The sequence below is a fragment of the Paraburkholderia haematera genome, assembly GCF_905220975.1.
Classification (GTDB): domain Bacteria; phylum Pseudomonadota; class Gammaproteobacteria; order Burkholderiales; family Burkholderiaceae; genus Paraburkholderia; species Paraburkholderia haematera.
This window is the reverse complement of sequence record NZ_CAJNBK010000002.1, coordinates 1-461,373: the sequence shown is the minus strand read 5'-3', so window position 1 is coordinate 461,373 and position 461,373 is coordinate 1. Positions and strand designations below refer to the sequence as shown.

Here is a 461,373-nt window from a genome sequence, read left to right as displayed (position 1 = left end):
GTAACCGGGCCGCCGCGAAGGCCCGCGCCTCTTAAGAAGAGTCGCCACCCAGCGGCTTGGTCTTCAGCAGAATATGCTTGGCGATGCCGCGCACGATATTCACTTCCTCCCGCTCCAGACCGGAACGCGCGAACAGGCGCCGCAAGCGCGACATCAGCTTTTTCGGATTGCCCGGATCGAGAAACTCGAGCGCAACCAACGCGCTTTCCAGATGCGCATACATGCTTTCGATTTCGTCGCTCGCCGCCCGCGCGCCGACCGGCTCGCCCTGCCCTGCGGACGCTTGAGGCGCGACAGGTACCGCGGGCGTCGCCTCGCCATCCGACAAATACGCCGTGCGCAATTCATACGCCAGCACCTGCACAGCCTGCGCAAGATTGAGCGAACTGTAGGCCGGATTGGCCGGAATATGCGCGAGCGCGCTGCAACGCTCGACATCCTCATTCGACAGACCCGTGCGCTCATTGCCGAACACCAGCGCAATCTCGCCATGTATCGCCTGCTCACGCGCAGCACCGGCCGCGGCACGCGGCGTCCATTGCGGCGGCCCGTATTCGCGCAGCCGCGCGGTCAGCGCGATCGACCAGTGCACGCCGCTCAACGCATCGGCAAGCGTCGGCACGACGTGAGCGGACGCCAGCACGTCGTCGGCGCCGCTCGCCATGGCGATGGCTTCCGGATCGCTTTGTACGTGCGGCACGCGCGGCGACACCAGCACGAGGCGCGAAAAACCCATGGTTTTCAGCGCGCGCGCCGCAGCGCCGACGTTGCCGGGATGGCTGGGCTCGACGAGCACGAAGCGCGTCGACGTAAAACCGCCGCGCAGGTCCGCTACGGCGGGATCGGAAGAATGGTGGGTGTGGTCCACGATGAAACTCGGCAAGCTAAAGAACGCGTATGTTAGCGCCAACCCCGCGTCGGCTCAGAATTGAGCGTGAATTACGCACGAATTGCGCGTAACAGCAGCGCAAAACGCGCGCCAATCGGCCGTCGCTCCGCTCGCCGGGCAGCAACCGCTGCCGCGGCGCCCGGACTCAGGTAAAATAGCGAAATTCGCGCCCTTCTTTGCATGGGCGCCTCGTTCTTATTCAATTCGTCTCCGTTGGCGGAATACGCACCAGTCCTTTGCCGGACGCGCGTTCCGTGCTGTTTCCGCGCCCCTTGATGGCGCTCAATTAGCGCGCTTTCCGCGCTCATTTACCGGTAAGCAGCCGTGCTGCCCCGGCACAAGGATCCAGTCTCATGCATCCCATGCTCAATATCGCTGTGAAGGCCGCGCGCCGCGCAGCCCAGCTCATCAACCGCGCGTCGCTCGACCTCGATCTCATCCAGGTCAGCAAGAAACAGCACAACGATTTCGTCACGGAAGTCGACAAAGCGTCTGAAGCGGCGATCATCGATACGCTCAAGACAGCCTACCCCGATCACGCCATCCTCGCCGAAGAATCCGGCAAGTCGGACAACGAGTCCGAATATCAATGGATCATCGATCCGCTCGACGGCACCACCAATTTCATCCACGGTTTCCCGTATTACTGCGTGTCGATCGCGCTCGCCCATAAGGGCATCGTAACGCAATCCGTGGTCTATGATCCGACCCGCAACGACCTGTTCACCGCTTCGCGCGGCCGCGGCGCGTTCCTGAACGATCGCCGCATCCGCGTCGCCAAGCGCGACCGCCTCGCTGACGGCCTGATCGGCACCGGCTTCCCGTTCCGCGAAAAGGACGGTCTTGAAGCGTACGGCCGCCAGTTCGCCGAAATGACCGAAGCCTGTGCCGGCCTGCGTCGTCCGGGCGCCGCCGCGCTCGATCTGGCCAACGTCGCCGCGGGCCGCATGGACGGCTTCTTCGAACAAGGCCTGAATCCGTGGGACGTCGCTGCAGGCAGCCTGCTGATCACGGAAGCCGGCGGTCTGGTCGGTAATTTCACGGGCGACTCGGATTTCCTGCACGTCGGCGAAATCGTCGCGGGCAATCCGAAGGTCTACGCGCAGATGATCCCGATCCTGTCGCGCTACAGCCGCACGCGCCAGCAATCGGCTTAAGGCCGCGGGTTTCCGGCCTGAGGGCTGGCCCCCAAGTCCGTTATCCGGCCGGCTCTGCGCCGGCATCGGCATCAGCAACAAAAAAGCGGCTTCGGCCGCTTTTTTGTTGGCACGCCTGCATCCGCCAGGCGTTCGTGCTACAAAGCGGAAGGCCGCGCCGGCACGCTCGATCGCCGGCTGCGTTTCGCGCGTTATTTTGCAGCGCCCTGCTTCGCGCCAGAGTTCCGCGCAGCTTCCCTTCCGCTTCATGAAAAAAGGCTTCTACACAATCATCGCGGCGCAGTTCATTTCGTCGCTCGCGGACAATGCACTGCTGATCGCCGCCATCGCCCTCCTGTCGGTGATCCGCTCGGCCGCCTGGGTCACACCGCTGCTGCAGATGTTCTTTACCATCTCCTACGTGTTGCTCGCCCCCTTCGTCGGCGCATTCGCCGACGCGATGCAAAAGCGGCACGTCATGTTCATCTCCAACGCGCTCAAGGCAAGCGGCTGCCTGATGATGATTGCCGGCGTTCATCCGATGATCGCGTACGGCGTAGTCGGCTTTGGTGCGGCGGCGTATTCACCGGCCAAATACGGCATTCTCACCGAGCTCCTGCCTGCGGAAAAACTCGTCAAGGCGAATGCATGGCTCGAATCGGCCACGGTCCTGTCGACCATTGTCGGCACGATGGTCGGCGGCGCGCTGATCAGCACCCTCGCCGATCGATTCGTCGCGCATGCGCATCTGCCGCTGATCCGCTCTTCCGCCGATCTGGCCATGTTCGCGGTGATGCTCACGTATGCCATCGCAGCGGGAATCAACATCTTCATTCCCGACACCGGCGCGCGCTATCCGAACGGTCTGACCGAACCGAAGAAACTGGTCGGCGACTTCTATCATTGCTTCAATGTGCTGTGGGCCGACAAGCTCGCGCAAATCGCGCTGTGGGTCACGACACTGATGTGGGGCGGCGCGGTCACGCTGCAATTGCTGGTGCTCAAATGGGCGAACGCGAACCTCGGCTTGTCGCTGTCCAAGGCGGCGGTGATGCAAGGCGTCACGGGTCTCGGTATTGCCGTCGGCGCGGCTGCCGCTGCCGCGCTGATTCCGTTGCGCAGTTCGTTGCGCGTGCTGCCGATCGGCATTCTCACCGGCGCGGTAGCGATCGCCGTGGCGTTCTACAACAAGGACCTGTTCCCGGCAGGCGCCGGCATTCGTATCGGTTCGTATGTCCTGCCGATCTATATCCTGCTCGCCTATCCCTTGATGATTCTGCTCGGCGCGCTGTCCGGCTTCTTTATCGTGCCGATGAACGCACTACTCCAGCATCGCGGCGCGACGCTGCTTTCCGCGGGCCATTCGATCGCGGTGCAAAATTTCAACCAGAATCTGGCCGTGCTGCTGATGCTCGGCGCTTACGCGGTGCTGCTCACTGCGAAGGTGCCGGCGCAATGGATCATCGTCGTGTTTGGCAGCTTCATCACTTTCATGATGTGGCTCGCAAAACGGCGTAGTGCCGTGAACGAGCGAACTGTGGATATGCGGGCGCTGGTGGAAGAATGACGGCATGGCGCACGCGGCCCGGCTGGCGCGAGAATTTGGATTGCGGCATGCGTGGTGCTGGCGGATTGGCCGTCCGGCCAGGGTCCGCTCGCCGCGCCGGCAGGTTAAACTCACGCCCTGAACAGCTAACGCAAGAAGACACCAAGGATGGGCATTCAAACCGCAGCGGCCAATGACGTCGCACAACACACGCCGATGATGCAAGGGCGCTCTGGCCTTACTGGGTAACGGTTCGAGGTCCGACTCATACGGCGGCCTATACCGAAAAATGCGAGTCTCCCAGCCGGATTCGAACCGGTGCCGCCTGAGTTACGCCAGCCGTCCACCAAAAAGCCCGAAGAACACTATATGTATATTGCGATTCTGCCCGATTGCGACCGCGCCACGCCACGCGCAAGGTGAGTCGATACGGGAGGCATGCTGTTGATCGGCAATCGCGGCAGCACGCGCATGCTCAGTACCAACCGGCGTACAGGCGCGTGGATCGTCTCGGCTGTTATCGACGCGTCCGGCGAAATTCCGCTCGCTGCACATCCTCTACGTGGAAGTATCCGGTAACCGCTTGTTTGACAAGGCTTTGGGGGATTTCTCAAATTTGAGGAATGTACCTGGCGTGGTGGTGAAGCGCGATTCTCGCGGCTATGTCTCTGAGTTCATGTTTGACCGCGAGCACGCAATGACACTCGCCACGTGCTACGACGTGAAGCTGCGCAACGGCGTGATCAAGCGCCTGGATGAGTTGGAGCGTAGCTTGGTAGATCCCCACCGGCGCAATCGAGGTCCAACATCGCCGCTGAAAACTCGCAAAGCACGCTGGACTTTGCTGAATACCGGCCGGCAACACTTCGCCGGCGCAGTTAAGAGGGAGTTCATTAAGCAAGCATTGACCACCAACCCATGCTTGCTTTCTTAACAAATGAAGAATACGATGCAAGCATATAAGCGACAGGAGTGCTTGCATGGGAAACGAAAAGAAGAAGCCGGTTGCAGCAAAGCAGGCGGCGGGTCGAGCTAAGGGCGGCGAGGCACGGGCGAAGTCTCTTTCAAGCGAAGAGCGTAGTTCGATCGCCAAGAAAGCCGCTGTAGCAAGGTGGGGCGTTAAGCCGCCGCAAGTTACGCACAAGGGCAATTTCAAGGAAGACTTTGGGATTGATGTCGAATGCTATGTGCTTAACGATGAGCATAAGACAGCCGTCATCAGCCAGCGGGGCATGGGGTTGGCCATCGGCTTAAAGAACGAAAGCGGCCAGGCATTTCCGCGCTTCGTCCAGGGTAAAGGTATCTCTGCCGCCCTGGGTTCGGAATTGCTGGATAAGATCAACAACCCATTGATTTTTAATGCAACGCCCCCGGGTGCGAATGCGCCTGAACAGAAGGGCCACGGCTACGATGTAACGATCCTTATCGACGTGTGCAAGGCTATCGTGAGGGCCGAGTCTGACAACAAACTGCTCAGCAGTCAGGCGAACATTGCCAAACAGGCTCACATCATTCTGAACGCATCGGCGAAGGCTGGTATCAAGGGCCTCGTATACGCCCTATCAGGATACGATGCGACGCGCGAAGAGATCATTACCGCCTTTAAGCTGTACGTACAGGAAGAGGCGAAGGAGTATGAAAAGGAGTTCCCACCGCAGCTATACAACGAGTGGTACAAGCTCTATCAACTGCCCAAGTTCGAGCGCGGCCGGCCATGGGAATTTAAGAAACTGACGTTGGCCCACGTGTACTCCCCCCTAGCGAGGAGCAACGGAAAGCTGTTGGAGTTGATACAGGCCAACAAAGCCAAAAGCGGCGACCGAACCAAAAAGCTACATCAATTCCTCTCCGATATCGGTACTCGCGCACTTCGTACCCACCTTGGACAGCTTTTGGGGATCGCTCGAATCTCTAAGTCGCGGGAGGAGTACGAAAAGCATGTCCGCACTCTTTTCGGCGACCAGCAAGAATTTGATTTTGGCAATGAATAACCTCGACGACGAGGCCCGCGCCGAACTGCTCTGCTACCTAGTGGTGGGGCAACTCGTCGCTCAGGCGCGCACCGGCGAGTGGTTGCGCACCGATCACCTCGTCGAATCGATGCGGATCTGGCTGGCCAGCAACGGCGCAGAAGCCAGTTGGACGGAACGCGTGCACTTGGGCGCTCTGTCAGAGAGGATCGCATTGGATTTTGCAGAGATGCCACGCTTCGCAGACTCGGCATCGCTCGCCAAGCTGTTCACAGACGGCTGGAGGCTGGACTATCGATCACCAATCGTCCGCGGGGTCTACGCGGCCTGCAAGAGCGAGTTGAACCCGTATCAGCCATAACCGCGCGCCACGACGCCTTACTGCTCGATGTACATGCGCCATTCCGGGAACTGGTCGAAGAAGCTTTCGCTCACATAGACCAGATACAAAACTGGCGAACTCGTGTTCGTCGTCACCCCCGGCTCGTTGACTATCGTCAACCCGGGATCAATTCCAGTGATGCTCGCCCAAGCTGTGAGGTCGTCCGGGAGGTCAGCGGCGTCTTCCCGAGGTACGCGAATTCTGATCGGCTTCATGGCATCTCCCAGCATAGGGTGAAGGCCTCCAACGGATATCTTACAAACGCCCACACGCCGGCGCCAGCAGGTTTGTCACCTACCGCCCATAAATGAAAAAGCCCAGCACGGGGCTGGGCTGGACTGGGCTACCGGAAATCACGGGGTTTGATCTGCCCCCTGCGCTGCAGAATTACCGCCGTTAAGTTGCTCGCTCAGGAGATCAGACAACAATGCATGCAACGGTGCCATATCGCCAGCGTCTGCCGCCTGCAAGCCTTGTTCATACCGCGCGCGCTCACGCCTGATCAGCTCGGGAAGAATGACACTTCCAGGAAGCCAAAGGCCGGCTTTGACACAGAGAACGAAATAGCATGCGGCACGGGCAGTTCGCCCGTTGCCGTTGATGAACGGGTGAATCCAGTTCAGCCGCCAAAGCACCCACGCCGCCAAAACCACTGCATCCATCGTTTCCCAGTTTCGATTTACCTGGTTCACGAAGTCATCCATCAGCGCTTGGACTCGGTATTCCGGCGGCGGCGCATGGTTGCCTACAGTTACTCCACATGGGCGAAACTCACCAGCGTATGCGTGCAAGCACGCTATCGCGTGGTAGTTAAGAGCCTTAAGAACCTGAGATGAAAGAAACGGTCGCCCGACTGCTATGGACGCCTCGACAATAGACTTCAAAAAATCATATTGCCGACTACCATTTTCGATGGTGAGTGTTTGATATACCGGATGATGCTCGTCGTCCCCGACGAGATCAAAAACGATCACCGCGCGGCCCCGCCGATCGCCCCATCCTTTCCAGCGATAACGTCTCGGACTTGCTCACGGGTCACGCCACTATCAGGCTTCATGAAACCGAAAACATACGATACCCGTTGCTCAATAATTTCTGCTTGCGACGGCTTACGGTCAGCAGCCCGTTCCAGCTTTTTCAACAGGTTTTGATCTGTCTTCAGCCCAAGGAAGTTGTCTTTCATGATGCTCTCCTAGCTTCGTTGGCGAATCTGTTCGTGCCCCGATAAACCGTCGCACTGAGGCTCCTATCGAGCTGTGTTCTGGTTTGACCGGCAAATGAACCTGACATTCTGACACAAATTGCCGCAGTGCCGCAGACCACACGTTATAGGCCTAGCTTGCCATATCGGCAAGTGCTAAATAAAACTTTAGGTCGTTTGGCGAAATTTGCGTCGTCCATCTCGGTAAAGAAATATTGCACGCACGTAGTGTGCCATCGGCGCATAACGACGGCCCCACGACCGCGCGCAATATCGAAGCGTCTAGCGAAACGCCCGAACGTTAAGTTTTGTTACATGGATGAAACGTCGAAGCTACCCGTGCTGAAGCGCAGTGTGGACGCTATTCAGCGGACCGTCCCTACTGGGAGACTAGTCGCGCTTTCAAGATAGTCACCCCACCACTGCATCATCGTCCGCGTTCCGGCAGGCACTGGGCATGAGCAGATGCTGCTGCACGCCCCATCTTTGCTGGCAACGATGTCCCCCAACGCCCCGCCCTACTGTAGATCCATACAGGCGCGACTTACACATCCGCTATTGCAACTGCCTTGCCGATAGCAGTTAGGACAAGTCCTGCTGTTCTGCAGCGGTAGCCAGCTCGATCGTGCGTCGCTTCAAACTGGGGGGCGCGAAGAATTGAGGACAGCGGCTAGGGCCCGGAGGCTTAGCCCGAGCCGCGAGTCGCGCATGAACAAAGTTGATGACAAGAGTTGCCTATGTCCGAAGAGCCCTTTTCTTGTATGGTGCATCCAACACGGCTAAGCCGGTCGAAACGAGGAATCAGACGATGCATTCTGCAATCGAAGCTTTCGAGCGCCGCATGGGCCGCCGGCTGTACGTCGTCGCCGTGGGTATCGTGGGCGCCGTCGCACTGCTTCGGCACTTTTGGACGTGAACACCGCATGACCAGCAGAGAGAACATCGAGACGGCTGTGCGCCCACGGCTTGACGAGCCTAGCGTGGTCGATCGCATCATCCGCGACTGGACGATCAACGCGCTTGATACGCTGACGAAGCCGGGCGCGCTGGCGCGGCTGGACTTCGAGTGTTTGCGCATGAACAACCTGTTTCTCGGCGTCACGCCGAGCGACGAGTTCGAGCGCGGCCCGTGGAATACGCCGGAGCAACTCGGTACATACATCCTGCAGGCGCTGCGCATCGACGGCGAGGACCGGCTGGCCGTGCGCGACGCGTTCATGTGGTACATCGACAAGGTCACGAACGTGTATAAGCCAGGCGACGAGTTCGACGCGGTGCCCATTGAGCCGTTGATCAATCAACTCCGCGATGCGCTGATCGGGGTATCTAAGGGACCGTATGGGTACGCAAATGCCTGAACTGCCCGCGGGGAAGCACAGCGAGGTGCTTGATTGTCGCGTCCTTTCCTACGCGGCGCTCCACGGCTGGCAGTCGCGGGGTTGGCTTACGGCCTGATTGCATCGATAAGCTGGGCGGCATCCAAAGCAGAGATTTCAACGGTTGCCCTTCCCTCTCCAGCATCTTCGATATCGACCGGGCCGATACGCAGAAATGTTTTACCGCCTTGCATGAATACCTCAACCTGACGTTTTGGGTTCGACTTACCAGGCGCCTCGGAAGTAACGGTTGAAAGCATTTTGCTGAATTTGAAGTTTGCGCCCATGGGGCTCCTCTCGATTCGGTTGTGGAATCGGAAAGGTAGCACGGGAGGAGCCCCTCCCTAAGGTGACAACGCACCGGAGCACCGTTCTCTTGATGGTCATGTCCGGTTCGTTGTTGCTGCAGGCCGGTCGATTGAGGTGCTCGATATCAGTGGTGTCCCGACACGCGTCGGACGAAAAAAAGACCGCTCGAAGGCGGCCTTAAGGACTATGCGAAGCTCAGCTTGGACGACCGAGCCAATTCAGATTGGCGTCACGACGCTGCGACCGTGTCGCGGAAACACAGGCGAATGCAAAAAATCAGTGGCTGTGTTACCGCGTATGGCGTAGTGTGCGGTGAAAAAAATCCCAACCGCATGAGAGCTAGGGGACCAATCATGAAAAAGTTAATCGGCTCAGTAGCTATCTTCGCCGCGTCAGTTTCCGCGCATGCTGCGGTGGTCGGCACGTTCCCGCAGTCCTATATGACGGCGCAAATCACAGACGCAAGCTGCGACTCAAACCCGGCAACGCGCGGAATGATGAAGGGCGGCCACGTCGCAATCGTTCGCGATGACGGCCAAGATCATTTCGGATGCTGGGTTCACAGGCACACGGAAGGCCCGCACGGTACGCTTTCAGTAATATGGTTTAGGGACGAGGCCCCTTATGAGCTACCTTGGGGCATGGTCCGCGACCCGAACAACCCGAACATCGCGAGCAAGTGGTAACGCTTGATTCACCAAAGAAAAGGCCACTTTCGCAGAGGTCTTTTTCATCCTACTGCGGTCCTGCAGAAACCCCGCTGCCCGGCTGCACGCCGCCGTGCTTGTGGCCGATCTGGCTGATACCGTCCGCTACCTGGTCGCCAGTCGAACTGATAGAGCCATCGATCTGCACCGTCGCGCCCGAGCCGCCCGTCCCAGTCATACCAGCCTCAAACGTCAGAGCGCCCTGCACCGTCAAAGCGCCCGTGCAAGTAGTAGATGGCGAGTCGATCTTCACCGTTGGCGCTTTGATGTCTGCTGCGCCAGTAGAGGTCACCGTGGTCGTCCCTTCGACCGTCACCGCGGCGTTGCCCTGCGTATTGACCGTCAGGTTGCCGTTATGCGTGATCGTAATGTTGCCGCTTGGGTCGATGTCGATGTTCGCCACAGCAGCGCCAGCGTTCGCCACCTGGACGTGCATATGCGGAGCCGAGCCGGTATTGTTCGCGATCTTCCATGAGGCATCCACGTCGGCGGCCGTGAGGTCTTCATGAGCCGGATTGCCGGCGAAGCGCACGAACGACCCCGACGGATGATAGAACTCGGTATCGCCGTTCTGATTGATCGTTGAGTACACGTCGGACGCATGGCGATGCACCCTGAAGTTGTCGCGCTCAAAGGTCATCTGCGTCAACTGGGGTAGCAAAAAACCCATGCAGATAGGCATGCCATCGACGTGCCAAATGATCGCGCGCACGTAGCGCTCGCCACTACCCTGCAGTTGGATATCCCAGCGAGAGTCGTCCACCGGCAGGCCAATCTCCGGCAGGTCCATGATGCCCGTGTTGCTGCTGCCCGTATGCGCCGCACACTGGACATTCGTCAGCCGGTCGCCCGTCTTCGGAATGAGCACGTCGATACTGTTTCCCTCGGGGTACACCGCTACAACGATGCCGAGGGCTTGCCCTTGTGGTCCGCGCATTTCGCCTGCTACTCCATTGGTTTCATGGTTCTAGCGTGGCGTCACGCCTCGGGTCGCGGACAATGAAAAAGAGCGCCCGTTAGGACGCTCTCGTGGACTTCGCGTTATTGTTGACTCCAGGAGACTTTATCCGCGTAGTACGCCGGGACACCACCCTGCGCCTGCGTGATACGGTCTACAAAGTTGGTTCCGCGATCGAACTCCACCTCTACAAAATATGATCCGTAGACCTCGTAAACGTGCGTCACGCTATGGGCGTAATACAGCGACTGGATAGAGCCCTGCGGGTTGTTCGGCGTGGCACCGTAGCGAACCTTGACGTACACGCCTGCGCGGATGCGCTCGTCGCCCTTCAGGTGCATTGAGCCATGTTCGAGCACGACGTTGTCACGGTTGAGCAGGATCAACGTATTGCGCCGGGCCGTGATCCAGTCAAGGAATGATTGCTGGTTTGCAAAGCGAGTCGCGCCAGCGGCCGTACCGTTGCCGCTGTTCGTTTCTGCAGAGCCACCCTGCTGCGTGGCGACTTCGAGTTTGCGGATGCCGTAAAGCTGCGGATTGATGTTGCCATGGTCGGTCACGTAGTACGGCGAGGAGCCCTGCAGCGCAGAGAAGTTCGCCATCATCTTAGAAACGTCGTCATAGTTCATGTTGAACCGCGGCGCTTCGACCCAGTAATAGTTTGCGACGTTTGCATCGCTGCGCTCCGCTTCGATCGACACAATCGAATCGCTCGTGATCGAGACGATGTTCGCCGTCGGAGCAAGCTGGCCCGACGGATCGACGGCAGTCGTCACAGAGTCCTGAATCGGCTGCAGTGGCGTTCGCGCGATAGCGTCAAGGAAAGGCATAGGCCGATAGACGGCGTACGGTCCAGCAGGCCCCCACGCGCCCGCATCACGGTCCTCAATGAAGAACTCGTTGAACGGCCCGATGTCGAGATACTCCTGGATAAGCTGCTGCACCGTCCCGTTGTTGAACGCGCCAAGCTGCACCGACACCAGCGCAGAAGGCGTCTGAATGTCAGTGGCGATCTCAAGCAGCGGCGCTGCCGAAGTTGACTGCGACGCCTGCATGGTCGAAATGTACTTGTTCACGATCTGGTTAAAGACCGCCAGCAAAAACGCCGTGGAGTCCTGCACGTTGAGCGCGTCGCCGTACTTCGAAAACAGCGGGAAGCTGGAAATGAGGTCCGCCGCGTCGGGTGTCGTGGGAAGGTTGAAGATCTGAATAAGCTGCAGGATCTTGCCGTAATCGTGGCCCACCACTTCCACCGTGCGGTGCGGCTTGCCATCAGAGCCCATGGACTGCCGCCGTTTAGGCGCTGATACAAACCCACGCATCATGATAGGAAGCTGCCCCGCGCTCGTGTACTGGTACGCATCTCCGGCGAAGCGGATCTCAATGAGGTCCATCGGCTCAATGAGCGTGTACAGCGAGTCCTTCAGGCCGCCGTCGAGTTTGTCCGCGAACGAGATCGAGAACGCGCCAGCCGGTTCGCGAGTGGACTTCTGGACGCGGATAGTCGAGCCCTCACCAAGCCACGGCGTGAGGTCGTAGATATTGGACGGCTGCGCGCTCGGAGCAGCCGGGCCAATGCTAGACGCCGCAGAGTTGGTCGGCGTGGTCGGCGCCGCCCCGGCTGCCGTCGTGCGGTTGACCACCTTGTGCAGCAGAACCTGACAGTTAGGCTTACGAATATTTACGTACATGACTTAGTTCCCTGCGAGGGTCGCTTTCGCGTTGCCAGAGCTTGATGGAACGGAGAGCGACGTATTGATCTTCTTCATCTTCGTTTGCCCGTTCGGACCTTGCGACTGGATGGTCTGGTCGAGTTGGATGACGATCGGCGACGCCATGCCGGTCGCCGTCGTTTGCCCTGCGGCTGCATCGCTCTTTTCCTGGTATTTGGCCGGGATCTTGGATGGAGGCAGGTCTACGATCCTGATGTCACTATCATTCAGCTTGTCCGCGCCAGAGCCGACCAGGTTCGCAGCCAGTTCCGCGCGCTGGCGAGCCTGCCCTAGCGCATCGGCGGGCCGCTCGTAGTCCTGGGACACGGCCCAGCCAGCTTGATCGGCGGTCTTCGAGCGGCGCAGGCTATCGCCAGCCGCCTTCTCGGAGTGCGTCAGTTCCCATTGCGTGAACTTGAGTTGCTCGTCCAGCGTTGAGCGATGAATGTCATGGCCGAAGACCTGCTTGAAATTCGCCTGCCGATCCATATGCCATTGGCCGATGCCGTAGGCGTTGCCGTTGTCACCGGACGCGGAGGCATCCATGCCGCTTTCGGTGTACTGGTTCGCTACCAAGCCTGCAGCCTGCTCCTGCGTATAGCCGAGGCTTTGGAAGTACGCCAGCGCCTTCTGGACGTTCTGGTCGCTATTCGCCGACAAGGAGGCGATATGCCCCTTCGTGCGACTCCACCAGCCACCGGCTCCTCCATTTGAACTATCCCCCGGCCTCGTGATCTTTCCGGCAATGCCAAGGTCCGCGACCACGTTGCCCGCCGCAGCCTGAGATGGGCCGACGAACATAGAGCCACCCTCCGTCGTCGGGTCCTGAATGCCTGCGCCGAACTTGTTCGCAATGGACAGGACGCCCTGCATGATCGACTGCGTGAACGGAATCAGCTTCTCGCCGATCTGCGTCTTCATGTCGGCGATGTTGGCGTCAATGGTGCGTTGAACCGAAGCGTCGTCGTCAGCCTGCCCCTTGCCAGCAAGCACGCGCACCAGTTCATTTTTGAACGTCTGAATGTCGCCGCTACCCTCTGCCTTGCTGAGCGCGCTACGGTCGGAGTCAGTCAGGTCACTACGCTTGCTGATATCGTTGTCGTAGAGAGACTTGAGGTCGCCAAACGATCCAGCCTGCGCAATAGAAGAGACTGAGGCAACGCTGCCCTCATGGAGATCCTTCAGGTCAACGCCAGCATTCTTGAGCGTATTCATCAGGCCGTTGTGGTCCGAATCGCTCATGCCCACAAACTTGGCCGTATCCGCGTACGACTGGAGATGCCAATAGTTCTTTTGGGCGTCAATTTCCATCAGCGGATTGCCCTTGTAGTCGCTATCAAGCTGAGAGTTGATAACGCTAAAGTTCGTCCCGGCAGGACCCTTGCTCATAGATTCCCAGCCGCGCATGCCGCGGGAGTACATGTACGACGCGATGTTGCGGTCGTCCAGCCCATTCCCGAACAGGCCTCCCTCAGAGCGGATGCGGGCGCGGATCGGGTCAAGGTTGCCGAACGCACGCATCGTGAGGTTCTGAGCGGCCTCTGAGCCACCCATGTGTTCCATAGCGCTATTCGCCGTCCCGAGAATGGACGATGCGTGGTCCGCCGTCATCCCGTCGGTCCCGAGCAGGGACGAATATGCATTGCCAAGACGGTTGAGATCGACTGAGCCGCCGTTAAACCGGGCCTGCGCTCCAGCGAAGCCCATCATCGCCTGCATGACCTCGCTAGGCAGCGCCTTGCCTTGCGTGTTGACGATGGCCTCGGCGAGTTGCGCAGCCAGGTCCTTGTTGTTTTGACGCGCGTTGAGTCGCTGCATCCCCGACACAAAGTTGACGCCCTGGCTAGGGTCCAAGCCATACGCGCGACCGATCGCGCCACCCGAGCGCGTTGCCTCGGCCAGTTCGCCCGGCGTGCGGTACGCGCCACCGCTCGCCTCGTTTGCCTGCGATTCGAGCTTCAGGAACTCCGTGCCCGCGACACCGATGCCGAGCCCGAACAACTTCGATTCATCGGTAAGCTGCTTGAACGAGATCCCGAGGTCACCCATTGAGCGCTTGAGGCGGTCTGCCGACTCGTTCTGCTGCTTCGCGAGGTCGATACCCTCAGACGCGAACTGCATGGCCGCACCGATGGCCTGCGTGACGCCAGCCAACGCAGCACCAATGGGACCGCCCGCGATGCCAGCAGTGAGGATGCTGCCCGCGCCGCCACCGATGCCGCCACCGATTGCGAGCGCCGCCGCAGTGCCCATGTTTTGAGGGCGACGACGCCACCATGAGCCACCGTTCGCACCGCCGCCACCTGGGCCGCCACCACCGCCGCCAGCGCCACCAGACCCGCCACCGCGCGGCGCGCGAGGAGCGCCACCACCACCACCGGGGCCAGCACCGCCGCTACCCGCGCCACCACCGGGAGGCGTAGGCGGCACGATGTTGCCGCGGTCATCGACCTCGTTCGCGAGCGTAGGGTCGAGCGCCGTGCCGCGCACCGAATGAAGGAACGCACGGTCGCGCATACGCTGCGCTGCTGCAGGGTTCGTAGAGAGCTTCGAGAAATCGACTTGCGAGATATGCGCGCCGCCCTGCCCGGTCGCCTTCAGGGCATTGCGAAGCTGCGAGGAGAGAGCGAGCGCCTGCTGAAACTGCTTGTTGATCAGAGCGAGGTCGCGCTCCATCAACTTAACGCCGACTGGTTCGAATTTCAGTTTTTGATTTTGGGCAACCGCCGAACCCATTTTATTCATGGCCGCCGTGATCTTGTTGATCGCGTTCGCTACACCGTCGGCGTTTGCGCCAACGCCAATTTTCACTTCGCTCAAAATGCACCCCTGAATTTATTACCCGATAGCTTGATTGGACCGTCACGTCCGAGGGCGCGGACCGATGAAAAAAGCCGCTCGAAAGCGGCCTTTAGGCTGGGGAGCGAGCACCTTAGGCGGCCAGCTTGGCGTCCACAATGACTGCGTGGGCGTCGTCAAGCGTCGTGCGCGTCACTGACAGCACTACGCCCTTCAGGGTCTCGTCGCCGTCCACAATCATGATCGTGTCGCCGAGGTTGAAACAGCCGTGAATACCATCGTCATTTTTAAACGTTACGCTGAAGCCGCCGTCGTTCGTTTGCACGGTCGCATTACCGCTTTGCACGTCGTAGAAAGGCGCGGTATGTTGCACAGAAATCTTCATAGTTAAATCCTTGAAATTCGGTTTGAGCGAGCCGCGCGAGGCGCCCCGCGATTCGCTGTTAGACGGTCAGAACGACGAACGCAGGGGCAGCAGGCAATTCGGCGCCGTTGTCCGTGTCGAGAACCGTCTCCCGGTACGCCACCAGTTCCTTAAACTGCGATTGGGACAACTTCGTGGTGATACCGGCAGCGGCTTGCGCCAGATAGCGCTCCACCAACGGGCGCGTATCTTCGAGGACTTGCGCGCGGGTCTGGAATGATGCTGCAGTCATATCAAAACTCCAAAGAGTGGGTATGGTTGGGCCGCACGAAGCCGCCCGAGACGGTGTTAGGCGGACTACTCTGCCCGCTGCTGTTCGGCTGCGCGAACGGCGGCGACTTCCTCGATGGAAATCTCGAAGTGGTGCGCAATATCTGCATCGCTCACACCACTAAGACGCACCGCTTCGGCAAGATGGTCTACTGCTTGATTGGGTTGGTTCATGGCAAAACTCTCAATGCTGGGTATGGATTGAGCCGCCGCTCAGGACGGCCCGCGATTCGGGTTAGAAACGAGGCTTCGTTCCCTGGCTAACCACATCTTGAAGCGCAAGAGAGGGCCTGTAGAAGTCGTGCACGCTACATGTCCTGCGCGAGCCCGGGCTACGAGGGGGGTCTGTTTCGACATGAATGTCGTAGCATTTTGCGATGGTTTCGAGAAACTCCTGTTCGAGCGACTTAACGCGCTTCAGTAGCTCCGCTGCCGCAGCATTAAGACTCATCCCACGGTAGAGCTGATGGCGCTCATTAACAGCATCAGTCCGCGCGGCTTCGAGGTTGTGGATGTAGTCGCTCAGTTCAGTAGCCACAATCTCACTCTCCTCGCGACGAGCGCCGGCCTCAGCTTCATGCTCCGCGGCCTTAGCGCGGCTGACCTCAGCATTGAGGTTCGCAAGCAGGAGCGCAGACTGTTCGATCAGACCCTGAAGGTCCTTCGCGTCTTCGTTGGCCTGCGCCACGCGCATCGCACCGACCTCCTCGCTGATCTTCTTGTCGCGCACGTCGCGGAAGGCTTCCGCACCGCGTGCTTCCGCTTCGGTCTTCCGGATGAGCCGCTTGTTGTGTTCAACGTGAGCGGCTTCGGCACGTTCTGCGACCGTCGCGAGGTTCGCTCGCGCGCTCGCGAGAATTTCCTGGGCGTGAGTAGGTTTGGACATCTTCAAAACTCCTATGTATCGTGTACGGGTTAAGCGTGAGATGAGGAGCGTACGCCGGGGGTCGGCCGGGCCGGAATCGCATAGCGGGTCGCGAGGACGGCAAGGCGGTTATCGCGGGCGTCGGCGAGCGTCTGCGCAGCATTGACGATCCGCTTGTGCTCCGCTTCCTTCACAGCCCGTTGGGCCGCTTCCTGTACTGCTTGCTTTGTTGCTTGCTCGCTGGCAGTGGCATCATCGAGCTTCTGCTGCTCTGCTTCGAGATCGCGCAGGAATGAGCGCAGCTTGTCCGTGCGGTCGCCCTTGATCAGCGCGTTATTGAGCGATGCGCGGGTTTCTTCGATCTTCGACTTCAGGTCTGCTGCCATGTCGATCGCCTCCTGGCGAATGGGTTTGGTGGTCTTGCTCATTTGGCACCTTGCTTTACGCGGTGGAGAACGTCAGCCGGGATAATGCGGTTCCCGTTGATACAGCGCTCGACGGTTTGGGCGTCGTGGGACGACAGCTTGCCCGCGGCGATGCCCCGCGAGGCCATCTGCATAGCGTCCTGAGCGCTCGGCATCACGCGTACGATCATGCGGACTTTGCGCTCGCTCATTTTTCGAGCCCCAGCTTGCCGATGATCGCCTCGTCCGGATCTTTGCCCATGTTGCAGGCGTATTCGAGATGCATGGCTTCGGCCGCCGTGATCTTGCCCGCGTTCAGAGCGTTGCTCGCAGCCTTCAGCAGTTCGCCGTTCGTCGGCTTGCGCTTCTGCAGCGACTGCGTGCGCAACGCGTCGCCACCGGTCAGCGTCGCGCTATCCGAGTTGTACGTCGCTTCGAGTGAAGTCGAGCCCACAGGAGCATCGGACTTCAGCAGCGGATTGGTCACGCCGAGCGTCTTGGCGGCCTTGTCGAACGCCGGAGCGAGCGCCTTCAGCATCGCGCCGTCGGTCGGCGTCTGCGCAGCGGTCGGACCTGCCTTCAGCGTCTTCATGATTGCGTGCTGGTCGAGCCCATCGTTGAACCGGACGACCTCACGCGGGCCGCTTGCCACCGGCAGCGCCTTAGCCATCGTTTCTTCAGCCTTGGCGTTATTCAGTTCTTTGAGCAGCCCAGCAAAGCCGTCCCGGCTTGCGGTCTTCTTCAATTTCGACCTCCGTTTCTTGACCGCTTCGGCAGCGTCGTCGGCTTCACTCGTTGAAATTGCACCGATCACCTTCGCCGGGTCCGACGGGGCCGTTACCGACGTCGTTGAGTCGTCAATCACCTTCTTGGGATTGGCCGGGCCGTGGGTCACTACGCCATCGACGCTGCGCATCAGCGCGAGCCTATGTTCTTCAGCCATGGTTACCGCTCCTGTTTCGATGCGAGCCACGCCAAAACGGCGATGCGGCTGTACTTCACAATCTTGCTTCCCAGCTTGAACGCCGCGGGGAAGTCCGGTTCTTGGGCGAGGCGAAACGCCGTCGTGCGCCCCACCGCCAACAGAGTCGCGACCTCTGCGATTCCAATGAGGTCCGCCCCCTGCCCTTCGGTTACTTGGTCCACATCAGGGCCTCCATTCATTCGGGTTGATTCGGACAGTTCAAAGTTGATCTAGTGATCGAATGTTGGCGTCACGAGTTTTTTTGCGCCGTGTAGTTCGTATCAGTTCGCCATGGTTCGCACTGTAGCGGCGGCCACAGCCGCCCACGCCGAGCGGAGTCGGAATGGAGTCGCAGGAATCACCAAGATTCGCAGGATGTGCAATGGATTCTTTGTGGCGGCGAGCGCGCACGAAACTAGCACGATGGATAACGCGCCAGCGGAACTATCAGACCGCGAATAGTTGCGCACGCACCTATCGAAACCCATTGGTGTACCGATGATTCTGGCCCCTTCGCAGGATGGAGTAGTGACGACGAAATAGAGCCCATCGACACACGAATCAGCGGGCGACAAAATGGCACTCCCACACAAGACGGCACGGCAGGACCCGGTCACGCGCGGCGGCGGCATCTCTATCGTGGCGATGACGCTTGGCGATGTTGTCTTGCGCCAGCATCCGGAGTTTCCACAGCTTGAGTCGCGCTTCACCTGTAAGACGCTCGCCGCCGAGATCACGCCGAGCGCCTGCAAAGCTAACTTCCAGAATCGCCACTGCATGAGTTGCCAAGGCTGCCGCGTTGGCGCATTCAATGCGGGAGTAAAAGCACGCACAAAGCTGGAGATCATCAACGACAAGACCGCAGACCGGCATACCCGCAGCGAGGCTTCAAGGGGTCTTCACTGCGTCCGTTGCGGCCGGTCATCCGCGTCAAGCGACTTCGTTGGGAACATGCGCCTCGTGCGGTCGAATACCTGCTGCGTGTCCTGTTACAACCGCGAGCGCGAGGTCAAGATCGGTGAGAACAGCAAGGGAGCGAAGCCTGTTCTACATTGTGGTCTGCGTCCGACTACGCTGGTCATCAAGAACGCCGACGGCAAGCGCAAGACGGTCGATATCGGCATGAGCACAGGCCCTAGCGAAGCGCGCCGCCACGCTGAACGCCGTCAGTTCGAACTGCTTGAGATCTGGATCGACGGCGCGCGTGGCGAGAATGCCCCTGATCTGCTGCCCGAGGACCTGCGCAAGCAAGCAGCCGAGCGCGCCGCCATCGTGCGCGCCGAGCGTAAGAAGAAGCCTCTCCGCATAGCGAACGACCGCGAGGCAGCCGAGACTGAAGACAAGCCACTCAAGCCGCGCAAATCGTGGCTCCCGCCGATGACGCCCGAACAAGCCGCCGATTACGAGGCATCGTTCGAGGACGACGAGCCGGTCATCACCGCGCCGGCCGACGCGGTTGAGCCGCCGTGCGCCGACGAGTCTATCCCGCTGCAGAGCGACGACGACATTCTCGTGCTCGACGCATGGGCCGCCTTAGAACTCAATCCCGAACTCGGACTGGCTCCCTTTATCAATTGGCTCACCGAGGACTGGCCGGAGTCTCACGCCGCAGGCATGAAGGCCACGCCCGCGACTGAGAGCGATAACCTCGCCGCCTACAGCGCGGCCGATGGCGACCTCACGTGGGCAGGCAAGACCATCGCGCACTGGTCCGAGTCCACTGGCATGTCCGTTGATGTGCTGGCGGCAAACATGGTCCGCACCGGTTCGCCGTTCGCAGAGCAGCGCACCGCGATTCGCCCGCCTCCTGTAGCGCCCGTAGCGCCGTCCGAGCCGGTTGCCGATGCCAACGCGCAGCCCGAGATCATCGAGCCGGTTGTGCAGGCCGCAGCGCAGCCACAGCGGTCTAAGAAGTGGCTGGCGAAGCAGGCCGCACGCGCGGAACGCGAAGCACGTAAGGCAGCCGCCGAGAAGAACCGCGTACGCCTGCCGCAGACCAAGGCAACGCAGGGCGCTATTACGGCGCGAGGGATGGCGCTGGTCGCGCAGTTTCTCAACCACAAGATCCAACTGACCTGAAACACGGCTTGCGGTCGTGAGGCGGAAATAGCCATACACACCCTGAGGACCCCTCACCATGAACACGTTGCCTTTCGCGGTCACCATGAACGTTACCCACTCCGAGCGCGGCACAAGCATCAGGCCGATCGTCCTCGCGTCGCACTTCGAGCCCGGCATGGTTGCGGCCATCAAGCGCCACACGGCGACGTTTTGCCGCCCCGTCATGGGCTGCGAGGATGTTGGCGGCGCTTCGACGTTTGCCCGCGCGCTCGCCATCCTGACGTACAGCCGTGAAGCCACCGGAGCCGCAGCATGAGTGCGCCCACTGGCATCCGGGTCGGCACCGCCCACCATCACCCCGACCACGCACTGCACGCGGTCGCCGTGGGCGTGTACGCGCCGGCGCTGTTCGACGCTCACACCATCGCATGGCTGCGCGCCGAGAGCCGTAGGTATCGTCTCGATCAGGACGACGCGGACAGCATTCGCTTCGCCCGCATCCTTTCTGGCTTCCGCTTCAGTCGCAACGCGTAACCCATCAGTCTAGCTTTACACACACCAAGGCCGCACGGGCATTGCCTCTGCGGCGTTTCTTCATTTGCATTGCTGTTCGTGACGGCATAGTTACCCTTATCCAATCTAACCGGACAAGGTAAAGATATGAGTTGCGTAGCACTCCTTTTCGACGGCGAGACTCTTGAGCAAATCGCCGAGCGCACCGGCATCAGCTATGCCGCCCTGTTCGCGCGGTATCAGCAGCACGGTCATCCGCTCCCGCCGCACCTTGGCGAGGATACGCGCGCAAACCGCTATGACCTCACCGGCAAAACGTTCGAGCGACTGAAGGCTATCAGCAGGGACGGTGTCAACACGCATGGCCGCGTGTACTACCAATGCCAATGCGAGTGCGGCAAGACAAAGCGGGTTCGCGCCCACTCATTAATGAGCGGCCAAGCCAAGTCATGCGGATGCCTGCGGGCAGAGTTGCGCGAAGCGGCAGCCGGGCAGGAACCCAAGAAGACGGGCCGCCCCGCCAGGACGTTCGATGGGCTCACCATCGTGCAATGGGCTGAGCGCACCGGCCTGAGCATTGGCGCACTGAAGGCTCGCGTACTGGATCACGGTCACCCTATGCCTGCGCACCTTACGCCCGAAGCCATCGCCGTGCGCAAGCGGGCCGCAGAAAAGGCGAAGCAGCCGAAGCCACAGAAGCAGCCCGCGGACCTCACCGGGCGCGTTTTCGGCAGGCTCACCGTCACCGCGCGAGAGGGCAAGCGCGAAGGCAACGGCCGGAACGTCTTCTGGATCTGCTCGTGCTCGTGCGGGAGCGGCAAGGTCGTGCGGGCCGACAGCCTGACTCAGGGACAGACAACGTCGTGCGGTTGCGTCCATAAAGAACTCTCGGCGGCGCGAATGGCGAAGGGTATCCGGCGCGGAACCGGCAAGCACGCCGAGGGGACTGCAGCATGATCACCAACACCCAGCAGACCACGCCACCGATCTACAAGGCCGCAGAGAACCTTGCCGCGATGCAGGCAGAGGCGATGCGCCGTCTTTGGGAGAACGGCCATTTTCGCCCCGTGGAGCAGGTCAAGTCATGAGGGCGATCGATCTATCCGGGTGCACGTTTGGACGCCTTACCGTACTGGCGCGGGATGGCAGCGACGCGAAGCGCCAAGCCAAATGGCTATGCCAATGCCAATGCGGCACCATCAAGACGATTGCGGGCGCAAGCCTGAAGAAAGGAACCACGAAGGCCTGCGGATGTCTGCATGTCGAACGGACTCGCGCAATGGGGCTGGCGAATGCCGACAAGCTATACGACGGGCTAACTCTTCACGAGCACTCCAAGCGCAGCGGCGTCCCATACAGCACACTCACAGCGCGCGTGCGGAAGCACAGCCATCCATTTCCCGCTCACATTGCACCAGAGGCCCATGCAGAGCAGGCAAAGCAGCGCGAGAGTATGCGCGGCCAGAATATTGATGGTTTCCGCGCATGGCTCGGCAAGGGCACGCAATGATGACGATCGAACTCACCGGCCGGGTCTTCGGCAGGTTCACGGTATTAGCTCGCGACGGTAGCGAGGGCGGCAAAGCGGCGTGGCGCGTCCAATGCTCATGCGGCACGGTCAGGCGCGTCGCTGGCGTCAGCCTGCGCAACGGCGTTTCAACCTCGTGCGGATGCTCGAAGAAAGAGGCCGGGTACATGCCAAAGGGTTCCGGGGAGCGCATCGAAGACCTGACGATTGCCGAGCACGCTGAGCGCAGCGGCTTGTCCCTGAGCGCGGTCTATCGGAACCTGCGCAAGTATGGACATCCAACACCGGATGACGCGACCAAGGCCGCAGTGCTGTGCGCCGAGGAGAATGAATTGCGCGTGTTCGAGCAGGACCGCGAGAACAACCGAAGGGCACCATCTAAGAGGCTCGGGCGAGCCGCGAACACGCACAGGCAAACCAACACACTGCCTGCCCGCGCGGTTGCTGAAGATGGCGCCAACGACGCGTACGTTGCCGAATGGATGGCTCGGGCCAGCGAGCAGCGAATCAAGCCGATTCAGGCTATCGAACCTAAGCCGGTACGCGCAGAAGTTGCGCCGGTACACGAGCAGCCCGTCGAGGAACCCGACGGCCATGACGTGCTGTGGCGCGGCATGACGCTCGCCGAATGGTCGCACCTGAGTGGCGAAACTGTACGGATGCTCTTTATACGCCTGCTCACCACCGGCAACCCCTTTTCCGAGCAGGACAAGTCATGAGCATCGCACACGAGCGCAGCCGAGGTTTGCGCGACTGGAGCGACCAGCGCTGGCGTAGCCTCGTTGCGCTGAGCTACGTCTGCCACGGCAAGGATGGAGCCCGCTGGCGTTTCCAATGCGACTGCGGCCACCGCGGCGCGTACTACCTCCGGCAGGTCCAGCGCGGCGAGCGGACCACGTGCGGATGCGACACGAAGCCAGCACCAGCTACGGCATGGCCTTTCCCGAGGGTCCTAGGTAGCGACGGCAGGCCAGTCTCATCCGTCCACCGCGCGGCACTTCTGGCCCAGGCAGCATGAGCACCACACCAACACGCCCCTGAGCAGTCGGCAGATATAGCGCACGGAAGGGCGGGTGATGGTTTCCTGCTTCTACCGTTTAGCGAAACCGCGCAGCACCCATGAACCTGCTAAGCCGAAAAGAAGTAGTATCACTGGAGGACCGAGCACGAGCAGTGCATCGCGTGGTACGGGTTCGTAAAATCGCTTGGAGGCTTCTTCAGCAAAGTGCCGATGAAGCTTGTCAGCTATCTGCTTCGCGCTGAGGTTCTTGGGGACGCCGATAATCTGCTCCCCATTCGCATCGTTGAGCGTTAATGTGCCATCGCTGGCCTCGTGGGCGTTAATGTCCAAGCGGGGATCTTGACCGACGATCTTGGCGTCGCACTTCCAATGCATCCAAGGCTTATCGGTGTTCTTGGAATCGTCATAGCCAAGGCAGTCAAGTTGGTCCTGCACGTTCTTTTGAATGTCAGCCGCGCTCGGCGGTCCCGGAAGGGCTTCGGTGAAGTAGTGGGGAATAACCACTGAGTAGATTGAAGCTGCGAGCCAAAGCACCGTGACCATGGCCCATAGTCGCATTAGGCCACGTCCCCACTGAATTTCTTTAAGCATGGTCCGTTCTTAGTTGTATTTGTAGAGTGTCAGAATTTTGGGATGTACTAGAAGTACCCAGGAAAAGAGCATTTGAGTATCAAATCACCAAACGAGCCAACAACAGAACCAAGGATGACTAGGATAAAACCATGAACTTGAGCCTGTGCATCACCAATACTGAATGCAATTTGATTGAAGAACTGCGGGTTTACTTGATTTGTTCCGGGAAAGGTTGGCGAGGAGTTTGAGAGATCTTTACGGCGGTTGATGCCTTCGCGTAACGTATAACGCATGCTCATCCATACGCCGGTGCCAATGATGAAGTTTCCCGCTCGTGTGAAGTTGTTGGCGTCCTTGCTTAAGAAGGCTGCGACGAGGCCGGCAATTAGTAAGAGCACGGCGATCGGGTAAAGATATCGTCTGTCCGTAACTACAAATGACCAATGCCTATTCATGCGTCAGTTCCCTGGAGAGAAGCGCCCTAGTTGCAGCGGCTGTAGCGTACCGCTGGCGCCGATCTAAGCACTATGCCACGGACTGCAGAGGGCAGCCTGACTTCAAATTGCCAGCAATAGAGCCTGCCGCGTCGAGAGTCTGTTCACGACCGATCCTTGCCTGTTGGCGACCGTCGGGCCGAGACCCAACGGGCCGATCATATCAGTGCTGGCCGCCCCGATGCTCGCGTCCGTAAAGGCTATCTGGTGAACAGGTCGAAGTCGCGCAGCGCGATCTTCCGTGGCAGCGCGAGCCCCTGCTGAAAGTTGCGGTTCGTCGGGAACATGCCGAAGGCGTAGTAATCGAGCATCTTCGTCCCCGTGATCGTGTACTGCACCCCGGCAGGCGGCTCGCCGCCATTCGACCACACCAGCGTCCCGTCCGCATTGACCGTCGGGATGCCGCCCTCCACTACTCCCGTTCCGTCGGGAGTCAACCAGAATACGCGCGTCACGCCGATGACCGACGTGGTCGTCCATAGCCGCTCAAGCGGGTCGCCGCTCGTCAGGACGAGGCTGAATACCTGCTGCGTGTTCAGAGCCGTCACACGGTCGAATTGGCCCATTGCGTAGATCGGCGAGGCGGACGGGATCGTAATGACGAGATCGCCCTGCTCGTACACACCGAACTGCGCCCATTCGCGCTGTGCGCGCTGCCCGGCGATACCGGCCACGCCATTGACCGGCGCAGCGTACTGACGCCCATTGCCGAGGCAAAGCGGGCATGATGGATTCGCCGCACCCGAGTGCGGATCGACGCACGGGCACGCGAACGACTGATACCAGGCGTATTGCTGGCCGATGTTGCCGTTCGGGCCAAGGAACTGATTGAAGGCCTGCGGACTGAATTGCATGCTTACCCCAGCGCCTGCGAGTTGATGCCGTGGATGGACGTGTAAAGGCCACCGTTCGAACCCTTCGGCCCAAAGAGATCCACGCTAATCTGGTCCTGCCACGCCTGGTAATTGAAACTGTTCGACTGCGACAGGCCATCCGCCGAGATCGACGCGGATGCGGGCAGATATGCCATCTTCATGATCTTGCCGATAGCCATCCGCTTGACGAGGTCAACAAGGTCATCCCAGTGCTCAGCGAAGCTCGTCGCGACCTGCCCATCGGCGTTGATCAGGCCGCACGTGTAGCGCACGCCAACAGCCTGCGGATACGTCACCGCGCCGCCCATCGCCACGAGTGCGAACGCGCCGACCGGCGAAACCTGAGCCGCCGTGGTGGGCACAAGCTGCATGTCGCCGTACTTACGGTCAATCCGAATCCACTCGAACGGGACGACGTAATTCATGAGGAACGGCGCCGGAAATGCGATGGTCACCGACTGGACCTGGAGTACCGGCTTGTACGGCAGCCGCATGAGGCCCCAGCGCTCACCTTCGAACATGGCCGGATCGTAGTCGAACGCGCCGATCGTGCGGTAGCGAGTCTCGGCGGCTTCGAGCGCGTCAATCTCCGACTGCAGCGCGGTATCCGGAATGATCTGCACGGCGCTGAAGAAGGTCTTGAGCAGGCGCTCAGCCTCAGTCTCGGCTGCAACCAGCTTGTCCCAAATCATCGCGTCCGTGAGGACCGCATAATTGATGTATTGCGCGGGCCCCATCAGCAACTGCGCTCGGAGATCGAGTACTGCAGCTACTTGGTTGGGGAACAGCGCGGTAGCGGTTTGCGATGCCATGATGAGAGTGCCTGTAAGTAGAGCTCTCAGCATCGCGTCACGATGACCTAGCGGCCGTTGCGCGGCAACCTCCGGCCAAGAAAAATCCCTAGCAATTCGCTTGAACAACAATGTCCGTGGATTAATCTTCTTAAGTGGCATCGGTTTGCTATTGTCTGACCAATAACACGGAGAAAAATATGACAGTCGATACGCGAGATGAAGAAGACTATTCGAGATATTGGAACTCCCGTACGTTCAACGAATTTAGTTCACCGCACATCGTTGCGTGGAAGCTCGCTCGGTCGGCTATTGAACACGAGAACTCGCTAGTGAATCATCGGATGACTTGGTTTCTACTAAGTCAAGCTTTTCTGTTCTCGGCGTTCGTTGGGGTGTTCATTGGACCGAAAGATCCTGCGTCAGAGTTTGAACCGCTACGTCCCTACCTGCTCATCGCGGTTGGCTTATTCGCAGCGTACGTCTGCCTAGTAACCAACGACGGCCTCCAACGCGCGTTCGTCGCGTTGGAGGGTATAACGACGAACTACAATTCTCTTATCGATCAATACGGCGACGACCCTATCGTCCCGCGAGCCCTTCACTATTGGATAAAGCCAACGTTGATCCACCAACAAAAGCTTCCAGTTGCAACCCTGCTGCTGTGGATCGCACTTCTTGCGACGTGCGGCGCATATTCCAGCAGCGCCTTGCGGGCGATCTTCAGCAATTTTGGTATCAAAGGGGCGCTGATACTCCTGGCAACGGTGGTCCTGATTACACTCGGCTTCCTCTTGGGTAGTCATTTCTCCCGACATCCGCACCGACCTTAGCCGTGACCGGATTAGGAACGCACTCTGCAGCGTTCCAATATTGATGACCCGCACAGCCGACAATGCGACGTATCCACGCGACTAAGAAACGACCGTTGTTTGACTGCAAGCGATGCTAAAACATCTACGCTGATGCGCGGGCGAGTGGCAGCAGATGTGCCGCCCTGAGACAGATGACGCCGCGATATCGCCGTGCGCTCGCATGCTCCGCGCGACCCGGCAGACGATCGTGCGGGCGCGAAATGCCGAGATCGTCGTCTGATCCAAGCTCGCGGCTTATAGGCTTTTCTGACGTTCCGCGCGCAGCTTCATTAGCTTGAGCAGCACGGCCGTGGCCTGTTCCTTCTGCTCGGCCGTAATGTGCGGCGGCAGCGAGTCGAGCTTCTCTTGCCATGCCAGCCACGCTTCCCGTACGAATTCTGACGGTGCGGAGTTCAGGGCGGCGATCTGATCGGAGTTCATGCCGAGACGATACCGTGAAACAGCCCGCTCAGGTGGACGCTATCACGCATAGCGTGAGGAGTCCGATGCAAATTAGCGAATCCTGCTTTTCGGCGAGCGACGCATCGCAGAAATCCGCTCAGGCGCACCCATTCCCGAGCACGGATTTCCGGAACGGCACCACGCGGAACCCCGGGAATTGATTGCGCCGCTTTGCAGACCTCTCGATGGTTTGCAGCCATGCACGCGTCGCGTCGTAGTCGCTGCGCATGGATGCGACGGCCTGCTCAACGATGGCCTCAGGCGCTCCACCCGCGCGCAGTTCAAGCTCCAAGGCAGCGATACCACGCTCGAACAGGTCGGCAGCGCTCATAGTCGATAGATCAGTCATTCGTCGGCACCGGTTCGAGAAAGCCATGGCGCAGCAACTCCATGTCGGGCTCCACGAGCCCGGCAGACCTAACGCCAGAATTGGCGTTTGCGCCTGCGCCGAGGATCGCGGCCAGTTCGGCGGCGAGCAGGCGATCGGTTGCGGCGACGTCAGGATCTGCACTCATGCGTGCGTCAGCGGCATCGTGGAGCGCCTGCAGCGGGTTCTGCACGATCACCATCAGCACCGGCACCAGCGGGCCGTGCGGAGCCACCACCGGCCGCGCGCGGTGCTTCTCGTCTTCACGGTCGGCAATCATCGCGTCGAACGCATCACGGGCGCGTCGTGCTTGAGCTTTAGACATTCGGAAGCTCCCTGCTTTCAACATCTACCACATTGCCCTCACACGTTCCCTGCAGCGACAGATTGGCGACCTCTGCGAGACTGTGCGCCTCCACCTCCCGAGAGCCAGCCGCAGGCGTACGGTTACTATCCGATCCGATCCGAAAGCCCGGGATCATATGCACGATGATCCTGGCTGGCATCGGCCGCACCGGAGCGCCGGCAAACTCCGACAGGTCCAGCCTGACCTTGGCAATCTCTTTCTCCATTTCCGCGTCGTGCATCGCCACCATTGAGCGCACGTTTCGCTCCACAGCCAGCGCCAGCGCCGGGCCCGCGTCCGTGGATGCGTTCTTGATGGCGTTGTACAGCTTCTGTTTCACCGCGGAAAGCTCTTTCGACTGTGTCGCGTTGATCTGCCGCTGGCGTACCACGATGGCCGCGCGCACGAAATCCTCTCGCTCAAACAAGTCCAGACCATCCGGAATCTTGATCTCGTCATACGTCGGCGCCGAACGATTCGCCATCGCGTCAGCAGCGGCGGCATCCACTTGCCGAGCCGCTTCCGACTCCGATGCCGCAGGACTTGCCGGCGACGCCACACTAGACGGCCGAGAATCGTCTAGGACCGGCGCTCGTTTGGGGCCCTGACGGGCATTTTCTGTAAGTTTCGAATTTGCCTCTGGACCCGGCTTATTCGAAGACTCGGCGACACCGATACGCTTCTGCCATCCAGCCCTTTTTGCTTCTTGCCCTACGAGTGCCTTACTAATCAATAGCTTACGCGCAATGTCGGCGTAAGACACCGTTGCGGAGCCTTCCCACTCTTTGCGGGCTCCAGCCCACTCCTCGGGGGTAACTTTTGCCTTAGCCATGGCTGGCCTCACTGTTCAGGTTCATGCCTTCAGGATGCAATCACGAACCTGAACTAGACGGCGAACTAGACGCGGCTAGACGGCATCCGGCGAGGCGAATTGTGGCAAATGCGCAGGCGACGAATGCGTGTCGAACAGGGATGGGGCGCGAGGAAACGGGTCACGCTTAGGCTGGCAGGTATCGGCGAATGCCGTGGCACCGGGAGCGGAGCGCGGGCCCCTTGTGGGGATTCTCCTCAGACTGAGGAAAAGAAAAGCCCCGCTATAGGTTCCGGCCTATGCGGGGCTGCGTACCAGATTGCGGCTGGCTCACGTCGCAAGCACTCTGCTCGGCTCCGGAACGCCTGAAGAGGTCGGGATAGGGCGATCATCAAACCCTTCGCGACTGCCAAGTCCTGCGATGCGCCCGATGTTCTATGCTGCCATGTCGGCGCGCTGCACGGCGATGCTACCCAAGTATCGCCATTACAGGATGCCGTCACGATCAGAGCGGGAGTTCGGCTTGCCGGTCGTCCGTATCCGCATCCTCGGCGGCGATCAGCGTCATGTCGTGGGCGTAGTTCAAGGCGTTGACGAAAAGCGGGCACGCCCGCGCAATGACACCCGCAGGCAGATTCCGCTGCGCGAACAGCTTGCTCTGCACGGGATCGAACACGGCGGCCTTCAGACCCGGATGCGCGGCAATCTCAGCGCACACCTGAATGTCGAATATCTCACCGTAGGCGGCGACGACCTGCTCGCTCACTGCAATCGTGGGGATTTCCCGTCGTTGACGGAAAAGCAGCGCGGCGATCTTATCCGAGTTCACGTCAGCGGCGCTGAGTGAGCTCATTGCTGAGCCTCGACGTTTCGAAGCGCGCGGCCTACCGCGTACTCATCGTCGCCGAATTCGCCCAGCACACGTACATCCTTCCCGGCCGCGCTCACTATGACCTCTGGATTCCACGACCCGCGACCGGACATGTAGCGATGCTTTTGCACCACAAGATCGCCCACGTATTTCCCGTGGCGCACCACCGCGAAGCCGTTGCCGTCGGTAACGAACCGTTGACCGCCGTGCAGGGGAACGGCGTGTATAGCGCCAGCGACCGCCCATGCAGGCGTTTCGAAGTAAAGCGTCGCGCCGTCAACCGAGAATGTCAGCGAGCGGATGCCTGACAGTTCCGCCGTCGGGTCATTTGAGTGCGCCGCCGAAACGATCTTCGTCACATGGTGATCGGCGAGCCGCATCACATACACGTCAGCCAGCGGCCCGCTCTGAGGGTCACCTGATTCAGCCTGCTCGCCTTGGCGCAGCCGCGTGAACGCAACCAGCCTGCCGTCAGGAGAAAGGACTGGGCTCGCATCGGCACCGGTATCAGTCAGGACCGTGCGCTCGCCAGTCGCGGACGCGTACACGATATTTCCCCACTGAACGCCAACGGATTGAGCGTGCGCCGATGCAGCGGCGAGCGCGACCAGTGCGGCGAGGATGGTCTTTTTCATGGTCTTCCCTCCTTTTGATGGCGCGATTGTGGCGTGGAATCTTAACGTTTACAACGGTTTCTTTGGGGCTACCCGCAGCGCGCGCCAGATGTCGTGCCCTTCGCCGACGCCAGCATAGAACGCATCGGCCTGCACTGTGCCAATCGCGTACGGCCGCGGCAACTTGACGCCGTTGATGCGGAGTTCCAGAAGCGCGCGCACGCCGGCCTTGTATTCGGCGCTGCGCGGGTCGCGGCCCGGCGAGAACGTCTTTTGCATGATGTCGTCAACGTTCTTCATACCCGATCCCATCCGCGCGGCCGGCGCACGGGATGTGCTCGGAAATTCGGGCGCGGCTTCGTCCGGTACATCGGGATTTCCTGCAACTCCTCCAGCACCGCGTGGACCTCATGGTAGGCATGCAAAAGGTGCGAATCTTCGACGCTCCCCTTAACATTGAAATAATCGATTGCCAGAAGGCGCTCGGCTATGACCGTCGCCACCGTCTGACGCGGCAGGAACGCCCTGTATCGATAGTCGCGGGCCTCAAGCTCCAACACCGGCACGTCGGCACCAAAGATCTGCTGCAGGTCACCAGTACGGCGCGCGCGCACGACCAGCAGGTTAGGATCGCGGTCGCTCGCGATGACGCTGATAAAGCTATCGTTAAAAAGTAGCCACATTTGAAAACCTCTTACTTGAACGATTTAAGATCGCGGGAGCGGCGAGCGATGAACTCGCAATGCTCCTGAGTCGGCTCCAGCGGCCGGATTGTCGGAAAGCGGATACGCAGGACCACGACCACCGTAAAAACGATCGACAGGACGCCGAGGTAGGCCAGCAGCAGGTATGAGTACGCATCCACCAGTAACCTCGTTGCGTCTTGTTGATCTTTGTCGGCGTTGCCGGGTTAGTGGGCGGCGCGAGCCAGGATCGGGCCAGCGAGCGCGACCATGACAACCAGGCCACTGCAGGCAGCAATGAGGCCACCGAGCCAGTAAGCGGCCAGCTCTACGGCGGCATCTTTCGTGACGTACCCAAACATGGCAAAACCCCTTAGTTCCTGTGGACTACTGATAGAGTTAGCCGCGGACGCCTGCTCGCGGCGATACGACTGGTTAGGCTAGAGCCTTTTCGTGCTCGGCTATCACCTCACCGGACCAATCACCGGAGAGCACGCGAATCGCGGCGAAAATCGAATTGGATGCTGCCAGCGCGCGGTCCACCAGCCCGAGTGCGTCATCCAGGCCGATGTCGCTGCCATCCTTAGCGTGGTCAAGACAGGCGGCATGCGCGTCGCGGATGGTGCTGAGCCCGACGGCGGCGAGCAGCGCAACGTCAGACTCTCGGCGCTCCTCGGCGAGCATTTCAAGCGACGTGAAGGTGCCAGCGGACAGCGCGAACTGAGCCATCGCTTGGTCAAGCTGTTCCGGGCGCGTCTGTGTCGGTACGGCGGCGAGGTGCAAAACGTTGGTTTCGGTTTGAGCTTTCATAATGTTGTGGATGCCTAAATGTATTAAGTGGACTGTTTTCAGCGACTGGACGACTGGTTAGATCTGAGCGGGTTTGAACACGACGGCCGCGCCGTTTGCGACTAGCTCGGCGGCCTTCTCCTCGCGCTGCGCTTCGGTTTCGAACGACAGCGAGCAAGCCACGCCACCGATCCTGTACTTGATCGAGAACGGGCGCTCGACGGGCTGGGCGACGGGTTTTACGTACTGCAGGACCCTTGCTATTTGCATCGATGTCTCCGGGTTGGTTCGTTGCTGCTGTGACCGAACTATAGTACGATGTATCTACGCAATCAAGTGATTTCGTAGATACATTTTCACTAGAGGAAACACCCATGGCTGAAAAGAGGCCACCAAATGACCGCGACCAAGGCAGGAAGCCCGTCAGCCCGACAGGCGAGGTAATGAAGGCGCGGCCGATCCGCATGACGGATGCCGAATGGGTCAAGTGCAAAGCGCTAGGCGGTGCAGCCTGGGTCCGCGAACGCATCCGGCTTGCAAAGCCACCCCTAGACGAGTGATGCAACACGGCACACAAACACGGGAGGTGCGCCGTCGGATGGATTGCATGATGGTCATTCCTTTGTAGCGTGGTTCAGAGGGGCTAACGAATCATCGTTACCCCCCATCCCGCCGTGGCGCTTAGAACGGGATTTCTGATTCGTCGCGCGCGATGTCGAGGAACGCCTCGCGGTCCTTCAGGATCGGATCGCCGTTGTCGTAGCGCATGGCGAGCGCGTCGCGCATTGAGACGGTCCCGGCAATGATCGCGTCCCACAGTTCGGACTGGCGCTTGCGGTCAGCGGGCGAGCGCGGGTCTACATATTTCTCGCGCTTCGGCGCACCGTGCAGGCAGTTGTGGCAGGCCGTCTTGAGGCGAGCCTGGGCCTTCTTCACTTCGTTTTTCGCGACCAGGTAGGCATCCCATTCCTTCGTCGTATAGGCGCGGAACGCCGGATCTTTGTGGTCCACGCGCTCCAGCCCGTTAAATTCCTTGAACTGCTCGGCCATGATGATCGCGCTGTTGTATGCGCAATTAGCGGTACGCTCCAGCGCGTACAGGTCCAGCGCGCGCTTCGCGACCTCGGCCTCATCCCATGCGCGGGTTGCCGTGCGGCGTGTGGCGGCCTTTTTCTTCAGCGGCACCACGTTGCTACCTGCGGCGCGTTGCGCGGCAATGTCTGTGTCCATTTCCGCAATGTCATTCGTCCAATCGTTGGATTGCTTGCGCATGATATATCCCTAAACTTCAGTAGTCCTTCGGTTCAATTCTGCGCCGACCTGCTCGGCGTGGGTCCTGCTTACTGCTGCTTGTTCTTCGCGAGAAACTCGATGATCGCCGCACGCACCAGTTCGGGCACGCCGCGGCCATCTCTCTCGCTAAGAGCCTTCAATGGCTCAAGGATCGGCTTCGGCAAAATCAGGTTCAGGCGTTGTGGTTGCTGCATGATCTACTCCGGTTGTTTGCGGCGCCCCACCGTTGGCGCCGCCGCGCATAAGTTACTCAGTCGCCTTGGAGGCTTCCTTCGCTGCGCGCCGCTCGACCGCTTCGCGCGCGGCGCTCTCTACCTCCTCATCCACGTCGCCATCCTTGGGCGCATGCTTTGCGCGGTATGTGTCGCGATCAAGGTTGTACTCCGCCCACTCACGCGCCAGCCACGTGACGCCCTTTGCCGTGATTTTGGCGGTCGTGTAGGCGCGGTTTGTGTCGTGATCGACGCCAGTCTTCACCTTGAAGCGCTTCAGGTGGCGATGCTGCGCCCGCGGAACAAGCGCACCTTCAAGGCGGTACATGCAACGCAGCGCGTTCACCATGAAGTCCGTGAAGTCGCGCTCGTTCTCAATATCGAGCGCCTGGCAAGTGCTGCGCACGCCGAGCAGGCCATCAGCATCGACGTACCTCTTCACGAACTCCACATCGTTAGCTTGTTCCGCTACTGCCAGCCGAAGCTGGTTGCGTTCCGTCTCTGCGACCGCACGACCACGAAACTGCTGCGCCCACGCTTCAGCCGCGGCGGCCGGGTCCTCAAAGTTTGGAAGCGGGGCGACCGGGCGCGGTGGCTGCGCAGCTTTCATGCGGCGCAACTCCTCACGCATAAGCGTGAACGCGTCCACGAGGCGAACCTGCCCGGCGCGCGACTTCACGCCGCCGATAAACGGCATCGCGATCAGAGCGCCGCGCTCAGTCAGTTCAATGCACGGCTGTTTGCGACTGCGTCCATCGACATACTCAATCTCCCTGAAATCGGGGAGATTAAGCGTCTTGTCTGCGATCAGCGAACGCAGACTATCCATGACCTTGTCGTGGCGGCGCCCGAACTCCTCGTGCATCGTCACCGAGTCTGTGACGATCCTGCCATCGGCGCGCACACGAACCAGACCAGCATCAGCTTCGAGCGGCGCCATCAAGCTATCCGGCGAACCGGCACGAACATTTGAAACTTGATTCACGTCAAAACTCCCAGTTGTCTGAGTCGTGAAAACACCATTGACTTGTCGTTTGGTGCGTTCACGATTCCGTGTACTTCAGTAATCGGGTGGGCCGCGACCACCGCCGCCTTCCCTCCTCACCTCCAGCTACTGGGTTTCCTCGGTACTACGTTGATTCGGCCGTTTCATGTTCGGCCAGGTTCAGCCCCATTGCTGCACCGTTAGATCATTGTGTCATCACGACCATCGCTGTGACACGCGAATGACGCTTGACACACCCCGCACGTCCCGCACTTCCCCCGGTACATCAAGTGATTTAGACCTGCTCAGCACACCGAATAAGTGAGGGTCGTCGATCTACATGCGGCCCAAACCCACATGTACGCTCCGGCTGTTCGCCGCCCTCCTCGCGATCACTGAGCGAGCCTTGGCCGACTGCGGGCTGTACTCTGTGAAGTCTGGAATCTTGACGCCGCCGCCAGCATCTTCAAGCCAGCCACACGACCACAGCGCCTCTGCGAATCCCGTGACGCCCACCTTGCGGTCAATCGCCTTGCGCGACATGCCCGGCAGGAAGCCGTCCACGCTATGAGCGTCCGCAGTCGCCCAAAGCCAGAACAGGCCGCCGATGATTGACGCCTCGCCGCAGTCGCACAGGTCAGCCATGGCGGACACCCGTGGGTCATCCCACAGGTTGGTCCTCATGCGAATCCAGTCCGTTGCTGCCATGGCTAGAATGCCTCGCCAGCGTGCTTCCGCTGCTGCACCTCAAGCGCTGCGCGGTATTGCTCACCCTTCTCGTGATCGCGCGCCACCGGCTTGATTTCCCCTTCGCGAACCATGGCGTCGATCGTCGGAGCCAAGTAATCGAGCAGTTCGTCAAAGCGGCCATCGAAGTACTGCACCACTGGCTCGGGCGAGCGCTGGTTTTCCACTTCGACGGCAATGCGCTCACCGGCCTCGCCGAGCTTCCAGTACGGCTTGACCTTGCTCGGGTCCTTCCCGCTCGCACGGAACGCCTTGACGAGCACACCGGCAGCATGCATAACGCGATTCATGTCCGCGGGCTTCGTTTCGATTCCACGCATCCGGAGCACGTGCGTGAGGGCGTATGTCGGTTCGGTCGTCATCTCAATTCCCATGATTAGCACGGCAGGCCCGCCAGCTTGGCGAATTCGTCCAGAACATCCTGCAGGAGCGCATGCGTTTCCAGCGGCATTTCGGCACCGCGAGCGATGCACTCAGCGTTCACGCGTTGGTACATGGCGAGTGCCCGGTACGAATCGCCGAGGATTGCGCACTCGTCGGCGGCCGCACCAACAGACCGCGCGAAGTCATCCTCGGATGTGCCGCATACGGAACTCATGATCTGTCCAATGCGATCGGTCACTGCGGATTTCTTCGCGTGGATGATCAGGAAAATATCTGCTTTCAAGGCAAAACTCCTTCGGTTTGAAAATCCGTGTCCGAAAATTTGCGGACAGAATCCGGACAAAAAGCGCCGAGTCAGGAACGATCCATGGACAAACCACGGATTAGCTATGGCCTAGCGATAGCTGAGCCATAGCTTTGCTTCGGCTTGCTTTGGTTATCCCAAAGGTTATCCAAAGGTTAACCATCCCCCTAACCACGCCTCAACCATGTCCTTATCCAAACCATGCTAGGCCCTTGTTCGGCCGCCATTCCGGCCTAGCAGACACTGCTCCATCACTCAGCACCGCCAACGCGATTCCCGCCCGTACGACTCCTAATCGACGCCCTGCGAGGCAAACCGATTAAAACGCCCCACGAGCCGCTGGCGATACCCGCCGCGTTGCCAAGGTACTCACCGAGTCACCCCATCGTCATCACGGGGCTGTGTGCAAACCAGCATCGATTCTGGAACTCACTCGCTGCCCTGCAAATCACATACACACAATCGAACGCCAGTTCGATGCCCACCCGGCGAGGGTCAGCAAGCGCTCTCCGCGCGCACGCGTATCCACCCTGTAGAAACGCTAGTGGACCACCAAGGCAGTAGGCGCTCGCCGCGCGGGCGTCGCGCGACTAGCGTCGCACGACCGTTCACATTCTTAGAACCACAGGTTTTTTTCTCTCTCCCTCTCACTGTCCCTATCCCTATCCCTCTCCCTATCCCTCTCTCTTGGATCGGGACATTGAGGCGACAGGGCCGGGACGTCCCAGGGGACAACACACCATGTCACCCGGGACAATTCCTCCTGTCGCCAGAGACATCGCAGGGACATCACGTGTCACCCGGGACAATTGCATATGTCACCCGGGAAAACCAAGGGACAGCGCAGGGACACCCACCGCGCAAATTTTGTGCTCCTAGCATGTCCCCTGGCTGTCCCCCGGGACATCCAGCTTCTGTCCCTGGGGACATCCTTGGGACATCCAATCTTCGAACGACGGGCGCGGGACGTTCGTCTTATGGCGCTCGTTGTGCTTTTTGATGCGGGCACATTCGGTATTCCAGCGCTGCTTAAACTTCCCTTGCCAGGCAGAAATAGCCTTCTCTGCTACGACAGGATGGTAGAGGCGGCCATCCGAGCACTTGACCCAGCCGCGCATCGCTCCATCCTTTACAGCCTTCCATCCTTCAGTGTCGCGACCGTAGCCAATGAGATTCGCAAGCACGCGATCATCGTCAGGCAGCGACGCAGCCGGGACTTGATGCCACGCAGCGCACCAAAGCAACACTGCAGCGCGGAACTCGTCACCAGTAGAGAGCGCAGCAAGGTCGCTATCACGCAGGCGCAAGGCATCAAGCGGAAAGAATTGAAAATCGCGAAGGTCGCAATCGAACGGCGTCAGCGGCTCGGGCGTGCAGTTGAGAGATTCCATTACTCACCGCCCCCGATATCGTTAATGGTCCACGCCTGCGCCTCTCGGTAGCCACAGACCACAATGCCACCCCCTACTTCGGCGATAAGCCCGACAGCCAGGAGGGCGCCGCCAAGGCCGGGAACGTCCACGATTGCATCCACGCTCTGTGCGTCCATGCCGCGCACGATGCCGTCGTCAACGGCCTGGTCTGCCGCCGCCATCCACAGCGTCAAAATGCAGTGGAATACCTTACCGACATGCACCCCGAGGCGCTCACTGACGCCGAGCACGCGACCGTCACGGGCGAGCCCGACGGGGAAATTGATACACGTGCGGGCCATTACATACCTCCCGCCGTACCGCTACCTAATTCTGAGAACATGGCAACTCCTTTGCCGTTAGTAGTGCTTACATCAGACCGTTGAGCGGGACCGTGGAACGCAAAAAGCCCCGGAACTTTCTTTGGTTGGCGAGCGATGCGGTTGAGAGCCGCGCCGACAGGCAAGGGACAGGGACCTTGGATGTCGAACTATCACTCGACCACCGAAAAAAGCTACGGGGCCGACACTACGTTACTGCTCCTGTCATCGGTTTCTCATGCCGATGGACCGCATTGAAAGGCAAATCAAACGGCAAGTAAACTTCCTCAAAAGCAGAATTCACGCTATGCGAGAGTTTATTTTTAGAGTTGTACGAAAAGGGGCCTATTTGTGCTGCTGCCCTTAAGTCGTAAAAAATAAATTGAACGGCCACCAGTAATGGATTGATCGGCGCGGGTTGTTCAAAAACGTATATGGTCGAGTTTCGTGCTTGTTGCGGCTAAAGCAGATTTGCCCGATGGTGGAATCTCGTCTCCGACCACCACCGCCCCACGTAACCCATGAGCCACTTCTTTGACCTGAGCCCGCTCCATGTGAGCTATCGCAGCCCCGCCCGCTCGACCCGCACCGCAGACCGTCATGCGGATCTATGCAAGCGCCTATGCGAAGCGCGCCAGCACGATTCTGTGCAGCCGGAAGCGGCAGGCGGATCACCCGCGCCAGCACGCACGCCACGCAGGGCAGCGGCACGCAAGCCGGCGAGCCGGGATGACGACTCAGACGGCGAGCCTGCGCCAGCACGGCGAGGCATCGCACCGATCTTTCTGGACCTTGATGCCGTAGCCGATGCGCTGGCGCTTTCAACGCGCGGTGTCCAGAGGCTCGTTCAGGAGGGCAACTTCCCGAAACCTCGCGCACTCAGCGCCCGTCGTGTCGCGTGGTTGACAGAGGATGTGATTGAGTGGGCCCGCCGCAGGCCCACTGCAGACATGCTCACGCCTCCTAATGCGGGCCAGCGGGCTTGATATGCGCCTCGGCAAGCCGTTCGAGTTCGTCGGATAGCTTGCCGAGCCAGACTCGTTTTTCCTGGTCATAGCTATGCCGGTTGTAAACGCCGACAATTCCGGGCGGGACGTGACCCAATATCGCCTCTGCGATTTCAGACGGGCAACCGAGCGCGGCGAGCAAGGTGCGCGACGATCGCCTTAAATCGTGTGGCGACCAATGGCTAACCGGCAGGCGCGGGCGCTCCCAGTTCGGGCGAGTCATCGAGTGAGGCATGTGGAACCACACGGCGGTTTGAATGACCTTCTGCTCAACGTGGCCGCCCGTCTCAGACGGGAACAGGAAGCCCTTGCCATGCACGCCCATCCTGCGCCGAATAATGGTCTCGGCGCGGCCCACCAGCGGCGTCCGCATGTCGGTTGCGTGGGCGCGCTTCGCGTTCTTCGTCTTCGCCTTCGGAATCGTGAGCCAGAGACCATCTGGCTCCTCTGTGAGCCATGCGCCTTCGGTTGCGCATATCTCAGCGCCTCTTAATCCGGTCCAGAGGTAAATCGTTAGAACATCGTCCACCAGGCGCGACAGATTCGGCAGCCACGGTATCAGCGTTCCGAGTTCGGTCGCGCTCAGGACTCGCTTCGTGGTCACCCGCTCACCGGCCACGATCCGGCCAGAGGATTGCAACTTTCCGCGCAGTATGTCGCGCCAGTGGTTGCTTGCGTCTTCGGGGAGCCTGCCCGAATCCATCGCATAGGACCAAGCTGCGGCCAATTCCCTTTTTAGGTTGGCGGCCTGCACCGGGATCGCCTCATGGCTCTTGATCAGGTCGAATGCGTCGCGGCGCTTCACAGTCGTCGCATCCATGGCGGCGAACTTCTCGGGAACCATCTTAGCGAACATGCGGCGCACTTCAGCCGCGCCCTTCTCTTTGCGATGCACATTGACGTGCCCATGCACGTAGTCGCGCAGCACGTCGGCGACCGTCGGCGAGCCATCGACCTTGGCCGCACCCTCCGAGACCGCTGTGCGCGCCGTACGTCGCTCGGCGGCTGGGTCCTCGCCACTATCCCGAGCCGCACGCAGCTTCTCCCAGTTGTGGACGGCGGTAGCGACACTCATTTCCGGCCATGTGCCGATCTTCACCTGGCCGAGCCGACCATCAGGCGTGCGGTAGCGATACGTCCAAGTCTTGCGGCTGGCGCTCGCGATAAGCCGCAGGCCAGGCGATCCATCAATTAGAATGTGCTGCCCGGCAGGCAACAATTTTGCCGTTCGTGGGTCGAAACCTTTCATGATTTCAGTATAGGTTTTCCCGGCGCAGCCCCATGCCGAGCCGGTATAGGTTTACGATATCACGGTCGAATTTCCCATACTAGCGAGTGGAATGTACTGGCGCATTGCGGCGCTTTCTGGCGCGAACAGAAGACGTATGCAGAACCGGCAGAACCAATAGGAGTAAGGCATTGCAGGCAGCAACCCCAAGCCCAGTAATGGATAACGAGAAGTCACACACGCCAATGATGCAGCAGTACCTCCGCATCAAGGCGGATCATCCGGGCACGCTGGTGTTCTACCGGATGGGCGATTTCTACGAGCTCTTTTTCGAAGATGCGGAAAAGGCCGCGCGTCTGCTCGATTTAACACTGACGCAGCGCGGCGCGTCGGCGGGCAATCCGATCAAGATGGCGGGCGTACCGCATCACGCGGTCGAACAGTATCTGGCCAAGCTGGTGAAGCTCGGCGAATCCGTCGCAATTTGCGAACAGATCGGCGATCCGGCTACGTCGAAAGGGCCGGTCGAGCGCAAAGTGATGCGCGTGGTCACGCCGGGCACATTGACGGACGCTGCACTCCTGTCCGACAAAAGCGACGTCTACCTGATGGCGCTGTGCGTCGCGCATAACCGCCGCGGCGTCGCAACGAGCGTCGGGCTCGCATGGCTGAATCTGGCGAGCGGCGCGTTGCGCCTCGCTGAAGTTGCACCCGACCAGGTGGCTGCCGCGCTCGAACGGATTCGCCCCGCGGAGATTCTGGTGGCCGACGCGCAGGCCGACTCCGCGAGCTGGACGCCGCCCGTCAACGCCGGCGCCCTCACCCGCGTGCCGGTCTGGCACTTCGATATCGCCTCGGGCACGCAGCGTCTATGCGATCAACTGGAAGTGGCCGGCCTTGACGGCTTCGGCGCGCATTCGCTGACAGCGGCCTGCGGCGCGGCGGGCGCGCTGTTGCTGTACGCGGCGGCCACGCAAGGCCAGCAATTGCGCCACGTGCGCAGCCTGAAGGTCGAGTACGAGTCCGAATATATCGGGCTCGACCCCGCCACGCGTCGCAATCTTGAACTCACGGAAACACTGCGCGGCACCGAATCGCCCACCCTGTGTTCGCTGCTCGACACCTGCTGCACGACCATGGGCAGCCGTCTGCTGCGTCACTGGCTGCATCATCCGCCGCGCGAAGCCGCTGTGGCGCAAGCACGTCAACAGGCCATCGGCGCATTGCTCGACGCGCCACCGGGCGCGGGTGTTGACTCGCTGCGCGGCGCGTTGCGGCAGATTTCCGACATCGAGCGAATTACTGGGCGTCTCGCACTGCTGTCGGCGCGGCCGCGCGATCTGTCGAGCCTGCGCGATACGTTTATCGCCTTGCCCGAGCTGCGCGCACAACTCGCGGCCGTTTCCTCCAATGCGGATTCGCTGGCGCGTATCGATGCATCGCTGGAACCGCCGCAAGCGTGCGTCGAATTGCTCAGGCGCGCGGTCGCGCAAGAGCCATCCGCCATGGTGCGCGACGGCGGCGTGATCGCCCGCGGTTACGATGCGGAACTCGACGAGTTGCGAGATATTTCGGAGAACTGCGGACAGTTCCTGATCGACCTCGAAACGCGCGAGCGGGCGCGCACCGGCATCGGCAATCTGCGCGTCGAGTACAACAAGGTGCACGGCTTCTATATCGAAGTCACACGCGGCCAGACCGACAAGGTGCCCGACGATTACCGCCGCCGTCAGACGCTGAAAAATGCCGAGCGCTACATCACGCCGGAACTGAAAACGTTCGAAGACAAGGCACTGTCCGCGCAGGAGCGCGCACTGGCCCGCGAACGCTCACTCTACGACGCGTTGCTGCAGGCGCTGCTGCCTTTTATCCCGGACTGCCAGCGGGTCGCCGCGGCACTCGCCGAACTCGATCTGCTGGCTGCCTTCGCGGAACGCGCCCGCGCACTCGATTGGGTCGCGCCGACGTTTTCGCCGGATACGGGCATCGAAATCGAACAGGGGCGGCATCCGGTTGTCGAGGCGCAGGTCGAGCAGTTCATCGCTAACGACTGCACGCTCACACCGGAGCGCAAACTGCTGCTGATCACCGGCCCGAACATGGGCGGTAAGTCGACTTTCATGCGGCAGACTGCGCTAATCGCGTTGCTGGCATATGTCGGCAGCTACGTGCCGGCACGGCGCGCGGCATTCGGTCCAATCGATCGCATCTTCACTCGAATTGGCGCTGCGGACGATCTGGCCGGCGGCCGTTCGACCTTCATGGTGGAAATGACGGAAGCGGCGGCGATCCTGAACGACGCGACGCCCCAAAGTCTCGTGCTGATGGACGAGATCGGGCGCGGAACGTCGACGTTCGACGGGCTGGCGCTGGCTTGGGCCATCGCACGGCACCTGCTCTCGCACAACGGCTGTCATACGCTGTTCGCCACGCATTACTTCGAATTGACGCAGCTGCCCGCCGAGTTTCCACACGCGGCCAATGTGCATCTGTCGGCAGTCGAACATGGGCACGGTATCGTGTTCCTGCATGCGGTCAGCGAAGGTCCGGCGAATCAGAGCTACGGTTTGCAGGTCGCGCAACTGGCCGGTGTGCCGAACGCAGTGATCCGCGCAGCCCGCAAGCATCTCGCGCATCTCGAACAGCAATCGGCGGCGCAACCCGCACCGCAACTCGATCTGTTCGCGGCACCCATGCCCATGCTGGTCGAAGACGCCGACGACGAACGCGACGTCAGGCCGGAATCGGCGGCGGCATCCCCGGCCATGCAGGCACTCGTCGAGCGTCTGCGCGGAATCGATCCGAACGATCTGCGGCCGCGCGAAGCGCTCGACCTGCTGTACGAACTGCACGAGCTGGCCGCCGCGCCGGATGCCGATCATTGACGCACACAGACCTCGGCGGCGCCCGCGCAAACTTTGCGCGGCGCTGACCGTCGCCCTTACGTTCGCGGGTGGGCTCGCGTCGCTTGTTGCATTTGTCCCGCTCGCGCATGCCGAAACGCCGCGCTATGCTTTCGCGGTCATCGCCAACACGATGCAAAGCCCCGCCGACGAAGCGTCCACGCAACGCCTGATCGAAGCGATCAGCCGCGAGCGCGACGTGTCGTTCATCGTCTACGACGGCAATCTGAAGGGCGCGAAAGAAGCCTGCCGCGATGCGTTATACGAACGGCGCCACGCGCTGCTCGAAATGTCACGGCCCGCCCTCTTCTTCATTCCAGGCCAGCACGACTGGGCCGACTGCGGCACGGCTGAGGCCGGTGGCTTTGACCCGGTCGAGCGGCTCGACCAATTGCGCCAGACGCTCTTCATCGATTCCACGTCGATGGGTCAGAACCCGGTCGCATTGACGCGCGAGAGCGAAGTGTCGCGCTTTCGCCCGTTCCGGGAGAATGTGCGCTGGCAAGTCGGCGATACCGTGTTTGTCGGTCTGAACGCACCGAGTCCGAACAATCACTACCTGACTGCGGGCGGCCGCAACGGCGAGTTCGAAGATCGCGTGATCGCCAATGCATTCTGGCTCGAGCACGCCGCCGAATACGCCAAACGCCGCGACGCGCGCGCGATTGTTGTATTCATTCAAGGCGACCCCGATCCGGAGCGCTACGAACGACCCGATCGATTTGCGTGGCTGCGCTTTGCTCGCAATCCACGCCGCGATGGATTTCTGGAATTCAAACGCAGCCTCGTCAAACTCGCGCAGATTTTCCGTGGCCCCGTGCTTGTGATTCATTGCGACGACGAACGCGCAAGCGCCGGCTTCGTGATCGATCAGCCATTACGCAATGACAAAGGGATGCTGGTGACGAATCTCACACGTGTCGCGCTTGCGCCGCATGATCGTCTTAACCAGTGGATTCAGATTGAAGCGGATCTCGGCAGAAAACCGCCGTTCCGCGTGAGTGTGCGCGATGTGCCGAGGCAAATGCCGATGCCCACGGCACAGCCCGTGCCGCAGCGCGAAGAGCCGTCAGCTTCGATGCCGGCTGTGCCTGCGTTAGGCCCCGCTTCCGAGTTGCCGCCGTTGTTGCAAACACCCGACCAGTCGCAACACAGGCCAGCGGACGAAGGCGGCAGCGAGTATGGCCCCGCCATGTCCGCTCCGCCCGCGTCGGCCGCCTCGGCCGTTCAGCCGCGCTCACCGGGTGCGTCTTCAAACGTTCCCGGCGCGCCCGCAAGCTCAGTGCAGCGTGGGCCCTGACTTGTCGCCTTCGTCTTCGTCGTCATCTTCATCGAGGACTTCAAGGCCGTCGGCGCCATGTGCGTGTTCGTGCTGGATTTCGTCTTCGGTAGCCGGACGCACGTCCTTGACGGTCAGCGCGAAACGCAGCGCCATACCGGCGAGCGGATGGTTGCCGTCGAGTACGACTTTGTCTTCCGCCACGTCGGTCACCACGTAGACGAGCGAATCGAGATCCTCATCGCCTTCTTCCGGCGTGCCTTCGAATTGCATGCCGACTTCGAGCGGTTCCGGGAAGCGATCACGCGGCTCGATCTTCACCAGATCGGGGTCATACTCGCCGAATGCGTCTTGCGGCTCAAGCTGGATCTGGGTCTCGAAACCGGCCTCGTGGCCGTCGAGCTCTTCCTCGATCTTGGGGAACGTGCCATCATAGCCGCCGTGCAGATAGACCATCGGCTCGTCGCTTTCTTCAATCAGATTGCCCTGCGCATCCGATAGCTTGTAGGCGACCGACACGACGGTGTTCTTTGCGATTTTCATTCGATTCTCCAGAATACAACTCACATTATACGATGCCCAAGCGGCCCACTGACCACCCTGCCGATGCAGCTTCGGCACGGAAATCTTCGCCTGCTTCCAAGCTGGCGCTCCCTGCCTTCCCGCCCTCGCCCGACACGCCCACGCCACTGCTCGGCAACCTGACGCCGTCGCAGTTCATGCGCCGGTACTGGCAGAAGAAGCCGCTCTTGATCCGCCAGGCGATCCCGAACGTGGAAGCGCCGCTGTCGCGCGAAGAGTTTTTCGAGCTGGCCGATCAGGACGAAGTCGAAGCGCGTCTGATCACGCACTTTCGCAACAAATGGCAAATGGAGCACGGCCCGTTTGCGCCTGATGAACTGCCGTCGGTCAAGCAGCGCGCCTGGACGTTGCTCGTGCAAGGCGTGGACCTCTACGACGATCGCGCGCGTGCCCTGCTCGACCGTTTCCGCTTCGTGCCGGACGCGCGTCTGGACGACCTGATGATTTCGTATGCGAGCGACGGTGGCGGCGTCGGCCCCCATTTCGATTCCTACGATGTGTTTCTTTTGCAAGTAAAAGGCAAGCGCCGGTGGCGGATCAGTGCGCAGAAAGATCTGACGCTGCAACCGGGTTTGCCGTTGAAAGTTTTACAGCATTTCGAGCCGGAACAGGAGTGGCTGCTCGAACCGGGCGACATGCTATATCTGCCGCCTCATATCGCGCACGACGGTATCGCCGAGGGCGAATGCATGACCTGCTCGATTGGTTTTCGCGCTCCGTCAGCAGGCGAATTGACCGCCCAGTTCCTCTACCATCTGGCCGAGCGCGGCGAGTCGGCTGCACGCCCCGATGCGCTCTATCGCGACCCGCAACAACCCGCCGTCGACCGTCCGGCAGAGCTGCCCGCCGCCTTGATCGAACGCGTTGGCGCGATCCTTGCGGGAGTCAAATGGAGCGAGCAGGATATTGCGTCATTCCTCGGCACGTACCTCAGCGAACCGAAGCCGAGCGTCGTCTTTGATCCGCCGCAACGACCGCTCAACGAAGCCCGTTTCATCGGTCAGGCATCGAAGTCGGGCATTCGGCTGGACCGCAAGACTAATTTGTTGTACAACCGCCGTTTTTTCTTCGTAAATGGAGAGGAAATGCCGTTTGATGGCGCAAAAAAGTGGTTGATTGACCTCGCTGACCACCGGTGTATGAGTGCGAAACGCTTTGTAACACTCTCACACGATTCGTCGGTGACAGCACTGCTTCACGAGTGGTATTGTGCGGGCTGGATACAAGTGGGCGAGCTTGCGTAACTCTGCCCGCCTGTTATACCGTACTGTGAAATTTTGTATGAGAAAGACAACGTATTGACCCCGGATTTATGGATTGTCAGTACGAAAGTGCATATAATTTCCGCCCAAGCCGTAGGGAAGATTCTAGCTCGTCAAAAGAGCGTCTCCACCAGCGGCCCAGGTCGGTGTTGGAGCACATTACCGGTATTATTTTGCGCTGTTGCTTACCTTTAACCATAAAAGGACGTGATCATGAAGAAATCCCTCCTCGTAGCATCCCTGTTGGCAGCCGTGGCACTGGCTGCATGCAACAAGAGCAACGATCAAGCCGCTGCACCGGCTGCTAGCGACGCTGCTGCCGCTTCGGCACCGGCTGCTGCTGCTTCGGACGCTGCTGCTGCTGCGTCGGGTGCGGCTGCTGCTGCGAGCGACGTTGCTGCTTCGGCTACGGCCGCTGCTTCGGATGTAGCTGCTGCTGCTTCGATGGCTGCTCCGGCTTCGGGCGCAAGCCAGTAAGCTGTCGCATAGGGTTCGCCTCTGGGCGAAAACTGCATCGGGAAATCACCTCGATTTCCTGGGCAGTAAAGCAAAACGCCACGGATTCACATCCGTGGCGTTTTGTCATTTAAGCGCGGTTTTCTACAATGGCATTCACATAGTCGTCTATTCAGACGGCGTGGCGCTCTCTTCGAAGAACTCGCGCACGACTTCGATCTCACGTGTGCGCTTGAACGGCGGCAAGCTCTGCCATATACGGCGTCCATACGGCTTGTCGACCAGACGCGTGTCGCAGATCATCAGCACGCCACGATCGGTCTCAGCGCGAATCAGACGCCCTGCGCCCTGCTTGAGCGTAATCACGGCCTGCGGCAACTGGTGGACCGCAAACGGACTCAATCCCTTCTTTGTCAGCGCATCCAGACGCGCTGACAACACCGGGTCATCGGGTGGTGCAAACGGCAGCTTGTCGATCACGACCAGCGAGAGCGCATCGCCACGCACATCCACGCCTTCCCAGAAGCTCTGACTGCCCACCAGAATCGCATTGCCGTACGCACGGAAGCGCTCGAGCAACTCGGTGCGGCTCGCGTCACCCTGCACGAGCAGCGGATAGTCCCAACCGCGCGCTTCGATGGTGTCACGCAACTTGGTCGAGATGCGGTCCACGGCGCGCAACGTCGTACACAACATGAATACGCCACCTCCCGATGCTTCGATCGCCGGCAATGCAGCGTCGAACACGGCGTCGGTAAACATCGGCGACGAAGGCTGCGGCAAATTGCGCGGCACGTACAGAAGCCCTTGCGTCGAATAGTCGAAGGGGCTCGGCAACGTCATCGAGCGCTTCGCGTTCAGGCCCATCTGCGCCGCATAGTGCGTGAAATCGCCCCGCACCGACAAGGTTGCCGACGTGAAGATCCACGCGCGCGGCACGCCCGCACGCTGCTTCGCGAAGATCGGCGCGACTGACAGCGGCGTTTCGTGCAACTGCACGGTATGCGCGAAAACTTCGATCCAGCGCACCTTTTCGTTCGGATCGCCGCGTTCGGCTTTGGCGTCCGCAGAGGCGGCGTCAGCGGCTGCGCGTTCGGTCTCGGTGGGCGGCGGCGTCCAGCCGGCAAGCACGCCCTGCAACTCGCGTGCGCGGCGCAAACAGGCGCCGATCGATTCGGCTCGTTCGGCCTGACCCGCCAACGCGGAAGTCAAGGCGTCGAGTTCGGCCTCAAGCGTTTCGAGCGCGGGGAATAACGGATGATCGTCAGGCAACTGACCGATCGACAAACGCACCGAGTCTTCCTTGAAAGCGAGCCGCACGTCGCGCGCCGCGCGTTCGAGCGTCGAGCCGAGCTTCACCCAGTCAACCGACTCGCGCGCATGGCCCAGACCCTCCGCCACGGAATCGCGCGCGAGTTCGAGAAACTGCGTGGTGGAAAGCGTTTCGCCGAAAAACAGCGTCGCGGTTTCCGGCAGTTGGTGCGCTTCGTCGAAGATGACGGTGTTTGCCGTAGGCAGCAATTCGGCCATGCCGGTATCGCGCAACATGATGTCGGCGAAAAACAGATGGTGATTGACCACCACGATGTCCGCCTGCTGCGCCTCGCGGCGCGCCTGCATCACGAAGCAGTCCTTGTAGTGCGGGCACTCCTGGCCAAGACAGTTTTCACGTGTGGACGTGACCATCGACCACACCGCCGCCGTTTCCGGCACGCTCGCGAGCTCGGCCTTGTCCCCAGTGCGCGTGATCTTGGCGAAGCGAACGATGTCCTGCAGATACGAGGTTTCCTGGCGCGAAGGCAGACGTCCGTTATCCGCCGTGCGCTGCAGATAGTAATGGCACAGGTAGTTCGCGCGGCCCTTGAGCATCGCCACCGAGACCGGCACGGCAAGGGCATCGCGCACGGTCGGAATGTCACGCTGAAAAAGCTGATCCTGCAAATGCTTGGTGCCGGTGGAGACGATCACCTTGCCGCCCCACAGCATGGCCGGCACGAGATACGCATAGGTCTTGCCGGTGCCGGTGCCCGCCTCCACGATCAGCGTATTTTCGCTGCCGTCGAGACCGTTCGGTTCGTCGGCTTCCGGAGCTTGCGCCGCAGCATCCGCGCCCGGCGATTGCAAACGCCGCGCTGGACGCTTTTGCGCTTCGAACATCGCGGGTTCGGGCATTGCACGGCCCGATGCTTCCATGGCCGCCGCAACGGCGCGCGACATCTCGATCTGTGACGCGCGCGAGCGATAGCCGTCAATCTGGCGGGCGAGCAGGCCGTTGGCGGCGAAGATTTCGTCCAGTTCGGCCACGCGGCGTGGATTCAATGATGCGGAAAGCGCAGACGCGGGAGCACGCGGCGCTTGTGCGCCGGCCGCGGGGGCGTCGTCGGCCGCCATGGCACGTGGTGAAGTTTCAAGCGGTGAATTCAAGGCAAGCGTTTCCTGCAAAGTCCGGCGCGCGCGGCGCGACCCGGCGCCTGCCAGGCCGCGAACTCAGGCGCGTGCGTCCGGTTCGAGCTGCAATTGCAGCAAGATGATGGTGTCCTTGACTTTGAGTTTGCGCTTTTTCAGGCGCTGCAACTCGAAGTCGTCGATGCCGGGCTCATCCGATATTCGATCGATTAAACGATCGAGCCCACTATGCTCCGATTCCAGTTGCAGAATACGGTCGCGAAGAGTGTCTGCGGTGATGACGTGATGCTGATCGCGCATGCTCGCCTCCTCTCGTAAGCGGCACAGGCTGCATGGCGCAGCCTGATGCCTGAGGTTGCTGTCCGGCTTAAAACGCGTACGACGACTGCCTGGCTGCTACCCTACCAGAACCCGCTACAGCGCACTTATTGCTGCTGCTGTTGCTGCTTCTGCTGTTCTTCAAGTTCCTGCTGCTGTTTCAACTGGTCCTGACGTTTCTGCTCGGCCTTCTCGGCAGCCTGCTTCTGACGGGCTTCGACGTCGGCTTTGTGTTGCGCTGCATCGGTCTGCTTCTTCTCGAAGCTCTGCTGCTTCTCCACGCGCTCCTGCGCCTTCTGCGCGCCCTGCTGACGCGCTTCGTCGAGCTTGCGCTGGAAGTCGGCCTGCTTCTGATCGTACGCCGCGCTGTTGGCTGCGGCTTGCGACGGACTGATGCCGCGCTGCGCCTGATCCAGCGCATGCTGCTGTTGCTTCTGCTGATAGGCTTGCGCGTTGGCGCTGCGTTGCGGCGCCTCGGCTGCGCGCTGTGTCTGGTCGAGCTGGTGTTGGCGCTGCTTGTCTTCGTAGGCCTGCGCGTTACGCGCGTCGTCGGCGGCGCGTTGCGGCGCGCTCGCTTCGTCTTGTGCACGTTTGAGCGCGGCCTGCTCGTCACGCTCACGGGCCCGCTGAACACGCTGTTCGCCGTCGAGCGCGAGCTGTTCCTTGCGAATGTCGGCCTGCACCGAGCGCATGCTGTCGCGCGCCTTGCCCAGACAGTGGTTGACGAAAAACTTACTGTAGCACTCGTGTTCGGCGACCGCGTAACGGTAGTTGTTTTCCTCCGTGCGCTGATCCAGCACTTTCTGCCGCGCGTCGAACGCGTTGTCAGGCGATACGGGGTTGTCAGCATTTTCAGCGTTGCCGGCATGCCCCACGCCTGCGCCGTTCGTGGTGTTCGCTGCGCCCGCCGCACTCGCTGCCGCCGCGCCCGAAGCGGCGGCCGGCGCGAGACTGCCGGCGAGCTCGAGCGGCGCTGCGGATTGCGCTGCAGCCGGCGCCGACACGGCTAGCGTTGCGGCCATGGCGCACGAAGCGCACGTAGCAAAAAACACCCCATTGGACCGGTGCGCTGACCTGAACACGGACCGCGACGCCGAAATGAGCGACTTAAGCGACTTAAGCGACGAGCGCGCCAAACGCGGCGACAAAAAAAGCGGCAAGTGTGACAAGCGAGAGACCAAGCGGGAGCCCAGGCGGTTGAGGGACAAAGAGGTTGGCAACGTCGTAAATGGTCAACGGAACATGCCCGAAATTCTATCACCCTGCGGTTGAGCCCTTTGGCATTTATGGCAAAATGCCCCGCTCCAGCAACCTGGTCGCAGCGCGCACGCCCAGCGTGCACCGGCGTGCCCGACGTGGGCCCGGCCTGTGCCCGAAGTGCGCCATTGCCGCGCGACCTTTGATTGAGTAGCAGGAACACCAAGACCTTATGACGGAAACCGTAGCACTCAAGATCGTACAGCGCATCGCCGCCGAACTGTCCGTCCAGCCGCGCCAGGTCGCGGCCGCGGTGCAACTTCTCGACGAAGGAGCGACTGTTCCGTTCATCGCCCGCTACCGGAAGGAAGTGACCGACAATCTCGACGACACGCAACTGCGCAATCTCGAGGAGCGTCTGCTGTATCTGCGCGAGCTGGAAGACCGGCGCGCCGCGATCATCGCCAGCATCGACGAACAGGGCAAGCTCACCGACGAGTTGCGCACCGCGATCGAAGCCGCAGACAGCAAGCAGGTGCTGGAAGACCTGTATCTCCCGTACAAACCCAAGCGCCGCACGCGCGCGCAGATCGCCCGCGAAGCCGGCCTGCAGCCGCTCGCCGACGCGCTGCTGGCCAATCCCCTGCTCGACCCGCAAACCGAAGCCGCCGCCTACGTAGACGCCGAAAAAGGTGTCGCGGACATCAAGGCCGCGCTCGACGGCGCACGCGATATCCTCTCCGAACAATTCGGCGAAACCGCGGATCTGCTCGGCAAGCTGCGTGACTACCTGTTCAACCAGGGCGTGGTGTCGTCGAAAGTGGTCGAAGGCAAGGAAAACGCGGAAGAAGAGAAATTCCGCGATTACTACGACTATGCGGAAACCATCAGGACCGTGCCGTCGCACCGCGCGCTCGCCCTGTTCCGCGGCCGCAATGCGGGCGTGCTGATGGTCAAGCTGGGTTTGGGCGAAGAACTCGACGCGCAGGTGCCGCATCCGGGCGAAGCGTTGATCGCCCGCCACTTCGGCATCGCCAATCAGAACCGCCCGGCCGACAAGTGGCTCTCCGACGTGTGCCGCTGGTGCTGGCGCGTGAAGGTGCAGCCGCACATCGAAAACGAATTGCTGACCAATCTGCGCGACGAAGCCGAGCACGAAGCGATTCGCGTGTTCGCGCGCAATCTGAAGGACCTGCTGCTCGCAGCGCCGGCGGGCCCGAAGGCCGTGATCGGCCTCGATCCGGGTATGCGCACCGGTGTGAAGGTGGCAGTGGTCGACCGCACCGGCAAGGTGCTGACGACCGACGTCATTTACCCGCACGAGCCGCGCCGCGACTGGGACGGCTCGCTAGCCAAGCTCGCGCGCATCTGCGCGCAGACGCAAGCGGAACTGATCAGCATCGGCAACGGCACGGCGTCGCGTGAGACGGATAAGCTCGCGAGCGAACTGATCGCGCGTCATCCGGAGTTCAAGATGCAGAAGATCGTCGTCTCGGAAGCCGGTGCGTCGGTGTATTCGGCTTCCGAACTCGCGGCGAAGGAATTCCCGGACATGGACGTGTCGCTGCGCGGCGCCGTATCGATTGCACGCCGTCTACAGGATCCGCTCGCGGAACTGGTGAAAATCGAACCGAAGGCGATCGGCGTCGGCCAATACCAGCACGACGTGAATCAGCGCGAACTGGCCCGCTCGCTCGACGCAGTGGTCGAGGATTGCGTGAACGCGGTCGGTGTGGATGCCAATACGGCGTCGGTCGCGTTGCTGGCGCGCGTGTCGGGTCTGAACGCGACGCTGGCGCGCAACATCGTCGACTATCGCGATGCAAACGGCCCGTTCCCTTCGCGCGAACATCTGCGCAAGGTGCCGCGACTCGGCGACAAGACCTTCGAACAGGCCGCCGGCTTCCTGCGCATCAACAACGGTGAGAATCCGCTCGACCGCTCGTCGGTTCACCCGGAAGCCTATCCGGTCGTGGAACGCATGCTCGCGAAGATCAGCAAGCACGTCGGCGAAGTGCTCGGCAATCGCGACGCGCTGCGCGGCCTGTCGCCGGCGGAATTCGTCGACGAACGCTTCGGCCTGCCGACCGTGCGCGACATTCTGCTGGAACTCGAAAAGCCGGGCCGCGACCCGCGCCCCGAGTTCAAGACCGCGACCTTCCGCGAAGGCGTCGAGAAGGTCAGCGACCTGACGCCGGGCATGGTGCTCGAAGGTGTCGTGACGAACGTGGCAGCCTTCGGCGCGTTCATCGACATCGGCGTGCATCAGGACGGCCTGGTACACGTGTCGGCCATGTCGACAAAGTTCATCAAGGACCCGCACGAAGTGGTCAAGGCCGGCCAGATCGTCAAGGTCAAGGTGCTGGAAGTCGATGTCAAGCGCCAGCGAATCGCGCTGACCATGCGTCTGGACGACGAGTTTGGCGCGGCAGCAGCGCCGCGCAGCGGTGGCGGCGCCCAGCAGGATCGCGGCCGCCCAGGCGGTGCTGGACGCGGCGCGCAGCAACAGCGCTCGCGTGAGCCGGAAGCAGGCGGCGCAATGGCCGCTGCATTCGCCAAGCTCAAGCAGAAGTAAGCTGGTTCGTCAGTGCGTAGCTGAATCATGTGCTGACATCTACCGTTCACGAGTCTGAGCGGCAAAAAAAAGCCCACGCCATTGCGTGGGCTTTTTTATCGCTTGTCGCCAGCCATTTGTCGCGCCTCGACATGCAAGGCGCGCTCGAATGAGCGTCCGTCCTCAGATCTCGATCTTCGTCCCCAATTCCACCACCCGATTGGCCGGGATGCTGAAGAAATCGGTCGGCTTGGCGGCGTTCTGATGCATCCACGCGAACACACGTTCGCGCCACACCGACATGCCCGGCAACTGAGTCGGCACCACGGTTTCGCGGGCGAGGAAGAACGACGTGTCCATCAACTCGAACGTCATGTCGTGCGTGCGGCCGACCTCGAGCAACACCGCCTTCACGTCAGGAGTTTCATTGAACCCGTACGCCGCCTTGACGAGGTACAGGCCGCCGTTGAGATCCTTTACCGTCACGCGCTCCGCGTCATTCACATACGGAATATCGAGCGTCACGAAGGTCAGAAAAATGGTGCGCTCGTGCAGCACCTTGTTGTGCTTCAGATTGTGCAGCAAGCTCACCGGTACGAGCGAATCGCTGCCCGTCAGATAGATCGCCGTACCCGACACGCGGTGCGGTGGGTGCGCGAGCAAGCCCTGCAGGAACGGCATGAGCGGAATACCGTCGGCGGCCGTGCGCTCCTTGACGATCATCCTGCCCTTGAACCACGTCATCAGCAGGAAGAACAGCAACGCCCCGATGCCGAGCGGCAACCAGCCGCCCTCTGCGACCTTCAGCAGATTGGCGCCGAAAAAGCCTAAGTCAACCACCATGAACACGCCGATGATCAGCGCCACGAGGAACTTGTTCCACTTCCACACCTTTAGCATCACGACGCAGGCGAGGACCGTGGTAATCACCATGGTGGCCGTCACCGCGATACCGTACGCGGCGGCGAGGTTATCCGAGCTCTTGAAAGCGATCACGATGCACAGAATGATGAAGAGCAGCATCCAGTTCACCACCGGCACATAGATCTGACCGATCGCCAGTTCCGACGTATGCAGGATCTTCATGCGCGGCACGTAGCCGAGCTGGATCGCCTGGCTCGTCAGCGAATAGGCACCGGAAATCACTGCCTGCGACGCAATCACGGTCGCCACCGTCGACAGCACCACGAGCGGCAGCAGTGCCCAATCCGGCGCGAGCAGGAAGAACGGGTTTTCGATCGCCTTCGGGTCGTGCATCAGCAACGCGCCCTGGCCGAAATAGTTCAGCACAAGCGAAGGCATCACGAGGCAGTACCAGGCCATCCGGATTGGCTTGGCGCCAAAATGACCCATGTCGGCATAGAGCGCCTCGGCGCCGGTCAGCACCAGCACGACCGAGCCGAGCACCACGTAAGCCTGCAACACATGCGCGGCCATAAAGGTGTAGGCGTAATACGGGTTCAGTGCGCGGATCACGTTCGGCGACTGAATGATGTGCCACAGACCGAGCGCTGCGAGCACCAGGAACCACACCACCATGATCGGACCAAACAGCCGGCCGACGAGGGCCGTGCCGTGCCGCTGAATCCAGAACAGCAGCACGAGAATCACCATGGTGAGCGGCAACACCAGATGAGACATATTGGGTGCCGCGATCTCCAGACCTTCGACCGCCGAGATCACCGAAATCGCCGGCGTAATCACCGCATCACCATAGAACATGCAGGCACCGAAGATGCCGAGCATCATCAACAATCCGGCCGCTTTCGACTTCTGGTCGAGAGAGCGCAGTGCCAGCGCCATCAGCGCGAGAACACCGCCTTCACCATTGTTGTCCGCACGCATTACAAACAATACGTACTTGATGCTGACGACCATCACGATCGCCCAGAACAGCAGCGAAATCACGCCGAGAATCGATTGATCGGTCAGCGGAATGCCATGTGACGGGCTGAAGGCCTCTTTCAGCGAGTACAACGGGCTCGTGCCGATATCGCCGAATACCACGCCGATCGCGGCAATCGCGAGGGAAGGCAGAGGCTGTTTGTGCACGTGATTGTTATCTGTCATAGACGCGAGGAAATCCGTTCCCTGAGCGGAAAAAACGACCGCTATTCTAAACTGCCCGCCTAGCGCCGCCCGGCTTGTTGTGGATACACCACGTGGATGGTCCGCGAAGTGTAGCACCGCGATTTGGACACGTCTGCTGCGCCAGGCCTTTCGACGGTGCGGGCGTACGCCTTTTGCAAGGCGCCGCTCGCGTAACGCCATATGGCGGATGTTGACGCACAAAAAAACGGAGCCCTATTGGGCTCCGTTTTGCAGGCACTGCACTGGATACGACGCGACAGGTACGGCGTCGTAGCGCGCATCACGTGTTCGACGAATCCTGCTCCTGCTGCATACCGCGCTTGATCCACGCGCCGAGGTTATGCGGCCGAACCGTATCCCATTCCTCGAACGGCTGGTGAATCCACGGATTGGTAGGCAGATACTGCACGTGGTAGTCGGGCTTCACTTTCGAGCAGCCCTTGTACCAGAGCACGGCCGAGCGCACCGCGGTGATCGCCGGATAGCGTTCCTTCAGATGCTGCTGCACGCGTGCCAGCGTCACACCGGAATCGACCAGGTCGTCGACCAGCAGCACGTTGCCGTGCAGCTCGCCGCGCGTCATGGTGATGTATTGCGCGATGTCGAGTTCACCCTGCTCCGTGCCGGCCGCTTCGCGGTACGAACTGGTGGCGAGAATCGCCAGCGGCAGGTCGTAAATACGCGAGAGCTGATCGCCGACGCGCAAGCCCCCGCGCGCGAGACACAGGATCTTGTCGAACTTCCAGCCGGACTCATGCACGCCCAACGCCAGCAGTTCGATCAGCCGGTGATACTCATCCCAGCCGACCCACAGGTTCTTGTCATCGTTGCGCGGATCTTTCATCGCAATCATGGGTACACCTTGCACCATGGCTTAAACCTTGAACGGATGACGAAGCAGAATCGTTTCGTCGCGATCCGGACCGGTCGACACCATGTCGATCGGAATACCCGCGACTTCCTGCACACGCGTCAGATACGCACGCGCGCTGGCCGGCAGCTTGTCCCATTCCGTGATGCCGACGGTGCTTTCCTTCCAGCCCGCGAAGGTTTCGTACACCGGCACGCAACGCGCGACTTCCGATGCGCCACGCGGCAGCAGGTCGACATGCTGGCCGTCGACCATATAGCCGATGCACAGCTTCACTTCGTCGAGACCGTCGAGCACGTCGAGCTTGGTCATGCACAGGCCCGACACGCCGTTGATCTGGATCGAACGGCGCAACGCGGCGGCGTCGAGCCAGCCAGTGCGGCGCGGACGGCCGGTAACCGAGCCGAATTCCTTGCCGACCTTGGCGAGTTCCAGGCCGATCGGCTCCCGACGCTCTGCGTTATCCGCGTCGTACAGTTCGCTCGGGAACGGGCCCGAACCGACGCGCGTGCAGTACGCCTTCGTGATACCGAGGATGTAGTTCAGTTTTTGCGGACCGACGCCCGCACCCGCGGCGGCGGCTCCGGCTACGCAGTTGCTCGACGTGACGTACGGATAGGTGCCGTGGTCGATGTCGAGCAGCGTGCCTTGCGCGCCTTCGAACAGCAGATTGTTACCGGCTGCGTTTTCGTCGTACAGACGGCGCGAGACATCGGTCACCATCGGCTTCAGACGGTCGGCGTAGCTCAGCATCGTGTCGAGCGTTTGCTGGAAGTCGACCGCGGCGACGCCCAGGTATTGCGTCAGCACGAAGTTGTGATAGTCGAGGTTTTCACGCAGTCGTTCGGCGAAGCTTTCCGGCTCGAACAGGTCTTGCACGCGCAAGCCCCGGCGTGCCACCTTGTCTTCGTAGGCCGGGCCGATACCGCGGCCGGTCGTGCCGATCTTGCTCGCGCCACGGCGCGCTTCGCGGCCCTGGTCAATGGCAATGTGGTACGGCAGAATCAGGGTGGTGGCTTCGGAAATGAAGAGGCGATTCTGAACATCGACCCCGGCGGCTTCGAGCTCGCCAATTTCCTTGAACAGTGCTTCCGGCGACAACACGACGCCATTGCCGATGTAGCACGCGACGCCGGGATGCATGATGCCCGACGGAATCAGACGCAAGATGGTTTTCTTGCCGCCGATGATAAGCGTGTGACCGGCATTGTGACCGCCCTGGAAGCGAACGACGCCTTGAGCGTGGTCCGTCAGCCAGTCGACGATCTTGCCCTTGCCTTCATCACCCCACTGGGTCCCCACGACGACGACGTTGCGCCCGGGGTTCACATTCACTGCGCTGGCAGACATGTTGTTTCGTAAGCTGGTTAAAAACGTATTCTACCTATGTTCGCGGAACCTTCCGAATTTTTCCGTTTCCGCTCAACGGTATGCACGTTATGGTGGGTATATCGAAAATAGCGCGGCCGGGGGCCGCGCCGGGTCCGGCGACGCTTTGGACGCCTTCTGAAATGCCCTTGGGATGTCCCTCAGGCGGTCTATCGGTTCGCGCTCACGAACGGGGTTCGACGACCCACGCGCCGTTGCGCTCGACCAACACGCGGTCGCAGGCGAATTCGTCCAGATCGTGCTCGTGACCAGGAAGCGCCTGGATCACGACTTCACCGGCGTTACGCAGCGCGGCGACGCTGGCGCGCAACGCTTCGTCGTGTTGCCACGGCGCGAGAATCGCGCTGCTGCGGGCCTCAACGGGTGAAATGCGTGCCACTTCCCGCAGATCGAGCGAGAAGCCGGTTGCCGCACGCGCGCGGCCATAGGCTTGCCCGACGTGGTCGTAACGGCCTCCGCGCGCAACCGCATTCGGCACGCCGTCGACATATGCCGAGAACATCACGCCGCTGTGGTACGCGTAGCCGCGCAAATCGGCAAGATCGATCATCACTTCGGCGCCGTCCACCTGGCTGGCGAGGAACGCGAGATCGTCGAGCGCACGAGCAATGGCCGGTGCGTTCGGCAAGCGTGCACGGGCTTCGTTAAGCACCGAGGCGTCGCCGTAGAGTGTGGGAAGCGCGCGCAATGCGTCGCGCGTGACCGGCGTGAGGTTGGCGGTCAACTCGACGAGGCGCGGCACATCCTTGCCGGCCAACGCGTCGTAGAGCGATTGCCCCAACTCGGCTGCAGCAGGCTCCGCTTCGATCAGCGCGGCGAGCACGCCTGCATGACACAAATCGAGCCGCACTTTCGAGAGGCCGGCCAGACGCAGCGCGTCGAGCATCAACTGCTGGATTTCCAGATCCGCTTCGAGACCGGCGTGACCGTAGATTTCCGCGCCAATCTGAATCTGCTCGCGCGTGGCATGCAAGCCGCGCGGACGCGTATGCGCGACATTGCCGGCATAGCAAAGCCGCGTCACGCCCTGACGGTTCAGCAGGTGCGCGTCGATACGCGCGACCTGCGGCGTAATGTCGGCGCGCAGACCGAGCGTGCGCCCGGACATCTGATCGACCAGCTTGAACGTGCGCAGATTCAGATCGTGCCCGCCGCCGGTGAGCAGCGACTCGATGTACTCGAGCATTGGCGGCATCACCATCTCGTAGCCGTACGAGCGGAAACGGTCCAGCAAATGGCGCCGCAACTCTTCGATCTTGCGGGCTTCCGACGGCAGCACGTCGGCGATATTCTCGGGAAGTAACCAGGTCGACATCGATACAGTCCTACGACGTTGAACACGGCGACTGGGGCGCCGGTAAATGAGTGTGAATGGCGGGCGACGGCTCTATTTTGGCGGCTTTGGCGGGCGTCGGAATACCCTTCGCCGTTCCTCAGCCGACCGTCCTGACACGCGCTGGAACGCTCGCCAGTGCGACACCCTCTGGTGCCACGCCGCCGATAGCACGCCAATCGGCAAACGCAACGGTGCGCGGCAACAGGCGCTGTGCAGCGCCCCGTCAGGTCACGATGAACAGCAGAATCAGCCCGAGCACCATCACGACCAGCCCGCCGACGCGAATCTGATGCGGCGGCCGTTCCGCTATTTTACGGAACGTGTCGCGCCAGGCGCTCGGGAAAACGAAGGGAAACATCCCTTCGATAATCAGCATCAATGCGATCGCGAGCAGTAACGAGCCGGCTATGTCCATGCGAATGAAAGGGCCGCGATGCGGATGCCGCGGCGTTCCGGTTATCAGTGTTTGCGCGGTGCCGCGGAAGCGTCCGGGGCGGCGCCGCCGGTCGGGCTACGCATGAAGCGGAAGAACTCGCTGCTCGGGTCGACCACGATCACGTCGCCTGGCTTGAAGGTATTCTTGTACGCCTGCATGCTTTGATAAAACTGGTAGAACTGCGGGTCGCTGCCGTATGCCTCGGCCGCGATTTGCGCTGCCTTGGCATCGCCCTCGCCCTTGATGGTCTGCGCCTGACGATAGCCGTCCGCGAGTATCGCCTGTTGCTGGCCGACGGCGTCCGCCTTGATCTGGTCAGCCTCCGCCGTACCCTTCGCACGTTCGTCGGCTGCGGCCTGCTCGCGCGCGGCGATCATCCGCTTGTAGACCGAGTCGGCCATTGCTGCCGGAAAATCGACGCGCGTCAGTTGCACGTCGAGCACCGAAACGCCCAGCGACGCCGCCGCTTTGTCCATCGTGCCACGTGCTTCGTCGGCAATGGCTTGTTGCTTCGCAAGCGCATCGGTCAGCGTGACCTTGCCGAACGCGTCGCCGAGCGCGCTGCGCGACAACAACGCCAGGCGGTCCGACAGGCTTTGCACGTCGCCCTTGGTTTCGGCGAGCAGCTTCAGCGGATCGGTCACACGGTACTTGATGACCGGATTGGCCAGCAGATCTGTTTTGTCCGACGTGACATAGCGGTCTTCATCCGGCGCGTCGAGCGACTGGATGCGGTTATCGACCAGCGTGACCGTTTGCAACGGCGGCGGCAGCTTCACGTGCAAGCCCGGGCCGAGCAAAGCGGGCGCGGTGTCGCCATGCGAAGACAGCACAGCCATATGCCGCTGGTCGACCACGAATACCATGGACGATGCGGCGAACAGCACGATGACGAGGCCAACGACGAGCGCAATGATTTTGTTCATGATGTGCGCTCCTTATTGAACGTCGTCTTCGCGCATACGACTGCGGAAGGAGTCGCGTGAACGCAGTGCGTCGCTGCTGGCTGCAGCCTGGCTGGCAGGCGTCGCAACCGCGGCGGGTGCCGAAGCAGCGGCAGACGGTGCGGCAGCGCTGCTCGCGGCTTGCGGCACCGCGGCACCCGAGGCAGCGGCAGCGCCGGAAGCGGCCACCGCAGCGTCGGCAACACGCTGGCGTGTCTGCTCGACCAGTTTGTCGAGCGGCAGATACAACACGTTGTTGCCGCTCTTGCTGTCCACAAACACCTTGGTCGTATTCGAATAGATCTGCTGCATGGTTTCCAGGTACATGCGCTCGCGGATCACAGCGGGCGCTTTCGAGTATTGCGCGTAGACCTGCTTGAAACGCTCGGCGTCGCCCTGGGCCTGGGCCACGGTCTTGTCGCTATACGTTTTCGCTTCGTCGATCTGGCGCGCGACGTCGGCTTGCGCGCGCGGCAGCAAATCGGCGGCATAAGCCTGCGCGTCGCGCCTCGCGCGCTCGTTGTCCTGACGCACTTTGGCGGCGTCGTCGAAGGCGGCTTGCACCTGGTCGGGCACCTGCACGCCCTGAATCGTTACACCGGTCACGGCAAGGCCGGACTGGTACTGATCCAGGGATTGCTGGATCGACGCCATCAGTTGCTGGCGAATTGTTTCGCGATCCTGATAGAGGATGTCATTGGTGCTGCGCGCGCCGACGATGCTGCGCACCGCCGCCTGCGCGGCCTGCATGACGCTCTGATCGGGATCGACGCTGCGGAACAGATAATCAGTCGGCTTGCTCACCTGGTACTGCACGGCAAAGCGCACGTCGACGATATCGGCGTCGTGCGTGAGCATCGACGCGTCCTTCACATTGGCGAGACGCACCACGTTGTTACGGCCGATCTCCACCTGACGGATCTGGCCGATATTGACGAGTTCATGCGCTTCAAACGGATACGGCAGGCGCCAATGCACACCCTGCCCCGCGGTGTAGCGATACTTGCCGAACTGCATCACGACGCCGGCCTGACCATCCTGCACGACGAACACGCCGCTGCCGAGATAGATCGCGATCAGCACGCCGATCACGATGCCTACGCCGATGCGCGCACCGCGGCCATTGTCCGGACGGCCACCACCCGCACCACCGCCCTTACGGCCGAACACGCTGCTCAAACGACGGTTGAAATCGCGCCACATCTCGTCGAGATCGGGCGGGCCTTCACCGTCCTTGGTCGGCGGACGCTTGGGTTCGTTGGGTCGTTGGCGCTCGCCATTGCCGTCGCCCCGGCCCCAGCGCGGATCGTTCAGTGAAAGCAAGGCGCGCATGCGCAGCCAGATACTCCGCTCGTTGTATTCGTTCACCTGTGTTCGTTCACCAGAGTAGACAGCGGGTCAGTGCAATTGGAGCGGGTCAGTGCCCGAGTTCTGAGACCTTACGGTCCTCGCGTGGCGCCGCCGACCGGTCTTCTTCCGACAGATCGACCAGCACATCGGAGAGAGGTTCGGCAGTAGCGATTTCAGCGATGGCAGCGCGCAATGTATCCAGCCCTTGCCCCGTGCGCGCGCTCAAAAAGACGCGCGAAATATTACCATACTCATCCCGCTCGACCGCGTCGCCACGGGCCGCCAACTCCGGCACGGCGTCGATCTTGTTGAACACCAGCACCTGACGGATCGTGTCCGCACCGATTGCGTGCAACACCTCGTTCACCTGATCGATCTGATCGAGGCGCACGGCGCTAGACGCGTCAACCACATGCAGCAGCAGGTCGGCGTGAATGGTTTCCTCGAGCGTGGCGCGGAAAGCCGCCACCAGTTGGTGAGGCAATTCACGGATGAAGCCGACCGTGTCGGACACTACCACCTGACCGGCTTCGTCGCCGAGATACACACGGCGGGACGTGGTATCCAGCGTGGCGAAGAGCTGGTCGGCGGCGTACGCCTGGGCCTTCGTCAGTGCATTGAACAGGGTGGATTTGCCCGCATTCGTATAGCCGACGAGCGACACGGACATGGTCTGGTTACGGCTGCGCGCGCGGCGCTGCGTGCCGTGCTGACGGCGCAGCTTTTCGAGCCGGGTCTTGAGCGCCTTGATCCGCTCGCCGATCAAACGGCGGTCGGTTTCGAGCTGCGTTTCGCCTGGACCGCGCAACCCGATACCGCCCTTCTGGCGTTCAAGGTGGGTCCATGCGCGGATTAGCCGCGTCGACAGGTACTGCAACTGCGCGAGCTCCACCTGCAGCTTGCCTTCGTGGCTGCGGGCGCGTTGCGCAAAAATATCGAGGATCAGGCTGGTGCGATCAATCACGCGGCGGTTAAGCGCCTGCTCCAGATTGCGCTGCTGCGCAGGAGCCAGAGCATGATTGAAAATGACGAGTTCGATGTCGTTTGCCTCACACGCAAGACGCAGTTCTTCGGCCTTGCCGCTGCCGACGAACATCTTGGCATCGGGACTGGACCGGCGCCCCGTGAGGGTGACTAAGGGATTCGCGCCCGCGCTTTGCGCGAGCAGGCTGAGTTCTTCTAGGCTGGCTTCGAAATCGATCTTACCGAAGTCGATGCCGACAAGCGCTGCATTGATCAAATTGGACGGTATCAAAATGAGGCGGCCGGGAGTAATCGCCAACGGGCGACGCTACGCCGGCCGCGACGGGGGTTAGGACTGTTCGGAATCCGGGTGGAAATTCACCGGACGGGCAGGCACGACCGTGGAAATTGCGTGCTTGTAGACCATCTGGGTGACCGTATTCCTGAGCAACACGACGTACTGGTCGAACGATTCGATGTTCCCTTGAAGCTTGATGCCGTTGACCAAGTAGATCGACACCGGCACGTGCTCTTTACGCAGTGCGTTCAAAAACGGGTCTTGTAACAATTGCCCTTTGTTGCTCATAGCAAACTCCGTATTTTTTTGCAGGTTGACTGAATTGACGACGAAGGAAAAAGAGATCCGCCGTCAACCGCTACACTATAGCCGATTTTCATTTTTGCGCGAGAGGCCTGGCCTGGCGACCAAACCCAGCACACACGCGGGTTTCAGCCTGAATTTCAGCCTTTGTCCGCGTAAGGGTTCGTCGACGATCTGAACTCTATGCGCAATGGAGTCCCAGTCAGCTTGAAAGTTTCCCTGAAGCGGTTTTCGAGGTAGCGTTTGTACGTTTCGGTGATCGCATCGAGCGCATTACCGTGAATCACGATGAGCGGCGGGTTCTGTCCACCCTGGTGCGCATAGCGCAGTTTCGGACGCACCGGACCGCGGCGACGAGGCTGCTGGAATTCCACCGCCTCGATCAGCGCGCGCGTGAGCTTCGGCGTCGGCAGCTTGGCCATCGCAGCCTTGTACGCGTCGTCCACCGAGCGCATCAGCGGGCCAATCCCCGTATTTTCCGTCGCGGAAATGAAGTGGAATTTCGCAAAGTCCAGAAATTTTAGTTTGCGCTCGAGGTCCGCCTTGGTGCGCTCGCGCACATGCGAATCGAGTCCGTCCCACTTGTTCACGCCTACCACCAGCGCGCGACCCTGCTCGACCACGAAGCCGGCAATGTGCGCGTCCTGCTCCGAGATGTCCTGGCGCGCGTCGAGCAGCAGGATCACGACGTTCGCGTCGGAGATCGACTGCAGTGTTTTCACCACCGAGAACTTCTCGATCGCTTCGAACACTTTGCCGCGACGGCGCAAGCCGGCCGTGTCGATCAGCGTGTACGGCTTGCCCTGACGTTCGAAGTCGACGTAGATCGAATCGCGCGTGGTGCCGGGCATGTCGAACGCGATCACGCGTTCTTCGCCGACCAGCGAATTGATCAGCGTCGACTTGCCGACGTTCGGGCGGCCGACGATCGCGATCTTCACGCCATGCGCTGCTTTCTCTTCGTCGCTCTCTTCCGGCTGACCGGCATAGGCGACCGCGAGCGCTTCATTGATCATTTCGGTCACGCCGTCGCCGTGCGCGGACGAAATCGCGCGTGGGTCGCCGAGGCCGAGCTCGTAGAAGTCGGCGGCGACGTTGCTGTACTTCATCCCCTCCGCCTTGTTGACGACGAGGAAAATCGGCCGACCGGTCTTACGCAGGTAGTCGGCGATCGTCTTGTCCTGCGGTGCGAGACCGTTGCGGCCGTCGCAGATGAACACGACGACGTCCGATTCCTCGACCGCCTGGCGGGTTTGACGCGCCATCTCGTGCAGGATGCCGTCTTTCGCGACCGGCTCGAAGCCGCCAGTATCGACGACCAGATACGGCCGGTCGCCGGCGCGCCCTTCGCCGTAATGGCGATCGCGGGTGAGACCGGGCAGGTCGGCAACCAGCGCATCACGCGTACGCGTGAGGCGGTTGAATAGCGTGGATTTCCCCACATTGGGGCGCCCAACCAGGGCAATAACGGGTTTCATCAGATGTTGTTCACGGTGAAACGCGGGATCGAAATCGACCGGGCCGCGTAGCGACGCCATGCGGCCGCTACACGGCAGCGTTTGACGAAAATTATCACGAATTCGGCCAGCCCCGGATGTGCTGTCAATATGCGCACCCGGGCGGACGGGGGTTTGGCTGTATGGGGCGGCGCCAATGGGCCGCCAGGTTCAGTCTTTCTTGCTCAACGGCTCGCACGCCAGTTCGATACGATTCTCTGCGGTATCGATGACGATCGCGTCGAAGGTGGCGCCGCAAGCAGCCACCGATGGCCACATGGGCCGTTTCTGATCCGACTCGCCGGACCAGCCAGTCCGGCGCAATTCTTCTAGTTAAGCTTCTACACAACAAAAACGCGTGCGGCCGGCGAAGCCGGCCTGCACGTCTGACTACCCAGCCTGCGCGATTAGCGCGGGCGGTAGCCGTACAGGTCGCCGTCGCGCGTCAGCACGACCAGCGTTTCGCCGGCCAGCACCGGCGCTGCGGTAATCGGGCTGCCGTCGGTCTTCACACGGGCCACGAGCGTACCGTCGTCGCGCGACAGGAAGTGCACGTAACCCTGATAGTCGCCCAGCACTGCGGCGTGACCCAGGATGAACGGGACGCTGAGGTCGCGGTTCTTGAGCTTGTCGTTCTTCCACAGCGGTGCGCCGTTGGAGGCGTCGAACGCCGACACCACCGACCAGTCGTCCGCCGCCACCACGGCGCGGTCATCCTGCGCCAGGCCGCTCGTGCTCGAGAACGCCTTTTCCCACAGCGCGCGGCCCGAGTTCGCATCGAAACAGCCAATCTGGCCCTGGAACGTCACCGCACAGGTTTCCGAACCGACCAGCGTGGGCGGCCCAGTCACGTCATTGATGCGCTCCACTTCCGTCACGCCCTTCGGATACGACACCGGCGTCTGCCAGTAGTTGTCGCCGGTCTGCAGGTTGATCGCAGCGAACGCGCCACCCGGGAAGCCCGCCAGCACCGCCGCGTCACCCGCGAACGTCATGCCCGACGAGACGCGCAAATTGAGCGGCACCGCGCGGTTGCGGTAGTTCCACTTCTGCTCGCCGGTTTGCGCATTGAACGCGACGATCTGACCGTCGACCGTGCGCACCACCACGAGGCCGTTGCCAACCAGCGGCGGCGAGATGATTTCGCCGGGTGCCTTGGCGGTCCACAATTGCTTGCCGTCCGCGCCGAGCACGTAGACGTCGCCCTTCAGTCCGCCAACCGCCGCGAGCGTGCCGTCGCTGCCGACACCAGCCGACAGATCGTCATGCAGCTTGACACGCCAGATGTCCTTGCCGGTTTGTGCGTCGATCTTCGCAACCGAGCCGTTGGCGCCAGCGGCATACACCGCGTTGCCGACCGCCACCGGCGAGAACAGGTAACGGCCCGCCTTGCCCACGCTTGTCTTCCACGCCTGCTGCACGTCGAGCACGGGTTTGAACTCGGTGAGCGGCGTCGGCACGCGGCGCTCGTCTTTCGCGGATGAGCAAGCCGCCAAGGTGAGGACGGTCATCGCACAGGCAACGGGCACAGCGTAACGTTTCAGCAGATTCATCGGTGGACGAAGCATTCAGGAAATTAATTAAAGGAGACCGGTTGGTCGCTACATGCGGCGCACTGCATGCGGCGCTTAGCCGCCCAGCGCGTCCAGCTTGAATTGAATCAACTGGCGAGCCGAGCTATCGTTTTTCGACAGCGAGTCGAGCGCGAGCTTGTAGGCCGCGCGCGCGTCGTCACGCTTGCCCTGAGCTGCGAGCAGGTCACCGCGGCCGTTCGCCACGATACCCTTGAACGCATCGGACTGCGGTTCGGCGAGCAATGCGAGACCCTGGTCGTAAGCCTTGTCGTCGAGCAGCAGCGAGGCCAGGCGCAGCTTGGCGATCTGCTTGAACTCGTCGTCTTTGGCGTGATCGATGGTCCATTGCAACTGCGCCTTCGCGGCGGCCTCGTCACCCGCGGCGTACAACGCCTTGGCCGCGCCCAGGGCGGTCATCTGCGCATACGCGGTGCTGCTGAACTTGTCTTCCATGTCGGCGGCAACGCGCGTGATCTTCGCCTTGTCGCCCGATGCCACGGCTTGCTGCACCTGGTCATACAGCACCGCGGCTTCCGCTGCCTGACGCCGCTGCCAGAAATTCCAGCCGTTCCAGCCGGCTGCGGCAACTAGCGCCACCAGCACAATCCACGTGGTTGCATTGCCCCACTGCGTCCACCATGCCTTCAGACTTTCAATCGATTCTTGCTCGTCGTGGTAACTCATCGCCCGGCGATTTCCTCTTTCTTGATACGTGTGCATGTCGAGCCAGGGGGCTCGACGACATCGCGATCAGTCGTCGCCGTCTTCGGCGGTTGCAACCATCGCATTGATTAGAAATTCGGTCAAGTCTTCGGCGGGCACGTTATGTTGCTCGTTTTTACCGCCGTTAGAACTTGTATCACGCAGCGGTTTGACGCCGACCGTGCCGTTCGTAATCTCATCTTCGCCGAGCACCACCGCGAAAGCCGCGCCGCTCGCGTCAGCACGCTTCATCTGCGACTTGAAGCTCGCCGTCTGCCCGTCCGCGCTGCAATGCAGGATCACGTCGAGGCCCGTATCGCGCAAACGCTCGGCGATGATAAAGGCCTGTTCGCGTGCCGCGTCGCCCTGATGGACCACGTAGACGTCACAACCCTCGTCTTCCGGCACGAGCTGCTCTTCTTTCAGCAATTCGAGGATACGCTCGACACCCATTGCCCAGCCACATGCGCCCGTCGGCTTGCCGCCAAGCTGTTCGATCAGGGGATCGTAACGCCCGCCGGCCGCAACAGTGCCTTGCGCGCCAAGCTTGTCGGTCACCCACTCGAACACGGTCAGATTGTAATAATCGAGACCGCGCACGAGACGCGGATTGATCGTGAACGGGATGTTGTTCGCCTTCAGAATGCGTTGCAGGCCTTCGAAGTGCGCGCGCGATTCTTCGCCGAGAAAATCGATCAGCTTGGGCGCGTTCTGCGCGACTTCCTGCATCGCCGGATTTTTCGTGTCGAGCACGCGCAGCGGGTTCGTGTAGAGACGGCGCTTCGCCTCTTCGTCGAGCACGTCCATGTGCTTTTCGAGGTACGCGATCAACTCGACGCGATGTGCCGCGCGCTCTTCGACGAGACCCAGCGAATTGAGTTCGAGCTTGATGCCCATCAAGCCGAGGTCGTCCCACAGACGCTGGCACATCATGATGATTTCAGCGTCGGCGTCCGGGCCGGCGAAGCCCAATGCTTCCACCCCGACCTGATGGAACTGCCGATAACGGCCACGCTGCGGACGCTCGTGTCGGAACATCGGACCGATGTACCACAGGCGCTTCGGACCGTCGTACAGCATGTTGTGCTCGATCACCGAGCGCACGACAGCCGCCGTGTTTTCCGGGCGCATCGTCAGGTTTTCACCGTTCAAGGCGTCGGTGAAGCTGTACATTTCTTTCTCGACGATATCGGTCACCTCACCGATACCGCGCTTGAACAACTGCGTGTGCTCGATGATCGGCGTACGAATATTCTGGTATCCGTACGAACGCAGCATCGACTTGACGGTTGCTTCGAAAAATTCCCACAGCCCGGCTTCCTGCGGAAGGATGTCGTTCATGCCCTTCACGCCGGACAACTTTTCGAGCTTTTTCTTCTGTTCAGTCATCTGTCTTCGATTGACGGTATTTAGTTGAGTGCTTCGGTGCGGCCGGCTTCGGCGCGGCCGTAGCTGCGCTCGACGTAGTCACTCACGATTTGCTGGAATTCCTGCGCGATGTTATCGCCGCGCAACGTCTTGACCTTCTCGCCGTCGATAAACACCGGCGCGGCCGGATTTTCGCCCGACCCCGGCAAGCTGATGCCGATATTCGCCTGTTTCGATTCGCCCGGACCGTTGACGATGCAGCCCATCACCGCAACGTGCATCTTCTCGACGCCAGGATATTGGTCGCGCCACATCGGCATCTGCGTACGCAGATAGGTCTGGATTTGCGACGCCAGCTCCTGAAACAGCGTGCTGGTGGTACGGCCGCAACCCGGACACGCGATCACCATCGGCGTGAACGAGCGCAGGCCCATGGTCTGCAGAATTTCCTGCCCGACGATCACTTCACCTGTTCGCGGGCCGCCCGGTTCCGGCGTCAGCGAGATACGGATCGTGTCGCCGATGCCTTGCTGCAGCAATACCGACAACGCTGCGGTCGACGCCACGATCCCCTTCGACCCCATGCCCGCTTCGGTCAGCCCCAGATGCAACGCGAATTCGCAACGGCGCGCGAGTTCGCGATACACCGCGATCAGATCCTGCACGCCGCTGACCTTGCACGACAGAATGATCTTGTTGCGCGGCAGGCCGATTTCGACCGCGCGCTCCGCCGAGCCGATCGCCGACTGGATCAGTGCTTCGTACATCACGCTCTGCGCTTCCCAAGGCGTGGAACGCGCGGCGTTCTCGTCCATCATCTTGGCGAGCAGATCCTGGTCGAGGCTGCCCCAGTTGACCCCGATCCGCACTGGCTTGTCGTACTTCACTGCCGCTTCGATCATTTGCGCGAACTGCGTGTCGCGCTTCGCACCGTGGCCGACATTGCCCGGATTGATCCGGTACTTCGACAGCGACTCCGCGCAGGCGGGGTAATCGCGCAGCAGCAAGTGGCCGTTGTAATGAAAATCGCCGACCAGCGGCACCGACACGCCCATGCGGTCGAGCTGCTCGCGAACAGCCGGTACGGCGGCAGCCGCTTCCGGCGTGTTGACCGTGATACGCACCAGCTCCGAACCGGCTTGTGCAAGTTCCTTGATCTGGATTGCCGTGCCGATCGCGTCTGCGGTGTCGGTGTTGGTCATCGACTGGATGCGCACGGGCGCGTCGCCACCGATGGTGACGAGCTGACCGCCCCAACGGACGTCGACTGCGTGCGACTTACGCCGCGCAGCATGGCCGCCAAACACCGGCTCGTTTGAAACGATCTTGCTACTGGATTGGGATTGAGCTTCGGATTGCATCGAAAAACCCATTTACGCCGCAGGCGCCACACAAAAGACGTAGCGCCTGGATTGAAAAAGCGCCGCAACCCGGTTGGCCGCGACGCATACCGTATCTAATCAAGGCAACGCGAAGCGCGCCACATTACCCTTGGCTGCCGAATATTTCGACGGATCGACTGGCTCGCCATCGAGCGTCAGCGATTCGAGACCCGCCTTGTTGCCGAGCGTGACCTTGAACGGCGCTGCACCCGTCACTTCCTTCGTGTCGCCCGCGTGCACGAGGCCGGAGAACACCTCCTTGCCGTCCTTGCCACGCACGCTGAACCAACTGTCTTGCGTCACGCGCAACGCGATGATCGCCTCACCCGCGGCCGGCGCCGCCGTTGCCGCTACGGCCGACGCGCCTATCGCAGCGACCACCGGCGCACTCGCGCCTTGCGCCGCAGCCTGGGCCTGCGAACTGGCCTTCGGCGCGACAGTTGTTGCCGCGACAGCCGGCATGGAAGACGGCGCCGGACCGGTCGCGAGCGGCGCGGGCATCGGCGTAGCCGACGCTGCGTTATCCATTGCGGCCTGCGTTTCCGGCGTGGAAGCAGCCTCTTCCGCTGTGGCCTCGGAGCTTGCCGCTTGACCCTGCGCCACCGCGCCCGATGCGCCGGTCGCACCACCCGCGGCACCGTTCGCGCTCGCCTTCAACCGGGCGAGCAACGCTGACGAGTCACCGCCATTGGTATGCCACATGCCGAGCGCGATCACCGCGACAATCACCGCCGCAATGCCCCATAGCCAAGAGCGGCTCTTTTGTCCGCTGCCGCCAAGCGACAGCGATACGCGGCCACGCGGCAAATCTTTGCCGGACGAGGCCGGCATCGACAGATCCGGAGCGGGCACGCCCTTCTCGCGACGCAAAGCCTGCGTGAACGGCGTGGGATCGGCGCCGAGCATCTTCGCGTAGCTGCGCACCACGCCGAGCGCGAAGGTCGTGTCCGGCAAATGGCTGATGTCACCCGATTCGAGCGCACGCAACTTGATGACGGATACCTTCAGGCGCGCCGACACGTCTTCAATCGTCCAGCCCTTCGATTCACGCAATTGGGTCAAGCGCGCGCCAACCGCTGCCAACGATTCCAGGCCTCCCAGGCCCGGCTGCGCAACAGGCTGCACCACCGCCCGCGCGACCGGCGCCGGATGGCCTTCGTTTGCGTCTGTATCCTGCGGCTGCGGGTGCTGCGGCTCACTCATCCCAAATCCTTTCGCGTCGATTCTTTTTCACTTGTGCAATCCGGACGGGCCAAAGCCTCACGTCTGAATCGCAGACCGTTTATAACAAAATGTGCGGCCTCGTGTGCCGCTTCCGATCGATTCTGCAAACTTTCTTTTCAATCGCGGACGCCCTGGAGGTTTTTCGCGTCCGGATAGGTGCCTCCGAACGCCGCGCCCGGCCGCCTCGCACGATTACACGGCACGAACCTCGATAATTTTTGCCGCCTTCCCGGTGCGCTCAGCGAGGCGTGTGCGGTCTTTCACCGCACCGGCCAACTGACCGCAGGCAGCGTCGATATCATCGCCGCGTGTTTTACGCACAGTGGTGACGACGCCCGCGTCCATCAACACTTGTGCAAACCGCTTGATCTGTTCCGGCTTCGAGCGGATGAGGCCCGACTCGGGAAACGGATTGAACGGGATCAGGTTGAATTTGCACGGGACGTCGCGCGTAACGGCCAGCAGTTCGCGCGCTTGCGCTTCACTGTCGTTCACGCCGTCGAGCATGCAATATTCGAACGTAATGAAATCGCGCGGCGCAACTTTCAGATAGCGCTGACAGGCGGCCATCAGTTCGCGCAGCGGGTACTTCTTGTTCAGCGGCACCAGCATGTCGCGCAGCGGGTCGCTAGGCGCATGCAACGATACCGCGAGCGCCACCGGCAGATCGGCGCCGAGCCGGTCCATCATCGGCACCACGCCCGAGGTGGACAGCGTGACGCGCCGGCGTGACAGGCCGTACGCGTTGTCGTCCAGCATCAGGCGCATGGCGGGTACCACCGCGTCGTAATTGAGCAGCGGCTCGCCCATGCCCATCATCACCACGTTCGTGACAACGCGCTCGCCTTTGCCGTCACCACCCGTGGCACGCCCGCCGTCCGTGCCGCGCGTCGCGCGCAGGGCGAACTCGGCCATGCGCAGCTGGCCGATGATTTCACCGGTGGTGAGATTGCGGGAGAAACCCTGTTTGCCGGTCGAACAGAAACGGCAGTTGACCGCGCACCCTGCCTGCGACGACACGCACAGCGTGCCACGCGTTTCTTCGGGGATGTAGACAGTTTCAACTGCGTTGCTGTTGCCGACGTCGATCAGCCACTTGCGTGTGCCGTCGGTCGAAATATTGTCGCTGACGATGCCAGGCATCGTGATCGTTGCGCGCCCTTTGAGCTTTTCGCGCAAGGACTTCGCCAGATCGGTCATGCCGTCGAAGTCGGCAGCGTTGTACTGGTGGATCCAACGCTGCAATTGCTTGGCGCGAAACGGCTTCTCGCCCAGGCTGTCGCAGTAGGCGACAAGCCCTTGGGCGTCGAGGTCGAGAAGGTTGACGGTGGGACTGCTCGTCATATCGAATCCTGCCATTTCAGTGCGAGACTACGTTCATGCAACAAGCTGCATGAACGCAATGCCGTTCGCGCCCATTCCTGCTGCTTTACCTTACTACTTTGCCGCGCTGTTCGTGCGGATTCGTGCGACAAATCCAACGGCTGCGCACGATTCACGTGGACAGCACCGGCAGTTCAAACCCGCTTAACGCGAGTAGACGTTCACTTCCGGGAAGAAGAACGCGATTTCAACTGCAGCCGTTTCAGCCGCGTCCGAACCGTGCACCGCGTTAGCGTCGATGCTGTCGGCGAAATCGGCGCGAATCGTGCCCTTTTCCGCCTTCTTCGGGTCCGTTGCACCCATCAGGTCGCGGTGCTTCAGGATCGCGTTTTCGCCTTCCAGCGCTTGCACGACCACCGGGCCCGAGATCATGAAATCGACCAGATCCTTGAAGAACGGACGTGCAGCGTGCACAGCGTAGAACTTCTCTGCATCGGCGCGCGACAGGTGGACCATGCGCGAAGCCACGATCTTCAGGCCAGCGTTTTCGAAACGGCTGTAGATCTGACCGATCACGTTCTTGGCCACTGCGTCCGGCTTGATAATCGACAGGGTGCGTTCGATCGCCATAAAAACTCCAAAAAATTAAGAGGTTACAGATTCAAATGAATCCGCTATTGTAGCATGTTCCCGTGTATGATTGCGATTGAACCCTTACAGCATTGAAAGACTCCAAGCAGGAGTTTGTGAATGCTGGTAGCGTAGGCCGTGTGGACATTTTCCGGGTATTGAAACTCCCAGCCACCGCGCCAATCTTAGGGATGAACACCCTGCGACTGGCGGCAAAAATTCCGGCCGGCGCTGCACTGCCTGACGCACAATCTGCTGCGCAACTCGCGGCGCAATCCGCGGCGCAATCATTACGCAACACGCTTCCGAGGTAAGGAGAGACCATGAACGATCATCCGTATAGCTTTGGCCGCAATGGCGCGGTCAGCACGGTCGAAACACGCAACCGCGTACTACGGAACACTTACTGGCTGCTCGCGCTGTCCATGATTCCGACAGTGCTCGGCGCCTGGGTAGGCGTGGCCACCGGCTTCTCGCTGTTCGCCGCCACCAGCCCCGGCATGAGCATGCTGGCGTTCTTCGCGATCGCCTTCGGCTTCATGTTCGCCATCCAGAAAACCAAAGACAGCGCCATCGGCGTATTCGTGCTGCTCGGGTTCACGTTCTTCATGGGCCTGATGCTGTCGCGCATCCTGAGCTTCGTGCTCGGTTTTTCGAACGGCCCGTCGCTGATCATGCTCGCGTTTGGTGGCACTGGTGTGATCTTCGCCTCCATGGCAACGATCGCCACAGTCAGCAAACGCGACTTCTCGGGCCTCGGCAAGTGGCTGTTCATGGGCGTGATCGTGCTATTGCTGGCGTCGGTCGCGAACGTGTTCCTGCACCTGCCGGCGTTGATGCTGACGGTGTCGGTGCTGGCAATCGTGATCTTCTCGGCTTACATGCTGTTCGACGTCCAGCGCGTCGTGAACGGTGGCGAGACGAATTACATCACCGCCACCCTCGCGATCTATCTGGACCTGTATAACGTGTTCGTCAACCTGCTCGCGCTGCTCGGTATCTTCGGCGGCAACCGCAACTAAGTCTGACGGTCTGACGTAAGGCGCGGCACCCGAAACGCCGCCCCGCAAGAAAAAGCCCATGGCGAGTAATCGTCATGGGCTTTTTTTAATTGCACTGCCGGCGTCAACGGCGAATCGCAGCACAACTCGCGGCGATGCCAGGTAGCCAGGTAATCAGAGACGGATCACAAGCTCAGCCAGGCGAAGCCTTCGTCCTGGGATGCGACTACCACTTCGGTCGGCGCGGCACCCAGCACACCGGCCATGGCAGCCTGCGCCAGTTCCGGCGAGTTATTCTGCTTGCTCAGATGTGCGGCCACCAGATGGCGCAAGCGCGAGCGGTCGAGCGAGGCCAGAATTTCAGCCGCCGCTTCGTTGTTCAGATGCCCATGATTGCCGCCGATGCGCGCCTTCAGCGATTGGGGATACCGGCTACCCGCCAGCATCCGCACGTCATGATTGCATTCGAGCACCAGCGCGTCGCAGCCGCTCAGTACCGCACTGATATGCGGCGTGGAGGTGCCCACGTCGGTCAGCACGCCAAGCCGGCTCGCACCATTGGAAAGCACGTATTGCAGCGGCTCGCGGGCGTCGTGAGGAACGGTGTAAGGAAGGATGCTGAGGTCGCCGATCGCCACCGCTTCGTCGCCCCACAGCACCTGCAGGTCGACATCGGCCTCGTCGGCACCCACCGCGCGGGCAGTGCCCCAGCTCATGTACAACGGAATCGACCACTTGCGCGCCAACGTCAGCGCGCTGCCAATGTGGTCGCTGTGTTCATGTGTAATCAGAATGGCGTCGAGACCTTCGACGCTTGCGCCGAGCCGCGTCAGACGCCGCTCGACTTCTTTGGCTGAAAAACCGCAATCAAGCAGAACCCGCGTGGTGGTCGCGCCGCTTTGCGCTTCCACCAGCAAGGCATTGCCTTCACTGCCGCTGCCGAGACTGGCGAAGCGCACAGCCCGCTTAGTTCAGTTGTGCGTGCAGCAACGTCACGATGCGCTGCGCGTCGGACGAATTATCCACCTGCCCGTTCGCGTCCACCACCGCGACCTGCGTCACGGTCTCGCCCTTCGAGCGCACATTGACGAGGAATTCCTGACCCGGTTTCTTCGACGAATTGCCGCTGTAGAACAGCTTGCCGAGGAGCCCTTCCTTCTTCAACTCCTGCATCGAATCAGCGTAGCGCACGTAGTAGATGCCTTTCGAGCGGTCGCGGTTGTCGACGGTAAAGTTGGTGCGGTCAAGCGCAAGACCCACGCGCAGCCATGCACGGTCGAACGATTCCTGCAGATCAAGCGTCGATGCGCCGGCGCTCTGGTCGATCGTGGCCGGCGCAGTAGCCGGGCGGGCATCGGTCAGAAGTTGCTTCGACTGCGCTTCGGTCAGACCGAACTTTTGCATCAACTTGGTCAGGAACAGCGCCTCCAGCGCCGGATCGCGCGGACGCTCTTCCCAGCGCGACGACGTCTTGTCCTGGCCCGTCAGCATTTCTTCCATCGCGCTATGCGTGATCGAGATGTCCGTGGTGTCAGCCGGACCGCGCGACACGAGCGTGCGGAAGCTGTCACGGGTACCCGACGAGTAAGCGAAGTCAATCACCTTGCCGACCGTGCGACGGAACCAGTCGTCCGGAATATTGGCGCGGTTTTCAGCCCAGTCGGTGTTCATGATGCCGGTGGCCGGCGCGTCGGTCTTCAGGACGAAGCCGTTCTCCTGCCAGAACTCCTGCAACTGCGGCCACAGTTGTTCCGGTGTGCGGCCGTCGACGACCAGCCAGCGACGATCGCCGTCACGCTCGATGTGCATGCCCAGCGGGTCTTGCGCATTCGGCTGGCCTTCGGTGGAATTGCCCGCTGCGGTGACCGCGCGCTGCGGCGAGCCGCCCAGCGCCAGATTGGCCGGCGGCGCCACGTAGCGCTGATCGGTCGGCGTGGTGGTCAGATCGCCCGGAACGGCGAGCGCCGGCGCGCTGCCCGCGCCCTTGTAGTTGACGCGGTCGGAGGCGAACCAGTCGTTCAGCGTGTCACAGCCGGCGAGCGTTACCAGGGCAAGCGCCAGCGCCGCCATGCGGGTTGCGTGGAGGGAAAGTGCGGAACGTTTCATGAGGTCCTTCGTGATGCTGGAACGCGGTGCCTGGTTCTGTGTGCCGGGAACGTGGGCTGGATCGACGTCGGTTAAGGGAGTGCCGGTGGCAGGCTTGCGATAACGCTGGGGGTGCCGGGTCGAGCCCGTTTAGCCCAGCAGGCCCGCTTCGCGCAGCGCGCCGCGAACCACTTCGTGGTATTGCGCGTCGAGCGGCGTGAGCGGCAGGCGGATTCCGCCCTGCACACGACCCAGTTGCTGCAACGCCCATTTCGCAGGAATCGGATTCGACTCGATGAACAGGTTCTTATGCAGCGACAGGAGTTTCAAATGAATCTCACGGGCGGTCTTCGCGTCCGCGGCAAGCGCGGCCTTGCACAGATCGCTCATGGCGCGCGGCGCGACGTTGGCGGTGACCGAAATATTGCCGTGGCCGCCAAGCAGCATCAGCGCGATCGCAGTGGGATCGTCACCGCTGTAAATGCCGAAATGGGCGGGGGCCGACTTGATCAGGTGCGCGGCGCGATCGATGTTGCCCGTCGCTTCCTTCACACCGATGATGCCCGGCACCTGCGCGCAACGCAGAATCGTTTCGTTGTTCATGTCCGCGACCGTACGGCCCGGCACGTTGTACAGGATCACCGGCAGATCGACGGTTTCGGCGATCTTCGCGAAGTGGCGATAGATGCCTTCCTGGGTCGGCTTGTTGTAATACGGCACGACCTGCAAGGTGGCGTCCGCGCCGACTTCTTTGGCCTGCTGCGTGAGTTCGATAGCTTCAGTCGTGGAGTTGCCGCCCGAGCCCGCGATCACCGGAATCCGGCCCGCCGTATGCTCGACTGCGGTTTTGACCATCAGAACGTGTTCTTCGACCGACAGCGTGGCCGACTCGCCGCTCGTGCCGACCACGACCAGTGCGTTCGTGCCCTCTGCGATATGCCAGTCGATCAGTTTGCGAAACGCCGGCAGATCGAGGCTGCCGTCTTCAAGCATCGGAGTAATGATGGCAGGGATGCTGCCGCGAATCTGAACGCCGCCAGTGGTGCTTTGATTGCCGTTAGTCATGAAACGCCATGAATTTGATCAGGTAAACCGCGATTGTAGCGGATTACCCAGCCAGCTCGTAACAAGGCGGAGATGCCGCCTTTGCGTGCTCGGCTGAGCGATCCGCCTCCATAATTGCGCATATCCGCTGGACGTAAGCCGGGCGCGGCTGCGCGAGAAATCCATCTTGAAATGCGACCACGCGGAGGTGGCCTCGCACCACGTCGAGCAGTTCGCCGGGTGCGAGTAAAAACGCCGGGTTAGACGGTTTGCCGACGCTTTCGTTGCCTTGCGCGAAGGTCTCGTAAACCAGTACGCCACCGGGCGCTAGCGAGCGTAACAGCTGAGGAAACAGCGGCCGGTGCAGGTAGTTCGTCACGACGACCGCGGAGAATTTCGCGTCGGCGGGCAAGGGCCATGCGGCGCCTTCAATATCGGCCGCGAGCGTGGTGACAAGCGGCTCGCCACGCATGGCGGCCAATGCGGCCGCATCGCGATCGAGCGCGGTCACCGGATGGCCCAGCGACGCAAAAAACCGCGCATGCCGCCCTGCCCCCGACGCCACGTCGAGCACCGCGCCGCCCGCCTCGACCAGATGCGCCCAGTGGCGCACCCAGGGCGACGGCTCGCCGTTTCCGTGCGAGGAACCGTCCGGCATGGTAGCGGGCGTGCTCATCACTTCTTCGCGGCAGATCAGTTGTACGAGAGGCCCATCGCCTCGCGAACGTCGCGCATCGTTTCCGTCGCGTATTTGCGGGCCTTGTCGCAACCGTCGGCGACGATCGCGCGCAACAGCGACGGATCGTCCATGTACTTCTGCGCGCGCTCGAGCATCGGCTGCTGTTCGCGCAGAATGCCTTCGATCACTGGCTGCTTGCACTCGAGGCAGCCGATACCCGCCGAACGGCAGCCCTTCTGCACCCATTCGTGCGTGGCTTCGTCCGTGTAGACCTGGTGCAGTTGCCACACCGGGCACTTGTCCGGATCGCCCGGATCGGTGCGGCGCACGCGGGCCGGATCGGTCGGCATGGTGCGGACCTTCTTCGTGATCGTTTCCGCGTCTTCGCGCAGGCCGATCGTGTTGCCGTACGACTTCGACATCTTCTGGCCGTCGAGACCCGGCATGCGCGACGCTTCGGTCAGCATGGCTTGCGGCTCGACCAGAATGATCTTGCGCGAACCTTCGAGGTAACCGAACAGACGCTCGCGATCGCTCATCGACAGGCTCTGCGATTCCTGCAGCATCGCTCGCGCCTGTTCGAGTGCTTCGTCGTCGCCTTCCTGCTGATAGGCGTTGCGCAGCTCGTGATAAAGCTTGGCGCGCTTGCCGCCCAGCTTCTTCGCGGCTTCGTTGGCCTTCTCTTCGAAGCCCGGTTCGCGGCCGTACAGGTAGTTGAAGCGGCGCGCGATTTCACGCGTCATTTCGACGTGCGGCACCTGGTCTTCGCCAACCGGCACGAGCGAGCCGCGATACAGCAGAATGTCCGCCGCCATCAGCACCGGATAGCCGAGGAAGCCGTAGGTGGACAGGTCCTTGTCCTTCAGCTTCTCCTGCTGCTCCTTATAGGTCGGCACGCGTTCGAGCCAGCCGAGCGGCGTGCTCATGCCGAGCAGCAACGCCAGCTCCGCATGCTCGGGCACCTTGCTCTGAATGAAGAGCGTAGCCTGCGCCGGGTCGATACCCGAAGCGAGCCAGTCGATCAGCACGTCCCACACGTTCTTTTCGATCACTTCGGGCGTTTCGTAGTGCGTCGTCAGCGCGTGCCAGTCGACCACACAAAAGAAACACGGGTATTCGGACTGCAGCCGCACCCAGTTTTTCAGCACGCCGTGATAGTGGCCGAGGTGCAGCGACCCGGTGGGCCGCATGCCGGAGAAGATACGGTCTGGGAACATGGTTATTTAGAAAAGCGAAACAAGTGGAGTCAGAATTGCGGTAATCGCAGCGTAGCCGAGCGTCACGAGCGGGCTGAGCCAATAACGCGTGAGCGTGCCCGTCATGACCAGCGCCATCACGATGAAAAAACCGTACGGCTCGAGGCGCGACAGTGCGATCGATTGCCGCGGCGGCAACAGCGCCATCAGCACGCGGCCTCCGTCGAGCGGAGGAAGCGGAAACAGGTTGAGCACGCCGAGCACGAGGTTCACGCCGACGCCGGCTGCCGCCATGCGCGTAAAGAAAGGCTCGTCGACGCTCAGCACCGCGAGCGCAACGCCGATCAGGCCCCACACCAGCGCCTGCACGAAATTGCAGGCCGGCCCGGCGGCCGCGACCCACAGGCTGCCCCAACGCGGATTGCGCAGATTGCCGAAGGCGACCGGCACGGGCTTCGCGTAACCGAACATGAACGCGCCGCTGGTGGCGAAGTACAGCAGTAAGGGAATCGCGATCGTGCCGAGCGGATCGATATGCCGCATCGGATTGATGGAGACGCGGCCGAGCACGTACGCAGTATTGTCGCCGAGCCAGCGCGCGACGTAGCCATGCGCGGCCTCATGCAGCGTGATCGCGAAAATCACCGGCAACGCGTAAACCGCAACGGTCTGTATCAGGGAAGAATCCATAACTCGCTATTGTAACAACGCGATGGCGTGCGTCTGTCCGCTTTCGCTCATGCCGTCTCTTCGAGACCGAATGGCGCGAGAGAACCGCGCCCCGCCCGCACCAGCACCGGCTCGGCGCCGGTCAAATCGATCACGGTGGACGGTTCGCACACGCATGGGCCGCTGTCGATCACCAGGTCCAACTGTTTCTCGAGCCGCTCGCGGATTTCTTCCGGGTCGTTCAGCGGCTGGGTTTCGCCCGGCATGATCAGTGTGGAGCCGAGCAGGGGCTGGCCCAGCTCTTCGAGAATCGCCAGCGTGATGGCGTGCTCCGGCACCCGCAGACCGATAGTCTTGCGCGACGGGTGCGACAGGCGCCGCGGCACCTCTTTCGTGGCCTGCAATACGAACACATAAGGGCCCGGGGTGACCGACTTGATCAGACGGTACTGCCGGTTATCGACCATCGCGAAGTTCGCCAGCTCCGACAGATCGCGTACCAGCAGCGACAGCAATTGCTTCTCGTCAAGCCCGCGAATCCGCCGCAGGCGCTCGACCGCGTCCTTGTCGTCGAGGTGACAGGCGAGCGCGTAGCTGGAATCCGTCGGCAACGCGACAACGCCGCCATCATTGATGATCTGCACGGCCTGCTTGACGAGGCGGGGTTGCGGGTTATCCGGATGAAGCCGAAAGTATTGGGACATTTTTGACTATCGGTAGCTACGGGTGACGGGGCACGAGAACCCGGATGGAAAACCGGGCGAAAGATCGGGCGAACGCACGCCCTCCGGACAAGGGCGGCCGCGCAAATCGTGCCGCAGCGGCACGGCGCGTGATCACAACCAGCGTTCCCAGACGGGCTTCAGATCGGAAGGTAGCGGCGGCAGCGTGCCGAGATCGACGCGACCCTCGCCGGGTGCGTGGAAGTCGGAACCGCGCGAGGCTTCGAAGCCGAAGCGGCGCGCGACGTCCGCGTATTCGCGGTACTGATCCGGCGTGTGGCTACCCGTCACCACCTCGATCGCCTTACCGCCGAGGTCGATGAATTCAGCAAAAAACGCGTCGAATTCAACCGGCGAGTACGCGTAGCGACCCGGGTGCGCGATGACCGCCTCGCCGCCGGCCGCCTGAATCCAGCCAACCGCGTCCGCCAGTTTCGCCCAGCGATGCGACACGTAGCCGGGTTTGCCGTCGCCGAGGAAACGTGTGAACACGTCTTGCGTCGAGCTGGCGTAGCCGTTTTCGACCATGAAGCGCGCGAAGTGCGTGCGCGAAATCATGTCCGGGTTCGAGACGTATTTGAGTGCGCCTTGATAGGCGTCGGGAATGCCGAGCGTGGCCAACTGTTCGCCCATTGCTTCCGCGCGGGCCGCGCGGCCGTTGCGGGTGCGCGCGAGGCCGTCGATCAGCGTCGTGCTCGTTGGATCGATGCCGAGTCCGACGATGTGCACCGTACGCGAAGCCCATGTCACCGAGATCTCCACGCCGCTCAGGTAGCCCATGCCGAGCGCCTCGGCGGCGCTGCGCGCTTCGTGCTGGCCAGCCACTTCGTCGTGATCGGTCAAGGCCCAAAGCGTCACGCCGCCCGCGTGCGCACGGTGCGCGACATCGGCCGGCGCGAACTGGCCGTCGGAAACGGTGGAGTGACAGTGAAGGTCGGCGTTCATCTTTATCTTGAGAAGGTTCAGCACACATTTTACTGCAACGCAGTAAATGGCCGCAGCGCTATCTCACGATAGCCGTCCTCGCACCGAAGCGTTTTTGCAAGGTTCAGGCGCAGAAGCCCTCGATCAGCGCCGCCACCTGCTCAGGCTGGTCGTGATGCACCATGTGCCCCGCTTCGTCGATAAGCTTCTCGCGCCAGTTCGGAAAAGCCTGGAAACGCGCCTTGAATTCGTCGAGCGGAATCTCGCCGGCAATCTGCGCGAGCGTGGGCGAGTTGGCAGCCTCGACGTGCAGCACTTTGGCGGTGACCTTGCGCCACACGGCCATCACTTCGTCGAGGCGGTACAGCGTCGGGCCGCGCAGTTTGTGCGCCGGGTCGGCGAGCAACATGAAGCACCCTTCTCCGTCAGGCCTGGACCAATGCTGCGCGAGAAACTGGGCGCGCTGCGGGGCGAGACGCGGATTGGTCTTGATCAGGCGCCCGGCGACGTCATCCAGCGACGCGTAGCGCTTCAGCTGCGGCGGATCGCGCAACTCGTCGAGCCAGTTGCGCAGGCGCTTGGGCGCTTGCGCCGAGTACGACGGCGCGAGACCGAAGCCTTCCAGATCGACCACACGCCGCACCCGCTCCGGCCGCACGCCCGCATACAGGCAGACGATGTTCGCGCCCATGCTGTGGCCGACCAGATTGACCTCGCCGACCGGTGCATAGTGATCGAGCAGCGCGTCGAGATCGGCGAGGTAGTCCGGGATCCAGTAGTTGCCGCCACCGCGCTCGGCGACCGGCCAGTCCGACAGGCCGAAACCGCGCATATCGGGCGCAATCACCTGCCAGTCCCCACCCAAAGCGTCGACGACGAACTGGAACGACGCCGCAACGTCCATCCAGCCGTGCAGCATGAACAGCATCGGCGCATCCGGATTGCCCCAGCGCCGCACATGCAGACGGATGCCGCGCACGGCGACAAATTCAGACTTGGAAGTATTCATGAACGGTGCGCCAAAAAAAGAATGGTCGTTCGATTATAACGAGATAGCCGGACGATGCGTGGAGTCCGGCTATGGAAGAAGGCTTCAGTCTGTCAGGGCCTGGGGCGCTGGCCGGGCCGGCTATTGAGCGTCGAGGCCAGCCAGGGCAACCAGCGCGGCCAGTTCGGCCTCGTCGAAACCGGCGTCGCGGCGCGCCTCGAAATTGAACGGACCGCGCAATTTCGGTGCGTGATACTGGTCGGCAAGGCGCGTGTAGGTGGCGTGCGGATCGAGGCCGTTCTCGTCGCATAGATGACGGAACCAGCGGTTGCCGATCAGCACATGGCCGATTTCGTCGCGCAGGATCACATCGAGAATCGCCGCGGACGCCTGATCCCCTGCCTGCTGCAGGCGGGCGCGGATCGGCGGCGAGGCGTCGAGGCCGCGCGCTTCGAGGGTGCGCGGCACCAGCGCCATGCGCGCCAGCACGTCGGCACGGGTGCGCTCGCACATGTCCCAGAGGCCGTCGTGCGCGGGAAAATCGCCGTAGACATGACCGAACTCCGCAAGCCGCGCGACCAGCAACGAGAAGTGATGCGCCTCTTCGGCGGCAACTTTGAGCCAGTCGGTGTAGAACCCGGCGGGCATGCCGGCAAAACGCCAGACGGCGTCGAGCGCGAGGTTGATGGCGTTGAATTCAATGTGCGCGAGCGCGTGCAGCAAGACGGCCCGCCCTTCGGGCGATTGCATGCTGCGGCGCTTCAGCTTGCGCGGGTCGACCAGATCGGGGCGTGCGGGGCGGCCCGGCAAGTCTGCCGGCTCGGCGATTTCGAGGTTTGCGGAGCATGTGAAACTGCCCTCGAGCACCGCGGCATATAAGGCACGGGCCGCTGCTGCCTTGGTTGCCGGGTCGACTTCGCGCAATGCGTCCAGCGCCGCGGTGCGCGCGCACATCGCGCGATCCGGACATTTCTCGGGATTCGATATCGGCGAAACGGGCGAAACGGGCGAAACGGGCGAACCGGACGAAACGGACGAAACGGACGAAACGGGCGAAATAGAAGGAGCGGCGGAATTCATGGCAACGAGGTTGGCAAAGGGTACGGCAAGAGGCAAAACCGGAAAGGCGCGGCGTTCGTCAACGCTGCGCACCGGACAGCTGACGGCACCGCCAAGCGGCCTAACCACACAACCGTTTACAATACTCGATTCGACCATCTCGCATGCCTATTGCGCAGGGCCGGCAAAACTTCCCGGTTCAGCGGGGCGTTTCGGGCGTCTTCGGGCGTTTTGCAGCCTCTTTTGCGGCCCTGCCTTGCAGCCCGTTCGTCCTACCGGCCAGCCCCCGCAGCGCATAGCGACCGATCAAGAGGAGACACCGTGACAATTTATAAGCTTGGCGAAGCAGCCCCGACCATCCATGAAAGCGTGTTCGTCGCGGATTCGGCGAACATTATCGGCAATGTGACGCTCGAGGAAAATTCGAGCGTCTGGTTCGGCGCGACGCTTCGCGGCGACAACGAGCCGATCACGCTCGGCGCCGGCAGTAACGTTCAGGAAAATGCGGTGCTGCACACCGACCCGGGCTTCCCGCTGACGATCGAGCCGAACGTGACGATCGGCCACCAGGTCATGCTGCACGGCTGCACGATCAAGGAAGGCTCGCTGATCGGAATTCAGGCCGTGGTCTTGAATGGCGCGGTAATCGGCCGCAACTGTCTGGTCGGAGCGGGCGCCATCGTCACTGAAGGCAAAGTGTTTCCCGACAATTCGCTGATTCTCGGCGCGCCGGCCAAAGTGGTGCGCGAACTGACCGAGACGGATATCGCCAATATGCAGCGCGGCACGGCAAGCTATGCCGAGCGCCGCGATTATTTCAAGGCGCAGCTCGTGCGCATCGGCTAATCAGCCGGAGCGCGCGGCGCGCACGGCGCAGCCCCAGGCTGCGCCATTCGACCGAGGAAAAGTTGTGAGCGACCAGTTGCAAAAATTCATGTTCAGCGCGGCGCCCGTGCGCGGCGAGATCGTTTCGCTGCGCAATACGTGGCAGGAAGTGCTGACGCGCCGGGACTATCCGGCCCCCGTACGAACAATTCTCGGCGAGATGATGGCCGCATGCGCACTGCTTTCGGCGAATCTCAAGTTCGACGGCACGCTCGTCATGCAGATTTTCGGCGACGGACCGGCCAAGATGCTGGTGGTGCAGTGCAGCTCCGACCTCTCAATGCGCGCCACCGCCAAGCTTTCGGGCGAAGCCGGCAGCACGATCGACGACACCGCCTCCATGATCGAACTGGTCAACGCGAGCGGCCATGGCCGTTGCGTGATCACGCTCGACCCGCGCGAGAAGCAGCCCGGCCAGCAACCGTATCAAAGTATCGTACCGTTGTCGGGTGTGGACGGTCCGCTCAAGTCGATGTCCGAAGTGCTTGAGCACTACATGCATCACTCGGAGCAGCTCGACACGCGCCTGTGGCTCGCGGCGAACACCGAGCGCGCAGTCGGCATGCTGCTGCAGAAGCTGCCGGGCGACGGCGGCATTGTTCCGCATCCGGGCGATCTGGATGTGGATACGTGGGAGCGCGTCTGCACACTTGGCGGCACGATGTCGCAAGACGAGCTGCTGAAGGAAGAACCAGCAACGATTTTCCGCCGTCTGTTCTGGCAGGAAAATGTGCAGCATTTCGAACCGGCCACGGCGCGCTTCGAATGCAGCTGTTCGCGCGAAAAAGTCGGCGCCATGCTGAAGATGCTAGGTCGCGAGGAAGTGGATGGCGTGATCGAAGAGCGCGGTCACGTCGAAATTCATTGCGAATTCTGCAATCAACGGTACGAGTTCGATCCGGTCGACGTGGCGCAACTTTTTGTCGCCGACGCGCTCTCACAAGGGGTATCGCCGGCAGCTGAGCAGCGGCACTGAAGCGGTCTGGCAGCGGCTCATCGGGGCGCTTGTCAAAGCAGTAAATGACGCGTCGCCCGCTGCCTTTTCAGGGCTCGGGCGGGCGTTATCGTCGATCGTTGCGTTGGATCATTGGCGCTGCGCGCTGCGCATGTTTTGCTTAGGTATCCGACTGGTGGAGACCACAATGAACATCCCTACTTCGCTGACGCATTGCATGCGCGCGTTCACCGTGCTGACAGTCATCGTTGGCGGCGCTGCGCTTACGGGCTGCGTGATGGACCCGCCGGGCCCGTCGCCGATTTATAGCCGCCTTCCGGCCGACCAGTCGGGCATGGCCAGCACCGCCCGGCCGCTCACGCCGGAAGAACGCGAACGCTATGATGCGATCGACCGTCAGGTGCTGTCCGATCAGAATCAGGCTATTGCCGCCGAGAACGCGGCTCAAGCGTATTCACGCTATTACTCGCCGCCTGTCAGTGTCTACGGCAGCTATTACGGCGGCGGTTGGGGGCACGGCTGGGGTACGGGTGTCGGCGTAGGTTATTCGCCGTACTGGGGCTGGTAAGTCGAAGCGGACTCAGCCCGCCTGACTATGACTACGCTCAGTGCGTGGCCTTCTTGTCTTTGACCGCCTTACCGCCATGCTTGCGATCCGGCTTCGCGCGCGACTCCGGATTCGGCACCACGTGTAGCGGCGCCGCCGACATCTCACCACGGGTAGACGTGGTAACCGACGGCGTATTCGCATTCGGCAACGGGGCATTCGGCGCCACGAACTGTACGAACACTTCGCTGTCCTTCACCATGCCCATTTCGTAACGCGCGCGCTCTTCCACCGCGGCCGTACCGCTCTGCAAATCCTGGACTTCGCCCTGAATACGCTCGTTGCGCAGCTTCGAATCAGTGTTCTTTTGAAGTTGCTGCGCCAGTTGCTGCTGCAACTCGTGCACGCGCAACCAGCCGCCGTGCCCCCACCAGAGCGGGTACTGGATCAGCGCCAGTAGAACGATCAGGACAGCAGTGACAAGCCGCATGAAGTAAGCACAATAAATACACGCCGCCCTGCGCTATACGCAGGGCGGCGGGGTCAATCAGAAACGAAGGATAACCGGCTCATCGGTCGGCGCTAGCAGACAAGCCATTAGCGCAGATTGTAGAACGCCGACTTGCCCGGATAGCTGGCGATATCACCGAGGTCTTCTTCGATGCGCAGCAACTGGTTGTACTTCGAGATGCGGTCCGAACGCGAGAGCGAACCCGTCTTGATCTGACCGGCGTTCAGGCCGACTGCGATGTCCGCAATCGTTGAATCTTCGGTTTCGCCCGAGCGGTGCGAGATCACAGCCGTGTAGCCGGCACGCTTCGCCATTTCGATCGCCGCGAAGGTTTCCGTCAGCGTACCGATCTGGTTGATTTTGATCAGGATCGAGTTGGCGATGCCCTTCTCGATGCCTTCCTTCAGGATGCGCGTGTTGGTCACGAACAGGTCGTCGCCCACCAGTTGCACCTTCTTGCCGAGCTTGTCGGTCAGCGTCTTCCAGCCTGCCCAGTCGCTTTCGTGCATGCCGTCTTCGATCGAGACGATCGGGAACTTGTCGGCCAGGTTCGCCAGGTAGTCGGCGAATTCCGTCGACGACAGTTGCAGGCCTTCGCCAGCCAACTGGTACTTGCCGTCGTGGTAGAACTCGCTCGCTGCGCAGTCGAGTGCCAGCAGCACGTCTTCACCGGCGCGGTAGCCTGCCTTTTCGATGGCTTGCAGGATGGTCGACAGGCATTCGTCGTTGCTGCCGAAGTTCGGCGCGAAACCACCTTCGTCGCCCACGGCCGTGCTCATGCCGCGGTCGCTCAGGATCTTCTTCAGCGCGTGGAACACTTCAGCGCCACAGCGCAGTGCTTCGCGGAAGGTCGGCTGGCTCACCGGCACGATCATGAATTCCTGGATGTCCAGGCTGTTGTTGGCGTGCGCGCCACCGTTGACGATGTTCATCATCGGCACCGGCAGTTGCATTGCGCCCGAACCGCCGAAGTAGCGGTACAGCGGCAGGCCGGCTTCTTCAGCAGCGGCCTTCGCGACGGCCATCGAAACGGCCAGCATCGCGTTGGCGCCGAGGCGCGACTTGTTGTCGGTGCCGTCGAGTTCCAGCAGGGTCTTGTCGAGGAAGGCCTGCTCGGAAGCGTCGAGGCCCATGATCGCTTCGGAGATTTCGGTGTTGATGTGCTCGACAGCCTTCAGCACGCCCTTGCCGCCGTAACGGCCGGCTTCGCCGTCGCGCAGTTCGATCGCTTCGCGCGAGCCCGTCGATGCACCCGACGGGACCGCGGCGCGGCCCATCGTGCCCGACTCGAGCAGCACGTCGCATTCGACGGTGGGGTTGCCTCGCGAATCGAGAATCTCTCGACCGATGATATCTACGATAGCACTCATGGTTTCCTCAAGAAATGACGTTGAATTCTCTACTGTGAAACTGCACCGGGACACTGTGTCGATCCGGAGTTAGCGCTTTAACGCTTACTCCGGTCCCATGCAAAGCATGGTCTCCCCAGCACACTGCGCACCCTGATGCTTTCGACGACCATTGCGTGCATTCGCCGCATGCCGACTGAGCCGATTATGCCGGCCAATCGTGACACGCCGCGAACACCTGAATCAGTTGAAATCGCTTTCGAGGAACGGCGCGCGCTTGACGGCCTGATCGAGCGTAACAAGCGTTTCGAGCAGATCGGCCATGCGATGCAACGGCACCGCGTTCGGGCCGTCCGACTTGGCTTCCGCAGGATTCGGATGGGTTTCCATGAAGAGACCCGACACGCCGACGGCAACCGCGGCACGCGCCAGCACCGGCACGAATTCGCGCTGACCGCCCGAGCTCGTGCCCTGCCCGCCCGGCAACTGCACCGAGTGGGTGGCGTCGAACACGATCGGCGCGTTGGTTTCGCGCATGATCGCAAGCGATCGCATGTCCGACACGAGGTTGTTATAGCCGAACGACACGCCGCGTTCGCACGCCATGAAGCGGTCTTCCGAGAGACCCGCCTCACGCGCCGCATCACGCGCCTTGTCGATCACATTCTTCATGTCGTGCGGCGCGAGAAACTGGCCTTTCTTGATGTTGACCGGTTTGCCCGAACGCGCGCATGCGTGAATGAAGTCCGTTTGACGGCACAGGAAAGCAGGCGTTTGCAGGACGTCGACCACCGACGCAACCTGCTCGATCTCGTGCTCGGCGTGGACGTCGGTCAGCACCGGCAAGCCGAGCTGACGCTTCACTTCCGACAGGATGCGCAAACCTTCGTCCATGCCCAGACCGCGGAACGACTTGCCGCTGCTGCGGTTGGCCTTGTCGTACGACGATTTGTAGATGAACGGAATGTTCAGCTTCGCGCAGATTTCCTTCAGCCGGCCCGCCGTGTCGATCGTCATCTGTTCCGATTCGACGACACAGGTGCCCGCGATCAGGAAAAACGGCTTGTCGAGCCCGATTTCGAAATCGCCCAGTTTCATGCTTTCTCCCCGACTTCCTTCGCCACGCGCGGCTGCTGATGCGCGAGCGCCGCTTCGACGAACGACTTGAACAGCGGATGCCCATCACGCGGCGTGGACGTGAATTCCGGGTGGAACTGCACGCCGACAAACCACGGGTGCATGCTGCGCGGCAATTCCATCATTTCCGGCAGATCTTCACTCGGGGTACGGGCGCTGATGATAAGGCCACCGGCTTCGAGTTGGGGCACGAAGCGGTTATTGACTTCATAACGGTGACGATGGCGTTCGTTCACATCCTTGCCATAGATCTCTTCGGCCATGGTGCCGGGCTTGATCGGGCAACGTTGCGAGCCGAGACGCATCGTGCCGCCCAGATCCGATTCTTCGGTGCGCTTCTCGACCTTGCCTTCACGGTCGTACCACTCGGTGATCAGTGCGACCACGCGATTTTCGGTTTCCTGATCGAACTCGGTGCTGTTCGCACCCTTCAGGCCGACCACGTCGCGGGCGAATTCGATCACGGCGAGTTGCATGCCGAGGCAGATGCCGAGATACGGCACCTTCGCTTCGCGTGCATAGCGGATCGCGGCGATCTTGCCTTCGGTGCCGCGACGGCCGAAGCCACCCGGCACGAGCACGGCATCCAGATGCTTGAGGCTCTCGACGCCCTGTGTCTCGATCTCTTCCGAATCGATGTACTCGATGTTGACACGGGTCGCCGTATGCATCGACGCATGGCGCAGCGCTTCGATCAGCGACTTGTACGACTCGGTCAGATCGACATACTTGCCGACCATGCCGATCGTGACTTCGTGCTTCGGATGCTCGAGTTTTTCGACGAGGCTCGACCACATCGACAGATCGGCCGGCTGCGGCGTGAGCTTGAGCTCTTCGCAGATGATCGCGTCCAGACCCTGGTCGTGCAGCATCTGCGGAATCTTGTAGATGCTGTCGGCGTCCCACACGGAAATCACCGCGTCTTCGGGCACGTTCGAGAACATCGAAATCTTCGCGCGCTCGTCGTCCGGAATGCGGCGGTCGGCGCGGCACAGCAGCACGTGCGGCGAGATACCGATTTCACGCAGCTTCTGCACGCTGTGCTGGGTAGGCTTGGTTTTCAGCTCGCCTGCAGTGGCGACCCACGGCACCAGCGTGAGGTGCACGAAGCACGCGCTGTTGCGGCCCATGCGCAGGCTCATCTGCCGCGCGGCCTCGAGGAACGGCAGCGATTCGATATCGCCCACGGTGCCGCCCACTTCGACAATGGCGACGTCCGGCTCACCGCACGTCGCGGAAGCCGCGCCGCGTTCGATGAACGCCTGGATTTCGTTGGTGATGTGCGGGATGACCTGCACCGTCTTGCCGAGATAATCGCCGCGGCGTTCCTTGCGGATCACCGATTCGTAAATCTGGCCCGTGGTGAAGTTATTGGCCTTGCGCATCTTCGTGCTGATGAAGCGCTCATAGTGGCCGAGGTCGAGGTCAGTCTCCGCTCCGTCTTCCGTTACGAACACTTCGCCGTGTTGAAACGGACTCATCGTGCCGGGGTCGACGTTGATGTAGGGATCGAGCTTGAGGAGGGTGACTTTAAGACCGCGCGATTCGAGGATCGCGGCGAGGGAAGCGGCGGCAATACCCTTGCCGAGGGAAGATACTACGCCGCCGGTGACGAAAACATATTTGGTCATCGCTGGATGCTCGCGGGAAAAACGGATTATACCGTAAAGCAGGGTCTCAACCCAGCGAATTCCTGGCGACATCGGTACAAAAGTGTGCCATGGCGATGGCAACCGCCGTTCGCCGATCACGCACCGTTTTTTGCGGCGCTGGCCAACCGCATGAGCGGGCCGCGCCGCCACCACGGCCGGCGCGGCACCTTACGCGGAACCCCTCGCGGCATCTCTTACAAGCAGGCTGCCGTGCCGTTGAACAGGCGCGCCGTGTCGCGCATGGCCCTAGGCCGGCCGCTCCAGTTCGCGCAACATCCGCTGCACCGCGCGCGCGGTTTCGAGCGGTTTTTCCATCGGATACAGATGGCTGCCTTCGATCCATTCCAGATGACCGCCTGTCGCGCGGCGGGTGGCGTCCAGCCCCGCCTGGCGCACCTCCTTTGAATGCGTGCCGGCAATGAACCCCACCGGCACCGGTGTGCCGCGCGCAAGGCGGGGCCCAAGTGTATGCGGCAAGGTCTTATAGATCTGATACTCGGTGCGCCGGTCGAAAGCGAGCGAGCGGCCGCCGTCGGGTGCGCTCTGCGGAATGCCGAAATCGATGTAATCGGACAGCATGCGTTCGTCCCAACGCGCGAATGCAGGCTTCGAATGAAAGTGCCGCCACGCCTCGTCGCGGCTGGCCCACTGCGTGCGGCGCGTGCGGGTGGCGGCCGCCGGCGAGAGCCGTTCGTCGAGCCCGGTCCATTGCGACACCCGCAGCATGCTGCTGCGCCAACCGGCGATCACGGGCGAATCGAGCATCACCACGCCCCTCACCCACTGCGGCTTTTTCAGCGCTGCCATCAGCGACAGATAGCCGCCGAGCGAATGGCCAACCAGCCACACCGGCTGTTCGTACGACCGGCCCACGTCGTCGAGCAATTGATCAACCAGATGCGGCCAGTCCTGCGTGACCGGATAACGCGCGTCGTGACCGATGCGCTCGATCGAACGCAGTTCGTAGTCGTCGGCGAGTTCGGCAAAGATCGTCCGGTAGGTCGACGCCGGGAACCCGTTCGCATGCGAGAAGTGGATGACGTTTTTCAACTGCGGCTCTCTCCGTTTTGTATTCGCGTGCGGGCTTCGGGCCTGACATTTCGCGCAAGCCCCGAGCCCGGCGGCGCATTTGTTCTATCTGTGCGGGCGGCGATCCATCAGCGATCCATCCAGTAGCGGTGCTGCGAGTCGCGATAGCGTTCGAGCGTCAGCGCGGCACCATTCAGCCCCGGGGCGCTTCCCGGGTCCACTCCCGCGCTGGTTCCGGTACTTCCGGCGGGCCCGGTGCCCGGGTTGAGAGCTGGGCCGACATCCGGATTGACATCGACCCGCACCGCGCCGTCCGTATCGCTGCGTGCAAGCTCGATGTGCCGCGCCTTGTAACGCTCGAACACACCCGCATTCGGATGATGAAATCGGTTGCGATAGCCTACCTGAAATAGTGCGATGAGCGGGTCGATAGAGTCGAGGAACGGCTCGGTCGACGAGGTCTTGCTGCCATGGTGCGGCACGACCAGCACCTGGGCGCGCAACGCGTCGCGATCGCGCGCGAGCAGGATGCGTTCGACCGACGCTTCTATGTCTGCCGCCAACAAGGCCGCCACGCGGATGGGCGCCGTGTGAACCTGTCCTGTCGACAGGCTTGTCGCAGAAGGCGGACTTTCCGCTGCAAGCGGGTCCTCTCCGCCAGGCTGGCTCGCCGCGGCGGGCAACTTCACCGCAGCAGGAATCGCACTCACGCGCAACACGCAGCAATGCGCATTCGGCTTGCCTTGCAGCGGCCCGGCGTCCGGCCAGAGCATCGTGAATTCGACGCCGTCCCACTGCCAGCGCTGCCCGGCCGCACAGGGCAGCGTCTGCGCGCCGCGTTGCCTGGCGTTCGACCACAGCGGATTCGCAGGCGCCAATGCCGCCACCATTTGACGCACCTCGATCGCGTCCAGCACCGCGGGCGCGCCGCCCGAATGGTCGGAATCGGCGTGGCTGATGATCAGCGTATCGAGCGCCGTGACACCGCGCGCCTGCAAAAACGGCACGACAACCCGCTCTCCCGCATGCGTCGATTCCGGCCCCGGTCCGGCGTCGAAAAGCAGCGTGTGATGCGCCGTTTCGACCAGCACCGAGGTGCCTTGCCCGATATCCAGCGCCGTTAGACGGAAACTGCCATGAGGCGGCCCGGGTGGCGCCGGCATCAGCAGCGGCAACCAGGTGAACGGTGCGGCCCAGCGCAGCGGCCAGCCACGCGGCGCCAGACACCAGAGAACGCCGACTGCCGCCGCGGCGAACGTCCACGCGTCCGGCTGCGGCAGCCGCCAGAGGGTCCATGCCGGACCGGACAGCCTCTGCAGGCCCGCGGCCAGCAAGTCGAGCAAGGTGTGCGCGGCGCGAAAGGCGTAGGCATCGAATGGCGCCGGCAACGCGACGCCCGCCAATACCGCCGGCGTCACCAGCAGACTCACCCACGGAATCGCGAAGGCGTTCGCAAGCGGGCCAATCAACGGAATCTGCGCGAACCAGTAGACGGTAAGCGGGGCCAGCGCGACGGTCACCGCGAACTGCACATGCGCGGCGCTGCGCAGGCGTTCACCAAAAGCGCGGACACGACGCTGCAGGCCGGACCACAGGCGCGAGAGCCTTGCCGGCGCCCCACCACCTGCGGCTTCTTCGTCGCGGCGCTGCTCATGGTCCTGCACACGAGGCCGTCCCGACGTTGCGAACAGAATCGCCGCGACCGCGCAGAACGACAGCCAGAATCCAGCGGACACCACTGCCCACGGATCGATCAGCAGCACTACCCCCAACGCCCACGCCAGCACCACCGATCGCGGGACGTTGCGCCCGGCGATAAACGCGAGCGCCACCACACCCGCCATCCATAGCGCGCGCTGGGCTGGCACGTTGAACCCGGCCAACGCCGCATGCAGCCCCGCGAACAGCGCGCCGCCCGTCACCGCGACGACCTGCGCGGGCAGCAGCAGCGGCCAGTTTCGACCGATGAACCCCGAGTGCCGCCAAACCGTACCGGCGAGCCATGCCGCAAGGCCCGCGACAAAACCAATATGCAAGCCCGAAATCGCAACCAGATGACTTGTGCCCGTGCCACGCATCAGCAGCCAGTCGGCCGCGCTGACTTCGTCCTGCGCGCCGATGGCGAGAGCCACCACAATCCCCCGGTGCGGTGCATCGGCGAGCACCGTGCCGATGCGCGCACGCAGCGCCGCACGCCAGCGATCGACCGTCACGCTTATGCCACGCGCGTTGCCAGGCAGACGCGACGCGTGCGCCTGGGCACTCACATAACCGGTAGCGCGCACATTGCGCGCCAGCAAACTGGCCTCGGCATCTCGCACGCCGAAGTTCGCATTGCCATGCGGGCGTTTGAGCCGCACGGTCAGACGCCAGCGCGCGCCCGGTTCGAGCAACGGCGGCGGCGCATCTTCGGCAATCCACGACAGTTGAATCACGCGCGGAAAAGCGGCGATCGGCGCATCCGCCGACTCGACTTCGAAGCGAAAGCGCGCGCCCTTGTCGTCGCGTGACGGCAGACCTTTGATGCTGCCGACGACGTCGATATCGCGCCCTTCCCAAGCGGTCGGCAGGCTCACCGCGAGCCGGGTTTCAGCGCGCCATGCGGCATAGCCAAAACCCGTACATAAGGCCGCGATCCACACCGCGCCCCAGCCGATGTATGAGCGCACGCGTACGCTAAACAAGGTCCGGCACATGCGCGAAATTACAGCTAACGCACGCGCGTCCGCGACTATCGAAGCACCGCCGCACACGGCATCCGAAGTGCCACTGCGCAGCTCATCCCGCGCACCGCTGCGCCATTCGCCCGAAGCACCGCCGCTTTCGCCCGGAGAACCGCCGTCCCTCTCGCATCGAGCACCGCGCCGCACTCCCCACGCCGCTACAAGAATCGCGGCGCACCCGAGCAGCACCAGCCCACACCACCCGCCCCAATCCGGCAACGCCGCCTGCCGCTGCAGCCAGATCACACCCAACGCAAACCCGCACCACCATGCCCGCATCCACCCTCCGCCCCTTCCTCCCGTTCCGCCCCGCCATCGCCGGACGGTGCAACGCACAGCGAACAGGCGTCAGCAAGCCCGCCGGGCATGTGTTCCGCCCGGCGCGAACCACTCAAACCATCGCGTTCAATTATGCAGAGGAAAGTGCGAGCCGCGGCAGCGCGGCGAGCGCGTTAGCCGTTGTGCCTAGGGCGGCTTCGTCGGCGGTCATGCCGCGCAGTTGTGCGAGACCCGCGCCAATGCCCGGAATCTGCTCCGGAGCGTTGCGCTGCTTGTACATCCAGGAAGGGGCGATGTCCGGCGCATCAGTCTCGACGACCAGCGCCTCGAACGGCAATTGCTCGGCAAGGCGGCGGATTTGCCGCGCCCGCTCAAAGGTCAGATTGCCGCCGAAACCGAGATGCATGCCCTGGTCGATATACGCCTGAGCCTGCTGGAAACTGCCGTTGAAAGCGTGGGCGATGCCGCGATGGATCTGATGCCGCCGCAGCCCTTTGATCACCTGATCCTGCGATTTGCGCACGTGGCAAATCACCGGCAGATCGAATTCGCGCGCCAGTTGCAGTTGACCGTTGTAGAAAAACTGCTGGCGCGCATCGTCGAGACCTTCGACGAAATAATCGAGGCCGATCTCGCCGATACCGACGAAGAGCGGATCGCCCAGACTTGCCTCGATTTCCATGCGCAGGAGGTCGAGATCGCGCTCCTGCGCCCCCGGCGTGAAGAGGGGATGGATGCCGAGCGCATACGCGCCACCGTCGATGCGGTGCGCGAGTTCACGCACCGCCGTGAAGTTCTCGCGGCCGATCGCGGGAATCACGATACGCCCTACCCCGGCTCGACGCGCCGCATCGGCGACTTCATCGCGATCGGCGTCGAATTCGGAAGCGTCGAGATGACAGTGCGTATCGATCCACATGGCGCGCCTCGTTATCGGCAGAGCAATCGCAGAGCAATGACAGAGCATCGCTCACGGTCCGCGCGGTGATTAAACCGGCACGGGCGGCTCTTCGTGCAAGACGCCGTCGCGCAGCCGCATGATCCGGTCGCAACGTCCGGCCAGTTCCGGATCGTGCGTGACGATCACGAAGCTGGTGTCGAGCGTTTGCGACAGTTCGAGCATCAGGTTGAACACCGTGTCGGCGGTGCCGCCGTCGAGATTGCCGGTGGGTTCGTCGGCGAGTACGCAGGCGGGCTTGGTCACCAGCGCCCGCGCGATGGCCACGCGCTGACGCTCGCCGCCCGACAGCTCACCCGGACGATGCTTCGCCCGATGCCCCATGCCGACGCGCTCCAGCACCGCGAGCGCCTCGCGCCGTGCGGCTTCGGTCGTCATGCGGCGAATCCGCAGCGGCATCGCGACATTGTCGAGCGCGGTGAATTCCGGAAGCAGATGATGGAACTGGTACACGAAACCGAGCGCGCGATTGCGCAGGTCGTTACGTTCGCGCTCAGAGAGCTTCGTAAAAGGCTTGCCCATGACTGAGACATGACCGGCACTCGGATCGTCGAGGCCGCCGAGCACGTGCAACAGCGTGCTCTTGCCGGAACCCGACGCGCCGACGATCGCCAGCTTTTCGCCGCGCCGCACGTTCAGTTGCGCGTTGTTGAGCACCTGCACATTGAGGCCGCCCTGCACGAATGACTTCGAAATGCCGGTTGCTTCCAGCACATAGGGATGCAGCGCGGTGTCTTCAGAAGCCATGGATACGCTAACGGAACGGTCATTCATAGCGCAGTGCCTCCGCAGGACGGACTTTCGCACCACGCCAGCTCGGATAAAGGGTCGCCAGCGCCGACATCGCAAACGCGATGACGCCGATCCGCGCCACGTCGGCGGGAATCAGTTCGGACGGCAATTCGCTGATGAAATACACGGACGGCGGCAGGAACTGCACGCCGAGCAGATGCTCGATCATCGGCACGAGCCACGGAATGCTCCACGCGATCAGGCAGCCAAGCGCGACGCCCGTCGCCGTGCCGATAAAGCCGATCGTCACGCCCTGCACGACGAAAATCTTCATGATCGAGCCGGGCTGCGCCCCGAGCGTGCGCAGAATCGCGATGTCAGCCTGCTTGTTGGTCACCGTCATGACGAGCGACGACACCAGATTGAACGCCGCCACCGCGATGATCAGCGTGAGGATGATGAACATCATGCGTTTTTCGATCTGCACCGCCGAGAACCAGGTCTTGTTCTGCTGGGTCCAGTCGCGGATGTACAAATCGCCGGAGAGGCTGCGCGCCAGCTGATGCGCGACCTCCGGCGCCCGCTGCATGTCGGTCAGGCGCAGCCGCACGCCGGTCGGCGCGGGCAGCCGGAACAGCGCCTGCGCGTCCTTGATGTTGATCAGTGCGAGCGTGCTGTCGTATTCGTAATGCCCCGACTCGAAGATGCCCACCACCGTGAACTGTTTCAGCCGCGGCAGCATGCCGGCGGGCGTGATGGTGCCTTCGGGCGCGACCAGGGTGATCTTGTCATTGACCATGACGCCGAGATTGGTCGCGAGGTCCGCACCCAGCACAATGCCGAAATCGCCCGGCACGAGGTCGGTCAGCTTGCCGCCCTTCATTTCCTTACCGATATCGGACACTTCAGGCTCGAGCGACGGTTCGACACCGCGCAGCGCCACGCCGCTGACCGCGCCCTGGCGCGTGAGCAGCGCCTGCGCGTCGACATACGGCGCGGCGCCGATCACTTCCTTGTTCTGGCGCGCTTCCTGGGCGGTCAATTGCCAGTTGGGCATCGAACCGGTCGGTGAAAATATTTCGACGTGCGCGAGCACCGACAACATCCGGTCGCGCACCTCTTTCTGGAAACCGTTCATCACGGACAACACGACGATCAGCGCCGCGACGCCAAGCGCGATGCCCGACATCGACACGAGCGCGATGAAGGAAATAAAGCCGTTACCGGTCGTGCGTTTGCCGGCGCGGGTGTAGCGCCAGCCAATCTGCCATTCGTAGGGAAATTTCAAGCGAATCCTTTTCTGCGTTCTTCGTCTGCTGCTGGCCTTTTGCCGCGCATGACGGCGGCAACTTGCAACTGTCGCGCCTGTCATGCGGCCTGAGCATCGTGATCATTGGTGTCGCGGCAACCCGGATGGTTCCGGTATGACATTCCGGGGCTGCCGGCAAACCCCCGCGCCACCGAAGCCGGCCCCCGTCATGGCCGCCACTGCCGTCAATCAAGCGCGAAGTTTGCCATACAATGCCGCGGACTCGCGAGAAAGGCATAGCGCACGGGCCCCCGCGCCCTACCGCAGGTTGTAGCGGCTTCTCAGACCATTGATGATCCCGGCCGCCTCGCTGGTCGCTACTTCGCGCACGTCCGCGTCCTTACGGTCGCGGTGCAGATGGCTGATATCCCAGTTGCAGCCGGCCTCGTCCTCGACGGTCTCGTGGAATCCGGTCGGAATCCAGCCGGCCGTGACCGGATTGGCGTCGAGCGCTTTCACGACCAGTGCCAGCAATTCCTGCTCGGTTTTCAGTTCACGCGACATGTCGGTCTTCCTCATCATGGGCGCGGTACCGCCGCGCTCGGCTGCTGCCATCGGCGGGGCTCGGCTGCTGTGCCTGGATCCGCCGATATGGTCTGAATACTCGCACTCTTTGCCCTACAATGCGCAGCATCATGCACGCCAACCGCCTTCATCTTCTCCTGCCCTTCGCGCTGCCTGCCGCAGCGGACGCTTCCACCGCCCTGCACGACATCCAGAGTCCAGCCCTCGACCGGCTGATCGCCCGCGCGACGCTGGTCGAACGGGTGGTGGGCGAAGATTTTCAGCGCACGCTGCCGCACGAGCGCTGGGTAGCGCGCCAGTTCGGCGCGCTGCCGGGCAGCGCAGCGGCCGCCGACGAGGCGCCGCTTGCCCCGTACATGCTGCGCGCCGACGGCGGCGAGCCCGGCAGCGCCACGTGGGCCTGCGTGCAACCGGTCCACGTGCGGATCGCGCACGACCATCTGGTGCTGATCGATCCGGCCTCGCTCGACCTGTCCGATGACGAAGCCAGCGTGCTGCTGGCGGTCGCGCGGCCCTTGATCGAGGAACTCGGCGTGCGAATCGAAGCGCCGAAGCCCACCCGCTGGTACCTGTCGGGAGACGGCTTCGGCACGCTGGCGGGGGCTTCGCCATTGCGCGCGAGCGGCCGCAACATCGAAATCTGGCTGCCGCACGAGGCGCATTCCGGCGACCGTTCGCGCGCCTGGATGAAGCTGCAGAACGAAGTGCAGATGGCGTGGTTCGAGCATCCCGTCAATGAAGCGCGCGAGGCCCGTGGCCTGCCCTCCGTCAACTCGATCTGGTTTCACGCGCAGGGCGCGGCGCAACCAGTCAGGAGCCCGTTCGCGCGGGTACTCTCAGACGCGGCAGCCACGCGCGGGCTCGCCATCACCGCCGGCGTCGAAACGGGCGCACCGCCGGCGTCCTTTGCGGCACTGCCGGCGGCTGGCGGTGCGGGCGGCGCTGCAGGCAACGCTTCGGGGCGCACGCCTGGCGGCGCATCCGCAAACGTTAATGCCAACGGCCCCACCCTGGTCGAACTCGACCCCTTCTCCGCCCCCTACATCGAGCAGGACTGGGCGCGCTGGAACGACGCCTTCGCCGCGTTGCAAACCGACTGGTTCGAACCGGCGCTGGCAGCGCTGCAATCCGGCCAGTTAAGCGAACTCGCCCTGACGCTGTGCGGCGACACCGGCTCGGTCTCGCTCACGGTCACGCGCGGCGACCTGCGCAAATTCTGGCGGCGGCGCGTGCTCGCCTCGCTGTTTATCGAATGACTTATCGAATGATCCACGGCCTTTCCGAATGACTCGAATCGTTACGCGCGCCGCTTCACCTGTCGACGCCGAAGTCCTTACCCGCCACGGCCTGCATCCGGTGCTCGCGCGTCTGTATGCCGCGCGCGGCGTGTGCATGCCCGATGAAATCGAAACCGGCCTCGCACGGCTCGTGCCGCCTGCCGCGCTCAAGGGCTGCGAAGACGCCGCCGCGCTGCTCGCCGACGCGATTCAGGGCAAGCGCCGCATGCTGGTGGTCGCCGATTACGACTGCGACGGCGCCACCGCCTGCGCGGTCGCCGTGCGCGGACTGCGCATGTTCGGTGGCCAGATCGAATACCTGGTGCCGAACCGCTTTGAGTACGGTTACGGCCTGACGCCGGAAATCGTCGCACTGGCCGCCCGCAGTGCGTCGGGCAAGCCGGAGCTGCTGATTACGGTGGATAACGGCATCGCCAGCGTCGACGGTGTGGAAGCGGCCAATGCGCTCGGCATCGACGTCCTAGTCACCGATCACCACCTCCCCGGTGACGAATTGCCGGCCGCACGCGCCATTGTCAATCCGAACCAGCCGGGCTGCACGTTCCCGAGCAAGTGCATCGCGGGCGTCGGCGTGATGTTTTATGTGCTGCTGGCATTGCGCGCGGAACTGCGCCGCCGCGGCGCCTTCGACGACGACTTCCCCGAGCCGCGTCTGGACGGCCTGCTCGATCTGGTCGCGCTCGGCACGGTCGCCGACGTGGTCAAGCTCGACGGCAATAACCGCGTGCTGGTCGCGCAAGGTCTGCAGCGGATTCGCAAAGGCAAGATGCAGCCGGGCATCGCCGCCCTCTTTCGCGCCGCTGCGCGCGACGCCCGCAGCGCCTCGGGTTTCGACCTCGGTTTCGCGCTCGGACCGCGCCTGAACGCGGCCGGCCGCCTGTCGGACATGTCGCTCGGAATCGAGTGCCTGACCACCGACGACATCGGCCGCGCCTGGGATCTCGCGCAGCAGCTCGACACGATGAATCGCGAACGCCGCGAAATCGAAGCCGGCATGCAGCAGCAGGCGCTCGACGACCTCTCGGCGATCGATCCCGAAGGCTCGAGCACGATCACGTTGTTCAATCCGAGCTGGCACCAGGGCGTGATCGGCATCGTCGCCGGACGGTTGAAGGAGAAATTCCACCGCCCGTCGTTCACCTTCGCGCTCGCCGACGACAGCGGCCAGCTCGTCAAAGGCTCGGGCCGTTCGATCTCGGGCTTCCATCTGCGTGACGCGCTCGATCTGATCTCGAAGCGCGAGCCGGGCCTGATCGTGAAATTCGGCGGCCACGCGATGGCCGCGGGCCTGACGATCGCCGCCGCCGACGTGCCGCGCTTTACCGCCGCGTTCGAGGCGGTGGGCCGCGAATGGCTCTCCGAAGAGGCGCTGTCGCGCACGGTCGAAACCGACGGTGAACTCGAAGACGCTTACTTCACGCCTCAATTCGTCGAAATGCTCGACGCCGCTGTTTGGGGTCAGGGCTTCCCGGCGCCGGTGTTTTCCGGCGAATTCGACATCGCCTCGCAGGCGCTGGTGAAGGATAAGCACCTCAAGCTGCAACTCGTGCGCGGCCGCCAGCGTTTCAACGCGATCTGGTTCAACCATACCGACACGCTGCCAGCCCGCACCACCGTTGCCTACCGGCTGGCCAGCGACACATGGAATGGCGTATCGCGCGTGCAATTGATCGTCGAGCACGCGGCAAGCTGAAGCAGTTGCCAGGCTGCTGCGCGCGCTGCTCCCATGTGCTGCGCGCGAGCGGCTCATCGGCAGCCCGGGTCCAGCCCGCTTCGCGCGCCAAGCGCCAAAAATCACCGCAAAATCAACCCTAAACCCGCGCCGGATCGCCGAAGAGCCTCCGGCGCGGGGCGCCGATCGGCTATAATTTCGTCTTTTTACGAAGCTATAAAAGATCGACATGGAAGCGGAACGTCTCAACGCGATCGAAGCCTCACTGGCGGACCTGCGCACACGCGCGGACTCGCTACGGGGGTATCTTTGACTACGACGACAAAGCACTGCGTCTAATCGAAGTCAACCGGGAACTCGAAGACCCGGACGTCTGGAACGACTCGAAGCATGCCCAGGCCCTCGGCCGGGAAAAGAAACTGCTCGACGACGTCGTCGGCAAACTCACGTCGCTCGATAACGACCTGCGCGACGCGCAGGACCTGTTCGACATGGCACGCGAAGAAGACGACGAGGAAACCCTCGTCGCCTGCGAATCCGACGCGCAAGGCATCGAACAACGTGTCGCCGACATGGAATTTCGCCGGATGTTCGCGAACCCGGCCGATCCGAACAACGCCTTCCTGGACATTCAGGCCGGCGCCGGCGGCACCGAGGCGTGCGACTGGGCCTCCATGCTGCTGCGCCAGTATCTGCGGTACTGCGAGCGCAAAGGCTTCAAGACCGAAGTGCTGGAACAGACCGACGGCGACGTCGCGGGCATCAAGAACGCCACGATCAAGATCGAAGGCGAATACGCTTACGGCTTTTTGCGCACCGAAACCGGCGTACACCGCCTCGTGCGCAAATCGCCGTTCGATTCGTCGGGCGGTCGCCATACGTCGTTCTCGTCGGTGTTCGTGTATCCGGAAATCGACGATTCGATCGAAGTCGACGTCAATCCGGCCGATCTGCGCATCGACACGTACCGCGCGTCCGGCGCGGGCGGTCAGCACATCAACAAGACCGACTCCGCGGTGCGTATCACGCACATGCCGTCGGGCATCGTCGTGCAGTGCCAGAACGACCGTTCGCAGCACCGCAACCGCGCCGAAGCCATGGCCATGTTGAAATCGCGCCTGTACGAAGCGGAAATCCGCAAGCGTCAGGAAGAGCAGGACAAGCTGGAAGCCGGCAAGACCGATGTGGGCTGGGGTCATCAGATCCGCTCATACGTGCTGGACAACAGCCGTATCAAGGATCTGCGCACCAACGTCGAAATCAGCAATACCAAGAGCGTGCTCGACGGCGACCTCGATCCGTTCATCAGCGCCAGCCTGAAACAGGGCGTCTAAGCGCAATCGGCGCGGCATGCATCGCATCGCTGCGCCGCATCTTTTTACTGCCTGAGGTTTTTACACTGACTGGCCACCCGCATGTGGGACACCCCGATGCGGGCCACCGAATACCAAATCATCATGACCGAACCGACCCAGCCTAATGCCGCGCCCGAGGGGGACGACAACAAGATCATGGCCGAGCGCCGCGAGAAGCTGCGCGAACTGCGTGAGCAAGGCGTCGCCTATCCGAACGATTTCCGCCCCACGCATCACGCCGAAGATCTGCAATCGCAATACGCCGAGACCGACAAGGAAGCACTCGAAGCCAATCCGCTCGAAGTCGCGATTGCCGGCCGCATGATGCTCAAGCGCGTGATGGGCAAGGCGAGCTTTGCGACCGTGCGCGACGGTTCGGGTCAGATCCAGTTTTTCATCACGCCCGCCGACGTCGGCCAGGAAACGTACGACGCGTTCAAGAAGTGGGACATGGGTGACATCGTCGCGACGCGCGGCGTGCTGTTCCGCACCAACAAGGGCGAGCTCTCGGTGCGTTGCACCGAACTGCGTTTGCTGTCGAAGTCGCTGCGGCCGCTGCCGGACAAGTTCCACGGTCTCGCCGACCAGGAAACGAAGTACCGCCAGCGCTATGTCGACCTGATCGTGACGCCGGAAACGCGCAAGACCTTCGTTGCGCGCACCAAGGCGATTTCGTCGATCCGCAAGTTCATGTCGGATGCCGACTTCATGGAAGTCGAAACGCCGATGCTGCACCCGATTCCGGGCGGCGCTGCGGCCAAACCGTTCAAAACGCACCACAACGCGCTCGATATGCAGATGTTCCTGCGCATCGCGCCGGAGCTGTATCTGAAGCGCCTCGTGGTCGGCGGCTTCGAGCGCGTGTTCGAGATCAACCGTAACTTCCGCAATGAGGGCGTGTCGGTACGCCACAATCCGGAATTCACGATGATCGAGTTCTACGCGGCGTACACCGATTACACGTGGTTGATGGATTTCACCGAACAGTTGATCCGCCAGGCGGCGATCGACGCGCTCGGCACCGCCACGATCAGCTACCAGGGTCGCGAGCTGGATCTGGCCAAGCCCTTCCATCGCTTGACGATCAGCCAGGCGATCCAGAAGTACGCGCCGCAATACACGGACGCACAACTCGGCGACGACGCATTCCTGCGCACCGAACTGAAGAAGTTCGGCGTGGACGCGTCGAAGCCGCAGTTCCTGAACGCCGGCGTGGGCGCGCTGCAACTAGCGCTGTTCGAAGAGACCGCCGAGTCGCAGTTGTGGGAGCCGACTTACATCATCGATTACCCGGTCGAGGTGTCGCCTTTGGCGCGCGCGTCGGACAAGGTCGCCGGCATCACCGAGCGTTTCGAGCTGTTCATCACGGGCCGTGAAATCGCCAACGGTTTCTCGGAGCTGAACGATCCGGAAGACCAGGCTGCCCGCTTCAAGAAACAGGTCGACCAGAAAGACGCCGGCGACGAAGAAGCCATGTTCTACGACGCGGACTACATCCGCGCGCTGGAATACGGCATGCCGCCGGCTGGCGGTTGCGGCATCGGCATCGACCGTCTGGTGATGATGCTGACCGACAGCCCGAGCATTCGCGACGTGATTCTGTTCCCGCATCTGCGCCGCGAAGACTGATCGCCGCGACGCTCGCCTCAACCGCTTGCAACAGAAAAACGCCCGGTACGAAGCCGGGCGTTTTTCTTGCGGTGCATGAAAAATACCGCATTCCTCAACCTGACAGTTTGTAACCGTCGGTAAAAGGTGCGTATCCGCCGCCGGGCCGCTGTTCTCCTTACCTGCCGCGGACCCGCAAATAATCAGGCGCCGCGCCGCACCTGGCGCGCTTTGATGCAAAAGAGCTGAGATGATTGCCCGGAAATGGTTACAAAATGAAACTTTCCCGGGATCAATTTGCCCGACACTCTGTCTCAATAACAGTCGACTCTGCTTCAGACGGAGGCCAATATGGATAATCAAGATACCAAACCCACTCAACAACGTCGTCTTCACCCGCTGGTCGCTACCGCTGCCGGTGCACTGATCATTGCCAGTCTCGCCGCGACCGCAGCCATCACAGGGCTGTTCCCGAAGGCGTCGAGCACCGGCGCGCAAACGGATCAGACCCAGTCTGCGCAAGTGACCACCCAACCGGGCGTGGTCGATTCGGCGGCGCCGGCAAATCCGGCTGCCCAGCAGGCAGGCGCGCAGCCCGCAGCACAACAGGCGGCGCAGCAACCGGCGCCTCAACCGGTCCCGTCGTCTGCTCAACAACAGCAGTACGCCCAGCAGCAACAGGCCCAGCCGGCACCGCAGTACGCTCAGCAACAGCCGTCGCAACCGGCCTACTGCTCGACCTGCGGCACAGTGGAAGCCATCTCGACGGTACGTCAGGAAGGTCACGGCACCGGTATCGGCGCGGTCGGCGGCGCAGTGGCCGGCGGCGTGGTGGGTAACCAGTTCGGCAGCGGCAACGGCCGCACGGCGATGACTGTGCTCGGCGCCCTCGGCGGCGGCCTTGCCGGTAACTCGGTTGAAAAGCACATCCGCAGCACGACGTCGTATTCGGTGCGGGTGCGGATGGAAAACGGCAAGACGCGCTACTTCACGTACCACGACGCGCCTCCGTTCCAGCAAGGCCAGCGTGTGCGGGTCGAAAACGGCACGCTCGTAGCAAGCTGACCGCTGGCAGCCTGAAAGACTCTCCAGGCATTAAAAAAGGCGATTCCAATGGAATCGCCTTTTTCTTTGCCGCAGCCGGAGCGGAATCGATCGCGTCCCGCCGCCGGAAAATCCAGCACCGTGCTCAATAATCCGCGTCTTCGATCCATGCAGCCTGAATTGCTTCAAGGATCTTTTCGTTCGACCGGTTCGGGTCGTCGTCGAATCCTTCCAGTTCGGTCACCCAGCGGTGCAAATCGGTGAAACGCACCTGCTGCGGATCGATGCCCTGGTGCTTGTCAGTCAGGGCCATCGCGATGTCTTGCGTATCGGTCCACTTCATGGCTGCATCCTCCAGTTAGTGATTTTCCTTCGCGTGATTAATTGAGTAGCGCGGGATTTCGACGACCAGATCCTGCTCGGCCGGCACCATCGCCTGGCACGACAGGCGCGAGGCCGGCTCGAGCCCCCACGCCTTGTCCAACAGATCGTCCTCGTCTTCCTCAGACGGCGTCAAGGCGGCGAAACCCTCACGCACGATCACGTGGCAGGTCGTGCACGCGCAGGACTTCTCGCACGCGTGCTCGATTTCAATGCCGTGTTCGAGCAGGCTGTCGCAGATGCTCTTACCGGGCACGGCATCGATCACCGCACCTTCCGGGCACAGTTCGACGTGAGGCAGCACAACGATTTGAGGCATACATTTTCCGTTTGGGTCTGCGGCACGGCGGCCGCAAACAGGCTCCGTACCATTTTACTGGCGCCGCGCGGACTTTTTAAGTCCACGCGGCGCGGTTCATTGCCGGCGGGCGCGCCGCAAGACTCAGATCTCGTCGAGCTTGCGGCCGGCCAGCGCGCGGCGAATGCCCTTGTTCATGCGGCGGGCGGCGAATTCGTCGGTGCCTTCGGCGAGCGTTTTGGTGGCGGCTTCGATCGCGTCGGCGTCGTCGCTTTGGGCAATGTTGCGCAGCGCGGTAAGCAGCGTGTCGAGTTCGGCGCGTTCGCTGTCGTCGAGCAATTCAGCGTCGGCGGCGAGCGCCGCGTCGGTCGCTTCCACGAGACGGCGTGCTTCCACTTGCGCTTCACGCAACGCGCGCGCGCGCATGTCGACTTCGGCGGTCGAAAAGCTCTCTTCGAGCATTCTGGCAATGTCGTCGTCGGCGAGACCGTAGGACGGCTTGACCACCACCGACGCCTCCACACCCGAACCCTGTTCACGCGCGAACACGGATAGCAGGCCGTCCGCGTCGACCTGATACGTGACGCGAATCCGCGCCGCGCCGGCCGCCATCGGCGGAATGCCGCGCAACTCGAAACGCGCGAGCGAACGGCAATCGTTGACGAGCTCGCGCTCGCCTTGCACGACGTGGATCGCCATCGCCGTCTGGCCGTCCTTGAAGGTCGTGAAATCCTGCGCACGCGCGACCGGAATCGTCGAATTGCGCGGGATGATTTTCTCGGTCAATCCGCCCATCGTTTCGACGCCGAGCGACAGCGGAATCACGTCGAGCAACAGCCAGTCGTCGCCGTCGGCACCGCGATTGCCCGCGAGCAGATCGGCCTGAATCGCAGCGCCAAGCGCGACGACCTGATCCGGGTCGAGATTGATGAGTGGCGGCTGGCCGAAGAACGACTCGACCGCGCGGCGAATCACCGGCATGCGCGTCGCGCCGCCGACCAGCACCACGCCCTTGATATCTTTCGTCGCCACTTTGGCGTCGCGTAGCGCTTTCTTCGTCGGCCCCAGCGTGCGTTGAACCAGCGCCTGCGTGATGGCTTCGAAAGTAGCCTCGCCGACGCTCAGATCGATCTGTGTGCCGTTCGAGAGCTTCGCCTGCACCTCCGCATTTGGCGCGTCAGACAACGCCTCCTTGGTCACGCGTACGCAGTCGAGCAGCAGACGGACGTCTTCCGGTGCGAGCGTGTGCGGCGCGATGCCCGCCTGCTCCAGCACGTGGCGATACAGTGCATGGTCGAAATCGTCGCCGCCGAGCGCGGAATCGCCGCCCGCCGCGAGCACTTCGAACACACCCTTGGTGAGCTTCAGAATCGACAGATCGAAGGTGCCGCCGCCGAGGTCGTAGACCGCGTAGAGGCCTTCGGAACCGTTATCGAGGCCGTAAGCAATCGCGGCCGCAGTCGGCTCGTTCAGGAGACGCAGCACGTTCAGGCCGGCGAGACGCGCGGCGTCCTTGGTCGCCTGGCGCTGCGCTTCGTCGAAATACGCGGGCACGGTAATGACGGCGCCGACCAGCTCGTCGCCGAGCGTGTCTTCGGCGCGCTGGCGCAGCGTCGCAAGAATTTCCGCCGACACTTCGACCGGGCTCTTCACGCCGTCGACGGTACGAATCTGCACCATGCCGGGTGCGTCGATAAAGTCGTACGGCGCGTTTTCGGCGCCTTCCACTTCCGCCTTGCCGCGGCCCATGAAGCGCTTGACCGACACGATCGTGTTGCGCGGATCGCTCGCGGCTTCAGCCTTGGCCGTGCGGCCGATACGGCGGCCGCCCTTTTCCAGGTACCGCACCACCGACGGCAGCAGCACATGGCCGTCTTCGTCGGGCAGCACGTCGGGCACGCCGCTGCGCACGGCGGCGACGAGGGAATTGGTCGTGCCAAGATCGATACCGACCGCGAGACGCCGCTGATGGGGCGCCGGCGCCATGCCGGGTTCGGAGATTTGCAGTAAGGCCATCTGGATCTTCTCGGGGCCGCTGGACCCCGTCCTGAATTTTCGCGTTGCTGGATGCGTTGCTAATTGTGTTGCTGCGGCTGCTATGGCTGCATATTCTTGCGGGACACCGGCGCGTACCGGGACGCCGGGACGCGGGATCGCCTGATCGCCGGACGGCTAGTTCTCGAGACGCTCGATCTGCGTGCCAATCTCCGACGCCACCCGTTCGATGAACATCAACTGCCGCACCGCTTCGCCCGCCGCCTGATTCGCGCCGCTGTCGAGCAGTGCGCCGAGCTTGTTGAAGCGCATGCGCTCTTCGTCCTGCAGTTCGGTCAGCAAGGCGTCGAGCGCGTCGACGTTCTTTGCCGCGGCAGCGTCTTCAATGCCTTCACGCCACTCCATCTGCTGCATCAGGAACGCCGGCTCCATCGCCGTGTTGTTGTGCGCGCCGACGTCGATGCCGCGCAGATGCAGCAGATAAGTCGCACGCTTCAACGGATCGCGCAGCGTCTGATATGCCTCGTTGGTGCGCGTTGCCCATTGCATCGCCACGCGCTTTTGCGCGTCGCCGGCCGCCGCGAAGCGGTCCGGATGCACTTGCGCCTGCACCGTGCGGTAGGCGTGATCGAGTACCGCTGCGTCGAGCGCGAATTGCGCCGGCAGATCGAACAGGTCGAAGTGGCTGTCGTTCAGCGAGACCATCGGATAAAAGGAGTCCGTTCAGGAAAGCGCACCGGAGTGCAGGCTAAAAACGCGGATCGAAAGCGCAGCAGGAATTCAACGACAAAGACGGCGACCCGGATGCGCGGATGAAACTAAAAAGGCGGCACGCGCCGCCTTTGATCCGCTGCACGCGGAGTGAGCCGATTTACACGCGGAACGATTCGCCGCAACCGCACTCGTCCTTCACGTTCGGGTTGTTGAACCTGAAGCCCTCGTTCAACCCTTCGCGTGCGAAGTCGAGTTCGGTGCCGTCGATATAGGCGAGGCTTTTCGGGTCGACAATGATCTTCACGCCGTTGCAATCGAACACTTCGTCTTCGGGCGCGAGTTCATCCACGTACTCGAGCTTGTAGGCCAAACCCGAGCAACCCGTGGTGCGCACGCCTACGCGCAGCCCGACACCCTTGCCGCGACGGTTCAGATACTTCTGGACGTGCTGTGCTGCCTTTTCGGTCAACGTAATTGCCATAGCGTTTCTCATTGCGCCGCGCGTGTTCGTCACTCGTGTGACTACTTCCGCGCTGCTACCCTGCCTGCATCAAATATCGCTCATGCCGGGCCGTGCCTTTCTGCTTGCACCGCCCGCTTCGACTCACTTAAGTGAGCACTCAAATGAGCACTCAACCACGCGCTCGACTGCCGCTTACGCGTGTTGCTTGTCGCCTTCGACGACCGCTTCACCGTGGCGTTGCTTGTAGTCGGCAACCGCTGCCTTGATCGCGTCTTCCGCGAGGATCGAGCAGTGGATTTTCACCGGCGGCAGCGCCAGTTCCTCGGCGATCTGCGTGTTCTTGATCGACATGGCCTGATCGAGCGTCTTGCCTTTCACCCATTCGGTGACGAGCGAGCTCGACGCGATTGCCGAACCGCAGCCGTACGTCTTGAACTTCGCGTCTTCGATGATGCCGTCCGCGCCCACGCGGATCTGCAGCTTCATCACGTCGCCGCATGCCGGTGCGCCGACCATGCCGGTGCCGACCGCATCGTCGTCCTTCGCGAAGGAACCGACGTTGCGCGGGTTTTCGTAGTGGTCCAGAACCTTTGCGCTATAAGACATGATTACACTCCTTGTTTCGTTTCAACCTGCATTCGTTGCTTGTTCGACGCAATCGCGACGCAAACGCGACGCAAAGCGCGACGCTTAAGCGTTGGCGCGTCAGTGCGCAGCCCACTTGATCGTCGAAATATCGATCCCGTCCTGGTGCATTTCCCACAGCGGCGACAGATCGCGCAGCTTCGAAATTTTGGTCTTCAGCAGGTTAATCACGTAATCGACATCCTGCTCCGTCGTGAAACGGCCCACCGTGAAGCGGATCGAGCTATGTGCCAACTCGTCGTTACGCCCCAGTGCGCGCAGCACGTACGACGGTTCCAGCGAAGCCGACGTACAAGCCGAGCCCGACGACACCGCCACGTCCTTCACCGCCATGATCAGCGACTCGCCTTCGACGAAATTGAAGCTGATGTTCAGATTGTGCGGCACACGTTTTTCCATGTGGCCGTTCACATACGTTTCTTCCATGTCCTGCAGACCGCGCAGCAAACGGTCGCGCAGCATGCGGATGCGTTCGTTTTCCGTCGCCATTTCTTCACGCGCGATACGGAACGCTTCGCCCATACCGACGATCTGGTGCGTGGCCAGCGTGCCCGAGCGCATGCCGCGCTCGTGACCGCCGCCGTGCATCTGCGCTTCGATGCGGATACGCGGCTTGCGACGCACGTACAGCGCGCCAATGCCCTTCGGACCGTACGTCTTGTGCGCCGAGAACGACATCAGGTCGACCTTCAGTTTTTGCAGGTCGATCTCGATCTTACCGGTGGCTTGTGCCGCGTCGACGTGGAAAATGATGCCCTTTTCACGGGTGATCTCGCCGATCGCCTCGATGTCCTGGATCACGCCGATCTCGTTGTTCACCGACATGACCGAAACCAGAATCGTATCCGGGCGCAGCGCGGCCTTGAACTTCTCGAGGTCGATGAGACCGTCGTCCTTCACATCCAGATACGTGACGTCAAAGCCTTCGCGTTCGAGTTCGCGGCAGGTGTCGAGCACAGCCTTGTGCTCGGTCTTCACCGTGATGATGTGCTTACCCTTGCTCTTGTAGAAGTGCGCAGCACCCTTGATCGCGAGGTTGTCCGACTCCGTTGCGCCCGAGGTCCAGATGATTTCGCGCGGATCGGCATTCACCAGCGCAGCGACGTTCTCGCGCGCTTCCTCGACCGCACGTTCCGCGTCCCAGCCATACTTGTGGCTGCGCGATGCGGGGTTGCCGAACTGCTCACGCAGATACGGAATCATCTTGTCCACCACACGCGGATCGATCGGCGTCGTCGCGCTGTAGTCCATGTAAATGGGCAGGTGGAGAGTGTCGTTGTTCATCAATTGCTCCGGGGACGTCATTGCTCTGGCTTCTGGATTCCTGATCAGGCTGCGGTGCGTTCAGATTGCCGCGCCTAGGAACCGGCCATGTTGAAAACTGAATTGGGCCCTTTCGGCACGACGCGGGCGGGTTCGACCGCCGGCGCCTCGTTGCGCCGGTCGCGCAACACTGCCGGCGCGCCTTCGCGCGAACGCTGCTGGTCGACCAGATCTTTCAGGGAGACCGAATCCAGGTACTCGACCATTTTCTGGTTCAGCGTCGACCACAATTCGTGCGTCATGCAGTGGCCGTCGTGCTGTTTGGTGCCCTCGCACGAGCCCTTGCCGCCGCACTGGGTGGCGTCGAGCGGTTCGTCGACAGCGATGATGATGTCGGCGACGGTCACGTCTTCAGCGCGGCGGGCCAGATTGTAGCCGCCGCCCGGTCCGCGCACGGACTCGACGATTTCGTGACGACGCAGCTTGCCAAACAGCTGCTCGAGATAAGACAGGGAGATATGTTGGCGCTGGCTGATACCCGCAAGCGTCACCGGGCCCTGCTCCTGGCGCAGTGCCAGGTCAATCATCGCCGTGACGGCGAAACGGCCTTTCGTGGTGAGTCTCATATAGTGTGGGAACCGCAATTCTCGACAAGTTTGGTCAAGTATAAATACATGAGTGAATTAGTCAAGTATCCCTATTGTGATTTGGGTCATTTGCTTAATTGCTGGATAAGGCAGCCGACGTTCGCCTGACTTACGCAACCAATTGGGGACGCAAGGCCGCGATCAGCCCGCGGCAGGCCGCTTCGCATTGATCCAGCACCTGTTCGAACCCTTCGGTGCCGCCGAAATAGGGGTCGACGACTTCGCGGGCGCCGCCCCAGCGACCATCCGCCTCCGGGACGAACTCCATCAGCAGGCGGATTTTGTCACGCTGCTCCGCCGGACAAACCTGGCGCAATGCGGCGACGTTTTTGTCGTCCATCGCGATCAGCAGGTCGAAGTGCTCGAAGTCGCCTGCCGCGATCTGACGTCCACGCAAGGCGGCAAGCTCATACCCCCGCCGTCCGGCCGCCCGTTGCGCACGATCGTCTGGCGGCTGGCCGATGTGCCAGTCGCCCGTGCCGGCGGAATCGACCAGAATGCGCTCCGCGAGCTTCGCCTCGCCGACCAGACGGCGCATCACACCTTCCGCGGTTGGCGAACGGCAGATGTTCCCCAAGCAGACAAAGCAGATGGACACGGTTTTCATCAGAGGCTTCCGGACGCTAGACGCCCGCGGATCAACGGTTAGGAAACAGTGCCGCGATTATACAAAGCTGCACCAAATTACGCCGGACACGGCGCGCTTCTGTCGGCATCCGGATTCACACACGGACGCCGCGCCAACTCAGCAAGGGCGATGTTCCGCCATAGACGCCGCCGCGCTGTCACCCGCTCCCGATCCGGCAGCGGCTGACACGATGGAATCCTGACTCACTATCTCGTCCCGCCGCGCTTAAGATGCCTGAGCCAGCGGCATTGCCGTCGCGGCGCGCACGGGTTTGGCCGGCAATGTCGACGCATTGTCGACCATGCCGTACGAGACGGCACGCGCCAGTTCCGCGGTCAGTTGATCAGCAGCGAGCGGGGCCTGGGAGGCACGCAAAGCGGCGTCGCCGCAAACGTGCAGATAGCCTGCCGCAGCGAGCGGCACAACGATGGCAAAGGGCCAGTACACCGATATTGTCTTTTTCATGATGTGTTTTCTTCCGATTAGGGGCTCGTGAGCTCGTGACGCACTATGCCCAGTCGAAATGCTATAGAAATTCACAATCGGGAAAAACCCACGGGCGCGAGATACAGCGTTGCTCTGGATGGAACAGTCCATTGGCCGCGTGATCGTCCACGACGGTTGACATGCGTCGTGGCACGAAAAAGAAATCCTTACAAACACATACAAAACTGGCGCGACGGTTGGCGATAATAGCTGTCTTATAGACATGAATATTCGCACTGGTCCTCGTGATGAAACGAATTGCTCCTCTTGCCGTGCTGACCGCCGCTGCCGCATTGCTCAGCGGCTGCGCAGTCTATCCGGATGGCACACCGGTGGGCAGCAACGGCTATGGCGGCGGTTACAGCGGCTATGACGGTTACGACGGCTATGCCACCGGCGTACCGGTTGTGCCGCAAACCAACGTCTACATGGGCTACAGCAACTATCCGGACCCGGGTTACTACGACGGGCCTGGCCGCTATTACGGGCCGGGGCCGGGTTATCGGGGTTACCCGGGCTACCCGGGTTATCCGGATCGGGGACGGCCGAATAACGGCAACTATGGAAACAATGGAAACCGCGGAGATAACGGCGGCTGGCATGGTCAGCCGAACGGGGGACCGCCGCCTCAAGGCGCGGTTGGCGGGCCGAGAGGACCGAGTGGTTCCAATGCGCCACGACCCGGGGCTGGAAGCCCGCCGCCCCCTGCGCCACAGCAAGCAGGCAATGGCGGTGGACGCGGCAACGGGGGCAATGCGCAAGCGAGAGGTAGTTACAGCCGCCAGCCAGGGATGACGGATCATTGATCCTGCAAGGAGGGGGCAGGCGTAGGCGCGGTATCGCGTCACGCCTCGCGTATCGGGCACATCCGGTGCGTCTGCCGCCGGGAGCGAATCTCCCTGGGCCACTGGCACCAGGCGAGTGGTTTCGGAAGCTTCAGCTAGAAATCACAAAGCCGGACGGACCGGCAGCCTCGCTCGCTCCACACATTCCATCCGCCTCGCAATTGCAACGACCGCGCCCCTCGCTCAGCCAATATGGCTGCGTTGCGCGGCGTACAGCTCTCTGAACGTACGGCCAACCGGCGCCGGCATATCGCGCGTATTGGTCCAGCCGGCGCCGCCCAACGGCAGCTTCGTAATCGAACGATTTCGCCCACCCATCTGTTCCAGCACGCGAACCGCCAGCTTGGTGAAAAGCGCATAAGCATCCGGGTGGAGCGCCAGGAAACCCCACACCGCGAGCCCTACCCGCTCGCGCCACGGCCGCAGGCGTCGCTCGACCTGCTTCTCGCGCAGCTTGCGCAGCAGATCTGACAAGGGAATGCCCACCGGACAGACGCTGTTGCACTCGCCGCACAAAGTCGCCGCCTGCGGCAGATCCAACGCTTTGTCGATCCCAACGTAGCTCGGCGTCAGCACCGATCCCATGGGCCCCGGATAAACCCAGCCGTAGGCATGACCGCCCACCTTCTGATATACCGGGCAATGGTTCATACAAGCGCCGCAACGGATACAGCGCAGCATGTCCTGGAAGTCGCCGCCGATTAACCCCGTGCGGCCGCCGTCGACCAGCACCACATACATATGCTCGGGACCATCCTGATCGCCCACGCCGCGCGGTCCGGTCAGCACGGAAAAATAGTTCGACGCCGCCTGCCCGGTCGCAGAGCGCGGCAACAGACGCATCGCCGTCGCCAGATCCTCCAGCGTAGGCAGCACTTTCTCGATGCCGGTCACCGCCACATGCACGCGCGGCATCACCGTGCACATGCCTTCGTTGCCCTCGTTCGTGACCAGCGCAACCGAACCTGTCTCCGCTATCACGAAGTTGCCGCCCGTCACGCCCATGTCCGCGGTCATAAAGTGCGGGCGCAGTACCTCGCGCGCTTCGCGAGTCATGTCCGTGATCTCGGTCTGACGCGGCCGGTGGTGCGTTTTCGCGAAGAGGTCGGCGATCTCGTCCTTATCTTTGTGGACGACCGGCGCGATGATGTGGCTAGGCGGTTCGTTGTCATTGATCTGCAGAATATATTCGCCCAGATCGGTTTCGATCGATTGCACGCCCATTTGCCCGAGCACGTCATTCAGGCGCATTTCCTCGGTGACCATCGACTTGGTCTTGATCACCTTCTTCACCTCGTGCCGGCGCGCGATATCACCGACGAGGCGTGCGGCCTCCTGCGTCGTCTCGGCGAACAGGACTGTCACGCCGCGCCGGGTCGCTTCGCGCTCGAAGGTCTCGAGCCAGACATCGAGATTTTCCAGCGCGCGATCGCGGCGCTCCTTGAGCGCCGCGCGGGTGGCCGGGAAATCGATCGCAGTCATGGCCGCGGCGCGGGCCGACACGAACTTGGTCGACAGCTTGGTGAGGTTCTGCTGGAGACGCTGGTCGGCGAGTTTCTGGCCCGCACGGGCCTTGAAATGCATGGATTGGACTTGCATGGCGGCCTTGAGCGTATTCGAGAGAGATGGGCGAGTGAAACGTGCGAGTGCGATGCGCGACTAAAGGGCACGAACGAAATGCGAACGAAGTGCGCGAAATGGCGTGTGCCGGATCAAGCGCGCCGGCCTGGGCGCCGCGACAATTTACGCGTCGCCGGCCAGCACCTGCGCGATGTGCAGCACGCGGGTAGTGGTATCGCCGGTGCGCCGCAAACGGCCTTCGATATTGAGCATGCAGCCGAGGTCGCCGAGCACCACCGTGCCGGCGCCGCTCGCGCTGATATTCGCGCATTTCTCGTCGACGATCGCCGTCGAGATGTCGCCGTACTTGACCGCGAAGGTGCCGCCAAAGCCGCAGCAGTGCTCGCAATCCTTCATTTCGGTCACCGCCACACCCACCTGCGAAAGCAGTTCGCGCGGCTGCGCCTTGACGCCCAGTTCGCGCAGCCCCGAACAGGAATCGTGATAGGTCACCTGGCCCGCGAACTCGCCCGGCTGCAATTGCACCTTGGCCACATTGACGAGGAAGTCGGTCAACTCGAACACTTTGGCGCGCAATCGGCCAAAGCGGTTCATCAGCTCCGGATCGTCCGCAAACAGGTCGCCGTAATGCGCGCGGATCATGCCGCCGCAGGAACCGGACGGCACCACGACATAGTCGAACTGTTCGAACTCGCGCAAGGTTTTCTCGGCCAGGTCGCGCGCGATGCGCCGCTCGCCCGAGTTGTACGCGGGTTGCCCGCAACAGGTTTGCGCAGGCGGCACCACCACCTCGAAACCGGCGCCTTCGATCAGCTTGATAACCGAAAAACCGATCTCCGGACGCATCAGATCGATCAGGCAGGTGACGAACAATCCGACTCGCATGAGCCCCTCCTTCGGGAAAACGTCCCTGATTATCCGCTGTTTGCCGCACAATACCAACGGCCGGAAGGCATAGGACGAATGCCACGTTAATTTGGAATTGCGCTTCCAACCGCTTCCCTTCTTTTCACCATACGGGATACAATCAATTTCCGCTGTTTGACGCGTCAACCGATTCCTCCCATGAGCGATACGAACCCGGATCCCAAAACGTCGATCCAGGTGATCGAACGCATGATGCGCCTGCTCGATGCACTCGCTGCGCATAGCGACCCGGTCAGCCTGAAAGAACTCGCCATCCGAACGGAGCTGCATCCGTCCACCGCGCACCGCATCCTGAACGACATGGTGATGTGCCGGCTGGTCGACCGGTCGGATCCCGGCACGTACCGTCTCGGTATGCGCCTGCTCGAACTGGGCAATCTGGTGAAAGCACGGCTGTCGGTACGCGACGCGGCGCTCACGCCGATGCGCGAACTGCACCGTCAAACCGGGCAGACAGTGAACCTGTCGGTCCGTCAGGGCGACGAGATCGTCTATATAGAGCGGGCCTACTCCGAGCGCTCCGGCATGCAGGTGGTGCGGGCGATCGGCGGGCGCGCGCCGCTGCATCTGACCTCGGTGGGCAAGCTCTTCCTCGCCGCAGACGAATCGACCCGCGTGCGGGCCTACGCTACGCGCACCGGCCTGTCCGGTCATACGCAGAACAGCATCACCGATCTGACCAAACTCGAACGCGAGCTGTCACATGTGCGCCAACAGGCGTGCGCGCGCGATAACGAAGAACTGGAACTGGGTGTGCGCTGCATCGCCGCGGGGATTTACGACGACACCGGCAAGCTGGTTGCGGGCCTGTCGCTGTCCGCCCCGGCGGATCGCTTGCAGGACTCGTGGCTGGGACAACTGAGCCAAACGGCGCTGCTGATTTCCGAATCGCTTGGTTATCGCCCGCAGACACCGCAGGAGCATTCGCATCCCCAGCACGCCTGAACCGGCTGCGGCCCCTCCTCCGCTTCAATAAAAAAGCCTCGCAAAAATGCGAGGCTTTTTTCTGGCCGGCCCGAAAACCGGCCGCTCGAGCATGTCAGGGCAATTTCAGGTGCCCGGACCGCCCGCATCCGCGCTGGTGATGCGCGGCTGATCGCCACCGTTGTCGAGCCACGTGCGCAGACGCGTTGCGTCCGCAAAGCGCGAATACTTACCCGACGAGTCGAGCAGCACCATGACCATGGGACGGCCGTGAATGGTCGCCTGCATCACGAGGCACTCGCCCGCTTCGTTGATGAAACCGGTCTTTTGCAGACCGATGTCCCACGTCGGGTTACGCACCAATGCGTTCGTGCTGTTGTAGGCGAGCGAACGCTTGCCGGTGTACACCTCATAGCTGTGATCGGTCGAGAACTTGCGGATCACCGGATACTGATACGCCGCGTTGACCATCTTCACGAGGTCACGCGCGCTCGACACGTTCTGGCTCGTCAAACCCGTGGGGTTTTCAAAGTGCGTGTCGGTCATGCCCAGTTGCTTGGCCTTCGCATTCATTGCTGCGAGGAACGCCGGACGGCCACCCGGGAAATAACGCGACAGCGCTGCGGCCGCGCGGTTTTCCGAGGCCATCAGCGCGATATGCAGCATGTCTTCACGCGAGAGCACCGAGCCCACCGACAGACGCGAGCCGGTGTTCTTCTCGTAGTCGCGGTCTTCGTCGGTGACTTCGATCTGGTCGGTCATCGCCTCTTTCGAGTCGAGCACCACCATTGCGGTCATCAGCTTGGTAATCGACGCGATGGGCACCACGGCGCGCGAATTCTTGTCGAACAGCGATTCGCCCGTGTTCTGGTCGATCACGTAGGCCACGCTCGAACGCAGCATCAACGCGTCGGGCGTGTCGTGCAGACCGAAAGCCTGGCCGACGGTTGGCTGACGCGGTTCGTACGCGACGCGGCGCACCGCCGTGTGGTGGCGACCGTTCGACGTGTACGTCACGCGCTTGCGCTTGACGCTCGTGCGCGGCGCGTCGTCACCCGCGGCGGCAACGGTCTTCACCGCTGCGCCTTTGGCGGCCTTCTTGCTCGACACTTTGTCGGCGGTGGCTGCTGCGGGCTTCTTCGCTTTCGCGTGTTTGGTGGTTTTTGCAGTCGGGGCGGGCGTATCTGCGGGCGTGGCCGCAAAAGCGCCGACAGGCGTGGCGAACGCCGCTGCGATGACCATGGAGGCGGCCACCGACAGAGCGGTGCTGCGGGCCGCGCCGTGGATCACTTTTAGCGACGAAAACATGTCGGTTTTCATGGGTGTTCGGTAGGGAGCGGCGAGAGGTTTCCGCAAGTGTAGTAAAACAACGAAAAATTAGCAATTTGAAGCACTTATACGCGCTCCTTAAACCGGCTTGTAAGCTCCGATCGCAAAAACACGAATAAGTGCCGCGCTTCGATCGAAAAAAACGATCGCCCGCGCGCTTCGCCTCGCCCTTGCCGCCATATGCCGGAATCGAGGTGATTCTTTCAGCATAACGGCAATTTCGAGACAACCTTGATCAGGGGAAATACGGTCAGAGCACCGGCGCGTAAAACCTGGCCAGCGCACCGCGCCGGCGCACCGGAACGTCGACGGGATCTCGCTGCAGGCTGTTAAACATCTGCTGGAGATCGCCAACGCGCATTCGACCGGCATAGAGCATTAACGTTCCGTGACACTTTCTGGTTTACATCGATATGGCCCAGTTGTTGGATTTTTTGTCAAACGTCAAGGTTGCTCTCTCGCTGCAGCGCCTCCCAACGCGTCAAAATCCCTCTCGAAATCGGTAACAAGTGCAGATTTCTTCTGCACCGGCGCAGTGCAACAGACAAATCAACCCGCGTCATACGCATGTCATGCCTACCGCATAACGTGTTGTTTTATCAGCAATTTATTAACATTGTGCGATGCACAAAAAGCACTTGACATTCTTTGTAGCCATCCTAAAATGGGAACCATTGCTGCGATGCACAAAACATCGCGGTCCGGGGAGACGATCTGAGAGCGTCTCGCCACCAACCCAATGCGGTCCGCACAGACAGACCGCGATCCAGGAGCGTAAACCATGACTCTGCTGACCCCTGAGCAATTCGCTGCAGCCCAGAAAGCCAACTTTGAAACGTTGTTCGGCCTGACGACCAAAGCATTTGAAGGCGTCGAAAAGCTGGTTGAACTGAACCTGCAAGTCGTGAAGTCGACGCTCGCGGAAAGCCAGGAAAACGCCCAGCGCGCCCTGTCGGTGAAGGACGCGCAGGAACTGCTGGCACTGCAAGCAAGCCTTGCACAGCCGGTGGCTGAAAAGGCGCTGTCGTACGGCCGTCACGTGTATGAAATCGTTTCGGCAACGCAAGGTGAATTCACCCGCGTGGCGGAAGCGCAATTCGAAGAGCAAAACCGCAAGGTCCAGGCGCTCGTCGAAAACGTTGCGAAGAATGCTCCGGCCGGTTCGGAAACTGCTGTCGCCGTGATGAAGTCGGCTATCACCGCCGCCAACACCACGTACGAAACGGTCCACAAGGCAACGAAGCAAGCTGTCGAAATCGCCGAAAGCAACTTCAATGCAGCCGCAACGGCCGCATCGAAGGCAGCATCGCAAGCCGCTGCACAAGCATCGCGCTCGTCGGCAAAGAAGGCAGTCTAAGTTTCAAGCCCCACATCACGCCGGCCCGACTCACGGTTGGGCCGGCGCGACTGCAGTAACAGCATGCAAGCAACAGCGTCGTGCCGTTGCCGCTCACACGGTTTTATCTGGCCGAACGCTCCGATACGTTGAATAGCGTATCGTTTGCCCGGCGAAAGGCCGGGATTTTTTTCCCGCTGCCCCGGGTGCACAGCGCGTGTCTCATGCGTTGCTTCACGACAAACGCTGCTTGCTGCAAAAAAAAAGGCGCGCCCCGCAAAGGGCGCGCCGTTTTTTTTGCCTCTGCATTCATCGAGTCCGCCTGCATGCAGGCGGACCCAGCGGCATTACTTCTTTTTCTGCGGCGGCAAGTCGGTGCAAACGCCTTCGTACAACTCGGCGGCCATACCGATCGATTCGCCGAGCGTCGGATGCGGGTGAATCGTCTTACCGATGTCCGTCGCGTCCGCACCCATTTCGACTGCGAGACAGACTTCGCTGATCAGGTCGCCGGCGTTCAGGCCGACGATCCCACCGCCGATCACGCGATGCGTTTCTTCGTCGAACAGCAGCTTGGTGAAGCCTTCATCGCGGCCATTGGCGATTGCGCGACCCGAAGCGGCCCATGGGAACACTGCCTTGCCGTACTTGATGCCTTCGGCCTTCAGTTGGTCTTCCGTCTTGCCGGCCCACGCCACTTCCGGATCGGTGTAGGCCACCGACGGAATCTGCAGCGCATCGAAGTATGCCTTCTCGCCGTGAGCCACTTCAGCGGCAACGTGAGCTTCATGCACCGCTTTGTGCGCGAGCATCGGCTGACCGACGATATCGCCGATCGCGAAGATATGTGGCACGTTGGTGCGCATCTGCTTGTCGACGTCGATGAAGCCGCGATCGGTTACCGCGACGCCCGCCTTGTCCGCACCGATCTTCTTGCCATTCGGCGAACGGCCGACAGCGACCAGCACGAGGTCATAGCGTTGCGCTTCGGCCGGTGCCTTTTCGCCTTCGAACGACACGTAGATGCCGTCGTCTTTCGCTTCTGCCGCAGTGGTTTTGGTCTTCAGCATGACGTTGGCAAAACGCTTGCTGTTGTACTTCTCCCAGACCTTGACCAGATCGCGATCCGCGCCGGCCATCAGGCCGTCGAGCATTTCGACCACATCGATCTGTGCGCCGAGCGTGGCGTAGACCGTCGCCATTTCCAGCCCGATGATGCCGCCGCCGATCACCAGCATGCGTTGCGGAATCTGACGCAGTTCGAGCGCGCCGGTCGAATCGACCACGCGCGGATCTTCGGGAATGAACGGCAGCTTCACCGCTTCCGAGCCCGCGGCGATGATTGCCTGCTTGAACTTGACGACCTTCTTGCCGCTTTCGGTCTGCACTTCCATGTGATACGGATCGACGAACGAGCCGGTGCCCGTTACGACTTCGACCTTGCGCATCTTGGCCATGCCGGCGAGACCGCCGGTGAGCTTCTTGACGACGCCCGACTTGAAGTCGCGCAGTTTGTCGAGATCGATTTGCGGCTTGCCGAACGTAATGCCGTGCGCGCCGAGCGCTTCGGCTTCGTCGATGACGAGGGCCGTGTGCAGCAGCGCCTTCGACGGGATACAGCCGACATTCAGACAGACGCCGCCGAGCGTTGCATAACGTTCGACTAGCACCGTCTTCATGCCGAGGTCGGCCGAGCGGAACGCAGCCGAGTAACCGCCGGGGCCCGAACCGAGCACAAGCATGTCGCACTCGACATCCGCGTTGCCGGAGAAGCTACCGGCTTGCGGCGCGGGCGCGGCCGTCTTGGGTGCGGGTGCAGGCGCTGCTGCTGCCGGAGCGGGCGCTTTTTCGGGCGCCTTAGCCGGCGCAGCGTCCGCAGACGATTCGACTAGCGCGATGACCGTGCCTTGCGAGACTTTGTCACCGGCTTTGACGCGCACTTCCTTGACGGTGCCGGCGATATCGCTCGGCACTTCGATGGAGGCCTTATCCGACTCGAGCGTCATCAACGCCTGTTCGTTCTCGATGACATCGCCCGGTTTGATATTGACTTCGATGACATCGACGTCCTTGAAGTCACCGATATCCGGCACTTTTACTTCGACGAGACTCATAGTGTCCCCTTCTCTTATTGATCGTGATGAGGCACGCGCAGACCCACTTCACAGCAGCCTAAAAGCTGGCAGCGCCTTGGACAGAATCAGCCTTTGCTGTCCGCCCAAGGACGCGCCTTTCTTTTGCCTACTTTTCTTTGGAAGACAAAGAAAAGTAGGTGCCGCCCCGCACAGGGGCGACGCTAATAGACCGATAAGAAAGCAGGTTTAGCGATACACGCGGATAACCGAAAAATCGGCGCCGCCAGCAAAAAACCTCAACCCACTATCAAAGAATCACACGCCGAAAATCGGCAAGAATCGCACCCAGATACGCATTGAACCGCGCCGCCGCAGCCCCATCAATCACCCGATGGTCATACGACAACGACAGCGGCAGAGTCAACCGCGGCACAAACTGCTTACCATCCCAAACCGGCTTCATCGCGCCACGCGACAGCCCGAGAATGGCGACTTCAGGCGCATTGATAATCGGCGTGAAGTTAGTCCCGCCAATCCCACCCAGGGAGGAAATCGAGAAGCAGCCACCCTGCATCTGATCCGGCTTCAGCTTGCCATCACGCGCAGCCTTCGACAGCTCGGCCATTTCCTTCGCGATATCGATCAAACCCTTCTTGTCCGCATCGCGAATCACCGGAACGACCAGGCCATTCGGCGTATCGGCAGCAAAACCGATATGGAAGTACTGCTTGAACACCAGGTTGTCGCCGTCGAGGCTGGCATTGAACGTCGGGAACTGCTTCAAGGCCGACACCACCGCCTTGATCACGAACGCCAGCATCGTGATCTTCACGCCGGCCTTTTCGTTTTCCTTGTTCAACTGCACGCGCAGCGCTTCGAGATCGGTGATGTCCGCTTCGTCGTTGTTCGTGACGTGCGGAATCATGACCCAGTTGCGATGCAGATTCGCGCCCGATATCTTCTTGATGCGCGACAGCGGCTTCGGATCGACCGGTCCGAACTTGGTGAAGTCGACCTTCGGCCACGGCAGCAGATTCAACTCGCCGCCGCCCGCGGCAGCCGGTGCGGCACCTGCCGGCGCAGCACGCTGGCCCGTCATCACGCCCTTGATGAACGCGGTCACGTCGGCTTGCGTAATACGACCCTTCGGACCCGTGCCCTGCACCTGCACGACGTCGACGCCGAGTTCGCGCGCGAACTTGCGCACCGACGGCGACGCATGGCTTGCACGCCGCGCACCACCTTCGCCGGCCGGGATCAGCGGCGCTTGCGCCAGCGCTGACGGCGAAGCCGGAGCGGGCGACGGCGCAGCCGGTGCATCCGACGGCTTCTCGAGCGCAGCCGGTTTTGCCGCAGGCGCCGAAGCCGCAGCACCGCCGTCGGTTTCCAGCACGACGATCAGCGAGCCTTCCGACACGTTGTCGCCGACCTTGACCTTCACTTCCTTGACGACGCCGGCGGCCGAGCTCGGCACGTCCATGGTCGCCTTGTCGGATTCGAGCGTCACGAGCGACTGCTCTTTCTCGACGCGATCGCCGACCTTCACCGCGACTTCAATCACGGGAATGTCTTTGTAGTCGCCGATATCCGGCACTTTGACTTCTTGCAGACCGCCACCACCACCGGCGGCAGGCGCCGGCGCAGCAGCGGGCGCGGGAGCCGGGGCAGCAGCAGGCGCCGGAGCCGGCGCGGCAGCACCCGCACCATCCAGCACGACGATCAGCGAGCCTTCCGACACGTTGTCGCCCACCTTGACCTTCACTTCCTTGACGACACCGGCGGCCGAGCTCGGCACATCCATGGTCGCCTTGTCGGATTCCAGCGTAACGAGCGATTGCTCTTTCTCGACGGTATCACCCGCCTTCACCAGCACCTCGATCACAGGAATGTCCTTGTAATCGCCGATGTCCGGCACCTTGATTTCGATCGCTTGACTCATTGTTAGTGTCTCCTGGGCCGCGCACGCGACCCGCCCTGTCGATCAGGGCAGGCGCGCACGCCGTGGCACACGGGGAATGATGCCTTAGACGGTCATCGGGTTGGGTTTGGCGGGATCAAGGTTGTACTTCTTGAGCGCCTCGGCGACGACCTTGCGTTCGATCGTGCCTTCATCTGCCAGTGCATTCAACGCGGCAACCGTGACCCAGAAGCGGTCGACTTCGAAGAAGTGGCGCAGCTTTTCACGCGTGTCCGAACGGCCGTAGCCATCCGTGCCCAGCACGACGAACTTCTGCGGCACGAACGCGCGGATCTGCTCGGTCAGCGCGCGCACGTAGTCGGTCGAAGCGATGACCGGACCTTGTGCGTCCTTCAGCAGCTTCTCGACGTGCGAGAGCTTCTTCTCTTCCGTTGGGTGCAGCAGGTTCCAGCGCTGCACTTCGTGGCCTTCGCGAGCGAGCTCGGTGAAGCTCGGCACGCTCCAGAGGTCGGCAGCGACGCCCCAGTCGTTCTTCAGCAGATCGGCGGCGGCAATCACTTCGTTGAAGATCGTGCCCGCGCCCATCAGCTGAACGCGCGGCGCCTTCTTGTCGGCTTCAGCCTTGCGGAAGGCGTACATACCCTTGATGATGTCGGCCGCCACCGAGTCGCCCTGCGGAATCGCCGGGTGCTCGTAGTTCTCGTTCATCACCGTGATGTAGTAGTACACGTCTTCCTGGTCAGCAACCATGCGGCGCAGACCGTCCTGCATGATGACCGCGAGTTCGTAACCGAACGTCGGGTCATAGCTGATGCAGTTCGGCACCGATGCCGCCCACATCAGCGAGTGGCCGTCTTCGTGTTGCAGACCTTCGCCGTTCAGCGTCGTGCGGCCGGCAGTGCCGCCCAGCAGGAAGCCGCGCGAACGCATATCGCCCGCGGCCCATGCCAGATCGCCGATCCGCTGGAAGCCGAACATCGAGTAGAAGATGTAGAACGGAATCATGATCTCGCCGTGCGTCGAGTACGACGTCGCGGCTGCGATCCAGTCACACATCCCGCCGGCTTCGTTGATCCCTTCCTGCAGGATCTGACCGGATTCCGATTCGCGATAGAACATCAGCTGGTCGGAATCTTCCGGCACATACTTCTGGCCTTCCTGATTCCAGATACCGATCTGGCGGAACAGGCCTTCCATACCGAAGGTACGCGACTCGTCCGGCACGATCGGCACGATACGCTTACCGAGCGCCTTGTCTTTCAGCAGGATGTTCAGGATCCGCACGAACGCCATCGTCGTGGAGATCTCACGGCCTTCGCCCGTGCCCTTCAGCAGCGGCTCGAATGCGTCCAGCGCCGGCACCGGCAGCGCTTCGGCCTTCTGGCGACGCGCCGGCAGATAACCGCCGAGGTCCTGACGGCGGGCACGCATGTACTCGAGTTCCTTCGAACCTTCTTCGAACTTGAGGTACGGCACGTTGACGAGATCTTCGTCCGAGATCGGCAGACGGAACTGGTCGCGGAATTTCTTCAGCTGGTCCACGTGCAGCTTCTTCTGCTGGTGCGTGATGTTCATCGCCTGGCCGGCTTCGCCCATGCCGTAGCCCTTGATCGTCTTCGCGAGAATGACGGTCGGCTGGCCCTGGGCATTCGTGGCTTCGGTGAACGCCGCGTAGATCTTGTGCGGATCGTGGCCGCCGCGATTCAGATTCCACACGTCTTCGTCGGACCAGTCGGCAACCAGTGCCTTCAGTTCCGGCGTATTGAAGAAGTGTTCGCGAACAAACGCGCCCGACTCCGACTTGTACGTCTGATATTCGCCGTCGACCACTTCCATCATCCGGCGCATCAGCGCGCCCGACTTGTCGCGTTGGAACAGCGCATCCCAGCGGCTGCCCCAGACGACCTTGATGACGTTCCAGCCGGCGCCGCGGAATTCGCTTTCGAGTTCCTGGATGATCTTGCCGTTACCGCGCACCGGGCCGTCGAGGCGCTGCAGATTACAGTTGATCACGAACACCAGGTTGTCGAGGCGTTCGCGACCGGCCATGCCGATTGCGCCGAGCGATTCCGGTTCGTCCGTTTCGCCGTCGCCAAGGAAAGCCCAGACCTTGCGGCCTGCGGTCTTCGCAATGCCGCGCGCCTGCATGTACTTCATGAAGCGCGCCTGGTAGATCGCCATGATCGGGCCGAGGCCCATCGAGACGGTCGGGAATTGCCAGAAGTCCGGCATCAGCCACGGGTGCGGATACGACGAGATGCCCTCGCCGCCCACTTCCTGACGGAAGTTGTCGAGCTGGTTTTCGCTCAGACGGCCGAGCAGGAACGCGCGCGAGTACACACCCGGCGACGAATGGCCCTGCACGAACACGAGGTCACCGCCATGTTCAGCCGACGGTGCGTGCCAGAAATGGTTGTAGCCGACGTCGTACAGCGTGGCAGCCGACGCGAACGAAGCGATGTGACCGCCGACATTCGTGTCCTTGCCCGCGCGCAGCACCATGGCAATGGCGTTCCAGCGCGTGTACGAGCGGATGCGGTGCTCGAGGTCCTGGTCACCGGGAATCGGCGCCTGACGCGACACAGGAATCGTATTGATGTAGGGGGTGTTTGCAGAGAACGGCAGATGTTCGCCGTGTACCCGGGCGAATTCGATCTGTTTCTCGATGAGGTAGTGAGCGCGATCGGGGCCCACAGCAGAAATCACGCCATCCAGCGCTTCCAGCCATTCGCCGGTTTCCTGGGGATCGTCGTCTTTTTCGGCAGCGACATATTTCATGACTTCGTCGGGTACAGCGGACATGCTCGTCTCCTGGATTTAGAGGAACGCTCTTTGAACAGACGACGCGGACGAAGCACGACCGCGGCAGCTTCGGCCGATTGTAAAAGGGGTCCCGACGTCCGCGCAACAAAATTTTCGAATTACGAGATCGATTCTCATAATGCGGAAAATTGTTGCGGCGCAACCTGATTTGACTGCCGATCGACGGATACGTCGGCTAGTTTGCGCCGAATAACGGTTCTTTCAGCGCTTTTTTGCGCCATTTGCTAGCGACTCGCTGCGCTACAATGCCACGCATGTTGACCGAACGGCTTTTCGCTCGCTCGGCGCGCACCGCTGGTTCGCCGGCGGATTCGACGCCGTCCTCCCGCTGGCACCACGGACCGTGGTGGTCGAACTCCTATTTGCTCACGCCGCTGCTGTCGATCCTGGTTTTCCTGGTCGTCATGAGCCTGATTCTGTGGAGCCTGAACCGGCGCGAACAGCAGCAGCAGGAAGACACGCTCTACCGCAATGTCGCGTGGGCGCAGCAGCAGATCCGCCTGTCCATGACCGGCGCGCAGGAACAGATTCAGGCCCTCGCCCGCGATCTCGTCGCCGGCCACGCCGATCCGCATTCATTCCAGGTGTCCACCACGGACATCATGCAGGGGCATCCCGAAATCCTCTACATGAACTGGTACACGAGCCTGCAGCAGCCCCGCTGGCCCAATACCGCACTGCCCGTGTTCGGCCAGCGCCTCGCCAAGCCGAATGACGCGCAGATGGACGAAGCCGTCAAAGCCGCCTTCAACGAGGCGCGCAATACGCGCCGCCAGGTGTATTCGCCGCTGATCTACGACGACCTCGGCAACGGCTACATTACGTTGCAGACGCCGGTCTACCGGGACCGTGACTTCCTCGGCACGATTGCCGCCGTGTTCTCGGTGGAAGGCATCCTGAAGCACGACATTCCGCCCGAGTTGTCGGCCAAATACAAGATCTCGATCATCGACGTGAACAACCGCGAGTTGACCACCACGTCGACCCGGCCGCGCCTGCCGCGCGACATGTTCTACGATCTGCCGCTCGACCCGCCGGGCCAGGGCGTCTCGGTACGCGTCTACGCGTTCCCGCAGATGACCAACTTCACCAACAACACGCTGGTCTGGCTGGTGGCGGGCCTCTCGTGCTTCGTGCTGTGGAGTCTGTGGAGCCTGTGGAAACACACGCGGCAACGCTTCGAAGCGCAGCAGGCGCTCTACGCTGAGGCCTTCTTCCGCCGCGCCATGGAAAATTCGGTGCTGATCGGTATGCGCGTGCTCGACATGCACGGCCGCATCACGCACGTCAATCCCGCCTTTTGCCGCATGACCGGCTGGGACGAAAGCGATCTGGTCGGCAAGAACGCGCCGTTCGCTTACTGGCCGCGAGACGCCTATCCCGAGATGCAACGCCAGCTCGACATGACGCTGCGCGGCAAGGCGCCCTCTTCGGGCTTCGAATTGCGGGTGCGCCGCAAAGACGGTTCGCTGTTCCATGCGCGTCTTTATGTCTCGCCGCTGATCGACAGCTCGGGCCGTCAGACCGGCTGGATGTCGTCGATGACCGACATCACCGAGCCGAAGCGCGCGCGCGAGGAACTCGCCGCCGCACACGAGCGCTTCACCACCGTCCTCGAAAGCCTCGATGCGGCGGTCTCCGTGCTAGCCGCCGACGAAGCCGAACTGCTGTTCGCCAACCGCTACTACCGCCACCTGTTCGGCATTCGCCCGGACGGTCATCTGGAACTGGCCGGCGGTGGGTTCGACAGCGCCCAGGCGTCGTCCGATTCGATCGATATGGTGGATGCCTACGCGGGCCTGCCCGCCGCCGCGTTGACCGAAAGCACGGCCGACGCGCAGGAAATCTACGTCCAGAGCATCCAGAAGTGGTTCGAAGTGCGCCGCCAGTACATTCAGTGGGTAGACGGCCACCTCGCGCAGATGCAGATCGCGACCGACATCACCACCCGCAAGCAGGCTCAGGAACTCTCGCGCCAGCAGGACGAGAAGCTTCAGTTCACCAGCCGCCTGATGACGATGGGCGAGATGGCCTCGTCGCTCGCGCACGAACTGAATCAGCCGCTCGCCGCGATCAATAACTATTGCTCCGGAACGGTTGCGCTGGTTAAATCGGGTCGGACGACGCCTGACAATCTCCTGCCCGTCCTCGAGAAAACCGCTCAACAGGCCGTGCGAGCCGGCATGATCATCAAGCGGATTCGCGAATTCGTGAAACGCAGCGAGCCGAAACGCCAGGCCACACGCGTGGCCGATATCGTCGCCGATGCCGTGGGTCTCGCCGAACTCGAAGCGCGCAAGCGCAAGATCCGTATCGTGACCGATCTGCGCTCGCGCCTGCCGGTGATTTACGTCGACCCAGTGCTGATCGAGCAGGTGCTGGTGAACCTGATCAAGAATGGCGTCGAAGCGATGCACGATGCGCGCCCGAATGCAGTCGACCCGGTGATTCGCGTGGTCGTGCGACTGGAGAGCGGATTTGTCTGCATCAGCGTCGTCGACCAGGGACCGGGTGTCGACGAAGCGACAGCCGAGCGTCTTTTTGAACCGTTTTACAGCACCAAGTCCGACGGTATGGGCATGGGGCTGAACATTTGCCGTTCGATTATCGAATCGCACCGCGGCCGTCTGTGGGTGGTCAACAACGTCGAATCCGACGGCCACATCACAGGCGCCACGTTCCATTGCAGTCTGCCTATTGGAGAGCCTGACGGCCCGAGCAACGGCGGGTCAGAGGCGCCGACACCACAAACCGTTACGGGAGAGCTATGAACAGCCCAGTCACCACACAGGAAACAGTCTTTGTCGTCGACGACGACGAGGCCGTGCGAGATTCGCTGCGCTGGCTGCTGGAGGCGAACGGCTACCGCGTGCAATGCTTCTCCAGCGCCGAACAGTTCATCGACGCATGGCAGCCGCATACGCATCCGGGCCAGATCGCTTGTCTGATTCTCGATGTGCGGATGTCCGGCATGAGCGGGCTCGAGTTGCAGGAACGCCTGATCGCCGACAACGCGTCGCTGCCGATCATCTTCGTGACGGGCCACGGCGACGTGCCGATGGCCGTGTCGACGATGAAAAAAGGCGCCATGGACTTCATCGAAAAACCGTTCGACGAAGCCGAACTGCGCAAGCTGGTCGAGCGCATGCTCGACAAGGCGCGCAGCGAAAGCACCAGCGTGCAGCAGCAACGCGCCGCCGCCGAACGCCTGGGCAAGCTGACCGCCCGTGAGCACCAGGTACTCGAGCGCATCATCGCCGGCCGCCTGAACAAGCAGATCGCCGACGACCTCGGCATCAGCATCAAGACGGTCGAAGCGCACCGCGCGAACATCATGGAAAAGCTCAACGTCAACACGGTCGCCGATCTTCTGCGCCTCGCGTTGTCGAACAAGCCGCAACCGGCGCAATAAAACTTAAGGACCGCGGCACACCCCACGGGCCGCGACTGAGTTTCAACGGCCGGACTGCCGAAAAGTCCGGCCCGCCCCCTCCTCCCTGCCCCCGCTTCGCAACAACGGCATGCGGTATGCCTCAACGCATCCGTCAATCATTACGCATTACTCATCACGCGCTTATGTCGCGCGGCAATAATTTCTTTCTCCTGACAAGATTGACAAGTTTCGCTGCGTCCCTTAATTTACGCAGAACTCCTCAGCCAGGCTCATTGATGCACGACGAACGCAGGACAAGTGTGCTGTCGTTGTCGTATGCGGCGCCGCCATGTGATGCAAAGCAGTTAAGCCTGTTCGGCCGCGTTGCTGAGGAAACGGTCATATCGAACGGTTCAGGCGAAACTGAACCGGCCCATGTCTTTACTCGCTTCCTTCTCCATTCCATCGCGCCGAAACGACGCAGCATGCGCTGCGCATCGATCTCACGCGTCTAACACAGCCGGGAGGATTTCATCGTGAAACAATCCGGAACACACCGTTCGCGTGTGTTGCTTGTTTGCGCCGCACTTGCGGGCGCGCCACTCTTCGTCGGTCTGGCCACGCCGAGCGCGGTCTATGCGCAAAGCGCCGCGAAGATATCGAACCAGCAACTCGATTCGCTGACCGCGCCTGTCGCGCTCTATCCCGACGCACTGCTCGCGCAGGTGCTGATGGCCGCGACCTTCCCGCAAGATGTGCAGGCCGCGGCCGCATGGTCGAAAGCGAACTCGAAGCTGCAGGGCGACGACGCCGTCAAGGCGGTCGCGTCCGAGACGTGGGACCCGAGCGTGCAATCACTGGTCGCCTTCCCGCAAGTCCTCGCCACGATGGCGTCGAAACCCGACTGGGTCTCGCAACTCGGCAATGCCTTTCTGGCCCAGCCGAACGATGTGATGGACTCCGTGCAACGCTTGCGCAAACAGGCGCAGGCCGCCGGCAATCTGAAAACGAGTTCACAGCAGAAGGTCGTGGTCGAGCAAAGCACGATCCAGATCGTGCCGGCCAATCCGCAAGTGGTGTACGTGCCGACGTATAACCCGACAGTCGTCTACGGTACATGGCCCTATCCCGCCTACCCGCCCGTGTATGTCCCGCCGCCGCCCGGTTACGCGATCGCGACCGGTCTGGTTACCGGCCTGGCGTTCGGCGCCGGTGTCGCCGTTGCCAATTCACTGTGGGGCGGCTTCAACTGGAACACGCATGATGTCAACATCAACGTGAACCGGTACAACAATATCAATGTGAACAACCGGCTCAACGTGAACAGCAGCACGACGAACTGGAACCGCAACACCAACGTCAATCGCAACACCAACGTCAATCGCAATGTCAACAACAACGTCGGGGGCGCGCAGCGCGATGCCTACCGCGGCCGTGACGACGCTGCCCGTTCGCAGGCGCAGCAGACTTTGCAGAACCGCACCGGACAGAACATGAGCGGCAGCGCGAGCCAGCGCGTGCAGGGCATTCACCAGGGCGGCACTGCGAACACCGATCTGCATAACCGCGCGCAGAATACCAATCGCGACAACGCATTACGCGGCGCCGGCGACGGCAATGCCGCGCGGCAGGACACGCAGCGTGGCCAGGCAAGCCGCAATGCAGCTACAAACCCGTCCCGCAGCGGCGGCTTCGGCGCCAACGGAGGCGGCCAGCAACGCACGGGCGGCGGTCTCGCTGCAAACGGCGGTGGCACCCAGCGTGGCGGTGGCGGTGGCGGTGCCAAACTGGGTGGTGGTGGTAGTGGCGGCGGCGGTGAGCGCCATCTTGGCCGCAACCGTTGAACGATCAGGAGGAGTCTCTAATGATTCGCTTATTTCCACGCGGCGCGTTGCGCGCCCGCGCTCTGACACTCGCCGTCGCCCTCGGCACAACCGGCACTCTGCTGGTGGCGCCGGTACTGCTGCTCGGCGCAACCGCCGTACACGCGCAAACGGTCTACCCCACTGCCGACGAAGCCGCCAATGCGTTCGCCGACGCCCTGGCCCGCAACGACGAAAGTGCGCTTAAACACGTGCTCGGCAACGATTTTCATCGCTTCATTCCTTCCGAAGGAATCGGCCAGGACGACATCTACGAGTTCCTCGGCGCGTGGTCGAAAGGACACCAGATCGTCGAGGACCCCGTGAAAAGCAACGGGCGCGCCACCGCGCATCTGGCGGTCGGCGACAGTGGCTGGACATTGCCGATTCCGCTCGTGCAGGCCCCGCATGGCTGGCGCTTCGATCCGCCCGCCGCACAGGACGAGATGCTGACACGCCGCATCGGCCGCAACGAACACGCTGCGATCCTCACCTCGCTTGCCTACCTCGACGCGCAAAACGATTATCACAATCTGACCCAGCACTACGCTCAGCGCTTTGTCAGTACGGAAGGCCAGCATGACGGCCTGTACTGGGCAACGGCGCCAGGCGAAGCGGAAAGCCCGCTCGGGCCACTCGCCGCCGCCATGCCCAATGGCACGCTGCCGAAAGAGGCCTATCACGGCTATCACTACCGGATCTTGACCGCGCAAGGTCCGCACGCGAAAGGTGGCGCGCAGAACTACGTCGAGAACGGCGTGCTGACCAAAGGGTTCGCTCTGATCGCCTCGCCGGCCGAGTATGGCAAGACCGGCGTGATGAGTTTTATCGTCAATCAGGACGGTCAGGTCTATCAGAAGAACCTGGGCCCGCAGACCGCCCGCGCTGCAGCCGCCGTTAAATCGTTCAACCCGGACGATAGCTGGCAAGCGGTACAGCAGTAAAGACAGAAGGTGCTCGATGGCCGCGGCGGCGCGCAAGCCCGTCCGCGGCCGATTTATTTCTGGACCTACACCGGTGCCTGGCGACGGCATCCGTGTCGACGTTCACGCGGGCGCCCACAACGTGTCAAGCCAGGCAACCCACCGCCAACGCGGGCATGGGCGGCCGCAGGCACCGCGAATCCGCGGTGTTCCCGCACGCCGGCAATCCCTGCGTGGCTCGCCATGCCGCGCCGGTATAATGTCGCACTTTGCAGCGCTGCTTATCCCTGATTCGCGCCGCGCGCTTTTCATGTGCCGACCCGTTTCCAGTGAAAAGCGCCATCGCACGTGCCGCACACGCGCGCCTGCGCCCTGCCCCGCTTTCCAAACTGCCCATCTCGACCGACCATGACTGCCAAACTGATCGACGGCCTAGCCCTTTCCAAGACCCTGCGCGCCGATGTCGCTACACGTGCCGCAGCCCTCACCGCTCGCGGCCACCAGCCGGGTCTCGCCGTGGTGCTGGTCGGTGACAATCCGGCCAGCGAAGTCTACGTGCGCAACAAGGTCAAGGCCTGCAATGACAACGGCCTTGGTTCATCGTTCGACCGCTATCCGGCCGATCTGCCGGAAGCCGATCTGCTGGCGCGCATCGACGAACTGAATCGCGACCCGCGCATTCACGGCATTCTGGTGCAACTACCGCTGCCGCCGCATATCGACAGCCACAAGGTGATCGAGGCAATCGCCCCGGAAAAAGACGTGGACGGTTTTCACGTCGCCAATGCCGGCGCACTGATGACCGGCCGGCCGTTGTTCCGTCCGTGTACGCCGTATGGCGTGATGAAGATGCTGGCGGCCTATGAGATTCCGTTGCAAGGCGCGAACGCGGTGGTAATCGGCCGCTCGAACATCGTCGGCAAGCCGATGGCGCTGCTGCTGCTCGAAGCCGGCGCAACGGTCACGATCTGCCATAGCAAGACGCGCGATCTGGCCGCCCATACGCGCAACGCCGACGTCGTTGTCGCCGCCACCGGCCTGCGCAACATTCTCACGGCGGACATGGTGAAGCCGGGTTCAGCCGTGATCGACGTCGGCATGAATCGCGACGAAGCCGGCAAGCTGTGTGGCGATGTCGATTTCGCGGGGGTCAAGGAAGTGGCCGGCTACGTCACGCCAGTGCCGGGCGGTGTCGGTCCGATGACCATTACCATGCTGCTCGTCAACACGATCGAAGCCGCCGAGCGCGAAGCGGCAGCAAACGCTTAAAGACGCGAACGTGTGCCGGCGAAGCGGATTCGCCGGCATGCGCGGCTTCAATGCCTGTCTGTCACGCATCACGCATCACGCCAACCGGCGCCCTCAGCGCGCCACCTGATCCCCTGCTGCCATACCCGCGCCAAGCGGCGTCGACCGACGCGCAAGGCGCCCCCGGCACCCCATCAGCACGGGCTGCTCCACGACATGCCATGACAGCGCGGCGCCCAGCGAGACGGCGCAGCGGGAGTGGTATAGCGGCGCATTCCCGCCGCCTGAACCGCCTACGGCATTCGCTCCCCCGCGCACAGTCACGCGACATCTGATAATTTGTCTGGCGACGGATTGGAATCGGCGCGCCCTGCCCCAATAATGTCCCTATGGAGTGTCATCAGGGCGTTGCCACGTGCCCGTCGATGCACCGATTACCCGTCCACCCGCGTCAGACAGGAAGCCTTATGTCCACTACCCCCTCGAATCAAGACAATCCGCTCCTCGATTTCTCCGATCTGCCGCGCTTTGGCGAAATCCGCCCCGAACACGTCACGCCCGCCCTCGATGTCCTGCTCGCCGACGCAGCCGCCGCCGTGGAGCGCGCCGCCCAGCCCATTACGCCCGCTTCGTGGGCCGACGTGGTCGAACCGGTCGAGCGCGCCACCGAACCGCTGTCGCGCGCCTGGAGCGTGGTCGGCCATCTGAACGCCGTGGCCGATACGCCGGAACTGCGCGCCGTGTACGGCGAGAATCTGCCGCGTGTCACCGAATTCTGGTCGAGCGTCGGCCAGAATCTCGCGCTGTATGAGAAGTACAAAGCGATTCACGCCAGCAGCGATTTCTCGTCGCTGACCGGCGAACGAAAGAAGATCCTCGGCAATGCGCTGCGCGATTTCCGCCTGTCGGGCGCGGAATTGCCCGAAGACCAGAAGCCGCATTTCGCCGAATTGCAGGAACGTCAGGCGGGGTTGTCGAAAGCGTTTTCGGACCACGTGCTCGATGCGACGAACGCGTACGCCTATCTCGTCGAAGCCGGCGATGAAGCACAACTGGCCGGCCTGCCCGAAGACGTGATCGAAGCCGCGAAGGAAGCGGCCGAACGCGAAGGCAAGACCGGCTACAAGTTCACGCTGCACTTCCCGTCGTATTTCCCGGTCATGCAGTACTCGGAAAATCGCGCGATGCGTGAAACGATTTACCGTGCGTATGTGACGCGCGCCTCAGAACTCGGTCCGCAATATGGCGACGGCAAGCCGGAATGGGACAATACGGCGGTACTCGCCGACCAGCTGAAACTGCGCGCGGAAGAAGCGCACATGCTCGGCTACAACAACTTCGCCGAAGTCTCGCTCGCGCCGAAGATGGCCGAGTCGCCCGCGCAAGTGATGGCCTTCCTCGAAGACCTCGCCACGCGCGCACGTCCGCATGCTGAACAGGACTGGAAAGAACTGCGCGAATTCGCTGCGAGCGAACTCGGCATGACCGACCTGCAGCCGTGGGACATGACGTTCGCCGCTGAACGTCTGCGTCAGAAGCGCTATTCGTTCTCCGAGAACGAAGTCAAACAATACTTCCCCGAAGACGTTGTATTCAAGGGCCTCTTCAAGGTCACCGAAACGCTGTTCGGCGTGCGCATCCGCCGCGACGAAGCGGCCGTCTGGCATCCCGACGTGCGCTTTTTCCGCGTCGAGAATCAGGACGGCGACCTCGTCGCCCAGTTCTATCTCGATCTGTATGCACGCGAAGGCAAACGCGGCGGCGCATGGATGGATGATGCGCGTGGCCGTCACAAGCACACGCACGGCCGCGTGCAAACGCCGGTCGCGTATCTGACCTGCAACTTCTCGGCACCGGTAGGCGGCAAGCCCGCCTGCTTCACGCATGATGAAGTGATCACGCTGTTCCACGAGTTCGGTCACGGTCTGCATCACATGCTCACGCGCGTCGATGAACTGGGCGTATCGGGCATCAACGGTGTCGAGTGGGACGCGGTTGAATTGCCGTCGCAATTCATGGAGAACTTCTGCTGGGAGTGGGACGTGTTGAGCGACATGACCTCGCACGTCGATACCGCCAAGCCGCTGCCGCGCGATCTGTTCGACAAGATGCTCGCCGCGAAGAATTTCCAGAGCGGTCTCGGCACGTTGCGCCAGATCGTGTTCTCGATGTTCGACATGCAACTGCACACCGGTTTCGATGCGTCTGGCACGAAGAACGCGACCGAACTCGCGAGCGAGATCAACGAGCGTTTCCACGTGATTCCGCAAGCTCCGTTCTCGCGTTGGCCGAATACGTTCAGCCATATTTTCGCGGGTGGTTACGCGGCGGGCTACTACAGCTACAAGTGGGCTGAAGTGCTGTCCGCCGATGCGTATGCCGCGTTCGAAGAAGCCGCGCAAGCCGCGAGCGGCAGCGTGCTCGATCAGGCAACCGGCCTGCGTTATCGCAAGGAGATTCTGGAAGTGGGCGGCAGCCGTCCCGCAATGGAATCGTTCAAGGCGTTCCGTGGCCGCGAGCCGAATATCGATGCCCTGTTGCGGCACAACGGCATGACGCCTGCCGCGGCGCATTGATCTTGCGTTGAGGCCTCGGCCGGCGTTGCGGATAGCGCCGGCATCGATCGATAAAAAGCCGGTGACTTGCGTGAGCAAGCACCGGTTTTTTCATTCGCGCGTCAGTACGGCGCGCGCGCGGCGGCTAACCGCGATGCAGCTTGAAGTCCACCTGCGCGGGACGTCCTTCCAGCGACAACGCCGCGCGCGCGGCGGGCGCACGGCTCACCACTTTGCCCCGGCTCACCACCGCGAGCCGCGCGGCGCGCAGACGGATCGCTTCGACTGGATCGCGTGCGTCGAGCAACACCAGATTGGCGGCGCAGCCCGGCGCGATGCCGTAGTCTTCCAGCCCGAGAATGCGCGCCGCGTTCACCGTGACCGCGTCGAAGCACGCCTGCATGCCGTCGACGCCCGTCATCTGCGCAACATGCAAACCCATGTGCGCGACTTCGAGCATGTCCCCCGAACCGAGGCTGTACCACGGGTCCATCACGCAATCGTGGCCGAACGCGACGTTGATGCCCGCCGCCATCATCTCCGGCACGCGTGTCATGCCACGCCGTTTCGGATACGTGTCGCTGCGGCCTTGCAGCGTGATGTTGATCAGCGGATTGGCGATCGCCGCGACGCCCGACTCGCGCATCAGCGGCAGGAGCTTGCTGACGTAGTAGTTGTCCATCGAATGCATCGATGTCAGGTGCGAACCGGCGACGCGCCCATGCAAGCCGAGCCGGTGCGTTTCGGCCGCGAGCGTTTCGATATGGCGCGACATCGGATCGTCCGATTCGTCGCAATGCATGTCGACGCGCAAGCCCTGCTCCGCCGCGAATTCGCACAGCATGCGCACGGATTGCGCGCCGTCGGCCATCGTGCGTTCGAAATGCGGAATCCCGCCAACCACGTCGACGCCCATCGCAATCGCCCGCTTGAGATTCTCGAATGCGCCGGCACTGCGCAACACGCCGTCTTGCGGAAACGCGACCAGTTGCAGGTCGAGATACGGTGCGACGCGGCGCTTCACTTCGACCAGCGCCTCGACCGCGAGCAAGCGCGGATCGCATACATCCACGTGACTGCGAATCGCCAGCAGACCGCGCGCGACCGCCCAATCGCAGTACTGCAGCGCGCGCTCGATCAGCGCCTCCTGCGTCAGATGCGGCTTCAGTTCGCCCCACAGCGCGATGCCTTCGAGCAAGGTGCCCGACGCATTCACCCGCGGCAGACCGTACGACAGCGTCGCGTCCATGTGGAAATGTGGATCGACGAATGGCGGCGTAACGAGCGAACCGGCGGCGTCGATTTCTTCGCGCGCGGCCGCGGCCAGATTCGCTTCGACAGCGACGATGCGGCCCGCTTCGATGCCGATGTCGACCGGCTGCTTGTGCTGCAACGCGGCGCCCGGCGGCAGCATCGCGCGGCGGATGATCAGATCCATGGTTCGCTCCCTGTTGACCGGTCTTTGAGTGACTACGATTCTATCGACGTCAGAAAGGGTGTGCCCACGTTTTGACAAGAAGCCGTACCGGCGGACTGAGGGAAATCCGTACCGGCTGCGGGCCATGACGCCCGCCTATACTCGACGTTCCACATGTTCGATGCCTGGGCGTTCTGCGTTGGCGTTGGCATCACCCACTCACGGAGCAAAACCATGAAGACCATCGGCGTGATCGGCGGAATGAGTTGGGAATCGTCCACCGAGTACTACAAGCTCCTGAACCGCCACGCCAAGGCGCGACTCGGCGGCCATCACAACGCGCGCAGCCTGATGCTGACGCTCGACTTCGCGCCGATCGAGGCCAACCAGCGCGCCGGCGACTGGACCGCACTCGGCAAACAACTGGCCGATGCCGCGCGCCATCTCGAACGAGGCGGTGCCGATCTCGTGATACTGGCTACCAACACGATGCATCGTGTATATGAATCGATCGAACAGGCGATCGACGTGCCCTTCCTGCACATCGCCGATCCGACCGGCAACGCGCTGCGCGCCGCAGGAATCGAGCGGGTGGGCTTGCTGGGTACGCGCTATACGATGGAGCAGACGTTCTACACGGGGCGCTTACGCGAGCGCTACGACCTCGAGACACTGGTTCCCGATGAAGCCGAACGCGCGGACGTGCATCGCATCATTTACGAGGAGCTGTGCCACGGCAACGTGAATGACGCCTCGCGTGCGGTGTATCAGCGTGTGATCGAAGGACTCGCGGCGCGCGGTGCGCAGGCGGTGATTCTCGGCTGTACGGAAATCACCTTGCTGATCAAGCCGGAAGATTCGGTGTTACCCGTGTTCGACACGACCGCGTTGCATGCGCAAGCGGCAGTGGATTGGGCGATCGAGTCGGACTGAATGCAAGCGCGCGTGCCGTATGAATGAAGAGACGGGAAGCCGGCGCCAGAAGTTAAAACGCAAGAAGTCAAAAAGCCCGCGTAGCTTGCGCTAGCGGGCTTTCAACAATACTTGGTTGCGGGGGTAGGATTTGAACCTACGACCTTCGGGTTATGAGCCCGACGAGCTGCCAGACTGCTCCACCCCGCGTCAGAGAAAAAGGATTGTATAGGGACGTTCGCAAGACGTCAAACAATCGGGTGAAATAATTTCTGACAAGGCGCAGCACAGGTCCACATTCATGCGGCAAGTGACTGCCGTCAATGAGCAGGCAACTCAGAGATCTTCGACCGTCGCGCCTTCCACTTTGCCGTCGATGATGTCCGCGCCGTACTGACTCGCTCTGCGTTTCGCGACGCCGAAATCGGAAAACGTGGACGGCAGTTCGAGACGAAATACGCGGCTTGCCTTCGAGCCGCTAATGGCGCCCGGCCGGCAGACGCGTACCGCAACGTCGTAACCTTCGGCATGACGCTTGTGACCGTCGAACTTGTCGAACTCCCGCGAAAACACCAGCGGATGCACTTCGAAGTCCTTATAAAGGGCTGGATAAAGTTGAGCCATGATGGATCCCCAATGCGCGTCAATGTGATCCCACTATACGCCGGGGCATGGCCGCATCGCGCTTTTATTTTTCACCACCGACAGGGCAATTTTCACCGTCGCCCGTCTCGCGCGATAAGATGCGGGACTATCGGAATCAAGCCGGTCCTGGCAACCCGGATCCGGGTAGCCAGACGGGTTGCCGCGGCAGCGGAATAACGCAGAAACGCGGGGTCAGCACCCCGGATAGCCTTGCCCAGCAAGAATGTGAGAATGCCATGAAAATCGCCACCTGGAACGTCAACTCCCTCAAAGTCCGTCTGCAGCACGTCATCGACTGGCTCGAAACCAGTCACGCGGATGTGCTGTGCCTGCAGGAACTGAAACTGACCGACGACAAATTCCCCCGCGCCGAACTCGAGGCGAAAGGCTACCGGAGCTGGTTCGCCGGCCAGAAGACCTATAACGGCGTCGGCATCCTGGTGCGCGAAGGCCTGAACGTCGACGAAAGCAGCGTCGTGCGCAATATCCCCGGTTTTGAAGACCCGCAGCAACGCGTGGTCGCCGCGACTGTCGAGGGCGTGCGCATCGTCTCCGCGTACTTCCCGAACGGCCAGGCGCCGGGCACCGATAAATTCGCCTACAAGCTGCGCTGGCTCGCCGCACTGCACGACTGGATCGCGAGCGAAATGGCGTTGTATCCGAAGCTCGCGCTGCTCGGCGACTACAACATCGCGCCGGAAGATCGCGACGTGCACGATCCGAAAGCATGGGAAGGCCAGAATCTGGTGTCGCCCGAAGAGCGCGCGGAATTCGTGCGGCTGATTGAACTGGGTCTCGTCGATGCGTTCCGCCAGTTCGAGCAGCCGGAGAAAATCTACTCGTGGTGGGACTACCGGATGATGGCGTTTCGCCGCAATGCGGGGATGCGCATCGACCACATTCTGCTGTCGAAAGCGCTCGCCCCACTCTGCTCGTCGTGCGACATCGACAAGGTGCCGCGCAAGTGGGATCAGCCATCGGACCACACACCGGTCGTCGCGCAGATCGGCTGAACGCGCGACGTGTGAGACTTACGCGGGCCCGTTCAAACAGCGCCACAAGAACTCGAACACCATCGCATCATGCTCGGCCTGCTCCAGCTCATCGGAGCCGCCGTGGCCCCCTTCCGTATTCTCGCGGTACCAGACCCTCTCCGCACCCAGCGCCTGCATGTGTGCGGCCATCTTGCGCGCGTGTCCGGGATGCACGCGGTCGTCCGCGGTCGACGTGGTGAACAGTACGGGCGGATACGCCACATCCGCACACACGCGGTGATACGGCGAGTACGCCGCCAGCACGCGCGCTTCGTCGGGATCGTCCGGATCGCCGTATTCGTCGATCCATGACGCGCCCGCGTGCAGCAGGTGATAGCGGCTCATGTCGAGCAGCGGCACCTCACACACCACGGCGCCGAACAACTCGGGCCGCTGCACCATGCACGCCGCGACCAGCAGGCCGCCATTGCTGCCGCCCTGAATGCCGAGTTGCGCGGCACTGGTCACGCCTGTGCGGATGAGCGCTTCGGCCACCGCGATGAAATCGTCGAACGCGCGCTGCCGGTGCTCGCCCTGCGCCGCCGTATGCCACGCCATGCCGAACTCGCCGCCGCCGCGAATATGCGCCACCACGTACACGCCGCCCCGCGCCAGCCAGCCGATGCCCTGCCCCGTCAGATAACCCGGCAGCAGCGGAATCGCGAAGCCGCCGTAACCGTTCAACAGACACGGGCGTGCCGGCTCGTGCGCTGGTTCATGCGTTCGCTCGTGCGCTCGATCGCGCGTCAGCTGCGCAGCCTGCCCTTGCGCCGCGTCTTGCGTCGCGTCTTGCGTAACACGCGGTCCAATCACCGTGTACGGCACCCGCGTGCCGTCCGCGGACACCGCATGCCCACGCGTCATCGCGAACGGCGCCGCATCGAACTGAGTCGGCCAGCGGTCGAGCAACGCCCAATCGCTCAGGTCGTCCTGGGCAAGATCAGTGAGCCAGTAGGCAGGCGGCTGCAAATAATCGTCGGTATCGACGAACACTTCATCGTTCAGCGTCGGCTCGACCGGTGAGACGTCCGCTTGCACGTCGTCACCCGATGGAAAGAGGCGTTGATGCCAGTGCCAGGTTCGATCGGCCGCTTGCGACGGGGTCCACAGCGAGGTCCTGCTCTGTACATCCTCCAGGTACGACACAATCAGGTGATTGCGCGTGTGGCTCCACTCGCAGGCGGAGGTTTGCGATGTCGGCGTGAAAAGCGGCACCACGTCTCGCTCGCCACGCAGAAACGCGGCTTCACGGATCGCCAACAGCGCGCCACCGGGATAGCGCACACCGTTGCAGTCCCAATCGAGGCGTGGTTCGAGCAGCAGCCAGCCCTGCCAGCCGCCTACCGCGACGTACGACGGCACATCGTACTGCTGCCATGCATTGGCATGGTTGGCCGCATGGGTCACATCGGCGGCATTGGTATCGTCTGAGGTGCCATCGGCGCTATCGAGGTAATACGTATGCGAATCGAAGAAATCGACACTGCTCACCACCGTGTGGCGCTGCTCGACCGGATCGTAGTGCGCCTCCACGCCGATGTCGCCGAACGCGCCCTTGAAGACCACCGGCGCGTCGGCCAGCGCACTGCCCCGTGTCCAGCGCCGCACTTCGCGCGGATAGCCAGAACGCGTCAGCGTCTTGCGGCCGTTGTCCCAGCCGACGTACAGCGTATCCCGGTCGATCCACGAAGCCGTATGCTTGCCGGACTTCGCAATCACGAAACCGTCGTCGACAAAGCGTTGCGCGTCGATATCGAACTCACGCACGACCAGCGCATCCGAGCCGCCGGGCGACAGCGTGATCAGTGCGCGATCGCCGTCCGGATAAAGAATGTCGAGTTCGGCACAGACCCATGGCGTGCCTTCGGCCGCACCCAGCGCGTCGAAGTCGAGCAGGTTCTGCCAGACGGGTGCGCCGCTGCGCCAGGCTGCCCACGTCGTGCGCCGCCAGATGCCCTTGGGATTGCGATCGTCCTGCCACAGATCATAGGCCCAGTCCTTCCACCGATCGGGGATAACCGGACGCTCGCGTGGAAGGTAAGCGTCGGCAAGCCGCCGTTTGAGCGACTCGAATTCCGCGCCGCTGCACCATGCGGCGCGCGTGCGGGTGTTCTGCGCTTCGACCCACGCGAGTGCGTCGGGGTCGTCGAGCGCCTCGAGCGACAGAAAGGGATCGGGGGTAAGCGGCCAGGAGAAAGGAGCGAGAGAAGCGGGCATCGTCGGCTGTCGAATGAAAACAGCGTCGATTATGCCTTGCGCGAGCCCGCGAGCCCGCGAGCCTTCAATGCTCCGTGCCGGAGCGGCTGAAGGTGCCGCCGACGGCGCGGCTTACGGGGCTGTTCAGGAGGCAGCCTGACGGGCGGCCTGATGAGTGCGCTGATGAGTGCCCTGGACAACTGCCGGAGCGGCTGGCACGCCCGCCCCGGCTGACCCTGCAACCCTCAAGGCTCGAGATCGAGTTCCTGAATCTTGCGCGTGATCGTATTGCGGCCAATGCCGAGGCGCTCCGCCGCCTCCACCTTGCGTCCGCGCGTGAAATCCAGCGCTTCGCGAATCACCGCGGCTTCGAAACGGCGTGCGAGTTCGTCCATGACGTCGGCTGCATTCTCGCGCAACATCCGCGCGACTTCGGTGCGCAAGCCGCCTTCCCACGCACTCACGGTGGCCGCTGCCGGCATGCCGGCAGCGGAAGCCGGATGCGTGGCGGCGCCAGTGCCGTTGATCGGCACGCCGCCGGCAAGTCCTGCTTCACCCGTGCCGATCACGCCGCCGCCACCGCCCGCGAGATCGGTCGCACCTGCTTGCGCGGGACCCAGATCGGGCGGCAAGTCCTTGATCTCGATGGTCTGCGCCGGCGCCATCACCGTGAGCCAGTTGGCGAGATTCTCCAGTTGGCGCACATTGCCCGGAAACGGCAGCGAGGCCAGATAAGCGAGCGCATCTTCCGACACACGCTTCGGCTCCACACCCAGATCGCGCGCACTCTTTTGCAGGAAGTGGCGAGTGAGCAGCGGAATGTCTTCGCTGCGCTCGCGCAGGGCCGGCAGGCGCAAGCGGATCACATTGAGCCGGTGATACAAGTCCTCGCGGAACAGACCCTGACGCACGCGCGATTCGAGGTTCTGGTGCGTCGCCGCGATCACGCGCACGTTGGCGCGCAACGGATTGTGGCCGCCGACGCGATAGAACTGCCCGTCCGAGAGCACGCGCAACAGGCGTGTCTGCAGATCGAACGGCATGTCGCCGATTTCGTCGAGGAACAGCGTGCCGTTCTCGGCCTGCTCGAAGCGCCCCTGGCGCATGGCCTGCGCACCGGTGAACGCGCCGCGCTCGTGACCGAACAGTTCGGACTCCAGCAGATCCTTCGGAATCGCCGCCGTGTTCAGCGCGATGAAGGGACCGTTCGCGCGTGGGCTATGTCGGTGCAACGCACGCGCGACCAGTTCCTTCCCGGTGCCTGATTCGCCGGTAATGAGCACGGTGGCCGCGGAATGAGACAGCCGGCCGATCGCGCGAAACATGTCCTGCATTGCCGGCGCCTGGCCGAGCATCTCCGGTGCTTCAGCGACGCGGTCGTCCCACGTCTGTTCGCCACGCATGCTCTCGTCGACCGCGCGGCGGATCAACTCGACCGCCTTGTCGACGTCGAACGGTTTGGCGAGGTATTCGAAAGCACCGCCCTGGAATGCGGCGACCGCGCTGTCCAGGTCCGAGAACGCCGTCATGATGATGACGGGCAAGCCCGGCACCTTGTCACGGACGGTTTGCAGCAATTCGAGGCCGGAGCCGCCAGGCATCCTGATGTCGGACACCAGCACCTGAGGGCTGTCGTGATCGAGCGCCGCGGAAGCCTCGCGCACGTTCGCGAAGCTGCGTGTCGCGAAGTTTTCGCGAGCAAGCGCTTTTTCAAGCACCCAGCGAATCGATTGATCGTCGTCTACTATCCAGATCGGCTTCATATAGGTCGGTCAGAAGTCTTCAATTACGTTTGGTGTTAGCAGTCGAGCGGCAGCAGAATCTGAAACTCGGTATGGCCCGGCCGGCTTTCCACTTCGATCAGACCGTCGTGCTGCTGCACGAAGGTCTGCGCGAGCGTCAGGCCGAGACCGCTGCCGTCTTCGCGCCCCGACACAAGCGGATAGAAAATTCGGTCACGGATGTCCTCGGGAATGCCTGGGCCGTTGTCAACGATATGCAAGTCCAGTGCCAGCTTACATAAGCGTTTCGACACGGTGATCTTGCGCGCAATGCGAGTGCGCAATTCGATGCGCGCGTCGCCTTGCGAGATGCGTTCGCGCAAGGCTTCCGCAGCATTGCGCACGATGTTCAGAAGCGCCTGAATCAGTTGCTCCTTGTCGCCGCGCAGGTCCGGCACGCTCACGTCGTAGTCGCGCTCGATCGTGAGGCCGCGCGGAAACTCCGCGAGAATCACCTGACGCACACGCTCACATACTTCGTGAATATTCACGTCGCCGACGATATGCGGATGACGGTGCGGCTCCAGCAAGCGATCGACCAACGTCTGCAGCCGGTCCGATTCCTTGATGATGACCTGCGTGTACTCGCGCAACTCGTCGCGTTGACGCTCGCCGAGTTCGAACTCGAGCAGTTGCGCCGCGCCGCGAATCCCGCCGAGCGGGTTCTTGATCTCGTGCGCGAGATTCCTGATCAGTTGTTTGTTGACCGCCGTGAGGTCGTTGATGCGCTCCTCACGGTCGGAGCGTAAATGCCGTTCGTTCTCGAACAGTTCGAGCAGCACGTAGTCCTGCACGCTCTCCAGAAAACCGACGATCGCGTGCACATGCAGCGGCTCGTGGCCCGGACGCTCGAGGACGGCGTCCAGATGCGTCGCGTGAAAACGGTGAGCAGCGATCGCGGAGATGGTCGCGACCAGTTCGTCGGCATTCGAGAAAATGTCCTGCCATGCCATCTGCGTCAGTTGCTTGCGCGACAGCTCAAGCATCGATTCCGCCGACGGGTTCGCGAACACCACGCGCAGCGTGCGCTTGTCGAGCACCAGCACGACCGTCGGCAATGCCTCGAAGCCCGGCAGCAAACCGGAACTCACCAGCTGAGCGTCGTCCGACAGCGTCTGCTCGTGTCCTTTTCTTGCCTTCATCAGATTCTTCAGAACCATCTTGCAGTCTGGCCGATAGGAGATGGTGATAAATCAGGTGTACCGCTTGTTGCACTGCTTCAATGCCATCGCGCCGCAAACGGTGCGAGTGGACTCGTTCGGGTCCAACAAAAAAGGGACGGCGCCGCCGTCCCTTCGTGACCGATCGCGAGCGTCGGGCAAAGCGCTTCGCCGTTTGAAGGGCGAAGCACCATGGCCGCTTACAGCGAGTAGTACATTTCGAATTCGATCGGGTGCACCGACTGACGATAGCGTTGCAGCTCGCCCGTCTTCAGTTCGATGTACGCGTCGAGCATCGAATCCGTGAACACGCCACCGCGCGTCAGGAACTCGCGATCCGCGTCGAGTGCGTCCAGCGCCTGGTCGAGGCCGGCACACACGGTCGGGATCTTTGCATCCTCTTCCGGCGGCAGGTCGTACAGGTTCTTGTCGGCAGCTTCGCCCGGGTGAATCTTGTTCTGCACGCCGTCCAGACCCGCCATCATCAGCGCGGAGAAGCACAGGTACGGATTCGCCATCGGATCCGGGAAACGCGTTTCGATGCGGCGGCCCTTCGGGTTCGACACGTGCGGAATGCGGATCGATGCCGAACGGTTGCGAGCCGAGTAAGCCAGCTTCACCGGTGCTTCGAAGTGCGGCACGAGGCGCTTGTACGAGTTCGTCGACGGGTTCGTGATCGCGTTCAGCGCGCGAGCATGCTTGATGATGCCGCCGATGTAGAACAGCGCGAATTCCGACAGACCTGCGTAACCGTTGCCTGCGAACAGGTTCGTGCCGTCTTTCCAGATCGACTGGTGAACGTGCATGCCCGAACCGTTATCGCCAACCACCGGCTTCGGCATGAACGTAGCCGTCTTGCCGTACGTATGCGCGACGTTGTGGATGATGTACTTCATTTGCTGCAGCCAGTCGGCGCGTTGCACCAGCGTCGAGAACTTCGTGCCGATTTCGTTCTGGCCCTGGCCCGCGACTTCGTGGTGATGCACTTCGACCGGGATGCCGATCTGTTCGAGCAGCAGACACATTTCCGAACGGATGTCCTGGAACGTGTCGACCGGAGCGACCGGGAAATAGCCGCCCTTCGTGCCCGGACGGTGGCCGGTGTTGCCGCCTTCGAATTCCTTCGACGACGACCACGGTGCTTCTTCCGAACCGATCTTGATGAAGCAGCCCGACTGATCCGTGTTCCACTGGACCGAATCGAAAATGAAGAATTCCGGTTCCGGACCGAAGAATGCCGTATCGCCGAGGCCCGTGCTCTTCAGGTAGGCTTCAGCGCGCTTTGCGAGCGAACGCGGGTCGCGCTCGTAACCCTTGCCGTCAGCCGGTTCGACGACGTCGCAGGTCAAGACGAGGGTGGATTCTTCGTAGAACGGGTCGATGAAGGCCGTGTTTGCGTCCGGGATCAGCAACATGTCCGATGCTTCGATGCCCTTCCAGCCGGCAATCGACGAACCGTCAAACGCATGGCCGCTTTCGAACTTGTCTTCATCGAATGCCGACACCGGCACCGAAACGTGTTGCTCTTTGCCGCGCGTGTCGGTGAAACGGAAGTCGACAAACTTGACGTCTTCGTCTTTGACGAGTTGAATGACGTCGGCCACGGATTTACTCATAACCTATCTCCTGATTAACGAATTCGGCGGATTCAGCCGCCGCCCAATCTAGCTGACCCGTCCCGGCGCGTCCACCCCTCTATCGTTGAGGATGAACATAAAAGCCTGCTGGAACAAATCGATCGGCACCAATAAAGCAGCTTCCGTGCCACGTATGCGCCAACCCGGCGCAAAACCACACTGCGCGCGCGTTTGCGGGGAATGGGCGCACCGAACCGCATGCAGCCCCTAAAACTTTGTGCCACATAACGCACCGGGTTAGTGCATTCATAAAATCAGCAACGGAAGACGTCTCTATTTTGGTGCATACGTGGAAATATGCACCACAATCAAGCACGCGTCCTCCTGATTTTTCATGAGCTCCCCTGCCTCGCGCTCACGGAACGCCGCCGCTGAACCGCCTGCGCGGCGCGCGCTAGAATATTCATTTGGTCCGAAGGAGGTTTGCGCTCATGAGCACGCTCGAACAGTTGTACGCCCAGGCGGACAAGCGCCGCACCGAGAACCAGTTGCCCTATGCGGGCGCGGTATCGCCCGCCGAGGCGTTCGAACTGCTGCAACTCGATCCGCGCACGCGTCTTGTCGACGTGCGCACCCGTGCCGAACTCGACTGGGTCGGCCGGCCGGTTATCGGCGACGGGCAATACGTGCATCTGGAATGGACGCGCTATCCGGGCGCTGTGCCGAACCAGGAATTCCTTCAGCAACTGAGCCAGGCTGCCTCGCCCGATACGCCGGTGCTGTTTTTGTGCCGCAGCGCCGCGCGCTCGAAGCTGGCTGCGATCGCCGCCACCCAGGCGGGCTACACCAAGGCGTACGACCTCCTGGAAGGCTTTGAAGGCGATAAGGACGGCCAGGGGCATCGGAAGACAGTGACGGGCTGGTGCTTTCGCGGGTTGCCGTGGATCGGCGCCTGATTGCTGGCCGGCTGCCTGGTTGGCCGTTCGATCGGCAGCGTGGCTCGCTACCCGGTCGATGCTGACTGCTTCAGCGGCACCTGTGTGCCGGGTACCGCGGCTGGCACGGTGCGGCGATTAGCGTTCGCCGGCCGCGCGCACAAGCCGACACATGCGGGCACCTGATGCTGCTTTCGCAGGTTAGACGGGGCAATTAGACGCATCGTCGGCGCTGCATGTGACAGGCCGATGATGCGTTGATTCTTAATTCGGGCGTGGGCGTGAACGCACCCGAACATCGATTTGCTGTATGCGGTGGCTGAACCGCGACGCCACCAGGGTCCAATCGCGGCTCAACTGCGCGGCTTGGCCACAGTTGCCTCAGGCTCGACAATATCGCCGCCCAACAGATGCACCCCTTCGCGCAGCTTCACGAAGGCCGCCGCGACGGCTTCCGGTTCGCCCTTCACACCGAGATCGATGTGATGCCGCGCATACACGCCGCCGCGCTCCGCATCCCCCACGCTCGGCAGGCTGAACACCCGCACGCCCGGAAAATCGTGCTCGATTTTTTCCATCAACGGCGTCACGCGTGACTCAGGCAACTCGAAGACCAGCAATGACTTTTCTGCATGCGGCATGGCGTGATGCAGGTGCGCGTACTGCGTATCCAGCACCCACTCGATCATCGGCCAGGCCATCACCGGGAAACCCGGCACGAAGTGATGCTGGTTGATCGAGAAGCCCGGAATCTTGTTGTAGCCGTTCGGAATGATCGACGCGCCCTGCGGATACGTGCCCATATTCAGACGGTGCCGGTTTTCAGGCGAGTCCAGATCGAGCGGCGTAGCCGAGTTCGCCGGATACATATCGCGGATCCGCTCCTGAATCAGCTTCGCGGCTTCCGGATGCAGTTCAAGCGGCACGCCGAGCGCGGCTGCCGCGCACTGACGGGTGTGGTCGTCCGGCGTGGCGCCGATGCCGCCCGTGGAAAACACAATGTCACCCGATGCGAACGTGCGCTGCAGCGTTGCCGTGATGCGTGCCGGTTCGTCGCCGATATATTCCGCCCAGCCGAGCGACAGCCCGCGCGCGCCCAGCAATTCGATGACCTTCGGCAGATGCTTGTCGACGCGTCTGCCCGACAGGATTTCGTCGCCGATGATGATGACGCCAAATGCCATTGCCGCCTCTTTCGCCTAGTCAATAATTCATCAATAAGGAACCGGCGCCGCGTGCCGCGGGCCGTGCTCTTCAGCGCGCATACGTTGCAGCGCGCGCAGACAGTAGAAGCCGAACCACAGCGCGGAGAACACGAGGATGAACGCGTAGATCCAGATGGTCACCGCCGTGATTACCGGGAACAGCACGATCAGCCAGACCGACGACGCCCACAACAGCGTAGGCAGCGACCCCAGCAGTCCGCTCGCGATGCCGATCAACAGCAGCGGCAACCGGAAGCGCCGCACCAGCGCACGCCGCTCGTCACGCGTGGCATGCAGCGCGAGTGCGTCGTAACTCATCACGCGATACGTCAGCCAGCCCCACAGGAGCGGTGGAATCAGCGCGAAGAACGGCGGCACCAGCCAGAGCGGCAACGTGACGATCAGCAACACGAGACAGACCAGCGTCGTCCACAACGCCTGACCGAGGCTACCGTACCACGTTCCGCCGTGGCGCATTTCAAGGCCGGAAAATTGCCGTGCCGACAAAAAACGGATCACCGCAGGCATCGACAGCGTGGCGATCAACAGCAACACCGTGACGACGATCAACGGAATCGCCATCGCAATCACAATGAACGGCGCAATCGCCGCATGCAGCGCCGAAAAACCGAGCCAGTCGAACAGACGATAGAGCGTGGTCGTAAACGACCAGCTTTCGAGCCACGTGCGGGTGGCGCCGATCAGCGTCTGCCAGGAAAACCAAAGGATCACGCCCCACCCGACCGTTGCCGCCAGAAACGGCAGGAAAGTCAGCCAGAGCATGCGCGGGTGGAGTGCGCTTGCGAGCGCGCGTCCAAACGAGCGCAACAGATCATTCATGCGAGCCAGTGCCGGTGAACGAAACGATGGAATAAGAAGGATCGCGTGCCCCACCCGCCACGAGGCCAAGGTGGTGCGCGCAAACGTGAACAGGATAAACCACGTGACGCGCCGCGGGGAAAACTGGCGGCGTGAGAGAAAGTGAGAGAAAGGATGCTCAAACCGGAGCGGCGTCGCTGCCCTCGGTGCGACGCTTTGGCGAAAGTCGCCCGGCAATACGCACGAAAGCGAGCCAGTGCTGCGCCCAGAAGCCGTCACCGTAGCGCCGGCCTTCGAGCTGGTCGCGGATACCGGTCGGCTCCATCTCCCGGCTCCACGATACGCTGCGAAACAGCATGTCCCACCACGGGAACAGCACGCCGAAATTGCAACCGTACTTCAGGCCCTCGTGGCCGTAGCCGATCGCATGGTGACGGCGGTGGAATGTCGGGCTGACCAGCAGGCGCTCGCCAAGCCAGCCGAAGTACAGACGAATGTTCGCGTGCTGCACGCTCTGCGCGAGGTTCGTGATTGCCACCAGCACGACGAATTGCGACGGCGGGACGCCGATCACCAGCGCAATTACCGCGAAAAACGACGCTTGCAGCAGATCGTCGAGCAGATGGTTACGGTCGTCGGACCAAAGCGACATCTGCTGCTGACTGTGATGCACCGCGTGCAATTCCCACCATACGCCGAACCGATGCTCCCAGCGGTGATACCAGTAACCGGCGAAATCGAGCACGAGCAGATACATCACGAACGTGACGAGCGGCTGCGTGGTGACGCCCGGCCACAGATTATCGAATTCGATATTCGCGATGTTGTGCAGCCTCAGCCAGGCTTGCACGTTGTCGAAGAACGGCTGCAGCGCGAAAAAGAAGAACAGGTTGAGAATGCCAAGCTTGGCAATCCACGTGTAAATCACGTCGACGCGCACCGCCTTGCGGTTTTCCCACTGCTCCACTGGACGGAGCGCCTCGAGCGGGCGCAGGATCGCGTACATCGCCAGCACCTCGAAGACGCCGACAATCACCCAATACAGGCTGTCGTAAGTGTCCTCGTCATAGCCCATCAGGTCAAAGTGGAACAGCAGCGGCTGCACCACGTTGATGTATAGCAACGTCTGCACCGCCGAGACGAGGTTGCCGAGAGAAGAGAAAATCAGATGGAACATGGTGCTGGCCGGTTACTTCCTTCCTGACGGTTCGCTGATTACGGGATCAAGCGCCGTTCGGCGCCGTGACCGGCGCGCGATTGAAGAAATAGATACCGTGCGGCGAGCGGCCGACGGCAATCGTCTGGATCAGCTTACGCGTGTTCAGGTCGATGATGCCGACATGCTTCGCGAAGCGGAACGTAACCCACAGATAGCGCTTGTCCGCGGAAAGTTCCATGTCGTCCGGCCCGGGCATCAAGCCGGTGATGTCGCCGACGTTCGTGAGCGTGTCTTCGTCGATGATGCTGATCGTGCTTGCGACGCGGTTCGAGACCACCACATGCTTGCCGTCAGCCAGCGAACGGAAATTGTGCGCGCCCTTGCCGGTCTGGATCGTCTTGACGATTTTCTGATTGCGCCAGTCGACCACCGCGACGTAATCCGCCCCAGTCATGCCGATCAGCAGGTACTTTTCGCCCGGTGTCATCCACAGGCCGGCCGGCACCTTGCCGACCTTCATCTTCCACTTGACGGTTTGCGTGGCCAGATCGATCGCGGCCAGTTCGCCCGAGACCTGCAGCGTGACGAAAACCGTCTTGCTGTCATTGGTGAACGCCATGTGGCTCGGCATCACCGCGAGCGGCAGACGCGAGGCCAGCGTCATCTGGTTCTTCTGGCTGTCGTAGTGATAGATGTCGAGGCGGTCCAGACGCAGCCCGGTGGTGACGAGCCACTTGCGGTCCGGCGAAAAGCCGATCTGGTACGGATCCTCAATGTTCTCGACCCAGCGCTGAACCTGGCCCGACTTCGGATCGACGAACATCAGGTTGTTCGACACCGAATTCGCGACGATCAGCGACGAATTGTCGGGCGTGGCCATCAGGTGATGCGGTTCCTTGCCCGTGGGCACCGTGCCGACGACCTGGCGGGTCGTTTCGTCGATCAGGCTCAGCGTGGCTTCGCCGGAATTAAGCACGATCACGTTGTTGGCGTGGGCCGCCGGAGAAAACAAGCCTGCGGCGGCGACCAGCGCTGCGCCCGCGGCGAACGTGGCAGTCAAGCCGGGAAGAAAAAATTTACGCATGAAAACTCACTTCGGAGAACAACCGCCATTGTAGAACGTTTGCCGGGGCCAAAGGTTGAGCTAGATGCGGGTGCGACGCGCGGAAAAGCGGAAACCAGGCGGGATGCGAGTAAGGCGCTGTCGGCGAATCCCGCTATACCGCCGATATAACGGCGATTCCGCGTAGGAAAATCCCTATCTGATTTGCAAAATTCCATTATTTTAATAAAAGCGACGGATTATTACATTCTTATGCTTTCGAATTTCACATAAGACAAACCAAGACGATTCCTTATTTTTCTTTACTTTATACATCTGCGTGACAATTAATCAAAATAAATGACATTCAATTATTTATTTTGAATCGTTTAGGAATTGGCTTATTCCGCCTCTCCCACACCACACCTGACAATCCCGCCGATCATCGCCCATGCACTTAATCCTGTGGACTTAATGGTGTGACGCAGGCGATTCGGACGCGCGAAAAATTCAGCAGGACACGAAAAAACAGACGACGGAGAAACCGCGGTCTATATGTTCTTATTTTGTGCGCGACATATCAGGGCGATGACGCCTTATCCGAATCCGCTTACTTTCACGCGCCGTCCACGCACGTAATACCGCGGAGTTTCAGAAAATATGAATAAGATTTACAAATCGGTTTGGTGTGAAGCGACGGGAACGTGGGTAGCCACGTCGGAAACGGCGCGGTCGAAGACGAAACGGGGAACGGCGCGCAAGCTGGCTCTCGTGCAGGCCGTGTTGGCGGGGGCCGCATTGGTAGGAGGAATGCAGGCGGCAAATGCGGCTGGCACCGCGGCCGTAACCTATTTCGACGCCAGCGCCGCGGATCCTACTGTCGACCGCAATGCGTCGGCTTCCGGCAAGGCGGCGGTTGCCGCAGGCGCAAATGCGCTGGCAAATTCGGCCGGCTCCACCGCCATTGGTAACGCGGCGTGGTCTTTGAACCTATACGGTACGGCGGTCGGCGACAAGGCCACAGCGTCAGCGGACGGTGCCACGGCGATCGGCGCTGCTACAACCGCCGGCGGTATCAATTCAGTTGCGATTGGCTATAGCGCGGCCGCGACGTCGGACAACAGCGTCGCCCTCGGCGCAAATTCGACCACGACCGCTGACCTGAGCCAGCAAGCGCAAGATTTCGGCGCGCTCCCCTCAGCGATTGCAGGCTCCGCTCCAGCAGGTGAAGTATCGGTAGGCTCCGCCGGCCAGGAGCGACGCGTGACGAACGTCGCCGCCGGCGCTGCAGACACGGACGCGGTTAACGTGAGCCAGTTGAAAGCCGTCGACAGCAAGATCGCCACGGCCACCGCGAATAGCGTCCAGTACGACGCAACGCCCGCCGACAAGAGCAGCGTTACGCTTGCCGGTCCGGCGTCGGCGGACGGTGGCGTAACGGGCGGCACAACGATCAGCAATGTGCACCAAGGCGCGGTATCCGCCACCAGCACCGACGCGATCAACGGCGCGCAGCTCTACGCGATCGCCGGCGACACGAGCGACGCCTACATCCAGCAGAACGGCAGCGGCGTCAAATACGTTCGCACCAACGACAAAGGGTTGACGCCAGACGACGCCCACGCCACCGCCACCGGCGCTTCTGCACTCGGCTATAACGCGCAGGCGAGCGGCGTGAACTCAGTCGCTCTAGGCTATGGTGCTAAAGCAGAAACGGACGGATCCGTTGCGCTCGGCCAAAATTCACTGGCTGACCGCGCTGGCACAGTATCTGTAGGCTCCGCCGGCAATGAACGCCAGATCACCAATGTCAAAGCCGGTGTCGAGGCTACCGACGCAGTCAACGTCAGTCAATTGAATGCGGTCAGCGCGAACGCCTCGCGCTACTTCAAGGCGACCGGCATTCCCGGCAGCGGCGACGACGCTATTGCCACCGGCGACCACTCGGTTGCAATCGGCAGCGGTGCGGACGCTTCGGGCAACGCCTCATTCGCCGCCGGCACGAACTCGTGGACGAAGGGCGATTTCACCACTGCTGTTGGTACCCTCGCAACAGCGGAAGGCGACAACTCGACCGCGCTCGGCTACAAGGCAACCGCCAGCGCGGCCGGTTCCGTCGCACTCGGCCAGGGCTCGATTGCCGACCGCGTCAATACCGTCTCGGTTGGCTCGGCAGGTAGTGAACGGCAGATCACGAATGTCGCGGCAGGAACCGAAGCGACCGACGCCGTCAACCTGAGCCAATTGCAAGCCGCCACTGCGGACGCCTCGCGCTACTTCAAGGCAAACGGCATTCCCGGCAGCGGCGACGACGCTATTGCCACCGGCGACCACTCCGTCGCAATCGGCAGCGGTGCGGACGCTTCGGGCAACGCCTCATTCGCCGCCGGCACGAACTCGTGGACGAAGGGCGATTTCACCACTGCTGTCGGCACCCTCGCCACAGCAGAAGGCGACAACTCGACCGCGCTCGGCTACAAGGCAACCGCCAGCGCGGCCGGTTCCGTCGCACTCGGCCAGGGCTCGATTGCCGACCGCGTCAATACCGTCTCGGTTGGCTCGGCAGGTAGTGAACGGCAGATCACGAATGTCGCGGCAGGAACCGAAGCGACCGACGCCGTCAACCTGAGCCAATTGCAAGCCGCCACTGCGGACGCCTCGCGCTACTTCAAGGCAAACGGCATTCCCGGCAGCGGCGACGACGCAATTGCGTCTGGTGACCACTCCGTCGCAATCGGCAGCGGTGCGGACGCTTCGGGCAACGCCTCATTCGCCGCCGGCACGAACTCGTGGACGACGGGCGATTTCACCACTGCTGTCGGCACCCTCGCCACAGCGGAAGGCGACAACTCGACCGCGCTCGGCTACAAGGCGACCGCTAGCGCGGCCGGTTCCGTCGCACTCGGCCAGGGCTCGATTGCCGACCGCGTCAATACCGTCTCCGTGGGTTCAGCCGGCGCGGAACGCCAGATCACCAACGTCGCAGCCGGCACGGCGGACACCGACGCCGTCAACGTCGCCCAACTGAAGGCGGCAAGCGCGCAAACCGATGCCAAGCTCAACGGCGCGGTGATGTACGACACGAACGCCGACGGCACGGTCAACAAGAACAGCGTGACTCTCGGCGGCGATCCAGCGGCCGGCGGCACCGCGATCCACAACGTCGCCAACGGCGTGGACGTCGGCGACGCTGTCAACGTCGGCCAACTGAACGCGGCCATCGACGGAGTGGTGAACAACGCCGTGGTGAACGCAGCGAATCCGTTCTTCAGCGCTGACGGCGATCGCAATACGGAAGGCGCGGTGTCCTCGGGCACGCACTCGATTGCTTCGGGCGCAAACGCTCAGGCCACCGGCACCAACGCTGTCGCTATCGGTGCGAATTCGGTCGCGAGCGGCAATAACGCCACCGCACTCGGCGCCGCGGCGAACGCCAGCGCGGACAACTCGGTCGCGCTGGGCCAAGGCTCGGTGGCGGACAGAGCGAATACGGTATCGGTGGGTGCAGCAGGTCAGGAGCGCCAGATCACCAACGTCGCAGCCGGTGTGCAAGGCACGGACGCGGTCAACGTCAATCAGATGCAGCAGAGCATGAACGGTGCGGTCGGTCAGGCCAATAGCTACACCGACGACCAGATCCGCTCGGCGCGCCGCGATTCGTACGGCGGCACGGCATCCGCACTGGCGGCCGCAGGCCTGCCGCAAGCGGTCCTTCCGGGTCACGGCATGGTCGCAATTGCCGGCGGCACATACGCTGGTCAATCGGCAATGGCGATCGGCGTGTCGCAGCTGTCGGAAACCGGCAAGTGGGTCTACAAGGTGCAAGGCACCTCCGACTCGCGTGGCCAGTTCGGCGCATCGGTCGGCGCCGGCATGCACTGGTAAGCAAGCCGCTTGAGCGGCTCGACCTGAGCCGCTCACCCTGATGGATGCAGCAAGGTTGTAAAAGCAGCGAGCGGGCGCGGGTCCGGAAGGCCCGCGCCCTTTACGCGTGATGTCATTCTCAAAAGGCGTGGTATCGCGCGTTTTTTTATGCACGCTGCAAAAGCGTTGCGCCTCACAGTCCGCACCGCACACGTGGAGCAGGCGCGCGCAGCGCGCCACCCCACTCCCCGCTCAGCGCTGCATCGATTCCCACACCTTGTAAAGACGCTTAACCGAAACCGGCATCGGCGTACGAAGCTCCTGCGCGAACAGCGAAATGCGCAACTCCTCGAGCAGCCAGCGGAATTCCGACAGGCGCGTGTCCAGCACGCCGCCGCGTTGCGCGAGCGCGCGCTGGTAGTGCTGCAGGAGCGGCTGGAATTCGGCGAACTGCCGTGCATCGCGCGCGGAGTCCGCTTTCAGCTTGTCGATGCGCAGCGCAATGCCCTTCAGATAGCGCGGAAAGTGCGCCAACTGCGCATACGGCGTATCCACCACAAAGCGTTTGCCGATCAGGCCATCCAGTTGGTTTTGCATGTCCGCGTGCGCCGCCGTGAACGTCTTCGCCTGCACCAGCTTTTTCGTGACCGTCGCGTATTCGCTGAGAATCTGCCCGACGAGGCGGGCAATTTCCTGAGCCAGCAAAGTCAGACGGCTGCGGCCTTCGTCTCGGCGCGTGTGGAAACTGACGTCGTCGGCCGGTAGCGGGTCTTGCAGGCAGGCGCGGTCGAGCGCGGTGTCGATCAGTTGATCGCGCAGTTCTTCCTGCGTGCCGCGCGGCATGAACTGCATCGCCATTTCGCGCAAACCCGGCAGGTTCTTCTCCAGATACTTGATCGGCTCCTTCAACTGCAACCCGAAGAGACGCCGCAATCCGGCGCGATGGATGCGCGCGGCTTCGTCCGGTGAATCGAATACTTCGACGTCGCAGTGCGTGCCGCGATCCACCAACGCCGGATAGCCGAACAGGGTTTGTCCGCCGCGGCGAATTTCCAGCAACTCGGGGAGCTTGCCGAAATTCCACGTGGTGAGTTTCTCGTAAAGCGCGGTGACCGTTGCACCGCCGCCTTGCGAGACCGTTTGCGGATTGGACGCAGCAGCGCCCTTGCCCCGCGACACCGCACCACCTGGCACGCCTGCTGGGGCCGCCGCGTGCGAACCAACCGCCACGCTGCCGCCGCCCGCATCCGCCAATGCCACTCCCGCTGCACCGGAAGCGATCTTTTGAAAATGCTGCTGCGCCTGTCCGCCTAGTTCAGCGCGAAGTTGCGAGAGATTGCCGCCCATCGCGAGCTGTCGGCCATGCTCGTCGATGACCTTGAAGTTCATGAACAGGTGGGGCGTCAGCGTCTCGAGCTTGAAGTCCGATTGCTTCATGGCGACCTGGGTCTGCTCGCGAATGTCGGCAATCAGCGACTCGAGCAAACCGCCCGCGCCGAAGCGCGGGCCGCCGTGCCGTTCGACAAAACCTGCAGCGAACTCAGGCAGCGGCACGCAATGGCGCCGCAGCTTCTGCGGTAACGATTTCAGCAGAAGTTGCGTCTTCTCTTTCAGCATGCCGGGCACAAGCCATTCGCAGCGCCGTGCATCGACCTGATTGAGCGCATAGAGCGGCACCGCAAGCGTCACGCCGTCGCGCGGCGAGCCGGGTTCGAAGTGATACGTAAGCGCCATCTCGACGCCCGCCATCGTCATCCGCTTCGGGAACAGGTCGGTCGTCACGCCGGCCGCTTCGTGCCGCATCAGATCGTCGCGCGACAGATACAGCAAACGCAGCTTGTCTTCCGGCTGGCCGCTCTTCTTAACCTCATCGCGATACCAGCGCTCGAACGACGCGCCCGTGTAAATGCCTTGCGGCAAAGCCTGATCGTAAAAACCGAAAATCAGTTCATCATCAACCAGCACGTCCTGGCGGCGCGACTTGTGTTCCAGTTGCTCGATGTCGGCGAGCAGCTTGCGGTTATGCGCGAAGAACGCAAGCTTCGTATCGAATTCGCCTTCCACCAGCGCGCCACGGATGAACAGCTCGCGCGCACGCGCCGGGTCCTGTTTGCCGAAGCTCACGCGCCGCCGGTGATAAATCGGCAGGCCGTACAGCATCGCGCGCTCGAACGCCGACACCTGCGCCGCGCGCTTTTCCCAATGCGGCTCCGACAACGACTTCTTCAGCAAATGCTCGCCGATCTTCTCGATCCATTCCGGCTCGATCTTCGCGATGCAGCGTGCGTACAGACGGCTCGTCTCGACCAGTTCCGCGGCCATCACCCACTTTCCGGCCTTCTTCACCAGCGCCGAGCCAGGCCAGAGGTAAAACTTGATGCTGCGCGCGCCGAGGAAATACGGCTCGTCGTCGGCTTTCAGGCCGATGTTGCCGAGCAAACCCGTGAGCAGCGCGAGATGAATCTGTTCGAAAGTCGCTTCGGCCTCGTTCAGACGCCAGCCGTGCTCGCGCACCACGGTCAACAGTTGCGAATGCACGTCGCGCCATTCACGCAGACGCAGTTGCGACAGGAAGTTCTTGCGGCACTCATCGTGCAGTTGCTTGTTCGACTTCTTGTGCGTAATCGCTTCTTCGAACCAGTTCCAGATTTTCAGCCATTGGAGGAACTCGGAACGCTCGTCGGCGAACCTGCGATGCGCCTGGTCGGCTTGCTCCTGCGCTTCGATCGGCCGGTCGCGCGGGTCCTGCACCGACAGCGCGCTGGCGATGATCAGCACCTCCTTCAACGCCTGCTGATCGCGCGCGGCGAGAATCATCCGGCCGACGCGTGGATCGAGCGGCAAGCGCGCGAGTTCGCGGCCGAGCGGCGTGAGCTGGTTGTCGTCGTCGACTGCACCCAGTTCGTTGAGCAACTGATAGCCGTCGGCGATGGCACGGCCAGGCGGCGGTTCGATGAACGGGAAGGTTTCGATCGCCGTCAGATGCAGCGACTTCATGCGCAGAATCACCGACGCCAGCGACGAACGCAAAATCTCCGGATCGGTGAAGCGCACGCGGCCCTGGAAGTCGCTTTCCTCATACAGACGGATACACACGCCATCGGCGACACGGCCGCAACGCCCTGCCCGCTGATTCGCGGCGGCCTGCGAAATCGACTCGACCTGCAACTGCTCGACCTTGTTGCGGTACGAGTAACGCTTCACGCGCGCCAAGCCCGTATCGACCACATAGCGAATCCCCGGCACGGTCAGCGAGGTTTCGGCGACGTTGGTCGCGAGCACGATGCGGCGCGCGTTCGAGGTGCGGAACACGCGCTCCTGTTCGGCCGCGGAGAGCCGCGCGAACAGCGGCAAGATTTCCGTGTGCGGCGGATGATGCTTGCGCAGCGCCTCGGCGGCATCGCGAATCTCGCGCTCGCCGGGCAGGAACACGAGCACGTCGCCGGGGCCTTCGCGGCACAGCTCGTCGACCGCGTCGACGATCGCTTCCATCAGATCGCGATCGGTTTCGCGCTGGGTCTTCGGCCGTTCACGCGACGACGACGATGAAGAAGAACCTTCAGCCGCTTTAACCGCCGGGCTGTCCTCCGCGACCGGGCGATACCGCACTTCAACCGGATATAGGCGCCCGCTCACCTCGATCACCGGTGCGGGCTTGTCGTCACGGCCGAAATGGCGGGCAAAGCGATCCGCGTCGATTGTGGCCGAGGTCACGATCAGCTTCAGATCGGGCCGCTTGACAAGGATTTCCTTCAGATAGCCCAGCAGAAAATCGATGTTCAGGCTGCGCTCGTGCGCTTCGTCGATGATTAGCGTGTCGTAGGCTTTCAGCAGCGGATCGGTCTGCGTTTCGGCGAGCAGAATGCCGTCGGTCATCAGTTTGACCGACGCGCCGGGCGAAAGATTGTCGGTAAAACGCACCTTGTAACCGACCACTTCGCCGAACGGCGTGCCGAGTTCTTCGGCGATACGGCGGCCCGTCGCCGATGCCGCGATCCGGCGCGGTTGCGTGTGGCCGATCAGACCGGTCCCGCCCGCGCCGAGACCACGGCCGAGTTCGAGGCAGATTTTCGGCAACTGCGTCGTCTTACCCGAGCCGGTCTCGCCGCACACGATCACGACCTGATTCTGCGCGATGGCGCGCGAGATTTCCTCACGGCGGCCGGACACCGGCAGCGCTTCGGGGAAGGTGATCGGTGGAATCGGGTTCGGTTCGACGACGCGTTGAGCGCGCGGCGGCCGCGGTTCGCGACGGGGCTGGCCGCCTTGCGCATCGCTTGCTTGCGGCGATTTCTGCGCGGGCGCACCGGGTTCGCGGTTAGGCTCGCCGCCTTGAGCCCGTGCGCGGCCGTGCTGATTAGTGTGGCTAGTGTGGCCATCGCCGCGCTTCGACTGATTTGGCTGATTCGGCACACTCGCACTGGCAGACTGCCCGCGCCGCTCATCGCCTTGCTGCGGACGTTGGCCGCGAGACGCGTTTTGCGCGTGCCCTTCATCGCGGCGCGCCGGCTGCGCCGTGCCACCGGCATTCGGTGGCCTGCGCGAAGCTTCGCCTTGCGGCGACTGTTTGCGCCCCTCATGAGCCGCTTTCGGCATCTGCGCGCCCACTTCACGACGCGCGCCCTGCGGGTGGTTTTTCTTCTGCGCAGACACATCCGCGCCTTCTACGGCACGGCGTGACTCGCGCGCCGTTTCCGGCGTGTTGCGGTTGGCGTCCTGCGCATTACGACGCGCGGCGTCGCCGGTGTTCACCTGATCGGCGGCCGGCGCCACATTCTCGTTCGCCGTAGCGGGACTTTTGGGTACATTCGACATGGGGGCGCATTATAATCCCCGGCATGAATTCCCAAACCGACCTCGTCCCCGCGCCCGCGAGCGTTCCGGCCCCCGCCGGAGCGACGGAAGATCTCGCCCAGCACGCGCAATTCGTCGACTGGATGCGTTCAGTCGCTCCTTACATCCATGCGTTCCGTAACAAGACGTTCGTCGTCGGTTTCGGCGGCGAGGTGGTGCATCAGGGGCTCCTCAATGCGCTCGTGTCCGATATCGCGCTGCTCCAGGCCATGGGCATCCAGATCGTGCTGGTGCACGGCTCGCGGCCGCAGGTCGAAGAGCAGATGAGCCTGCACGGCGTGGAATCCGAGTTTTCGCACGGCATGCGCATTACCGACGCGCGTGCTTTGGAGTCGGCGAAAGAAGCGGCCGGCGAAGTGCGTCTGGATATCGAAGCGGCGATCAGCCAGGGCTTGCCGAACACGCCGATGGCGCATGCGCACATCAGCGTGGTGTCCGGCAACTTCGTGACGGCGCGCCCGGTCGGCATTCTGGACGGTGTCGATTTCGCCCACACCGGCGTGGTGCGCAAGATCGACGCGGATTCGATCCGTCATTCGCTCGCGAGCCGCAAGCTGGTGCTGCTGTCGCCGCTCGGCTTCTCGCCCACCGGCGAGGCCTTCAATCTGTCGATGGAAGATGTCGCCTCGGCTGCCGCCATTGCGCTGCGCGCCGACAAGATTGTGTTCCTGACCGAAACGCCTGGCCTGATGGAAGCCGGCGAGGAAGGTCCCGAGCTGGTCCGCGAACTATCGCTCGACGACGCCTACAAGCTGCATGAAAGCGGCGAAGTCACCGGCGACGCCGCTTTCTATCTGAAGCATTCGATCCGCGCCTGCCGCGGCGGCGTGGCACGGGCGCACATCATCCCCTACGCGCTCGACGGCAGCCTGCTGCTCGAACTGTTCCTGCACGACGGCGTGGGCACGATGATCTCGTACGAGAACCTCGAAAGCCTGCGCGAAGCCACACCGGACGACGTCGGCGGCATTCTCTCGCTGATTGAGCCGCTCGAATCCGACGGCACGCTGGTACGGCGCGGGCGCCACCAGATCGAACGCGACATCGACCATTTCTCGGTGATCGAGCACGATGGCGTGCTGTTCGGCTGCGCGGCGCTGTATCCGTACCCGCAGGAGCGCATCGGCGAAATGGCGTGTCTCACGGTCGCGCCCGAAGCGCAAGGCACCGGCGACGGCGAGCGCCTGCTCAAACGCATCGAACAACGCGCACGGGCACGCGGCCTCACGCGGATTTTCGTGCTCACCACCCGCACCGAACACTGGTTCCTCAAGCGCGGCTTCGTCAAGGTCACGGTCGACGACCTGCCGGAAGACCGCCGCCGACTCTATAACTGGCAACGCAAGTCGCTCGTGCTGATGAAACAGCTCTGAGCGTCCCCATATAAAGCGACTGCCCGCCCCCATATCGATTAAAGGAGAAGCACAGCATGACTCGTACGGTTCAATGCGCGAAGCTCGGCAAGGAAGCCGAAGGCCTCGATTTCCCGCCGCTTCCGGGCGACCTTGGCAAGCGGATCTACGAAAGCATTTCGAAGGAAGCCTGGCAAGCCTGGTTGAAGCAGCAGACCATGCTGATCAACGAAAATCGCCTGAACATGGCCGATCCGCGCGCTCGCCAATATCTGATGAAGCAGACCGAAAAGTTCTTCTTCGGCGAAGGCGCGGATACGGCACAGGGCTACGTGCCGCCGGCAGCGGAGTAACTGCTTTCGGCCCGGCGTTCAGCCTCGATCGCCCTATAGAGCCAGACGAAAATCCGCGCCGCGTGCGCGGATTTTTTTCGCCCGCTTCTTTTGTCCACTTTCTCGTCCGACTTCCCGCCCGTTTTTTTCGTTTGCCGCCCCTTCTCCAGAACGCCGCCGGCTTCACCAACCGGTACATTCCGGGTCGTTTTTAAGCCTTCTTTCCATACGGCCGCAATCCGCTCAATCCCCCACCCGGCAAGGGATTGAGCGCCTTCCCGAGACCTCCCGCTGATCCCTGAGTTTGCACGATCCTCTGTTATCGTGCTAACATGTGCATCGTTCCAACAGCAATTCACCTGCATTTCATCCGCGCTTTATCCGCAGTCGCGTTCTTTTCAAACTGGTTCGCCGTGCCCTTCCGGTACGCCGCCACGCTGAATCGGACAGTTTTTATACAAGAAGGCTTGTCGGTCGTTTCCCCGTCTGATCTCACCCTGAGCGGCGAATAAAACAACCGGCCTTTTTCGTTTCGAGCCTTCCAGCGGCGCGTGGGCCAGCTTTCAGCCACCCCAGCGTCCTCATGCATCTGCCCCCCTTCCACGGCCACGCAGATGCAACAGTCAGCACAATCTAGACGAGTGTTTTTTCGCGATTCGTTCGCGAGGCACGGGCGTTCTGTTTTCTTTCTCACGCCCATTTCCTCTATCGCCTCCGGGTGAGAGAGACGCCATCGCGCTGCTCGCGAAACTGCACTTCCCCAGCACCCGTGGCGGAACATTCATGCGCGTTTTCATGAGTTTCGTCGCAGTCATTGGAGTTTTCACCTTGACCGCTTCCAGCAACGGCTTCTGGCGACACCACAAAGAAGAACAACGCCTCTCACTCGACGACATCACCGTCGTCGACAAATCTCTCCTCAAGCGGGCCGTCGGCGCCATGGCGCTCGGCAACGCGATGGAATGGTTCGATTTCGGCGTGTACAGCTACATTGCTGTCACGCTCGGCAAAGTGTTCTTCCCGTCGTCGAGTCCGTCCGCCCAGTTGATCGCCACCTTCGGCACGTTTGCCGCGGCGTTCCTCGTGCGGCCGCTCGGCGGCATGGTGTTCGGGCCGCTGGGCGACCGTATCGGCCGTCAGCGTGTGCTGGCCATGACGATGATCATGATGGCGGTCGGCACCTTCGCGATCGGCCTGATTCCGAGCTACGCGACGATCGGCATTTTCGCGCCGGCATTGCTGCTGGTCGCGCGACTGGTGCAAGGCTTCTCGACCGGTGGTGAATACGGCGGGGCCGCCACTTTCATCGCCGAATTCTCGACGGACAAGCGCCGCGGCTTCATGGGCAGCTTCCTCGAGTTCGGCACGCTGATCGGCTATGTGCTCGGCGCGGGCACGGTCGTGATCCTGACAGCGACGCTCTCCAACGACGCGCTGCTCTCGTGGGGCTGGCGCGTGCCGTTCCTGATCGCGGGCCCGCTGGGTCTGGTCGGCCTGTACATCCGGATGAAGCTCGAAGAAACGCCCGCGTTCAAGAAGCAGGCCGAGCAACGCGAAGCCGAAGACAAAGCGCTCCCGAAGCAATCTTTCCGCGAATTGCTCATGCAGCAATGGAAGCCGCTTCTGCTGTGCGTCGGCCTCGTGCTGATCTTCAACGTCACCGATTACATGGCGCTCTCGTATCTGCCGAGCTATCTGTCGGCCACGCTGCACTTCAACGAAACGCACGGCCTTTTCCTCGTGCTGCTCGTGATGGTGCTGATGATGCCGATGACGCTGGCAGCCGGCCATCTGTCCGACAAGATTGGCCGCAAACCGGTGATGCTGTTCGGTTGCGTGGGTCTGTTCCTGCTGTCGATTCCCGCGTTGTGGCTGATCCGCATGGGCACGGTGCTGCCGGTGTTCGGCGGCCTGATGATCCTCGGCGTGCTGCTGTCGTGCTTCACCGGCGTGATGCCGTCGGCGCTGCCGGCGCTGTTCCCGACCAAGATCCGCTATGGTGCGCTCGCCATCGGCTTCAACATTTCGGTGTCGCTGTTCGGCGGGACGACGCCGCTCGTGACGGCATGGCTGGTCGACAGCACCGGCAATCTGATGATGCCCGCGTACTACCTGATGGGCGCATCGTTGATCGGTATCGTGTCGGTGTTCGCACTGCGTGAAACGGCTCGCAAGCCGCTGCTCGGCTCGGGTCCTTGTGTCGCGACGCGGGCGGAAGCGCATGCGGTGCTCCGCGGCGAGCGCGAGGCGGAGGAGATGGACGAAAACTACGCTGCCGCGGCTACGGCGCGTGCCTGAACCTGGGTTGCGCGTTAACGTGTCCAGGAACGGGCCGGCAGATTTGCCGGCCCGTTTTTTATGTCAGCAGGGAATCGAATGTCGCGCTTGCGTGCGCGCCTTGAATAACTAGCATGCCGGCGGAAATCGGCAGCTTGAAACGCCTCGGTCCGGCACTGCCTGGATTGACGAACAGCACCCCGTCGCGCTCGCTGATCGCGGGCTTATGCGAGTGCCCCGTCACGACAACGTCGATGCCTTCACGGCGCGGATCGCCGCCCACGTCGGCGATGTCATGCACGACGAGGATCGTCACCTGTTGCACGGTTAGCTTTGCGTGTGTCGGCAGCGAGGCAACCGGCTCGTTGATGTCGTTATTGCCGCGCACGGCAGTGACCGGCGCGATCTTCGCAAGTGCATCGAGCACGGCCTGATTGCAGATATCGCCCGCGTGGATGATCGCATCGCACCCGGCGAGGTATTGCAGGGCTTCAGGACGCACGAGGTTGTGCGTATCGGAGATCAGGCCGATTCGGGTGACTGAGGAGCTTTGCGTACGCGAAGTCATGATGTGAGTATCGGCCAAACGGCCTCAGTCTGCCGGCAGCGATCCAGCGGATTCACGCGCTCACCGCTCATGGAAGTGCTCGAAAATTCAAAGGCTCAATCTGTCTGCAGCGATTCGGCAAGTTCACGCGCTCACTCTGCCGGCTGCTGTTCTGCATATTCCCGCGCCAACACCTGCGGCTGCGGCTTCGCGCGAAGCAAGCGCCTGGTCGCCCCCTGCACCGCCATCGACACTCCTGCCGCACACGCAAAGCTCAGCCACACGCCGTAATGCGGCAACATCGTCGCAGTCACGGCGAAAAACGCCGCGAACGAGCCGCGGCCAATCACCATGCCACGCATCAACAACGCGACGAAGTCCGCGCCATGCGCACGCTGGGCCGACACCGCGAGCACGATGCCGAGCAACGGAAACACCGACAGCAGCCCGCTCCACGTCGCACCCATCGATGCGGACAGGGTGGTCACCGCAACCGTCAGCAGCGCGCCGGCGAGCATGCGTAGCACAAGATCGCCGAGCCCGAGGCGCACCGCCGGTACGTGGCCCGAGACTCGCGGCAAGCCGTTTTGCGAAATGGCGACAGCGGCGCAGCCCGCGGCCACCGCCCACATCAGTCCACCCGGCAGATGCGTGAGCAACATCGCCACGCCGACCCATCCGAGCATGCCGGCCATCAGCGCCAATGGCCACGCTGAACGCCGGCAAGTCCATGCATAGGCAAAATTGAACGCCTCGGAGGCGGCAATCGCCGCGATCGACGCCGCCGACGCCTGCGCCGCGAATGCCGGCCCACGCTCCAGCGCGAGCAGCAACACGATCGGGCCGGCCACCACCGGCAGCCCCGCCAGCCATCCCGCCACGGACGGTCCCCACACACGTCCCGCCACGGTCAGCGCGGCGAGAAACGCGGGCACCAGCGCGAGCTTGAGCGCAAGTAACATGCTTATGCTTCCATCAGGTGTTCGATGCGCCGGTCGGGCACCAGCCACCACGCCGCGGCCAGCGTGTAGAGCGCAGCGGAGAGCCACGGCTGAACGAATGCGAGCGCCATGCCCGCCAGGTAGATGACGACCGAGACCTTGCCCTTGAAGTCACTGCCGACCGCCTTCGCGATGGTCGACTCCGTGCCGTGCTCGCGGATCAGCACGCGGGTGAGAATGAAATAGGCAATCGCCGACATGAACAGCACAGCGCCGTACATGGCGGTCGGCCAGGCAGCGAGATGGTTTGCGCCGACCCAATGCGTGACAGCCGGTAGCAGCGACAGCCAGAACAACAGATGGAGATTGGCCCATAGCACCGCGCCATTGACCTTCTGCACGGCATGGAACAAGTGATGATGATTGTTCCAGTAGATGCCGACATAGATGAAACTCAGCACGTAGGCGCAGAACACCGGGATCATGGGGCGCAGCGCGGCGAGATCGTAGCCGTCTGGGACCTTCAACTCAAGCACCATGATCGTGATGATAATGGCGATCACGCCATCGCTGAAGGCTTCGACGCGTCCCTTGCCCATCGGTCGGTTTCCTGATTGTGTAATCGTGAGTGTGAACAGATGTGCTTGCCGGCATGGCGCACGGCAATTGCCCGCCGGACCCGCAGCATGACGGAGATCCAGGCCCACCCAAGCATACCCATGCAGGCCCGCACGCCGCCGATTATCGGCGATCACAACAGGGCTTGTCGAATACCGGCCGGCCGCGTAGGCACGCGTCACCTTATCAGCGCGCCCCGCTCGTTTAACAACTGACGAAGAATGCTGCGATGACAGTGGCTTTCGTCCTCGCAGTAGCAGCCAACGGAAAAGTTCGTCGTTTTTGACAAAGCGGCGAGCAGGTCCAACACCTTGGCGTTTTCGCTGCCATTCATCTCCGTCCGGAATTTTTTCGCGAACGCGGCCCAATCGGCGTCGCTGGTGGCCGCCTTGGCTTCCTTGATCAATTCCGCATCAGGCGACAGATTAGGCAGCCACACATCGTAATAGTCGCGCGTGGCGAATTCCGTCCTGGGTACGCCGCGCGGCGGCCGCCGAACGGTGCCGATGCGCAGCCCTTCGTCGGCTGCCCTCGGAGACCCGAGCTGGACAATGCTGATGCTCATGTTTTGTTTTCCTGATTCGTAGCCAACTCGCGACCGTCCTCCGCCGGGCCGATAGGCGCCGCTCGCCGGTGGTTCTGCGCTGCCAGCTCAGCGTCTCAAGCCTTTCATCGCCTCGATTTCCATCGCTGCGTTGCGCTCTTCGCTCGCTTCGATCGGGTCCATGGCTTCGTCGATCGAGGCCGCCGCACGTTCCGCGGCGGCTTTCGTTTCGTCGAAAATGGGATCGAATTCTGCGTCGTCATCGCCCGGGGGATCCAGCATGTCCCGAAGCATGGACTCCAGTTCCGGCGTGTCCCACTCGACGCCCTGTTGCTTCTGTTTTTTTATGTAGTGCCTGACTTCCGCGTCCTGTTCCGGGGTCAACGGAAGACCGCGAAAAGTGCTTTTGGGGTCGGCATCAGTCATGATCTTGCTCCAGGATACGTGCCAGTTCGAGTTTAATCCCGTTATGGCGCCGTGATCTCAGCTATCGGTCATTGGCAATCAAGTCGTCTGGCGCCGTTTGGCGCCATTCGACACCGTTTGATAGTCACTCAGTGGCGAACACCAGGGTAGTGAACCGCTAGCCACACGCTCGGCTCCGTGTCGCTCGTCCACGCCACCCGATGCCGGCAATGCGCTTCGATCAGCACATGGTCGCCCGGCTTCATCGGATACGGCTCACGCTCGCCTTCAAATTCGAGCGTCGCCGCGCCGCCCAGCAGCGCGACCCACTCGGCGCGCGGACTGTCGTACCAGAAGCCCGGTGGACTTGCGTGCCCTCTCGAGACGATCCGCTCGATGCTCACGCCGGCTTCTTCGACGAGCGCGTCGACTTGCTCGTCAGGGCTCGCCGGCGCGCTAAGATCGAAGAGATTGCCGCTACCGATTGTGCATTTCATCGCTCATGCTCCGGCTATGCCCGCCACCTGCGTTCGCTGCGCGCTTTCGTCCATTACGTCCACTACGTCCATTACGACCGGCTCGCTCATCACCCGGCTCGCTACCGGGTGCAGTGCTTATTTCATCGGTTTGAGCCCATCGAGCAAAGTCGGCACCAGTTCGCTGATGGTCGGATGAATGTGCATGGCGTACTGCAAGGTCGGATACGGTGCGCCGGCCGTCATGATGTCGATGAACGTGTGCAGCGCTTCGTCGCCTTCGATGCCATGAATCGCCGCGCCAAGAATCTGCTTGCTGCGCGCGTCCACCAGCACCTTCATGAATCCGTCGGTCTCGCCGCGTTCGCGGGCGCGGCCTACCCGCGTCATCGGCATGGTGGCGATCAGCGCGTCGCGGCTGTCCTTGCGCACGTCGGCCTCCGAGAGCCCGACGCGCGCGAGCGGCGGGTCGACAAACACCGCATACGCCATGATTCGCGTGTCGACGCTGCGCGTGCCGCCGTCGAGCAGATTGGCCGTAACGATCTGAAAGTCATCGTAGGACGTGTGGGTAAAGGCGCCGCGTCCGTTGACGTCGCCGATCGCCCAGATGCCCGGCACGTTGGTGCGCAACTGGCCGTCGACGGGAATCGTGCCGTGCCTGTCCGTTGCGATGCCGGCGGCGTCGAGGCCGAGGTCGTCGGTGTTCGGTTCACGGCCGGTGGCGAACAGCAGGTGCGACGCTTCGAGCGCGGGAATGTTCTGCTCAAAGCCGATGCACACCTCGTTGTCGCGATGCGGATGCGGTTCGACCCGCGAAGGCTGCACGCCGAAGACAAACTCGACTCCTTCACGCGCCAGCACCTTCTGCACAGAGCCGGCGAAGTCGGCATCCTCGCGCGTGAGCACGCGCTCGCCGCGTACCAGCACCGTCACCCGGCTGCCGAAGCGGCGAAAGATCTGCGCGAATTCGAGCGCAATATAGCTGCTGCCGACAATCGCCAGATGGTCCGGCAATTCCGTCAGTTCGAGCAGATTGGAGTTGGTGTAGTAGCGAATGCGCTCGAGCCCTTCGAGCGGCGGCACGACCGCGCGCGTACCGGTATTGATGAAGATTTCGTCGGCGCTGAGTTCAATGGGCGCCGCGCCGTCCGGGCCGTTGATGACAAGCGCATGCGCGCCGGTGAAGCGCGCGTGGCCGTTGAAGACGGTGACGTTATCCGCGCCGCGCAACCATTTCTCGACGCCGTCGCGCGACTGGCCGATGATTCCGTCCTTGCGCGCCTTGACCGCTGCCAGATCGACGCTGACCGCGCCGCTCACCTGCACGCCCAGATCCGCAGCATGGCGCGCCACGTGGGCTGCCCGGGCGCTCGCCACATAAGACTTGGTCGGCGTGCAGCCGACATTCACACAGGTTCCGCCAAACGCCCCACGTTCAATGACCGCGGTTTTACGGCCGCTTTGACCGAGACGGACCGCGAGCGGCGCGCCGCCTTGTCCCGTGCCGATCACGACTGCGTCGAAGTGCTGTGGCATGGCAGATCTCCCGAGGCTGGGGTGCAGGTCGTTGCATCTTACCCTTAGTGCCTCGCGTTGCCGTGATCGCCCTTTCCGGTTATTTCTGTTGCGCGATGCAAGCCGGCGCACCGGCTAGCTATTCGTGTTCGCCCCGTTGAGGGGCCGGCGCAGCCCAATTGGCGCGGATCGCGCCCGATTGTGTTCAGTCGGGGCAGTGGACGGCGCAGATCAATTCACGCGAGCGCTGCAGCGCGGCCTGCGCGCCGCGCGCCGCAACAACCCAACCGACCTGCCCGAGGTTGAAATCCTGCGACACCATCACCTGCATGAGGGCGACCATCGGCAGGACCACCGACGGCCGATAAAGCTGGTTCCTGATCAAAGCTGGCATAGCGGCTCCCATTGCGCAGGGCCGCTTCGGCACAGCGCGGAATTTACATTCGATGGGAGGATTTTAGGGAGACCGGGGCCGCGGATAAATACCAGGAACGCGAAGTCAGTTGTTCGTCAAACTGAACAATCGAATCCGGGTGCTCGCGGCGGCAAGGTCCGATTGACGAGAATGCCGTATGTGAATGCCGTATTAGCCCGCCTGGCAAAGTGGGTTTGCGGCGTGGCTGGCCGTGGCCGGCGGCGTCAGGACAGTCAGGACGCGCCGGCCAGCCTCAACTGCGTGTCACACAAACTACGCGCATACGCACTCGCCCCCACCGGCCGACTGTAAAAGTACCCTTGCTGCTTGTCGCAAGCGATTCCGCGCAAGAATGCCGCCTGTTCGGCAGTCTCCACACCCTCAGCAGTGACATTCATGCCAAGCGAATGGGCCATCGCCACCACCGCCTGCGTGATCGCAATCGAATCGCGATGATCCGGCAACCCCGCCACGAAGGAGCGGTCGATCTTCAGGTTATGCAGCGGGAACCGCTTCAGATACGACAGCGACGAATAGCCGGTGCCGAAATCGTCAACGGAAATTCGCACGCCCATCGCGTTCAACGCTGTGAGCATCGGCAAGACGGCGTCGCTGTCGCTCATCAACAGCCGCTCGGTAATCTCCAGCTCCAGCGCTTCCGGTTCGAGCCCGGACTGCTCGAGCAAGCACTCGATCCGCTCCACCAGACCACCTTTGAACTGGCGCGGTGACAGGTTCACCGCGACGATCAAATCCGGCGCCAGCGTGCGCCGCCACTGCGCGACCTGCTCGCAGGCCCGCGCCAGCACCCAGGCGCCGATCTCGACAATCAGGCCTGCGTCTTCGGCCACCGGGATGAATTCCACTGGCGAGACATTCCCCAGCTCGGGGTTGTACCAGCGCAGCAGTGCTTCGGCGCCAATCGTGCGGCCGCACTGGCTGTCGACGATCGGCTGATATACGAGGCTCAGTTCTCCGCTGGCGAGCGCGCGGCGCAATGCCTGCTCGATCATGAAGCGGCGTTGCAGATGCTGATTCAGCTCGGCCGTGAAAAACTGAAAATTGTTGCGGCCGCATTGTTTCGCGTGGTACATCGCCGAGTCGGCGTTGCGCATTAGCGTAGCCACGTCCTGGCCGTCTTCGGGAAACAGACTGATGCCGATCGACGCGCCCATGTAGTACTCGTTGTCCGCCACCGCGAACGGCACCGCGATCGTGTCGAGAATGCGCTGGGCGAGCGCGATCAGATGACCCGTGTTTTCGTAAGCGCTGACCGCGATCACGAACTCGTCACCACCCACGCGCGCGAGCGTGTCGCCTTGTGCAACGCATGCCGACAGCCGCTCCGCGACGCTGCATAGAAGCGCATCCCCGGCTTCATGACCGGCGGTGTCGTTGACCTTCTTGAAACCGTCCAGATCGACGAACAGCACGGCGACCCGCACCAGCTCGCCCGTCCCGGCCATCTCACCCGGCTCGAACAGATCGCGCATTCGCTCGGCCAGGAAAGCGCGATTGTAAAGACCGGTGAGCGGATCGCGGGTGGCCAGAAACTTGAGCTGCCGTTGCGCCTCGCGCACCGGCCCGATGTCGGTAAACGAGATCAGCACGGAACTGGGTTCGCTGTCGCCCGGCTTGATGATCGGCACGACATTCTCAGTAATCCAGACGATATCGCCGTCGGTCAACTCCAGACCGATCGTGATGCCAAGCAGGGGTTTGCCGGTCGCCAGCACCTGAGTGGTCGGGCGATCGCCCTCGGTGACGATGGAACCGTCCTCGTGATACGCACGCACCATCACCGTCAGAATGTCGTGGCCGATCAGGTCGGCGCCCGCGCGCAGGATGCGTTGCGCGCTCGGATTGCAGGCCAGCACGATGCCGTCGCGCGACTGCACGATAATGCCTTCGTTCAGATGGTCCACCACCAACCGGTGATGCTCCTCGCTGTGCGCGAGGCGTTGCGCCATGGCGTCCTGATGAACGGCAAGACCGACACTGTGGCCGATGTCATACAGCATCGCGGCTTCTTCGGCACTCGGACGGCGCGACGTGCGGTGATAGACCGCGAACGCCCCCAGCACCGTGCCGGCATCGTTTTCAAACGGTACCGACCAGCATGCGCGCAAACCGAGCGGCAAAGCGAGGTGGCGGAAATCGGCCCACAACGGATCGGTTTCGATATCTTCGACGGCGACCATGCGCCGCTCGTACATCGCGGTGCCGCAGGAGCCGACCCGTGGGCCGATCGCGACGCCGTCGATCGCGGCACTGAAGTGCGCCGGCAGCGATGGCGCGCCGCCCACGCGCGCGCGTATGCCGTCCGCGTCCAGTAGCAGGATCGAACAGGTTGCACCCTCGCCGAGCAGCGCTTCCGCGCGGCGGCATACTTCGTCGAGCAATTCCGGCAGCGGGGTGTTGCGCGTAATCAGCCGCAACACCGTACGCTCCGACGCCAGCACCCCTTCGGCCAGATTCGGCCCGTAGCGGGTGCCCTCAGGCGTTGCTCCCATCGTGTAATCCGACGTCGCTTCGCGTTTCATCTGTGCGCCCCCTAACCCCACATCGGCAAGTTAGTGTACGCGGCGCACCGGGGTTTACGCGAGACCGGCGTACTTTAATCGCGATGCATAGGCCCGGCCGACCATCCGGTCAACTAATGAAGCGACAACACCCTTAACACGACGAATCCGGCAATCGTGCTAGGACCCGCCTTGAGGGCGATTATTCCCGCCGCCTTGCTGACCTCCCGGGGGACGGCCACCTCCATTACCCGGCTGCTGGCCGCCTGGGGGACGCCCGCCGGCGTTCCCCGGTGGCCGGGCGCCTGGTGGACGCCCGCCTGGATTACCCGGCTGCTGGCCGCCCGGCGGACGCCCGCCCGGCTTACCCGGCTGCTGCCCCCCTGGTGGACGCCCACCCGCATTCCCCGGCGGCCGGCCGCCCGGTGGACGCCCGCCCCCGTTCCCAGGTGGCGGCCCACCTGGCGGACGGCCCCCTGGTGGCCGTCCGGCACCGGGTCTCGGCGGCGGCGGGGGCGGATGATGCGCCCAGCGCGACCGCTGGCCGTACCACGGCCGGCCCCGATAGTAATTGCCCCAATAAGTCCCGATCGAGAACGTGACGATCGGCAGGCCGATCACCGTGCCGTAGTTCAGCACCGGCACATTGCTGCCTTGATAGGGATAGCTGAGCCGCGCCGCATAGACCCAACCGCGCAGGTTCGGAGCCGCAACGTCACACCATTGGTAGTTGCTGATGCAACCCATCACGGTAAGCGGCACACCGCCCGGCAACTGCGTCACGACCGGGTAATCCGATGCAGGACCGGCGCGCACATTGACGCTGCCGTTCGTGTAAGCCTGCGACTGCGCAGAAGCCACTGCGGGCAAGGCCAGCAGGCCAGCCGCTGCGCAAAGCCATGGCACGAGGTGTTGTTTCATTTCTTCTCCCGTTGTTCACGTCCCGCATAGGCATCCATGCCTGTGTGCGGCCCGCGCAAGGCAAGATCTGGTAATCACCCACCCGAACTCACGCTGTTTTCGAGCGTCTGTGTTCCGGCAACTCGGCCGATCATCTCTTGCATGAAAAATCCATGCGCTGCCGGGACCACCATGAAAATTCTCCGCCCTATCTTTGTCGCCGCACTGATGCTCACGCATCTGCCCGCTCACGCTACCAGCTTCGATTGCAGCAGGGGACGCTCGCTCACCGAACGGATGATCTGCAACGACCCGGCACTCTCGAAACTCGATGACACGCTTGGGCAACTGTACTGGAAAGCACGGCGGCGAGTCATCAACCGTCGCGCGTTCCTCACTGACAGTGACAGCAAATGGGCGTGGCGGGAAGCGAATTGCCGCGATGCGGCGTGTCTGGGGACGTGGTATGCGGCGCGGATCGAAGAACTGCAACGCTTGATCGAAAGCATGCGAACGGGAACCGTGGAGGAACCGGACGGACCCGCCGAACCGGACCCGAAACGTAAGGCCGTGATGCCCGCGCTACAACAAACCGGGACCGCGATGCTTCGATGCACCGCGGCGAATCCCGGGATCGTCGTGAATGACCAGTGTTCCACGGTGATCAAGGAGAACAATGGCCGGTGGAAATATCAGCCGCACGGCGGCGACTGGTTCTGCGGGCTGGCCATGCTCGCACCGGCGGAAACGCAATAGCGCTACCTGCCGCTCCAGAACCGCCGCTGCACCGCCATCACCTCCGCCTCCACCTCGGCCACTGGGCCGATGACCTCGACGGGCTTCTGGCAATGGTCAAACACGTACCGGCAATCCACGCTCATGGTCGGATTCTCGGCATGATCGCCGGTCGCCTCCAGCAAGCGCTTCTCGGTCATGCCAAACACGACGCGGCCGATATTGGCCCAATACATGGTGCCGGCGCACATGCAGCAAGGCTCGACCGATGTGTACAACGTACAGCTCCACAAGTACTCCGGCGTGAAATTCAACGCTGCCACGCGCGCGAGCACCGACTCGGCGTGATTGACCGTGTCGACATTGCCCTGCTCCATCAACACGGTCTCCTGATCCGGGCCGATCAGCACCGCGCCGAACGGATGGTGTCCCAGCAGCGTCGCCCGCTCGGCCACCCGGCTCGAATGCCGCAGATGCCGCACGATCTGCTCGGGCGTCGGCGTTAAACCCTGCGGCGGATAGGTTGCCGCCGCACCTTCGGCGCCGGCATTGTTCGGGACGGTAAGACTCACGGGCGATCTCCTTTAATAATAGTTAGTCAACCAAATCAAATGATTACTTCGGCAGCGAGCCGTCCACGCCTTGCACGAACCAGTTCAATCGCAGCAGCTCCACGTCGCTCAACGATTTGCCCGCAGCGACTTTCACCACGCCGGACTGATCCGCGATCGGACCGGCGAACGGATTGAACTTGCCTGAGATGATGTCGTCACGCTTCTGGTTCAACGCCTTTTGCGCCGTCGGCGACACCGCGTCCGTGTTGATGTCGGCCAGATCGATCGCCTTCTCTTTCAGCCCCCACCACACCGGCGAGTTGTTCCACGTACCCGCCATCACCTGCTGCACCAGATGCGTGTAATACACACCCCAGTTGCTCACGCATGCACCCAGCTGCGCGTTAGGACCGAACTTCTTCATGTCGGAGTCCCAGCCAAATGCATGCACTTTCTTCTGTTCGGCTGTCTGCATCGTCGCCGTCGAATCGGTATTCTGGATCAGCACATCGGCGCCCTGGCCAATCAGCGTCTCGGCGGCCTGCTTTTCGCGGCCCGGGTCGAACCAGCTGTTGATCCACACAACCTTCACGCGCGCATTCGGGTTGACCGAGCGCGCACCCATCGTGAACGCGTTGATGTTGCGTACCACTTCCGGCACCGGCACCGAGCCGACAAAGCCGAGCGTGTTGGACTTCGTCGTATAACCGGCGACCAGCCCGGCCAGGTAGGCGCTCTGATAGGTCCGCACGTCATAGGTGGCGAAGTTGGCGGCCTTCTTGTAGCCGGTCGCATGTTCGAACACGGCGTCCGGGAAGTCTTTGGCGACCTTCAGCTCGAAATCCTGGAAACCGAAGCTCGAACCGACCACGATCTTGTTGCCCTTGGACGCCAGATCGCGAAACACGCGCTCCGAATCCGCCGACTCCGGCACGTTCTCGACGCGCGTCACCTTGATCTTGTCGCCGAATTTCGCCTCGACCTCTTTCACGCCCTGCTCATGCGCATAGGTCCAGCCGGCGTCGCCCGGATTGCCGAGGTAGACGAAGGCGATGCCGAGCGGCTGCGCGGTCGCGGCGGCCGCCGCGCCGGCGGTGAACGCGAGGGACGCGCCGAGCGCTGCGGCGAGAACGGTCCGGACGGTTTTGATGCGCAATGAGTGATGCAGCACTCGCGTCAGCTTTGCTTTCATGAATTCTCCGAAGATGGTTTCCAGGTGCCTGCCATGGCGCCCGGATTTGTCCCGGGCGAGGCTCCAGCATAGGGGGCCATATTCGAAGGTCAATTTCAGCGGAAAAATTATTTACCGTTATCTCGCCCATAACGAAATCTGTATTTTGGTACCCCGGAAACATGTTCGAAATTCTCGAACGAGTACATCGGCGAAATGGTACGGCAAGCGCTCAGTGCACGCGCAATATGACTTACACCAACCCGTAACACTCTTTCGGAGAAACAAAATGACTCGCTTCCAAGGTAAATCGGTTCTCGTCACCGGCGGCAGCAGCGGCATTGGCTTCGCAGCCGCGAAGGCGTTTGCCGATGAAGGCGCCCGTGTCGTCATTACCGGCCGCGACGCTGACGCACTCGAAACCGCGAAGGCCGCGCTCGGCGCCAACGCCGTCGCCGTGCGTAACGACGCCGGCTCGATCGCTTCGGCGCGCGAACTGGCGGCAGCAATCAGCGCCGCCGGTATCCGGCTCGATGCGGTGTTCGTGAACGCCGGCACGGCGAAGTTCGCCGCCTTCCCCGATGTCGATGAAGCCTTCTGGGACGCGATGTTCAACACCAATGTCAAAGGCGCCTACTTCCAGATCCAGTCGCTGCTGCCCTTGCTCAATCGTGGCGCCTCGATCGTCATCAACGGTTCGATCAACGCGCGTATCGGCATGCCGGCCTCGTCGGTCTATGCCGCGAGCAAGGCGGCGGTGATTTCGCTGGCCAGGACGTTGTCGTCGGAATTGCTGCCCTTGGGTGTACGCGTCAACGTCGTGAGTCCGGGACCCGTGCAAACGCCGCTGTACGGCAAGCTCGGTCTCGACGCCGCCACGCTCGAAACAACGGCCGCGCAGATTCTCAGCCAGATTCCGGCCGGCCGTTTCGGCACGCCGGAGGAGATCGCCTCGACGGTGCTGCACCTCGCGGCGCCGGAGTCGGCCTTTATCGTCGGCACGGAAATCATCGTCGATGGCGGCATGAGCCAGCTTTAAGGCGATCCGCGCAAGGGCGGCGGCAGGCGCGCACGGCGACCGCCGTCCCCCGGAAACGCATGAGGGCGCAACCGTCGCCCTCGTGCCGGATTCAGCGGCAACTCAACTCAGTGGACCTGTGGCGGCGGGTCTGACTGCTCATCGTCAGGCGGACTGCCCTCACCGAATAACTCCGCACACAAACCCAGGCCGATCTCGCTTAAGCGCGCCGTCCCCGTGCCCTCCTCGTTGAAGGTCGTGTCCACCAGACCGCCGTCGACCAGCGCCGTCAACTGCCGTCGCAAGCCGCTCATCGGCACGTTCGCCTGCTTGGAAAGCTTGGCGAGCGACCACGCGCCGCCAGGCGTCTCCTGATACGCGCGCCACAACTGCGCCAGCACGGCCACCAGCACCGGGTCGAGTTCATCGTCTTCCATCGTGAGTGTCTCCTCGTTTTCGTCGTTTTTTCAGGCCCTATCAAGCCATCTGCGACACCAGTTCACCCAGCGTCTTCAATGCCGCCTCGGTCTGCGCCGTCCACGGATAGCTGTAATTGAGCCGGATGAAATGGCGAAAATCGTTGCGCATCGAAAACATCATGCCCGGCCCAATCGTGATGCTGCACGCGAGCGCCGCCTGATAGAGCCGCATCGAATCGACCTGTTCGGGCAACTCCACCCACAGCACGTACCCGCCTTGCGGCGTCGACATGCGTGTGCCCGCCGGAAAAAACCGCCGCACCATCGCCATCATGATGCTCGCCTGCTGCCGGTAGACCTTGCGCACGTGCCTTAGGTGCCGGTCGTAGCCGTCCTGCCGAAGGTAATCGGCGACGGCAACTTGCGGCACCGAAGGCGTAGTCAGCGTGTTGAGAAACTTCAGCTTCTCGACCTGCGCGCGATAGCGCCCTGGCATTGCCCAGCCAATCCGGTATGAAGCGGTCAGGCTCTTCGAGAACGATGCGCAATGCAGCACCAGCCCCCTGGTATCGAAGTTCTTCAAAGTCGACGGCCGCGTCTCGCCGAAGTACAGCTCCTGATAGACATCGTTCTCGATGGCAGGAATCTCGTGCGCGGCGAGCAATTCGACCAACTGCTGTTTGCGCGCGTCCGGCATCTGGAAACCGAGCGGATTCTGGAAGTTCGGCATCACCATGCACGCAGCGATTTTCTGCCGGGCGATAACCTCGGCCAACGCCTCGATATCGATACCGTGGACTGGATGCGTCGCCACTTCGATGGCGCGCATACCGAGACGCTCGATCGCGTGCAGCATCGCGTAGTAAGTCGGCGACTCGACGGCGACGGTATCGCCCGGTTTGGCGACCGCCTGCAAGCTGAGGTTGATTGCCTCCGTCGCGCCGAGCGTGATGATGATTTCGTCCGGGTCGACCGGCACGCCGTTCTCCGCATAGCGCCGTGCGATCTGGCGGATCAGCTCGGGATTGCCAGGCGGCAGGTCGTCGATCAGATTCCAGCTCGCGTGGCGCCGGGCGATCGCGTTCGCGTACTGGTTGATGCGCCGCCATGGGAACAGTGACGGATCAGGATACGGCGAGCCGAGTGGCACAGCGTCGTGCGCGCGGATGCTGCGCAGCGTCGACAGCACAAGGCGGCTCACGTCGACCTCGGCGGCCACCGGTGGCGTTTGGGTTGCCGGCGGGCGGCTCAGACGCGGCGCGTCGAGTGCGGCCGCCGTCGCCACCGCCGCCGCGTCACGCACGAAATAGCCCGACTGCGGGCGCGTCTCGACAATCCCCCGGCTTTCCAGCAACGCGTAAGCGTGCAGCACGGTCTTGATGCTGACGCCGTGCTGCTGGCTCGCCTGACGCACCGACGGAATCCGCTCGCCCGCCGCGAAGACGCCGCGGCGCACGGCTTCGGTCATTTCATCGGCGAGTTTTTCGTACAGTTTCAAGGACCTGGCTCAAACAAACGCGTGGGCGGGAACGCCAGTCTATGACAAATAGACGGCAACTGTATCCCTCCGCTTTCCGATTTTCTGTATGCTGCGCTGCTTTTGGAACACAGTAGGCTTCTGTGCATCGGCATAAAAGCCTCGTCCAAGCCACCCAGGCCACATCCAGCGGCAAGATCATGAAGAAACCCGAAGCTCGCATCGAACCGTACACCCACCCCGCCGCTGGCTGGGGCGCGCTCAAATACGTCGCCATCAACCTGATCAAGGAAAAGGTCACGGGCGGCGACTACCGCATGCTGTTCAAACAGAACCAGCCGGACGGCTTCGACTGCCCGGGTTGCGCATGGCCGGACCGAGAGCATGCGTCGACCTTCGAGTTCTGCGAAAACGGCGTCAAGGCCGTGGCGGCCGAGGCAACCAGCAAGCGCGTGACGCCGGCTTTTTTCGCGGCGCACACGGTTGAAGAACTGATGGCGCAGTCTGATTTCGAGTTGGAGCAACATGGCCGTCTGACCGACCCGCTCGTCTACGACGCCGTGCGCGACCGTTACGTGCCGATCGGCTGGAACGAAGCCTTCGACCTCATCGCCGCTCACCTGAAGCGACTCGACAATCCCGACAGCGCAGCCTTCTACACCTCGGGCCGCGCCAGCAACGAAGCCGCCTTCCTGTACCAGTTGTTCGTGCGTATGTATGGCACCAACAATTTTCCCGATTGCTCGAACATGTGCCACGAAGCGACCAGCCGCGGCTTGCCGCACACGGTCGGCATCGGCAAGGGCACGGTCACGCTCGACGACTTCGAGCACGCCGATACGCTCCTGATCTTCGGCCAGAATCCGGCGACCAACCATCCGCGCATGCTCGGCGAACTGCGTGAGTGCGCGAAGCGCGGCGCGACCATTGTGTCCATCAATCCGCTGAAGGAACGAGGACTCGATCGCTTTGCAAGCCCGCAGCATCCGGTCGAGATGATCACGATGGGCAGCACGAAGATCAGCTCCGTGTTCATCCGGCCGAAAGTCGGCGGCGATTTCGCGCTGATCAAGGGCGTCGCCAAACGTGTGATCGAACTCGACGACGAAGCGTTGGCCTCGGGTCTCGCGCGTGTCCTCGACGTCGCGTTTATCGCCGAACACACGATCGGCTTCGATGCGTTCGCCGACGATCTGCGTGCCGAAAGCTGGGACACCATCGTCGCCGAATCGGGCGTGCCGTTTGAAGACGTGCTGAAGCTCGCCGACATCTACGTGAAGGGCCGTGCGGTGATTTCGACGTGGGGTATGGGCCTCACGCAGCACAAGAACTCCGTGCCGACCGTGCAGATCCTGTCGAACCTGATGATGATGCGCGGCAATATCGGCCGCCGCGGCGCGGGTTTGTGCCCGGTGCGCGGACACTCGAATGTGCAGGGCGACCGCACGGTCGGCATCGAAGAAAGACCGACTCAGGCGTTCCTCGACCGGCTCGGCGAAGTCTACGATTTCGAGCCGCCGCGCGAGCATGGACTCGACGTCGTCAACACGATCCAGGCGATGCTCGATGGCAAGGTGAAGGTGTTCATCGGCCTCGGCGGCAACTTTTCGATCGCGACGCCGGACACGCCGCGCACGTGGGAAGCGATGCGCTCGTGCGACCTGACTGTGCACATCACGACCAAGCTGAACCGCAGCCACCTCGTGCACGGCCGCGACGCGCTGATTCTGCCGACGCTCGGGCGCACCGAGATCGATCTGCAAAACGGTGTGCCGCAAGGCGTGAGCGTCGAGGACTCGATGAGCATGGTGCACATCTCGTACGGCATGAACAAGCCGGCTTCGGAGAACCTGTTGTCGGAGATTGCCATCGTCGCGCGCATGGCGCACGCCACGCTCGGCAACGACAAGGTCGACTGGCTCGCCCAGGCCGCCGACTATGCGCTGATTCGCGACGGCATCGCGCAGGTGATCGAAGGCTTCCAGGACTACAACGAGCGCCTGAAGAACCCGGGCGGCTTTCACCTCGGTGTGGCCTCGCGCGAGCGGATCTGGAAAACGCCGAGCGGCAAGGCGCAATTCCTGGTGCATGCGATTGACGTCGACACGCCGATTCATCGAGCGCGCGCGGAGCACGGCGAGCGTCTGATGACCTTGATGACGACACGTTCACACGATCAGTACAACACGACGATTTACGGCCTCGACGACCGTTATCGCGGTGTGTATGGACAGCGGCGCGTGCTGTTCGCGAACAAGGACGATCTCGCGATGCTGGGTTTCGCTGCGGGTCAGCGCGTGGATATCACGAGCGTATGGGCCGACGGAATCGAGCGTCATGCGGCCGGTTTCCTGCTGGTGGACTACGACATTCCGCGCGGGTGTCTCGGCGCTTACTACCCGGAAACCAATCCGCTGGTGCCGCTGTCTTCGGTGGCCGATGGCGCGGGGACGCCGACTTCGAAATCGATTCCGGTGTTGTTGACGGCGTCAGCGGTTGAGACGGTTGAGACCATTGCTGCTTGATGCAGCGCTGCGGACGTTGAGCCCCTCAGCTTCAATTGGCGGCGTTGAATGCCGGCAAAAGCCCCAATCTATCCAGCGCGTGCCCGAATTCAGCAAGCCGTTTTTCCCGATAGGCGGGCACATCAACGTTCACCCAAAGCCGTCGGCAGCTCGATGCCAATCGTCAACCTGGTCGCCACGCTGCTGGCCGCCGTGCTGTTGTGGTTCGGCTGCAGGCAGTTCCGCCTGAGCCTGGCGCGCGAACAGGCTTACGCGGATTCGACAGGCGCGGCGGCGCATCAAGGCGCAGCAGAGGCCGCGTATGTCGCCGGTACGGCGACGCTTGCGACCACGCGAACCTGACACGCAGCGAAACACCTGTTTACACACGTGGGCCTGCACCGCACCTGAAGCTTGATGCTCAGGTCGGTTTCTTCGTCAGATCGCGGTACGTGAGATACAGGCGCAGATCGAATTCAATCTGGTGGTAGCCCGGTTGCATGAACTCGCAGAGACGGTAGAACGCCTTGTTGTGATCGCTTTCCTTCAGATGAGCGAGTTCATGCACGACAATCATTTTCAGGAATTCCGGCGCGGCGTCCCTGAATAGCGAGGCAATGCGAATTTCTTTTTTGGCCTTCAGTTTGCCGCCTTGCACGCGCGAGATGCTCGTGTGAAGGCCGAGAGCATGGCGCACTACGTCGAGCTTGCTGTCGTAGGTGACTTTGTCGATCTGCGCGCCGTTGCGAAGGTGTTCGCGCTTGAGCTCTGCGCAGTACTCGTAAAGGGCCCGGTCTGTTTGCACCTTGTGCTCGCCGGGGTATCGCTTCGTGAGGTAGGGGCCCAGTTGCTCGTCGGCTATCAGTTTTTTAACTTTTTCTTGCAGCGCTGGCGGGTAGCCGGTCAGGTATTTCAGGTGTTGCATGATGGTGTTCTTTGCGATTGGCGGCGGCACGGACTGCATGCCTCGCGACAGAGGCAGTGGGACGCGGATCTTCGACGAGCCGATTTCAACCGAGATTTTCTTCGCAATCCGTCCAGAGCCGCAGCGGATCCCGATGAAGCGGATACTGCTTGTCGAGCCACGCGGACAGCCGGGTCCAATCAGGGTGATTGGTCCCGGTTTGCGCAGACCATGTCGAAGACCTCTCAAGAATCTGTCCGTTCTCGCGATCACGGACAAGCAGACTGCCGAGACCGCTTGAACTGTTCTCCTGCGATTCGACCCGATATCGCGGCAGCAGTCTCACTTCAGCATCCCCCGCCCAGCCGTACACAGCCCGGACCACGCCGCTCGCGTCCCTCAACTCCACTGCGCCGCTTGCCGGCCGAATGGCCGCCCAGCCTTCCGGAAATTCCGCAACGACTTCTTTGCCGCTTTCCCGGACCCATTTCATGCGCCAGGCCCGCTCCATCGCCTCGCGCACCTGCGACACCGACGTATAGGCCGGCGGCAACTCAATCGCCTTGGGCAGGGTAACGAGGTTGTCTTTCCAAAGCGAAGCTTCGTCACGATCACGCCGTTCGGTTGTTCTGGATACTTCTTCACCGAACGGATTGTCGGGCCGGCTTGCAAGATGGGCGCCGCTTTGCTGCAGGTCGGGGAAAAGACCGTCGGCATCCCGACGAGTCAGTTTCGATTTTCCGCTTTTCATGGGTTTGTCCGCTGAAAGTCATGCTCAAGAACAGCCAATTTACATCAATCGTGAGCTTGGGGTAGATACCACCAACTACCTCCGGCTGCACATCGATAACCTCAGAAAACGTCGGCACAAAAAAACCCGCGAAGTCTTTAGCTATCGCGGGTTTCAGCACTTTATTGGAATCGGGCGGAATACTTCCTGGTGCCGGGGACCGGACTTGAACCGGCAAGCTGTTAAGCGGCGGATTTTAAGTCCGCTATGTTTACCAATTTCATCACCCCGGCAGGGGTAGAACTCACGTGGACGCGAATTCTACCACTGCCCGGCGAGCGCACCAAACCGGCGCAATCCAGCCGCAGTCCAGCCCCACCCCCTCCCGGCAAAGCCAAAAATTGGAGTCATCCGCAAGTCACAAACGTTCCTGATAATCCGCTGACGAAAACGTTTACATCACTAGCGGAAACCATGATCCCAACGATCAAAGACGTCGCCGCCCACGCGGGCTTTTCCATCGCCACGGTCTCACGCGCGATCAACGCGCCGCACACCGTGAACCCCGTCACGCTCGACAAGGTGCGTCAATCCATCGACGCCCTCAACTTCCGCCCCAGCCCGCTCGGCCGGCAGCTGCGCGGCGAGCGCACGCGCCTCATCGGCGTGATTCTGCCGACGATAGCCAACCCCGTGTTCGCCGAATGCCTGCAAGGCATCGACGAACTCGCCTCGGCGCAAGGCTACCGCCTCATGCTGATGACCACGCAATACGACGCCGACCGCGAACGCCACGCCATTGAAACGCTGCGCGAACATCGCGTGGAAGGCCTGATCCTGACCGTCGCCGATGCCGACACGCACCCGCTGCTCGACGAGCTCGACCGCGCCGGCCTGCTCTACGTGCTGATGCATAACGACACTGTGCGGCGACCGTCGGTCTCGGTCGACAACCGCCTCGCCGCGTTCGATGGCGTGCGCATGCTGATCGCACACGGCCATCGCCGCATCCTGATGCTCGCCGGCTCGCTGGCCGCCTCGGACCGCGCCCGTCAACGGCATCTCGGCTACGCGCAGGCGATGGAACAGGCCGGCCTCACCCCCGCGCCCGCGCTCGAGGTCGATTTCAACGCCGACGAACTGTCGCCGTCCGTGCTCGCGCATCTGACCAGCGGCCCGAACCGCCCGACCGCCCTCTTCTGCAGCAACGATCTGCTCGCGATGGTCGTGATGCGCGGCCTGCGCCGCGCGCGTCTGCAGATTCCGCACGACATGTCGATTCTCGGCTTCGACGGACTCGCGATGGGCGAATTGCTCTCGCCGCCGCTCGCAAGCGTCTGCGCACCGAATCGCGAGATTGGCTGCGCCGCCTGGCAGCGCTTGCTGGCCCGCGTAACCGGTACCTACGAAACACTCGGTGAAACATCGCTCACGCTGACGTTGCCACACAGTTTGCGCGAAGGCGCCACCATCGCGGCGATTTCGAACCGCAACGAAAATTCGCCGACGCATGCTTCGACATAGGCCGGGAGGCCGTCTGCATAGGCCGTTTGCATAGGCCATTGCACGCCGAACGCCGAACCCCGAACCCCGAACCACCCGCTCTCTTCCCTTCCAGGAGACCCGCAGTGATCCGCTCTTCGACACGCTTTGCTTCATCGATCAAACCGCTCTGGCGCCGCCTCTCCCGCACGACAGCCGCCGCACTGTCGGCCGGCATGATCGTCACCGCCGCGCTCGCGGCCTTCGCGCCGCAAGCGGCTCATGCCGACGAAACCGCGATCTGCTACAACTGCCCGCCCGAATGGGCCGACTGGGCGAGCCAGATCAAGGCGATCCAGCAAAAGACCGGCATCCGCGTGCCCTTCGACAACAAGAACTCTGGCCAGTCGATTGCGCAACTGATGGCCGAGCAGAAGAGCCCGGTCGCGGATGTGGTGTATCTCGGCGTGTCGTCGGCGTTCCAGGCAAAGGACAAAGGCGTCATCCAGCCGTACAAGCCCGCTCACTGGGACGACATTCCGGCGAACCTGAAGGACCCGCAGGGCTACTGGTTCACGATCCACTCGGGCACGCTGGGCTTTTTCGTCAACAAGGACGCGCTCGAAGGCAAGCCGGTCCCGCGTTCGTGGGCCGATCTTCTGAAGCCTGAGTACAAAGGCATGATCGGCTACCTCGATCCGTCCAGCGCGTTTGTCGGTTATGCGGGTGCGGTCGCCGTGAATCAGGCGCTCGGCGGCACGCTCGACAACTTCGAGCCGGGCCTCGACTGGTTCCGCAAGCTGAAGGCCAACGCGCCGATCGTGCCGAAGCAGACCGCCTATGCGCGCGTGATGTCCGGCGAGATCCCGATTCTGCTCGACTACGATTTCGATGCCTACCGCGCGAAGTACAAGGATCACGCCAACGTCGAATTCGTGATTCCGAAGGAAGGCACGATCTCGGTGCCGTACGTGATGAGTCTCGTGAAGGGCGCGCCACATGAAGCGAACGGCAAGAAGGTGCTCGATTTCGTGCTGTCGGACGAAGGCCAGAAATTGTGGGCCGACGCCTATCTGCGTCCGGTTCGCGCGAATGCAATGAGTCCGGAAACCGCCGCGAAATTCCTGCCTGCAAGCGATTATGCCCGTGCAAAACCGGTCGACTTCGGCAAGATGGCCGAGAAGCAGTCGAGCTTCGGCGAGCGTTATCTCCAGGTGATGCATTGAACGACGTCACATTCCCGCTGCGCTGGCGCATCGCCTTGATCGCGCCGGCGCTGGCGGTCTTCATCGCATTCTGGCTGCTGCCGATGGGCGCGCTCGCGCAAATCAGCGGCGACGGCCACGCGTTTTCGACCTATCGCGCGATGCTGACGAATCCGCGCTACATGTCGAGCCTCGGCGCGACCGTCGTGTTGTCCGCGGCGGTCACGGCGGCGACGTTGGTACTTTCGGTGATCGCCGGTTTGTTGCTGGCGCGTCGTGAGTTTCCGCTCAAGCGCACGCTACTCGCATTGCTGACGTTTCCGTTGGCATTCCCAGGCGTCGTGGTCGGCTTCATGGTGATCATGCTGGCTGGGCGCCAGGGTTTGATTGGTGCGTTGTCGTTGAAACTCACCGGCGACCGCTGGGTGTTCGCTTACTCGATGAGCGGCCTCTTTCTCGGCTACCTGTACTTCTCGATTCCCCGCGTGATCGTCACCGTCATGGCGTCGGCGACCAAGCTCGACGCCTCGCTCGAAGAAGCCGCGCGTTCGCTTGGCGCATCGCCGTGGCGTATCACGCGCGACATCGTGCTGCCCGCGTTGTCGCCGGGTCTGATCGCGGCGGGCGCAATCTGTTTCGCGACCGCGATGGGTGCCTTCGGCACCGCCTTCACACTGGCCACCGACATCGACGTGTTGCCGATGACCATCTACACCGAGTTCACGCTGAACGCGAACATGGTGACGGCGGCGGGCCTCTCGATCGTGCTCGGCATCGTCACGTGGGCCGTGCTGGCGTTCGCTCGCAGCGTGAGCGGCTCGGCTGTCGCGGCGAGCGCGTGAGCGGTGTGTCCAAAACCGATGAAAAGACTTCGATGAATTCCACCAGTGCTTCCGTTCAGACGGCTGCGAAACCACGCGCGCGGCGGCTCAGGCTACCCACGTCACGCACCTGGCTCGCAACCGGTCAGTGGTTCGTTACGCTGCTGTTGTGCGCGTTCCTGATCGTGCCAGTCGTGATGTCGATCATGGCCGGACTCACCGTCAACTATTTCAAAGGCGTATCGAGCGGACTCACACTGCGCTGGCTTGGCGAAGTGTGGACGCAGTATCACGGCTCGGTGTTTCTCTCGCTCGAAGTGGCCGCGGCGACCTTGGTGATTACGCTTCTCACCGGCGTGCCGGCCGGCTACGTGCTTGCGCGCAGCAAGACGCGGCTCTCGCGCATCATCGAAGAGTTTCTGGTGCTGCCGATCGCGCTGCCCGGTCTCGCTTCCGCGCTTGCGCTGCTGGTGGTCTACGGCGGCTTCACGATGTTTCGCATGAGCGTGGCGTTTATCGTCGTCGGGCACGTGGTGTTCACGCTGCCGTTCATGGTGCGCGCGGTGGCTGCCGTGTGCGCGAGCAGCGATCTGCGCACGCTCGAAGAAGGCGCGGCGAGCCTCGGCGCGAGCTTCTTTCAACGCTTCATGACGATCGTGCTGCCGAATGCCCGGCCAGGGATCGTCGCCGGCGCGCTGGCGGTGCTGACGCTCTCGATCGGCGAATTCAATCTGACGTGGATGTTGCACACGCCCGACACCAAGACGCTGCCGGTCGGTCTCGCCGACACCTATGCGTCGTTACGCATCGAAATCGGCAGCGCCTACACGATTCTGTTTTTCATCATAACGATGCCGCTGCTCGTCGCAATGCAATGGCTCGGCGTCGATGCGACCGGCCAGCGCAGCACGGCGAAAAAGCGCATCGCTGCCTCCCGTTCGAAGCCCATACCGACGTCCACGCCATGAAACTCGACTCCGTCCCCATCACGCTCACGCAATGCGCGAAAACGTTTCGCGGCGCGCGTGTGCTCGAACCGCTCGATCTGCACATCGGCGCCGGTGAGACGCTGGTCCTGCTTGGGCCCTCGGGTTGCGGCAAGACCACCACGCTGCGCATGATCGCGGGTCTCGAAACGCCGGACGCCGGTGGCCGCATCGCGTTCGGCGAGGAAGACGTCACCACACTGCCGATCGAAAAACGCCAGGTCGGCATGGTGTTCCAGAGCTACGCGCTGTTTCCGAACCTGACCGTGCGAGGCAACATCGGCTACGGACTGAAGATCAAACGGGTGCCGGCCGAAACCGCACGGCAGCGCGTCGACGAATTGCTCGCGATGATGCGTCTCACCGCCCACGCCGACAAACCGATCGATCAGCTCTCGGGCGGCCAGCGTCAGCGTGTTGCATTGGCGCGCGCACTCGCCGTGCAACCCCGCGTGCTGCTGCTCGACGAACCGCTCACCGCGCTCGACGCGCGTTTGCGCGACACCTTGCGCAGCGAGATGAATACGCTGCTGCGCGAGTTGGGCATCACGACCGTGTACGTCACGCACGATCAGGCCGAAGCGATGGAACTCGGCGACCGCATTGTCGTGATGAGCGCCGGGCGCATCGAGCAGATCGGTTCGCCGCGCGACATCTACTACCGTCCGGCAAATCGCACGGTCGCGCAATTTGTCGGCACGATCAACCGGCTGGCGGGCGAGCGGCGCGACGGCCTGCTGACGACAACCGGCGGGGCCGTACCCCTGCCCGCAGGCCCCGCGCACGCAAGCTCGTCAGACGAATTTTTCTTTCGCCCTGAAGACGCCTACCTCGCCGACCCGACCGACGCCCAGTTACGCGGCCATATCGAAAGCACGGCGTTTCTCGGCGAGCGCACGCGGCTCACTATCGGCGGCGCTGCGCCGGATGCCTTGCTGATCGACGTCGCGGGCCGGGTCGAACTCGCGCGCGGCACCCCGGTCGGGATTTCGATCGCGCAGGACGCGCTGATTGCGCTATCGTAATAAGACAGCGCTGTGCTTTTAGCGCGCCATAAACAGGACATCTCCATGCTGCTGGCTCAAATTAGCGACCTGCATATCAAACGGCCCGGCGCGCTGGCTTATCGCCGCGTCGACACCGGCCCCTATCTCGCGCGTACGGTCGCCGCGCTCAATGCGTTGGAGCCGCGTCCCGACGCTGTGATCATGACCGGCGACCTTGTCGATCAGGGCGATCCGGAACAGTACGAGCACCTCAAAACCCTGCTCGCGCCGCTCGCTATCCCCTACTTCCTGATGGTGGGCAATCACGACGAGCGCACGGCATTGCGGGCGGCGTTTCCCGATCGCGCCGAATTGCACAGTGGCGGCGAGTTCGTGCAGTACGCGGTCGATGTAGGACCGCTGCGGTTGATCGCGCTCGATTCGATGGTGCCGGGTCAAAGCGCCGGCAATCTTTGCGACGCACGGCTCGCGTGGCTCGCGACGCAACTCGATGCGGCACGCGGCAAACCGACCGTGGTCGCGCTGCACCATCCACCGTTCGTCTGCGGCATCGGGCACATGGACGAATTGCGTCTCGACCCCGCAGCCGCCGACAAGCTCGCCGCGTTGATCGCACGTTATCCGAACGTGGAACGGGTGATCTGCGGCCATGTGCACCGGCCGATGTTCGTGCGTTTTGGCGGCACGATTGCGTCCGCGGTGCCGGCGCCCGCGCATCAGGTCGGGCTCGATCTGCGCGAGGATGCACCCTCCGCTTTCGTGATGGAGCCGCCCGCGTATGCGCTGCATCGCTACGACCCGGCGACCGGTATCGTCACGCATCATGCGTACGTTGAAAAAGCCGATGGGCCGTATCCGTTTTACGATGAAGGCGAGTTGATCGATTGACGGTCCCGCCTCGCCGGTTCACGCGGCGACGAACGTTTCCTGTACGCGCCGGGACAGCCTGAAATACGGTATCCCGAGCGCGGCCGCAGCAACAGCCTGCGCGAAGCCATCGAACGGAATGGCGATAGCGATGCCAATGGTGTGAGTCATGTGATCGCCCAGCAGGTAAGCAATCGTTCGCATGACGACGATGGCTAACAGCCACGCCTGCACCTGTACGGGAAACCGCGCCGATTTGCGCCGCACGAGCAGCGCAAGCCAGCCTGCGCCCGCAACGATGAACGCCCCGATGACCACGTCGCAGCCGACCATCGCTATTACGGTGCGATACCAGCCGTGTGTTTCAGGGCGTGCGAATACCGCCAGCAGCTCCCATTCGAGCATAAGTTTGAGCGGATCGCGCAAGGCGACTGCGGTTGAAAGTGCCCAGGCGGCGAGGCAGATCAGGATGATGAGCAGGCAGCCGCTGATTCGCCGGGGTTCGGGTTTCGAGGTTGTGTTCATGAATTCGGTCACGTGATGGGTCTTATTGCGCGCGCCGATTCTACGAACGGAAACCGAACGACCATCTCATTTTTGCTGCAAGGCGTTCGAGGGGCCTCAGCCCAACGCATGCCATGCCATGCTCGTAGGCGGCTGTTTTGCATCTGGGCCAGGCGCGGACCACACCTGAGCCACCGCGTATTCGCTGTCGATTCGCATTTACGTCGTGCCATCGCCCGGCGAGAACTGGGCGACCGTCAGCACGATCTTTCCTGCTCCGGTATGATCGGCACGCTTGAGGACTGCGCATGGGCCAGTCCGTCGATGGTCTCCTCTCATGTCCGCATCCGAAGCTTCTACTTCCGTTTCTGCCGACCGGTCGTTGCGCGGCTTGCTGCTTTTGCTCGCGACGATTGCCGGTGTGGCAGTCGCAAACATCTATTACAACCAGCCGCTGCTCGACAATTTGCGGCAGTCGTTTCCGAACAGCGCGTCGTGGGTCGGCGCGGTGCCGGCCGTGACACAACTCGGCTACGCAGCCGGGATGTTATTGCTGGCCCCGCTCGGCGACCGCTTCGATCGACGCCGCCTGATCCTGTTGCAGATCGCGGGCATGTGCGTTGCGCTGGTGCTGGCGTCCACGGCGCCGACGCTGTCGGTGTTGATTGTCGCGAGCCTCGCGATTGGTGTGCTCGCCACCATCGCGCAACAGGCTGTGCCGTTCGCGGCCGAACTTGCGCCCGCATCGGAGCGTGGCCACGCTGTCGGCATGGTAATGAGCGGATTGTTGCTGGGGATTTTGCTGGCACGGACTGCGGCGGGCATTGTCGCCGAGTATTTCGGCTGGCGTGCCGTGTTCGGCGCTTCGGTTGTCGCGCTGCTGGTGCTGGCGGTGGTGATCATCATGCGCCTGCCGAAGAGCAAGCCGACGTCGACGTTGCCGTACGGCAAGCTGCTGGTCTCGATGTGGCACCTGGTGGTCGAGCATCGCGCGTTGCGTGAAGCGTCGTTGACCGGAGCGGCGATGTTCGCGGCGTTCAGCATTTTCTGGTCGGTGCTGGCGTTGTTGCTGGCGGGCGCGCCGTTTCATCTTGGGCCGCAGGCAGCGGGTCTGTTTGGGATTGTCGGTGCGGCGGGGGCGATGGCTGCGCCGTTCGCGGGTAAGTTTTCCGATCGGCGTGGGCCGCAGGCGATCATCACCGTGTCGATTGTGCTGGTGGCGGTTTCGTTTGTGGTTTTTGCCTTGTCGGCGAAGAGTATTGCTGGATTGGCGATTGGAGTGATCATCCTCGATATTGGAGTGCAGGCTGCGCAGATTTCCAATCAATCGCGGATTTATGCGTTGAAGCCCGAGGCGCGGAGTCGCGTTAATACGGTTTATATGGTGGCTTATTTTATTGGTGGTGCTGTGGGGTCTGGGGTCGGTGCTGTGGTTTGGCCGATCTTTGGGTGGTTGGGGGTTAGTGTTGCTGGGGTTGCTTTTGCCGGGCTGGCGGCTTGGAATCATTTGAGGCTTTCGGCCAGGGTTAAAGGTTGAGGTTTTTTTTGCCTGCGGCTGCGGTTGGTTGTCTGTATTCCTAAGGTGTTGGCCTTTTCTTGTTTTCTTAGTGGTCTATTAGCGTTGCCCCTGTGCGGGGCGGCACCTACTTTTCTTTGCCTGCCGCAAAGAAAAGTAGGCAAAAGAAAGCGGCTCACACCGCCAGCTCATAAGCGGGTCCCCCGCGCAGCCACGGTAGTGGTGCATCTGGAATCCGTGCTCTCGCACATTCACCGTTAGTGACTAAGGGCTCATTCGCTCCCACTCCGCACTGCGTGCGTCGCGGACGGGTCTGCATGGGAAACCCGAGGGCTTCGATTGTGGGTGGTGGGCCCCATCGGCTTCGCCTCGGGGCGGAGGAACTGCAACGGAAACGCGGGACTTCGATCGAGGTCAGTGGCAAACGCTGGCGTTGCCGCGGCGTCAAATAAAGCGCGCGCGAAAACAAACAGATGGTTCCATGAAATACGCGTCGGCGCGCAGCGATCGGTTTTATAAAATACGCTTCGGCGCGCGCAGCGCCGCCGGAAGAATGACGCCTTTGTCACTCAGGCCGAATGTGCGAGAACACAGATTCCAGATGCACCACTACCGTGGCTGCGCGGGGGACCCGCTTATGAGCTAGCGGTTTGAGCCGCTTTCTTTTGCCTACTTTTCTTTGCGGCAGGCAAAGAAAAGTAGGTGCCGCCCCGCACAGGGGCGACACTAATAGACCACTAACAAAGCAAGGAAAGGCCAACACCACAGGCAAACAGACGAACAGCCGAACAACCAGAACAGAACCTCCAGCCCCAAACAACATCCCGCGAAGCCCCCCCCTTCCCCCGAATTAGAATTTTCCCTCGGCGAGTTGGCCCGTTCCGCAGTGTATTGTTCGCGCACAACCCACACTCACACGGTCCCCCGCATGTCTTACCAACACTTACTCACCGAACTCGACCTCGGCTTCACCCGGTTGCGCAACCGCGTGGTAATGGGTTCGATGCACACCGGCATGGAGGACCGTTTCTGGAATTACCCAAAACTGGCCGAGTATTTTCGCGAGCGAGCAAAAGGTGGCGTCGGCCTGATCGTCACGGGCGGCATCTCGCCGAACCGGCAAGGCTGGCTGCTGCCCTTCGGCGGCACGCTGAACTCTGTGTTCGATCTGCGCAATCACCGCTTGCTGACCGAGGCCGTGCATGCCGAAGGCGGCAAGATCGCGCTGCAGATCCTGCATGCTGGCCGCTATGGATACCAGCCGTTCGTCGTGTCGGCGTCGGCGCTCAAGTCGCCAATCTCGAAGTTCAAACCGCGCGCGCTTACCGAAGCCGGCATCGCGCGGACCGTGCGCGACTATGCACGCTGCGCTCGCCTGGCCCAGCGCGCTGGATACGACGGCATCGAAATCATGGGCAGCGAAGGCTATCTGCTCAATCAGTTCCTCTGCCCGCGCACGAACCGGCGCACCGATCGCTACGGCGGCAGCATCGAGAACCGCATGCGGCTCGCACGCGAGATTGTCGAACGCGTGCGCCTGGCGTGCGGCGAACGCTTTATCGTGGTGTACCGGCTCTCGCTGATCGATCTGGTCGAAGGCGGCAACACCTGGGAAGAGACCGTGCAGGTCGCCCAGGCACTCGAGTCCGCGGGCGTCACGATGTTCAATACAGGTATCGGCTGGCACGAAGCACGCGTGCCGACCATCGTGACCTCGGTGCCGCGAGCTGCTTTCGCTGAACTGAGCGCGCGGCTGAAAGCTGCGGTCAAGGTGCCGGTGATCGTGTCGAATCGCATCAATACGCCCGAGCTCGCCGAAGCACTGCTCGCCCAGGGAGCAGGTGATCTGGTGTCGATGGCAAGGCCGCTGCTCGCCGATCCCGAGTTCGTGCTGAAGACCGCAGAAGGACGCACGAACGAAATCAACACCTGTATCGCCTGCAACCAGGCGTGCCTCGACCACACGTTCAAGAACCAGCGCGCGACTTGCCTCGTGAATCCCCGTGCGGGACGCGAGACCGAGTTGATCTACCAGCCGGTCTCAGGCTCGCGGGCAGCGCGTTCGGTTGCGGTCGTCGGCGCGGGTCCGGCGGGACTTTCCGCGGCGACCGTTGCGGCGTCGCGCGGGCATCGCGTGACGTTATTCGATGCAAGCGCAACCATCGGCGGTCAGTTCAACCTGGCGATGCGCGTGCCGGGCAAGGAAGAGTTCAGCGAGACGATCCGCTATTTTCAGAGCCAGCTTCAGCGGCATCGCGTTGACGTGCGGCTCGATACGCGCGTCGATCCGGCGCTGCTCGCGGCAGGCGGCTACGACGATGTGATCGTCGCCACCGGCATCGTGCCGCGGAGCCCGGCGATTGCCGGCATCGACGGGGCTAACGTGCTGTCTTACGTGGACGTATTGCGGGGTGCGCCGGTAGGACGCCGCGTCGCGGTGATCGGTGCGGGCGGGATCGGCTTCGATGTCAGCGAGTATTTGCTGCATCGTTGCGGCGATCCTCTGCCGATCCCGCGCGATACATGGCTCGACGAATGGGGTGTCGATCTCACCGTGCGGGAACGCGGCGGGTTGAAGGCGCCAGTGCCGGCGCAGCCCGTCCGCGAGATCTGGCTGCTGCAGCGCAAGGCGGGCAAGCTCGGTATGGGTCTCGGCAAAACCTCGGGCTGGGTCCATCGCGCGACGCTGGCAAGAAACGGGGTGAAGATGCTCGGCGGCGTGTCGTATCTGGAAATCAGCGAGCGCGGTTTGAAGATTTCGCGTCAAGGTGCCGAAGAATGGCTCGACGTGGACACGATCGTCGTGTGCGCGGGGCAGGAATCCTTGCGCAATCTGTATCCGGAGACGGCGGCACGAACCGCGGACAGGTCAAACGGCGCGAACGGTGTTAAAGACCCGAAGAGTGCGAAGGGTCCGCGCTATCACGTGATCGGCGGCGCAAAGGTGGCAACCGAACTGGATGCGAAACGCGCGATTCGCGAGGGTGCGGAGGTCGCGGCGGCGCTCTGACTTAGCGAGGAGCAGACGTGGCGGCCGCGCGATGAAACAGCAGAGAGCGGAGGACGCCGCCACGCGTCGAAGCAGCGGCAGGCGGAAACGGTCGCCGCGCGCCGAAGCCACAAAACGCCGGGAACGAGCAGCGGGCAGCAAACAGCCAACCGTCGTCCACCTCAAGCGAGACGTTTCTTCCGGTAATCGAACCAGAAAGACAGACCCACGCTGGCCAGAATCACGATCGTCGCGATGACCGTCGAATGGGTGACCGGCTCTCCGAGCAGCAACGCACCAAGCGCCACCGCTACCACCGGATTCACGTACATGCAGCTACTGGCGATGATCGGGCTTGTATGCCGGATCAGAAAACCGTACGCGACGTAGGCGGTCATCGTCCCGATCAGCATCAGGTAGACGAAGGCCAGCAGCGGCAGAAAATGCACCTCCATCATCCGCTCGCCCGTTACCAGCGCGACCATCGTCGACATCGCGCCGCCGAGGCCGATTTGCAACGACGTCGAGAGAAACAGGTCCGACGGCAGCTTCAACCGCCCGGCCAGATGCGCGCCGCCTGCCCAGAAAAGCGCACCGCACAGGATCGCGAGGCTGCCGCCCGCCGATCCCGGCGCGCTGTCGCCGTGACTCAGGATCGCAATGCCCACCAGCCCGAGGCCGACCGCGAACCACTCGCCTCTGCCGATCTTGCGCCCCGCCACCGCCGCGATCACCGTCGCGAACAGCGGCACGGTCGCGACCATCACGGCCGCGGTGCCGGTGCCGACAGTGCGCATGCCGTAGGCCAGCATGCCGCTCGACAAGCCGACCAGCATCGTGCCGACCATGCCGGCATTGCGGATTTCAGCCGCGCTCGGCCAGACCGGGTTGCGCCGCGCCGCGAAGATGAAAAGCCCTATCCCGGCAAACAGATTGCGCATTCCCGAGAGCAGCAAGGGCGGAAACGAACCGAGCGCAACGTGCACGGCAAGATAGGTCGAGCCCCACACGAGATAAACGACGGCGAGCGCGAGCGCGATCTGTCCGTTGCGGGATTGCGGCAAACGGATCGGAAAACCACGCGGAAAACGGCTTGGGAGTTGCGGCGACATGCGTTCAATCCGCCCGTGCCGTTCGAGGCGCCGCGTCCCCGCTGAAGACCCGGTGGCGGGATGGCGGACACCGCATCGGCGATGCGGTCTGACGGGCGAGGCTGGCGGACATGTCGGTGGAACGGAAGGACGAGAGTTGGCCAATGGGGCCACAATGCCGCGGCGCTCGAAAAGAATCGATCCACGGCTAACACGCGCCAAAACGTCTGACGCGACGCCGCATTATGCAGTAAGCGCCCACCGCGCCGGCTGAAAGAATCGTAACTTTTTTGCACGCACACAACAAAAAACCGGGGACGCATCCCCGGTTCTCGCCTTACGGGTGAAACCGGCCCTCAAGTTATGCGCACAGCATCATTGGCACCGCTCAGTTGGCCATCGCACCCGATGCTTCGTGCTTCATGCCCATCGCGTCGCTGCCCTTTTTCATCGTGTCGTGCTTCATGGTGTCCTTCTTCATGCTGTCCTTCGACATGGTGTCTTTGGACATCGAATCCTTCGACATCGTGTCCTTGGACATTGCATCGTTGGACATCGCGCCGCTTGCCTGAGCGAACGCGGCGCCACCGCCGGTGAGGAGAGCGACGGCCACTGCTGCGATTGCGAACTTTTTCATGGGATGACTCCGTTTCGTTATGGATCAATTTAATCCGGCCTCTAACCGATGCCGGGTACTTCCGAAGCTTCTGCCGCCCGGGGTCGCGCGTCCGTCATTGCACGCACCGACCCGCGCGCGTCAGGAGCCTCCGAACCAGTTGTAGCCCTGGTCGACCCAATAGCCGCCAGGGAACGTGTTGGTGACGAACATCTCGACGATGTGCTTCGGATTCTTGTAGCCGAGCTTGGTCGGCATGCGCAGCTTCATCGGGAAGCCGTATTTCGCGGGCAGACGTTCGCCGTCGTAGGAGAACGTGAGCAGCGTTTGCGGATGCAGCGCGGTCGGCATGTCGATGCTTTCGTAGTAGTCGTCGGCGCATTTGAAGCCGACGTACTTCGCGCTCGTGTCCGCGCCGATGCGCTGTAGAAAATCAGCAAACGGCGTGCCGCCCCAGCGGCCGATCGCGCTCCACCCTTCCACGCAGATATGGCGCGTGATCTGTTCGGCGTGCGGCAATGCGTACAGCTCGGGCAAGGTCCAGACACGCTGACCGGTGACGAGGCCGCTGATCTTCAGCTTGTAGTCGGAAGCGTCGACATCGGGCACGTCGTCGATACCGTAGAACGCATTGAACGGGAACGGCCGCGTGATCTGCGCCTCGGTGTAGGTCGGCGCGAGTTGCTTCGGATCGAACAGTGCGGCTTGCGCGCGGTCATTCAGGCGCGACACGGCCGTCAGGAATGCGTTGACCGATTTGTCGTCGGTCAGCGAGCAGCCGGTCAGCATCGACAGGCCGCCGAGCGTCAGAAGCCGCTTGCCGAACAGACGTCGTGACGGCATCGCGAGTTCGCGCCGTGCGTCGATCAGGATCGATTCGCGGTCGAGCTTATTGCCAGGCACAGGGGCGAGCGTTCGGTCGGGTTTTGTATCGGGTCGGGTCATGATTCGATGTCCTTAAGCTTTGCCTATCCGTGAATCAGCCGCTCAGCGTCCGCGCAGCATCGCCAGCAGCGAACGCGGCACGAGCGCCACCATCACCAGATGCACGGCGATGAACGCAGCCATGAGCGACATGGCGCAGAAGTGGACGATGCGTGCGTTGTCGTAGCCGCCCATCAATTCGCGCAACAGCGGAAACTGCACGGATTTCCAGATCGCGAGGCCCGAGAGCACCAGCACGATCAGATCGCAGACGACAAACAGGTAAGCGAATTTCTGCACCGCGTTGTAGACGCGCAGATCGGCGTGCGAGAGCTTGCCGGTCAGCGCGGCGATGAAGTCGTGCAGCACGGCGCGCGGCGAGACCGGCAGGAACTTGCGCACGAAGCGCCCGCTTGCCAGGTTCAGCGCGAGATACAGCAGGCCGTTGAAGACGAGCAGCCACATCGCCGCGAAGTGCCATTGCAGCGCGCCGCCGAGCCAGCCGCCCAACGTGATTCCCGTGGGAAACATAAAGCCTTTGAAGATCGGCGACGCGTCGTAAATGCGCCAGCCGGACAGCATCATCAGGATGGCCGCGAGTGCGTTGAGCCAATGCGTGAGGCGCACCCACACCGGGTGAATCGTGCCGCTCTTCGGCGTGGCGGGCGGAGCGGTTTCGCTGAGAGCATGAGGCGTTGCCATGAAAATCTCCGATGAAAGGGGAAGCGCTGCGAGGTCGTCGCGCGATCAGTTGCAGAGGGCCAGTTCGCCGACTTGCAACACGTCGCCGGTCGCCGCGTTTTCAACAAATGCCACGACGCCGAAGGTGTCGGCAGGCGCGTTGGCGTCGGCATCGTTGATGCGGACATCGCGGCGGATTTGCGCGTTACCGGCAACGAGCGGCACGGGGCCGATCCATTGCCGCACAACACGTTCGTGATGCAGCGTTGCGCCGCTGTTTTCCCCGGCTCCGACTTGCGAGTTCAACGCGTTCTGATAGACCGCCACGTAGGCATTCAGCGGGCCGGTTGCGTTTGCCGCCTTGCTGGTGAATTGCGCATCGACATTGAAGGCGCCCTTCGCCTGGGGTTTCAGTTCAAGCGCCACGTTCGCCTGAGCCGGTTCGGCGACGACCTTGCCGATGCGGCTCTGAAAACTGTCCCTTTGCGACCAGCTCCGCAGTTCGCGTCCTGATACGAAGATCTCAGGTGTGTAGATGGTGTGGCCGCCGGCGAGATCGGTAAGGGTTTGCTGACGTTCGGTAAAGCGATGCTGCGAAAAGCGGTCGGTCCAGCCGAGGCTATTCCAGTAGTCCACATGCAGGGCCAACGGCACGATGCTTTGGGTTGCGCCGCTGTTTTTCCACTGGCTCAACCAGTTGTCGGCCGGCGGGCAGCTGCTGCAGCCTTCGCTGCTGTAGAGCTCCACTAACGCGACGCGATGGGATGGGCTGTGCGACTCGCATACGGCGCCGGCGGCGGTTGCGAGGCCACTGGCTGAGAGGGTCGTCAACGCGACGGCCAGCGCGATTGCGCGGGCGGCGTACCGATTGGCGTGGCGGGTTCGTGCGGTTTGCATGGCGTGCTCCATCAGGATCTGCACGTTTGTCGAACCACGGGACCACTTATGACAGCCGGTTCTGAATTTTATTTTTTTGAGGTGGTTCGCCTACGGTCGCGACCGTTCCAGGATGTTGATTTCCGCGGGATGCGGCGTGTCTGTACGCTTGCGGGCGAACTGCCCCAAAGCGCCCCGCGGAGCCTGCTTCAATCGTAGCTCATGACAACCGTCACCCGGGTATCCTGCGCGGCTTGCTTCGGTGCAAGCGACAACACCCCGCCATCGCGGCCAACCCGGTAGTGACCATCGCTGGCTGGGCGAAACACGCGCCCACTGCTATCGACAAAACGCTCGGCCAGCGTATCGCGCGCTGTCGCGCCATTGCCCACCTGAAGCGCAACGTCGGCCCCCGCCGCCACGCCCGGCACCGCGCTGAAAGTCAGCGCGACCGCCGAACCGGTCTGCGCGAGCCGTCCGCCGGCCGCAGCGACACGTGCTTCGGCCCGAGCGGAAGCCGGGGCCGCCGAAATCGCCAGTTGCGGCGCCACGATCGCGCCCGAAAAATTGATCGTTCCACCGCTCGCGGCCACTGCCGGCATCGGCGCCGCAACCAGCGCGGCCATCGCCGCTACCGTACCGAGTGCCACAAACCGCCCTGTTCCCGTTTTCATCAGCACCTCTCCTCAAGCCGTCCCGAATCGCACCGCGCCATTGACGCGCCGCCCGCCGCCGGTCGCTCGACTGGGCAACGGCCGCCCCTACAGACGGATTAACGGCAGCGCCGCCGCGCCCTTGAACGTCCCTATGCGATCTGAACACGCCGCACCGCGTGTGCACGGCATCTCACGGCGGCGATTAAAGAGATGTCACGCCCGTGCTAACATTCTCCTTTCGATCGCGTCGATTAAGCTTTCTTTCCGGCGCGCTCCCCAACACTTTTCGTTATCTGCCGGCTACCCGATGCGCTTTCCGCTCACCCGTGTCCTCACCCGTTTGCGCCCCCGCCGCGCAACCGGTTGCGTGCGCGCGGACATCGCGACGCCTTATGCCGGCCAGCCGTCCCGAACGCTCCCGCTTCCCGCCGCCCGGCGCCCGATCTGACGCAGCTCCCTTCCATGACCGGGGCCGCGTTGTCGGGCTCCGGGCCGATCTCATCCGCACGCTGTCCCCCTAAATGCAGATCGAATTGGAGAACCCGTCATGAAAAAGACGAAACCCTGTTACCTCACCGAGCTCGACGTCGCCCGTCTTGAAAAACACGCGGCCGCGCCCGGCGCCGACGCCAAATTGCAAGACATGCTCGACGACGTCCTCGAACGCGCCGTGATCGTCGAATCGCGCGACATCCCTGCGAACGTCGTCACGATGAATTCGCAAGCCACACTGGTCGACGAAACCAGCGGCGAGCAGATGACCTGGACGCTTGTCTATCCGCCCAATGCCGACTTCGCGCAGGGCCGCCTGAACGTGTTCTCGCCGCTCGGCCTTGCGCTGCTTGGCGCCAAACGCGGCGAACGCGTCCGCTTCACGCCGCCGAGCGGCACGGAAAAAGTGCTGAAGCTCGAAAAGATCCTGTTCCAGCCCGAAGCCGCCGACGATTTCACGCTGTAAGCGAAGCGCATTCGCGACGCGGAACTGCTGCGCCGCATCATTCCCGGCAGCCCTATCACAATAAGAATAGTGCGTGGCTGGCCGGCGTTATCTCCGACATCTGACTTTTTCAAGACGGGTTGCCAAGCAACGCCCGGGCGGTGTATTGTGTGCGCTGCTAACGCGGGGGTCCTGCGTCGCACGGAGGTTGGAGGTCCGTGTTGCGTGGGTGAGAAATACCCTTTGAACCTGATCTGGATAATGCCAGCGCAGGGAAGCGTACGGATTTCGCACCTGGTCTAACGTTTCATCTCTCGCGATTTCCGACAACTTCCATCTCGTCTCCTGCTTAGCCGCCCCACATTGCTATGCACGGAGATATGCATGAACGCCAACCCGAAGTTCCTTTCCGCCGACGCCCACGTCGATGCCGCCGCTGTCGCGCCGCTGCCGAATTCCCGCAAGGTCTATGTGACCGGCTCGCGCCCCGATATTCGCGTGCCGATGCGCGAGATTTCGCAGGCCGATACACCGGATAGCTTTGGCGGCGAGAAGAATCCGCCGGTCTATGTCTACGATACGTCGGGTCCCTACTCCGATCCGGAAGCGAAAATCGACATCCGCGCCGGTCTGCCCGCGCTGCGTCAAGCCTGGATCGAAGAGCGCGGCGACACCGAAGCGCTAACGGGTCTGTCGAGCGACTTCAGCCGCGAACGCGCCGCCGATACCGCCACCGCCGAACTGCGCTTCCAGGGCCTGCACCGCACGCCGCGCCGCGCCGTCGCCGGCAAGAACGTGTCGCAGATGCACTACGCGCGTCGCGGCATCATCACGCCGGAAATGGAATACATCGCGATTCGCGAGAACCAGCAACGCGCCGCGTATCTGGAAAGCCTGAAGACGAGCGGCCCGAACGGCGAAAAGCTCGCCGCGATGATGGGCCGCCAGCATCCGGGCCAGGCGTTCGGCGCGAGCGCCTTCGGTCCCGACGGCCTGAAGGAAATCACGGCAGAATTCGTGCGCGAAGAAGTCGCACGCGGCCGCGCGATCATCCCGAACAACATCAACCACCCGGAAAGCGAGCCGATGATCATCGGCCGTAACTTCCTCGTGAAGGTGAATGCGAACATCGGCAACTCGGCGGTGACCTCCTCCATCGGCGAAGAAGTCGACAAGATGACGTGGGCGATCCGCTGGGGCGGCGACACGGTGATGGATCTGTCCACCGGCAAGCACATTCACGAAACGCGTGAGTGGATCATCCGCAATAGCCCGGTGCCGATCGGCACGGTGCCGATCTATCAGGCGCTCGAAAAGGTCAACGGCAAGGCGGAAGACCTGACGTGGGAAATCTTCCGCGACACGCTGATCGAACAGGCCGAACAAGGCGTCGACTACTTCACGATTCACGCGGGCGTACGTCTGCAATACGTGCCGCTGACGGCGAAACGCATGACGGGTATCGTCTCGCGCGGCGGCTCGATCATGGCGAAGTGGTGCCTCGCTCACCACAAGGAAAGCTTCCTGTACGAGCACTTCGAAGACATCTGCGAAATCATGAAGGCGTATGACGTGGCCTTCTCGCTCGGCGACGGCCTGCGTCCCGGCTCGATCTACGATGCGAACGACGAAGCGCAACTCGGCGAACTGAAGACGCTCGGCGAACTCACGCAGATCGCGTGGAAGCACGACGTCCAAACGATGATCGAAGGCCCCGGCCACGTGCCGATGCAGCTGATCAAGGAAAACATGGACCTGCAACTGGAATGGTGTGACGAAGCGCCGTTCTACACGCTGGGACCGTTGACGACCGATATCGCTCCGGGCTACGACCACATCACATCGGGCATCGGCGCTGCGATGATCGGCTGGTTCGGCACGGCGATGCTCTGCTACGTCACGCCGAAGGAACACCTGGGTCTGCCGAACAAGGACGACGTCAAGACCGGCATCATCACGTACAAGCTCGCCGCGCACGCCGCCGATCTGGCGAAGGGCCATCCTGGCGCGCAGGTGCGTGACAATGCGTTGTCGAAGGCGCGTTTCGAATTCCGTTGGGAAGACCAGTTCAATCTCGGTCTCGACCCGGACAAGGCTCGCGAATTCCACGACGAAACGCTGCCGAAGGATTCGGCCAAGGTCGCGCACTTCTGCTCGATGTGCGGCCCGCACTTCTGCTCGATGAAGATCACCCAGGACGTGCGCGAGTTCGCAGCCCAACAAGGCCTCTCCGACGACGACGCGCTGAAAAAAGGCATGGAAGTGAAGTCGATCGAATTCATGAAGAAAGGCGCTGAGATTTATCAGCGGCAGTAAGGGTCGGAACCGCGGGCGCCGCAGTACACGCCCGCCGTTCGAGCCTTACGCATCACCGCATTGCAGTACCGAAGCCCGCCACTGGCGGGCTTTTGCATTTCTGCGCGGGCGGGCACGCGGCATGCTGGCCGATGGGAAACACTTTATTACGAAACCTACAATTCGCTGACAAGCCAACACACCTGGATACGGGCTGCGGCGATAACATCCGATGTAAGGACGGGGGTGAACTGTCCATTTCCACGCAAACATTTTCAGACACAATGAACGGAGTCAGCATCATGAAATCGATTCGTCAACTCGGTACGCTCGCGGCAATCGTCGCGGTTGTCGCCAGTCTCGCGGCGTGTGACGGCATGACCACGCGGCAACGCGATACAGCCATCGGCGCGGGTGTCGGCGGCGCGGCAGGCGCGCTGATCGGCGGTAACGCACTATCGACGATTGGCGGTGCGGCGGCAGGCGGCATTATCGGTAATCAGGTCGGCAAGTAAGCGCCACCAACGCGTTCCTGAAAAGGCGGCAAATTGCTGTGCAATGACGTGAAATAAGCCGTTACGGTTTTGCAATCCTGTTGGCGCGAGGGGGGCGTAAGCTCAAGCCAATACGCCCCCGGATGGCGGCGTCCGATTCAAACAGGAGCGCGTCATGAAGTCCCGCATCATCAACACAGCCGGCACGATTAGCCAGCGGCTGCCGCGCCGCTTCCCACGTATTTCGCGAACGGGGCTTGCGCTCACCAGTGCGGTCTGCGTGCTGACGTTGTCCGGTTGCTATTACCCCTATGGTTACTATCCGGGCGGCTACTATCCGTATTACGCCACGGTCCCCGCAGGCGCGACGCAACAGGACGTGCAGGTAGGGCCGCCCGATTCACAGGCAGCGCAGCGGGCCCAGAATACCCAGCAGTACCCGCCGCCCGCTTATGCGGTGGCAGCCGCCCCGCCCGTCTACGTTGCGCCCGCCTATCCCGCCTACTATCCACCGCCGGTGTATCCGGCTTATTACGGCTACCCCGGCTGGTATGGGCCGTCGGTCTCGATCGGCTTCGGTTTTGGCGGTTACTGGGGCGGCGGCCATGGCTGGGGAGGCCACGGCCACTGGCACTGAATTTCACTTCCGAATCGCTCGCGGACCTGCCCGTACTTTCCCTCCTTGACGCGCCCCAATCTGGCCCTATGCTTGGGAAAGCCACGCGCAGTATTTGTTTAAATAAGCGACCCGGCACGTCGTCGACGCGCCGCCGGCGCCCATCCGTCCTGCCCGAGCGACGCGCCCCGTAGTGCGTAGTCCCGCGTCGATTTCGAACAACAACGAAGGAGACGTGATGTTTCACCAACTACTCACTCCGGTTGGCAATTCGCTACTACTGTCGTTCCTCGTCGCCGCCTTGCCGATCATCGCCGTGTTGCTGCTGCTTGGCTGGGCGCGCCGGCCGGCCTGGCAGGCATCGCTCGCGGGCCTGATTGTCGGGCTGATCGTGGCGATCTTCGTCTGGCAATTCCCAGTCGGACTCGCGGCCGCCTCGGTCGCCAACGGTGCGGTGTTTGCCTGCTGGCCGGTGATGTGGATCGTGTTCACTGCCCTCCTGCTCTACAACATCTCGCAGCGCTCGGGCCGCTTCGCGGCCTTCCGCATGTGGATGATCGATAACCTCCCGAACGACCGCCGCGTCGTGCTGGTCGTGATCGGCTTTTCCTTCGGCGCACTATTCGAAGGGATTTCCGGCTTCGGCACACCCGTCGCGATCACCAGTTCGCTCCTGATCCTGCTCGGCTTCCCCACGCTCGAAGCGCTCACCTTTACGCTGATCTTCAATACCGCCCCGGTCGCGTTCGGCGCGCTTGGCGTACCGATCACGGTGCTCGGCGCGGTCACGCACCTGCCGGCCGACTCGCTCGCCAAGATGGTCGGACGGCAGCTGCCGTTTTTCGCCTTGCTGCTGCCGTTCTACGTGATCGCCGTGTATGCGGGATTTCGTAACATGCTGCGCGTGTGGCCGGTACTGCTGGTGTCGGGCGCGAGCTTCGCGCTGACCCAGTTCGTCACGGCGAACTACGTCAACTACAGTCTGACTGACGTGTTGTCGTCGCTCGTCTCGCTGATCCTGACGATCGCGTTCCTGCGTGTATGGAAGCCCGCGGTCGATCCCAAATTCGCGATCAACATCGATCGCGTGGGCGAAGTACGCGGCAAGATCAGCGGCGGCCAGGGCTGGTACCCGTGGATCATCGTCTCGGCCGTGGTGATCGTCTGGACTATCGCCAAAATCTTCCTGATTGGCGACGTCAAGGTACCGTGGCCGGGCCTCGACAAGGCCGTGTTCATCACCCTGTACAACACGCCGTACGGCGCGGTGTGGGACTTCCAGCCGCTTGCCACCGGCACGGCGATTCTGGTGGCGGCCCTCATCACGTCGCTCGTGACAGGTCTGGGAGTCCGCGAACTGGGCAGAGCCGTTGTCGACACGTGGGTCCAGACGCGCATCGCCATTCTGACGGTGGCGACCATCGTCGCCCTCGCCTATCTGATGAACTACTCGGGGCTCACCTACACGCTCGGACTCGGCGCTGCTTCGGTCGGGCCGTTCTTTCCGCTGGTGTCGGCGTTCCTCGGCTGGGTCGCGGTGTTCCTGTCCGGCAGCGACACCTCGGGCAACGCACTGTTCGGCAACCTGCAGGTGGTGGCGGCCCATCAGCTGAACCTGAACCCGATCCTGATGGCGGCGACCAATTCGTCAGGCGGCGTGATGGGCAAGATGATTTCGCCGCAAAACATCTCGACCGGCGTGGCGACAACCGAACTCAAAGGCAAGGAAGGTGTGGTGTTCGCCAAGACCTTCAAGCATTCGATTCTGCTGACCGTGATCCTCGGCGTGCTGGTGTGGCTGCAGCAGAACGTCCTGCAAGGGATGATTCCGCACTGAGGTGTGCGTTCACCCGTCGGCGTAACCGCATGCGCTTGCCCATTCCTTGATGCGGCAGCGCGTGCGGTGGATTCGATCAGTTGATTGACACCGGCATGATGTGAATCGGCGGGCGCGCTCCTTCGGGCCACCCGTTTCTCGCAATTTTTCTCACATCAGCGTGAGAATTGCTCGTTTTGCAGCCGGCTCGATCGCGCTTACGATGGCGACTGTCAGACGCCGTTCATCTCCCACATCTTGCCGTTTCACTCCAACCTGAAACGTTTCCTGCGCTCGCGCTGCTACGATGCGCATGCGTCTCGACTCAACCGCGCGCGGCGCCACGACAATGAATGCCAAAAACCTGCTGCAACTGCTGATCCTCGCTGCCCTATGGGGTGCCTCGTTTCTGTTTATTCGCGTCGGCGTGACCGACTTCGGCGTTGCGCCGCTGATGGCGTTGCGTGTCGGCATCGGCGCACTCTTCCTCGCCATCGTGCTGATTGCGCGGCGGCCAATGCGCCAGTCCGCGACGATCCTGCGCACGCGCGCCTTTCCGCTACTGGTGGTCGGCATTCTGAATTCAGCGGCGCCGTTCTGCCTGTTCGCGTATGCCGAGCTGACGCTGTCGGCGGGCGTGACATCCGTGATCAACGCGAGCACGCCGCTGTGGGGCGCACTCGTCGGCTTTCTATGGCTGCGCGACCGCCTGAGCGCGCTGCGCACGGTCGGTCTCGTGATCGGCTTCCTCGGCGTCCTGATGCTGGTGTGGGACCAGATCGCCGCGCCGAACGGCTCGGCCGCCACACCGTTGAGCACCGCGCTCGCGGCCGCCGCCGCGCTCGGCGCCACGCTGCTTTACGGCATCGCCGCCAATTACACGAAACGCCATCTGACGGGTGTCGACGCCCTGACCGTTGCGACCGGTACGATGACCGGCGCCACCATCGTGCTGCTGCCTCTCGCCGTCATCTACTGGCCGGCTGCGCCGATCTCGCTGCACGCGTGGGGCGCGGTCATCGCGCTGGGCGTTGCATGTACCGGCGTCGCCTACATGCTGTTCTTCCATCTGATCGCAGTGGTCGGGCCGGCGCGCGCGATTACGGTCACCTTCGTGATTCCGATCTTCGGCATTCTGTGGGGCGCGTTGTTTCTCGGCGAAACCGTGTCGCCGGGCATGCTGGAAGGGTGTGGGGTGATTCTCGTCGGCACCGCGCTTGCCACCGGTGTAATCAAACGTCTGCCTTGGGTCGGACCGCGCCGCGCCGACACCTGAGAACCGCCTCACCCGTTACGTTCGGCCAATCGGGTTCTCGCCCTGACGAGCGTTGCGCCGGCACCGGTACGCCGCTTCGTAAGCCACCCTGTAGGCCGTTTCGCGCGACGCTTCCTTCAGCGTCGCCGTTTTCCTGTCCGGCACCGCTGGCCGCGTCCGGGTCTCGACAACCCGCTTGACAACCCATTCCGACCACCCAAAAAAATAGCCCGCACTCCGTTGGAGTGCGGGCGAAACCGTCGCCCTACGAGGATAGGCGACGGGGCCACCGAGGCCGCGCGCCACGCGCGCCGGCCATCATCGGGCTAAGCACCGGTTCGTTCGCCGGTGCAGAAAGGGTCTGGGAATCGCCGATTTGAAACTCGCCGCAAGCTCACGTCGGATGTTACGAATCCGGCCCCATGAGTCTTTAAAAGCAGCTTGCGTGCCAGTTATACAATTTCACGAGAAATTGTTCGCAAGCTATTGATTTTTATTGCCGTTTTTTGACACGAAAGGGTATTGGCAGGATTGGCGGAGGGGGTTTTGCGAGTTACGTCACCGGGGTAACGTCACGTTACATGCGGCCGCAAAGCGGCGGCCGCGCAGTCGCGCTTCATGCGTTTGAAGCGAGTCTGACATCAGGGCACCGGCCATTTCGTGCGTTGCGAAGCCGTATGCCTGACCCGCAGACCCATTGGCCGCCGCGTTTTGCGCGGCTCCAGGGCTGCGCCGCAGACGAGCGCCAGGACCAGCAGGCTCGCCGCCCACATCCAGTAAGGAATCACATCGAACATAGCCATCTCCCCGTTGAGCGCCGGTTCATACCGGTGTTTCAGACGGAAAGCAAAACACGTGCGCACCATGGCGACGGTCAAACGGCTCGCGGCACGAAGGACGAAACGCGGGCGTAAAAAAACCCGCCCGGCTGCATGCCGGGCGGGTTTTCAGACAGCATTCGCTGCTTGCTACACCTTCGTTCAGTGCAACTGGTCGACCATCAGGCTCATGATCTGCTTGGCCTGCGGGCTCTGATCGATCGCGCCCTTGTCGTCGACCACCGCCACACGGGTCTGGTCAGGCGTCACCGCGCGGACGTTCACGAGATACTGCTTGGCGACCTTTTCCTTCTTGCCGTGGAACACCTGGCTCCAGAAGCCCTGTTCAACCGAGGTCAGATCCTTCGGATCGACATAGCGGACGAAGTACAAACCACGGCTCGCGTCGCGATCGTCAACGGTGAAGTTGCTGCGGTCGAGCGCGAGGCCCACACGCAGCCACGCACGGTCATACGGCTCGCCAAGCGTCAGTTCGGTGGACGAGAACTGCGCCGACGTGTTGTTCGCCGAGTCATCCGGCATCGGCGATTGCGCCGACAGCGCGACATTTTGCGCCGCCGTGGCCGCAGCCGCCGACTTCGTACCCGCCGTAGCCGCGTTCGGCGCCGTTTGCGCACCCGCCGGTGAAAGCCCGGCGCTTTGCGTATCGCCCGACTTCGTGCGTGAATCGGCCAGCGCCAGCGCTGCCATCAACCGCTTCAGATATTCCTGTTCAAGGCCCGGATCGTTCGGCTTGGCTTCCCACTTGGTCGAATCGTTGTTCGTACCGGTGATGGCCTCACGCAGGCCCTTCTGGCTGATGAACACATAGGTACCGCCGTTCGGCGCCGCTTCGAGACGCGTGCGGTACTTGTTGCGCTCCGAGCTCACGTAGCTGTTGCCCATTGCCTTGGACAGCGTGTCGCGAATCAGGCCGTCGTTAATCTGTGCGTGCGTTTCATTCCAGTCGGTTTCCATCACGCCCTTGTCGCGCTGGTCGACTACCAGCAGGAAACCCTGCTCCTGCCAGAAGCGGCGAACCTGCGCCCAGGCCTGGTCGGGCGCCTTATTGTCGATCACGAGCCAGCTTTCCGTACCGTCGCGCTGGATATGCATGCCGTTCACCGGCGGCACCACCGTCAGGGTGTTGGCAGCCGGTGCCTGAGCCTGGACCTGCTTGAGCGTGGACAGCGAGGTTTCGCCGCCTTGCGGGGGCAACGAACGCTGATCGGCCGTCTCATCGATCATGTTCGGCGGTACAGCAAGTGACACCTGCTTCGATTTCGAGTCGCTTTTGTAGTCGATTTTGGTCGGCGACGAGGTGCCGCAGCCGGCGACCAGACCGCCTGCCATCAGCATTACTGCAAACCGCTTGGTAAGACGAAGATCAGTCATGTTCGGGGAATCCTTCCGCTACGCCACGGCAAGTTTCCGTGGATCAACCCAACATTTTACCGATCCCGGGGAGACATGTGCAAAAACCGGGGTTTGCCCATGAATTGAGCAGCGCGCCGCCAGCCAAACACGCGCTGCGGCGAACGGCCTCGATTACCCATGCATCGCCGCACGGCGCGCGCCTCCCGTTGCTGAAAGGCCCCCCGCTTCACGACAGCAATCCTCTATCCCAGCGGCAAATTTAACAGTTCACAACACTTCCCAAACGTCTGTCGGACATGCCCCGCCTCATCGTCAGATCATTGTTTTAAAAGACACTTCCCAACCCCGTCACACCCTATTTTCAAGATTAGCTGAGGCGCCGCGCCCCGCTCCTGGCAACGATCAGGAAACCTGAGTGTTATCTTGAATTCGACTTCTCAAAAAAGCCTGGGCGTTCCGGGTTTTCCAATAACGAGACAGATTGCCATGCCAAATCCTTCCTTTTCACCGGCCCTTGCCGCCTCGGTCATGGTGGTTGCCGTGCTGTGTGCCGGCACCGACGCGCGCGCCGAATTGGGCGGCACGATGCCCAGCCAGGCGGATTCGACGATCGCGGCGCCCCAAACCCTGTTGAACGGCGCCTTACGCCTACGCACGCTGACCGATGCGGGCAATACGACCATCAACGAGTACGCGACCCAAACCGGCCAGATCATCGCTTACACGTGGCAAGGCCCGACCATGCCGGATCTGCGCGCGCTGCTGGGACAGTACGCCGACTCCTACCGCACGGGTGCCGCCGCGTCTGCGCCGGACGGCAACCTGCACGCCTCGCGGGTGATTCGCCCGGACGTGATTGTGGAATCCGGCGGTCCGATGCGTGGCTACGTGGGACGTGCGTGGCTGCCAGCGGCCTTGCCGCCAGGCGTCACGGCAGGCGATTTCCGCTGAGTTTCCGCTGCCGCCGCGCGCACGCACGCTATCAAGACAACGCCTCGACGATCCGATCGCGGACAAACTCATGACGACCTCCTCTCACCTCCATGCCCTGCTCCTCCTCAGCGCGGCACTCGCCGGTTGCGGCGGCGGCAGCGGCAGCACCACCGCCTCATCGCAGGCAGGGGCGGCCAGCCCGGCCAGCAGCCCGAACGCCGCGAACTCACCCGGCGCCGGCACGCCGTCCGGGGGCGCCGTCTCCAGCACAGCCGTCCCAGTGCCGCAATCGAACACCCCGAACGTGCAGCCGATTGCAGTCAGCACCGCGCCCGGCCTGACGCGCAACATGCTGACGACCAGCGTCACCGTCTGCCAGCCCGGCACCGGAAATTGCGCGACGATCGACAATATTCAGGTCGACACCGGCTCGAACGGCCTGCGGATTCTCGCGTCCGCGCTGCCGGCCAGCCTCTCGCTCGCGGCGGTGAGTTCAGGCAGCGGCGTGACTGGCGAGTGCGCGGTATTCGGCGGCGGGTATGCGTGGGGGGCGGTGCGCAACGCGGACGTGCGGATGGCCGGCCAGCTGGCCGCTTCGATGCCGATCCAGTTGATTGCCGACCCCACGCTGCCCAACGTGCCGACCGATTGCGCCGGCTCCGGCCCGTCGATGCTGACCGTCGCGAGCCTGCGCGCCAACGGCATTCTCGGCGTGGGCCTGTTCTCAGCCGACTGCGGCAGCGGTTGCGTCAATACCGCTCTGCCCCGGTGGTATTACAGCTGCGACGCCACTGGCGCCTGCCTCGCGAGTGCGCAAGCGCTGGCGCAACAGGTCACCAATCCAGTCAGCCGATTCGCACTGGACAACAACGGCGTGGTGATCGACCTGCCGGCAATCGCCGACGCCGGCGCGGCCAGCGTGTCAGGCTCGCTGATCTTCGGCATCGGCACCCAGGCGAATAACACGCTTGGCGGCGCAAGCGTGGTCAAGGCGAATCAGGCCACCGGGTATGTGGTCACCAGCAGCGCCGGCCAGACATACACGCTGAGCTACCTCGACAGCGGCTCGAACGCGCTCTTCTTCAACAGCAGTCAACTGCCGCAATGCGGGTACTGGTACTGTCCCAGCTCGACGCAAACGGCAAGCGCTTCGATCGTGGGGACCGATGGTGCGTCGAACACGGTGTCCTTTGCGATCGGCAATTCGCGCGCGCTGTTCGCATCGTCGAATAACGCGTTCAACAATCTGGCCGGGATTGCCGGCAACAGCTTCGGCTGGGGCCTGCCGTTCTTTTTTGGACGGCGGGTCTATACGGCGATCGCGTCGCGCGCAACCTCGGCCGGCCCGGGTCCGTATTACGCGTTCTGAGTGATCGATGCCGGGAATCCGCCTTGCGCAGACAGCGGCGTTGGGCGGGTTCGATTGAGCACCTAAATCGAGCGCCTGAACATTCCCCGCCTATCAAGGCTCGAACTCCCGCGCCGAATCAGAACAAATCCTACAAGCCGATCGGATTTTTCCGCGCGGAAAATTCCCAAATCCTCATCCCGGGCTTATTTGATACGCCCTGACTGCAATAATCGTCGGTTCCGGCTAGCGTCATCTCGATATCGTTAGTCCTGCATATCTAACAATAGTCAAACGATGGAACTCATTTTTTCGCTCGATCACTTCGAGCAGTTCGTTTATACGCGACAGCATGGCCGGGCTTCAGCCCAGCTCATCGCCGCACTCGCAATGCTCCAACATACGCGCGGCGAACTTGACGCAAGCTTCCAGGCTTCGGGCATGACCGGCTTGTCTGCCGAAGAGCAACGCCAACGTTTCTGCACGCGCCTGACAAGCGCGGTGTCCACGTTGTTCGCCGACCCGGATTTTCGGCTGCCCAACGAGCACTTCAGATTGCTCCTCACGCTGCACGAATGGATCGGCATGCTGTTCTCAGCCACCGCGTCAGGTAACGCGGACCACGTTATCCGTTACCTGAATCCCCGTGGCCCGGCGGATGCACAGTTTCTGCCGGGAGACAGCTTCATCGAGAAGCTATGTGTGCTCTATTCGACCGAGTCCGAACTGGAACTCGACTTTGCCGCGCTCTGGGCGTACGACAAAACCACCGCGGCCTGTCTTGCCCTCGTTTTGCTGGCGCCGAGCTTCAAGGGCTCGCCGAGCGCGCAGCTCAAGCTTGAGGCGCTGCTGGAGTGGCTGCCCGGCAAGCTGCAGCAGATCGACGACCTCGACGATCTGCCGTCGGCCGTGCTGCACAACGCCTATATGTTCTGCAGCTATGCCGATACGCCGCGGCGGCATGCGATCAAGCAGGACATCAATGTGCTGGTACGCCGCAAGCTCGCGCAACTCGGCCTGACCGACCTGCCCGCACCCAGGCCTGTGCCTGCCAAAGGCAAACCGCGGCGTGGCAAGAAGCCCTTGATGGTGGTTGTGCTGGAGTGGTTCACCGGCGCCCATTCGATCTACCGCACGCACTCGCGCACGCTCGAAGCCGCGCGCGAACATTTCCAGGTGGTGGGTTTCGGCTTCGGTTACGCCGCCGACGAAGTGGGACGGAACGTCTTCGACCGCTTCATCGAACTGGAGCAGCCGGACTACATCGGCGAGTGCCTGAAGACGATTCGCGACTTCGCCGAGGCCGAGCAGCCGGACGTGTTGTACATGCCGAGCGTCGGCATGTTCGTGCTGACGGTATTCATGTCCAACCTGCGCATCGCACCGCTGCAGATCGCGGCACTCGGCCATCCCGCCACCACGCATTCCGACAGGATCGACTACATCAGCGTCGAAGAAGATTATGTCGGCGACCCGGCCTGCTTCAGCGAACAGCTGATGAAGCTGCCGAAAGACGGGCAGCCGTACCGCCCCTCTGTCGCGCTGCCGGACATCGTCGCGCAGACTCCGCTGCGGCGCGAGACGCTGCAGGTCGTTATCACGGCCAGTGCGATGAAGCTCAATCCCGGTTTTCTCGACGCCTGCCGTGCGATCGGCGAACGCGCCGCGACACCCGTCGAGTTTCACTTCATGACCGGCGTGCCGTCAGGTCTGCCGTTCGACCGTCTGCGCGACGTCATCACGCGTGCGGTGCCGGGCGCCGTCGTGCACGACTTTCACGACTACGCCGCCTATCTGGCGCGCGTCAATCAATCCGACCTGTTCCTCAGCCCGTTTCCGTTCGGCAATACCAACGGTATCGTCGATGCGTTGACACTCGGCTTGCCCGGCGTCTGCAAACGCGGGCCGGAAGTGTTCGAGCAGATCGACGGCGCGCTGTTCGAGCGCGTGGGCATGCCGTCGTGGACCACCACAGACAGCGTCGAGGCATACATCGCCGCAGCCGTGCGCATGATCGACCAGCACGACGAGCGTACCGCATTGCGGCAGCGCCTGATCGATACGCAAGCCGTGCGACGCTGCTTCGAAGGGCGGCCGCAGGCGTTCGGTGAAAGTGTGATGGAACTGCTGCGCCAAAACAAAAGCCGCCACGCGAACGGGGCGGCTTAAGATTCGGTCTTGCGTTAGCCGGAACATGCCGTGTTCGTTGAGCACGGCATGAAGTACCTGAGGGGCGCCAACCGCGCCGCAGCAGGCGCGGCAGAAGATGCTACTCGGTGGCTTTGGCGGCTTCATCGGCCGGCTTGACGAGCTTTGCCGGTGCCAACCAGTTGAAAACGCTAAGCGTCGAGCCATGGAACGTGCACTCGGCAGCCGCCGCTGTGCGGGTTTTCTTCGGCTTGGCCGATTTGAGCGCGGTTGCGTCGGCCCCCGACGCAGCAAGGCTCGCCGAAGCTGCCGAAGCACCCGAGGCCGCGCCGGCCGTCACGCCGGAGGCGGTCGCAGCCTCCGAAGCCGCGGAAGCCACCGAGACCGCCGAAGCCGCACGCACGCCCGAGGCCTCGCGGGGCGCGGCATTCGCCGCGTGCGCGGCGGAAGCGGCCGCCGAAGCAGCCGAAGCAGCCGAGGCGGTCGCAGCCTCCGAAGCCGTCACGAGATGCTCGATCGCCCCTTCGACGACCACCCGCGAACCGTCGATGCCGGCGCCCGTATGGCTGATCTTCAGCGTATCCGGCGACGATTCGGCCAGCTTGCTTCGCATCAACTGCTCGCATGCATCCGAGTTCTTGTAGACGGCCGTGCAGGCTGCCAGCAACGCGGCAGCGGTCGTCATGCAGGCGATAGAGAGAATCCGAATCTTCATTGATGTTCCGTTTTTCAAGCCGTCGGCAATTGTAGCTTACGGGCTCATGGATCGGCATCGCACCGGCCACGGGGCGGCGCAGACACAAGCACAGAAACAAGCACAGAACGTCACCGCCCGCGAACCTGCCGAACCGCGGGGCGCACACATCGCACAAGACAAAGAGATGGATCGACGGCGACGCCTTGCCAAAGAGGCAGCTTGACCGCGACGCCATCCATCGGCATCGTGTTGACCGGCCGCCATGCCTCCGGCGCGCTGCCGCCTGTCCGGCTGGGCCTGCTTCATGGGTGCAGATCCGTTTTCCCACTGTGCATTGACCGGCTTTCCCGCATGTTCAGCCTTGCCCTACTCGCCGTCGCGGCTTACGCGGCCACCAATATCGACAATCTTTTCGTGCTGCTCGCCTTCCTTGCGGAAGCAGGCGGCCGGCGGCGTCACGTGATCGCCGGGCAGTTTGCCGGTTCGCTGGCCCTGATTGTGGGGGCGCTTCTGCTCGCGGCATTGCTGACGCGGTTACCCACCGGCTATGTCGGTCTGCTTGGCATCTTGCCGGTCGCCGTGGGCCTAGGCAAAGCGTGGACGCGCTTTCGCCCGGGCACCCCGGATCAGGACAAAAATGCACAAGCCACGGCGCACACGCGTGCACCAGCCACGCCGACTACCGACGCCGCGGGCTCGTCATGGTGGACAGTGGCGTGCGTGGCGGTCGCCAATGGCTCGGACAATCTCGCTGTCTATGTGCCCTTGTATGCGAGTCATTCGTGCAGCGAAGGCATGTTCATCTCGCTGGTGTTCGTCGCCATGATCGGCATCTGGTGCGCGGGCGCGGTGTGGCTGGTGGAGCATCCGTTACTGGGCGCGCCGATCCGCCGCTACGGTACCGCGCTGCTGCCGCTGATTTTGCTGGTCATTGGCGTGTCTGTCATCGTACAGAACGATACGCTGCGGGTGGTGTTCGGTCTCTGAGCCTGACATGAAACGCGCAGTGCGGCACGACCTGACGTCGCCCGCGCGAACGTCGGTTCACGGGCATTGGCGGCTGAGCACAGGTGGGCGCGCGAGCGGCGAGCCGTAACCAGGCGCCTCCGTGTTGTTCGGCAATCCATGGCAAATACCGCAGGCGCATATCGTTATGCCGATAGACGATTTCTTTCCAGGCGGATCGCGCCCGATAATGGCTGCCATGAACCCTCACTCCACTGCCCAAACCCGCGCGCTGCGTGCCACGCTCGCGGTCCTGAGCGCGGCGCTGCTGCTCGCCGCGTGTGCCGCCCCCGCGACGTCGACGTCCTCCACGGCGGCCGATTCAGCCTCGCTAGATGCCGCAATTTCCGGGCCTCAACGCAGCGACAGGAACCGCGCACGCGATGTCTACCGCCATCCGAAGGAAACGCTGCAATTCTTCGGCGTGGCGTCCTCGCAAACCGTGCTGGAGATCGCACCGGGTGGCGGCTGGTACACGGAAATACTCGCGCCCTATTTGCACGACCACGGCAAACTGTACGAGGCGCAATACGACAGCCCGGACGCCGCGTTGTCGGCAGAGGAGCAGGCCGGCCGGACCTCATTCGCGCGCAAGCTGGCAGCCACGCCGGCTCTCTACGGCAATGTGGTGGTCGGCACGCTGCGCGCGGGCCGGTTCAGCGGCTTTCCGGCCGACGGCAGCGTCGACCAGGTGCTGACCTTCCGCAATATCCACAACTGGATCAAGGACGGCGAGATCGACGCGAATCTGCGCGCCTTCTACGCGGCCCTTAAACCGGGCGGCATGCTGGGTGTCGAGGAACATCGCGCGGCGCCGGGCACTTCCTTGCAACAGACCATCGACAGCGGCTATGTAACCGAAGCCTATGTCATCGAACACGCGCGCGCGGCAGGTTTTGAACTGGCCGGTCAAACCGAGGTGAACAGCAATCCGCGCGACACGAAAAACTATCCGCACGGCGTGTGGTCGCTGCCACCCACGTATGAAGGCCACGACGTCGATCGGGCGAAATACGCAGCGATCGGCGAATCGGATCGCATGACGTTGCGTTTCGTCAAACCCAGGTAGCAGGCGTGACGGGCTCAGGTTTTAGCGCACGCCGGCCGCGATGAGCCCCGTCGTTCAGCGACGCGCCTGGCCGCACCACGCTTGACGCAGTCCCGATAATATGTTCCTATTGCGCACTATGTACCGCGCCCAGACCATCCTATCGCTACTACTAGCCCGCTCTACCGGGCTAGGTCTGCTGCTGCGCGCTTCCGTCTGAAACACCCGAAGCACCGCTCAATTCCCCAGTAACTGACCCAGCCCCGGTTTCCGACCGGCGGCCATGCTTTGTCTTTTCGTCGTCCGGTCGACACCAGGTTGATCGATCCCAAGGATGATGAAAATGTTGAAGAACCCCGCTACCAAGTATCACTCGTTCAAGCCTATCAATTTGACGGACCGCCAGTGGCCGTCGCGCACCATCACGCGCGCGCCGATCTGGATGAGTACCGACCTGCGTGACGGCAATCAGGCGCTGTTCGAGCCGATGAACGCGCAACGCAAGATGCGCATGTTCAAGACGCTGGTGCAGATCGGCTTCAAGGAAATCGAAGTCGCCTTTCCGTCCGCCTCGCAAACCGATTTCAATTTCGTACGCGAGCTGATCGAAGGCGGCCATATCCCCGACGACGTCACGATCGAAGTGTTGACGCAAGCCCGCGACGATCTGATCGAACGCACCTTCGAGTCCTTGCGTGGCGTGCCGCGCGCCATCGTCCACCTGTACAACGCCACCGCGCCGGAATTTCGCCGCATCGTCTTCGGCCTCGAAAAGAGCGGCGTGAAAGAACTCGCGCAAAATGCCGCGCGCACCATGAAGCGTCTCGCCGACGCCGCGCCGGAAACTCACTTCACGCTGCAATACAGCCCGGAAGTGTTCAGCGGCACCGAACTCGAATTCGCCAAGGAAGTGTGCGACGCCGTGTTCGATATCTGGCAGCCGACGCCCGAACACAAGGCGATTGTCAATTTGCCCGCTACCGTGGAAATGGCCACGCCGAATGTCTACGCGGATCAGATCGAATGGATGCATCGCAATCTCGCGCGTCGCGATTCGTTGATCGTCTCGGTGCATCCGCATAACGATCGGGGCACTGCGGTGGCTGCCGCTGAACTGGCGGTGATGGCGGGAGCGGATCGTATCGAAGGGTGTTTGTTCGGTAATGGCGAACGCACCGGCAATGTCGACCTCGTGACGCTTGCGTTGAACCTGTACACCCAGGGTGTCGATCCTGAGCTCGATTTTTCGAATATCAATGAAGTCGCGCGTACCGCCGAGGAATGCACGCAGTTGCCGGTGCATCCGCGTCATCCGTATGTCGGCGATCTCGTGTTCACCGCGTTCTCCGGGTCGCATCAGGATGCGATCAAGAAGGGGTTTGCCGTGCAGAAGCCGGATGCGGTTTGGGAAGTGCCGTATATGCCGATTGATCCGAGCGATCTTGGGCGTACTTATGATTCAGTGATTCGTGTGAATAGTCAGTCGGGCAAGGGTGGGATTGCTTACCTGCTCGAGCAGGGTTATGGGGTTGTTTTGCCGCGCCGGCTGCAAGTCGACTTTAGTTCTGCCGTGCAGCGCTATACCGATGATAGCGGGCAGGAAGTGACGCCTTCGCAGATCTGGGAATTGTTCCAGAAGGAGTATGTGGAGAGTGCCGCGCCGATTCGCTATGTTGGGCATAGTTTGTCTGAATCCGACGGGCGTGAGCATATCAAGCTGACTGTCGAGATTGATGGCTCGCGGCGCGTATTGACCGGTGAAGGGAATGGGCCGCTTGATGCGTTGATGCATGCGATTGGTGTGCCGGTGCGGATTCAGCACTATGAGGAACGGGCTTTGGCTCAAGGCGCCGATGCGCGCGCTGTGGCTGTGGCCGAGATGGCCGGGGTTGATGTGGCTGGGAGTGCTTTTGGGGTTGGCATCGATGCTAATTTAGTGACTGCGTCTATTCGGGCTGTTATTAGCGGGGTTAATCGTGCTTACGCACGGGTTAGTGGTGATGCTCAAGGGCGGTTTTTTGATGTTGCTCTGAATGGTGATGAGGAGCGGGTTGCTGTTTGATGGCTTTGGCCTTTTCTTGATTTGTTATTGGTCTATTTGTGTTCCCCCTGTGCGGGGGGGCACCTACTTTTCTTTGCCTGCCGCAAAGAAAAGTAGGCAAAAGAAAGCGGCTCACACCGCCAGCTTATAAGCGGGTCCCCCGCGCAGTCGCGGTAGTGGTGCATCTGGAATCTGTGTTCTCGCACATTCGGCGTATGTGACAAGGCAGTCATGCCTCCCGTCTCGCACTCCGTGCTCGTCGGATGGGTCGGCTGGCTAGCCAGCGGTTTATTTTTCTTCTGTCATCATTGTTTTTGAGGGGCGCCTTGGCGCCCCTCTTTGTTGCGGCGATGGTTGGCGGCAGACTGGATTTTGTTTCCGTCTATTTCTCTCTTTCAGTCAGCTCTTCGCCGTCCACGCCTCCGGCAAGCTGTGCGTCAAGGTCGACACGAAACGCTCGGTTTCCGGTTTGCGCGGTTGCATGAAAACGTCGCGCGATGGGCCCGCCTCTACCACCACGCCGTTATTCAAAAACACCACGTCTCGTGCAATCGTCGCGGCCAGACGCAAATCATGAGTCGCCATCAACATCGTCATGCCTTCCGTGGCAAGTTGCTTCAGTACGTCGACCACCTCCGCCGCTAATCCGGGATCCAGGGCCGATGTGGGCTCGTCGCACAACAACACCTCCGGCGACGGGGCCAGCGCCCGTGCAATCGCCACGCGTTGCTGCTGTCCGCCCGAAAGCGTAGCGGGCCATGCGTCCGCTTTGTGGGCAATGCCAACCTTCTCAAGCAATTCGTCCGCGCGTACGCGCGCCCTTTCCTTGTCCCACTTCAGTACGGTCAGTAATCCTTCCATTACGTTTTGCCGCACCGTTAGATGCGGAAACAACTGGAAGTTCTGGAACACCATGCCGGTGCGGCGGCGGATCGTCAGCACAGCCTCGCGCGATGGCCTGTGGTCGCGGCTGAACTCAAGGCGCTGGTCGCCCACTTCAAGTGATCCGGCCTCCGGGATTTCCAGCAGATTCACACAACGCAAAAGCGTACTCTTGCCGCTGCCGGACGGGCCAATCAGCGCGGTAACGTTGCCCGGCGCGAGCTGCAGGTCCACCGAAGTCAACACCCGGTTCTCGCCAAAGTACTTGTCGATTTTTTCCAGTCGAATCATCAGTTGCCCGCCTGGAAAAGTGCGTGACGGCCAAACTTGCGCTCAAGCCGGACTTGCGCCGACGACAGCACGGAACTGAACACGAGATAAACCAGTGCCGCCTCCGTGTACAGAATCAAAGGCTCATACGTCACCGACGCGATCCGCTGCGCGGCCTGAAACACCTCGGGCACCGTCAGCACCGCAGCGAGCGAGGTGTCCTTCACCAACGCAATGAACGAGTTCGACAGCGGCGGCAGCGCAACGCGCGCCGCTTGCGGCAAAATCGCGCGGCGCAGCGCCTGTTCACGTGTCATCCCCATCGAGTACGCCGCTTCCCATTGCCCCTTCGGAATCGACTCGATCACGCCGCGTATCACCTCCGAGTTATACGCCCCGACATTCAGCGAAAAGCCGATGATCGCGGCCGTCAACGGGTCAAGGACGATGCCCACGTTCGGTAGTCCGTAGAAAATCACGAACAGTTGCACCAGTAACGGCGAGCCGCGAAACAGCCACACGTAGAAACGCACGCACGCGACCGCCCACCGCGGCCCGAACAGGCGGATCAGCGCGACGATAAACGCCACCACGATGCCAATGGCGAACGAGGCCAGCGTGAGCGGCACGGTAAAGACAAGCCCCGCGTACAGGAGGGGCCACAGCGAATGCGCCATCAAATGCAACCATGCCGGCATGATTCAGACTCGCACGTGGCGCTTATTGGGAAACGTCTTTGCCAAAATACTTCTGCGAAATCTTCAGGTACGTGCCGTCTTTTCGCATGTCGGCGAGTGCCTTGTTAATCGCGGCCTGCAACTCAGGGCTGCCCTTGCGGATCAGCACCGCGGACTTGTCGCTGCTGTCCGCCGACGTATCGATCGCGGCGATCTTCACCTTCGCATCCGGCTTGTGCTTCTTGAAGTCGAGGAACGACAGTGAATCGTTCACGGTCGCGTCGACGCGGCCCGCGGTCAACAGGTCGACCGATTCGTTGAAGCCCTGCACGGGAATCACCTCCGCGCCATGCGCGGCCGCGATCTTGCCGAAGTTGCTGGTCAGCGTATTCGCCGACTTCTTGCCCTTCAGGTCGTCGAACGTCTTGATCGCGGTGTTGTCCGAACGCACGATCAGCGCCGCGTGCGAGGTGATGTACGGATCCGAGAAATCGTACTTGGCTTTGCGCGCGTCAGTGACAGCGACTTCGTTGATCACCGCGTCGTAGCGGTTCACATCGAGACCGGCAATCAGGCCGTCCCACTTACCTTCGACAAATTGCGGCTTGACGCCCAGGCGTTGTGCGATCGCCGTGCCGATCTCGACGTCGAAGCCGGTCAGATTGCCGGATTCATCATGGTACGTGAACGGCGCGTACGTGCCCTCGGTACCGATCTTGAGCACGCCCGCGGATTTGATCTGCGCAAGCTCGTCAGCAGCAAACGCCGGGCTCAGGGTCGCCGCTTGCAGCAGCGCGATCAGCAGAATGGAACGAATCGACTTCATCAGGTGGCTCCGTAAAGTTGGCTACGTCAGTTGCATGGTCTTGTGTGCGGCATTCCGCCGACAGTCGGGCCCGGCAGAGTGGGCGGACTGTAGCAAACGGTCTGCGTTTTTACAAAGGATCAGGTTTCCGATCAATATGCGCTTGCGTGCTAAGCGGACAGCCAGGACATCTCATACAACGTTGAATTCGACTCTACAGCAGATATGGCAGACGCGGCATGCATCGCACCACGGAACACGTGCCGGGCGCCATCGGGGAAAACGCGGGAGGGGTACCGCCGCGGCGAATGCGCGGCGTTGAAAAAGGTCGGCACGGGCGGCACTGAGAGGCCGCCCGTCAGATTGCAAACGGCTTACCGTTCTACCGGATGCGGCTCCTTGCGCTTGTTGGCAACCCGGATCGCGTCAAAGTAAGCGGGATTCGGCGGACGCTTCAGATAACGCCCCGCGCCCCGCACCGCCCGCAGCTCGCCATCGGTCCATGCCAGCGCGCCGCGCGTGAGCGTGTGCATCGCCACGCCCTGCACCGTCATCCCTTCAAACACGTTGAAGTCGACCTTCTGATGATGCGTCTTCACCGAAATCGTCTTGCTTGCCTGCGGATCCCACACCACCAGGTCGGCATCCGCGCCCACCTGCACCGCACCTTTGCGCGGATACAGGTTGAAAATCTGCGCGGCATTGGTCGACGTGATACGCACGAACTCATTCGGCGTGAGACGCCCTGAATTCACGCCGTGATGCCACAGCACCGCCATGCGATCTTCCACGCCGCCGCAGCCGTTAGGGATTTTCGTAAAGTCTTCCCGACCCATCGCCTTCTGCGACGCGCAGAACACGCAGTGATCGGTCGCGGTAGTGTGCAACTGCCCCGCTTGCAGCCCCCGCCACAATGCCTCGCGATGCTCCGCAGAACGGAACGGCGGGCTCATGACGTGTGCCGCCGCACGGGTCCAGTCGGGGTCGCGATACACCGCTTCATCGATCACCAGATGGCCCGGCAGCACTTCGCCGAACACGCGAAGACCTTCGCTGCGGGCGCGCGCAATCGCGTCGACCGCATCTTTCGAGGACACGTGGACGATATACACCGGCACGCCTAACACCTGTGCGATACGGATCGCCCGATTGGCGGCCTCGCCCTCCACTTCCGGCGGCCGTGACAACGGATGCGCCTCCGGACCCGTAAAGCCTTTTGCAAGCAACTGACGCTGCAACTGAAACACGAGTTCACCGTTTTCCGCATGGACGGTAGGCAGCGCGCCGAGTTCGAGCGAACGCGAGAAGCTGTTCACCAGCACTTCGTCGTCGGCCATGATCGCGTTCTTGTAGGCCATGAAATGCTTGAAACTCGACACGCCGTGTTCATGCACCAGCGTGCCCATGTCGCGATAGACTGAATCGTCCCACCACGTTACGGCAACGTGAAAGCCATAATCCGCCGAAGCCTTCTCCGCCCAGCCGCGCCATGCCTTGAAGGCTTCCATCAACGATTGCTTCGGACTCGGAATCACGAAGTCGATGATGCTCGTCGTGCCGCCGGATAAACCCGCAGCCGTACCGGTATAGAAATCGTCGCTGGCCGTGGTGCCCATGAACGGCAATTCCATATGCGTATGCGGATCGATGCCGCCGGGCATCACATACTGCCCGCCCGCATCGACGATCGTGGCGCCCGCGGGCGCCGCCAGGTCCGCGCCGATCTGCAGGATCGTGCCGCCGTCCTGCGGGTCCGCACACAACACGTCCGCACGATACGTGTTCTCCGCGTCGATAATCGTGCCGCCGCGAATCAGGGTCGTCATGGTGTCGTCTCCTTATGAACTGCCAGTTTCGGTGCTACTTACTTCGCCCGCTTCGCGCGCGATTTATGCACTCGCCACGCGCGCGCTCGGTCCCTTGCTCAGCTTCATCCACGCGCTATATACGATCGAAGCCAACGCGAGTCCGACAAACCAGGCGTACGTATAGAGCGTGTTGAAAATCGCCGGCACATTCGGGAACGATGCCGGAAACGCGGTATGCAGAAAGCCCGGCAGATTCGGCAGCACGCCGATTACGAGCGCCACCACCGCGCCGATATTCCAGCCACCGGTGTAGCTGTACTCGCCATGCTCGTCGAACAGTTCACGCGGGTCCAGCCGTGTGCCGCGAATCAGGAAATAGTCGACCATCAGAATGCCCGCCACCGGACCGAGCAAAGCCGAGTAGCCGACCAGCCACGTGAAGATATAGCCCTGCGTGGTGGCGAGAATCTTCCACGGCATCATCACAATGGCGATCGTCGCGGTAATCATGCCGCCGGCACGATACGAAATACCCTTGGGCCACAGGCTCGAAAAGTCATAAGCCGGACCGACGAGATTCGCCGCCAGATTGCAGCACATCGTATCCAGCGTCAGGATGATGAGCGCAACGCCGACACCGATGCCCGTCATGCGGCTCGTCAGGTCGATCGGGTCCCAGATCGCCTTGCCGTAGATCACGACGGTGGCCGACGTCACCACCACGGAGATCACCGAGAGCAACGCCATCGGAATCGGCAAACCCACCGACTGGCCGATGATCTGATCACGCTGCGTTCTGGCAAAGCGCGTGAAGTCGGGGATATTCAGCGCGAGGGTCGCCCAGAAACCCACCATCGCCGTGAGCCCGGGCCAGAAGGTCGCCCAGAACAGGCCTTCCTTCTTGCCGCCCGCCACGAACTGCGAGGGCGCCGACAGCATCGAGCCGAGTCCGCCTGCCTTCGAGGTAGCCCACCAGACCAGCGCGATGCACATCACGATCTTGATCGGCGCGGACCAGCTTTCGAGCCAGCGAATCGAATCGGTGCCGTGCACAATGAAGTAGATCTGCAGTGCCCAGAACACGAGGAAACACGCGAGCTGCGCGAGCGAGATGTCGAGCAACGGCAAAGCCGCGCCGTGCAGCGCATTGCCGGTGAGAATGTTCAGCAGGGTGTAGATCGCGCTGCCGCCCAGCCAGGTCTGAATACCGTACCAGCCACACGCGACGATCGCACGCAGCATCGCCGGCAATTTCGCACCTTGCGTGCCGAAGGATGAACGCACCAGCACCGCGTAGGGAATACCGTGCTTCGCGCCCGCATGCCCGATCAGCAGCATGGGCACCAGCACGATCAGATTGCCGAGCAGCACGGTCGCAACAGCCTGCCATGGCGACATGCCCTCCTCCGTCAATCCGGCCGCGAGCATGTACGACGCGATGTTCATCACCATGCCCACCCAAAGCGCGGCGAAGTGATACCACCTCCACGTGCGCTGTGCGATGCCGGTCGGCGCAAGGTCGTCGTTATAAAGACTGCTGCCCTGCGCGCCGGCCGCAAACTGCGGATCGACGGGTTGCGCTGTCTGCTTCATCGAAAGATCTCCACTGATCGTTGAGGCCTGCGCGGCTTCTGGCGGCGCGTCAGGTCTTGGGGAAACTACAGGTTCAGTACAAGCGCTTCGTTTCGTCTACTTTGCTACAGATAAGTCACTATTCAGGCTGCTTTTGCGGCGTGGGCATGCTCGGTGGATTCAACCGTGTCCGACTTACCGCTTTCACCGGCATCCACTCGCGCGGGGTTGTTCGGATGCGTCGTCCAGTTCGCGTACTCGCCGCTGTCCACGCGCTCCATCGTGATGCACTGCTCGACCGGGCACACATGCATGCACAGATTACAGCCGACACATTCGGAGTCCAACACTTCAAAATGCCGGACGCCATCTTTTTCTTTCATGATGGCCTGGTGAGCCGTGTCTTCGCATGCGATATGGCAGAGGCCGCACTGGATGCACTTGTCCTGATCGATGCGCGCCTTGATGTCGTATTTGAGGTTGAGGTACTTCCAGTCGGTGACGTTAGGTACGGCGCGGCCGCGAATGTCGTCGAGTGTCGCGTAGCCCTTTTCGTCCATCCAGTTCGAGAGGCCGTCGGCGAGATCGGAGACGATACGGAATCCATAGTGCATCGCCGCTGTGCAGACCTGCACGCTGCCCGCGCCGAGCACCATGAATTCGGCCGCGTCGCGCCACGTCGAAATGCCGCCAATGCCGGAGATCGGCAGATTCGGTGTTTCCACGTCGCGTGCAATTTCAGCCACCATGTTCAGCGCGATCGGTTTCACCGCAGGACCGCAGTAACCGCCGTGCGTGCCCTTGCCATCGACCATCGGCAAGGGCGACATCGCGTCGAGATCGACCGCGACGATCGAGTTGATCGTGTTGATCAGCGACACGCCGTCCGCACCGCCCTTATAGGCAGCCCGCGAACCGAGGCGGATGTCGCTGATATTCGGCGTGAGTTTGACAAGGCAAGGCAGCTTCGTGCCCTCTTTGACCCAACGCGTGACCATCTCGATGTACTCGGGCACCTGGCCCACCGCCGCACCCATGCCACGCTCGCTCATGCCGTGCGGGCAGCCAAAATTCAGTTCGACCGCATCGGCGCCGGTATCTTCGACGAGCGGCAAAATCCATTTCCAGTCGCGCTCGTTGCACGGCACCATCAGCGAGACGATCATCGCGCGGTCCGGCCAGTCGCGTTTGACCTGCGTGATTTCCTTGAGGTTGATGTCGAGCGGGCGATCAGTGATCAGTTCGATATTGTTCAGGCCGGCAATGCGCTGGCCGTTCCATTGCACCGCGCCATAGCGCGAGCTGACGTTCACCACATGCGGGTCGAGGCCCAGCGTCTTCCACACCACTCCGCCCCAGCCCGCTTCGAACGCGCGGTTCACGTTATAGGCTTTGTCGGTCGGCGGCGCGGAAGCGAGCCAGAAAGGATTCGGCGACGTAATGCCGGCAATCGTACAGCGCAGATCGGCCATGTTCGGCTCCTTGGGGACGGCTGTTTTTTGTCTGGTTGGATGCGTGGCTTAAGTGGCTTAAGTGGCTTCAAGCCATTTCAAGCGGCTTTGACTGCTGTGCGGGCGAACTGGGCGTCAATCGCGACGGCGGCAATCTTGCCGTCCTGCACCGCTTGCACCGTCAAATCGACGCCACCCGTCGCCGCGCAATCGCCACCTGCCCACACGTCTGGCAACGAAGTTTGTCCGTTTGCATCGACCGCGATGCGGCTGCCGTCCAGTGTCAACAGTTCGCGCTCGATACCGACAGAAACAAGCGTCTGCCCGATTGCCTTGAGCACCATGTCGGCTTCGACCACGAAGCGGTCACGATTGCCGTCGCTCGACGTGCGTTCGAATTCGACGCTCGTGACCACGCCGCCCTCTCCGATCAAGCGCACCGGCGTTGCGTGCGTGACGAGCGTGACGCCGCTGGTCTGCGCGAAATCGCGCTCGGCCCAGGTCGCAGTCATCGACTCGACGCCACGCCGATACACCATCGTCACCGACGTCGCGCCGAGCTTGCGGCTTTGCACGGCAGCATCCACCGCTGTATTGCCGCCCCCGATCACCACGACCCGACGGCCCACCGGCACCGTGCCGAAATCGTTCGCGGTGCGCACCTGTTCGATGAAATCCACGGCGTTCATCACGCCGCTCAGGTCCTCGCCTTCCATCGCCAATGCGCGCACGCCCGTGAGACCGATCGCGAGAAAGACCGCATCGTGCTGCTTGCGCAGCGCATCGAGCTTCACGTCACGTCCAAGCGCTACGCCGTGCATGATCTCGATGCCGCCGATCGAGCACAACCACGCCACTTCACGCTGCGCAAAATCGTCGACGGTTTTATAGGCAGCGATGCCGTATTCGTTCAGGCCGCCCGCTTTCTCGTGGGCGTCATAGACGGTGACGTTATGGCCAGCCAGTGCGAGACGGTGCGCACATGCGAGTCCGGCCGGTCCCGCGCCCACTACAGCAACATGGCGGCCCGTTTCGGCAGCACGCTTGAACAGCGCTTCACCGCGCTCCATCGCCCAATCGGTCGCGTGACGTTGCAGCGCGCCAATCGCCACCGGTTTCGCATCCTGATGGTTGCGCACACAAGCGCCCTCGCACAGAATCTCGGTCGGGCAAACACGCGAGCACATGCCCCCCAGCGGATTCGCCGACAGAATGTCGACGGCCGCGCCCTTCAGATTGCCGTTGCTGATCTTGCGAATGAAACTCGGAATATCGATCTGCGTCGGACACGCGTTCACACAGGGCGCGTCGTAACAGTAATGACAGCGGCTCGCCGCCGCGGCCGCGGCACTCGCGTCGAGCAAGGGCGCGATATCGGAGAACTCGCACGAGAGTTGATCGGCCGATAGGCGCTGAGCCGCAATATCGCCGGTTTGCTTGATGGCCATACACGTTCCTTCTTCGATGTGAGGACGTAGCCGGTCCTGCCGGCTGCGCTGAAGCGGAGCCGGGACGGCCTGTTTTATGGACACTACGGTGAAGCTGACGAATCAGCCACGAACCGCTACCGCTAAAGCGTTATGAAACCGGCTCGCACGCTCGTTCGAGCATGGCGTGCAGCAAGACGTTGGCGCCCGCTTCGATCCATTCGACGGTGGCGTCCTCGATCTCGTTGTGACTGATCCCGTCGACGCACGGCACAAACACCATTGAAGTCGGCGCGACTTGCGACAGATAACAGGCGTCGTGTCCCGCACCGGACACCATGTTGCGATGCGAATAGCCGAAGCGTTCGGCCGCGGCGCGTACGGACTTCACGCAAGCCGCGTCGAAGGCGACCGGCGCATAGTAGAAAATCTGCTCGAGTTCGGTTTCCAGACCGATACCTTTCGCGATCTCCGCCACGCCTTGCCGCAACGCGGCATCCATCTTCGCGAGCACGGCGTCGTCCGGATGACGGAAATCGACGGTGAAGAACACGCGGCCCGGAATCACATTGCGCGAGTTCGGATAGACCTGCATCATGCCGACCGTCGCGCAGCCGAACGGCGCGTTATCCAGCCCGATGCGATTCACCAGATCGACCACCCGCGCGGCCCCGAGCAAAGCATCGCGACGACGCGGCATCGGCGTCGGACCGGCATGCGCCTCCTGGCCGGTCAACGTGATTTCGTACCAGCGCTGACCCTGCGCATCGGTCACCACGCCAATGGTTTTTTGCTCGGCTTCGAGAATCGGCCCTTGTTCGATATGCAATTCGAACGCGGCATGCAAGGGGCGGCCACCGCAAGGAAGATCACCCGCATAGCCAATGCGCTCGAGTTCCTCGCCGATAGTCTTGCCGTCCACGTCCTTGCGCGAGAGGCCATAGTCCAGCGTAAAGACGCCGGCGAACACACCTGAGGCGACCATCGCGGGTGCGAAGCGCGAGCCTTCCTCGTTGGTCCAGATCACCACTTCAACCGGATGCTCGGTCTCGATGCCGTGATCGTTCAGACTGCGGATCACTTCGAGTCCGCCGAGCACGCCGTAGATGCCGTCGAAACGGCCGCCGGTCGGCTGCGAATCCGCGTGAGAACCGGTCATGACCGGCAACGCGTCGGGATTGCGCCCCGCGCGGCGCATGAACACATTGCCCATCTGATCGACACTGACCGTGCAACCCGCTTCCTTCGCCCAACTGACGATCAGGTCGCGCCCCTGTTTGTCGAGGTCGGTTAGCGCCAGCCGGCAAACGCCGCCTTTGGGCGTCGCACCGATCTTCGCCATCGTCATCAGGCTGTCCCACAACCGCTTGCCGTCGACCCTGATCGACGTAGCGGGTTCTGAGTGCTTCAGCGCTTCGGATACCGCGTTCATTCGTCTCGCTCCTTTCGGTGAATCGACATGAAACTGGTGCATGGGCGGCGGTTTTTGGGGCGTCGCCGCACGGCGGCGGTGCACCCTCGATGCCTTCGATTGCCTCTTCGTCAGAGGGCAAACCCTGGGGCATCGCCTGCTCTCTCAATCCTGTCCAGTTGGACAGGTTGTAGACGATTAGGCCCGCCAAATCAACACCTTTCGTACGGTGGGAAACATAGCGAGAAGCGTGCCATTGCACTGCAGCACGCATTTTTCCGCGGCTTCGAATGCGCGTGTCCATCCGCGCTCAAACGACTAGAATGAAGCGCGACACGGCACACATGCCGATGAAGGCCAACATGAGAGATGACAACGTGGCTGCCGACATCACGGAAAACAACGAGACAAAGGACGAAACGCGCGCACCTTTGCGGCGGCGCAAGGCGCACATTCGCGAGTCGAATGAAGCGCATTTATTGGCGTGCGCCGAAGCGGTTTTCGCCGAGCGAGGACTCGACGGAACCAGCACGGCGATGATCGCGGAACGCGCAGGCTTACCGAAAGCTAACCTGCATTACTACTTCCCGACAAAACTCGCGTTGTACCGGCGTGTGCTGGAAGACCTGTTCGAAGACTGGCACCGCGCGGCGGATACGTTCGAATGCAGCGACGATCCTGTGGAGGCGATCGGCGGATACGTACGCGCAAAAATGGAGTTGTCGCGCCGCCGGCCTTTAGGCTCGAAAGTGTGGGCGAGCGAGATCATCCACGGCGCGGAGCATATGGAGGACATTCTCACCGGGCGCGTAAAACCATGGCTGGACAGCCGGGTGAAGGTGATCGACGACTGGATCGCACGCGGGTTGCTGGCGCCGGTGAATGCGCAGACGCTCATGTACATGATCTGGGCAACCACTCAGCATTACGCCGACTTCGACGCGCAGATTCGCGCGCTCAAAGGCAAACGCGCGCTGACGCAGAAGGCGTACGAAGTAACGACGGAAGAAGTCGTGCAGTTGGTGATCCGGGCGTGTGGCGCGGTGTCTCCGGTGCAGGGGAAAGGATCAGCCGGTCAATGACTACATCCATCCAGTCATTTTGGCGTACAATAATGACTATAGGCAACTGACTATAGGAGCTATTGTGCAAGGGAATCTGGTATCGAAGTCCGAATTCAAAGCGAAGGCGCTCGAATTGTTCCGGCAAGTGGAGGCGTCCGGCGAAAGCTTGATCGTCACTGACCATGGCAAACCAGCGCTTGAAGTGCGGCCCTATCGCGGCGTAGAACGCAGTCCGCTCGACGTGCTACGCGGCTCGGTCGTGCGTTACGACAATCCCACCGCTCCCGTCGGAGAGGACGACTGGGAGGCGGCGCAGTGATTGTTCTGGATACCCATACACTGGTCTGGTGGGTCACCGGCGATCCGACGTTGAGCAAGAAAGCAAAGACTGCCATCGCGCACGAAATGGCCGGCGGGGAAATCCTCGTGTCGGCTATTTCTGCGTGGGAAATAGCCATGCTGGTGGAGCGAGAAAGGCTCCTACTCTCGATGGATGTCAGCAGTTGGCTCGCCACCGTCTCGGCCATCGAAACGGTGCGTTTCGTACCAGTCGATGTGGAAATCGCAACGAAGTCCGTCGATCTTCCCGGCGAGTTCCATAAGGATCCCGCCGACAGGATGATCGTCGCGACCGCACGCAAGTTTGCCGTACCGCTAGTGACAAAAGACGAGAAAATTCGCGCGTATCCGCACGTTAAAACGGTCTGGTGAAAACCGACTGGCCCGCATGCATGCGGGCCTGCTCCCGGCCGGACGCTAGCCGTTCAATACGTCTCCAGATGCAGCCGCCCTTCCCGCTTCAGCTTCAACCACAATGCCTCCCAGTCGAGCTGGTGCTGTTCGCCGATTTCCTTGAGCGCCTGCAGCACGCCGTCTTCCATACCCTTCAAGCCGCACACGTAGATATGCGTGTTGTCGTCCTTCAGCATGTGCGCGACATCGACCGCGCGTTCACGCATCGCGTCCTGCACGTAGCGCTTCGGCTGACCCGGCGTGCGTGAAAACGCCAGATTCGTGTCGATGAAATCCTTGGGCAGATTTGTCAGCGGCCCGAAGTACGGCAACTCTTCTTTCGTCCGCGCGCCGAAGAACAGCATCAGCTTGCCGGTCGCGCCTTTCAGACGCCGCCGCCTGCGATACTCGGTCATCGCGCGCATCGGTGCCGAGCCGGTGCCGGTGCAAATCATCAGCAGATGCGAGTTCGGATGATTCGGCATCAGGAAGGTGCCGCCGAACGGGCCGATCACGCTCACCACGTCGCCTTTCTTCAGATCGCACAGATAGTTCGAGCAGATCCCGTCGAGCACGTCGCCGTGCTGCTGCGCAACGCGCTTTACAGTGAGAGAAACGTTGTTATAGCCGGGCCGTTCGCCGTCGCGCGGGCTCGCAATCGAATACTGCCGCGCGTGATGCGTGCGGCCATCCGCGGTCTCACCCGGTGGCAGGATGCCGATCGACTGACCCTCCAGCACGGGGAAAGGCATCGAACCGAAATCGAGCACGATGTGATGAATGTCGCTATCGGTCGAGCCGTCGGTGAGCCGGTAGTTGCCGACCACGGTCGCGGTGGTCGGCGCCTTGTGCGTGTAGAGATTCACGTACGGCTTCGCCGCGGACCACGGCGGCACGACCGAGCCACGCACGGTATCGACTTCAATACCGCTTGCCTCGGCCGGCGTATCGCCTGACGATCCCGCTGCCGCCTCTTCGGCAACCGCCGGCACAGCCATCGTGTTCTGCTCCGGCAGCACGTCCCATTTGAACTGCTCTTCGATGGGATAGGCATCGGCCTTCAGCACCGTGCGCCAGTTATCGATCGCGCCGGTCGGACACGGCGGCACGCATGCCATGCAGCCGTTGCACACATCCGCCTTGACCACGTAATTATTCTCGTCGTGCGTGATCGCATCGACCGGGCAAGTCTCTTCGCAGGTGTTGCAGCGAATGCAGATTTCCGGATCGATCAGATGCTGCCTGAGAACTTCGATCGATACTGGGCCGTTCATGACTTCCTCCACCCTATATTCGCGCGAATACGACGCCGCACGCCACACGATTTTAATCGCCGTACTCAGTTAAAGCGCACGTACTCGAAATCGACCGGCTGACGGTTCACGCCCATGGCCGGCGGCGCAATCCAGTTCGCGAACTTGCCGGGTTCGGTGACGCGGCCCATCAGCGAGGCAACGTACGCACGGTCTTCCGGCGTGGCGAGCCACTTCGCTTCATTGGCGGCCCATTCGGTTTCGCTGATCACGCGGCCGTCCGGCGACACACGGGTACCCGCAAACGTGCCGATCTGGCGATTGAACGCTTTATGCGGCACCGTCATGCGGAAATCGATGCCGGCCTTCTCGAGCACCTTGTTCCAGCGGCCGACACCCGCCACCGAATCTTTAATATAGTCGTCACGCAGCACTTCATTCATGGCGTTGAGCATCGGCACTTCGCGCTCGACCAGTTTGCCGTCCTGCACGTCGAGCAGCTTGTAGCTTTGACCGTTCAATTGATGATCGTCGTCGCGCTTGTTCTCTTCGTAACGGCCCTTCAGGCCCGAGCTATAGAACGTGGCCGCATTCGAAGAATGATCGGCGCCGAACAGATCGATCGTCACCGCGTAATGGAAGTTCAGATAGCGCTGGATGGTCGGCAGATCGATCACGCCGGCCGCGCGAATCTTCGCGACGTCGTCCGTGCCCAGTTCGTTCATCACCTGCGCGGTGCGCTGGATCACGCGCGACACGCCCGATTCGCCGACGAACATGTGATGCGCTTCTTCGGTCAGCATGAACTTCGTGGTGCGCGCAAGCGGATCGAAACCCGACTCGGCAAGCGCCGACAACTGGAACTTACCGTCGCGGTCGGTAAAGTACGTGAACATGTAGAACGCGAGCCAGTCCGGCGTTTTCTCGTTGAAGGCGCCGAGAATGCGCGGATTGTCTTCGTCGCCCGAACGGCGGCCGAGCAGTGCTTCGGCTTCCTCACGGCCATCGCGGCCGAAATAGCGGTGCAGCAGGTACACCATCGCCCACAAGTGGCGGCCTTCTTCCACGTTCACCTGAAACAGGTTGCGCAGGTCGTACATCGAGGGTGCGGTCAAACCCAGATGCCGTTGCTGCTCGACAGAAGCCGGTTCGGTATCGCCTTGCGTCACGATAATGCGGCGCAGATTCGCACGATGCTCGCCGGGCACGTCCTGCCAGGCGGCCTCACCCTTGTGCTCGCCGAAATGAATCTTGCGGTCCTGCTCGCCGGGCGTGAGGAAAATGCCCCAGCGATAGTCCGGCATCTTCACGTGGTCGAAATGCGCCCAGCCGCCGGCGTCGACGCTCACTGCCGTACGCAGATACACGTCATAGCCATGCGAGCCTTCCGGGCCCATATCGCCCCACCACGCCAGAAAATTCGGCTGCCATTGTTCGAGTGCGCGTTGCAGCGCGCGGTCGTCGGCGAGGTTGACGTTGTTCGGAATCTTTTCGCTGTAGTTGATCGTTGACATGGTCGGTTCCTGGGTCGGAATACAGAGCTTGCGGATGAGAGGCGCGTATCAGGCAGATGGCGTCGCTTTCAGTTACGTCGCATCGCGTCGAAAAGAATCAGACGCGCGAGACGTCGAATTGCGCCTTGCTGCCCTTGCCGTACACCTTGAGCGCGCCCTTCTCGCCCACTGCGTTCGGCCGGTTGAAAATCCAGTTCTGCCAGGCGGTGAGACGCCCGAAAATCCGCGTCTCCATCGTTTCCGGGCCGTTGAAGCGCAGATTCGCTTCCAGTCCGGTCAATGCATCCGGCGACATGGCCGCGCGTTCTTCGAGCGCGATGCGAATTTCGTCGGCCCAATCGATATCGTCGGGCGACGCGGTCACGAGACCCAGGCGCTCGGCTTCAACAGGCTTGATTGCCTGGCCGATTTTCGAGCGCACCGCGTCGAGCGGTTCGACTTCTTCATAGAAGCGGCGAGCGAGGCGCGATTGATGCGTGACCATCGGATAAAGACCGAAGTTGACTTCCGACAGCGTGATCACCGGTTCTTCGTCTTCGTTGCTCGGCAGTGCGGCCATATAGCTGCGGTCGGCGGCGAACGCGAGTTCCGCGAAGGTGCCGGCAAAGCACGAGCCCGGCTCGATCAGCGCGAACAGCGAACGCGACGACACGTCGATACGCGCCAGCGTGCGGCGCAGGAGGCCAATGGTCTCGCGCACGAACCAGTGGTCCTTGTGCTCGATGAGCGTGGCGTCGGCGGCGAGCAGGTTGCGGGCGTCGCCTTCGGTCTTGAAGACCCAGGTGCCGACGTCGAGCTCGTTGGTGCGCATCGACAGGATCGCGTCGTCGAGTTCGCGGGCGAACTGCAGCGGCCACCAGCCCGTGCCGGCGGCGACGATCGCATCGATCTCCGTGGGTTGCGCGGCTTCTGGGGCTTTAGCCGTGAAAGTGGCGATGCGCTTCGCACGATCGATCGTAATGTCGAGCGTTTTATAAGTCAGGCCGTCTTCGCGGTTGGTGCGTTCGATACGCGTGAGCACCACGCCTTGTGCATTCGACGGGCGATCGCTTTGTTCGGCGAGTTCGAGCGCGCGTGCCTGAATCGTCTGATCGAACTGATTCGGCTTCACGACTTCATCCACGAGACGCCATGCTTTCGCCCGCTCGCCACGAATGCCTTCCACCACCGTGCAGAAGATGTCCGCACGATCGTGACGCACCTTGCGCTTATCGGTCACGCGCGTGAGGCCGCCCGTACCCGGCAGCACGCCCAGCAGCGGCACTTCCGGCAGCGATACCGACGACGAGCGGTCATCCACCAGATAGATTTCGTCGCAAGCGAGCGCGAGTTCGTAACCGCCGCCGGCGCACGCACCGTTCACGGCAGCGAGAAACTTCAGACCTGAATGACGCGACGAGTCTTCGAGACCGTTGCGCGTTTCATTGGTGAACTTGCAGAAGTTGACCTTCCACGCATGCGTGGACAGACCCAGCATGAAGATGTTCGCGCCCGAGCAGAACACGCGGTCTTTCAGGCTCGTCAGCACCACCGTTCTGACTTCGGGATGCTCGAAGCGGATGCGCTGTATCGCGTCGTGCAATTCGATGTCGACGCCAAGGTCGTACGAATTCAGCTTCAGCTTGTAGCCGTCACGGATGCCACCGTCCTCGGCGATATCGATGCCGAGGGTCGCAACGGGACCGTTGAAACTCAGCTTCCAATGCTTGTACTGCGAGGGATCGGTGCGGTAATCGACCGGTGCGACTGCGGTTTCTGCTGCGGACATGGGGCGTCTCCTGACTGGACCTGGACGATGCAAAACTTGTTTTTGAACAATAGTGCATCGTCATCCCCATGTAAAGCACTTTAATGCATGTTTTATAGTAAACCCTAGGCTCCCACTGCAGTTCAGCTCACCCTTGCGTCGTCCGGCGATTCGGCCGCGAGCCTTGCGGCAAGCCGGTCACGCAACTGCAAGTAGGCGTCGGCCAAGGTTTTTTCGCTAGTGTCGAAGGTCATGTCGGCGCGGCCGTACAGTTCGCTGCGCCCCGCCAGGATGCGCTTGAGGTCGTCCATTGCTTCTTTATTGCCGGACATCGGCCGCAGGTCGCCTTGCGCGACGACCCGGCGCATATGCTCTTCCGGCGTGGCTTGCAGCCAGACGGTGAAACAGTGCGACAGCAGCGCGTTAAAGGTGCCCGACTCCGACACCAGCCCGCCCGGCGACGCGATCACGGCTCGCTCGTGCTCCTGAATCACCGCCTCGAGCGCGCGGTGCTCATAGCGCCGGTATGCGCTTGCGCCATAGAGGGAATGAATCTCCGACGGCGGGCAGCCGGCGAGTTGCTCGATCACGCGCGTGAGTTCAACGAACGGCACCTTGCGCTCCTGCGCGAGCATCCGCCCAAAGGTCGACTTGCCGGCCCCGCGCAAGCCGATCAGCGCAATCCGGTCCTTGCGATGCGGGTCGCGCGGCGCTTGCGCGAACATCTCGGCAAGCGCCACGCGGGCGCGCTGCAATGCCGCCTGGTCGCGCCCTTGCAGCAGTTCGCGAATCAACAGCCACTCGGCCGAGGCGGTGGTTTCGTCGCCGATCACTTCGGCTAGCGAGCAGTTCAGCGTCGCCGCGATCTGCCGCAGCACCAGCACCGACGCGTTGCCCACGCCCGATTCCAGATTCGCCAGATGACGCTCCGACAAACCGGTTTCAGTTGCCAGCGTTTTGCGCGTCATGCCGCGGCGCGCGCGCAGCAGGCGCACGCGATCGCCCATTGCCGTCAGAAACGGATCGCGCTCGCCGCCGCGCTCCGCCGCACGCTCGGTCCCGCTGTCGGCCCGGCTCGCAGCGCGGCTTGCGTCCTCGTCGGCTGGATCATCCAGAGGCGCGGGAGAGTAATTTTGGTTCATGTTTAACTGCCTCTTGAATACGTTACATGTACTATAGTGCTTGACAGGTGCAGAGTGAACGGTTAATTTTCGCCAAATATTGATCCAATAACAAACGCTGTCGAGGTTTTTCGGCAGCGTCACGGAAATGGTGCAACGACACGCATGAACTAACGTGCGTGCGCGCGCCGATCTGGAGGCTCGCATGTCCCCCCATGACTTTCAACGCCTGATTGCGGGCGTGACTGAGCAACTCGCCGGCCGGACGCTCGACGGCACGCTGGCCACGTGGCTCAACGACACGTATCCCGCCGATAGCGCGACCTTCCGCGATCTGGCGAATGCCTGCCGCACCGGCGTGGCCGAAGGCTGGCTGTGCAACCGCGAAAGCGGCGGCATTCGCTACGGCCGCATCTACAAGGCGTTACCGGACACCCACGGTTTTTCCGTCGACGTGGTCGATATGAAGGATATTGCCGGTCCGCATCACGTTCACCCGAACGGCGAAATCGATCTGATCATGCCCCTCACCGAGGGCGCCACCTTCGACGGTCATCCGGCCGGCTGGTGTGTATACGGCCCCGGCAGCGCGCATCGCCCGACCGTCGCGAATGGGCAGGCGCTGGTGCTGTATCTGCTGCCGCAAGGCGCTATCGAATTCACCGCCTCCCCACCTTCCGCCTGAGACTCGCTATGACCGAACTATTGAAAAACTACGTTTCAGGCCAGTGGGTCGCGGGCGAAGGTGAAGGCGTGACGCTCACCGACCCGGTCACCGGCGAAGCCCTCGTGCGCGTGTCGAGCCAGGGCCTGGATCTCACCCGCGCATTCGACTTTGCTCGAGAAGCAGGCGGCACCGCTTTGCGTGCGCTCACCTATGCGCAGCGCGCCGCCCGTCTGACCGATATCGTCAAACTGCTGCAGGCGAAACGCGACGACTACTACGCGATCGCGACCGCGAACTCGGGCACCACGCGCAACGATTCGGCGGTCGACATCGACGGTGGAATTTTCACGCTCTCGTACTACGCGAAACTCGGCGCGTCGCTCGGCGACGCGCATGCGCTACGCGAGGGCAACGCCGTATCGTTGAGCAAGGACCAATCGTTCAGCGTGCAGCACGTGCTCACGCCGACACGCGGCGTCGCGCTCTTCATCAACGCGTTCAATTTCCCGTCGTGGGGCCTGTGGGAGAAAGCGGCGCCCGCGCTGTTATCCGGTGTGCCCGTTATCATCAAACCCGCCACGGCGACGGCGTGGCTCACGCAACGCATGGTGGCCGACGTGGTCGACGCAGGCATTCTTCCGCCCGGCGCGCTATCCGTCATCTGCGGCAGTTCCGCGGGCCTGCTCGATCAGATTCAGACATTCGACGTCGTGTCCTTCACCGGCTCCGCGCAAACCGCCGCAACATTGAGCGCGCATCCGGCTTTCGTCGAGCACGGCGCGCGTCTGAATGTCGAAGCCGACAGTCTCAACAGCGCCATTCTCTGTGCGGACGCGACACCCGATACCCCCGCCTTCGAACTGTTTATCAAGGAGGTGGTGCGGGAAATGACCGTGAAATCCGGTCAGAAATGCACGGCGATCCGCCGCGCGTTCGTGCCGGAAAAATCGCTCGAAGCGGTGCTGGATGCACTGAAAGCCAGGCTCGCGAAAATCACCATCGGCAATCCGCGCAACGAAACCGTGCGCATGGGTTCGCTTGTGAGCCGCGAGCAGTACGAGAACGTGGAGGCCGGCATCGCCGCATTGCGCGAGGAAGCGGTGCTCGCGTTCGACGGCTCGGCCGCGCCGCTTGTCGATGCGGACGCAACGATTGCGGCTTGCATCGCGCCGCATCTGTTCGTGGTCAACGATCCCGATAGCGCAACGCTGCTGCACGACGTCGAAGTGTTTGGACCGGTGGCAACCGTGGCGCCGTATCGCGTCGCCGCTGCCGCAAACAGCACCCTTCCCGAAGCGCACGCAATTGCACTCGCACGACGCGGCCAGGGATCGCTCGTCGCGTCCATCTATTCGAACGACGACGCCCATCTCGGCAAGCTCGCACTGGAACTTGCCGATTCGCACGGACGTGTCCACGCAATCTCGCCTTCCGTGCAGCAGAGTCAGACCGGCCACGGCAACGTGATGCCGATGTCGCTGCATGGCGGGCCGGGCCGCGCAGGTGGCGGCGAAGAACTCGGCGGCCTGCGTGCACTGGGTTTCTATCACAGGCGCTCGGCCGTTCAGGCATCGAGCGCCGCGCTCGACGCCCTGACGCAAACCACGCATTTGCCCGCAGCATAGCGACTCAGGACAGGCATCTGGCAATCAGACAATAAGCATCGAGCGGATCATGAGCACATAAGCGCCGGACCGCCCCCACCCGATGGAGGAGACATATGGAAGCCTTGCTGGAACCGGCTGCGAGTCAGCCCGCCGCGACGGTCGAACCGCCGCCCGCGGTATACAATTTCGCGGCCTACCTGTTTCACCTGAATGAATCGCGCGCCGGCAAAACCGCTTATATCGACGACACCGGCAGCACCACTTACGGCGAACTCGAAGACCGGGCCCGGCGTTTCGCGAGTGCATTGCGCACACTCGGCGTACATCCGGAAGAACGCGTGCTGCTGGTGATGGTCGATACCGTCGAACTGCCGGTCGCTTTTCTCGGCGCGCTTTATGCGGGCGTCGTGCCGGTTGTCGCGAACACGCTGCTTACCCCTGCCGACTATGTGTACATGCTGACGCACAGCCACGCGCGCGCCGTGATCGCATCGGGCGCGTTGCTGCCGAACGTCACGCAGGCGATGGATACCGCCGAACATGACGGTTGCCAGTTGATTGTCTCGCAGCCGCCTGAAGGCGAGCCTTTGACGGCGCCGTTGCTTAAAGATCTGATCGATGCGGCCACGCCGGCCATCAAGGCGCAAACAACAGGTTGCGACGACATCGCGTTCTGGCTGTATTCATCGGGCTCGACCGGCAAACCGAAAGGCACCGTCCACACGCACGCGAATCTATACTGGACCGCTGAGTTGTACGCGAAGCCGGTTCTTGGCATCGTCGAAAGCGACGTGGTGTTCTCGGCGGCCAAATTGTTCTTTGCGTACGGTCTGGGTAATGGTCTGACCTTCCCGCTTTCAGTCGGCGCCACGGCCGTGTTGATGGCCGAGCGTCCCACCGCCGATGCCATTTTCACGCGCCTCGTGCGGCATCGCCCGACCATTTTTTACGGCGTGCCGACGCTCTACGCGAACATGCTCGTCTCGCCCAACCTGCCCGCGCGCGCCGACGTCGCCATGCGCGTGTGCACGTCGGCGGGCGAAGCGCTGCCGCGCGAAGTCGGCGAGCGCTTTACCGCACACTTCGGCTGCGAAATTCTCGACGGCATCGGCTCGACCGAGATGCTGCATATCTTTCTGTCGAATCGCGCGGGCGCGGTCGAATACGGCACCACGGGTCGCCCCGTTCCCGGCTATGAAGTCGAGCTGCGCGACGAAGCGGGTCATGCTGTGCCCGACGGAGAAGTCGGCGATCTGTTTATCAAAGGGCCGAGCGCGGCACTCATGTACTGGAGCAATCGCGAGAAATCGCGCGCAACGTTCCTTGGCGAGTGGATTCGCAGCGGCGACAAATACTGCCGTCTTGCGAACGGCTGCTACGTGTATGCGGGCCGCAGCGACGACATGCTGAAAGTAAGCGGGCAGTACGTATCGCCCGTCGAAGTGGAAATGGTCCTGGTGCAGCACGACGCGGTGCTGGAAGCGGCGGTGGTCGGCGTCGATCACGGTGGTCTCGTCAAGACCCGCGCGTTCGTGGTGCTAAAGCGTGATGTCGCGCCGTCTGAGATACTCGCGGATGAGTTGAAGGCTTTCGTCAAGGAACGGCTCGCGCCCCATAAGTATCCGCGCGATATCCTGTTCGTCGACGATTTGCCGAAAACCGCTACCGGCAAGATTCAACGCTTCAAACTGCGCGAACAGTCATAAGGTGATCCATGCAGAACCCCGTAACAACGGCCAACGTTAGCGACTTCGCGGAACTGCCCGCCACGGCATCGCATGGGCCGTTGCGCATCGAATATCGTTGGGTGAACGAAGCGGCGGGCAATGCGCCGGTCGCCGTGTTCCTGCACGAAGGGCTCGGATCGATTGCAATGTGGCGCGACTGGCCGCAGGCATTGTGCGAGCGTCTGGGCATGCGTGGTCTCGCCTATTCCCGACCCGGTTATGGACTTTCCACACCGCGTGAGCACGATGTGAAATGGCCGGTCGATTTCATGACCGGACAGGCGCGCGATATCCTGCCCGCTCTGCTCGACGCGCTCGGTATCGGCACGCAGGAGCGCAAGCGTATGTGGTTGATCGGCCATAGCGACGGCGGCTCGATCACGCTTCTCTACGCGGCGCTGTATCCGGACGAATTGGCGGGTGCGGTCGCCATCGCACCGCATGTATTCGTCGAAGATATCTCGGTGGATAGCATCGCGCAGACCAAAGCACTCTACGAAACCACGGATCTGCGCAGTAAGCTCGGTCGCTATCATGCCGACGTCGATTCCGCGTTCTATGGCTGGAACGATATCTGGCTGAATCCGGCATTCAGGGAATGGCGCATCGTCGACGAACTGGCCGCCATCAGGCAACCGTTGCTCGCGGTGCAAGGCCACGACGATAACTACGGCACGATGGCGCAGATCGATACGATCGCCGAACGCGTGCCGCACGCGCGGTTGGTGAAGCTCGATGCGTGTGGACACTCGCCGCATCGCGATGCGCCGGACGCGTTGAATGAGGCGATCGCGGCATTTATCTCACGGCCGCGTTGATCCTCATCAAGACAAACCTTGCCCGTCTGCGCGCAGGTTTTCGCGACCTCTGTAGCTGAAAGATCGCGGCGATTGCCGCGCAATGCAAAATCGCGGCGCGTCCTCAAGACGCGCCACGACGAACCCTCCCCGCTCAAATCACGGTTGAGAGCCCCAACGTCAACACCAGTGCCGTCACCGAAATAATCGTTTCGCAAACGGTCCACGTCTTGAAGGTTTGCGGCACCGTCATGCCGAAGTACTCCTTCACCAGCCAGAAGCCGCCGTCGTTCACGTGCGACAGAATGAGCGACCCCGCGCCGGTGGCCAGCACCAGCAACTCGGGCCTCACCCCGCCTACCGTGCCCACCGCCGCTGCGGCGATCGGCGCGATGATGCCGGCCGCCGTCGCCATCGCTACCGTCGCCGAACCGGTCGCCACGCGAATCAACGCTGCCACCAGCCACGCGAGAATCAGCAGAGGCACGTGCGCGCCGGTCGCGACATCCACGATCGCCTTCGACGCGCCGCTATCGATCAGAATGCGCCCGAAGCCCGCGCCCGCACCCACCACCAGCGTGATACTCGCCGTCGGTGCAAGACACTCGTTGGTGAACTTGAGGATCTGCTCGCGGTTAAAGCCGCGCGATTTGCCGAACGTGTAGAAGCTCAACAACACAGCCAGCAGCAATGCCATGTCCGGGTGCCCGATCAGACGCAGTGCATTGTTCAGCGACGATTTGGCCGGCACGATCGCATCGGCCCAACTGCCGACCAGCATCAACAGCACCGGCAGCAGCACCGTCAGCAACGTGATGCCGAAGCCCGGCAGTTCCTTGTGCGCGCGCTGCGCGTCCTGTTCGATGAACTGCTGTGCCATCGGATTGACGCCGTCGAGCACGACAAAGCGCGCGATCAGTTTCGAGAACAGCGGACCCGCAACGGCCGCCGTCGGAATGCCGACAATCAGCGCGTAGAAAATCGTGTGGCCGATATCCGCGTTGTACGCGGTGACCGCGAGCAACGCCGCCGGGTGCGGTGGAATCAGACCGTGCACGACCGACAAACCCGCCACCATCGGAATGCCGACGCGAATCATCGACGTCCCGGTCCGCTGGGCAACATTGAAGGCGATCGGAATCAGCAGCACGAAACCGACTTCAAAAAATACCGGCAAACCAACGAGGAACGCGATGCACATCATCGCCCAATGCACGTTCTTCGGCCCGAACAGGCTGATCAGCGTGCGTGCGATACGTTCTGCGCCGCCCGATTCGGCCATCATCTTGCCGAGCATCGTACCGAGCCCCACCACGATGGCAATGTGGCCGAGCGTGCCACCCACACCGGTTTCGAACGACTTGAGAATCGACGTCGCCGGCATGCCGACGGCAAGCGCCAACGCTACCGACACCATCATCAACGTGATGAACGGATTCGTCTTGAACCGCGCGATCAGCACGACCAGCGCGATGATGGCAATCAATGCATAGACGAGTAACAGACTTCCTTGAACGGTCGCCATAGGTGCTCCTGAAGAGAAAGATCCGCGCCGCAGTTTCCGTTAAGCGGAATGTTGTATGAGCAGCGACGCGGGCGGCGTACTTAGAACTTGTGGCGGATACCGGCGACGGTCACGAACTGGCCGCTGTTGCTCGACGGATTCGAAATACCTTCGACCCATGCGTGCGAACCGGATGCATGTTGGTAGATCCCGTTCAGGTAGAGGTCGGTGGTTTTCGACAGGAAGTACTCGCCGCCCACGCTCAACTGGTTGTAGTGCGCATTGGTGGCGGTGGTGCCGCTGGTGTTCTGCGTCGTGTAGATGTAGCCAAGCGCAAGCAGCGCAGCGGGCGTGAGCTGATACTTCACGCTGGCTTCATAGTTGGCGAAACGCAGGCTGCCACCGCTGAGCAACTGGAATTGCGAGTTCGTGTACAGAAGCAGGACGGTTGCCGGGCCGAACACGTACGAGCCGCCCGCGCCCCACACCTGGTTGCGCTTCACGCCGCTGATGATCGACGAGCTGGTGCTGTAGTAATTGTCGGACGGTGCGGCGCCCGTGGTGCTGGTAGCCGGCTGATTGACCAGCGAGTAGGCCGCGTCCAGGTGCAACGGGCCGTTCACGTAGTCGGCGCCGACGCTCCATGCGCGGTTGTTGGCAAACTCGCCCGCGGTGTTCGAGAACGCGTACATCGCGTTCGCGGTAAACCCGGCGTACGTCGGCGTGGTGTATTTGACCGCGTTGTTGGTGCGGTAAGTATTGTTGATATCGTCGTTGTCGTAGATCGCGTTGCCGTACTGGCTCATCGCGCCGACGCCATTGATCTGCATGTTCGACAGATAATCCTGCACGCTGTTGTACTGGCGGCCGAGCGTGATCGTGCCCGCCTTGCTGTTGGAGAGCGCAACCCATGCGCTGCGGCCGAACAGGCGGCCACCCTGCCCCAACGCACCCGTTTCGGCGCTGAAGCCGTTTTCGAGCTTGAACATGACCTTGTTGCCGCCGCCCAGATCTTCGCTGCCGATCAGGCCCCAGCGCGAACCCTGCACATTGCCCTGGGTTGCCTGATACGCCTTTTCGCCCTTCTGGTTATTGGTGAAGGTAAAGCCGGCATCGACGATACCGTACAACGTCACGCTGCTTTGCGCGTAAGCGGCCTGCGCGGCGAGTCCGGCGGCAGCGAGCGCGATGGCCGTACGAAGAATCTGCTTGTGCATCATGGTTTCCTCAAGTCGGGAGAGAGACGAACGCCGGTTACACGGTGATGTTCCGGCGATATAAGTAGTGCTAAACAGGCAAGTCAAAGCGGCACCAGAATGGAGTCCGGTGCTACGGTCAAACAACGGTTATCGATGAAGCGATATGAAGCGGGCGAAAATCAGTCAGGCCAGTTCCGGCGCGCAGCAATGCGGCGCGCGTCGCGCTGGTAGAACGGTGTGACGACGGGTTCGGGCGACTGCTGCGCGCGCTCGAGTTCGGCAGTGAGGCGCGCCAGTACGATCTGCTCTTCACCCGGATGCAGATTGCAGGGGTCGAGGAAAAAGAAATGCAGTTCCGCTTCATGATCGCGCACGATCACGGGCGCCTCGCCTTCGGGTGGCCGCGCAAGCGCATCGGCGAGATCCCACGCCGTGATACGAGCCTGCCTGGGATCGATATGCAGTTTCAGACGGTCGAGCGGATTGCCGGTCGGATCGGCGTCGATCTCGGCCCAAACGCCGTCGAAGCGATTCAAGGTTTCGCGCCAAAGCGTGAGGTGACCGCGTTCGCGGGCGCGAACCGCGACATGGTCGCGTTGCTGCCATTGTTCGAGCGCGGCGATCGCGCCCATCACGCCTTCCTTGCCGACTTTCATGCCGCGACCAATGCCGCCATTCTGGAAATACGCGGCACGGACCAGCGCTTTCTTACCCGCGACAATGCCGGCGGTCAGCCCACCGAGAAATTTGTGCGCCGAGTAGAGCGCGAAATCGGCGCCCGCTGCGATATAGCGTTTGAGGTCATACTCGGATGCCGCGTCGACAATCACAGGCACGCCCTTCGCATGCGCGAGCGCAATGAATTCTTCGAGCGGGATCATGCCGAATTGCACCGTATGATGCGAAACCACGTAAAGCGCCGCAGCGGTGCGTTCGGTGATGGCGGTATTCAACTGGTAGCCGTGCGCTTCGGTCGCCGCGCCCACCGGCACGACACGCGCGCCGGCGAGACGGATCGCCTGGTCCACCGGTGCGCCATAATTGACCAGGTGGCCGGTTTGAATCACGACTTCGCGGCGCTCTATGGCGGTGGTGTCGGGCAGCCGTTCGATCAGGCCGTGGTCGTCGCCCGTCATGGCGGCGGCGATGGTAAGCGTGATCGCGGCCGAGCACGACGCGGTGATATACCCCGCTTCGCTGCCGCACGCGTTTGCAATCGCCGCCGAGGCACGGCGTTGCAGATCGTCGATCTCGACGAATTGCGGCAGCACCTGTGCCACCGCGTCGATCACCGGCGCGCTAACAATGGACGCGCCGAGGCCCGTCATCGTGCCCGTTGCGTTGATGACAGGGCGTAAGCCAAAGCGAGAGCGAATGTCCATGAAGCGCCTCCAACCCGGTATTTCTTAATTATGGAATATATGTTGTAATTGCGGATCAGTCTAGCATACAATCACCCAGCGTCAACTGGACAAAAAACATCTCGCGTCAGAGGAGCACGATGGCTCGCACGCCCCGACCTTCCACGTCCGAAGCGTCTGAAACAGCATCCGCCGCGGCACCCGCCGGCACCGAAACCCCGGCAGGAAGCCGGGAGGAAGGCGCCGCGCCGCGCACGCGCACCAGCGCGCTCGATCGCGCTGTGCAGATTCTCGACGCGCTCCAGCAAGCGAACCGCCCCGCCACCGCGTATGAAGTCGCGCGCATGGTCGGCGCGCCGCTTTCCACCGTCTATTCGATCATCAACGATCTGGTCGAGAAGAACCTGCTCGCGCGGCGTGTCGACGGCACGATCTGGCTCGGCTCGCGTCTGTATGGTTACGGTTTGACGTATGCGAGCTCGCTCGACTACCTCGCGGTCGCTCATGAGGAAATGCAGCGGCTCTCGGCAGAAGTCGAAGAGACCGTGCAGGTTTGCGGACTCGAAGACGGCATGATGGTCGTGCAGCAAATGGCTGAAGGCCCCGGGCATTTCCGTGTGACGTCGCGAGTAGGCAGCCGGGTGCCGCTCAACTGGACCGCGTCCGGCCGTTTGCTCGTCGGACACTTGCCGGATGCCGAACGGGTCGCATTCTTCGCGCAGCACGCGCAAAGCTCGCCGACCGGTCGCGCGGAAACCCGCCCGCAAGTCCTCGCGCAAATCGCCCGCGAAGCATTGGAAGCGCGGCTGTCGATTCAGATCGGCGAATCGGATGCGTCGGTGGCGTGTCTCGCGGCGCCCGTGCTCGACAACACCGGCACGTGCGTCTTCACGATTTCGATCGTGATGCCCGAGGCGAAAGCCGTGCTCGGCACTGAACGTTTCGCGCAAGCCGTGCAGGCGGTCGCCGCCCGCATCGAAGCACGTCTCGGCTGGCGGCATCGCGAACAGGAGCCGGCGGCGTAAAGCCGCTTCAAGCCCCAAGCTCAAAGCCCAGTGCCCAGTGCCCAAGGTCCGAAGCACGAAGCCTGAAGCCCCACCCCGGCGTGCAACGCTGACTCCTTAAAGAACGCTCACCATCACTTCCCCATCGATGAACTGCTACGACCGGCTGCACACGCGCGGCCTCAAGCTCCCGCAAGTGCCGACGCCGATCGGCAATTTCATGCACTGCACACGCGAGGGGAATCTGCTGTTTCTGTCCGGCCAGGGTCCGCTCGACGAAACCGGCTCGCTGATGACCGGCAAGGTCGGCGCTACCGTCAGCGCGGACGAAGCCTACCGGCACGCACAAATGGTGGGCCTGAATCTGCTGGCCGTGCTGCATAACGAGCTGGGCGATTTGCGGCGCGTGAAGCGCGTCGTCAAGCTGCTGGGCATGGTCAACGCGGCGCCGGATTTCACCGAGCATCCGCGCGTGATCAACGGCTGCTCGGACCTGTTCGTCGATGTATTCGGCGATGCCGGTCGCCATTCGCGCTCCGCGGTCGGCGTGGGCTCGCTGCCGGGCAATATTACCGTCGAGATCGAAGCCATCGTCGCGATCCAGGATTGACGGCGGCTCAATTCTCAACAAATACCCAAATTTCCACATCTTCACAAAAGTTACACAGGTCAGCGACTATTCTTGCGCATCGCTGACCTGGGCACACGGATGCCCTGGTGCATCTTCCCCGTGCCGGAGACATTGCCATGTCCGTTGTGTCGAAGCCGTCCATTGCCTTCTATCGCAAACGTTTGGCGGGCGCACTGGCCGCCGTATCGCTCTGCATGCTGCTCGGCGCTTGCGGCAACGACGACGACAAAACCTCCGACACGCGCGCGGATAGTTCTACCGCAAGTTCCACCGGCGACAGCAGCACCGCCGTGGTTCTCTCAGCGAATCCGTCCTCCGTTGCACCCGCGCCTGCCGCAGTTACGATTCAAACCCCTGCACGACCCGCATCAAGCGCCGACCCGGCATTGTCCGCCGCCACGTCGACGCCGCTCGCCACACCTGTCATTCACACCGTAGATTGAATTTCGCGCCCCACGCGACGCGCGGCTCACGCTTGCGCGCCGCATGGTTCGTTCCTCTTATGAAGATCGAAAGCCAAAACCATGACTTCAAAAAATCGCCGTGATTTTCTGCGCTCCGCCGCGCACGCCGCCGGTTCCGCGACCGCGTTGAGCATGCTGCCGCTGGGCATTCGCAACGCGCTCGCCATTCCCGCCAACAACAAGACCGGCACGATCCGCGACGTCGAGCATATCGTCGTGCTGATGCAGGAAAACCGCTCGTTCGACCACTACTTCGGCACGCTCAAGGGCGTACGCGGTTTCGGCGACACGCGCGCGATCAACCTGCCCAACGGCAAGCCGGTGTGGTATCAGCCGCTCGTGGCGGATGTCGGCTATGTGCTGCCGTTCAGGCCCACCGCGCCGAACCTCGGTCTGCAATTTCTGCAGGACCTCGCGCACGACTGGACCAGCACGCACGCAGCATGGAACGGGGGCCGCTACGATCAATGGGTGCCCGCCAAAGGCACCACGACGATGGCCTACCTCACGCGCGACGACATTCCCTTCCACTATCAACTCGCCGACGCCTTCACGATCTGCGACGCGTACCACTGCTCGCTGATGGGACCGACCGATCCGAACCGCTACTACATGTGGAGCGGCTGGGTCGGCAACGACGGCAACGGCGGCGGCCCGGTGATCGACAACTCGGAGCTCGGCTACGGCTGGTCCACCTATCCGGAAGTCCTGCAGAACGCCGGCATCACCTGGAAGATCTATCAGGACATCGGCACGGGACTCAACGCTAGCGGCTCGTGGGGCTGGACGCAGAACCCGTACATCGGCAACTACGGCGACAACTCGCTGCTCTACTTCAACCAGTACCGCAACGCGCAACCGGGCAACCCGCTGTACGACAACGCCCGCACCGGCACGAACGCGGCCAATGGCGACGGCTACTTCGACATCCTCAAGCGCGACGTGCAAAACAACGCCCTGCCGCAAGTCTCGTGGATCGTCGCGCCGGAAGCGTATTCCGAGCACCCGAACTGGCCGTCCAACTACGGTGCGTGGTACATCGATCAGGTCCTGCAGATTCTCACGTCGAATCCCGAGGTGTGGAGCAAGACCGTGCTGTTGATCAACTACGACGAGAACGACGGTTTCTTCGATCACATGGCGCCCCCGTTCGCCCCCGCCTCGAGCGCGAATGGTTTGTCGACCGTCGACACCAGCAATGAAAACTATCCTGGCAATGGCAAAACGCCGGCGGGTCCGTATGGACTCGGACCACGGGTGCCGATGCTGGTGGTGTCGCCGTGGTCGAAAGGCGGCTACGTGTGCTCGGAACTGTTCGACCATACGTCGGTGATCCGCTTTATCGAAAAACGCTTCGGCCAGCAGCACAATCTCGGCGAATCGAATATCACGCCGTGGCGCCGCGCGGTGTGCGGCGATCTGATGTCGGCGTTCAACTTCAGCACGCCGAACGATGCGTTCCCGACGCTGCCGAGCACGAGCGGTTATGTGCCGCCCGATCAGAACCGTCATCCTGACTATGTCCCGCTGCCGCCGCTCCTGCAAGCCGTACCGAAGCAGGAACCTGGCGTGCGCCCGGCTCGCGCGCTGCCGTACGAACTGTTCGTGCGCGTGCATGGCGAAGGCTCCGCGAACAAGCTGACCATGCGTTTCGTCAATTCGGGCAAAACAGGCGCTGTGTTTCTCGTCTATGCAGCGAATGGTCTCGCTGCACCGCTGACCTATACCGTCGAAGCCGGCAAGCGGCTGCAGGATCAGTTGCCGTTGAATATCGACGGCACGTACGATTACACGGTCTATGGTCCGAACGGTTTTCTGCGCCGCTTCGCGGGCAGGCCGGTTGCGAGAAGCTGGTGGCACGGCGCCGAAATCGCGCGGCCGGAAGTCGCCGAAGGCTACGATGTCGCGAACGGCAATCTGCAATTGCGGCTGGAAAATGTGGGCAGCGCGCGCTGCGAGTTCACCATCGTCAATGCCTATGACGCGAGCAACGTGGTCAAGCACTCGGTGCGCGGCGGTGACACCGAACAGTTGTACCTCGATCTGCGCAACGCCTACGGCTGGTACGACCTGGCGATTACCGTCGACACAGATCCGTCGTTCGTGCGACGCTTTGCCGGACACGTGGAAACCGGCAAGAGCAGCATGAGCGATCCGGCACTGGGGAGCTAGGTTTCAATTCGGTTTCGATTCGGTCCGTACGAAATGAGACGGCCGTTGCGATAGAAAGCAGCGGCCGTTTTTTCATGCATTCGCATCGCAGCGAATAAGCCGTAGTCTCAAGCCGCCACAGCCGCCCTGACCGACTCACGCTCTCGCGTTTTCTCTCGAATCGCCTGCACGACGAACTCGGCATCGCGCGCGACCCCTGAGAAGCGCCCCGATCCCCACGTATGCAGCCACGGCAGGCCGACGAAATACAAACCGTCGATCGGCGTAATGCCACGGGTATGCGCCGGATAACCGCGACCGTTGAACACCGGCGCGTCGAGCCAGCTAAAGTCCGGCGTAAAACCGATGCACCAGATAATTGCCGAAATGCCGCTAGTGTGGAGATCGAGCGTCGTACGTTCTTCGGCCGGCCGCCAGACGGGTTCGTAGACATCACCCGCCGGCGCGCCGATACCATGCTTTTCAATGAAACCGTCGATGCTCGCGTTGATGCGGTTATACGTATCGTCCGCCGTGTCGAGATTGGCGGCGAGTGTCGGTGCGAAATGGAATTGCCCGTCGCGCAGATCGTCGAGCCGGCCGTACAGCTCCATGCCTTCGGTGGCGAACTTGCGCAGATCGATGTCGCGACCGCCGTCGCGGCCGGTCACGTAGTGATTGGTGTTGTCGCGCACACCTTCGCGCAAGGGATGCTTTTCGACCGGCATGTCGTAGTACTGCATGTCGGCGAGCCAATCGACCACGTCGCGCCCCCGATAGAAACGCGCGCAGCGCGGCGCCTCACCGACCGCGAGCACCACCTTGCGCCCGGCCAGATGCAGGTCCTCCGCAATCTGCGCGCCGGATTGCCCCGTGCCGACCACCATGATCGCGCCTTCGGGCAAGGTTTGGGGATTCCGGTACGCCGACGATTGCAACTGCACGATGCTTGCTGGCAAGCGCTCGGCGAGACGCGGCACGATCGGCGTGTGATAGCCACCCGAGGCGACCACGACCTGATCCGCGGTGAAATCGCCCTGCGTGGTCACGATCGTAAAGATGCCATCGTCGCGCTGCTTCACGCGTTTGACTTCCGCGTGCTCGATCACCGGTGCTTCGACGTGCGCGATGAAGCCGTCAAGATAGTCGATGATTTCCTGCTTCTTCATGAACCCGTGCGGATCGTCGCCCGGGTAGGGGTAGCCGGGCAACGCACACTGCCAGTTCGGCGTCACGAGACAAAACGCGTCCCAGCGTTGCTGGCGCCACGTATGCGTCACCGTGTTCTTTTCCACAACCAGATGGTCGATGCGGGCCTGCTTGAGGTAATAGCTGACCGACAGGCCCGCCTGCCCGCCGCCGACGACGAGCACGCTGTAATGCCCGTCGGCGCACCCATGATGGATTGATTTCGACATGATGCGTCCTCTGCAAAAATAAGCGCCTAGCTGAATTCGATAACCTTGACGGTCGCCTCGGGCCGATCGCGAAAACGCTCGGCATCGCGTTCGATCTGCGCGAGCTGGTCCATCGCCGCCGAGCAGGCAAAACCGTACTTCTCGCGCACGCGCTCCGAAGCGATACCTAACGCCTGCCGCGAACGATCGACGAAATCGTCCAGCGCGTAGGCCTCGCCAGGTGTGAAGAAATCGCCGATGACGAGCGACGGCGAATAACAGTTCGCTTCATCGCCATCGGGCCACTGAATCCGAAAATGCATGACAGGCATAGCAAATCCTCAATCGATCAATAAATAGCTAAAGCGCGCGTTGCAAGCAATTGGCGGTACACGTCGACGTGACGCCGTGCGCTTGCCGCCCAGCTAAAGCGTGCGAGTAACACAGGCACAGCCCCGTCGAAATCAATACGGCCACCGTTGTCGCTGAGAGCGTGTAGCAAGGCCGTCGCTATCGACCCGACATCGGCCGGATTTGCCCAGTAACAGGTGGTGTCGTCGAGGTATTCGGTGAACGGTGCGATTGCCGAGGCAACCACCGGCGTGCCGCTGGCAAGCGCCTCCAGCACCACCAGGCCGAAGCCCTCCCGCAACGACACCATCGACAACACGTCCGCGCTGCGAAAGAGCGCGGGCATTGCGGCGTCTTCGAGCGGCCCGGTCACGACCACGCTTTCGTCTGGGCCAATCGACAACCCCAACTCTGCCGCGCGCTTAAGCACGCCGCGCGCGTAGGCGTCGTGGTCGAGCAGGCTGGCACCGCCGGCAATCACAAGTTGCGCGCCCGGCAACGTGCGCAGCACCAACGCGAACGCTTCGAGCAGGGCGAGTGTGTTCTTGCGCGCTTCGATACCGCCCACTGAAAGTACGAGCGGGCCACCATCGATGCCCAGGCACCGTTTGATATGCGCGTCGTGTGCATCCTCGTCAGGCGTAAAGCGCGCGATGTCGACGCCGTTCGGCACGGTCACCGCGGCAATGCCGAAAGTCGAATGCATCTCGTGTGTCCACGTATCGCTCACGCACAGCACTTGCTCCGCATCCTCGTACGCCCGCCGCTGCCATGCGGCGAGACGTGGATCGTCGAAATGATCAAGGTGATGAACGGTACGCATGAAACCGCGAATGAGCCCTTGCGCTCTCAGATCGGCGAGTGCGTTGCCGCTGATACTGTCCTGCGCGTGCAGCACATCGAACGACCAAGCGTCGTGTTCCATCAACGTCTGCCTGAATGCGTCAATCCTCGCCTCCACCATCGCTACCGTGCCGGACTGCGACAGCGTGATTGGTGCATAGACCACGCGGCACGGCGGCAGGCGAAACAACGTCTCACCCGGCACGGCCGGCGCAAAGACGGTCACGTCATGACCGAGCGCGGTCAACGCAGTCGCCAGTTCAAGCGTGTGCACTACGCCGCCACGCGGATTGACCGAATGCGTCAGCAACGCGATACGCAACGAATTCATCGCGGACCGTCCTTCGCGACCATGAACGGCTCCCGGTTAAAATCCCACAACACCGCGACCTCATCGTGTTGACGCAAAACCACCTCACACGTCGCGTCGACCGAACCGATCACGGCGCAAGCGAGTAAACGCGAATCGAACTGCGCCTGGACGGCGTCCACCTTCTCTTCCCTCACTGATAACAGATAGCCGAAGCTCGGAAATGCGGTGACCCAACGTGACAAGGAAACGTCCGCAGGCTTAGGAATACTCGCGAGATCGATCCGCGCGCCCACCCGTGAGCATTCGAGCAACATCAGCGCCGTGCCGAGTGTGCCGGCCATGCTGATGTCCTTCGCCGCATTGCATAAGCCACTTTCCGCCAATTGCGGAAGCAGTTCGAGATCCGCCCTCAAACGTTCAGGTGGCGCATCCACCGATGCATTCCAGAACGGATACGGTTCCTCGAAGCGGCCGCGCAAATCGACGGCCATCATCAAGCGATCGCCGGGCTTCGCATTGAAACTCGACAGCAGCGCTTTCGCACGCCCCACAATCGACACCGCAAGTTGCGCCGCATCGCTGCGCGTATTGGTATGACCGCCGACTATCGGCACGCCATAAGCGACGGAGGCCGCCGCCATGCCCGCAAGCACGTCCTCGGCCGCATCGACGCCTCGACTCCATAGCGCATCGACCACCGCCAGCGGCCGCCCGCCCATCGCGTAGATATCGCTAACGTTGACCATCACGCTGCTGTAGCCGGCGAACCACGGCATCGCGCTCACGAAATCGCTGACCATGCCTTCGATGGCGAACAGCAGGTAGCCATCGCCATCGGCAATGGCCGCGCAGTCGTCACCAAGTGCGACGGCCTGCGCGAGACCCTGCGTGCCGCCAGGCAGATGCCGTGCGAGTGAGCCGACCACATCGACGATATCCGTCTTATGCCGAAACCCGCGACTCTCGCGCAGGCTGGCAACGAGATCGGCCACGCTGTTCATGCCGCGCTCCGTGCGGAGGCCGCGCTGTGCGATTGCGTATGAGTCACGAAGCCGCTATACGGCGTCACACATGGCGGATACCAGTTCAACTGCGCCCGCATCAGATGATGCGGCCGACCCAACAATGTTTCCTCGGCAAGCACGTCCCAATGCATCGCGCAAAAGAGCGGCACGTTCTGGCTCTGCACATGGGCGAGAAACGTCTCGCAACCGAGCGCATGGGCACTGCTCACGGCGAGACGAATCAACGTCGCGCCAATTTTTCCGTGGCGGCGAAACGCGGCATGTACGGCAAGACGCGAACCGAACCACACGCTGCCCTCGTTGCGATGAATCCGCACCGTACCGACCACCTGCTCCGGCATGCCGGCGACACAACTCACGGCCACAAGCTGCCGCGCATGCAGGTCGATATCGTCCCGATCGTCGCCGACAAAAATGCCCTGCTCGATGCAGAACACCGCGCGCCGCAGCTTGTACGCTTCGTCGGCTTCCCAATCCAGCGTTGTCCACTTGATGCGGAATTCGCTCGGCGCATAGGGTGCGAAACCCACTTCGCCGTCAAGCGCCTCGCCTGCAATCGCTTCACCGAACATGATCACTCCTCGTACGACGACAACGACGAACACGCGCCGCATTTACCGCAACCGGCCTTGATATCGCTTGAACGCATTGCAGCGGCGTTGAGCATGCCGCCAAGCGGCTGCAAAACCGACTTCATGAATTCAGGCGTGGGCGCGGGATGGTCCTCGAGCGGCGTGCCGCTGATCGGCACAAACGGCACAACGAAGGGATAGACACCGAGTTCAATCAGCTCGCGCGACATGGCCAGAATCGCCGCCGCGCTATCGCCAAGACCGGCGAGTATGTACGTACTCACCTGACCGCGTCCGAACACAGCAACTGCCGCCTTGAACGCTTCCATGTAGCGAGCCAACGGCACGCTCGCTTTGCCCGGCATGATGCGTTCACGCAATGCGGGCGTCACCACTTCGAGATGCATGCCGAGCGTATCGATGCCACTTGCTTTCATGCGCGCGAACCAGCGGTCGTCGTCGGGTGGCTCGCATTGCGCCTGGATCGGCAGATCGACCGCCGCTTTGATGGCGAATGCGCTTTCGCACAGGATCTGCGCGCCGCGATCGGACGTGGGCGGCGTGCCGGTGGTCAGCACCATATGCTTGACGCCGTCGAGCAATACGGCTGCCCGTGCCACTTCGGCCAATTGCTCCGGCGTCTTGCGCGCAATCGTGCGGCCTGCCGCGAGCGATTGCCCAATCGCGCAGAACTTGCAACTCTTGCGGCGACTCTCGTAACGGATGCAGGTTTGCAGCACCGTTGTGGCCAGCACGTCCGCACTATGCAGCGCGGCAATGTGCGAGTAAGGTACGCCGTCGAGCGTCTGCATGCCGTAGAAGCGCGGGGCTTTGGGAAAGCTGATATTGGCAATCCGAATCGTGCCGCGCAGCAAGGCACTCGAGCCATTTGCATCCGGCGTCTGTGCGACGAACGGCGAGTGCCAGGCGGTGCTCGTATGCACCGGCACCATGATCGTCACGCCGTCCACCGTCACCGCTTTGTGGTCCGACGGTCCCGCGCCGCCACGCCGGCTCGCGGCGCCCGCATCCGGAGACACGAGCCGCAAGCCGGCCGACTGCAATTCAGTCATCAATTGCCGGCTCGCTGCCGACAGTGTCTCGCTGGAGTTCATCGCGCCATCCCTCGTTTGAATTGAAACCCGTGCTCGAAGCACTGGACCAGGCCGGCATCGGCGCGACGGTTTCCGCCGGCCGCCGGTTGATCGCAAGACTCAGCAATTCCGGCCGCGCGTAGTGGCCGACCGAATCCATCATGCGTTTGCGCTTGGTGATCAGCGCCATGTCGAGATCGGCGATCACCATGCCTTCGCCCTCACGCAGCGGCTGCGCCAGATGCTGTCCCTCCGGCGACACGATTGCGGTGTTACAGCCGCCGCGCAGCGCCTTCTGCAAATTCGTATCGGGTGTGACCGATGCAATCTGCGCCTCGGTCAGCCAGCCCGTCGCATTGACCACGAAGCAACCCGACTCCAATGCGTGATGCCGGATCGTTACTTCGATCTGATCGGCGAAGATCGGCCCCACCAGCGAGCCGGGAAATTGGCTGCAATGAATCTCTTCGTGCTGCGTCATCAAGGCATAACGCGCGAGCGGGTTGTAATGCTCCCAGCAGGCGAGCGCGCCGACGCGCGCCACCGCCGTTTGCGCGACTTTCAAACCGGCCGCGTCGCCCTGCCCCCAGATCATCCGCTCATGAAACGTCGGCGTGATCTTGCGACGCTTGAGTATCAGTTGGCCGTCCACGTCGAAGATCAACTGCGTGTTGTAGAGGCTGCCGTGATCGCGCTCATTGACGCCGAGCACCACCACCATCCGATGCAAACGCGCCCGCTCGGCCACCGCCTGCGTCACCGGGCCCGGCACGATCACGGCTTCCTCGTAGAGCTTCATGTGATCGGCGCCGGACGCAACCGGCGGACGCACGAAAGAAAAGTACGGGTAGTACGGCACGAAGGTTTCGGGGAACACGATCAGTTGCACGCCTTCGCGCGCCGCTTGCTCGATGGCCTCGCACACCTTCTCGAGGGTTCCGCCGCTGCGTTCGAAGTCCGGGGCGATCTGGACCGCGGCGGCACGCACGATGCGTTTGTCGGACATAGTGGTCACCCGCCTTTCGTCAAACCGTCCATGTGTGGATGATCAGTGCGTTGTCCTTGCGATGAAGCAACTGAATATCCAGCACGTCGAGCGGACTGATCGGACGGATGCCTTCGATCAGCGAGGCCTCGCCGTGCCCATACAAGGCTTGTAGCGCGAAGCGGCAGGCGTACACCTTGCCGCCCTCTTCCATGAACTTCATCAGTTGCTTGTTGAAGTTCAGGTGGCCAGGGAACGCTTCGTCGCCAAGCGTCGGAAAGCCGCGTTGCAGACCGAGCGTAACGCCCGGCCCGTAAAGCAGCACTGACGTCTCGAAGCCCTTGCGCTGCAAACGCGTGGCCTGCAACAGATTGACGAAGCCGATCGATCCCTCGAACGCTACCGTATGAAATGTGACGAGCGCCTTCTCGCCAGGTTCGGCCTTCACGTCTTCGAAGACTTTCTCTTCGTAGTCGACAAGGTAATCGCCTTTCTGATGCAGCGGTTTGTTGACGGCTGGCATGACACTCTCCGATCAGGTTTGCTAAATAAAAGATGGCGCATTCAATCCGTGCGCGCTTCTCTTAATGCAACCGCCGTGCCATTGATCGATCACGCAAATGCGATCAATCAGCAATCAATTCCGCCTCGATTCGACATGCGACTCGAAAATTTTTTTGGCGCGAAGGTTGCATATAGCCGGGGCGTCGCATGCAATCGCCCTGAACCCCGCGATATCGCACCAGCCGAGTGCGATTTTCCCGCTGAGACGAGTCGGCGTGGTGCACTCATTCACCACGGACGATCAATCCGATCATTGATCGCATCCGGATGCGATCAATGATCTTCACCCCTAGCCGAAGGCTATCAATGAGCAGCCCGACACATCACTGGATCAAACGCCTCGCCGACATCCGCAAGCCGGCCTACCTTGCGATTCCCGATCTGATCGAAGAGGATCTCGCCACCGGCCGCCTGCGTCCGCGCGACCGCTTGCCGGGACTACGCGATCTGGCCGAAGAACTTGCGCTGAACTACACGACGGTGGCGCGCGCCTATGCGGAAGCGCGCAAGCGCGGCTTGCTCGATTCGCGCGCGGGCAGCGGCACCTTCGTGCGTGGCCGAACCGCTACCTTGCCACTTGCCGGAGGAAGCAGCATCGAGATGTCGATGAATACGCCACCCGAGCCGCCCGATTACGCGGCCCGTTTGCGCGACTCGGCAGCGCACCTGATGAGCGGCAGCGATCCCTATCAGTTGCTGCGCTATCAGGACTTCGGCGGCTCGGCCGCCGACAAGGACGCGGGCGCCGAATGGCTGAAGCGTCGCGTGCCGCATTGCGACGCGCAGAACGTGCTGGTGTGCCCCGGCATTCATAGCGCGCTGGTAGCGCTCGTCTCGCAGTTGGCGCGGCCCGGCGGCACGATCTGTCTCGACACGCTGGCTTACCCCGGCATCAAGGCAATTGCCGCGCAGCTCGGCGTGCGTCTGCAAGCCCTGCCGCGCGACGACGAAGGTCCGCTCGCTCACGCCTTCGAAGCGCTCTGTAAGACCGACAAGCCGAGCGCGTTCTATTGCAATCCGACGCTGCAGAACCCAAGCACGCTAACGCTCACGCACAAACGACGCGAGGCGCTCGCCGACGTCGCGTTGCGCTACAGCGTCCCGATCATCGAAGACGATGCGTATGCGATGCTGCCGCAGAGTGCGCCCGATGCGCTCGCGAGCTTCGCGCCCGAACTGACCTACTACGTGACGGGTTTATCGAAGAGTCTCGGCGCCGGTTTGCGAGTGGCGCATCTGCACGCGCCGACTGCCAGGCAAACGCAACGCCTCGCCGGCGCGTTGCGTGCTACAACGGTGATGGCAAGTCCGTTTACGGTCACGCTCGCGACGCAATGGATCGTCGACGGCACCGCGCTCGATATGCTCAACGCGATCCGCAATGAATCACGCGCACGTCAGGCGATTGCATCGCGCATGCTCGAAGCGAGGCCTTACGAAGCCCATCCGGACGGCTTTCATTTGTGGTTGCCGGTACCGCCCGAAAGCGGCTGGAGTACTTCCGAACTTGCATTGCAACTGCGCAACCAGGGCATTGCCGCCGTTGCGGGGGCGGCCTTCTCCACCGACGGAAATCCGCCGAACGCAATGCGCGTGTGCCTCGGCGGCTCGAAGACGCGCGACGAATGCGAAGAGGCGCTGCGCATCGTGGGCGAGACGCTCGACCATCCGCATCATCTGCATTCTCCGGTGATGTGAAACCATCTGCCTGCCTCGACACATAGCCTCGCATAGCGTCATACCCATCGTTATCGTCATACAAATACAGCGCCCTGCAATTCACTGCCGGGCGCTGTTTCGGCATCCATTGAAAACCCCGCGCCGCGCGAAAAAAAAATGTAGCATCGCGGCGCGCCGCCACAAGCGGCGTTGCCGGCCGCCGTCAGAAACTGAAAGCATTACCCGCTCAAGTCCCCCCTGCCCACGCCGTATACCGCGTGTGAGGCCCCCGCCTCACCGACTACGGCTCACTGCTTACTCCGAAAGACTCCCGACATGTTCTCCTCCATTCGCGCGCGCATCGTCGCCCTGTGCGTCGCCATCGTTGTGGTTGCGCTCGCTGCTAACGCGGTTCTCAACTATGTCGTCGCCAACTCGTATAACGCCGATGCCATCGAAAGCAGCCTGAACGCTGTCGAAAGCGGTCATGCAGACGGTATCGAAGACTGGATCGCCACGAATAGCCAGATGATCAACTCGCTGCAGGAAGCCGTTCTGCAACCCGATCCGTCCGCCGCGTTGAAGCAGATCGCCGCAGCCGGCAAGTTCACCAACGTATACGTCGGCTACGCGGACAAGACCGCGAAGTTCTCCGACCCGACCGGCATCCCGCCCGACTACGATCCGACTGGCCGTCCCTGGTACAAGCAGGCCGCCGCTGCGGGCAAGCCAGTGGTGACGCCGCCGTATGTGGATGTGGGCACGGGCAAGCTGGTGGTCGCGTTTGCCGCGCCCGTGGTGCGCGACGGCGTGGTGAAAGGCGTGGTGTCCGGCGACGTCGCGATGGACAGCGTGATCGCCAACGTCAAGGCGATTCATCCGACGCCCGCGAGTTTCGGCATGTTGATCGACGCGAGCGGCCATATCGTCGCGCACCCGGACGGCAAGCTGACCTTGAAGCCGGTGTCGGACCTCGCACCCGCTCTTGCCGGCGACAAGCTGGCCGCGCTCTTCAGCGCCGGGCATCCGGTTGAAGTGGACGTGAACGGCAGCACGAAGCTGCTGCGCGCCGAGACCATTCCCGGCACCGACTGGTACGCGGTGGTCGCGCTCGACAAATCGGAAGCGACCGCGGGCATGCGATCGCTGCTGACCGCCTCGGTCATTGCCTTGATCGTGATTGCCGTTATCGCCGCCGCGATCGTGGCCGCGGTCACCGCCGTGTCGTTCCAGCGCCTGTCAAAAGTACGCGACGCGATGGACGCAATCGGCTCCGGCGAAGGCGATCTGACACAACGCCTGCCGGCCGCCGGCAACGACGAAGTGGCGCAGATCGCGCGCTCGTTCAATACCTTCATCGACAAGCTCAGCCACGTCATGCGCCAGATTCGCGACGCCAGCGAATCGGTGCGCGTGGCCGCCAATGAAATCGCCGCGGGCAACGTCGATCTGTCGGGCCGCACCGAATCCGCGGCGGCCAGCCTGCAACAAACCGCTGCGTCGATGGAAGAAATCACCTCGACGGTTACGCAGTCGGCCAGCGCCGCGAAGCAGGCCGACGATACCGCCGTCTCCGCATCGCGGGTCGCTTCGCGCGGCGGCGTGGTGATCTCTGACGTGATTACGACGATGGGCGAGATCGAGCAGGCGTCGGTGAAGATCTCCGACATCATCGGCGTGATCGACGGCATTGCGTTCCAGACCAACATCCTCGCGTTGAACGCGGCGGTTGAAGCGGCGCGCGCCGGCGAACAGGGCCGCGGCTTCGCCGTGGTGGCCGGCGAGGTTCGCAGCCTCGCGCAACGCAGCGCCCAGGCGGCGAAGGAAATCAAGGCGCTGATCGAATCGACCGTGGCGAGCGTGACTTCCGGCTCGGGCCAGGTCCGCCAGGCCGGCGAGACGATGACGGAGATCGTCAGCAACGTCGCCAACGTGACGACCATCATTTCCGAAATCACTCAGGCGGCCAACGAGCAAACGCGCGGCATTCAGGAAGTCAACCGCGCGGTCAGCCAACTCGACGAAATGGTTCAGCAGAACGCCGCACTGGTCGAGGAATCCACGGCGGCCGCCGCCGCGTTGCAAAGCCAGGCGGTGAGCCTTGCCAGTGCCGTCACGCAATTCAAGCTGGACTAAGGTACACCAAAGGAAATCGCAGTGACGTTCTATAGAAATCTGAAGATCGCCGTTAAGTTGGCGCTGCTCGGCGCGGTGCTGCTCGCCGCGACGATCGTGGTCGGCCTGGAAGGCTGGCATGCATTGTCGAATACCCATGCGTTGCAAATCCAGTCCGCGCAAACGCTTGGCCAGTATGCGCAAGCCGCCGACACGGCACGCGTCGCGCAGGTCGAATTCAAAAAGCAGGTGCAGGAATGGAAAGACCTGCTGCTGCGCGGCACCGATCCGGCTGCGTTCGCTAAATACCGCGACGCCTTCAGCAAGGAGAGCGGCACGACGCACGCCGCATTGCTGCGATTGAAAGATCAACTGAGTGCATTGGGTGCCAAAGTCGACGGCGTCGACAAGGCGCTCGCCACGCATGCGTCGCTGCAGGACAGCTACCTCGACGCGCTCAAACGCTATGACGCGGCCGATCCGAATACGGCACACGTGGTGGACGGTCTGGTCAAAGGTATCGACCGCGCGCCGACCGCCGCGATCGACGACATCGTCGCCTCGGTGATGCAACAGGCGCAAGACTCGAACGCGCGCACGGGCGAGGCTGCGGAACACGCGTACACGCTCGCCAGCGTGCTGCTTCTGTCGGTCGTGATCGGCTCGCTCGGCGTGGGTACGTTCGCGATCTGGTTCCTGAGCCGCAGCATCACGTTGCCGGTCAGGCAGGCGGTGGGGGTCGCGCAAGCGGTTGCGGCAGGCGATCTGCGCGCCGACGTCGCCGTGGCGAGCCGTGACGAAACCGGCCAGTTGCTGGTCGCGCTCAACGAAATGAATCAGCGCTTGCGGCATATCGTCAGCGAGATTCGTGAAGGCGCGAACACCATCTCCTCAGCGACGCAGGAGATCGCCGCGGGCAACCTGGATCTATCTGCGCGCACCGAACAACAGGCCGCCTCGCTCGAGGAAACCGCCGCATCGATGCAGCATTTCACCGACTCGGTTCAGCGCAACGCCAGCAACGCACGCGAGGCCACCACCCTCGCGCAAACGGCTGCACAGGCGGCGCGCGACGGCGGCATCGTGATGACCGACGCGGTACGCACAATGGGCCAGATCGACGCGGCATCCAAACGCATCGTCGATATCATCGCCGTGGTCGAAGCGATCGCCGCGCAGACCAACATTCTGGCGCTCAACGCAGCCGTCGAAGCGGCGCGTGCCGGCACGCAAGGGCGCGGCTTCGCGGTGGTCGCGAGCGAAGTGCGCAGTCTGGCTCAACGCTCGGCCGACGCCGCGCGCGAGATCAAGGCACTGATTCGTGAGTCGGTAGCCACAATCGACGCCGGCACACAGCTGATCAACCACGCGAGCAATACGATGGACGGCGTGGTGCAAAGCGCGGGCAGCGTGACGCGCATCGTCGAGGCGATCGCGACGGCGAGCGTCGATCAGGCAGCGGGCATTGCGGAAGTGAACGACGCGGTCACGCAGATGGATCAGGTGACGCAGAGTAACGCGGCTTTGGTGGAGCAGGCGGCCGCGGCGGCTGACGCGGTGCAGAGCAAGGCCTCGGGTCTGGTGCAGAGCGTGAGCTTTTTCCGGATCGGTGTGGCGGCTTCCTAAGACCCGAAGTCGAGCCCGCCGATCAATATTGTCGGCTCACCCTGGGTGTGCGAGACAAAATCCAGTTCGCGCACGTGGCGCCAGGCTTCCAGCTTGCGTGGCAGTGCTGCAAGGTAGCCGGCGAAGCGCGCCGGGCCTTCTGCTCCCATCAGACGTTCGATTTCGTCGCTGTCCCAGGTGAGAAACAGATTTAACGGGTGTGGGTAGTGGCCGAGGCTCTCGATCGGCGATGCGTGGATTCGCACGCGGGTGGGGTGGCCGTGGCCGCCGTACGGGAGGATTTCGGTGTGTACCGTGGTGGCGAAGCAGGCGGCGATTGCTTCGGCTATGCGGGGGGCGAATTGTTCATCGAAACGGGTGGCATGCGCTGGGTGCATCTGTGTCTCCGACGGCTTTCTGGATGGTTTGCGGTGCATCGTAGCATGGGGGGTTGGTTCTGGATTTTTGGGCCTTGCCTTGTTTTCTTAGTGGTCTATTAGCGTTCCCCCTGTGCGGGGGGGCACCTACTTTTCTTTGCCTGCCGCAAAGAAAAGTAGGCAAAAGAAAGCGGCTCACACCGCCAGTTCTTAAGCGGGTCCCCCGCGCAGTCACGGTAGTGGTGCATCTGGAATCTGTGTTCTCGCACATTCGGCGCGGGTGACAAAGGTGTCATTCGCTCCCACTCCGCACTGCGTGCTTCGCGGATGGGTATGCTGCGGAAACCCGTGGGGGCGCGCCCGCGCAACTGGTCGTTCTTTCGGACGTTCTTTGCGTCTGACTCAATCGGTGAGGTTGACCTGGATCGTTGGGCCTCCGACAACCTCGTCGTCCGATCGAGCGAATCCCGGCGCGCGTACTCACCCGGCGCGTTTGTTTCGTTGGGTCCGATTGGCGCGCCAGCGAATCAGAACGCCGACCAGTGCGGCGAAGCCCGCCGTGGCCGCGTAACCGGCAAGGCGGATGGCCTCCTCATCCGGAAGACGCGAAACCAGCACAATGAGAATGGCGATTGCAAACAGAACGAGAAATGCGATTGTCCATTTCATCTGCGTCTCCCCCGAAGGTCGATGTGCCGCAAGGCGCACGGCTATTCCGCCGTTTTGTTAAGCATGGCCGCGTGTCAGGCGGCGGTGCCGGTGCTGCTTTGTTCTCCACGTCATCGCCGTTCAAGCGGAGCGCCCTCTTCCGTGTGCCTGGTCCAGAATGAACTCGATAAATGTCGCCGCCGCACGCGTGTGATGACGATTCGGCATATAGAGCATGTACATATTCGTACCGAAGACGCTTAAACGCCATTCATCAAGCGCCGTCACCACATCCCCACGGCGCAGGTCGTCCTGCATCACATAATCAGGCACCAGACCGACACCCAAGCCGGCCAGCACCGCCTGGCGCAAGAACAGAAAGTTCTCGGAAATAATCGTCGGCTCAAGCAGCACCTCGTGGCGTTCGTCGCGTAGATACGCCGCCACGCGCAACTGCCTGCCGACCACCGCCGACGTAATCAACGGCGCCGTGCGCAAATCGTCCAGCCGCACCGGCATGCCACGGCTCTCGACAAAATCCGGTGAAGCACAGGCAACGTATCGCACCGGCCCCATGTCCCGAGCAACGAGATTCTGCGGCGGCTCGGACATCACCCGAACCGCAATATCGACCTCGTCGCGCATCAGATCCTCAACGCGATTTTCGAACAACACATCCAGCACGATGCCCGGATAAAGACGCTTGAACGCGATCAGCCAATCCGACATCACCAGTTGCCCGTAGCCGCTCGGCACACTCAACCTGACCCGCCCCTGCAAGCTCTGCCCGAGCGTGGTGACCGATTCGCGCGCGGCCAGCAGCGCATTCTGGATCGTGCGCCCATGCTCGTATAACTGCAGACCGATTTCGGTCGGCTCGACCCGGCGCGTGGTGCGCCTCACCAGTTGCAGCCCGATCGAACGCTCCAGCTGGTTCAGGTGGTAGCTCACGTTCGCGCGGCTCATCTTCAACCGGCGCGCAGCTTCGCTCAGGTTGCCCGCATCGAGGATATCGACCAGCAAGGTCAGTGAATTGACGTCCATGATCGGGTCTTTGTCAAAATAACTTTGACAGTCTGTCAACGGTCTATGTAATTGTCAATAAACCTTGACCACCCCACAATCCAAGAATTCGCCAGACCCGGTATGCCCCGATTTGGCCGGGCGCGGCCCCGCAACAGACAATCAGGAGACGACACGATGACCCTCACCCCTTCCGCCGACGTTGTGACGCGCGAATTGCACGGCAAAGTCCTGCTGGTCACGATCGACCATGCGCCAGTCAACGCCCTCTCCGCCGACGTGCGGCGCGGCCTGCTTGCCGCTATCGAAGCCGCGAATGCCGACAGCGCCGTTGAAGCCGTGCTGATCGTCGGCGCCGGGCGCAATTTCATCGCGGGTGCGGACATCCGCGAGTTCGGCAAGCCACCGGTGCCGCCGTCGCTGCCGGACGTCTGTAACCGCATCGAAGCGTGCGCGAAACCGGTGGTGGCCGCTATTCACGGCGCCGCGCTCGGCGGCGGCCTGGAAGTGGCGCTCGCCGCGCATTACCGGCTCGCCGTGGATGGCGCGAAGCTCGGTTTGCCCGAAGTGCAACTCGGCCTGCTTCCGGGTGCAGGCGGCACGCAGCGCACGCCGCGCCTGATCGGCGCGCAAGCCGCGCTCGACCTGATCCTGAGCGGGCGCCACGCCGGCGCGAAAGAAGCGCTCGCGCTCGGCCTCATCGACCGGCTCGGCAGCAGTGACGACATCCTCGCTGAAGGACTCGCCTATGTGCACGAACTGCTGGCCGCTCACGCCCCCGTGCGGCGCACGCGCGATGCCGCCGCGCTAAGCGATCGCGCCGCGAGCCTTGCCGTCGTTGCCACCGCACGCACGGAAACGGCGAAGAAATCGCGCGGCCTGTTTTCTCCGCTCAAAATTGTCGATGCTGTGGAAGCCGCCGTCGAGCAATCTTTCGAAGACGGCCTGCGGCTCGAACGCAAGCTGTTCCTGGCATGCATCGACAGCCCGCAGCGTGCCGGATTGATTCACGCGTTCTTTGCCGAACGCGAAGTGCTCAAGGCGCCGGAAACCCGCGACGCAAAACCGCGTGCTCTGAACAGGATCGGCGTGGTGGGCGGCGGCACAATGGGCGCGGGTATCGCCGTCGCGGTGCTCGATGCCGGCTTGCCGGTGACGATGATCGAACGCGACGACGCGTCGCTCGCACGCGGCCGCGCCCACATCGAAAAGGTCTACGACGGCCTGATCGCCAAAGGCCGCATGAGTGCGGAGAAGAAAGCCGACGTGATGACGCGCTGGCAAGGCAGCACCTCGTACGACGCACTCGCTGACGCCGATCTGGTGATCGAAGCCGTATTCGAAGACCTGTCGGTGAAAAAGGCCGTGTTCGCCGAACTCGATCGTGTCTGCAAAGCCGGTGCGGTGCTCGCCACCAACACGTCCTATCTCGACATCGACGCGATTGCGGCCAGCATTTCGCGCCCCGCGGACGTGATCGGCCTGCACTTCTTCTCCCCCGCCAACATCATGAAGTTGCTGGAAGTGGTCGTGCCGAAACAGGTCAGCGCGGACGTGGTCGCCACCGCGTTCGAACTCGCGAAGAAGCTGCGCAAGACGCCGGTGCGTGCCGGCGTGTGCGACGGCTTCATCGGCAATCGCGTGCTGGCGGTGTATCGGGGCGCGGCGGACGCGATGATGGAAGACGGTGCGTCGCCCTATCAGATCGATGCAGCCGTGCGTGCGTTCGGCTTCCCGATGGGTCCGTTCCAGGTGGTCGATCTGGCGGGCGGCGACATTGGCTGGGCCTCACGCAAGCGGCGCGCCGCCACGCGGAACCCGCAAGCACGCTACGTGCAGATCGCCGACCGGCTTTGCGAACGCGGCTGGTTCGGCCAGAAGACCGGCCGCGGCTTTTATCTGTACCCCGAAGGTTCGCGCACCGGCACGGCGGACCCCGAGGTCGAGGCCATCATCGAAGCCGAACGCGAACGCGCCGGCATCACGCCTCGCCCTTTCACCGACGAAGAAATTATCCGCCGCTACATGGCCGCGATGGTCAACGAAGGCGCTAACGTCGTGCATGAAGGCATCGCGCTGCGGCCGCTCGATGTCGACGTGACCTTCCTCTACGGCTACGGTTTTCCGCGTTATCGCGGCGGTCCGATGAAATACGCCGATACGGTAGGCCTCGCCACGATTCTGGCGGACATCCGCGAGTTCGCCAAAGAAGACCCGCTGTTCTGGCAAGCGTCGCCGCTGCTGGTCGAACTGGTTGAACGCGGTGCCGATTTCGCGAGCCTCAACCAGCCGGCTTGAGACGGCAGCCTGTTTGTAGCATGCTCGACCGGTGGCGGTCTGATCGCCCCCGGTCCGGCGGACTGTTAAATATCGAGGAAAGAACCTGCCATGGATCTGAACTTCACACCCGAAGAAGAAGCTTTTCGCGCCGACGTGCTGCGTTTTTTGCGTGACAAGCTCCCGCAGCGTCTCGCCGGCAAAGTACACGGCGGCCGCCGTCTTACGCGCGACGACATGGCCGAGTGGCACGCGATTCTCAACGCGCAAGGCTGGCTCGCCAATCATTGGCCGAAGGAGTACGGCGGCCCGGACTGGAACGCCGTGCAGAAATTCATCTTCGAGAATGAATGCGCCTTGGCGGGGGCACCGCGTGTCGTGCCGTTCGGCGTCAACATGCTGGGACCGGTGTTGATCAAATACGGTAGCGAGGCGCAAAAACGCCACTGGTTGCCGCGAATTCTCGACGGCTCGGACTGGTGGTGCCAAGGCTACTCGGAACCGGGCGCGGGCTCGGACCTCGCATCGGTCAAGACCACCGCGGTACGCGGCACCGACGCACAAGGTGAGCACTACATCGTCAACGGTCAGAAAACGTGGACCACGCTGGGCCACTACGCGAACATGATCTTCTGCCTCGTGCGCACCGCCACCGACGTGCGCAAGCAGGAAGGCATCAGCTTCCTGCTGATCGACATAAATACGCCAGGTGTCGACGTGCGCCCGATCATCACCCTCGATGGCGAACACGAAGTCAACGAAGTGTTCTTCACCGACGTGCGCGTACCGGCTGAAAACCTCGTGGGTGAAGCGAACAAAGGCTGGACCTACGCCAAGTACCTGCTCACGTACGAGCGCACCAATATCGCGGGCGTCGGCTTCTCGGTGGCGGCCTTTAACCGGCTGCGCAAGATCGCCGCGAAACAGCGGCGCAACGGCCGGCCGCTGGCGGACGATCCGTCGTTCGCGGCACGCATGGCGCGCGTCGAGATCGATCTGGAGAACATGAAAACCACCAACCTGCGCGTGATCGCGGCGGTGGCCGGCGGCGGCGTACCGGGCGCCGAGAGTTCGATGCTGAAGATTCGCGGCACGGAAATCCGCCAGGAAATCTCCTCGCTCACCCGCCGCGCGATGGGACCGTATGCGCAGCCGTTCATAGAAGAAGCTTTGTACGACGGTTTCCAAGACACACCAGTCGGACCCGACGAAGCGGCAAGCGCTGCATCGCTTTACTTCAACAACCGCAAGCTGTCGATCTTCGGCGGCTCCAACGAAATCCAGAAGAACATCATTTCCAAAATGATCCTGGGACTGTAAGGGGCAAACGCCATGAATTTCCAGCACACCGAAGACCGCCGCATGCTGGCGGATACGCTCAACCGTTTTGTCACTGAACAATACGGTTTCGACACGCGCGACCGGATTGCGTGCTCGCCCGAAGGCTTCAGCTCCGAACTGTGGAACCGCTTCGCGGAACTCGGCATCATTGGCGCGTTGTTCGACGAAACGGACGGAGGATTTGGCGGTAGCGGCTTCGATATCGCTGTTGTCTTCGAGAGTCTGGGTCGGGGCCTCGTGGTCGAGCCGTTTCTCGATACGCTAATCGTCGGTCAGGCGCTCACGCGCGGTGGCGATGAAACGCAAAAGGCCGCGCTTGGCGATCTGATCGCAGGCGCCAAAATCGTTGCGCTCGCGCATGGCGAGCCGGACGGCCACTACGAACACTCGCGCGTGACCACACGTGCGGAACGCAACGGCAACACGTGGATGCTGAATGGCGCGAAAGCGGTCGTCCAGCAGGGCGAAAACGCTTCCCTCTTTCTCGTCTCCGCGCGCACGAACGGCGCCGACGATGCCGAAGCCGGCATCACGCTTTTTCTGGTCCCTCGCGAAGCCGCGGGCGTTAGCGTGCGCGGCTACCGCAAGATCGACGGCGGCCGCGCGGCCGAGGTTACGTTCGACAACGTCGCGCTGGGCGGCGATGCGTTGCTCGGCACGGCCGGCGAAGGGTTTGCGACACTCGAATACGCGATCAGTTTCGGTGTGCTTGCCTTGTGCGCCGAAGCGGTCGGCGCGATGGATGTCGCAAAGGACTACACACTCGAGTACCTGCGCACACGCAAACAGTTCGGCGTGCCGATCGGCAGCTTCCAGGCATTGCAACACCGGATGGCGGATCTGCTGCTCGAGATCGAGCAGGCGCGATCGGCGGTGATCAACGCCGCTGCAGCGCTTGGGGCCGAGCGCACCGTGCGGGAACGCGCGGTGTCGGCGGCTAAATATAGTATTGGCAGGATTGGGACGCTGGTCGCCGAGGAATGCATTCAGCTGCATGGCGGTATCGGCATGACGTGGGAGTTGCCGCTCGCTCACTATGCGAAGCGCCTCGTGATGATCGACCATCAACTGGGGGATGAGGATCATCATCTGGAACGGTTTATCGCCCTCGGGAGAGCGTGAGGCGTCCTGACACATCGAATCGCGATGCACGCCCGGCGCCGGGACAGGCCGGAGCGTGCCGCACAGTGAAGGTATCGCGGCTCAGCGTAGCCTGAACGCGTTTCCTGAACGTTTCCCGAACGTTTCTCAAACGTTTCCCAAGCGTTTCCCGACACGCGGCATCGGAGCCGCGTTTTCGTGCTCGCGTTTTTCCGTACTACCAGGCGATCGTTTGTCGTTGACGCGGATAGGCCATTATGGATAATGACCTGAAACAGGAGACTTTTTCTCCTCCCGGCGCGCATTGACTCGACACCACTCACTTGAAACCCACTTCGTCCAATCAGACTTACCGGCTCGCTACGGGTTACGCATTCGGCCTATCCGATATCGGGCTCGTACGCCGTAACAACGAAGACAATTTTCTGGTTGACGACGCGCTCGGTCTGGTCATTGTGTGCGACGGCATGGGCGGTCACGATGCCGGTGAAGTGGCGAGTACCGAGGCACTGGCGCTATTCCATCAGTTCATCGCGGAACTCGACCCTCGCGCGTTTCATACCGAACAACGCGACGATCCCGATGCCACGTTGCCTGGCCGGCATGCAGCGCAATCAGACGGCACCACGCCGCAAGGCACGCATCCCGCCATTACTGCTGCGACGCGCGCCGTCAAACACGTCAACGCGCAGCTCTTTGCGATCAATCGCAGTGATATGCGTCCCGATGGTCGCGGCATGGGCACCACCATGACCGGCATCTGGCGCCAGCCTCATTCGGCGACCATGGTGGTATTCCATGTTGGCGACAGCCGGCTCTATCGCTGGCGCGATAGCCGGATGCTGCAGATCACGAGCGACCAGACGCTCTATCAACAGGCGCTCGACGCGGGCATCACCGTCAACCTGCCGGGTCGCAACGAGCTGCTGCAGGCGCTCGGCCCGTCGCCCGCGGTCGAGCCTGAGGTGCACCGGCTCACGCCGAGGCCGGGTGACCTCTATCTGCTGTGCTCAGACGGTCTGTACGGTATGGTGAACGACCAGCAGATTTCAGACGTACTGCGCAACGCCACGCCCGAGACCCTGGTTGCGTGCAGCCATCAGCTTGTCGAACTCGCCAAACAGCATGGCGGCAAGGATAACGTCACGGTGGTACTGGTGTGGTTCGACGCATAGCGTCGAATTCCGATCCTTAGAAAGCAAGCACCATTGCCTCGCAAAACCGGCGTTTTTAACGCGCGGTGTCGTCGCAACAGTACGTCCATTCCGAGTCCTTCCATCCACCGCCCACGAGCGCGCAAAATTGCTGCTCCGCAGGTAGGCCGTCACAGGCAACCAGCACGGCCTCGGCCGCCGTACTGCCTTCACTCCACCAGAAGCTGCGCCCAACCGCAGCCGCGGACAGCCAATTCATCATCAGCCTGTGCGCGCCGTGCGTGAGTTCATCGGGCGAAAGCGACGCCAACGGAAGAATCAGCGCTGCCCTCTGCTCACGTGCAGCAGGCAGGGCGGGTGCGGTCAACTGCGCGAGTGCCGCATCGAACGCGTCGATCTGGAAGCGCTCGTCGAGCGTGGACCGTGCAAGCACCTCGAGGCGGTCGTACCACTCACCGCTCGCCCCAATCCACTCGACGAGATCGACCTCCCCGCCGCAACTCGCCGCGATAGTCAGCGGAAAATACCGGCCGACACGATCGATGCCCGGCATCATCACACCCGCCCACACGTGCGCCCCACACACGCCTCGCCCAAGCATAAAGCGCCACACCGGGCTCGTCAGATAGGCGCCGAGCCAGTCGGCACCCAGCCGCTGCCGGCTCGCATTCAGCCCGCGTTGCAGCCAGTCGTCCCATGAATCGAGAAAGGGAGCCGGCAAACGTCGCGACAGAAAGTCGCCATGCGTAATCGCCTTGCCGAAAAAGCCCGGCGTTTCGAACAATTCGCTCATAGCTTCGCCGGACAACTGAATTTGCTGAGCGCGTCGAGATTGAACGGATTCACCACGCTGCTCGCGCGCAGCTCCAGCGTGACCTTGCGGCCGTCCAGGTCCAACGTGAGGTTGTAGCGGTCGCGCTGCGCGGTCGGCTCCAGCACGCCCTTGTCGATCATCCTGAACCATGCCCACGGGCCGTCGGTGGAAAAACCGCTGCTGCCGCCCGCCCCGGGCGGCGCAAAGTCGACCCGCACCGTGCTCGATACTTTTCCGTTAGGCCACTGGAACGCGGTCGAACGCGTGGGGCCGTGTCCATAGGTGAGCGTCTGCCCGTCGAGATCGAGCGTGAATTGCGTCACGGCGGCGTCCATCGTGACCGGCTTCAATTCGAAGCGGGCCGATGCCATCTTTCCGCCGCCCGAAAAGAAGGCGTCGCGGATTTGCGCCGCGCGCTGAAACTGCGTGAGCACATCCTCTGGAATGCCAAGCGATACGTTGCCGAAAGGCCGCCAGCTCCAGCGCGCCTTCGACATATCGACATACGGCATCAGGTTGTGCTGGAAGAAGTCGTCGATCAGGCCGCCGGGCGCGAACACACGGCCGAAATCGTCCTGAGTCACCGCGTTGCCTGCCGTGCGCACGAGCGGATAGCGACCGTCAATCGCCTGATGGCAGAACGACGCGACGTTCGCCACCCACAGCGAACTCAGGCGCCCACGCTCGCTGCCGAGCGTCAGCGACGATCCCGCGTCCGCTACCCCCTTGAGCATGGCGGCAAGCGGCGCGGGCTTGCCTTCGGCGCCCTGCTTCAGCTTCATCAACGCATCCGACGAGGGCGCAGGCGCGCCCTGGCGCTTCGCGGTATTGGCGGCATCGAGATAGACGAACACCTCGTTGAGCGAGGCGAGTTGCGAATCGAGCGGCGAGCCGCCGCCCGCGCCCGCCGCCGCGAGTTGATGCAAGGACTCGAAATGCAGATCGACGGGATTTTGCAGCGATGCCGCCGGCGCGGGCGCTGCATCGTCGGTCGAAGCGAGTGCGCTTTCCAGCTTCTTCTTGACGCTGTCGAGCTTGCCCTTGGCCGAATCGATCAATGAACTTTGCTTGACATCGCCGAGCGTGGTTTCCTTCGCGGCCACGTCCATGAATTTCTTCAGCGGCGACGTGGGCTGCGCGAGCACGTTCACTACACGCGCAGCCTGATCGAGGTCGCGAAACGGCACGATGCCGACATCGGACAGGAAGGCGTCCCAGCGTCTGATGTAGTCGTCGTAGTAGAGCTCGAGCACCTGCGCGTTCAGTTGCTCGACCGCCGCCGGATCGGTAACCGCCTCGTCCTTGCCCAATATCCAGTTGTCCTTGACGACGTCGGCCACCGCCCGATCCCGGCGCGCGAGGAATTGCCGGTAGCCGTCGCGCGTATAGAGGCCCGGCACGCCGCGCGTCATCGGCTCGCCGCTCCTGCGCACGAACACGAGTGCCGCATCGCGCCCCGCCGCGCTTGCCAGCGACACCTCCGGCAAACTCGCGTGTTGCAGATTGCGCACCAGCGACGCGTAGACCCGCTGTTGCAGCGGAATCCTTGCGAGCGCCTGACGGGTCGAGGCAACCAGATCGGCGTCGAGCGTGACCGGCCCATCGTCCTGCAGATGGTCGAGCAGCGCAGCCATATGCGCCGATAGATCCTTGCGCTGATCGTCGGTGACGTGCCCGGCGAGGTTGCGATCCCAATCGTAATCCGTCCAGGCACCGACCGATTCGGCGTCGAAATGGCGCGGATCGCCCAGCATCAGATAGACCCGCAGCGTCTCGTACAGATATTGCGGATTGTTCGCTTCGCCGCGCCGCAACTGATCTTCCAGCCGGCCGACCACTCGTGGCAGCAAGGTCTGGCGCAAAAGACGCTGATACAGGGCCTGCGCGGCGGAACCCAGCTTGTCGCCCTGATACAGACCAAGCGTCATCAGAAACGGCGCACCGCCGTTCCGGTCCGCGTAGCCGCCGGGAATGCTGCGCGCGGCATCGAGCAGCGGCAGCACGCTCAGCACGCCGGCACCGGGCACGAGGTTGCGCGCCTGTGCGTCAATCGCCTCGACCTGCGACGCAACCTCGCTCACGTATGCCTTGTTCCTCATGTAACTGGTCACCAGCCCCGCCGTCATCAGCACGATCAGGGCGGCGGCCAGCACCCAGGCGCCACGTTGCAGCCACGCACGGCGGCGCTCGACGCGCAGATCCGCGCCCGCCAGTCCCGACTCCTGGAACAGCACGTCGCGCAACAGCCGCGTAATGAAATAGCTGCGGCCACTTGCCGTGTTCGCCACCAGCACCTGGCGATCGACGCCGAAGCTCGCCGCCAGTGCGCCCATCACACGGTCGATCGGGCTGCCTTCCTGGGTGCCGCTCGTGAAGTACACGCCGCGCAGCAGCGCATTTTCCTCATAGCGGCTCGACTGGAAGACGTCGCCGAGGAAGCTGCCCAACAGGTCGCGCAAGGACGCGAGCTGCTGCGGAAAGCCATAGATCAGCGCGCGCCGCCGCACGTCCCGCTCCTGTTGCAGACGGTCGAGGACGCGCGCCTGCAGACGCGCTTCCAACGCGTCGAATTCGGCCGGGAATGCTGCCAGCAACTGGTCGACGTTGGCTGCGTCGGCGACCGGAAACGTCATGCCCCAGACACTCGTGCGCTCCTCGCGGCCCAGGTCGTCGAAGAACTCCACAAAGCCCGCCATCAGATCGCACTTGGTGACCAGCACATAGATCGGAAAGCGGATGCCGAGGCGTTCATGCAATTCCTTGATCCGCTCGCGGATTGTCTGCGCCTGCGTCTTGCGCGCGGCATCGGATTGCCGCAACAGATCGGCAACCGACACCGCGACGATCACACCGTTGATCGGCCGGCGCCGACGGTATTTCTTCAGCAGTTGCAGGAAGCCCGTCCACGCCGCCTTGTCGGCTTCGGAATCGCTGTCCTGGGTCGTATAGCGGCCGGCGGTGTCGAGCAGCACGGCTTCGTCGGTAAACCACCAGTCGCAGTTGCGCGTGCCGCCAATGCCGCGAATCGCCTCCTTGCCGAGCGTATCGGCAAGCGGAAATTTCAGGCCCGAGTGGACCAGTGCGGTGGTCTTGCCCGCACCCGGCGCGCCGACGAACATGTACCACGGCGTCTGATAGAGATACTGACCGCCAAAGCGGCGGCCGCCGCGCGCCTGACGCAGAATCGCCAGCGCTTCCTGGAAGCGCTGGTTGAGCGCCGACACCTCGGCGGTAGAACGCGTGTCGCCTCCGGCCGGCGCGGCCGATGCCGATGCTGCATCGGCGGGCGGTTGCGCCGCCACGCTCTGCATCAGCTTCAAACTGGCAATGCGTCCGATCACCCATTTGCCGACAAAGAATCCGGCCCACAGAACAAAAATGATCGCGATCAACGTGATGCGGCTCGACACCGATTCCAGCGGCGCATTGCCGTTGAACGCAACGAGCGGCCCGTCGAACCAGACGATCAGCGCAAGCGCGAGCGCGCCGAAGAATGCCAGCACCCAGGCGCGGGTCAGCCAGCTAAAGAGACGTTTCATGACGGGTGACCTGGCAAAAGACAAAACGGGAACGAAGCGATGAGCGCGGCAGTCATGGCGCCCCCGACGTGAAGACGGTCACATCCACCCGCCGGTTGCGCGCGCGGTTCGCCGCACTGTCGTTGGGCACGAGCGGCTCAGAGTCGCCGCGCCCTTCGGCGGCGAAACGCGCGGGCGTGCCGGTGCGTGCGGCGAGCACCTGCCTGACCGCTTCGGCGCGCGCTTGCGACAAATGCCAGTTCGACGGAAAACGTGCCGACACGATGGGCTGGTCGTCCGAATGCCCCGCCACCACGACGCGGCCCGGCACGGTTTTCAGCGCGTCGCCGATGCGATCGAGCAGCGGATAGAAACTGCGTGACACATCCGCGCTCCCGGAACCGAACATGCCGTCGCCATGCAGCGTGACAGTCGACTTGGCCGGGGTCTCCACCACACTGACCAGCCCCTGGCTGACCTCGGGCGCAAGAAACGCAGCGAGGCGCGGTTTCACGGGTTCGAGCACCACCGCGGCCTTAGGCGCGACGGGCTCGGCCACCGCCGTCTTCACGCCGTGCAGCGCGGCAAATACGGGATCGGACGCCCGGTTCAGACTGATCGAGAACGCCAGTTGCAATGCCATCAGGATCACGCCGGTGAGCGCCGCGAGCACCCACACCGGCAGCATCCGCATCAGCGGATTGCGCTTGTCGAGGACACCTTGCCAATGCGGCGACAGGTCGCGCTCGAGCGGACCGCGGCGCTCGCGGATCATCGCCAGCAACCGCTCGCGCAACACGTCGAGTTGCGCGCGGCCGCCTTCGATCAGACGGTAGCGCCCTTCCATGCCGAGCGCGAGACACACATACATCAGTTCGAGGACGTCGAGGTTGGTACGCGGGTCCTGTGCGAGCCGCTGCAGGATCATGAAGAATTTCTCGCCGCCCGACGCCTCGTTATGGAACAGGATCAGCAGGCTGCGCCCCGACCACGCACCGCCGCCGCCCCACGGCGTGCTCGACACGGTTTCATCGAGAAAGGTGCACAACGCGTAGCGCGCCGCCGACAACGCTTCGACGCTGAGGTTGGCCGCGCGGGCTTCGCTCTCGAACTGGCGCACGCCGTCGACGAGACGCCGGCGCAAGTCTTCGAGATCGGAATGGGTCGACATGTGACGCAGCGGCACGATCAGATCGAGCAGCGGGTTGGCCGCGCGCAACAGCGGATTGAGCCCGCTCGTCGGGATGGGGCCGGACGTGGGCGCATCGACCGGCGCAGCCGCCGGGCCCGGCGACTGGCCTGCCGACTGAGCAGCCGCCGGCATTTCGCCTGACGCGGCGGGCGCGCCAGGCGCCGTGCTCTTGCCGCCCGGACGCGGCACCAGAAAAGTCGCGTCCTGGTCCGCAGCGAAGTCGTCTCGACTCATGATCGGCTATCTCCTGATGGCCCAGAACGTCAGTTGCAGACCTGGGAATTCGCCCGCCACATGCATCGCGAAGCCGGCCGACGTGGGCAGCAGCTTCCACAGATCGTTGCTGCGGTCGAGCTCGAAGTACGTGAAGCCGGCGTGGAACGGCAACTGCCGTGGCGCGACCGGCAGCGCGCGCAAGGCGATGCCGGGAAGCTGCAGATTGACGAGGTCGCGGATTTTTTCGACCGGACCGATCTTGACCTGCTGCGCGAAGCTGTTGCGCACGGTGTCGGCGGGCATCTGCGCGTTGACCGCGAGCACGAACATCGCGGACTTGAAGAGTTCGGTGTCGGGCACTACCGCGACATGCACGCCGAACTTACGGGCTTCGAGCGGAATCGGCACCACGGCGGAGTCCATCACCATGCTCAACGACTGCCGCAGATCGGCGATCACCGGCATGAAGGTTTCGGCGAGCCGGTCATGCCGGTAGACCGGGTACTGCGCGCAACGCTTGTTCGCCTGCGAGAAGGTCGCCAATTCGCCGGCCAGCGCCACCGCAACGCGGAACAGTTCTTCCGGGTGCAGACCGGTCATGGTCGCGAGGTGACCAATCAGCGGCTCGGCGCGATTGACGAGTTGCAGCAGCAGAAAGTCCTGAATTTCGGCGGCCCCGCCTGTGCCCGGCGCCGTCAGCCGGCTCGCGAGTGCCTCGCCGCGCTGGCGCAACAGTCCGGTGAATTCGTCGGCGAAAGCGGCGAGGCGCGGCGCCACGCGGTAGTCGAGACACGGCGGCGCGTAATCGGGATCGAGCACGACGCGGTTGTCCGCGCGCCGCTCGATCACCCGCGCGACGCCCAGGCAGGCATGCGCGTTCGCCACTTCGGATTCGAACGCGAGTCTCAGGCATAGCTTGCCGATCTGCAGCAGCGCCGCGCCGGTGCCGTCCGCGTTGCTGTCGCTCACTTCGTATTCGAGCGTCCCGTAGCGCGCGAAACTATCGGCGGACGGCGCCGCCGTGGCCTCCGGAATGCCTGGGCGGCGCACCGGCAACGCGAGCACGACGAGCGCATTGCGCGCGTCATCGGGAATGTCGATGCCCGGCGGCGGCGCGTCGTCGGCGGAGAGCGCAAACGGCGTGCCGTCGGGCAGGACGCCCGCGCATTCGCGAATCGCCAGCTTGCCGAGCGCGAGTTGCGCGTCGTCGAGCTTGAGCGTGGTGAAGCCCCACCCATACGGCCGTAGCCCAGCCGCCCGCGATTCGACCAGCGCGTGCAGATAACGGTCGTGTTGCTGGAGATGCTGCGGCTGCAGGAACATCCCCTCGGACCAGATGACTTTATTGTTCCAGGACATCGCGTGTGGTAACTCCGGTGATGCTTCGATTCATCAATTCGTCTGGGTGCCTAACGGGTTCGTGACAGCCACTGCCCGCTCTCCGATGGCCGATGCGTGCTGCAAAATCTACGAATGGGTCGAGCCGTCATGACCTGTCGCTATCGCGACACCCAGCGCCTCGAGCCGAATCTCAACCCGTTTGACGTCAGCCGGCGAGACGTCGACGACCGCGCGCCAGCGCGCCGAGTCGACGTCGCGATACGCGGCCAGCACGGCGAACTGGCGCGCGTCTTTCGCGCGCTCCAACACCACGGTGCGGCTCGCACCGGGCTCGATCTGAATTTCTTCGCGCGTCAGCAGGTCGGCGCCGAGCAACGCGCTGTCGTGATCGAACAGCGCAAAGAAATCGGCATTGCTGAACTTGCTCGCCGACTTCAACTGGTAAAGCCGCACCGCAACCGGCGACGGCCGGCCGGTCACGTCCGGATTGAGTTCGGCGGCGGCCTTCAGCGTGACGTCGATAAGCTGCGGTGGCGGTGCGGCAGGGGCCGGTGGTGGAGGCGGTGGCGGCTTGGCCTTGCCGATCAAAGGCAGTTTGTCCAGCATGCCGCAGCCGGCCAGCAGCGCGCTTGCTGCGCCGAGACCGAGCAGACGTCGGCGCATGGCAGCGGTGCGCCGTGCTCGCGCAGGCGGGTTCTCGCGCGGCGTCGCGGGCGACGGGTGGGACAGACCTGGTGAAGAACGAGTTTTCATTTGGTGCGGATGCGTCCGATCTGGTCTTCATAAGCGCTCGCGAAACGTTCGCCGAACAGGCGCTGGAAATCGTCGTCGGCCTCGCGCACCATCTCGTCGTACATTTCGACCTGGCGGTCCCACATGCGCGCCTTGCGGTTGCCGCCGAGCATCTTGTCCATCACGCTTGGCGCCGAGACGCGCTTCTCGATCGCCGCCGGGTCGAAACGCTTGAGCACGTCGAGCAGCGCCGCGCGCATGCCGGCCACCATCGCGAGTTCATGCGCCTTGATGTCGTCGAATGAGGCCCAGATCGCCTTGAGCGGCGGCAAATAACCCACGCCGCGCCCCGACAGCATCTGCATGAGCGCACTGTCCACGTCAGGAAAAAATTTCAGCGGGTTGTTGTCGCGCACGCCGATCACCGTCATGTCGATGCGGATTTCTTTTTTTGTCAGCGCTCGCGCCATCAGCACGTCAATGGTGCCGCCGAGCGATTCGCGCAGCATCTGACCGACCAGTTCGGCGAGGTCCACCGCGCTACGCGAGCCGAGCGGCAGATCAGGCACGCCGAGGCCTTTGAGGAGCGCTTGCAGGATGGCGTCGTGGGTTGGTGCGGGTGCGGGCGTTGGCTGTGCTGCGGGCGTCGCGTGGATTGCTTGAGCGACAACGGCCGACGAAACCGCTTGCTCCGGCTGAGCGGAAGCAGGCGGCAAACCGGCATGCGCTCCCTGCGCGCGAACAGGTGCCTGTGGCGGCACTTCGGCGAGCGTGACATCCGGCATCGGCCTGACCGGCGCTTGCTGCGCAATCACGGCCGGCGTACCCGCCTGCTCATTTTGCAAACCGGCAGACAGCGAACCCGTTCGGTCATCACGCGTAATCGGCAATGGCGCAACGGGCCCCGGCCCCGAGCGCCCGAGAATCGTGAACTCCGGCAGCAGCACCGGCGCGGGCGCAGCCACCGGCGCTTCTCTCGCCGTCTGTGCATGCACCTGCTGCGGCGAGGCCGCCGCGCCATGACCACCATGACCGCCACGACCACCCGTACCAAGATCGGCAAACGGATCGTAGTCCGTAGGAATGCCCATCGACGCACCGGTGAACGGCAGCGACTCCGGCGCCGCATGCGTTCCCATCGAGCCACGATAACCCGGTGCCCGCTCGGCCGGCGCACGTTCGAACAGCGCGTCAGCCAACGGCCCCGCGTGCGAGTGCATCGGCCCATTGAGTCCAAGCGGATCGTCCGCCGGCCCGCTGCCGATCTGCAACGCGTCGAGGCCCGGCGGCAATGCGAGCGGATCGGGTAACGGCATGTCCCCGCCCGCGCCGAGCAGATCGTCGAGCCCCTTGCCGGCCGCCATCGGGGACGGCGCCGCAACGGCCGCCGGCGCCTCGGCCTGCACCACGACACTCAACAGATACTCCCCCACCGCGAGATCGTCGCCATGCGTCAGACGAGCCTGCCGCGAACCGCCGAGCGGTCGCCCGTTCAGCACGCTGGGATTGCTGCCGACGTCCTGAATCAGAAAACTGCCGTCGCGGAACTCGATGCGTGCATGTGCGCGCGAGATCAGCTTGTCCGGGTCCGGCAAGACCAGGTCGTTGTCGGTTGAACGGCCGATGGTGCCGCCGTCCACCCCGAACTTTCTTTCGATCGCCTCGGGCGCCGCCGCGTTGCGATAGTGTTCGACGCGAAGTATCAGGAACATGACGGATTACCTCGTGCCATCGTCGGCCTCCGTGGGCGCGTCGGGCGCTTGCGGCGCGGCCGCTTGCGCGGACCCACCGCTGTTCGCGCCGCCACTGTTGATATTGACCATCATCGAGCCGACGATGGCGACGATCGGGCCGGAGATCGAGACGCCGTTCGGCGCGAGTACGATCGCGCTCTCGCCGACTTTCAAGGTCAGCATCTGGTCCGCCTGCAGCGTGATATTCATCGCTTTGAGATCGATGCGCCCGTCCGCGCTCAGCACGATATTCCCGCCGGACTTGTGCTGCGTGTCGCCCTCCACGTCGAACGAAAGCGTGCCGCCGATCTTGCCTTTGTGTGCGCCGACCACCGTGTCGTGCCGGTCGCCCGCGACCTTGGCGTAGTGATTGCCCACCACCGAAAAATGACGGTCCTTGCCCACCGATTCGAGCGAATCGTTCTTGACGGTGTTGTCCTGGTTGCGGCCCGCGAAGAGAAAGAGTTGCTCGCTGCCGCCCTTGTCGTCGAAGCGAAGTTCGCTGTAGGTGTCGCCGCCTTTGAACGAATCGCTCCTGATCGTCGAACGCGTGGCGTTGTCGGGCAGCGCGTAGGGCGGCGACATCCCGGCGTTGTAGACCGTACCCGTGACAAGCGGCCGGTCGGGATCGCCGTCGAGAAATTCGACCACCACCTCCTGCCCGACGCGCGGCAGGAACAGCGCGCCCCAGCGCTTACCGGCGAACGACTGGGCGACGCGCACCCAGCACGAACTGTCGCCATCGCTGACGCCGGAGCGATCCCAGTGAAACCGCACCTTGACGCGGCCGTACTGATCGGTCCAGATCTCCTGGTCGTTGTTGCCGGTCACGAACGCGGTCTGCGGGCCGCGTATCGAGGGCCTCGGTGTCGTGAGCGGCGTGCGAAAAGCATACGTGCTGTCGAGCGCGTCGAACGTACAGGAGAACTGCAGGCCTTCCGACGCGCCGCCGCCAGGCTCATAGCCGCCGTATGAAATCGCGTAGCGGGCACCCGTCACGAGATAGTGCGTGTTCTGATCGGGGCGTGGGTGCTCGGACAGCGTGAACAGTCCACCCGGGCTGATCGCGCACACATTCGCGCGGCCGCTGACGCGCTGGGCTTGCGCCGCCGTCGCCTCCATCCGCGTGCGGACCACGGTCTCGGCAGCCGCCCGGGTCGAGAAACCGCCAGGATAGTCGAACCGCGCCGCCGTGGCGTTTTCGTAGTTCGACTGCAGCGCGGCCTGCGCCAGCGGGATACTCGCTTCGCGATTGGTCGCCATCTCGAAGTTGAAATCCGCCGCGCTCTGCTCATGCGTTTGCAGCGCACCTTGCAGCGTCCACTCGCCGATGCATTCCGTGCCTCGCATACTGCCCACGCCACCAGCCACGTAACGGATCGATCCACCGCCGTCGAGGTTGTTGTGCGCCGCGTACGAATCGGCAAGCACGAGGGTGTGGCTCGTTGCCTCCTGACGGAAGAAATAGTAAATGCCGGCCGACTCCATCAGGCGGCTCACAAAGGCAAAATCGGTCTCACGGTATTGCACGCAATACGGCAGCGCTTCATACGTATTCGAAAGGGACGCGTCGAAACTCGCCGGATAGTCGTTGAACACATCCTTGATGATCTCGACGACGCTTTTGTTCTGGAACACCCGGCAGTTGTGCGCGCGCGTGAGGAACCACAGCCAGTGGTGCAGCGTCGCCTGGTAGGTCGCGAAGCGGCCGCGCCACCCGGTGTGCGCGAACTGCGTGACGTAGCCATGAAAGTGCCGCGGGTCGCCACCCGGCCGGTCGATGCGCACGCCTACCGGCTGCCCGAGGATGTCGTGCAGCGCGATCGAATCGTTCTCGCTCAGCAGTTCGAGCCGGTATTCACTGAGCCGGCCGAGTTCGTCGCTGCCGCCCATGCCGGCAAACAGCAGCGCGTCTTCGCCGAGCGGGCTCGACACGGCGCACGGACGGTTCTTCTGGATGGTCATTGGCGTGGTCACTGAGGTGGTCACTTAGGTGGTCACTGAGGTCGCCCCGGGGTCAGCCTCTAGGGAATCATGGTTTTGACGGTGCCCGGTGCGACAAAGCTGATCGCGCCGCCCCAGGTGCACAGGCATGTCGACGTGTTGTCGAGCGCCGGGAAATTGCCGATTGTCACCGTCGGCGCGCCGGGCGCCCAGGGCGACACCGTCGCGGGCACGCATGGCATCGGCGTCAGCACGCCGAGCGCAGCCGTCGTCGCGGCGGCGACCGTCGGATTCGAGGGCGAATTGCACGTGCCGAACGGCATGATGTTCACAAGCGGAATGTGATCCATGATGTTCGCGGCAGGCGGCCCTTCCGCGAACACCTTGTTGGTGGGCAACACGACCAGGCTCGACGGCGCCGCGCCGAACGAGCACTTCAGGGTCGCGCCCATCGAGACCTGGCTAGCCATGGCAGCGTCGCTCCTTAATCGAATGCATAACCGAACTCACCATTCGACACGGTGATATGAGCGCGCCGCACCGGCTTGCCGTCCATCAAGCGCGTGAGAAATTCGCCGCTGATGGCAGGCAACAGACTGTTGGTGAGGATCGCATCGATCATCCGGCCGCCGCTTTCCAGCTCCGTGCAGCGGCTCGCGATCAGCTTGACCACTTCGTCGTCGTAGGTGAACGGCACTTTGTGGCTTTGCGCGACGCGCCGCGCGATACGTCCGAGTTGCAGGCGGATAATCGCGCCGATCATCTCGTCATTCAGCGGGTAGTACGGGATCGTGACGAGCCGGCCCAGCAGCGCGGGCGGAAACACCTTCAGCAGCGGTTCGCGCAATGCCTTGGCGATACCCTCCGCGTCGGGCATCAGGTCCGGGTCTTTGCACAGGCTCGTAATCAGATCGGTGCCGGCGTTCGTCGTCAGCAGGATCAGCGTGTTCTTGAAGTCGATCACGCGGCCTTCGCCGTCTTCCATCCAGCCCTTGTCGAAAACCTGGAAGAAGATTTCGTGCACATCCGGGTGGGCCTTTTCCACTTCGTCGAGCAGCACAATGCTGTACGGGCGGCGGCGCACCGCCTCGGTCAGCACGCCTCCTTCGCCATAACCCACGTAGCCGGGCGGCGCGCCCTTGAGCGAAGAGACGGTATGCGCTTCCTGGTACTCGCTCATGTTGATCGTGATGACGTTCTGCTCGCCGCCGTACAACGCCTCCGCGAGTGCCAGCGCGGTCTCGGTCTTGCCCACGCCCGAGGTGCCGGCCAGCATGAACACGCCAATCGGCTTGCCCGGATTGTCGAGACCCGCGCGCGAGGTCTGGATGCGTTTGGCGATCATGTCGAGCGCGTGACGCTGACCGATGATCCGCTGCGACAGCGTATCGGCGAGTTTCAGCACATTCTCGATTTCGTTCTTCACCATGCGTCCGACCGGAATACCGGTCCAGTCCTGCACCACCGATGCAACCGCCTGGTGATCGACAGTCGGCAAAATCAGCGGCGTCTCGCCCTGGTGCGCGACGAGTTGCGCCTGCAGGTCTTTCAACTGGGCGAGCCATGACTCTGCGCTGCCGGTATCCTCCGCCCCTTCGACCTTGCCGGTCGCGTCGCGCAATTTGCCGCGCAGTTCGAGGATGCGGTCGACCAGCGCCTTTTCCGTCTGCCAGCGGGTGTCGAGTTCGGCGAGCCGCGCACGCTCGGCGACGAGCTTTTGCGTCGCAAGCGTTTCGCGCTCGAGCGTATCGACACCGACCGCCGTTTCGCGGCCAATGATCGCGAGCTCCGTTTCGAGCGCGGCGATGCGCTTTCTGGCGTCGTCGATCGCGGCGGGCGTGGCGTGCTGACTGATCGCGACACGCGCGCAAGTCGTGTCGAGCAGGCTCACGGCTTTGTCCGGCAGTTGCCGCGCCGGAATGTAGCGATGCGACAGCTTGACGGCCGCATCGAGCGCTTCGTCGAGAATCTGCACGCGATGGTGTGTCTCAAGCGAAGAGGCAATGCCGCGCATCATCAGCAGCGCCTTTTCCTCCGACGGCTCCGGCACCTGCACGACCTGGAAGCGGCGCGTGAGCGCCGGGTCTTTCTCGATGTGCTTCTTGTACTCGGCCCAGGTGGTCGCCGCGACCGTGCGCAGCGTGCCGCGCGCGAGTGCCGGCTTGAGCAGATTGGCGGCGTCGCCGGTGCCCGCGGCGCCGCCCGCGCCCACCAGCGTATGCGCTTCGTCGATGAACAGGATCACCGGCTTCTCCGAGGCCTGCACTTCTTCGATCACCTGTCTGAGACGGTTCTCGAATTCCCCTTTCATGCTCGCGCCGGCCTGCAACAGACCGACGTCGAGCGTGAGCAGGCGCACGTCGCGTAACTGCGGCGGCACGTCGCCCGCCACGATGCGCTGCGCGAATCCTTCGACCACCGCGGTCTTTCCGACGCCGGCCTCACCGGTCAGAATCGGATTGTTCTGGCGGCGGCGCATCAGGATATCGATCACCTGGCGAATTTCTTCGTCGCGTCCAACGATCGGGTCGAGCTTGCCGCTTCTCGCCTGCTCGGTCAGATCGAGGGTGAAGCGTTTCAACGCTTCGCCCTTGCCGAGCGCGGCCGGCGCCAGCGCGCCGCTGGCTTCGCCGGGTGCTGCCGCGCCGATCTGAAAATTGTCCGTGGCCGAGAGGTTCGCCTCGGGCGAGCCGCCGGCGATTTCATCGAATGCGTCGGCGAGCGTCTCGCTCTTGACCTTCTCGAACTGGCGCGAGATCGCATGCAGCGAGTGGCGCAAACCCGGCGTCTTCAGCAACCCGACCATGATGTAGCCGGTGCGCACCTGCGATTCGCCGAACATCAGCGTGCCGTACACCCACGCGCGCTCAACGGCCTCCTCGACCTGCGACGACAGATCGGTGACCGAAGTCGAGCCGCGCGGCATGCGATCGAGCGACGCCGTCAGGTCGCGCGCGAGCACAGCGGCATCGATGTCGAAATGGCGAATGATGCGATGAAGATCGGAGTCCTGCAGTTGCAGGATCTGATGAATCCAGTGAGCAAGCTCCACGTACGGATTGCCACGCAGCTTGCAGAACACCGTACTGCTTTCTATCGCCCGGTAAGCGAGCCCGTTCAACTTTCCGAACAGCGCGACGCGACTGATCTCAGCCATGAATGTCCTCTAGAGCGTGTGGGTGCCCAGGTTTAGGGAAATGTTCTTTCTCTGACACATGAGACTCGTAGCCTCAGGATCGCGAAGGAACCGGATAGAACAGCAACTGATCGGCATCGCGCGCCCGCTCGCGGCCGCCGACCCAGGTCGTCAACCCAAGCCGCGCGGTGCGCCCGAGCCGCAACGGCGGCACGTGATCTTTCCTGAGGACGAGCCGCACGTCCCAGGCGAGCGCGTCGCCCGCGTATTGCCGGACCCAGTCGATCAGGCGCGCGAGATTCGCGCCGCCGGGCAACAGCGCGCAGAACTGCTCGAAGTCGAGCGGACCGATGCGCAAACGAAACTTGTGCTGAACGTTCCATACCGCGCTGCCCAGCACGGTGCTCGCGCCTAACCTTTCGGCGCTCACGCCGGTCTTCAGGCGCGTGCGCTCATCGACCGGCAAGCGCATCCAGTGACCGACGAAAGGTTCGACGCGCACCGCCACGCGAAAGAAATCCGCGAGCAGCGCAGCCAGGCCCTCGGCATTGCGGCGCTGATCGGCAAGGCGCCCGGCGTAGTGAAGCTTCGCGACGCCGGGCAAGGTCGAGCGGTGCTGCAGCGACGGCATGCCGAGTCCGACGAGCGAGGCGACATACGTCGCGAAACGGTCGGCTTCGGGGCGGTCGAGACTGACTGCGGGTTGTGCGTTGGCCCACGCGCAATAGAACAGCGACAGCATGCGGTGATGGAACACATCGAGAAAGCGCGCCAGCGTCGGGTCGGCCGAGTTACGCAGACGGTCGCGGATGTACTCCGTCAGATGCAGCGGCAGCGGGCCGTTCGGTCCGCTCAAGCCGAGAAAGTTGACCTCCATGCGCGGCGGCTTCTCGCCGCGCCATTCGAGCTTCTCGATCATCGCCGGCTCGAATGCGAGCGTCACCGCCTGGGCGAGCCGCACCGGATCGTCGGCGGCGCGCTGCGAGCGGCCCACGCGCGGGCTGTCCGGGTACGCGGCCTCGATCAGCCGCAGGGCCGCATAGAAGTCGAAACGCCGCGGCTCGTCCGCGAGCGGCGCGAGGCGTGCTACAGGATCTCGCATTGTCCGCTCCGCGCCGGCCATTTCATGATGTCGCCGCGCGTGGTCGAACGCACGACGGTCTCGGTGAAGGTATTGAGCGAGGTGTATTTGGCAAAGAACTGTTCGAGCACGCTGCCGAACAGAAAAATGCCCGCGCCTTCGAATGCGCTTTCGTCCATCGTCACGGTGACCTGCAAGCCTCGCCCGTAGGCGATCGGCCCCGCCCCCGGAATGCGCCGCACGATGGGCTGCGACGAGATCGAGCGCACGCCTTCGATCTGCCGGTGTCCGACCGTGTCGGCGACGCCCACGTATAGGCGCAGCAGATCGCGCAGCGCCGAAGCGCCCTCCTTCTCGCCTTGATCGAGCAGGGAGAGATAGTTCAGCGACAGATGGCTGACCACGCGCCACGCCACTTCCCCTTCCGCATATGACGGCGCCGGCGCAGTCGGTCCGGCGACGCAGCGCACCGCCTGAACGGGCGCGCTCGCCTCCAGCGTGAAGTCGGTCTTGCCGAGGCCTAGCGGCATGGAAAGCGGCAGATCGCGATTGGTGCACAACAGCTCGGCGCCAAGCTGGCGCAGATCGCTGCGATATGGCGCCTCCAACGGGTCGACCAGCGACACAAACATCTCACTGCCGACATAGCTCGAACGCGGCCCCTGCCGCCGCTGCCGCTCGGATAGCACGCGGCGCGCGCGGCGCACCTGGTAGTACGCGCCCGCCTCGCGCTCGTTCATCAGATCGTTGGCCGCATAGAACGGCCGGAAGGCCTGCTGTTCATCTTTGCCGCTGCCGTAACCGGTGACCGACACCACCTGATGGATTTCGAAATCCATCGGCCGGGTGCGATCGGGAATCACGTGAAACTCGGCATGCTGTTTCGTCAGGTGTATGCGGTCGGCCCGCTTCGGAAACAGGTTGATTGCCGGCGCGCAGAACAGGCTGAATGTCTCTGTCCCGACACCCCCTTCGAGCGCCGGCTGCAAGCGGTCGAGCAGGATCACCAGGTCGAGTTCGTTGTCCGCGCAGCGGCTGACGGCGCGAGCCAGTCCGCCGAGCTCGACGAACTGGTAACGCTGCGGGAAGGCGAAATACTCGTGCAGCAGCCTGTAACCGTGAAACGAGCGCGGTCCGTGCGGCAGCAAGGCTTCGTCTGCCGAGAAACCCACGCGGCCAATGTGCGCCCGGTCGATCACCTCGTGCCACGCGGCGTTGCCGTTGACGTTGGTCTTTGCCGGCATCGCGATCAACGCCAGCGCATGACTGAAGATCTGCTCGACCAACTGCGCGGGCAGCGCATCGCTGCCGCGTAGATGCAGCGTGAGACGTTCGAGCGACAGTTCGTTGAACGCAAGACCGGCGGTGGCGCGCAAGCGCAGTCTCAATGCGGCGCGTACTTTGCCGAGCCGCGAAAAATCCAGCCCGGCAATCTCACCCGCGTGGGCGAAATATTGCGCGTGGGCGATTTCAAGCGGCCAGAGTGTGGTCTCGTGCGCGGTGCGGTATTCGCACGGTGTCTGGTCGTTCTTGCCGAGAATGCTCTTCAGCACGGTGCCGCGTGGCAGCCTGAATCCTGACGCGAGGCTGCCTTCGGCGAGGTCCGGTGCGAACTGCACCACCGCCATCGACGGCGTTGGCGCAAGATAATGCGGATAGACCAGCTCCAGCAGATGTTCGGTGAAGCGTGGAAACTCCGCGTCGATTTTCATCTGCACGCGTGCGGCGAGAAAACTGAAGCCTTCCAGCAAACGCTCGACGTAAGGGTCGGCGCAGGCGAAACTTTCAAGCCCGAGGCGTCCGGCAACCTTCGGGAACTCGCGTGCGAATTCGCCGCCGGTTTCGCGCAGGTGCTGGAGTTCGCGCTCGTAGTAGCGCAGGAGGCGCGTGTCCATCAGGAAAACACCGCGTCGAAATCGGTTACGCGTATCTCGCCCATTTCCAGGTCGAGCTCGGTTTTCAGGAACAGGCGCTCAGGCACGGGCTGCCCCCACAGTTCGCCTTCCAGTTCGAAGATGAGCTGGTTATGCGCGCTCTGATCGAACGCGAGCGGGCGCACCTGCACGGTGTTGCGCAAGATGCGCGGCTCGAAGTCCCAGATCGCCTGGCGCATGCGGCGCGCGACACCCTCGATGTCGATGCCCGAGGCGGTCTGCCCGGAGAAGTCGGGCATCCCATAGTTGACGACCGATTGCGCCGCGAGCGGAAATGCTTCGAGATCCTGCAGAATACCGATACCGCTCGAATTGAAGAGCCACGCCAGATCGCGCAGCACGGCCTGCCGTAGCGTGCGCATCGACAGCACGCGGCGCTCGCGCGATTCCTGCGCGTTGCCCGGCTCATCGTCGGTCAGCCGGTCGAGCAGCGACGGCTGCAGACGTTCTCTGGCGGTCAGTTCGGCCATGGTCGCCTCACTGCAGCGGCGCTGCGGGCGCGGCGTCGATCATAATTTCGCGCACGTCCATCAGCGAGTGGTCGCCCGCGTCGGTCGTGAACACGCGCTGTCCGACGCCGACAAACACGCCCTCGTGCGGCTCGCGCCATTCGGTACGACGTGCGAGTTTCAGCGCGTCGTTGGCCGCGGCGAGTGTGCCGTCATAACGGGTCGGCACGAAGGCGACGCTCTCGCCGCCGCTCGCAAAGGTCACCTGCGCGGGCATCCACACGGTGTCGCGCAAATCCGCCGGCGCATCGAAAGCGATCCGGGTTAGCCGATGAAACGGCACCCAGTAGTAGTGGCCGTTGACGATCATCTCGACGAGCGGCCCGAGGCGAGCATCCGCATCGGCAATCCATTCGAACGGCTCGTCGTCAAGCGTGCCGCTGCTGGCCGGCGCCATCTCGAGCGCCTCTTCGCGAAGGCGCGCAGCCTCGGCGAAAGCGCCATCGGCATCGCGCTTCAGTGCTTCGAGCATCAGCGCGATCCACGCTTCAGGTTCGCCAAAGATGACCGGCGTACGCCGGCCCGCGAACACCTCTGCGCGCAATGCCTCGCAACGCAAGGCCTCGCGGTAGCTTTGCACCATCGCCAGCGCGCCCGCATCCAGTTCACCGCACACGGCAAGCTGCGTGTTCGCGCGTTCCCACTGTCCAAGCACAGCGAGCAGTTGAAACAGGAATACGCGGCTTTTCGGATCAGCCGGATTGGCGCGCACTTCCTGCGTCAGCGCGGCGAGTGCGTCGTCGAGCCGGCCGCTTCGCAACAGATCCTGAGTCGTCATGGCGTGTCTCTGAAGCTCCCCGGCACGCGGCGCGAGCGTCGCGGCACGGGGAGCGATGAAGGCCGTTGTGGTTGAACCGGTTTGAACCGTCGGGATCAATACGTCGCCTTGTTCGTGCTCAGATCCCACTTCTTCGGCGTGCCCGTCTTCACCGTGGCGCCGTCGAACTGGTCGTACTGGAACGAGATCTTCGCGAAGTTCAACGAGAACGATTCGGACGGCCGGTCGCCGCCGCTCGACAACGAATAAGCACTGACGATCGCCTCCTCGAGTTCGATCTTCAGATACACCTGGTCAGTCTTGTCCGCGCCACCCGTCTGGATAAAGTGAATTTCCGCCTTGCCTAGCGACTTGCCAAAGGTCGCCTGGGCGAACAGGTCGGCCGACGCGATATCGGTCGGCTTCGAAAAGGTCACCTCCGAGAAAGACGGATTGCTCGTATCGCGATCGGTCGCGCCGTCGCTGCTCGTGGAGATGGCACGACCGACGCCTAGTTGCATGGAGTTGACGGCGATCCAGTCGGTATGGCCTTCGACCTTGGAGGTGCCTTTGATCTGCGTTTTGAAGTTCAGGAGAATCATTTTTTTCCTCTTGATAAGTGAGCAACAACCCGATGGACACCGGGCTGCCGGAGCTTGCTGATTCGATTACTTCTTGGCCGACGGCAGCTTCGAGACGAGCCGCAGCGACACGGTCAGTCCCTCGAGCTGGTAATGCGGGCGCAGGAAGAACTTCGCGCCGTAATAGCCCGGATTGCCCTCGACTTCCTCCACCACGACTTCCGCACCGGCGAGCGGTTTGCGCGCCTTATCGGCCTCGGTCGCGGTGGCCGGGTTGTTTTCCACGTACTGGCCGATCCAGTTGTTCAACCAGATCTCCATGTCGCCGCGTTCCTTGAACGAACCGATCTTGTCGCGCACGATGCACTTCAGGTAATGCGCGAAGCGGCAGGTCGCGAACAGGTACGGCAAGCGCGCCGCGAGGTTGGCGTTGGCGGTCGCGTCGGCGTCCTCGTATTCGGCGGGACGTTGCAATGACTGCGCGCCGATGAAGGCCGCGAAATCCGTGTTCTTCTTGTGAATGAGCGGCATGAAGCCGTTCTTCGCCAGTTCGGCTTCGCGGCGGTCGCTAATCGCGATCTCGGTCGGACAGGTCATGTCGACACCGCCGTCGTCCGAGGGAAACGCATGCACCGGCAAGCCTTCGATCGCCCCACCCGATTCGATGCCACGAATCTGCGAGCACCAGCCATAGTTCTTGAACGAGCGGTTGATGTTGACGGCCATCGCATACGCAGCATTCGACCACGTGTAGTTCTTCGGGTCGCCGCTCGTCTCTTCCTCGAAATCGAACTCCTCGACGGGATTCGTGTTCGCGCCGTAGGGGGCACGCGACAGGAAGCGCGGCATCGTCAGACCGACGTAGCGCGCATCGTCCGAATCGCGGAACGAACGCCATGCGGCATGCTCCGGCGTCTGAAAGATCTTCGTCAGATCGCGCGGATTGGCGAGCTCCTGCCACGAGTCCATCAGCATTACAGACGGGTCGGCAGCGCTAATGAAGGGCGCGTGCGCCGCGGCCGCGATCTTCGCCATCGAACTGAGCAGCTCGACATCGGGCGCGCTGTTGTCGAAGTAGTAATCGGCGACCAGCGCGCCGAACGGCTCGCCGCCGAACTGGCCGTATTCCTCTTCGTAGATCTTCTTGAACACCGGGCTTTGATCCCACGCGGTGCCCTTGTATTTCTTGAGCGTCTTGCCGAGTTCGTTTTTCGAAACGTTGAAGACGCGGATCTTCAGCATCTCGTCGGTCTCGGTGTTGTTCACCAGATAATGCAAGCCGCGCCAGGCGCTTTCGAGTGCCTGGAATTCCTCGTTGTGCAGGATCTGGTGGATCTGCTCGGTGAGCTTTTTGTCGATTTGCGCGATCAACGCACCGACGGTGGAAAGCACGTCGTTCGACACGAGGTGGGTGCCGGCGAGCGCCTGAACGGCGAGTGTCTTGACGGCCTCTTCGACGGCTTCCTTCGCCTTGTCGGTTTTCGGTTTGAATTCCCTCTGCAGCAGGCTCGCGAACTCGCTGACCTCAACGGTCTCGCCGCCTGGCGACGCTTGTGATTCGGTACTGGTCTCGGCCATGTGAAACTCCGTCGGTAGCGATTGGGTTTATTCCTGCGGCTTCGGGGCAGAGGTGAGCGCCTGCATCAGCGCCGGCTGCTCGAGCAGTTGCGCGATCAGATTTTCGGCGCCGGTCTTGCCGTCCATATAGGTGAGCAGGTTGGCGAGTTGCGAGCGCGCTTCGAGCAACTGGTTGAGCGAGCCGACCTTGCGGGCGATCGCCGCGGGCGAGAAGTCGTCCATGCTTTCGAAGGTCATATCGACCGAAAGATTGCCTTCCCCTGTGAGGGTGTTCGGCACCTGAACCGCCACACGGGGCTTGGTCGCCTTCATCCGCTCGTCGAAGTTGTCGACGTCGATCTCGAGAAACTTGCGGTCGGCGACCGGTGCGAGCGGGTCTGCCGGCCTGCCGGACAGATCGGCAAGCACGCCCATCACGAACGGGATCTGCACTTTTTTCTGCGATCCGTACACCTCGACTTCATATTCGATCTGGACGCGCGGCGCCCGGTTTCGAGCGATGAATTTCTGACTGCTTTCCTTGGCCACAATGACTCTCCGCTTACGAAGGGGTTGCTGGGATTACTCCGACTGAATGCCGCCCACCTGGCGGACGGATGCCATGCTTTCCGGCGCGAGGTCCGCGACGATTTCGAGGAAGCTCATCGTCACGAGGCGCCGCGCGCGCAGCAGCATCAGGGGCACGGGGCTCGACGGTTCGTGGCGCTCGTAATACGCGCAGAGTTTGTCGAGCAGGCGTGTGACGTCGTCGCGGCCGGTGATTTCATCTTTGCGTGCGGGAGCGCTTGCGCCGGGTTGAGCGGTGTCGCCGGTGTCCGCGGCGGCCGTATCGTCCACATCTGCCGCATCGACCGCCTCAAGCGGCGCGCGGCGCTGCAAGCGCTGGGTCGTGAAATCGCGGGCACGTTTGAGCAGCCGGGTAAGCTCGGTGAGATCGATCGCGCGCGCGGCGCCCACCCGTTCCGTGAGTTGCGATTCGATATGTTCGATGCGCGCGCAAGCGTCGTCGAGTACGGCCGCCTGCTGCCGCAGCACGCTGAGATCGACGTTCAGGAAGATCCCTTCGATCAGCGTCATCGTTGGCGCTTCTTCGCCGTCCGGGGCCTGCATCTCGCCGTTGGCGATTTCGATGTCGCGCAGGCTGACGCGTCCCGCCACGCCGTCGTCGACGAGCGGCGCGGCCTTCAGCGCGCGCAAAACGGTGGTGGGTTCGATCAGGGTCGAGAGCGCGTTGACGCGCATCGTCGGATCGTTGCCGTCGTCCGGATCGAGTTGCGGATGCACGTGGTCCCAGTTCGCATCGAGCAAACGGTCCAGCACCACGAGAGCCTGCGTGAACCCGGCGATGCCCTCGGTTTCGAGCATCGCGCGGCTCAGGTGAATGGCCACGCGCAGATCGCGCGTGCGGGCGAAGAGTGCGAGGCAGGCTTTGCGGATTGCCTTCCAGTCAGGCGGCTCGCCTGCAATCACCGTCGCGCCGAACTGCGCCTCTTCCTTGCCCTTGGCGAGTTCTTCGAGTTCGAGAAAAGCCGCGTCGTATTCCAGGTCGCTGCCGCAGGGCGCGTCCACGGATAACTCGGTCAGGATTGCATCGGCATCGAACACGGCCACCCCTTCTTCTGATCGTGGGGTGAATTATTGAGATGCTGCGTTTCCCAAACGTTTCCGTGGTCAAGTCAGGCGTCACCGTCTGGAAATGCGCAGGGGAAAGGTACCCTGGCCATGTCTCGGCTAAATTACTTGCGACGGTTTTTTTGCGGTACTCGCTCCCCCATAAACGCGTTGTGGACAGCGAGTGCTCCGGGCAGATTTTATGATGCAAACTGGAAGGTGGATGACTTATGCCGTCTCATTGGAGTTTCGACATTTCGATGGCCACACCCACGTCGTAGTATCCGACTCCGTGCATAATCCCGATCCCACTGGCAGCGCCTTGTTGAACGCCAAACGCGTTTAACGCGCGATTCCAGTTGCTTGAGGGATTACCGCCGTACAAGTGCCGGTAATTCAACTGGATGTTGAAGCGCCACGTTCCATTTCCCAGCCCGTTCTCCTGTAAATCGATCAGGCGCGTCATGCAAGCTGGCACATGGTTCGCTTTGAGCTCTGGCATCAGGGATGTGCAAGGGCTTCGATTCAAAATGATCAACAGATCATAGGTTCCGTGAGCTATCGCGCCACTTGTTGTCCGTGCAACGAGAGCGGCAATGAGGTTATCTTCCGCGTGCCCGTTGAGGTTGCTTTGGAATTTCCCCAGATCGAAGGTTTGTCGAGTCCCCTGGCTATACAGTTCGGCTACACAATAGGTGGTTTGAGCTATCCATTCGTTGTCGCTAAGGTCTTGCATAAGAACACTCCTGGTTGACGAGGTCACGGCGTGGCCAATATCGCCGTGGATAGTCGGCGCCTGCGCGCCAGTCTTTGCTTAGGATGACTTTTGAATCCGCTAACCATTTGAATCTGCCCAGTCTCAGCGCCCCTTGATATCGCACGGACCTATGCATACCAACACTTTCGTCCGCGAACGATACACTTGCACGACGTGTCCGGTTTAGCGCTACCGCTTGCTCACATCCGGCACATCCACACCCGCCGTGCGCGCGACGTTGTACCAGCGGATCGATTCCGCGTAATCGCGTGGTACGTCTCCTGAACCGTTTCCGTAGATGTCGCCTAACTGCTTCGCCGCCTGACCGCTGCCGCCACGCGCCGCGCGTTTGTAGAGCCGTACCGCGTCGTTGAGCTTGCCCTCTCCTTGCAGCTTCGCCGCCTGCGCGAGCAGATCGGCGGACGAGACTTTCGGTTCCGTGGCAGCGGGTGACTCGATCGGCTTGGCGGCGAGCGTGGGCGCGGTCGTGCTGGGCGATGTTGCCTGTGCGTTTGCCGCGTTTGCCTGCGAAGGTGCGGGTGGCACAGACGTCGGGGCGGCATGCAACGCCACGGCGCTGCTAACCGGCGCAGCAGGTTGTGCAGAGGTCGTACGTGACGTCTGCGCCGCTGCTGCGGCCGTCGATGCCACCGTCGGCGCAGCATTCGGCTTGGCGGTTTTACTCGCGCTCACCAGCGCTTCTGAAGCGCGGCTCTTCGCCAGTGCTTCGCGTGCGCGGCGCTCGGCGTCGGCAGCGGATGCGGCCTTCAGACGCGCGGCTTCGCGCTGCGCCGTGTTCGCGCTGCTTGTGGTACTTGTCGTGCTGGTCGTGCTTGCGGTGCTTGCGCTGCTCGTGGTCACGGCCGGATTCGTGGTGCCCGAGGCGCTCGCATTGCCCGTCCCACTCGCGGATGGAGTCTGCGCAACCCGCGCGTCGGCGCCAGACGCGGCGCCCTGCGATGCGGAAGCGTCCACGGGTTTTCCAGCCGCAAGCGATGGCCCATTCGCATTGCCCGGCGGCGCCACGTTTGCCGTAGCCCCACCACCGCTCATCGGCGTTGGCGCGCTCTGCCGAAGCATGAAGTACCCGCCACCGCCCACGGCCAGCACCGCCACCGACGCGACAGCGATCAGCGCATTTTTGCCCCGTTTCTGCGGGACAGGCGCAACCCGCACCGATCCGTCGCCCGAGGCCGCCGGCATACCAGGCTGGCCCGGCCGATCAAGCGCAAGCCGCGTGCCCCCTTCCGCCGCCCCCTCGCCACGCACACCGCTCCGCGAGGCCCCCGAATCATCCCCATGCAGCTTCGCCAGCTTGCGTCGCGCCAGATCCGCGTAGGTGCCATTCGGAAACTTCGCGATATAAAGCTCGAATTCGTCCGGATCGCTGCTGTCCTTGATCGTCTTCCAGAACTCGATTTCGACCGCGCTCGAATCGTTCGCGATGCGCGTGCCGCGTGCCGCGCCGGTTTCGCCCGGCGGTCGCGCACGCGCCGCGGCCACCGCGAGCAGGGTCGCTTCGTCTTCGTCGATCGCCTGACCCGCTAGCGCGCGCTGCAGATCTTCCTTGAACGCCCGTGCGTACGGGTAGCGCTCTTCAGGATTCTTCGCGAGCGCACGAAATACGATCGCGTCGAACACCGGGTCGAGTGCCGGGTTCTGCACCGACGGCGGCACCGGGTCGTCCTGGATAATCTGCCGCTGCACGGCCCAATGACCGTCGCCGACAAACGGGCGCTTCAGGGTCAGCAGCTGATACAGCACGATTCCGACCGCGAAGATGTCCGAGCGCGTGCCGACCGGGTTGCCCATTGCCTGCTCGGGTGACATGTAGCTAGGCGTCCCAACCATCGTACCGGCCTGGGTGCCGTCGCTGCCGGTATCCGACAAACGCGCGACGCCGAAGTCGGTCAGCTTGACGCGCATCTGCGCATCGAGCATGACGTTCGCCGGCTTCACGTCTCGATGCACGATACCCTGCTCGTGCGCATAGCCGAGCGCATCGAGCAATTCGCCGGTCATGCGCACCGCGTCCTTCACGGCGAATTGCGTGCCCTTGTCGAAGTACGCCTTGAGCTCCTCGCCGCGGATCAGTTCCATCACGATATAGGCGACGTTGTTCTCTTCGCCGAAATCGAACACGCCGACAATATGCGGATGACTTAGCCGCGCGACGGCCTGCGCCTCGCGTTCGAAGCGCACCTGATATTCGGCCGCCATCTCCGGATCGGAGAGCTGACTCTTGAGAATGGTCTTGATCGCGACAGGCCGGTTCAGCTTCGGGTCGACGCCTTCATAGACCACGCCCATCGCGCCGCGCCCGAGCACGCGCTTGATCTGGTACCTGCCGAGTTGTTGTAGCTCTTCCATCGCTGCGACCGCTCAAGGCGGCGTGCCCCCCATGAAAACGTGCGGAAGATCAATCGACTCGCCGGACTCGCGCGCCCGGCGCTGCCAGTACACGGCACACGCATAATCGCGTGCGACGTCGCCCTCGCCGCCGTACAGGTTGCCCAGACGTTTTTGCGCGGGGCCATAGCCCGCAACGGCTGCAACGCCGTACCAGCCGAGCGCGTCTTCCTGCCGGCCGGCCGCATCGTAGAGCTGTGCGCAGTGATAGGCCGCGAGCCGGTCCAGTGAGGCGCTGGGTGCCGCGGCGCAGCGCGCGTCGTCCATGTGCGCAAGCGGCACGCGGTGCGATGCCTCGGTTGTTTTCCTCGGTAGGTGCGTGGGCGTCGGCAGCGGGTAGCCGGGCGAGCACGCGACTTGTGGCTCCGCGTTGGCGGTGACGGCAAAGGCAGTGGAAAATGCAGTGACAGCGGCCGTGAACCACCATGCGGAAGCGGCGAATGCGGGCCAAATAGTCCGCGTCAAGAACGTCGCTGGCAGCGACGTTGGCAGCGACTTTGCAAGCAGCGTCGCAACGAATTGCGCGAGGGACCTCAGCGGCGAGTTCACGGACAAATCTCCGCTGCACGCAACCGCACGCTCTCGTCGCGCGCTTCGGCGACGGCATGATCGGCGAGTTGACACGGCGCGGGCAGGCGCACCTCGAGGTCGCCCTCATGCGGATAGGTCTGAACCTGCTCGAGATCGCCGGCGAATCCGTATTTCACCTTCAGCGTGAATTCGTCCTCCTGATGCATCTGGTTCACCATCGCCGCCTGAATCCCCGCCTGCACCGAGGAAATCGCACTGATCAGCACGTTATTGCCGATGCACGGGCCCATATTGACGCGCGCGCAGTTGACCTTGTTGCCTATCGAGAAACGGGTCTGCTGGCCGTCCGGCAGCAGGAAAAATGCATCGTGGCCCGACACGAGCGACAGCTTGCCGACATTGTCCAAAGCGAATTCAGCCGGTCGCGCGGCGCCGATATTCTGGTTGTCTTTCGACGCGAGCGTGATGCTCTTCGCGGTCACCGACACCCCGCTCGCCGTGGTAACAAGACCACCCGCGACGATCGTCAGCGCGTCGCCGATCAGCGTGCCGCCGAAGGTGGTGGCCCCGCCGCTTGTCGTCGACAAGGTGCCGGCCGTGCCGGAGACCGTGAGCGCACCGCCCGCCGTCACGTTCATCGTGCCCGGCGTCGAGAGCGCCAACGCGAGATCCTGAGCGCTCGTGAGCGAGCCGCTCGCGGCGCGCGCCGTGACCAGTGCGCCGAAGGTGTTGGCCAGATCGAGGATCAGATTGCCGTTCGGCGTGCTGAGCGTGGTCGCGCCGCTCACCTGCAACGCGCCGGTCTGCGTGATATCGCCGCCCGCGCTCGCATTCAGCGACGTCACATTGGACGCACCGAAATTCAATGCGCCCGCACTGTTCACGCTGGCCGGACCGCCGCTCAATTGCAGCGCGCTGCCGAACTGATTGGCTTCGTTGAGCGTGATCGTGGCCCCTCCGGTCGTCGCGATCGAGGTCGTCCCGGTGATGGTCGCGGCAGCAGATTGCGTGACGGCGCCATCCGACTGCAATTTCAGATTCGCGAGCGTCGTCGTGCCGAGCTGGATGCCACCCGTATCGGCGGTGAGATTGAGCGAGCCGCCGCCGGTGAACGTTGCCGCGCCGGTGAAATGATTGAAGGCGTTGGCGGCGCTGAGCGTCGAGCCAGAACCGATGTCGAACGTGGCGCCGCGCACGTTGAGCGCGCCCGACAAGGTGTTCACGCCGCCGCTCGCAACCAGCGTGCTGCCATCGAGCAGGCTGAGGTTGTTGCCGAGCGTGGTGCCGGCGAGCGCGAGCGTGGTGCCGCCGTTCACCGTCGCGAGACCGCTGCCGAGCGAGCCGCCGGCGCCCACGGCCAGCGTGCCTGCCGTGATCGACGTGCCGCCGGTATAGCTGTCGACGCCGTTCAACGTGACGAGTCCCGCGCCCTGCTTGGTCAGCGACTGCCCCGTGCCGTTGTCGCGAATCACGCCGTTGACAGTGAGCGTTGCGCTCGACGCCGCCGATACCGCGCTGCCGCCGCTGCTCAATGTGATGGGCCCGTTCGCGACGCCATTGCCGGCTGTTGTTTCCAGCGTGCCGCCTGCCAGCGTGACGGCGTTGGCCAGCGTATTCTGCAGATCGAGCGAAGCGCCGCTGCCGACTGTGATCGCGCCGGCCGGCGCGCCTGCTGTGCCGCTGTTTTTCAGCGCAAGCGTGCCGGCCGTCACGGCGGTGCCGCCGGTATAGGTTTGGGTGGTGTCGAAGCTCAGCGTGCCGGCGTTCTGTTTGCTCACCGCGCCGCCGCCACTGATCTCACCGCCGAAAGTGCTGTCCGACGCCTGGTCGAAGACGAGATGTGTGCCGCCGCCAAGCGCAATATTGCCGTTGAGGCTGGCCGTATTGCCTTGCAGCGTGCCGCCGGTCACGCTCGTGCCGCCCGTGAAGCGGCTGATGCCGTTCAGCGTCACGAGGCCCGCCCCATTGATGGTCAACGCACCCGCCGATGTGCCGTTGCCGAGCGCGCCGTTGATCGTGAGTGCGGCGTTGCTGCCGGTCGCGAGGCTGTTGCTGCCGTTGAGCGTTACCGCGCCGTTCACGATGCCGCTCCCCGTTGTCGTCTCCAGCGTCCCGCCGTTCAACGTCACCGCATTCGCCAGCGTATTCTGCACATCCAACGCGGCACCGCTATCGACGGTGAGCGCGCCCGTCGTTGCGCCGGCCGTGCCGGTGTTCTTCAGCGCGAGTGTGCCGCCCGTCACGCTCGAGCCGCCGGTGTAGGTTTGGCCCGTGCCGATCGTCAGCGTGCCGCTATTCTGTTTCGTCACCGCGCCACCGCCGCTGATCGCGCCGTTGAAAGTGCCGTTCGATGCCTGGTCGAACACCAACCCCGTTCCGACGGCGAGCGCGATGTTGCCCTGCAGGCTCGTGGTATTGCCCTGCAGCGCGCCACCCGTCACCGTGGTGCCGCCGCCATAGCTCTGCGTGCCGTTGAACGTTAGCGTGCCGGCGTTCTGCTTCGTCACCGCGCCAGCGCCGCTGATCGAGCCGTTGAAGGTGCCGTTCGCCGCCTGATCGAACACCAGTGCCGTGGCGCCCGCAAGACCGATGTCGCCGTGCAGGCTACCCGCGTCGCCCTGGAGCGTGCCGCTCGCAACAGTCGTGCCGCTGCTGTAGGTGTTGAGACCGGTCAGCACTACTGTTCCCGATCCGCTGACAATCAGTGATCCTTGCGATGTGCCGTCGCCGACGACGCCGTTCACCGTCAGCCTGGCGCCACTCCCGGTCGCAAATGTATTGCTGCCGTTCAGTGTCACCGGGCCGTTCACGTTGCCGCTACCGGTTGTGGTCTCCAGCGTCCCGCTGTTTAACGTCACTGCGTTTGCAAGCGTGTTCTGCACGTCCAGCGCCGCGCCGCCACCGACCGTGATCGCTGAAGTGCCTGCCGTTCCGCTACCGGTCAGGGCCAACGTGCCGCCGTTGATTGTCGTGCCACCGCTGAAAGTATTGACGCCCGTCAGCACTACCGTGCCCGTGCCGTTCACGGTCAGCGCGCCTGCCGGCGCACCATTGGCAATGACACTGCTCACAGTCAGCGTCGCGCTATTGCCTGTCGAAAACGTGTTGCTGCCGTTCAGTGTGACGAGGCCGTTCACACTGCCGCTGCCGGTTGTTGTTTCCAGCGTCCCGCCGCCGTTCAGCGTCAACGCGTTTGCAAGCGTGTTCTGTACATCCAGCGCCGCGCCGCTGCCCACCGTGATCGCTGAAGTGCCTGCCACTCCGCTGCCCGTCAGCGTCAAGGTGCCACCCGTGACGCTCGTGCCGCCGCCGTAAGTCTGCGTCGTGTCGAATGTCAGCGTGCCGGTGTTCTGCTTCGTCACTGTCCCGGTGCCACTGATCGTGCCACCGAAGGTGCCATTCGACGCCTGATCGAAAATCAGTCCCGTCGAATTGTCCAGAACGATGCCACCTTGCAGGCTCGCGGTATCGCCCTGCAGTGCGCCGCCGGTCACCTTCGTGCCACCGCCATAGCTCTGCGGACCATTGAGCGTCAGCGTGCCCGTGTTCTGCTTTGTGACTGCGCCGGTTCCGCTGATCGTGCCGTTGAAAGTACCGTTCGATGCCTGATCGAAGACCAGCGACGCGTTGTTCGTAATGCTGCCCTGCAGGCTCTGCGCATTGCCTTGCAGCGTGCCGCCGCTCACCAGCGTACCGCCGATGTATGTGTTGACTCCGTTCAGCACCACCGTCCCCGGCCCGCTGACGGTGAGCGCATTCGGCGACGCGCCGCCGCTGACCGCCCCGCTTACCGTTAGCGTCGCGCCGGAACCGGTCGCAAAAATGCCGCTGTTGTTCAACACGACGGGCCCGCTCACTGTGCCGGTGCCAGTCGTTGTCTCCAGCGTCCCGCCGTTCAGCGTCACTGCGTTTGACAATATGTTCTGAACATCCAGCGCGGCGCCGCTGCCAACGCTGATCGCTGAAGTGCCTGCCGTTCCGCTCCCCGTCAGGGCCAACGTGCCGCCGTTGATCGTCGTGCCGCCACTGAAGGTATTGACGCCCGTCAGCGCCACCGTGCCCGTGCCGTTCACGGTCAGCGCGCCTGCCGGCGCACCATCGACAACGACACTGCTCACAGTCAGCGTTGCGCTATTGCCTGTCGAAAACGTGTTGCTGCCGTTCAGCGTGACGAGGCCGGTCACACTGCCGCTGCCGGTTGTTGCTTCCAGCGTCCCGCCGCCGTTCAGCGTCAACGCGTTTGCAAGCGTGTTCTGCACGTCCAGCGCCGCGCCGCTGCCGACCGTGATCGCTGAAGTGCCTGCCACTCCGCTGCCCGTCAGCGTCAAGGTGCCACCCGTGACGCTCGTGCCGCCGCCATAAGTCTGCGTCGTGTCGAATGTCAACGTACCGGTGTTCTGCTTCGTCACCGCGCCGGTGCCACTGATCGTGCCGTTGAAAGTACCGTTCGATGCCTGATCGAAGACCAGCGACGCGTTGTTCGTGATGCCGCCCTGCAGGCTCTGCGTATTGCCTTGCAGCGTGCCGCCGCTCACCAGCGTGCCGCCGGTGTATGTGTTGACTCCGCTCAGCACCACCGTCCCCGGCCCGCTCACGGTGAGCGCATTCGGCGACGCACCCCCGCTGACCACCCCACTTACCGTTAGCGTCGCGCCGGAACCGGTCGCAAAAATGCCGCTGTTGTTCAACACGACGGACCCGCTCACGGTGCCGGTGCCAGCCGTTGTCTCCAGCGTGCCGCTGTTTAACGTCACTGCGTTTGCAAGCGTGTTCTGCACGTCCAGCGCCGCGCCGGTGCCCACCGTAATCGCTGAAGTGCCTGCCGTTCCGCTACCGGTCAGGGCCAACGTGCCGCCGTTGATCGTCGTGCCGCCACTGAAGGTGTTGACGCCCGTCAGCACCACCGTCCCCGTGCCGTTCACGGTCAGCGCGCCTGCCGGCGCACCATCGACAACGGCACCGCTCACAGTCAGCGTTGCGCTAGTGCCAGTCGAAAACGTGTTGCTGCCGTTCAGTGTCACCTGACCGTTCACGAGGCCGCTACCGGTCGACGTCTCCAGTGTCCCGCCGCTCAGCGTCACTGCGTTTGCAAGCGTGTTCTGCACGTCCAGCGCCGCACCACTACCGATCGTGATCAAACCCGACTGCGCTCCGGCCGCGCCGCTACCCGTCAGGACCAAGGTACCGCCCGTGACGTTTGTACCGCCGCCATAACTTTGCGTCGTGCTGAACGTCAGCGTGCCGGTGTTCTGCTTCGTCACCGTCCCGGTGCCACTGATCGTGCCACCGAAGGTGCCATTCGACGCCTGATCGAAGACCAGCGACGCGTTGTTCGTGATGCTGCCCTGCAGGCTCTGCGCATTGCCTTGCAGCGTGCCGCCGCTCACCAGCGTGCCGCCGGTGTATGTGTTGACTCCGCTCAGCACCACCGTTCCCGGCCCGCTGACGGTGAGCGCATTCGGCGACGCGCCGCCGCTGACCGCTCCACTTACCGTTAGCGTCGCGCCGGAACCGGTCGCAAAAATGCCGCTGTTGTTCAACACAACCGTCCCGTTCACGGTGCCGGTGCCGGTCGTTGTCTCCAGCGTTCCGCCGTTTAGCGTCACTGCGTTTGCCAATATGTTCTGAACATCCAGCGCCGCGCCGCTGCCGATCGTGATTAAACCCGACTGCGCTCCGGCCGTGCCGCTACCCGTCAGGGCCAAGATACCGCCCGTGACGCTCGTGCCGCCGCCATAAGTCTGCGTCGTGTCGAATGTCAGCGTGCCGGTGTTCTGCTTCGTTACCGCGCCGGTGCCACTGATCGTGCCACCGAAGGTGCCATTCGACGCCTGATCGAAAATCAGCCCCGTCGAATTGTCCAGAACGATGCCACCTTGCAGGCTCGCGGTATCGCCCTGCAGTACGCCGCCGGTCACCTTCGTGCCACCGCCATAGCTCTGCAGACCATTAAGCGTCAGCGTGCCCGTGTTCTGCTTTGTGACTGCGCCGGTTCCGCTGATCGTGCCGTTGAAAGTACCGTTCGATGCCTGATCGAACACCAGCGACGCGTTGTTCGTAATGCTGCCCTGCAGGCTCTGCGTATTGCCTTGCAGCGTGCCGCCGCTCACCAGCGTACCGCCGATGTATGTGTTGACTCCGTTCAGCACCACCGTCCCCGGCCCGCTGACGGTGAGCGCATTCGGCGACGCGCCACCGCTGACCGCCCCGCTTACCGTTAGCGTCGCGCCGGAACCGGTCGCAAAAATGCCGCTGCTGTTCAACACGACGGGCCCGCTCACTGTGCCGGTGCCAGTCGTTGTCTCCAGCGTCCCGCCGGTCAGCGTCACTGCGTTTGACAATATGTTCTGAACATCCAGCGCGGCGCCGCTGCCAACGCTGATCGCTAAAGTGCCTGCCGTTCCGCTCCCCGTCAGGGCCAACGTGCCGCCGTTGATCGTCGTGCCACCGCTGAATGTATTGACGCCCGTCAGCACCACCGTCCCCGTGCCGTTCACAGTCAGCGCGCCTGCCGGCGCACCATTGGCAATGACACCGCTAACAGTCAGCGTTGCGCTATTGCCTGTCGAAAACGTGTTGCTACCGTTCAGCGTGACGAGGCCGCTCACACTGCCGCTGCCGGTGCTCGTCTCCAGCGTCCCGCCGTTCAGCGTCAATGCATTGGCAAGCGTGCTCTGCACGTCCAGCACGCCACCGCTGCCGACGGTAATCGCCGAAGTACCCGCTGTTCCACTTCCAGAAAATGCCAACGTGCCGCCCGTGACATTCGTGCCGCCGCTATATGCGTTGGCCTGGCTCAGCTCGAGCTGCCCGCCAGTCAACGTCAATCCACCCGAGCCTGAAATCGAACTGCCGCTTGCCTGGGTTATCGTCCCATTCGCATCCGTCAACCCGAGCGTGATCGATCCCGTGCCCGAACTCAGGTTGCCGAGCGACATGCCGCCCGTGCCGGCCACCATCGAAATATTGCCGCCGTCCGTCGACAGCGAAGACCCATTCATCACAATGGCGTTGCCGGCCTGAAGCGATATCGATCCCTGCGAAGACGGTGCAGTCGTCGTATTCAGCGCGAGGCTCGTGAGGAAGATGATGGAGTTCGCGGCCTGGAGCACGAGGTTGGTAGTCGACGAAAGCCCCACCAGCGTCGACGCCAACACATACGAATCACTGGCGCCCGCGACGTACGTACCGGTTCCCGACGCGAGGGTCCCGCAGGTGCCGGGGTCTGTCGCGACGATGCACAGGTCGAACGGATCGAGCAGCAAGGTGCCGCGCCGACCGTGCGGCGCGCTCAGGTCGACCGCGCCGTCCACAACGAACACCCCCTTGCTCGAAATCTCCGCGTTGCCGCCATCGCCGCCGTTGGTTCCGCCGCGCGACACGATCTGTCCGGAAAATCGTGTGCTGTCATTCGACCACACCACCACCTGCCCGCCATTGCCGGTATTCGTCGCGCTCGCGTCCAGCACGGCGCCTTGCGCGACGGTCGTCGTCGATGCGTTCTGCAACGGCCCCGCGCCATGCGCCGCGCCGCCCACCAGGATCGTGCCGCCGCCGACTGCGCCGGATGCGTCGAGCTTCGCCGAACCGGCGAGCGTCAACTGGTCGCCCGTCACCGTGATACTGCCGCCGTGGCCGCTTGCCCCCGCGCCGCTCGCGTCGAGCGTGCCACCGATCGAAACGATGCCGTGCGCGCCGCCGTTCAGCTGAATGTCTTCGCCGTTCGAAGCAATCGACGCCGCACGAATCACGCCGCTGCTGTTGATCACGGTATCGAGTGCGCTATCGCGCGCCTGCGCGCTCAACAGCACCGGGCCGCCGGAAAAAATAGCCCCGCTGTTGACGATCCCGGCCTTCAGCGCGCTCGCGTCGACGCTGACCGACAGCGGGCTCTCGGCATCCAGCGTCATGCTGACGCGATCGCCAGCAGCAAGCACGACGCCCGCGGTTGCGTTCACACTGCCCGCATTGACGATCTGCGGTGCGATGAAAACGACCGTGCCGTCGCGCGCCGTCACCGAACCCTGATTGACGATGCCGCCCGCCGAGCCGCCGTTCTGAAACGTATAGCGGCCAGCCAGAAAATCGCTATCCGAAATGCCGAGTGTCGAGGCGACAAAGCTGCCCGTGTTCACCGAGGCCCCCGGCGCGAACAACACGCCCGCCGGATTCACCAGAAAGACCTTGCCGTTGGCCGTCAGGCTGCCGAAGATGGAAGACGGCGACCCGCCTACCACGCGATTGAGCGCGACAGAGCTCGCGCTGGGTTGAATGAAAGTGACGCTGTTGCCGCTGCCGATCGAAAAATTCCGCCAGTTGATGATGGCGCTGTTGCTGCCCTGGTTGACCGTCATCTGCTGGCCGTTGGGCTGCGTCACCGTCACATTGCCGGACACCACCGTCGCGCCGCTCGGCAAGGTCTGCGCGAAACCAGACGCGCTCGCCAGCAATAACGCCGGGGCGAGGGTGAGGACGAGGGCGAACACGAGGACGCGCCCGCAGCGCCCCGCCAAAGCAGCGCGCGCGCAGCGTCGGCCTTCTTCAGCGCCATGATCGGAACAGCGCACCGGCCCCTTTGTCCACAGCATCCGGTTTCCCCAGCAAGCAGACCACGCGGTCCGCATCAAAAGAACTGCACCCATTGCACCCAGACGCGCGGCGTGTTGTCGTGCGTGTCGGAAGTCGGTTTCCTGCCGCCGTGCCACGCGATGCTGGTACGGAACAGGTACTTGTTCGGCGCGCCGAAATTCAACCCGACGCCGTAGCTCAGCAAGCGCTCGCTGTTGGACTGGCCGGGTTCGGGCGCCGGTGCATTGCCCGGTTTGGCGTTAGCGAGGATGTAGCCGAAGTCGAAAAAGCTCGTCAGCACAAAACCGCCGGCGCCGATGTGCAACCCCGGCACCGTGTAGCGCAATTCGAGCGTGGTGGCGAAGCCGTCGTCGCCGATCGCTTCACCTTCGGGATAGCCGCGCACGCGGTTCGCGCCGCCCAGCGAGAACTTTTCCGCCGCGGTCAGATTCTTCGAAGCGGCCTGCCCCGATGCGGAGAAGAACAAGGCGAGATTCGGCGCGAGTTGCTGCAGACGCTGGTAGTCGCCATAGAACTTCGTGAAGAAGCCATTCGTGTGATAGCCATTCACGCCGGCGTCATCGCTTTTCTCGGTGTCGCTGCCGAAGCTGAGCGTGCCGAACATCACACCGGCGGTGTAGACGTTGACATAGCCCGTGCCGCGCGAATCGCCGTTCACCTGAGCCTTCAGCCCAACGATGTTTTTCTCCTGCGCAGGCGCGCCGCTCTGCAGGTCGTTGAGCTTTTCATAAGTCAGGCCCACCTGCGCGAACAGGTTCACGTCCTTGCTGCGCTGGATTGGCTGAAGCACGAACAGATTGACAACGTCGGCGGTGCCGTGCGCGTTCAGGTCGGCGAATTCCTTGCCGAGCGAATAGTTGAGCCGGCCGTAGTCGACGCCTACGCGGGTCCCGAGGTGCCCCACCGGCACGAGGTAACTCACGTCGCCGAAGTCGCTCAGATTCTGGTTGGTGATGAAGCCTTGCACCGTCAGCAGATCGCCAATCCCGAGCGGGCTCACGAGACTGGTCTTCAGCCCCAAACGATAAGCGCCCGCATAGCGATTGCCGTAGTTGTCCACGTCGACTTCGCCGGTGATCCGCTTGGGCTTCTCTGCCAGCACCTCGACTTCGAGATCGGCGGTGCCGACCTGTGCGCCACGATTGAGCGTCGAACGAATCACCGCGCCGGGCAGATCGCGAATCAGCAGCAGCGGTGTTTCGACGGACTTCTCCGTGATGATGTCGCCTTCCTTCAGGCGTGCGCGCAACATGCCCAGCACCTGATCTTCGCTCACACGTGCTTCGGGCGGGTAAGGATGCTTGACCGTGATCTTGCCCAGGCGCCCTTCCAGAATGCCGATCGTCACGACGCCATCTGAAATGTTCTGCTTCGGCAGGAACGCGACTGCAAGGAAGTAGCCGCGCTGGCGATAGAGCGCCTTCACCTTGTCGACGATGTCGTTCAGACCGTCGAGATCGACCTCGTGAAACGCATACGGCGCGAGCAAGGCGGTCAACTCCTCGCTCGAGATGACGGTGTTGCCGGTAAAGCGAAAACCCTGCGGCGTAAAGCGCAGATCGGGCGCTTCGACTTTCGGCGGCGGCGGCGTCTCGGGCGGCTTGACGACGACGTTCGGGTCGGCAGGCGGCACCTGCGGAGGCGGCTTGATCGCTTCGAGCAATTGCCCCGAAGTAGGCGGAGTAGGCGAAGTCTGAGGAAATGCTGGACATGCGGCACACAGGCCTGCCGTCAGCAAGGCTGTGCGATGCAACACGTCAAGGCGTGTCGGCGTCCTGCACGGGAAAAATGGCATTGGATGGAAACCCGGACGGTCCTTTTATGTTTCTTTCGCGTGCGATGCGCAACGCCCCCTTCTTGCGATTCGCCGAACCTTGAATGGAATGCCTGCAAGGTTCAGCGAGTTGCCGCCATGATGGGAAGACCGCGTTTCCGAAACGTTTCCGTCCTTGGTGCAAGCGCTTCAGCGCCTTTCATGCGTGTGCAGATGCGTGCCGCGGAGCGCGCGATGTGAGCTTTCCTGCGATGCTCGCTTCATGGCTATACGCTCGATTTCGGCACGCCTTCGAGTACAAGCCGCGCACCGGCAACGCGCTGATGCGCCCATTGCCGCCGCTCACGTGAGAGCGACTGATACGCCGCTTCACGCAGCATCGGATGGCGGAATGCATAGCAGCCCGCGCCCGTTGCCACAATGAGCCGCGCTTGCAGCAGCGTGGTGAGCAGCGGCTCGATCTCGGCGACACTGCGCCCCGCTACTTCGGCCAGCAACGCAGCGGTGAAATCCCTGCCGCTCGCGGCTGCGAGCTGTGCCAGCGGCCTGGCGACGCCGACGGAATCGATGCGCCCCATCAGCAACTCGTGCAGGCATGGCGGCACGGTGTTGGCTGGTATGCGCTCAGCGTCTGCCGCCGCGTGCGCGAGCGCCACCAGGTAGAGCGGGACCCCGTCCGCACGCCTCGCGATTTGCGCCTCCGTATCGGGCTCCAGCGCGGCGCCCTGGGTGAGCGTCGCGATCAGCTCCATACTCGACTCGGGTGACAGCGGCTTGATCTGGATGCGGGCGATCGCGGTTGTCGACGGCCATGGTGCAGCAAAGTCGTCGCGCCCTACGAGTATCGGCAAGCGCCGATGCAGCGGCGCCTCGACAAGACGCGCCACGAGTTGCAACGTGCCCGGGTCGGCCCATTGCAGGTCATCGAGGCAAATTAGGCCGCCATCCGGCACGGCTTCTTCAAGCAGCGTGAGCAGGTGATTCACGATCGCTTCGGTTTCGCGCGAAGCACTTTCGAGGCGGTTCGACTGATCGCGGAACGCGTCGCTCAAGGACTCGAGCGCCGCTTGAGCACGCGCGGTGTTCGGCACCGCGGCATCGCGCAGCCAGCGTCGGAACGGATGGAAGAACGTTGTCGTCAATTCGGGCCGGCAGCGCAATTCGATCGCCGGCACGCTCCGGCTTTTCACAAATTGCCTAAGCAGCAACGATTTTCCCGTACCCGCGTCGCCGGTCATCAGCAGCGCGCGCATCGAGAGCTGAGCGCACTGGCGCAAGGCATGGTCCAGTTGCGTCAATTGTGCGTCGCGTCCGATCAGCGTGCCGCGTTCCTGCGCCGGCAACGCGGCATCCAGATGCATCGCCAGAAGCGCTTCCACTCTTTCGCCAGTGGAGGCGTCGCTGACGAACACCTGGCGCACGGCGCGGAAGTCGCATTCCGGCAGCAGTTCGGCCGTCGCATCGCTCATGAGAACTTCACCGGCGCGCGCGCTATTCGCAAGCAAGCTGACGATGCGCGTCAGCCGGCAGCCGAGATCCGGCTGATTCTCATGGGCGGCGCTGAGCGTGAGCCCCGTATGGATGCCGAAGACAATGTCCACGCCGCCGCGCTCGGGCATGCCGGTTGCCCCGTCAGCCTTGATCGAATCGCGGCATTCGAGCGCGGCTGTCACCGCCTGGCGGACCGCGCCTTCATGCGTGACCGGAAAGCCGAAGTAGGCGAACATCCCGCCGCCTGGCGCGTGCACGATATAGCCGCCCGCCGCCTGCAGGATCGCTTCGCAGCGTTTGCGCGGTGCCACGAGTGCCGCGGCCCAGCTATCCGGATCTTCGCAGCGCGGCACGGTGAGCTGGCAATAGGCGACCGTGATCTGGCGACGCTCTGGCGCCTCGGCAAACATCGGCGCAAGCGAGCGCGCCGGCAGCGCGACGAGCGCAAGCGTGTCGCGGTGCGGCGGTACGTCGAGCGCGGCCCGGCAGTGTTCGAGTTCGGCTTGCGCCTCGGCCCGGTGGCCGGCGCGCATCAGCAAACCGATCAATAGCTGCCAGGCGGATTCATCCCAAGGTTCTTCGACCGTCAGACGGCGAGCATGGGCGGCCGCGCGGGTGAAGTCGCCCTGTTGCGCGAATCCTTCGGTGAGAAATCGCCGCAGGCGCGAGATGGCACAGCGGTAAGCGACTCGACGCGCGTCCATCCAGCGTTCGAACTCACCGGCGTCGTCGATCTGGATATCGGCGAGAAATTCCCCCCGGTAGAGCGCCGCGGTTTCCGACAGCGCTTCGAGCCGGGCCGGCGCCGCGCCCGCGGCGGCCTCCGCGATCCGGTCGTCGGGTGGCAACTCGCCCATCGCCACGGACAAAGCGTGGACGTCGACCCACGGCAGCGCGTCCGGCCTCACGCAAAGCAGATCGCGATGAATCTCGAAGCATTCTTCGCCAAGCGCCGCTTTCACGTCGAACAGAATGCGTTTGAGCTTGCGCCGCCCGCTCCCCGGCTCTTCGCCAGGCCAAAGCAATTCGGCCAGCCAGTCGCGCGAATGCGCGGCCCCTGGCTGCGACACGAGCCACGCGAGCAGCGCACGCGACTTGTGATACTTCAGTGGGAGTACGGTGTCGCCACGCTCGATACGCATGGGTCCAAGTAACGCGATGCGATTTGCATGCGGCACAGCAAGTTCGACGCTGTCCGCGCGATAACGCTGAAGCAGCGGCAACACCGCCGGCTGCCCTGCCGGATTTGATTCGATCACGAGCATGTCGTGTCCGCCCCCGCCGAACGGCGCTTGCCAGCGCCGCCGGACTGGATGCCTGCTCCAGTTGATTGTGGATAAGCTCGCCCGGGGTCAGTGACCCGGGTTAGTGGTCTTTACGTTGTAAGTACTGGTGGGAGAACCGAATCCTAGCCGGGAAGGTCCATTTTTTTTATCCCCATGGTCAGTAAGATTTCTAGCGCTTCTTGCTGAGGCCAGGTCTTCATTCCCGGTCGTCGCAACAGCATTTAACAAATAATATTCATCGGACAAATACAAAGACGGCGCTTGATTTGTATGTCATGCCGACCTAGCGCGCCGCTCACGGGCTCATCCCGGCACGTAGGCCACCGCTCAGGACCCCCAGATCGCGCGCCGCCTTTGCCGCTTCACTAATATGACGAATCCGCAGTTTCTCGACGATCTCGGGATAGATCCTTCGGTGTACCTGGTTTGCAGAAAGCTTCAGCGCCTGCGCGATTGGCGCGGCTGCCATACCGCGGCTCAGCATTTGCAGGACTTCGATATCGCGCGCGGACAGCTTGTATTCGTCGGTAGCCGAACGCGCGCGCGCCTCGGCGCGCCACTCCACCAATTCGGCCGCCAATACCCGCAGCGTGTGGCGCCGCCTCAGCATCAGATTCCCGGACCCCGTCCCGTTCACGCCCGCGACCAGCAGATACGCGACGAAAGACTCGCCCGCCGTGCGGGCCGGCGAAATCACGCCAGTGGCGAAACCGGCCTCGGCGAATGCATCGAACGCCTTACGCTGCCCGGGGCTCCGGATTTCGATCTGATCGCTGGGAGACGGCGCGCTGTTCGAGCGCGCGTACTCCAGAAACAGGTCGTTCATGTACCACCGCCGCTGCACGAACTTTTGCAGCAAGGAGAAACAGCCCTCCGACATGAAGTGACACCAGCTTATGCCCTGCTCCCGATTGGAGAGCTGATACGAAGCGAAGATGTACTTCGCCGGCAATTGCCCGCGTTCGGCGAGCACGGCCGATACGAGATGCGCGAGCGTGGGTTCGCTGCGCGTCGCGCGAATCGAATCAATGTGGGCCACACCCATTTGTAAGGTCTGGCCGCGCGTTTCGATGCGCTCGCCCAGCAACCGCTCATGGCGTTCGAAAGCGCGCCGATAGGCGGCTCCCAACACATCACGATGGGGATCGCTCGTGAATGCCTCCGTCAGGTCATCCAAGGAGCGAATCCGCGTCGAAATGGTGATGCACATGCCATCGGGTTGCACGAGTTGCCGTTCGATCAGTTGTGCATCGGCGGCGGCCATCAACGATAGCCGCAGCCGCTCTTTCCCCGCCCAGGCGGTCTCAACGAACTCCAGGTCCACGGTACAAGGTCCCCTTTCGCCGTGCCATAAGACGCGGGAAGTCCAGCGTTGCCTGAAAATTACGTGCCAGCGGAGGTAGCGGGCATGCGGGGTTGCTGCGTTAGAGCAAGCAGTACGTAGAAGCGCGATATGCTTTTTTCGCTTGAGACGCCATCCGTACATTCATTTTTTCTATCAGTCGTCGAACTGATGCGGCCTGTCATGACGGTAGTGCAAAGCGCTGCGATAAACCATACCTGGAAATGAGTATTCTGACGACGCGTCGGAACAAGCGTTGGCCCGCTCGACTCGCTCACTGGCGAATGCTGCCCAAGTCGAACGATTTTGACCGTCGATCAAGGCACCTGATAGTCAAGTGAAGCGTGTTTCGCGACGAAAACAAGATCCGATGATCGTCACGCTTCTGTTGATCGCTCACTAATGAGCCATTGCGGTTGATCGAACAGGCCCGCGTCGGTTTGCTCATGCATGGCGCATCAGCTACGGTACTCCAGGTAATCCGGGGCGGTTCACCTGTGACTTTACAGTGATCGCGAAGTGCGTCTTTCTGCGGGTGTGATCAACTGCCTTTGGTAGCATGCGCAAATCGCTACGGATAAAACGAGTGCTTTTATACCCGCTGCATCCCATGGGGCCACGCGGGCTATCAGAGGGCTGCATAACGGTCGTCAATCCCGACCAGTTCAACGTACTAGCCGAATATCTGCACAAGCAGGGTGCCACCCTGCCGATTCCCGGAACTACGCTTAAGGCATATGGCTACGTGGACGTACAGTAATGAAAATCGCCCGCTATATTTCTAACGTCGCGGTCACGCTGTTGCTGGGTGTACTGCTCGCCCGATACGTGGCTAACCTGCCTGTTGAATGGCCATGGTTGACCGGTTCAATACGGTTCGTGCTGCACCTGTTCGGCATTCGCGCATACGACAACCCGGACGATATGTTCGATCTTGCCGGGGTTGTGATTTTCGTCGCCTGCCTGCTCGTCGTCGGGCTGACTGTGTGGCTGATCAACATCGGCGCGCGGCACTACCAGCGAGCGGCTCACCGATGAATCACAGGGCAACTAGAAGCTAGACATGCGGACTTCGAAAATTGTCGTTGGCGCACTTGCTTTAGCGGCTGCTGGATCGGGCATACGAGCTGCATGGCTGTTGCTCAACACGACCAACCTCCAGCTCGATCCCGGCTGGGACGGCGTGAATACCATCGAACCAGTGGGAGACATTGGGCTAAGCAATCAGGCTTGGGGCGTGGCGCAGTTCGAACTAGACGATCAGGTGTCAGCGCTGAATCGACGGACCGCATTCTGGACGATAGCATCCACGGTGTCGGGCGCGCAGGCTACTATCGTCGGACTGCTGCCGTTGCTCTGGTAGCCCGCCCGTGCTGGTGAATTACACTGACTCAAACCATGCCGGTTTTCTGAGGCTGATAGTCGGGATGCCCTTCTGCGTGCTCTCCGCGTGCCGCCGCCCAAAAGAATTTAGCGTAGTGCCGGTCAACGTCAGCAGCTTCGTTCAAGTCAAAAGCGTGTGCTAGAACGATACTTAGCAACAAGCTGACGATTTCCAGATTGTCCTGATAGAACAATTCAATTTCCTCGTCCGCCGTATCAACTCCGCCTGCTTTTGCTGGCGCGGCCTGTCGGTGTGCCAACTGCCCACTCCGCAATATCAGCAGCTTCCTGAAAGTATCAAAACCAGCGCCGCCCTTGGTACATTTATCTACTAGCGCCCCCACCCTGGCTAACTGCTCTCCCAGCGTCGCTCTCAAATGTCCTTTGAGAGTCAATCGCAAATACCCCTCAAGATGATCGGTCCTTGACGCAATCAGGGCATCAAAAAATTGCGGGTCACGCAAGGTACGAACGACTGATTCCATTCCGACTGCTCTTTCGTTACTGTCCCAAATTCGCATAAGCGCCGGCAACGTCTCACGCCGAAGCGACCTGCGCACAATAAGAAAGGTTTGCGTGGCGTAGGACTCGCACATCCGCATGTGCAAGTCTTCATCGTATGCGGTTGGCTTCCATGTTTCATGGCACATAACCGCCATGCCAATTTCCTGCTCGGCGGCTTTTACTTTTTCTTTTAGACCCGTGATTTTTGGGTCTTCATTGCTCGCTGCCTGCGCCCGCCCTGTCGTTAGGTTCGTCGTCGGCTTGATCATACCGGCTCGCTGCGCAATTGATTGCGCGGCGCGTGGGCTGACGTGTGGGGCTTGAAACTGCGAGGGTCTTTGTGGGGGGCCTTGGCTCAGAAATAGAAAAAGGCCTTACAAGCATTGCTTGTAAGGCCTTGATTTCTTTGGTCGGGGCGAGAGGATTTGAACCTCCGACCACCTGCACCCCATGCAGGTACGCTACCAGGCTGCGCTACGCCCCGAACAGCTAAAAATTATAACAGACACTTCACGCGATTAGAACCGCCCAACGCTAACAAAGCAAACTAGTGGTCTAACAAATCGATCACGTGCAGCAACTCCTTGCGCAACTGCTCCACATCTACCCTAGCCGTTGTTGCTGCCGACGCCGCTGCGCCCTCACCTTCCTCGACTACGTCAGCCGGCGCGCCGTGCGCGCCACCGCCATGCGAATCAAGCCGATTGCGCGCGCCGTTGATCGTGAAGCCCTGCTCATACAGCAACTCACGAATACGCCTGATCAGCAGCACTTCATGATGCTGGTAGTACCGGCGATTGCCGCGCCGTTTGACCGGCCTCAACTGCGTGAACTCCTGTTCCCAATAGCGCAGCACATGCGGCTTCACGCCGCATAGTTCGCTGACCTCACCAATCGTGAAGTAGCGCTTCGCCGGAATCGGAGGCAAGACGACTTTTTCGATCGTCGCTGTCATCGTCAGTTAGCCGTCGTGGTGGGTTGCGCAGGGACGCGCCAGTCGATCAGCGCGTGAAGCTTGCTTCAGCGCCGTTCTCAACCAGCGCTTTCAGCTTCTGACTTGCATGAAACGTCACAACACGGCGCGCGGCGATCGGAATCGCCTCGCCGGTCTTCGGGTTTCTGCCGGGACGCTGGGGTTTGTCGCGCAACTGGAAGTTGCCGAACCCCGACAGCTTCACGCTATCGCCACTCTCCAGCGCGTCGCGGATCACCTCGAAGAACGCTTCGACCATGTCTTTCGCTTCCCGCTTGTTGAGCCCGACATTGTCGAACAGCAACTCGGCAAGTTCAGCCTTGGTAAGCGTCGGCGTTTCAGTGGAAACGGCCGCGGGTGATGTCGGAATTTCGCGAATCATGGCGCTGCGTTGCGCCGTTAGAAGGGCTTCGAAATCACTCGAGTTCATTTCATTCATATCTATCAAATGGCGCGCCAAGCAGAAACGGAAGTTGCGGAAAAATGCCGTGCAAATGTTAAATGCGGGTTATCCACGCAACCGTGCGCCATATACTCGAGCCAGACGTTCCACTAGAGTTTGAATGGCCAGATCGACCGTTTCATCCTGAAGGGTCCCGCCAGTATCTTGCAAGGTCACACGGAACGCAAGGCTTTTCTCATGGGCAGCCAGTCCACCGGAAGTGTTTGATTTTGGACGGAATTCGTCGAAAAGCGCAACCTTCTGAACCGTCTTGCAGGCCGCTTCGGATTGAGCCTTCCCGAGCTCGTCCAGCAGCGCTTGCACCTCGATTTTCTGATCGACGACCACCGCAATATCGCGACGCACCGGTGGGAATTTAGACACATCCGCCGGGGTCGGCAATACGCGCTGCATTAATGCTTCCGCTTCGATTTCAAACAGAATAGGCGCATGCGGTAAATCATATTTTTGCATCCAGCGCGGATGCAATTCGCCAATCCAGCCCACTGCGCGGCCATTCAGTTCAATACGCGCGCTGCGGCCCGGATGCAATGCCGGATGCTCCGCTTTCACGAAGCGCGCCGCGGCCGGCGCGAGCACGGCTTCCAGATCGCCCTTCACGTCGAAGTAGTCGACTGCACGCGTTTGCGCGCCCCATTGCTCTTCGAACACGGGACCATAGGCCAGGCCGCCAATCATCTTCGGCTGCGCGAACCCTTCTACTGTCAGCTCGCCCGCCTTGATCGACGGATCGTGCAGGAACACCCGGCCCGCTTCGAACACGCGCACGCGATCGGCCGCGCGACGGTTCAGGTTCGTGCGCAATACGTCGATCAGGCTGCCGAACAGCATGGTACGCATCACCGACAACTGGCTCGCAATCGGATTCAACAGACGTACCGGTTTGTCGTTGCCGGCGAAGTCCTGCTCCCACTCGGCGTCCACAAAACTGAAGTTGACCGTTTCCGCGTAATCGCGCGCGGCGAGCGCGTGACGGATCACGTGGATCGAACGCTGCGTTTCGTTGGTCGGCAGCATTTCGCTGGTCGCGACCGGCGGACGCGCCGGAATCTTTTCGAAGCCGTAGATACGCGCGACTTCTTCGATCAGGTCCTCTTCGATTTCAATATCGAAGCGGTACGACGGCGGCATCACCGAGAACGTATCGTTATCGCGTTCGAACGTGAGGCCGAGGCGCGTGAAAATCTGCGCGATTTCGTCCGCGTCGATCTTGATGCCGATGATGCGGTTCGCACGCGAGACCCGCATCGTCACCGGCTCGCGCTTCGGCACATTGACGATCTGATCGTCGACCGGGCCGGCCTGGCCGCCGCAGATATCGAGGATCAACTGCGTGATGCGTTCGATGTGCTCGACGGTGGTCGCGTAATCGACGCCGCGTTCGAAACGATGACCCGCATCGGTCGAAAAGTTGTACTTGCGCGAGCGGCCGCGAATGCTATCCGGCCACCAGAACGCGGCTTCGAGATAGATGTTGGCGGTGTCGAGCGTAACGGCCGTGCTGTCGCCGCCCATGATGCCGGCGAGGCTTTCGATGTGCTGTTCATCGGCGATTACACCGACGGTTTCATCGAGTTCGACCGTGTTGCCGTTCAGCAGCTTGAGTGTTTCGCCCTTGCGGCCCCAACGTACGTCCATGCCGCCGTGGATCTTGTCCAGATCGAACACGTGCGACGGACGGCCGAGTTCCAGCATCACATAGTTCGAGATGTCGACGAGCGCGGAAATACTGCGCTGGCCCGAGCGCTCCAGACGCTGCACCATCCACTGCGGCGACTTCGCGCGCGCATTCACACCGCGAATCACGCGGCCCGAAAAACGGCCGCACAGATCGGGCGCTGAGATTTTGACGGGCAACGTTTCGTTGAGCTTCACTTCGACCGGCTTGATCTCGAGCGGACGCAGCGGTGCGCCCGTGATGGCCGACGTCTCGCGCGCCACGCCGAACACCGACAGGCAGTCCGCCTTGTTCGGCGTCAGCTTGATTTCGAAAACCGTGTCGTCGAGCTTGAGCGTTTCGCGGATGTCCTGGCCGATCGGCGTATCTTCCGGCAGGATCATCAGGCCGCTATGATCTTCCGAGAGCTTCAGTTCGCGTGCCGAGCACAGCATGCCCTGACTTTCCACGCCGCGCAGCTTCGAGAGCTTGATCGCGAACGGCGTGCCGCCCTCTTCGGCCGGCGGCAGTTGCGCGCCGACCAGCGCGACCGGCACCTTGATGCCCGGCGCGACATTCGGCGCACCGCACACGATGTTCAGCGTCGCGCCCGTGCCGGCATCGACCTGACATACGTTGAGCTTGTCCGCGTCCGGGTGCTTGACGACTTCCAGCACCTGGCCGACGACAATCTTCGAGGTCGGCGGCGCGGCCGGCCGCAGGTCTTCGACTTCGAGACCCGCCATCGTCAACGCGTGCGACAGCTCATCGGTCGTCAGTTGCGGGTCGACAAAGGTTCTCAGCCAGGATTCCGGGAATTGCATGGTTCTGTGTACGTTCTGATCAGGTTAGGTCCACGTCCGGCAGGCGGCCCGTTGATTCACTGGGCTCCGCCGGGGACGCTGCGGGCGGCACGCACTGCGTGCAGTGCCGCGCTCTATGCTAGTCGCGTTCGTACGCGCCGGTTCACGCGAATTGACGCAGGAAACGCAGGTCGTTTTCGAAGAACAGACGCAGGTCTTGCACGCCGTAACGCAACATCGTGAGCCGCTCGAGGCCACTGCCGAAAGCAAAACCGATGTAACGCTCTGGGTCGAGGCCCATGTTGCGGATCACCGTAGGGTGAACCTGGCCCGAGCCCGAAATTTCGAGCCACTTGCCGGCGTTCTTGCCCGTTTCGAACAGCATGTCGATTTCAGCCGACGGTTCGGTGAACGGAAAGTACGACGGACGGAAGCGCACCTGAATATCGTCGCGCTCGAAGAATTTCTTGAGGAAGTCGGAATAGACGCCCTTCAGGTCCGCGAAGCTGATGTTCTCGTCAATCCACAGGCCTTCGACCTGGTTGAACATCGGCGAATGCGTTGCATCGCTGTCCACACGATACGTGCGGCCCGGCACGATCACCTTGATCGGCGGCGTGTTGGTGCGGGCGTAGCGCACCTGCATCGGACTGGTGTGCGTGCGCAGCAGCAGTTGACGGCCGTCGGCATCTTTGCCGTCGACGTAGAAGGTGTCCTGCATTGAACGCGCCGGATGATTTTCCGGGCTGTTCAGCGAGGTGAAGTTGTACCAGTCGGTTTCGATTTCGGGGCCGTCGGCCACGTCGAATCCGATCGACCGGAAAATCTGTTCGACGCGCTCCCATGTACGCATCACCGGGTGCAGGCTGCCTGCGTTGGTGCCGCGGCCGGGCAGCGTGACGTCGATCGCTTCAGCGGCGAGGCGCTGGTTCAGCAGCGCGTCCGCCAACGCCTGACGGCGGGCGGTCAACGCAGCTTCCACTTGTTGCTTGACGAGGTTGATCCGTGCGCCTTCGGTCTTGCGCGTTTCAGGATCGAGTTTGCCAAGGCCCTTCAATAGCTCGGTCAGCGCACCCGATTTACCAAGAAAGCGCGCTTTCTCGTTCTCGAGGGTGGTGACGTCGGAGGCTTCTGCGAAGGCTTTTTGCGCGTCGGCGACAATCTGGTCCAGATCCATTGATCCCATCATTTCAACGTCAGTGTTCAATCGTTGCAAAACTGGTTCTACCAACAAAAACGGGGCTCGGTGAGGAGCCCCGTTTTTGCTGCAGCGTCACCGAGACTACCGGATGTTCGCTGCAACGAACCACGCAGTTTAATTGCCCAAAGCGCAATCAGGCTGCAACGGCGGCTTTCACCTGCTGAACGATCGCAGCAAAAGCAGCCTTGTCGAACACAGCCATGTCGGCCAGCACCTTGCGGTCGAGTTCGATCGAAGCCTTCTTCAGGCCGTTGATGAACACGCTGTACGTCATGTCGTGCTGACGCACCGCCGCGTTGATACGCGTGATCCACAATGCACGGAACACACGCTTCTTGTTGCGGCGATCGCGATAGGCGTATTGGCCTGCGCGCATGACCGCCTGCTTGGCGATGCGATAGACGTTATTGCGACGGCCGCGGTAACCCTTGGCCAGCTTGATGATCTTCTTGTGACGGGCCCGTGCGGTAACCCCACGTTTTACTCGAGGCATATCTTGCTCCTATGAGTGTCGGTTAAGGGTTAAGCGAACGGCAGCATTGCGCGCACGGAGTTCATATCTGCTTCATGAACTGACGTGGAACCGCGCAAATGGCGTTTGTTCTTGGTGGTCTTCTTGGTAAGAATGTGGCGCTTGAAGGCTTGACCGCGCTTGACGGTACCGCCCGGACGCACCACGAAGCGCTTTGCAGCACTCTTCTTGGTCTTCATCTTCGGCATGACAACTCCATTATTAGATGGATATGGGTGTGCGGTCGGCCAGATGGCCATTACCCGCCCTTCGAAACCCATTCCACTTGGTATGCAGACCGCCGGCAAGTGAAAATACCGCTGGCAGCCGCTTTTCAGGACCCAGCGCCCATTTGCATAGGCACCGATCCGAAACCTGCCGATACCGCGCCGGACACCCGGCACAGCATCGTTCAATCTTTCACAACCGGAACGCGCGCCACACGGCGCGCCGCCGCTCCAATCGCTTACTTCTTTTTCTTCGGCGCGAGCACCATGATCATCTGGCGCCCTTCCATTTTCGGCATCTGCTCGACCTGACCGACTTCGTCGAGGTCCGTGCGCAGGCGCTCGAGCATGCGCATACCGATTTCCTGGTGAGCCATTTCGCGGCCACGGAAACGCAACGTGATTTTCGTCTTGTCGCCGTCGTCGAGGAAGCGGATGAGGTTGCGCAGTTTGACGTTGTAGTCGCCGTCATCGGTGCCCGGGCGGAATTTGACTTCCTTGACCTGGACGATCTTCTGCTTGAGCTTCGCCTCGTGTTGCTTCTTCGCTTCCGAGTACTTGAACTTGCCGTAGTCCATCAAACGGCAGACCGGCGGAACCGCTTGCGGAGCGATTTCGACCAGATCCACATCTTGCTGTTCCGACATGCGGAACGCATCAGCGAGTTTCACGATGCCGAGCGGTTCGTTCTCGACGCCGACCAGACGCACCTCGGGTGCTGTAATTTCACCGTTGATGCGGTGCGCAGACTTATCAGTAGCGATGTTACGTTTCCTCAAAAATTAAAAAAACGAGCCGGGCTGCCAGGTGGCTCAATTGAACGACTGCACGTCCTGACGCAGACGCTCAATGAAGGTATCGAGGGGCATCACGCCCTGGTCGACACCACCACGGGCACGCACGGCTACCGTTTGGGCTTCACGCTCTTTATCGCCGACCACGAGCAGGTACGGCACCTTTTCTAGCGTGTGCTCGCGTATTTTATAGCTAATCTTCTCGTTGCGCAAATCGGCCTCTACTCTAACCCCTTGTTTTTGCAACGATTGGGCTAGAGACTGTGCATATTCGGCCTGACTTTCGGCGATATTCATCACCACAACCTGCATCGGCGCAAGCCACGACGGCATTGCACCAGCATGGTGCTCGATCAGAATGCCGAGAAAGCGCTCCATTGATCCGACGATTGCCCGGTGCAGCATGATCGGGCGGCGGCGGCTATTGTCTTCAGCGACGTATTCGGCGCCCAGGCGCTCCGGCAGCACCATATCGAGCTGCAACGTGCCGCACTGCCACGAGCGGCCGAGCGCGTCCTTAATGTGGTATTCGACCTTCGGGCCGTAGAACGCGCCCTCACCCGGCAATTCTTCCCACGTCACGCCGCACGCCGTCAGCGCCTCGCGCAGACCCTGCTCCGCACGATCCCAGGTCTCGTCCGTGCCGGCGCGCGCATCCGGGCGCAGCGACAGCTTGATCTCGACATTGTCGAAGCCGAAGTCTTTATAGACGCTCATCGCCAGCGTGTTGAACGCGATCGATTCGCTGATGAACTGGTCTTCGGTACAGAAAATGTGCGCGTCGTCCTGCACGAAACCGCGCACGCGCATCAGGCCGTGCAGCGCGCCCGACGACTCATTGCGGTGGCATGAACCGAATTCCGCGTACCGCAGCGGCAGATCGCGATACGAGCGCAGGCCGTGATTGAACACCTGCACGTGACCCGGGCAGTTCATCGGCTTGATCGCGTAGTCGCGCTTTTCCGATTCGGTCGTGAACATGTTTTCACGATAGTTCTGCCAGTGGCCCGACGCTTCCCAGAGCGAACGGTCCATGATCATCGGCGTCTTGATTTCGAGGTAGCCGGCATCGTTCACGCGGCGGCGCATGTACTGCTCGACCTGCTGCCACAGCGTCCAGCCACGCGGATGCCAGAACACCATGCCCGGCGACTCGTCTTGCATATGGAACAGATCCAGTTGCTTGCCGAGCTTGCGGTGGTCGCGCTTTTCCGCCTCTTCGAGCATGTGCAGATACGCGTCCTGGTCTTCCTTCTTCGTCCAGGCCGTACCGTAGATGCGCTGCAATTGCTCGTTCTTCGAGTCGCCGCGCCAATAGGCGCCGGCGAGCTTCATCAGCTTGAAGACCTTCAGCTTGCCGGTGGACGGCACGTGCGGGCCACGGCACAGATCGGTGAAGCCGCCATGCGAGTAGAGCTTGATTTCGTCGGTAGCCGGAATCGATTCGATGATCTCGGCCTTGTACTTTTCGCCAATGCTTTTGAAGTAGTCCACGGCTTCGTCGCGCGACACCACGCGGCGCGAGACCGGCTCGTCTTTCTTCGCGAGCTCCTGCATGCGCTTTTCGATCTTCTCGAGATCTTCGGGCGTGAAGGGACGATTGTAGGCGAAATCGTAGTAGAAGCCGTTGTCGATCACCGGACCGATCGTGACTTGCGCTTCCGGATACAGATCTTTCACCGCGTACGCGAGCAAGTGCGCCGCGGAGTGGCGAATGATGTCGAGGCCGTCTGCGTCTTTTTCGGTGACGATGGCAAGCGCCACGTCATGATCGATCAGCGTTGACGTGTCGACGAGTTCACCGTCGATCTTGCCGCCGAGCGCGGCTTTCGCGAGGCCGGGGCCGATCGAGGCGGCCACTTCGGCGACGGTCACCGGATGCTCGTACTGTCGAACAGAACCGTCAGGCAGACGTATCGAAACCATTGCGTTCTCCGTGGTGCCGACCGGCGGCGGCACATACAACCAGGTCAAAAAACCAAAAAAAATGCGGCCCCACTTTCGAGGGGCCGCATTCACATTTCCTGCTAACTACAGTGGCGAAAGTGGTCCTCGACTAGCGTCGCTCCGAAGTAGTTTCGGTCAACGTTCGCGGTGCCATAACCGTATTTGCCTTTTGCGCCGAAGCGCTTACTGCAGCTTGCGAAACCCCGGCAAAACCGGAATTTCTCTTTCGTTGGTAGGCTCGATTGGACTCGAACCAACGACCCCCACCATGTCAAGGTGGTGCTCTAACCAGCTGAGCTACGAGCCTGAAGAAACGAGATTATATGGAGCGCCACACCGCTTGGCAAGTACTTTTATGCACCGACTTTAAATTTCTACTCACACGAAGGAGCCCGTCGAACGGATGCCTATTTGCACACAGCGACACCGAGCGACACCCAGCAGCACCCGCCCGCCTCGCCCAAGCTTTAATTCTTGCGTGAAGCGCGCATCACGCCCGTTACTTCACCAAGCAACGCACACGCGCGCTGAATCTGCGCAGCGCTCGATACCTCGACGGTGAATTGCATGAACGCGGCGTTACGACGCGATTGCGTTTTCACGCCGATCACATTCATTTTCTCGCGCGCGAAAACCTCGGAAATATCGCGCAGCAGACCTTGCCGATCCGTTGCCTCGATGCTGAGGTCGACGGGATAGACCGATTGCCCGCGACCGCTCATGACATCGGCCGACCAGGCGGTTTGCAACACGCGCTCCGGTGCGCGATCGGCCATGCGCAGAAAGGTCGGACAATCGCTGCGGTGAATCGACATGCCCTTGCCGCGCGTAACGAAGCCGCTGATGTCGTCAGGCGGCGCGGGACGGCAACAGCGCGCGAGTTGCGTGAGCAACGCGTCGACGCCGACCACCAGCACCCCCGTAGAAGCACCTCGGGCCACGCTCGCGCCGCTACTGCGTTTCTCGAACTGTTCCGGTGCCTCGACGACAGGCTCGGGCGGCGGCGCATCGTGCAGCGCCTGCTCGACAAGCCGCAGACTGAATTCTTCCTTGCCCACCACCGAGAACAGATCGTCGGTAGTCTTGAAGCCAAGCTTGGCGGCGAGTTGGTCGAGATTGACCGACGTCTTGCCCTCGCGCTGCAGGGTCTTTTCAACCATCGCACGGCCACTCGCGATGTGCTCCTGCACCTCGACCGCGTTGAACCACGCGCGCACTTTCTGCCGCGCCCGATGGCTCTGCAAATACCCGAGTTGCGGGTTGAGCCAGTCACGCGACGGACCGCCTTCTTTCACCGCGACGATCTCGACCGTCTGACCGTTCTGCAACGGCGTATTGAGCGGCACCATCGCGCCATCGACGCGCGCGCCACGGCAGCGATGCCCCAGCTCGCTATGCAGGTGATACGCGAAGTCCACCGGGGTCGCGCCGTGCGGCAACGGAATCACACGCGCTTGCGGCGTGAGCACGTAGATATGATCGTCGTCGAGCGTAGCCTGCCGCAGTTGCTCCCACGGCTGCGCGGCGCGCTTCTCGCCGTGCTCGCCTTCCGACACCTCGTCTTTCCACGCGAGCAGCTGGCGCAACCACGCGATCTTCTCGTCGTACTTCTCATTGGCGCTGAACTGGCCGCCGTAACCTCGCGTGCCCGCTTCCTTGTAGCGCCAGTGCGCCGCCACACCATACTCGGCGAACTGATGCATTTCCTGCGTGCGGATCTGCACTTCGAACGCGCGGCCGTCGTCGCCGATCACGACCGTATGCAGCGATTTATAGCCGTTCGGCTTCGGCCGCGAGATGTAATCGTCGAACTCTTTCGGCACCGGCTGCCACAGGTTGTGCACGATGCCCAGCACCGTGTAGCAATCCTTGATGTCCGGCACGATGACGCGAAACGCGCGCACGTCGTACAGTTCGGCGAAGTCCAGTTCCTTGCCGCGCATCTTGCGCCAGATGCTGTAGATATGCTTGGGCCGGCCGCTGACTTCGGCCACTACATTCGCTGCAGCTAACTCCTGCTGCAGCCGCTCGATCGCCTGCGCAACATAACTCTCGCGCTCGACGCGCTTCTCGTCGAGCAGCTTCGCGATGCGCTTGTACGTGACCGGCTCTTCGAACCGGAGTGCAAGATCCTCGAGTTCCCACTTCAGTTGCCAGATGCCCAGACGATTGGCGAGCGGCGCGTAAATATCGAGCGTCTCACGCGCGACGTCGGGCGACGGCGTGAGTTTCGCCGCCGCGTAATAACGCAGCGATTGCAAGCGCGACGCGAGCCGTATCAGCACGACGCGAATGTCCTGCGCGAACGCGAGCAGCATCTTGCGCAGGGCCTCGACCTGAGTGCGGCGCGCAGCCTGCGCATCTCGCCCCGCTTCAGGCATCGCATTCTGCGCCGCGCGCAAGCTCACCGTACCCAGGCGCAGCAACTTGCGCACGTCGCCCACCAGTTGCGCGACTTCTTCGCCGAAGTTGTCGGCAATCACGCGCTCCGGGTCCTGCAGATGCGGCGTCAACGCAAACAAGGCCGCCGCCAGCACAGCCGGCGGATCGACGTTGAGCGTGCGCATGATCGACGCCGTACCCGCCGCATGATCCGCCAGCAACTCGCCTGATGAGAGCCGAACTTCGCCCGCATGTTCGCGCACGAACGCCATCGCTTCGTCGAAGGAAGGGATGGGTGACGGCATGCTCGTAACGATTTCGGTAGTCATGGTGCGACGGCCCACCGGGCCAGACGGATCAACGGAATTTCAACAACAACTGCGAGTTAAGCCTCAATCGCGCTGCGCCGCGACCACGACGATTTCGACGAGGCACTTCGGATTCGCGAGCTTCGCTTCCACGGTAGCGCGCGGCGGCGTGGCGCCTTGCGCAACCCACTCGTCCCACACGGCGTTCATGCCGGCGAAATGCACCATGTCCGAGATGTAGATCTGCACGGACAGCAAGTGCGACTTGTCGCTGTTCACTTCTTCCAGCAGACGGTCGATGTGGCCGAGCACTTCGCGCGTCTGACCCGTGATGTCCTGATCCGCGTCTTCGGCGATCTGGCCTGCGAGGTACACGGTGCCGTTGAAGACAGCGGTTTCCGAGAGGCGCTTGCCGACGTGATGACGAATGACTGCCATGAAGAATCCTGAGGTTGGTTGAAAATTGATCGACGATGCGTTCCGCATTGCATCCGCGCATGGCCCACTTTCAAGGACGACGCGCGGAACTCTCTATTATGACGCGTCAGTGGCCGGCCCGATAAAGAACTGCTTCGCAAGGCCGATCTGATCGGCCGACAGAAATGCCGGCGCATGTCCGACGCCCGCGACCTCTGCGCTCGATACGGCGCGCCCGGTTTCGACCATCTTCGCAACGGTCTCGCGAGAAAGCAGATCCGACTGCTCGCCGCGCACCACCAGCACCGGCCCCTGAAACGCAGCCAGCGAATGCCACAGCGCGGCCTCGCCGAGTTTGGTCGCCTCTTCGGTGGTCGCGGCAAACGGCTGTGCGATCCGCGGGTCATAGCGGAGCAGCCATGCCCCGTCCTGCTCGTGCAAAAGTGGCGTATTGATCTCACGCCACTCCTCTGGCGTGAGCGGACCGAAAGTTTGCGCAAGCAACGCGGCGTAATCGACGCCCTGCTGCAGCGTTTCGAAACGCATGGGCTTGCCGAGGTAATCGCCGATGCGCTGCACGGCCACCGGCTCCAGATGCGGGCCGACGTCGTTCAACAACATCTTGCGAATCGGCGTTTCGGGCAGGCCGGCCAGCGCAAGCCCGATCAGGCCACCCATCGAGGTACCGAACCAGTCGACCGTTTCGACGTTCAGGCGCGCGATCAGCGTGACCATGTCGGCGACGTACTGCGGCACGCTATAGAAGTTGGGGTTCGCGAGCCACGAAGACAGGCCCCGCCCCGCGACGTCCGGACACACCACGCGGTACGTGCCTGCGAATTCCGCCGCGAGGCGGTCAAAATCGCGCCCCGAGCGCGTCAAGCCGTGCACGCACAGCAGCACACGCGGGTTGGCCGGGTCGCCCCACTCGGTGTAGGCGATACGGTGCAAGCCACCGGCGCTCGCGCACTGGACATAACGTTGGCGCGGCGCAAGCCGCCCGGCGATGGAAGCGGACGTTTCGGTCATCTGGGTTCCTTGCAAAAACGCTGTGGATTCGGCCTGGGCGCAGAAGGGATCAATAAGCGTCCGATCTTCAAAAGATTGTAAACCGCTTTGCCGCGCGACAAGGATCAGCCAAACGGCCTAGGGCGGCCTGGGGCGGCCTGGGGCGGCCTAAGTCTGCGCAGAACGACATCCGGCGCACCAAAACAAAGCGGGCGAGACTCACGCCTCGCCCGCTTCCGATCCTGCCTCGCCGCCACGCAACGGTCATATAGACCGAAACCGCGGACGGCTCACAGGGCCATTCAGTTCACCGCGCTGACATCCAGCGGGGCGCCTGTCTTTGCCTTGATTTCCTCGACGCTGACGCCCGGCGCCAGCTCAGTCACCTTCAGACCGTGTTCCGTCACTTCGATCACGCCGAGGTCGGTAATGATCTGATCGACCACGCCCACGCCTGTCAACGGCAACGTGCATTCTTCGAGGATCTTGTGCTGGTCGCCCTTAGCGACGTGTTCCATCAGCACGACCACGCGCTTGACGCCCGCGACCAGATCCATCGCGCCGCCCATGCCCTTGATCATCTTGCCGGGGATCATCCAGTTGGCCAGATCGCCCTTCTTGCTGATCTGCATCGCGCCCAGAATCGCCAGGTTGATGTGCCCGCCGCGAATCATTGCGAACGAATCCGCCGACGAGAAGATCGACGAGCCCGGCAGCGTGGTCACGGTTTGCTTGCCGGCATTGATCAGGTCGGCATCCACTTCTTCTTCGGTCGGCGACGGGCCGATGCCGAGCAGGCCGTTCTCCGACTGCAGCCATACTTCGACGCCCGCCGGCACGTGGTTCGCCACCAGCGTCGGCAAGCCGATGCCGAGGTTCACGTAGAAACCGTCCTGCAATTCCTTCGCCGCGCGCGCGGCCATTTCGTCACGAGTCCATGCCATGATCAGTCTCCTTTCGCGCGGACGATGCGTTGTTCAATGCGTTTTTCCGGATTCGCATTGAGCACAATGCGCTGCACGAAGATGCCCGGCGTGTGAATCGCATCCGGATCGAGTTCGCCCACTTCAACGATTTCCTCGACTTCCGCGACCGTGATCTTGCCGGCCATCGCGCACATCGGGTTGAAGTTGCGCGCGGTGCGGCGATAGATCAGGTTGCCCGACTTGTCGGCTTTCCATGCCTTGACGAGCGCGACGTCGGCCGTCAGCGAATGTTCGAGCACGTAGTGGTTCTCGCCGAACTGGCGGGTTTCCTTGCCCTCGGCGATCAGCGTGCCGTAGCCGGTGTTCGTGAAGAAGGCCGGAATGCCCGAGCCGCCTGCGCGCAGCTTCTCGGCGAGCGTGCCTTGCGGCGTGAATTCCAGTTCGAGTTCGCCGGCCAGATACTGGCGTTCGAACTCCTTGTTCTCGCCCACATACGACGAGATCATCTTCTTGACCTGGCGCGTTTCGAGCAACTGACCGAGGCCGAAACCGTCAACGCCCGCATTGTTGCTGATGCAGGTGATGTTTTGCACCTTCGTATCGCGCAGCGCCGCTATCAGCGCCTCGGGAATGCCGCACAGCCCGAAGCCGCCGACGGCAAACGTCTGCCCGTCCTTGACGATGTCTTTCAGCGCTTCAGCCGCGCCTGGATAGACCTTGTTCATCGTTTGTCCCTTCCTTTATGGAAACCCGAAACCGGATCGCCGGCCGCCGGTACGCCGGCCGCCGGTTTGTTGCGACTTCAATATGACGCTCGGCGGGCAACCGCCCGACACGTCATTCTAGTCATCTGCGGCCGGCCCTGCGCTCAGCTTGTCATGCCTTGCGCCAATGCCCGCCGCGGACGCTACGCCGCGTTGTCATGTGCCCGAAAGAGTACGCTGGGCGCGCCATGCGGCACAATACGCAAAAATACATAAGTACTTGCCGCCAGCCCATGCCCGCACTGGATTACAAAACCGCGTTTCACCTCGCCCCGATCGGACTCGTGCTGTCGCGCGAACGGACCATCGAAGACTGCAACGAGGAGCTGGCGTCGATATTCGGCTGCCCCCGCGAGGCGCTGCTCGGCCAGTCGTTCCAGATGCTGTACCCGTCGACGGACGAGTTCGAACGGATCGGCGCGCGGATTCCGCCGATCATGACCGCGCAAGGCAGTTACGCGGACGACCGGATCATGAAGCGGGCCAACGGGGAATTGTTCTGGTGCCACGTGACAGGCCGTGCGCAGCAACGCACCGACCCACATGCGGCCGGCGTCTGGACCTTCGAAGATTTGAGCGCGACGCGGCGCGTGGCGGTCGAATTGACGCCGCGCGAGCGGGAAATCGCCGCGCAACTGGTGACGGGCAAAACCAGCAAGCAGATTGGACGGGCGCTGGCTATCAGCCCGCGCACGGTCGATGTCTACCGCGCGCGGCTGATGCGCAAATACGATACGGGGAACGCGACCGAGCTATTGCAGCGTTTGCTCGGGAATTAAAGTCCGGCGTTGAGCGCGTGTGCCTCAGAACGGTCTTGCATCAAGCGCTCCGGCCTTGAATCCGGCTCCGGGGCAGTCCGCAGCGGCCACCCTGGATTGTCGATCAAGCCGCTTAATTGTTCACCATAACCAGCGCCGCGCTCTCGATGGTCGCGCGCAGCTGATCCGGAACCGGCACCGACTTGCCGGCGGCATAGTCGATCCACACGCAGCGCGCAGCGCCACGGGCATAGACGGTGTTCGGATCGTCGGCGCGCACGAGCTCGAACCCCGTGTCGAAGCTGCTGCGCCCGGGCGTCGCCACGGACATCCGGCCGATCACATCGCCGGGATAGTGCAACTGCTTGAGAAACTCCATCGATGCATTGACGATCACCGGCCCCTGCCCGTCGGCGTTGCTGCCGGCCAGACCCATTTGTTCGAACCAGGAAATCCGCACCTGCTCCATGTAACGGAAATAGACCGTGTTGTTCACATGGCCGAATGCGTCCATGTCGCCCCAGCGGATCGGCATCGACATCTCAAAAACTGCGTGAAAATCGCTCATCGTACTTCTTTAACGGGTTGAAACGAGGGTGAAACCGGCCAGTGAGCCGGCACAGACAGGGTGAAACGAGGCAAAGGTCCTCTGCGGCAACCCAGGTGTTGCATCAAGGCCCCAACGGCGCCCCAAAGCCATGTTCAGGCGAGCCCGAACCCATCGTCGGCGGCAATCACCGAGCCATTGATGAACTGCGATTCGTCGGCCGCCAGCAGCAGCAACAGCCCGTCCAGATCCTCCGGCTTGCCGACACGATGACGCGGCATCATCGACACCAGTTTCTGCCCCTGCTCGGTCGACCAGTGATGATGGTTGATCTCGGTATCGATATAGCCCGGGCAGATGGCATTCACGTTGATGCCGTGCTTGCCCCACTCCAGCGCCATGGCTTTCGTCATATGGACGACGGCGGCCTTGCTCATCGAGTACAGGCCGATCTGCGGCAACACGCGCAAGCCCGCCATCGACGCGATATTGATGATCCGGTACGACGGCTTCTGCGCACCATTGCCGCGCATGATCATGCGTTTGGCGACTTCCTGGGCGACGAAGAAAGCGCCGCGCGTGTTAGTGTCGAACACGTATTCGAAGTCGGCCGGCGTGACTTCCAAAAGCTTCTGCGTGGTCGACACGCCTGAATTGTTCACCAGAATGTCGATCGTGCCCGCCTCGGTTTCCGCGTGGGCAACGGCCGACTTGATACTCTGATAATCGGTGACGTCGAGCGAGACAACGTGCGCCGCGCCGCCGGCGGCCTCGATCTCGGCGCGCAGCTCCTTCAGACGCTCGGTGCGGCGGCTCGCCAGCACGACCTTGGCGCCGGCCTGCGACAACACTTGAGCAAAGCGCTTCCCCAACCCGCTCGAGGCGCCGGTGATCAGCGCGACCTTGCCTTCCAGATTGATCGAACGGCCCATAGTCGTTCCTTTGTTCGGTTGTTGTTACAGACGCGGTTGACAGATGCGGCAAGACCGTCACTGCGGGTCATACCGTATCACAGAAATAGAACGATCGTGCTAATCTCTGCTCATCTGGTTGCAGTGGCGGAGACCATCGCCCACAATACGATCCCGAAAAAAGCATTCTAACGGTAAGAAGAGGAGCATCAATGACCCCCGCAAGTCTCATTGAGCAATACGGTCCACGCGAGTCGATGGAATACGACGTCGTGATCGTCGGCGGCGGCCCGGCGGGCCTGTCCGCAGCGATCCGCCTGAAGCAGCTGGCGGCTGAAAAAGGCGTCGAGCTTGGCGTGTGCGTACTGGAAAAAGGCTCGGAGATCGGGGCGCATATCCTGTCGGGCGCGGTGATGGATCCGCGCGCGATCACCGAACTGATCCCCGACTGGAAGGAAAAAGGCGCGCCACTGACGGTCGACGTGACCGAAGACCGGTTCCTCTTCCTCACCGAAACCGGCTCGAAGAGCGTGCCGACCTGGGCGCTGCCCGACAACTTCAAGAATCACGGCAACTACGTGGTCAGCCTCGCGAACGTGACGCGCTGGCTGGGTCAGCAGGCCGAAGCGCTCGGCGTCGAGATTTTCCCGGGCTTTCCGGCGGCGGAGATTCTGTACAACGACGATGGTTCGGTCAAAGGTGTCGCGACCGGCAATCTGGGCATTGGCAAGGACGGCGAGCCGACTGAAAACTTCCAGCTCGGCATGGAGTTGCACGCGAAGTACACGCTCTTCTGCGAAGGCGCACGCGGGCATCTGGGCCGTCAGCTGAACGAGAAGTTCAAGCTGCGCGACGGCGCCGATCCGCAGGTGTACGGCATCGGTATCAAGGAACTGTGGGAAATCGATCCATCGAAACACAAACCGGGTCTGGTGATGCACACCGCCGGCTGGCCGCTGGAGAACGACACCTACGGCGGCTCGTTCCTCTATCACATGGACAACAACCAGGTGGTCGTGGGCTTCGTGGTGGGCCTCGGCTATACCAATCCGTACCTGTCGCCGTTCGAGGAATTCCAGCGCTACAAGACGCATCCGGCGATCCGCGCGATTCTGGAAGGCGGCAAGCGGGTCTCGTACGGTGCACGGGCGATTACGGCCGGCGGCCTGCTGTCGCTGCCGAAGCTGGTGTTCCCGGGCGGCGCGCTGGTGGGCGACGATGCGGGCTTCCTGAACGCATCGCGGATCAAGGGTTCACACGCGGCGATCAAGACCGGCATGCTGGCGGCTGAAGCGGCATTCGATGCGGTGCAGGCGGGACGCACCAGCGATGAACTCACGGCGTATCCGGAGTCGTTCAGGACTTCGTGGCTGCATACCGAACTGCACCGTGCGCGCAACTTCAAGCAGTGGATGAGCAAGGGCCTGTACCTTGGCACGCTGATGGTGGGCATCGAGCAGAAGCTGCTGGGCGGCAACGTGCCCTGGACGCTGCATCACCAGCATTCCGATCACGAGATGCTGAAGCCGGCGTCGCAATGCAAGCAGATTGTCTATCCGAAGCCGGATGGAAAACTGACGTTTGACCGCCTGTCTTCGGTGTTCATCTCGAACACCAACCATGAAGAGAATCAGCCGGCCCACCTGACGCTGAAAGATCCGTCGGTGCCGGTGAATGTGAACTGGCAGACCTATGCCGGGCCGGAATCGCGTTATTGCCCGGCCGCGGTGTACGAGTTCGTGAAGAACGACGACGGCAGCGAGCGGCTGGTGATCAACGCGCAGAACTGCGTGCACTGCAAGACCTGCGATATCAAGGACCCGACGCAGAACATCGTGTGGGTGACACCTGAAGGCGGCGGTGGGCCTAACTATCCGAATATGTGATTCGGTGTTTGTTTGCCGTGCGCGGAGCTCGTTCGTCAGTCCGCGTACGGCACGCAGTTAATCGCTCCGCGCAAACAAAAAATCCGCTGCGAGACTATTGCGAGCGCCACCGCAACGCAAAAAGCTCAAACGCCCCGCATCATTTCAATCCGCTCTCGCACTTTAGCCAGCACCGGCGCCCACGCGCCAATCTCAGGCTGTCGAAAGAGCTCAATAGAATCGTACCAGGGCGTGGTACGCGATTCGTCGCCCCAAAACCATGCCGACACATGATCGATCATCAAACACGTCGGCACGCCGAGCGCCCCCGCCAGATGCGCAGGCCCGCTATCGATCGTGACGACCAGATCCAGATTGGCCAGCAACGCAGCGACGTCGTCGAATCCGGACTGAAAATGGTGGGTCAGGTCGACCACATCGAAACGCTGGGCCCGCCACTGCGCGACCGTCTCGCTGCGCCCAGGCGATAACGCAAACCAGGTCACGCCCGGCACGCTCAATAGCGGCCCAAGTTGCTCGACGGGCACTGATCGCCGCCTATCGCGGATATGGTCAGGATTCCCATTCCACACCAAACCGACGTTGCGATTACCGGGCTTGCCGGCCGTGTGCGCTTGAACCCGTTCGCGCCATGCCTGCACGCGCGCGGACTCGGCGTTCAGATACGGCGCACCCCACCCCGCTGCATCGAAGACGCCAAGCCGCAGCGGCAAGCTCATCAACCCGCAATGGAAATCAGGCCGCGTTTCAAGGCTCGTTTCGAGCGGCAAGTCAGCAGGCAGCATCCGTTCGAATAGATGCCGCAATGGCCCGTCGTGACCGAAAATCACCCGCCCGCCCTCGCGGCGCGCCCGCTCGGCCAGCAGCGGCAGAAAACGCACCGCCCAAAGGCAGTCGCCGTTGCCTTGCTCGCCGTACACGATCAGCGTTTTGCCTTGCAGCGATTCGCCCTGCCAATGCGCGCTGATCGCAGCGAGCGCATGCTGCGCGCTAGTCAAATCATCCGCGAAGGCGACGCGTGATTCGTAATGCGGCCAGCCTTCGGCGAAACGCCCGGTGCGAATTTCGAGTTCCGACAGATCGAACAGCGCATGCACATTATTCGGCGACAACACCAGCACCTGCCTGAGCAACGCTTCCGCTTCCTGGAAACGAGCCTGTTCCTTGATGCACAACGCGAGCTTGTGCAGCGCCACCGGATTGCCCGGCACGATACGCACCGCTTCGCGCAGCAGCCGCTCGGCCGTGTCGAAGTCGTTGCGTTGTTGCACGGCGGCGGCACGCCAGATTAGCGGGTTGACGTCTTCGGCGTTCCGTTCGAGGAGCAGTGCGGTGGCGGAGTCGACGAACGCCCAGTCGCGTACGATGAACGCCGTCTGCGCAATCGTGTGAAGCAGTGTGGGGTCACAGGAGGGATCGAGCTGATACGCGCGCACGAGCGCCGCAAGCGCTTCGCGCCGGCCGGCTTTGTCGCGGCCGGCATCCTGCAACAGCGTCTGTGCAAACGCGAGGCAATCGGCCGCGCCGGCATGCGGCGAGGCGGCGCGAACCCGTAGATCCGCGAGTTGGCTATCTGCCGATGCGATGTTCGTATTGGTCATTACGAGGACGCGGCGCGCGCAGTACGAAGACGTTCAGCGCGCGCCCGGGTGCGCCCTTTAAGGCGCGCTCGCCGCGATCTTCGGCGTGCTGACGGCGACATCGCCGCATTGCGCACGGTGGCGCAACGCGTGGTCGATCAGCACCAGCGCGAGCATGGATTCGGCGATCGGCGTGGCCCGGATGCCCACACACGGGTCATGCCGCCCGAACGTTTCGACGATAGCCGGCTGCCCGGCCTTGTCGATCGAGCGGCGCGGGGTGCGGATGCTCGAAGTCGGCTTGATCGCAATGGATACCGTGACGTCCTGCCCGGTCGAAATACCGCCGAGCACACCGCCCGCGTGATTGCCGACGAAGCCCTCCGGCGTCAATTCGTCGCCGTGCACCGAACCGCGTTGCGCGACGCTGGCGAAGCCCGCACCGATCTCAACGCCCTTCACCGCATTGATGCCCATCATGGCGTGCGCGATGTCCGCATCGAGGCGGTCGAACAGCGGCTCGCCAAGCCCGACCGGCACGCCGGAAGCCACGACGTTGATCCGCGCGCCGATCGAATCGCCGTCTTTGCGCAACGCGTCCATGTAGTTTTCGAGTTCCGGCACGATCTCCGCATTCGGCACGAAGAACGGGTTCTCACGCACATGCGCCCAGTCGACGAACGGCACGTCGATCTCGCCGAGCGCCGCCATGTAGCCGCGGATCTCGGTACCGAATTTTTCGCGCAACCATTTCTTCGCCACTGCGCCGGCTGCCACCGTTGGGGCCGTCAGACGCGCCGACGAACGGCCGCCACCGCGATAGTCGCGAATGCCGTACTTTTGCCAGTAGGTATAGTCGGCATGACCGGGTCGGAAGGTGTCGGCAATATTGCCGTAATCCTTGCTGCGCTGGTCCGTATTGCGGATCAGCAGCGCGATCGGCGCGCCGGTGGTCTGGCCTTCGAACACGCCCGACAGGATCTCGACCTTGTCTTCTTCCTGACGCTGTGTGACGTGGCGCGACGTGCCCGGCTTGCGGCGGTCGAGTTCGAGCTGGATGTCGGCTTCGCCAAGCGCCATGCCCGGCGGGCAGCCGTCGATCACGCAGCCGATAGCGGGGCCGTGCGATTCGCCGAAGGTCGTGACAGTGAAAAGCGTACCGAGCGTGTTGCCGGACATGGGCGTCGTCCAAAGAAATGCGGGGAAGGCACTATTATGCCAGCCCGCAAAAGGGTCAGGGCCGCCATGCGCGCCGATCTATGTCGTTCGGACAAGTCTGCGGCGAGGCGGGCAGCAGGTGGAAGCGCAGAAATTCGCGCCGCAACGGGACACGACCGCAATTTTCGCGACGCCTCGGCTTGCGCTCCGGCCCCGGTCGGCAAGCCGCTACCGGCCGCGCTACTTCCTCGGCCCGCGCAACTCGGTGACGATCTGCTGAAGCAATTCCGGCGCCGCCTCAGCCGGATCGATCGGCTCGCCCACCGCCAGCGTCAGCCGGCTCATCACGCCCTTCTGGATCGGCCGCGGCCAGCGAATATCGTTGGCGCGCGAAAACACGCTGCCCCACAGTCCGCGCAGCGCCATGGGTATGACCGGCGCCGGCGTGCGATGGATGATCTCGGTCACGCCATGGCGGAACGGATTCATCTCGCCGGTTTTTGTAATCTTGCCTTCCGGGAAAATGCAGACCAGATCGCCCTCGGCGAGCGCCTCAGCGCAGCGCTCATAGGCGCGCGCCAGCAGCGCCGGATCCTGATGGGCAGGAGCGATCGGAATCGCCTTCGCGTGGCGGAACACCCAGCCGGCGAACGGCGACTTGAAGATCTGATGGTCCATCACGAAGCGGATCGGCCGCGGGCTCTCCGCCATGATGACGATCGCATCGACAAAGCTCACATGGTTGCACACCAGCACGGCGGCACCCTCTTCCGGAATCCGTTCGGCATGCACCAGACGAATCCGGTAGAACGTGTGCACCAGCACCCAGGCGATAAAGCGCAGCAAAAACTCGGGCACGAGCGAATAGATGTACGTCGCGACGACAATGTTCAGCAGCGCGGTCACGAGGAAAATCGCCGGAATGCTGAAGCCCGCCGCGGTCAGTCCCATTGCCATCAACGCCGAAACGATCATGAACAGCGAATTCAGAATATTGTTCGCAGCGATGATTCGCGCGCGGTGGCTCGGCTGGCTGCGGCTCTGGATCAGGGCATAGAGCGGCACGCTATAGAAGCCGCCGAACATGGCCAGCAGAAACAGATCGGCCAGCACGCGCCAATGGGCAGGCCGCACGAGAAATTCGCCGACGCTCAGCAGATGCCCGGCGGCCGGCAACGCATGACTTGCGAAAAACAGGTCGATCGCGAACACGCTCATGCCGATCGAGCCGAGCGGCACAAGGCCGATTTCGATGCGTCGCTTGGAGAGCTTTTCGCACAGCAGCGAGCCGATGCCGATGCCGATCGAGAACGTACCGAGGAGCACGGTCACAACATCCGGATCGGCGGACAGCACGTTTTTCGCGAAGCTGAAAAACGAAGACAGAAAGGTCGCGCCCACGAACCACAGCCAGGAAATCCCCAGCAGGCTCAGAAACACCGTCCGGTTTTCGCGGGCGAGTTTCAGGTTGCGCCACGTCTCGCTGACCGGATTCCAGTTGATGCGCAGATCGGGCTGCGGCGCCGCCGTGACCGGCACGTAGTTCGACACCAGCCGTCCCACCAGCGCAATCCCGACACATGCGCAGGCCAGCACCACGGCGCCATGCTCGACGAAACCCGCGCCCACGCCGCCGACGATCGTGCCGATCAGGATCGCGACGAAGGTGCCCATCTCGACCATGCCGTTACCGCCGACCAGTTCCGACTTCGACAAATGCTGCGGCAGGTACGAATACTTGACCGGTCCGAACACCGTCGAGTGGACGCCCATCAGAAACGTGCACAGATACAGCAGCGGCGCGCTATGCAGCCAGAAACCCGCGCCGCCGATCAGCATCACGACGATTTCGAAGGTTTTAACGAAGCGCGTGAGCATCGCCTTGTCGTACTTGTCCGCGATCTGGCCGGAGGTGGCCGACAGCAGCACGAACGGCAGAATGAAAATCGCTGAAATCAGGAACGCAGCCGTCTTCGGATCGACACCGGAAAAGCGCGCGGCCTGATACGTCACGAGCGATGTGAAGCCGATCTTGAACACGTTGTCGTTCATCGCGCCGAGGAACTGGGTCCAGAAAAACGGTGCGAAACGGCGCTGGCCGAGCAGCCGGAACTGCGACTCGTGCGACTCGTGAGGGCGGGCCGCACGGCGGGCGGCAGGTATTGGACGATCGCTCATGAAGTTCGTAGACGGGCTAAAAGCGCGCTAAAGGAGCAACAAAAGGGAAAGGGCCGGACACAAAAAAAGCGCACGCTTTCGCGCGCGCCTTGACCGCATCTTCATACTCACGGCAACGGCGCGAGCGCCGCGGTGAGCCACTGCCCGTTAGCGCGTGGGCTGCTGTTCCGGCTGTTCTTCCGGCCAGTCGCGGATATAGGCCTTGAGCATGCGGTTTTCGAAGCCCTGCTCTTCGACCACCGCCTTCGCAACGTCGTAGAACGAGATCACACCCATCAGCGTGCGGCTTTCCAGCACCGGCAAATAGCGCACATGATGCTCGAGCATCATGCGGCGAACCTCGTTGACATCCGTTTCCGGCGTACAGGTGAGCGGATGGTCGTCCATCAGCTTGCGGATCGTGAAGGTGCCGAGGCTGCCGCCGTGCTTGCTCAAGGTCAGAATAATTTCGCGAAACGTCAGCATGCCGACGAGGTCGCCGTATTCCATCACAACCAGCGAACCGATATCGTGCTCGGCCATGGTGTTGACTGCGTCGTGCAGCGTTGTATCTGGCGTGACCGTAAAAAGGGTGTTGCCTTTGACTTTAAGAATGTCGCTGACTCGCATGATCTGTCTCCGTGATGCCCGCAAGGCTGATAGTGCCTGATTGACTTTCGATCCTAGCGGAAAGGCTCATAAAAGGAAAGCGGCCCGCCCACCAAGGCGCAACGGGCGTTTGCAAGCCTGGTTCGGCGCCGTCCGGGCCGCGTGCATCGGGAAAACCGCGCTTGATGCGATCCATGCCGGTGATAGGATGGCCGCCACTTTCACCTTTCGCGAGGCCGTCCGTGGCCTCGCCGCCCAGGATGTCCGCCAACCGTTTCGATACGCTTGCGCTGCACGCCGGCGCAGCGCCTGACCCGACCACCGGCGCGCGCGCCACGCCTATCTACCAGACTACCTCGTTTTCGTTCCGCGACTCGGACCACGCCGCGGCGCTCTTTAACATGGAGCGCGCCGGCCACGTCTATTCGCGCATCTCGAACCCGACCGTGGCCGTGTTCGAGGAGCGCGTGGCCGCGCTGGAAAGCGGCGCGGGCGCAATCGGCACGGCCAGCGGCCAGGCCGCGCTCCATCTGGCGATCGCCACGTTGATGGGCGCCGGCTCCCATATCGTTGCCTCCAGCGCGTTGTACGGCGGCTCACACAATCTGCTGCACTACACGCTGCGGCGCTTCGGTATCGAGACGACCTTCGTCAAACCGGGCGATCCCGACGCGTGGCGCGCGGCGCTGCGCCCGAACACCCGCCTGCTGTTCGGCGAAACGCTCGGCAACCCGGGCCTCGACGTGCTCGATATCGCCACGGTGGCGCAACTGGCACACGAGCACCGGGTGCCGCTGCTGGTCGACTCGACCTTCACCACGCCCTATCTGCTCAAGCCGTTCGAGCATGGCGCCGACTTCGTCTATCACTCGGCGACCAAATTCCTCGGTGGCCACGGCACCACGATCGGCGGCGTACTCGTGGATGGCGGCACTTTCGACTTCGACGCATCCGGCCGTTTCCCCGAATTTACCGAACCGTACGAGGGCTTTCACGGCATGGTCTTCGCCGAGGAAAGCACCGTCGCGCCGTTCCTCCTGCGCGCCCGCCGCGAGGGCTTGCGCGACTTCGGCGCGTGCCTGCATCCTCAGGCCGCCTGGCAACTGTTGCAGGGCATCGAAACACTGCCGCTACGCATGGAACGGCACGTCGCGAATACGCGCAAAGTGGTCGAATTCCTGTGCGCGCACCCTGCTGTCGAAGCCGTTGCCTACCCGGAATTGCCGTCGCATCCGGACCATGCGCTCGCGAAGCGTATGCTGCCCCGCGGCGCGGGCGCGGTGTTCAGCTTCAATCTGCGCGGCGACCGCGCCGCGGGGCGCAGCTTCATTGAAGCGCTTTCGCTGTTCTCGCATCTCGCGAACGTCGGGGACGCGCGCTCGCTGGTCATCCATCCCGCCTCGACGACGCACTTCCGCATGGACGCCGCCGCGCTTGCCGCAGCCGGCATCGCCGAAGGCACGATCCGCCTGTCGATCGGCCTCGAGGACCCCGACGATCTGATCGACGACCTCAAGCGCGCGCTGAAAGCCGCGCAGAAGGCGAGCGGGACGACCGCGCCTCGGAGTGGGCCATCCGGTCCGTCCAGCGCGGCAACACACAGCGCCTCCAGCTCGTCCGCTGCTTCGGCCCACGGCAACGCCTCCGCCCCATCCGCCGATGCGGTCAATCCCCGCCCGGAGTCCGCATGATTCTCACCGTTCAAGGCAAGCCCGCTTACGCGTACACCGGCGGCAAACCGTTCGACCCCAGACTGCCGACCGCCGTATTCATCCACGGCGCCGAGCATGACCATAGCGTGTGGGCGTTGCAAACGCGTTACTTCGCCCACCATGGCTTCGGCGTACTGGCGGTCGATCTTCCCGGACACTGCCGCAGCACCGGCCCGGCGCTCACCGCCGTGACAGCAATGGCCGACTGGCTGGCCGCCCTGCTCGACGCTGCCGGCGCACAGCGTGCATTCGTGGCCGGCCACAGCATGGGCTCGCTGATCGCACTCGACTTCGCCGCCCGCTATCCGGAGCGCGTGACGCACCTGGCGCTGCTCGCCACCGCCGTGCCGATGGCCGTCTCAGACGCGTTGCTCGACGCAGCCCTGCATCGCGAGCCCGATGCGATCGACATGGTCAATCAATGGTCGCATTCGACGTTCGCCGCCAAGCCCTCGTGCCCGGGCCCTGGCTTCTGGCTGCACGGCATGAACCAGCGGCTGATGGAGCGTGTCTCGGCGAGCGGCGAGCCGTACCTGTTCCACACCGACTTCACCGCCTGCAATAGCTATGCGGATGGCCTCGCGCGCGCCGCCGAGGTGCGTTGCCCGACGCGGTTGCTCGTGGGCCGGCGCGATGCGATGACGCCGCCGCGCGCGGCCAAAGCGCTCGCCGAGGCGCTCCTGCAAGCCGGCGTACCGGTCGACACTGTCATGCTCGAAGCCGGCCATGCCCTGATGACCGAGCAACCGGATGCCACGCTCGACGCGCTGTTCAGCTTCGCCTCGAAGGCGGCAAGCGCCGCTCAATGAACGGCGCAATGAGCCGTTCAATAGCCGCCGCGAATCAGCACGATAAGCGCGCGGGTTGAAGCGCGCCATCGGCCGAATGGCCAGGTTGCGCGCATGGCCCGATAGCCGCACAATGGGTCAAGCCTGTCCTGTTTCGAGCGCGCCCCGGGCCTATCGGCGCGCGGCGAAGCACCCCCGGGAGCGACGGGCACGGAACCGGGTAGCGTCGACATTCGGAGGCTATGATGGCTCAAACCGCGCACACCGAACACTTCGCGAGTTTCGCGGAGTTCTATCCGTACTACCTGAGCGAGCATCGCAACACGGTATCGCGGCGGCTGCACTTCGTCGGTTCGCTCGGCGTGATCGGCTGCCTCGCCATGGCGCTCGCCACCGGTGACTGGCTATGGCTGCCGGCTGCCGTCATCTGTGGATATGGCTTTGCCTGGGTCGGGCATTTCTTCTTCGAGAAGAACCGGCCGGCTACCTTCCGGCATCCGCTTTATAGCCTGATGGGCGATTGGGTGATGTTCAAGGACATCTGCGTAGGGAAGATTTCGCTGTAGGTTGCTGCCGCTTCAGGCAGTCTGCTTAGGCGGCCTGCTCAGGCGGCCTGCTCAGGCAGCCTGCTCAGGCAGCCTGATGCGGCATTGAAGAAGTGCCCTGCTCGCTTTCCTCGGCGCGTGCTGCCCGCGCGGCGGCACGCGCCGCCAGCAGCGTAGCAAGCGTCATTTTCAACTTGTCGTTTTCCAGCGCTGCCAGAAGCGTCGGACCATCCACGCGCGTAGATTTCAGTTCAAGCTGATATTCGAGTTCCGCGCGATCGATCACGAACAGGTCGAACAAACGCTCAACCGTGACCTGCGCCGGATTTGCCAGCAGCAGGAAATGCGGGCGCGTGCCGTCCTCCTGCAAGCTCACAATCCACTCGGTCTCTTCGAGCTTTTGCAGCAGGTTGATCGTGGTGTCCATCTCGCGGCGAAGCATGCGCGAGAGTTCCGGCACCGTGTAGCCACGCTTGCCCGCATCGCGTGCTTCCGAGAGCCGCGCGAGGAGTTCTAGCGAATCGAACAGATCGCTGCCATCGAAAGTCGGCCGGTGAAACTGGCCAATGCGGATCGCCGGCAGTGCCGACGCGATCATTGCGCCAGCCAGCGCGATGAACCAGCATAGGTACATCCACAGCAGGAATAGCGGCACCGCGGCGAATGCACCGTACACCGCGGTGTAGGTGGGAATCCGCCGCACGTAATAACCAAAGCCACGCTTGGCGAGTTCGAAGGCGATCGCGGCAGCGACCCCGCCGATCACCGCGTCGCGCCACTCCACCCGGCAGTTCGGCAAAAACACGTAAAGCATCGTGAAGGCGAGCGCCGTCAACGGCAGCGCGGCGCCGGTCAGCGCCCAATCGAACACCGCCGGAATATGCTGGGTGGCCGTGAACGCCATGGAGCGCGTGAACAGATAGGAGGAAATCGACAGGCTCACGCCGATCAGAATCGGACCGAGCGTAATGATCGCCCAATAGACCAGAATGCGCTGCGCGACTGGCCGCGCCTTGCGCACCCGCCAGATCACGTTGAAAGCGGATTCCACGGTCATCATCGTCATGACGGCGGTGACGAACAGCAAAATCATGCCGATGGTCGTGAGGCCCTTGGCCTTCGAAGCGAACTGGTTCAGATAATCGAAAATCTGACTGTTGAACTGAGCAGGCATCAGATGGTCGGCGAGGAAAATCTGCAGCGACATCTGAAACGAGCTGAAAATCGGAAACGCGGTGAACAGCGCGAACGCGACCGTCGCGAGCGGCACGAGCGCGAGCATGGTGGTGAACGTGAGGCTGCCGGCCACCTGCGGAATGCGGTCTTCGCTACTGCGCTTCGCCGCAAACTGCGCGAGCCGTTTGAGCACGTCGAGATCGAAACGCACCCTGGACAACAAACCCACCTTCTTACCTCCTGGCTTCATAAAACGGCGTTTCAGGACCGTGCGCGACGCTTGGCCGAATGGCTATGGGTGGCCTGTTCAGCGAACCCAACCCCTATAATACCCGTTCACCGATGAGGCCTATGAAAGACATTCTCGTGCTCTATTACAGCCGCCACGGCGCCACGCGCGAGCTTGCGCTGGCGATCGCGCACGGCGTCGACAGCGTCCCCGGTATGCAGGCGCGCGTGCGTACCGTGCCGGCAGTTTCCACCGTCTGCGAAGCGACCCAGCCGGATATCCCCGCTGAAGGGCCGCCCTACGTCGAACTGCGCGATCTCGAAGAATGCGCCGGTCTCGCGCTCGGTTCGCCTACCCGCTTCGGCAACATGGCTGCGTCGCTGAAATACTTCCTTGACGGCACCACGCCGCAGTGGCTTTCAGGTGCGCTATCCGGCAAACCGGCCTGCGTGTTTACGTCCACCGGCAGCTTGCATGGCGGCCAGGAGTCAACGCTGTTGTCCATGATGCTGCCGCTTTTGCATCACGGCATGTTGATCGTCGGCATTCCATACACGGAGAGCGCGCTCTCCACCACGCAAACCGGCGGCACGCCCTATGGCGCGTCGCATTTCGCACGCGCGGGCACGGCCGAACAGGGCATCTCCGCCGACGAGAAGACACTTGCGATTGCCCTCGGCGCGCGCGTGGCGCGCACGGCGGCCTCCATGAGCGAACGGCCGTGAGCGTAACCGTTATGCCCGTGCAGCAAAAACGCGCCGCCGCGTTCGGCGCCACCGCCGCCCTCCTCGCGTTGATCGTTTTGTCCGTCGCATGGGAATGGTGGCTCGCGCCGTTGCGTCCGGGCGGCTCGGCGCTGGTGCTCAAAGCCGTACCGCTTCTGCTCGCCCTGCCCGGCGTGTGGCGGCGCCGGCTTTACACGCTGCAATGGGCGTCGATGCTGATCCTCCTGTATTTTGCCGAGGGCATTGTCCGCGGCTGGAGCGACCGCGGCCTGAGCGCCCGCCTCGGCTGGCTCGAAGTTGCCCTCGCCGTCGTTTTCTTCGTCTGCACGCTCGCGTATGTCGCACCGTTCAAGCGTGCGGCAAAACGGGCGGCGAAAGAGAACGCGAGGCAGAACGCCGAGCAGGCCAAGGGAAGCGCACCATGAAAACCAGGCTTGCCGAATAAGCTATCCGCCGAACACCCTGACCGACCAACATGACCCAAACCGCTTTCCTCACCGCCTGCCGCGACGCCATCGGCGCCGCCCAGGTGCTGACTGACCCGCACGATACCGCCCCTTACCTCACCGACTGGCGCCGCCGTTACACCGGCGCGGCCTGTGCGGTGCTCTGCCCGGCCACGCCGGGCGAAGTCGCGGCGCTCGTCAAACTCGCCGTCGAACATCGCATTGCCCTCGTGCCGCAAGGCGGCAACACCGGTCTGGCCGGCGGCGCCACGCCGGATGCAAGCGGCGCGCAGGCGGTCATCAGTCTGCGGCGTCTGAACCGCGTGCGCGACATCGATCCGCACAACAACACGATCACCGTCGAAGCCGGCGTCGTCCTCGCCGAAGTGCAAAAACACGCCGAGGAAGCCGGCCGCCTATTCCCCCTAAGCCTCGCTGCCGAAGGCAGCTGCACGATAGGCGGCAATCTCGCCACCAACGCGGGCGGCACCGGTGTACTGCGCTACGGCAATACGCGCGAACTGTGCCTGGGCCTGGAGGTGGTCACCCCGCAAGGCGACCTGTGGGACGGCCTGCGCGGACTGCGCAAAGACAACACCGGCTACGATCTGCGCGATCTGTTCATCGGCGCGGAAGGCACGCTCGGCATCATCACCGCCGCCGTGCTCAAGCTGCATCCGCAACCTGCTGCGCGCGTCACGGCGCTCGCCGCACTCGCGTCGCCGCATGCGGCGCTCGATTTCCTGTCGCTTACGCAACGCGTTGCCGGGCCGCTTCTGACCGGCTTCGAATTGATGTCGGATTTCTGTCTGCGGCTGGTGGGCCGGCATTTCGGGCAGATGCGTTATCCGTTCGCCGAGCCGCATGCGCAAGTCGTGCTGCTGGAATTGTCGGACAGCGAGAGCGAGGAGCACGCGCGTGCACTGTTCGAACGCCTGATGGAAACCGCGCTCGAAGAAGGCCTGGTCGAAGACGCGGTAGTCGCGGAAAACCTGGCGCAGTCGCGGGCATTCTGGAATCTGCGCGAACACATCCCGCTCGCGCAGGCGGAGGAAGGCCTGAACATCAAGCACGATATCGCAGTGCCGATTTCGCGGATTGGCCACTTCATCGAGGAAACTGACGCGGCGATCTCGCAAGCCGTGCCGGGCGTGCGCATGGTGACGTTCGGCCATCTCGGCGACGGCAACCTGCACTACAACGTGCAGGCGCCCGAGGGTGTCGACGCGAAGGCGTTCCTCGATAACTGGCAAAGCCCGATCAACCAGCTCGTCTACGACAGCGTGCACCGGCATCGCGGCAGCATCAGCGCGGAACACGGTCTCGGCCAGTTGAAGATCGACGAGGCGATGCACTACAAGCAGGACGTCGAGGTGCAGCTGATGCGCGCCGTCAAACACGCGCTCGATCCGCTCAACCTGATGAATCCGGGCAAGGTGCTACGCTAGGGATTAAAGCCTTCGCCGTCTGGTGCGAGGCCCATTGCAGGAGTCGCTGTCGTGAAGATTCGAGTGCTGTCCGATCTGCATCTGGAGTACGACGAGCCCGAGCTGATCCCGCATGCGCACGCGGATCTGATCGTGCTGGCCGGCGACATCCACAATCATGCGGCCGGCCCGCGCTGGGCCGCGCAAACCTTCGACGGCGCCGTGCCGGTGATCTACGTGCCCGGCAACCATGAGTACTACGACGGCGAATTCGGTGCGCTCGAAACGGCCCTCTACGACGCAGCCGCGCAAGTCGACAACGTGCATGTGCTGAACAATGCCGCGCTGGTCGACCCGCAAGGTCGCTGGCGCGTGCTCGGCACCACGTTATGGACCGACTTCGCGTTATACGGCGCGGATCCCGACACGATTGCCGGGTCCATCGACGCATCGCGCCGGGTCATGCTCGACTTCCGCGGCCTGATCCAGATGAACTGGCCGCACGACACCCAGGACTCACCGCGCGACTTCACGCCGGACGACTCCCTCGCATTGCACCGCCGGGCGCGCGCCTGGCTCGAAAGTGAACTGGCGAAGCCGTTCGACGGCAAGACGATCGTTGTCACGCATCACGCGCCGCATCGGCTGAGTCTCGCCGAGCGCTACGCGGAAGACCGCGTGTCGGCCGGTTTCGTCAATCATTTGCCGGAACTGGTGCGCTCGCCCGTCGCACTGTGGATTCACGGGCATACCCATACGCCCTTCGATTACACCGTGCACGGCACGCGCGTGGTCTGCAATCCACGCGGCTATCTCGACCGGCGCACCCGTCAGCCGGAGAATCCGCAGTTCACGTGGGACAAGGTCGTCGAGATATAGCGTCGGCTTGGGGCCGATCTGGGTAGCGCGGCCAGGCGCCGCGCACTAGGCTGTGGTTGTCGTTGGGCTCGGGTTCGAATCGGTCAAACCCGCCAGGCCGGTGATCTCCGGAGGTCGCTCATGTGCGGTCGAATCAGCCAGTATCGCGATCCACATCTGTACGCACGGCACCTCGGCCTGGCCGATCCGCTCATGCTGTTCGACGCCGCCGACCGCCGCCCCGGCTACAACCTCGCCCCGGGCACTCACCCGCTGGCGATTTACCCGGACCAAACGCTGCACGCGATCCACTGGGGTTATTGCCCGGACTGGGCACGCGCGCAGCATCTGCCGCAGACGATCAACGCGCGCGCCGAAACCGCGCCGCATACGCGCTACTTCAAAGATCTGTGGAAAACCGGACGCGTTCTGGTACCGGCGGATGGCTGGTTCGAATGGCGCACGGAAGCGGCGCACGGAACATCAAAGGGGGAAATGACGGAGGAAGCGGAAGCCGACTCAACAGTGCGCCAGCCTTACTTCGTGCATCTGAAAAGCGACCTGCCGATGTACCTCGCGGCCCTCTCGAGCGTACGCGGCACGGAACCGCAAACGGAAGGCATGGGATTGGTGATCGTGACGGCCACCGCTGACGCGGGTTTGATCGACGTACACGGCCGGCGCCCGCTGGTGTTCGCGCCGGAGGCGGCGCGCCGCTGGCTGGATCCGGCCCTGCAACTGGATGAACTCGAACAGCTTGCACGCAGCGCTTGCCTACCCGCCGCGCGGTTTCGCTGGCACCGGGTCGGCCCCGACGTAGACCGCACGCTCAACGACGAGCCGGGTCTGATCGAAGCGATGCCCTGAATGTGCGGAGCGGGGATCAAAACCTCAACGATCGCGCCGTTGCCCCTGCGAATCAGCGCCCTCGACCTTGATCGGCACCAGTCGCGGCTGCTGGTCACGCAGGCGGCGCAGCAGATCGCGCGATGCGGCGATTCCGATCAGTCCCAGCATGACGGCCACGCCGATCATCAGATGCGTATCCATGAATTCCTCGTCCTTCAATGATTGCGGTTGGTGCGATGTGCCGAACGGCGGCTAATTGAACGCGTCCGGTTGATGCGGCAGCGCATGAACCACACGTTAACAAATCGACCGCCATGCAGAAGTAAGGAAATGTTGCGACGCGGCACTTATGTAACAGGCTGTCACGCCACCCCGGCCTGAAATCGTCAACAATGGTCAACCGCCCGCGCGGGGTTGCTTCAAGTGCGCGCGAACCGGCGCAACTCTTCCTGGTCGACGGCCAGCGTGACGGGCAGTTCCTCGCGCAGGAATTCGACCCAGGTGCGAATTTTCGCGTCCAGATACTGCCTGGACGGATACAACGCGTACAGATTCATTTCCTGCGACGTGTATTCAGGTAACAGCCACACGAGTTCGCCGCTGCGCAAGCCGCTGATCGCCGAGTAGATCGGAATCAATCCGACCCCCATGCCGTTGCACGCCGCGACCGCCATGGCTTCGGCGACATTCACCTGAAACGTGGCCGGGCCGAGGGCGACCGTTTCCTCGCCATTCGGGCCGTCGAAGATCCATTTGTCGGTCGGGAACACCGGCGTGACCATTTGCAGGCAGGTGTGGCGCGCGAGGTCCGCGGGCGTTTGGGGCACGCCGTGCCGCTCCAGATAAACCGGCGACGCACACGCGATGCTAAACGCACTGCCCAGCCGCTGCGACACCAGCCCCGAATCCGGCAGGCCGGTTGCCAGTGTCAGCGACACGTCGAACCCTTCGTCGAGCAGATCAGGCATGCGCTGCGCGAGCGTCAGTTCGATATGCACGTCCGGATAGCGCTCCTGATAACGGCCCACCGCCGGTACCACATAGTGCTGGCCGAAGCTCGTCATTGCGTGGACCTTGAGCTTGCCGGACGGACGCGCGTGGGCGTCGCCGGCCTCCGCTTCCGCCTGATCCACGTACGCGAGGATCTGCTCGCAGCGCTGCAGATAGCGCTCACCCGCCTCGGTCAATGCGATACGGCGCGTGGTGCGGTTCAAAAGACGCGTGCGCAAGTGCGCTTCCAGGTCGGAAACCGCGCGCGACGCGTACGCCGTGGTCGTGTTCAGATGCTGCGCGGCACCCGTGAAACTGCCCGCTTCGACGACGCGGACAAATACGCGCATGTTTTGAAGCGTATCCATACTTTTCCTTGGTGATCGGTAGCGATTGTTACACGATTCGCAAAGGCGATTATCTCATAATCCGTAAAAATGCCTTGCATCTTTACCGGTTATTCCCCAATCAATCAAAAAATATAATGACGCACATGCTTCTATAGCCAATTTTGGAGGAAATCGTGCAGTCTCCGGTACAGAAAGGGATCGCCGCAGCCGCGGTTCTTACGATCCTATTAACAATCGCCGGCTGTGCCAATACCGGAGGCATCGCGCCGCAAGACAGCGGAATCGAGCCCTCCTCGCTCGACGCAGGCAACGCCATCCGGGCCGCCAACGCGGACGCCCAATGGCCGGCCGCCGACTGGTGGCGCGCCTATAACGATCCGCAACTCAACGAGTGGGTCGAAGCCGCGCAGGCGGGTAATCCGAGTCTCGCGGTCGCTCAGGCGCGCGTGCGCGAAGCCGTGTCGATGGCGGGCGTGGCCCGCTCGGCGCTCTCGCCGCAAGTCAACGGCAGCCTCTCGATCCAGCGTCAGAAATGGGCTGACAACGTCTATTACGGCCCGGGGCCGCTCGCAGGCGAGCAATCGTGGAACAACACCGGCACGCTGGGTCTGTCGTACAACCTCGATCTCTGGGGCAAGGACAAGAACGCTGCCGAGCGCGCGCTCGATGCCGCCCATGCGAGCGCGGCCGACTTCCGCGCCGCCCAGCTCGAACTGGAAGGCAACGTGGTGCGCACGTACATCGAACTGTCGATGAACTACGCGTTGCTCGATATCGCCAAATCCACGCTGCAACAGCAGCAGCAGATCGTCGACCTGGCGAACCGGCGTCTGAAAGGCGGCATCGGCACGCAGCTCGAAGTGAGCCAGGCCGAAACGCCGATGCCGGAATATGAACGCCAGATCGATGCGATCGAAGAAAAGATCGCACTCGGCCGCAATCAAATGGCCGCACTGGCCGGCAAAGGTCCGGGCGCGGGGGATGCGATCCAGCGTCCGGCGCTCGCGCTCGACAACGCACCCGCCGGCCTGCCCAGCGCCCTGCCCGCGGATCTGATCGGCCATCGGCCAGACGTGGTCGCGGCGCGCTGGACGGTCGCGGCACAAGCACGCGGCATCGACGTGGCCAAGGCTAACTTCTATCCGGACATTAACCTGCTGGCGTCGATCGGCGGCTATGCCGCGATGGGCCCGCTGTTCCAGTTCCTGAAAGACCCGTCGCATAGCTGGAGCGCGGGTCCGGCGCTGTCGCTGCCGATCTTCGACGGCGGACGGCTGCGCTCGCAGCTCGGCGCGGCGTCGGCAGGGTACGACGAGGCGGTGGACCGGTATAACCAGTCGATCGTCGGCGCGCTGAAGGACATCTCCGATCAGGTGATCCGGATCCGTTCGCTCGCGACCCAGGCGCAAGACGCCGACCGTTCGGTCGCCGCGGCGCGCAAGAACTACGACCTGGCGCGCGAAGGGTATCGGCGCGGTTTGACCGACTATCTGAACGTCCTGATCGCGCAAAGCCAGTTGCTGCGCGCGCAGGAAGGCGTCGCGAAGATTCAGGCCGAGCGGCTGGGCGCGCATGCGTCGCTGGTCACGGCGCTGGGCGGCGGACTCGACGAACCCGCCAATGGTCCGCAGGCAAACGAGACGTTGCCGGCGCATGGGAAGGGCAAGAGCCAGCCGGCGGCGGCTGCGGCTGCGGCTCCGTCGGGCGCGTTGGCGCACGCGGCCTCGGCTGACCGCGCCGGGACCACCGCACCGGCACCAGCCCAGGCCGGCACCACGCACGCCGCGGGGTCGTCCACCAACGCGCCCGCAGCTGAGTAAGGAAGCCGGCCATGTCAGCGTCCCCCTCTCCCGCCTCGCGCCCGGCATCGTTTGCCGCGCTCTACTCGGCCGCCGCCGACTGGGCGCGCACCGACGGTCTCACGTGGATCTATCTGTTCAAAGCGCTCGCCGCCTGCTTCCTCGCGCTCGGCATCGCGATGAAACTCGACCTGCCGCAACCGCGCACCGCGATGACCACCGTGTTCATCGTGATGCAGCCGCAAAGCGGGATGGTGTTCGCCAAAAGCTTCTACCGGATCTGCGGCACGCTGGTCGGCCTCGTCGTGATGCTGGCATTGATCGGCCTGTTCGCGCAGCAACCGGAACTGTTCATTGTCACGACCGCGATCTGGGTCGGCATCTGCACCGCCGGGGCCGCGCGTAATCGCAACTTCAAGTCGTACGGTTTCGTGCTGGCCGGCTACACCGCCGCGCTGATCGGCATTCCAGCCTCGCAGCATCCGGATGGCGCGTTTCTGAGCGCGCTCACGCGGGTGGCTGAAGTGGTGGTCGGCATCGTCTGCGCGGGCGCGGTCAGCGGGTTGGTGTTTCCGCAATTCGCCGGTTTGCAGATGCGCGGCACCGTGCGCGCGCGGTTCTCGGCGTTCGTCGAGTATGTGTCGGCCTCCCTGGGCGGCCGCAACGACCGGGCGCAGATCGAAGCGACGAATGCACGCTTTGTCGCCGACATCGTTGGATTCGAAGCGGCGCGCAGTGTCGCCGTGTTCGAAGGCCCCGATTCGCGGATGCGCGGCGGCCGTCTCGCGCGACTGAACAGCGAGTTCATGACCGCCTCGACGCGCTTTCACGCGCTGCATCAGTTGATGAACCGGCTGCGCGATACGAATACGAGCGGCGCAGCCATCGCGATCGAGGCGCTGGAGCCGTACTTCAAGGACATCGCCCCGCTGCTCGCGAAATCCGGCGAACCGGTGTTGAGCGCCGCGGACGCCGCCCACGCCGCCGCGCAACTCGAGGCGTACAAGGCCGAGCTGCCCAGGCGGGTGCGCACGACCCGTGCCGCGCTGGAAACGCAGCCGGATGCACCGCTGCTCGACTTCGACACCGGCGCCGAACTCCTGTACCGCTTCATCGACGATCTGCACGCGTACGTGGCCACCTATGCATCGCTTGCGGTCGACACGCACGAACGCGAACGCTGGATCGAGCGCTATGAGCCGAAGACGAACGGGATTGCCGCGGGCGTCGCCGGCTTGCGCGCGGCCATCGTCATGATGGTGCTCGGCGCATTCTGGATCGCGACCGCATGGCCGAGCGGCTCGACGCTGACGTTGGACGCCGCGGCGGTGTGCGCGCTGGCGTCGTCGTCGCCGAATCCGAAGCGCACGGCGTTCCAGATGGCGGGCGGCACGCTGGTCGCCTCGGTGATGGGCATGATCGCGGTGTACGGCGTGTATCCGCACATCGACGGCTTTCCGCTGCTATGCGCCGCGCTCACGCCATTCCTGCTGCTCGGCGTATTCATGACGACCCGGCCCGCGCTGGCCGGCTACGGCGTCGGTTACTGCATCTTCTTCTGCTTCCTGGCCGGCCCGGACAACCTGATTCACTACGACCCGAGCGGCACCATCAACGACGCGATCGCACTGGTGCTGTCGATGCTGGTGTGCGCGATTGCCTTTGCCGTGCTGCTGCCGCCCTCGACACCTTGGCTGCGCAACCGTCTGCTGATGGACCTGCGCCGCCAGGTAGCACTGGCAAGCCGGGCTGGGATGCGCCGGGTGCGTTCGCGCTTCGAGAGCGGCGCGCGCGATCTGATGTTCCAGATCAACGCGCTCGCGCAGAACGAACCCGAGCTCAAGCGCGACACCTTGCGCTGGCTGTTCTCGGTGCTCGAAGTGGGCAACGCGATGATCGATCTGCGCCGCGAGTTGGCGGCGCTGCCCGCCGACGCGCGTTACGCGAAGTCGATGCCGTGGCGCGTCACATTGCGGGCGATGCGCGACGCCGTGACCGCCCTTTTCGAACGGCCGCGCGCGGACCGCTTCGACCGCGCACTCGCCGCCACCACCGATGCGATTGCCGCGGTTCAACTGATGCTGGCCACCTTCACGCCACCACGTGAGGAGCGGCATCAACTGCAACGCATTTTGAGTCAACTGCATTTCATTCGTACCGCGCTGCTCGATCCGCAATCGCCGCTTGAACCGCTGATGAGCGGACGTGCCGACGCGTCAGAAGGAGTTCGTCATGCCACGTGATATCGCAGTTTTCGACGCCTACGTGCCGGCCATTGTGCTGCTGTTTATCGCGGGCGCCGCGCTTACCTGGGTGCTGGACCGCGTGATTGCCTATACGGGCATCTATCGCGTGGTGTGGCATCCGTCCTTGTTCCGGGCCAGCTTGCTCGTGTGTGTGTGCGGCGTGCTCGGTCTCGCCGTTTATCGTTGATCAGAGTCGAAACATGACCATCCGAAATATTGTTGGCTTCGTCGCGACAGCCATTATTTTTATCGTCGCGATTTTGATTGGGCGCGTGTTGTGGGTTCATTACATGGATGAGCCGTGGACTCGCGATGGGCGCGTGCGCGCTGAAATTGTGAATGTGGCGCCTGATGTTTCCGGTGCGGTTGTGGATTTGCCTGTTAAGGATAACCAACTGGTGAAGAAGGGGGATCTGTTGATGCAGGTCGATCCTTCGCACTATCAGATTGCTGTTGAGCAGGCTGAGGCTGCCGTTGCGGCGCGTAAGGCTGAGTTGCAGATGAAGCGCGATGATGCGCAGCGGCGGGCGGATATGGATGCTTTGGTTGTGTCCAAAGAGAGTCGTGAGAATGCTACTCATACTGCTTCTGCTGCTGAGGCTTCTTATCAGCAGGCGCTGGCTGCGCTTGATGCTGCGAAGTTGAATCTTGAGCGGACTCGGGTTGTTGCGCCGGTTGATGGGTATGTCACTAATCTGAATGTTTTTCGGGGTGATTATGCTACCGCTGGTTCAGCTAAGCTGGCGATTGTTGATAGTCATTCTTTCTGGGTTTATGGGTATTTTGAGGAGACTAAGCTGCCTCATGTTCGCGTCGGTGATAAGGCCGAAGTTCGGTTGATGAGTGGGGGGACCTTGCAGGGGCATGTCGAGAGCATCTCTCGGGGGATCTATGATCGGGATAATCCTGAGAGTCGTGAGCTGCTGGCTGATGTGAATCCCACCTTTAATTGGGTTCGGTTGGCACAGCGCGTGCCCGTGCGGGTGAGGATTGATTCTGTGCCCGATGGGGTTGTGCTGGCTGCTGGGATTACTTGTACTGTTGTTGTTACGCCGGGCTAAATGATTGGCCTTCGCGGCGCTTGGTGTCTGTGTGCCTGCGGCGTTGGCCTTTCCTTGTGTTCTTATTGGTCTATTAGCGTCGCCCCTGTGCGGGGCGGCACTCACTTCTCTTTGCCGGCCGCAAAGAGAAGTAAGCAAGAGAAAGCGGCTCACACCGCTAATTCTTAAGCGGGGCCCCCGCGCAGCCACGGTAGTGGTGCATCTGGAATCTGTGTTCCCGCACATTCGGCGTATGTGACAAAGGTGTCATCCGCTCCCACTCCGCACTGCGTGCGTCGCGGATGGGTATGCATGGGAAACCTAAGGTTTGGATCGCGTGTGGTCGATACCATCGGCTTCGCCTCGGCAGCGCGGTGCGCGCCAAGGCGGTGCCTTAGTTGCGAAGCTTCAAGCGCAGGGCTTCATTTGCAAGCCCCCATCCGTGGCCCGTCATTTCCCGCGCTTCGCGCGTTTATAACCTGAACTTTCCAACCATCTGCTTCAGGCCGCGGGCCTGGTCGTCCAGCGAGCGGGCCGCCGCTGTTGCCTGCTCCACCAACGCCGCGTTCTGCTGCGTGCCGGAATCCATCTGCGTTACCGCAAGGTTGATCTCTTCAATTCCCGCGCTCTGTTCCGATGACGCCGCCGAAATCTCGCCCATGATGTCAGTCACGCGCTTCACAGCCTTCACCACTTCGTCCATGGTCTGACCGGCGTCTTGCGCCAATGTCGAGCCGTTGCTCACGCGCTCTACCGACGCATTGATCAAACCCTTGATCTCCTTCGCGGCAGCCGCGCTGCGCTGGGCGAGATTGCGCACTTCTGCTGCAACCACCGAAAATCCTCGGCCCTCCTCGCCCGCCCGGGCAGCTTCCACCGCGGCGTTCAAGGCAAGAATGTTGGTCTGGAATGCAATCCCCTCGATCACGCCAATGATGTCGCCTATGCTCCGCGCGCTATCGTTGATCTCGTTCATCGTTGCAACCACGCGGCTCACCACGTCGCCGCCCTTTTCGGCAATCTCTGAAGCATTGTTGGCCAGCGTGCTCGCCTGCTTCGCGTTGTCAGCGTTCTGACGCACCGTGGAAGTCAGTTGCTCCATGCTGCTGGCAGTCCGCTCGAGTGCCATCGCCTGCTGCTCAGTGCGCTGCGACAGGTCGAGGTTGCCCATCGAAATTTCGCCCGACGCAGTAGCAATCGCGTCCGCGCTGGACGCAATGTCGGAGACCGTCGTCGCAAGGCCGCTTTGCATGTCGTGCAGGGCGTACAGCATGCTCGACTTGTCCTTGCGGCCCAATACGATCTGATTCGACAGATCGCCCGCCGCGATCCGGCTGGCAATTTCCTTGGCGTACGCAGGCTCGCCGCCAAGTTGGCCGGCAAGGCGTCGCACCACCCACTCGCTAATGCCGAACGCCAGCGCGATCAGCGCCACGGTCGTCACCGCGATCATCACGAACGACGAATGGAAGATAAAACCCGACGCCTCGATGGTCGCCTTCGCGGCGGTGCCGCGCTGCGCAACGAGTTCGTCAACGAGTTTTTCAAGCTTGCCGGTCTCGACCAGCAGCGAAACGTCCTGGGTGCCGACCTGCCAGTTCATCTGCGAAAGATCGAGCGGCTGCGCTTTCACGAGCGTCACGAAGTCACGCAAGTGGCCGCTCCATGCCGCAACGGCAGCGGCAAATTTCTTCTGCTGATCGACCGCCTTCGCGTCGGATGTGTCGACGTACTGTTGCAGCGTGCCGAGTTCCGTCGATAGGCCGGTCAATCCCTTGTCGATGTCGGCGCCGAGATCGTCGCGCTCCTTGGCAGTGGTCGCGGTGAGCAGCATCTTTTGTGCGCGGCTCGCGCGCAGCATGTGGCCACGCGCCTCTTCGGCAGCACGGCTCGCCACGTGGCCCTGGTCGTAGATCGATTGCGCGGAAGCGTTCAGGCGGCTGATCTGGGTCAGCGAAAACACGCCGATCACGAGCGTGCCGATCAGCAGCACGGCAAACGCAAGCCGCAGCATCGCCTTCACCGACAAACCCTTCAGCCGCACGCCACGCGCGCGGCTGCCCTGTCCATGCGACGGCGACAGCTTGCCCGTCGCTTCCCCTTCCGGTACGAACCCCGCGCCCGACTGGCCGCCCAGCGAAACTGCTTTCATATTCCTCGTCCCCACGTATCGCACTGCCGGAAAGGTCGGTTCCGGCATTGATGCTTATCTCTCCGGGTCTACGGCATAAACGCCCGCGATCTTTAACGCCGCTCGCGTCATGCCGACCGTCGTGCCCGGTCCTCGACGCATCGCTTTGTAAGCTTCGCGCCCGCGACCGTTTTATACATGGCCAAAAATCCCCAAACCGCATTTATCAGATGACTTGCCAACGACGCGTGGTAATGGCAACACACTCTCCACAAGCACCTTGGCGGTGCACCAGACGCCTAATTTCCGCGCAGCAGTGACGCCCGGACAGACCAATAAGTGTCCGATTCTCGACAAAACTTGTCCTTACATTTCAGGTAAGCCACATTAAACTTCGTCAATTGGCTGACAATACCGGACGCCGCGTCGAAATGCCGCACCAGTCGATCGGGCACACGAACACGAAGAATGACGCTGCGCCGGCACCCCGAAATCGTTACTTTTCATCCTCTCTTCTCTCTCATCTAGCGTATGGAAACGAGCTTCGATAAAAGTGCCCTCGCCGGCGCCCCAGCGTCTCCCGCGGGTTCCGACACGCCGGCCACCGCGGCGCAGCCGGCCGCTAAAGTCCAGCGCACGGTTTACTCCGTGCTGGGCGCGATCAGTTTTTCACACCTGCTCAACGACATGATCCAGTCGTTGATTCTGGCGATCTACCCGATGCTGAAAGACAACTTTTCGCTGTCGTTCGGGCAGATCGGGTTGATTACGCTGACCTACCAGATCACCGCGTCGCTGCTGCAGCCGTTGGTCGGCAGCTATACCGACAAGCATCCGAAGCCGTATTCGCTGCCCGTCGGCATGGGCTTCACACTCTGCGGCCTGTTGCTGATGTCGGTCGCGCCGAGTTTCGGCGTGCTGCTGGTCGCGGCGGCGCTGGTCGGCTGCGGTTCGTCGGTGTTCCATCCGGAATCGTCACGGGTGGCGCGCATGGCGTCGGGCGGCCGCCACGGTCTGGCGCAATCGCTGTTCCAGGTGGGCGGCAATGCGGGTTCGTCGCTCGGGCCGTTGCTCGCCGCGTTGATCGTGATTCCGCACGGCCAGCGCAGCATCGCGTGGTTCTCAGTGGCGGCGCTGGTCGCGATCGTCGTGCTCACTCAGATCGGCCGCTGGTACAAGCAGCATCCGTCGGTGAAGAAGGTACGCGCGCAGACCGCTCACGCCACGCTCTCGCGCAACCAGGTCACGTTCGCGATGGGCGTGCTGATCCTGCTGGTGTTCTCGAAGTATTTCTACCTCGCCAGCATCAACAGCTATTTCACGTTCTATCTGATCGACAAGTTCCATCTGCCCGTTCAGGCGGCGCAGATCCACCTGTTCGTGTTCCTCGCGGCGGTCGCGGCGGGTACGGTAATCGGCGGTCCGATCGGCGACAAGATCGGCCGCAAGTATGTGATCTGGGTGTCGATCCTCGGCGTTGCACCGTTCACGCTGCTGCTGCCGTATGCCAACCTTTTCTGGACCGGCGTGCTGACGGTGATCATCGGTATCGTGCTGGCTTCGGCGTTCTCAGCGATCCTTGTCTATGCGCAGGAACTGATCCCGGGCAAGGTGGGAATGGTCGCGGGCCTCTTCTTCGGCTTCGCGTTCGGCATGGGCGGGGTCGGCGCTGCCGTGCTCGGGCAGTTGGCCGACGCCACCAGCATCACCTATGTCTACAAGGTCTGCTCGTTCCTGCCGCTAATCGGCGTGCTGACGGTGTTTCTGCCGAATGTCGAAGGCAAGCGCGCGAAAGCGTGATGAGGCTTCATCGGACGTGAATGAGGAAAAAGGCGCTGCGGCGCCTTTTTTCTTGCCCTCGCGCTCATGGTGAACCCGCGTTGTCCGCACGGCCGCGCGTGCTCTATGCTTGTGCGGATGGTCGCACCGCTTTCTCGCCAAATCCAACCGCCGTACGACTCGCCAACCGTTCGCTCACGCAGCAGAAGGATCGCCGCCGATGACCACCTACCGCGACTTCCACCGCCGTTCGATCGAGAACCCCGAAGACTTCTGGCGTGAACAGGCGCAACGGATTCATTGGCAAACGCCGTTCGATACGGTGCTCGACCGCTCGAATCCGCCGTTCGCGCGCTGGTTCGTCGGCGGCCGCACGAATCTATGCCATAACGCGGTGGACCGGCATCTGGCCGAGCGCGCGCAGCAGAACGCGCTGGTGTACGTGTCGACAGAAACCGGCATCGAGCGGCGCCACACCTACGCCGAGCTGCACGCGGAAATCAACCGGATGGCCGCAGTGATGCGCTCGCTGGGCGTGAAGCGCGGCGACGTGGTGCTGCTCTATCTGCCGATGATCCCCGAAGCCCTGTTCGCGATGCTCGCGTGCGCGCGGCTCGGCGCGATTCACTCGGTAGTGTTCGGCGGCTTCGCGGCGCCCAATCTGGCGGCGCGCATCGACGATGCGAAACCGGTGCTGATCGTAACCGCCGACGCCGGCGCACGCGGCGGCAAGGTGATCGACTACACGCCGCTGGTGGACGAGGCGCTCGCGCGCGCAACCCACAAGACGCCGCGCGTGCTGCTGATCGACCGCCAGCTCGCGCCCGAGCGCCTGAACGCAAGCTACCTGGTCGCCTACGAGCCGTTGCGCGAACAGTTTTTCGACGCACATGTGTCATGCGAATGGCTCGAATCGAACGAGCCTTCGTATGTGCTGTACACCTCGGGCACCACCGGCAAGCCGAAAGGCGTGCAGCGCGACGTCGGCGGCTATGCGGTGGCGTTGGCGGCGTCGATGGAACACATCTTTCAGGGCAAGCCCGGCGACACGATGTTCACCGCGTCGGACGTGGGCTGGGTGGTCGGCCACAGCTACATCGTCTATGCGCCGCTGATCGCGGGCCTCACCACGGTGATGTACGAAGGCACGCCGATTCGTCCGGACGGCGGCATCTGGTGGCGCCTCGTCGAACAGCACAAGATCAATCTGATGTTCACCGCGCCGACTGCGCTACGCGTGTTGAAAAAGCAGGACCCGGCGCTGCTGAAAAAATCCGATCTGTCGAGCCTGCGCACGCTGTTCCTCGCCGGCGAGCCGCTCGACGAACCGACGGCCACATGGATCACCGACGCGCTCGGCAAACCCGTGATCGACAACTACTGGCAGACCGAAACCGGCTGGCCGATGCTGGCGATTCCGCGCGGCATCGAAGCGCTGCCCACCAGGCTCGGCTCGCCGGGTGTGCCGTCGGCCGGGTTCAATCTGACCTTGCGTAACGAACTGACGGGCGAGCCCTGCCCGACCGGCGAAAAAGGCGTGCTCACGCTGGAATATCCGCTGCCGCCGGGCTGCATGTCGACGGTGTGGGGCGACGACAAGCGCTTTATCAGCACGTACTGGTCGAGCATTCCGAACCAGCAGGTCTACTCGACCTTCGACTGGGGTGTTCAGGATGAAGACGGTTACGTGACGATCCTCGGCCGCACGGACGACGTGATCAACGTCGCCGGCCACCGGCTAGGCACGCGCGAGATCGAGGAAGCGTTGTCGAGCCACGCGGCGGTCGCGGAAGTGGCCGTGGTCGGTGTGACCGACGCGCTGAAGGGTCAGGTCGCCATGGCCTTCGTCGTCGTGCGAGACGCGCAAGCCTACGCCGACGACAAGGCGCGAGCCAAACTGGAAACCGAACTCACCGCCACGGTCGACCGCCGTCTCGGCGCGATTGCACGGCCGGCGCGCGTCGTCGTGGTGTCGATGCTGCCGAAGACCCGCTCGGGCAAGTTGCTGCGCCGCGCGATTGCGGCGCTCGCGGAAGGACGCGAACCGGGAGATTTGCCGACAATCGAGGATCCGTCGGCGTTGCAGCAAGTGCGCGAGGCGCTGGGAGACGCAACGAAGCACTAGTCAGCGCCCGGGACGATCATGCCGTGAACGGGCGACGCACTCGCGCGCCGCTGGTTCGATTTGCCGCAATTGGGCCGGCTGATCGGCACGCTGCGCGTCCAGGGCGAGCAGGTCACGCCACCCGGCGCGCCTGCAGAAACCGCGTCAGAATCGCATTCGAATACGTCGCGGCGATCTCCGTGAGAAACGACACGAATGATTGCGGCGCGTGATCGTCGGCGGTGTCGGAAATCGTGCGGACCACCGCGCATGGCACGCCATACTCGTAACAGACCTGCGCGATCGCCGCGCCTTCCATCTCGACCGCGAGCGCATCCGGCAGCGCATCGCGCAAGGCTTTGACGCCCGTTGCGCTCGCGACGAACTGGTCTCCGCTGATAATCAAGCCGCGATGCACGCGCGGCTCGCGCGTGCCGAAGCGCGCCGCCGCGGCGGTGCCCTCTTCAGCGACAAAACGCTCGCAGGCCGCGGCCAGTTGATCGGCGAGCGCCTCATCGGCCGCGAAGCGCGATACGCCGAGCAGCGGCACCTCGAATCGAGGAAACAATGGCGACGCGTCGAGATCGTGCTGCATCAGCACGTTGGCGACGACGATATCCCCGACCCGCACCTCGGTTCCTACTCCACCCGCGACACCTGTGAACACGACCGCTTCGACATCGAACGCGTGGATCAAGGCGCTGACGGTGGCCGCCGCCGCGACCTTGCCGACGCGCGCCAGTGTCACGACGCAAGGCGCGCCGTGCACGGTGCCGAGGTGATAGTCACGCTGACCGTGGGTGATGGTGCGTACGCCGGATTCGGCGCGCATTGCTTCGATCAGATCGCCGAGTTCCTGCGGCAAGGCCGCCAGAATGCCCAGCGGACGATGCGAGACCGGTGCGCCTGCGCCGTCCGCCCCCACCCCTACTGCGTGTATCCCGCCCGTGCTCATTCGACCGCCTGCAATTTGGCAACTGCGAGCGCCAGCCATTTCTCGCCGTGCCGCTTGAATTTGACCTGGGCCTTGGCATCCGTGCCGCCGCCTTCGAGCGCCGTGATCGTGCCTTCCCCGAACTTGGTGTGGAACACCTGCTGCCCGACGCGGAAACCTGTTTCCGCCGCGCGCTGTTCGTTCGCAAAGGCCGGCAACGGCGCCGGCGTGGACGACGAAGGACCCGTGTAACCCGGCCGCGCGAACCAGTCGCGACCATAGCCGGCGTTATCCGATCGGCCGCCCCAACGCGCGCCCGCCTCGACCTTCGGCGTGAGCCATTTGAGGGTTTCCTGCGGCAGTTCGTCGAAGAAGCGCGAGCGGATGTTGTAGCGCGTCTGGCCGTGCAGCATCCGGCTCTGTGCAAACGACAGATACAAACGCTCCTTGGCCCGCGTGATCGCCACGTACATCAGACGGCGCTCTTCTTCGAGGCCATCCGACTCCATCGCGCTGTTTTCATGCGGGAACAGCCCTTCTTCGAGCCCGGTGATGAACACCGCCGTGAATTCGAGGCCCTTGGCCGCGTGCACCGTCATCAACTGCACGGCTTCCTGACCGGCTTGCGCCTGGTTGTCGCCCGCTTCCAGCGATGCGTGCGACAGGAAACCGGCGAGCGGCGTCATCGTGTCCGGGTTTTGCGCCGGATCGGCAATGCCGGGTGCGTCCAGCACGACGATATTCGGATCGTCGGTGGCGACGGCCAACTCGGGCGCCGCGGTCGCGCCTGGGCGCAGCGGAATCGAGCGCGCCGGCGTATCCATGCCGTAGCCTTCTTCGCTGACGAAAGCCGCTGCCGCGTTGACCAGTTCCTGCAAGTTCTCGAGACGATCCTGGCCTTCGCGTTCGTTCTGATAGAACTCCGTGAGACCGCTCGTACGAACCACGAATTCGACCGTTTCCGGCAAGCTCATCTGCTGCGTTTCCGCGCGCATCCTGCCAATCAGGTTCGCGAAGCTGGCAAGACTCGACCCCGCCTTACCCGCGACATACGGAATCGCCGCGGCCATCGAGCAGTTGTACAGACGCGCCGCATCGGCAAGTTGCTCGATCGAGCGCGCGCCGATGCCGCGCGTGGGGAAATTGACGACGCGGGCGAACGCGGTGTCGTCGTTCGGATTGTCGATCAGGCGCAGATAGGCGAGCGCGTGCTTGACCTCCTGGCGCTCAAAAAAGCGCAAACCGCCGTACACCCGATACGCGATGCCCGCATTGACCAGCGTGTGTTCGATCGTGCGCGACTGCGCGTTGCTGCGATACAGGATGGCGACTTCGCTGCGCGACGTGCCGGTGCTGATCAGTGCCTTGATTTCCTCGACGATCCAGCCGGCTTCCTGCGTGTCGGTAGCGGACTCGTAGACGCGCACCGGTTCGCCGTGCCCCGCGTCGGTACGGAGATTCTTACCCAGACGCCGCGAATTATTGGCGATCAGCTGATTGGCCGCATCGAGGATATGGCCGTGCGAGCGATAGTTCTGCTCGAGCTTGATCATGTGCCGGACGTTGAACTCGTGTTCGAAGTCGCGCATGTTGCCGACGTTCGCACCGCGGAATGCGTAGATCGACTGGTCGTCGTCGCCGACGGCGAAGATCGAGTTGGTCTGCCCGGCCAGCAACTTCAGCCACGCATATTGCAGCTTGTTGGTGTCCTGGAACTCGTCGACGAGGATGTGCCTGAAGCGTGCCTGATAGTGAGCGCGCAGCGGCGGATTGTGCGCGAGCAGTTCGAAGCAGCGCAGCAGCAGTTCCGGAAAGTCGACGACGCCTTCGCGCTGGCATTGCTGGTCGTAGGCTTCGTAGAGTTCGACGAATTTGCGGTTGAAGTTATCGGTGGCGTCGACGTCTTTCGGCCGCAGGCCTTGTTCTTTGGAATTGTTGATGAAGTACTGGAGATTTTTCGCCGGGTACTTTTCATCGTCGATGTTGAGGCCCTTCATGAGACGCTTGATCGCGGAGAGCTGGTCCGCGGTATCGAGGATCTGGAAGGTGGCGGGCAGGCCCGCGTCACGATGGTGCGCGCGGAGCATGCGGTTGCACAGGCCGTGGAAGGTGCCGATCCACATGCCTCGCGTGTCGATTGGCAAGAGTGCCGAAAGACGCGACATCATTTCGCGGGCGGCTTTATTGGTGAAGGTCACCGCGAGGATGGTGGCGGGGGACGCCAGACCGTGCTGGATCAGCCACGCGATTCGCGTGATGAGGACGCGGGTTTTGCCGCTGCCTGCGCCGGCAAGGATGAGCGCTGGCTCGTTGGGGAGCGTGACGGCGGCGTGTTGTTCGGGGTTTAGATTGGCTAGCAGATCGGGCATTTTTTGGGAGGACGGCGAGGGCGTTCGACATTATATGCCCCTCCGGGGTTGCGGTTTTTTTGGGGTTTTTTTGGGTTTTTTCCTGCGCGGCGCTTTCTGGTTGTCTGCCTGCGGCGACGGGCTCTATTTGGCTTTTTTTGCCTCCGTGGCGCTTTTTTTTGTGTGCCTGCGGCGTTGGGATTTCTGTGGTTTGTTTGCCCGCTCGGCGCTTTTTTCTGTATGCCTATGGTGTTGGCCTTTTCTTGATTTGTTAGTGGTCTATTAGCGTTGCCCCTGTGCGGGGCGGCACTCACTTCTCTTTGCCGGCCGCAAAGAGAAGTAAGCAAGAGAAAGCGGCTCAAACCGCTAATTCTTAAGCGGGGCCCCCGCACAGCCACGGTAGTGGTGCATCTGGAATCCGTGTTCTCGCACACTCCGCGTGAGTGACAAAGCAGTCATTCTTCCGGCGGCGCTGCGCGCGCCGACACGGTAGTTCATCAAACGTGCGCTATTGCGGACGTCCAGCGCCGCCCCTTCAAACGGCGTGCTGCTGCCTGCTCCTAGCGGAAATTCGCTAAACCACCAGCGGTCGCCACACCCACTGCTCTGCAATTAAGCCGATTGCTGTTTCGGGCCTTGGGGGGCGCAGATGGCTGCTAGCGCATCCGCCGGCACGCCTACAGCCAGCCGGCGTTTTCAGCGCATGGCCGGTCCCCACGCAAGCAAAAAGAATCCAGCGGTCCTTAGCGAACCCTTCCGGCGAGCACGTAGTGCGAGGCGGGAAGTATGAATGCCTTGTCACTAACGCGAAGTGTGCGGAAACACAGATTCCAGATGCACCACTACCTCCTCCAAGCCAGGGGACCCGCTTATGAGCTGGCGGTTTGAGCCGCTTTCTCTTGCTTACTTCTCTTTGCGGCAGGCAAAGAGAAGTGAGTGCCGCCCCGCACAGGGGCAACGCTAATAAACCACTAACAAAGCAAGGAAAGGCCAACACCATAAAAACACCGCCGAACAGACGCTGAACAGGCAAAAACCCACCCCAAAACCGCCCCCCAAAGCCCCCCGCGCGCAGCGCCGCTTATAATCGAGCATTCTTTGCATCTACCAGCAGACCGACAAATGAGCGAGACCCCGAGCGACCCGACCTCCACGCTTGCCAAAAGCTTCGAGCCCCACACCATCGAAGCCCACTGGGGCCCCGAATGGGAAAAGCGCGCCTACGCGCAACCCACCTTCGACGAGAACAAGAAAGACTTCTCGATCCAGTTGCCGCCGCCGAACGTCACGGGCACCCTGCACATGGGCCACGCGTTCAACCAGACAATCATGGACGGCCTCACCCGCTATCACCGTATGCTCGGTGAAAACACCCTCTGGGTGCCGGGCACGGACCACGCAGGCATCGCCACGCAAATCGTCGTCGAACGTCAACTGGACGCCCAAGGCGTCTCGCGCCACGATCTCGGCCGCGAAAAATTCACCGAACGCGTCTGGGAATGGAAGCAGCAATCCGGCTCGACCATCACGAATCAGGTGCGCCGCCTCGGCGCCTCGATCGACTGGTCGCGCGAATACTTCACGATGGACGACAAAATGTCGGCCGCCGTGCGCGACGTCTTCGTACGCCTGTATGAACAGGGCCTGATCTACCGCGGCAAGCGCCTCGTAAACTGGGACCCGGTTCTGCTCACCGCCGTCTCCGACCTCGAAGTGGTCAGCGAAGAAGAAAACGGCCACCTCTGGCACATCCAGTATCCGCTCACGGACGGCTCGGGCCATCTGACGGTCGCCACCACGCGCCCGGAAACCATGCTCGGCGACACCGCGGTAATGGTCCATCCGGAAGACGAACGCTACGCGCACCTGATCGGCAAAACGATCACGCTGCCGCTCTCCGGCCGCGAAGTCCCGATCATCGCCGACGACTACGTCGACCGCGAATTCGGCACCGGTGTGGTCAAAGTCACGCCCGCACACGATTTCAACGACTATCAGGTCGGCTTGCGCCACAAGCTGCCGATGATCGAAATCCTCACGCTCGACGCGAAGATCAACGACAACGCACCGGAAAATTACCGCGGCCTGGACCGTTTCGAAGCCCGCAAGCAGGTTGTGATGGACCTCGAAGCGCTCGGCGCACTCGAATCGGTCAAGCCGCACAAGCTGATGGTGCCGCGCGGCGACCGCACGGGCGTCGTGATCGAGCCGATGCTGACGGATCAATGGTTCGTCGCCATGAGCAAGCCGGCGCCGGAAGGCACCTTCAATCCGGGTAAATCGATCGCGGAAACGGCGCTGGACGTGGTGCGCAGCGGCGAAATCAAATTCGTGCCGGAAAACTGGTCCACCACTTATTACCAGTGGCTCGAAAACATCCAGGACTGGTGTATCTCGCGCCAACTCTGGTGGGGCCATCAGATCCCGGCGTGGTACGGCGAAAACGGTGAAATCTTCGTCGCCAACACCGAAGAAGGCGCGCGCGAGAAGGCCGCAGAAGCCGGTTACACGGGCCCGCTCAAGCGCGATGAAGACGTACTCGACACCTGGTTCTCATCGGCGCTGGTGCCGTTCTCGTCGCTCGGCTGGCCAGCCGAAACGCCGGAACTGAAGCACTTCATGCCCTCGTCGGTGCTGGTCACCGGCTTCGACATCATCTTCTTCTGGGTCGCGCGCATGGTCATGATGACCACGCACTTCACAGGCAAGGTGCCGTTCGACACGGTCTACGTGCACGGTCTCGTGCGCGACGCCGAAGGCCAGAAGATGTCGAAGAGCAAGGGCAATACGCTCGACCCGATCGATATCGTCGACGGCATCGAACTCGACGCGCTGGTCGCCAAGCGCACCACCGGCCTGATGAATCCCAAGCAGGCTGCGTCGATCGAAAAGAAAACCCGCAAGGAATTCCCGGACGGCATTCCGGCGTTCGGCACGGACGCGCTGCGCTTCACCATGGCGTCGATGGCCACGCTCGGCCGCAACGTCAACTTCGACCTGGCGCGCTGCGAAGGCTATCGCAACTTCTGCAACAAGCTGTGGAATGCCACCCGTTTTGTGCTGATGAATTGCGAAGGTCACGATTGCGGCTTCGGCAAACCCGAACAATGCGGCGAGTGCGGCCCGGATGGGCATCTGAATTTCTCGGCGGCCGACCGCTGGATCGTGTCGCGCCTGCAACGCGTGGAAGCGGAAATCGCCAAGGGTTTCGCCGACTATCGTTTTGACAATGTGGCCAACGCCCTATACAAGTTCGTGTGGGACGAATACTGTGACTGGTATCTCGAACTCGCCAAGGTTCAGATCCAGTCCGGTCAGCCGAACCAGCAGCGCGCCACACGCCGCACGCTGCTGCGCGTACTGGAAACGGTGTTGCGCCTAGCGCATCCGGTGATTCCGTTCATTACCGAAGCGCTGTGGCAAAAAGTTGCACCGTTGGCGGCTCGTTACCCCGAAGGCAAAGCCGAGGGCGAGGTGTCCATTATGGTGCAGCCCTACCCCATTGCAGAACCGTCCAAGATCGACGAAGACGCGGAGCAATGGGCGGCCGACCTGAAAGCAGTGATCGATGCGTGCCGGAATCTGCGCGGCGAGATGAATCTGTCGCCGGCGGTCAAGGTGCCGTTGCTCGCTACCGGCAACGCGGAGCGCTTGCGCACCTTCGCACCGTACGCTCAGGCGTTGGCGCGTTTGTCGGAGGTGCAGATCATTACCGACGAGGCAACCCTTGATGGACAAGCAGATGGCGCGCCAATTGCTATCGTAGGCAATGACAAACTCGTGCTGAAGGTGGAAATCGATGTCGCCGTGGAGCGCGAGCGTCTGTCGAAAGAGATTGCGCGGCTTGGCGCGGAAGTCATCAAGTGCAATGCCAAGCTGCAGAATGAAAGCTTTGTTGCAAAGGCGCCGCCGGCGGTCGTTGAGCAGGAGCAGAAAAGACTGGCAGAATTCGAAACCACTATCGGCAAGCTGAAAGCCCAATTGGCTCGTTTGCCAGCCTGATCGACGCTCCGTATCCGCCCGTTGCGGGCGGGCACGGATCAAATGCTAAACCAGAGGATTCAGGGTAATAACATGCTAAAAGTTACAAAGGCAGTCTTTCCGGTAGCAGGTCTTGGCACCCGGTTCCTCCCTGCCACGAAGGCAAGCCCGAAGGAGATGCTGCCGATCGTCGACAAGCCGCTGATTCAGTACGCGGTGGAAGAGGCAATGGCGGCCGGCATCACCGAAATGATCTTTGTCACGGGCCGCAGCAAGCGCGCGATCGAGGACCATTTCGATAAGTCATACGAAATCGAGGCCGAACTCGAGGCGCGTGGCAAGCAAAAGCTGCTGGAGCTGGTGCGCAGCATCAAGCCGAGCCACGTGGACTGCTTCTACGTGCGCCAACCGGAAGCGCTTGGCTTGGGCCATGCGGTGATGTGCGCCGAAAAGCTGGTGGGCGACAACCCGTTCGCCGTCATCCTCGCGGACGACTTGCTTTACGGCAAGCCGCCCGTGATGACGCAGATGATCGAGGTGTTCGACCACTATCACAGCTCGGTGATCGGCGTCGAAGAGATCCCGGCCGCGGAGACGAAGTCGTACGGCATCGTCGACGGCAAGGAGTGGGAAGACTCGATCATCAAGATGTCGGGCATCGTCGAAAAGCCGGAGCCGGCTGTTGCGCCATCGAATCTCGGCGTCGTGGGCCGCTATGTACTGAAGCCGCGGATTTTCGAACATCTGCGCGCGCTGAAGCCGGGCGCGGGTGGCGAATTGCAACTGACGGACGCGATTCAGTCGCTGCTCGCCGACGAACAGGTGCTGGCGTACAAGTACCACGGTACGCGATTCGACTGCGGCAGCAAGCTGGGTTATCTGAAGGCGACGGTCGAGTTCGCGCTGCGCCACCCGGAAGTGGCGGCCGATTTCGAAGAATATCTGCGTACCCGTTCGCCGGTGCTGGAAGGCTGAGCAATGGGACAGCCGCGCAGAATTCCTTGCGCTGTCAGCCTCTCGCGATAAGCGTCAGTCAGACGTAAAAAAGGCGCTGTGCACCGCATTTGCGGGCACAGCGCCTTTTGTTTTGGGGGCCGAGGGGCACCGTCAAGTGGAGCCTGCCTACGGGGCGCGCGGCCAGGAGTGTTTGGCCAAGGGCGCCTCTCACCGGGGACGCCTCTAGTCGCGCCTGACTCGGTGCGTGAGGTTTTCTTCACACGCGAGCTTTGAAACGCGCATTTCAGCGGCGCTTCATCAAAAAGGTAAAAACCTTGTCGTGCGCCGAGCTTTCGACGATCTCGTTGCCGGTTTGCTTGGCGAACGCGGCGAAATCGCGCTGCGAGCCGGGATCGGTGGCAAGCACCTTAAGAATCTGGCCGCTTTCCATGTCGGCGAGCGCTTTCTTGGCACGCAAAATGGGGAGCGGGCACATCAGCCCGCGCGCATCGACTTCCTTGTGAATCTGAATTTGCATCGACGATGACCTTCGGGATGAGGCGTCTTTGCACGACGCCGGGGAGAGGGTCAAATTCTACAGCAGGCGGGGGGTTGCCGCCGGGAGGGGGCCGGTTTGGGCTTTTTCTTGAATTGGGGTTTGGGCTTTTTCTTGAATTGGGTGCCTGTTCGGGGCTTTGTCTGTCTGTGTTTTTATGGTGTTGGCCTTTCCTTGCTTTGTTAGTGGTCTATTAGCGTTGCCCCTGTGCGGGGCGGCACTCACTTCTCTTTGCCGGCCGCAAAGAGAAGTGAGCAAGAGAAAGCGGCTCAAACCGCTAATTCTTAAGCGGGTCCCCCGCGCAGCCACGGTAGTGGTGCATCTGGAATCCGTGTCCTCGCACATTCACCGTTGGCGACTAAGGGCTCATTCGCTCCCACTCCGCACTGCGTGCGTCGCGGATGGGTCTGCATGGGAATCCAGGGGCTTCGGTTGTGGGCGGTGGGAGCCATCGGCTTCGCCTCGGCGCGGAGGAACTGAAAAGGAAACACAGGACTTCGGTCGAGGTCAGTGGTGGTCGCCGGCCCTGCCGCGGCGAAGCGCAAAAAATATATCCGTTTGTGAATGTGCTACACGGCGCTCCGCGCGGCGACAAGCAGTCGGAGCGCATGCAGGTGTAAATTCGCACTTCGAATGAAGCACCAGCGCATTCGAGCAACGTTGGGGATGCACCGGCGAATCGCGGCGGCGGGTGAAACTCGCACGAAACAACTAAACAGATGGTTCTATGAAATACGCGTCGGCGCGCGCAGCGCCGCCGGAAGTATGAGCGCCTTGTCACTCACGCGGAGTGTGCGGGAACACGGATTCCAGATGCACCACTACCGTGGCTGCGCGGGGGACCCGCTTAAGAATTAGCGGTGTGAGCCGCTTTCTCTTGCTTACTTCTCTTTGCGGCAGGCAAAGAGAAGTGAGTGCCGCCCCGCACAGGGGCAACGCTAATAAACCACTAACAAAGCAAGGAAAGGCCAACACCATAAAAACACCGAAAAACAAAGCGCCGAGCAGGCAACAAACCAGGAAAATCCCGCCGCCGCAGGCATACAAAAAACCAATGCGCCGCGAAGGCAAAAAACCCAAGCCCTCTCTTAATCACAAAACAACAGCCTCCCCACTCTGAAGCGACTGCCGCAACGCCATCCCAATACGAGTCGCTTCAAGCGCATCGGCCAGCGTGGCCCCTGCTTGCACGCGAGCACCAGCACCAACGCCACCCACAGCATCAACAAACGCCCTCGCCTCATACAAAAACGCATCCTCAAACCGATCAAAAAACGTCGCCGTACATTCATTCCGAACGCCCGTGGCATCATAAATCTCAACACGATTAGCCCGCGGATTACGCCCAATGGCAAGCGCGCCACCCGTGCCAATCACTTCGCTATGCGTATCATTCCCATGTGCCTGCGTCCTCGACGCATAAAACATAGCAAGCTTCCCGTCCTCGAACTCGCAGATCGCCACACCATTATCGACGTCACCAAATTCCCGCAGCCCCTCGTGCAACGCAACCGCACCCGCCGCGAACACGCGCTTCGCGCGCGGCCTACCCAGCAACCAGCGCGCAACATCGATATCGTGCACGGTGCAGTCCAGAAAAATACCGCCCGAGGTCGCCGCGAAACGCACAAAGAAACCATCGGTATCGTTCTGATCAGTAGTCTGCGAGCGCACCAGAAAAGGCCGGCCGATCACACCAGACTGGATCTTGTCGAACGCATCCTTGTAGCTCGGATCGAAGCGCCGCATAAAACCGATAGTCGCCTGCAGATGCGGATAGCGCGCAGCTTCGGCCAAAACGCGCTCGCACTCGGCAAGATCCAGCGACAACGGCTTCTCGCAGAACACATGTTTGCCCGCACGCAACGCGTCAATAATCTGCTGCGCATGCAACGACGACGGCGTGACGAGCCACACCGCATCCACATCGCGATCGGCGAGCAGGTCCGCGTAGTCGTCGTAAAGACGCGGTTCGGGCAGCGCCTCGCGTGCCCATGCCCGTTCCTCTTCCACCGGACTGCACGCGGCCACGAGCGCCGCACCCGGCACGCGATACGCCAGATTCTCCGCGTGCCGTTTGCCCAAGCGTCCCAAACCGACAACACCCAAACGAAGCCGCCCAGTCGCCGCCATCATCACAATGCCTCACCCAGTTTCACCGCGCGACCCTCGCGCCACGAGCGGGTCGCGGCATCGGCAAGTTCGAGCGCTTTCAGGCCGTCGGCAACAGTGGTTCGCACCGGCTTACCGTGCGTGACAGCGTCGAAGAAATGTGCGATTTCCAATGCGTACGCCGCCCGATAACGCTCGAGAAAAAACGCCTCGGGCACGTCGCTCGATACTTCGGTTTTCGAATACGCAGTGACTTCAGTGGGCCGAACATTGCCCGCTTGCAGCATGCCAGTGCTGCCGAGCACCTCGAATCGCTGGTCGTACCCGTAAGCCGCACGCCGCGCGGTGTTGATCTGGCACAGACGGCCACGCTTCGTGCGAATGGTCACCGCGGTCGAATCGATATCGCCCGCTTCGGCAATCGCCGGATCGGACAGACAACTACCGGTGGCGTGCAGCGTGTCGGCTTCGTCGTCGAGAATCCAGCGGAAGATATCGAAGTCGTGAATCAACATGTCCTTGAAGATGCCGCCCGAATGCTTGATGTACTCGACCGGCGGTGCGCCCGGATCGCGGCTCGTCACCACCAGCATTTCAGGCGTGCCGATTTCGCCCGCGTCGATACGCGCTTTCAACGCGGAAAATGTCGGATCAAAGCGGCGCTGAAAACCGATCATGCAAACCACACCCGCATGCCCAACCGCCTCTGCGCACGCGCGCGCACGCTCCAATGTCAGGTCCACCGGTTTCTCGCAGAACACATGCTTCTTCTGCGCAGCGGATTTCATGATCAGATCCGCGTGCGTGTCCGTGCTCGAACAGATCACCGTCGCGCCGATCGACGCATCGCCCATCGCGCCATCGATATCCGCAACCTGCGCGCCATGCTCGGCGGCCAGCGCCGCAGCCGCCTCGCGATTCACATCGACCACATACTTGAGCCGCACACCCGGTTGCCGTGCCAGGTTCGCCGCATGAATCTTGCCGATACGTCCCGCGCCAAATACGGCTACGTCGATCGTCTTTACCGCGTCAGTCATCGTATCCTCCAGTGTCTTTGGATTCTTCAACGTTCAGTTCGAGCTTGTACGCGAGCGCAATGAACAACGCCTGGCACAAGCAGATCGTGCTGGTCAGCGAGCGGAACGCAAACGCGCTGCCCTCTTTCACATACAGTTGAGTGGTGGCGTAACGCGCCAGCGGAGAAAGTTGGCTATCCGTAATAACCAGCGTCTTCGCCTGGTGATGATGCGCGACACGCAGGCAATACTGCGTTTCCTTGCCATACGGGGCGAAGCTGATCGCGATCACCACGTCGCCCTTCTTCACGCTGCGAATCTGTTCGCGGTACATGCCGCCGAAACCGGACACCAGATGCACGCGCTTAGGCGTGTGCTGCAACGCGTAGACGATATAGCTCGCCACCGGAAACGAGCGCCGCACACCGATCACGTAGATGTTGTCGGCCTGCTGCAACATCTTCACCGCGGCATCGAATTGCGCGTCGTCAAGGCCTGCTTCGAGTTCTTCCAGGCCACCGCGCGAGGCCGCGATGAATTCACGCGCCACTGCGCCGCCGGATAACGCGCCAGGTTTCTCGTCGATCAGCTTGCGAATCCGCTGCTGATAGCTCGGCGACGAGGTGCCCTGACCCGTATAAGCCTGGCGAAACACCGCCTGCAAATCGGAGAAGCCAGAAAAACCGAAGCGCTGCGCAAAGCGCACCACCGCGGACGGATGCACGCCGCAGCTCGCGGCGATGTCGCTGGTGCGATCCACCATCACGCTCGAACGATGCTGCTCGATATACGTCGCGACGTTTTTCAACTGACGGGGCAACGCCTCGTAGTTTTCCGCGATGCGTTGCATCAATTCTTCGACGCTCGGCAAGTCTTCTGTGCTCTCTTCCGCCATGGCTCTCTCTTCGTTGCTTTATTGCAGTGCGCAAAGCGCATTCAGCGCGTGCCGCACAGCGTCCTGACGCTGCCGATTATAGGCAGGCACACGATCAAATGGAATGTATTTTCCATTTTTCTTTGCCATGAAATTTTCATTGCAACGCTTTGGAAGATGGCCTAATCTTGTTCGTGAGCGATGGTGCATCGGCTGACGCATGCCGCAACGCACGCAATCGGAAGGCCGCCGCCAGACGCTCCCTTCAATAACGACAGACCGAGAAAGGTGGAGACAATGAGACTTTGCAAGGGCAAGGCTACGCTCAGGATTCTGGTGACGGCATTGACGTTGGCGACGGGATTCGGTGCGGCGTCGGCCGCCCGCGCGGCTGACGCGCACTTCGTGCTGATCAGCCACGCGCCGGATTCGGATTCGTGGTGGAACACCATCAAGAACGCCATCAAACAGGCCGACGAAGATTTCAACGTCGAGACCGATTACCGCAATCCGCCGAACGGCGACATCGCCGATATGGCACGCCTCGTCGAACAGGCGGCGGCACGTAACTACGACGGCGTGATCGTCTCGATCGCCGACTTCGACGTGCTCAAGAGCGCGATCGCCAAGGTCACCGAGAAACACATCCCGCTCGTCACGATCAATTCCGGCACGGAGGCGCAAAGCGCGCAGCTTGGCGCCCTCATGCACGTCGGCCAGCCTGAATATACGGCGGGCAAAGCGGCGGGGGAAAAGGCGAAGGCAGCGGGCATCAAGTCGTTCCTGTGCGTCAACCATTACGCGACCAACCCGGCTTCGTTCGAACGCTGCCGAGGCTTTGCCGAGGCGATCGGCGTCGACTTCAAGTCCTCCACGCTCGACGCAGGCCAGGACCCGACCGGCGTGCAATCGAAAGTGAGCGCGTATCTGCGCAATCACCCGAACACCCAGGCGGTGCTCACCCTCGGTCCGCTGTCGGCAGCGCCGACGATCAAGGCGCTGCAGCAGATGGGCCTCGCCGGCAAAATCTGGTTCGCGACCTTCGACTTCGACAGTGACATTGCGAAGGGCATTCAGGACGGCACGATCCAGTTCGCGATCGATCAGCAGCCCTACCTGCAGGGCTATATCCCGGTCGCCGTACTGGCCATCGTGAAGAAGGAACACACCACAGATCCGGCCAGGATCCGCCAGATCCTGGAGGCCAATCCGAAGTTCCAGCAACGCCTCGCCACCTACGGCCTGGCTCCCGCCTACGGGCCGCGCAATATCGGTTCCGGCCCGGGCTTCATCACCAAGGCCAATATCGACAAGGTGGTCAAGTACGCCGGGCAATATCGCTAACGCATTTCGCTGGAAGTGCGGAAACGGGAAAACCGTTCCGGCAGGTATGAAGAAAGTGGAAGCGGCCGGCCGCAACCGGCCCGGCCGCCCCACGCCTGCGTTCGTCACGTTTTACGTGCATTACGCGCTACAGGGGCCGACTGCGGTCCGCACGCAGTCCATTCCGGGCCGCGATAGCAACCGCCACCTCAAGGCGCATCAAGGAGAGCTTCAATGGGCGTAGCCAACCCCTTCCATCCCCATCCCCGCAAGCAGCCCCCTTCCGGCACCGGGACGGCGTCTACGTCGACCTCCAGCGGTGCGCCCGCGGCGGCCGATGAACGTGTGCGCCAGGAATCGTGGTTCCGGCATCTGCTGAACCGTCCGGAATTCGCCGCCCTCGCCGGCACCGTCATGGTGTTTCTCGTGTTCGGCGTTGCGGCCGGCAACTCCGGCATGTTCAATCTCGACGGGGTGATGAACTGGTCGCAAGTGGCCGCGTATCTTGGCCTGATCGCTGTCGGCGCATGCCTGCTGATGATTGCCGGTGAATTCGATCTGTCGATCGGTTCGATGATCGGCTTTTCGGGGATGATGGTCGCGCTGCCCACGATGTACTTCCATTGGCCGATTGCCTTGTCGATCGTGTTTGCGTTCGCCGGGTCGATGCTGCTCGGCGCGCTCAACGGCTATCTGGTGATGCGCACGCGGCTGCCGTCATTCATCGTGACGCTGGCGTTTCTGTTCATCCTGCGCGGGCTCACGCTGGCCTTGTCGGTCATGTTCGCCGACCGCACGATCATCTCCGGCGTGGGCGACGTCGCCGCTCACGACTGGCTCGCCCATACCCTGTTCCAGGGTGTCGCGTTCAAGGGCCTGTTCGTCTGGCTCGGCCATATCGGTGTCGTGAAGCTGCTCGACAACGGCAATCCGCTCGTGCCGGGTATTCCGAAAGTCCTCCTCTGGTGGTTCGCGCTGGCCGCAGTCTGTGCGTTCACCCTCGCCAAGACCCGCTTCGGCAACTGGATTTTCGCGGTCGGCGGCGACGCCAACGCGGCGAAGAACGTCGGCGTGCCGGTGCGGCGCGTGAAGATCTCGCTGTTCGTCCTGACCGCGTTCTGCGCGTGCCTGTTCGCCGTGCTGCAAGTGTGCGACATCGGCTCGGCCGCGGCCGACCGCGGGCTGCAAGCGGAATTCGAAGCCATCATCGCGGCAGTGATCGGCGGCACGCTGCTGACCGGCGGCTACGGCTCGGTGATCGGCGCCTGCTTCGGCGCGCTGATCTTCGGCGTCGTCCAGATCGGCATCACCTACACGAATGTCGACTCCGACTGGTTCCGCGTGTTCCTCGGCGTGATGCTCCTGATCGCCGTGCTGTTCAATCACTACGTGCGCCGTCGCGTCGCGCAGTCGTAACGAGGAGACGACCATGTCCGATACGAATACCGTGAACACCGCGGCTGAAGCGCAGGACGACCTGATCCTGTCGCTCGAAAACGTCAGCAAGTACTTCGGTCAGGTCATCGCGCTGAGCGGCGTGACCTTGCGTCTGAAGCGCGGTGAAGTGCATTGTCTGCTCGGCGACAACGGCGCGGGCAAATCGACGCTGATCAAAACGTTAGCCGGCGTGCATCAACCCTCTTCCGGCCAGTATCTGGTCGACGGCAAACCCGTACTGTTCGACTCGCCGAAAGACGCACTCGATCTCGGCATCGCTACCGTCTATCAGGATCTCGCGCTCGTGCCGCTGCTCTCCGTGGCGCGCAATTTCTTCATGGGCCGCGAGCCGCAGAAGAAACTGTTCGGTTTCCTGAACGTGATGGACCTCGAAACCAGTGCGACCACGGCGCGCGAAAAACTCGCCGAAATGGGCATCAACGTGCGCGATCCGCATCAGCCAATCGGCACCATGTCCGGCGGCGAGAAACAATGTCTGGCGATTGCGCGGGCGATTCACTTCGGCGCACGCGTGCTGATTCTCGACGAGCCGACCGCCGCGCTCGGCGTCAAGCAGAGCTTCAACGTACTGAAGCTGATCCACACGGCCCGCGCGAAAGGCATCTCGGTGATCTTCATCACGCACAACGTGCATCACGCGTATCCGATCGGCGATTCGTTCACGCTTCTCAATCGCGGCAAATCGCTCGGCACGTTCACGAAAGACACCATCAGCAAGGACGAAGTGCTCGACATGATGGCCGGCGGCGCCGAAATGCAGAAGATGATCGGCGAACTCGAAGGCGCGACGATCTGATTCATTCGCGCGGGTTGGCGGCGCCTGGCTGCGCCTCGCGCCCGCGCTCAGCTATTCAGGAATATTCATGAATCATTCCAGCACATCCAGCGGGACCGGGATCGCCAACGGCAACAGTCCCGCGTCCGCTTCTGCGGTGACGGCCAGCCGTTTCGCGCCGGGCCGCAGCCGCGACATCATCTGTCTCGGCCGTCTTGCCGTCGATCTGTACGCGCAGCAGGTCGGCGCGCGGCTCGAAGACGTGTCGAGCTTCGCGAAATATCTCGGCGGGTCGTCGGCGAATATCGCCTTCGGCTGCGCGCGGCTCGGGCTTGCGTCGGCAATGCTGGCGCGCGTCGGCAACGATCACATGGGCCGCTTTCTCACCGAGACCCTGACGAAGGAAGGTTGCGACGTCAGTCATGTGCGCGTCGATCAGGAGCGGCTGACCGCGCTCGTTCTGCTCGGCCTGAAAGATCGCGATACGTTTCCGCTGATCTTCTATCGTGAGAACTGCGCGGATATGGCGGTGGATGAAGCGGATTTCGACGAGGCTTATATCGCGTCGTCGAAGGCGCTGCTGATTACCGGTACGCACTTTTCGACCGAGCAGGTGAACCGCACGAGCCGCCGCGCGCTGGATTGCGCCCGGCGCAATAACGTGCGCACCGTGCTCGATATCGATTATCGCCCGGTGTTGTGGGGTCTCACGGGCAAGGCGGATGGCGAAACCCGTTTCGTCGCGAGTGAAGGCGTGACCGCGCACCTGCAACGCATTCTGCCTTTGTTCGACCTCGTGATCGGCACCGAAGAGGAGTTTCGTATTGCTGGCGGCAAAACCGAACTCGTCGAGGCACTCGCGATGGTGCGTGCCGTGACGCCGGCCACGCTGGTCCTGAAGCGCGGGCCGATGGGCTGCCAGATCATCGACGGCAAAGTGCCCGCTTCGCTCGATGATATTCCGGTTCATGGCGGAGTCGAGGTGGAAGTGTTGAACGTGCTCGGTGCGGGCGACGCCTTCGCCTCGGGCTTTCTCTCCGGATGGTTGCGCGATCAACCGCTCGAAGCATGCGCGCGCGCGGCCAATGCGAGCGGCGCGCTGGTCGTCTCACGTCACGGCTGCGCGCCGGCCATGCCGACGCCCGCCGAACTCGACTACTTCCTGCGCGAAGCGAAAGCCGACCCGCAGCGCATGCGCCGCCCCGACCGTGACGCGACGCTCGCACGCCTGCATCGCGTCTCCCCTGCCCGCAAACAATGGGACGAAGTACTGGGCTTCGCGTTCGACCACCGCAACCAGTTCTTCGAACTCGCGCAGCAGACCGGCGCTGACGAAGCGCGCATCGCGCAACTGAAGGGCCTGTTCGTCCACGCCGTCGCGCAGACGGAAACCGCCTTGGGGCTGCAAGGCCGCATCGGCATATTGAGCGACGACCGCTACGGTCAGGACGCCTTGAACGCCGCCACCGGCCGCGGCTGGTGGATCGGCCGGCCGGTCGAGCTGCCTGGCTCCGTGCCGCTCGTGTTCGACCACGGCCGCTCGATCGGCACCACGCTGATCGCGTGGCCGCAGGAACACATCGCCAAGTGCCTTGTGCAATTCCATCCCGACGAGCCGGTCGAACAACGCCTCGAACAGGAAGCACAACTGCGTGCGCTTTACGACGCGACGCAAGCGAGCGGCCACGAATTGCTGCTCGAAGTGATTCCGCCGAAGCACGCAAATCTGCCGCAAGCGCCGGACATCGTCTATCGCGCGTTGAAGCGGCTCTACAACATCGGCATCTATCCGGAATGGTGGAAGCTCGAACCGATGGACGCCGCCCAATGGCAAGCCGTCGATGCGCTGATCGCCGAGCGCGATCCGTACTGCCGGGGCGTGGTGCTGCTCGGTTTGTCGGCGGGCGTCGAGCAATTGGACGAAGGCTTTCGCGCGGCAGGACAATCGGCGACGTGCCGGGGCTTTACCGTGGGCCGCACGATTTTTCACGAGCCGAGCCATGCCTGGCTCGCCGGAGAGATCGGCGACGACGAACTGATCGCGCGCGTGCGCCGCACGTTCGAAACGCTGATCGCGTCATGGCGCGCGACGCGCGGAGCGGCACGCGTGCAACCCGCCACGGCGAGCCACGCACATCAGGAGCAGGCGGCATGAACCAGCGCATACTGCACCATGACGCGGCGTCCGCCAACGACGCCACCCAGGCACACGCACCATCCGGCACCGTCCGCTTGACGACCGCGCAGGCACTCGTCCGCTACCTCGCCGCCCAGCGGGTCACGACGGAAGACGGCAGCGGTACCGAGCCGCTTTTTGGCGGCGTGTTCGCGATCTTCGGACACGGCAACGTGGCAGGCATGGGCGAGGCCTTGCATCAGCATCGCGACGCGTTGCCCACCCTTCGCGCGCACAATGAGCAGGCGATGGCACACGGCGCGATCGCCTATGCGAAGGCCCATTTCCGGCGCCGTATGATGGCCGTCACGACGTCGATCGGACCCGGCGCAACCAATCTGATCACCGCAGCCGCGCTCGCGCATGTGAACCGTCTGCCCGTGCTGTTGTTACCCGGCGACGTGTTCATCTCACGCGCGCCCGATCCCGTGTTGCAGCAGGTTGAAGATTTCCATGACGGTGGCGTCTCCGCCAACGATGCGTTCAAACCGGTGTCGCGCTACTTCGACCGCATCGTGCATCCGGCGCAATTGCTCAATGCGTTGCCGCGCGCGTTGCGTGTGCTCACCGATGCCGCGTTGTGCGGCCCCGTCACGCTCGCGTTGCCGCAGGACGTGCAAGCGCAGGCATGGGATTACCCGGTTGATTTCTTCGCGCCACGCCTCGTCACGTTTCACTCCCCTGCACCGCGCGCCGAAGAGATCGACGCCGCGGTTGCCCATCTGCGACGCGCGAAGCGTCCGCTGATCGTCGCGGGCGGCGGCGTGCTCTATGGCCGCGCGACCGATGCGCTGCACCGCTTCGCGGCCGCGCACGGTATTCCGGTGGCGGAAACGCAGGCCGGCAAAGGTTCGCTCGCATGGAACGATCCGTTGAACGCTGGCGCGTTGGGCGTGACTGGCTCGCCTGCCGCCAATGCGCTGGCGCACGATGCAGACTGCGTGCTGGCGATCGGCACGCGCTTGCAGGACTTCACCACCGGGTCGAACACATTGTTCACGCAGGCCAATGTGATCGGCATCAACGCGAATCCATTCGACGGCCTCAAGCATCGCGCGCTGGTGGTCGAAGCCGACGCACGTCTTGCACTGGACGCGCTCGCCGAGCCCCTGCAAGGCTGGCACGCGGACCGCGCATGGACCGCGCGCGCGCACAAACTCGCCGCGAGCTGGCGCGATACCGTGAGCACGCTCACGCATGCACCGCAACGCGACACCGTCTTGCCCTATGAAGGCGACGTGATTGGCGCGGTGCAGCGTTCGAGCGCGCGTTCCGCGATGGACGACATCGTCGTTTGCGCGGCGGGCACCTTGCCAGCCGAATTGCACAAGCTATGGCGCGCGGGCAAACCGGGGGCGTATCACGTCGAATACGGCTACTCGTGCATGGGCTACGAAATCGCTGGCGGCCTCGGCGTGAAGCTCGCACGGCCGGCGCGTGAAGTGATCGTAATGCTCGGCGACGGCAGCTATCTGATGATGAACAGCGAGATCGCGACTTCGGTGATGATCGGCGCGAAGTTGATCGTGGTGGTGCTCGACAATCGCGGCTACGGTTGCATCAACCGCTTGCAGCAAGCTTGCGGTGGCGCGCCGTTCAACAACTTGCTCGAGGACTGCATGCAGGGCCCGCTCGGCGCACCGAAGATCGACTTCGCCGCGCATGCGCGTGCGCTCGGCGCCCAGGCCGAGCATGTTGCGAATATCGCTGAACTTGAAAGCGCGCTGCAACGTGCGCGCGCGGCCGATCGCACCTACGTGATCAGTATCGACACCGACCCTGCCCGCGCCACGGACGACGGTGGCTGGTGGTGGGAAGTCGCCGTGCCCGAAGTATCCGCGCGCGAAACCGTGCGCGCCGCGCGTTCGCAATACGAAGCACAACTCGCCGCACGCGCGGCGCCCGCGGATTCCGGCGAGCGCCCCGGCCACATCGACAACGAATGAGGATGCCCGCATGACTGCTTTCGACGTACGTATCGGCATCAACCCCTTATCGTGGATGAACGACGACCTGCCTTCGCTCGGTGGCGAGACGCCGCTTGAAGTCGCGCTGACCGAAGGACGCCAGATCGGCTACCAGGGTTTCGAACTCGGCAACAAGTTTCCACGCGAGCCGCAGGCGCTGAAGACGCTGCTCGCTCAATACGATCTGGCCTTGGTATCCGGCTGGTACTCCGGACGACTCGCGCGACGCAGCGTGGAAGAGGAAATCGCCTCGGTCGGCCCGCATCTCGAACTGCTCGCGCAGAACGGTGCGACCGCGATGGTTTACGGCGAAGTCGCCGATTCGATCCAGGGCGCGCCGCAGCCGCTGTATCAACGCCCGCGATTCTTCAGCGACGCGCAGTGGACCGCCTATGCGGCGCGCGTCGACGAATTCGCGCGCTATACGTTAAGCCGCGGCGTGCGGCTTGCGTATCATCACCACATGGGCGCGTATGTCGAAACGCCGGCTGACGTCGATCAATTGATGTCGCGCACGAGCGACGCCGTCGGCCTGCTGTTCGACGCCGGGCACATCACGTTTGCCGGCGGTGATCCGCTTGCGGTGCTCGACAAGCACATTGGCCGCGTATGTCACGTGCACTGCAAGGACGTTCGACCCGCGGTGATGAAGCTGGCGCGCAATCGTAACTGGAGCTTTCTCGATGCGGTGATCAACGGTGCATTCACAGTACCGGGCGATGGCGCGGTGAACTTCCCGGCGATCATCGATCGATTGAAGCGGCAGGGTTATCGTGGCTGGCTTGTGGTTGAAGCGGAACAGGACCCGGTGGTGGCGCCATCGTATGAGTATGCGCAGAAAGGATTCCGGACTTTGCGAGCGTTGGTCGATGCGCCGCTCGACGCCGGCGACAGGATTGGGCAGGAGGCAGCATGAGTTTATTAGTGAAGGCTCAGCGCGAGGGCCAAACGATCGCGCGAGTGACGCCTGAGTCGGCGTGCTGGCGGTATGTGGGATTTGCTGCGTACCGGCTGGGCGCGGATGAAGTCGTTCATGTGTTTGAGCCCTCGCGAGAGGTGTGTATTGTGGTGCTCACGGGTGCGGTGGATATAGAAACGGCTGACACCACGTGGCGTTCATTGGGTTCGCGCGATAGCGTGTTTGAGGACTCCGCGCCGTATGCGGTGTATTTGCCGCCTGGCGTGAGGACGACGGTTCGCGCCTGTCGCGATGCGGAGGTTGGCGTGGCGAGTGCGCCTGCCAAGGGTGCGTATCCGGCGAGGTTGATCGAACCTTCCGCGATGAAGCGCTCCACGCGTGGGAAGGAGCTGAATACGCGATACGTATGCGATATTCTTCCGCAGACTGAGCTTGCGGAGTCTTTGCTGGTTGTTGAGGTGCGGACGCCCGGTGGGCATGCTTCAAGCTATCCGCCGCATAAGCATGACACCGATAATGTGCCTCATGAGAGTTCGCTTGAAGAGACTTACTATCATCGGCTCGATCCGCCGCAAGGGTTTGCTTTTCAGCGCGTGTATACCGATATGCGTGATATCGATGAGTCGATGGCCGTTGAGAATCACGATGTGGTGATGGTGCCGCGTGGGTATCATCCTGTGGTTGTACCTTATGGGTATGAGTCTTATTATTTGAATGTTATGGCTGGAGGACAGCGCGTTTGGCATTTTCGTAATGATCCGGCGCATGAGTGGATTATTAATAAGGATAGTTAAGGGTTTTGGCCTGCTCGGCGCGTTGTTTGGCTGTGTTTCTTGGGTGTTGGCCTTTCCTTGATTTCTTATTGGTGTATTAGCGTTGCCCCTGTGCGGGGCGGCACCTACTTTTCTTTGCCTGCCGCAAAGAAAAGTAGGCAAAAGAAAGCGGCTCACACCGCTAATTCTTAAGCGGGTCCCCCGCGCAGCCACGGTAGTGGTGCATCTGGAATCCGTGCCCCCGCACACTCCGCGTTAGTGACAAGGCACTCATCAGCTCCCACTCCGCACTGCGTGCGTCGCGGATGGGTATGCCAGAGAAACCCGGGGCTTCGTTTGCGCGTGGTGGGGCCATCGGCTTCGCCCCAGCGAAGTGCCAGAAAATACATCTGTTTTTTGGACGTGCCGCCCGGCGCTTCGCGCGGCGACAAGCCGTGGGAGCGCATTCAGGTGTAGATTCGCACTTCGAATGAATCGTCCGCGCATTCGAAAACGTTGGGGATATACCGGCGAGCCACGGTGTCGGGTGGAGTTCCTGCGCGTGACCAAACAGATGTTTCGGGAAACTACGCGTCGGCGCGCGCAGCGCCGCCGGAGGTATGACTGCCTTGTCACTCACGCCGAATGTGCGAGAACACAGATTCCAGATGCACCACTACCTCCTCCAAGCCAGGGGACCCGCTTATGAGCTAGCGGTTTGAGCCGCTTTCTTTTGCCTACTTTTCTTTGCGGCAGGCAAAGAAAAGTAGGTGCCGCCCCGCACAGGGGCGACGCTAATGGACCACTAAGAAAACAAGGAAAGGCCAACACCCCAGAAACCCAGCCAAACAACGCGCCGAGCAGGCAAAAACCCGCTATTTCCTAGCAGCCAAATCAACCTCTAATCCACCATCCTCCTCCATCCTCACAGTCCCCTTGGCAACATCCCTCCGATACCCATAAAGATCAAACTTCATCACCCCAGGATTAGAACTATCCCGAATAAAAGTCCTGGCATTCGTGACCAACGAATTAAACATCTTCACATCCCCAGACTCGATCCAGACAAAACTCTTCCCAGCGCCGACAGGCGGCCTCGCAGCAGCAACAGAACCATCTCGCTTGAACTTCAACACCAACCCTTCGTCCGTCACGGTCGCACTCGCCAGCCGCCCTTCTAAAACCGGCGGCGGAAACACCGTATATTGATCGAACACCAACTCGTTACCCTTCAACGCAACACCCTTGCGCGTAAAAGGCGTCAACGACGCCAACGGAATATCCAACGCCCGCAATAACCCCGCCTGCGGCACCCCCAACACCTTCACCGAGGTCGGCGCATAGACCAGGTGCCGTTCGTCCTTCGCCATGATCGTGCCGCTCATCGTCGTCGGCAGCCACACGCCAGGAAAATGATTCCATAACTTGATCCCGCCAGTCACTTCCAACTTCCCGTCCACCGGCTTCAACTGCAAATCGTTCAGCGAACGCGGCTCATAGTCGAGCAGGTAGTCGTTGAACAACGCCGCCATCGCAGGCCACGGCTCAATCACCTCACCGCCAATGATCCGAATGTCGTACTGATCAGGGTCATCGAGGTCAACCGGTTGACCCGGCTTCTTCGGCACCATCTGCGCATCCAGCGAACGTACATGAAAGCCGATTCGCCCCGATACGTAGAAGTCCACATTCTCGACGTGAATCAGTGGCGCAGGTCCCGACGAGTGCCGCTCGTCGCTGATCGCGGAGCCCGGCGTCGCCATGCTTCGGCCGGAAAACGCCGCTCGTGTGCCGACCGGAATCGCGCGTGCCACCGACGCGGTCCGCACAGTCTGCGGCACCTGTTGCCACACGAGACGCGCCTGGGCAAGCGACGCCTGTTGTGCACGAATGAAGCTATCGTTAAAGCGCGCGCTCGCGCTGCCCGTCTGCATCGGCACATCTTTCATAGCGCTGGCTAACGTCGTATATGACGGGAGATGCACGTCCAGTGCGCCCGCCTCGTCAAAGGTGAAGTAGCCGGCCGCCATCTGGTCGCGGTAGTGGTAAAGGTCGAATACGAACGGCGCGTTCGTATCAATCGGCGTCAGCGCCATGTCAATGTTCATCGGTATCGAACGCATGAACTTCACGTCGCCGCCCTGCACCAGCATGCCGCGCGGCGGCATCGTCGCGGGCCAGTCGATTTTCTGAACCGTGTGGTCGTCGAGCATAAAGCGAACGCCAGCGGCACTGGTGTCGATCTTTGTGATCGTCATGCGCAACGCGGGCGGCGGCGTGAGTTTGGCCACCTGCATCACGACGTCGTCACCTTCCAGACGCGCGATCGGCGTGTCCACCTTCAACAGGTCGGCCATCTTCACGTGCGCGGCCTGCATCAGCTTGTCGGCGCCGACGCCGGCCACTTCGACGTGGTCGGCATGGAACACGAGATCGTCAACGTTGCGCATCGACAGCGAGCCGGTCAGCACGATCGGCACCCACGTGTCGCGATGCATTTCACCCGTGATGCGCAAGGTGCCGCCGTCTTGCGGCACGACACGCATATTGCGCAGCGGCGAGCCCTGGTACTGAAACAGGTAACGGTCGAAAATCGCGGTGAGCCTGGCGCTGTCGAGTGTGACCTCGCCGCGGTGCACGTTGATCGTCACTGCCGTCGGATCGTCGAATACGATCGGCTGACCGGCGCGCGTCGGGGTCAGCGTCGCCGCCATGTCGTGAATCATGAAGCCGATGTCGCCGGTCACGCGAAAGTCGACGTCGCGCGCGAACAGCATCGAACCGTCGATGCCGGAATCGCGCAGCGTCAACGGACGGCTGCGCTTCTCGGTCATGCCGCTCGCCGAAGGCACGCGTGCGGCAACGCTCTGTTCGGCTGCCAGCTGTTTGGCCTTGGCGAGTTCGAGCGTGGGACGCGCTGTGGAGGCGGGTAGGTCGGTGCTTGAGGCGGCGGTGTTCGCGGTGTTGGCTGCGCTCGTGGCATTGGCTGCGAGTCCCACATTCAACTGCGATTTTGCAGTCAGCGCGCTATCGTTATTGCTCACTGCTTTCGCTGCCGTGCTCGTCTGTGTCGACGGTGCGGATGCGGCATCGCCCGTCGTGGAACTCGCGTCGGCGCATGCGGACATCAGCAGTGCGGCCGTCACCAGCGCGGCACTCGCACCGGCGCGCGCGCGCCACGCTTCTCCAAGCGGCGATCGCGCCATTCGAAGCGGCCGTATCGTTTGATGCGATCGCAACGAGGCCTCCACCTGCACGTCAGCCGACTCTTCGCCCAATTCGCCTGTCTGTCTCATGATGTCTCCTCCTGAAGCCGCGGCGCGTCTTTCGCACGTCTGGCACGGCATGGTCCGTCGCACATACGCCGGCTTAAAACACCGTGCCGACGTTGCGCGCCTTTGACCTGATTGTCTTGATTTGTCAGCGCGCTGCCGACAAGATTTCTGGAGGACGCTCACCAAACGATCAAGCGTTTGAATCACTAGAGCGAATCATTGGAAAGCCCCACGCACCGGGCTCGAGCGGTCAGCGCGCAAACGGAATTCAAACAGCATTCTGAGAGCGATTTGGAGGCGCGGCGAGGTGCGGGTGCATCACGCCGTTCCTAACGTGTACGTCAGGACAGCAAAATCGCGGCAAATTCGAATGCGGCGCCGCAATAAAACGGGATGAGGTGCCTGCAAGTTGATCGGGCCGTTGGTGCTGTGGTGCTGCGGCCAAGAAGCACTACGGAAGAAAAGGAGCGATCAAGCCCAGCCACAGCACATCCAGACTAACCCACGCCGAGCCATTCCTGCATCACATCCGGCCGCGTCACAAACGACGCCAGCGTGTCATCGAAGACAACCTCACCATGCCCCATCACCGCAACCCTACTCGCGATGTCTGGCGCAATCACGAGCCGCTGTTCGATCAGCAGCATCGCCACGCCACGATCACGCAGCATCCGCAGACACTGCGCGACCTGCCCCATCACCTGGCTGGCCAACCCCTCGCCGGGTTCGTCGACGACCAGCAGATCGGGGTCGCCGAGCAACGCTCGGGCGAGCGTCAGCATCTGCTGTTCGCCGCCCGATAACGCGGCGGCACGCGTACGCTTTCTTTCGCGCAGGACGGGAAACAGTTCGTAGGCATCGTCAAAGTCAAAGCGCGGGATGCGGCCACGAGCGCGCGGTGCCACGCCGAGTTGCAGATTCTCGTGGACGCTCAGCGCCGGAAAGACGTCGCGATGTTCAGGCACGTAACCGAGCCCGAGGCGGGCAATCTCGAAGGTGCGAAGACCGCCGAGCGCATGGCCGGCAAAACGCACCTCGCCCTCGCTGCGCACGAGCCCCATGATCGCGCGCGCCAGAGTCGAACGTCCGGAACCGTTACGCCCGACCAGCGCGACGACTTCGCCCGCCTCGATCTGCAAGGTAACGCCATGCAGGGCCTGGCTTGCGCCGTACCAGGCGTTCAATTGCCGGATGTCGAGCAAAGCGGTCATGGGTGTACGTCGCCAAGATAAGCGGCGCGCACTGCCGCATCCGCGCGAATCGCCGCCGGCGTGCCGGTCGCGATGATGCGGCCTTGCACCAGCACGGAAATCCGGTCAGCGATCGCGAACACGGCGTCCATGTCGTGCTCGACTATCAGGAGCGTGCGGCCCGCAGTGCTGGCGCGAATCAGTTCGATGGCGCGCGCCGCTTCGGCGCGGTTCATGCCGGCGGTGGGTTCATCGAGCAGCAAGGTATGCGCGCCGCCCGCGAGCGCAAGGCCGAGGTCGAGCGCGCGCTGCTCGGCGTAGCTCAGCGTGCCCGCCTGGATATCCCGGCGCGCGCTTAGGCCCACGGAGTCGAGCACCTGCTCGGCGCGCGCGTCGACCGTGAGTGAGCCGCTGAACCAGCGCGTGCGGTCGCGCTCGCCCAGCATGGCCGCGCAACGCAGATTGTCGAACACGCTGAGCCGGGCGAACACGCTCGTGGTCTGGAAGCTGCGCGCGAGGCCGCGGCGCGTGATCGCGGCCGGCGCCAGACGCGTGATCTCTGCGCCGAACAGATCGATGCGCCCGGCGTTCGGCCGCGCGCCCCCGGCGATCAAATTGAAGAGCGTCGACTTGCCGGCGCCGTTCGGCCCGATCAATGCATGACGCTCGCCGGGCTCGATCGCCAGATCGACGCCGCGCAGAATCTGCGTGGCGCCGAAGCGTTTTTCGATGCCGTAGACCGCGAGGGCCGGGATCATGGCGCGTCTCCGGTAATCGGCGTGGCGCGAACGCGAACGGCGAGACGCGCTTGTGCGCGAAGCGCGTAGTGCGCGGCGAGGCCACCTAGCGCGGCCAGCATGATCACCACAGCACCGAGCCAAAGATGCGGCGAGGCCGTCTCCAGCAGCACGCCGATGACGTTGGAAGATGCGCCGTCGTCCGTGCCGAATTGCACGGCGTACGCCCATTGCACCGCGAGCACGACGGCCAGGGTCCACAGCACCGCTGAGGCTGCGCCCCATAGATAAGCCTTGCCGCACACGCGCCAGCCGTAAGTAGCGACGCGGGCCGTATGCCGCTGCACGAAACCCGCCAGCCCATCTGGCGACGCCACGACGACCACGATGAAGAATAGCCCAAGATAAAACAGCCAGGCCCGCGTGACGCTCGCCACTGCGACGCTAAAAAACGTCAGAACGATCGCCCCCGCGACCGGCCCGAAAAACGCCGCCGTGCCGCCGATCACCGTCGCGATCAGCACAGCGCCGGAGCGCATCATGCCGACGCTTTCCGTCGACACCAACTCGACATTGATCAGCCCCAGGGTGCCTGCGACCCCCGCGAAAAACGCCGACATCACCATCACGCCATAGCGGATTCGGCGTGGATAGCAGCCGATCGCCGCGGCGCGCGCCGGGTTGTCGCGCACGGCATTGGCGAGCCGCATGAACGGCGTGCGCGACAGTGCGAACATCGCCACGCTCGCCAGCACGCACCACAGTGCGATCAGCGCATACGCCTCGCGTGCCGGGCCGAAGCTCCAGCCTGCGAGCACCGGTCCACTCGCGCGATCGATCGGCACGCCGGCCTCGCCGCCAAACCAGTCGGGCAGCGTCCACGCCGCCGCCGCGACGAGTTCGCCGATGCCGAGCGTGATCATCGCGAAAGCCGTCCCGGCTCGCCGCGTTGCCACGAAACCGAACACGACCCCGCACAGCGCGCCGCCAATGCCGCCGATCAGTGGCTGCAGCACCAAAGGCACGCCAATGCGATTGAACACTTGCGCCGCGAAGAGCGCGCCGAGGCCGGAATAAGCGGCATGACCGAAGGACAGCAAGCCGGTTTCGCCGAGCAGCAAGTTGTACGAGAGCGCGAACACGATCATCGTCGCGGTCTGCGCGAGATAGGCGAGCAACCAGCTTTGCGGCCAGACAAAGGGCGGCACGCCGAGCAACAGGACGAGCGCGAGCCACGGCGCGAACCTGCGCAACATTGTGCGAGACGTCGCTGCGGACACCGTGAGCGTTTCGAACGGCTCACGCATGATCGTCACGCCGTCCGAACAGTCCGCGCGAACGCAGCGCCAGCATCGCGACCAGCAGCAGATAGGGAATCAGCGGCGCGAGTTGCGCGAGCGTGAGCGCGTCCCATGCGGCCGGCAGTTCGCCGCCGAACGGCGCGGTGAGGTCACCCAACGACACGTCGCTCGCCACCGCAAAGGTCTGCACGCAACCGACGATCAGCGACGCCACCAGCGCCCCGCTCAGCGAGCCCAGCCCACCGATCACCACCACCACGAACACGATCGAGCCGAGCGACTCCGCCATGGCCGGTTCGATCACGAAGAGCGGCGCGCCGATCACGCCGGCGAGCGCGGCGAGCGCCGTGCCCGCCGCGAACACGCCGGTGAACACGCGCGGCACGTTATGGCCGAGCGCCTCGACTGCGCTCGCATGCGTGAGCGCGGCGCGCACGATCAATCCCGCCTTCGACACGCGCAGCACCGCGTAGAGCACCGCCAGCATCGCGAGCGACACTGCCATCATGAAAGCCCGATAGCGTGCGAAGGCCGCGCCGTAGACCGTGAACAACGGCCCGTCGAGCACGGCCGGAACGGTGGCGCTCAGCGGACTCAGGCCCCAGCCGAGCTTGACCAGTTCGCCGAGCAGATACGCGGCGCCGAAAGTCAGCAGCAACTCGGGAAGATGACCGTGCACACGCACGCGGCGCAGCAGCCAGCGCTCCAGCGCCGCGCCGATCACGCCGACGATGAGCGGCGCGATCACCAGCGCACTCCAGAAACCCGCATGCGCCGCCACCGAAAAGCCGACGTACGCGCCGAGCATATAAAAGCTCGCGTGCGCGAAATTCAGCACGCCGAGCATGCTGAAAATCAGCGTCAAGCCTGCTGACAGCATGAACAGCAGCAAGCCGTAACTGACACCGTTGAGCAGATTGATGACGAACGACTGCACGCGCCTATTCCGCCTGCACGGCAACGCTCAGCGGTTCGAGCGCCGCGCGCAAGTCGGCGGGCAAGCTCACCGGACGACGCGTGACGCGATCCACATACACGTGCACGAAATGGCCTTGAGCGGCGGGGTGATCCTCGCCTTCCTTGAAGAGGCCCACTTCGTAGCGCACGCTCGAGGTACCGAGCCGCACCACCCGCAGGCCCGCTTCGACCCGCTCCGGAAACACCAGCGGCGCGAAGTAATTGCAATGCGTCTCGACCACGAGGCCGATCGTCGCGCCATGCTCGAAGTCGAGCACGCCGGCACGGATCAGATACTCGTTCACCACGGTGTCGAAGTAGCTGTAATAGACGACGTTGTTGACGTGGCCGTAGACGTCGTTGTCCATCCAGCGCGTCGTGATCGGCAGAAAATGCGGGTAAGCGCTTCGCGTGGCGGGTGCGGGTTTGTTCATGGCTTATTGTCCCGGCTTTTCGACAAACTCAAACGGCAGGCCGCGCCGCCGCATCCATTCGCCAAGCGCCTGACCCGTGCCCGCACGCCATGGACGCAATTTGGCCGGTTCGATCAACCGGTATTCGAGCAATTCCGGCGACAACGCGACCGTTCCGTACGCCTTCACGTGATACGCGATGATCAGTTCGTTTTTACGGATGAACTCATACACGCCGATCAACTCCACCGTCTCCGCTTGCAGCGAGGTTTCTTCCAGCACTTCGCGGGCAATGCCCTCTTCCGGGGTCTCGCCGTTTTCCAGAAAACCGGTGATCAACGCGAACATGCCTTCCGGCCATGCGGCGTTGCGCGCGAGCAGGATCTTGCCCTCGTATTCGACGATCGCGGCCACCACCGGCAGCGGATTGTTCCAGTGGACGTAGCCGCATTCGGTATCGGGACAGGTCTGGCGGATCCGGCCGCCTTCGTGTTCGGCATCGGCGCGCTCGATCAAAGGCGTAGCGCAGCGCGGACAAAATCGGTGTTCGGTCATGGCGAGTGGGTCGTCTTATGTCTTGTATCTGATTATCGTGTTCGAACGCGAGCGCAGCGCGGTTTCAGGCCATGCACAATTCGCGCACGTCCGCGGCGAAACGCTCGACGGTTTCCGGCTGCGTGTCCCAGGCACACATCAGCCGGCAACCGCCCGCGCCGATGAACTCGTAGAATTTCCAGCCGCGCGCACGCATGGCCTTGGCGGCCTGCGCGGGCAATTGCGCGAAGACCGCGTTCGATTCTCTCGGAAACATGATGCTCACGCCGGGGATTTCCTGCAACCGCGTTTGCAGCAATTCGGCCATTGCATTCGCATGACGTCCGTTGCGCAGCCAGACGTCGTTATCCAGCAGACCGAGCCACGGCGCGGAGATGAAGCGCATTTTCGAAGCGAGCTGGCCGGCCTGCTTCAGACGGTAGGCGAAATCGTCGGCGAGCGAGCGGTCGAAGAACACCACGGCTTCACCGACCGGCAAACCGTTCTTGGTCCCGCCAAAGCACAGCACGTCGACGCCCGCGCGCCACGTGATCTCGGACGGATGCACATCGAGCGCCGCGACCGCGTTCGCAAACCGCGCGCCGTCCATGTGCACTTTCAGATGACGCCGCTTGGCGATCGCCGCGATCGCGCGGACTTCCTCGACGGTGTAGACGGTGCCTACTTCCGTCGACTGGGTCAGCGTGACGACTTTCGGCTTCGGGTAGTGAATATCGGCGCGGCGCGTAACAACCGCTTCGATCGCATCCGGCGTGAGCTTGCCGCCGACGCCCGGCGCGGTCAGCAGCTTCGAGCCGCCGGAGAAGAATTCGGGGCCGCCGCATTCATCGGTTTCGATATGCGCAAGTTCATGGCAAATCACCGAGTGATACGACTGGCACAACGACGCCAGCGCCAGCGAATTGGCGGCCGTGCCGTTGAACACGAAAAACACTTCGCAATCGGTCTGGAACAGATCCCGCAGACGGTCGCAGACCTGATTGGTCCAGGAGTCGTCGCCATAAGCCGGCTCGTGGCCGCTGTTGTTGGCGGCGCTCAGCGCGGCGAGCGCTTCGGGACAGATGCCGGCATAGTTGTCGGACGCGAAATGTTGCATGGCTGGCGGCGCGCCCGGCGACAGGCGCGCTGAGATGACGGGAAAGCGGTCATTTTAGTGCGCCGGTGGGTTATTTGTTTTTCGATTGGGTATTTGCGCGAGAAAGGCCGTTAGTTGCAACCACAATCGGGCATGCGGCCGCGGCCACGCGGCGTGCGTGCCACGACGATCAGGCCGGCCGCGCCCAGCAGCAACGCCCCCGCCGCCAGCCACAAAGCCGGCGAAAAAGACCCCGTGTGTTCGGCTATCGGTGCGGCCACCAGCGGGCCGACGATCTGGCCCACGCCATAGGCCGCGGTCGCATAGCCCATCAAACCGGCCGCATGGTCGCCGCGCAGACGCCGCGCCTCGCGCATCGCGAACAGGGTGATTGCCGTAAATGGCAGACCGATCAGGATGCTGCCGAGCGAGAAGCCGCCCGCCGTGGGCCAGACGATGCCGAGCGCAATGCCGCCGGCTTGCAGCACGTAGCAACCGGCAAGCAGCGTGCGGTTGTCCCAATGCACGGGCAGGCGTGCCGCGAACAACGCACCGACGATCAAGGCCGCGCCGAACATCGGCCAGAACAGGTCAGGCCAGGACGAACCCGGCAGCGCGTGACGCGCGATCACCGGCAGGAACGTCGCGGTGATGATGTAGCCGAAGCCGGGCACGCCGTAGAGCAGGACCAGCCAGAAGGCATCGGCGCGGTGCGCGGCAGGCCTTGTGGGAGCGCGTTGGCCCGCGGTGGAGCTTTGAGTCGCACGCGTGGCGGCGGTTGTCCCGCCCGTGGCATGCGGCGCGCCTTCTGAGGTGATAGGGGTGACGGTCCCGAACACGGGCCAAATCATGATCGAAAGCACCGCCGCGACAAGCCCGAAACCGATCCACCCCGCCGTTGCGCCGAAGCCGCCCGCAGCGCTGACCAGCAAGCCCGTCCCGACGATGCCCACGCCCGGGCCTGTGTAGATCACCCCGCTCCACCCGTGGGCGCCGAGTTCGGCAAGCCGCCGCAAGCCCCACTGCGAGGCGAACACGAAGGTCCAGGCGCTGACCGCACCGGCGACGAAGCGCACAACGGCCCAAACCCAGAATTGGCTTGTCACGCCCATCGCCAGCGTCAGCAGGACCGTCGCAACGAGCCCCAGCCGCACCATGCGCGCCGGCTCGACCCGCAGCGCCGCGCAGCCCACCGCACCGGCGAAATACCCCGCGTAGTTGAACGACGCGAGCCAGCCGCCATGCTGGATATCGATCTGCGGCTGGCCGAAGGTGCTGCCGTGAAGCATCAGCGGCAACAGCGGCGTGAACGCAAAACGCCCAATACCGAGCGCCACGGCCAAGGTCACCATGCAGGCAAGCGCCGCTCGGCGAGCGGCGTGGGATTCGGCAGCGGTGTCGTGCGCGCTGGAAGCGAGATTGTTCATGAGCAGACAGTAAATGGATTCGGACCGGCGGTCACCGGTTTCGTTAATCCATATTAGCTTGACCTTTCAATCACAAAAAATGAATAATTCGGATACAACCCATCTTCAATAGAGAACCATGGACCTGGCCGCCTTGACCATTTTTCGTGCTGTCGTACGCGAAAACGGCGTGACGCGCGCCGCCGCCAAGCTCAATCGCGTGCAATCGAACGTCACGACACGCATCAAGCAGCTCGAGGAGCAACTGGGCACCGACCTTTTCATCCGCGATGGCCGGCGCCTCGTTCTAACGCCGGCTGGCGAGACGCTGCTGCCCTACGCGGAGCGTCTGCTCGCGCTTGCCGACGAGGCGCGCCATGCGGTGCGAGAGGATCGTCCGAGCGGGCGCTTGCGTTTGGGCACGATGGAAAGTGTCGCGGCGACGCGTCTGCCTGGATTGCTCGCGCGTTATCACCAGCAGTGGCCGGATGTCGCTCTGGAACTCGAAACGGGCACGACCGGAAAACTGATCGAGCGCGTCCGCGAATTCGAAGTGGATGCGGCATTGGTGGCGACGCCGCCGGATCCCGCCGCGCTCGGTGAATTGTTCGAAACAGTGCCGGTTTTCCGCGAAGAACTGGTGATGCTGTCGCCGCGAGGGCATCGGCCGATTCACGACGTGCGGGATATCGCTTTATCGACGCTGATCGCGTTCGAGCGTGGGTGTGCTTACCGGGCGTACATCGAGAAGTGGTATCTGGAGCATGGAGTGAGGCCGGCTCGCGTTTTGGAACTCGGCTCATATCACGCGATCGTGGCGTGTGTCGCCGCCGGCGCGGGAGTGGCCGTGGCGCCGCGATCAGTGCTCGATCTGCAAACCGATGCGAGCAATATTACGGTTCATGAGCTTCCCGATATTGGCGTGATCGAGACGCTGCTCGTCTGGCGGCGGGGGCATTTTTCGTCCGCGCTCAATGCTTTGCGGCAAACGCTTGTGTCTGGAGAGGAAGCGGTGAAGTTACCCGCCTATGCGCCGGTAGGCGTTGCCTGATCACGCCAGGGCAAAAACAACTCGGGCCACACGGGACGCAAAACCCACCAGCGCCCCGTGTGGCCCAATCAAGTCCGAATCAAAGCTGGGCTTCGACCCAACCCTTCACGCCAGCCAGCGCCGCAGCCAGATTCGCCGGTTCGGTACCGCCGGCTTGTGCCATGTCCGGCCGCCCGCCACCCTTGCCGCCGACTTGCTGCGCAACGAAGTTCACCAGCTCACCAGCCTTGACCTTCTTGCTTGCATCCGCCGTGACACCGGCAATCAGACTGACCTTGCCGCCCTCGACCGAAGCCAGCACGATCGCCGCGCTCTTCAGCTTGTCCTTCAGCTTGTCGACGGTCTCGCGCAGCGTTTTCACGTCCGCGCCTTCGAGCGTTGCAGCCAGCACATGCACGCCGGCCACTTCGATTGCCTGACCGGCAAGCTCGTCGCCCTGGCTCGAAGCCATCTTCGACTTCAATGCGCTCAGTTCCTTCTCCAGCGATTTCACCTGATCCTGCACCTGCACGATCCGCTGGGTCAGTTCCGACGGCTGCGCCTTCAGCACGGCCGCGGCCGCATTGATCCGCGCGTCGAGATCCTGCACGAAGCGCACGGCGTTATCGCCCGTGATCGCTTCCACGCGACGAATACCGGCAGCCACGCCGCCTTCCATCACGATCTTGAAGAGGCCAATGTCGCCCGTGCGATGCACGTGCGTACCGCCGCACAACTCACGCGAGAAACCGAGGTCGAGCACGCGCACTTCGTCGCCGTACTTTTCGCCGAACAGCGCCATTGCACCGCCCTTCACCGCTTCGTCGAACGGCATGACCTTCACGATGCCCGGCGCATTCGCCAGCACTTCCGCGTTGACGATCGCTTCAACCTGACGGATCTGCTCGTCGGTCATCGGCGCGTTGTGCGCGAAGTCGAAACGGGTCTTGTCCGCATCGACCAGCGAGCCTTTCTGCTGCACGTGCGAGCCGAGCACTTCGCGCAGCGCCTTGTGCATCAGGTGAGTAGCCGAGTGGTTGCGCTCGGTGCGGGCACGACGCACCGCATCGATTTCCGCCTTCACGACGTCGCCGACCTTCAACGTGCCCTGCTCCAGCGTGCCGTGGTGACCGACCACATCGGCCTGCACCTTCAGCGTATCGGCAACCGCAAAGCGCAAGCTCGCGTTCGCCAGCACGCCCTGGTCGCCGACCTGACCGCCCGACTCCGCGTAGAACGGCGTGTGGTCGAGCACGACGACCGCCTGCTGACCGTTGCTGACTTCTTTGACCGATGCGCCGTCGACATATAGCGCGATCACTTTCGCGTCGTCGAAGATGATTTCTTCATAGCCGTGGAAGGTGGTCTTCGCGCCCGAGTATTCGAGACCCTGTGCCATCTTGAACTTGCCCGCCGCGCGAGCCTGTTCGCGCTGACGCGCCATCGCTTCGTCGAAGGCGGACTCGTCGACCGTCACTTCGCGCTCGCGGCACACGTCTGCCGTCAGATCGAGCGGGAAGCCGTAGGTGTCGTGCAGTTTGAACGCGAGTTCGCCGTCGAGCGTCTTGCCGCCCTTCGCTTCCAGATCGGCCAGCGTGCTTTCGAGAATCGACATGCCATGCTCGATGGTCTCGAAGAAGCGCTCTTCTTCCTGACGCAGCACGTCGGTCACGCGTTGCTCCGCGTCTTTCAACTCCGGATAGGCCTCGCCCATCTGCGCGACGAGGTCCGTCACCATGCGGTGGAAGAACGAACCCTTCTTGCCCAGCTTGTAGCCGTGGCGGATCGCGCGGCGCACGATCCGGCGCAGCACGTAGCCGCGGCCTTCGTTGCCCGGAATCACACCGTCCACAATGAGGAACGAGCAGGCGCGGATGTGATCGGCAATCACCTTCAGCGAGTTGTTCGTCAGATCGGCCACGCCGGTTTCGCGGCCCGCGGCCTTGATGAGCGCCTGGAACAGGTCGATTTCGTAGTTGCTGTGCACGTGCTGCAGAACCGCGGCAATACGCTCGAGACCCATGCCCGTATCGACGCACTGCTTGGGCAGCGGCGTCATGTTGCCTTGCGCGTCGCGGCTGAACTGCATGAACACGAGATTCCAGATCTCGATGTAGCGGTCGCCGTCTTCCTCAGGAGACCCCGGAGGGCCGCCCCACACGTCCGGGCCGTGGTCGTAGAAGATTTCCGAGCACGGGCCGCACGGGCCGACGTCAGCCATCTGCCAGAAGTTGTCCGACGCATAACGCGCGCCCTTGTTGTCGCCGATGCGGATGATCCGCTCGACCGGCACGCCCACTTCCTTCGCCCAGATGTCGTGCGCTTCGTCATCTTCGTGATAGACGGTGACCCACAGCTTGTCTTTCGGCAGTTGGTACACGCCCGTCAGCAACTCCCACGCGTAGTGGATCGCATCGCGCTTGAAGTAGTCGCCGAACGAGAAGTTGCCCAGCATTTCGAAGAACGTGTGGTGACGCGCGGTGTAGCCGACGTTTTCCAGATCGTTGTGCTTGCCGCCGGCGCGCACGCTGCGCTGCGCTGTCGTGGCGCGCGAATACGGACGCGATTCCGCGCCGAGGAACACATCTTTGAACTGCACCATTCCCGAATTGGTGAAGAGCAGCGTCGGGTCGTTGCCGGGCACAAGGCTCGACGAGCGAACGATCGAATGGCCCTTCGATTCGAAGAACTTGAGGAATTTCTCGCGGATTTCGGCGGCTTTCATAGCGTGCGGGGGACGGGTTTGCCAGTTCCCTGGCTGTTACCGGCGGCATCATGGGGATGCGCCAACTGTTTGTTTCTTAAACGACTGATTATACGGGATCGGCGACCGTACGCGCCGCCTGCTCCGTCCGGTTAGCCATTCGGCCAGGTTTGGCCGCGTTTGGTCCGATAACGAGCCGCACGGCGAGACGCGCCGCGCGTCCTATGCTGTTCGGCCGACTGCGCCGGCGCGCGGGAATCGCTTAAGATTGCCTCCATCCGCGGCGACATGCGCGCCGTTTCGGTTACATAGGAGACATCGAAGAATATGGGCGCTCTCAGTCATATCCGCGTGCTGGATCTCACACGCGTGCTCGCCGGACCCTGGTGCGCGCAGACGCTCGCCGATTTTGGCGCCGACGTCATCAAGATCGAACGGCCCGAAGTCGGCGACGATACCCGCCACTGGGGGCCGCCGTACCTGAAAACACCGGACGGCGCCGACACGCCTGAAGCCGCCTATTACCTCGCGGCGAACCGCAACAAGCGCTCGGTCACCGTCGATATCGCTTCGCCCGAAGGCCAGCGGATCATTCGCGAACTGGCCGCGCAAAGCGACGTGGTGCTGGAGAACTACAAGGTCGGGCAGTTGAAGAAGTACGGCCTCGATTACACGTCGCTCAAAGAAGTGAAACCCGATCTGATCTACTGCTCGGTGACCGGCTTCGGGCAAACCGGTCCGTATGCGCAGCGTGCCGGTTATGACTTCATTGTCCAAGGCATCGGCGGCTTCATGAGCATTACCGGCGAGCGCGACGGCCAGCCGGGCGGCGGCCCGCAAAAGGCCGGCGTCGCGATTGCCGACCTGATGACCGGCATGTATTCGACCATCGCCGTGCTGACGGCGCTCACGCACCGCGACCGAACCGGCGAAGGCCAGTACATCGACATGGCACTGCTCGACGTGCAGGTGGCCATGCTTGCCAACATGAATTCGAATTACCTGGCGAGTGGCCAGCCGCCCGTGCGCTGGGGCAATGCCCATCCGAACATCGTGCCCTACCAGACCTTCCAGACCAGCGACGGCTGGATCATCGTCGCGGTCGGCAATGACGGTCAGTTCCGCAAGTTCGTCGAGGCAGGCGGGCGCCCCGAGCTCGCCATCGACGAGCGATTCGCGACCAACCCGGCTCGCGTGCGTCACCGCGACGTTCTCGTGCCGATCCTTGCCGACATGGTGCGCCTGCAGGGCAAGCAGCAATGGATCGCGGCGCTGGAGGCGGCCGGCGTGCCGTGCGGACCGATCAACGATCTGGGCGAAGTGTTCGAGAACGAGCAGGTCGTGGCGCGCGGCATGCGGGTCGATCTGCCGCATCCGTCGGGCGGTACGGTCAAGCTGGTGCGCAATCCGATCAATATGACCGGCACGCCGCCCGAAGCGCTGTCCCATCCACCGCTGCTCGGCGAGCACACTGACAGCATTCTGCGCGAGGTGCTCGGCTATGACGAGGCGCGAATCGCGGCGTTGCGGGATCAGTCGGTGATTTGAGGCCGGCTCGGGCGGCGCCGGTTTTCAGTGACGCTGGCGACGGTGCCAGCTCGCTCGCCAGGTGGCAGCGCCGGCGAACTCGCCCGAATCGCCCGAATCGGCGCAATTGCATACTCAACGCCGCTCGCCGAGCGATGCCAGCCAGCGCCGCCCCTCGTCCCAATCACCGAGCCCGCTGTCGGCATTGATGTGGCCATGCGGGCCAATCTCAATCCAGCGGCTGCCCCACGCGTTCGCGCAAGTCTGCGAGAACGGCACGCCGCCGTACGGATCGTCGCTGCTCGCCACGACGATGCTCGCAAACGGCAAGCGCGAAAGCGGCACGGGCGCGAAATCGCTGGCATTCTGCGGAAAATGTGCCTCGGACGGATCGGGCAACGCGACCAGCAGCGCGCCCGCCACCTTTGCAAGCTGCGTTGCGCTCGCGTATCGCGACGCCCAGAAGGCGGCCGTCAGACAGCCAAGGCTGTGCGCGGCGAACACCACGGGCGAGTCGGCTGCGGCCACCGCGGCGTCGAGCGTGCGGCACCACGCGTCGCGCGCCACATGATCCCAGTCCGGCATCTGCACGCGCACGAAAGCGGGATCGAGCGCTTCCCAGCGCGTCTGCCAATGGCCCGCGCCGGAATTCTGGTAGCCCGGCAGCACGAGTACGTTTAGTTTTTGTCCGCTCATCGCATTCCCCGTCGCAGTTCGATTTTTAAGTGCGCTTCTGAGGTGCGCTTCTGAGGTGCGTTTCTCAGGTGCGTTTCTCAGATGCGTTTCTCAGATGCGTTATCCAGTGCATTTCCGCCCTAAGTTTCCGCACTCTGCCTCAGCAATTTGTCGCTTCGCCGCACCAAAGAAGCCGCGTTTCAAGGCATCACGCGGCTCACGCCCACGCCGCGCGGATCGGCCGCCGGTTCGGGCGCCGGCCCTTCGACGCGAATCATCTGCACGTCGCCGTTGAACGACTGCCCTTCCAGCGTGTAACCGCTGGCTTTCAACTGGTCGGCCAGTTCGCCCGTAATCGGATGATACGGCTCGAAGTAGATCGTCTTCGGTGGCAGCAACTGATGATGGAATCGCATCGCGGCCAAAGCGTCGGCAGGCGACATATTAAAGTCGTACAGGTTGGTCATCACCTGGAAGATCGACGTGAGGATTCGCGAGCCGCCGGGCGTGCCGATCACGAGCGACACTTTGTTGTCCTTCAACAGGATGGTCGGCGTCATCGACGAAAGCGGCCGGCGTCCCGGCGCCACCGTGTTCAGGTCGTCAGCCGTTGCGCCGGACGCATTGGCGGGACCCGGTTTGGTGACGAAGTCGTCCATCGCATCGTTAAGCAGGAAACCGCCGCCGTCCACCACTACACCAGAACCGAAAGACCCGTTCAGCGTATAAGTGTTCGAGACGGCGTTACCCCACTTGTCGACCACTGAAAAATGCGTGGTTTGTGCTTTCTCCGGAAGCGCATCGCCGAGGCCGCCTTTGACCGGCGTGGCGCCCGGCACTTCGTCGGGTTTCACTTCGTCGGCGCGTTGCGCGAGGTAGGCGTCATCGGTCAGTTTGTCGACCGGGACTTTGTACGAATCGGGGTCGCCGATGTATTGCTGGCGATCGGCGAACACGCGGTCTTCGATCTGCGCGATCAGATGGATATACGGTGCGGAATTCAGTTCGAGGCCATCGAACGCCGGCTTCAGATCGGCTTTCATCTTCAGCATCTGGATCAGCCCAATGCCCCCCGAACTCGGCGGCGGCGCGGTCACGACCTTGTAGCCGTTCCAGTCGGCGATGAGCGGTTGGCGCCAGACTGCCTTGTATTGAATCAGGTCCTGCTTCGTGACCAGACCATGGCCGTACATCTGCTGGGCGATCAGATCCGCGGTGCGGCCTTCGTAGAACTCACGGCCGCCGTCGCTGGCGATGCGCGAGAGGGTTTGCGCGAGTTCAGGCTGGCGGTCCACCACGCCCGCCTTCAGGTTCGAAAAGTAGGCGTCGAAATTGGTCTTGCCGGCGAAATTCTTCGCCGCCGCGTCGTGGCGCTGCTGCAACCACGGCTCGACCTTGAAGCCCTCGCTGGCGTAACGGATCGCGGGCGCCAGAACCTGCTTCCACTTCAGCTTGCCAAAGCGCTGCTGCGCTTCCCACATGCCCTCGACGGTGCCCGGCACACCCACGGCACGATGGCCGACAAGGCTCATACCCGGCACGAGGTTGCCTTTGTCGTCGAGGTACATGTCGCGCGTCGCCTGCTGCGGCGCGCGCTCGCGGTAGTCGAGAAAGTACGGTTTGCCGTCCATGAACACGGTCATGAACCCGCCGCCACCAAGGTTCCCCGCGTCCGGACAGGTCACGGCCAGCGTGAAGGCGATCGCGACAGCGGCGTCCACCGCGTTGCCGCCGGCGGCGAAGATCTGCTGCGCGGTGTCGGCACTGTAGCGATCGGGCGCAGCCACCGCCGAGGCGTCCAGCACGGCCTTGGGCGGCGGCGTTTTCGCGAGCGCGGGGGCCGGCGCGACGAAGCTGCCTGTGAACGCGGCGAATACGGCCGCAACCGTCACGATTCGGGCGAAAGACGAAGAAGCGAAGGGCGCGCGAGGCGCGTCATGCGACGGGACGGACATCCGAGAAACTCCGGGAACTAACGGCACCATGTTGCAGGAACGGAAAGCGTCCGTGCAACACGGCCCAATGGGTGAGGCGGCCTGCGCGAGCGGCCGCGCTGCTGGCGGGCTGCACGACGGAGCGCAGGCTGCGCAACCCAAAGCAGGTTGAGCGGGGCGCGGGTTGGCAGCGTAGCTGCCTCGCGTGCGCGACACGGGTGCAGGAGCGGCGCCGGGGGAAAAATCGATGAACGAACAGGCTGCCCGTGCGCGGCGCGTGGAGAGTGCGCCGCCCGCATCCTAAGTCGCCGGCGCATGCGCCAACAAAACGTTTTACCTCCTGTTACAGCAGCTTAAACACAGCTTGCAGGATCCCGTCCGGCCCCAAAAACCGCTCAAACGTTGGCTGCTCGCCGCACTCGCCTGCCGCGAGCGAACGTGTCAGGTAGAATTGACGGATAAGTGGGCGCATTGCGTGTCCCCGACCGACTTTCACCTTCTCGCATGAATACCGAACGCAACGACGCGCCAGCGGCATCCAATTTCATTCGCAACATCATTGACGAAGACAACCGTAACGGCAAATGGGGTCAGCGCGTCGAAACGCGCTTCCCGCCCGAGCCGAACGGCTACCTGCACATTGGTCACGCCAAGAGCATCTGCCTGAACTTCGGCGTGGCGCGCAGCTACGGCGGCGTGTGCCATCTGCGCTTCGACGATACGAATCCGGAAAAGGAAAGCGTCGAGTACGTCGACTCGATTATCGACTCCGTGCGCTGGCTCGGTTTCGAATGGGAAAAAGGCGGCAAGGAACAGCTTTACTTTGCCAGCGACTACTACGACAAACTGTACGAATTCGCCGAATTGCTGATCGAACGCGGCAAGGCGTATGTGGATAGCCAGTCGGCCGAAGAAATGCGCGCGAACCGCGGCTCGGCCTCCGAAGTCGGCACGCCGTCGCGCTTCCGCGAACGTTCGGTGCAGGAAAACCTCGACCTGTTCCGCCGCATGAAAGCCGGTGAGTTCAAGGAAGGCGAGCACGTGCTGCGCGCGAAGATCGACATGTCGTCGCCGAACTTCAACATGCGCGACCCGGTTATCTACCGCATCCGCTTTGCGCATCACTACCGCACCGGCGACACGTGGTGCGTGTACCCGATGTACGACTACACGCACTGCATCTCGGACGCGTTGGAAAACATCACGCATTCGCTGTGCACGCTCGAGTTCGAAGACCACCGTCCGCTGTACGACTGGATTCTGAACGAGCTGGCCGAGGCAGGAATCTTCACGCGCCCGCTGCCGCAACAAATCGAGTTTTCCCGCCTGAACCTCACCTATGCGATCACCAGCAAGCGCAAATTGCTGCAACTGGTGACTGAAGGCCACGTCGAGGGCTGGGACGATCCGCGCATGCCGACTATCGTCGGTGTGCGCCGCCGCGGCTTCACGCCGGAAGCGATCCAGTTGTTCTGCGAGCGCATTGGCGTGACCAAGGTCGATTCATGGATCGACATGAGCGTGTTCGAAGGCGCGCTGCGCGACGATCTGGACGACAAGGCGCCGCGCATCGCGGCCGTGCTCGACCCGATCAAGCTGATCATCGACAACTTCCCGGAAGGCCTGACCGAGCTGTGCAGCGCACCGGTCCATCCGCATCATCCGGAAATGGGTGTGCGCGAGTTCCCGATCTCTCGCGAACTGTGGATCGAACGCGAGGACTACACCGAAACGCCGCCGAAGGGCTACTTCCGCCTGTTCCCGGGCAACAAGGTGCGTCTGCGCTACGGCTACGTCATCGAGTGCATTGGCGCGGATAAGGACGAGAACGGCAACATCGTCGCAGTCCACTGCAACTACTTCCCGGACAGCAAATCGGGCACCGAAGGCGCGAACACCTACAAGGTCAAGGGCAACATTCACTGGGTCAGCGCAGCAGGCGCGTGCCCGGCCGAAGTGCGCATCTACGACCGTCTGTTCAAGGAACCGCAGCCGGACGCCGGTGGCCGCGACTTCCTCGAAGCGCTGAATCCGGATTCGAAGCGCGTGGTGAACGCCTACCTGGAACCGGGCGCGCTCAACACGTTGCCGGAACAGCGCTATCAGTTCGAGCGCCACGGCTATTTCGTCGCCGACCGCGTCGATTCGAAACCGGGCAAACCCGTGTTCAATCGTATTGTCAGCTTGCGCGACAGTTGGGGCAAGCCGGCGTAAGCTGGAGCCATTACAGCGCGAAGCGCATCTGACGTTGAATACGGCGTGCATTTCGTGAACGGAATGCACGCCGTTTCATTGCATCAAGTTCAATCGAAAAAGACAGCGCGGCATGAGTGCACGCGCAAGTCCGGGAGGACCGATGAAAATTGCAGCCCGCCGCGGGTCGAGAGCACGGGGCATGCGTGACACGCGTACCGTTCCTGCTACACGCATGACCCGCGCCGCACGCGTCTCCCAAAGCATGCGTTGCGTACTCCTGGCGTTGACCGCGTTCGGCGCGACGTCGCTCGCCTGCCCCGCTCATGCGCAAGAACTCACCGGCACACTGAAGAAGATCCACGACGACGGTGTGGTTGTACTCGGCGTGCGTCAAGCGTCGATTCCCTTCTCGTATTTCGACGGCCAGCATACGGTCGGTTACTCGCAAACCATTGCGCTGCAGATCGTCGACGAAATCAAGAAAACGCTCGGCCTGCCGCAACTGAAAGTGAACGAGATCACGGTGACCTCATCGAACCGCACGCCGATGTTGCTGAACAACCAGATCGATCTGGAATGCGGTTCGACCACGCACACGGTGGAACGCGAGAACCTGGCCGCCTTTTCGAACAGTTTCTTCCAGTACGCGGTACGCATGATCGCTCGCAAGAGCAGCGGTATCACGGATTTCCCGGATCTGGCCGGCAAGACGGTCGTGACGACCGCGGGCACCTCCGACGAGCGCCTGCTGCGCCGCCTGAACACCGAGAAGCACCTGAATATGCGGATCACGAGCGCACGCGATCATCCAGAAGCATTCAGCGCGCTCAAGGATGACCGGGCGGTGGCGTTCGTGATGGACGAGCCGATCGTGTACGGTTTCAAAGCGACCGACCCGCACCCCGAAGACTTCGTGGTGACCGGCACGCCGCTCGGCTATGAAGTCTATGCCTGCATGTTCCGCAAGGGCGACGAGCCACTGCGCACGCTCGTGAACGGGGTGATCGCACGCGGCCAGACAGCCGGCGACGCGGAACGTCTGTATAACCAGTGGTTCACGCAGCCGATCCCTCCGCACGGCATCAATCTGAACTTTCCGCTGTCGGAACAGAACCGCACGCTGTTCGCGCATCCGAACGACCACGCACTCGACTGAGCGCGCCGTCGCTTCAGCTAGAAAAACCCGACCGCCGCTATAGCGTGCGATGGAGTTCCGCGAGCGAAAGCGTGGTCTGAAAGAGCCGTGTGAGACTGCGGCTCGCGTACCGCTCGACTTCGTCCGGCGCGGCCCAACGGTATGCGTCCATTTCGGGAATCAGCGTGCCATCGGAGCGGCGCGGAAACAGCGACGTGCAGGTACACAAAGTCAGATCGAGTTCGTCGGCAGTCGCACGCGCCGCGAATAGATGCAAATCCTTGTCGCGCCGGTAGACGAACAGTCCGAGATCCTTCAGACGCTTAGGCTCGATCACGATACCGGTCTCCTCGACCATCTCGCGCAACGCCGTGACGTGAGGCGCCTCGCCCTCTTCGCCGTGCCCTTTGGGTACGTCCCAGTGAGACGTTTCGGTGGCGTGGGCGAGCAGCACCCGCCCATCCGGGTCGAGCAGTACGACGCCACACGAAACGACCCGTGCGCTCATCGGCGCAACGCGCCGCAAAGACGCACGGCTTCAGGCTGCGCCGACGGCAAGCCGGCGCGCGCTATCACACCGACACCGACACCGACACCGACCCGCACGCTCAATGCTTTTTCTGCAATTGCCAGTCGCCGCTGCCCTGTTTGCAGAATTGCGGACGCAAGCTCATCGACTGCCCTTTCGCATTCAACACAACGCCGACGTCGCGGCAGGTGCGCTCGCCGTCCTTCGCGGTGCTGGCGATGGTGATCGTGGCGTCGATCTTGATGCTGTTGCCGGTGCCTTCGTTGACCCAGTTCGCGCTTTCGCCGTCCTGCTTGTCGTTCAAGGCAGTCGTGACGGCGGTCTTGATCGAATCGACGTCGCGCTGCTTCATGTAGCTCATCGGCGTGTCGTTCAGAAAACCGAGGTTCGCCGCTTGCGCGCCGATGGCGCCACCAAGCAGCAGGCCACCGACGGTGAGATGAAACAGGGCACGGGTTCGCATCGACATGAATTGTTCTCCTCGAAGAGTAGTTCGGCTGTCTCGAGCACGCTCAGGGCGGCTCGTGATCTGGACCCCAAAAGCATAGCATGTCGCCCTCAAGCTAACCGCCTCGATGCCGGCTCGCCGCGACCCGCGGGAGCCTGCGGCTTCCGGCTTCCGCCTGGCGGGAATGACCGGCGCCACAGCTGCCCAGAATATTAGGACGAGTCTCATATCTTCTTATGAAACGTCTTCTTAAGATAGATCTGTTGCGCTGCAGCGCCCACCCAGCTTCCCACGCCGCCACATGGACATCCCGCTCGCTCTTGAAACCTTCACCGTTGCGCTCGCGCTTTTTTGCGTCGCGCTGGTGCCGTTCGCCATCGGCCGGGATCCCGGTCTTGCGCGGCGCATCGTGCAAATGGACAAGCTCCCTCGCGCACGCTGGCCAAATCTGCTGACACGCGTCGGCATTGCATGCGTCCTCGTGTCGTTCGCACTGTTGCTGGCCGGCTGCTACTACGTCCTTGCCAGCGCAGGCAACTGACCAGGCTCGGGGGTTGAGGCAGCACGTTCTGCCTCAACTGCCCGCGCAACCGTCACCCGGCGATCAATTTGCGGCCGCGCTGTGTCCCGGCTTGTCTTCCGCTTGATATCCATCCGTTAGCGTATTCAAAAACGCGACCACGTCCTTGATTTCAGCCTCGTCGAGCGTCGGCTTGTCGCCCGGCTTGCGATCGAACGGCGGCTCGGTATTCAGATTGGCCCAGTAACGCTGCGGCAGATCGTCGAACTTCCGCACTTTGCCCTTCGAGACCGGATAAAACTTTTCCGGATTCGTGTCGCGTTGCGCATAAAAGCGCAGCACCTGATCCAGAGAATGATAGATGCCGTTGTGGAAGAAACTCTTCTTCAACGCGACGTTACGCAGCGTCGGCGTGCGGAAGATGCCACAAAATCCGTCGCGGCCTTTCAGGTCGGTGCGTTCCGGCCCGCATGCGCCGAGATCGTAGAAATGCGGATCGCGATTCACCGGCAGCGCGCGATTGCGCGGCACACCGATCGCAATCAGACCGAAGTCGCTGAACTGCGGCGGCGCGCCGTCCATGGTGCGCTGGCTGATGTGGCAGCTCGCGCAATTGCCCTTCTTTTCGTCGTTGAAGACTTGCAGACCGTGTAGCTCTGCCTGGGTCAATTGCGCTTTGCCCGCCAGATACGCGTCGTACTTGCTGGTGTACGGGTAAAAAAGCTCGGGCGTCTGCTCGAACGTTTCCAGCGCTTGCAGCACGGCTTTGAAGGTGGCGTCGTCGCTATCGAAAATATGCTCGCCGAATGCAGCGCGGAAAGCGTCGGCATACGGCGCGGCCTTCACGGCCGCTGTGACCTTCGCCGGTGTGCTGCCCATTTCGAACGACGACAGCAGCGGAATGCGCGCCTGGTCCGAGCCGCGGTCGACCCGGCCGTCCCACGTCAAACCGCCGGTCGGCCCGGCATCCACACTTTCGTCGCCTTCGTCGTCGGACTCGTGATAGTGCTCGGCGAACGCCGGCACCGATTGCAGATACTTGAGCGTCGGCGCGGCACGCATGCCGGTGCGATGCATGTCGTTGCCGCCCAGCTGCACCGACAGCGAATTCGCCGGCGAAAAGCCGTGATCGGGACTGTGGCACGAGGCGCAGGCCAGCTTGCCCGAACCGGACAGCGACGCGTCGAAGAACAACTGCTTGCCCACCGCTGTCATCTGCCGCACGGATTCGTAGACTTGTGCGCGAGTCTGGCCGGCTTCATGGGCAGTCACTTTCACGCTAGAGGCGGCGGCGGGACCGGTTGCCGTGCCCCCCGCTGCCGTCGAGCCAGAGTCGCACGCTGCCAGGGTCAGGGACATTGCCGCAAGCGCGATTGCCAGCACTGCACCCTTGCCCGCCGGCACCGCGCGCCGCAGCGCCCGGCGCTGACCCGCCGTATTCCGAATCCCCGTGAGACCAGGCCGCATATGAATGATGTGAGTTTGCGATATTGAAGTCCGCGAGCGTATTTCATCGACATGTCGTTTAAATGACATACAGCCGACGGAAATATCAAAACCCAAGCAATTTGTAATTAATTACATCTTTCTGTCAAAAACCTTGTTCAGACTTTCGCTCGCGGCCAGCCGTGTAAGGAACGCACGCAGCCCATCCCCAACGCGAGAGAGAGAACACTTACAAAATGAACAAAAAACTGATCTGCGCGACGCCTATCGCGATCGCAGCAGCGCTAAGTCTGTATGCGTGCGGCGGCGACAATGTCACCGCGCAACCGGACATCACGTCGATCAAGACGGTCGTGGTGATCTACGCGGAGAATCGCAGCTTCGACAATCTTTACGGCAACTTCCCGGGCGCCAACGGTGTGCAGAACGTGAGCGCGGCAAGCGCCACGCAGGTCGACCGTAACGGCACGCCGCTCGCCACGCTGCCGCAAGTATGGAACGGTCTGACGCAAACCGGCGTGACGCCGGCGGTGACGCAAGCGATGACGGCCAACCTGCCGAACAGCCCGTTCGCCATTGACGACCCGAAGGGCTTCAACACGCCGATCACGGCCACGACGCGCGATCTGTATCACCGCTTCTATGAAAACCAGATGCAGATCAATGGCGGCAAGAACGACAAGTTCGCCGCGTGGGCGGATTCCGGGGGCCTCGTCATGGGCCATTACACGCTCAACGCGGACAAGCTGCCGTTGTGGAAAATCGCCCAGCAATACACGCTGGCCGACAACTTCTTCATGGGCGCGTTCGGCGGCTCGTTCCTGAATCACCAGTGGCTGGTTTGCGCGTGCACGCCGACCTATCCGAATGCGGACAAGAGCCCGGCAGCGGGTTCGGTCTCGGCGGTCGAAAGCGACGGCGTCACGCTGAAGCTCGCGACCAACTCGCCGGCTTCGGCGCTGAGCGGCCCGCCGAAATATGTGCTCTCGGGAAACCTGACGCCCGACTTCTACGCGATCAATACGATGCAGCCGCCGTATCAGCCGAGCGGTAACAAGGCGGCTTCGGGCGGCGACGCCAACCTGGCCGACCCGACCGCGGCCACCACCCTGCCGGCCCAGACGCAACAGCATATCGGCGATCTGCTGAACAACGCGAAGGTATCGTGGGCGTGGTACGGCGGCGCGTGGGGCGCGGCGGTGTCGGCGGCACAAAGCGGCACGTCGAACGTGATCTACGGTGCAAATCTGACGGCGCCGAATTTCCAGCCGCATCACCAGCCGTTCAACTATTTCGCCGATCTCGCCCCAGGCTCCGCGAACCGTGCGCAGCATTTGCTCGACGGCGGCATGGCAGGTTCCGAGTTCATCAAGGCGATCGACAGCGGCACGCTGCCGCAAGTATCGTTCTACAAGCCGCAGGGCAACCTGAACGAGCATGCGGGTTACACCGACGTCGCGTCGGGCGACCAGCACATTGCCGACGTGATCTCGCACCTGCAGAAGAGCCCACAGTGGAACAACATGCTGGTGGTCGTGACGTATGACGAAAACGGCGGCTTCTGGGACCACGTGGCGCCGCCGAAGGCTGACCGTTGGGGTCCGGGCACGCGCATTCCGGCGCTGATCGTCTCGCCGTATGCGAAGAAGGGTTTCGTCGATCACACGCAATACGATACGACGTCGATTCTGCGCTTTATCACGCATCGCTTTTCGCTGCCGACGCTGCCTGGCATCGCCACGCGTGATGCGGCCCTGGTCAGCAACGGCGGCAAGCCGATGGGCGATCTGACGGCCGCGTTGAACATCAGGCAATAACCGGCCGGCGATAAACGGACCACTTGAGATCGGCGGTTGGACTGCCGGCCTCATGCGGTCCGCGATTCACGGAAAGACAAGGTCAGCAAGCAACAGTCCGCCGGATAATGGGACTTTGACGGGGCAGCTTCGGCTGCCCTTTTTTGTTTTCGCCGCGTGGAGAACAAGACGGCGCGCGACCCGCCATAGACCCGGGTGGCGACACGACGCGTTTTCATGAGCGGCGTATGCTTCGACGCAGGACGCGATCATTCCCGCCGATGGCGGCACGAAACCCTTAGCAACGTGTTGCAGGTTTGCCCATTCATCCAGGAGTTCGACAGCATGACTGAAAAAACCATCAAGGTCCCCGGGCCTGATCATCCGATTACAGTCGAGCCGGACAAAGCCCGTGTGGTGGTCACGGTCGCCGGCCGCGTGATCGCGGATACGCGCAATGCGCTCGTTCTGCGTGAGTCGTCGTATCCGGCGGTGTATTACATTCCGCGCAACGACGTCGAGATGGCGCTGCTGGAGCGCACCGATCAGACGACCTATTGCCCGTACAAGGGCGATTGCGCGTACTACAGCATTCCGATCGGTGGCGAGCGGGCAGTCAATGCGGTCTGGACCTACGAGTCGCCCTACGCAGCCGTCAAAGAGATCGCCCAGCATCTGGCGTTCTATCCGAACCGTGTCGATTCGATCGACGTTCAGCCGGCAGACTGAGCGGCAACGCGCATCGCAGCAGTGAGGCTTCGATGCGCGGCGCAAGCATGTGAAGTACGGCAGGAGGGACTCGAACCCCCCACCCTCGGCTTAGAAGGCCGATGCTCTATCCAGCTGAGCTACTGCCGTAATGAAGTGAGGCGATGCTGCACGAACGTGTACAACGTGCATCGCCCGCAATGAGAACCCGTATCGGGCATTGGACCCTGCGCAGCATCACGGTCACAGGGTTCGCGGAATACTGAAATTCTAACTGACCAGGCCGGAGACTGTGAAAATCTGATCCGGCTCGCAGCAACCCTGATTGCCCGCCACCGCGTCGCGTCACAAAACAAACGGGCCCGGCGAATTGAGCCGGGCCCGGATTATAACCGATCGCTTCTTACCTGCCAGTCGCACGCTCGCACTCAGCGCACAACCGCAGGCCTATCTGGCGCAATCAGACCGGCTGCGGATGCAGCATGAACCAGCCGAGGAACACGATCCCCGCGATCACGCAGTACACGCCGAACGAAGCCAGACGTCCGCGGCCTTCGAAATAACGCATCAGGAAACGCACGCTGAGATACGCGGCGATGGCGGTCAGCACGCCGCCGAGCAATGCGTCGGCGAGTTGGCCCGGCGCATGGAACAGTTTCGGCAGTTCGAGCACGCCGGCCGCGAAAATGATCGGCGTGCCGAGCAGGAACGAGAATTCGGCGGCCTTCTCGGTCGTCAGGCCGGCCGCATTGCCGGCGATCATCGTGAGACCGCTGCGCGAGAAGCCCGGAATCAACGCGCCGACCTGCGCGAGGCCGACGAAAAACGCCTGGCGGAAAGTGAGCTTCTCAGGCGCCCGATGCACGCGCGAACGTTGCAGACGATCGCCAAACCACAGCAGCACACCGTTCACGATCAGCGCGATTGCAACGATGCGCAGGTCGTGAAAAATCCGCTCGAGACGTTTCTCAAGGATCAGCCCGACGAGGCCCGCCGGAATCGTGCCGATGATAAGCGCCCACATCATGTGCGCGTTGTCATTGCTACGGCCGCCGAACGAAGCGAAGAAGCCACTCACCAATTCGTACCAGCGCTTGCGGAAGTACCACAGCAGCGCGAACGCCGTACCGAGATGCAATGCGACGAGGAATGGCAGCAACTGCGGTGCATGCTTGTCGATATGCATACCGAACAATGCGGGCACGAGCAGCGTGTGGCCGAGGCTGCTGACCGGAAACAGTTCAGTGACGCCTTGCAGCACGCTCAGGAAAATTAGAAACGTCAGGTTCACGCGGCGGTCCTTGTAAGGAAAATGTCGGGGAACAGCGCGCCGCAATACTCGACACACGGCGCGTCAAAAGCGCACCGATTATGCCTGGCTGCAAAGTCAGCGCCAAGCGTTTGAACCGCATTCAGGGAAATATTGATGCGCTGCGTCACAACTGGAAACCGTTGTTACGCCGCAGAAAGAGAAACGGGACGCCGCTGGCGGCCGCCCTGTCATCAAGAGGAATTTGACGCGTTGAACGCGCGAGACGCGTGCCGGGCTCGTCTAGACGGCCCAGCAGAACAGAAAGCCGAAGACTGGATCAGCGCTCGAGCTTGTAAAAGAAGTAGACAGTGCTTGCTGCGAACATACCGAACAGCGCCACACCCATTGCCATTGCGAGATCCATAACGCCTCCTGAGCCGGTCTCGCCCGGTCGTTGATTGACCGGGCAGTCAGCGGATTATCGACAAGAACGAGGCTTCTTCGACACCCGCAATTTCCCCAGAAGGGTTTCCCCGTAGCGGAAAGCAGCGCAAAATCGTGCTCTCGCGAGGTCGCCCTGCGGCGCCTTCAAACGTTCTAAACCCGCGTTCGAGGCACGCTCAGCTCACCTGTTGCTCGCATCCAAGCCGCAATCAAGCCGCACACAAACCGCACACAAACCGCATTCAAACCTTTATCAACCAGCCCATCGACCATGCCCCTCTCCCCGCAACAGGACATTCTCGAGATCGCCCAGGACGCCTCCGTGCTCCGTTTCGCGCCGCAAGCCGGTGGCCGTCTTCTGTCGTGGACCATCGACGACGAAGAGGTAATTCACTGGCCCGAGAACGCCGACTGGAGCCAGCCCGCGAGGATTCGCGGCGGCAACCCGCTGCTGTTTCCGTTTCTCGGCCGCCATCGTGTCGACGGCAAGATCGGCTACTGGCGTGATGCACAAGGCACGGTGCGCGAATTGCCGATGCACGGTTTTGCACGCGACCTGCCCTTCGAAGCCCACGCCGATGTTCACGGCGCCGGCTTGCGCATGATCCTCACCGACAGCGACGTGACACGCGGCGGCTATCCGTTCGGCTTCCGTTTCGAAGCAACGTACCAGCTCGTCGATACGCATACGCTGGACGTTACGCTGAGCACCACCAATACCGGCAACACGCGGCTGCCCTACTACGCGGGCCATCACTTCTATTTCACGCTGCCGCACACACAGCGCGCCGAGACCTCGCTGGAACTGCCGCGCACCGAACGGTGCTATCAGCAGGACGACGGCTCGATCAGCACGGCCGAGCCCGGCGCGCCGAGCTACACGCTCGACGAGGCACGCATTCACGACCGCTTCCATCGTCTCGCCGGTGCGCCGGACCAACCTGTGCGCCTTGTCGCGCCCGGCCTGAACCGGCTCATCACGATCGATCTGCAACGCCCGGGCTCGGTGCCCTGGTACGCGGTCACGACGTGGACCGAAGCCGCTACCTCGGACTTCTACTGCGTCGAGCCATGGCTGGGTCTGCCGGATGCGATCCACAACGGCATGGGACTGCGCTGGCTCGAAGCGGGACAAACCGAGACGGCTGCGCTCCGTATCAACATCAGCAAGCTGCGCTGATCGCGGGTTTTCCGTCTATCGCGACGTGCCGGGAACGCGGCGTTTCGCCACGTTCCCGGCCGTGCGCACCCTCCTCTGCATCCGTTTTTCGGATGCTGCAGCGCAAAACCGTTAGAATCGGACGCTTTGCATCTACCTGCCGCGTGATCGGGATCGGCGCGTGGCAGCGCTTTGCGAGGTCCAATGCGTAACACAACAAGAAAGTTGAAACGGCTCGCCTGCGCGTCGTTGCTGGCGGTACTCGCCGCCTGCGGGTCCGCTCCGGTGGGGCCAGGTTTTTACCGCGTCGAACGGGGCGATACGCTGTCGAAGATCGCGCGCAGCAACCGGCAGCCGGTGCAAAGCATCGTGCGCTGGAACAACTTGACCAACCCGGACAGCATCGAGGTCGGGCAGGTGCTGCGCGTCGCGCCGCCGGGGAACGTGGCGTCCACAAGCGGTGGTGCAGTCCGTAGCAGCGGTGCAGGCAGCGCGAGCGCATCGGCAGCGCCGCGCACGGCGCCCGCCGATAGCGCGCCGTCGTCCGCCCCGGCTTCGACGATCTCACTGGTCTGGCCGGCTGACGGCACGGTGATCCGGCGCTTCGACGGTGCCAACTCGAAGGGCATCGACATTTCGGCGACAGCGGGCACCCCGGTGGTCGCCGCGGCGCCCGGCACGGTGGTCTATGCGGGCAACGGCTTGCGCGGGTATGGCAACCTGCTGATCATCAAGCACAACGCCGATTATCTGACTGCCTACGCGCACAACCGCGCACTGCTCGTGAAGGAAGGTCAATCGGTCGCCCAAGGCGAGAAGATCGCCGAGATGGGCGACACGGATACCGATCGGGTCATGCTGCACTTCGAACTGCGCTATCAAGGCCGCTCGATCGACCCGTCGCGCGCGCTGCCGGCGCGCTAGCCCCAGCTGCAGGCACACGCCCTGCTGCTGTCGCGGGAACCGGGCGTACTATAAAACGCTCAATCCTATGCATGACGTGGCCTCGCGCCACGTCTCTCCCCGTTATCTGTAAGGAATTTGCAATGAAGAGCGCATTGGCGTCCTTAACAACGGCCGCAGCGATCGGCCTCGGCCTGTTGACGCTCGGCAGCCTCGGCGGCTGCTCCAGCACCACCACCATGACTTATCTGCCGAGCGGCGACACCGGCTTTGCGATCAACTGCAGCGGCAGTGATGCAAGCTCCAGTTGGGCTGAGTGCTACAAGCGCGCCGGTGAAGTCTGCGGCAACTATGGCTATGACGTCGTTTCGAAGGACGTCGACAACGGCGCCACCTCGGGCGGTTCGGTCGGCGGGATTTTCGGCGCGAACGTCAAGAACCGGTCGATGGTGATTCGCTGCAAGCAATGAAGACAAGTCAGCAACGCAATAAAGCAACGCCGTGACGCGGAACTGAACCCGCAATGACCGGGCAAAAAAATGCCCGGCACGAGGCCGGGCTAACGGGGGTTCGGCGCATATCGGCAAAGGACCGGTTCACCATGCGCCAGAACGGAATCTAACAACCGCCTTTTACAAGTGCAATCGATTAATTTCGCGAGCAATGTGACACGGCGTACGGAATCCGCATTATGTGAAGGAAAATGTCGGAAATAAGCGGGGTAAATACCCTCACGTTTTTCTTGCTAAACGCCCCGCCAACGTCGCATGAAAATTACGCGCGTTGCCCGCAATACCTTATTAATCAAGCACCTGCCCACACAAGACTGGAAAAGCCTGACGAAAGCCCTTTGACCAACCCCCGTTAGCCGCGCCCAGTATAATCCGGACGCTTAATGCATTGCGAACCTTTAGTGCGCCAACGCACCATACAGATGGTTTCGCGAATATTGAGCAACCGAATAAGCAGTCGCATTCCCTCACAACATATTCGCGAATAGCGAATAGATTAAAAATCTTCAGATCAACTGACGAATTGCGAAATTTAAAATCGGCTGATGTTGATGAATCGATAAATCGGATGATAAGCGCACGCATCCATTCGTTCAAGCTGGCCGAATGGCCAAAACCGGCCAGCTTGAAAACTGCAATCACATGACTCGCAGACCCAGTTCGGTCACGAGCACCGCCGCCTGCTGATGCGAAATCGTCGCGCCCTTGAAAAGCGCCGCATCGACGAGCCGCACGCCGCTCAGATCGGTCTCGCGCAAGTCCGCGCCGTCAAAGCGTGCGCCTTTAAGATGGGCATCCTTCAGACTGCCCCCCTCGAAGATCGCCTCGCGGAAATCGACACCGGCCAGATCGGCGTCGGAGAAATCGAGTTGCTGGAGCGTGGCCTTGCGAAACGACAAGCCACGCAAATGCGCGCCCACCAGCAAGGTTTCGACAAAGCTCAAACCGAGCGCCGTGCAGGCTTCGAAATTGGCGCCGGTCAACTTGCAACTGTGAAACGACGCCGAGGCGAGCTTGGCGCGCCGCCAGCTCGTGTTGTTCAGATCGCTCGACTGGAACGCCGCGTCGACCAGATCGGCCGATGCGAAATCCGCCTCGCGCCCGCGGCAACGGACCCAGCGGGTGTGCGACAGCATTGCGCCGAAAAACGACGTCTCGACAATCGTGCAACGATGAAATTCGGCGCCGCGCAGATCGAGTCGCGACAGATCGGCGCCTTCGAAATCGCAGTCGGTGAAATGGAGCGGCTCTTTATTCCCCGCCATGCTCGCGGCGATGAGGCGCTCCACGTCGGCGCGCGTGAGTGTGGCTTCGCTCACCCCGTGAGCTTGCGCGCCCGAAGCCGGCGCCGTTGTATCCAGTGACATGAAGGTTCAGAATGAATTTCGAAAGCCTCAAGCGTACCGGAACGCGCGCCGCCCTGGCGGTCCGCGCTGATGGTTTATAGTAACGGCCCCGTCAGAACCCGCTTACGATGACTTCCAACGACGCCACTCATAGCCCGCTGTACGCCAAGCTGCTCGCCGAAACCGCCAAAATCGGCTGGACCGAACTCGAACGCTTTTTCGCGCGCGGCATACTGCTGCGCGTTGCGAGCGACATCGATCTGGTGAGCGTCGCCGAGGCCATCGCCAGCGACGACACCACGCAGGTTACGCAATGGCTGTCTTCCGGCCTCGTCGAACGCGTGCAGGCTGAAACTGCCGCCGATTTCGCCGCGCGCGATCCCGATCTGTGGGCGGTGGTCGTCTCGCCATGGGTGTGCGTGCAGGAACGCCATTGAGCGACAGCGCACACGCCCCGGAGGAAGTCCCCCGCCCCGAAGGAAATCCCCTTGGGGGATTGGGAGACAGCGCGGCCGCAACGCCACCCGCTGTCCCTGTGCGCTGGCACCGCCGGGTGCTGACGCTGGCGTTCCCCATCGTCCTCGCCAATCTGACGCAGCCGATTCTCGGCGCGGTAGACACCGCCGTTGCCGGCCATCTGGACGGCGCGTCCTATCTCGGCGGCGTGGCGCTCGGCGGCCTGTTCTTCAACTTCGTGTTCTGGGGCTTCGGCTTCCTGCGCATGGGCACCACGGGCCTCGTCGCGCAAGCGCACGGCGCGGGCGACCATGCCGAGTTGCGCAACAACGTCGTGCGCGCGCTGTTGCTGGCGGCGGCGATCGGTGCTGCGGTGCTTCTGCTCCAAGGGCCGCTGATCGGCTACGCGTTGCGCCTGATCGGCGGCAGCGACGCGGTGCAGCGCCACGCACAGATCTACTGTCACGCGCGCATCTGGGCCGCGCCGCTCGCGCTCGGCAACTATGTGGTGCTCGGCTGGCTGCTCGGCACGCAGAAGGTGCGGCTCGCACTGCTCTCGCAAGTGTTCATCAACAGCGTGAACATCGCAGCGGTGCTCCTGTACGTGTACGCATTCGATTGGGGCGTGGCCGGCATCGGCGCGGCCACGGCCACGGCCGACGCACTCGGCTTCGTACTCGGCGCCGTCTTGTTGTGGCACGGCAGACCACGCGGTCTGCCTGCAATAAACCGCACCGCCCTCTTCGACGCTGCCGCGATCAAGCGTCTGGTGGTGCTGAATCGCGATATCTTCGTACGCACGCTCTGTCTGCTGTCGTCGTTCGGCTGGTTCGCGCATCTCGGCGCGAGGCAAGGTGACACCACGCTCGCCGCGAACGCGCTGCTGCTCAATTTTCAGACCTTCATGGCCTATGGACTCGACGGCTTCGCGCACGCCGCGGAAGCGCTGGTTGGCGCTGCGATCGGCGCGCGCGACCGGCACGCCTTCGCACAGGCCATCAAGGCGACGGCGTTGTGGTCCGCGCTCGGCGCACTGGGCTTCTCGCTGGTGTACTGGGGCGCGGGCTCATGGATCATCGAAGGTCTGACCAATCAGGCCGCCGTGCGCACCACGGCCGAGACGTATCTGCCATGGGCCGCGCTCTTGCCGGTGATCTCGGTGTGGGGTTTTCTGCTCGACGGCGTGTTCATCGGCGCCACTCGCACGCGTGAGCTCATGACGTCGATGGTGATTTCGTTTGCGGTGTTCGTCGCGGCTTCGTCGGCCTTGCTCGCGCTATACGGCAATCACGGTTTGTGGGCCGCGATGCTGGTCTTCATGGCCGCGCGCGGCGTGACGCTCGCGCGTTTTTTGCCAGGCGTCGTACGGGGCATGGCCGCCTAGCCGCTGCTTCAGCGCTCCGAGTATCTGCGCGGTGATGTTTTGTCCTGGGAACACGCAGGTTGTGCGCCGCCGCAGACGAATCACGCGTTTTGCACCCGTCCGCGCAACGCCGCACACAGTTACGGCTTGAAACAAGCGCATACATATTACGTGCGCCCGTCGCCCTAGAATAACGACAGCCCGCGCTCTCCGCGCGACTTGTCTGCGCGGGTCAGAAGCACCGGCGTGCCCGCGCCGGCGCTTCGCTTTCATTTCCAGAGCTGGCGCTCAGGGCGCGGGCGCGATGACCGGCGGCCGGTCGTCCGTAGGGACCCCGTGATAGTCGACGGGATCTTTCGGCGGCGGCCCGCCATGATGCCCGGAAGAATCGTTGGCACAGCCGGCGAGTCCGGCAGCCAGCATCAACGCAATCAATACAACGCGGTTCATAGACTCTCGATACAGAATGACAATAACGGCGACAAAGCGCCGAGAGTCTACCCGCAATTCGCAATCGACAATGTTGCGCTCAGCAGTCTCCCCCTCCCATTTTGTGACGCGTGACCTACTATAGAGGCACAGTTGCGTGTCATAGGAGACTGCCATGGACGCTGAATCGATCGCAGGTCTGATCGGACTTGCAATAGGACTGCTCGTGCTGCTCGCCCTGTCGATTTTTGAGTCGAGGACCTACAGGCGCGAACACGACGGCGAAGGCATGCTGCATCACTGGATCGCACACCAGCATATGCCGCACTGGATGCGGCGCCGGCATTGAGGGGACAAAGCTCGCCGACGCACATCCGGCGAGCGCGCACTGACGCGCAACCCTTTCTGCATGCTGCCGACGTTTGAGACGTTTTTTCATTCCGACGCAATTCGTGATTGACTCTGGCACCCAATGCCACGTAGAATCTCGGATTCGTCGGAGCGTAGCGCAGCCTGGTAGCGCATCTGATTTGGGATCAGAGGGTCGAAGGTTCGAATCCTTTCGCTCCGACCACGAAAAGCAATACGAAACCCGCGTCGCCTCCGGCTTCGCGGGTTTTTGCTTTTTGGCCGTCTGGTGTTCGCGGGCATCATGCGCACCGATGCGCAGACTCATGACTCATGGCCCGAGGGGGTTCACGCGGATTACATGCGGGCTTAACGAACGTTGCACGAGCGCTCGATACGCTGCGCCTCGGCATCTGCCTATCCGCCAACCTATGCCGAGATGTCCCGGCATACGTCCGCGCTTATACGCGCCGCCCGCGCCGCCGCCTTGTGCCCTTACGCGTGCGCATGCGCATGCGACAGTGATTGAAAATCCGGCACCGCGATTTACGCCGCAACCAGAGTCAAGGAGACCCGCATGAATCTGATCCTCTGGCGTCACGCCGAAGCTGAAGAGTTCGCCGCGAGCGATCTCGCCCGCGCGCTCACCACGCGAGGCCGCAAACAGGCGCAAAACGTCGCCAAATGGCTGCGCACCCGCTTGCCCGACGACGCAGTGGTCCTCGCGAGCCCTGCCGTGCGCACCATCCAGACCGCCGAAACCTTGAGCGACCAGTATCGCGTGGTGCGCGAACTCGCGCCTAACGCCAGCGCGGACGATGTGCTCAAGGCCGCCGGCTGGCCAAAAGGCATCGCGCAGACCGTTGTGATCGTCGGCCATCAACCGACGCTCGGCCACGTCGCGGCGCGTCTGCTTGGCAACAGCGAAGCGAGTTGGCCGCTGAAGAAAGCCGGCCTGTGGTGGATCGAAAGCCGTGAACGCGACGGCGACGACCAGGCCGTGCTGCGCGCGGCGATGAGCCCGGATCTGATCTAAGCCGGTCGCATCTGAGCCGATCGCACCTGGGCCGGTCGCACCTAAGCCGGTCGCACCTAAGCCGGTCGCACCTAAGCCGGTCGCACAGAAACAACACACTCCGTCGCGGCCCCCGACATTACAAGCCGCGCGCATGCGGCTTACGGGCCGTCATCCAATCGTCACGGCTCTGCCATGCGAGCGTCACCAGGCGTTACTACATTGGCGAAAAAAGAAATCTCCCTTTTTTCGACCAGGACGCCACATGCGAGAACTGCCGACGCCCACCCTGCCCCTGGCTTCGATCTTCGAAACGCGTCGCCTGCCGCGCGCCGAAGAGACGGTCACCGCCCAGCATCGCCTGCAAGTTACGTGGGCGCGCACCGACGAGGAACTGCGCGAGGCCCAGCGTCTGCGCTACCGTGTCTTCGCCGATGAAATGGGCGCACGCCTGTCCGGCCCGGCCGGCCTCGACGTCGATTCGTTCGATTCATACTGCGATCACCTGCTGGTGCGCGATCTCGACACGCTGAAAGTGGTCGGCACCTATCGCGCACTGCCGCCGCACCAGGCCGCCCGTATCGGACGCCTGTATGCCGAAAGCGAATTCGACGTGTCGCGCCTCACGCACCTGCGCGCGAAGATGGTCGAAGTGGGCCGCTCGTGCGTGCACCCGGACTATCGCAGCGGCTCGGTGATCATGTCGCTGTGGGCAGGGCTCGCCGCGTACATGAAGCACAACGGCTACGAGACGATGCTCGGCTGCGCAAGCGTCGCGATGGTCGACGGTGGCCACTACGCGGCGAATCTCTACTGCTCGCTGCGTGACAACGCGCTGACGGCGCCGGAATATCGCGCGTTCCCGCACACGCCGCTGCCGGTCGAAGAATTGCAGACCGGCGCCGACGTCGCACCGCCGCCGCTGGTGAAAGGCTATCTGCGCCTCGGTGCGAAGATTTGCGGCGCGCCGGCCTGGGATCCTGACTTCAACACGGCGGATTTTCTGACGCTGTTGCGTCTGACGGATATCAACGCGCGTTACGCGCGGCACTTCCTCGGCGATGCGTCGCCGCGCTAATTACCGCACAAACGGCCCGGCTCATTCAGCGGGCAACGACGCAAACAAAAAAGCCCGGCAGAACGAATTCCGCCGGGCTTTTTTCATTTGCAACGCGTGATGCTCAATCGTCCGTGTAGACCACGCGATACGGGATGCCGACCTTCTCCCACTCCGCAGCTTCCTGGATCAGGCTGTAGTCGGTCAGCGGATTGTTAGCCACCCACTCGTTCGGCAAACGCACCTCATAGCCGCCGTTGACCTGCGCGACCGCGATACCCGGCAAGCCGACATCGGCACGCCGGCGGCACAGCAGCGCCGCGAGCCGCAGACAGAACAGCAGCGGCCATTCCACTTCGCGTGTTTGCGACAGCTTGCCGAGCTTCCCCGCGTGGCCGAGCACCAGCGCGGCGAGCCGCGCCTGGTCGGTACGTGAAAAACCCGGCATGTCGGCGTTGCTGGCGATATAGGCCGAATGCTTGTGATAGGCGCTGTGGGAGATCGACAGTCCGATTTCGTGCAAGGCCGCCGCCCAGCCGAGGAACATGCGGTTCTCGGCACGGCGCTCTTCATCCGGTTCGGCAAACTGGTCGTAAAAGCGCACCGCGAGCTCACCGATACGCCCGGCTTGCGCACGATCCACGCCATAACGGCGCATGAAGCCTTCCGCCGTCAAGGTGCGCATGTCTTCGTGCTGCGCACGGCCCAGCAGGTCGTACAGCACGCCGAGGCGCAGCGCGCCATCTGTTGTATCGACGTAATCAACGCCGAGTTCGTCGAACACCGCGATCATGATCGACAGCCCACCGGCCAGCACCGGAATACGATCGGCCTTCAGCGCGACCAGCTTCAGACGATTGACGTTCTCCGCCTTGATCAGCGCGCGCTTGAGGCGCTCGAGCCCGCCGCGCGAGATGCCGTGCGTGACACCCGGATCGTTGAAGCCGTTTGCCTCGACCAGTTCGGCGAGCGCCCGTGCAGTGCCCGACGAGCCGATGGCCTGTTCCCACCCGGTTTTTTTGTATTCCGCGGAAATGATCTGGATTTCACGGCTCGCGGCGAGTTCGGCCTGGCGCATCGTGTATTCGTCGACATTGCCTGCCGGGAAGAATGCGCGGCTATGGCTCACGCAGCCGATATACAGACTCTCCATCTTGATCGGCGTGTAGTGCGAACCGATGATGAATTCCGTCGAGCCGCCGCCGATATCCACGACGAGACGCTTGCCCGCGCTCGCGGGCACGGAGTGTGCAGCCCCTGCATAAATCAGACGTGCTTCTTCACGCCCGGCAATCACTTCGATCGGGAAGCCGAGTGCGGCTTGCGCCTCGCCGAGAAATTCACCGGCGTTCTTGGCGATGCGCAGCGTGTTGGTGGCGACGGCGCGAACGTGATCGGGATGAAAGTCGCGCAGCCGCTCGCCGAAACGCTTGAGCGCATCCCAGCCGCGCACCTGCGAGGCGCGGTCGAGCATCTTGTCGCTCGACAGACCGGCAGCAAGACGCACCGGCTCGCGCAACGCGTCGACTTGATAGATCTGGCTGCCCGCGTCGGTTTCTTCGACCCGGCCCACGATCAGCCGGAAGCTGTTCGAACCGAGATCGACGGCAGCAAGAAGTTGTGGAGTTGTGACCATCGAGTAAGCGGACTCCATGCGCGCGTGCGCGGCGGCGTTGGACCCGGAAGGTGCCGGATGTCCATTGGATGCCTTGGGCGCCTTATGGCCGGCCGCGCTGTTCAAAGACGCCATTCTAAGCGTACCGGGCCTCACGATGTCGCCTCGCAGTAATGGGGGTGCCCTATGGTCCCATATGCACTGCGTCATAATTACGACACGCGACGAATACGGCGTACAATTTATAACATCGCGAATGTCATAACAACGTCATCATACTGTGAGAATTTCCGAGCGTCTTTTCGTCTCCCCTCCTGACATTCCATTCTCGCTGCCGATGTCCATCCGCTACCCCTTATTGAATCGCGAGCTGGGCATTCTGGGTTTCAACGAGCGTGTGTTGGCACAAGCTGCCGACCCTGCCGTCCCTTTGCTCGAACGCCTGCGCTTCATCTGCATTACCAGTAGCAACCTCGACGAATTCTTCGAAGTCCGCATGGCCGGACTGCAGGAACAGATGCGCGACAACCCCGGTGCGATGTCGCCCGACGGCATGTCGTTGCAGCACGTGTACGACCTCGTGGTCGAGCGCGCGCAGAGACTCGTGCATCGCCAGTACACCATGCTGAACGACACGGTGTTTCCCGCGCTCGAAACGGAAGGCATCTATTTTCACGGCACCGAAGCGTGGAACGAAGCGCAGACCGAATGGGCGCGCAACTACTTCTTCGACGAACTGCTGCCGGTGCTCACGCCGATCGGCCTCGATCCGGCTCACCCGTTTCCGCGTGTGCTTAACAAGAGCCTGAATTTCGTGGTCGAACTCGAAGGCAAGGACGCGTTCGGCCGCCAGGCGATGATGGGTATCGTGCAGGCGCCGCGTGCCTTGCCCCGGCTCGTGCGCATGCCGCAGGAACTGTCGGGCTATCCGCATGGTTTCGTGCTGCTGAGCTCGTTGCTGCAGCGCTTTGTCGGCGAACTGTTCCCGAATCTCGTGGTGCGCACCTGTAACCAGTTTCGCATCACGCGCAATAGCGAACTGTTTGTCGACGAAGACGAAATCACCAACCTGCGTGTCGCGTTGCAGGGCGAACTGCCGGCACGGCATCTGGGCAATGCGGTGCGGCTCGAAGTGTCGGCGGACACGCCCGCGCATGTCGTGCGGCGCCTGCTCGACGAAAGCAGCCTGACCACCAAGGATTGCTATTTCGCCAACGGCCCCGTCAATCTGGTGCGGCTGATGCAATTGCCGGAGATGGTGGACCGGCCCGACCTGAAGTTCGTACCGCACATCCCCGCGATTCCGCCGCAGATTTCCAACAGCGCCAGCATGTTCGACGTGATCGATCAGGGCGACGTGCTGCTGCATCATCCTTACGAGAGCTTTCAGCCGGTGCTCGAATTGCTGCTCCAGGCGGCTAAAGACCCGAACGTGATGGCGATCAAGCAGACCATCTATCGCACCGGCACCGACTCCCCGCTGATGGACGCGCTGATGCAAGCGGCGCGCAACGGCAAGGAAGTGACGGTGGTGGTCGAACTGCTCGCGCGCTTCGACGAAGAAACCAATATTAACTGGGCGTCACAGCTTGAAGCGGTGGGCGCGCATGTCGTCTACGGCGTCGTGGGCCACAAGTGCCACGCGAAGATGATGCTGATCGTACGGCGCGTATCGTCGGGCGGCAAGACCACGCTCAAGCGTTACGTGCACCTGGGCACCGGCAACTATCATCCGCGCACGGCGCGTCTTTATACCGACTTCGCGCTAATGACCGCCGATCAGAATATCTGCGAAGACGTGCACCACGTGTTCCAGCAATTGACCGGCATCGGCGGTGAACTGAAGCTGCATGAGTTGTGGCAGTCGCCGTTCACGCTGCATCCGAAACTGGTCGACGCAATTCGCGCGGAAGCGGAACACGCGCGTGCCGGCAAGAAGGCACGCATTGTCGCGAAGATGAACGCGCTGCTCGAACCCACCGTGATTGCCGAGCTGTACGAAGCATCGCAGGCCGGCGTGAAGATCGATCTGATCGTGCGTGGCGTGTGTTCGTTGCAACCGGGCGTGCCGGGTTTGTCGGAGAACATCACGGTGCGCTCGATCGTTGGGCGATTCCTCGAGCATCATCGCATCTTCTATTTCTACGACGAAGGCAAGGAACAGGTGTACCTGTCGAGCGCCGACTGGATGGACCGTAACTTCTTCCGGCGTGTGGAAGTGGCGTTTCCGATCAACAATCGTCGCTTGAAGCGGCGTGTGATTGCGGAAGGCCTGTCGGCGTTTCTCGGCGACAATCAGTCTGCGTGGCTGATGCAGAGCGACGGTCACTATCGGCGCCGGCGACCGGGCAAATCGTCGCGCAATGCGCAGATGAGTCTGCTGGGGAAATTCTGTTCGTGAGTTCGTGAGGGCGTGATTGCCTGATCGTGTTCGCACGCCGCTTAAGCTGCGGCACGCAATAAAAAAGCCCGCCTTTGCTACAGGCGGGCTTTTTTTTCAGGCCAATATTCCTAGACCGGCGCCGGTTGCCGGCGCGCCGTGCGGTACACCGGGAAGCGCACGGTGAACGTGCTGCCACGCCCCTCCTCGCTCTTCACGTCGAGCTGCGCATCGTGCCGCTGCAGCACATGCTTGACGATGGCAAGACCGAGGCCCGTACCGCCGGTGTCCCGTGAGCGGCTGCGGTCGACGCGATAGAAGCGCTCGGTCAGACGTGGAATGTCCGCGGCCGGAATTCCCAGGCCGCTATCCGCGACCGAAAAAACCGCGCTGCCGCCATTGGTGTGCCAGGTCACCGCGATCGCACCGCCGTCCGGCGTGTAGCGGATCGCATTGGTCACGAGGTTGCCAAGCGCGCTGAGTATTTCCGTTTCCACGCCGGTGACGGTGAGCCCTTCGTCGGCATCGAACACGATCTTGTGATGGTCGCTCGACAGGCTTTCAGCGTCATCCCTAAGATGGCGCAGGACCGCTCGCATATCGATCATCTGATCGCTCGGCGGCTTGTTGTCGCCTTCAAGTTTCGCGAGCACCAGCAGGTCATTGACGATATGACGCATGCGCGAGGCCTGCTGCTCCATCAGTTCGAGGTAGCGCCCGCGCTCGGCTTCGCTCAACGGCAGTTCCCGCATCGTCTCGAGAAAACCCGACAGCACGGTCAGCGGGGTCTTCAATTCATGCGAGACATTGGCGACGAAGTCACGCCGCATCGCGTCGGTACGTTCCAGCTCGGTGATATCTTGCGACAGCACCAGCTTGCGATTTTCGCCGTACGGAAACACCTGCACCGACAGCACGTTCTGGCGCTTGTCGCCCATGCCGCGCATGATCAGCATCTGTTCGTAGCGCTGCGAATTCAGATAGCGCACGAAATCGGGCTGACGCACCAGATGCGTGATGTGCTGGCGCAGATCCCGTTTCGCATCGAGTCCGAAATGAAGCTCGGAGATCGCGTTGCACCACTCGATCTGATCGTGATCGTCGAGCATCGCCACGCCGTTCGGCGAAGCCTGGATCGCCTGGATGAAACGCGAATGCTGCTGCTCGACCTGACGCACCTGCGCATGCCAGCGCTTCGCAAGCTTATGCAAACGGTAGTAGATTTCGCCCCAGATGCCGGGGGCGCTCGGCACTTCACCGTAGACCGGTGCGTCGAGCAGACGCCACAAACGCTGCTTGTGAAAGGTGCTGAAAAGGCTCTGCGCGAGCAGCATGACAATCGCGAGGATCAGCCCTGCCTTGACGTTCACGAGTGCGCCGACCACCACGCACAGAACAGCCAGCAGCACGACCGACACGATGGAGCGCGCCCAGATGATGTTCATGTTCTAGCGATCGAAGAGAAAAACGTACACGCCGGCATCTGAAAAACGCGGCGCCTGACGTGACCCGGTAACCCGGTAACCGAGCTAACCGACGCGACCTATATGACGTATGCGACAACCGTGACGCGCTCAGCTAAAGCAGCGCCACTCGCACTACCGCAGAGTCAGGCGCTCTTCGCGAGCCGGTAGCCGCTGCCGCGTACCGTCTCAATCATAGCATCGCACCCCGCCGGCTTGAGCGCCGCGCGCAGACGCTTGATGTGCACGTCCACCGTGCGCTCTTCGACGAACACGTGGTCGCCCCACACCTGATCGAGCAGTTGCGTGCGGCTGTGCACGCGCTCCGGGTGCGTCATGAAGAAGTGCAACAGACGGAATTCAGTCGGGCCGAGATCGAGCTTGATCTCGCTGCCTTCCGCATGGGCGGCCACGCGGTGCGTCGCCGGATCGAGCTTCAGTCCGTTGATCGCGACCAGGTCTTCGGTCAACTGCGGGGCGCGGCGGCGCAGCACCGCCTTGATACGCGCCATCAGTTCCTTCGGCGAAAACGGCTTGGTGACGTAGTCGTCAGCACCGATTTCGAGGCCGAGCACCTTGTCCTGTTCATCGCCGCGCGCGGTCAGCATGATGATCGGGATGTGCTTGGTGCGCTCGTTGTTGCGCAGATCGCGGGCGAACGCAATACCTGACTTGCCCGGCAACATCCAGTCGAGCAGAACGAGGTCGGGCAGTACGTCGCTGATCAGGTTCTGCGCCTGCTCCGCGTTGTACGCGCGAATCGGGCAGTGTCCGGCGTGTTGAAGATTGACCGAAATCAATTCGGAAATCGCGGGCTCATCTTCAATGACGAGAATGCTGCTGGGCATCGGCACCTCTGTTCCTTATCTCTGGATTAACTGAGTGCTTCGCGTTCGAGCGCGTCGCGCGACTTGTGCCGCACGTCGGTGCCCTTGACGATGTAAATGATGAACTCGGCAATGTTCTTCGCGTGATCGCCGATCCGTTCGATCGCCTTGGCGATGAACAGGAAATCGAGGCCCACCGAAATCGACCGCGGATCTTCAGTCATGTACGAAATCAGCTTGCGAACGAAAGCTCGGAATTCTTCGTCGATCGCCTTGTCGTCGCGCACGATCTGCGCGGCGGCCACCGTGTCCAGACGCGCAAATGCGTCCAGCGCGCGGCGCAGAATCGACACCGCCATTTCCCCCGACAATTTGATCTCGGCGATGTTGATGGTGCGCGAGGCGCCGTCTTCCATCAGGCGCTTGGTGCGCTTGGCGATTTTTTCAGCTTCGTCGCCGGCGCGTTCGAGATTCGTGATGGTCTTCGAAATCGCGATCAGGAGGCGCAAGTCGCGCGCGGCCGGCTGACGGCGCGCGATGATGTTGCTGCACTCTTCGTCGATCTCGACTTCCATCGTGTTCAGGCGCTCTTCGGCCGCGATCACCTGTTCGGCGATTTCGAGGTCGAAGTTGTTGAGCGCGATCATCGCGTTGACGATCTGCGACTCGACCAGACCGCCCATTTCAAGGACTTTCGAAGAAACAAGGTTCAGGTCGGCGTCGAACTGGCTGGACAGATGCTTATCGGACATGTCGTACTCCGTTGTTTTTGCTCGTCGACGGCTTAGCCGAAGCGGCCGGTGATGTAGTCCTCGGTTTCCTTGCGGAGCGGCTTGATGAAGATCTTTTCGGTGTCGCCGAATTCGATCAGTTCGCCGAGGTACATATAGGCAGTGTAGTCCGAACAGCGCGCAGCCTGCTGCATGTTGTGAGTGACGATCACCACCGTGTAATCGCTCTTCAATTCAGCGATCAACTCTTCGATACGGCCCGTGGAAATCGGGTCCAGCGCGGAGCACGGCTCGTCGAGCAGCAGCACTTCGGGACGGATCGCAATACCGCGCGCGATACACAGGCGCTGCTGCTGGCCGCCGGACAACCCATAGCCGCTCTGGCCCAATTTGTCCTTCACTTCGTTCCACAGCGCGGCCTTGGTCAGCGCCCATTCCACGCGATCGTCCATTTCCGAGCGCGGCAGCGTTTCGAACATCTTCACGCCGAACGCGATGTTGTCGTAGATCGACATCGGAAACGGCGTCGGCTTCTGGAACACCATGCCGATCCGCGCGCGCAGCAGCGAAATATCGCGCTTGGAGGTCAGCAGGTTTTCGCCGTCCATCAGGATCTCGCCTTCGGCGCGTTGCTCCGGATAGAGCGCGTACATCTTGTTGAGCGTACGCAGCAAGGTGGACTTGCCGCAACCCGACGGGCCGATGAACGCGGTCACCTTGCCTTCGGGGATACGCAGATTGATGTTCTTCAACGCGTGATACTTCCCGTAGAAGAAGTTCAGGTCGTTGATCTCGATCTTCGGACTCGACGGCGCTTGCGCCTGACCGCTTTGGGCGGGATCGAAACCGGCGGGCGCCGTCGGACGCGCGGTCGGATTGATTTGAGTTTCTGCCATATTCATCGGATTAGACTCCGCCCTTACTTATTCGAAAAGATCGTGCGCGCGAGGATGTTCAATCCCAGCACCGCGAGCGTGATCAGGAAGACACCGGCCCACGCAAGCGATTGCCATTGCGCAAACGGGCTCATCGCGAACTTGTAGATCGTGACCGGCAGGTTCGCGACCGGCTGGTCCATGTTCAGCGAGAAGAACTGGTTAGACAGCGCGGTGAACAGCAGCGGCGCGGTTTCACCCGCAATACGCGCGACACCGAGCAGCACACCCGTGACGATACCGGCGATCGACGCTTTCAGCGTGATCGACAGCACCATCTTCCACTTCGGCGTGCCGAGCGCGAAAGCGGCTTCACGCAGCGCATTCGGCACCAGCTTCAGCATGTTTTCCGTAGTACGGATCACGATCGGAATCTGCAGCAGCGCGAGCGCGAACACGCCCGCCCAACCGCTGAAGTGGCCCATCTTCGCGACGACCAGCGCGTAGACGAACAGACCCACCACGATCGACGGCGCCGACAGCAGAATGTCGTTGATGAAACGCGTGACGCTCGCAAGCCAGCCCTTCTGACCGTACTCGGCGAGATAGACGCCCGCCAGAATGCCGATCGGCGTGCCGACGAAAGTCGCGAGCACAACCAGCATCAGACTGCCGACGATCGCGTTGGCGAGACCGCCGCCATCGGTGTTCGGCGGCGGCGTGGATTGCGTGAACAATTCGATCGACAGGCCGCCAATGCCGAGGCGTAGCGTCGTATAAAGAATCCACACGAGCCACAGCAGGCCGAACGCCATGGCCGCGAGCGACATGGTCAACGCAATCGCATTCTTGGTGCGGCGGCGGCCTTGCAGACGCACGCGCATTGCCTCGAGCGCGACTTCGTCGTTCGAACCCGGCATATTCAAGGTGGGCTGGCTCATTTCGCGCCCTCCCCTTTTTCGAGGCGAAGCAGCATGAACTTCGAGATCGCCAGCACGATGAAAGTAATCACAAACAGGATCAAGCCGAGTTCCATCAGCGCCGACGTATGCAGACCAGGATCCGCTTCCGCGAACTCATTGGCGAGCGCCGAGGTAATGCTGTTACCAGGCGAAAACAGCGACACGTTGTCGAGCAGATTGGTGTTGCCGATCACGAAAGTCACCGCCATCGTCTCGCCGAGTGCGCGGCCGAGGCCGAGCATCACGCCACCGATCACGCCGCTCTTGGTGAAGGGCAGCACGATCTTCCACATCACTTCCCAGGTCGTGCAGCCGATGCCGTACGCCGATTCCTTCAGCAGGACCGGCGTGACTTCGAACACGTCGCGCATCACCGAGGCGATGTACGGAATGATCATGATCGCGAGAATCACACCTGCGCACAGGATACCGATGCCGATCGGCGCCCCCTGAAACAGTGCGCCGACGAACGGGATGCCGCCCAGCACGGCGCCAAGCGGCTTTTCGAACCACTGCGCGAAGATCGGCGCGAACACCAGCAGGCCCCACATGCCGTAGACGATCGACGGGATCGCGGCGAGCAGTTCGATGGCCACGCCAAGCGGGCGACGCAGCCACGCGGGCGAGAGTTCGGTCAGGAAAAGCGCGATGCCGAAGCTGACGGGCACCGCGATGATGAGTGCAATGAGCGAGGTCGCGATCGTGCCGTAGATAGGCACCAGTGCGCCAAATTGCTTGCTAGGGGGATCCCAGTCGGAGGTCCACAGAAATGCGAGGCCGAACTGTTTGATCGACGGCAGGGAGGCGACGATCAGTGAAACGATGATACCGCCGAGCAGCAACAGGGTGATGATGGCGGCGAGACGGGCAAGGCCGCCGAAAATGACGTCGCCGGCGCGACTGGGCGCTTTCTGCTGCGACGTGCTGCCGGGCGGCGTCGATCTCGCCGCGCCAGACGCTATTTGGATATCGGACATGGGAGCCTGATTGACCTGTTTCCAGTTGCCGTACGACACTTGTCGCGCGGCGGGTAATGCTGGCGTAATGTCGCCGGGGTAATGCCATTGGCCGTCCTCGAATGAGGACGGCCAATGTCTTGCTGGATGCTTTACGGCAACGCTTACTCAGCGATCGGCTTGCCTGCAGCGTCCTTAACCTGCGCCTTCCACTTCGTGCGGATTTGCGCCGTTACCGAGTCCGGCAACGAAATGTAGTCCAGATCGTTTGCAGCCTGGGTGCCATTCTTGAACGCCCAGTCGAAGAACTTCAGCGTTTCCGTGCCTTGCGCCGGCTTGTCCTGCGCCGTGTGCAGCAGCACGAAGGTTGCGCCGACGACCGGCCATGCGTCCTTGCCCGGCTCGTTCGTCAGGATCTGATAGAACGACTTCGACCAGTCAGCACCAGCCGCCGCTGCCTTGAACGTTTCCGTCTTCGGCTCGACCACAGCGCCCGTCGAGTTCTTCAGGGAGACGTACGTCATGTGGTTCTGCTTCGCGTACGCCCATTCCACGTAACCGATTGCGCCCGGCAGACGTTGAACGAAAGCTGCGACGCCGTCGTTGCCCTTGCCGCCCGTGCCCGTCGGCCAGCTGACCGTTGCGCCTTCACCGACCTTCGCCTTCCAGTCTGCGTTGACCTTCGACAGGTAGTTCGTCCAGATGAACGTCGTGCCCGAACCATCAGCGCGGCGAACCACGGCGATGTCGGTATCCGGCAGCTTGATCTTCGGGTTCAACGCGACGATTGCCGGATCATTCCACTTCTTGATCTTGCCCAGGTAGATGTCGCCGAGCACTTCGCCCGACAATACCAGTTCACCAGCCTTCACGCCCGGCACGTTGATAGCCGGGACCACGCCACCAACAACCGTCGGGAACTGGAACAGCCCTGCCTTCGCGAGTTCGTCGTCCTTCAGCGGAGCGTCCGAACCGGCGAAATCGACAGTCTTCGCTTCGATCTGCTTGATACCGCCCGACGAGCCGATACCCTGGTAGTTGACCTTGCCGCCGCCCGTCTTCTGGTAGGCGTCAGCCCACTTCGTGTAGATCGGTGCTGCGAAGGTGCTGCCCGCGCCGGTGATGTCTGCGGCTTGCGCTGCGATCGCGAAAAGCGCGCCAGCGACGCCAGCGAACACGGTTTGCATCAATTTCATGAGACCTCCAAGGGTGTGAGCGGTGTGAGCGAATAACATGAACACCGCGAAGCTTAGGGTCTCTTTGTGACAGTAACGTGACTAACCGTGAAACGGATGTGACAGTAGGATTACTGACATGAAAGGCGCTCGCGCGGACGAATTGCCGGCTTGGCGGAGTTTCAGACGTCGTCTTACAGATTAGGCGAAAAAGATGGGGCGCGAACGTTTGCGTGTGCGCACGGGGATGATTTTGGGTACGCCTGGCTTGCTGCAAGTGTCGTACTGGCAGTCCAACGCAGTGTAGAAAAAGGCCGGATGACGGCGGGACGGTTGATTCAGAGCCGTCCCGCCATCATCAGCCTGTGCAATGCATCAATGCATCTAGGCAGTAGCCAGCTTTACGGCGTCGGAGATCGTTTCGGCATGGTGAACCGCGTCGTTGACATTTTCCGCTTCCACCATCACGCGCAGAACGGGCTCGGTGCCCGAAGCGCGAATCAGCACCCGGCCGCGACCGTTTAGCGCTTCTTCAGCTTTGCTGATGGCGCGGCGGATCGCGTCACTGCCCTTCCAGTCCGCCCCGGGCTGCATCCGCACATTGATCAACTTCTGCGGAAACAGCGTGACGCCGTGGAGCAATTCGGCGAGCGTTTTGTCGCTGCGCTTCATCGCGGCCAGCACCAGCAGGGCCGACACGATGCCGTCGCCGGTCGAATGGCGGTCAAGGGAGAGAATATGTCCGGAGCCTTCTGCGCCCAGTTGCCAGCCGTGCTCACGTAGCTGCTCGAGCACGTAACGGTCGCCCACCGCCGCGCGGACGAATTTCACGCCGGCTTTCTGCAGTGCGACTTCGACCGCCATGTTGGTCATCAAGGTGCCGACCGCACCTTCCACTTTGCCGTCGGTCGCCATCCGGTCCTTGACCAGCACGTACAGCAACTCGTCGCCGTTATACAGGCGGCCTGCCGCGTCCACGACCTGCAGCCGGTCGGCATCGCCGTCGAGTGCGATGCCGAGGTCCGCGTGGTTCGCGCGCACCGCCCGCACTAGTGCGTCCGGAGCGGTTGCGCCGACGCCGTCATTGATGTTGAAACCGTTCGGCGCGACGCCGATAGGAATCACATCGGCGCCGAGTTCGTGGAACACGTGCGGCGCAACGTCGTACGCAGCGCCGTGAGCGCAGTCGACCACCAGCTTCAGTCCGCGCAAATCGAACGCCGCGGGGAAGGTGCTCTTGCAAAATTCGATGTAGCGGCCGGCTGCGTCGTCAAGGCGCCGCGCCTTACCGAGTTGCTCGGAGGCGGCGCATGCGAGCGGCAGATCGAGTTGTTCTTCGATCTGCAATTCCACTTCGTCGGGCAGCTTGTTGCCGTCGGCGGAAAAGAATTTGATGCCGTTGTCGTAGTACGGGTTGTGCGACGCACTGATCACAACGCCTGCGGCGAGCCGCAGTGCGCGCGTCAGATAGGCGATCCCCGGGGTCGGCATCGGCCCGGCCAGCATAACGTCGACGCCGGCCGCGGAAAAGCCCGCTTCAAGCGCGGCTTCGAGCATGTAGCCTGAAACCCGTGTGTCTTTACCGATCAGCACCGTGGGCCGTGTGCCCGTTCTGGCCCAGCGGTCCGCGCCCGCGAGCACTTTGCCGGCGGCGTAGCCGAGCCGCAATACAAACTCCGGCGTAATGGGGCCTTCGCCGACCTTGCCCCGAATCCCGTCTGTACCGAAATATTGACGTGCCATCTTTTATGTTCCTCCTTGGCTTTTGGGGTCAGCCCCGCGCGCGGCTGTGGTTCGCCGCGTCGCGCATGGTTGCCCAAACTTTTAATGCATCTACGGTTTGCGCGACATCGTGCACGCGCAAAATGGCCGCGCCGCGCTCGGCGGCACACACCGCGGCGGCAAGGCTGCCTGCGACGCGCTCCGGCGCCGGGCGCCCGACGACCGCGCCGACCATCGACTTGCGCGACATGCCGGCGAGAATGGGGTACGGCGGCTCGGCCCGCGGCGCCGTGTCTGGCAGGTGTGCAAGCAGTGCGTAATTGTCTTCGACCACCGCCTTGCCGAATCCAAAGCCCGGATCCACGCTGATGCGCGCACGGGCAATGCCCGCCTGCTTCAGGGTCGCCACCCGTTCTTCGAGAAACTGCCGAACCTCGCTCACCACGTCTTTATAGTCGGGCTCGAGAAGTTGCATGGTCTGCGGCTCGCCGAACATATGCATCACGCACAAACCGCATTCGCTGCCGCGCACGGCATCGATCGCACCGGGCATCCGGAAGCCCCAGATGTCGTTGACCAGGTCGGCGCCCGCGGCCAGCGCTCGGCGCATCACTTCAGGCTTGTACGTATCGATGGACAGCGGCACATTCGCGCCGTGCAGTAGTTCGATCAGCGGGATCACCCGCTCCAGTTCTTCGTCGAGCGGCACTGGCGGCGCACCCGGGCGGGTCGACTCGCCGCCGATGTCGATGATGTCCGCGCCGTCGAGCAGCATGCGCTCGGCCTGACGCAAGGCATCGCCGCGCATCGCGTACTGGCCGCCATCGGAAAAAGAATCGGGCGTGACGTTCAGGATGCCCATGACCAACGGGCGTTCAAAAGTCAGCTTGAAGCGGCCGCATTGCAGCGGTTCAGGGATCGGAAAAGAAGGAAATTCGACTTTCGACACGTAGCGGTTAATCAAGTAAAACGAATAAATGCAAAACGGGCCGGTGTGAAACACACCGGCCCGCACTTTCTAATGATCGCCTATCAGGCCGGCGCGGTCGCGTTGCCCGGCTTGACCTCGGTGCCCGGGCTACCACCCGACGAGGCGTCACCAACCGACGGCGGCGAGCTCTTCGGCGAGCGCGGCGGACGGCCTGCCATGATGTCGTTGATCTGATCGGCGTCGATCGTTTCCCACTCCATCAGCGCGGCGGTCATCGCTTCAACCTTGTCGCGGTTTTCGTCCAGCAGGCGCTTCGCGAGGTTGTACTGCTCGTCCAGCACGCGGCGGATTTCCGCGTCGACCTTTTGCTGCGTCGCTTCCGAAATGGTCCGCGTGAAGCCACGGCCAAACGGCGTTGCATCGTTTTCGTCGTCGACGTAGACCATCGGTCCGAGGGCGTCCGTCATACCGAAGCGAGCCACCATGGCGCGGGCCGTAGCCGTTGCCTTGTTGAAGTCGTCTGATGCGCCGGTGCTGATCAGGTTCAGGAACAACTCTTCCGCGACACGGCCACCGAACAGGATCGCGAGGCGATCCAGCAGGTAGTCCTTCGAATACGTTTCGTTGTCATGTTCCGGCAACTGCCACGTCACACCCAGCGCACGGCCGCGCGGAATGATCGTGACCTTGTGCACCGGATCAGCCTTCGGCAACAGCTTGGCAATCACCGCATGGCCCGACTCGTGATACGCCGTCGCACGCTTCGATTCTTCGCGAATCACGGCCGACTTACGCTCCGGACCCATGAAGATCTTGTCTTTCGCGTCTTCGAAATCCGCCATCTCGACGATGCGCTTGCCGCGGCGAGCCGCGAACAAGGCTGCTTCGTTCACAAGGTTCGCCAGATCGGCGCCCGAGAAGCCCGGCGTGCCACGTGCGATCACCGCTGCGTCGACGTCGTTCGAAATCGGCACCTTGCGCAGGTGAACCTTCATGATGTGTTCGCGGCCGCGGATGTCCGGCAGACCAACGTACACCTGACGGTCGAAACGGCCCGGACGCAGCAGCGCCTTGTCCAGCACGTCCGAACGGTTCGTGGCAGCGATCACGATCACGCCCGAGTTCGCCTCGAAACCGTCCATCTCGACCAGCATCTGATTCAAGGTCTGTTCGCGTTCGTCGTTACCGCCGCCCATGCCGGCGCCACGATGGCGGCCGACCGCGTCGATTTCGTCGATGAACACGATACACGGCGCATGCTTCTTGGCCTGCTCGAACATGTCGCGCACACGCGCCGCGCCGACACCCACGAACATTTCCACGAAGTCCGAACCCGAGATGCTGAAGAACGGCACCTTCGCTTCACCGGCGATAGCACGCGCCAGCAACGTCTTACCGGTTCCCGGCGGGCCGACCAGCAGCACGCCGCGCGGAATGCGCCCACCCAGTTTCTGGAACTTCTGCGGATCGCGCAGGAAGTCGACCAGTTCGGAGACTTCTTCCTTGGCTTCGTCGCAACCAGCGACGTCGGTGAAATTGATTGCGTTGTTGTTTTCGTCGATCAGACGTGCACGGGATTTACCGAACGAGAACGCACCACCTTTCCCGCCCCCCTGCATCTGTCGCATCATGTAGAACCAGAACCCGATAATCAGGATCGTAGGTCCGAGGTAGTACAGCGCGGACACCAGCGCATTCGGTTCGTCATCAGCCTTGCCGCTCACCTGAACGCCATACTTCATCAGATCGCCGACCATCCAGATGTCGCCGGGCGACACGATCTGGTACTTCTGGCCGTCTGCTGGAGTGACCGTGAGGTTCCGCCCCTGAACGATGACAGTCTTGACCTTGCCGTTCTTTGCGTCGTCCATGAACTGCGAATAGGAAACGCCTTCCTGGACACGGGGCTTGTCGAACTGCTTGAACACCGTAAACAGCACCAGTGCGATAACCAGCCACACTGCTGCTTTCGAAAACATATTGTTGTTCAAAGCACCACTCCTTCACTTAGACGGGCGCCTACATTTTCCTTGCGGCACCACGAAAGCATTCTAATCCAGTCCGCAGACCCCTGCCATAAGGTTTCGCTACCACATAAATAGCGTAGCGGACCATCAGGGCGCCAATTTCCGGCGCCATGGGCACCTTATCGGCAGATGCGGAACCTTCCTGCAGCGAGCCTATGCGGGCCGCTTGAGATGCTTACCCAAAATAAATGTTTCTGACGACTTATCCCGCGAGGCTTTCGGCTTGCGGGCCGCCACCACCTTGAACTGGCGCTTGAACTTTTCGACAATCTGGCTATAACCGCTGCCATGAAAACATTTGACTAAAAGGGCGCCATCCGGCTTCAAGTGGTTTTGCGAGAATTCCATCGCGATATCGCACAGGTGCTCGATTCGCGCGGCATCCGCCACCGCCACTCCCGACAGGTTGGGCGCCATATCCGAAATTACAAGATCAACCTGGCGTTCCCCGACTAATTCTTCGAGTTGCTCGAGAACCGAGTCTTCGCGGAAGTCGCCCTGAATGAAATGGACGTCGGCGATCGGCTCCATCGGCAGCATGTCCAGCGCGATGATCGTGCCGTCGATGCCGCCCTCGCGCTCGGCGTCGCGCTGCGAGCCCTTGGCGAGCTTGTTACGGGCGTACTGGCTCCAGCTACCGGGCACCGAGCCGAGGTCGACGATCACCTGGCCTGGCCTGATGAGCTTGTCCTGCTCGTCGATTTCCTTCAGCTTGTAGGCTGCGCGGGCGCGATAGCCCTCCCGCTGCGCCATTTTGACGTACGGGTCGTTGATGTGATCGTGCAGCCACGCGGTGTTGAACTTGTTTTTTGCCATTAAAGGTGAACTCTTGCTGCGAAATGTGGCGCTTTAGGGGATAATACGCGGTTAATTCGCGCGGCCACCGCCAAAACTGGCAGTCATCCGCGATTCTGTTGTTCTGACGCGCCGCCCTGCGCTATTGGCCGAATCTCTCGGAAATGCAGGTGCCGCCATTTTAGTCGAGTCTCCCACTTTCCATGCCAGCCCTTAAAGTCTCTTCCGATCAACGCGCCGAATTGCGCTCCCAGGCACATGCGCTCAAACCGGTCGTGCTCGTCGGCGCCGAAGGCTTGACCGACGCTGTGCTGTCGGAGATCAAGGTCCACCTTGGCGCGCATCAACTGATCAAAATCCGCGTGTTCGGCGACGAACGCGAAGAACGCATCGCCATCTACGAAGAAATCTGCGACAAGCTGAGCGCCGCGCCGATCCAGCATATCGGCAAGCTGCTGGTGATCTGGAAGCCGGAAGCGGCAGCGCAACCGGCTGTCAAGGCCAAGCGCGGCGCCCTGCCGAGCGCCCGCGAAGCGGCAGTCGAAGCCAAACCGGGTAAAGGCCGCGCACCGCGCGTGGTCACCGTGGTGAAGCCCAGCGAAATCCCGATGCGCAAGCCGAAGGCAAAGGCGGTCGTGGTGCGCGGCAATGAACGTGTCACGCAAGGCGGCAACATCAAGCGCGCCAAGAAACGCCAGACCAGCGCGAAGCGCTCGCATCAGTCGTCGAAGTAAGCGAATGATGAGGGGTGCGGGCGGTGTCCGCACCTTGGCATGAACGGCTCAGGCCGACTGGCTAACCCAGCCGGGCTAATTCCGCCCAGACCCCATGCCGCTTGAGTTGAGCGACGGGGAAATCAGCTAGGGCAAGCCGTAGCAGCACCACTCAACTGGTTACCTTCCCCGCAGCACTGCGAGCGCCCTGCTCTGCCGTCACGACGCCGACGCTCGCCGGCAGCTTCCACACCAGCGCCACGCCCAGCAGGCTTTCGATCAGGTAAAACAGACTCGACACGCCGTGCAGGATACCGAAGCGCGTCGCATAAGCCGAATGTCCGACATCACTGCCCGCTTCCAGCGCGGCAATGCGCATGGCATTCATGAACGGCTGCAACGCAAAGTAACCCACCAGCACGCACACCAGCATACCGGCGATCAACCAGCGCAAACGACGATACGCGTCGCTGCCGCGACGAACCAGTACGTTCGCCAAACCCAGCAGCAAAATGCCGCACACCGCGCCCAGCACGCCCTCGATGCGAAACAGTTGCGCCGCCACGGCGCCCGCCGTCATGCGGTCGAGCGACGTGAACAGCACCGGCGCGACGGCATAGCCGATAGTCAACAGACTACCGACCCACACTACCGTCAACAGACGGAACAGTCGATGCGGCATCAAGGACACCGGCGCCGCCTTCAAACGTAGCTAACCGCGATGATTTCGTACTCGCGCACGCCGCCAGGAGCCTGCACCGATGCCACGTCGCCTTCCGACTTGCCGATCAACGCGCGCGCGATCGGCGAGCTGATCGAGATCAGACCGTGGTCGATGTCCGCTTCGTCGTCGCCGACGATCTGGTATTTGACCTTCGCACCCGAGTCGAGGTCTTCGAGTTCGAGCGTTGCGCCGAACACGACGCGGCCGTCCGCCTCCACCTTGGACGGGTCGATGACCTGCGCGCCGGCCAGTTTCGATTCGATTTCGGCAATACGGCCTTCGACGAAGCCCTGCTTTTCCTTCGCCGCGTCGTATTCCGCGTTTTCCGACAGATCGCCCTGGGCACGCGCTTCCGCGATCGAATTGATCACCGAGGGACGCTCAACCGATTTCAGGCGCTGCAATTCATCGCGCAACATTTCCGCGCCGCGCTTAGTCAATGGAACAGTGCTCATACACAACTCTATGCAAAAAACAGTCGTAAAAAAAATCACCGCGGTTAAGTGCATCCCGCAGAGGCTGACGTTCCGGGCAAAACCCGGGCCACAGCACCTGCGGAACGCCGCTTAACCGCGGCACTTACATCTTGGACAGGAAGTCGAAGCCTTAGTTTAGGCGAGCGTGGAGGCCTTGTAAATCATAGACTTCCAGGTTCTTCAAATAGCGCAAACCTTCAACCGCCGCCCGTGCGCCGGACATTGTCGTGTAGTACGTGACCTTGTTCGCCTGAGCGCTCATACGAATCGAGCGCGAATCGGCGATCGCCGCGCGCGTTTCGTCGACGGTCGTGAAGACCAGCGCGATTTCGCCGTTCTTGATCATGTCGACGATGTGCGGACGACCGTCCTTCACCTTGTTGACGACCTTGACCGGCACGCCGGCCGCTTCGATCGCGGCAGCCGTACCCTTGGTCGCGACGATCGGATAGCCGAGTTCGTGCAGCATGCGCGCGACTTCGACGGCCTTCGCCTTGTCGGCGTCCATCACGGTCAGCAGCACCGTGCCCGACTCCGGCAGACGCGAACCGGCCGCGAGTTGCGACTTGAACAGCGCCTCACCGAACGTCTGGCCCACGCCCATCACTTCACCGGTCGAACGCATTTCCGGTCCGAGCACCGGATCGACTGCCGGGAACTTGACGAACGGGAACACGGCTTCCTTCACGCTGAAGTACGGCGGATCGATTTCCTTCGTCACACCCTGGTCAGCGAGCTTCTGGCCGACCATCGCGCGCGCTGCGATCTTCGCGAGCGGCAGGCTGGTCGCCTTCGACACGTACGGCACCGTACGCGATGCACGCGGGTTCACTTCCAGCACGTAGATGACGTCTTCCTTCGAACCATCTGCCTGTGGCACTTGCTGGATCGCGAACTGCACGTTCATCAGGCCGATCACGTTCAGCGCCTTCGCCATTGCGCCGGTCTGGCGCTTCAACTCAGCAATGGTTTCCTTCGACAGCGAGTACGGCGGCAGCGAGCAAGCCGAGTCGCCCGAGTGGACACCCGCCTGTTCGATGTGCTCCATCACGCCGCCGATGAACACGGCTTCGCCGTCGGAGATGCAATCCACGTCGCACTCGATCGCGTCGTTGAGGAAGCGGTCGAGCAGCACCGGCGAATCGTTCGACACCTTCACGGCCTCGCGCATGTAGCGCTCGAGGTCGCGCGGCTCGTGGACGATTTCCATGGCGCGGCCGCCAAGCACGTACGACGGACGCACCACCAGCGGATAGCCGATTTCCTCGGCGAGCTTCAGCGCTTCATCTTCAGCACGCGCGGTACGGTTCGGAGGTTGACGCAGGCCGAGGTCCTGCAGCAGCTTCTGGAAACGCTCGCGGTCTTCAGCGGCGTCGATCATGTCCGGCGACGTGCCGACGATCGGCACACCGTTCGCTTCGAGATCGAGCGCAAGCTTCAGCGGCGTTTGACCGCCGTACTGAACGATCACGCCGACCGGCTTTTCCTTGTCGACGATTTCGAGCACGTCTTCGAGTGTCAGCGATTCGAAGTACAGACGATCGGACGTGTCGTAGTCGGTCGAAACGGTTTCAGGGTTGCAGTTGACCATGATCGTTTCGTAGCCGTCTTCGCGCATGGCGAGCGCGGCGTGCACGCAGCAGTAGTCGAACTCGATACCCTGGCCGATCCGGTTCGGGCCGCCGCCCAGCACCATGATCTTCTTGTTGTTGGTCGGGTTCGCTTCGCACTCTTCCTCGTAGGTCGAGTACATGTAGGCGGTTTTCGTGGCGAACTCGGCCGCGCACGTGTCGACGCGCTTGTAGACCGGGCGCACGTTTAGCTCGATACGACGCTGGCGCACTTCCGCCGGCTTCGCGCCGAGCAGCTTCGCCAGACGACGGTCCGAGAAGCCGCTTTGCTTCACGTACTTGAGTTCTTCCTTCGACAGGCTTGCCAGCGTGCGGCCTGCCAGCGCCTTTTCCTTCAGGATGATCTGTTCGATCTGCGCGAGGAACCACGGATCAATCGAGGTTTCTTCGAAGATCTCTTCGGCCGTCATGCCGATACGGAACGCGTCACCGACATACCAGATGCGGTCCGGACCGGCTTCGCCGATCTCGCGGATGATCTCGTCGCGATTGGTGGTCTTGTCGTCCAGACCGTCCACGCCCACTTCCAGACCGCGCAGCGCCTTCTGGAACGATTCCTGGAAGGTGCGGCCAATGGCCATCACTTCGCCGACCGACTTCATCTGCGTGGTCAGGCGTGCATCGGCTTCGCGGAATTTCTCGAACGCGAAACGCGGAATCTTGGTGACGACGTAGTCGATCGTCGGTTCGAACGATGCCGGGGTCTGGCCACCGGTGATTTCGTTCTTCAGTTCATCGAGCGAATAGCCGACCGCGAGCTTCGCCGCGATCTTGGCGATCGGGAAGCCCGTGGCTTTCGACGCCAATGCCGACGAGCGCGACACGCGCGGATTCATTTCGATCACGACCATGCGGCCGTCTTTTGGATTGATCGAGAACTGCACGTTCGATCCGCCCGTATCCACGCCGATTTCACGCAGCACGGCGAGCGACGCGTTACGCAAGATCTGATATTCCTTGTCCGTGAGCGTTTGCGCCGGCGCGACGGTAATCGAGTCGCCGGTGTGGATGCCCATCGGGTCCAGGTTTTCGATCGAGCAAACGATGATGCAGTTGTCCTTTTTGTCGCGGACCACTTCCATCTCGTACTCTTTCCAGCCGAGCAGCGACTCTTCGATCAACAGTTCGCGCGTAGGTGACAGGTCCAGACCGCGCTTGCAGATCTCTTCGAATTCGTCACGGTTGTACGCGATACCGCCACCGGATCCGCCCAACGTGAACGACGGACGAATCACGACCGGATAACCGCCGCTACCCGTTTGCACAGCGATGTCGGCCTGCACCTGCAGCGCTTCTTCCATGGAATGCGCGGTGCCTGACTTGGCCGAACCGAGGCCGATCTTGGTCATCGCGTCTTTGAACTTCTGGCGGTCTTCCGCCTTGTCGATCGCTTCCGGCGAGGCGCCGATCAGCTCGACCTTGTACTTGTCCAGCACGCCGTGCGCGTGGAGATCGAGCGCGCAGTTCAGCGCGGTCTGGCCACCCATCGTCGGCAGGATCGCGTCCGGGCGCTCCTTGGCGATGATGCGCTCCACCACTTCCCACGTGATCGGCTCGATATAGGTCACGTCGGCCGTGTTCGGGTCGGTCATGATCGTCGCCGGATTGCTGTTGACGAGAATGACCTTGTAGCCTTCCTCACGCAGCGCCTTGCATGCCTGCGCGCCCGAGTAGTCGAACTCGCACGCCTGGCCGATGATGATCGGACCCGCGCCGATGATGAGGATGCTCTTGATGTCTGTCCGCTTGGGCATAACGCTCTCGCTAATGTATTCCTGAATTCTTTCCGTCGGCGCGCGTCGTTGCTACGCTGCGCGCGCTCTGCTCTGTGTTTTGCGGCTCGCGTTGCTTCGCACCGAGGGCGCCGATCGCATTGCGAACCGCGCGCCGCGAAGGCGCGTCACAAGCTATTTATGCCGCTGCGCTCTTGCCGGCCTTCTTCGTGTCCATCAACGCCGTGAAGCGGTCGAACAGATAGGCGATGTCGTGCGGACCGGGCGACGCTTCCGGGTGGCCCTGGAAGCAGAACGCCGGCTTGTCGGTCAGCGCGAAACCTTGCAGCGTGCCGTCGAACAGCGAGATGTGCGTGGCCTTGGCGTTGGCCGGCAGCGTGTCGGCGTCGACCGCGAAACCGTGGTTCTGCGACGTGATGACCACACGGCCGTCGTCCAGATCCTTCACCGGATGGTTCGCGCCGTGATGACCCGTCTTCATCTTCATGGTCTTGGCGCCGACGGCGAGGCCCATGATCTGATGGCCGAGGCAGATGCCGAAGGTCGGAATGCCACGCTCGATCAACTCTTTGGTGGCAGCAATCGCGTAGTCGCACGGCTCCGGATCGCCGGGGCCGTTCGACAGGAAGATGCCGTCCGGGTTGAGCGCGAGCGCGTCAGCCGCGGAGGCTTGCGCCGGCAGCACAGTGACGTGGCAGCCGCGCTCAGCCAGCATGCGCAGGATGTTGTACTTGACGCCGTAATCGAAGGCGACCACGCGGTACTTCGGCGCGTTCTGCGTACCGTAGCCGGAACCTAGGCGCCATTCGGTCTGGGTCCATTCGTAGGTTTCCTTCGTCGACACGACCTTCGCGAGGTCCATGCCCGACAGACCCGGGAACGAGCGCGCGAGTTCGATTGCCTTCGCTTCGTCATCCGAACCAGCCAGAATGGCGCCGTTCTGCGCGCCCTTGTCGCGCAGAACGCGCGTCAGCATACGGGTGTCGAGACCGGCAATGGCAACCACGCCTTCGTCTTTCAGGTATTGCGGGAGCGTGCGCTCCATGCGGAAGTTCGACGCGAGAACCGGCAGATCACGGATGATCAGGCCGGCGGCATGGACTTTCGTGGCTTCGACGTCTTCGGCATTCACGCCGACGTTACCGATGTGCGGATACGTGAGGGTCACGATCTGGCGCGCATAGCTCGGGTCGGTCAGGATTTCCTGATAGCCGGTGATAGCGGTGTTGAACACGACTTCGCCGATCGTATGCCCGGGGGCGCCGATCGAGTAACCACGAAAGACCGTGCCGTCGGCGAGCGCGAGCAGAGCGGGAGAAAATGACGGCAACACGGGAGACTCCTTGGGGAACACCCTGTTGCCGACCTGTCTATCCGACTGCGAGCCGCAGCGAAACGCATCGGCAGGATGCGCGCGCAGACTCGCTCGCGTACTGCTGGTGACGTCGCAAGGGGCGCGATGGGTCCATTGTGTGGACGGATCGGCTGGGGTGCGGGGCGTCAAAAGCGCGCGGCGGATGAACGGTATGGGAGAGGTAGGCGCTAGGGTGCGGGTTGATAAGCTCAAACCTTGGAATTATAGCCCGAAACTACCCTTCCCTCCAAATCCGAGATGAGGAGCCGGCGTAACGGAGCCAGCGCCAAAACCCGTCTAAGCCTTGCTGCACATGACTCGGAAGCCGCTGGACCCATGTTGCGCGGGCCAGAATCGGGATAGGGTCGGTAAATGTGCCGCGATTCTGTCGCCCCTGCTTGCGAGCCTTAAACCTGCTGTCCGGCGCGCACATGCAGCGGCTGAAGCCGCGTGCGCCCGGGCAATACGTACCAGACCGCGCTCAGCACTTGCAACCCCACCAGAATGCCCCAGGCGGTCAGATGCGCAGCCGCCGGATAGTGTCCGCCACTGGCCGGCCAGCGCGACAACACGGCGCCAACGCCGACCTGGAAGCCGAAAATCAGCAAGAAAATGATCAGTGTCAGCGTGGTATTCACCCGGCCGATCATCTGCGCCGGGAAATGCCGCGCCATCACCGCATAACTGAGAATCCCGGTGCCGCCGAAAATGCCGTACGCCGCCCAAAGCAAGCTCGCAGGCAGCGGCACGCTGAACATGATCAGCAGTTGGGTGACCACGAACAGCGCCATGCCGACGCCGCAAAACACATAAAGCGAGACGCCGCGCCGCTCCAGGCTGCGTGCCGCCGCGCCGAAACCGACGCAACCGGCCATCATCGCGAAGCCGAGGATCGACACCAGGGCGGCCGCTTCACGCGGCTCGAAGCCCTGCACGTCGCGCAACCAGGCGCCGACCCACAGCGATTGCATCGCGTAGAACACGCCTTGCGTAAGAACCGAAAATGACGCGATTTTCCAGAATGCCGCGCTCTTCAGGATGTGCAACGTGCCTTTGAACTGGGCACCGATACTCGCCTGATGGTGGGTTTCCTTTGTATCCGGTACCAGCGCCCACTGCGCCACTGCCACGAGCACCGTCAGCAAACCCAGGCCGACACAGACAGGACGCCAGCTGGCGAAGCTCAGCACCCACGTGAGTGGCGAGCCAACCATCACACCGCCGAAACCGCCAATCGCCATCACCAGACCGTTCATCAGCGGCAGCCGCGCCGACGCGAAATGCTGCGCCAGCGCTTTGAAAGCGGCACCAAGACACACGGACACACCGACGCCGATCAACAGGCGCCCGACCATCATCATGCCAACGCTTTGCGCGGCGCCGAACACCCAGATTCCCAGCGCGGCAAATAGCAAAGTGACCGCCGTCACCCGCCGCGCACCGAAGTGGTCGAGCAACACGCCGGCCGGAATCTGCGCGCCCGCGAAGCCAAGAAAATACAGACTGGTGAGCAAACCGAGATCCGTGGCCGACAGGCCGAGATCGCGCGTGATGAACGGGGCAAAGCCAAGATTGACGCCGCGAAACACGTAAGAAACGAAGTAACCGGCTGAAAACAGGAGAAAAACGCGCAACTGGGTCGACGACATGAGCTTTGAGATGAGCGGCCGACTTTGGCCTAAGCACGAAAGATAAATGAAACGCGCGAACTTCGCCTGAATTGATCTGCAGAATGAAAAACGCCGTCACCAGAGGTGACGGCGTCGGAATAACACGGTGGGTGATCGGAGCGCAATTCATGCGCTGCCCCCGCAACGCATGTGGTCACTACCGTGGGAGCCGCTTTTTGGTCTACTTACCCTTCTTCGCGTTGGCCGCGGTTTTCTGGCGGCTATCTGCCGCGGCCTTCGACGCCTTGCTGGACGTGGAAGCCGACGCCTTCGTCACCTTGCCATTGCTGGCGCTGGACGTTGTCGACTTGCTGACTTTACTCACCGGCTCGGACACCTTTACCACGGCGGAGTGACCACGACCCTTCTTCTTATCGTAGCGCGAATCGCCCTTCGTGTCTGCGACGCGGGTACCGATCTTCTCGACGCCGCCGCCCTGCACGTCGGTCGCAATGCGCTCCGGACCCGGCTCGCTCGGCATCGACTTACCAACCGGCACGTGCAGCACGATCACCTGACCACGCGAAACCTGATCGCGATGCGTGCGATTCCATGCCTTCAACTGACCGATCGAGACGCCGTAACGCACCGCGATGGCGGCCATCGATTGATTGCGGCGCACGCGGATCAGCATCTTACGGGTATCGGGAACATCGGGCTCCATGGCCAGCACCGCGCTTTCGGCGACGTCGGCGCTGATGTCTTCGTCGTCGTCCGAGCCACGCGGCACCACGATCGTCGAGCCCGGCTTCAGGCGCATGCCGACCGGAATCTTGTTCACTTCCATCAGCGTGTCGGCGTCGACACCGATCTTTTGCGCGATCGCCGCCGGCGCGGCACGCTCGGTAACCGTGTACGTGGTCCACGACGACAGCGAACCGGAGTACGTCTTCAGATTGCGTTCGAACGCGCTCGCGTTGTCGAACGGCAGCAAAATTTGCGGCTGGGTGGCGCCGAGAATCACCGGCTTTCTGAACGACGGGTTCAGCGAGCGGAATTCATCCGGCGAGAGGTTCGCAAGTTTCGCCGCCGTGTCCACGTCGATATCGTGCGAGGTCGTGACCGTCACGAAATACGGGTGGTTCGGAATCGACGGCAGCGTGAGCCCGTACATCTGCGGGTTCATCACGATGTTCTTCACCGCCTGCAGCTTGGGCACGTAGTTGCGCGTCTCGTTCGGCATGCGCAGGCTGAGGTAGTCGGTAGGCAACCCCGCCGCTTCGTTGCGGGCGATCGCGCGCTGCACGTTGCCCTCGCCCCAGTTGTAGGCGGCAAGCGCCAGCTGCCAATCGCCGAACATGTCATGCAGACGCGACAGATAGTCGAGCGCGGCGCTGGTCGAGGCCAGCACGTCGCGGCGCTCGTCCTGCCACATGTTCTGCTTGAGGTTGTAGGTGCGGCCCGTGCCCGGCATGAACTGCCACATGCCGGCGGCCTTTGCCACCGACAGGGCCTGCGGGCTATACGCGGATTCGATGAACGGCAGCAAGGCGAGCTCGGTCGGCATATGGCGCGCTTCGAGCTCTTCAACGATGTGGTACAGATATTTCTGCGAACGCTCGGTCATGCGCTGCACGTAGTCCGGGCGCTGCGCATACCAGTTGACCTGCATATCGACGAGGTCGGTTTGCAGATCCGGCATTTGAAAACCACGGCGAATACGGCCCCAGAGATCGGCGTCCGCGCTCGTCAGTTGATTGACCGAGCCTTGGTCGACGTTGATCGTCTCTTTGGCGGTGGCTGTCTTGCGAAGGGCGTCGGCTACGGCTTGCTGACTGGCGGGGTTTGTTGCGGTGGTAGAGCTATTCGTCGCCGGTCCCTGACTCGCACAAGCGGCGAGTGTCAGGACCAACAACGCACTAAAGATAAATCGCATGAACGTCTCGGCTTCCACAAGGGCTGGAATTTGCAGCCGATAGTACGAAACGGCAACGTTTACGTCAATCGGAAAATGACGAAAAAAATCAAGGAAATCTAGGGCTTGGCGAATTTTTGCGATTCTTCGCGTGAGGAACACCCTAATGGCGATCAGGTCAACGGAAGCGGTTTTTCCATTCGCGCATCACCGTAAATGCCGTTAGACGATCGGGCACTTTTTCGTGCAGCTGCTCTTGCAAGCTGGCTTGAATCGCCGGATTGCCCGCACGCAAAAATGGATTCACCGCGCGTTCGTGAGCGATGGTGGTGGGCAGCGTCGGCACATGACGCGCACGCAATTCGTTTGCCCTGTCACGCCAGGCCTGCAGTTCGGCATTGCCTGGCTCGCAGGCGAGCGCGAAGCGGATGTTCGACAACGTGTACTCGTGCGCACAGTGCACCTCGGTCGCGCCCGGGAGTGCCGCAAGCGAATCCAGCGACGCCAGCATCTGGGTTGGCGTCCCTTCGAACAGCCGGCCGCAACCGCACGCGAACAGCGTGTCGCCGCAAAACACGTGCGGCGTGCCGCGCGGGTCCGCCGCCTGAAAATAGGCGATATGGCCGCTCGTGTGACCGGGCACCTCGAGCACATCGAATTCAAGTACGGGCGCCGCAATCGTCACGTGGTCGCCGTTTTCGAGACGATGCGTGAGATGCTGGATCGCCTCACCGGCGGGGCCGTACACGGGAACGGCCTGGCCATTCAGCAGATCGGCCACCCCGCCGACATGGTCTTGATGGTGGTGCGTGAGTAAAATAGCGCTCAGCTGCCAACCCCGTTTCGCCAGATAGGCGCGCACGGGGGCGGCCTCACCCGGATCGACGACCACCGCGTGATGCCCGTCGGAAACGACCCAGATGTAATTGTCTTCAAACGCCGGGACCGGTACGTACTCGAGCGCATTCATAGGCGACGCATTCTCTGATATGACTGATCGAGCAATTATAGACTGGCCTGCCTGGACCGATTCGCCGCCCGGCCGCTACGTGCTTGAGTGGGAACAGACCCAACTCGATCGCGTGGTGTCCGACGTGTTCGGCTACCATGCGCTGCAACTCGGCCTGCCGCAGCTCGACGCCTTGCGCGAAAACCGCATGCCGTGCCGCGGGCTCGTGCTCGACGCAGCGAGCGGCGCGAGCGCGCCCTACACTTTTCCGCGCGGCCTGGGGCGTGCCGGGAATGGCCGGGGCAACAGCGCCGCGCAAGGTCTGCCCGCGGGTGTGCCGGCGCCGGCCGGGCGTAGCGCTGTCTGGTGCGACCTGCTCGACCTGCCGTTCGAAGCACAAAGTGTCGATCTGATCGTGATGCCGCATACGCTGGAGTTCACGAGCGACCCGCACCGGCTGTTGCGCGAAGCGGAGCGCGTGCTGATGCCCGAAGGCCAACTGATCATTCTCGGCTTCAATTCGCTGTCGCTGTGGGGCGCGCGCCAATCGGTCGGCAAGATGACCGGCCGGCCGTTCGTGCCCGCGGCTGTCGATCTGATCGCCTTCACGCGGCTGAAAGACTGGATCAAACTACTGGGTTTCGACCTTGAACGCGGGCGCTTCGGCTGCTATCGTCCGCCGCTTGGCAGCGAACAATGGCTGTCCCGCTATGGTTTCATGGAAGCCGCAGGCGACCGCTGGTGGCCGATTTTCGGCGCCACCTACATGATCAAGGCGATCAAGCGCGTGCCCGGCATGCGCCTCGTCGGCCCGCTGAAAGTGAAGAAACCTGTCCTCGCCGCGGGCCTCACGCCCGCCGCCACCCCGAACACACGCAACCACACCCAATGACTTCCGACATCATCGATATCTACACTGACGGCGCCTGCAAGGGCAACCCTGGCCGCGGCGGCTGGGGCGCGCTGCTGCGCTTCGGCGACCAGGAAAAAGAACTGTTCGGCGGTGAGCCCAACACCACTAACAATCGCATGGAACTGATGGGCGTGATCGCCGCGCTCGAGGCATTGAAGCGCCCCTGCAAGGCCGTCGTGCACACCGACTCGCAGTACGTGCAGAAAGGCATCAGCGAATGGATTCATGGCTGGAAGAAAAAAGGCTGGATCACCGCCGCGAAGCAGCCGGTGAAGAACGCCGATCTCTGGAAGCGGCTCGATGCACTCGTCGCGCAGCACGAGATCGAATGGCGCTGGGTGCGCGGTCACAACGGCCACCCGGAAAACGAACGCGCGGATCAACTGGCCAATCGCGGCGTCGCGTCACTCTCGCAAATGTGATGCGTGCGCTCGCTGCGTGCCGTGAAGCGCGCAGCGGCACCGCCGCGCGCGCCCTCCTCCTTTTTGCTGACTTTTTAGAGCAGGCTAATCCGACATGCGTCAACTCATCCTCGACACCGAAACCACCGGCCTGAACGCACGAACCGGCGACCGGATCCTTGAACTCGGTTGCGTCGAAATGGTGAACCGCCGGCTCACGGGCAACAACCTGCATTTCTACATCAATCCGGAACGCGACAGCGATCCGGGTGCACTGGCCGTTCACGGGCTGACCACCGAGTTCCTGAGCGACAAACCGAAGTTCGCGGAGATTGCCGATCAGATTCGCGACTTCATTCAGGACGCGGACCTGATCATTCACAACGCGCCGTTCGACATCGGCTTTCTCGATGCCGAATTTGCGCAGCTGGGTTTGCCGCCGGTGAAAACGTATTGCGGCGAGATCATCGATACCCTGGCGCGCGCCAAGCAGATGTTCCCGGGCAAGCGCAATTCACTCGACGCGCTGTGCGACCGTTTCGGCATCAGCAACGCGCACCGCACGCTGCACGGCGCACTGCTCGACTCGGAACTGCTCGCCGAGGTGTACCTGGCGATGACACGCGGCCAGGAAAGCCTGGTCATCGACATGCTCGGCGATTCGCACGGTAGCGGAGACGCGCACGCACCGCGCATCGCCATCGACTCGCTGAATCTGGTCGTGATTGCCGCGAGCGACGACGAAGTCGCCGAACATCAGGCCGTGCTCGACGGTCTCGACAAAGCGGTCAAAGGTACGAGCGTGTGGCGCCTTGATCCCTCGCCCGCCGCGGATGAGCAAACCGCTTAAAAAGTACTAGACGAGTGGGAAAATCCCTGACATAATTCGGCTCTCTTCGGGTGGTTAGCTCAGCGGTAGAGCACTGCCTTCACACGGCAGGGGTCACAGGTTCAATCCCTGTACCACCCACCAGATTCGCGTGACCCGCAAGAGAAAGCCCTCGAACGTAAGTTGAGGGCTTTTTTGTTTTTGCGTTCGTTTTGCACACGCACGGCGGGTTGATCACTCAGGTGTGCACACGTAAATACGCACACGCATGCACGGTGACCTGCTCCGTTTCAAAGTCAACACCGAACTTTCGTATAATTGCAGTCGCCAAATACTGCTGATATAGTCAGTTCTCGGGCATTCGCCCCGTCCAATTCTCCACCTCATTCGACTATAGGGAGGCGTCACATGTTCGCAGTGCATATCGACCTCCCTGGGATGGTCTCACGACCATTCTCGCGACCTTAAATTCGTCGCGTTGTCGCTCACGCGGTTCTGCCTGAACAGGCATCCGCGCAAATCCCAGACAGTCCGTAGTCTCATTGCCGGCATCGTTGTCGATATATCCCGGCTCGCTTGACTGTCTCGTCCTTTCGCTTCTGACTGGAACCTCGGTGCGCTCGCGCGCCACCGGGTCGTGGCAAATGACCAGAAAAAAACTCGACTTTCGCGGACAAGCCTTCAAGAACGTCCTCGGCTTCACCTTCGTACACTGGGCCAAACAGCCTTGGCGCATCTTCGCGATTAGCGCACTGGTGCTGCTCTCGGCATTAGCCGACGTGCTCACGCCGTTGTTCGCCGGACGGCTCGTCGACGCGATCGCATCCGGCTCCGCCGGCGACGCCGTCGCGTGGAATGCTGCGATCACGGCCTTCTGCGTGCTGGGCGCGCTCGGGCTCGGCGCCACACTGCTTCGCCAGGGCGTGTTCTTCAACCTCATCCGGCTGACCCTCAAGATGATGAGCGAGATCGCCGCGAATGCGTTTCATCGCGTGCAACGCTTCTCGACGGACTGGCACGCCAACAGCTTCGCCGGCTCCACGGTGCGTAAGATCACGCGCGGCATGTGGGCGCTCGATCTGCTTAACGACACGCTGCTGGTCGCGCTGTTGCCATCGCTTGTCATGCTGGTCGGCGCAACGGTGCTGCTCGGCTGGCGCTGGCCGATGATGGGCGCGGTGGTCGGCATCGGTTCGGTGCTGTATATCGGGGTGACCGTGGCCATGTCGCTCGGCTTCGTTGCGCCCGCCGCACACCTTGCTAACGCGTGGGACACCCGCATGGGCGGCGCCCTCGCCGACGCAGTCAGCTGCAATGGCGTGGTGAAAGCGTTCGGCGCCGAAGAGCGCGAAGAACGCCTGCTCGAACGCGTGATCTTCAAGTGGCGTCATCGCACACGCCGCACGTGGATTCGCGGCACGATCAACGGCGGCTTGCAAGGCGGCATGCTGGTGACAATCCAGGCCGCCATTCTCGGCGTCGCATTGCTGTTGTGGGCGCGCGGCGAAGCGAGCGTCGGCGACATCACGTTCGCGCTGACGATGTTCTTCATGCTGCAAGGTTATTTGCGCGATGTGGGCATGCACATCCGCAACCTGCAACGCTCGGTCAACGATATGGAAGAACTGGTGTCGCTGGAGGGCCAGCCATTGGGCATTGAGGACCGCCCCGGCGCAGGCCCGATCGCGATCGGCAAGGGTGAAATTCGCTTCGAACACGTCACCTTCCACTACGGCGCGAAAGCTACGCCGCTCTACGACAACTTCTCCGTGCGCATCGCGCCGGGAGAACGCGTGGGGCTGGTTGGGCATTCGGGTTCCGGGAAGACGACCTTCATCAAGCTGATCCAGCGGCTGTACGACATTTCGGAAGGCCGGATCACGATCGACGGTCAGGATATTGCTCGTGTGCAGCAGGCATCATTGCGCGGCCAGATCGCCATCGTTCAGCAGGAGCCGGTGCTGTTTCACCGCTCGCTGGCGGAGAACATCGCCTATGCGCGGCCCGGTGCAAGTCGCGCCGAGATCGAACGCGCCGCGAAGCTTGCGAGTGCGCACGACTTTATCGCGACGCTGCCTCACGGTTACGACACGCTCGTGGGCGAACGCGGCATCAAGCTCTCGGGTGGCGAGCGTCAGCGCGTGGCGATCGCGCGGGCGTTTCTTGCCGACGCACCGATCCTGATTCTGGACGAAGCGACCTCGAGCCTCGACAGTGAAAGCGAAGTGCTGATCCAGCACGCCATGGAACGGCTGATGATGGGCCGCACAACGCTGGTGGTGGCGCACCGTCTTTCCACCGTGCGAGCACTGGACCGGCTGCTGGTGCTGGACAAGGGCAAGGTCATCGAGGAAGGCAGTCACGAAGCGTTGATCAGGCTCGAGAACGGCCTGTACAGGCGGTTGTTCGAACGTCAGGCGCTGGAGCTGATCAAGGGTTTGGGCGACTCGGACGTCATGCCCGAGGCCGATAGCGCGAAAGCGAATCGGCTCGATGATTCAAACCTGGTGGTCGAGAAGTAAAGTGCTGTAGGCGTGCGGGACGTCATGCAGAAGCCGTCGGTAAGCGGCGGGTTCTGCCGGCGTTCCGCACGCCCCTCTTCATTTACCCACGCAAGCGTGCGCGCGGCGCTGCTCGCATAACCGCACGGCACCGCGATATGGCTCGGCCTATCGAGAGCCAATGCGACCAACCGGCCCGCACCTCAATGCGCGACTAAACCACGCCCGCGGGCAGCCCGATACCGCGAGCCATGCCGGTAGCCGCGAACACCATCAACACCAGCAGCACAGTCTGGATCACGCTGTAACGTGCATACGTACGCGCTTTTCGCAAATCTGGCGGGGCACCGTTTCTGATCGAGGCACGCCAGCGCATCAGGCCAAGCATCGAGGGGACTTCGAGGGCGAGTATCAGCACGAGCAGCGTCATCTTGACGTGAAAGAGCGGCTCATGAAGGTAATAGTCGGCGCCCTTTTCGAAACCACCGAAGGCGCGCATCAGACCGGTAACGATCAGCACCAACGCCGAAATACCCCACCGCGCGTCGGAGCGGAATACGGATCGCAACGCAGCAGGCACGCTGGCTCGCCGCAGTGACCAGGTGCGCCGAAGAATTGACGCGAGGGCAAAGCCATAAGCGAGTAGATGAATGGCGGCAAGCAACCAGCGAACCAGCATAGCGACTCCTGAAAACGACGCAATACGATCGATGTATGTCTCACCCACCCACTGAAACGCCGGGTGGCACTTCTTATTACCGACTACCCCTTACTTTACGATGCCTGCTTCGGTCGCGTGTGGTCGACTGCACAAAGCAACGGATTCAGACTTGCCGCAGCGATGTGTCGAGCGCACGCGCGGCGGCTCGATCGCCCTCGGTAGTCAGCGCAGTACGGAACACGGTTTGCCGATTGTGGCCCGCCGCAGCCGGCGAATCCCACAGCAATTCGATTTTCGGACGCCGGCTGAAGGTACCACGAGCCAACGCAGGGGCGCCGACCGGGCCGAGCGGCGCAGCAGGCCCACCCGGCTCACCCGCGACACCGAACGCCACCACGGGGGTAGGCGTCGGCGGTGCGCTCACGCCTGGGGCCGCCGCCCATCGCACGGACAATTCGCGCGCGTCGTACTGTCCCACCTTGCGACGCTCGGCCCAGACGACCACCGTGCGGGTGGCCGGATCGAGCGCGACCGCATAGCGGCCGATCGCAAAGCGCCGCGCGGCGATATTGGTTCGCCACAGTGCACGCGGCCGGCAAATCCACACGACCGCCGCGTACAACGCCGGCGCGGCCAACAGCCAGCCGTTGGTGGCGGCCACCGCCTGCGCGGCGCGGCGCCAACCGGCGCTCGCGGCAAACGCGCTAACCGACCAGACCGCAAACAGGAATCCAAGGAACGCAAACAGACGCAGCGCCTGCCGCAGCCATTGCGGCAGCGGATGAAACGGACGCTCGGCCACGGCGCGCGCGCCGGGCAGGAAGATCAGCAGGAACAGGAACACCAGGTTGATGCACGCCCATGGCGAGGACACCATGGCCGACAGCGACGCGCCCAGGTCCATCTGCGCCATCGAAAAAAGCCAGCGAGTGAGGAGCACGAGACCGATGGCGCGCAGCGCGAAAATCGTTCCGGCGCCCGGCGCCGCGTTCGCACGCGTCTCTTTCGTTCTCGCCAAGGCATCCTCCTGTCGTCGGCGTCACCGCCGTCAAATTTGCGGCACGGCCATTATAGGGATATTACCGAGACAGGCTCGTTCTTGCCGGTCTCAAATCTGCACTTTCTACCGCACACGCACAAAAACGCGGCGCGCATGCAACAACGCCCCGCGGGCGCGATGCCCGCGGGGCGTTGCTGGGGCGCAGTCAGAGCCTGGTCGCCGGGGTGCCGAAAGCGCTCCGGCAAGCCGGCCTGACCGCTTTTACCGACCACGCATTAGCCGGCGTTGACTTCGCGCAGCACCGTGCGATGCTTCTGACGCAGCAACTCTTCATAGGTGGCGACGTAATTCTGCGCCATCACCTTCGACGAGAAGCGCGATTCGAACGCCGCACGCACCTTGGCGCGCGGCAACGTGTGCAGACGCTTCACAGCGGCAACCGCGCTGATTTCGTCTTCCACGACGAAACCCGACACGCCGTTTTCGATCACTTCCGGCACCGAACCGCGATTGAACGCGACGACCGGCGTACCGCACGCCATGGCTTCGATCATCACCAGGCCGAACGGCTCCGGCCAGTCGATCGGGAACACCAGTGCATGCGCGTTGCCGAGAAACTCACGCTTTTCGGTTTCGCCGATTTCGCCAATGTATTCGACGTGCGGGAGCGCCATCAGCGGCTTGATCACTTCTTCGTAATAGGCACGATCGGCCTTGTCGATCTTGGCGGCGACCTTGAGCTTCATGCCTGCCTGGCCGGCGATGCGGATCGCGCGGTCGAGACCCTTCTCCGGCGAGACGCGGCCGAGGAATGCGAGGTAGCCCGGCTCGACGTCCTTGATCGGCGTGAGCACGTTTTCCGGCAGACCGTGATAAACGGTTTGCAGCCAGTTCGCCTGTTGCAGCGGGATGCGCTGATTGTCCGAAATCGACACCACCGGCACGTCGCTGAACGTGTTGAAGACCGGTTGCAGTTCCGGCAGATCGAGACGGCCGTGCAGCGTGGTCACGAACGGCACCGGCTGGCGGGCGAACAGCGAGAACGGGTAGTAATCGATGTGGAAATGCAGCACGTCGAATTCGTCCGCGCGGCGGCGCACTTCTTCGAGCAGCAGCATGTGCGGTGCCATCACGTCGCGGATGGTCGGGTCGAGGCGCAGCGCCTGCGGCCAGAAAGCTTCGAGTTTCGCCGAGGTTTGCGAATCGCCGCTCGCGAAAAGCGTGACGTCATGACCCTGTTCGACCAACGCTTCGGTCAGGTAGGACACCACGCGTTCCGTACCACCGTAAAGCTTCGGCGGAACCGCCTCGTGCAGGGGAGCGATTTGAGCGATTCGCATAATGAAGAACTCCTCGTAAAAAATCAGGCAAAAGTACAGCGTTGGGTAAAAGCGACTCGCTTGCTCGCCAGGGCAGTCTGGCCGGATATGCCGGCGTTGGCCTGATTCTTTCGAGAAATCCTGCGATGGATCGCTTGGGTAGTGAGCCCAGATCAGCAGTTCGCTGTCTGCGCATGTGCCGGTAAACGCACACCAGGCACCTACGTTGACAAACTGTCAGATATTTCGGTGGGCCAACAGAGCATGCATTATCGATGCCGGGTGCTTCGCTGCACCACAACATTTCAAAGTCTTTACGTTGTTACAAAGGCGAAACACTTTACAAACCCTTGTTTTATAAGACAGTTCTACTGTAGCAACTGGCTTGCAACGCTGACCCGAAGTCGACAACTGTAAGTGCCCGTGTCAACTTTGCCGGCAGGCATTGAAGAAATACCGCACCGCGGTTGAATGCAATTTGTAATTATATCCCGAAATAGTCCGCAACCTGTTTGAACCACCGCGCCGTTGGCGGGTCGAGCAATAGTAGGTCGCGGCCGTCTATCGCGAAATCAGTCGCGCCAACGCCCGGATACACAGGGCGCAATCGCTTTTGCATGTTTACAATGCGAAGCATCGGCTTCGCGGCGAACGCTTTTGCCGTGGCCCATGCCTTGCATGCACAACCTGAAACACACCGACCTCACGATCAATTGGAACACTTAACCATCGCCCAGCGTAATGCCCAGAACGCAAAGCTCGCGAGCTATGCGCATAGGCCGCTTGCGTTTCTTTTCCGCTTTATTCGCCGCCATCCGCTCGCGCATGCGACGGTCCTGTGCAGCGTGTTTGCGGCCGTGGGCTGTGCGCTCGCTTCGCAATACGCGATCAAGCATCTGATCGACGTGCTCGGCGAAGGCCGGCATCACCCTGGTCCGCTGTGGGGCGCGTTCGCCATCCTGGTGGGCCTGATCGCCGCCGACAACCTGCTGTGGCGGGTCGGCGGCTGGGTTGCCGCGCATACGTTCGTGGCCGTGACCGGCGACTTGCGGCGCGACCTGTTCCAGTACCTGAGCGGCCACTCGCCGACTTACTACTCGGAGAAACAGCCGGGCATGCTGGCAAGCCGCATCACGGCAACCTCGAACGCGGTCTACACCGCCGAAAACACCACCGCCTGGAACGTGCTGCCGCCGTGCATCGCAGTGCTCGGCGCGATCGTCATGATCACCGCCGTGAATCCGCTGATGGCGGGCGGCCTGATGCTGTGCTCGGCCATTTTGTCGGTCGTGCTTTACAAACTTGCCGGGCGCGGCTCGGCACGGCATCACCATTTCGCTACCAAGGCCGCTTCGGTGGACGGTGAACTGGTCGACGTGATCAGCAACATGGGGCTCGTGCGCGCCTTCGGCATGACGTTTCGCGAGCAGCAGCGTTTCGGCGCGACCGTCAAAGCGGAAATGGAGGCGCGCCAGCAAAGCCTGCTTTATCTGGAAAAACTGCGCCTGCTGCACGCGGTGATCACCGCGCTGCTGTCGGCGGGCTTGCTGGGCTGGGCGCTGTGGTTGTGGGATCAGGGCAAAGCAACCTCCGGCGACATCGTGCTGGTCAGCTCGCTCGGCTTCACGATCCTGCACGGCACGCGTGATCTGGCCGTCGCGCTGGTCGACGTCACGCAACACATCGCGCGGCTCGCGGAAGCCGTTCGCACCCTGCTCGAACCGCACGGCATGCCGGACCGCGACGGCGCCACCGAGCTCGTACCGCAAGGCGGCCGGGTCGATTTCGAAGGTGTCACGTTTGCCTACCCGCGCCGCCGGCCGATTCTCGATCACTTCGACCTGCATATCGAGCCGGGCCAGCGCGTCGGTCTGATCGGCAAGTCGGGCGCGGGCAAATCCACCGTGCTGGCGCTGCTGCAGCGTTTCTACGAAACGCAGGGCGGCGCAATCAGGATCGACGCTCAGGACATCGCCGACATTACTCAGGACAGCCTGCGCCATACGATCGCGCTGGTGCCGCAGGATATCTCGCTGTTTCATCGCACGGTGTACGAAAACATTGCTTACGGCCGCCCTGAAGCGAGTCGTGACGAAGTGATCGCGGCCGCGCGCGAAGCCCGCTGCAGCGATTTCATCGAAGCCATGCCGGAAGGATTCGACACGATCGTCGGCGACCGCGGCGTGAAGCTGTCCGGCGGACAGCGCCAGCGCATCGCGATTGCGCGCGCGATCCTGAAGAACGCGCCGATCCTGCTGCTCGACGAAGCCACCTCGGCGCTCGATAGCGCATCGGAAGAAGCGATCCAGAAGGCGCTCGACCGGCTGATGGTGGGCCGCACGGTGATCGCCATTGCGCACCGGTTGTCGACGCTGAACAACTTCGACCGGATCATCGTGATGAGCGCCGGCAAGGTGATCGACGACGGCACGCCGGAAGAGTTGCGCCTGCGGCCGGGCCTGTATCGCGACCTGCTCTCAAAGCAGTACGGCAAGGGCACCACGCTGCATGTCGGCGGCAAGAAGGTGGACGAACAGCACGTGGTCTAAGCCACGCGCCGCCCTCTGCTACGCCAGCAACAAACAGAAAAGCCGCTCTCGAGCGGCTTTTCTGTTTCCCGGCAAGTTGAAATCCAGCCGGATAGATAGCCGCCTATCCGGCAGTGGTTTCGCGCACCGTCTTCTTGCCCGACCCCGCGCGCACCTTCACGGTTCTGGCGCTCTTCGCCCCCTGTGCGCTCTGAAGATCGCGCATGAAGTTATCGCGCCACACCGACACGTTGTTCTCGCGCAGTTGCACCATCATGTCGCGATAACGCGCCTGGCGCTCCGCAAGCGGCATCTCCAGCGCGCTCGCGAGCGCCTCGGCCATCCCGTCGATATCGACCGGATTCACGATCAAGGCGCCCTCCAGTTCCTGCGCGGCGCCGGCAAAGCGCGACAGCACGAGCACGCCCGGATTCTCAGGATCCTGTGCCGACACATACTCCTTGGCGACGAGGTTCATGCCGTCGCGCAACGGGGTGACGTAGCCGACATGCGCCGTGCGAAACAGCGCGGCCAGCACGGAGCGCTCGTACTGCTTATGGATGTACAGGATCGGCGTCCAGTCCAGTTCGGCAAAGCGACCATTGATGCGCCCCGACTCACCTTCGAGTTGCAGGCGGATGTCCTGATACGCGTGCATGTCGGCGCGCGTCGGCGGTGCGATCTGCAGGAACGACACGTTGTTGCGTTGCGCGGTGGCATGTTCAAGCAGCCGCTCGAACGCACGGAAGCGCTCGACCAGCCCCTTCGAATAATCGAGGCGGTCCACGCTCATGATCAGCTTGCGGGAATGCAGCGCCGTCTTCATCGTGCGCACCGGCTTGCCGCGCTCGCCCGCTTTCGCGAGCTCGGCGATTTCGTCCGGATAGACACCGATCGGATAAGCCGCCGCGCGCAAGGTGCGATCGAACGCATGGACGCTCAGTGGACCACTGGTTGGCACGTCGACCGTGCCGCCCGCCTCGTTGACGACGTAATCGCAGAACGCCCGTAAATCCGGCGCGGTCTGGAAACCGAGCAGATCGAACGAACAGAGCGCTTCGACCAGCTCGCGATGCGGCGGCACCGCCAGCAACACCTGCGAAGCCGGAAACGGAATATGCAGAAAGAAGCCAATCCGATTTTTCACGCCGGCCGCGCGCAACGCCTGGGCGAACGGGATCAGGTGATAGTCGTGGACCCAGATCACGTCGTCTTCGCGCAATAGCGGGACGAGCTGCTGGGCGAGCCATGCATTGACGCGGCAGTAGCCTTCGAAGTCGTGCCGGTCGTACTGCAGCAGATCCGCGCGATAGTGGAACGCGGGCCACAGCGTGGCGTTCGAAAAGCCGCGGTAGTACTGGTCGTAGTCGCGGCGCATCAGCGCGATGGTCGCGAAGGTCACGGGGCCGCGCTCTTCCACCTTGATCTGCGGTTGGCCGGAGCTGAGCACGTCGCCGCTCCAGCCGAACCACATGCCGCCGGTTTCCTTCAGCGCGTCGTATACGCCGACCGCCAGACCGCCCGCCGCCGGGCCGCCCTCCGAGATCGGTGCAACCCGGTTCGATACGATGATCAGTCGGCTCATGAAGCGCGATTCCCGATGCAGTAAGTCATGGTCGTTGGGCGATAGGGCGTCACCGGCGGCGTCACCATCACGCTCCGCGCGCGGCCGCGACGATCGATTCCAGCCAGTCGAGCAGCGCCGTGACCGACTCGAGGCGCGAATGCGCCATCGTGTCGCCCGCGCCCACCTTGATCGACAGGCCGCCCCGCTCGTTGACGACGGCAAAGCCTTTCTCGTCGGTCAGATCGTCGCCAGCAAACACCGGCGTGCGGCCGACGAACGGCGGCTCCTCCAGGAACGCGCGCATCGCGCGGCCCTTGTCGACGTCCTTCGGCTTGATTTCGTAGACCATCTTGCCCGGCTGCAACACATAGGAGCCCGGGTAATCGGCAACCAGCCGCTCGGTCGCCTCGCGCGCCACCGGCTCACGGTCGGGTGCGTTGCGATAGTGCAGCGCCAGCGCCGCGCCTTTGATCTCGAGCAGCATGCCGGGATATTCGTTGACGACCTGCGCGAGCACCTGCTCCATGCGCAACAGCCGCTCGTCGTGAAAACCGATGCGCTGCGTGTCGCCGTTCGCGTCGCGCCGCTCGGCGCCATGCAGACCGGCGATCGGCATATCGGGCATGCCGAGAAAAGCGTCAATGCTTTCAATGCCGCGGCCCGACACAATCGCCACAGCGCCGTTCGTCAGACTGCGCAACTCGGTCAGCAATCCGATCACGCGCGGTTGCACCAACACGCCATCCGGCGTGGGCGCGAGTTCGACGAGCGTGCCGTCGAAGTCGAAGAAAAATGCCGTCTCACCAGGAGACAGAACAGCCGGTAGTGCTTGCATCGGTTAATTTTGCCTTTCAGCCTTCTGCGGCTGGAAAAGTGTGCGCATCTTACCGCGCATCCGTCAATTTTTCGAGAAAGTAAGCCGGGACACAAGCCTGGTCGGGCCGCACGGCCGATGCCGCTCACGATTGCGTTCGAAAGGAGAACAATCCGGCTTCAACCCGCTTTCCGCTGGCTGCGTCAAATTGCCTCGCAAACCGCGCGCCTGCGGGCGTTGCGCGACGTCATCGAAGATTTTGCGATAAAGTCGCAGCCACACAGACCCTTGTAGTGACGATCCTTATTTGTACACCATGGCGGGCCGCGCACTTTGCACGAACCACGTCGCGTGTTTTCACGGGCAGCGCCACGCACCGCTCTTCAATCGAGTCATTGAACCCTGCTTTGTTCCCTATCGCCCCGTCCCACCACCAGCCGAACCTCGCAACGCCACGCCGGCCGTGGCCCGGACGCCGGGTCGCGCTGATCCTGATGGTGGGCGCGCTCGGTGCGTTAAGCGGCTGCACGCATCGCGCCGAACCGTTCCAGTTGACCGACGTAACCGGCCACTTGCCGGATCTCGATTTCACGCTGACCGGCGACGACGGCCGCGTCGTAACCGGAGATTCATTTAAAGGCCGTACGTCGCTCGTGTACTTTGGCTATACGCATTGTCCGGACGTCTGCCCTGAAACGATGGGCCGCCTGATGCAGGTTCTGGGCAAACTCGGCCCGAACGCGCAAAAAGTGCGCATCCTGTTCATCACAGTCGATCCGGCCCGCGACACGCCCAAAGCCTTGCATGACTACGTCGGCGCCTTCGACTCGCAACACGCCGAAGGCCTGACCGGCAGCGACTGGCAGATCGAGTCGCTCGCCAAGCGTTACCGGGTCGCCTATCAGATGGAAAAACGCGACCCCAACGGCAACTACGAAGTCACCCATAGCTCAGCCGTCTACGTGTTCGATCAGCAGGGCCACGCGCGCCTGCTCGCCACCGATCACGATACGCCCGATGTGATCGCGCAAGACCTGCGCCGCATCATCGATGACCGCTCCTGACCTTTCCCGAGTTCATTCATGTCGATCAAGATCAAAACGTTCGCCGCGCTCAGCTGCACCCTCGCCCTCTCGTTCGGTTTCGCTTCGGCAGCGCTTGCCGCCGGTCCTAACGCGATCAGCGTCAAAGACGCGTGGGTGCGTTGGCTGCCGAACAACCTCCCCGCCGCCGGCTACGCGACGCTGGTGAACGCGAGCGACAAGCCGGTCGACCTCATTGATATTTCCAGCAACGACTACGGCGACGCGATGCTGCATCAAACCGTATCGAACGGCTCGACGCAAAAGATGGTGATGGTCGACAAACTGACGGTGCCCGCGCACGGCCAGGTGGCGATTGCGCCGGGCGGCTATCACGTGATGCTCGAAGACGCGAAACACAAGGTCGCGCCCGGCGACACCGTGCATCTGACGCTGAAGTTCTCCGACGGCGAAACGCTCGATACGCCGTTCGCCGTCAAGTCGCCCGCCCAGACCAAGTAACGCTCCGCGATGAACCTGCTCTACTGGCTCGACCCCTGGGAGTTTTCGCCGACCGTCGTTATCGCCTTGCTGGTGCCGGCGATTCTTTTCGTGCGCGGCGCGCACAAGGCGAAGGTGTCGATTCTCCGGCGCATTTCCTTCTGGTTCGGGCTGGTCGCGTTGTATGTCGCGCTGCATACGCGGCTCGATTATTTCTTCGAGCATGAGTTCTTCATGCATCGCGCGCAGCATCTGGTGCTGCATCACCTCGGGCCGTTCTTTATCGCGCTCTCGTATCCGGGCGCGGCGTTGCGCGCCGGCATTCCATTCAGTTGGCGGCAGCGCTTCGTGCGGCCCGCGCTGGAGACCCCGCTGGTGCGCAAACTGCTCGACGTGGTGATGCATCCGGTGGTGGCGGTCACGCTGTTCGTCGGGCTGATCTACTTCTGGCTCATGTCGCCGATTCATTTCGTGGCGATGCTCGACTGGCGGCTTTATCGCGTCATGAACTGGAGCATGGTGATCGACGGCCTGCTGTTCTGGTGGCTCGTACTCGATCCGCGGCCCGCGCCGCCGGCGCGTTTGTCGCCCGGCAAGCGCGTACTGGTCGTGATTGCCGCGATTCCACCGCAGATCGTCCTCGGCGCGTTTATCTTTTTTACGCCGCGCGAGCTGTATCCGATCTACTCGATTTGCGGCCGCGCCTTCACGTGGCTCAGTCCGATGCGCGATCAGCAGATCGGCGGGCTGTTGCTGTGGATTCCGGGTTCGATGATGAGCGTGATCGGCGCACTGGTGGCGTTACGTCACTGGATGCGGCTGTCGGCACGCGGACGTCTGCACGGCGAGCGTCGCGCAAAGGCGACGCAAGGCTTGGCGCAAGGCACAACAGCGCCTGCGAGCAGCCACCGCTGAAATTTCGAATCGATTGAATTGAAGTCGCGGAGTTCGAAGCCGGCCGGCGCGCGCACGCGCCGAGTCCGGTTGCAGCCTGGACCTGGGTTAGACCGAACGCATCCACACATGCGGGATGCCGTCCTCTTCGTGAATCTCCGACACCGGTGTAAAGCCGAATGCGCCGTAGAAACCTTGCAGATGAGCCTGCGCGTGCAAGCGGATCGGCGTACCGGGCCACTGCGCCCGGATATGCTTGAGCGAGCGTTCGAGCATCGCGTTGCCGAGCCCCATGCCGCGGAATTCCACTGTTGTCAGTACGCGGCCGATGCGGATATCGCTGTCGTCGGCGTCCGGCAGCAACACGCGCAGGTAGCCCGCGAGCGGCGGCCTCTTTTCACCTTGACCATAAGCAAACAGGTGCCAGGCATCTGAATCGAGCCCATCCACATCGCCATACACGCAGTTCTGCTCGACGACGAACACCGCGCTGCGAGCGGCCAGCATGGCATAGACTTCGGCGGTCGTGAGGTCGTCAAACGCTTTCCAGCGCCATTCGAGTTGTGCCAATCGCGTGGCGGCGGTTTGCTGCGGTTCGGTCATGGAAGTCTTCAATGAAAGCGCGCCTTGATCGGCGACGGCAATGCGGAATTATGCCGCGCGTGGCGGTCTTAGGCTATGACCGGCTCGACGGGTGTCCCGAGACATTCGATCAGGTTGCCAGGCCCGCACAAATGCAGCGCGCCCACCACGACCAAGGTTCGCTCCGGCCGTCCGAACAGCGCGTTCACGCGCGCCGCCCACGCGCGATTGCGCATATCGAGCAGGGCGTGGCGAATGCCGGGCAGGTTGAACATCGGCGACTCGACGGCGATCTGGTGCACGGCCTGCAAATCGCCATGCAGCCAGGCGGCATGCATCCGTTCGAGCGTGCGCTGTGGTTCGTCGAGATCGGACATCAGCATGCCGAGCGCGGTGCCAACGGCTTCGAGCGAAATCGATTCGAGCGACGCAGCCACTTCCTGCGCCGTCTCGAGATACTCGTACGGTTTGGCTTGCGTCAGCGCCGAGCGCAGCATGCGCGGCTCGACGCCTTCGACGACTTGCTGAAACAGCGTCGGCGCGACGACCAGCACGGCCCACGGACGCAGCTCGACGAGCGGCGCCAACGGACCCTCAACGGGCCACGCAGCTTGTAGCCGATGCCAGGCATCGGCGGATAGCAAGGGCTGCAGTTGGTCGGCACCGCCCTGCGGGGGCGCTTTCAGAAACGGCAGGATCGTCGGCGGGTCGGATTCGAAGACCAGCGATTCGGCCCAGTCATAGGCTTCGGCAATCCATGGCGGCGTTCTGCGACTCGTCGCCGGAAACAGATGCATCGAGCCGAGCAGACGGACGTTCGTGCCGGTGAGTTGTAGGTACATGCAGCCTCGTGTGGACGGGCAATTGCGCAAAGCGGCAATCGGGCAATTCAATCGACGGCGCGCAACGCGGCAGACCGGCTCGCGGCTCCTCGCCAGGCGGTCCGCACTGTGAACACAACGAATAGCAGGAAGACGATCTGCGAAAGGTACAGGTCCGCGCGGATCGGATGATGGAGCGCGAACCATGAATTGTGCACCACGTCTGTCACGATGACGGCGACGCAGAGAATCAGCCCTGCCCTCGCGCTCAACAGCAGTAGCAGAACGGTCAGCGGATCGATGAACAGCAGTGACGTCCAGTAGATTTGCGTTAGCGGCGCCGCGCCGCCGTAGTCCCACCAGAGTCCGTGGACGAGGGCCACCTGCAGATGCGTCCAGGTGGCGCCGCATAGGCATAGCGAGTAAATCAGGCGCAGATAGAAGGAGCGGCGTTCGAGGTTTGGGATACGCATGCGGGGTCGGTTTTTGCAGTAGACAAAAAACAGCAACGATACCGCCGAAAAAAGAAAAGCCCCGACAAGTCGGGGCTTTTCTTTACATCAACTACTGGAGGCGCGAGCCGGAGTCGAACCGGCCTAAACGGCTTTGCAGGCCGCTGCATAACCGCTTTGCTATCGCGCCGCAAGCGGACTGGAACCTAGCTGCAGATTCTCAGATTTGCCTGGTGGGTAACCAATATGGCCGACCCACCAAACAAAAAGGGAAGCGTTGCTTCCCCTTATGTATGGAGCGGGAGACGAGGCTCGAACTCGCGACCTCAACCTTGGCAAGGTTGCGCTCTACCAACTGAGCTACTCCCGCATTGCCCTACTTCACAACGCCTTGCACTTTTACTTCGCCAAACAACGCGTTGCTTCAAAATTTGGAGCGGGAGACGAGGCTCGAACTCGCGACCTCAACCTTGGCAAGGTTGCGCTCTACCAACTGAGCTACTCCCGCATTGTGCTGCTTTTGCCCTGCTTTTTACCGGCTAA

The 461,373-nt window shown here is 62.3% G+C and carries 403 protein-coding genes, 10 tRNA genes and 1 riboswitch; of the genes, 144 read left to right on the top strand and 269 right to left on the bottom strand.

Going from position 1 to position 461,373, the window contains the following annotated elements:
- Positions 1-31 precede the first annotated feature (31 nt).
- Entirely contained in the window at positions 32-868 is an 837-nt protein-coding gene (locus KHO23_RS06515; protein WP_211610208.1) for an RNA methyltransferase, read from the bottom strand.
- Between the two features lie 374 nt (positions 869-1,242).
- On the opposite strand from KHO23_RS06515, the gene KHO23_RS06510 reads away from it, so the two are divergent.
- From KHO23_RS06510 to KHO23_RS06490, 5 genes are all read left to right on the top strand, one after another.
- Entirely contained in the window at positions 1,243-2,046 is an 804-nt protein-coding gene (locus KHO23_RS06510; RefSeq protein ID WP_211610207.1) for an inositol monophosphatase family protein, read from the top strand.
- A 247-nt stretch (positions 2,047-2,293) separates the two neighbouring features.
- Positions 2,294-3,592, top strand: coding sequence for a lysophospholipid transporter LplT (gene lplT / locus KHO23_RS06505; RefSeq protein WP_211610206.1), 1,299 nt, complete (start codon positions 2,294-2,296; stop codon positions 3,590-3,592).
- A gap of 562 nt (positions 3,593-4,154) precedes the next feature.
- Positions 4,155-4,505, top strand: coding sequence for a hypothetical protein (locus KHO23_RS06500; protein WP_211610205.1), 351 nt, complete (start codon positions 4,155-4,157; stop codon positions 4,503-4,505).
- A 46-nt stretch (positions 4,506-4,551) separates the two neighbouring features.
- Complete coding sequence (locus KHO23_RS06495; RefSeq protein WP_211610204.1) at positions 4,552-5,562, top strand: P63C domain-containing protein; 1,011 nt, start codon at positions 4,552-4,554, stop codon at positions 5,560-5,562.
- Positions 5,510-5,902 (top strand): hypothetical protein, encoded by a 393-nt coding sequence (locus KHO23_RS06490; RefSeq protein ID WP_211610203.1) that lies wholly within the window; start codon positions 5,510-5,512, stop codon positions 5,900-5,902. The genes KHO23_RS06495 and KHO23_RS06490 overlap by 53 nt, the downstream gene beginning before the upstream one ends.
- A gap of 17 nt (positions 5,903-5,919) precedes the next feature.
- On the opposite strand, the gene KHO23_RS06485 is transcribed toward KHO23_RS06490, so the two are convergent.
- From KHO23_RS06485 to KHO23_RS06475, 3 genes are all read right to left on the bottom strand, one after another.
- Positions 5,920-6,138: a hypothetical protein gene (locus KHO23_RS06485; RefSeq protein WP_211610202.1), complete on the bottom strand. Its 219-nt coding sequence runs from the start codon at positions 6,136-6,138 to the stop codon at positions 5,920-5,922.
- Positions 6,139-6,276: 138 nt separating this feature from the next.
- A complete protein-coding gene (locus KHO23_RS06480; protein WP_211610201.1) occupies positions 6,277-6,897 on the bottom strand; it encodes a Fic family protein in 621 nt (206 codons plus the stop codon).
- Positions 6,894-7,106 (bottom strand): hypothetical protein, encoded by a 213-nt coding sequence (locus KHO23_RS06475; RefSeq protein WP_211610200.1) that lies wholly within the window; start codon positions 7,104-7,106, stop codon positions 6,894-6,896. Before KHO23_RS06475 ends, KHO23_RS06480 begins: the two co-directional genes overlap by 4 nt.
- A gap of 941 nt (positions 7,107-8,047) precedes the next feature.
- Between KHO23_RS06475 and KHO23_RS06470 the strand changes: the two genes are divergently transcribed.
- The gene (locus KHO23_RS06470; RefSeq protein ID WP_211610199.1) at positions 8,048-8,482 is read left to right on the top strand and encodes a hypothetical protein; all 435 of its coding nucleotides are present in this window, start codon (positions 8,048-8,050) and stop codon (positions 8,480-8,482) included.
- 86 nt (positions 8,483-8,568) lie between these two features.
- Here KHO23_RS06470 and KHO23_RS06465 read toward each other — a convergent pair whose 3' ends face one another.
- Positions 8,569-8,787 (bottom strand): hypothetical protein, encoded by a 219-nt coding sequence (locus tag KHO23_RS06465; protein WP_211610198.1) that lies wholly within the window; start codon positions 8,785-8,787, stop codon positions 8,569-8,571.
- A gap of 375 nt (positions 8,788-9,162) precedes the next feature.
- Between KHO23_RS06465 and KHO23_RS06460 the strand changes: the two genes are divergently transcribed.
- Positions 9,163-9,495, top strand: coding sequence for a hypothetical protein (locus KHO23_RS06460; protein WP_211610197.1), 333 nt, complete (start codon positions 9,163-9,165; stop codon positions 9,493-9,495).
- A 49-nt stretch (positions 9,496-9,544) separates the two neighbouring features.
- On the opposite strand, the gene KHO23_RS06455 is transcribed toward KHO23_RS06460, so the two are convergent.
- The 11 genes from KHO23_RS06455 to KHO23_RS06405 form a co-directional block, all read right to left on the bottom strand.
- Positions 9,545-10,453, bottom strand: a complete 909-nt coding sequence (locus KHO23_RS06455; RefSeq protein ID WP_211610196.1) for a hypothetical protein — start codon at positions 10,451-10,453, stop codon at positions 9,545-9,547.
- Positions 10,454-10,557: 104 nt separating this feature from the next.
- Complete coding sequence (locus tag KHO23_RS06450; protein ID WP_211610195.1) at positions 10,558-12,117, bottom strand: hypothetical protein; 1,560 nt, start codon at positions 12,115-12,117, stop codon at positions 10,558-10,560.
- Between the two features lie 51 nt (positions 12,118-12,168).
- On the bottom strand, positions 12,169-14,997 hold the full coding sequence (locus KHO23_RS35370; RefSeq protein ID WP_268963874.1) for a phage tail tip lysozyme: 2,829 nt from the start codon (positions 14,995-14,997) through the stop codon (positions 12,169-12,171).
- Positions 14,998-15,118: 121 nt separating this feature from the next.
- Complete coding sequence (locus KHO23_RS06440; protein ID WP_211610193.1) at positions 15,119-15,370, bottom strand: hypothetical protein; 252 nt, start codon at positions 15,368-15,370, stop codon at positions 15,119-15,121.
- Between the two features lie 58 nt (positions 15,371-15,428).
- Complete coding sequence (locus KHO23_RS06435) at positions 15,429-15,641, bottom strand: hypothetical protein (RefSeq protein WP_211610192.1); 213 nt, start codon at positions 15,639-15,641, stop codon at positions 15,429-15,431.
- Positions 15,642-15,706: 65 nt separating this feature from the next.
- A complete protein-coding gene (locus KHO23_RS06430; protein ID WP_211610191.1) occupies positions 15,707-15,853 on the bottom strand; it encodes a hypothetical protein in 147 nt (48 codons plus the stop codon).
- A gap of 61 nt (positions 15,854-15,914) precedes the next feature.
- Positions 15,915-16,565, bottom strand: coding sequence for a hypothetical protein (locus tag KHO23_RS06425; protein ID WP_211610190.1), 651 nt, complete (start codon positions 16,563-16,565; stop codon positions 15,915-15,917).
- A gap of 29 nt (positions 16,566-16,594) precedes the next feature.
- Positions 16,595-16,972 carry a hypothetical protein gene (locus KHO23_RS06420; RefSeq protein WP_211610189.1) on the bottom strand — a complete coding sequence of 126 codons (378 nt, stop codon included), beginning with the start codon at positions 16,970-16,972 and terminating at the stop codon, positions 16,595-16,597.
- Complete coding sequence (locus tag KHO23_RS06415; protein WP_211610188.1) at positions 16,969-17,160, bottom strand: hypothetical protein; 192 nt, start codon at positions 17,158-17,160, stop codon at positions 16,969-16,971. Before KHO23_RS06415 ends, KHO23_RS06420 begins: the two co-directional genes overlap by 4 nt.
- A complete protein-coding gene (locus KHO23_RS06410) occupies positions 17,157-17,891 on the bottom strand; it encodes a hypothetical protein (protein ID WP_211610187.1) in 735 nt (244 codons plus the stop codon). The genes KHO23_RS06415 and KHO23_RS06410 overlap by 4 nt, the downstream gene beginning before the upstream one ends.
- Before the next feature lie 2 nt (positions 17,892-17,893).
- Positions 17,894-18,094, bottom strand: coding sequence for a helix-turn-helix transcriptional regulator (locus KHO23_RS06405; protein WP_211610186.1), 201 nt, complete (start codon positions 18,092-18,094; stop codon positions 17,894-17,896).
- Positions 18,095-18,488: 394 nt separating this feature from the next.
- Here KHO23_RS06405 and KHO23_RS06400 point away from each other — a divergent pair, with 394 nt between their 5' ends.
- The 7 genes from KHO23_RS06400 to KHO23_RS06375 all read left to right on the top strand — a co-directional run bounded on the left by KHO23_RS06400 (position 18,489) and on the right by KHO23_RS06375 (position 22,733).
- Positions 18,489-19,991 carry a hypothetical protein gene (locus KHO23_RS06400; RefSeq protein ID WP_211610185.1) on the top strand — a complete coding sequence of 501 codons (1,503 nt, stop codon included), beginning with the start codon at positions 18,489-18,491 and terminating at the stop codon, positions 19,989-19,991.
- A 58-nt stretch (positions 19,992-20,049) separates the two neighbouring features.
- Positions 20,050-20,289 carry a hypothetical protein gene (locus tag KHO23_RS06395; RefSeq protein WP_211610184.1) on the top strand — a complete coding sequence of 80 codons (240 nt, stop codon included), beginning with the start codon at positions 20,050-20,052 and terminating at the stop codon, positions 20,287-20,289.
- The gene (locus tag KHO23_RS06390) at positions 20,286-20,507 is read left to right on the top strand and encodes a hypothetical protein (protein ID WP_211610183.1); all 222 of its coding nucleotides are present in this window, start codon (positions 20,286-20,288) and stop codon (positions 20,505-20,507) included. The genes KHO23_RS06395 and KHO23_RS06390 overlap by 4 nt, the downstream gene beginning before the upstream one ends.
- Positions 20,508-20,633: 126 nt before the next feature.
- Positions 20,634-21,443 carry a hypothetical protein gene (locus KHO23_RS06385; protein WP_211610182.1) on the top strand — a complete coding sequence of 270 codons (810 nt, stop codon included), beginning with the start codon at positions 20,634-20,636 and terminating at the stop codon, positions 21,441-21,443.
- Positions 21,440-21,574: a hypothetical protein gene (locus KHO23_RS35365; protein WP_268963873.1), complete on the top strand. Its 135-nt coding sequence runs from the start codon at positions 21,440-21,442 to the stop codon at positions 21,572-21,574. Before KHO23_RS06385 ends, KHO23_RS35365 begins: the two co-directional genes overlap by 4 nt.
- Positions 21,571-21,996 carry a hypothetical protein gene (locus KHO23_RS06380; protein ID WP_211610181.1) on the top strand — a complete coding sequence of 142 codons (426 nt, stop codon included), beginning with the start codon at positions 21,571-21,573 and terminating at the stop codon, positions 21,994-21,996. The genes KHO23_RS35365 and KHO23_RS06380 overlap by 4 nt, the downstream gene beginning before the upstream one ends.
- Positions 21,993-22,733: a hypothetical protein gene (locus KHO23_RS06375; protein ID WP_211610180.1), complete on the top strand. Its 741-nt coding sequence runs from the start codon at positions 21,993-21,995 to the stop codon at positions 22,731-22,733. The genes KHO23_RS06380 and KHO23_RS06375 overlap by 4 nt, the downstream gene beginning before the upstream one ends.
- Before the next feature lie 371 nt (positions 22,734-23,104).
- On the opposite strand, the gene KHO23_RS06370 is transcribed toward KHO23_RS06375, so the two are convergent.
- The 4 genes from KHO23_RS06370 to KHO23_RS06355 all read right to left on the bottom strand — a co-directional run bounded on the left by KHO23_RS06370 (position 23,105) and on the right by KHO23_RS06355 (position 25,789).
- The gene (locus KHO23_RS06370; RefSeq protein ID WP_211610179.1) at positions 23,105-23,626 is read right to left on the bottom strand and encodes a hypothetical protein; all 522 of its coding nucleotides are present in this window, start codon (positions 23,624-23,626) and stop codon (positions 23,105-23,107) included.
- A 47-nt stretch (positions 23,627-23,673) separates the two neighbouring features.
- Complete coding sequence (locus KHO23_RS06365) at positions 23,674-24,063, bottom strand: hypothetical protein (RefSeq protein ID WP_211610178.1); 390 nt, start codon at positions 24,061-24,063, stop codon at positions 23,674-23,676.
- A gap of 239 nt (positions 24,064-24,302) precedes the next feature.
- The gene (locus KHO23_RS06360; protein ID WP_211610177.1) at positions 24,303-24,956 is read right to left on the bottom strand and encodes a hypothetical protein; all 654 of its coding nucleotides are present in this window, start codon (positions 24,954-24,956) and stop codon (positions 24,303-24,305) included.
- A gap of 2 nt (positions 24,957-24,958) precedes the next feature.
- A complete protein-coding gene (locus tag KHO23_RS06355; protein ID WP_211610176.1) occupies positions 24,959-25,789 on the bottom strand; it encodes a hypothetical protein in 831 nt (276 codons plus the stop codon).
- A 179-nt stretch (positions 25,790-25,968) separates the two neighbouring features.
- Between KHO23_RS06355 and KHO23_RS06350 the strand changes: the two genes are divergently transcribed.
- Positions 25,969-26,601, top strand: coding sequence for a hypothetical protein (locus tag KHO23_RS06350; RefSeq protein ID WP_211610175.1), 633 nt, complete (start codon positions 25,969-25,971; stop codon positions 26,599-26,601).
- Positions 26,602-26,877: 276 nt separating this feature from the next.
- On the opposite strand, the gene KHO23_RS06345 is transcribed toward KHO23_RS06350, so the two are convergent.
- From KHO23_RS06345 to KHO23_RS06255, 19 genes are all read right to left on the bottom strand, one after another.
- On the bottom strand, positions 26,878-27,063 hold the full coding sequence (locus tag KHO23_RS06345; RefSeq protein ID WP_211610174.1) for a hypothetical protein: 186 nt from the start codon (positions 27,061-27,063) through the stop codon (positions 26,878-26,880).
- A gap of 118 nt (positions 27,064-27,181) precedes the next feature.
- A complete protein-coding gene (locus tag KHO23_RS06340; protein ID WP_211610173.1) occupies positions 27,182-27,433 on the bottom strand; it encodes a hypothetical protein in 252 nt (83 codons plus the stop codon).
- Complete coding sequence (locus tag KHO23_RS06335; protein ID WP_211610172.1) at positions 27,426-27,776, bottom strand: hypothetical protein; 351 nt, start codon at positions 27,774-27,776, stop codon at positions 27,426-27,428. Before KHO23_RS06335 ends, KHO23_RS06340 begins: the two co-directional genes overlap by 8 nt.
- Positions 27,769-28,305 carry a hypothetical protein gene (locus KHO23_RS06330; RefSeq protein WP_211610171.1) on the bottom strand — a complete coding sequence of 179 codons (537 nt, stop codon included), beginning with the start codon at positions 28,303-28,305 and terminating at the stop codon, positions 27,769-27,771. The genes KHO23_RS06335 and KHO23_RS06330 overlap by 8 nt, the downstream gene beginning before the upstream one ends.
- Positions 28,306-29,113: 808 nt before the next feature.
- The gene (locus tag KHO23_RS06325) at positions 29,114-29,461 is read right to left on the bottom strand and encodes a hypothetical protein (protein ID WP_211610170.1); all 348 of its coding nucleotides are present in this window, start codon (positions 29,459-29,461) and stop codon (positions 29,114-29,116) included.
- Positions 29,458-30,114 carry a TolB family protein gene (locus KHO23_RS06320; RefSeq protein ID WP_211610169.1) on the bottom strand — a complete coding sequence of 219 codons (657 nt, stop codon included), beginning with the start codon at positions 30,112-30,114 and terminating at the stop codon, positions 29,458-29,460. Before KHO23_RS06320 ends, KHO23_RS06325 begins: the two co-directional genes overlap by 4 nt.
- Before the next feature lie 48 nt (positions 30,115-30,162).
- On the bottom strand, positions 30,163-30,393 hold the full coding sequence (locus tag KHO23_RS06315) for a hypothetical protein (protein WP_211610168.1): 231 nt from the start codon (positions 30,391-30,393) through the stop codon (positions 30,163-30,165).
- On the bottom strand, positions 30,390-30,776 hold the full coding sequence (locus KHO23_RS06310; RefSeq protein ID WP_211610167.1) for a hypothetical protein: 387 nt from the start codon (positions 30,774-30,776) through the stop codon (positions 30,390-30,392). Before KHO23_RS06310 ends, KHO23_RS06315 begins: the two co-directional genes overlap by 4 nt.
- An 11-nt stretch (positions 30,777-30,787) precedes the next feature.
- A complete protein-coding gene (locus KHO23_RS06305) occupies positions 30,788-30,958 on the bottom strand; it encodes a hypothetical protein (RefSeq protein ID WP_172314365.1) in 171 nt (56 codons plus the stop codon).
- A gap of 253 nt (positions 30,959-31,211) precedes the next feature.
- Complete coding sequence (locus KHO23_RS06300) at positions 31,212-31,586, bottom strand: hypothetical protein (protein WP_211610166.1); 375 nt, start codon at positions 31,584-31,586, stop codon at positions 31,212-31,214.
- 57 nt (positions 31,587-31,643) lie between these two features.
- Positions 31,644-31,835, bottom strand: a complete 192-nt coding sequence (locus KHO23_RS06295; RefSeq protein WP_211610165.1) for a hypothetical protein — start codon at positions 31,833-31,835, stop codon at positions 31,644-31,646.
- Positions 31,836-32,246: 411 nt separating this feature from the next.
- Entirely contained in the window at positions 32,247-32,753 is a 507-nt protein-coding gene (locus KHO23_RS06290; protein WP_211610164.1) for a hypothetical protein, read from the bottom strand.
- A gap of 152 nt (positions 32,754-32,905) precedes the next feature.
- Positions 32,906-33,052 (bottom strand): ribbon-helix-helix protein, CopG family, encoded by a 147-nt coding sequence (locus tag KHO23_RS06285; RefSeq protein WP_211610163.1) that lies wholly within the window; start codon positions 33,050-33,052, stop codon positions 32,906-32,908.
- 52 nt (positions 33,053-33,104) lie between these two features.
- On the bottom strand, positions 33,105-34,010 hold the full coding sequence (locus KHO23_RS06280) for a phage regulatory protein/antirepressor Ant (protein ID WP_211610162.1): 906 nt from the start codon (positions 34,008-34,010) through the stop codon (positions 33,105-33,107).
- Between the two features lie 381 nt (positions 34,011-34,391).
- Complete coding sequence (locus tag KHO23_RS06275) at positions 34,392-34,763, bottom strand: hypothetical protein (RefSeq protein WP_211610161.1); 372 nt, start codon at positions 34,761-34,763, stop codon at positions 34,392-34,394.
- A gap of 2 nt (positions 34,764-34,765) precedes the next feature.
- On the bottom strand, positions 34,766-35,092 hold the full coding sequence (locus tag KHO23_RS06270; RefSeq protein ID WP_211610160.1) for a hypothetical protein: 327 nt from the start codon (positions 35,090-35,092) through the stop codon (positions 34,766-34,768).
- 86 nt (positions 35,093-35,178) lie between these two features.
- Positions 35,179-35,469, bottom strand: coding sequence for a hypothetical protein (locus tag KHO23_RS06265; RefSeq protein WP_211610159.1), 291 nt, complete (start codon positions 35,467-35,469; stop codon positions 35,179-35,181).
- A gap of 896 nt (positions 35,470-36,365) precedes the next feature.
- Positions 36,366-36,881 (bottom strand): DUF1376 domain-containing protein, encoded by a 516-nt coding sequence (locus tag KHO23_RS06260; protein ID WP_211610158.1) that lies wholly within the window; start codon positions 36,879-36,881, stop codon positions 36,366-36,368.
- Entirely contained in the window at positions 36,881-37,204 is a 324-nt protein-coding gene (locus tag KHO23_RS06255) for a hypothetical protein (protein ID WP_211610157.1), read from the bottom strand. The genes KHO23_RS06260 and KHO23_RS06255 overlap by 1 nt, the downstream gene beginning before the upstream one ends.
- 539 nt (positions 37,205-37,743) lie before the next feature.
- On the opposite strand from KHO23_RS06255, the gene KHO23_RS34955 reads away from it, so the two are divergent.
- Entirely contained in the window at positions 37,744-38,208 is a 465-nt protein-coding gene (locus tag KHO23_RS34955; RefSeq protein ID WP_236066729.1) for a helix-turn-helix transcriptional regulator, read from the top strand.
- On the opposite strand, the gene KHO23_RS06245 is transcribed toward KHO23_RS34955, so the two are convergent.
- Complete coding sequence (locus tag KHO23_RS06245; protein ID WP_211610156.1) at positions 38,186-39,478, bottom strand: tyrosine-type recombinase/integrase; 1,293 nt, start codon at positions 39,476-39,478, stop codon at positions 38,186-38,188. The two genes, KHO23_RS34955 and KHO23_RS06245, sit on opposite strands and share 23 nt — an antisense overlap.
- Before the next feature lie 197 nt (positions 39,479-39,675).
- Between KHO23_RS06245 and mutS the strand changes: the two genes are divergently transcribed.
- A complete protein-coding gene (gene mutS, locus KHO23_RS06240) occupies positions 39,676-42,342 on the top strand; it encodes a DNA mismatch repair protein MutS (protein WP_211610155.1) in 2,667 nt (888 codons plus the stop codon).
- Positions 42,329-43,660, top strand: a complete 1,332-nt coding sequence (locus KHO23_RS06235) for a hypothetical protein (RefSeq protein ID WP_211610154.1) — start codon at positions 42,329-42,331, stop codon at positions 43,658-43,660. Before mutS ends, KHO23_RS06235 begins: the two co-directional genes overlap by 14 nt.
- On the opposite strand, the gene KHO23_RS06230 is transcribed toward KHO23_RS06235, so the two are convergent.
- A complete protein-coding gene (locus KHO23_RS06230; RefSeq protein WP_211610153.1) occupies positions 43,640-44,182 on the bottom strand; it encodes an FKBP-type peptidyl-prolyl cis-trans isomerase in 543 nt (180 codons plus the stop codon). The genes KHO23_RS06235 and KHO23_RS06230 overlap by 21 nt on opposite strands.
- A 32-nt stretch (positions 44,183-44,214) precedes the next feature.
- On the opposite strand from KHO23_RS06230, the gene KHO23_RS06225 reads away from it, so the two are divergent.
- Both KHO23_RS06225 and KHO23_RS06220 read left to right on the top strand, forming a co-directional pair.
- On the top strand, positions 44,215-45,465 hold the full coding sequence (locus tag KHO23_RS06225; protein WP_211610152.1) for a cupin domain-containing protein: 1,251 nt from the start codon (positions 44,215-44,217) through the stop codon (positions 45,463-45,465).
- Positions 45,466-45,696: 231 nt separating this feature from the next.
- Positions 45,697-45,960, top strand: coding sequence for a hypothetical protein (locus tag KHO23_RS06220; RefSeq protein ID WP_236066728.1), 264 nt, complete (start codon positions 45,697-45,699; stop codon positions 45,958-45,960).
- Positions 45,961-46,107: 147 nt separating this feature from the next.
- On the opposite strand, the gene KHO23_RS06215 is transcribed toward KHO23_RS06220, so the two are convergent.
- The 3 genes from KHO23_RS06215 to KHO23_RS06205 form a co-directional block, all read right to left on the bottom strand.
- Positions 46,108-48,363, bottom strand: coding sequence for an ATP-dependent DNA helicase (locus KHO23_RS06215; protein ID WP_211610150.1), 2,256 nt, complete (start codon positions 48,361-48,363; stop codon positions 46,108-46,110).
- A gap of 63 nt (positions 48,364-48,426) precedes the next feature.
- Positions 48,427-48,645: a DUF465 domain-containing protein gene (locus KHO23_RS06210; RefSeq protein WP_211610149.1), complete on the bottom strand. Its 219-nt coding sequence runs from the start codon at positions 48,643-48,645 to the stop codon at positions 48,427-48,429.
- Positions 48,646-48,770: 125 nt separating this feature from the next.
- Positions 48,771-49,715, bottom strand: a complete 945-nt coding sequence (locus KHO23_RS06205) for a hypothetical protein (protein WP_211610148.1) — start codon at positions 49,713-49,715, stop codon at positions 48,771-48,773.
- Positions 49,716-50,092: 377 nt separating this feature from the next.
- On the opposite strand from KHO23_RS06205, the gene KHO23_RS06200 reads away from it, so the two are divergent.
- Positions 50,093-52,435, top strand: a complete 2,343-nt coding sequence (locus KHO23_RS06200) for a Tex family protein (protein WP_211610147.1) — start codon at positions 50,093-50,095, stop codon at positions 52,433-52,435.
- Between the two features lie 162 nt (positions 52,436-52,597).
- On the opposite strand, the gene KHO23_RS06195 is transcribed toward KHO23_RS06200, so the two are convergent.
- The 17 genes from KHO23_RS06195 to ndk all read right to left on the bottom strand — a co-directional run bounded on the left by KHO23_RS06195 (position 52,598) and on the right by ndk (position 72,094).
- Positions 52,598-54,484, bottom strand: a complete 1,887-nt coding sequence (locus KHO23_RS06195) for a potassium transporter Kup (RefSeq protein ID WP_211610146.1) — start codon at positions 54,482-54,484, stop codon at positions 52,598-52,600.
- Positions 54,485-54,785: 301 nt separating this feature from the next.
- Positions 54,786-55,376 (bottom strand): phosphoribosyltransferase, encoded by a 591-nt coding sequence (locus tag KHO23_RS06190; protein WP_211610145.1) that lies wholly within the window; start codon positions 55,374-55,376, stop codon positions 54,786-54,788.
- Between the two features lie 3 nt (positions 55,377-55,379).
- Positions 55,380-56,726, bottom strand: a complete 1,347-nt coding sequence (locus tag KHO23_RS06185; RefSeq protein ID WP_211610144.1) for an adenylosuccinate synthase — start codon at positions 56,724-56,726, stop codon at positions 55,380-55,382.
- 202 nt (positions 56,727-56,928) lie between these two features.
- Entirely contained in the window at positions 56,929-58,080 is a 1,152-nt protein-coding gene (locus KHO23_RS06180; protein ID WP_211610143.1) for an ATP phosphoribosyltransferase regulatory subunit, read from the bottom strand.
- A gap of 244 nt (positions 58,081-58,324) precedes the next feature.
- On the bottom strand, positions 58,325-58,516 hold the full coding sequence (locus KHO23_RS06175) for a DUF2065 domain-containing protein (protein ID WP_054041860.1): 192 nt from the start codon (positions 58,514-58,516) through the stop codon (positions 58,325-58,327).
- 44 nt (positions 58,517-58,560) lie between these two features.
- Entirely contained in the window at positions 58,561-59,463 is a 903-nt protein-coding gene (gene hflC / locus KHO23_RS06170; RefSeq protein WP_211610142.1) for a protease modulator HflC, read from the bottom strand.
- 12 nt (positions 59,464-59,475) lie between these two features.
- The gene (gene hflK / locus KHO23_RS06165; protein ID WP_211610141.1) at positions 59,476-60,849 is read right to left on the bottom strand and encodes an FtsH protease activity modulator HflK; all 1,374 of its coding nucleotides are present in this window, start codon (positions 60,847-60,849) and stop codon (positions 59,476-59,478) included.
- 49 nt (positions 60,850-60,898) lie between these two features.
- A complete protein-coding gene (gene hflX / locus KHO23_RS06160) occupies positions 60,899-62,113 on the bottom strand; it encodes a GTPase HflX (RefSeq protein WP_211610140.1) in 1,215 nt (404 codons plus the stop codon).
- A 30-nt stretch (positions 62,114-62,143) separates the two neighbouring features.
- Entirely contained in the window at positions 62,144-62,380 is a 237-nt protein-coding gene (gene hfq, locus KHO23_RS06155; protein WP_006051315.1) for an RNA chaperone Hfq, read from the bottom strand.
- 155 nt (positions 62,381-62,535) lie between these two features.
- Entirely contained in the window at positions 62,536-63,873 is a 1,338-nt protein-coding gene (gene der / locus KHO23_RS06150) for a ribosome biogenesis GTPase Der (RefSeq protein WP_211610353.1), read from the bottom strand.
- A 425-nt stretch (positions 63,874-64,298) separates the two neighbouring features.
- On the bottom strand, positions 64,299-65,444 hold the full coding sequence (bamB, locus tag KHO23_RS06145; RefSeq protein ID WP_211610139.1) for an outer membrane protein assembly factor BamB: 1,146 nt from the start codon (positions 65,442-65,444) through the stop codon (positions 64,299-64,301).
- A gap of 75 nt (positions 65,445-65,519) precedes the next feature.
- The gene (locus KHO23_RS06140; RefSeq protein WP_211610138.1) at positions 65,520-66,149 is read right to left on the bottom strand and encodes a YfgM family protein; all 630 of its coding nucleotides are present in this window, start codon (positions 66,147-66,149) and stop codon (positions 65,520-65,522) included.
- A 66-nt stretch (positions 66,150-66,215) separates the two neighbouring features.
- Positions 66,216-67,556 carry a histidine--tRNA ligase gene (gene hisS, locus KHO23_RS06135; RefSeq protein WP_211610137.1) on the bottom strand — a complete coding sequence of 447 codons (1,341 nt, stop codon included), beginning with the start codon at positions 67,554-67,556 and terminating at the stop codon, positions 66,216-66,218.
- Positions 67,557-67,576: 20 nt separating this feature from the next.
- On the bottom strand, positions 67,577-68,908 hold the full coding sequence (gene ispG, locus KHO23_RS06130) for a flavodoxin-dependent (E)-4-hydroxy-3-methylbut-2-enyl-diphosphate synthase (protein ID WP_211610136.1): 1,332 nt from the start codon (positions 68,906-68,908) through the stop codon (positions 67,577-67,579).
- Positions 68,909-68,995: 87 nt separating this feature from the next.
- Complete coding sequence (locus KHO23_RS06125; protein ID WP_211610135.1) at positions 68,996-70,120, bottom strand: helix-turn-helix domain-containing protein; 1,125 nt, start codon at positions 70,118-70,120, stop codon at positions 68,996-68,998.
- A 213-nt stretch (positions 70,121-70,333) separates the two neighbouring features.
- A complete protein-coding gene (gene rlmN / locus KHO23_RS06120; protein ID WP_028199529.1) occupies positions 70,334-71,485 on the bottom strand; it encodes a 23S rRNA (adenine(2503)-C(2))-methyltransferase RlmN in 1,152 nt (383 codons plus the stop codon).
- A 183-nt stretch (positions 71,486-71,668) separates the two neighbouring features.
- On the bottom strand, positions 71,669-72,094 hold the full coding sequence (ndk, locus tag KHO23_RS06115; protein WP_172315650.1) for a nucleoside-diphosphate kinase: 426 nt from the start codon (positions 72,092-72,094) through the stop codon (positions 71,669-71,671).
- 323 nt (positions 72,095-72,417) lie between these two features.
- On the opposite strand from ndk, the gene KHO23_RS06110 reads away from it, so the two are divergent.
- Positions 72,418-73,116 carry a Bax inhibitor-1/YccA family protein gene (locus tag KHO23_RS06110; protein ID WP_054038214.1) on the top strand — a complete coding sequence of 233 codons (699 nt, stop codon included), beginning with the start codon at positions 72,418-72,420 and terminating at the stop codon, positions 73,114-73,116.
- Positions 73,117-73,280: 164 nt separating this feature from the next.
- Here KHO23_RS06110 and KHO23_RS06105 read toward each other — a convergent pair whose 3' ends face one another.
- The 10 genes from KHO23_RS06105 to KHO23_RS06060 all read right to left on the bottom strand — a co-directional run bounded on the left by KHO23_RS06105 (position 73,281) and on the right by KHO23_RS06060 (position 82,356).
- Positions 73,281-74,054, bottom strand: a complete 774-nt coding sequence (locus KHO23_RS06105) for an MBL fold metallo-hydrolase (protein ID WP_211610134.1) — start codon at positions 74,052-74,054, stop codon at positions 73,281-73,283.
- 7 nt (positions 74,055-74,061) lie between these two features.
- A complete protein-coding gene (gene bamC, locus KHO23_RS06100) occupies positions 74,062-75,201 on the bottom strand; it encodes an outer membrane protein assembly factor BamC (RefSeq protein ID WP_211610133.1) in 1,140 nt (379 codons plus the stop codon).
- 129 nt (positions 75,202-75,330) lie between these two features.
- Complete coding sequence (gene dapA, locus KHO23_RS06095) at positions 75,331-76,245, bottom strand: 4-hydroxy-tetrahydrodipicolinate synthase (RefSeq protein WP_211610132.1); 915 nt, start codon at positions 76,243-76,245, stop codon at positions 75,331-75,333.
- 43 nt (positions 76,246-76,288) lie between these two features.
- Positions 76,289-76,900: a class I SAM-dependent methyltransferase gene (locus KHO23_RS06090; RefSeq protein ID WP_211610131.1), complete on the bottom strand. Its 612-nt coding sequence runs from the start codon at positions 76,898-76,900 to the stop codon at positions 76,289-76,291.
- Positions 76,901-76,917: 17 nt separating this feature from the next.
- Positions 76,918-78,120, bottom strand: coding sequence for a tryptophan--tRNA ligase (locus KHO23_RS06085; protein WP_201073337.1), 1,203 nt, complete (start codon positions 78,118-78,120; stop codon positions 76,918-76,920).
- 6 nt (positions 78,121-78,126) lie between these two features.
- The gene (locus KHO23_RS06080) at positions 78,127-78,789 is read right to left on the bottom strand and encodes a site-2 protease family protein (RefSeq protein WP_211610130.1); all 663 of its coding nucleotides are present in this window, start codon (positions 78,787-78,789) and stop codon (positions 78,127-78,129) included.
- 47 nt (positions 78,790-78,836) lie between these two features.
- Positions 78,837-79,472, bottom strand: coding sequence for an L-threonylcarbamoyladenylate synthase (locus tag KHO23_RS06075; protein ID WP_211610129.1), 636 nt, complete (start codon positions 79,470-79,472; stop codon positions 78,837-78,839).
- A 132-nt stretch (positions 79,473-79,604) separates the two neighbouring features.
- Entirely contained in the window at positions 79,605-80,435 is an 831-nt protein-coding gene (locus tag KHO23_RS06070; RefSeq protein WP_211610128.1) for a 3',5'-nucleoside bisphosphate phosphatase, read from the bottom strand.
- Between the two features lie 103 nt (positions 80,436-80,538).
- Positions 80,539-81,423, bottom strand: a complete 885-nt coding sequence (locus KHO23_RS06065) for an alpha/beta fold hydrolase (protein WP_211610127.1) — start codon at positions 81,421-81,423, stop codon at positions 80,539-80,541.
- Between the two features lie 120 nt (positions 81,424-81,543).
- Positions 81,544-82,356 (bottom strand): ferritin-like domain-containing protein, encoded by an 813-nt coding sequence (locus KHO23_RS06060; protein WP_236066726.1) that lies wholly within the window; start codon positions 82,354-82,356, stop codon positions 81,544-81,546.
- 426 nt (positions 82,357-82,782) lie between these two features.
- Here KHO23_RS06060 and KHO23_RS06055 point away from each other — a divergent pair, with 426 nt between their 5' ends.
- From KHO23_RS06055 to KHO23_RS06045, 3 genes are all read left to right on the top strand, one after another.
- Entirely contained in the window at positions 82,783-83,307 is a 525-nt protein-coding gene (locus KHO23_RS06055) for a gamma carbonic anhydrase family protein (RefSeq protein ID WP_120291144.1), read from the top strand.
- A 64-nt stretch (positions 83,308-83,371) separates the two neighbouring features.
- On the top strand, positions 83,372-84,322 hold the full coding sequence (hslO, locus tag KHO23_RS06050) for an Hsp33 family molecular chaperone HslO (protein WP_211610125.1): 951 nt from the start codon (positions 83,372-83,374) through the stop codon (positions 84,320-84,322).
- Positions 84,323-84,488: 166 nt separating this feature from the next.
- Complete coding sequence (locus KHO23_RS06045) at positions 84,489-84,869, top strand: hypothetical protein (protein ID WP_211610124.1); 381 nt, start codon at positions 84,489-84,491, stop codon at positions 84,867-84,869.
- 37 nt (positions 84,870-84,906) lie between these two features.
- On the opposite strand, the gene ftsB is transcribed toward KHO23_RS06045, so the two are convergent.
- The 10 genes from ftsB to KHO23_RS05995 all read right to left on the bottom strand — a co-directional run bounded on the left by ftsB (position 84,907) and on the right by KHO23_RS05995 (position 97,082).
- Positions 84,907-85,338 carry a cell division protein FtsB gene (gene ftsB / locus KHO23_RS06040; RefSeq protein ID WP_211610123.1) on the bottom strand — a complete coding sequence of 144 codons (432 nt, stop codon included), beginning with the start codon at positions 85,336-85,338 and terminating at the stop codon, positions 84,907-84,909.
- A gap of 107 nt (positions 85,339-85,445) precedes the next feature.
- The gene (gene eno / locus KHO23_RS06035) at positions 85,446-86,729 is read right to left on the bottom strand and encodes a phosphopyruvate hydratase (RefSeq protein ID WP_042322785.1); all 1,284 of its coding nucleotides are present in this window, start codon (positions 86,727-86,729) and stop codon (positions 85,446-85,448) included.
- A gap of 222 nt (positions 86,730-86,951) precedes the next feature.
- Positions 86,952-87,806: a 3-deoxy-8-phosphooctulonate synthase gene (gene kdsA, locus KHO23_RS06030; RefSeq protein WP_211610122.1), complete on the bottom strand. Its 855-nt coding sequence runs from the start codon at positions 87,804-87,806 to the stop codon at positions 86,952-86,954.
- A complete protein-coding gene (locus tag KHO23_RS06025; protein WP_211610121.1) occupies positions 87,803-89,476 on the bottom strand; it encodes a CTP synthase in 1,674 nt (557 codons plus the stop codon). The genes kdsA and KHO23_RS06025 overlap by 4 nt, the downstream gene beginning before the upstream one ends.
- Before the next feature lie 267 nt (positions 89,477-89,743).
- On the bottom strand, positions 89,744-90,547 hold the full coding sequence (locus KHO23_RS06020; RefSeq protein ID WP_211610120.1) for an alpha/beta fold hydrolase: 804 nt from the start codon (positions 90,545-90,547) through the stop codon (positions 89,744-89,746).
- A 107-nt stretch (positions 90,548-90,654) separates the two neighbouring features.
- Positions 90,655-93,528: a DNA internalization-related competence protein ComEC/Rec2 gene (locus KHO23_RS06015; RefSeq protein WP_211610119.1), complete on the bottom strand. Its 2,874-nt coding sequence runs from the start codon at positions 93,526-93,528 to the stop codon at positions 90,655-90,657.
- Positions 93,529-93,658: 130 nt separating this feature from the next.
- On the bottom strand, positions 93,659-94,447 hold the full coding sequence (locus KHO23_RS06010) for a TatD family hydrolase (RefSeq protein WP_211610118.1): 789 nt from the start codon (positions 94,445-94,447) through the stop codon (positions 93,659-93,661).
- Positions 94,448-94,516: 69 nt separating this feature from the next.
- Positions 94,517-95,260: a lipoprotein-releasing ABC transporter ATP-binding protein LolD gene (gene lolD / locus KHO23_RS06005; RefSeq protein WP_211610117.1), complete on the bottom strand. Its 744-nt coding sequence runs from the start codon at positions 95,258-95,260 to the stop codon at positions 94,517-94,519.
- Positions 95,253-96,506 (bottom strand): lipoprotein-releasing ABC transporter permease subunit, encoded by a 1,254-nt coding sequence (locus tag KHO23_RS06000; protein ID WP_211610116.1) that lies wholly within the window; start codon positions 96,504-96,506, stop codon positions 95,253-95,255. Before KHO23_RS06000 ends, lolD begins: the two co-directional genes overlap by 8 nt.
- Positions 96,507-96,785: 279 nt before the next feature.
- Complete coding sequence (locus KHO23_RS05995) at positions 96,786-97,082, bottom strand: hypothetical protein (RefSeq protein ID WP_211610115.1); 297 nt, start codon at positions 97,080-97,082, stop codon at positions 96,786-96,788.
- A gap of 68 nt (positions 97,083-97,150) precedes the next feature.
- On the opposite strand from KHO23_RS05995, the gene KHO23_RS05990 reads away from it, so the two are divergent.
- The 5 genes from KHO23_RS05990 (at position 97,151) to KHO23_RS05970 (ending at position 104,050) form a co-directional block, all read left to right on the top strand.
- A complete protein-coding gene (locus KHO23_RS05990; RefSeq protein WP_211610114.1) occupies positions 97,151-98,308 on the top strand; it encodes a regulator in 1,158 nt (385 codons plus the stop codon).
- 28 nt (positions 98,309-98,336) lie between these two features.
- Positions 98,337-100,043, top strand: coding sequence for a single-stranded-DNA-specific exonuclease RecJ (recJ, locus tag KHO23_RS05985; protein ID WP_211610113.1), 1,707 nt, complete (start codon positions 98,337-98,339; stop codon positions 100,041-100,043).
- A 208-nt stretch (positions 100,044-100,251) separates the two neighbouring features.
- Positions 100,252-101,356 (top strand): peptide chain release factor 2 gene (prfB, locus tag KHO23_RS05980; RefSeq protein ID WP_211610112.1). Its coding sequence is split into 2 segments (ribosomal slippage): positions 100,252-100,332 and positions 100,334-101,356, totalling 1,104 coding nucleotides; the frame shifts between segments, so codons are not numbered across the junction.
- Positions 101,357-101,479: 123 nt separating this feature from the next.
- Positions 101,480-103,006: a lysine--tRNA ligase gene (lysS, locus tag KHO23_RS05975; protein WP_211610111.1), complete on the top strand. Its 1,527-nt coding sequence runs from the start codon at positions 101,480-101,482 to the stop codon at positions 103,004-103,006.
- A 330-nt stretch (positions 103,007-103,336) separates the two neighbouring features.
- Positions 103,337-104,050, top strand: a complete 714-nt coding sequence (locus KHO23_RS05970) for a glycine zipper 2TM domain-containing protein (protein ID WP_211610110.1) — start codon at positions 103,337-103,339, stop codon at positions 104,048-104,050.
- Between the two features lie 124 nt (positions 104,051-104,174).
- Here the strand turns inward: KHO23_RS05970 and iscX are convergent, their stop codons facing one another.
- The 10 genes from iscX to KHO23_RS05920 form a co-directional block, all read right to left on the bottom strand.
- Complete coding sequence (gene iscX / locus KHO23_RS05965; protein WP_028199498.1) at positions 104,175-104,372, bottom strand: Fe-S cluster assembly protein IscX; 198 nt, start codon at positions 104,370-104,372, stop codon at positions 104,175-104,177.
- A 15-nt stretch (positions 104,373-104,387) separates the two neighbouring features.
- On the bottom strand, positions 104,388-104,729 hold the full coding sequence (gene fdx / locus KHO23_RS05960) for an ISC system 2Fe-2S type ferredoxin (protein ID WP_097389705.1): 342 nt from the start codon (positions 104,727-104,729) through the stop codon (positions 104,388-104,390).
- 123 nt (positions 104,730-104,852) lie between these two features.
- Complete coding sequence (hscA, locus tag KHO23_RS05955; protein WP_211610109.1) at positions 104,853-106,724, bottom strand: Fe-S protein assembly chaperone HscA; 1,872 nt, start codon at positions 106,722-106,724, stop codon at positions 104,853-104,855.
- Between the two features lie 156 nt (positions 106,725-106,880).
- Positions 106,881-107,408, bottom strand: coding sequence for a Fe-S protein assembly co-chaperone HscB (gene hscB, locus KHO23_RS05950; protein WP_211610108.1), 528 nt, complete (start codon positions 107,406-107,408; stop codon positions 106,881-106,883).
- 166 nt (positions 107,409-107,574) lie between these two features.
- Positions 107,575-107,898: an iron-sulfur cluster assembly protein IscA gene (gene iscA / locus KHO23_RS05945; RefSeq protein WP_211610107.1), complete on the bottom strand. Its 324-nt coding sequence runs from the start codon at positions 107,896-107,898 to the stop codon at positions 107,575-107,577.
- A 174-nt stretch (positions 107,899-108,072) separates the two neighbouring features.
- The gene (gene iscU, locus KHO23_RS05940) at positions 108,073-108,486 is read right to left on the bottom strand and encodes a Fe-S cluster assembly scaffold IscU (protein WP_211610106.1); all 414 of its coding nucleotides are present in this window, start codon (positions 108,484-108,486) and stop codon (positions 108,073-108,075) included.
- A 99-nt stretch (positions 108,487-108,585) separates the two neighbouring features.
- Positions 108,586-109,809 (bottom strand): IscS subfamily cysteine desulfurase, encoded by a 1,224-nt coding sequence (locus KHO23_RS05935; protein WP_211610105.1) that lies wholly within the window; start codon positions 109,807-109,809, stop codon positions 108,586-108,588.
- A 74-nt stretch (positions 109,810-109,883) separates the two neighbouring features.
- Entirely contained in the window at positions 109,884-110,414 is a 531-nt protein-coding gene (gene iscR / locus KHO23_RS05930; RefSeq protein WP_028199491.1) for a Fe-S cluster assembly transcriptional regulator IscR, read from the bottom strand.
- 130 nt (positions 110,415-110,544) lie between these two features.
- Positions 110,545-111,042: a low molecular weight protein-tyrosine-phosphatase gene (locus tag KHO23_RS05925; protein ID WP_211610104.1), complete on the bottom strand. Its 498-nt coding sequence runs from the start codon at positions 111,040-111,042 to the stop codon at positions 110,545-110,547.
- Positions 111,043-111,288: 246 nt separating this feature from the next.
- A complete protein-coding gene (locus tag KHO23_RS05920) occupies positions 111,289-111,528 on the bottom strand; it encodes a hypothetical protein (RefSeq protein ID WP_211610103.1) in 240 nt (79 codons plus the stop codon).
- 269 nt (positions 111,529-111,797) lie between these two features.
- On the opposite strand from KHO23_RS05920, the gene KHO23_RS05915 reads away from it, so the two are divergent.
- A complete protein-coding gene (locus tag KHO23_RS05915; RefSeq protein WP_211610102.1) occupies positions 111,798-112,355 on the top strand; it encodes a hypothetical protein in 558 nt (185 codons plus the stop codon).
- Between the two features lie 222 nt (positions 112,356-112,577).
- Here KHO23_RS05915 and KHO23_RS05910 read toward each other — a convergent pair whose 3' ends face one another.
- Positions 112,578-113,993, bottom strand: a complete 1,416-nt coding sequence (locus KHO23_RS05910) for a lactate utilization protein B (RefSeq protein WP_211610101.1) — start codon at positions 113,991-113,993, stop codon at positions 112,578-112,580.
- A 144-nt stretch (positions 113,994-114,137) separates the two neighbouring features.
- Entirely contained in the window at positions 114,138-114,860 is a 723-nt protein-coding gene (locus tag KHO23_RS05905) for a (Fe-S)-binding protein (protein ID WP_211610100.1), read from the bottom strand.
- Positions 114,861-115,040: 180 nt separating this feature from the next.
- Here KHO23_RS05905 and KHO23_RS05900 point away from each other — a divergent pair, with 180 nt between their 5' ends.
- A complete protein-coding gene (locus KHO23_RS05900) occupies positions 115,041-115,847 on the top strand; it encodes an IclR family transcriptional regulator (RefSeq protein ID WP_211610099.1) in 807 nt (268 codons plus the stop codon).
- Between the two features lie 105 nt (positions 115,848-115,952).
- Here the strand turns inward: KHO23_RS05900 and pbpG are convergent, their stop codons facing one another.
- Entirely contained in the window at positions 115,953-117,146 is a 1,194-nt protein-coding gene (gene pbpG / locus KHO23_RS05895; protein WP_211610098.1) for a D-alanyl-D-alanine endopeptidase, read from the bottom strand.
- Positions 117,147-117,405: 259 nt separating this feature from the next.
- A complete protein-coding gene (locus tag KHO23_RS35360) occupies positions 117,406-117,534 on the bottom strand; it encodes a hypothetical protein (RefSeq protein WP_268963871.1) in 129 nt (42 codons plus the stop codon).
- A 402-nt stretch (positions 117,535-117,936) separates the two neighbouring features.
- Here KHO23_RS35360 and KHO23_RS05890 point away from each other — a divergent pair, with 402 nt between their 5' ends.
- Positions 117,937-118,512, top strand: a complete 576-nt coding sequence (locus KHO23_RS05890) for a phasin family protein (RefSeq protein ID WP_211610097.1) — start codon at positions 117,937-117,939, stop codon at positions 118,510-118,512.
- Positions 118,513-118,615: 103 nt separating this feature from the next.
- Here KHO23_RS05890 and KHO23_RS05885 read toward each other — a convergent pair whose 3' ends face one another.
- The 4 genes from KHO23_RS05885 to aceE form a co-directional block, all read right to left on the bottom strand.
- The gene (locus KHO23_RS05885) at positions 118,616-118,804 is read right to left on the bottom strand and encodes a hypothetical protein (RefSeq protein WP_211610096.1); all 189 of its coding nucleotides are present in this window, start codon (positions 118,802-118,804) and stop codon (positions 118,616-118,618) included.
- Between the two features lie 34 nt (positions 118,805-118,838).
- On the bottom strand, positions 118,839-120,605 hold the full coding sequence (gene lpdA / locus KHO23_RS05880) for a dihydrolipoyl dehydrogenase (protein WP_211610095.1): 1,767 nt from the start codon (positions 120,603-120,605) through the stop codon (positions 118,839-118,841).
- Positions 120,606-120,873: 268 nt separating this feature from the next.
- The gene (aceF, locus tag KHO23_RS05875; protein WP_211610094.1) at positions 120,874-122,505 is read right to left on the bottom strand and encodes a dihydrolipoyllysine-residue acetyltransferase; all 1,632 of its coding nucleotides are present in this window, start codon (positions 122,503-122,505) and stop codon (positions 120,874-120,876) included.
- 84 nt (positions 122,506-122,589) lie between these two features.
- Positions 122,590-125,286 carry a pyruvate dehydrogenase (acetyl-transferring), homodimeric type gene (aceE, locus tag KHO23_RS05870; protein WP_211610093.1) on the bottom strand — a complete coding sequence of 899 codons (2,697 nt, stop codon included), beginning with the start codon at positions 125,284-125,286 and terminating at the stop codon, positions 122,590-122,592.
- Positions 125,287-125,561: 275 nt separating this feature from the next.
- Here aceE and fixL point away from each other — a divergent pair, with 275 nt between their 5' ends.
- From fixL to KHO23_RS05835, 7 genes are all read left to right on the top strand, one after another.
- Positions 125,562-128,078, top strand: a complete 2,517-nt coding sequence (gene fixL, locus KHO23_RS05865) for an oxygen sensor histidine kinase FixL (RefSeq protein ID WP_211610092.1) — start codon at positions 125,562-125,564, stop codon at positions 128,076-128,078.
- The gene (fixJ, locus tag KHO23_RS05860; protein ID WP_011488992.1) at positions 128,075-128,719 is read left to right on the top strand and encodes an oxygen response regulator transcription factor FixJ; all 645 of its coding nucleotides are present in this window, start codon (positions 128,075-128,077) and stop codon (positions 128,717-128,719) included. Before fixL ends, fixJ begins: the two co-directional genes overlap by 4 nt.
- Before the next feature lie 257 nt (positions 128,720-128,976).
- Complete coding sequence (locus KHO23_RS05855; RefSeq protein ID WP_211610091.1) at positions 128,977-129,195, top strand: hypothetical protein; 219 nt, start codon at positions 128,977-128,979, stop codon at positions 129,193-129,195.
- A gap of 21 nt (positions 129,196-129,216) precedes the next feature.
- The gene (locus KHO23_RS05850; protein WP_211610090.1) at positions 129,217-130,524 is read left to right on the top strand and encodes a DUF3300 domain-containing protein; all 1,308 of its coding nucleotides are present in this window, start codon (positions 129,217-129,219) and stop codon (positions 130,522-130,524) included.
- 20 nt (positions 130,525-130,544) lie between these two features.
- On the top strand, positions 130,545-131,486 hold the full coding sequence (locus tag KHO23_RS05845) for a DUF2950 domain-containing protein (RefSeq protein WP_211610089.1): 942 nt from the start codon (positions 130,545-130,547) through the stop codon (positions 131,484-131,486).
- Positions 131,487-131,873: 387 nt separating this feature from the next.
- Positions 131,874-132,734 carry a bifunctional methylenetetrahydrofolate dehydrogenase/methenyltetrahydrofolate cyclohydrolase FolD gene (gene folD / locus KHO23_RS05840; protein ID WP_211610088.1) on the top strand — a complete coding sequence of 287 codons (861 nt, stop codon included), beginning with the start codon at positions 131,874-131,876 and terminating at the stop codon, positions 132,732-132,734.
- A gap of 446 nt (positions 132,735-133,180) precedes the next feature.
- Positions 133,181-135,289 carry a M3 family metallopeptidase gene (locus KHO23_RS05835; protein WP_211610087.1) on the top strand — a complete coding sequence of 703 codons (2,109 nt, stop codon included), beginning with the start codon at positions 133,181-133,183 and terminating at the stop codon, positions 135,287-135,289.
- A 124-nt stretch (positions 135,290-135,413) separates the two neighbouring features.
- Here KHO23_RS05835 and KHO23_RS05830 read toward each other — a convergent pair whose 3' ends face one another.
- Complete coding sequence (locus tag KHO23_RS05830; RefSeq protein ID WP_211610086.1) at positions 135,414-136,706, bottom strand: amidohydrolase family protein; 1,293 nt, start codon at positions 136,704-136,706, stop codon at positions 135,414-135,416.
- 213 nt (positions 136,707-136,919) lie between these two features.
- On the opposite strand from KHO23_RS05830, the gene KHO23_RS05825 reads away from it, so the two are divergent.
- Entirely contained in the window at positions 136,920-137,618 is a 699-nt protein-coding gene (locus KHO23_RS05825; protein ID WP_211610085.1) for an aspartate/glutamate racemase family protein, read from the top strand.
- A gap of 112 nt (positions 137,619-137,730) precedes the next feature.
- Here the strand turns inward: KHO23_RS05825 and KHO23_RS05820 are convergent.
- Positions 137,731-137,807, bottom strand: a tRNA-Met gene (locus KHO23_RS05820).
- Positions 137,808-137,933: 126 nt separating this feature from the next.
- Positions 137,934-138,221 (bottom strand): hypothetical protein, encoded by a 288-nt coding sequence (locus KHO23_RS05815; protein ID WP_211610084.1) that lies wholly within the window; start codon positions 138,219-138,221, stop codon positions 137,934-137,936.
- A gap of 257 nt (positions 138,222-138,478) precedes the next feature.
- Between KHO23_RS05815 and xth the strand changes: the two genes are divergently transcribed.
- Positions 138,479-139,255, top strand: coding sequence for an exodeoxyribonuclease III (gene xth / locus KHO23_RS05810; RefSeq protein ID WP_211610083.1), 777 nt, complete (start codon positions 138,479-138,481; stop codon positions 139,253-139,255).
- Positions 139,256-139,273: 18 nt separating this feature from the next.
- On the opposite strand, the gene KHO23_RS05805 is transcribed toward xth, so the two are convergent.
- From KHO23_RS05805 to glnA, 4 genes are all read right to left on the bottom strand, one after another.
- Positions 139,274-141,493 carry a prolyl oligopeptidase family serine peptidase gene (locus KHO23_RS05805; protein ID WP_211610082.1) on the bottom strand — a complete coding sequence of 740 codons (2,220 nt, stop codon included), beginning with the start codon at positions 141,491-141,493 and terminating at the stop codon, positions 139,274-139,276.
- A 224-nt stretch (positions 141,494-141,717) separates the two neighbouring features.
- A complete protein-coding gene (gene ntrC, locus KHO23_RS05800) occupies positions 141,718-143,235 on the bottom strand; it encodes a nitrogen regulation protein NR(I) (protein WP_211610081.1) in 1,518 nt (505 codons plus the stop codon).
- A gap of 35 nt (positions 143,236-143,270) precedes the next feature.
- A complete protein-coding gene (gene glnL, locus KHO23_RS05795) occupies positions 143,271-144,413 on the bottom strand; it encodes a nitrogen regulation protein NR(II) (RefSeq protein WP_211610080.1) in 1,143 nt (380 codons plus the stop codon).
- 200 nt (positions 144,414-144,613) lie between these two features.
- Complete coding sequence (glnA, locus tag KHO23_RS05790; protein ID WP_211610079.1) at positions 144,614-146,029, bottom strand: type I glutamate--ammonia ligase; 1,416 nt, start codon at positions 146,027-146,029, stop codon at positions 144,614-144,616.
- Positions 146,030-146,481: 452 nt separating this feature from the next.
- On the opposite strand from glnA, the gene KHO23_RS05785 reads away from it, so the two are divergent.
- Positions 146,482-146,946, top strand: a complete 465-nt coding sequence (locus KHO23_RS05785) for a rhodanese-like domain-containing protein (RefSeq protein ID WP_211610078.1) — start codon at positions 146,482-146,484, stop codon at positions 146,944-146,946.
- 332 nt (positions 146,947-147,278) lie between these two features.
- On the opposite strand, the gene KHO23_RS05780 is transcribed toward KHO23_RS05785, so the two are convergent.
- The 4 genes from KHO23_RS05780 to KHO23_RS05765 all read right to left on the bottom strand — a co-directional run bounded on the left by KHO23_RS05780 (position 147,279) and on the right by KHO23_RS05765 (position 151,192).
- Positions 147,279-148,109, bottom strand: a complete 831-nt coding sequence (locus KHO23_RS05780) for a competence/damage-inducible protein A (protein ID WP_211610077.1) — start codon at positions 148,107-148,109, stop codon at positions 147,279-147,281.
- 30 nt (positions 148,110-148,139) lie between these two features.
- Positions 148,140-148,970 (bottom strand): EI24 domain-containing protein, encoded by an 831-nt coding sequence (locus KHO23_RS05775; RefSeq protein WP_211610076.1) that lies wholly within the window; start codon positions 148,968-148,970, stop codon positions 148,140-148,142.
- Between the two features lie 157 nt (positions 148,971-149,127).
- Positions 149,128-150,126 (bottom strand): sterol desaturase family protein, encoded by a 999-nt coding sequence (locus tag KHO23_RS05770; protein ID WP_211610075.1) that lies wholly within the window; start codon positions 150,124-150,126, stop codon positions 149,128-149,130.
- Between the two features lie 46 nt (positions 150,127-150,172).
- Entirely contained in the window at positions 150,173-151,192 is a 1,020-nt protein-coding gene (locus KHO23_RS05765; RefSeq protein WP_211610074.1) for a YVTN family beta-propeller repeat protein, read from the bottom strand.
- Positions 151,193-151,810: 618 nt separating this feature from the next.
- Here KHO23_RS05765 and KHO23_RS05760 point away from each other — a divergent pair.
- A complete protein-coding gene (locus tag KHO23_RS05760) occupies positions 151,811-155,035 on the top strand; it encodes a YadA-like family protein (RefSeq protein ID WP_211610073.1) in 3,225 nt (1,074 codons plus the stop codon).
- Positions 155,036-155,266: 231 nt separating this feature from the next.
- Here the strand turns inward: KHO23_RS05760 and hrpA are convergent, their stop codons facing one another.
- Complete coding sequence (gene hrpA / locus KHO23_RS05755; RefSeq protein ID WP_211610072.1) at positions 155,267-159,829, bottom strand: ATP-dependent RNA helicase HrpA; 4,563 nt, start codon at positions 159,827-159,829, stop codon at positions 155,267-155,269.
- A gap of 23 nt (positions 159,830-159,852) precedes the next feature.
- Between hrpA and argA the strand changes: the two genes are divergently transcribed.
- From argA to proP, 3 genes are all read left to right on the top strand, one after another.
- The gene (argA, locus tag KHO23_RS05750; protein WP_211610071.1) at positions 159,853-161,241 is read left to right on the top strand and encodes an amino-acid N-acetyltransferase; all 1,389 of its coding nucleotides are present in this window, start codon (positions 159,853-159,855) and stop codon (positions 161,239-161,241) included.
- Between the two features lie 56 nt (positions 161,242-161,297).
- A complete protein-coding gene (locus KHO23_RS05745) occupies positions 161,298-161,573 on the top strand; it encodes an oxidative damage protection protein (RefSeq protein WP_154562696.1) in 276 nt (91 codons plus the stop codon).
- A gap of 774 nt (positions 161,574-162,347) precedes the next feature.
- On the top strand, positions 162,348-163,850 hold the full coding sequence (gene proP / locus KHO23_RS05740) for a glycine betaine/L-proline transporter ProP (RefSeq protein ID WP_236066725.1): 1,503 nt from the start codon (positions 162,348-162,350) through the stop codon (positions 163,848-163,850).
- Between the two features lie 58 nt (positions 163,851-163,908).
- Here the strand turns inward: proP and KHO23_RS05735 are convergent, their stop codons facing one another.
- The 10 genes from KHO23_RS05735 to KHO23_RS05690 form a co-directional block, all read right to left on the bottom strand.
- Positions 163,909-164,397, bottom strand: a complete 489-nt coding sequence (locus KHO23_RS05735; protein ID WP_211610070.1) for a metallophosphoesterase family protein — start codon at positions 164,395-164,397, stop codon at positions 163,909-163,911.
- 131 nt (positions 164,398-164,528) lie between these two features.
- Entirely contained in the window at positions 164,529-165,338 is an 810-nt protein-coding gene (locus KHO23_RS05730) for a hypothetical protein (RefSeq protein ID WP_211610069.1), read from the bottom strand.
- Between the two features lie 2 nt (positions 165,339-165,340).
- The gene (locus KHO23_RS05725) at positions 165,341-165,916 is read right to left on the bottom strand and encodes a TMEM175 family protein (RefSeq protein WP_211610068.1); all 576 of its coding nucleotides are present in this window, start codon (positions 165,914-165,916) and stop codon (positions 165,341-165,343) included.
- A gap of 197 nt (positions 165,917-166,113) precedes the next feature.
- Positions 166,114-166,500 (bottom strand): DUF488 domain-containing protein, encoded by a 387-nt coding sequence (locus KHO23_RS05720; RefSeq protein ID WP_211610067.1) that lies wholly within the window; start codon positions 166,498-166,500, stop codon positions 166,114-166,116.
- Positions 166,501-166,587: 87 nt separating this feature from the next.
- Positions 166,588-166,905, bottom strand: coding sequence for a hypothetical protein (locus KHO23_RS05715; protein WP_211610066.1), 318 nt, complete (start codon positions 166,903-166,905; stop codon positions 166,588-166,590).
- A gap of 128 nt (positions 166,906-167,033) precedes the next feature.
- Complete coding sequence (locus KHO23_RS05710; protein ID WP_211610065.1) at positions 167,034-167,381, bottom strand: cupin domain-containing protein; 348 nt, start codon at positions 167,379-167,381, stop codon at positions 167,034-167,036.
- A gap of 117 nt (positions 167,382-167,498) precedes the next feature.
- Complete coding sequence (locus KHO23_RS05705) at positions 167,499-168,899, bottom strand: FAD-containing oxidoreductase (protein WP_211610064.1); 1,401 nt, start codon at positions 168,897-168,899, stop codon at positions 167,499-167,501.
- Between the two features lie 184 nt (positions 168,900-169,083).
- A complete protein-coding gene (locus KHO23_RS05700) occupies positions 169,084-169,272 on the bottom strand; it encodes a hypothetical protein (protein WP_211610063.1) in 189 nt (62 codons plus the stop codon).
- A gap of 254 nt (positions 169,273-169,526) precedes the next feature.
- The gene (locus tag KHO23_RS05695) at positions 169,527-171,836 is read right to left on the bottom strand and encodes a putative bifunctional diguanylate cyclase/phosphodiesterase (protein ID WP_211610062.1); all 2,310 of its coding nucleotides are present in this window, start codon (positions 171,834-171,836) and stop codon (positions 169,527-169,529) included.
- Between the two features lie 159 nt (positions 171,837-171,995).
- Positions 171,996-172,736 carry an SH3 domain-containing protein gene (locus tag KHO23_RS05690; RefSeq protein ID WP_211610061.1) on the bottom strand — a complete coding sequence of 247 codons (741 nt, stop codon included), beginning with the start codon at positions 172,734-172,736 and terminating at the stop codon, positions 171,996-171,998.
- A gap of 171 nt (positions 172,737-172,907) precedes the next feature.
- On the opposite strand from KHO23_RS05690, the gene KHO23_RS05685 reads away from it, so the two are divergent.
- Complete coding sequence (locus tag KHO23_RS05685; protein WP_211610060.1) at positions 172,908-173,471, top strand: lysozyme inhibitor LprI family protein; 564 nt, start codon at positions 172,908-172,910, stop codon at positions 173,469-173,471.
- Positions 173,472-173,473: 2 nt separating this feature from the next.
- Here KHO23_RS05685 and KHO23_RS05680 read toward each other — a convergent pair whose 3' ends face one another.
- On the bottom strand, positions 173,474-174,022 hold the full coding sequence (locus KHO23_RS05680; RefSeq protein WP_211610059.1) for a nucleoside deaminase: 549 nt from the start codon (positions 174,020-174,022) through the stop codon (positions 173,474-173,476).
- A gap of 43 nt (positions 174,023-174,065) precedes the next feature.
- On the bottom strand, positions 174,066-175,196 hold the full coding sequence (locus KHO23_RS05675) for a BMP family ABC transporter substrate-binding protein (RefSeq protein WP_211610058.1): 1,131 nt from the start codon (positions 175,194-175,196) through the stop codon (positions 174,066-174,068).
- 268 nt (positions 175,197-175,464) lie between these two features.
- Here KHO23_RS05675 and KHO23_RS05670 point away from each other — a divergent pair, with 268 nt between their 5' ends.
- Entirely contained in the window at positions 175,465-176,214 is a 750-nt protein-coding gene (locus KHO23_RS05670; protein WP_211610057.1) for an SDR family oxidoreductase, read from the top strand.
- Between the two features lie 107 nt (positions 176,215-176,321).
- Here KHO23_RS05670 and KHO23_RS05665 read toward each other — a convergent pair whose 3' ends face one another.
- Both KHO23_RS05665 and KHO23_RS05660 read right to left on the bottom strand, forming a co-directional pair.
- Complete coding sequence (locus KHO23_RS05665) at positions 176,322-176,630, bottom strand: helix-turn-helix transcriptional regulator (protein ID WP_211610056.1); 309 nt, start codon at positions 176,628-176,630, stop codon at positions 176,322-176,324.
- Between the two features lie 40 nt (positions 176,631-176,670).
- Complete coding sequence (locus KHO23_RS05660; protein WP_211610055.1) at positions 176,671-178,110, bottom strand: aminotransferase-like domain-containing protein; 1,440 nt, start codon at positions 178,108-178,110, stop codon at positions 176,671-176,673.
- Positions 178,111-178,289: 179 nt separating this feature from the next.
- Here KHO23_RS05660 and KHO23_RS05655 point away from each other — a divergent pair, with 179 nt between their 5' ends.
- Both KHO23_RS05655 and KHO23_RS05650 read left to right on the top strand, forming a co-directional pair.
- Entirely contained in the window at positions 178,290-180,614 is a 2,325-nt protein-coding gene (locus KHO23_RS05655) for an FdhF/YdeP family oxidoreductase (protein ID WP_211610054.1), read from the top strand.
- A 153-nt stretch (positions 180,615-180,767) separates the two neighbouring features.
- On the top strand, positions 180,768-180,956 hold the full coding sequence (locus tag KHO23_RS05650; RefSeq protein ID WP_211610053.1) for a hypothetical protein: 189 nt from the start codon (positions 180,768-180,770) through the stop codon (positions 180,954-180,956).
- A 58-nt stretch (positions 180,957-181,014) separates the two neighbouring features.
- Here KHO23_RS05650 and KHO23_RS05645 read toward each other — a convergent pair whose 3' ends face one another.
- The 3 genes from KHO23_RS05645 to KHO23_RS05635 form a co-directional block, all read right to left on the bottom strand.
- Positions 181,015-181,518: a M48 metallopeptidase family protein gene (locus tag KHO23_RS05645; protein WP_211610052.1), complete on the bottom strand. Its 504-nt coding sequence runs from the start codon at positions 181,516-181,518 to the stop codon at positions 181,015-181,017.
- Positions 181,519-181,603: 85 nt separating this feature from the next.
- A complete protein-coding gene (locus KHO23_RS05640; RefSeq protein WP_211610051.1) occupies positions 181,604-182,248 on the bottom strand; it encodes a hypothetical protein in 645 nt (214 codons plus the stop codon).
- Positions 182,249-182,435: 187 nt separating this feature from the next.
- Positions 182,436-182,520, bottom strand: a tRNA-Leu gene (locus KHO23_RS05635).
- 181 nt (positions 182,521-182,701) lie between these two features.
- On the opposite strand from KHO23_RS05635, the gene KHO23_RS05630 reads away from it, so the two are divergent.
- The 6 genes from KHO23_RS05630 to KHO23_RS05605 all read left to right on the top strand — a co-directional run bounded on the left by KHO23_RS05630 (position 182,702) and on the right by KHO23_RS05605 (position 188,616).
- On the top strand, positions 182,702-183,751 hold the full coding sequence (locus tag KHO23_RS05630; protein WP_211610050.1) for a LacI family DNA-binding transcriptional regulator: 1,050 nt from the start codon (positions 182,702-182,704) through the stop codon (positions 183,749-183,751).
- A gap of 104 nt (positions 183,752-183,855) precedes the next feature.
- A complete protein-coding gene (locus KHO23_RS05625) occupies positions 183,856-184,935 on the top strand; it encodes an ABC transporter substrate-binding protein (protein ID WP_211610049.1) in 1,080 nt (359 codons plus the stop codon).
- Positions 184,932-185,756: an ABC transporter permease gene (locus KHO23_RS05620; RefSeq protein WP_211610048.1), complete on the top strand. Its 825-nt coding sequence runs from the start codon at positions 184,932-184,934 to the stop codon at positions 185,754-185,756. The genes KHO23_RS05625 and KHO23_RS05620 overlap by 4 nt, the downstream gene beginning before the upstream one ends.
- Before the next feature lie 32 nt (positions 185,757-185,788).
- Entirely contained in the window at positions 185,789-186,703 is a 915-nt protein-coding gene (locus KHO23_RS05615; RefSeq protein ID WP_211610047.1) for an ABC transporter permease, read from the top strand.
- Positions 186,700-187,746, top strand: coding sequence for an ABC transporter ATP-binding protein (locus KHO23_RS05610; RefSeq protein ID WP_211610046.1), 1,047 nt, complete (start codon positions 186,700-186,702; stop codon positions 187,744-187,746). Before KHO23_RS05615 ends, KHO23_RS05610 begins: the two co-directional genes overlap by 4 nt.
- A 45-nt stretch (positions 187,747-187,791) precedes the next feature.
- Positions 187,792-188,616, top strand: coding sequence for a phosphodiesterase (locus KHO23_RS05605; protein ID WP_211610045.1), 825 nt, complete (start codon positions 187,792-187,794; stop codon positions 188,614-188,616).
- Positions 188,617-188,634: 18 nt separating this feature from the next.
- Here the strand turns inward: KHO23_RS05605 and KHO23_RS05600 are convergent, their stop codons facing one another.
- Positions 188,635-189,120 carry a DUF2569 domain-containing protein gene (locus tag KHO23_RS05600; RefSeq protein ID WP_211610044.1) on the bottom strand — a complete coding sequence of 162 codons (486 nt, stop codon included), beginning with the start codon at positions 189,118-189,120 and terminating at the stop codon, positions 188,635-188,637.
- A gap of 316 nt (positions 189,121-189,436) precedes the next feature.
- Between KHO23_RS05600 and KHO23_RS05595 the strand changes: the two genes are divergently transcribed.
- On the top strand, positions 189,437-190,636 hold the full coding sequence (locus KHO23_RS05595; RefSeq protein ID WP_211610043.1) for an MFS transporter: 1,200 nt from the start codon (positions 189,437-189,439) through the stop codon (positions 190,634-190,636).
- A gap of 907 nt (positions 190,637-191,543) precedes the next feature.
- Positions 191,544-193,625 (top strand): NADPH-dependent 2,4-dienoyl-CoA reductase, encoded by a 2,082-nt coding sequence (locus tag KHO23_RS05590; protein WP_211610042.1) that lies wholly within the window; start codon positions 191,544-191,546, stop codon positions 193,623-193,625.
- Between the two features lie 161 nt (positions 193,626-193,786).
- On the opposite strand, the gene KHO23_RS05585 is transcribed toward KHO23_RS05590, so the two are convergent.
- From KHO23_RS05585 to KHO23_RS05560, 6 genes are all read right to left on the bottom strand, one after another.
- The gene (locus KHO23_RS05585) at positions 193,787-194,716 is read right to left on the bottom strand and encodes an EamA family transporter (RefSeq protein WP_211610041.1); all 930 of its coding nucleotides are present in this window, start codon (positions 194,714-194,716) and stop codon (positions 193,787-193,789) included.
- Positions 194,717-195,083: 367 nt separating this feature from the next.
- Positions 195,084-195,332, bottom strand: coding sequence for a pentapeptide MXKDX repeat protein (locus KHO23_RS05580; protein WP_211610040.1), 249 nt, complete (start codon positions 195,330-195,332; stop codon positions 195,084-195,086).
- Between the two features lie 120 nt (positions 195,333-195,452).
- Positions 195,453-196,256 (bottom strand): molybdopterin-dependent oxidoreductase, encoded by an 804-nt coding sequence (locus tag KHO23_RS05575; RefSeq protein WP_211610039.1) that lies wholly within the window; start codon positions 196,254-196,256, stop codon positions 195,453-195,455.
- Positions 196,257-196,298: 42 nt separating this feature from the next.
- Entirely contained in the window at positions 196,299-196,937 is a 639-nt protein-coding gene (locus tag KHO23_RS05570; protein ID WP_211610038.1) for a cytochrome b/b6 domain-containing protein, read from the bottom strand.
- A 45-nt stretch (positions 196,938-196,982) separates the two neighbouring features.
- The gene (locus tag KHO23_RS05565; protein WP_211610037.1) at positions 196,983-197,813 is read right to left on the bottom strand and encodes a DUF1223 domain-containing protein; all 831 of its coding nucleotides are present in this window, start codon (positions 197,811-197,813) and stop codon (positions 196,983-196,985) included.
- Between the two features lie 188 nt (positions 197,814-198,001).
- Positions 198,002-198,466, bottom strand: a complete 465-nt coding sequence (locus KHO23_RS05560; protein ID WP_211610036.1) for a hypothetical protein — start codon at positions 198,464-198,466, stop codon at positions 198,002-198,004.
- Positions 198,467-198,995: 529 nt separating this feature from the next.
- Between KHO23_RS05560 and KHO23_RS05555 the strand changes: the two genes are divergently transcribed.
- From KHO23_RS05555 to KHO23_RS05530, 6 genes are all read left to right on the top strand, one after another.
- Entirely contained in the window at positions 198,996-199,406 is a 411-nt protein-coding gene (locus tag KHO23_RS05555; protein ID WP_211610035.1) for a GreA/GreB family elongation factor, read from the top strand.
- 154 nt (positions 199,407-199,560) lie between these two features.
- Positions 199,561-199,679: riboswitch (TPP riboswitch) on the top strand.
- A gap of 90 nt (positions 199,680-199,769) precedes the next feature.
- The gene (gene thiC, locus KHO23_RS05550; RefSeq protein WP_211610034.1) at positions 199,770-201,701 is read left to right on the top strand and encodes a phosphomethylpyrimidine synthase ThiC; all 1,932 of its coding nucleotides are present in this window, start codon (positions 199,770-199,772) and stop codon (positions 201,699-201,701) included.
- A 281-nt stretch (positions 201,702-201,982) separates the two neighbouring features.
- The gene (locus tag KHO23_RS05545; protein ID WP_211610033.1) at positions 201,983-202,195 is read left to right on the top strand and encodes a glycine zipper 2TM domain-containing protein; all 213 of its coding nucleotides are present in this window, start codon (positions 201,983-201,985) and stop codon (positions 202,193-202,195) included.
- Positions 202,196-202,349: 154 nt separating this feature from the next.
- A complete protein-coding gene (locus tag KHO23_RS05540) occupies positions 202,350-202,811 on the top strand; it encodes a hypothetical protein (RefSeq protein WP_211610032.1) in 462 nt (153 codons plus the stop codon).
- 217 nt (positions 202,812-203,028) lie between these two features.
- Positions 203,029-204,627: an L-lactate permease gene (locus KHO23_RS05535; protein ID WP_211610031.1), complete on the top strand. Its 1,599-nt coding sequence runs from the start codon at positions 203,029-203,031 to the stop codon at positions 204,625-204,627.
- Positions 204,628-204,955: 328 nt separating this feature from the next.
- Positions 204,956-205,882, top strand: a complete 927-nt coding sequence (locus tag KHO23_RS05530) for a DMT family transporter (RefSeq protein ID WP_236066724.1) — start codon at positions 204,956-204,958, stop codon at positions 205,880-205,882.
- A gap of 620 nt (positions 205,883-206,502) precedes the next feature.
- Here the strand turns inward: KHO23_RS05530 and KHO23_RS05525 are convergent.
- Positions 206,503-206,739, bottom strand: a complete 237-nt coding sequence (locus KHO23_RS05525; RefSeq protein WP_211610364.1) for a hypothetical protein — start codon at positions 206,737-206,739, stop codon at positions 206,503-206,505.
- 102 nt (positions 206,740-206,841) lie between these two features.
- On the bottom strand, positions 206,842-208,074 hold the full coding sequence (bamC, locus tag KHO23_RS05520; RefSeq protein ID WP_211610029.1) for an outer membrane protein assembly factor BamC: 1,233 nt from the start codon (positions 208,072-208,074) through the stop codon (positions 206,842-206,844).
- A 468-nt stretch (positions 208,075-208,542) separates the two neighbouring features.
- On the opposite strand from bamC (KHO23_RS05520), the gene KHO23_RS05515 reads away from it, so the two are divergent.
- From KHO23_RS05515 to KHO23_RS05505, 3 genes are all read left to right on the top strand, one after another.
- On the top strand, positions 208,543-209,007 hold the full coding sequence (locus KHO23_RS05515) for a DUF2844 domain-containing protein (RefSeq protein ID WP_211610028.1): 465 nt from the start codon (positions 208,543-208,545) through the stop codon (positions 209,005-209,007).
- A 70-nt stretch (positions 209,008-209,077) separates the two neighbouring features.
- Positions 209,078-210,358, top strand: a complete 1,281-nt coding sequence (locus KHO23_RS05510; RefSeq protein WP_211610027.1) for a DUF3443 domain-containing protein — start codon at positions 209,078-209,080, stop codon at positions 210,356-210,358.
- Between the two features lie 276 nt (positions 210,359-210,634).
- Positions 210,635-212,506, top strand: coding sequence for a glycosyl transferase family 1 (locus KHO23_RS05505; protein ID WP_211610026.1), 1,872 nt, complete (start codon positions 210,635-210,637; stop codon positions 212,504-212,506).
- A 100-nt stretch (positions 212,507-212,606) separates the two neighbouring features.
- On the opposite strand, the gene KHO23_RS05500 is transcribed toward KHO23_RS05505, so the two are convergent.
- Positions 212,607-213,200, bottom strand: coding sequence for a hypothetical protein (locus KHO23_RS05500; RefSeq protein ID WP_211610025.1), 594 nt, complete (start codon positions 213,198-213,200; stop codon positions 212,607-212,609).
- 333 nt (positions 213,201-213,533) lie between these two features.
- On the opposite strand from KHO23_RS05500, the gene KHO23_RS05495 reads away from it, so the two are divergent.
- The 3 genes from KHO23_RS05495 (at position 213,534) to leuA (ending at position 217,297) form a co-directional block, all read left to right on the top strand.
- Complete coding sequence (locus KHO23_RS05495; protein ID WP_211610024.1) at positions 213,534-214,169, top strand: cadmium resistance transporter; 636 nt, start codon at positions 213,534-213,536, stop codon at positions 214,167-214,169.
- Positions 214,170-214,377: 208 nt separating this feature from the next.
- Positions 214,378-215,256, top strand: a complete 879-nt coding sequence (locus KHO23_RS05490; RefSeq protein ID WP_211610023.1) for a class I SAM-dependent methyltransferase — start codon at positions 214,378-214,380, stop codon at positions 215,254-215,256.
- A gap of 322 nt (positions 215,257-215,578) precedes the next feature.
- Positions 215,579-217,297, top strand: a complete 1,719-nt coding sequence (leuA, locus tag KHO23_RS05485) for a 2-isopropylmalate synthase (RefSeq protein ID WP_211610022.1) — start codon at positions 215,579-215,581, stop codon at positions 217,295-217,297.
- Positions 217,298-217,675: 378 nt separating this feature from the next.
- Here leuA and KHO23_RS05480 read toward each other — a convergent pair whose 3' ends face one another.
- The 8 genes from KHO23_RS05480 to KHO23_RS05445 all read right to left on the bottom strand — a co-directional run bounded on the left by KHO23_RS05480 (position 217,676) and on the right by KHO23_RS05445 (position 227,600).
- Positions 217,676-218,449 carry an amino acid ABC transporter ATP-binding protein gene (locus tag KHO23_RS05480; RefSeq protein ID WP_211610021.1) on the bottom strand — a complete coding sequence of 258 codons (774 nt, stop codon included), beginning with the start codon at positions 218,447-218,449 and terminating at the stop codon, positions 217,676-217,678.
- Positions 218,449-219,126 carry an amino acid ABC transporter permease gene (locus KHO23_RS05475; protein WP_211610020.1) on the bottom strand — a complete coding sequence of 226 codons (678 nt, stop codon included), beginning with the start codon at positions 219,124-219,126 and terminating at the stop codon, positions 218,449-218,451. The genes KHO23_RS05480 and KHO23_RS05475 overlap by 1 nt, the downstream gene beginning before the upstream one ends.
- A gap of 22 nt (positions 219,127-219,148) precedes the next feature.
- Positions 219,149-219,931, bottom strand: a complete 783-nt coding sequence (locus KHO23_RS05470) for an amino acid ABC transporter substrate-binding protein (protein WP_211610019.1) — start codon at positions 219,929-219,931, stop codon at positions 219,149-219,151.
- A gap of 353 nt (positions 219,932-220,284) precedes the next feature.
- Positions 220,285-221,736 (bottom strand): dihydropyrimidinase, encoded by a 1,452-nt coding sequence (gene hydA, locus KHO23_RS05465; protein ID WP_211610018.1) that lies wholly within the window; start codon positions 221,734-221,736, stop codon positions 220,285-220,287.
- Between the two features lie 63 nt (positions 221,737-221,799).
- Positions 221,800-223,311, bottom strand: coding sequence for an NCS1 family nucleobase:cation symporter-1 (locus tag KHO23_RS05460; RefSeq protein ID WP_211610017.1), 1,512 nt, complete (start codon positions 223,309-223,311; stop codon positions 221,800-221,802).
- A 122-nt stretch (positions 223,312-223,433) separates the two neighbouring features.
- Positions 223,434-224,762 (bottom strand): NAD-dependent dihydropyrimidine dehydrogenase subunit PreA, encoded by a 1,329-nt coding sequence (gene preA / locus KHO23_RS05455; RefSeq protein ID WP_211610016.1) that lies wholly within the window; start codon positions 224,760-224,762, stop codon positions 223,434-223,436.
- A gap of 77 nt (positions 224,763-224,839) precedes the next feature.
- Positions 224,840-226,189, bottom strand: coding sequence for an NAD(P)-dependent oxidoreductase (locus KHO23_RS05450; protein ID WP_211610015.1), 1,350 nt, complete (start codon positions 226,187-226,189; stop codon positions 224,840-224,842).
- Positions 226,190-226,319: 130 nt separating this feature from the next.
- Positions 226,320-227,600: a Zn-dependent hydrolase gene (locus tag KHO23_RS05445; RefSeq protein ID WP_211610014.1), complete on the bottom strand. Its 1,281-nt coding sequence runs from the start codon at positions 227,598-227,600 to the stop codon at positions 226,320-226,322.
- Between the two features lie 302 nt (positions 227,601-227,902).
- Between KHO23_RS05445 and KHO23_RS05440 the strand changes: the two genes are divergently transcribed.
- The 3 genes from KHO23_RS05440 to KHO23_RS05430 all read left to right on the top strand — a co-directional run bounded on the left by KHO23_RS05440 (position 227,903) and on the right by KHO23_RS05430 (position 229,354).
- Positions 227,903-228,661, top strand: a complete 759-nt coding sequence (locus tag KHO23_RS05440; protein WP_211610013.1) for a TetR/AcrR family transcriptional regulator — start codon at positions 227,903-227,905, stop codon at positions 228,659-228,661.
- A 64-nt stretch (positions 228,662-228,725) separates the two neighbouring features.
- Complete coding sequence (locus tag KHO23_RS05435) at positions 228,726-228,962, top strand: type II toxin-antitoxin system Phd/YefM family antitoxin (protein ID WP_211610012.1); 237 nt, start codon at positions 228,726-228,728, stop codon at positions 228,960-228,962.
- Positions 228,959-229,354, top strand: coding sequence for a type II toxin-antitoxin system VapC family toxin (locus KHO23_RS05430; RefSeq protein ID WP_211610011.1), 396 nt, complete (start codon positions 228,959-228,961; stop codon positions 229,352-229,354). Before KHO23_RS05435 ends, KHO23_RS05430 begins: the two co-directional genes overlap by 4 nt.
- A gap of 53 nt (positions 229,355-229,407) precedes the next feature.
- Here the strand turns inward: KHO23_RS05430 and boxA are convergent, their stop codons facing one another.
- The 4 genes from boxA to KHO23_RS05410 form a co-directional block, all read right to left on the bottom strand.
- On the bottom strand, positions 229,408-230,649 hold the full coding sequence (boxA, locus tag KHO23_RS05425) for a benzoyl-CoA 2,3-epoxidase subunit BoxA (RefSeq protein ID WP_211610010.1): 1,242 nt from the start codon (positions 230,647-230,649) through the stop codon (positions 229,408-229,410).
- Positions 230,650-230,714: 65 nt separating this feature from the next.
- Positions 230,715-232,142 carry a benzoyl-CoA 2,3-epoxidase subunit BoxB gene (boxB, locus tag KHO23_RS05420; protein WP_211610009.1) on the bottom strand — a complete coding sequence of 476 codons (1,428 nt, stop codon included), beginning with the start codon at positions 232,140-232,142 and terminating at the stop codon, positions 230,715-230,717.
- 97 nt (positions 232,143-232,239) lie between these two features.
- A complete protein-coding gene (boxC, locus tag KHO23_RS05415) occupies positions 232,240-233,910 on the bottom strand; it encodes a 2,3-epoxybenzoyl-CoA dihydrolase (RefSeq protein WP_211610008.1) in 1,671 nt (556 codons plus the stop codon).
- 122 nt (positions 233,911-234,032) lie between these two features.
- Complete coding sequence (locus KHO23_RS05410) at positions 234,033-235,031, bottom strand: helix-turn-helix transcriptional regulator (protein ID WP_211610007.1); 999 nt, start codon at positions 235,029-235,031, stop codon at positions 234,033-234,035.
- A 184-nt stretch (positions 235,032-235,215) separates the two neighbouring features.
- Between KHO23_RS05410 and KHO23_RS05405 the strand changes: the two genes are divergently transcribed.
- The 4 genes from KHO23_RS05405 to KHO23_RS05390 all read left to right on the top strand — a co-directional run bounded on the left by KHO23_RS05405 (position 235,216) and on the right by KHO23_RS05390 (position 239,829).
- The gene (locus KHO23_RS05405) at positions 235,216-235,695 is read left to right on the top strand and encodes a DUF4863 family protein (protein ID WP_211610006.1); all 480 of its coding nucleotides are present in this window, start codon (positions 235,216-235,218) and stop codon (positions 235,693-235,695) included.
- A gap of 8 nt (positions 235,696-235,703) precedes the next feature.
- On the top strand, positions 235,704-237,302 hold the full coding sequence (locus tag KHO23_RS05400; protein ID WP_211610005.1) for a 3,4-dehydroadipyl-CoA semialdehyde dehydrogenase: 1,599 nt from the start codon (positions 235,704-235,706) through the stop codon (positions 237,300-237,302).
- A gap of 95 nt (positions 237,303-237,397) precedes the next feature.
- Complete coding sequence (locus tag KHO23_RS05395) at positions 237,398-238,990, top strand: benzoate-CoA ligase family protein (protein ID WP_211610004.1); 1,593 nt, start codon at positions 237,398-237,400, stop codon at positions 238,988-238,990.
- 8 nt (positions 238,991-238,998) lie between these two features.
- Positions 238,999-239,829: an alpha/beta fold hydrolase gene (locus tag KHO23_RS05390; RefSeq protein ID WP_211610003.1), complete on the top strand. Its 831-nt coding sequence runs from the start codon at positions 238,999-239,001 to the stop codon at positions 239,827-239,829.
- Positions 239,830-239,962: 133 nt separating this feature from the next.
- Here KHO23_RS05390 and KHO23_RS05385 read toward each other — a convergent pair whose 3' ends face one another.
- From KHO23_RS05385 to KHO23_RS05375, 3 genes are all read right to left on the bottom strand, one after another.
- Complete coding sequence (locus tag KHO23_RS05385; RefSeq protein WP_120290774.1) at positions 239,963-241,333, bottom strand: GntT/GntP/DsdX family permease; 1,371 nt, start codon at positions 241,331-241,333, stop codon at positions 239,963-239,965.
- 80 nt (positions 241,334-241,413) lie between these two features.
- Entirely contained in the window at positions 241,414-242,529 is a 1,116-nt protein-coding gene (locus KHO23_RS05380) for a porin (protein WP_211610351.1), read from the bottom strand.
- A 161-nt stretch (positions 242,530-242,690) separates the two neighbouring features.
- Positions 242,691-243,893 carry an aminotransferase class V-fold PLP-dependent enzyme gene (locus KHO23_RS05375; RefSeq protein WP_211610002.1) on the bottom strand — a complete coding sequence of 401 codons (1,203 nt, stop codon included), beginning with the start codon at positions 243,891-243,893 and terminating at the stop codon, positions 242,691-242,693.
- Between the two features lie 119 nt (positions 243,894-244,012).
- On the opposite strand from KHO23_RS05375, the gene KHO23_RS05370 reads away from it, so the two are divergent.
- The 4 genes from KHO23_RS05370 to KHO23_RS05355 all read left to right on the top strand — a co-directional run bounded on the left by KHO23_RS05370 (position 244,013) and on the right by KHO23_RS05355 (position 248,143).
- Complete coding sequence (locus KHO23_RS05370; RefSeq protein ID WP_211610001.1) at positions 244,013-244,897, top strand: IclR family transcriptional regulator; 885 nt, start codon at positions 244,013-244,015, stop codon at positions 244,895-244,897.
- A gap of 127 nt (positions 244,898-245,024) precedes the next feature.
- Positions 245,025-245,486 carry a RidA family protein gene (locus KHO23_RS05365; protein ID WP_211610000.1) on the top strand — a complete coding sequence of 154 codons (462 nt, stop codon included), beginning with the start codon at positions 245,025-245,027 and terminating at the stop codon, positions 245,484-245,486.
- Between the two features lie 137 nt (positions 245,487-245,623).
- Positions 245,624-245,950 (top strand): hypothetical protein, encoded by a 327-nt coding sequence (locus KHO23_RS05360; protein WP_211609999.1) that lies wholly within the window; start codon positions 245,624-245,626, stop codon positions 245,948-245,950.
- An 81-nt stretch (positions 245,951-246,031) separates the two neighbouring features.
- Positions 246,032-248,143: a phosphocholine-specific phospholipase C gene (locus KHO23_RS05355; protein WP_211609998.1), complete on the top strand. Its 2,112-nt coding sequence runs from the start codon at positions 246,032-246,034 to the stop codon at positions 248,141-248,143.
- A gap of 107 nt (positions 248,144-248,250) precedes the next feature.
- Here the strand turns inward: KHO23_RS05355 and KHO23_RS05350 are convergent, their stop codons facing one another.
- The 8 genes from KHO23_RS05350 to KHO23_RS05315 are packed head-to-tail and all read right to left on the bottom strand — an operon-like array spanning position 248,251 to position 255,225.
- Positions 248,251-249,540 carry an MSMEG_0569 family flavin-dependent oxidoreductase gene (locus tag KHO23_RS05350; RefSeq protein ID WP_211609997.1) on the bottom strand — a complete coding sequence of 430 codons (1,290 nt, stop codon included), beginning with the start codon at positions 249,538-249,540 and terminating at the stop codon, positions 248,251-248,253.
- Between the two features lie 26 nt (positions 249,541-249,566).
- The gene (locus KHO23_RS05345; protein WP_211609996.1) at positions 249,567-249,851 is read right to left on the bottom strand and encodes an MSMEG_0570 family nitrogen starvation response protein; all 285 of its coding nucleotides are present in this window, start codon (positions 249,849-249,851) and stop codon (positions 249,567-249,569) included.
- Between the two features lie 17 nt (positions 249,852-249,868).
- Complete coding sequence (locus tag KHO23_RS05340) at positions 249,869-251,044, bottom strand: MSMEG_0565 family glycosyltransferase (RefSeq protein ID WP_211609995.1); 1,176 nt, start codon at positions 251,042-251,044, stop codon at positions 249,869-249,871.
- Positions 251,041-252,027 (bottom strand): sll0787 family AIR synthase-like protein, encoded by a 987-nt coding sequence (locus tag KHO23_RS05335; protein ID WP_211609994.1) that lies wholly within the window; start codon positions 252,025-252,027, stop codon positions 251,041-251,043. The genes KHO23_RS05340 and KHO23_RS05335 overlap by 4 nt, the downstream gene beginning before the upstream one ends.
- Positions 252,024-252,623, bottom strand: a complete 600-nt coding sequence (locus tag KHO23_RS05330; protein ID WP_211609993.1) for an MSMEG_0567/Sll0786 family nitrogen starvation N-acetyltransferase — start codon at positions 252,621-252,623, stop codon at positions 252,024-252,026. Before KHO23_RS05330 ends, KHO23_RS05335 begins: the two co-directional genes overlap by 4 nt.
- A gap of 2 nt (positions 252,624-252,625) precedes the next feature.
- On the bottom strand, positions 252,626-253,696 hold the full coding sequence (locus KHO23_RS05325) for an MSMEG_0568 family radical SAM protein (protein ID WP_211610350.1): 1,071 nt from the start codon (positions 253,694-253,696) through the stop codon (positions 252,626-252,628).
- A complete protein-coding gene (locus tag KHO23_RS05320) occupies positions 253,689-254,723 on the bottom strand; it encodes a Nit6803 family nitrilase (RefSeq protein WP_211609992.1) in 1,035 nt (344 codons plus the stop codon). The genes KHO23_RS05325 and KHO23_RS05320 overlap by 8 nt, the downstream gene beginning before the upstream one ends.
- A 19-nt stretch (positions 254,724-254,742) precedes the next feature.
- On the bottom strand, positions 254,743-255,225 hold the full coding sequence (locus KHO23_RS05315; RefSeq protein ID WP_054040483.1) for an MSMEG_0572/Sll0783 family nitrogen starvation response protein: 483 nt from the start codon (positions 255,223-255,225) through the stop codon (positions 254,743-254,745).
- Between the two features lie 347 nt (positions 255,226-255,572).
- Here KHO23_RS05315 and KHO23_RS05310 point away from each other — a divergent pair, with 347 nt between their 5' ends.
- The 3 genes from KHO23_RS05310 (at position 255,573) to KHO23_RS05300 (ending at position 260,666) form a co-directional block, all read left to right on the top strand.
- Positions 255,573-256,964, top strand: coding sequence for an aminotransferase-like domain-containing protein (locus KHO23_RS05310; RefSeq protein WP_211609991.1), 1,392 nt, complete (start codon positions 255,573-255,575; stop codon positions 256,962-256,964).
- A 297-nt stretch (positions 256,965-257,261) separates the two neighbouring features.
- Entirely contained in the window at positions 257,262-259,061 is a 1,800-nt protein-coding gene (locus KHO23_RS05305) for a methyl-accepting chemotaxis protein (RefSeq protein WP_211609990.1), read from the top strand.
- A 21-nt stretch (positions 259,062-259,082) separates the two neighbouring features.
- Positions 259,083-260,666 carry a methyl-accepting chemotaxis protein gene (locus KHO23_RS05300; RefSeq protein ID WP_211609989.1) on the top strand — a complete coding sequence of 528 codons (1,584 nt, stop codon included), beginning with the start codon at positions 259,083-259,085 and terminating at the stop codon, positions 260,664-260,666.
- Here the strand turns inward: KHO23_RS05300 and KHO23_RS05295 are convergent.
- The 3 genes from KHO23_RS05295 to KHO23_RS05285 form a co-directional block, all read right to left on the bottom strand.
- A complete protein-coding gene (locus KHO23_RS05295) occupies positions 260,663-261,043 on the bottom strand; it encodes a DUF5594 family protein (protein WP_211609988.1) in 381 nt (126 codons plus the stop codon). The genes KHO23_RS05300 and KHO23_RS05295 overlap by 4 nt on opposite strands.
- A gap of 459 nt (positions 261,044-261,502) precedes the next feature.
- On the bottom strand, positions 261,503-261,691 hold the full coding sequence (locus KHO23_RS05290) for a hypothetical protein (RefSeq protein ID WP_211609987.1): 189 nt from the start codon (positions 261,689-261,691) through the stop codon (positions 261,503-261,505).
- Between the two features lie 120 nt (positions 261,692-261,811).
- Complete coding sequence (locus KHO23_RS05285; protein ID WP_211609986.1) at positions 261,812-262,714, bottom strand: LysR family transcriptional regulator; 903 nt, start codon at positions 262,712-262,714, stop codon at positions 261,812-261,814.
- Between the two features lie 156 nt (positions 262,715-262,870).
- Between KHO23_RS05285 and KHO23_RS05280 the strand changes: the two genes are divergently transcribed.
- From KHO23_RS05280 to KHO23_RS05265, 4 genes are all read left to right on the top strand, one after another.
- Positions 262,871-264,991 carry a 3-hydroxyacyl-CoA dehydrogenase NAD-binding domain-containing protein gene (locus KHO23_RS05280; RefSeq protein ID WP_211609985.1) on the top strand — a complete coding sequence of 707 codons (2,121 nt, stop codon included), beginning with the start codon at positions 262,871-262,873 and terminating at the stop codon, positions 264,989-264,991.
- Positions 264,992-265,081: 90 nt separating this feature from the next.
- Positions 265,082-266,290, top strand: a complete 1,209-nt coding sequence (locus KHO23_RS05275) for an acyl-CoA dehydrogenase family protein (protein WP_211609984.1) — start codon at positions 265,082-265,084, stop codon at positions 266,288-266,290.
- A gap of 12 nt (positions 266,291-266,302) precedes the next feature.
- Positions 266,303-267,433 (top strand): acyl-CoA dehydrogenase family protein, encoded by a 1,131-nt coding sequence (locus KHO23_RS05270; RefSeq protein ID WP_211609983.1) that lies wholly within the window; start codon positions 266,303-266,305, stop codon positions 267,431-267,433.
- 302 nt (positions 267,434-267,735) lie between these two features.
- Positions 267,736-268,587 carry a PP2C family protein-serine/threonine phosphatase gene (locus tag KHO23_RS05265; RefSeq protein ID WP_211609982.1) on the top strand — a complete coding sequence of 284 codons (852 nt, stop codon included), beginning with the start codon at positions 267,736-267,738 and terminating at the stop codon, positions 268,585-268,587.
- Between the two features lie 55 nt (positions 268,588-268,642).
- Here the strand turns inward: KHO23_RS05265 and tagF are convergent, their stop codons facing one another.
- The 24 genes from tagF to KHO23_RS05145 form a co-directional block, all read right to left on the bottom strand.
- Complete coding sequence (gene tagF / locus KHO23_RS05260) at positions 268,643-269,359, bottom strand: type VI secretion system-associated protein TagF (RefSeq protein ID WP_211609981.1); 717 nt, start codon at positions 269,357-269,359, stop codon at positions 268,643-268,645.
- A complete protein-coding gene (gene tssM, locus KHO23_RS05255; protein WP_211609980.1) occupies positions 269,356-272,919 on the bottom strand; it encodes a type VI secretion system membrane subunit TssM in 3,564 nt (1,187 codons plus the stop codon). The genes tagF and tssM overlap by 4 nt, the downstream gene beginning before the upstream one ends.
- A 52-nt stretch (positions 272,920-272,971) precedes the next feature.
- On the bottom strand, positions 272,972-274,324 hold the full coding sequence (locus KHO23_RS05250) for a DotU family type VI secretion system protein (RefSeq protein WP_211609979.1): 1,353 nt from the start codon (positions 274,322-274,324) through the stop codon (positions 272,972-272,974).
- A 6-nt stretch (positions 274,325-274,330) separates the two neighbouring features.
- Entirely contained in the window at positions 274,331-275,665 is a 1,335-nt protein-coding gene (gene tssK / locus KHO23_RS05245) for a type VI secretion system baseplate subunit TssK (RefSeq protein WP_211609978.1), read from the bottom strand.
- A 108-nt stretch (positions 275,666-275,773) separates the two neighbouring features.
- On the bottom strand, positions 275,774-276,310 hold the full coding sequence (gene tssJ, locus KHO23_RS05240; RefSeq protein WP_211609977.1) for a type VI secretion system lipoprotein TssJ: 537 nt from the start codon (positions 276,308-276,310) through the stop codon (positions 275,774-275,776).
- 86 nt (positions 276,311-276,396) lie between these two features.
- Complete coding sequence (gene tagH / locus KHO23_RS05235; protein ID WP_211609976.1) at positions 276,397-278,091, bottom strand: type VI secretion system-associated FHA domain protein TagH; 1,695 nt, start codon at positions 278,089-278,091, stop codon at positions 276,397-276,399.
- 6 nt (positions 278,092-278,097) lie between these two features.
- Positions 278,098-280,101, bottom strand: coding sequence for a type VI secretion system Vgr family protein (locus KHO23_RS05230; RefSeq protein ID WP_211609975.1), 2,004 nt, complete (start codon positions 280,099-280,101; stop codon positions 278,098-278,100).
- Between the two features lie 35 nt (positions 280,102-280,136).
- A complete protein-coding gene (locus KHO23_RS05225) occupies positions 280,137-280,526 on the bottom strand; it encodes a DUF4280 domain-containing protein (RefSeq protein WP_211609974.1) in 390 nt (129 codons plus the stop codon).
- A 14-nt stretch (positions 280,527-280,540) separates the two neighbouring features.
- Entirely contained in the window at positions 280,541-283,213 is a 2,673-nt protein-coding gene (gene tssH, locus KHO23_RS05220; protein WP_211609973.1) for a type VI secretion system ATPase TssH, read from the bottom strand.
- A gap of 73 nt (positions 283,214-283,286) precedes the next feature.
- Complete coding sequence (gene tssG / locus KHO23_RS05215) at positions 283,287-284,294, bottom strand: type VI secretion system baseplate subunit TssG (protein WP_211609972.1); 1,008 nt, start codon at positions 284,292-284,294, stop codon at positions 283,287-283,289.
- Positions 284,279-286,168 carry a type VI secretion system baseplate subunit TssF gene (gene tssF, locus KHO23_RS05210; RefSeq protein ID WP_211609971.1) on the bottom strand — a complete coding sequence of 630 codons (1,890 nt, stop codon included), beginning with the start codon at positions 286,166-286,168 and terminating at the stop codon, positions 284,279-284,281. Before tssF ends, tssG begins: the two co-directional genes overlap by 16 nt.
- The gene (gene tssE, locus KHO23_RS05205; protein WP_211609970.1) at positions 286,168-286,677 is read right to left on the bottom strand and encodes a type VI secretion system baseplate subunit TssE; all 510 of its coding nucleotides are present in this window, start codon (positions 286,675-286,677) and stop codon (positions 286,168-286,170) included. The genes tssF and tssE overlap by 1 nt, the downstream gene beginning before the upstream one ends.
- A gap of 7 nt (positions 286,678-286,684) precedes the next feature.
- Entirely contained in the window at positions 286,685-287,494 is an 810-nt protein-coding gene (locus KHO23_RS05200; protein ID WP_211609969.1) for a type VI secretion system accessory protein TagJ, read from the bottom strand.
- Positions 287,495-287,589: 95 nt separating this feature from the next.
- A complete protein-coding gene (locus tag KHO23_RS05195; protein ID WP_211609968.1) occupies positions 287,590-288,075 on the bottom strand; it encodes an Hcp family type VI secretion system effector in 486 nt (161 codons plus the stop codon).
- Positions 288,076-288,141: 66 nt separating this feature from the next.
- Positions 288,142-289,632 (bottom strand): type VI secretion system contractile sheath large subunit, encoded by a 1,491-nt coding sequence (gene tssC, locus KHO23_RS05190; protein ID WP_211609967.1) that lies wholly within the window; start codon positions 289,630-289,632, stop codon positions 288,142-288,144.
- Between the two features lie 27 nt (positions 289,633-289,659).
- Complete coding sequence (tssB, locus tag KHO23_RS05185) at positions 289,660-290,160, bottom strand: type VI secretion system contractile sheath small subunit (protein ID WP_211609966.1); 501 nt, start codon at positions 290,158-290,160, stop codon at positions 289,660-289,662.
- Between the two features lie 33 nt (positions 290,161-290,193).
- Positions 290,194-291,237, bottom strand: a complete 1,044-nt coding sequence (gene tssA / locus KHO23_RS05180; RefSeq protein WP_236066722.1) for a type VI secretion system protein TssA — start codon at positions 291,235-291,237, stop codon at positions 290,194-290,196.
- Positions 291,238-291,481: 244 nt separating this feature from the next.
- The gene (locus tag KHO23_RS05175) at positions 291,482-291,979 is read right to left on the bottom strand and encodes a hypothetical protein (RefSeq protein WP_211609964.1); all 498 of its coding nucleotides are present in this window, start codon (positions 291,977-291,979) and stop codon (positions 291,482-291,484) included.
- A 210-nt stretch (positions 291,980-292,189) separates the two neighbouring features.
- Positions 292,190-294,370, bottom strand: a complete 2,181-nt coding sequence (locus tag KHO23_RS05170) for a serine/threonine-protein kinase (RefSeq protein ID WP_211609963.1) — start codon at positions 294,368-294,370, stop codon at positions 292,190-292,192.
- Positions 294,371-294,382: 12 nt separating this feature from the next.
- On the bottom strand, positions 294,383-294,874 hold the full coding sequence (locus KHO23_RS05165; protein WP_211609962.1) for a sel1 repeat family protein: 492 nt from the start codon (positions 294,872-294,874) through the stop codon (positions 294,383-294,385).
- A gap of 80 nt (positions 294,875-294,954) precedes the next feature.
- Complete coding sequence (locus KHO23_RS05160; protein WP_211609961.1) at positions 294,955-303,426, bottom strand: autotransporter-associated beta strand repeat-containing protein; 8,472 nt, start codon at positions 303,424-303,426, stop codon at positions 294,955-294,957.
- A gap of 137 nt (positions 303,427-303,563) precedes the next feature.
- Positions 303,564-305,192, bottom strand: coding sequence for a ShlB/FhaC/HecB family hemolysin secretion/activation protein (locus KHO23_RS05155; protein WP_211609960.1), 1,629 nt, complete (start codon positions 305,190-305,192; stop codon positions 303,564-303,566).
- Between the two features lie 377 nt (positions 305,193-305,569).
- Complete coding sequence (locus KHO23_RS05150) at positions 305,570-308,053, bottom strand: AAA family ATPase (protein WP_211609959.1); 2,484 nt, start codon at positions 308,051-308,053, stop codon at positions 305,570-305,572.
- Between the two features lie 322 nt (positions 308,054-308,375).
- On the bottom strand, positions 308,376-309,404 hold the full coding sequence (locus KHO23_RS05145; protein ID WP_211609958.1) for a helix-turn-helix transcriptional regulator: 1,029 nt from the start codon (positions 309,402-309,404) through the stop codon (positions 308,376-308,378).
- A 577-nt stretch (positions 309,405-309,981) separates the two neighbouring features.
- Between KHO23_RS05145 and KHO23_RS05140 the strand changes: the two genes are divergently transcribed.
- Genes KHO23_RS05140 through KHO23_RS05130 form a run of 3 tightly spaced genes read left to right on the top strand, consistent with a single transcriptional unit; the run spans position 309,982 to position 310,785 of the window.
- Positions 309,982-310,182, top strand: coding sequence for a tlde1 domain-containing protein (locus KHO23_RS05140; RefSeq protein ID WP_211609957.1), 201 nt, complete (start codon positions 309,982-309,984; stop codon positions 310,180-310,182).
- Entirely contained in the window at positions 310,182-310,460 is a 279-nt protein-coding gene (locus tag KHO23_RS05135; RefSeq protein ID WP_211609956.1) for a hypothetical protein, read from the top strand. Before KHO23_RS05140 ends, KHO23_RS05135 begins: the two co-directional genes overlap by 1 nt.
- Before the next feature lie 25 nt (positions 310,461-310,485).
- Positions 310,486-310,785 carry a hypothetical protein gene (locus KHO23_RS05130; protein ID WP_211609955.1) on the top strand — a complete coding sequence of 100 codons (300 nt, stop codon included), beginning with the start codon at positions 310,486-310,488 and terminating at the stop codon, positions 310,783-310,785.
- Positions 310,786-310,813: 28 nt separating this feature from the next.
- Here the strand turns inward: KHO23_RS05130 and KHO23_RS05125 are convergent, their stop codons facing one another.
- From KHO23_RS05125 to KHO23_RS05050, 16 genes are all read right to left on the bottom strand, one after another.
- Positions 310,814-311,578, bottom strand: a complete 765-nt coding sequence (locus KHO23_RS05125) for an AbiU2 domain-containing protein (RefSeq protein ID WP_211609954.1) — start codon at positions 311,576-311,578, stop codon at positions 310,814-310,816.
- A 138-nt stretch (positions 311,579-311,716) separates the two neighbouring features.
- Positions 311,717-311,793, bottom strand: a tRNA-Pro gene (locus tag KHO23_RS05120).
- A gap of 63 nt (positions 311,794-311,856) precedes the next feature.
- On the bottom strand, positions 311,857-312,264 hold the full coding sequence (locus KHO23_RS05115; protein WP_211609953.1) for a MerR family transcriptional regulator: 408 nt from the start codon (positions 312,262-312,264) through the stop codon (positions 311,857-311,859).
- Between the two features lie 46 nt (positions 312,265-312,310).
- Positions 312,311-312,721, bottom strand: coding sequence for an integration host factor subunit alpha (locus tag KHO23_RS05110; protein ID WP_006052505.1), 411 nt, complete (start codon positions 312,719-312,721; stop codon positions 312,311-312,313).
- Between the two features lie 69 nt (positions 312,722-312,790).
- Positions 312,791-315,226: a phenylalanine--tRNA ligase subunit beta gene (gene pheT, locus KHO23_RS05105; protein ID WP_211609952.1), complete on the bottom strand. Its 2,436-nt coding sequence runs from the start codon at positions 315,224-315,226 to the stop codon at positions 312,791-312,793.
- Between the two features lie 142 nt (positions 315,227-315,368).
- Positions 315,369-316,382, bottom strand: coding sequence for a phenylalanine--tRNA ligase subunit alpha (gene pheS, locus KHO23_RS05100; RefSeq protein WP_211609951.1), 1,014 nt, complete (start codon positions 316,380-316,382; stop codon positions 315,369-315,371).
- 157 nt (positions 316,383-316,539) lie between these two features.
- Positions 316,540-316,899: a 50S ribosomal protein L20 gene (gene rplT, locus KHO23_RS05095; RefSeq protein ID WP_006052502.1), complete on the bottom strand. Its 360-nt coding sequence runs from the start codon at positions 316,897-316,899 to the stop codon at positions 316,540-316,542.
- Between the two features lie 29 nt (positions 316,900-316,928).
- Complete coding sequence (rpmI, locus tag KHO23_RS05090) at positions 316,929-317,126, bottom strand: 50S ribosomal protein L35 (RefSeq protein WP_097389908.1); 198 nt, start codon at positions 317,124-317,126, stop codon at positions 316,929-316,931.
- 257 nt (positions 317,127-317,383) lie between these two features.
- A complete protein-coding gene (infC, locus tag KHO23_RS05085) occupies positions 317,384-317,923 on the bottom strand; it encodes a translation initiation factor IF-3 (RefSeq protein ID WP_211609950.1) in 540 nt (179 codons plus the stop codon).
- 33 nt (positions 317,924-317,956) lie between these two features.
- Positions 317,957-319,864, bottom strand: coding sequence for a threonine--tRNA ligase (gene thrS / locus KHO23_RS05080; protein WP_211609949.1), 1,908 nt, complete (start codon positions 319,862-319,864; stop codon positions 317,957-317,959).
- A gap of 251 nt (positions 319,865-320,115) precedes the next feature.
- Positions 320,116-320,192 (bottom strand) — tRNA-Val (locus KHO23_RS05075).
- 160 nt (positions 320,193-320,352) lie between these two features.
- Positions 320,353-322,596 (bottom strand): RelA/SpoT family protein, encoded by a 2,244-nt coding sequence (locus KHO23_RS05070; protein WP_211609948.1) that lies wholly within the window; start codon positions 322,594-322,596, stop codon positions 320,353-320,355.
- A 63-nt stretch (positions 322,597-322,659) separates the two neighbouring features.
- Complete coding sequence (locus tag KHO23_RS05065) at positions 322,660-323,013, bottom strand: RidA family protein (RefSeq protein WP_211609947.1); 354 nt, start codon at positions 323,011-323,013, stop codon at positions 322,660-322,662.
- Between the two features lie 96 nt (positions 323,014-323,109).
- Entirely contained in the window at positions 323,110-324,021 is a 912-nt protein-coding gene (locus KHO23_RS05060) for an alpha/beta fold hydrolase (protein ID WP_211609946.1), read from the bottom strand.
- Between the two features lie 281 nt (positions 324,022-324,302).
- Positions 324,303-324,944 (bottom strand): CoA transferase subunit B, encoded by a 642-nt coding sequence (locus KHO23_RS05055; RefSeq protein ID WP_211609945.1) that lies wholly within the window; start codon positions 324,942-324,944, stop codon positions 324,303-324,305.
- 2 nt (positions 324,945-324,946) lie between these two features.
- Complete coding sequence (locus tag KHO23_RS05050) at positions 324,947-325,651, bottom strand: CoA transferase subunit A (RefSeq protein ID WP_211609944.1); 705 nt, start codon at positions 325,649-325,651, stop codon at positions 324,947-324,949.
- Positions 325,652-325,923: 272 nt separating this feature from the next.
- Here KHO23_RS05050 and KHO23_RS05045 point away from each other — a divergent pair, with 272 nt between their 5' ends.
- The gene (locus tag KHO23_RS05045; RefSeq protein ID WP_211609943.1) at positions 325,924-326,469 is read left to right on the top strand and encodes a PAS and helix-turn-helix domain-containing protein; all 546 of its coding nucleotides are present in this window, start codon (positions 325,924-325,926) and stop codon (positions 326,467-326,469) included.
- Between the two features lie 112 nt (positions 326,470-326,581).
- Here the strand turns inward: KHO23_RS05045 and KHO23_RS05040 are convergent, their stop codons facing one another.
- Complete coding sequence (locus KHO23_RS05040) at positions 326,582-327,016, bottom strand: acyl-CoA thioesterase (protein ID WP_211609942.1); 435 nt, start codon at positions 327,014-327,016, stop codon at positions 326,582-326,584.
- 134 nt (positions 327,017-327,150) lie between these two features.
- Positions 327,151-327,927: an SDR family oxidoreductase gene (locus tag KHO23_RS05035; RefSeq protein ID WP_211609941.1), complete on the bottom strand. Its 777-nt coding sequence runs from the start codon at positions 327,925-327,927 to the stop codon at positions 327,151-327,153.
- A gap of 191 nt (positions 327,928-328,118) precedes the next feature.
- On the opposite strand from KHO23_RS05035, the gene KHO23_RS05030 reads away from it, so the two are divergent.
- Complete coding sequence (locus tag KHO23_RS05030) at positions 328,119-329,792, top strand: electron transfer flavoprotein-ubiquinone oxidoreductase (RefSeq protein WP_211609940.1); 1,674 nt, start codon at positions 328,119-328,121, stop codon at positions 329,790-329,792.
- Positions 329,793-329,917: 125 nt separating this feature from the next.
- On the opposite strand, the gene KHO23_RS05025 is transcribed toward KHO23_RS05030, so the two are convergent.
- The 4 genes from KHO23_RS05025 to KHO23_RS05010 form a co-directional block, all read right to left on the bottom strand.
- Entirely contained in the window at positions 329,918-331,393 is a 1,476-nt protein-coding gene (locus tag KHO23_RS05025) for a tetratricopeptide repeat protein (RefSeq protein WP_211609939.1), read from the bottom strand.
- 57 nt (positions 331,394-331,450) lie between these two features.
- Positions 331,451-332,551, bottom strand: coding sequence for a chorismate synthase (aroC, locus tag KHO23_RS05020; protein ID WP_211609938.1), 1,101 nt, complete (start codon positions 332,549-332,551; stop codon positions 331,451-331,453).
- A 219-nt stretch (positions 332,552-332,770) separates the two neighbouring features.
- Complete coding sequence (locus tag KHO23_RS05015; protein ID WP_211609937.1) at positions 332,771-334,708, bottom strand: MFS transporter; 1,938 nt, start codon at positions 334,706-334,708, stop codon at positions 332,771-332,773.
- A 147-nt stretch (positions 334,709-334,855) separates the two neighbouring features.
- Positions 334,856-335,317, bottom strand: coding sequence for a CBS domain-containing protein (locus tag KHO23_RS05010; protein ID WP_211609936.1), 462 nt, complete (start codon positions 335,315-335,317; stop codon positions 334,856-334,858).
- A 239-nt stretch (positions 335,318-335,556) separates the two neighbouring features.
- Here KHO23_RS05010 and KHO23_RS05005 point away from each other — a divergent pair, with 239 nt between their 5' ends.
- The 3 genes from KHO23_RS05005 (at position 335,557) to KHO23_RS04995 (ending at position 338,362) form a co-directional block, all read left to right on the top strand.
- Positions 335,557-336,987, top strand: coding sequence for an O-acetylhomoserine aminocarboxypropyltransferase (locus tag KHO23_RS05005; protein ID WP_211609935.1), 1,431 nt, complete (start codon positions 335,557-335,559; stop codon positions 336,985-336,987).
- The gene (locus tag KHO23_RS05000; protein WP_211609934.1) at positions 336,984-337,817 is read left to right on the top strand and encodes an alpha/beta fold hydrolase; all 834 of its coding nucleotides are present in this window, start codon (positions 336,984-336,986) and stop codon (positions 337,815-337,817) included. Before KHO23_RS05005 ends, KHO23_RS05000 begins: the two co-directional genes overlap by 4 nt.
- A 224-nt stretch (positions 337,818-338,041) precedes the next feature.
- The gene (locus KHO23_RS04995) at positions 338,042-338,362 is read left to right on the top strand and encodes an Mpo1-like protein (RefSeq protein ID WP_211610349.1); all 321 of its coding nucleotides are present in this window, start codon (positions 338,042-338,044) and stop codon (positions 338,360-338,362) included.
- A 64-nt stretch (positions 338,363-338,426) separates the two neighbouring features.
- Here the strand turns inward: KHO23_RS04995 and KHO23_RS04990 are convergent, their stop codons facing one another.
- Positions 338,427-339,767: a YihY family inner membrane protein gene (locus KHO23_RS04990; protein WP_211609933.1), complete on the bottom strand. Its 1,341-nt coding sequence runs from the start codon at positions 339,765-339,767 to the stop codon at positions 338,427-338,429.
- A gap of 101 nt (positions 339,768-339,868) precedes the next feature.
- On the opposite strand from KHO23_RS04990, the gene wrbA reads away from it, so the two are divergent.
- The 5 genes from wrbA to KHO23_RS04965 all read left to right on the top strand — a co-directional run bounded on the left by wrbA (position 339,869) and on the right by KHO23_RS04965 (position 344,069).
- A complete protein-coding gene (gene wrbA, locus KHO23_RS04985; RefSeq protein ID WP_115780521.1) occupies positions 339,869-340,471 on the top strand; it encodes an NAD(P)H:quinone oxidoreductase in 603 nt (200 codons plus the stop codon).
- Positions 340,472-340,482: 11 nt separating this feature from the next.
- A complete protein-coding gene (locus KHO23_RS04980) occupies positions 340,483-340,896 on the top strand; it encodes a DUF2069 domain-containing protein (protein WP_211610348.1) in 414 nt (137 codons plus the stop codon).
- Positions 340,897-340,946: 50 nt separating this feature from the next.
- Positions 340,947-342,365, top strand: a complete 1,419-nt coding sequence (locus tag KHO23_RS04975) for an FAD-binding oxidoreductase (RefSeq protein WP_211609932.1) — start codon at positions 340,947-340,949, stop codon at positions 342,363-342,365.
- A 51-nt stretch (positions 342,366-342,416) separates the two neighbouring features.
- Positions 342,417-343,223 carry a metallophosphoesterase gene (locus KHO23_RS04970; protein ID WP_211609931.1) on the top strand — a complete coding sequence of 269 codons (807 nt, stop codon included), beginning with the start codon at positions 342,417-342,419 and terminating at the stop codon, positions 343,221-343,223.
- Positions 343,224-343,343: 120 nt separating this feature from the next.
- Positions 343,344-344,069: an SOS response-associated peptidase gene (locus KHO23_RS04965; protein WP_211609930.1), complete on the top strand. Its 726-nt coding sequence runs from the start codon at positions 343,344-343,346 to the stop codon at positions 344,067-344,069.
- 24 nt (positions 344,070-344,093) lie between these two features.
- Here KHO23_RS04965 and KHO23_RS04960 read toward each other — a convergent pair whose 3' ends face one another.
- Complete coding sequence (locus KHO23_RS04960; protein WP_211609929.1) at positions 344,094-344,252, bottom strand: hypothetical protein; 159 nt, start codon at positions 344,250-344,252, stop codon at positions 344,094-344,096.
- A 218-nt stretch (positions 344,253-344,470) separates the two neighbouring features.
- On the bottom strand, positions 344,471-345,409 hold the full coding sequence (locus KHO23_RS04955; protein WP_211609928.1) for a LysR family transcriptional regulator: 939 nt from the start codon (positions 345,407-345,409) through the stop codon (positions 344,471-344,473).
- A gap of 155 nt (positions 345,410-345,564) precedes the next feature.
- On the opposite strand from KHO23_RS04955, the gene KHO23_RS04950 reads away from it, so the two are divergent.
- The 4 genes from KHO23_RS04950 to KHO23_RS04935 are packed head-to-tail and all read left to right on the top strand — an operon-like array spanning position 345,565 to position 350,497.
- Positions 345,565-347,211 carry an efflux transporter outer membrane subunit gene (locus KHO23_RS04950; protein ID WP_211609927.1) on the top strand — a complete coding sequence of 549 codons (1,647 nt, stop codon included), beginning with the start codon at positions 345,565-345,567 and terminating at the stop codon, positions 347,209-347,211.
- Between the two features lie 11 nt (positions 347,212-347,222).
- Entirely contained in the window at positions 347,223-349,433 is a 2,211-nt protein-coding gene (locus tag KHO23_RS04945) for an FUSC family protein (RefSeq protein WP_211609926.1), read from the top strand.
- Positions 349,423-349,623, top strand: coding sequence for a DUF1656 domain-containing protein (locus tag KHO23_RS04940; RefSeq protein ID WP_120290581.1), 201 nt, complete (start codon positions 349,423-349,425; stop codon positions 349,621-349,623). Before KHO23_RS04945 ends, KHO23_RS04940 begins: the two co-directional genes overlap by 11 nt.
- A gap of 13 nt (positions 349,624-349,636) precedes the next feature.
- Positions 349,637-350,497 carry an efflux RND transporter periplasmic adaptor subunit gene (locus KHO23_RS04935; protein WP_211609925.1) on the top strand — a complete coding sequence of 287 codons (861 nt, stop codon included), beginning with the start codon at positions 349,637-349,639 and terminating at the stop codon, positions 350,495-350,497.
- 451 nt (positions 350,498-350,948) lie between these two features.
- On the opposite strand, the gene KHO23_RS04930 is transcribed toward KHO23_RS04935, so the two are convergent.
- Positions 350,949-352,628: a methyl-accepting chemotaxis protein gene (locus tag KHO23_RS04930; protein WP_211609924.1), complete on the bottom strand. Its 1,680-nt coding sequence runs from the start codon at positions 352,626-352,628 to the stop codon at positions 350,949-350,951.
- A 510-nt stretch (positions 352,629-353,138) separates the two neighbouring features.
- Between KHO23_RS04930 and KHO23_RS04925 the strand changes: the two genes are divergently transcribed.
- Both KHO23_RS04925 and KHO23_RS04920 read left to right on the top strand, forming a co-directional pair.
- Positions 353,139-354,407: an MFS transporter gene (locus tag KHO23_RS04925; protein WP_211609923.1), complete on the top strand. Its 1,269-nt coding sequence runs from the start codon at positions 353,139-353,141 to the stop codon at positions 354,405-354,407.
- 109 nt (positions 354,408-354,516) lie between these two features.
- Positions 354,517-356,511 (top strand): propionate--CoA ligase, encoded by a 1,995-nt coding sequence (locus tag KHO23_RS04920; protein WP_407946035.1) that lies wholly within the window; start codon positions 354,517-354,519, stop codon positions 356,509-356,511.
- 112 nt (positions 356,512-356,623) lie between these two features.
- Here KHO23_RS04920 and KHO23_RS04915 read toward each other — a convergent pair whose 3' ends face one another.
- Positions 356,624-357,445, bottom strand: coding sequence for a 5'-methylthioadenosine/adenosylhomocysteine nucleosidase (locus KHO23_RS04915; RefSeq protein ID WP_211609921.1), 822 nt, complete (start codon positions 357,443-357,445; stop codon positions 356,624-356,626).
- On the bottom strand, positions 357,442-359,793 hold the full coding sequence (locus KHO23_RS04910; RefSeq protein ID WP_211609920.1) for a UvrD-helicase domain-containing protein: 2,352 nt from the start codon (positions 359,791-359,793) through the stop codon (positions 357,442-357,444). Before KHO23_RS04910 ends, KHO23_RS04915 begins: the two co-directional genes overlap by 4 nt.
- Positions 359,794-360,894: 1,101 nt before the next feature.
- On the opposite strand from KHO23_RS04910, the gene KHO23_RS04905 reads away from it, so the two are divergent.
- Both KHO23_RS04905 and galU read left to right on the top strand, forming a co-directional pair.
- Positions 360,895-363,774 (top strand): valine--tRNA ligase, encoded by a 2,880-nt coding sequence (locus KHO23_RS04905; protein WP_211609919.1) that lies wholly within the window; start codon positions 360,895-360,897, stop codon positions 363,772-363,774.
- 72 nt (positions 363,775-363,846) lie between these two features.
- Positions 363,847-364,728 (top strand): UTP--glucose-1-phosphate uridylyltransferase GalU, encoded by an 882-nt coding sequence (galU, locus tag KHO23_RS04900; protein WP_211609918.1) that lies wholly within the window; start codon positions 363,847-363,849, stop codon positions 364,726-364,728.
- Between the two features lie 265 nt (positions 364,729-364,993).
- Here the strand turns inward: galU and KHO23_RS04895 are convergent, their stop codons facing one another.
- The 4 genes from KHO23_RS04895 to KHO23_RS04880 all read right to left on the bottom strand — a co-directional run bounded on the left by KHO23_RS04895 (position 364,994) and on the right by KHO23_RS04880 (position 369,271).
- Positions 364,994-365,221 (bottom strand): sulfurtransferase TusA family protein, encoded by a 228-nt coding sequence (locus KHO23_RS04895; protein WP_027776570.1) that lies wholly within the window; start codon positions 365,219-365,221, stop codon positions 364,994-364,996.
- A gap of 1,116 nt (positions 365,222-366,337) precedes the next feature.
- Complete coding sequence (locus KHO23_RS04890; protein ID WP_211609917.1) at positions 366,338-367,381, bottom strand: Gfo/Idh/MocA family oxidoreductase; 1,044 nt, start codon at positions 367,379-367,381, stop codon at positions 366,338-366,340.
- Positions 367,381-368,397 carry an inositol 2-dehydrogenase gene (gene iolG, locus KHO23_RS04885; protein ID WP_211609916.1) on the bottom strand — a complete coding sequence of 339 codons (1,017 nt, stop codon included), beginning with the start codon at positions 368,395-368,397 and terminating at the stop codon, positions 367,381-367,383. Before iolG ends, KHO23_RS04890 begins: the two co-directional genes overlap by 1 nt.
- Positions 368,390-369,271, bottom strand: a complete 882-nt coding sequence (locus KHO23_RS04880) for a MurR/RpiR family transcriptional regulator (RefSeq protein WP_211609915.1) — start codon at positions 369,269-369,271, stop codon at positions 368,390-368,392. The genes iolG and KHO23_RS04880 overlap by 8 nt, the downstream gene beginning before the upstream one ends.
- A gap of 276 nt (positions 369,272-369,547) precedes the next feature.
- On the opposite strand from KHO23_RS04880, the gene KHO23_RS04875 reads away from it, so the two are divergent.
- The 7 genes from KHO23_RS04875 (at position 369,548) to iolB (ending at position 378,662) form a co-directional block, all read left to right on the top strand.
- Positions 369,548-370,594, top strand: a complete 1,047-nt coding sequence (locus KHO23_RS04875) for a sugar ABC transporter substrate-binding protein (RefSeq protein ID WP_211609914.1) — start codon at positions 369,548-369,550, stop codon at positions 370,592-370,594.
- Positions 370,595-370,807: 213 nt separating this feature from the next.
- Positions 370,808-371,989, top strand: coding sequence for an ABC transporter permease (locus KHO23_RS04870; protein ID WP_211609913.1), 1,182 nt, complete (start codon positions 370,808-370,810; stop codon positions 371,987-371,989).
- Positions 371,990-372,002: 13 nt separating this feature from the next.
- On the top strand, positions 372,003-372,827 hold the full coding sequence (locus KHO23_RS04865) for an ATP-binding cassette domain-containing protein (protein ID WP_211609912.1): 825 nt from the start codon (positions 372,003-372,005) through the stop codon (positions 372,825-372,827).
- A 67-nt stretch (positions 372,828-372,894) separates the two neighbouring features.
- Positions 372,895-374,961: a bifunctional 5-dehydro-2-deoxygluconokinase/5-dehydro-2-deoxyphosphogluconate aldolase gene (locus tag KHO23_RS04860; protein ID WP_211609911.1), complete on the top strand. Its 2,067-nt coding sequence runs from the start codon at positions 372,895-372,897 to the stop codon at positions 374,959-374,961.
- On the top strand, positions 374,958-376,928 hold the full coding sequence (gene iolD, locus KHO23_RS04855) for a 3D-(3,5/4)-trihydroxycyclohexane-1,2-dione acylhydrolase (decyclizing) (RefSeq protein WP_211609910.1): 1,971 nt from the start codon (positions 374,958-374,960) through the stop codon (positions 376,926-376,928). Before KHO23_RS04860 ends, iolD begins: the two co-directional genes overlap by 4 nt.
- A 10-nt stretch (positions 376,929-376,938) precedes the next feature.
- The gene (iolE, locus tag KHO23_RS04850; RefSeq protein WP_211609909.1) at positions 376,939-377,865 is read left to right on the top strand and encodes a myo-inosose-2 dehydratase; all 927 of its coding nucleotides are present in this window, start codon (positions 376,939-376,941) and stop codon (positions 377,863-377,865) included.
- Positions 377,862-378,662, top strand: a complete 801-nt coding sequence (gene iolB, locus KHO23_RS04845; RefSeq protein ID WP_211609908.1) for a 5-deoxy-glucuronate isomerase — start codon at positions 377,862-377,864, stop codon at positions 378,660-378,662. The genes iolE and iolB overlap by 4 nt, the downstream gene beginning before the upstream one ends.
- Positions 378,663-379,495: 833 nt before the next feature.
- Here the strand turns inward: iolB and KHO23_RS04840 are convergent.
- The 9 genes from KHO23_RS04840 to KHO23_RS04800 form a co-directional block, all read right to left on the bottom strand.
- Positions 379,496-381,748: a hypothetical protein gene (locus tag KHO23_RS04840; protein ID WP_407946037.1), complete on the bottom strand. Its 2,253-nt coding sequence runs from the start codon at positions 381,746-381,748 to the stop codon at positions 379,496-379,498.
- Between the two features lie 644 nt (positions 381,749-382,392).
- Positions 382,393-383,106 (bottom strand): ABC transporter ATP-binding protein, encoded by a 714-nt coding sequence (locus KHO23_RS04835; protein WP_211609907.1) that lies wholly within the window; start codon positions 383,104-383,106, stop codon positions 382,393-382,395.
- The gene (locus tag KHO23_RS04830; RefSeq protein ID WP_211609906.1) at positions 383,103-383,843 is read right to left on the bottom strand and encodes an ABC transporter ATP-binding protein; all 741 of its coding nucleotides are present in this window, start codon (positions 383,841-383,843) and stop codon (positions 383,103-383,105) included. The genes KHO23_RS04835 and KHO23_RS04830 overlap by 4 nt, the downstream gene beginning before the upstream one ends.
- Positions 383,840-385,129, bottom strand: coding sequence for a branched-chain amino acid ABC transporter permease (locus tag KHO23_RS04825; RefSeq protein ID WP_211609905.1), 1,290 nt, complete (start codon positions 385,127-385,129; stop codon positions 383,840-383,842). The genes KHO23_RS04830 and KHO23_RS04825 overlap by 4 nt, the downstream gene beginning before the upstream one ends.
- Positions 385,122-386,060, bottom strand: coding sequence for a branched-chain amino acid ABC transporter permease (locus tag KHO23_RS04820; RefSeq protein WP_211609904.1), 939 nt, complete (start codon positions 386,058-386,060; stop codon positions 385,122-385,124). Before KHO23_RS04820 ends, KHO23_RS04825 begins: the two co-directional genes overlap by 8 nt.
- A gap of 4 nt (positions 386,061-386,064) precedes the next feature.
- Positions 386,065-386,514: an acyl-CoA thioesterase gene (locus KHO23_RS04815; protein WP_211609903.1), complete on the bottom strand. Its 450-nt coding sequence runs from the start codon at positions 386,512-386,514 to the stop codon at positions 386,065-386,067.
- A gap of 3 nt (positions 386,515-386,517) precedes the next feature.
- Positions 386,518-387,048, bottom strand: coding sequence for an NUDIX domain-containing protein (locus tag KHO23_RS04810; RefSeq protein ID WP_211609902.1), 531 nt, complete (start codon positions 387,046-387,048; stop codon positions 386,518-386,520).
- A gap of 64 nt (positions 387,049-387,112) precedes the next feature.
- Complete coding sequence (locus tag KHO23_RS04805; RefSeq protein WP_211609901.1) at positions 387,113-388,144, bottom strand: threonine aldolase family protein; 1,032 nt, start codon at positions 388,142-388,144, stop codon at positions 387,113-387,115.
- A 110-nt stretch (positions 388,145-388,254) separates the two neighbouring features.
- Positions 388,255-389,550, bottom strand: coding sequence for a YbfB/YjiJ family MFS transporter (locus KHO23_RS04800; RefSeq protein ID WP_211609900.1), 1,296 nt, complete (start codon positions 389,548-389,550; stop codon positions 388,255-388,257).
- A gap of 118 nt (positions 389,551-389,668) precedes the next feature.
- Between KHO23_RS04800 and KHO23_RS04795 the strand changes: the two genes are divergently transcribed.
- On the top strand, positions 389,669-390,580 hold the full coding sequence (locus KHO23_RS04795; RefSeq protein ID WP_211609899.1) for a LysR family transcriptional regulator: 912 nt from the start codon (positions 389,669-389,671) through the stop codon (positions 390,578-390,580).
- Positions 390,581-390,659: 79 nt separating this feature from the next.
- On the opposite strand, the gene alaS is transcribed toward KHO23_RS04795, so the two are convergent.
- Positions 390,660-393,284: an alanine--tRNA ligase gene (alaS, locus tag KHO23_RS04790; RefSeq protein ID WP_211609898.1), complete on the bottom strand. Its 2,625-nt coding sequence runs from the start codon at positions 393,282-393,284 to the stop codon at positions 390,660-390,662.
- Positions 393,285-393,590: 306 nt separating this feature from the next.
- On the opposite strand from alaS, the gene KHO23_RS04785 reads away from it, so the two are divergent.
- Positions 393,591-394,811 (top strand): CaiB/BaiF CoA transferase family protein, encoded by a 1,221-nt coding sequence (locus tag KHO23_RS04785; RefSeq protein WP_211609897.1) that lies wholly within the window; start codon positions 393,591-393,593, stop codon positions 394,809-394,811.
- A gap of 114 nt (positions 394,812-394,925) precedes the next feature.
- Here the strand turns inward: KHO23_RS04785 and KHO23_RS04780 are convergent, their stop codons facing one another.
- Positions 394,926-395,486: an RBBP9/YdeN family alpha/beta hydrolase gene (locus KHO23_RS04780; protein WP_211609896.1), complete on the bottom strand. Its 561-nt coding sequence runs from the start codon at positions 395,484-395,486 to the stop codon at positions 394,926-394,928.
- 179 nt (positions 395,487-395,665) lie between these two features.
- Entirely contained in the window at positions 395,666-397,420 is a 1,755-nt protein-coding gene (ggt, locus tag KHO23_RS04775) for a gamma-glutamyltransferase (protein WP_211609895.1), read from the bottom strand.
- 483 nt (positions 397,421-397,903) lie between these two features.
- Between ggt and KHO23_RS04770 the strand changes: the two genes are divergently transcribed.
- Together KHO23_RS04770 and KHO23_RS04765 are read left to right on the top strand one after the other, a co-directional pair.
- Entirely contained in the window at positions 397,904-399,613 is a 1,710-nt protein-coding gene (locus KHO23_RS04770; protein WP_211609894.1) for a glutamine--tRNA ligase/YqeY domain fusion protein, read from the top strand.
- Between the two features lie 244 nt (positions 399,614-399,857).
- Entirely contained in the window at positions 399,858-400,751 is an 894-nt protein-coding gene (locus KHO23_RS04765) for a transporter substrate-binding domain-containing protein (protein WP_211609893.1), read from the top strand.
- 37 nt (positions 400,752-400,788) lie between these two features.
- Here the strand turns inward: KHO23_RS04765 and KHO23_RS04760 are convergent, their stop codons facing one another.
- The gene (locus tag KHO23_RS04760) at positions 400,789-401,238 is read right to left on the bottom strand and encodes an NUDIX hydrolase (RefSeq protein WP_211609892.1); all 450 of its coding nucleotides are present in this window, start codon (positions 401,236-401,238) and stop codon (positions 400,789-400,791) included.
- A gap of 100 nt (positions 401,239-401,338) precedes the next feature.
- A complete protein-coding gene (locus tag KHO23_RS04755; protein WP_211609891.1) occupies positions 401,339-401,728 on the bottom strand; it encodes an RT0821/Lpp0805 family surface protein in 390 nt (129 codons plus the stop codon).
- A gap of 280 nt (positions 401,729-402,008) precedes the next feature.
- On the opposite strand from KHO23_RS04755, the gene KHO23_RS04750 reads away from it, so the two are divergent.
- Positions 402,009-402,248, top strand: coding sequence for a hypothetical protein (locus KHO23_RS04750; protein ID WP_211609890.1), 240 nt, complete (start codon positions 402,009-402,011; stop codon positions 402,246-402,248).
- A 63-nt stretch (positions 402,249-402,311) separates the two neighbouring features.
- Here the strand turns inward: KHO23_RS04750 and KHO23_RS04745 are convergent, their stop codons facing one another.
- The gene (locus KHO23_RS04745; RefSeq protein ID WP_211609889.1) at positions 402,312-403,694 is read right to left on the bottom strand and encodes a cytochrome-c peroxidase; all 1,383 of its coding nucleotides are present in this window, start codon (positions 403,692-403,694) and stop codon (positions 402,312-402,314) included.
- Between the two features lie 215 nt (positions 403,695-403,909).
- Between KHO23_RS04745 and KHO23_RS04740 the strand changes: the two genes are divergently transcribed.
- On the top strand, positions 403,910-405,490 hold the full coding sequence (locus KHO23_RS04740; RefSeq protein ID WP_211609888.1) for an acid phosphatase: 1,581 nt from the start codon (positions 403,910-403,912) through the stop codon (positions 405,488-405,490).
- A 324-nt stretch (positions 405,491-405,814) separates the two neighbouring features.
- A complete protein-coding gene (locus KHO23_RS04735) occupies positions 405,815-406,198 on the top strand; it encodes a DUF427 domain-containing protein (RefSeq protein ID WP_211609887.1) in 384 nt (127 codons plus the stop codon).
- A gap of 55 nt (positions 406,199-406,253) precedes the next feature.
- Here KHO23_RS04735 and KHO23_RS04730 read toward each other — a convergent pair.
- Together KHO23_RS04730 and KHO23_RS04725 are read right to left on the bottom strand one after the other, a co-directional pair.
- Positions 406,254-406,327, bottom strand: a tRNA-Arg gene (locus tag KHO23_RS04730).
- 310 nt (positions 406,328-406,637) lie between these two features.
- Positions 406,638-407,468: an undecaprenyl-diphosphate phosphatase gene (locus tag KHO23_RS04725; protein WP_211609886.1), complete on the bottom strand. Its 831-nt coding sequence runs from the start codon at positions 407,466-407,468 to the stop codon at positions 406,638-406,640.
- Between the two features lie 676 nt (positions 407,469-408,144).
- Here KHO23_RS04725 and KHO23_RS04720 point away from each other — a divergent pair.
- From KHO23_RS04720 to KHO23_RS04710, 3 genes are all read left to right on the top strand, one after another.
- Positions 408,145-409,053, top strand: coding sequence for an aldose epimerase family protein (locus KHO23_RS04720; protein WP_211609885.1), 909 nt, complete (start codon positions 408,145-408,147; stop codon positions 409,051-409,053).
- Between the two features lie 183 nt (positions 409,054-409,236).
- Complete coding sequence (locus KHO23_RS04715; RefSeq protein WP_211609884.1) at positions 409,237-409,956, top strand: peptidoglycan DD-metalloendopeptidase family protein; 720 nt, start codon at positions 409,237-409,239, stop codon at positions 409,954-409,956.
- A 122-nt stretch (positions 409,957-410,078) separates the two neighbouring features.
- Positions 410,079-410,405: a hypothetical protein gene (locus KHO23_RS04710; protein ID WP_211609883.1), complete on the top strand. Its 327-nt coding sequence runs from the start codon at positions 410,079-410,081 to the stop codon at positions 410,403-410,405.
- A gap of 680 nt (positions 410,406-411,085) precedes the next feature.
- On the opposite strand, the gene KHO23_RS04705 is transcribed toward KHO23_RS04710, so the two are convergent.
- On the bottom strand, positions 411,086-411,814 hold the full coding sequence (locus KHO23_RS04705; RefSeq protein ID WP_211609882.1) for a pentapeptide repeat-containing protein: 729 nt from the start codon (positions 411,812-411,814) through the stop codon (positions 411,086-411,088).
- 107 nt (positions 411,815-411,921) lie between these two features.
- On the opposite strand from KHO23_RS04705, the gene KHO23_RS04700 reads away from it, so the two are divergent.
- Together KHO23_RS04700 and KHO23_RS04695 are read left to right on the top strand one after the other, a co-directional pair.
- Positions 411,922-412,230 carry a DUF2288 domain-containing protein gene (locus KHO23_RS04700; RefSeq protein WP_211609881.1) on the top strand — a complete coding sequence of 103 codons (309 nt, stop codon included), beginning with the start codon at positions 411,922-411,924 and terminating at the stop codon, positions 412,228-412,230.
- Positions 412,231-412,289: 59 nt separating this feature from the next.
- On the top strand, positions 412,290-413,633 hold the full coding sequence (locus KHO23_RS04695) for an MATE family efflux transporter (RefSeq protein ID WP_236066733.1): 1,344 nt from the start codon (positions 412,290-412,292) through the stop codon (positions 413,631-413,633).
- Positions 413,634-413,900: 267 nt separating this feature from the next.
- Here the strand turns inward: KHO23_RS04695 and KHO23_RS04690 are convergent, their stop codons facing one another.
- Complete coding sequence (locus KHO23_RS04690) at positions 413,901-414,062, bottom strand: hypothetical protein (RefSeq protein WP_211609879.1); 162 nt, start codon at positions 414,060-414,062, stop codon at positions 413,901-413,903.
- Between the two features lie 154 nt (positions 414,063-414,216).
- Between KHO23_RS04690 and KHO23_RS04685 the strand changes: the two genes are divergently transcribed.
- The 4 genes from KHO23_RS04685 to KHO23_RS04670 all read left to right on the top strand — a co-directional run bounded on the left by KHO23_RS04685 (position 414,217) and on the right by KHO23_RS04670 (position 416,482).
- Positions 414,217-414,390 carry a hypothetical protein gene (locus KHO23_RS04685; protein ID WP_183081991.1) on the top strand — a complete coding sequence of 58 codons (174 nt, stop codon included), beginning with the start codon at positions 414,217-414,219 and terminating at the stop codon, positions 414,388-414,390.
- A gap of 148 nt (positions 414,391-414,538) precedes the next feature.
- Positions 414,539-414,615 (top strand) — tRNA-Pro (locus KHO23_RS04680).
- A gap of 351 nt (positions 414,616-414,966) precedes the next feature.
- A complete protein-coding gene (gene sixA, locus KHO23_RS04675; protein ID WP_211609878.1) occupies positions 414,967-415,425 on the top strand; it encodes a phosphohistidine phosphatase SixA in 459 nt (152 codons plus the stop codon).
- Between the two features lie 244 nt (positions 415,426-415,669).
- On the top strand, positions 415,670-416,482 hold the full coding sequence (locus KHO23_RS04670; RefSeq protein WP_211609877.1) for a GNAT family N-acetyltransferase: 813 nt from the start codon (positions 415,670-415,672) through the stop codon (positions 416,480-416,482).
- 103 nt (positions 416,483-416,585) lie between these two features.
- Here the strand turns inward: KHO23_RS04670 and ppx are convergent, their stop codons facing one another.
- Entirely contained in the window at positions 416,586-418,211 is a 1,626-nt protein-coding gene (ppx, locus tag KHO23_RS04665) for an exopolyphosphatase (RefSeq protein ID WP_211609876.1), read from the bottom strand.
- Positions 418,212-418,413: 202 nt separating this feature from the next.
- Between ppx and ppk1 the strand changes: the two genes are divergently transcribed.
- The gene (gene ppk1 / locus KHO23_RS04660) at positions 418,414-420,477 is read left to right on the top strand and encodes a polyphosphate kinase 1 (RefSeq protein ID WP_211609875.1); all 2,064 of its coding nucleotides are present in this window, start codon (positions 418,414-418,416) and stop codon (positions 420,475-420,477) included.
- 110 nt (positions 420,478-420,587) lie between these two features.
- Here the strand turns inward: ppk1 and phoR are convergent, their stop codons facing one another.
- From phoR to KHO23_RS04605, 11 genes are all read right to left on the bottom strand, one after another.
- A complete protein-coding gene (gene phoR, locus KHO23_RS04655; RefSeq protein WP_211609874.1) occupies positions 420,588-421,901 on the bottom strand; it encodes a phosphate regulon sensor histidine kinase PhoR in 1,314 nt (437 codons plus the stop codon).
- Positions 421,902-422,065: 164 nt separating this feature from the next.
- On the bottom strand, positions 422,066-422,767 hold the full coding sequence (gene phoB, locus KHO23_RS04650) for a phosphate regulon transcriptional regulator PhoB (protein WP_028199153.1): 702 nt from the start codon (positions 422,765-422,767) through the stop codon (positions 422,066-422,068).
- Positions 422,768-422,793: 26 nt separating this feature from the next.
- Positions 422,794-423,498: a phosphate signaling complex protein PhoU gene (gene phoU, locus KHO23_RS04645; protein WP_211609873.1), complete on the bottom strand. Its 705-nt coding sequence runs from the start codon at positions 423,496-423,498 to the stop codon at positions 422,794-422,796.
- 32 nt (positions 423,499-423,530) lie between these two features.
- Positions 423,531-424,379, bottom strand: a complete 849-nt coding sequence (gene pstB / locus KHO23_RS04640) for a phosphate ABC transporter ATP-binding protein PstB (RefSeq protein ID WP_211609872.1) — start codon at positions 424,377-424,379, stop codon at positions 423,531-423,533.
- 17 nt (positions 424,380-424,396) lie between these two features.
- On the bottom strand, positions 424,397-425,293 hold the full coding sequence (pstA, locus tag KHO23_RS04635; RefSeq protein ID WP_211609871.1) for a phosphate ABC transporter permease PstA: 897 nt from the start codon (positions 425,291-425,293) through the stop codon (positions 424,397-424,399).
- A complete protein-coding gene (pstC, locus tag KHO23_RS04630) occupies positions 425,290-426,291 on the bottom strand; it encodes a phosphate ABC transporter permease PstC (RefSeq protein ID WP_211609870.1) in 1,002 nt (333 codons plus the stop codon). Before pstC ends, pstA begins: the two co-directional genes overlap by 4 nt.
- Before the next feature lie 143 nt (positions 426,292-426,434).
- A complete protein-coding gene (pstS, locus tag KHO23_RS04625) occupies positions 426,435-427,466 on the bottom strand; it encodes a phosphate ABC transporter substrate-binding protein PstS (RefSeq protein WP_211609869.1) in 1,032 nt (343 codons plus the stop codon).
- A 363-nt stretch (positions 427,467-427,829) separates the two neighbouring features.
- Positions 427,830-429,188 (bottom strand): phosphoglucosamine mutase, encoded by a 1,359-nt coding sequence (glmM, locus tag KHO23_RS04620; RefSeq protein ID WP_211609868.1) that lies wholly within the window; start codon positions 429,186-429,188, stop codon positions 427,830-427,832.
- 28 nt (positions 429,189-429,216) lie between these two features.
- Positions 429,217-430,116 carry a dihydropteroate synthase gene (gene folP / locus KHO23_RS04615; RefSeq protein ID WP_211609867.1) on the bottom strand — a complete coding sequence of 300 codons (900 nt, stop codon included), beginning with the start codon at positions 430,114-430,116 and terminating at the stop codon, positions 429,217-429,219.
- Between the two features lie 83 nt (positions 430,117-430,199).
- Complete coding sequence (gene ftsH / locus KHO23_RS04610) at positions 430,200-432,089, bottom strand: ATP-dependent zinc metalloprotease FtsH (RefSeq protein ID WP_211609866.1); 1,890 nt, start codon at positions 432,087-432,089, stop codon at positions 430,200-430,202.
- Between the two features lie 189 nt (positions 432,090-432,278).
- Complete coding sequence (locus tag KHO23_RS04605; protein ID WP_054036258.1) at positions 432,279-432,941, bottom strand: RlmE family RNA methyltransferase; 663 nt, start codon at positions 432,939-432,941, stop codon at positions 432,279-432,281.
- Between the two features lie 182 nt (positions 432,942-433,123).
- On the opposite strand from KHO23_RS04605, the gene KHO23_RS04600 reads away from it, so the two are divergent.
- Positions 433,124-433,654: a YhbY family RNA-binding protein gene (locus tag KHO23_RS04600; protein ID WP_211609865.1), complete on the top strand. Its 531-nt coding sequence runs from the start codon at positions 433,124-433,126 to the stop codon at positions 433,652-433,654.
- A gap of 151 nt (positions 433,655-433,805) precedes the next feature.
- Here KHO23_RS04600 and KHO23_RS04595 read toward each other — a convergent pair whose 3' ends face one another.
- From KHO23_RS04595 to gloB, 7 genes are all read right to left on the bottom strand, one after another.
- The gene (locus KHO23_RS04595) at positions 433,806-434,315 is read right to left on the bottom strand and encodes a DUF4149 domain-containing protein (protein ID WP_097393398.1); all 510 of its coding nucleotides are present in this window, start codon (positions 434,313-434,315) and stop codon (positions 433,806-433,808) included.
- A 20-nt stretch (positions 434,316-434,335) separates the two neighbouring features.
- On the bottom strand, positions 434,336-434,812 hold the full coding sequence (greA, locus tag KHO23_RS04590) for a transcription elongation factor GreA (RefSeq protein ID WP_097389983.1): 477 nt from the start codon (positions 434,810-434,812) through the stop codon (positions 434,336-434,338).
- Between the two features lie 151 nt (positions 434,813-434,963).
- A complete protein-coding gene (carB, locus tag KHO23_RS04585; protein ID WP_211609864.1) occupies positions 434,964-438,218 on the bottom strand; it encodes a carbamoyl-phosphate synthase large subunit in 3,255 nt (1,084 codons plus the stop codon).
- Between the two features lie 157 nt (positions 438,219-438,375).
- Positions 438,376-439,530, bottom strand: a complete 1,155-nt coding sequence (gene carA, locus KHO23_RS04580; protein WP_211609863.1) for a glutamine-hydrolyzing carbamoyl-phosphate synthase small subunit — start codon at positions 439,528-439,530, stop codon at positions 438,376-438,378.
- 428 nt (positions 439,531-439,958) lie between these two features.
- Entirely contained in the window at positions 439,959-441,200 is a 1,242-nt protein-coding gene (locus KHO23_RS04575; RefSeq protein ID WP_211609862.1) for an MFS transporter, read from the bottom strand.
- Between the two features lie 202 nt (positions 441,201-441,402).
- Entirely contained in the window at positions 441,403-443,097 is a 1,695-nt protein-coding gene (locus tag KHO23_RS04570) for a transglycosylase SLT domain-containing protein (protein WP_211609861.1), read from the bottom strand.
- A 157-nt stretch (positions 443,098-443,254) separates the two neighbouring features.
- Entirely contained in the window at positions 443,255-444,046 is a 792-nt protein-coding gene (gloB, locus tag KHO23_RS04565; RefSeq protein ID WP_211609860.1) for a hydroxyacylglutathione hydrolase, read from the bottom strand.
- Positions 444,047-444,065: 19 nt separating this feature from the next.
- Between gloB and KHO23_RS04560 the strand changes: the two genes are divergently transcribed.
- The 5 genes from KHO23_RS04560 (at position 444,066) to KHO23_RS04540 (ending at position 448,690) form a co-directional block, all read left to right on the top strand.
- Positions 444,066-444,917, top strand: a complete 852-nt coding sequence (locus tag KHO23_RS04560; protein WP_211609859.1) for a class I SAM-dependent methyltransferase — start codon at positions 444,066-444,068, stop codon at positions 444,915-444,917.
- On the top strand, positions 444,914-445,360 hold the full coding sequence (gene rnhA / locus KHO23_RS04555; RefSeq protein WP_211609858.1) for a ribonuclease HI: 447 nt from the start codon (positions 444,914-444,916) through the stop codon (positions 445,358-445,360). The genes KHO23_RS04560 and rnhA overlap by 4 nt, the downstream gene beginning before the upstream one ends.
- Positions 445,361-445,454: 94 nt before the next feature.
- Positions 445,455-446,189 (top strand): DNA polymerase III subunit epsilon, encoded by a 735-nt coding sequence (gene dnaQ / locus KHO23_RS04550; protein ID WP_211609857.1) that lies wholly within the window; start codon positions 445,455-445,457, stop codon positions 446,187-446,189.
- A gap of 48 nt (positions 446,190-446,237) precedes the next feature.
- Positions 446,238-446,312, top strand: a tRNA-Val gene (locus KHO23_RS04545).
- Between the two features lie 500 nt (positions 446,313-446,812).
- Complete coding sequence (locus tag KHO23_RS04540; RefSeq protein WP_211609856.1) at positions 446,813-448,690, top strand: ABC transporter ATP-binding protein; 1,878 nt, start codon at positions 446,813-446,815, stop codon at positions 448,688-448,690.
- A gap of 193 nt (positions 448,691-448,883) precedes the next feature.
- Here the strand turns inward: KHO23_RS04540 and KHO23_RS04535 are convergent, their stop codons facing one another.
- From KHO23_RS04535 to KHO23_RS04525, 3 genes are all read right to left on the bottom strand, one after another.
- Positions 448,884-449,348, bottom strand: a complete 465-nt coding sequence (locus KHO23_RS04535) for a DUF2214 family protein (protein ID WP_211609855.1) — start codon at positions 449,346-449,348, stop codon at positions 448,884-448,886.
- 145 nt (positions 449,349-449,493) lie between these two features.
- Entirely contained in the window at positions 449,494-450,348 is an 855-nt protein-coding gene (locus KHO23_RS04530) for a hypothetical protein (protein ID WP_211609854.1), read from the bottom strand.
- Between the two features lie 257 nt (positions 450,349-450,605).
- Positions 450,606-451,670: a glycosyltransferase family 4 protein gene (locus KHO23_RS04525; protein ID WP_211609853.1), complete on the bottom strand. Its 1,065-nt coding sequence runs from the start codon at positions 451,668-451,670 to the stop codon at positions 450,606-450,608.
- A gap of 692 nt (positions 451,671-452,362) precedes the next feature.
- Between KHO23_RS04525 and KHO23_RS04520 the strand changes: the two genes are divergently transcribed.
- Entirely contained in the window at positions 452,363-454,198 is a 1,836-nt protein-coding gene (locus KHO23_RS04520; protein ID WP_211609852.1) for an ABC transporter ATP-binding protein, read from the top strand.
- Between the two features lie 103 nt (positions 454,199-454,301).
- Here KHO23_RS04520 and otsA read toward each other — a convergent pair whose 3' ends face one another.
- Entirely contained in the window at positions 454,302-455,762 is a 1,461-nt protein-coding gene (otsA, locus tag KHO23_RS04515; RefSeq protein ID WP_211609851.1) for an alpha,alpha-trehalose-phosphate synthase (UDP-forming), read from the bottom strand.
- Positions 455,763-455,829: 67 nt separating this feature from the next.
- On the bottom strand, positions 455,830-456,579 hold the full coding sequence (gene otsB / locus KHO23_RS04510; protein WP_211609850.1) for a trehalose-phosphatase: 750 nt from the start codon (positions 456,577-456,579) through the stop codon (positions 455,830-455,832).
- Between the two features lie 473 nt (positions 456,580-457,052).
- Between otsB and KHO23_RS04505 the strand changes: the two genes are divergently transcribed.
- From KHO23_RS04505 to KHO23_RS04495, 3 genes are read left to right on the top strand one after another with little or no spacing between them, the layout of a single operon-like run.
- Positions 457,053-457,622, top strand: a complete 570-nt coding sequence (locus tag KHO23_RS04505; RefSeq protein WP_211610346.1) for an SCO family protein — start codon at positions 457,053-457,055, stop codon at positions 457,620-457,622.
- Positions 457,623-457,640: 18 nt separating this feature from the next.
- Positions 457,641-458,102 (top strand): copper chaperone PCu(A)C, encoded by a 462-nt coding sequence (locus tag KHO23_RS04500; RefSeq protein WP_211609849.1) that lies wholly within the window; start codon positions 457,641-457,643, stop codon positions 458,100-458,102.
- 9 nt (positions 458,103-458,111) lie between these two features.
- On the top strand, positions 458,112-458,996 hold the full coding sequence (locus tag KHO23_RS04495) for a cytochrome c oxidase assembly protein (RefSeq protein ID WP_211609848.1): 885 nt from the start codon (positions 458,112-458,114) through the stop codon (positions 458,994-458,996).
- A gap of 87 nt (positions 458,997-459,083) precedes the next feature.
- Here the strand turns inward: KHO23_RS04495 and KHO23_RS04490 are convergent, their stop codons facing one another.
- The 6 genes from KHO23_RS04490 to KHO23_RS04465 form a co-directional block, all read right to left on the bottom strand.
- On the bottom strand, positions 459,084-459,578 hold the full coding sequence (locus KHO23_RS04490; RefSeq protein ID WP_211609847.1) for a GNAT family N-acetyltransferase: 495 nt from the start codon (positions 459,576-459,578) through the stop codon (positions 459,084-459,086).
- A gap of 68 nt (positions 459,579-459,646) precedes the next feature.
- Complete coding sequence (locus tag KHO23_RS04485; RefSeq protein ID WP_211609846.1) at positions 459,647-460,399, bottom strand: TraB/GumN family protein; 753 nt, start codon at positions 460,397-460,399, stop codon at positions 459,647-459,649.
- A gap of 47 nt (positions 460,400-460,446) precedes the next feature.
- The gene (locus tag KHO23_RS04480; protein ID WP_211609845.1) at positions 460,447-460,851 is read right to left on the bottom strand and encodes a hypothetical protein; all 405 of its coding nucleotides are present in this window, start codon (positions 460,849-460,851) and stop codon (positions 460,447-460,449) included.
- Positions 460,852-460,946: 95 nt separating this feature from the next.
- Positions 460,947-461,020: transfer RNA gene (locus KHO23_RS04475), tRNA-Cys, on the bottom strand.
- Positions 461,021-461,124: 104 nt separating this feature from the next.
- Positions 461,125-461,200: transfer RNA gene (locus tag KHO23_RS04470), tRNA-Gly, on the bottom strand.
- 62 nt (positions 461,201-461,262) lie between these two features.
- Positions 461,263-461,338, bottom strand: a tRNA-Gly gene (locus tag KHO23_RS04465).
- Positions 461,339-461,373 lie beyond the last annotated feature (35 nt).

Coding starts and splice junctions, on each gene's coding strand:
- KHO23_RS06230 (WP_211610153.1), bottom strand. CDS start 44,182: ATGAAAATCGCAAAGAACACCGTCGTGTCGGTCGCCTACAAGCTATCG.
- boxA (WP_211610010.1), bottom strand. CDS start 230,649: ATGAACGGCCCAGTATCGATCGAAGTTCTCAGGCAGCATCTGATCGAT.
- aceF (WP_211610094.1), bottom strand. CDS start 122,505: ATGAGTCAAGCGATCGAAATCAAGGTGCCGGACATCGGCGATTACAAG.
- tagH (WP_211609976.1), bottom strand. CDS start 278,091: ATGTTCCTGATACTTCGCGTCGAACACTATCGCAACGCGGCGGCGCCC.
- KHO23_RS05510 (WP_211610027.1), top strand. CDS start 209,078: ATGACGACCTCCTCTCACCTCCATGCCCTGCTCCTCCTCAGCGCGGCA.
- KHO23_RS05745 (WP_154562696.1), top strand. CDS start 161,298: ATGACTCGTACGGTTCAATGCGCGAAGCTCGGCAAGGAAGCCGAAGGC.
- glnA (WP_211610079.1), bottom strand. CDS start 146,029: ATGAGTAAATCCGTGGCCGACGTCATTCAACTCGTCAAAGACGAAGAC.
- KHO23_RS06320 (WP_211610169.1), bottom strand. CDS start 30,114: ATGAAAAAGACCATCCTCGCCGCACTGGTCGCGCTCGCCGCTGCATCG.
- KHO23_RS06510 (WP_211610207.1), top strand. CDS start 1,243: ATGCATCCCATGCTCAATATCGCTGTGAAGGCCGCGCGCCGCGCAGCC.
- pstA (WP_211609871.1), bottom strand. CDS start 425,293: ATGAGCCAGCCCACCTTGAATATGCCGGGTTCGAACGACGAAGTCGCG.
- KHO23_RS04505 (WP_211610346.1), top strand. CDS start 457,053: ATGGTGGGCGCGCTCGGTGCGTTAAGCGGCTGCACGCATCGCGCCGAA.
- KHO23_RS06390 (WP_211610183.1), top strand. CDS start 20,286: ATGAGTGCGCCCACTGGCATCCGGGTCGGCACCGCCCACCATCACCCC.
- KHO23_RS06235 (WP_211610154.1), top strand. CDS start 42,329: ATGCCGATCATTGACGCACACAGACCTCGGCGGCGCCCGCGCAAACTT.
- proP (WP_236066725.1), top strand. CDS start 162,348: ATGAGTTTCGTCGCAGTCATTGGAGTTTTCACCTTGACCGCTTCCAGC.
- KHO23_RS04570 (WP_211609861.1), bottom strand. CDS start 443,097: ATGCGATTTATCTTTAGTGCGTTGTTGGTCCTGACACTCGCCGCTTGT.
- KHO23_RS06335 (WP_211610172.1), bottom strand. CDS start 27,776: ATGTCTAAAGCTCAAGCACGACGCGCCCGTGATGCGTTCGACGCGATG.
- KHO23_RS04805 (WP_211609901.1), bottom strand. CDS start 388,144: ATGCAACATTTCGCGTCCGACAACTATGCCGGCATCTGTCCCGAAGCG.
- bamC (WP_211610133.1), bottom strand. CDS start 75,201: ATGAAACGTTCCGCACTTTCCCTCCACGCAACCCGCATGGCGGCGCTG.
- KHO23_RS05195 (WP_211609968.1), bottom strand. CDS start 288,075: ATGATTCTCCTGAACTTCAAAACGCAGATCAAAGGCACCTCCAAGGTC.
- KHO23_RS04535 (WP_211609855.1), bottom strand. CDS start 449,348: ATGCTGGTTCGCTGGTTGCTTGCCGCCATTCATCTACTCGCTTATGGC.
- lpdA (WP_211610095.1), bottom strand. CDS start 120,605: ATGAGTCTCGTCGAAGTAAAAGTGCCGGATATCGGTGACTTCAAGGAC.
- KHO23_RS05130 (WP_211609955.1), top strand. CDS start 310,486: ATGCGGACTTCGAAAATTGTCGTTGGCGCACTTGCTTTAGCGGCTGCT.
- KHO23_RS05350 (WP_211609997.1), bottom strand. CDS start 249,540: ATGTCGAAATCAATCCATCATGGGTGCGCCGACGGGCATTACAGCGTG.
- pbpG (WP_211610098.1), bottom strand. CDS start 117,146: ATGAAAACCGACATGTTTTCGTCGCTAAAAGTGATCCACGGCGCGGCC.
- KHO23_RS04575 (WP_211609862.1), bottom strand. CDS start 441,200: ATGTCGTCGACCCAGTTGCGCGTTTTTCTCCTGTTTTCAGCCGGTTAC.
- KHO23_RS04940 (WP_120290581.1), top strand. CDS start 349,423: ATGCCACGTGATATCGCAGTTTTCGACGCCTACGTGCCGGCCATTGTG.
- thiC (WP_211610034.1), top strand. CDS start 199,770: ATGAACGCCAACCCGAAGTTCCTTTCCGCCGACGCCCACGTCGATGCC.
- KHO23_RS05555 (WP_211610035.1), top strand. CDS start 198,996: ATGAAAAAGACGAAACCCTGTTACCTCACCGAGCTCGACGTCGCCCGT.
- KHO23_RS06365 (WP_211610178.1), bottom strand. CDS start 24,063: ATGAATAGGCATTGGTCATTTGTAGTTACGGACAGACGATATCTTTAC.
- iolG (WP_211609916.1), bottom strand. CDS start 368,397: ATGACTGACGCGGTAAAGACGATCGACGTAGCCGTATTTGGCGCGGGA.
- KHO23_RS05360 (WP_211609999.1), top strand. CDS start 245,624: ATGTCCGTTGTGTCGAAGCCGTCCATTGCCTTCTATCGCAAACGTTTG.
- KHO23_RS05645 (WP_211610052.1), bottom strand. CDS start 181,518: ATGCAACACCTGAAATACCTGACCGGCTACCCGCCAGCGCTGCAAGAA.
- KHO23_RS05925 (WP_211610104.1), bottom strand. CDS start 111,042: ATGAAAACCGTGTCCATCTGCTTTGTCTGCTTGGGGAACATCTGCCGT.
- KHO23_RS05665 (WP_211610056.1), bottom strand. CDS start 176,630: ATGGAAGACGATGAACTCGACCCGGTGCTGGTGGCCGTGCTGGCGCAG.
- tssF (WP_211609971.1), bottom strand. CDS start 286,168: ATGGACACGCGCCTCCTGCGCTACTACGAGCGCGAACTCCAGCACCTG.
- KHO23_RS05385 (WP_120290774.1), bottom strand. CDS start 241,333: ATGGCGACCGTTCAAGGAAGTCTGTTACTCGTCTATGCATTGATTGCC.
- KHO23_RS05600 (WP_211610044.1), bottom strand. CDS start 189,120: ATGAACACAACCTCGAAACCCGAACCCCGGCGAATCAGCGGCTGCCTG.
- tssH (WP_211609973.1), bottom strand. CDS start 283,213: ATGGCTGAGATCAGTCGCGTCGCGCTGTTCGGAAAGTTGAACGGGCTC.
- fixL (WP_211610092.1), top strand. CDS start 125,562: ATGTTGACCGAACGGCTTTTCGCTCGCTCGGCGCGCACCGCTGGTTCG.
- KHO23_RS06345 (WP_211610174.1), bottom strand. CDS start 27,063: ATGAACTCCGATCAGATCGCCGCCCTGAACTCCGCACCGTCAGAATTC.
- KHO23_RS05375 (WP_211610002.1), bottom strand. CDS start 243,893: ATGGACATTCGCTCTCGCTTTGGCTTACGCCCTGTCATCAACGCAACG.
- KHO23_RS05705 (WP_211610064.1), bottom strand. CDS start 168,899: ATGCCACAGCACTTCGACGCAGTCGTGATCGGCACGGGACAAGGCGGC.
- iscR (WP_028199491.1), bottom strand. CDS start 110,414: ATGAGACTCACCACGAAAGGCCGTTTCGCCGTCACGGCGATGATTGAC.
- KHO23_RS05045 (WP_211609943.1), top strand. CDS start 325,924: ATGCCCGCACTGGATTACAAAACCGCGTTTCACCTCGCCCCGATCGGA.
- KHO23_RS04995 (WP_211610349.1), top strand. CDS start 338,042: ATGGCTCAAACCGCGCACACCGAACACTTCGCGAGTTTCGCGGAGTTC.
- KHO23_RS04740 (WP_211609888.1), top strand. CDS start 403,910: ATGAACAAAAAACTGATCTGCGCGACGCCTATCGCGATCGCAGCAGCG.
- KHO23_RS05110 (WP_006052505.1), bottom strand. CDS start 312,721: ATGAATGAAATGAACTCGAGTGATTTCGAAGCCCTTCTAACGGCGCAA.
- KHO23_RS05280 (WP_211609985.1), top strand. CDS start 262,871: ATGACCCTCACCCCTTCCGCCGACGTTGTGACGCGCGAATTGCACGGC.
- phoB (WP_028199153.1), bottom strand. CDS start 422,767: ATGCCCAGCAGCATTCTCGTCATTGAAGATGAGCCCGCGATTTCCGAA.
- KHO23_RS05560 (WP_211610036.1), bottom strand. CDS start 198,466: ATGAAAACGGGAACAGGGCGGTTTGTGGCACTCGGTACGGTAGCGGCG.
- KHO23_RS06275 (WP_211610161.1), bottom strand. CDS start 34,763: ATGGCAGCAACGGACTGGATTCGCATGAGGACCAACCTGTGGGATGAC.
- KHO23_RS05765 (WP_211610074.1), bottom strand. CDS start 151,192: ATGCGTAAATTTTTTCTTCCCGGCTTGACTGCCACGTTCGCCGCGGGC.
- KHO23_RS06485 (WP_211610202.1), bottom strand. CDS start 6,138: ATGAAGCCGATCAGAATTCGCGTACCTCGGGAAGACGCCGCTGACCTC.
- KHO23_RS04860 (WP_211609911.1), top strand. CDS start 372,895: ATGAATCATTCCAGCACATCCAGCGGGACCGGGATCGCCAACGGCAAC.
- KHO23_RS04980 (WP_211610348.1), top strand. CDS start 340,483: ATGCCCGTGCAGCAAAAACGCGCCGCCGCGTTCGGCGCCACCGCCGCC.
- KHO23_RS04700 (WP_211609881.1), top strand. CDS start 411,922: ATGACTTCCAACGACGCCACTCATAGCCCGCTGTACGCCAAGCTGCTC.
- KHO23_RS06075 (WP_211610129.1), bottom strand. CDS start 79,472: ATGTCCCAATACTTTCGGCTTCATCCGGATAACCCGCAACCCCGCCTC.
- lolD (WP_211610117.1), bottom strand. CDS start 95,260: ATGAATGACCGTTCCGTTAGCGTATCCATGGCTTCTGAAGACACCGCG.
- KHO23_RS05530 (WP_236066724.1), top strand. CDS start 204,956: ATGAATGCCAAAAACCTGCTGCAACTGCTGATCCTCGCTGCCCTATGG.
- KHO23_RS05030 (WP_211609940.1), top strand. CDS start 328,119: ATGACCCCCGCAAGTCTCATTGAGCAATACGGTCCACGCGAGTCGATG.
- KHO23_RS04875 (WP_211609914.1), top strand. CDS start 369,548: ATGAGACTTTGCAAGGGCAAGGCTACGCTCAGGATTCTGGTGACGGCA.
- iolD (WP_211609910.1), top strand. CDS start 374,958: ATGAACCAGCGCATACTGCACCATGACGCGGCGTCCGCCAACGACGCC.
- KHO23_RS05675 (WP_211610058.1), bottom strand. CDS start 175,196: ATGAAAGCAAAGCTGACGCGAGTGCTGCATCACTCATTGCGCATCAAA.
- KHO23_RS05305 (WP_211609990.1), top strand. CDS start 257,262: ATGTTCTCCTCCATTCGCGCGCGCATCGTCGCCCTGTGCGTCGCCATC.
- otsA (WP_211609851.1), bottom strand. CDS start 455,762: ATGAGCCGACTGATCATCGTATCGAACCGGGTTGCACCGATCTCGGAG.
- hrpA (WP_211610072.1), bottom strand. CDS start 159,829: ATGTCGAATGTACCCAAAAGTCCCGCTACGGCGAACGAGAATGTGGCG.
- alaS (WP_211609898.1), bottom strand. CDS start 393,284: ATGAAAGCCGCCGAAATCCGCGAGAAATTCCTCAAGTTCTTCGAATCG.
- KHO23_RS05040 (WP_211609942.1), bottom strand. CDS start 327,016: ATGAGCGATTTTCACGCAGTTTTTGAGATGTCGATGCCGATCCGCTGG.
- KHO23_RS05490 (WP_211610023.1), top strand. CDS start 214,378: ATGGCTGCCATGAACCCTCACTCCACTGCCCAAACCCGCGCGCTGCGT.
- KHO23_RS05310 (WP_211609991.1), top strand. CDS start 255,573: ATGAGCAGCCCGACACATCACTGGATCAAACGCCTCGCCGACATCCGC.
- KHO23_RS05125 (WP_211609954.1), bottom strand. CDS start 311,578: ATGATCAAGCCGACGACGAACCTAACGACAGGGCGGGCGCAGGCAGCG.
- KHO23_RS05580 (WP_211610040.1), bottom strand. CDS start 195,332: ATGAAAAAGTTCGCAATCGCAGCAGTGGCCGTCGCTCTCCTCACCGGC.
- KHO23_RS05615 (WP_211610047.1), top strand. CDS start 185,789: ATGAATTCCACCAGTGCTTCCGTTCAGACGGCTGCGAAACCACGCGCG.
- KHO23_RS04480 (WP_211609845.1), bottom strand. CDS start 460,851: ATGCGTATCCCAAACCTCGAACGCCGCTCCTTCTATCTGCGCCTGATT.
- KHO23_RS05250 (WP_211609979.1), bottom strand. CDS start 274,324: ATGAGTCGAGACGACTTCGCTGCGGACCAGGACGCGACTTTTCTGGTG.
- KHO23_RS06310 (WP_211610167.1), bottom strand. CDS start 30,776: ATGTGGCTACTTTTTAACGATAGCTTTATCAGCGTCATCGCGAGCGAC.
- KHO23_RS06190 (WP_211610145.1), bottom strand. CDS start 55,376: ATGGTGCAAGGTGTACCCATGATTGCGATGAAAGATCCGCGCAACGAT.
- KHO23_RS05585 (WP_211610041.1), bottom strand. CDS start 194,716: ATGTCGCCGCAACTCCCAAGCCGTTTTCCGCGTGGTTTTCCGATCCGT.
- KHO23_RS04755 (WP_211609891.1), bottom strand. CDS start 401,728: ATGTCGATGCGAACCCGTGCCCTGTTTCATCTCACCGTCGGTGGCCTG.
- KHO23_RS06220 (WP_236066728.1), top strand. CDS start 45,697: ATGAAGAAATCCCTCCTCGTAGCATCCCTGTTGGCAGCCGTGGCACTG.
- KHO23_RS05025 (WP_211609939.1), bottom strand. CDS start 331,393: ATGACCAATACGAACATCGCATCGGCAGATAGCCAACTCGCGGATCTA.
- KHO23_RS05295 (WP_211609988.1), bottom strand. CDS start 261,043: ATGCACCCAGCGCATGCCACCCGTTTCGATGAACAATTCGCCCCCCGC.
- preA (WP_211610016.1), bottom strand. CDS start 224,762: ATGGCCGATCTGCGCTGTACGATTGCCGGCATTACGTCGCCGAATCCT.
- KHO23_RS04930 (WP_211609924.1), bottom strand. CDS start 352,628: ATGAAAGCAGTTTCGCTGGGCGGCCAGTCGGGCGCGGGGTTCGTACCG.
- KHO23_RS04605 (WP_054036258.1), bottom strand. CDS start 432,941: ATGGCAAAAAACAAGTTCAACACCGCGTGGCTGCACGATCACATCAAC.
- bamC (WP_211610029.1), bottom strand. CDS start 208,074: ATGACTGATCTTCGTCTTACCAAGCGGTTTGCAGTAATGCTGATGGCA.
- KHO23_RS05835 (WP_211610087.1), top strand. CDS start 133,181: ATGTCCACTACCCCCTCGAATCAAGACAATCCGCTCCTCGATTTCTCC.
- pstC (WP_211609870.1), bottom strand. CDS start 426,291: ATGTCCGATATCCAAATAGCGTCTGGCGCGGCGAGATCGACGCCGCCC.
- fixJ (WP_011488992.1), top strand. CDS start 128,075: ATGAACAGCCCAGTCACCACACAGGAAACAGTCTTTGTCGTCGACGAC.
- KHO23_RS05115 (WP_211609953.1), bottom strand. CDS start 312,264: ATGACAGCGACGATCGAAAAAGTCGTCTTGCCTCCGATTCCGGCGAAG.
- KHO23_RS04955 (WP_211609928.1), bottom strand. CDS start 345,409: ATGGATACGCTTCAAAACATGCGCGTATTTGTCCGCGTCGTCGAAGCG.
- KHO23_RS05285 (WP_211609986.1), bottom strand. CDS start 262,714: ATGGACGTCAATTCACTGACCTTGCTGGTCGATATCCTCGATGCGGGC.
- KHO23_RS05655 (WP_211610054.1), top strand. CDS start 178,290: ATGAAGAAACCCGAAGCTCGCATCGAACCGTACACCCACCCCGCCGCT.
- KHO23_RS05815 (WP_211610084.1), bottom strand. CDS start 138,221: ATGGCTCAACTTTATCCAGCCCTTTATAAGGACTTCGAAGTGCATCCG.
- KHO23_RS06355 (WP_211610176.1), bottom strand. CDS start 25,789: ATGGCATCGCAAACCGCTACCGCGCTGTTCCCCAACCAAGTAGCTGCA.
- tssJ (WP_211609977.1), bottom strand. CDS start 276,310: ATGCGCCGACGTCTGCTCGGTCTCGGCGCAGCAAGCGCGCTGCTGGCC.
- KHO23_RS05470 (WP_211610019.1), bottom strand. CDS start 219,931: ATGAAGTCGATTCGTTCCATTCTGCTGATCGCGCTGCTGCAAGCGGCG.
- KHO23_RS05440 (WP_211610013.1), top strand. CDS start 227,903: ATGAAGCGCGACACGGCACACATGCCGATGAAGGCCAACATGAGAGAT.
- KHO23_RS35365 (WP_268963873.1), top strand. CDS start 21,440: ATGATCACCAACACCCAGCAGACCACGCCACCGATCTACAAGGCCGCA.
- KHO23_RS05290 (WP_211609987.1), bottom strand. CDS start 261,691: ATGAAATGGACAATCGCATTTCTCGTTCTGTTTGCAATCGCCATTCTC.
- KHO23_RS06295 (WP_211610165.1), bottom strand. CDS start 31,835: ATGCAAATAGCAAGGGTCCTGCAGTACGTAAAACCCGTCGCCCAGCCC.
- KHO23_RS04525 (WP_211609853.1), bottom strand. CDS start 451,670: ATGCGAATCGCTCAAATCGCTCCCCTGCACGAGGCGGTTCCGCCGAAG.
- rpmI (WP_097389908.1), bottom strand. CDS start 317,126: ATGCCGAAGATGAAGACCAAGAAGAGTGCTGCAAAGCGCTTCGTGGTG.
- KHO23_RS34955 (WP_236066729.1), top strand. CDS start 37,744: ATGAGCCACTTCTTTGACCTGAGCCCGCTCCATGTGAGCTATCGCAGC.
- phoR (WP_211609874.1), bottom strand. CDS start 421,901: ATGAACATCATCTGGGCGCGCTCCATCGTGTCGGTCGTGCTGCTGGCT.
- KHO23_RS05575 (WP_211610039.1), bottom strand. CDS start 196,256: ATGACCCGACCCGATACAAAACCCGACCGAACGCTCGCCCCTGTGCCT.
- KHO23_RS05565 (WP_211610037.1), bottom strand. CDS start 197,813: ATGCAAACCGCACGAACCCGCCACGCCAATCGGTACGCCGCCCGCGCA.
- KHO23_RS05545 (WP_211610033.1), top strand. CDS start 201,983: ATGAAATCGATTCGTCAACTCGGTACGCTCGCGGCAATCGTCGCGGTT.
- KHO23_RS04830 (WP_211609906.1), bottom strand. CDS start 383,843: ATGATCCCGGCCCTCGCGGTCTACGGCATCGAAAAACGCTTCGGCGCC.
- KHO23_RS05605 (WP_211610045.1), top strand. CDS start 187,792: ATGCTGCTGGCTCAAATTAGCGACCTGCATATCAAACGGCCCGGCGCG.
- KHO23_RS05935 (WP_211610105.1), bottom strand. CDS start 109,809: ATGAACAACGACACTCTCCACCTGCCCATTTACATGGACTACAGCGCG.
- KHO23_RS06400 (WP_211610185.1), top strand. CDS start 18,489: ATGGCACTCCCACACAAGACGGCACGGCAGGACCCGGTCACGCGCGGC.
- KHO23_RS05915 (WP_211610102.1), top strand. CDS start 111,798: ATGAAACGAATTGCTCCTCTTGCCGTGCTGACCGCCGCTGCCGCATTG.
- KHO23_RS05225 (WP_211609974.1), bottom strand. CDS start 280,526: ATGGCTAGCCAGGTCTCGATGGGCGCGACCCTGAAGTGCTCGTTCGGC.
- KHO23_RS04540 (WP_211609856.1), top strand. CDS start 446,813: ATGACCAGAAAAAAACTCGACTTTCGCGGACAAGCCTTCAAGAACGTC.
- KHO23_RS06490 (WP_211610203.1), top strand. CDS start 5,510: ATGTCCGCACTCTTTTCGGCGACCAGCAAGAATTTGATTTTGGCAATG.
- KHO23_RS05670 (WP_211610057.1), top strand. CDS start 175,465: ATGACTCGCTTCCAAGGTAAATCGGTTCTCGTCACCGGCGGCAGCAGC.
- hscA (WP_211610109.1), bottom strand. CDS start 106,724: ATGGCCTTACTGCAAATCTCCGAACCCGGCATGGCGCCGGCGCCCCAT.
- carB (WP_211609864.1), bottom strand. CDS start 438,218: ATGCCCAAGCGGACAGACATCAAGAGCATCCTCATCATCGGCGCGGGT.
- KHO23_RS05990 (WP_211610114.1), top strand. CDS start 97,151: ATGCGCAGCATCATGCACGCCAACCGCCTTCATCTTCTCCTGCCCTTC.
- KHO23_RS06455 (WP_211610196.1), bottom strand. CDS start 10,453: ATGCGCGGACCACAAGGGCAAGCCCTCGGCATCGTTGTAGCGGTGTAC.
- KHO23_RS06385 (WP_211610182.1), top strand. CDS start 20,634: ATGAGTTGCGTAGCACTCCTTTTCGACGGCGAGACTCTTGAGCAAATC.
- KHO23_RS05595 (WP_211610043.1), top strand. CDS start 189,437: ATGTCCGCATCCGAAGCTTCTACTTCCGTTTCTGCCGACCGGTCGTTG.
- ntrC (WP_211610081.1), bottom strand. CDS start 143,235: ATGAAGCCGATCTGGATAGTAGACGACGATCAATCGATTCGCTGGGTG.
- KHO23_RS04735 (WP_211609887.1), top strand. CDS start 405,815: ATGACTGAAAAAACCATCAAGGTCCCCGGGCCTGATCATCCGATTACA.
- KHO23_RS04910 (WP_211609920.1), bottom strand. CDS start 359,793: ATGCCCGATCTGCTAGCCAATCTAAACCCCGAACAACACGCCGCCGTC.
- KHO23_RS05685 (WP_211610060.1), top strand. CDS start 172,908: ATGAAAATTCTCCGCCCTATCTTTGTCGCCGCACTGATGCTCACGCAT.
- KHO23_RS04815 (WP_211609903.1), bottom strand. CDS start 386,514: ATGAACAAACCCGCACCCGCCACGCGAAGCGCTTACCCGCATTTTCTG.
- KHO23_RS05200 (WP_211609969.1), bottom strand. CDS start 287,494: ATGACGACTCAGGATCTGTTGCGAAGCGGCCGGCTCGACGACGCACTC.
- KHO23_RS06300 (WP_211610166.1), bottom strand. CDS start 31,586: ATGAAAGCTCAAACCGAAACCAACGTTTTGCACCTCGCCGCCGTACCG.
- KHO23_RS06255 (WP_211610157.1), bottom strand. CDS start 37,204: ATGGCCCGCACGTGTATCAATTTCCCCGTCGGGCTCGCCCGTGACGGT.
- KHO23_RS06225 (WP_211610152.1), top strand. CDS start 44,215: ATGCCCAAGCGGCCCACTGACCACCCTGCCGATGCAGCTTCGGCACGG.
- dapA (WP_211610132.1), bottom strand. CDS start 76,245: ATGACTAACGGCAATCAAAGCACCACTGGCGGCGTTCAGATTCGCGGC.
- KHO23_RS05065 (WP_211609947.1), bottom strand. CDS start 323,013: ATGGCAGTCATTCGTCATCACGTCGGCAAGCGCCTCTCGGAAACCGCT.
- KHO23_RS04780 (WP_211609896.1), bottom strand. CDS start 395,486: ATGAGCGGACAAAAACTAAACGTACTCGTGCTGCCGGGCTACCAGAAT.
- KHO23_RS04745 (WP_211609889.1), bottom strand. CDS start 403,694: ATGCGGCCTGGTCTCACGGGGATTCGGAATACGGCGGGTCAGCGCCGG.
- KHO23_RS06440 (WP_211610193.1), bottom strand. CDS start 15,370: ATGAAGATTTCTGTGCAACATACCGCGCCTTTCTACGACGTGCAAAGC.
- KHO23_RS05010 (WP_211609936.1), bottom strand. CDS start 335,317: ATGCGAGTCAGCGACATTCTTAAAGTCAAAGGCAACACCCTTTTTACG.
- KHO23_RS05715 (WP_211610066.1), bottom strand. CDS start 166,905: ATGACTGATGCCGACCCCAAAAGCACTTTTCGCGGTCTTCCGTTGACC.
- KHO23_RS05845 (WP_211610089.1), top strand. CDS start 130,545: ATGATTCGCTTATTTCCACGCGGCGCGTTGCGCGCCCGCGCTCTGACA.
- KHO23_RS05480 (WP_211610021.1), bottom strand. CDS start 218,449: ATGATTCGACTGGAAAAAATCGACAAGTACTTTGGCGAGAACCGGGTG.
- KHO23_RS06025 (WP_211610121.1), bottom strand. CDS start 89,476: ATGACCAAATATGTTTTCGTCACCGGCGGCGTAGTATCTTCCCTCGGC.
- KHO23_RS06045 (WP_211610124.1), top strand. CDS start 84,489: ATGAACATCCCTACTTCGCTGACGCATTGCATGCGCGCGTTCACCGTG.
- hisS (WP_211610137.1), bottom strand. CDS start 67,556: ATGACTGAACAGAAGAAAAAGCTCGAAAAGTTGTCCGGCGTGAAGGGC.
- KHO23_RS06360 (WP_211610177.1), bottom strand. CDS start 24,956: ATGCAATTCAGTCCGCAGGCCTTCAATCAGTTCCTTGGCCCGAACGGC.
- KHO23_RS06325 (WP_211610170.1), bottom strand. CDS start 29,461: ATGAGCTCACTCAGCGCCGCTGACGTGAACTCGGATAAGATCGCCGCG.
- tagF (WP_211609981.1), bottom strand. CDS start 269,359: ATGAGCGAATTGTTCGAAACGCCGGGCTTTTTCGGCAAGGCGATTACG.
- KHO23_RS04600 (WP_211609865.1), top strand. CDS start 433,124: ATGCCAGCCCTTAAAGTCTCTTCCGATCAACGCGCCGAATTGCGCTCC.
- iscU (WP_211610106.1), bottom strand. CDS start 108,486: ATGTCTTATAGCGCAAAGGTTCTGGACCACTACGAAAACCCGCGCAAC.
- KHO23_RS06090 (WP_211610131.1), bottom strand. CDS start 76,900: ATGAGCACGCCCGCTACCATGCCGGACGGTTCCTCGCACGGAAACGGC.
- KHO23_RS06460 (WP_211610197.1), top strand. CDS start 9,163: ATGAAAAAGTTAATCGGCTCAGTAGCTATCTTCGCCGCGTCAGTTTCC.
- KHO23_RS06185 (WP_211610144.1), bottom strand. CDS start 56,726: ATGTCTGCCAGCGCAGTGAATGTGAACCCCGGGCGCAACGTCGTCGTC.
- KHO23_RS05885 (WP_211610096.1), bottom strand. CDS start 118,804: ATGAATGCAGAGGCAAAAAAAACGGCGCGCCCTTTGCGGGGCGCGCCT.
- KHO23_RS05275 (WP_211609984.1), top strand. CDS start 265,082: ATGGATCTGAACTTCACACCCGAAGAAGAAGCTTTTCGCGCCGACGTG.
- KHO23_RS06180 (WP_211610143.1), bottom strand. CDS start 58,080: ATGTCGACCTGGTTACTTCCCGAGAATATCGCCGACGTGCTGCCGTCG.
- KHO23_RS05050 (WP_211609944.1), bottom strand. CDS start 325,651: ATGAACAAGGTCTATCCAGGCGCGGCTGAAGCGCTGAAAGACATCGTC.
- KHO23_RS05590 (WP_211610042.1), top strand. CDS start 191,544: ATGTCTTACCAACACTTACTCACCGAACTCGACCTCGGCTTCACCCGG.
- KHO23_RS35360 (WP_268963871.1), bottom strand. CDS start 117,534: ATGCTCTATGCCGGTCGAATGCGCGTTGGCGATCTCCAGCAGATGTTT.
- KHO23_RS05390 (WP_211610003.1), top strand. CDS start 238,999: ATGCAGAACCCCGTAACAACGGCCAACGTTAGCGACTTCGCGGAACTG.
- KHO23_RS05500 (WP_211610025.1), bottom strand. CDS start 213,200: ATGAAGATTCGGATTCTCTCTATCGCCTGCATGACGACCGCTGCCGCG.
- KHO23_RS06380 (WP_211610181.1), top strand. CDS start 21,571: ATGAGGGCGATCGATCTATCCGGGTGCACGTTTGGACGCCTTACCGTA.
- KHO23_RS06085 (WP_201073337.1), bottom strand. CDS start 78,120: ATGTTCCCAGACCGTATCTTCTCCGGCATGCGGCCCACCGGGTCGCTG.
- pheS (WP_211609951.1), bottom strand. CDS start 316,382: ATGGATCTGGACCAGATTGTCGCCGACGCGCAAAAAGCCTTCGCAGAA.
- otsB (WP_211609850.1), bottom strand. CDS start 456,579: ATGCAAGCACTACCGGCTGTTCTGTCTCCTGGTGAGACGGCATTTTTC.
- pstB (WP_211609872.1), bottom strand. CDS start 424,379: ATGAATATGGCAGAAACTCAAATCAATCCGACCGCGCGTCCGACGGCG.
- rnhA (WP_211609858.1), top strand. CDS start 444,914: ATGACTTCCGACATCATCGATATCTACACTGACGGCGCCTGCAAGGGC.
- KHO23_RS05315 (WP_054040483.1), bottom strand. CDS start 255,225: ATGCCAGCCGTCAACAAACCGCTGCATCAGAAAGGCGATTACCTTGTC.
- KHO23_RS04495 (WP_211609848.1), top strand. CDS start 458,112: ATGAACCTGCTCTACTGGCTCGACCCCTGGGAGTTTTCGCCGACCGTC.
- lplT (WP_211610206.1), top strand. CDS start 2,294: ATGAAAAAAGGCTTCTACACAATCATCGCGGCGCAGTTCATTTCGTCG.
- KHO23_RS05330 (WP_211609993.1), bottom strand. CDS start 252,623: ATGTTCGGTGAAGCGATTGCAGGCGAGGCGCTTGACGGCGAAGTGGGT.
- der (WP_211610353.1), bottom strand. CDS start 63,873: ATGAAACCCGTTATTGCCCTGGTTGGGCGCCCCAATGTGGGGAAATCC.
- KHO23_RS06245 (WP_211610156.1), bottom strand. CDS start 39,478: ATGAAAGGTTTCGACCCACGAACGGCAAAATTGTTGCCTGCCGGGCAG.
- KHO23_RS05035 (WP_211609941.1), bottom strand. CDS start 327,927: ATGGGCCGTTCGATCAATCTGGAAGGCAAGGTCGCGCTGATCACCGGC.
- ppk1 (WP_211609875.1), top strand. CDS start 418,414: ATGTCCATCCGCTACCCCTTATTGAATCGCGAGCTGGGCATTCTGGGT.
- KHO23_RS04825 (WP_211609905.1), bottom strand. CDS start 385,129: ATGCGTGAGCCGTTCGAAACGCTCACGGTGTCCGCAGCGACGTCTCGC.
- KHO23_RS06350 (WP_211610175.1), top strand. CDS start 25,969: ATGACAGTCGATACGCGAGATGAAGAAGACTATTCGAGATATTGGAAC.
- KHO23_RS05475 (WP_211610020.1), bottom strand. CDS start 219,126: ATGCCGGCATGGTTGCATTTGATGGCGCATTCGCTGTGGCCCCTCCTG.
- KHO23_RS05335 (WP_211609994.1), bottom strand. CDS start 252,027: ATGAACAGCGTGGCCGATCTCGTTGCCAGCCTGCGCGAGAGTCGCGGG.
- KHO23_RS06410 (WP_211610187.1), bottom strand. CDS start 17,891: ATGGCTGAAGAACATAGGCTCGCGCTGATGCGCAGCGTCGATGGCGTA.
- KHO23_RS05345 (WP_211609996.1), bottom strand. CDS start 249,851: ATGCCTGTCATGCATTTTCGGATTCAGTGGCCCGATGGCGATGAAGCG.
- KHO23_RS04945 (WP_211609926.1), top strand. CDS start 347,223: ATGTCAGCGTCCCCCTCTCCCGCCTCGCGCCCGGCATCGTTTGCCGCG.
- KHO23_RS05855 (WP_211610091.1), top strand. CDS start 128,977: ATGCACGACGAACGCAGGACAAGTGTGCTGTCGTTGTCGTATGCGGCG.
- KHO23_RS05735 (WP_211610070.1), bottom strand. CDS start 164,397: ATGACTTCGCGTACGCAAAGCTCCTCAGTCACCCGAATCGGCCTGATC.
- KHO23_RS04890 (WP_211609917.1), bottom strand. CDS start 367,381: ATGATGGCGGCGACTGGGCGGCTTCGTTTGGGTGTTGTCGGTTTGGGA.
- KHO23_RS06435 (WP_211610192.1), bottom strand. CDS start 15,641: ATGACTGCAGCATCATTCCAGACCCGCGCGCAAGTCCTCGAAGATACG.
- KHO23_RS05640 (WP_211610051.1), bottom strand. CDS start 182,248: ATGAAAAGCGGAAAATCGAAACTGACTCGTCGGGATGCCGACGGTCTT.
- KHO23_RS05405 (WP_211610006.1), top strand. CDS start 235,216: ATGTCCCCCCATGACTTTCAACGCCTGATTGCGGGCGTGACTGAGCAA.
- aroC (WP_211609938.1), bottom strand. CDS start 332,551: ATGTCCGGCAACACGCTCGGTACGCTTTTCACTGTCACGACCTTCGGC.
- KHO23_RS04795 (WP_211609899.1), top strand. CDS start 389,669: ATGGACCTGGCCGCCTTGACCATTTTTCGTGCTGTCGTACGCGAAAAC.
- KHO23_RS05505 (WP_211610026.1), top strand. CDS start 210,635: ATGGAACTCATTTTTTCGCTCGATCACTTCGAGCAGTTCGTTTATACG.
- KHO23_RS04960 (WP_211609929.1), bottom strand. CDS start 344,252: ATGGATACGCATCTGATGATCGGCGTGGCCGTCATGCTGGGACTGATC.
- boxB (WP_211610009.1), bottom strand. CDS start 232,142: ATGTCAACGATCAACTACAGCGAAAAGATTCCGAACAACGTCAACCTC.
- KHO23_RS04670 (WP_211609877.1), top strand. CDS start 415,670: ATGCGAGAACTGCCGACGCCCACCCTGCCCCTGGCTTCGATCTTCGAA.
- KHO23_RS05400 (WP_211610005.1), top strand. CDS start 235,704: ATGACCGAACTATTGAAAAACTACGTTTCAGGCCAGTGGGTCGCGGGC.
- tssK (WP_211609978.1), bottom strand. CDS start 275,665: ATGTCCTGGAACAATAAAGTCATCTGGTCCGAGGGGATGTTCCTGCAG.
- folD (WP_211610088.1), top strand. CDS start 131,874: ATGACTGCCAAACTGATCGACGGCCTAGCCCTTTCCAAGACCCTGCGC.
- hflC (WP_211610142.1), bottom strand. CDS start 59,463: ATGAACAAAATCATTGCGCTCGTCGTTGGCCTCGTCATCGTGCTGTTC.
- pheT (WP_211609952.1), bottom strand. CDS start 315,226: ATGCAATTCCCGGAATCCTGGCTGAGAACCTTTGTCGACCCGCAACTG.
- KHO23_RS05785 (WP_211610078.1), top strand. CDS start 146,482: ATGAGCACGCTCGAACAGTTGTACGCCCAGGCGGACAAGCGCCGCACC.
- KHO23_RS04750 (WP_211609890.1), top strand. CDS start 402,009: ATGGACATCCCGCTCGCTCTTGAAACCTTCACCGTTGCGCTCGCGCTT.
- KHO23_RS05770 (WP_211610075.1), bottom strand. CDS start 150,126: ATGTTCCATCTGATTTTCTCTTCTCTCGGCAACCTCGTCTCGGCGGTG.
- hfq (WP_006051315.1), bottom strand. CDS start 62,380: ATGAGCAACAAAGGGCAATTGTTACAAGACCCGTTTTTGAACGCACTG.
- KHO23_RS05355 (WP_211609998.1), top strand. CDS start 246,032: ATGACTTCAAAAAATCGCCGTGATTTTCTGCGCTCCGCCGCGCACGCC.
- KHO23_RS06420 (WP_211610189.1), bottom strand. CDS start 16,972: ATGAGCAAGACCACCAAACCCATTCGCCAGGAGGCGATCGACATGGCA.
- iscA (WP_211610107.1), bottom strand. CDS start 107,898: ATGGCAATTACGTTGACCGAAAAGGCAGCACAGCACGTCCAGAAGTAT.
- KHO23_RS05000 (WP_211609934.1), top strand. CDS start 336,984: ATGATTCTCACCGTTCAAGGCAAGCCCGCTTACGCGTACACCGGCGGC.
- KHO23_RS06010 (WP_211610118.1), bottom strand. CDS start 94,447: ATGTGGATCGATACGCACTGTCATCTCGACGCTTCCGAATTCGACGCC.
- KHO23_RS05140 (WP_211609957.1), top strand. CDS start 309,982: ATGCGCAAATCGCTACGGATAAAACGAGTGCTTTTATACCCGCTGCAT.
- KHO23_RS06080 (WP_211610130.1), bottom strand. CDS start 78,789: ATGGATTCTTCCCTGATACAGACCGTTGCGGTTTACGCGTTGCCGGTG.
- KHO23_RS05805 (WP_211610082.1), bottom strand. CDS start 141,493: ATGCCCGCTTCTCTCGCTCCTTTCTCCTGGCCGCTTACCCCCGATCCC.
- KHO23_RS04770 (WP_211609894.1), top strand. CDS start 397,904: ATGAATACCGAACGCAACGACGCGCCAGCGGCATCCAATTTCATTCGC.
- KHO23_RS05320 (WP_211609992.1), bottom strand. CDS start 254,723: ATGTCCGACAAACGCATCGTGCGTGCCGCCGCGGTCCAGATCGCCCCG.
- KHO23_RS06270 (WP_211610160.1), bottom strand. CDS start 35,092: ATGAATCGCGTTATGCATGCTGCCGGTGTGCTCGTCAAGGCGTTCCGT.
- KHO23_RS05340 (WP_211609995.1), bottom strand. CDS start 251,044: ATGAATTCGTTGCGTATCGCGTTGCTGACGCATTCGGTCAATCCGCGT.
- KHO23_RS05410 (WP_211610007.1), bottom strand. CDS start 235,031: ATGAACCAAAATTACTCTCCCGCGCCTCTGGATGATCCAGCCGACGAG.
- KHO23_RS05650 (WP_211610053.1), top strand. CDS start 180,768: ATGCCAATCGTCAACCTGGTCGCCACGCTGCTGGCCGCCGTGCTGTTG.
- KHO23_RS04935 (WP_211609925.1), top strand. CDS start 349,637: ATGACCATCCGAAATATTGTTGGCTTCGTCGCGACAGCCATTATTTTT.
- recJ (WP_211610113.1), top strand. CDS start 98,337: ATGACTCGAATCGTTACGCGCGCCGCTTCACCTGTCGACGCCGAAGTC.
- KHO23_RS04925 (WP_211609923.1), top strand. CDS start 353,139: ATGGAAACGAGCTTCGATAAAAGTGCCCTCGCCGGCGCCCCAGCGTCT.
- KHO23_RS05720 (WP_211610067.1), bottom strand. CDS start 166,500: ATGAGCATCAGCATTGTCCAGCTCGGGTCTCCGAGGGCAGCCGACGAA.
- KHO23_RS04560 (WP_211609859.1), top strand. CDS start 444,066: ATGACTGATCGAGCAATTATAGACTGGCCTGCCTGGACCGATTCGCCG.
- KHO23_RS05610 (WP_211610046.1), top strand. CDS start 186,700: ATGAAACTCGACTCCGTCCCCATCACGCTCACGCAATGCGCGAAAACG.
- KHO23_RS06470 (WP_211610199.1), top strand. CDS start 8,048: ATGACCAGCAGAGAGAACATCGAGACGGCTGTGCGCCCACGGCTTGAC.
- KHO23_RS04485 (WP_211609846.1), bottom strand. CDS start 460,399: ATGTACCTACAACTCACCGGCACGAACGTCCGTCTGCTCGGCTCGATG.
- KHO23_RS05535 (WP_211610031.1), top strand. CDS start 203,029: ATGTTTCACCAACTACTCACTCCGGTTGGCAATTCGCTACTACTGTCG.
- KHO23_RS05700 (WP_211610063.1), bottom strand. CDS start 169,272: ATGCCAGCTTTGATCAGGAACCAGCTTTATCGGCCGTCGGTGGTCCTG.
- rplT (WP_006052502.1), bottom strand. CDS start 316,899: ATGCCTCGAGTAAAACGTGGGGTTACCGCACGGGCCCGTCACAAGAAG.
- KHO23_RS04915 (WP_211609921.1), bottom strand. CDS start 357,445: ATGAGCACGGGCGGGATACACGCAGTAGGGGTGGGGGCGGACGGCGCA.
- KHO23_RS05905 (WP_211610100.1), bottom strand. CDS start 114,860: ATGCGAGTCGGATTGTTCGTCACCTGCCTGATCGATCTGATGCGTCCG.
- KHO23_RS05015 (WP_211609937.1), bottom strand. CDS start 334,708: ATGAGCGATCGTCCAATACCTGCCGCCCGCCGTGCGGCCCGCCCTCAC.
- iolB (WP_211609908.1), top strand. CDS start 377,862: ATGAGTTTATTAGTGAAGGCTCAGCGCGAGGGCCAAACGATCGCGCGA.
- KHO23_RS05710 (WP_211610065.1), bottom strand. CDS start 167,381: ATGAAATGCACAATCGGTAGCGGCAATCTCTTCGATCTTAGCGCGCCG.
- KHO23_RS04500 (WP_211609849.1), top strand. CDS start 457,641: ATGTCGATCAAGATCAAAACGTTCGCCGCGCTCAGCTGCACCCTCGCC.
- KHO23_RS04705 (WP_211609882.1), bottom strand. CDS start 411,814: ATGTCACTGGATACAACGGCGCCGGCTTCGGGCGCGCAAGCTCACGGG.
- KHO23_RS06315 (WP_211610168.1), bottom strand. CDS start 30,393: ATGAAGAACGTTGACGACATCATGCAAAAGACGTTCTCGCCGGGCCGC.
- KHO23_RS05570 (WP_211610038.1), bottom strand. CDS start 196,937: ATGGCAACGCCTCATGCTCTCAGCGAAACCGCTCCGCCCGCCACGCCG.
- aceE (WP_211610093.1), bottom strand. CDS start 125,286: ATGTCCGCTGTACCCGACGAAGTCATGAAATATGTCGCTGCCGAAAAA.
- KHO23_RS05630 (WP_211610050.1), top strand. CDS start 182,702: ATGATCCCAACGATCAAAGACGTCGCCGCCCACGCGGGCTTTTCCATC.
- KHO23_RS05460 (WP_211610017.1), bottom strand. CDS start 223,311: ATGAAGCAGACAGCGCAACCCGTCGATCCGCAGTTTGCGGCCGGCGCG.
- KHO23_RS05695 (WP_211610062.1), bottom strand. CDS start 171,836: ATGAAACGCGAAGCGACGTCGGATTACACGATGGGAGCAACGCCTGAG.
- KHO23_RS04720 (WP_211609885.1), top strand. CDS start 408,145: ATGCCCCTCTCCCCGCAACAGGACATTCTCGAGATCGCCCAGGACGCC.
- tssC (WP_211609967.1), bottom strand. CDS start 289,632: ATGGCCGAGACCAGTACCGAATCACAAGCGTCGCCAGGCGGCGAGACC.
- KHO23_RS04965 (WP_211609930.1), top strand. CDS start 343,344: ATGTGCGGTCGAATCAGCCAGTATCGCGATCCACATCTGTACGCACGG.
- KHO23_RS06210 (WP_211610149.1), bottom strand. CDS start 48,645: ATGCGCGATCAGCATCACGTCATCACCGCAGACACTCTTCGCGACCGT.
- KHO23_RS05825 (WP_211610085.1), top strand. CDS start 136,920: ATGAAGACCATCGGCGTGATCGGCGGAATGAGTTGGGAATCGTCCACC.
- KHO23_RS04595 (WP_097393398.1), bottom strand. CDS start 434,315: ATGCCGCATCGACTGTTCCGTCTGTTGACGGTAGTGTGGGTCGGTAGT.
- mutS (WP_211610155.1), top strand. CDS start 39,676: ATGGATAACGAGAAGTCACACACGCCAATGATGCAGCAGTACCTCCGC.
- thrS (WP_211609949.1), bottom strand. CDS start 319,864: ATGGTTTCGATACGTCTGCCTGACGGTTCTGTTCGACAGTACGAGCAT.
- KHO23_RS04785 (WP_211609897.1), top strand. CDS start 393,591: ATGGGCGCTCTCAGTCATATCCGCGTGCTGGATCTCACACGCGTGCTC.
- KHO23_RS06475 (WP_211610200.1), bottom strand. CDS start 7,106: ATGAAAGACAACTTCCTTGGGCTGAAGACAGATCAAAACCTGTTGAAA.
- KHO23_RS06125 (WP_211610135.1), bottom strand. CDS start 70,120: ATGAGTGAGCCGCAGCACCCGCAGCCGCAGGATACAGACGCAAACGAA.
- KHO23_RS05005 (WP_211609935.1), top strand. CDS start 335,557: ATGTCCGCCAACCGTTTCGATACGCTTGCGCTGCACGCCGGCGCAGCG.
- KHO23_RS05830 (WP_211610086.1), bottom strand. CDS start 136,706: ATGGATCTGATCATCCGCCGCGCGATGCTGCCGCCGGGCGCCGCGTTG.
- KHO23_RS06140 (WP_211610138.1), bottom strand. CDS start 66,149: ATGAGTTACCACGACGAGCAAGAATCGATTGAAAGTCTGAAGGCATGG.
- KHO23_RS04685 (WP_183081991.1), top strand. CDS start 414,217: ATGGACGCTGAATCGATCGCAGGTCTGATCGGACTTGCAATAGGACTG.
- KHO23_RS04975 (WP_211609932.1), top strand. CDS start 340,947: ATGACCCAAACCGCTTTCCTCACCGCCTGCCGCGACGCCATCGGCGCC.
- KHO23_RS05445 (WP_211610014.1), bottom strand. CDS start 227,600: ATGAACGCGGTATCCGAAGCGCTGAAGCACTCAGAACCCGCTACGTCG.
- galU (WP_211609918.1), top strand. CDS start 363,847: ATGCTAAAAGTTACAAAGGCAGTCTTTCCGGTAGCAGGTCTTGGCACC.
- KHO23_RS06340 (WP_211610173.1), bottom strand. CDS start 27,433: ATGACTGATCTATCGACTATGAGCGCTGCCGACCTGTTCGAGCGTGGT.
- KHO23_RS04835 (WP_211609907.1), bottom strand. CDS start 383,106: ATGACCGCTTTGCTCGACATCCGGCAATTGAACGCCTGGTACGGCGCA.
- KHO23_RS05055 (WP_211609945.1), bottom strand. CDS start 324,944: ATGGCATGGACTCGTGACGAAATGGCCGCGCGCGCGGCGAAGGAATTG.
- KHO23_RS06110 (WP_054038214.1), top strand. CDS start 72,418: ATGAACGATCATCCGTATAGCTTTGGCCGCAATGGCGCGGTCAGCACG.
- boxC (WP_211610008.1), bottom strand. CDS start 233,910: ATGTCCGCAGCAGAAACCGCAGTCGCACCGGTCGATTACCGCACCGAT.
- KHO23_RS06465 (WP_211610198.1), bottom strand. CDS start 8,787: ATGGGCGCAAACTTCAAATTCAGCAAAATGCTTTCAACCGTTACTTCC.
- KHO23_RS05540 (WP_211610032.1), top strand. CDS start 202,350: ATGAAGTCCCGCATCATCAACACAGCCGGCACGATTAGCCAGCGGCTG.
- ggt (WP_211609895.1), bottom strand. CDS start 397,420: ATGTCCGTCCCGTCGCATGACGCGCCTCGCGCGCCCTTCGCTTCTTCG.
- KHO23_RS06395 (WP_211610184.1), top strand. CDS start 20,050: ATGAACACGTTGCCTTTCGCGGTCACCATGAACGTTACCCACTCCGAG.
- KHO23_RS05725 (WP_211610068.1), bottom strand. CDS start 165,916: ATGGGCAAGGGACGCGTCGAAGCCTTCAGCGATGGCGTGATCGCCATT.
- kdsA (WP_211610122.1), bottom strand. CDS start 87,806: ATGAAACTGGGCGATTTCGAAATCGGGCTCGACAAGCCGTTTTTCCTG.
- glmM (WP_211609868.1), bottom strand. CDS start 429,188: ATGGCACGTCAATATTTCGGTACAGACGGGATTCGGGGCAAGGTCGGC.
- KHO23_RS05135 (WP_211609956.1), top strand. CDS start 310,182: ATGAAAATCGCCCGCTATATTTCTAACGTCGCGGTCACGCTGTTGCTG.
- KHO23_RS04690 (WP_211609879.1), bottom strand. CDS start 414,062: ATGAACCGCGTTGTATTGATTGCGTTGATGCTGGCTGCCGGACTCGCC.
- sixA (WP_211609878.1), top strand. CDS start 414,967: ATGAATCTGATCCTCTGGCGTCACGCCGAAGCTGAAGAGTTCGCCGCG.
- KHO23_RS04490 (WP_211609847.1), bottom strand. CDS start 459,578: ATGACCGAACCGCAGCAAACCGCCGCCACGCGATTGGCACAACTCGAA.
- KHO23_RS06370 (WP_211610179.1), bottom strand. CDS start 23,626: ATGCTTAAAGAAATTCAGTGGGGACGTGGCCTAATGCGACTATGGGCC.
- KHO23_RS04760 (WP_211609892.1), bottom strand. CDS start 401,238: ATGAGCGCACGGGTCGTTTCGTGTGGCGTCGTACTGCTCGACCCGGAT.
- KHO23_RS05495 (WP_211610024.1), top strand. CDS start 213,534: ATGTTCAGCCTTGCCCTACTCGCCGTCGCGGCTTACGCGGCCACCAAT.
- hydA (WP_211610018.1), bottom strand. CDS start 221,736: ATGACGACCCTGATTCGCGGCGGCACGATTATCGACGCGGAGAACACG.
- tssG (WP_211609972.1), bottom strand. CDS start 284,294: ATGCGAGATCCTGTAGCACGCCTCGCGCCGCTCGCGGACGAGCCGCGG.
- KHO23_RS05970 (WP_211610110.1), top strand. CDS start 103,337: ATGGATAATCAAGATACCAAACCCACTCAACAACGTCGTCTTCACCCG.
- KHO23_RS05395 (WP_211610004.1), top strand. CDS start 237,398: ATGGAAGCCTTGCTGGAACCGGCTGCGAGTCAGCCCGCCGCGACGGTC.
- gloB (WP_211609860.1), bottom strand. CDS start 444,046: ATGAATGCGCTCGAGTACGTACCGGTCCCGGCGTTTGAAGACAATTAC.
- KHO23_RS05325 (WP_211610350.1), bottom strand. CDS start 253,696: ATGACTGAATTGCAGTCGGCCGGCTTGCGGCTCGTGTCTCCGGATGCG.
- KHO23_RS06430 (WP_211610191.1), bottom strand. CDS start 15,853: ATGAACCAACCCAATCAAGCAGTAGACCATCTTGCCGAAGCGGTGCGT.
- wrbA (WP_115780521.1), top strand. CDS start 339,869: ATGAAAGACATTCTCGTGCTCTATTACAGCCGCCACGGCGCCACGCGC.
- KHO23_RS06280 (WP_211610162.1), bottom strand. CDS start 34,010: ATGGCGCCGCTCGAAGCTGATGCTGGTCTGGTTCGTGTGCGCGCCGAT.
- leuA (WP_211610022.1), top strand. CDS start 215,579: ATGTTGAAGAACCCCGCTACCAAGTATCACTCGTTCAAGCCTATCAAT.
- ndk (WP_172315650.1), bottom strand. CDS start 72,094: ATGGCGATCGAACGCACCCTGTCGATTATCAAGCCGGACGCAGTGGCC.
- KHO23_RS05170 (WP_211609963.1), bottom strand. CDS start 294,370: ATGGAAGAGCTACAACAACTCGGCAGGTACCAGATCAAGCGCGTGCTC.
- ppx (WP_211609876.1), bottom strand. CDS start 418,211: ATGGCGTCTTTGAACAGCGCGGCCGGCCATAAGGCGCCCAAGGCATCC.
- KHO23_RS06495 (WP_211610204.1), top strand. CDS start 4,552: ATGGGAAACGAAAAGAAGAAGCCGGTTGCAGCAAAGCAGGCGGCGGGT.
- ispG (WP_211610136.1), bottom strand. CDS start 68,908: ATGGGTTTTTCGATGCAATCCGAAGCTCAATCCCAATCCAGTAGCAAG.
- KHO23_RS04990 (WP_211609933.1), bottom strand. CDS start 339,767: ATGAAGCCAGGAGGTAAGAAGGTGGGTTTGTTGTCCAGGGTGCGTTTC.
- KHO23_RS05890 (WP_211610097.1), top strand. CDS start 117,937: ATGACTCTGCTGACCCCTGAGCAATTCGCTGCAGCCCAGAAAGCCAAC.
- KHO23_RS04870 (WP_211609913.1), top strand. CDS start 370,808: ATGGGCGTAGCCAACCCCTTCCATCCCCATCCCCGCAAGCAGCCCCCT.
- KHO23_RS05900 (WP_211610099.1), top strand. CDS start 115,041: ATGAGCGATACGAACCCGGATCCCAAAACGTCGATCCAGGTGATCGAA.
- KHO23_RS05175 (WP_211609964.1), bottom strand. CDS start 291,979: ATGCAAGACCTTAGCGACAACGAATGGATAGCTCAAACCACCTATTGT.
- KHO23_RS04865 (WP_211609912.1), top strand. CDS start 372,003: ATGTCCGATACGAATACCGTGAACACCGCGGCTGAAGCGCAGGACGAC.
- KHO23_RS05370 (WP_211610001.1), top strand. CDS start 244,013: ATGGCTCGCACGCCCCGACCTTCCACGTCCGAAGCGTCTGAAACAGCA.
- KHO23_RS05775 (WP_211610076.1), bottom strand. CDS start 148,970: ATGAATGATCTGTTGCGCTCGTTTGGACGCGCGCTCGCAAGCGCACTC.
- KHO23_RS06415 (WP_211610188.1), bottom strand. CDS start 17,160: ATGAGCGAGCGCAAAGTCCGCATGATCGTACGCGTGATGCCGAGCGCT.
- fdx (WP_097389705.1), bottom strand. CDS start 104,729: ATGCCTCAAATCGTTGTGCTGCCTCACGTCGAACTGTGCCCGGAAGGT.
- KHO23_RS06375 (WP_211610180.1), top strand. CDS start 21,993: ATGATGACGATCGAACTCACCGGCCGGGTCTTCGGCAGGTTCACGGTA.
- tssE (WP_211609970.1), bottom strand. CDS start 286,677: ATGGCCGAACTGACCGCCAGAGAACGTCTGCAGCCGTCGCTGCTCGAC.
- KHO23_RS05910 (WP_211610101.1), bottom strand. CDS start 113,993: ATGCAAGTCCAATCCATGCATTTCAAGGCCCGTGCGGGCCAGAAACTC.
- KHO23_RS05380 (WP_211610351.1), bottom strand. CDS start 242,529: ATGCACAAGCAGATTCTTCGTACGGCCATCGCGCTCGCTGCCGCCGGA.
- KHO23_RS06070 (WP_211610128.1), bottom strand. CDS start 80,435: ATGAACGCCGACCTTCACTGTCACTCCACCGTTTCCGACGGCCAGTTC.
- KHO23_RS05515 (WP_211610028.1), top strand. CDS start 208,543: ATGCCAAATCCTTCCTTTTCACCGGCCCTTGCCGCCTCGGTCATGGTG.
- KHO23_RS05690 (WP_211610061.1), bottom strand. CDS start 172,736: ATGAAACAACACCTCGTGCCATGGCTTTGCGCAGCGGCTGGCCTGCTG.
- xth (WP_211610083.1), top strand. CDS start 138,479: ATGAAAATCGCCACCTGGAACGTCAACTCCCTCAAAGTCCGTCTGCAG.
- iscX (WP_028199498.1), bottom strand. CDS start 104,372: ATGAAGTGGACCGATACGCAAGACATCGCGATGGCCCTGACTGACAAG.
- KHO23_RS04710 (WP_211609883.1), top strand. CDS start 410,079: ATGAAGAGCGCATTGGCGTCCTTAACAACGGCCGCAGCGATCGGCCTC.
- KHO23_RS06065 (WP_211610127.1), bottom strand. CDS start 81,423: ATGAATACTTCCAAGTCTGAATTTGTCGCCGTGCGCGGCATCCGTCTG.
- KHO23_RS05070 (WP_211609948.1), bottom strand. CDS start 322,596: ATGACTACCGAAATCGTTACGAGCATGCCGTCACCCATCCCTTCCTTC.
- greA (WP_097389983.1), bottom strand. CDS start 434,812: ATGAGCACTGTTCCATTGACTAAGCGCGGCGCGGAAATGTTGCGCGAT.
- KHO23_RS05270 (WP_211609983.1), top strand. CDS start 266,303: ATGAATTTCCAGCACACCGAAGACCGCCGCATGCTGGCGGATACGCTC.
- KHO23_RS04765 (WP_211609893.1), top strand. CDS start 399,858: ATGCGTTGCGTACTCCTGGCGTTGACCGCGTTCGGCGCGACGTCGCTC.
- KHO23_RS05995 (WP_211610115.1), bottom strand. CDS start 97,082: ATGGCAGCAGCCGAGCGCGGCGGTACCGCGCCCATGATGAGGAAGACC.
- phoU (WP_211609873.1), bottom strand. CDS start 423,498: ATGTCCGATAAGCATCTGTCCAGCCAGTTCGACGCCGACCTGAACCTT.
- rlmN (WP_028199529.1), bottom strand. CDS start 71,485: ATGACGAGCAGTCCCACCGTCAACCTTCTCGACCTCGACGCCCAAGGG.
- KHO23_RS06425 (WP_211610190.1), bottom strand. CDS start 16,565: ATGTCCAAACCTACTCACGCCCAGGAAATTCTCGCGAGCGCGCGAGCG.
- KHO23_RS04810 (WP_211609902.1), bottom strand. CDS start 387,048: ATGACCGAACACCGATTTTGTCCGCGCTGCGCTACGCCTTTGATCGAG.
- KHO23_RS04840 (WP_407946037.1), bottom strand. CDS start 381,748: ATGTCCGCATGCGCCGACGCGAGTTCCACGACGGGCGATGCCGCATCC.
- KHO23_RS05060 (WP_211609946.1), bottom strand. CDS start 324,021: ATGACCGAAACGTCCGCTTCCATCGCCGGGCGGCTTGCGCCGCGCCAA.
- KHO23_RS05780 (WP_211610077.1), bottom strand. CDS start 148,109: ATGGCATTTGGCGTCATCATCATCGGCGACGAAATCCTGTCGGGCAGA.
- KHO23_RS05730 (WP_211610069.1), bottom strand. CDS start 165,338: ATGTTACTTGCGCTCAAGCTCGCGCTGGTGCCCGCGTTTCTCGCCGCG.
- KHO23_RS04905 (WP_211609919.1), top strand. CDS start 360,895: ATGAGCGAGACCCCGAGCGACCCGACCTCCACGCTTGCCAAAAGCTTC.
- bamB (WP_211610139.1), bottom strand. CDS start 65,444: ATGAATCTGCTGAAACGTTACGCTGTGCCCGTTGCCTGTGCGATGACC.
- KHO23_RS05920 (WP_211610103.1), bottom strand. CDS start 111,528: ATGAAAAAGACAATATCGGTGTACTGGCCCTTTGCCATCGTTGTGCCG.
- tssM (WP_211609980.1), bottom strand. CDS start 272,919: ATGAAACGTCTCTTTAGCTGGCTGACCCGCGCCTGGGTGCTGGCATTC.
- KHO23_RS06260 (WP_211610158.1), bottom strand. CDS start 36,881: ATGGAATCTCTCAACTGCACGCCCGAGCCGCTGACGCCGTTCGATTGC.
- iolE (WP_211609909.1), top strand. CDS start 376,939: ATGACTGCTTTCGACGTACGTATCGGCATCAACCCCTTATCGTGGATG.
- dnaQ (WP_211609857.1), top strand. CDS start 445,455: ATGCGTCAACTCATCCTCGACACCGAAACCACCGGCCTGAACGCACGA.
- KHO23_RS06200 (WP_211610147.1), top strand. CDS start 50,093: ATGACGGAAACCGTAGCACTCAAGATCGTACAGCGCATCGCCGCCGAA.
- KHO23_RS04715 (WP_211609884.1), top strand. CDS start 409,237: ATGCGTAACACAACAAGAAAGTTGAAACGGCTCGCCTGCGCGTCGTTG.
- KHO23_RS06175 (WP_054041860.1), bottom strand. CDS start 58,516: ATGGACATAGCCGGCTCGTTACTGCTCGCGATCGCATTGATGCTGATT.
- eno (WP_042322785.1), bottom strand. CDS start 86,729: ATGAGTGCTATCGTAGATATCATCGGTCGAGAGATTCTCGATTCGCGA.
- KHO23_RS04800 (WP_211609900.1), bottom strand. CDS start 389,550: ATGAACAATCTCGCTTCCAGCGCGCACGACACCGCTGCCGAATCCCAC.
- argA (WP_211610071.1), top strand. CDS start 159,853: ATGAATTCCCAAACCGACCTCGTCCCCGCGCCCGCGAGCGTTCCGGCC.
- KHO23_RS06060 (WP_236066726.1), bottom strand. CDS start 82,356: ATGTGCGCGCGCACCGCGGCGCTGGACGCATTGCGCGAAGTCGACCCG.
- glnL (WP_211610080.1), bottom strand. CDS start 144,413: ATGGTTCTGAAGAATCTGATGAAGGCAAGAAAAGGACACGAGCAGACG.
- pstS (WP_211609869.1), bottom strand. CDS start 427,466: ATGAAATTGATGCAAACCGTGTTCGCTGGCGTCGCTGGCGCGCTTTTC.
- KHO23_RS06015 (WP_211610119.1), bottom strand. CDS start 93,528: ATGCGGGCATGGTGGTGCGGGTTTGCGTTGGGTGTGATCTGGCTGCAG.
- KHO23_RS06195 (WP_211610146.1), bottom strand. CDS start 54,484: ATGACAGATAACAATCACGTGCACAAACAGCCTCTGCCTTCCCTCGCG.
- KHO23_RS05450 (WP_211610015.1), bottom strand. CDS start 226,189: ATGGCCATCAAGCAAACCGGCGATATTGCGGCTCAGCGCCTATCGGCC.
- hscB (WP_211610108.1), bottom strand. CDS start 107,408: ATGGTCTCGCTGAACGACAGCCACTTCGACCTGTTCGATCTGCCGGCG.
- KHO23_RS04880 (WP_211609915.1), bottom strand. CDS start 369,271: ATGGCGGAAGAGAGCACAGAAGACTTGCCGAGCGTCGAAGAATTGATG.
- KHO23_RS06285 (WP_211610163.1), bottom strand. CDS start 33,052: ATGCAGCAACCACAACGCCTGAACCTGATTTTGCCGAAGCCGATCCTT.
- KHO23_RS05760 (WP_211610073.1), top strand. CDS start 151,811: ATGAATAAGATTTACAAATCGGTTTGGTGTGAAGCGACGGGAACGTGG.
- ftsB (WP_211610123.1), bottom strand. CDS start 85,338: ATGCGGCTTGTCACTGCTGTCCTGATCGTTCTACTGGCGCTGATCCAG.
- KHO23_RS05365 (WP_211610000.1), top strand. CDS start 245,025: ATGAACTGCTACGACCGGCTGCACACGCGCGGCCTCAAGCTCCCGCAA.
- lysS (WP_211610111.1), top strand. CDS start 101,480: ATGACCGAACCGACCCAGCCTAATGCCGCGCCCGAGGGGGACGACAAC.